Consider the following 461,373-nt stretch of genomic DNA (forward strand, 5'->3'; position numbering starts at 1 on the left):
GGTTATCGCGGTCGGCAGCGGTCAGGTACTGCACCAGGTCGTTCGATCCGATCGAAACGAAGTCGACCAGTTCCAACAGATGATGGATGCAAACTGCGGCGGCCGGCACTTCCAGCATCATGCCAATCTTCACCTTGCCACGTGGCACGCCGCGCTCGTCGAGTGACTTCTCCGCCTTGCGCACCAGGTGATTCGCTTTCCGCATTTCCTCGACATTGGTGACCATCGGGAAAAGCATGTTCACTTCTCCCTCGCCATCCTCGTCCAGTTCCGCTGCGCATCGCATGATGGCCCGCAACTGCGAAAGGAAGAACTCGGGATGCTCGAACGACAATCGAATGCTGCGCCACCCCATGAATGGGTTCGCTTCATTGTGATTGTGTCCAAGGTAGGCGACCGTCTTATCGCCGCCAATATCAAGCGTGCGAATCGTGACGTAATGATGGGGTGACTTGGTCAAGATCTCGCGATAGACCTCGAACTGTTCGTCCTCGTCCGGCACATTGTCGTGCGTCAGGTACAAGTATTCGGTGCGGTACAAACCGACACCCCAAGCCCCCATCGCTTCGGCCGCTTCGACATCTTTCACGTTGTTGATGTTGGCCAGCAACTTGAGCGGCGTGCCATCGCGGGTCACGGCAGGGTGATGGCGATTGGCGGCGAGCTGATCTTTAAGATGGAAGAACTCGCGTTCGAGCTTGCGATAAGCGGCTAGTTCTTCCGCTTCCGGGTTGATCGAGACAACCCCTTCGCTGCCGTTGACGACGATCGTGTCGCCCGTCTTCACCTTGCGAAGGATCCCCGAAACACCACTGACCGCCGGGATACCACGACTACGCGCGATCAACGCCGCGTGACTGGTCTGGCTTCCGGCTTGGGTGACGATGCCGCGCACGTCGGCTTCGCCCAGAGCAACCGCTTGCGATGGCAACAGTTCATCGGCGACGACAATCAGCGGACCACTCAGCCCGGACTCTTCGGCATCGTTGAGGACGTCGGAAAGGTAGGCACTCAAACGCACGACCACGTCGCGAATATCGTTCAGCCGTTCCTGAAGATACTCGTCCCCCATCTTGGCGAACATCGCGGAGTACTCTTCCATCAAGCGATGCAGCGAGGCCGATGCCGTCACGTGTTCTTGAACGATCCAGTGACGAACCTTGTTGGTAAACGCAGGGTCGCGAAGAATTGCCTGGTGGACGGCGAAGATCGCCGCCTCGTTCTTCCCGATCTGTTTTTCGACCTTGGCCTGCAACGCAGCAAGATCGACCGCCGTTCGTTCGCGGGCTTGTTCGTAGCGCGCAAGCTCTTTCTGAACTTCGTGCTTCTCCAATCGCTTGCGATCGGGATTCACGAAGATCTCAAGAATGCAGTACGCCACCCCGATCGAGATGCCCGGGGATACTGCTAGTCCTTTTTCCATTCCCGACACGATGGTCTCTCTATTGGTAAAGCCCGAGGGAAGGTCCGCCTAATCACGCATTATAGCAGTCGAGACCTTCAGGTGCGGCTTCACCGCAGCTAAACGGTCGATAATGGAGTCCAGTCCGCTACTGAACCCGTAGATGCGCACGAATCCTACTATCTATTACGCATCCATCCTCATATGAGTTGTGTGACATTGTGTCACATCCCATTGGGGCGTGGCCATGCGAATTGGCGTGATTGCGCGGGCATTTAATTCGGTTTAAACGAATTTTTCCCGTGGCAAACACTCTGCGACGGATGCCCCGACAAACGTACTACGCAAACGTGTCAGTCGCCGCTGCGGCTTTCCTTCGGGGTGCTGAGTTTCGTTGCGGAGAGCCACCCCCAACGATTGAGTGTGAGCATTCGCAGCCCATAACTGCAAAAAAAATGGCCACTGCTTCCAGTGACCATTCTTCGTTTGAACTTGTAGGCGAAGGTTCGCTTACTTGTGGTTCTCAATCGCACGCTTCAGTGCGGTGCCCATGTCGGCTGGGCTTTCGGCGATTTCGACACCAGCGGCTCGGAGGGCGGCGAACTTTTCGTCCGCGGTTCCTTTACCACCACTGATGATCGCACCGGCGTGCCCCATACGCTTGCCTGGAGGGGCCGTACGTCCCGCGATGAAGGCAGCAACTGGCTTGGTCACGTTTTCTTTGATGAAGGCCGCGGCTTCTTCTTCGGCGGTACCACCGATTTCGCCCATCATCATGATCGCTTCGGTGGCATCGTCGGCCTGGAACATGGCCAGCAGATCGATGAACGAAGTACCCACGATCGGGTCACCACCCAGACCGACGCAGGTCGACTGGCCGAGGCCGAGGTTGGTGAGCTGCCAGACAGCTTCGTAGGTCAACGTACCGCTACGGCTCATCACGCCGACAGGACCCTTCTTGTGAATGTAGCCCGGCATGATGCCGATCTTGCATTCTTCCGGCGTGATCACGCCAGGGCAGTTAGGGCCGATCAGGACCGACTTGCTCTTCTTCACGGTTTCGTAGACAGGAACCATGTCGAGAACTGGCACACCTTCGGTGATCGCACAGATCACTTCGATGCCGGCATCGACCGCTTCTAGAATGGCATCGGCCGTGAACGGTGGCGGCACGAAGATCATCGTGGCATTGGCACCCGTTTCTTTGACCGCTTCCTCGACGGTGTCGAACACCGGCAGGCCTTCGACGGTTTGACCAGCTTTGCCCGGCGTAACACCGCCGACCATCTTGGTGCCGTATTCCTTGCAACCCTTGGTGTGGAACTCGCCGACCTTACCGGTGATGCCCTGACAAATGACTTTGGTGTCTTTGTTGACGAGGATACTCATGGTTTTATTTTCAGTGTTCGGATTTCCATGTTCAGTAAGGAAGAGAGCGAAGTCAGTGTCGGTCTCTCTTCTCTGTACCCTCGCCGGTAAAAGGAGCGAAGGTGAGGGCAGTGGCAAAGCGTTTGGGTCTTGGGCCCCTGCGAGTTTGAAATCTTGATCCGTTACCCATGGCTCTGGCCTATATCGGGCAAGAGCCATGGTTTGCGGTCGCAACAACAGCGGCCAGCTTAGGCCACCGTGGCGACAACCTTCTTGGCGGCGTCGGTCAGACCATCACCAATGATGATGTCGATGCCCGAGTCGGCCAGCATCTTACGACCTTCTTCGACTTCGGTTCCTTCCAGACGAACCACCAGTGGCACGTTGAAGTCGAGCTTCTTGTAAGCTTCCAGCAAAGCGCCGGCGATCGTCGTGCATCGCATGATGCCACCGAAGATGTTGACCAGCACGGCCTTCACGTTCTTGTCGTCCAGCAGAATGCTGAAGGCTTCGGTCACCTGGTCGACGTTGGCACCGCCACCGACGTCCAGGAAGTTGGCTGGTTCGCCGCCATGCAGCTTGATGATGTCCATCGTGCTCATGGCCAGACCAGCACCGTTGACCAGACAGCCGATATTGCCGTCGAGCTTGACGTAGCTGAGACCGGTGTTGCCGGCACGCACTTCGGCTGGCTCTTCTTCCGACAGGTCACGCAGTTCGGCCAGATCCTTGTGACGGAACATGGCGTTCTCGTCGAAGGTCATCTTGCAGTCGAGAGCGATCATGCCACCGTCGCCGGTGATGACCAGTGGGTTGATTTCGGCCAAGGCACAGTCGGTGTCGACATAGACCTTGCACAAACCCTTGATGAACTTCTCGGCACTGCGAGCGGCCGGGCCATCGATGCCCAGCTTCTTGCACAGCTTGCGGATCTGGAAGCTTTGTGGGCCCAGAGCCGGATTGAAGTGTTCTTTGAAGATCTTCTCAGGCGTGTGAGCAGCGACCTCTTCGATCTCCGTACCACCTTCGCTCGACATCATCAGAACTGGCAGCTTGGCGGCACGATCGAGAACGATACCGAGGTATAGTTCGCGTTTGATGTCGCAGCCTTCTTCAACCAGCACCTGGTTGACCAGCTTGCCTTCCGGGCCGGTCTGGATGGTGACCAGTTCCTTGCCCAGCAGTCCCTTGGCGACCGCGGCGGCTTCGTCAGCCGACTTCACCAATTGGACACCGCGCTGATCGGCGTTGTCTTTCACGGTTCCTTTACCGCGACCACCAGCGTGGATTTGTGCTTTGACGACGGCAATGCTGCCACCCAGCTCCGTGTAAGCGGCGCTCGCTTCTTCGGGGGTCTTGGCAACGATACTGCGGGGCACGTTGACCCCGGCTTGGCGAAGGATTTCCTTCGCTTGGAACTCATGAATCTTCATCGACTTCTTCCAACAGGAATGGCATACGTCGAGCGGGAAAAGCCGGATTATACGCCTCATAGAAAATGAGGGTCAACCAGAGGGGGATTGCCAAATCGTCACACATGTGCATGAAGACGCCCTAATTTCACTCGGAAAAACGGGGGGAAGTGCATGCACTCCGCGATATTTGCCAATCGAGCCAAAGATCGCCCAAAACGCGAACGTTCTGACTTGGTTCGCGTTTCGTTAAGCGGTTTGCAAATCGTGCCGACCTCATGCCCCAATCGAGTGTACGACCTCTTGGTGATAGGTCAGCCGTGGCGGACTAGCGTCGTTTCGACTTCTTGCTGACTGGCACCTCGAAGTCGAGCGTGGTCGTCTCCGCCGAGATCGTTTCGGTGACCACGTATTCAGGAAAGAGGGGATGCCCTGGGAACTCGCGATCGCCCCACTCGGCTTGTTCCGCTGCGGTCGGAGGCACCGTATCGAAGCCGGTAATCTTGATCGAATAGCTGCCGGCAATGGGTGCCTTCAGACGCTCGGTCTTGTATTTTCCGTCACGGATCAAAGCAAAGCCGGTCGGTGCTTCGATCCCCATCGAGGCCTGCGGCACAAACCAGATCGCCCCTTTGGGAACCGGTTGTCCGTCGTACTGCACGCTTCCTTCCACGATGACGCGCGAGAAGGCATCGTGCGAACCACAGCCCAGCAAAGTGGGAGCCGCGGCAATCAACAGCAGGACCATGGCAGTCCCCAATCGTTTCGTAGCCACGAGGAATTCCTTTCGATCGTTTACTGATTCAATCCGCCCAGGGGAGCTCCGTCGTTGCGGACACCACACTGCTGATAGATCGGAAGGTTCATCGTTTCACTCACCCACGGCACCGAGCCATCGGCATACAGAAACTGCGCGCCGCCTGGGTGCTGACTGCCGAAGGTCGATTGCCACACGGCATGATCGTGCCAGCCGGCTGCCAGCAAGTCGGCCGCGCGGTTGATGGGGTTCTCAGTCGCGGCAACGTTATTCAGATAGCCATTGCTGCCGTTATGCGTCCGGGCACCTTGGGCCCAGCCATGATGCGTTGGGCTTCCACTTCCGTAAGCCGTCTTCTGATCGACCGACTCGCCAATCATGAAGGTGTTGGTCGTCCCGTCGGTGATGTCGCGGAAGCTGATCTTCGAATTCTGAAACAGCACGCCGTTGTCGAACACTCGATAGTTCACGCTGCCGCTCAGTTCCCAGCGTGGTGGCGTGTTGTTCACGTCGACGCCACCCATCACGCCGAAGTAGTTGTTCTTCAACTCTTCGTTGCCGTTGCGGGGAAAGCTGGGGCACTGAAACGCCTTGTTAGGCGTTCGCTGGATCGTGGCGTTGGGGGTCGTCTGGCTGATGTGCGAAGTAAAAGGGCTCTCGAAATCGAACTGGTTGTGAAGGTTGTCTTGTTCCAGGTAAGGCAGCACCAAGACGGTCCACGGCGCCATCGTCCCTTCGGGATCGTTCGCCGAACGAGGTGGGTACTGCGTGTTGGTCGTCAGGTTGCCCGAAGGGAACACCAGGAACGTGTCGTGATAGTTGTGCAGTGCCAGGCCCAACTGCTTGATGTTGTTACGACACTGCAGTCGACGGGCCGCTTCGCGTGCTTGCTGGACGGCGGGCAAAAGAAGCGCGATCAAAACCCCAATGATGGCAATGACCACTAACAGTTCCACCAACGTGAAACCGCGTCGCGAACGAGCGATAGACATAGAATCTGTTCCTGCCGGGCGTGACCAGGTCCAAGGACGGACTGGCGCAAACGCTGACCTTGTCGGGTCGAGATGTGGGATGGGTGAACTCAGGAGGGACTGCCGCGCATGAAAAAAGCTGGACAATGATCGTCCAGCCTTTCGATTTAGCATACCTATGAGGGGTGCCGCCGTAAACCCATTTGCCTAAGTTGCCAAAAATAGTTGGCAGCAAGGCTGTATGCGGGCGTCTTGTTTAGACGAGGCCTCGTTGCCCGGCCAGTTCTTCCAGCCCCAGACGCTTCATCTTCTTATAGAGCGTGGTGCGATTGATCCCGAGTTGATCGGCGGTTTCATTACGATTCCAGCCATTCGACTCCAGGACTTCACGGATGATCTGACGTTCCGGACCTTCCAGCGCTTCCTTCAACGTCGTACCGGTACGATGACTGACCGAAACGGGGGCTCCGGACGCAATCGACGTTGGAAGATCGTCTGGGGTGATCTCGTCGTTCTTGCTGAGCAGGACGGCACGTTCGATCACGTTCTGAAGTTCACGCACGTTGCCAGGCCAGCGATAACGCTGCAGCGCGGCAACTGCTTCGGTCGAGAAGCCATGCACGCGGCGTCCAGTGTCCTGGCAAACTTCAGCCAGAAAGTGATCGGCCAGGCGTGGAATGTCCGAGATACGTTCACGCAGCGGAGGAAGTTCCAGGTTGATCACATTCACGCGGTAGTACAGGTCCTGGCGAAAATCGCCGCGATCGACCAGTTGGGCCAGGTCTTCGTTGGTGGCCAGCACCACGCGCGTATCGACGGTTTCCGTCTCGGTTCCACCGACGGGCTCGAACTGCAGCTCTTGCAGCACGCGAAGCAGTTTGACCTGCATGCTCAGCGGCGCGGTGGCAATTTCGTCGAGGAAGATCGTGCCGCGATCGGCTGCTTTGAACTTGCCAACTTTGTTGCCGGTGGCACCGGTGAACGAGCCAGCAACGTGACCGAACAGTTCGCTTTCCAGCAGGTTTTCAGGCAGGGCACCGCAAGCGACTTCAATGAAGGGTTGGTCGCGGCGATTGCTGCGACGATGAATGGCACGAGCCAGAAGCGACTTACCAGTACCACTTTCACCGGTGATCAAGACGGTCGCACGTGTGTCGGCAACACTGTCCACCATGTCGAAAATGCGCAACATGCGGTGGTCATGACCAATAATATTTTCCAGGCCGAATCGCAGGTCGAGCTGCTGCTTTAATTGCTGATTTTCCTGCATCACCTTGCGCTGCGAGAGGGCTCGTTCGATGGCCATCTCAAGCTCTTCGTCGATCAATGGTTTGGTCAACAGATCAAACGCGCCAGCCCGAAGCGCTTCGATTCCGGTTTCGACCGTGGCGTAACCGGTGATCATGATCACGGTAGTGCCAGGATGGCTCATGCGGCAGCGACGCAGGACATCGAATCCATCTTCGTCTCCCAGGCGAATATCGGCCAACACTAGGTCGTACGAGCGGCTATCGAGCAGGGCGTAGGCCTGATTCAGGTTCGCAGCCTGATCGACGTTGTAACCGATTTCTCGCAGCCAACTTCCCATCGATTCCAGTACGTGGCGGTCGTCGTCGATTAGTAGCAGTTGGGCTTGGTTCATAGCTGGGATATCCAGGGATTCTTGGCGACAGTTCTCTCAATTTGCGCGGGCATTCCACCCACGGCATCGTCGATGTGGCTAATTGTCCGCATCTACAGGTTTATCTAGGTCACGTATTTACCCAAGTCAACGTAATGTGGCGTTTTGTCCACATACTTAAGCGAGCCCACCTAGCCGGATCACGGGAACCCGCAACTTCGGTTGGGCAGCAGAATTCCCCCTAAAGAAGGCCCAAACCCCGGAAAATACTCCCAGTAGCGGGTGCGGAACATCGCAAAAACGGGGACGTTGGTGGGTTACCACACTGGAAATGGTCCCTGAGGGGGTTAATATGGCTTTAAAGCGGCACCTATTGACGCAAGGTCATCAAGGATAGGCAGTTAGTGAGATTTTCGGCGTTTCCTAAAAAGTACGTCGTACTCATGATTGGGTGGGGGATACTGCACCTGAATGACCACTGACAACATCCATGCCTGATTGATTTGAGAGGTCTCTATGTCCATTAACGTGTTGGTTGTCGACGACCACGAAGTCGTGCGCAGCGGTCTGGCAAGCCTGTTCCGCGGCACTGATATCCAAGTGGTTGGCGAAGCTGTCGACGGAAATGAAGCCGTTGAAAAAACACTCCAGCACAAGCCTGACGTCGTCCTGATGGATATCCGCATGCCGGAAATGGACGGCTTGGCAGCGCTCGAAAAGCTGCAGTCGGACGCCCCGGGTACCCCGGTCGTCATGCTCAGCACCTATGACAACCCTACCTATGTTGCTCGCGGCGTAGCACTGGGCGCGGTCGATTACGTTCTGAAGGGTTCGCCCCGTGAACTGATCGTCGAAGCAATCCAGAATGCAGCCACCGGCGGCAAGCAGCCTGAAGGGGGCATCATGTCCCGCGTGAAGGGCACCATGGCCAAGCGCCACGACGCCAAGAACAGCGAATTCCCGCTTACCAATCGGGAAATGCAGGTTCTGCGTCACCTGGCTCTGGGTCTTAGCAATCGTGAAATCGGTCGTTCGCTGAGCATCAGCATCGAAACGGTCAAGGAACACGTGCAGAACATCCTTCGCAAGATCGACGTCACCGACCGCACCCAGGCCGCTGTCTGGGCTGTCCGTCAAGGCTTGGTCTAGGCCCGCTTCAGAATCTCCCCACCTAGCAACGCTTCGTTCCAAAATCGAAAACCCTGCTCGACCTCTGTTGAGCAGGGTTTTTCATGCGCGGTCACAAAACGTTGGCGGTTGGCTATCAATCGCGATACCTTCGGAGGGAACCTTCCTCGTTCCCTGCCAGGCCCACCATGCGTTTATCCCTTCATCTACCTCAGTTGCTACTGTGCCTCCTCGTGGTCGTTCCCGCCGCCAACGCGCAGTGGCGACGACACACGATCGACAACACATCTCAAGGCGCCGACGGCGTTCGGCTGCACGACATCAACCAGGATGGCCTGTTCGACCTATGCGTTGGTTGGGAGGAAGGCGGGATCGTGCGGATCTATCTTCACCCCGGAAAGGCGCAGGTTCGCAAGCCATGGCCTGCGGCTACCATCAGCAAAGTGTCCAGCCCAGAAGATGCAGTCTTTCTTGATTTAAATCAGGATGGAGCGGTCGATGTGGTCTCGGCATGTGAGGGAAAAGAACGCAATTTATTCGTACATTGGGCTCCCACAAACATTGATGATCTTTTGAAACCAGAAGCCTGGCGAACGGAAGTTTTCCCTGGAAATCCGAAGCGTTTGATGTGGATGTTCACGTTGCCATGGCCCAACGCCAACGGTGGCGTCGACCTGGTTGCCGGATCGAAGGGACGAGGCGCCGAGGTCGGCATCTTTGCGCAACAAATGCCAGAGCTTGCCTGGAAGTGGCAACCGATTGCGCCGGCCGCGTGGATCATGTCGCTCGTTTCAGAAGACATCAACCTTGATGGCAAGCCCGACCTCGTCTACAGCGATCGCAAAGGGAAAGATCGCGGCATCTATTGGGTCGATATGGCCGATCTCAATCAGCCAGGCAAGCCGCAACTGCTGGGTGGCGTCGACCACGAAGTGATGTTCCTCGACATCGCCGACATCGATCAGGATGGGCACCGCGACATTGTGGCAGCGACGCATGATGCCGGCTTGCTACTGCTTCACCGGAGAGGTGATGCCGCAGTGTTCGAGCCGATCGAGATCCCGCTTCCAGGTCGCAGTGGGACCGGCAAGTCGGTCAAAGTCGGCGACATGGACGGAGACGGTCAGGCCGACCTGGTCTTCAGTTGCGAGAACGCCAACGGCAAGCGTGGCATCGGCTGGCTGACGACACCGAGCAAAAGCCGCCAAGACCTGACTACCGCACGCTGGAGCCTGAGCGACATCAGTGGCACAACGGAAGGCATCAAGTTCGATCTGCTGCAACTGGTCGATCTCGATCAGGATGGCGACCTGGACGTGCTCACGTGCGAAGAACGCGATAACCTGGGCGTGATCTGGTACGAGAACCCCAGCCGTTAACGCAGCCCAGGGATCTTAGGAATGTTGACGTCGCTGGGCTTGATGTTAGAAACATCGATCGACTTACCGTCGTCAATCTGGAACTTACGCGTCTCGGGCCAGTACTGGATCTTGCCGGCGGTCAGCGTCTGGCGAGTTCCGCCGATCCGTTGCTGGTGAATCAACTGCGCCGCGTTGCGACCATTGCCGCTGAGGGTCAGCAAGTGCTTGGCAGTCGCATAGCTGATGCGATCTGCCCAGGCACTGAACATCTTCCCTTGTACTTCGCTGTTGCCCATTGCCAAGATTTCAGCACCACCCAGCTCGGAAGCATCCGGATGCTGGACGACTGTCAATTGATCGCAACGAAGGGTCACGTCGTTGGGGTTCATGTTCGCCAGGGTCTTTGCTTCGATCTCTTCGTCCCACGACTTGACCGGGCCGTAGTAGGCTCGATCGACTTTGTGGAAGGTCGCCTCTTTGCGATGCGTGTTGCCGCTGATGTGGCTGACGAAGTCGACTCGCAGGAAGGTCAAAGCCTTTTCGTTAGCAGGCTGAATCGGAGTTGGCTGTCCAGGGATCTGCCCCGAGAACGAGCCCACCATCACCGACTTAGCCGTGCCAGGGCCTTGAGCATGGATGTTTCCGTTGACCTGATCGACGGTCAGTGTCTTACCTTCAAACTGGTCGACCGACTTCACGATGCCTGCCTCGACGTTCCGGCTGTAAACCTTCACACCTCCGGTGCAGTCGACCCGTTTCGCACTGAGGGTCTTGTTCCTGGAAGTGTCAGTGAAGCTGATCGGATGACTCAGCGTGATCGCCAGGCGAGCGGTCGTCAGGTGACTTTGACGTCCCTGGATTTTCACGGCTCGGTCGAACGTGATTTGATCGTGAACCGCTTCGAGCCCACCCTGCCATTGAACATTGAAGTACTCTGGCACTGCCAGCTTGCGTCCCTGGAAGTCGCGATCGAGCGGGAAGACCAGGTCGCCAGGGCCTTCCGACCAGACACGACCTTGCAGTTGATTCACCCGCAGTTGGCCGCTACGCAGCACCAGCCCGCGTCCTGAGACCGTCGCAGGTTCGCCGGTGACGTGGATCTCGGCGTTCTCGTCGGAAGCATGTAGCAACTGAACGACATTGCCACGCACCATGAAGGGATCGACGAGTTCTTCCCCTTCCGGCATTTCCGCCAACTGCACCTGACCGGTGATCTGAGCCGAGTCGAGGTGCGACTTCTTTCCGTCGAAGCGAACGACCAGTTGGATCACTTCACCAGCGAGGCGATAGCGCGAAGGCTTTTCGTTTGGTTTGCTTTGTCCCGGGGCCAAAGGCTGCTGCAGCGAAGCCGGCGGGCCCATCGTTCCGGAAAGGGTAGGGGAGGTTGCGTCGGCTTGGAATCGCCCTGGCTCGTTGGCCGGGGCCGCTTGAGGATCGTCGAATTCAAACCAGGTTTTGATTTCGTTCGTTCGTCCGACAAGCTGCGGTGTATCGATCGAAATCCGACCGATACCATGCAGGCGGCTCGGCAACAGTTTTTGACGATTGGTTCCGACTGGAGTGACATCCTGCAGGTAGACGAAAAGCTGATCCCCTTCGATCTGCCCTTTGCCATTCATCGAAACCTGAGCGTTTCCTTCCACCGCGACGGCATACTCGCTATTTTGCGGCTCGAGGCGAAATTGCTTTTGCCAAGAGAGGCGGCTGACTTCGCTGGGATCGTTGTCGTTCATCTGACCGGTGAAGAAGCCAGGTCCTGCCGACCAGACGCGTCCCAGGTGGCTGGTCTTCTCGGCTAGTTCGTACATCAAGTGAGGCGATTCGCAGCGGTATTGATCTTTGGAAAGCACCGCGACCGGGTTACCTACTACTTCAATCCGCTTCTTCGTCAGGTCGTAGATCAGCTGCTTCCCTTCCGCCGCGGCGTTCACACTGGTCGCGTTCAACTTGAAGGGATTGCCAACCGCCACCAGACGCTGCATCTTCAGCTTCGCAGCGGCAGGCTCCGCCGCAGGATCTTGGGGAGCCTCGGCTGGCGGCGCCGATTCGTCACGCTGGAAGTAGACCTCCAAAAGATCGGCATCGAGCTGATCGTTCACGCCCGCAGCTACCAGGCGGCGAACCTGGACTTTGTCGCGGAACGTGGCGACACGATGCTTGCCGTCAAACTGGAACGGTCCACGGCACATGATCTCGACGGGGGCCGAAGCATACATCTTGTTGTTCGGTTTGTGTTGTACGCCTGGCATTTCGGCCGCATCCCCCAGCAAGCCGCGACCTTCCGTCGAGAGAATAATGCGATCGACCTCGACCAGTTCGAGCACCGACAAGGCCGAGATATTTGGGCCTTTCTTCTGGGCCTGCTTCGGGCCTTCCTCGAACTGGGCGATCAGATGCCGGCCTTGCCCCTGATGTTTGCCCATCAGGAACTGCACGTCCTTCTTTGTTTCGATACGATCGGAAGCGAGTGTCACGTCCGAGGTGATCACGTCGAGTGGCTCGTGCTGGCCGTTCAAGCTTTTACGGGTGATCGTCACGTTGCCCAATAGTTGTCCACCGACCAGGTCACCGATCTTGCCGAATGCCAGATTCAGTTCCGAGAACTGCAGCAGCGCTTCGTCGGCGTTCAAGATAATTACCGGACGGTCCCACTTCTCCGATTCCTCTTCGCTCTCGAAGGCGATGATCGTCAGCGGCTTCAGCTTCAGCAGATTTGATTTCTGGCTCGGGTCGATCTGGTTTTCAACCTCGTGAAAGTCCTTCATCAGGAGCATCACGTTGTTGCTTTCCAGAACCTTGGTTGGGCCAAGTTGCCATCCGCGAGGTGGGAAGAACTGGGCCAGCTTCTGCTTTTGTTGACCGAGAAACTCGGCCGAGGTAAACGTGCTGGCTTTGTTTTCGTTCTCTTTGATGGTGGGCTCGATCATCGGAATGACAATCGACTCGTAGGCGACGGTGATGGCGATCATCACACCAAACACGACCGCAACACGCACCGCTTGTCCGGTGAATGTGGGTGGGCGCCAGGCAACTTCCTGTTTGGCGGTCGTCAACGTTTGCATCCGAGCTTAGAAGGTTTGAATGATGTCGTTCCAGACTTTTTTCGCTTTCAGGATCACCTCGATCACTTCGCGAATCGCGCCTCGACCTCCGGGTGTCTTGGTCACGTAATCAGCCGCCGCTTTGACTTCGGCGGCCGCATCGGCCACGGCAATTCCCAGACCGGCCAGGCGAATTACGCCGAGGTCGATCAAGTCGTCACCGACGTAGGCCAACTGTTCTGGCTGAAGGCCATATTGCTTCAGCACTTCTTCGGCGACCGTCGCTTTGTCGTGAATTCCCTGACGGACGACATCCATGCTGAGCTCTTGAGCCCGCAGACGCACGACCTGGGAATTGCGACCGGTAATCAAGCCACACTTGAAACCGGCTTGTCGCCACAATCGAAAGCCGAGCCCGTCCCGAATGTGGAACTGCTTCGACTCGACTCCTTCGTTGTTCAGGATCACTCCGCCATCGGTCAGCACGCCGTCGACATCGGTCAACAGCAGCTCGATCGATTGGCATCGCTGCTCGAGATTCATCTACGCTTCTCGCTGGTCTTGGTTCGGAAATCGAATCGTCAGGGCAGGGGGATCGGCTACGTCTTCTTCCGGTTCCCCTGGCGGTAACTGCCCGACCATATCGGTCACATCCAGCATACCAAGCGGACGGCCATCGGCATCGATGACCGGAAGTTCGCTGATCTTGTCGTCGGCCAGGCGATGCAGTGCGGCCTGGAACCGTGTTCCGGCGAAGGTTGCCTTGGGGTGCCGCGTCATCACGCTAGCGATGGGGCAATCGATGTCGAGCGGCTCGTCTCGTTCAAACAGCCGCGCCAGATCGCTATCGGTGAAGATGCCCGACAAACGGCCATTCTCGTCGGTCAACATCACCGCGCCGGTGCGTCGGCCACTGACACGAACCTTGCGGAACACTTCCCGCAGCGACAACTGATCGGAAGCGACACGGCATTCGGCCAGCGGTCGCATCTTCTCTTCGACAAAGGCCAGCTTTCGGCCAAGACTTCCGCCGGGATGATATCGGGCGAAGTCTTCCTGGCGGAAACCACGATGCTGACTGACCGTCATCGCCAAGGCATCTCCCATCGCCAACATCGCAGCAGTGCTGGCCGTTGGGGCGAGGTTCAACGGACACGCTTCGACAATGCCGCCCAGTTCCAAAACGATCGAGGCCGCTTTGCCCAGGGTATTTCGGGGGGAAGAGGTGATCGCGATGATCGTTGCGCCCAGGCCACGAACCATCGGCAATAGCCGCACGATTTCTTCCGTTTCGCCACTCTGGGACAGCATCAGCACGATGTCGCGATCGCCGACTCGTCCGAGGTCTCCATGGATGGCTTCAGCTGGGTGAAGGAAATGTGCTCGGGTACCGGTCGAGGCGAACGTGGCGGCCAGCTTGGTGGCGACATGCCCCGCTTTGCCGATGCCGCTGAGGATGATGTCCCCCTGACAGTTCTGAATCATGTCGACCGCCGCCGCAAAACGCTCGTCGAGCGAGTCGGCCACGCGCAGCATGACCTCCGCTTCATGGCGAATGGTCGCTTGACCTTGCTCGATCCAGGCCAGCCTGGGAGAGACAATATCGTGCTGTCGAATTGGGGAACTCATGACGCCGGTCTTCCTTGACGTGGTCATTGGTAACTAAGACGGGACGGATCTTCTCGGATCCCGAGCGGGGCGATTCTACGAGTTTTCGCGATTTGCCTCAACAGAAACCAAGCCAGACAATATTGACTCATTTTGAGACAAGACGTCTCAGATCGACAGCACATCAAATAGATTCGTCAAGTTTGATATGAAAAATTCTTCGATAAGAAGTACAGTGACAGTAACAGCTTATATCGAGAAACGCGATCGTAGGGGCATTTTCTTCGAATCTGGCTTGTAGTTTGCTCGGTTTAACTATTTGGCAGAAGAGGCGAACTCCTTACCATACGCGCGCGTCGAAAATGATTGCGAAACCCTCGCATGCCTAAACGATTTGAGGGAACGATCGATGATAGAGCTATCCAAACTAGGTCCGTTTGCCCTGGAGAACCGCCTCGGGAACGACCCATCCAGCCATGTGTTTCATGGCTTCCATCTGAAACAAAAACGCCAAGCGGTCGTTTGCATCTTGCCCGAACGATACGCTGAGAATCCTCGAGCTCGTCGACGCCTGGAGAAACGCAGCCGGCAGTTGATGAAGATGAACCATCCCAACATCGTCCGATACCATGGTGCTGGGATCGATCAGGGGATTCCGTTCTTCGCACTCGACTTCGTCGACGGGATCAGTCTGCAACAATATCTCGACCAGCATGGTCCGCTGCCGTGGGAAACGGTTGTCGAGATCGGCCTCCAGGTATGTGCCGCCCTGGCCGCTGCTCACCACATGAACATCCATCATCTCGATGTTCGCCCAGCTCATATTCTGCTGTCGGGCGAAGGTTTGAAAGACCCTCGCAAACCGCTGAAAGTACAGATAACCAGCTTCTGGGCTGATCCACGTTGGCGGCGTTCTTCCTTGTTGCTCTTCCCGAAAGATCGACAACAGTATCTCTCGCCAGAGCAGTTTGAAGATCCACAATACGTCGACGATGCAACCGACATCTTCTCGTTGGGATGCGTCCTTTACGAGATGATTACCGGCAAATTGCCGTTTGATCCGCTTGCCAGCGGTGACGAACGGTGGAAGCAACCAGACCGGCCTGCCTCGCTGGTGCTCGATTGCCCAGTCTGGCTCGACCGTGTTGTGATGCGAATGATCGAGATCATGCCGGACAAGCGTCCGGCCGACATCGACTCGGTCGCTTCGGGTCTTCGCGAATCGCAAGATGCCGTGGCTCGCGGTATGAGTGCGATTGAACATGCCCTGGTCGGTAACAACGGTCGCGAGAGCATCATCGATATCGGTATCGACCGCAGCGAGGCAGAAAAGCTGCTTCACAAACCACGCTTCCAGGATCGAGGCTCGTTCTTCAACAGCCGCATCTTCCTGGGCCTGGCGTTGATCGTCGTCATTGGTGCGTTGGTCTGGCTGCTCCGTCCGCTGAACGATTCCGAACTACACGCTCGGGCCGAAGCGTTGATGCTGACCGACGACACGACCAAATGGCGTGACGCCGAATCGAACTACCTGCAGCCGCTGCTCGACCGCTATCCCGAAAGCGAATATGCCGAGGATGCTCGGAATTGGCTCGACATGATCCAAATGGAACGTGCCGAAGCTCGTCTGGTTCACAGCCTGCGTATGTCGCGAGATTTCCGCAGCGATGCCGAACGCCAACTGGCCAATGCCCGCGGCCTGGAAGATTCTGGCAACCATCTGGGGGCCTGGTACCAATATGACCGGATGGTAGAAGATTTGCCCGAGTCGCCAGACAACCGTCCTTACAAACTGATTGCCAAGCGTGAGATCGTTCGACTGCAATCGTTGCGGGTTCGCGACAGCGTCCAGAAGTCGACCATCAGCGATTTCGTGCTGCAGGCGGAAGAGATGATCTTGTCGGGCAACGTGCGTGAAGGTCGCGAGATCTTCCGCCGGATTATCTCGCTGTATCAAGAGAATCCTGAAGCAGGTAGTGCGGTCGAGCTTTCCAAGAACGAGTTGGCCAAGCCCTATTCGATGGCGGCTGCCAAGGGTAACACTTCGACTCGACCAATCAAGGTTGCCTCTGAGGACGAAACGGCCCAGGAAGTCCGCAAGCCGGAACTGACCGAAGCCGCGTCGCCGGCTGAATCGCCAGTAACCGACGAAGCGACGACTCCGCAGCCGATGCCAACCGAGGAAGCGACCGGGGAGATCGAGATCGACGTCACCGAAGCGGCCGCTCCTGAAGCTGGAACCCCGGAAGCTGGCGCACAGGAAGAATCCCCGGTCAAACGAGCTCCTTTGTTCCCGATCGGTAGCGAGTTCTAAACCGAGCCACCAGCACCCACGGTAACCACCCATTCCCAGATGAAGGCCTGTCGAGCAAACGTTCGACAGGCCTTTCTCATTGGTGCCGGCTGTAACGATTATCCGGATTTCGATCCATAATCGGACTGGGGATTAGTGAATCCCCTAACGGGTATCCGCGGTATTCCGGCATAGGTTTGTAGTGAGTCGCGCGAATTGCCGGTCACTCCCCGGCTCGCCGGTATTCGCCCCCAACCAGGAACTCCTTTCTCTATGTTTCGCGTCTTGGAAATTAACCAGCCGGAAGACCTCTCCCATGTGCGTTGCAATTGGCAGCGATTGTGGGACTCGACTCCCAGCGCGACGTTCTTCCAAACGCTGGAGTGGCTACAGATTTACTGGAAGCACTTCGGCGAAGGAAAACAGCTTCGGGTTCTTTTGGTTTTAGAGGATCATCGCCTGGTCGGTGTCGTTCCTTTAGTCGTCGTCCATGAATCCACGCGTCTTGGCCGAGTGCGTGTGCTGACCTATCCACTTTCCGATTGGGGAACCCATTTCGGCGTTCTGGCGGAAGACCCCAAGGCGACCCTCTGCCGCGCACTGCAGCACATCAATAACACGCCACGCAATTGGGACCTGATGGACCTGCGTTGGCTTGATGAAAACGATTTGGAACGCAGCACCACCTTCGATGCGATGAGCGACGCCGGTTTCAGCCCCAACCCAGGCGTTTGGAAAGAAACGGCTCTGATCGACTTTGAAGGAACGTGGGAAGACTATCTGCGCTCGCGCAGTCCCAAGCTTCGTGCAGAAGTTCGCCGCAAGCTGAAGAAGTTTGATGCCACCGGCCGCATTCAACTGCAGCGTTATCGGCCGCGGGGCAAAGAGGCCAACGACTGCGATCCTCGCTGGGACCTCTACCGCACTGCAACCCAGATCGCTGAACGGAGCTGGCAAGGGCATTCGACGACCGGCACGACCATCTCGCACCGCAACGTCCGTAGCTACATCAAAGACTGCCATGTCGCGGCAACACAACTGGGCATGCTCGACCTCGCGATTCTCTATCTCGAGGAACGTCCGATTGGCTTCTGCTACAACTACACCTTCAAAGGCCAGATCTTTGGCCTGCGAAGAGGAGATACCCCGGAGGCTCGCGAACATGGCCTCGGTACGCTGCTCACCGCGATGCTGATCCGAGATAGCTTCGAACGCGGAGATACCACGCTCGACATGGGCCCCGGATCGTTTGAAGCAAAACGCCGCTGGATGACTCGCATCGCGACCGTGGGACGCATGACGCACTATCCGCTGAATGCACCTCGCGCTCAGATCTTGCGTCTGAAACATTGGTGGCAATCGCGTCTCGATCGGAAATCGGGTCGCTTGCGTACGGCGCTCGAAAGCAAGGCGACTTCCTAGCGTGCTGACACCGTTTCTGCAGCTAACCGAATCTAGACATTCCTTGGGAGTAGATGCGGATCACAAGCCAGAAGTGGGAAGAGGCAACTAAGAATACGGCACGCCAAGTTAGTTTGCCACGTAATCATTCCGCAGTGAACAATCGATGTCTGCGAATGGCTCTCTCAAGAAACGAAACACGGCCGAAAGTCTTTACTACCACGAGGTAATCAGGGGCTTTCGACCGTCGCGCTTCGTTGGTTCTTATGGGCCCGGTCTTAGTTTTCCGGGCCAAACCCTGGGAGAAGCAAAGCTTTGCCAGGGTGTTTGATGCTTGGTTACTAGTTGATTCGTAGGCAGGTATCCAAATTGTTCCCGCCCACGGAAACTTTTTCGCCTTTTTCTTAGGCGACCAATTCCTTGATCACCTTACCGCCGTTGGCGATCTTCATCGGACGACCGCTCTTGCTGGTGAAGGTCGTGTCGAGCGAGATACCCATCGCGCGGCAAACAGTCGCCATCAGGTCTTCCGAGCTGTAAGGTTCGGTTTCGACGCGGGTACCATCGGAGCTGGTAGCACCGACAGCCAGACCACCCTTGATACCGCCACCACCAACAACCGTGCTCCAGCTACGAGCCCAGTGGTCGCGACCGGTGTTACCGTTGATGCGAGGCGTACGGCTGAACTCACCCATCCAGACAATCGTGGTGCTTTCCAGCAGGCCACGCTGCTTCAGGTCGGTGACCAGGGCGCTCATGGCCTGATCCATAACCGGCAGCTTGTTGTCCTTCAGCGTGTTGAAGATGTTCTGGTGATTGTCCCAACCACCCAGGTCAACTTCGATGAATGGAACGCCAGCTTCCACCAGACGGCGAGCCAGCAAGCAACCACGGCCGAAGCCATCGTTACCGTACATTTCCTTCATTTCTTCTGGCTCTTCATTGACGCGGAAGGCCTTCATCTGATCGCTGGTCATCAGCTTGACGGTCTTGTCCAGGATCTTGGCGTGATCCATGGCGGCTGGACCGCGGTTCTGGCTGACGAAACCACCTTCGATCAGTTGCAGCATGCTCAAACGGCTTTGCAGCGTTTCATCGCCCCAGCCCTTCATGCCAAGGTTACGAACCTGGCCGCTGCTGCTGACGGTGAATGGAGCCCACGACATGCCGAGGAAGCCTGGACCGACGCTACCGCCGCCAACCGAAACGAACGGCGGAATTTCCAGTTCGTTGTGGTCGCTCGCCAGTTCGTGAGCGATCACCGAACCGTAGCTTGGGTGTTCGATGTTCGGATTTGGAACGTAGCCGGTGTGCATGTAGTAACGTCCACGACCGTGATCCGCTTCGCGGGTGCTCATCGAGCGAACGATCGAGAGGTTATCCATGACCTGGGCAACCTTCGGAAGGTGTTCCGAAATCTGCATGTCGCCCTTGGTGCTGATCGCCTTGAATGGGCCACCGGTGTTGGTACCTGGCTTCAGGTCCCACAGGTCCATGGTGCTCGGACCACCACCCATCCACAGCATGATGCAGCTCTTGCCACGCTTCTTCAACTCTTGTGCGTTGGCCTGAATCGCGTTGCCCATCATCAGCGATGGAGCGACCATGGCAGAAGCACCAGCCATGTGCGACATGAAATGACGTCGGGTCATCCCGCTTGGAGTCTGAGTCATAGCAAAGTTTCCTTGTTTTGATGCCCGACGACTCGGGCCAGTGGTGCAGTACTGGGTAGGAGTACGTCGAGGGTTTAGTGATTTAAGATGAATTCGTTGCTGTTCAACAGGGCCCAGAAGACATCTTGCAGTGCCTTCGCCATGTCGCCCTTGTGAACACCAATCAGGTAATTCGCCGCTTGCAACTCGTTGCGAGTTGGACGACGAGCAATCGTTGCCATGTAGAGGTCGTTGATGGCCTCTTTACCGTCGCGACCTTCCGCAGCCATCGTGTGGATGAAGCTGCCTGGCTTGGTGCTGACGGCATCCATCACCAGGTCGCCGTTGAACATCATCAAGGCTTGTGGGATGGTTCCATTGAACGTGGTGGCTTCGTCTCCTTCGTCGGTACCGAAGGCGGTGACGAACTGACGCATCCATTCGCTCTTCTTCTTTTCCTGGTCTTCGTAATTGCCACGAGTCTTGTGGGCCTGGGTGGCAACCAACAGCGATTCGTACAACTGTTCGGCCTGCATTTGACGCAGGTAGAAGTGGCTGAACTTGGGTGGCTCGCCGACGGTTGGATCGTCCAGGGCATTCGACTTGGTGATGCGGCTAGAGAGCCCGTAAGCTTCGCTCAAAGTGATCCAGCGAATCAGGTCCTTCAGGTTGAAGCTGTTCTTGCGAACTTCTTCACCCAGGTAGGTGACCAGTTCTGGATGCGTTGGACGGTTGTGAGGTCCCATGTCATCGACAGGCTTAGTGAAGCCATAGCCCATGAAGTGACCCCAGTAACGGTTGGCCACGGCTTCTGGCAGGCTGCCCGAATCAACGATGAACTTGGCAAGTTCTTCGCGGCGATTGACTTCCGCCACGCGACCGCTGGTTGGGATCTTCTGACCGTCGAGGAACTCAGGGTAGGCGACCTTTAGCAGGCCGTTACGCAGTTCGTAATAGATTTCGGCGTTCTCGATGTTGCGGCCTTCACCCATGAAGTCGCCATCGCTGAGCACCATGGCTCGCATCGCACCGTCGTCACCGGCTGGCATTTCGCCACGGCGAGCACGGGTTTGACGGAAGAAGGCGTTCAGGTTCCAGAACTTTTCCTGCTTCCATTCGTTGAACGGATGGTTGTGGCACTGGGTGCACTGCACCTGCATACCAAGGAAGATCTGAGCCGTCTTGGCGGTGGCCTGGACGCCGTTTTCGTCCAGCTTGTCCATATAGAAGTTGACCGCGCCGTTGAACTCAGGCATGCCTGGGTGATTGGCACCGGTCGCGGTGACCAATTCCTTCACCAGTTGATCGTATGGCTTGTTGCGGGCGAAGCTGTCACGCAGATACTTCTGCATGCCAGGGCGGCTGATCTGCGAGTTGTTGTCGGTACCACCGTTGCGGCCAATCAAGATGTTGGTCCAGATGGTGGTCCAGTTCCGAGCGTATTCTTCGGTGTAGCGTTCGTCGTACAGCAGCTTGTCGACCAGGTTCTTACGCTTGTCCTTAGAGCGATCGCGAGCGTATTCATTCAGTTCTTCGACCGAAGGAACACGCCCCAGCACGTCCAGAAACAAACGACGAGCCCAGACGGTGTCGATTTCTTCTGGCGAAGGCGAGATTCCGTAATCTTCCCAGCCCAGACGGATCTTCTCGTTGATCTCGGCAACCTGAGGGATACCGTAATCATCCGACTTATCAGCAGCCTGCGATCCGGCCGAGACCGCAAACACCAGGCAGATTGCTAGGGGAAGGATTTGCCAGCGCGACATGGGGATTACCTCTTCTGCAACAAAAAATGGACGGCGAAAAGCCCTCGTATTGCACGAGTTAGGTTGTCCATTGCGAGTTACTTTCGTGACGAGACATTGTGAAAATGCCGTAACTCACCTGGATAAACGACCCTGTACTAGGAATGTACTCGTCGATTTTCCTGGATCCGTCCGATTTCTGCCACTTTTTTCAGACGACGGAAAGACGACAACCCTACTAATCTATTCTACGGCAGGGTCTTCTATTATTGCGAATCTCCAAAAGTGGGATTTTTGGAGCCAATTTTCATTTTTCTATTTGGTATCGCGTTTCGCAGCAGATGCACCCCCATGCGGGGCGTATCAGAATTGCACATTGTTCGATTTTGCAACGTGCAAAATAAAACAGGCGAGTCGCTTCAAAGAAACGGACTCGCCTGTTCTATTCGGGATGGAAGGGGGAGATCCCTCCAACTCAAGCCTCTTATCATCCTTTTGGAACGACCTTAACCCAATGCCTCTGAAGGATTAAGGCCAAAAACCGGTGTGCCTCTTCTTAATACCGGCCCCTGTTATCCAGGATCCTCTTCTCTGTTCCGACCCTGTCTCAGTTCCGTTAGGATGCTAGATATATATGCATAAGGTGTGCCAAAAGAATATCCTGACGCTGGATAGCCGCTGATCACCTCAAAAATCCTTCGTTGGGGCCAGAATGGAGACGTCTTTCCTTCTGCTAGCGTCACAACTGGTGGGGAGCCCCCTCTGCCTACCTCCGCGGAGTATTAAACGGGCAGAAACCTTGGCCTCGGTCCGGGGTTCTTAACCATGTGCCCCAATAAGTTGTCATCGGACCGAGACAACTCGATGGCGGACGCGACGACCAGAGGTCTTCATGGGACATGGCTTCTGGTTTTTGCCGACCACAGTCCCTAGACTGAATTTCAGGGGTCTGCAGGCCCTATTCATTCCTTGTCATGTCGGCTCGCGGAGAAGTTATTTTGTCGATTTCGGAATCGACTGCCCGAAGATACGAACTGCAAGATCCGGACGTCCGGCTCATGCTGTTGGTGCGCGACGATGATGCCGCGGCGTTCGAGGAGCTGATGCTCCGCTATCAACGTCGTGTGGTCACCGTGCTCGAGCACCTGGTCAGCAAGCGGGATCTCGCCGAGGATCTGGCCCAGGACGTCTTCATGCGCGTTTATCGCTCGCGGAAGACCTATGTCCCAGGTTCGCGGTTCTCGACCTGGTTGTTCACCATTGTGAACAACGTTGCCAGCAATGCCCGAAGAAGCCTTGCCCGACGCAAGGAAGTCCAAGTCACCAACCCAGCCGATCAGTCCGGAAGCCAGCCCGCCGATCCGCTGGAACGCATCGCCACCGCCGCCAGCGGTTTGATGCCGACCCGTCAGTTAGATAAGTCCGAAATGGGCTCGATCGTGCGCCAGGCGGTCCAGTCCTTGAACGAGCGGCAGCGAATGGCTGTGTTGCTCGCCAAGTTTGAAGAGATGAGCTACAACGACATCGCCGAAACGATGGGGATGTCGGTCCAGGCCATCAAGTCGCTGCTCTCACGAGCACGCGCGAATTTGAAGGATGCCCTACAACCATACCTCCAGGAAGGAACCGTTCCTTAACGGACCAAGCGGAATACTCTCCGTTTACCCATCGACGTAGCCATGACCGATCCGACCGCACATCCCGACGAAACGACCGAGGTGGACGAGCTGCTTGCCGCCTATCTCGATAACGAGCTTTCCGAAACGGAAAGATCGCTGGTCGAAACGCGCCTGGCCGAGGACGACTCGTTCCGCAATCGGCTCGACGAGCTTGATCGTGCCTGGGACATGCTTGAAGCACTGCCCAAGGCCGACCTCGACGACGAGAAGTTCGTCCGCACGACAGTCGAGATGATCACGGTCGCTGCCTCGCAAGAGATTCAACAATATAAGCAACAGCAAAAGCGAAGCGCCTTCGCTCGCCAGGCCGGCATCGCCTTGGCCATCGTCGCCTTGATCGGCATCGGCTATATGCTGACGCAATATCGCCTGAGCCGCCCCGACCGAATTCTGGTTGAATACCTGCCGGTCATCGAACGGGTCGACGAATTCGAGCGTGTCGACAACATCGAGTTCCTCGAAGCGCTGCGAAAAGAAGGTCTCTTCACCGGAGAAGCCAGCGATGAATCGTAGCTTCATCACGGCTGCGACCATCATCGCAGTCGTGCTTGTCACCGCCCTGATTGGCGTCAGCCAGGAAACGCTCTCGGAACGATCCGAACGAATCGCCGCGATGTCGGCAACCGACAAGGCGGAGTTGCGTGTCAAACTGGAACGCTTCGAACGGCTTCCTTCCGACGAACGTAATCGCCGGATCGAACTGAACGACGCGCTCGAGTCGCATCCGGAAGGGGAGCAGCTTCGCGAGGTGATGGACCGCTACTACGACTGGCTGAAAACGGTCGACCAATCCGACCGCATCAAGCTGCAAGGGATGCCAGTCGATCAGCGCATCGTCGAAATCAAGAAGATCATCGGTTTCCAGGAACGTCAGCGGTTCGACGAACTGACCCGTGCCGCCTGGCAAGACATCAAACCTCGCCCGGAAGACTTCGCCGCGATCCGTAGTTGGTTTGACGAATGGCTGGTGAAGCATCAGGAAGAGATCCTCGCCAACGAACCGAAGCTGTACGCCAAGTTCCCCTGGCTCGAGAAGCGGATGTCCGACTTGCCTCCCGATCGCAATAAGCTTTCCGGCATCTGGGCTATGTCGTTCCGTTCGGATGCCCCGGGGATCAATCGACTGACGCCAACTGAAGAAGAATTAAACGAGCTCGCCACGCGCCTCGACAAAGACACCCAGTCCCGTTTGAACAAAGAACCTTCCGACCGTCGCATGGGCTTGTTGAATGCGCTGATGAAGAACGCCTTCATGTCGCACATGCACGAACGGGTCAGCGACGAAGAGCTGCAGCAGTTCTACCGTCAACTTCCAGAGAAACGTCAGGCTGAACTCGCAGGCTTGCCGCCGGAAAGCTTCGACAAGGAGCTTCGGGGCGATTACATGCGAGCCAATGGTGGCCGATACTTTGGTGGCAATCGACCTGGCAATCCTCCGTGGGATCGTGATGGTCGTCGTGGAGACGATCGCGACGGTGGTCGACGCGGTGGCCCCGGGGATCGTGGTCCTGGCGACCGCAGACCAGGGGAGCGAGGCCCTGATGGTCGTGGCCCCGGAGGTCCTCCTGGAATGCGAGATGGCCGAGGCCCTCGCCCTGAAGGCCCACCACCGAACATGCGCGATGGCAACCCACCGCCACCAATGCAGGACGGAACGGTCGAAACCTAGAGGCTGCTTCGCTAGAAGAAGCCGCCTGGGGTTCGAAGCTGACGGTCAGGATCTTGCAGTCCGACCTTCTTAAGATAGGCTTCCACCTTTCGCTGAACACGCCGCTGGTTGCGAACCACCAGGCCTGATTCTTCCGCCTTGATGAACGTATCTTCGTTGCCCCAACTTTCCGGGGCGACCGACTGGCGGATCTTATCGGCGATATCTTGTGCGGCATCCAACGGGATCGTTTTGCCCGGTCCCAGAATCGCGCTGAAGTAGTGCGATTGAAAGATATTTTCCTCCTCTCGCTGCTGAACTTTCCGCAGCACTTCATCTCGATCCGGCAATTTCCGCTGCTGGCGAATCTCTTCCAGTGCCACTTCCAACTTTCGATGGACGGCATGCGTTTGAGCCACGATCAAACACTCTGCCCCCATCGGAAAGTGACAGATCCTGCCTTCTCCTTGCCGGCTTTCCAGCCAGCTTTCCGGTTCAATCGAATGCATCAAGGCATCGCGCAGGCCTCGGTAGTCGACTTCCCGTTTTGGATCGACAAAGCCGCCGAAGCCCGTCGTTTTCGGCGGAGGCGGAATACCTTCGACTTCACGAAGATAGTCGAGCGCCGCCAGACGTATGTCAGGGTCAGCACTATAAAGTCCGTGCCAGAACAGATCGCGTGCCGGGTAAGCTCGGATCAGTGACTCCGCTTCCGGTTCATCGTTCGAGGTAATCACGACCACCTGGCCATCGATAAACCAATCCAACTCGTGCCGTAGGAGAATCATATCTAGAAGTTCATCCACCGGAATCGGCGGCGTTCGAACCGTGATCGGGAAATCGGCCGCCAATCCTACGTCGTCCAAGGCTCTTTTATCGATGTGGAAGGGAAGCAGGGCCACCTTACTTAGATCGGCCATTACCTCTTCCAAAGGAACCTCGTTCACGTCCAGGCCAGCCCCGACGCTGTGCAGCGTGAGTGCCGATTCCGCTTCTTCCTTCGGATAGACGGTAACGAGCAAAGGCATGGTGTTGAACGGATCGTTAGGGGCATCCTTCAACGCCCGCAGGGTTTCCAATAGCCGCTGCACCAGGAGATGCCCTTCGACCGAATGCGATATGAGCAAGCCATCGTCGATCTGCCGCATCACGGCGTGCTTCTCTTCGATCCAGTGCTCAGGCGTGATGATCGACTTGATCACATCGTCAATTGGATTGAAGTCGAAAGGCTCGCCCAGCAAATCCGGAATCGGATAGTAATGGGTGATCCGCTGTTCTTTCGGAAGCTCGTAGACCGTAATTAATAATCCGTCGCCATCTGGGATGAAGGTCAGCCCCAAATCGTGCAACATCCACTTTAACGCTGTGTAACCATGCCAACGTTCTGCACGGAAAGTGACCGGAAACTCTCCCGAGAGTCCCACTCGTTCCAATTGAAGTTCGTCGACACGGACCGGTATGCCCAACTGGTCGGCAAATTGCTGGGCGACATCTTTCAACTGCTTGTCGACCACATTCAGCGAGACCTTCGTTTTCAAAAGGGTCTCGAGCGCGGCTTTATCTTGCCAGCCCCTTTCCATCAATTCAGGCCGAGGCGTCGGCTTGACCTGATCCAGTTTCGCCTCTGGCTCTTGGGCGCCGGCAAAGCTCACGATACCCAGAAGCAGAAAAAACGTTAGCGTTCGCATTGCCCCATCACCGCCTGGCTGAAAAGAAAGACGTATTGCCTGCCCCGTATGAAACGACGACATAACGATACGCTACTGAAGATCGGGAGGGAGTTCAACAAAACGGGGCAAAGAAGCCACCCATTCGGTGCACATCGCTCTCGACGACGTTCGCTGGATCCATAAAAAAATCCCGGCGATGTCATCAAGTGACATTGCCGGGATCAAGTAGATTACGCTTCAGCGGCTTGATGCCGGTCGGACTACTTCGAGTCCGCCTTCGAGGCCAGGCTTTCCAGGTAGGTGACCAGGTCGGCCAGTTCCTGAACGGTCACGTCGTTGGCCAGGCCAACTGGCATGATCGAGACCGTGTCTTTCTTTTGGCCTTCGATCTCGTCTGGGTTCAAGGTGATCTCGGTGCCCTGGGCATCGCGGATGACAATCTTTTCCGGACCTTCAAACGTGATAAAGCCTGACAGGACACGACCATCTTCCATCTGGAAGATGTTGGTCACGAACCCTTGCGCCAGCGACTTGCTTGGCAGCACGATCGCTTCGGTCAATTGATCCCGCTTATAAGTCTTGGCGACCTGCGGCAGGTAAGGACCACGAGGCGTTTCGTTCGGATCGACCGTATGGCACTTGTTACAGGTCAGCTTCGCGAAGAGCTGTTCACCTCGCGAGGTGTCCCCCTTCATGCCCACGACCTGCTTGATGACCTCGGTCGGGTCGATGGTCGAAACCTTCGGACCGGTCGGCTTGTTCATCTGAGCCTTCAGCTTCCAGGCATCGGCCACCTTGCCGGCAGCCGCAGCGACATCGGCATTGCTGCTAGCCAAGAGGCCCCGAACCTTATCTTCGAGGTTACGATCGTTCACAATGATGGCCGCACCCAGCAGTTGTGGCTGACGAGCCGGATCGCCCCAGCCTGCTTCCAGCGACGACTTCACCGTGCTGGCCACTTCTGGCGAAAGCTTCTGCTGTGTCGACAGCGTCAGCAAACCAGCCTCGGCCCACAAGGAAGCAGGCGAAGTCGGCGTCTTGGCGAGGCTTTCGATCACACCGATCTGACGGCTCAAGGCATCCTTATTCTGGAAAGCACTCAGCGTCTGCTTGAAAGCGGCACCGCCTGGTTCGCTGGCGTACAACTTGCCGAGACCGACCAGGGCGGCTTCGACCACACTGGCTTCGGTGCTGCGGAGCAGGGCGGTGATGGCCTGGGCTCGCACTTCCGGAGCGGTATCCGAATCAGTCGCCGCTTTTTCGAGCAGGCCGATCGCTTCGCCAGGGAGTTCGTTCGACTGGGCGATGATCGAGATCGCTGCCGCAGCGAACTTCGGATCGTTGGCCGCCTTCTGCAGGGCGAGTCGCAGCGTGCCGTCCAGTTCGATCCGGTGACGCTGAAGCTGCTCGAGCAGGAAGGCCGATTCTTCGTTGCCAGCCGAAGCCAACGCCGAACGAAGCACGCCACCAATCTTGTCGGACATCTCCCATTTCTCAGGCTGATAGTAAGGACCACGCGTATCAGGTCGCGTGCCCCAGCTATTTCCCTTCCACTCGCCGTCCACGTAGTACAGACGGCACAAGGCAGTCAGCAGGCCCTGACGACGGTAAAGACTTTCTTCCTTCGGCAGACGTTCGATCAAACCTTCGACCACCTCTGGCTTGTGCATCCGCTGCAAGGCGAACAAGGCAAACTGACGCTTGCGTTCGCTGGCGGTGCGACCGTCGAGGACAAAGAACAACGGCTCGTAAGCTTCCAGATTCGCCAAGGCCTGGAAAGCGGTGTGGCGGATCACTGGGTCATCGCTACCAAGGAACGTAACCAATCCTTCCGGATTCGCCCCTGGCACCGGCAGTGGCGTCTTTAACTCGGTCAAACGCCCAAGCGTAATGATCGATTCCAATTGCATACGTGGATCATCGCTTCCCAGCCCACGGTTGGCAGCCACTTCCACCAGTTGTCGGAACTTCGGAGCAGTCCGCAGGTCTTGATTTAACAAGGCGAGGTCCGACATCGCACGAATCGCCAACGGAGCGATCTCGGCCTGACGCTGGGCGGCCATGTTCAGTCGGTCGAACCAGACATCATAAAGGCGTTCCCAATTGGGAGCCTGTTCGGTAATGATCTGATTTCCGAGGTAGATCGCAGCGACGCGTGCTTCCGTGGAAGGGAGCTTGCCGTTAATCTCTTGCCCCATCATCAGATTGCCGGCCTGCTTCAAAATTGAATTGGCAGCCGGTTCTCCTGATTCGCTCTTTACCATGGCTCGAGCCAGCAGTTCACGCTGAGCGGCCAGGCGACGTCGATGACTGTCGGAGTTCATCAACTGAAAGAGTTCGTCTTCGGTCGCCTTCCTCAGGACAGGCATCGCTTCCGCCTGGTATCCCTTGGGCGTCACGCGAACGAGGTAACCCACGTCTTCGCCGTTGTAGGTGAACGTGGCACCTTTCCAACTGGCTGCGTAGATATTGCTGTTGCCGTCGACATCGAGATCGGTCACGCGAGGAATCCCGAGGAACTCTTCCTGATTAACCTCGAACGTGGCACCGGTTCGTTTTGGGTTATGGCGATAGATCCAGCTTCGTCCCCAGTCGGCCGTGTACAAAGCATTGCCGTAGCCTTCGGGGAAACCTGGTTCGTCCATGTACAACGCACCACAGCCAGAACCACCACCGTAATCGGCCAACGGCTGAATGATTTCGTCGCCGAAGTTCATGTACAAACGAGGATAGCCGTGATCTTCCATCCCGCTGAAGTGATGCAGACGAATGTCCCAGCCGCCACCATCGTTGGTGTTGTCACGCGTGAAGGCGTTCATCAGCGGATCGACCGCGACTTCCAGGATGTTACGCGTACCGTTGCTGTAAACTTCCATGTGCGTGCCATCAGGACGAACCCGCAGCACACCACCGCCCCGCATCTGCAACTTACGACCGTCGGCCCCTTCGGCTTCCATGAAACCAAAGTCGCCAATGGCCAGGTATAACCAGCCGTCGACGCCCAGCGTGACGCCGTTCGAGGTATGGTCGGCAGGACGATCTTTGAAGGTAAACGCGAGGTTCTTGATCAAGATCTCTTGGCGATCGCTACGGCCATCGCCATCGTCGTCGATGAAAGCGCTGAGGTGCGGCGGATGCAGCACGTACAAACGGTCGCGATCCCACACGATGCCGCGTGGCGAGTCGACGTCGGGTACGAACAGCTTCACTTCGTCGGCCTGGCCGTCGCCGTTGGTGTCGCGCAGGCGATGGATCGCCCCACGTCGCTTCTCGCGATCGAGCGAACCATTCTTATCGACCGAAACGTAAACGTCCCCTTCAGGACTGCTTGCCACGAAGACCGGGTAATTGACCGCTGGCGGCGCTGCGAACAGCGTCGTATCGAAGCCTTCAGGAACCTTCACTTCGGCCAACAGTTTCGCGTCGGCATCTTCCTTGGCTTGGGCCGGAGCAACTTTCACCAGTTCCGAACCGAGCAGACGGACTTCACGAATCGAAGCCCAGCCCCCATGCTTGCTCTTTAAAGCGTTGATGCGAATGTAGCGAAACCCGCCCGCGACGAATTCAAAGTCGTGCTTGTTGTCCTTCTTGTCAGACTGATCGACGATGGTCATCCACTTCTCGCCGTCCGCACTCCCTTCGATCGTGTACTGGTAAACGCCACCTTCCGATTCCCAATCGATCTGGGCACCACGCAGTTCCTTCGGTTCGCCCAGGTCGACCTGCAACCACTGCGGATAGTCCGCACTGCTGGCACACCAGCGCGTTGACTCTTTGCCATCGAAGGCGAGCTTGGCGAAGTTGTTCTTGCCGGTTTCTTCGCTGGAAGCGGTGGCTGGCTTGTTGAGTGCCAGGTTCACAGGAACCAGTTTCGGCGTCGTGTTGTCGATTTCTTTCAGGTAATCGTCGTTCAGCTTGTCGCAGGCCCACAACGTGCCACGCGTCAGCATGTTGAGAAACGCATCCGCTTCCATCGTTTCGTTATGGTGTCCCAGCGTCGTCCCGAAGACGCGCGTCTTGCCATACTGGTTGGTCCACACGCACGCGTGCTCGACGCCGTCGTTCTTTTCCTTGGAAGCACCCAGCACGTGAGCCGTGTCCCAAACCTTGGCGATGTGATAGAGCTCGCCCTGTGGGTTGGTCCACGCAGGACCGAAGTCTTGCATGATCGGATGCTCCGGGTCGTAGTTGTAAACCGCGTGCGGGTACTGGGCACCATGACGATGCGAGGTCACACCGCAGAACTTGAACCACTGGTCGGTTCCGTCGCGATAGCAATGCATCGCGCAGTGAATCACCACGCCGGGCAGGCCTTCTTGGTGCGGCTTCAGCACGCGTTCGGTCCAAGCCGGATCTTTCACGGCGGCGAAGCATTCGTTGTGCAGAACGATGTCGTAGCCGTCGGCCCAGTTGGGATTCTGGTAGAGCGGAATCTTGGTGTCAGTTGTCGAGCCACCTTCGTGAACGACGGTCACTTCGATGTTGGCTCGAGCTTCGAGCCCGTCCTTGATGATGTTCTTTTGCGACTCGTAGTCGTGGCAGCAACCACCAGTGACCAAAAGTGCTTTGATGGGCTTAGGAGCATCGGCGGCAGTCAGGGGAGCTGCGGCCAGGCCAAGCGTCAACATACCGAGGACGAGGGCCATAAATCTGCGGGGGATCGTCATCCAGAAAAACCTATAGCGAGGGAATATTTGGCTGGCAGGAAATAGGGTGAGGGACCATATTCACTATAGTTCAAACCCTTTCCAGAGGCACCTGTTTGGGCTATTCGATTTCGCAGCCGGCAGAGATAATTCCCCGTTTTCCCGCGGTTTGAGGGGGAGAAACAGCGGAATTCGGGGCAGAGAGCCGTTACGCAGCCGCCGGGGCAGCATCGGCGATGAAGACACTCACCAGCAGATAGATGGCCAGTGAAAGGCCAAGCACGGCCACCAGGGCAGAAATCCAAGTTGCCAGATGCATGCTGTAGTTGCTCGGCCGCTGGTCGAAGGTCATCTGCCGGATGAAGCTCTTGTGCTGCCAGGCAGAGAGTCCAATCAGGGTGGCACCCAGCAGCACGAACCCAATTCCAATCAGCGACGATGCCAGTGGCGGCGTGATATCGGTGCCAGGATGGCGGAGCATTCGCAAGAACAAGCCAAAGCGAGCCACGAGGAAGCCCACCCCGATAATGGCGAGCCCTGTCCTCAGCCACGCGAGCATGGTTCGCTCGGCGGCAAAAAAGACGCGTGGATCAGACTGATCGGTCATAGATACTTAGGCCGACTTTGCCATTTCGTTGCCGACTTGCGAGGATTCGGCCGATTGGGTTTCGAGAGCGTTTGCATTGCGTTCCGCTTTCCGAATCCCACAGCGACGCCACAAGTCGAGAAATGCATGCGTGAAGGTCGACTCGTTCGTTTGATGGTAGGGCGAACCTTCCGGCAGCACTTCCATCAGACGACGATGTGCCTCGGGCATTTGATGATAGGGAAGGGAAGGGAACATGTGATGCAACGCGTGAAAACGAGTTCCGATCGGAGCCCACAACTGCGTGATCCACATGTTCTCTGGGAAGTTGACCGAATCGAGCAGTTGTTCGAGGAAGGTCATTTCCCCCTCGTGATTGTGCCAGCGGTGAGCGACCAGCGTCCGCACGGCGTTGATCGTTAGGATGAAAACACCCGTGCAGTAAGCTTGAATCAGGAATGGATAGGGGTAACCACCAACGGTAAGTGCGCCAACGAGCACACCCAGGCACCACAGAAAACAAAGCCCTTCCTGCAAACGAATCAGACGCATGGCCTGCTTCGTAGGCAGAGGACGAATGTACTTCGGATCGATCACCATCGACGAGGCATGTTTGAACGCCCAGTCGCGAACGGCCGGACTGACCCACGTCAGTGGTGTCAGGATCAGGAAGCGAAATACCGCCAGGAATGGGACCACAAAGCTTGCCCCAACGAAGGCGAAGATCTGCCAGCGGCCTTCATATTCGATTGGCAGGTACTCGCCATCCATGTCGGTGCCGTAATGCTTGCGGCGATGATGGTCGAGATGCGTGTAATACACAAACGATGGCATCAGGAACGGGATGCCCACCAACAGGTTCCAGGCCACGCGAAACGCGGTGAACGTCCCGGTGCGAAGGTGGACCAGTTCGTGGATGAACATCGCCAACCGATAAAACAGTAGGCTGCTCACCACGAAGAAAGCAGCTTGCTGCCAACTGAACAGTTCGCACTGACGAACCATTCGAAAGCAGAAGATCGCGACCGAAAAACTAAGAAGAAGATCGGTCCAATAGATCCACGGGTTGGGTTTAAACAAGTCGCCGATGGTCTTGCGGGCCTCGGCCAACGAGAAATCATCAGACTTGTTGCAGTGCAGGGGGGCCTGCTTTCGATCGGCGGGAGTATGGCTCATGGCTTATTCGCGTCTTTGCCGTGTTCGCTATGTCGGATACACCGTCCATGATTTGAGATCACATCCTAGGCATCAAAATCGGCTGTGGTGATGAGTCGGGTTCCGCCAATTGTTCAGCCTAAGCTAACTTTCCGGCGGAAGGCGGGCAGGAAATGACGATTAAGTCAACCAAGTAACTTCACCCTTACTGGGTAAAAGTAATCAACGGAAATATACTTGCCCACCCTTCCAAGACGGTATTTTCTCTCTAAATTATCGATATTGCCGCTTATTTTCGCAATTGGCGAGAAGCAAGTCGCGAGGCCGATCTAGGGAACGGAAGGGCCTACCGATATAACATTTATCAATCTTTCGCCCATGCCTCAGGAAAGCCAAGCCAACGGATGCAGTCCCTAGTCGAAGTCGTTATTACCGGAATTGGGGTAGTTTCCCCCATCGGAGTAGGCAATGAGGCCGTTTGGGAAAGCCTTATGCAAGGCAAGTCTGGCATTGCGCCCCTCCAGGAGTTCGCCATGCCCGACTACCCTGTCGAGTTTGGCGGCGAGCTCAAGGGCTTCGATGGCAAGAAGTACGTCAAGCCGCGCAAGGCCTTGAAAGTGATGTGCCGCGAGATCCAGACGGGCTTCTCGGCGGCTGCCCTCGCCATGGAAGAAGCGGGCCTCGAACCTGGCAGCATCGAACCGGACCGGCTAGGTGTCGTGTACGGCAGCGAGATGATGTATAGCGATTTCGAAGACCTGCGAGCGGCTTATAAGCAATGTATTGAAGAGGGTTGGTATCAGCACGATCGCTGGGGGCCTTCCGCCATGAGCGAGACCAATCCGCTCTGGATGCTGAAGTATCTGCCCAACATGCCGGCCTGCCATGTCGGCATCTACTACGACGGTCGCGGTCACAACAATACCATCTGCCTGGAAGAAGCCAGCGCGCTCAACGCGATCTCGGAAGCGTTATCGCACCTGCGACGTGGCACGATGGATTGCATGATTACCGGCGCGACCGGTTCGCGTTTGAACTTGAATGTGCTGCTCTATCGCGGCGACTCGCTGCTATCGCACCGTAACGATGCCCCTGAGAAAGCCTCGCGGCCGTTCGAGAAAGATCGCGATGGCATGGTCAATAGCGAAGGGGCGGCTGCGTTGGTCCTCGAACCTCGCGACAAAGCCGAAGCCCGCGGAGCCAAGATTCTTGGAAAAGTTCTCGGAGCGGCATCGACATTTGGTCGTACTTCGGAAGACGCTCCTGTTTCGGTCTCGGCCATCGAAAGCTGTATCGCCAACACGCTGAAAGACGCCGGCCTAACCAAAGAAGACCTGGCGTGCGTGTTTGCTCACGGATCTGGCATCCCTTCGGACGACACTTTGGAAGCTCAAGCAATCAAGGCGGCGCTGCCTGGGGTCCCGGTCACCGCGCTGAAAAGCTACTACGGTCACACGGGGGCAGCTTGTGGTGCGTTGGATGCCGCGGTCGCGGTTCTCTCGCTGAACCATGGCCAGATTCCAGCAACGCTCAACTACGACACGCCAGATCCGACCTGCGATCTGCCGATCGTCCATGGCGAAGCATTGAAGACCGACAAGCAAGCGATTCTGATCCTGGGTTACACCCGTCGTGGTCAGGTTTCAGGGCTGATCGTCGGACGATAGCGTTCCGGCGCCAGCCGGTCTAAACTGCATTTCTATTGAAGTGCCAAAGTTCTTCCGTCTGGGGCTCGCTAGGAACGCCTTCCATGCTGAAAGGGTGCGGTCTCTCGCTGCTGATACTGGCAGCGCTGGTTGGTGGCTACATGTTCGGGTTCGACCAGGTCTTTCCTCGCCCGGAAGGCTTGATCTTTGGCGGGATTGCCGGCCTGATCACGTTCTTCTGCATTGGAGCTCTCTCCAATGCCTGGCAGGCCCACAGCGATTGGTCGTTGATCTCGAAGGCCCAGTTCGGTCTGCAACTCAATGGTGGCGCGAAGGTAGCCGTCGCTGGTCGTTTGAAGGCGATTGGCGAGCCGATCAAGGCTCCGTTCTCCGGCAAGCCTTGTCTGATCTGCGAATACGATCTGGCTCGCGGCCGAGGTCCCACGACCAGCAAGCATGAAAACACAGGCTCCGACTACGCCGGTTTCCTGATGACACCTTGCAAGATCGAAACCTCTTTCGGCGAGGTTCGCCTGCTGGGGTATCCCATGCTGGAAGAAATCAGCGACAACGTGCTCATCACTTCCGATGCCGTGCAGAACGCACGCAACTTTCTGGCCACCACCCAATTCGAAGATCGCAGCGGGATGAAGATCGTCTCGGTCTTGTCGGTCTTCACCGAACTCTGGTCCGACGACGATGGCAGCGTGACGAAGAACATGCGGCTGACGACCATTCCGGTCGACAAGCTGATTCCGGCCGATGCCGAAAGTCGGTTGATGTCGCAGGCCGAGCTCGAAGCGTCGGACCACAAATTCGACGACGATGAAGACGAGGATGATTACGAACAACTGACCGGAGCCGAACGTCTCGGGCACGAACTTCCCCGTCTTGTGGAGAAGCTGGTCGAACCAGGGACTCAGGTCGTCGTATTCGGAATCTACGACGAAGCTCGCCGAGGTTTGATGCCGCCGAAAGGGAGCATGTACGCCAATCGCTTGCGACCTGGGACGCCTGAAAAAGTTGAAGGGCAACTTCGCACCAAGATGCTGGCCAACGCCATCGGAGCGTTGATTGTGCTGGCCCTTTTACATGGCGGGATCTATCTGGCCGTGCAGAACGCGAAACAGAAAGCAGACGCCGAGCCCGCTGCGAAACTCGAGGGGAATTCCTACCCCACTTCAGAGATCCGCTCGCTATAATCGATGCTCTGGCTTGGATATCTTCCCTGCGATCGAATCGACAAAGCACTGCGATGAGCGACTCTCCGTTTCAATCTCCGGTCCTGGAGCCCACGCTGCCTGAGACCGACTTGCTGACCAACGTTTTGCGGGTGGCCAAGTATCAGCGTTGGATCAATTGGGCCTGCTTGAGTTATATCGGCCTTTACCTGGCCAACATCTCGGTCATCAATCCGATCCTCGTGCCGATGACCGCGGCCGTGCGGGAAGGGCGGGGCAATCCGGCGATGCTGTTGGTACTTTCAATCGGCGTGATGGTGGTCACAGTGCTGCTGCTCGTCTTCGGCATGGCTTCGACGTTTCTACTAGCGAAGCAACTGGGAGGCACGACGATTGCCGTCATCCTGACACTGCTGCAATTGGTGCCCTGCGTTTCGCTGATTGTCTTGTTGTTAATCAGTCGCAAGGCGACCAGTTACCTGAAAGAGCATCACGTCAAAGTTGGCTTCATGGGTGCGAGCGAAGAGATGGTCCGGCAACAATTGCGGGCCTCGACGGAACAGCAACCCTAGGAGAACGCTTCGATCGATGACCATCGAAACTTCAGGCTCAGATCTCGCTTCTCCTTATCAGTCTCCTGATGCCCAAGACGATCATCAGGATTTGGTTCGCCCGATCATGGGAGAACACCTGTGGCATCTGGGGCAGTACCTAGGCTGGGCCGGCCTCGCCTTCCAAGCCCAGGCCACCATGATGTTCGTCACGATGATCTTCATCTGGAATCGTTCGCTCTGGGCGCCCGATATGCGGATGTTTCTTGGAGCGACGGTGGTGATCGCGCTACTTGCAATTACCGGCCTCACCACGTGGGCGGTCATTCGGCTGGCCAGTCGCCTCGAGTACTCGCCGCCGATGCGTTTCTTCCTGGCAATTTGCAGCTTGGTTCCATTTCTGGCGCTGCTGAGTCTGTTCATCGTGATTGATAAGACACGCGGCGTGATGGCGAAGCATCAGATTCCGCTGCTGGCCAATGGTGTCGACTGGGTCACGCTCAAAGGAACGCTGATGCAGATCTTCGGCTCGCTGTATCAAGAGCCCTCGGACATTCCAGAACTAAATCAGCTTTACAATCTCACCTTCTGCGACGACCTAGAACTCGCTCGCCTATCAAGCCGTGGCGAAAACCTGTTTCAATGGCCTGAGCCTCCGGAATTCCAGGCGTTGGACAAAGGTGCCGTTGCGAAGGTGCACGATCGGCAAATCGATCCTCGCGTGCGAATCTATTGGGCTCGCTGGCTGAAAGACGCGGCGCATCATTCCGACGAGCAGATCCTGGCCATCATCTGGGACATTCCCCTCGATAACTGCATGTTCCTGCTGGCTTGTTACGACAACGGCATGGCGATCTTGATCGACGAGTCGAATGAGTACTACGTCGAACCGATCCCGAGTGCCGAGCTTCGCGCGGCGGTCGATCGTATGTTCGATATCGCGACGCAGTGGATCGAGCGGATCACACCGTACGACTTCCCTCGACCGATTCCTCCGGCGGTGCCGGCGGCTCGCCTGACGTTGATCACCACGCATGGAACTCGCGTCATCGAACAGCCATGGAGCGAGTTGACGCAGCATCCGACCGCCAGCCAATTGACGGAAACGATCGATCCGGTCGTCGCGGCGATCTCAGCGATGTACGATTAGAAGCCCCTCGTTCGCACGGGTTCCGTTGAGCGGGCATCTTACGATTGTGTGAAAGTCTCGCGAAGGCAGGGCTGCGCGTGGACGTACATCTCACGGGAAAATACAATCAAACCTCTGCGAGTTTGTTTCTCCCTCACCCACGACGCTACCCAGCGTGGAGTTGATCGTCATGCGTTTCCTGTTGACCGTTGTCACCTTAATTTCGCTGTGCGCGACAAGCACCTTGTCGGCCGCCGAGAAAACGAAGCATGTCCTGCTGTTGGGCATCGATGGTTGTCGCTTCGATGCGCTGACCAAGGCCAACACACCCAATCTGGATAAGTTGATTTCCCGAGGCATCTATTCGCCAACGGCGCTGATCCAGGGAGAGCGTTACCGCAAGAGCGACACCGTCAGCGGACCTGGCTGGTCCAGCATCAACACGGGCGTCTGGGCCGACAAGCATGGCGTGATCGACAATGGCTTTGGCAAACCGAACTTCGAGAAGTACCCTCACTTCTTCCATTACGTGAAGCTGTCCCAACCAGAAGCCAAGACCGTTTCGATCGTCGACTGGACACCGATCGAGAAGTACATCGTCTCGTCGGCCGACGTCTCGATCGACACGACCGAGTACAAGAAGTCGGTGGTGGAACAGTACGACATCGCAGATGAAAAAGGGGTGAACGATGCGATTCGCCTCCTCGACGAAGTGCACCCAACAGCCTTGATGCTGTACCAGGGAATCGTTGACGAATCGGGACACACGTTCGGCTTTCATCCGACCGTCCCGGAATACATCTCGGCGATTGAAAAGGTCGACCAGCGCGTTGGCAAAGTGCTTGAAGCGATCGAAAAGCAAACCGATGAAGAGTGGCTGATCGTTGTGACCAGCGACCATGGCGGAGCGGGCAAAGGGCACGGCGGTGGTCACACCAATCCTGATATCATGCACAGCTTTCTGATTGTCAGCGGAGCCGGCGCCGAGCAAGGCAAGTTCGACCAACAGGTTTATATCGTTGATGCGGTCCCGACGTTGCTTTCGTATCTCGGAATTGCCATCGACGATCAGTGGGAACTCGATGGCCACGTGGTAGGCTTGAAGCAGAAACCTGCCACGCCGTAGTCCATCGCTCGAAGGAGCCTTCCGATCGAGTCTCCGTTTCAATCGCCGCGAGCTGTCTCGCAACCGACAATCGCTTGCCCCGAGGCGGACCGAATTGCCTCGCGGCGATGGCTGGTCATCGTGGCTGTTGTGTTGCATCTGATCGCGGGCATTCTCGCGGTGCTGTATGCCAACGGCATCATAAACGACCTGCTCCAGATCCATCACGAGCCCCCTCAGTACGGCTCGACAAGTGCCAAGAAGATTCTCTTCCCGTTGCTTGTCGGCGTTATCTTAGCCGCCCAGGTCCTCGGCACGGTCGGCGTCTTCCGGCTCTGCTATTGCTGGGACAACGATGGCGGACCGGTGATCATGGCTTTGCTGGTGTTGATCCCGATCCTCTCGGTGCCGGTGCTGTCTTACGCCTTGGTGCGATCCTACTTCGCCGCGAGACGAGCGTTGGCGGATGCCGCCGCAGAGAAGATGAGCCCATAAGAAAAGCCATCACGAATTGCTCGTGATGGCTTCTTCTGTTTTCGATTGCCGGCTCGGGCTTACCATTTCAGACCGAACTTGGCGCCTTCACTCTGGTCGTTCGAGATGCCACCCTTGAGCGGCTGATCCGACTTCTTCTTGACCGACAGTTCGCGGTCGATGTCGACTTCTGGCTCGTCCTTGCGGCGACCACCTTGTCGGGCGTCGGCCGGTGGCGGCTGGGTTGCCTTGATCGACAAGCTGATGCGACGTTTGGCCTGATCGATGCTCAGCACCTTCACTTCGACGTCTTCGCCCGTTTTCAGGACGCTCGAAACGCGGCTGATGCGGCTGTAGCTCACTTCGCTCACATGCACGAGCCCTTCGATCCCCGGGGCGATCTCGACGAACGCACCGAAGTCCATCAGCTTGGTGACCTTACCAGGAACCACCTTGCCGACCGCGAACTCGCTGGCAACCTTCTGCCATGGGTTTTCCATCGTGTCGCGAATCGAGAGGCCGATCTTGCCGGTCTCAGGATCCATCTTGGTGACCTTCACCTTCACGACCTGACCTTCGGCCAGAACGTTGGATGGATGGCTCACACGATCCCAGCTGATCTGGCTGACATGCACCAGGCCATCGACGCCGCCCAGGTCGACGAATGCACCGAAGTCTTGGATGCGGGTAACGGTACCTTCGCGGATCTGACCGATGGTCAAGCTCCCCATCAGTTCCTTCTTGCCATCTTCCTGCAGCTTTTCAGCCACAGCACGGGCACTCAGCACCAGGTTCCGCTTTTCTGGATTCGCTTCCGTCACCAGGCACTGCAGTTTGCGGCCTTTGAATTCTTCCAGGTCTTTCACGTGGTACGTGGCAACCTGGCTGGCCGGGATGAAGCCGCGAGCCGCGCCAACCGCACACTCGAGACCACCCTTGTTCACGCCATCGACCACGGCGTCGACCACGATCCCTTCTTTGATGTCGCCCCAGTCTTGAACGCTGGTCGAAGCACCCGGGATGCCGACTTCGTACAAACGCTGGCTCGCCTGGAAGCTGCCGATCGAAACTTCCATCTTGTCCCCCACGGAAGGGACGGCGATGAAGTTGCGAATCGAAGCGATCCCTTGATTGCCCTGCGGCAGATCGAAGAAGACGTCTTCGCGATGGATACGAATCACGGTCGCGGTGACGCGATCGCCTTCATCCAAACGAACCGCAGCCGGAGCCGGCGTCTGCCCGCTCATCATGTCGTCGAGCGACTGTTCGCCAAACGCGGCTTCGATTTCAGCTTCGATGTCGTCCATCTGCTGACGACGATTAGGGACCTGAACACGGCCACCTTCCACAGGCAGACGATAGTCTGGTTCCCCTTCTTCTTCCGAGGCTTCTGCCAGGGTCGAGCTCAGGTCGTCAGGAATGTTGGTCGGATCGTCGCTGTCAGCTTCCGCCTTGGGCGGCTTGGGACGCTGCGGAGCTGGCTTCGGCTTCTTGGCAGCCGGGGCCGGAGCCGGAGCGTCGCGCTGCGATCCGATCAGAACCTTCTTCTGGCTTGCGTCGCCGGTATCGGCAGCCGAGGATTCAGGGGCCGAAGCTTCAGGACTTGGAGGGGTTGGTTCCGCGGAAGCGGGATCCTGCTGCGGATCAGTCGACATGGGAATGCCTCGGACGAGAAATCAGAAAATCTAAAGGAGGTGTAACCATTAGCGCCCTCTAGGACACAAGTTAGTGAGAGGGCGAAGTAACTGAGTTTAACCACGAAAAAACAGCATGAACAGGGAATGAAGCGACCATCGGCCGTGGGAGCCTATTTTTAGGAGGGACCACGCTAGCTAGGGAAAACGTGTTAAGCTATTCTCCATGGCTGATTTACCATATAGTCTTTCCGTGAAGCTGTACCCCCTGTTCGCATGAATTTCGACGCCTATCCTTCCGAAATCGCGGAACTTATCCAATCCGCTCCGATTTGCCCATTAGGGCCAGGTTCGCCAGATCATTCCGTTTACGACCGACTTCAGTCGATCGATTCCCGTTCGCTGAGCGAAAAGCCAGTGAAAGATCGGGAAATGGTTCGGGCATGTATTAGCGGACTATGGCTACTTTGGAATTACCTCGACCAGTCCCACACCATTAGCCAAGACCTGCCAAGCTCCACCGGCAGTTACTGGCACGGCATCATGCATCGTCGAGAACCAGATTATGGCAACGCCAAGTACTGGTTCCGCCGAACGGGGGACCACCCAGCGATGGAAGCGTTGGTCGAGCAGGCCAATCAATTGGCGAGCGAAGCAAAGCTTGATTCCGCGACCCAATTTCTCGCGGAACGCCCGTGGGCCCCTTATGCGATGGTTGATGCTTGCGAAGCGGTTGCCCGCAACCGTTGCGCAAATAAGGAACTTTTGCAACGTATCGCCCGCGCTGAATGGGAAACGTTGTTTGAATACTGTTATTCGCGGGCTTTTTAGCTCGAGAATGACCGATGCCAGAGAACAGAAAGAGGCTGACTCGTCATTTTTTCTTATCTATTTTCCTGCAGCCTTTAACCTGAAGAGAACAGAATGCTCCGCTACGACTTTGAAGACAGTTTGGGCTATTGGGTGTTCAGCGTGGCGCATCTGATGACTCGCGCGATGAACGATGAACTTGGGAAACTGGGGATCACGTATCGCCAATGGGAAGTCTTGTGCTGGCTTTCGTACATGGGGGAAATCACCCAGAGCGAGCTGGCCGACCAGATGCGAATCGAAGCACCGACGCTCGTGGGGGTGATCGATCGCATGGAACGCGACGGCTGGATCGTCCGCGAAACCGACCCGACCGATCGCCGAAAAAAGATTATTCGGGCGACCGAAAAGGTCGAACCAATGTGGGAACAAATGGTGGCCTGTGCCGCCAGCGTCCGCTCAAAGGCTCTTCGCGGTCTCGAATCGGAAGAAGTTCAAAAGGTGAAAGCCACGCTCACAACCATTCGGGGCAATTTGCTTTCAGAACTTCCGGGACATAATATCCCTGCAGAGCCAATCGGCCAGAAGCGAGCCTCGCAGGCCGCCAGCAACAGCTAAGACGCCTGGCCTCTGACCAGAAGAGCGGAAGGGTTCCGCTTCGCATGCCAACAAGGGCCCATCGATTCCTGAAATCGATCGGGCCTATCCCTGTTTGATCGCCGAAGATGACCACGCATCGACTTCATACCCAGCATCAGCGAACCTTTGAAGGGAATCGGTTTGTCTATCCGGTCCTTTCTCGCCGCAGCAAAGGCTTGTCGATCGGGGTAAATCTGAACCCTGACAAGATCTGCAACTTCGATTGCATCTACTGCCAGGTCGACCGCCGGACCGAAAGCGAAGTCCGCTTTGTCGAAGGGGAACGGTATTATTGCGAGTTGGAAGAAATGCTCGACCTATGTGCGTCTGGCGAGATCTTTCAAACGACCAAGTTCACCGAGACGCCTGAGCATCTTCGCCGGGTGAACGACATTGCTTTCAGCGGCGATGGCGAACCGACCACCTATCGCAACTTCGACGAGTTGATCGAACGGAGTGCCGAGATCAAACGGAAGCATGGTCTCGATCAGGTGAAGATGGTTCTCATTACCAACGCAACCATGTTCCATCGTCCGCACGTGCAGCGCGGCCTTGAGATCCTGGACGCGAACCAGGGAGAAGTCTGGGCCAAGCTCGACGCCGGGACCGAGTCGTACTATCGGACGATCGAACGAACCAAGATCCCGTTTCAGCGTGTGCTGGACAATCTGCTGCTCGCTGCCCAGGTTCGCCCAATTGTGATTCAATCGATGTTCCTGAGGTTGCTGGGCCAGTCTCCGACCGCGGAGGAGATCGTCGCGTTCTGTGATCGCCTGAATACCATCGTGGCGGAAGGGGGCCAGATTAAGCTGGTTCAGGTCTACACCGTCGCTCGCAAACCGGCCGAATCGATTGTGGCTCCGCTCGACGATTCCGAAGTCGACACGATCGCTCAGACCGTGCGAGATCGCACCGGACTGACGGCAGAAGTTTATTACGGCAGTTCGGATTACTAAGCATGGCCACCCACTCGAAACAAACGCTTTACCTGTTGGGCGGCATCATCGCTGCCTTGGCCGTGTGGGGCATCTACCTGGCAATCGGCTCGTATCTTGGCATGGGAGAAGGAACCCGTGCGTACGATATCCGCCGGGGCCTGATGGTGGTGGCATGCATGGGCGGCTTCCTCCTTTTCTGGGGAGCCTTGCTCTGGAATCGCAATCGCCGGACGAACTCCGACGACTCTTAATTGCCTTTCCCTTCCCTCAGCTTTAAGTGGCGTTGCCCAATGGGCGGGCTGACTTGTCTGCGACACGCCTCTACAATAAAGGGGTAAGGTCCGCGTAGCCAACCATGAAGTGAAGGATCGGAAGATGTCTGAAACCAAGATTCGCATCCGTGACAACGGCCCATTTCTCGTCGAAGGCCCTGTCACCCTGGAGGACTCGGAAGGGAACTCCTACACGATCGATAAACCATCGATCGCCTTGTGCCGCTGCGGTGCATCGGATAACAAACCATTCTGCGACGGCAAGCACAAGCATTGCGGCTTCGCCTCGGAAGACCGCGCCACGACCGGCTAGACATTCCTGGCAGTCGTCGCCACCACCTGACACGAACGTCAAGCGGCCTGAAGACCAACTTGGTTTCCAGGCCGCTTGCTCGTTGTTGGGGGAAGAAAGCAAGCTTCGCGCTGCCTGCTTTCCGATTTCACGATTCGCTTAAATCTGGAACTGTGCCACCAGCGTTTGCAGATCGCTCGAGATTCCCGAGAGGATCCCACTGCAGTTCTTGGTCTGGCCTGCTCCTTGCGAAACTTCGTAGGCACTCTTGTCGACTGAAGTAACCGAGCGAGCGATCTCTTCGCCGGCGGTTGCCGATTCCGAAACGGACTGAGTCACCATCCGAACGGCCGAGTTGGTTTGGGCCACACTACCGGCGATTTCCTGGGTCGTAGCCGATTGCTCTTCAATCGCCGCGGCAACCTCTTGCGAGATATGATTCATCTTCATCACGACCTCGCGAATCGCATCGATCGAGCTAAGCGACTCGCCCGACGCTTCTTGAATCCCCAGTACGCGGCGTTCGATATCCTCGGTCGCCTTGGCGGTCTGGCGAGCGAGCTCTTTCACTTCTTCTGCGACCACCGCGAAACCCTTACCCGATTCCCCGGCACGGGCCGCTTCAATGGTGGCGTTCAAGGCAAGCAGATTGGTTTGCTCGGCAATGTCTTGAATCAGCTCGACGACGCCACCAATCTCGCTGGCAGCCTGGCGAAGTTCGGTCAAGCGATCCCGGCTGTTATCTGCGAGGCGATTCGCTTCGGCGGACACGTTGCTGGCTTGTTCCATGTTGTTGGCGATTTGTCCAATGCTGATCGACATCTCCTCGACCGCGCTGGCAACCGAATCCATGTTCGTCGACATCTGCGTTGCAGCCGCCGACATGTTCCGCATGTTGACCGAAAGCTCTTCCGCAGCGGCAGCCGCCGAGGTCGATTGCGACTTGGTATTACTCGACACGTTCGACATGCTGTCGGCCGTATTGCTCATGCTATGAGCCGACTGGGCAATGGCTTCGCTGTTGCGAGTCAGAGCCGTCATCGCTTTCTGCAAGTTGTCGACCATTGTGTTCAACGACTTCGACATGCTGCCAATTTCGTCCTGGGCATTCACATCCACACGCTGGCGCAGATCGCCGGTCGAGACAGCGCCCAAGATGCCCATCACTTTTCGGATCGGCAACACGATCGCTCGGCTTTGCAGGATCGCAACGAGAACGCCCAAGATCACGGCAATCACACAAACACTGGCAACCATCACGAGAGTTGCCCGATTCGAAGAATCCACTTGAGGGCCTAATTCGTTTTGCAGGCCCTGGATGGTTTCTCGCAACTTCGCCGTGGTCACGGCAACGCGAGGTCCTAGAGTATCCCATTCATCACGCACAAGACGTCGTTCTTCTATCAATGCCTGGGCCAATTCCTGAAACTTGGGTTGATAAAGCTGGGACGATGCGAGCGTGGCATCCACCAATTGCTTTCGTTCATTGCTTTTCAGCGTTGACTTCAGTTTTTCGAGCTCTGTTTCCAGCTTGTCACCAACTGCCAATGTCCTCTGCAGATTATCGGCGGTAGGATTCTGTATGAATCGGTTCGCGGCTAAACGCAACTGCATCACGATACTGAGTGTCTGCCCAGCAGTTGCGGCGGCTTCGACATTATCGTCTGTCTTCGCAGTTTGCATGACCTGTAATAAGTTGCGTTCCATGTTAGGGCCTTCGACATCGAGCACTTCGCGCTGAACCTTCGATCGCAACTCTCGAGCAGTCGCCATATCGTCGAATGCAACTTCGTATTGCTGCACCAACTGGCGAATTTCGGTTACCATGGCCTGCTGTTCTGGATCGGAAATTCGCTCGTCTGCTTCCACAAGTAGCTTCTCAAGATCCGATCGTACCTGCTTGAATCGCTCGACAAACCTGGGATCGCTGGTGATATCGAAGTTCTTCGCCGTAAACTGAATCTGCATCATGCCGTCGGCAATGTCGGAACAAAAGTTTGAGTCGCGTGCCAGTTTGCGATAGTCCTGAAATCCAGTCGTCGCTCCGCTTAAGCCGTTCCATGCCACGCCACTGGAAATGACCATCAGCAGCAAAACCATGCCGAAGCCCAACAATGTCTTCTGCATAATATTCAAACGATTCAACATGACTTTTACTCCCCCCAGGAGTTGAATTTGCGGGTAGCGAGCCTGTTTGAGACGTTCACTCAGGACACGTTAACGACGAAGTCAAAATTCCCGATATCGAGCAAACTTAGGCCGCATCGCAAGTGAAGGCTTTCACGTTTATGACAATCACCACGGCCGAGCTGGGGTTCAGATAGGGTCCCGTTCTTCGAATGGCGACGATACCCTCACAAAATGGCAATAGCCGCAAAACTGCCGCACCTTGCCCACCCCCTACGGACTGCCGTAACAGCACCACAGGGAGGGCCCCCTCAAGAGAAAAACACGCCACGATCTAAACGATCGTCGCCTTCTCAGCGCAGCAACTTTCGCAATCCAGCATTGCGATATCTCCCGGAAAAACAGCCCATTTCGGATCTCTTTCCAGCCTGGTTTTCGTGTGGAGGGCAGTCGACGAACTCACGCATTTACATCGACATGCCTCCGACAAGTTATCCCCATTTCGAACCATCGGATGTGGAGAATTTGTGAAGGGCTAAGTCGTTGGCTGGGCTTCAGTTGGCGGGGCAGGGCGGGGGAATTTTGCCAGCGGGTGCTGTCAGTCGGTGGAACCACTCCGCGCGCTGTGCGTAGAATTCGTGCCGCTTTGAAGTTGCCCCGTTCCGCAAGAAGAGTTGCGGCCTGACTGGGGCTCACCCTGGATCACGTCTCGAGAGGATAGGAAGCCAAGTCCGCATGGAAGAACCAACTGTCGATCTCGCCGCCAACGAATCGAACGACACAACCCTGACCAACGAAACTGCAGCCCCTGCCGAAACGTCCGCCACTCGCGAAGATGTGGCCGCGTCCGATTTCCCATTAAGCGACGAACTGCTGGCCAAGTTGGAAGAAGCTTCGGCTCCTTACCTGGGCCAGTGGAACAAGCTGATCAGTACGACCAACTGGGATAAGGGGATGATCATCCACAAGTGGCGTACGTCGCTTCAGGAAGCGGGCGCTCCGACGTCGGAGTATGCTGACGAAGCCTGGGCTCGCCGCGTGGGTGGTGTTACCGGACAGCACGTGGGCCGTCTGCGTCGCGTGTTCGAACGTTTCGGCGACAACTATCCAACCTATAACGGTCTGTACTGGAGCCACTTCCAGGCCGCGATCGAGTGGGAAGATGCCGAGATGTGGCTGGAAGGTGCCGCCGAGAATAGCTGGTCGGTCGCTTCGATGCGGAACCAACGTTGGGAAACGATGGGCAAGCTCGACTCGGAACGTCCCGACGAGAAAGACATCATCTCCGGCGAAATCGACGAAGACTTCGAGCCTGCGCAAGGCAAAGATGGCGAAGTCCACGGCAGCATTGGCGAAATGGACGGACCAACCGGTCCCCTGCATGAAGGCCCAGACTTCGGCGACGAAGAGCAGAACGCCCAGGCCCGCGAAGCAAGCCAACTGGCCGAAGGCGAAGTGGGGGACTCGACCGAGCCACCATCGCTGATCAAGCCTTTCGCGGAAATCGGTGCGATGCCCGACGACGTGCTCGATGCCTTCGAGGCGTTCAAACTGGCGATCATTCGCCACCGAGCCGCCGGCTGGGACGAGTTCAGCCAGGATGACATGATCAGCTGCCTCGAGTCGCTGAAGGTCCTGGTCAACGCTCCTAGTGGCGAAACACCGAAGCCGAAGCGTCCTGCGGATGAAGATAAAGAAGAGGGTTCGTCCCCATTTTAAAGCTGCCTGATCCCCAGCTTGGTTTTCTCAAAAGGCTATGCGAGTTCCCCCGCGTAGCCTTTTTTGTTGCGCATTGAGGGCAGCGATGATGCCGAGTATTTAGGCTGGCCGAATATGGCGATTGGCCTGATTTTACGGGGCTTTTGCCTGTCAGCCCGAGTAACTTGGCGCCACACCACCGGCAACTGCTTGCCACCAGGCAATTTTCGAACAAGGCTTCCACAGAGTCTCGTCATTTTTGTGGAAGCTGATTTATGTCCTATCTCGTCGTATTCGCTGCGCTGCTCGGTATGACCGTCTATCTCGATATGGCACTGCCGATGGCAGCAGGCATCATCTTGATCGGCATGACCATCTGGGCCGTGCTGATGAATCGCAAGCTGCATATCCCGAAGTGGTAATCACCCTGGCGACCTTCTGAGTCAGGTCGGCCACTCGATTTCCCTCTTCACCCGAAGCAACCAGTTCGGTTGCTTTCTTCCCGCGACGAACCAGATCGTTCGTGCTGGCTCAGGTTTCTTGCATCAGCCAGTCGATCAGCGGAGCGCGCTGAGTTCCGACTTTGACAATCGCCCCTCGGTTCGAGGCGACCGTTTCCCAGAAGTTGTCGTCCTCGTTGCCGGTAGCCTGGGCCGCGATTCGCACGGTGGCTCCGAAGACCTCCGCGGTCCGCAGAGCCGTTCGATAGGCGAACATTGGCTTGGACGGGTTCTCTTCGCCCAGACGACTTCGGTCTAAAAGAATACGACGGATCCCGGTCTTCCGGGTAGCGCTAGCCATTGCTTGAAGCATGGCATCCCACCCTTCTTCATCCTGATCCGCCTCCGTCATCACAAACTCGAGGATTTCCAATTCCTCGATCAAACTGTGTTCATAAACAGTCATGAGTCTCACCTGCCCTTGAGAGTCGAGAAGTCCGTTGCCCAGCTCAGTTACCCCCTAGCAACCATTGGATTAACTCGTCGCGATCGTTTCCTGATCTTGCAATCGCTCCGCGATTGGTCGCGACCGTTTCCCAAAAGTTGTCGTGTTCCCACGTGGGCCTAAGCACCGCCACGCGGGCATGAACCCCGAATTGCTCCCCAGTACGAATCCCCATGCGATAACGCACCATGGACACTGGAGGAGCCGTCAGACCCGAGGCATCGACGTAGATCTTTGTCTTACCGGTCTGCTGGATGTGCTGGACCTGATCTTCCAGCAAATCCATCCACTCCTTCTCCGATGGATCCCCCGAGATGACGTACTCGAGATATTCCTCGTGTTCGACCATGTCGAAGCGTTCGTTCGACATCCTCAGCCTTCCATCGGCGCCATGTTGGCTTGAAACTTCTAGGTAGCGAATCGGGATAGTGTTGTGCGAAACTACAATGTGGATTAGCGCGACACTATTAAAATTATCGCATCTTATTGAGGAACTCGGATAATGTTTTTCCGAGACTTAGTACAGTTTCTTGCTGTTTCGCATCCTTGAGCGAACCATCATCAGCGAACGCATTATTAGCCTGCGAAATAGCCATCTGCTTTGGCAGCACGACAACTCCGATATTCCCCAGAATCATACGCACGGATACTAATCCGCGAAGTCCTCCTAAACCGCCCGGCGAAGCGCTCATGATCGAGCATACTTTGCCTTGATAGGCCGCCAGAGGGCCCTCCCCCGGAGCAGGGCGAGACACCCAGTCAATCGTGTTCTTCAGCAGCGGCGTGATCGAGCTGTTGTATTCAGGGCAAGCAATCAACAGCCCTTGGTGTGCGAGGAAGAGTTCCTTCAGCACTTGCGCGTTTTCGGGAATGCCTTGCGATTCTTCCAAGTCGCCGTCGTAGATCGGCATGGGGAAGTCGGCCAGGTCGACAAGCGTCACCTCGGCTCCTGCTTCTTCCGCCCCTTTGGCAGCGATCGCGACCAGCTTTTTGTTATACGAATCGCGACGGGCGCTACCGGCAAAGGCAAGAATCTTTGTTTGGCTCATAGCTGTATTGCTCCGAGAAGAATGAAAGGTCCCAAGAGACTTTCATCCTAACAGGCAAATCTACAGCGGAAAGCCATCCCCGCTCAGAGGGCGGGGAGAAGGCCGCAACGAAGGCTTAGCCGAGAGCAAACAGTTCCGGACCGCATTCCTGCGTGACCACTTCGCCGAACAGCGTATGGGCATGGCAGTCGTAAACGACGACCGGCAAGATCTGACCAATCTGACGCGGATTGCCATCGAACACGACAATTCGGTCGCAGTGCGTGCGGCCGATCAACTGCATCGCATGCGGATTGTCTGGCTCGTCCGCCTTCTTGATCGCCGTCTTGCTCGGTCCTTCGACCAGCACATGAACAGTGTCGCCAACCATCTTCTGGTTGTCTTCCAGGCTGATGCGATTCTGGATCGCCAGCAGGTCGTTGTTACGCTGCTGCTTGACGTGATACGGGATGTCGTCGATGAACAGTTCGGCACCACGGGTGCCTTCGCGTTCGCTGTACTTGAAGATGAAGCTGTTCTTAAAGCGACATTCTTCGACCAGCTCGACCGTCTTCTGGAAGTCTTCGTCGGTCTCGCCGCAGAAGCCAACGATGAAGTCACTGCTGACCGCGTAGCCAGGAACGATCTCGCGAATGCGGCCCATCATGTCGCGGTAGTCGGCCACGGTGTAGCCACGCTTCATCCGCTTGAGCACTTCGTCCGAGCCACTTTGCAGCGGCACATGCAGGTACGGCGAAACCTTGCTCAGATCACGAACCGCTTCCAACAGTTCGCGGGTCATGTCCTTCGGATAGTTGGTCACGAACTTGATACGCTGCAAGCCTTCGATCGCTTGAAGCTCCAGCAGCAGGTCGGCCAGTCGCCACTGCTTGCCGCTGGCGTCGGTCGCCTTGTAGCTGTTGACCGTCTGACCGACGAGCGTGATCTCGACCGTGCCATGCTCGGCCAGGTGACGGCATTCGCGAATGATGTCTTCCGGCGAACGACCTTGCTCTGGCCCACGGACACTCGGCACGATGCAGTAGGTGCAAAACTTGTCGCAGCCGATCTGAATCCGAACATAAGCCTGAAACGGCGTCGGACGCATCTCGGGATCACGCAGCGGATCGAAGCTTTCGTGGCTGCGGGTGATCTGATCACGGGTACCATCCCGACGACCAAGACTCACTTCGATCTGCTTTCCTTCGCCTGCTTCGATCTTGTTGATCATCGAAGGAATCTGGTGCAGTTGACCAGGACCGACAATCAGGTCGACGTAAGGTGCCCGCGTGAAGATCTTGTGCTGGTGGTTCTGAGCCATGCAGCCCATCACGCCGATGATCTTCTCTGGGTTCTGCTGCTTCAGATCGCGCAGCACGCCCAAGTGGCTGTAGGTTTTGTTCTCGGCCTGTTCGCGGACGCTGCATGTGTTGAACAGCAACGTATCGGCGTCTTCAGGAGAGTTCGTCAGCACGTAGCCTTGCTTTCGCAGCGTGGCCACGACCAGCTCGCTGTCGAGCATGTTCATCTGACAACCGACGGTTTCAATGTAGAGACGTTTTTCCATGCGGACGAACTTGGGCTAAGAGAGATTCAAAGGTAGCGAGTCGAACGATCGGGCCGACTGATGGCCCGGCGACTAGGCTACTTCTTTCTGTTTCTGCTTGATGAATTCTTCGAACTGTTGCTGTTGAGCACGCTCGCGGGCGACGCGATCGTCTTCCTCTTTTTGCTTCAGGGCGATCTCGCGTTGCTTGCGGAATTCCTCTTGGAATTGCCTTTCGAGACGGATACGACGTACCCGCATCAGCCGCACCAACCCAATGATGGCGACGTAACAAGCTCCGGCAAATAGAACGATGTCCCAGCGACTCACAGCGTATATTCCCGCGTCCGTGCAGAAAACCAACGGTGTATCTTAAACAACGACCCCCTTTCGGGGCGAGAGGGATTTCCAGGGCAAGCTGGGCAATTCAGGCCGAAAACGAGCCTTTTCGCATCGTCGGCCCCCTCCTGGGGTGCTGTCGCCGGTCCAACTCAGGAAGATTGGGGAAGATCGCCTTCCGACATCAACCGATCGCCGGGGCTAGGATGGTTTCCGCGTACGAACTCAGCCGCGGCCATCGGCTTCTTTCCGGCAGGCTGGATCATCTCGACAACGATCTGGCCACCTTCCGCCGCGAAGCTCAGTTGGTCTCCTTCCGCCGCACAAATTGTCCCGGGCGGAAACTCGGCAGCGGCCGACTCACGAACCAGGCTCACTTTCGATAGCAGCAGTCGCATCGGCGGCTTGCCCTCTCGCACCCAATGGGTGTAACAGCCAGGCCATGGCTGATAGGCGCGGAACTTGTTGTAGATCAGTTCGGCTGGATCACTCCAGTTAATGTCGGCGTCCGACTTCTTCAGTCGCGGTGCCTTCGAGACCAATGCCGGATCCTGCGGCTCGCCCACCAGCGTATCGGGATCGTGCGTCAGCAGAAGTTCAATCGACTCGACTACCGCAGCCACGCCAAGCTGGGCCAAACGAGGCTCGAGGTCGACCGCCGTTTCGGTCGGACCGATCGGCGTCCGCACGATCTTCAGGCAAGGTCCGCCATCGAGCTTGGGGGTCATGTGAATGACGGTGATGCCCGTCTCTTCATCGCCACTGAGAATCGCCCAGTTGACCGGCGCTGCGCCACGATACTTCGGCAAGATCGAACCGTGCAGATTGATTCCACCGAACTTCGACGTCGCCAGGGACTCTCGCGATAAGATCTGACCGTAGTCGCATACCACCAGCAGTTCCGGCTGAAGTTGCCGAAGCAGTTCGCGCGACTCGTCGGTGTTGATGCTTTCCGGATCGTAGATCGGCAAACCATGCTCGGTGGCGACATCACGCATCGGAGTCGGGACCGACGACTTGCGTCGATGCACCGTGCGAACCGGCTGCGTGAACAGACAGACCACTTCGTGATCGCTCTCGATCAGGGCCTGAAACGTCGGAACCGCGAACGGCCCGGTTCCCATCATAACGATTCGCATGACAGATCCTTCCAACACGCTGCGTGCGGCAGACTAGGCGTACTTCGCTTCGAGCTCGTTCTGGAACTTCACGATCTCTTCGTCGGTCGGCAGCTTGCCTTCGCTGCGGAGCCGTTCGAAGGTCAGCTCGAACTGATCGACTTGCGGTTGAATCTCGTAGAGCGATTCGTCGTCCATGCGATCGGTGAACATGATACCGTCGAGGTGGTCGGTCTCGTGCTGGACGCAGCGAGCGAACATGCCGTCGACCTTCTGCTCGAACTTCTGGCCGTTGAGCATGTACGCACTAAACAGAATCTCGGCCGGACGAAGCACAGGGCCATAAACGCCCGGCAGGCTGAGACAGCCTTCTTCCGCTTCGTCGGTACCGGTGGTGCGACCGATGGTCGGATTGATGAAGACGAGCTCTTCGCCTTCCCCCTTTTCGCCTGCCAGATTCATGATGAAGAACCGCAGCGGAATACCCACCTGATTAGCGGCCAGGCCGATCCCGCGAGCCTGGTACATCAGATCGAACATCTCGCCAATCATGGCGCGAAGTTCGGCATCGACCTTTTTGACAGGCTTCGACTTGTAACGCAGGGTCGGGTGAGGGAAGTGGATAATCTGCAACGTATCGGTCCTAAGTGCCAGCGCCCCAACAGCTCTTGCCGCCTCCCTGTTTGCGAGAGAAAGAGGCGGCGAAACGATCCATTATAGGAAGAATTGGGGGCTGGTCGACAGGCCGACGCTAGGCCGGCCGACTCCGGCCATGAACCGGGTAGACGCGCGGTTCATCCGCTTCTTCCCCTTCCGAGACGACAGGCGCCGACGACTCTGAGGTCTCGTCCTTGGTCGGCTCAGGCGTCGAATCGTCGTCGTCCGACTTCTTTTCGCGGGCCTTATGATCCGGGCGGAACACGCGCCCCAGCGGCCCCGCCAGCAGCGCCGGCAGGAAGATCAAGTCGCCCACCAAGGCAACAGCCAGTAGCGAAACCATCAGGTAACCAAACCGCTGCGTCGGGGTGAAGGTGCTCAGGCCGAAGACTGCCAGTCCGAGACCACCGATGATGGTCGTCTGGAACATGGCCATGGCACAGCGGCTATATGCTTCTTTAATCGCGCGAGCGCGGGTATATCCTTCATCGAGCCCCCAGCGGAACCAGGTCAGGAAGTGAACCGTATCGTCCACAGCCACACCCATCGCCACGCTGGCAGTCATCATGGTACCGATGTCGACTTCCATCCCCGTCCAAGACATAAAGCCAAAGACCACGCAGATCGGGAAGACGTTCGGCAACATCGAGATCAAACCGGCACGCAAGCTCTTGAGCACCAGTGACATCACCAGAGCGATCAGAACAAATGCCCAGACGGTACTTTCAATCAGGTTCGAGAGCAGCGTCCGAGCAGCTTTGTAAACGACCGGCACGACCCCGGTGTAAACCATCGAGACCGGCGGACGTTCATCGCTATACATCCGAGCAATCTGCTGCCCGTTGTATTCGTGCTGGGTCATGTCGAAGGTCTGCTTGATGTTCGCGTTCTCACCAATCGCCGACATGTTGTAGGCTGCATTGGGTTCGATCAGCACGACATATTCCGCGTGCCCGCGATTGTCGTTCAGGATGTAATCCAGACGATTCTCGCTATGCGTGCCGGGATCGTGATCCAGCACCTTGATACGGGCATTCACCAGCAGGTCACGAAGCGTTTCCGCGAAGACCTTGGTAGCGTCGATATGGTCGTACAGGTCGTGATCCGTTTCCTCACCCGCTTCTTCGCGAGCCTTGGCGGTTTCGTAATTCACGCCCAACAGCGCAACCTTGGCATTCACGTAGCCTTTGCCATCCCGGTCTTTATCGATGGCCTTCAAGATTTGGTCGCGGGCCGCATAGGCATCCATGACCGGCTCCGTCACGCGCTTCAGCTCGTTGACGAAGTTTCCATAGTCGATGTTCTCGAGGGCTCCCAGACGCAAGCTGACACGCCACAACTCGGCGCCGTTCTGCTTGTCGACACGCAAGTAGTCGGACCGCACGAACTCGTTGAACGAAGCCTCTAACTGTGTGCTGTAGGTATAGCGTTCCGAAAGCGACGCGGTGCTGCTACCAGCATCGGGAAGTTCCGGAGCAAAAGTCAGCGCCGACATCGGTGGCCCCACCAACTTCGAGCCATCGGGGCCCAGGTATTCCTCCACGACATTGGCGACACGCTGGGCCATTTCCATCCGTTCCAGGAACTTGTACTGGAACTTGGGATCGAGCTTCTTTTCGCTTTCCAGAGCCTTGGGATTGTATGCCTTGTCAGGATCGGTCTCGCCGTAATACAGCATTTCCGGTTCGACGCGGACTACCAGTTCCATCGGAACCAGCTTGCCCAGGTGACCTTCCAGCCACGCATAGTCTTTGATGATGCGGGCATCGTTGTCGAACATCTTCAGCAACTGGACCGAAGTCTTCAGATACTGCAGGCCAAAGGCGAAGAACAAGAAGATCGCCATACAGCTGAGAGCAACCTTGACGTTGTTCGCAATGATGTAGTCACCAATGCGATCGCCCATGCCGCGAATCCATTTTCCGGTTGGCGATGGTTCTTTCGGAGTCAGTTCACCCTTCTTGCCTGCCGGACTCGGCGGCCACATCTGCAAAGCGGCCGGCAGATAGGTAAACAACAACACCAACGTTGCCAACACCCCCAGTGCCGAGAAGATACCGAATTTGTGAATCGGCATGATGCTACTGGTCGCGAGCGAACCCAAACCAACCGCCGTCGTCACGGCAGCGATCGTACATGGATACCAACCATGGGCCACGGTCAGTTCCGGAGCGTTGCGCAGCGTTCCAGTTTCTTGCACGACATCGCGATAGTAATTCACGATATGGATCGCGCCCGATAGACCGAGCACGTAAACCACCGCCGGCATCGACATCATCACCGCGTCGGTCGTGGGATCGAGCCACCAGATGAACGTTCCGGCGGTCCACCACACCAGCGACAAACTCGCCACGGCGCTGATACCACCAACGAAGAAGACCATGATCGTCAGCTTGATACTTCGCAGGCAGAGATAAGAGAGTCCCAACCCAATGATCACCGCGAAGGTCACCAGGCGGGCCAGCGTTCGTTCGCCTTCTTCGTCGATCGAAACGTTATCGACCGGCGGACCGCCCAATCGGAGTTCTTCTGTCGTAATGCCTGCCTGCTCGGCCAACTCTTCGAGCTGACCACGCGGACGTCCCAGGACGCCATGTCCCATCGTGCGGCGGAGATCGACTTTGCCGGCGTCGGTCAGCGTGACAATCAAACAGGTTTGCTTGCCGTCGGGACCAAACAGCGTTCCCGTTAACCGATCGAGAGCCTTCTTCCGTGCTTCTTCCAGTTCTTGCGGCGAAGGGTTGTCGGTCCGCAGCAGCGTACCGCCAGGAGCGGACAAACTGGCCAAGACATCGGGACCGGTGGTCACCGACTTGAAAAGGCGTGCCTGCAGGCGTTTTGGTTTTTCGTAATAGAAGGTGTCGACCTTTTTGACGTACTCGCCACCGATCGAGTTACCTCCTGTGAACAAGCGTTCGCTGGCGCGGCCCAATGCGCCCAGGACCGTGTTCTGCCCGTTCCACTTATAGATCTCGCCATTCTCGAGAATGTAGTACCAGGTCGATTGATTCCCCAGCAGCCACTTCTCGTTCTCGCCAGCCCAGTTGGTGTGCTCTTCACCGGGATAATAGAGTCCCAGTTCGTCACCGATGAAGTCAGGCATCCGATGATCGACCGGTTCCTTGGCTTCTTCTCCTTCAACAGCTGGTGGTGGAACCAGCAGGCGCGCAAGCAACTCGAGTCGTTGATCGTCAGCCGTGCATCCGTCCCAACTGACCAGTACGAATTGCTCGCCCAGAAAATGATCGCGGAACCAGTCTAACTCCGACGTCTCGGCGAAGTCGTCGGGCAACCAGTCCTTCACATCATTCTTCATCCGTTCTAGCGACAGTCGTGCACCGCGCAGCGCGAAGGGCACAAGAAAGAAAATCGCCATCAAAACGAATAGGGCGTATCGCTCGAAGAATGTAGGTCGACGCATCTGCATCAAAATCCGCTCTTTGAGAATCCTGGGACAGCTTTGATTAGGGGTTCGTTGGTTGCTGGTACCAAGAATCGAATCCCACCGAATCGGACGGTAGGCACGGCATCGATGTTAGGGCTCTTGTTGCCAGCCCCTTCATCAAAAGTTCTTTTGCCGTAAGCTGCCTGCGTAAAATCAGCTCAATCGGGGCTAAATTTCACGCGCTTCAGCGTTTAAAGCTACAGTTTTCTACAACTTGAGTCTATGGCAGGCGCAGTCACCCCATTTTACGTAATTACGCCAGACGGTGATTGAGGACGATTCCTGAACCTTCGGTCCCCAGAAAATCGAGAATCCCTCCGTTGACTCCGGTAGAATACGGCAGACACGACATGTTCTTGCACCATTAACCTCGACAAGGAGGCTCCGATGACGACGCCACTCGAGACACTCATTCAGGCAGGCACCAAAGTTTGGCTCGATTCGATCGATCCGCAGCTGGTCGATAGCAATTACAAGCTCGGTGTCTCGGGGGCGACCTCGAACCCGGTTATCGTCTCCGATTTGATCAAATCAGGCAAATTCGACAGCTGGATCGAAGAACTGACCTCGCAAGGAAAAGAATCAGGCGAAATTGCCTGGTCGATTACCAATCGATTGGTGCAGAACGCGCAAGATGTCTTTCTGCCGGTTTGGGAAAAGACCGAAGGCAACGACGGCTACGTCAGCTTCGAGCTCGATCCGCTGCTGGAAGATCCAGAACGCAACATGCCGCACGAAGAACGGGTCGCCAAATACATCGAGCTCGGCAAGTTCTGGGGTCTGGGTCACAAGAACCGCATGATCAAAGTTCCTGCCACACCAGCAGGGATTGATGCTTTGGAAGAATTGTGTGCCGCTGGCATTACCTTGAACGTGACACTTTGCTTCACGATGCGTCAGTATCATGCGGCCCGGGAAGCGGTCTGGCGTGGTGCTCAGCGTCGCGAGTCGCTCGACGGCTTCAAGAGTGTCTACTCGATCTTCGTTTCCCGCGTCGACGTTTACACCGAGAAGCACATCCCCGATCTGAGTGACGAGGCCCAGGGCCAGTTGGGGATTGTCAACGCGAAGAACATCTGGAAAGACAACGACGACTTCTGGAAGTCGAAAGGTTTGAAGCTGCAGCAAGAGTTGATCTTCGCATCGACAGGTACCAAGCTCCCTTCCGATCCACCATGGAAGTATGTCGCTGCGTTTGCTGGCGATGGCATCGAAACCAACCCGCCCAAGACGAACGAACTGGTTCAAGAGAGCGGCAAGGCGTTCGAGAAAGAAATCGACAAGATGCCATCCCAGGCCATCCTCGACGAACTGGAAGCCAAGGTCGACTACGCCGATCTGGAAAAGGTTCTGATGGAAGAAGGGATCGCCAAGTTTGCCGATCCACAGAAGAACCTGTTGCAGTTGATCGAATCGAAGAAAGCAGCCGTCTAAGGCTTGCTACTCCGCAAATCACCCTCCGGCCAGCCTTTCACGGTGGAGGCCGGAGCGTGCAGCAGCGGATCGATCTTCGAGGCGAATGCCTGGCCATCCGGGGCGGTGTCTTGATTGAACAGCACCGCCCAAGTCACGCCATCCGCGCGGGAAACGAGCAGCGTCGAAACGCCTGAAAGACTTCCGTTGTGCCAGCAAGTCCACGGAAGCAAACTCTCTTTTGCCGGTCGCACCATCCATCCACAACCGTAGTACGCCGTCGGTGGCGACTGTTTCCCGTTGAGCTTCGGTGGTGCGAACATCGTCTCCATGCTCTGCGAAGACAAAAGCGGCTCTTCAGCAGGGAAGAATAAACCTGACGTGAATTTCACGAGATCGCTGGCGGAGGCCAACCAACCGCCGACCGGTGCGAGGTTCTCGATCCGTTCGGCACCGTATGGAAAAGGAATCTTCGCCGGCCCTTCGTCAGCCAAAACATATCGGCCGGTGCGTTGTTGCCCGTCACGATACTCGACCTCGTCCGGAGCACGATCTTCCGGCAGCGTTCGCGCCAGACGCATGTTGGCGACTCCCAGTGGCTGCAGAACTTCCTTCTGTACGAACTGATCGTAAGGCTGGCCACTGACCTGCTCGATCATCTGCCCCAACATGAGATAACCAACGTTAGAGTACGAAAACCTCTCGCCCGGAGCGAAGTCGAGCGGACGCGTGAACGCGAACTGCAGCAGGTCTTCGGGAGACAACGGAAACGACTTCCCCAGTTTCGACTTGATCTGATGGCTCATGGCGAATGGATCACCGGAGACAGGCGTATCGAAACCAGCCGTGTGCTGTAGACAGTTCCGTATGGTCACCGTGGCCAGCCGAGGATCTACCCATTGGCTAGTTTCTTCAGCAAGGTACGGCGTTTTCAGCAGCGGCAGAATCGGTTGATCGAGCGTGATTTTCTGTTGCTCGACGAGCTTCATTACCGCAGTGGCGGTGATCGATTTGCTGATACTGGCGATGCGAAATAAAGACTCGGGTTCGACTGGCTTCGTTCGAGCGTGGTCGGCGTAGCCGAATCCTTTCGCGTAGACCAGGTTGCCGCGATAGCCCACCGCCAGGGAAGCACCCAGCGGTTGGTTCTCGCGAAAGAACGTTTCCATAACCGCGTCAAACGCGGCAGGCTCTTTCAGGCTATGCCCCGTCGAAACGATGGACTCCTCGTCTTCGTCTCCCCGAGCGATCTTGCTTCCCAGCAATGCCGCGACCGCAGTCGTGGTGGTTTGAAGTAGCCAGGCTCGCCTTGATGATCGTTCCGACATCGTGCTCGGTACCTTTACTCGGGTAAATAGCCAAACTTACGGAACCAGAGCCATGTATCTTCCAGCGTCTGATCGAGCGGACGGTTGTGATAGCCCAGTTCCACTTCCGCCTTGTCGCTCAGGTAATAGTGGAACTGGCTTGCGATCTTGATGGCGGCCGAGTTGACTTCCGATTCCGTGCCATCCATTTGCGAATACGCATCGCCGCCAAGTCCGACTAGCATCGCAATCACCGGTCCGAGTCGTCCCCAAGGAGGTCGTCGACCGGTGATCTTCGCCATTCGCTTCCATAACTCAAAGTAACGCAGGTTCTCGCCGGCGAGAATATAGTTCTCGCCACTCCTTCCCTTGGTCATACCTTGAATGATTGCCGCTGACACGTCGCGAACATCGCAAGTACTGCCACCGCCGCGCGGTGCCATCGGTGGCTGCTTTTGCACAACTGAAATCAGCATCCGACCGGAAGATGGCTTCCAGTCCCACGGACCGAACATCAAGGCAGGGTTCATAAAGACAACGTCGAGCCCTTCCGACATCATTCCCCGCAGTTCATCTTCCGCTTCGCGCTTGGTCAACACGTAAGGACATGGAATCTTTCCTTCGCGCGGCGACTCTTCCGTGGCGGGCTCGTCTTCTTTGCCAACGCCCAGGGCATCGACGGACGAAACATGGACCATGCGGACGCCATTCTTAATCGCGGCTCGGCCAACCGCTTTCGAGCCATCGACGTTCACCTGCCGCATGGCTTTGCCTTTGCTCCATCCGATGTGAACCATCGCCGCCGCATGGATGATCGCATCGACGCCTCGCGCCGCGGTCATGACGGTTTCTTCGTCACGAACATCGCCTGGGACAATCTCAACATCGAGGCCTGCTAACGAACGATCGGCTCGCGGATCACGTACCATCACTCGGACCTGATGTCCTTGTTCTAGCAGCATGCGGGTGACGTTATTCCCCACCAGTCCGGTTGCCCCAGTCACGAGTGCCAGCACTTTTATCTCCTCTCAAGGCGTCAATCAGCGTTGTGGATTTCTAGTTTAATTGTGTTTCGAGCCGAAACGAATTGACATAGTCGACGGCTTCTAAACAAGCTGGAACAGGGCCGTCAAAAGGCGATCCGCATTACCATCACCGCGGCTGACGAGCATTCGTCAGCTCGGTTTTTACTCCTTTTGGTTCGACCTGTTAGCCAGGGTCTCTTCATGCGAAACAGACCGATCGCATGCTAGCGATCAGAGAGCAACTTTCAGACCCTCGTGCCGAACCATTCTTGATGGTGGAAATTTAACGCATTCCTCCCGCAATTTAGCCGCCTCTTGCCAGCCGGGAATACTGCTACGCCGAAGTGTGCATTTTCAGGCCAATGCCACTATCAAGGTATTGCTGACTGGCTACAACGAAGTACCTTAAGGAAGCTTCACTTCCACTGTTTCTAGGCGTGGGCGAAGTATCTTCCGCAATGCGTATTTTCAGCGGTTTTGAGATCTAGTTGATTTGCTAGTCACGCGATATAGTTACGAACCGCGGTTTTTCTCACTTGGTCGGTTTTCGATCTTTTTTTCATCCTTTCTTCTGCAAGAGAAACACCAATGTCGCAGCCCAACTTCGTCCGTCCTCCACGCGGATTTACCCTAGTCGAGCTCTTGGTGGTAATCGCCATCATTGGAGTTTTGATAGCACTTCTGTTGCCTGCCGTTCAACAGGCACGCGAGGCCGCGCGCCGCATGCAGTGCTCGAACAATCTCAAGCAAACCGCCTTAGCGATGCACAACTATCACGATGTGCATGGTCAGTTTCCGCTGCCTGGCATGAAGGCCAACGAGATCGGCTGGACTGCGTCGATTCTTCCGCAGTTGGAACAAAGCTCGATCGCCGACCAACTCAACTACAACGAGGGGAAGCACAACATTGCCAGCCGGATGAAGTTCGGCCCGGTGAAGATCGATGCCTTCCAGTGCCCCAGCGCCCCTGGCACCGATATCTATTCGCCTCGTACCGACGAGATGTACAACGGCGAGCAGTCGTACGTCGCCCATTACTTCGGGATCCTCGGTCCTGTCGGCACTAATCCAGCCACTGGCGGCAACTATGTCTGCAAAGACATGTCGGAAGAATTCGGCGGTGAATGCACCGAAGGGATCTTGTGGCAGTGGGGCTCGAAGATGCGCGACGTCACCGACGGCCTATCGAACACCTATTTGCTGGGCGAAAACTCGTGGCGCGAGATGCCTTACCGTCGCTGGTGGATGCGCGCCAAGCTGGAAGACGCCACCCGTGGCACGCTATATCTGTTGACCAAGAACGTTCAGTACCCGATCAACAGCGGCAACAGCGATAAGTGGAATACGGTCGCGTTCGGCAGTATGCACCCAGGCGGAGCGATGTTCTCGCGTGGGGACGGCTCGGTGGCGTTCGTGGCCGAGACCATGAATTTCGACGCGTTCCTGGCAGGAGCCAGCAAGGCAGGGGGCGAAGCAATCAGCTCGCAGTAATTCCCCTCCACTTGTTCATGCACTTTTTCTTTGGGAAAGGAACGATTCGATGAACTCCCCTCGTTTTCGTTACCTCGCCCTTCTCGGCATCGCCTTGATGGGCATGGCCTCCGGTTGTAATTCCGGCAATGGCCTGCAGACGTATCCAATCTCGGGCACCGCAACCTACGGCGAAAAGCCGATTCCAAGCGGCTCGATCACCTTGATCCCGGACGCTCAGAAGGGAAACAGCGGAGCCGCTGTTTCGATTGAGATTATCGACGGCAAGTTCGATTCTTCCTCGTCACAGCGAGGGCATATCGGCGGGCCGCACATTGCCCGCGTGGTCGGACTGGATGGTAACGGCGACGGCGATCTTTCCCCCAAGGGTCAGATGCTGTTTCCCGACTACGAGCTGGAAATCGAACTTCCCGAAGCTGCTTCCGAGCAAGCGATCGTCGTGCCGGGCGATTTGAAGTTGCCCAAGACGCGAACCTCTGGCGGGCGAGGAGCCTAGCTCACGTTCGAACAAAAAAAGGACGCACTCCAAGGGCAGAGTGCGTCCTCCCGCTTCCGCGGATTGCGTGGTCTTAAGCGTCGCCAGTCTGATTAGCGACTAGAGACCTAATTACTCGTTGTCGGTCGAACCGGCTTCAGCGAAAGCCTTATCAACGTTCGAGCGGGTTTCCTTGTTTTCCAGTTCGGCGTAGTACTTGTCCGAAGTAACCTTCGGAGCAGCACCGATGACCTTCTTATCAGCGTCGATCATCGCGGTGTACTGGTCGTCCTTAGTCTTGGTGACCTTCAACTTCTTAGCTGGAACTGCGGTGTAGCTTTCACCGATACCGAGCGTTCCACCCGAACCGATGATGAAGTAAGCAGCTTCACAGACTTCCTTGTGGTTGAACACGATGTCTTCAATCGCACCAACCGATTCGCTGCCATTACCCTCCACGTCCAGGTCCATCAATTCCGAGACCAAGTACATGTTGTTGGCATCGATCTTTTCCGTCTTTTCCGACTTGAAGTACTTGCTGTTACGTTCCTGGAACGAATCAACGGTCAGGTCAGCAGCATGGTCGAGCGACAGCGCTGGAGCCTTTTCCAGGTCTTCAGCAGTCATTGGCAAGCTTACTTTCAGAGTCTTTTCGTCGCCATCTTTGACCCACTTCAGGTCAACGGCTTTGGCGGGAACACCGTGTTCGGTTTCACCGACACCAGCGAGGCCGCCACTACCGATCACCAGGTAGACGACTTTACCATCTTTGGTGGTAACGATGTCGTTGACCGAGCCAATGGTGTCTTCCTGATTCGAGCCGTAAACGCTCGCGCCGATCACACGGCTGGCAGCGATATGCTGATCACCGGACTTCTCGACTTGCTTGGTGGTTGTTTCGGACTTCTCTTCTTTCGTTTTCGCATCATCGGCAACAACCGGAGCGACCAGACCGAGAACGAGGAAAAGTCCTAAAATACGAGTCACTAACATTGCATAATCTCCTAAAAGAAACTGAATTTTGTTCAGGGTTGTGAGAGTAATATTGCAAGTGCCATACCGCCTTTGCCTGACTGCAGAGAAAAAAGTGCGAGATGGCGATTTCTTCGAAGAATGAGGCTCGTTCTTCACCTCGCTGCCCTGTATATCCATCGACAGGAAGAAATGCGTCGAGGCTTGGGAGAGATAGCTGATCGTTTACCGAACAGACTGCTCGCCAATCCATCAGCGAGCAGTCCAGGGCAGTCGGGAAACCTTAACAATCGGGATCCTGCGAATAGATCAGCAGGCTATAAGGACTAATCGAAAGCGTACCGGCGTGCGTCATACCGTCATACGCTTTCTCTTCAGGCGTCAGTTCTGCCACCGTCGACGAAACGAATGTCGCGTTATAAACCGACGCGGCCGAATTGAGTCGCAGCTTCCAGTTTCCTCCACAAGGGAAACCAATCGTGTAATTCTCGATCGCTTCGCTCGAGAAATTCACCACCACGATCACATCGTCACCCTTTCCGTGGTCGGCCCAGCGCTGATACGCGATCAACTTCTTTTCATCGTTACGATGAAAGACCGACACATGCTGGCCTTGCAAACCACGGGTGACGCCTGCCAGATTGCGGCGGGCATGGATCATATCGCGATACAACAAGCCAACGCCGGGGAACTCTTGCTTACGATCCCAATCGAGAGGCTCGGTATCTTGAAACCAGCCATCCTGCAGCATTTCTTGTCCCTGGAATAGCATCGGAACGCCAGGCGTCGTCAGCATGATGCCCGCTGCTAGCGTCGAGCGATGCCGGGCATAGCCGTCGGTTGGATCTTCCGGCGCGATCTCGGAAGGCAACCGCTGCTTGCCGTTGGCAACCTCGTCGTGCGACTCGGTATAAACCACGCGTTCAAACGCATCGAGGTTATAGCGGAAGGTGATTGCGCGAATCAATTTGTTCAAATCGCGACCATCATCACTCGGCTGCATGGCGACATCTCGGACCGGATGGACGAACTCCGCGTCCCACTGACTCGAGAAATTTGCGCCACCTTCCGCAGCCGTCTTAGTCAGATAGCTGTTGGTCTGCAGGTCTTCAGCGATCAACATGATGCCTGGCTTCATCTCGCTCAGGTCTTTATTGATCCACTGCGTCAAACTCCAGCCTTCTGGCAGTTCGTCGCTCCCGTCGACACTTCGCATGTAAAGCGTCATGTCGTAACGCAAACCATCGACATGATAGTCGTTCACCCACATCATGGCGTTGTCGTAGATGAACTGACGGACTTCGCCACGACCATAGTCAGGCCGCGTGTCGCCCCACGGAGTCTTGCTCCGCCAATCGTTGTAGAAATAGATGCCACCCTTTTCGTTCTCGTTCCACAGATCGAACTGCCAGATATCGAGATCGCTTGGGCCGAAGTGGTTGTAAACCACGTCTTGGATCACGCCGATCCCACGTTCGTGGGCGGCTTTCACGAAGTGCTTGAAACCGCGTGGCCCGCCGTAGCTGCTTTCCACCGCGAAAATTTGGGCGGGGTTATATCCCCAACTGATGTTGCCGGCGAACTCGCATAGCGGCATCAACTGGACGACGTTCACGCCCATTTTCACAAGGTGATCGAGTCGACGGATCGCGTCGCGGAACGTGCCGACGGTGTCTTCATCGGTGCGATTAAAGGTCCCAAGGTGCATTTCGTACAGCACGACTTCATTCCAGGGTGGCAACTGGTAATTGTCGTCGCCCCAGTCGAAATCGGTTCGATGGATCACGCTGTTGCCAACCGAGTTGGTCACTTCCCGCGCGCGAGGATCCATGCGGCTCACTTCCTGATCGCCACACTTCAGCATGTAGCGGTATTCGTCGCCGGCCTTGGCTTCGGCGACATCGATGTACCAATTCCCATTTTTTTCCTGCTGCATCGGCATCGCCGACGCATCCCAGTCGTTGAAGGTTCCAACGATACTGACTTGTTCCGCGTGAGGTGCCCAGAGACGAAACGCGACGCCAGACTCATGCGGGATCGGTCCCATGCCCGAATGGACCGAAGACGTTGCAGACGACGAACCGGATGCGGTTGCCATAGTGGTTGTTCCTGTTAGTGGTTGATAGGTGAAACGTCGCAGCCTGCTCGCAGCGGCGACCGTTGCGATAGCGTTCCGACGATATTTCTGCTGGCAAAGAGGTCATGCAGAGAGAAAAAAAGGGCGCCGTGGAGGCCGACTCAAAATCGGGGGTCTTCAAGTCGACTGACCACGGGCCACTTGCCTGCTTCCTGGAATTTTTCACAGACTTACAAAAGTTGCGAAAGCAACTGTGGAAGGATGAAAAATCCTTAGTAGGCCAATCTTTGCTCCCACGTTCTTTCACAACTGCCCGGCCCTAAAATGCATTGCCTGTGCCAAAACGGCGAGAACGCTCGAATTTCGAAGCCAAATCGAAGCCAGGCCCCCAAGACGCAGGTAAAATGGGGAAGAACGCCCCCTTATACGTTTTACGAGGCCCCCTGCTGGTTGGCTGATTCCGAGTCAGGCTGATCCGAAATCACGCTTGTCGCAACGGGTGTGGCTGGCTACAAACCAATTTCATATCGCTCGTTCTTCTAACTACCGCCATAAAAGAAGTATGTCGCCTTCCCATTCCCATCCCGATTCGATCCAGCCCGCCGAACAAACGGAGTGGGTGAAGTCGCGTCGGACGATGCCAGCATGGTTGATGTCGCTACTGGTTCATGCGGCGATCGGAACGCTTTTAATTCTGACGGTTCAAACCGTTAGTAAGGGAATCGGGGAAGAGCCCGCTCGTCAGGGGAGCATTACCTTGGCGAACCGTTCCGAGAATTCGACCGAATACTTCGACGGCGATTCGAGCCAGGCGGCCGATGGCCAGGCAACCAGCGACTCGGAGCAAGCACAGCAAGCACTTGAACAGGCAATGCCAGCTCTCGACCTTCCTCCCAGCACGATGGGAGATCTACTTCCGCGCGGCGACGAAGCGCTCACCGGCCAAGATGCGACCGGGCTCCCCACGGCCGGCGGGATGACGCAGGGTGGCGCGCCCTCCAAAGGTGGTCTCGGCAAAGAAGGCAAGACATCGGTCTTTGGTGCCGAAGGACAAGGGTCGAAGTTTGTTTACGTCTTCGATCGCAGTGCCAGTATGTACGGGCAACCACTTGCCGCGGCCAAGCAAGAGTTGATCAAGAGTCTGCACGACCTCGATAAACTGCATCAGTTCGCGATCATCTTTTACAACGAAAACCCAGAAGTCTTCAGTCCGCGCGGGGATCGCCCTCAGCTGGTCTTCGCCGACGAACAAGGGATCAATCTGGCCGAGCGTTTCGTACGTGGGATAATCGCCAGCGGCAGTACGTCGCACGTCGACGCGTTAGCGTTGGCCTTAAAGATGAATCCCGACGTGATCTTCTTTCTGACCGACGCTGATCAGCCGCAGTTGTTTCCGGCCGATCTGGAACGGATTCGCAAGCTCAATCGAGGGGTCTCGATTCACGCGATCGAATTTGGGTATGGCCCCTACGATGGGCGACGGAACTTTCTGGTAAAATTGGCCGAAGGCAACGACGGCAGCCATGTCTACGTCGACATATCGACGCTGGGCCGCAAGCCTTCCTACTGAACCACGTTTGCTGACAAGGACCTCCGTTGCGACGTCGTGCGATCCGACCCACGCTTTTGATTCTGGCCTTAGCTTGCTTTGCCAAGCTGAGTCCTTCGATCTGCGCGGCGGAAGATGTCGTGACGCTTCGCCCTACCAGCCCCGGTTCACCTGCCACCAAGGTGCGCGGCAACGTGATCGATTACACCGGCCAAGAGCTCTCGCTGCAGACACCGACCGGTCCGACTTCGATCGCCAGCGATAAGATTGACTTCGTCGAGACCGACTATCGTCCCGATTATCTGGAAGCGAAGAAGCTGCTGGTGGCCGGGCAGTCGAACGAAGCCATTCGCCTCCTACAGCAAGCCACCACGACCGAAACACGGGCATGGGTTCGACGGCAGATCCTCGCCGATACCGCCATTGCGATGCATAACGCCGGCCGCATTGTCGAAGCCGGGAACACCTACCTGCAGATCGTGGCGGAAGATCCCCAGACGCAATGGATCGCGGCGATGCCTCTCTCGTGGTTCAGCCTTGCGCCTGACTTCGATCGAGATCGTGTCGCGAGGCAATGGCTCCAGCAGTCGACAGTCCCTCAGGCACAACTGCTCGGAGCGAGTTGGCTGCTAAGCACGTCGGATCGTTCGCAAGCAACGAACGTTTTGAACACGCTGCGCCGCAATCCTTCGCCGCAGATTGCCATGCTGGCCGAAGCGCAGTTGTGGCAAACCAAAGTGGTGACTGCCACCGCGCCCGATGTGAAGCAATGGGAAAAGCAGCTCGAAGCAGGCGTCCTTCGCGGAGCCGCGCTTGCGGGGCCTTACCTGGTGGTCGGGAAAGCGTGGCGGCAACTCGACAACGATACCCAGGCCGCACTGGCATTGATGCGGCCGCCGATTCTATATCCGTCCCATCGTCCGGTTGCCGCTGAGAGTTTGCTGCAAGCGGGACGATCGCTCGAACGCGCTGGCCAAAAAGACGAGGCCATTCGCGTGTTGCAAGAAGTACTCGAAAAATATGGCGACCAGCCTGCTCGGCAGGAAGCAGACATCTTTATCAAACGACTAGCTGGTGCAGGAAGCAACTAGGAGACGACCTTGGCGAATCTGACTCGAATTGGAATTTGGTCCGCATGCCTGATCGTGCTGCTCGTCGGAATGCTCGGCTCCGGTTCGTCGCTGTTTCCAGCCGCTGGCCCGCAAGTCGCCTCGGCTCAAGACGCCGGACCGGTTGATCCAGCTCCGGAAGCAACTGCCGCGGCACCTCCGCAGAAGACAGGCATCGTGCAGATCATTCTCAGCGGCGGCATTGTCGGTGGCTTGATCCTGATCTTTCTGCTGGCGTTGTCGATGACGGCGGCTTATCTCGTCTTTGAACATGCGATGACCATCCGCAAGACCGAAATCATGCCGGCCGAGCTGGGCGATACGGTTCGCGATCTCCTTTTGGCTGGCAAGGTACAAGATGCCGAGCGTACCTGTCGCGAACGTCCGAGCTTCCTGTCGTTCGTCCTGCTCAGTGGAATTGCCGAGCTGGATGGTGGCTGGTCGGCCGTTGAAAAGGCCTTGGAAGATGCCACCGCCGAACAATCGGCCCGCTTGTTCCGCAAGATCGAATACCTTTCGGTGATTGGCAACATCGCTCCGATGGTGGGGCTGCTTGGTACGGTCACCGGGATGATCTTCGCCTTCCAGCAAGTCGCTGCGACGCAAGGCGCTGCCGGCGCGGGGGATCTGGCGGAAGGCATTTATCAGGCTCTGGTCACAACCGTGGGAGGCCTGTTGGTGGCGATTCCTTCGCTGGGTGCCTTCGCGATCTTCCGCAACTGGGTCGACGAGCTCGTCGCCGAGGCCGCATACGTGGCCCAGCAGGTCTTCACACCGCTGAAGCGTCGCAAGCGAGCCGCTCAGGCCACCAGGAGCTAAGTCGTCATGCGTGTGCCGACCAACCTGAAACGAGGCGAGGCCGAGTTCAACATGACGCCGATGATCGACGTCGTGTTCCTGTTGATCATCTTCTTCCTCGTTTCCAGTCACCTGGCGAAGCAGGAAGCGCAGATGCCGCTGCCTCTGCCGGCAGCTGAAAGCGGGCACGAGATCGTCGACGATCAAATGGCCCGCGTCGTCGTCAATATTGAAGCCGACGGCACGCTGATCCTGGCAGGACGTCGGGTTCCGGCTGAACAACTGGTAGAGCGTTTCGCCGCCGAACGAGAACGATCGGGCGACTCGATTGAAGTCCGCATCCGCTGCGATCGGGCCACACCCTACGCCAACGTGAAGCCGGTGATGCTGGCCGCCACCGAAGCCGGGATCTGGAGCATTGCCTTCTCCGTCATTCGTCCGGAGGATGCCCCCTGATGAAACGCCCCAGCCCTTATCGCGATCGCCAGACACTCCAGGTCGCCATGACGCCGATGATCGACGTCGTGTTCCTGCTGTTGATCTTTTTCCTGTGGACGGCAAGCTTCCAGATCGTCGAGTACGCGTTGCCTAGCAGCGTTTCGCAGCCGCAAGCGGTCGGGACCGAAGCAGAGAAAGAACTGAAAGTCGAGGACTTCGATCAGATCGTCGTCCGAATTACTGAAAACGGCGGCAAGTACACCTACGTGGTGAACGACAATCGTTCGCAGTCGGTCGCCGAGGTTCGCGAAGTGCTGGCCGCGCTCGCGTCGATCCGTAGTGACGTTCCGCTGATCATCGATCCAGACGACCTCGTGCCTGTCGGCCGCGTGATCGACGTGTACGACGTCAGCCGGCTGCTGAACTTTCAAGAGATTCAGTTCGCCGTCGAGCTAGAGTAGGGAAGGGGGCCTGCGTGTACATTCGTTTCGCCATCGCGCTGCTCTTCTGCCTGGCTGGTTTCTCCATGGCCTGGGCGGACTCTGGTCTGGACGATGATCGTCGGATGATCGACGGTTTGTTGCAGCGTCAGCTATTTGTCCTGGCAGAACGATACGCTGCCGAACGAATCGTTTCCGACGCGGTCTCGCCAACCGATCGCGCCGAAATGGGTGCGGAACTGGTACGTGCTTACACGCTGCACGCCATGAGCAGCTCGCCTTACGAACGCGATCGCTGGTGGAAAGCGGCCGCCTCGGTCTTGCCGCAATTTCAAACGCAGTTCCCGGACTCGGCCGCGCTGATCATCATTCAGGTGCAATCGGCTAACAGCTTGTTGGCTCGCCTTCGCTTACTGCGACAGGAAGGGGAAGTCTTCAACGACGAAGCTAAACTAGCCGAAGCCCAGACGCTCGCCGCCGAGGTTGTGCAGCAATACGAACAGCTGCAAAAGTCAGTCGACGAAATGCTGCGACTCTCGCACAGCGCTCGCCAGCCAGGGCCTTTCACGCCAGATCAGTTGCTGGCCCTTTCCCGCCGCGTGACACTGAGCCAGGCCGAGGCGTTCGAGGAACAAGGGTTGTCGTACCCGCTCGATTCGCTCGATCGAACCAGTGGTATGAGCCAGGCCATCCAAACGGTCGAACCGCTCACCAAGCTTCGCCCCGACACAGGCGTGCTGTGGCCTTCGCGTTTGCTCGAGATGCGTGCGCTGCGTTCGCTAGGCCGGTTGGACGAAGCTGACGCTCGGGCCGCCTTCCTCCTGCAGCAGCAGCCGCCTGCTCAAGTCGCTCTGGCCGCCAACGCCGAGCGGATTCGCGTGGCGCTGGCTCGCAACGACCTGGAAGCCGCGACGCAGATCATTAATCAGGGACGCGAACTGGACGGGCAGATTTCACCCGAGTTCGACTTCGCCTGCTTCGAGACTTTTCTGGAGTTATGGAAACAAGCGGAAGAAGCAAAGAACGCGGGCGACGTTCAGAAGTGGCAAAATCGCTCAGCCGCGGTGGTGAAGCAACTCGATCAACTGCATGGCTCGTACTGGGCCCGGCGAGCCGAACAGCAGCTAACCGGCACCGCCTCGACAGGCGGAACGGAAAACCTCGACCTGATTCGTCGCACGGCGGAAGGGTACGTTCGGCAGCAGCAGTGGGCCGAGGCACTTAAGAACTATGACCTGGGAGCCGCGGCCGCTCGTCGCTCGAACCAGGGAAGTGGTGAATATGAAATGCGATTGGCAGCCGCTGCCGTCGCATTGAAAGCGAACGATCTGCCCGATGCCGTTCGACGTTTGCGAGAAACGGCGTTGGAATTTCCTGCCCAGAAGGATGCTTCGCTCCGACATCTGACGGCGGCTTATTACCAGTCGCAAATTGCCCGGCAGTCCAATCCCCCGCAGCTCGAACCGTACATCGCCTTGCTGCGCGAGAACCTCAGCCATTGGCCCGAAGGGGAACCAGCCGCTCAGGCCGCCATGTGGCTAGCTCAGATCGAGTTTTCGCAAGGGCATTGGCGACAAGCGACCGAGGCCTATCTGCAGATCCCGCCGACATCGACGCACTTCGCCTCGGCGGTTGAAGGTGTTCGTCAGGCATCCTTGAAATGGTTCCAAACTTCGGCCAGCAATGGTCAGTTGGTTCCCATGGATGTGAAGAAGGTGATCGACTACTTCGAGAAAGTCATCCTGCAAAGTTCACCCGAGGGTCCCGAGTGGACACCTACCATGCGTCTGGCCGCCGAGAGCGCGGCCCAGCTGTGGTTGAATTACACCAACCAAGGATACGGTAGCGCGAAGGCGCTGCTGGATGTTGCCTTGCAAGCCAATCCGAACGCACCGGAAGGGTGGCGAAGTCGGTTGGAATCGTTACAGGTGATTGCCTTGGCAGGACTGGGCAACCTGAACGAAGCGAAGGCCAAACTGCAGCAGGCCCGCGACGACAGCCCGACCCACTTGTTCGAGGTCCTGCAGGCGCTGGGACAGATGTCAGGCACCGCCTCGCCGATGGTTCGACCCCAGATTGCGGAAATCGAGCTGACCGTGATCGGCATGTTGAAGCCCAATCTCGGCCAGCTGGATGCCGCGATGCAGATGGTGATTCACCTTCGTGAAGCGGAAGCCTTGGCCGCCAGCGGCAAGCTGGATGCGGCGATTCAGGTCTATCAGCAACTGGTGGCCGATCATCCGAACGAAGAAGAGGTTCAGCTTGGCCTGGCGCGGATGTTATCGCGAGGATCGACGAAGCCGCTCCAAGAGCAAGCGCTGACGCATTGGCGAACGATCAGTCGCAAGAGCCGGACAAAGTCGCCAGCCTGGTATGAAGCCAAACTGGAAATTGCCCGGTGTCATGTGAAGCTCGGGGATCCCGAAGAAGCGAAGCAGGTGGTTCGCTATCTGCAAACGCTTTATCCCGATATGGGCGGGCCCGAAATGAAATCTCGTTTCGTGCACTTGATGCAACAAATCTCGAATCCTTAAGACGTTTCCATTCGTTTCGTAAAGCCTGGCCTTCTGCCGGGCGAATGTTCCCAGCTCGAGGCATTAGGCACCAAAAGGGTTGGTGGCCTTGATCGGACGGCAAACATGCAGGCCGAGGACGATCGCGGTCAAGGCACCGAAGAAGATCAAAGCGGTTTCAAACTCGAGCATGGGTCTGGTCTCTTACGAAAAATTTTCCTGGGGTGGGCTTCGTTGAGAGCCTATTAATTCACTCGGTGTGCCAAAACATTCGAGACCCTTTCCGAATCTCGAAATTCGGCGAATATGCCCGCAAAACCGGGCCTAACCGATAGGTTCTCACGCAAACACCGGGAGGAGGAGACCATGCGTGTTGTCGAGACGATAACATCCTTCGCGACTTGAGATTTCCAGGCAAGGGGCGCGGCGCGATTTTGCTGGAAAAGGGATCCCTGGCGATAGCACTTTGGCTGCTGTCAGCGATGCCTGGCGGAAGGTAGCAGAGCAGGGGAGTGAACGTCGAAGTTGGTCCGCTGGCCAGGCGCATGAAAAAAGCGAAGCCCTCAATATGGTGAGAGCTTCGCTTCGAGTTGTTCGAGATGCCGAGGCCGGGAAGACTAAGCTTCTGGCGTGGCTGGGGTCGGAGCAGCGGTTGCTGGAGCGACTGGCTGTTCGCTGTAGCTACCAGGAACGTAGCCTTCTTCGGTGATGACCCGGCCCTGGCCACCGCCGTAGTAACCGTTGCCGCAGTTACCGTTCGGGCAGCTACCGATTTTGTCGTTCCAGTGTGGGCGATGGTGGAAGCCCATGTGCCAGCCATAGTTCAGGTTGGCGGCATTCCAGGTCCAAGGACCACGAACGTTGTAAACGCCGAACTGACGGGTGTCGCTTGGGTGGTAAGGCGTGATTCCCAGGCTGCTTGGGCTGCCCGTGATTCCACCGACTGGCGTGACACCAAATTGGTGATAGATCGGCGTCATGCGGCTGCTTGGCACGCCCCACGAGTAATTGGTCTGCATGTTCGCGTTCGGCGGAACGACCATCGCGACAGGCGTCTGATAGTTCTGGTAAGCATAGCCACCATGCCACGGCAGCTCGGAAGCATGCTGGGCGTTGGCTTCGTTGCTATATCCACGTCCCCACAGCCAACCGGCTTCAGCAGTTTGCACGCTGCCGGCAAAGGTCAGGCCGACGAGGAGAGCAAGAAACAATCGTGTCTGGGTCATTGTCTGGTTTTCCTACGTGAAGCGAGGGGACGCTGTCCGGCTCGAATAAGGTTCGATTAGAAGAATGGGTTGTATGGGTTCAGCAGCGTACGACCGCCGTACCAGTGGACCTTCGTGCGATTGAATCCCTGGCCACCGTTGTAGTAGTGGTAGTACGTGCGGTGATGCTTGTACAAAAATTCATGCGGATTCAGCGGCGGATAGGTGATGTACGTTTGCGGAACGTACGGTGGAGTTGTGATCGGAGCGGTGTACATCGCGGCCGGATATCCGTAGTACGGGTCGGCAACGTAGTACTGGTTCATCATGCCACCTTCGACCGAAGGGCTGGCGTATTCGTTCGCCTGGGCCGACGTACCAGTGGCCAGCGTGGCCGCGGTGACGGCCAATGCGAACAAGCAAGTGGTAACGATGCGTTTCATCCGATTGATAGCTCCTGCCATTTAGCGGCAACTGGATAACCACGAGTCCGTGGCAGTGTTTGGGTTGGCTCGACCTATTATGGGAACCTGGTCCAATCCGCCGCCTTTGGGTATTTCGGCAATCTGCGCGGGTCAGATAAGTCCAGACCTTCCGTCCTTGGTTAGATCGGCTATTACGATCGCAGCTCTGAGTCTTTCTGAGCCTATCGTTCCAAAAGCCCCTATTCTTCCGACTGTAACAGTCACCCCTAAGTTCCAGAGTCTGCCGCTATCCCCGCAATCGGTAAACTTTACTACAATCGGCGATTCGACATTCATCTGCCCCCTCGCCCAAGTCGAAGAGTGGCTATAGGGTGAAGTCAAAGGGAAGCCAGTTTCTGGCCGGTTCCTCTCCCTATTTTGGGGTTCTGGCCCGCGTCGAATGATGCCCATCAGTTGCTGAGGAGTTTTCACGTTGTCGGAAGGCGCCACCACCACTGCGAATGGATCCGCAAACAAGAAGTCAGCCCCGCGCCGCGCCACCGCCGAATCGATGGCCAAGAAGCAGCGCGAGATCTCGGTTAGCGAGTTCTTTGCCAAGAACCGCCATATGCTTGGCTTCGACAATCCGCGGAAGGCGTTGTTGACCACCATCAAGGAAGCGGTCGACAACTCGCTGGATGCTTGTGAAGAAGCCGGCATCCTGCCCGAGATCTGGGTGCATGTCGAACAGACGGGCGAAAGCCGCTATAAGGCTGCCGTCCAGGACAACGGCCCCGGGATTCTGAAGAAGCAGATTCCGTTGATCTTCGGCAAGCTGCTGTACGGCTCGAAGTTCCACCGGCTGCGCATGAGCCGCGGTCAGCAAGGTATCGGTATCAGTGCCGCCGGCATGTATGCCATTCTGACCACCGGCAAGCCGATCAAGATTGTCAGTAAGACCGGCAAGAACAAGCCGGCCCACTACTACGAACTTCGCATCGACACCAAGGTGAACAAGCCTGAGATCCTCAACGGCAAGGGGGACGGCGAAGACATCCCACCCGGTGAGAAGGGTGAGAAGTACATCCAAGACAACGGTATCGAGTGGGAAACCCACCTCCATCCCGAGTCGCTCGACGATACCCCCAAGCCACTGGCGCACGGTACCCGCGTCTCGCTGGAACTGGAAGCCAAGTACCAGCGCGGCAAAGGGAGCGTTGACGAATATCTCGAGCAGACGGCGATCGCCAACCCGCACGTCACGTTGCACTACACCGATCCCAGCGGCGTGCAGCGAACCTATCGCCGTGCAACTGACATCCTTCCGCCGGAAGCGACCGAAATCAAACCGCATCCGTACGGGGTCGAACTGGGCCGACTGGTCTCGATGTGCAAAGAGAGCAACGAGTCGAGCCTGTCTGGGTTTCTGACCAACTCGTTCTCGCGCGTCAGCCCGACGATTGCCAAGCAGATCTGCGATAAGGCGAAGCTGAGCACGCGGATGCGTCTGAAGCGGATCGACCGCGATCATGCCGAGCATTTGTACGCGGCGATTCAAGACACGAAGATCAGCAATCCAACGACCGACTGTATCGTTCCGATCGGGGAAGATCAGTTGCTCAAAGGACTGCACAGTGTCGTTCCAGCCGAGTTCTATGCGGCTGCTACCCGTCCGCCGGCCGTTTATCGCGGCAACCCTTTCCAGATCGAAGTTGCTCTGGCTTACGGTGGCAATGTCGAAACGCAGAAGATCACCAAGGATCTGCTGAAAGAGTTGCTGTACGAAACCGATGCCCGAACGGTCCGTCAGTTTTTGATTCTGACGTTCAACGGCTTAGGTCCCGATGCCGCCGACAAGATCTTGAAGACGTCGAAGTTGGGCACGCGTAAGAGCCCCAACAAGATGAAGCCGAAAGAGGTCGACATTCTCTTCGACGCGATGCAGAACGTGAACGTGAACGAAGGGCAGTCGATGAACGTTTATCGCTATGCCAACCGCGTTCCGCTGCAGTTCCAGCATGGCGACTGTGCGATTACCAAGACCATCGCCGGCACCAACTGGCGGTCGTATGGCTTGTCGCAATCGCGGGGCAACTTGCCAAGCGGCCCGGTGACCATCATGGTTCACATCGCCAGCGTCTGGGTTCCGTTTACGAACCAGGCCAAGGAAGCGGTGGCGAGCTATGACGAGATCCAAAAGGAAATGCGACTCGCCCTGCAAACGGTCGGTCGAAAGCTCGGCATGTTCCTGCGTCGCCGAATGAAGGTGAAGCAGCAGGCCGATCGTCGTAGCATCTTCCGTCGCTACCTCGGCGAAGTCGCCCAGGCCGTAAGCGATATCAATGGTGTCGAGAAAGAAGACATCTACGAAAAGCTGCTTCAGGTCGCCAAGAAGAAGACCGCCGAAGCGGACATGGTCTTCGACGAAAGCGGCAAGGCGATCGATCCGGCTCAAGCCGATTACGGCGGTGGCGTTCTGATCGTTGAGAAAGACGAAGAAGAGATGCTGGCCGACATGCTCAATCGACCAGCCGAAGCGGCTCCAAGCAGCAGCTCCGACGACGCTCAGAACGAGCTGTTCGATGAGGACGAAGACGAAGCGGACGACGAATAATCGTCGCGCTGCCTCTCGCCGATAAACTCCCACTCAAAGCCTCGCCCAGGTTCCCTCTGGTCGAGGCTTTTTAGTGCGCTGTACCGTTTCATTTAATGACCTTCCTGCCACCGCAACCATTCTCAATACCCTCTGAGTATCGGCTTGAAACCGATCAGGGCGTGCGGCAAAAGGGTGATCTTCTGCCAAGCACCTCGATGCGATCCCCTTAGTCTTGCGGGAAGACACCACCCTAGCCAGAAGGGATTTCACACCTGAAGCACTACACTTTTGTATTTTGCATGATTTTACAATTGACACCCTGCCGAAAGCTATATATCACGGGATATATCACAGCCTACCTCCTCCTATCTCATCTCGATCCCTATTTTCGGTGGAAGGATTTTCCCATGAAAAAGCGAGCCTTCACGCTCGTCGAGCTGCTTGTGGTGATCGCCATCATCGGTGTTTTGATCGCCCTGCTGCTTCCGGCCGTACAACAAGCCCGCGAAGCTGCCCGGCGGATGCAATGCAACAACAACCTCAAACAAATCGGCCTTGGCCTGCACAATTTCCACGACACCTACGGCCGATTTCCGGCGAGCTACGGCTTCAACGATCAGGCCAACGCCGGCAGTTGGGTGAAAGCCTGGGGCTGGGGATCGCGGATCCTTCCGTTCCTGGAACAGTCGGCCCTGCACGATCTGCTGGGTGTTTCACGACGCGAATTCAACGACGCGTTGCCAGGCAATAATTCGTCGAGTTGGCCAGCGGTTGAAGTCGCTGCCATGCGAACGCCACTTGATGCGTTCATTTGCCCCAGCGATCCTGGCGACGACATCAATACCTCGGTCGACTTCTGCCACACGGGCGGCCCCGACAGCACCAAGCCAGCCAAAAGCAACTATGCCGGCGTCATGGGTCACTATACGACGAACTGGTACGCATCCCCTTCGGCCAGTATCCCCAACCAACATGGCGTGATGAATCCGCAGGAAGGGGCTCGCATGGCTGACATCACCGACGGAACGAGCAATACGTTTGCCATCGGCGAACGGGACTCGATCCATCATGCCGCCTACTGGGTTGGCCCTGGCAACGTGAATTCGGAATCGTCGTGGTCTTCACCGAAAGCGATCGGACGGACGTTTGGCCAGAAGGTAAACCAGCCGTTGGTCGGACGTTTCTACCTTGCTTTTTCCAGCCTCCACCCAGGCGGGGCCAACTTCCTGTTTGCCGACGGCAGCGTGCACTTCATCGCGGAAACGATCGAGTCGAAGGAAGGATTGAAGAACGACGGAAACCCAGCCGCGTGGTACACCTCGTACAACGATCTCGATACGTCGACGGTGGGCGTTTATCAGAAGCTTGGTTTACGTGACGATGGCCAGTCGGTCGGACAGTACTAAACCTAGCGGAGATCAAACCGATGCGATTTTACATGAACGCAACGGGCAATCTCGCTCGTTGCTTGTTTCTGTTGATGTTGTTGGTCGTCACCGGCTGCAGTGGAGGAGGTCTTCCTTCGCTATCGGGCGTGGTGACCATCGATGGCAAACCAGCCCCGGCCGGCGTAGCGTTACAGTTCTCGCCCACGACCGACGGCGGTTCTCCTTCGTATGCCCAGACCGACCAGAGCGGTCACTACGTCGCGCAGTTCTCGTTCAACAAGCCTGGCATTCAACTCGGAGAGCACTCGGTGAAGTTGATCCCAGGTTCGGTCGAAGCACCGATGCCTGAGATTGGCCCCGATGGTCGCCCGGTCGGACCGCTGCCGAAGAATCCGATGGCCGATCTGCCCCGCGGCTATTGGGAAGAAATCGAGGTCATTGTGGTTGAGGCTGGCAGCAATACCCACAATATCGATCTGCAGTCGAAATAAGTTCGACCGCAACCGGCGAACTCGTTCATGGCAGATACCACACCGTTGCCAGTCGCTTCGGCGAAGGGGAACGGTGTGGCTATTTCTTGTCCACGCCACCCCGCTATCGATGTAGAACCATGGCCACTTTTGGGCGATTCTGCCGGCGGAAAATGCTCGTTTCCACCTGATTCCCACGATTTCGTGGAATCTTCATTGACGGAACGAGCCCCGAAAAATATCACGGGATATTAGGTGTCTTCTTAATTCATTATCGCCTAAGTTCCCAGAGGTTCCCGGATGAAAGCTCGAGGCTTTACGCTTGTCGAATTGCTGGTGGTGATTGCCATCATTGGTGTGTTGATCGCTTTGTTGCTGCCGGCTGTGCAGCAGGCTCGCGAAGCAGCGCGTCGCATGCAGTGCAATAACAACCTGAAGCAAATCGGCATTGCGCTACACAACTTCCACGATACGTTTGGCCACTTCCCAGCCAGTTACGGCTTCACGGACAAGACGAAGATCGCCGGCACGAATCCTCAGTGGGGCTGGGGCGCACGCTTGTTGCCATTCATCGAACAGTCGGCCCTGCACGACACGCTGGGCGTGACTTCGCGCGAACTGAACGAAGCGTTGCCAACCACCAACTCGTCGAACTGGCCAGCCTTAGAAGTGGCTGCCATCCGCACGCCGATCAGTGGCTATCTTTGCCCAAGTGATGCGAGCAACGGCGAGATCAACACGACTGTCGACTTCATTCACTCCAGCGGTCCAGAATCGACCAAGCCTGCCATCAGCAACTACGTCGCTTGCATGGGTCACTATACCTACAACTGGAACGGTTCTCCTTCCGCCCAGGTGCCCGACTGGCACGGCGTGATGAACGTTCAAGATGGTATCAACATGGCTCGCATCACCGACGGAACCAGCAATACGTTTGCCATCGGCGAGCGTGATTACCTGCACCAGGCAGGCTACTGGGTTGGCGTTGGTAACTCGTACAGCGAAACCTATTGGTCGGCTCCGAAGGTCCTGGGGCGTACGTTCTCGAACAAGTTGAACACGCCTCTGACCGGTCGGTATTACTCGGCATTCGCCAGCATGCACCCAGGCGGTGCGAACTTCCTGTTCGCTGATGGCAGTGTGCACTTCATCGCCGACACGATCGAATCGAGCGAAGGTCTGACGACCAGCGGTGGTCAGGCAGCCTACTACACGTCGTTCTCGAATCTCGACAAGACCACCGTTGGTGTTTACCAGCGACTGGGCATGTCGGACGACGGCGTGACCCTTGGCGAATACTAATCACCACCGAACCGGAGAAGTTCTCGTGACCAAGATTTCGATTTCTTCGCTTAGCTTGTTCGCCGTAGTGCTCGCAGCCCTGGTCGGCTGTGGTCCTGGCAACCTTTCGTCGTCGTTGACCGGCGCGGTGACCATCGATGGTCAGCCGGCGCCGGAAGGACTTTCGCTGCAGTTTCAGCCAACCGGCCCCGGAGCGTCTCCTTCGTACGCTCGAACCGATGCCGATGGCAACTATGTCGCCGAATTCACCGCGACGCGGAAAGGCATTTTGCCCGGTACGCACATGATCAAGCTGCTGCCGAGCGAGATTACCCGAGCGATGCCGAAGCCAGGCGAAAAGCCCGCTCCGACGCCGTTCGACAAGCTGCCTCGCAACTACTACGAACAGATTGGCGAAGTCACCATTACCGACGGTTCCAACGTGTTCGATATCCAACTAAGCACGCAGGGCAAATAGCCTGCTTGCCTCCAGACGGAACCGAGAAAGGCCTGGCGTCGTGTACGATGCCAGGCTTTTTTCGTTAGACATTGTCAGGCGTCGGATGGGTCCACTCGCCTCGATAGGTTCGGGCGAGCAGCTTGTTCGCCTCGTCGTCGCCGGCGACTTGCTGCTGCTCAGCATCCCACGTCAGGCTCCGCCCCAGCTTCAGCGACAAGTTCGCCAGAATACAACTGGCGGTCGAGATGTGTCCCTGTTCGATATCGGCCACCGGTCGGCTGCGATTCTCGATCGCTTGCAGGAAGTTCCGCTGATGGGCCCGATTGGCGGCAGCGACATGTTGCTCCAGATCTTTCTCGTGCTGATCTTCCGGATACTTGTCCCACTCGGTCTTGGGACTGCCTGTTAGGGTCGCCTTGATCGAGCCCTTCGGGAAGAACTCGTACTTGTTGACGCTCGCTTTCAACGTTCCCTTATCGCCATAAAGGAACAACGCCCAAGGGTAGTCACGGTCAGGGGCATCGCCGTAGGTGCGATGCGTCCAGACGACATCCAGTTCGTCGAAATCAAACGTCGCGACCTGGGTGTCTGGCACATTGCCGGTGGCGTCTTGGTAGACGTATGTTCCGCCCCGGCTGTTGACGGAGTTCGGCCAACCGAGGTTCAGCATCCAGCGGACCGTGTCCAGCATGTGGATGCACATGTCGCCCATGATACCGTTGCCGAACTCATCGAACATTCGCCAGCTACGTGGGTGCATTACCGGGTTGAAGGGCAGCTTGGGAGCCGGCCCGGTCCACATTTCGTAATCGAGATATTCAGGCGGTGGGCAGTTCTCGGCCTTCCGATCGCGTCCCATGCCATAGTAACAGCAGACCTCGGCGTGCCCGATCGTCCCGAGTAAGCCTTCGTGGACGACCTTATCGCGGGCTTCGATCAAGTGAGCCGTACTGCGGCGCTGCGTACCGACCTGCACAACGCGGTCGTACTTGCGAGCCGCGGCCAGCATTGCCTGACCTTCGACGATATCGCGGCTGATCGGCTTTTGCACGTAGACATCGGCCCCGGCCCGACAGGCCTCGATCATGGTCAGCGCGTGCCAATGGTCGGGAGTGCCAATCAGGCAGATATCGAGATCTTTCTCGGCAAGCATCTTGCGGTAGTCGCCAAACTGTCGAGGCTGGTGGCCTGATTTCTGGCGGGAAGCGATCAGTTCCGCCGCGCCGGTTCGCATCTGGCTATCAACATCGCAGATCGAAACGACTTCGACCGGGGCGACCTGAATCAGCCGCATCAGGTCGCACTTGCCATACCAGCCGCAACCAATCAGCCCGACACGCTTCGGTTTGATGTCGAGCAGATCTTCCGCCCATGTCGAGCGAGGCAGCGAAGCAATGGTGGTCACCGCGGCGGCGGTCGTAAGAAACTGTCGACGATCCATGTTGGGGCTCCAGAACGGATAGATTCGATGAGGGAAGGTGTCTCACTATCTTAACAGCCCGGCAGAGCCCTTTCTGCCAGGAAAATCGTTGCGGCCCGACAACTGGCGGCCTCGATCTAAAGCAGACCACCAAGCTGGGATTGGTTCGCCTGCCCGGAACGAGGTACGATAGTATCAGGCGGCCCGAATCTATTGACATTCATTGACGAGACACCAATTCCCGAATTTCCGGGCTCCAGGAGCAAGCGTATGCCCAAGGTGGGAGAAAGTATCGACCGATTTAACGACTCGGTCCGGACACTTTTGATTTTGTTGCTGCTGATCGCTTTTTCGAGCGTTTCGTATTACGCGTGGTCGGTCTACAACGAAAAAGAACTGCAGTTGGCCGCCAAAGAGAAAGAGCTTCAAGAGCACGTCGCGAAGATCGGCGAGCTGGAAGAAGCGATCGACCAACTCTCGCTCCGGATCAAGTTGCTGAAGATCGACCGCCGGGTGGCTCGTCTAAAAGTGGTTAGCCAAGAGAAGCCGGAAGGAGCCGAACGCGTTGAATCGACGATCGAGTTCGTCGAGGTCGACCAGCATGGCACCCCCCTTACCGAACCGCAGCGATTCAAGATCGATGGCGACATGGTCTACGTGAACGGCAAAGTGGTGAAGTTCGATGACGAACTGGTCGAGACCAATGACCCGCTCCGTTCCGCTTCGATCTACCTGCTCCAGAAGATCTACGGCGAACATCAAAAGCCAATCGATGGCTACGCGATCGACCAGGTCGGCGAGCGTCCCGAAGTTTATGGCGTGCGGGACGAGCCATCGGAATACGAACAGAAAATCTGGAACAACTTCTGGGACATTGCCAACGATCCCACCAAGGCCGCCGAGTATGGTGTTCGAGCGGCTAACGAAGAATCGCAAGGGATGAAAGTTCGTCCGGGTAAATCGTACGAACTGGAAATCCGCAGCAGCGGCGGTCTGACCATCAAGCCGCTGCCAGAAAACGTCGAGCTTTAACCAGCGGTAAAACCGTTGCGGACGTTCTCTGGCGTCGTGCCTTGCAGGCAATCGACTACCTGACGCGAAACGCGGCTCCGCATGTTTTCCAGCGATTCAACACTGACAAAAGCCGCGTGCGGCGTGATGATCACGCGCGGATCGTTGTAAGGAGCCACGCTCAAGTCGCATGGCTCTGGATCTTGCACGTCGAGTGCCGCACCTGCCAGTTCGCCAGCATCCAAGGCGGCGGCCAGGGCATCGTGATCGACGATCGCCCCACGAGCGGTGTTGATCAGGTAAGCCGTCGGCTTCATCTTCTTGAACTGCTCGGCACCGATCGACTTCTTGGTTTCGGGGGTCGCTGGAATCAGCAGCGCGACGTAATCGGACTCAGCCAGCAGCTCGTCCATTTCGACCGTTTTGACGCCCTCTATGCTCTTCCCACTCCGGCTGGTGGCCAGAACGTTCAGGCCGAGGCACTTCGCTTTTTGAGCAAGCAACATCCCAATGTTGCCCAAACCAACGATCCCCAGCGTTTGCCCTTCCATCCGACGCATGATCGGGCCAGCGGTCAGGTCGTATTTGCCTGACATCGTGTCGTGGTGGTACATCGCCACTTTGCGAGCACAAGCGAACATCAGGGCCAGCGTATGCTCGGCGACTTCGGTCAGGCAGTAGTCCGGCGTGTTGGTGACCAGGATCCCCTTGGAAGTGCAGTAGTCGATATCGATGTTATCCAGGCCGATCCCCAGTCGAGCGACAATCTTCACCTTGGGCGAAGCTGAAATCACCTTTTCGGTCACCAGGGCCCAGTTGGTCATGATGGCGTCGACCTGGTGCTTTTGGGCCAGTTCGACCAGCGTTTGCTCGTCTTTCGAAGGCGAGACGATCAACTCGACGTCGTTGTCAGCAAGAACTTTCTTTTCGATTTCGAGTTCTTCCCAGGCGTAGTCAGTCAGCAGAACGTGGTATTTGGCCATCTTGGGTACTTGTGGGGGTTTGACGTGGAAGGATCGCGGGGCTGCGAAAAGCCCCATAATACTGGTCTCGATCCGCCGGGTGAACCCTCCGCCAAGACCGCTCTGGGCGTCATTTCGGCTGGTAGGGGGACCAAATGTCGCGTTTCGAGAGCAAGGTTTCCCCTTGTCGACAATGCCGTATACCCTTCTCCGCCACTGGCACGTCCCCTAAAATCGATGGATTCGACCGAACCAAGCCGCGAAGTGAACCCACGGACGAGCATCTATGCCGGTTTCCGATATCGAAGTCAAAGGGGCCCGCGAACACAATCTGCGTGACGTCACTCTGACGCTGCCTCGCAATAAGCTGATCTGCCTGACAGGCGTGAGTGGAAGTGGAAAGAGCTCGCTCGCGTTTGACACGATCTATGCGGAAGGGCAGCGACGTTACGTCGAGAGCTTGTCTAGCTATGCGCGCCAATTTATGGGGCAGATGCCCAAGCCCGATGTCGACTTCATCGGCGGCTTGACCCCCAGCATCTCGATTTCGCAGAAGACGACCAGCAACAATCCTCGCAGTACGGTCGGTACGATCACCGAGATCTACGACTACCTGCGCGTGATCTTCTCGCGAGTCGGCCAGGGCTTCTGTAGCGAGTGCGGTAAGAAGCTGACCGCCCAGACCCGCGAACAGATCCTCGAGCGGATTCTCGAGCAGCCGGAAGGTTCCGCCTTCTCGGTCTTGGCTCCGCTGGTCCGTGGCCAGAAAGGCGAGTTCAAAGATCTCTTCATCGACCTCCTGAAGCAGGGGTTCGTCCGGGCACGTGTCGATGGCGAAGTGATCCAACTGAATGACGAACTGCAGCTCGATCGCCAGATGCGGCATAACATCGAGTTGGTGATCGACCGCATCACGATCAAAGAAAACATCCGCGGCCGTCTGGCCGAAGCGGTCGAGCTGGCCTTGAAGATGGGCGAAGGCAGTTTGATCATTGCCCCGCGCGACGAAGAAGCCGCCGAAGGTGCTGAGGAAGCCCCCAAGCCGAAGCGAGCCAAAAGCAAACGGAGCAAGACGGCCGTTGCCGGCGACATGATGTTTTCGGTCGACTATGCGTGCGTCGACTGTGGTATCTCGTACGTTCCCCCCACGCCGCAGTTGTTCAGCTTCAACTCGCCCCAGGGGATGTGCCCGACCTGCGATGGTTTGGGGAAGGTCTACACGTTCGATCCGGAGTTGCTGGTTCCGGACGTGACGTTGTCGTTCAAGCAGGGTGCCATTGAACTGTTGGGCAAATGGAAAGAGCTCGGCCGCTGGAAGCGACACATCTACCAGGGTGTTGCCGACACGATGGAGCGCAAGTACGACCTGGGCAAAGGTGCCTTGCTGGAAACGGCTTGGCGCGACATGCAGAAAGAGCACCACGACTACCTGCTGTGGGGCACCGGCGACGAGCACATCACGTTCACCTGGCGAGGCGGCAATAGCCCTCAGATGTACGGCGGCACGTACGGTGGTATCGTTCCGGACCTGATCGAGAAATATCGCAATACGAACTCGAAGCCGCAGCAGCGGCAACTCGAAAAGTACATGGCAACGGTCATCTGCCCGCAGTGTCATGGGGATCGCTTGAATCCTCAGGCTCGGAGCGTCAAGATTTCGACGGCCAGCAAAGTCTTCGGCAAAGAGAACTCGAAGTCGCTGCCAGAGATCTGCCAACTTTCGATTCAGGAAGCATCCGCCTTCTTCGAAGCTCTTCAACTCGATTCCTTATCGGCGAAGATCGCGGAAGAAGCGACCAAAGAAATTCGCGGACGCCTCGGCTTCCTGCAGAACGTTGGTCTTGAATACCTGACGCTCGATCGAACGGCCCCGACGCTTAGCGGTGGTGAGTCGCAGCGTATCCGTCTGGCAGGCCAGATCGGCTGCGGCCTGGTTGGCGTGACGTACATTCTGGACGAACCTTCGATTGGTTTACATCCGCGCGATAACGACCGTTTGCTGGCAACGCTGAACGATCTTCGCGACCTGGGGAACACGGTGCTGGTGGTCGAGCACGACGAAGACACCATGCGCGTCGCCGACCATATCATCGACTTCGGCCCTGGGGCTGGTGTCCGGGGTGGCTATGTGGTCGCCCAAGGTTCCGCCAAGCAGTTGGAAGACGTCGAAGAAAGCGTCACCGGGCGATTCCTCTCCGGCAAAGAAAAGATCGAGATCCCCGAGTCGCGGCGTTCGATCGGCGAGAAGAAGATCCGCATCATCGGAGCGGCCCAGAACAATCTGAAGAACATCACGGCCGAGATCCCGCTGGGTGGCTTCGTCTGTATCACCGGGGCGAGCGGTAGCGGCAAGAGCTCGCTGATCAATGGCATTCTGGTCGAAGCCCTCCGCCGCGATTTGAACGGCGGCCTCGGCGAACCAGGCGAACACGAACGCATCGAAGGGATCGATCATCTCGACAAGATGATCGCCATCGATCAAAGCCCAATCGGTCGTACGCCACGCAGTAACCCAGCGACCTATATCAAGGTCTTCGACGAAATCCGCGATCTGTTCGCCCAACTGCCAGAATCTCGCAAGCGAGGCTACAAGCCTGGCCGCTTCAGTTTCAATGTGGATGGCGGCCGCTGTAGTGCCTGCGAAGGGAACGGGGCCAACAAGCTGGAAATGGACTTCCTGGCCGACATCTGGGTGACCTGTCCGGTTTGCGAAGGGCATCGCTTCAATCGCGAAACACTCGAAATCTTGTTCAAGGACAAGTCGATCGCCGACATCCTGGAGATGGATGTCCAAGACGCCCTGAAGACCTTCGAGAACGTCCCCAAGATCGCTCAGAAGCTGCAAACGCTGCATGACGTGGGGCTCGATTACATCAAGCTCGGTCAGCCATCGCCGACTCTTTCCGGTGGTGAAGCCCAGCGTATCAAGCTCGCCAAAGAGCTCTCGAAGCGAAGCACTGGCAAGACGCTGTATCTGTTGGACGAACCAACCACCGGTTTGCACTTCGCCGATACCAAGATGCTGCTGAAGGTGCTGCACAACTTCGCCGACGCCGGCAACACGGTGCTGGTGGTCGAACACAACCTGGACGTGATCAAAACGGCCGACTGGGTTGTCGACCTTGGCCCGGATGGCGGTGTGAACGGGGGGACAATCGTCGCCCAGGGAACACCGGAAGATGTCGCCGCCGTCGAGGCTTCGTTCACCGGCCAGGCCCTCAAGCCGCTGCTGAAGGGAGAGACCAGCCGAGCCGTCGCCGAGATCAAACGTGCCGCCAAGCTCTCGCAGCAGACCGCCAAGGTCCAGGCCAAACGGATCGACGTCCGTGGTGCCAAGATGCACAACCTGAAGGACGTCAGCGTCAGCATCGATCGCGACAAGATGACCGTCTTCTGCGGGCCGAGCGGTAGCGGTAAAAGCTCGCTGGCGATGGACACCATCTACGCCGAAGGGCAACGCCGCTACGTCGAAAGCTTGAGCGCGTACGCCCGCCAGTTTGTCGGCCAGATGCAGAAGCCGAAGGTCGATCACATCGAAGGCCTTTCCCCAGCAATCGCGATCGAACAAAAGAACCTCGGCAAGTCGCCACGTTCGACCGTCGGTACGGTCACCGAGATTTACGACTACCTGCGTGTCCTGATGAGCCGTCTGGGTGTGCCACATTGCCCCGACTGCGATGTCCCGATCAAGACGCAAACGTCGACACAGATCACCGACAAGGTTCTGCAGGAAGAAGAGGGGACCAAGCTCTTTTTGCTGGCTCCGCGCACCCTCGATACCGGTCAGCAGTATTCCGACTTGTGGGAAGAACTGAAAGCGGCCGGCTACCAACGTATTCGTGTCGATGGCGTGGTCCACACGATCGATCGTCCTCCGAAGATCGACCGCCGCCGCAAACATGATGTCGAAGTCGTCGTCGACCGTATTTCGGTTCGCCAGGACGCTCGTCCGCGTATCGCCGACAGTGTCGAAATCGCGCTCAGCCAATCCGGCGGCGTGCTGGTGTTGGCCTACGCGGAAGAAGGCGTTCCGGAAGCTCATTGGCGTACCAAGCGTTTGAGTCAGAAGCTTTCGTGCGAGCAGTGCGATCGCAGCTTCGAGCCTCTTTCGCCACACAACTTCTCGTTCAACAGCTACCTCGGCTGGTGTCCTGACTGCGAAGGTCTGGGAACCCAGACCGGCGCCGACCCGACCGCACTTTTGAGCGATCCGAAGCGAAGCCTGGCCGAAGGTGCCTTGCGGCTGTGGCCTGATTTGAAATCGCCAATGGCAATGCAGATGCTCGAGGCAATCTGCCAGAAGAACAAGATCCCGCTCGACGTACCGTTCGAGCAGCTTGGTGCCCGTCAGCGTCGTATCATCCTGCATGGCACCGGCGACACGACGTACGATGTCTACTCGGACGCAAAGAAAGAGAAGCTCGATTTCCGCTTCCAGTTCAAGGGGCTTTATCCCGCGCTCGAAGATGCGTCGCGTTTGAGCCCGGCGTTCCGTGGTCAATTGGAATCGCTGGTCGCCGAAGTGGAATGCACGACCTGCGACGGCTCGCGGCTGCGAGACGACGCTTCGTCCGTTCGCTTTCGTAAGAAGTCGATGCGCGACATCACGAGCATGCCGCTATCGGAACTGCTCGACTTCGTTCGTTCGGCCAAACTGAAGAAACGTGAACAGAAGATCGCAGGCGAGATCCTTCGCGAGATCGATGGTCGCGTGCAGTTCCTGCTGGACGTTGGTCTGGAATACCTGACGCTCCGCCGTACGGCTCCGACGTTGTCGGCCGGTGAAGCGCAGCGTATTCGCCTGGCCAGCCAGTTGGGTAGCGGCCTTTGCGGTGTGTTGTATGTGCTGGACGAACCGACGATCGGTCTGCATCCTCGCGACAATTTGCGGCTGCTCAAGGCATTGCATCGCCTGCGCGACCTCGGCAACACGCTGCTGGTGGTCGAACACGATCAGGAAGTGATTGAAGGCTGCGATCGCCTGATCGACTTCGGTCCTCAGGCAGGCCGCAACGGTGGTATGGTCGTCGCCGAAGGAACCCCGAAGCAGATCGCGAAGAACGCGAATTCGGTCACCGGTCCTTACATCTCCGGCAAGACCGCCATCTATGCTCCGACCAATCGACGCATGATGTCGATCTCGGATAACACCGATGAAGATGTCATCTCCGACTTCAGCAGTCCTTCGGGCGAATGGCTCGAGATCGTCGGTGCGAACCACCGTAACCTGCGCGATGTGAACGTGCAGATTCCGCTGGGTGCCTTCGTGGCGATTGGCGGCCCGAGCGGTAGCGGTAAGAGCACGCTCGTTCAAGACATCCTTTACAACACGCTCGCACGACGACTGCACCGTGCTTCGACGATCCCAGGCGCGCACGACGCGCTGCGTGGTGTCGAGAACATCAACAAGGTGATCCGCGTCGACCAGCAGCCAATCGGCAACAGTCCGAGCTCGAACCCGGCGACTTACACCGGCGTGTTCGACTTGATTCGCGAATTGTTCGCGCAGCTTCCCGACGCCAAAGTGCGTGGCTACACGGCTCGCCGCTTCAGCTTCAATGTCGAAGGGGGCCGCTGCGAAGACTGCCAAGGCATGGGCCAAAAGTGTATCGAGATGCACTTCCTGCCCGACGTCTGGGTCACGTGCGAAACGTGCGATGGTCGCCGCTACAACGAAGAGACCTTGGCCGTTAAGTTCCACGGTCGATCGGTTTCGGAAGTGCTCGAAATGTCGTGCGGCCAGGCCGTGCAGCTCTTCGAGAACATCCCGAAGATCCGCCGTATCTTGCAGACGCTATGCGATGTGGGCCTCGAATACGTCACCCTCGGCCAATCGGCCGCGACGCTTTCGGGCGGTGAAGCCCAGCGTGTGAAGCTGGCCAGCGAGTTGGCTCGCCCCGACACCGGACGCACGCTCTATCTGCTGGACGAACCTTCGACCGGTCTGCACTTTGAGGACTTGAAGAAGTTGCTCGACGTGTTTCATCGCCTGGTCGACATGGGCAACACGGTGATCGTTATCGAACACAATCTCGACATCTTGAAGCAGGCCGACTGGCTGATCGAAATGGGACCGGAAGCTGGCCAGTCTGGCGGTCAGGTCGTGACGGTCGGCACGCCGGAAGATGTGGTCGCTTACTCTGAATCGTTCCAGAAGGTTGCCAAGAAGCAGAAGAGCGAGGCCTCGACGCTGACCGACGACCGAGGCATGACCTGGCTGCGAAGTCACACCGGCGAAGCCCTCGCTCCGGTTCTGGCATCCGCCCCGCGACAAGAGCGTCCCCTGTACGATCCCAACGCGACCGATGCGGAACGAGAAGGGGACCTCGATATCGACGACGTCGGTGCCCAGATCCAAATGCCTTGGGAACTGGACGGGCAGAAATGGCACACCAAAGATCGCGTCGGTCGCGATGGTCAGCCATGCAACTGGGAAGGCAAAGTCCTGGCCGAGGTGGTCGAACGGATTCAATCGACCGATCTGTTCAGCGATCCGAACTGGAACTCGCGGACGATCGTCGAGATTGCCGCCAAACGCAAGTCAGATGGCTGGTTCTTCCATGCCATCACCGGCGAGACCTGGCTGCTGAAGATGAAGTTCCGCGTGATGAAGGGGACCTTCAACAAGTACGAACTGCCGCAGGAACTCGACTTGCCGACGCTAAACCAGATGGACGACTTGCCGATCTACAGCAACGATCCACGCGTGAAGGTAAAGAACCTGCGTGGCCCGTTCCAAGAGATCGAAGTCCGAGCCCATAGCTGGCACGAGATCAACAAGCCTTCGTTCTGGAAGTTTATCGACGACGCGATCGTCGGCTTCCAGAAGTACGAAGCGACCGTCGGTCAGGACGTCGAAAGCCATATGCCCTGGAAGAAGTTGGGTGAAAAGTGGCACTTGTCGCGGAAGGGCTTCCCGCCAGGCAAGTCGGTGGCGTGGGATCAGACCGTGCTTGAAGAAGTGATCGAACTTCTGAAAGACGTTGCTCCGCAGGGCGAGATTTTGTGGAACAACCAGATGCTTATCAACATGATGATCCCTGGCAAACGTACTGCTTGGGCTGTAGTTTCGACGAAGAAACCCGAACATGTCCGCTTGGAATTGAAGACCGCCCAAGCGTCCACTACGCAGGGAAGAATTGCCGAATTAGGCCACGAGCCCGACGTTGACCAGGCTCGTGGTGGCGAAGAAGTTGTCCGGTTGCATTTCCGCAACGAGACCGACCTGAAAAAGGGAGACCTCCGAGCATTTCTGTCGGAACACTACGAGCGAGAAAAATCGTCCGGTCAACAATCGCTCCTCTAATAGCCGTGTAAAGACCGCATGCCTTCCATTGAGCGGAGGCATGCGTTTGCCTTAAAAAGACCAGGCAAAATACGCCTCTCGACCGGCCGAAATCGCGCGCCAAAACTTTGGCGCTTTTTTGGCTACTCTTTTAATGATGATCCGTCTTTGATCGATCTGCGTAACTCTTTGTGGGGTTTTGTTCTCCGACAAATGGGCCCCGGAATTCAGGCGAAAAGTCACGTTTGACGCCATGTGGTTTGCCGTTATTAATGGAATTCTAGGGCGGTCGCTGACCAGACGCTTCTGGTTCATTTCTCTTTCTTCCCCCCAATCTCTAAGGAGAACGCAAATGATTTCGAAGCCAACTGTGGCGATCCTGGGTGCAAGCTCTGAGCGTTCCAAGTACGGTAACAAATCCGTACGGGCGCACTTGCAGCGCGGGTACGATGTTTACCCCGTCAATCCCAAGGGTGGTCAGATCGAAGGCCTGAAGGTTTACAAGTCTTTGAGAGACATCCCGGTCGAGCAGTTGGATCGTATCAGCATTTACGTGCCGCCAGCGGTGGGAATGAAGATGGTTTCGGATATCGCCTCGAAGCCAGCCAAGGAAGTGTTTTTCAATCCTGGCAGCGAAAGCAACGAGCTTCTGCAAGCAGCTCGCGAACGGGGAATCACCCCGATTCAGGCCTGCAGCATCGTCGACGTAGGCGTCGCGCCGACCGCGCTCGAGTAACGATGCGAAAGCAGAACCGTTCCTGAAGAAGTGGCCACGTTGAATCACGTGGCCATTTTGCATTTCGAAGGGATTACTTCTGACGGCAGAGCAGGGGACTACGCAGCCTGCTTCTCTTCGCTACTGGCAGCGGTACCCGAGCCGGACCGTTTCAGCCAGCCTTCGCCAATCACTCGCAGGGCCACGCGATCTTCCAGATTCGGACGGAAGATCGTCAGCAGCATCAGCGGCATATACCAGGCGATGTAGGTCGTTCCATCGTTGGCATGCCAGAACTGGGCGGCCAACATCAAACCAGCCGTGCAGCTTAGCAGCGTGCCAAGATTCTTCTGGGCCGGCCAGATTGCGAAGGCAATCGACACGACACCAAACGCCGCGAGAACCGGAATTCGGTAGGCATTCGAGTTGAAGTAATAGTTCCAGAAGCCCGTGTAACCTTCGTCACGTGGCAACCACAAACCGAACATCGCCCGGAACTGGTTGAGGAACATATCGAAGTCGGATGACGTCAATGCGAGCGACAACGTTAGCACCAACAGCGTCGACACCACGCCAATCAGGAAGCGGCCACGACCTCGTTCCCAGTAATAGCTGAACCACAGCGGCAGCAGAAACAGCGGGTAATACAACGTTCCGATCGCCAGTCCCATGAAAATCCCAGAGACCAGCGGCGTGCGATAGAAGAAGATCGCCCACACCAGCAGCGCCGCCGGCATGACGTGATCGATTCGCCCGGTATAGACCGCGGCGTAGGGCAGCAGGAAGTAGAACATCGCCGCCCCGACACCCATCTTAATGTTGTCGAAGTGACGGTAGCCCACCAGCACGATGCCAGCGATCAGGGCCATATTCGCCAGAATCGCCACCGTTTTGGTCACGATGATGGTGATTTTCTCGTTCGTTTCCAGATCGGTCGGCTCGCCTTGCTGGGCCAACTGATAGGTCGGAATTCGCGGCACCAGCAGCAGCATGCGATAACCTGGTCCGAAGTGACGAAGCGATTCTTCCACTTCCTTCGGGCTACTCTTAGAAGCTTCGCGGACGCCGCGCATATCGGCATCAGAAGGCCGGCCCACGATGATGTTGGTCATCAAGAAGATGAACAGCGCGCAGGTGATGAACACCATCCCGCCGATCGTCAGGTTGGGCTCGAGCATCGGTCGCCGGACCATCGTCGGATCGACAAACAACCGGATCACGATTAGCCCACTGAGACCGAAGAGCCAGATGTAACCTGCTTTCTCCAGGGTCTTTCCGATCTGGAGCAGTTCCTGGCGAGACGGTTTTTCATCGTCCTCTTCCTCAGGCTCGGCGACGGCCACCGGTCCTACGGCAGGCGGCTCAGCGTCGAGCTTCGGTATCAACGGCGCGGTTTCCGCGGCGACGGCCGGAATGCTAGTGGCCCGGTTGATGCTTTGCTGACCGAAGTAGGTCATCAGCAGCCCGGGTGCCAGGCCGATAATCAACAGAACGTCCAGATTGCGAACGCTCCAGACGCGGTTGAATTTGAAGAATAGACCGATCACCAGCAGCGACGACAGGTAAGCCCAAGTCGTCGGGTTAACGCTTTCGTATTGAAAGAGAATCTCGCGCATTAGGCGATTGGGTGGTGATCGACGTGGGTTAAGGTTCGCGTCGCGAGGCCGAATACGGTAGTCTCGGCCCGAGCTTGAATTGGCAGCTACTATTATCAACCAATTCAATGCCCGATTCCAAGCCCAAGCGAGCTCGAGTTTCCCAGGAAAAGCAAGAAGTTTCCGGGAGCCACTGGGCGTTCGTAACCTCAAGAAGATTACGCATTTCTGGCAAAAACACAAGGACCGAAAGAGTCCGCCAAACACCAGCCCGCCGATTGCCTACCCTCTTCACCCCAAGACCAGCGATCGACTGCGGACAAGGGACAACTTATCTATGGCACATTAGGGAGAAAGCACGTACGATGTCGGTTAGTTAGGGCATTGACGCCAACGTTAGGCGATTTTGGGCTTTGGTTACGTCGCTTGCCGATCTTGCCCAAATCGTGACGCAAAGCCAACTTCGGGCCAACCTTTCCTCCCATTTGCCGGACCCCTTAGAGGACTCAATTCATGAAGCTTGATTCGACAACTCGTTTCTGGCTAGCAAGTTTCGCGGTGGGAAGCGTCATGACGACGCTCGTTATCGCTGGTTTGACCGTGGGCCTTCAGCTGCGAAGCCCTGGCATTGAAATTCCCGTCAACGCCACCGCCAGCACCTGGAGCGAAACCATGTGTGCCGCGACTGGCCGAATCGACGAGGAAATGGAAGGCCTGTTTACGCTGGATACCCTGACCGGCGATTTGCAGTGTGCCGTGCTCAACGGCCGCACGACCAAGTTCGCGGGCCTGTTTCGTAACAACATCCTGAACGATCTCGGCGTCGACGCCACCAAGAAGCCAAACTTCATGCTTCTGACCGGTGCCGCCTCGTTCCCAGGTCAGGCCGGCAATACCCGACCGGGCGACTGCGTGGTGTACGTCATCGACTCAACTACCGGTCGTATCGCAGTTTACGGTGTGCCATGGCAGCGTAGCGTGGCCGCTCGTGGCTCGGCTCAGCAAGGGTCGCTGATTCTGCTGGATACCGGCACGGCTCGTAACGTGATGATTCGTAACTAGTTGGATCGATCCGCGACCGATGCAATTCAAAGAAGCCCGCTTCTCCACCGAAGCGGGCTTCCTTTGTTTTGGGTTTGCCCCTGAATTCCTGCGGGAAAACCGATCGCGTCACGTGCCAGCCGGTTGTCGGGAGAAAGCCTCCCGTCGTAAACTGAAAAAAGGCTTGCCATCCGCCCGAGAAGGTCGGTTTTCTTTGCAGGCAAGGCCGATCGCCCGACTGAGAGCCCCATGAAAATACGCATTAATGAAGAGGAACGCGACGTACCGGCTGGTTCGACCATCGCCGACGTCATCGAAACGCTGTCCCTCAACCCCAAGTTCATCGCCGTGGAAGTCAACCTGGAACTGATCCCACGCGATGAGCACGCCAGCCATCAACTTACCGATGGGGACCAGTTGGAAGTCGTCACGCTCGTAGGAGGTGGTTAATGAGTCTCGCGGAAACCAATGCCTACGATACGCCTTTGGTCCTGGGTACCCATACGCTAAGCAGCCGCCTGATTGTCGGGACCGGCAAGTACGACACGCTCGAGCTGATGCAGCAGTCGCTGGAAGCTTCCGGAAGCGAATGCGTGACGGTCGCCGTTCGTCGCGAACGTCTTTACGATCCGACCGGTCGTAACCTTTTGGATTACATCGATTTCCATCGCTACACACTGCTGCCCAACACGGCCGGCTGTTACAACGCCCGCGATGCAGTCCGAACCGCCAAGCTTGGCCGCGAGATTTTACTCGGGCTCGAGAACCCCGGCGCCGACTGGGTGAAGCTGGAAGTCCTGGCCGATACCAAGACGCTGCTGCCCGACCCGGTTGAAACCGTGTTGGCGTGCGAGCAGTTGGTCGAACTTGGTTTTCAGGTCCTTTGCTACACGACCGACGATCCCGTGATCGCCAAGCGACTGAAAGAAGTCGGCGCAACCGCCGTGATGCCTGCCGGAAGTCCGATCGGCTCAGGCCAGGGCATCTTGAATCCGAACAACATTCGCATCTGTCTCGAGTATCTCAAAGGGGAAGACCCTGACTACCCGGTGATTGTTGATGCCGGTGTCGGTACGGCCAGCGACGTTGCTTTTGCGATGGAACTGGGAGTCGATGGTGTGCTGCTGAACACCGCTATCGCCCATGCCAAGGATCCGGTTCGGATGGCTCACGCCATGCGTCACGCCACCGAAGCTGGTCGCCTGGCGTTCCAGTCGGGACGCATTCCACGCCGCTTGTACGCTTCGGCCAGCAGCCCTGAAGACGGCGTGATCGGCCGCACTCGCCACCAGTAATCGCCCCACTCCAACCGAGCTTAGATATCTATCATGCAGCAGCCGCAACCCAAGTTTGCCGCGGCCTTGTCGGTCCACGATACGACGGAAGAAGCCTTGGCAGAAGCCGTTCGTCAGGCCCTCGACCAATTGGCAGCTCCGGTCGACCTGGCATTCGTATTCGTTTCGCCCCATCACGCCCAGCACATTGAAACGGTCGCCAAAGAACTGACGCGACTGCTGGGTACCAACAATCTGCTAGGCTGCACGGCCGAGTCGATCGTCGGCGAAGGACGCGAAGCGGAAGATACCCCGGCCATCAGCTTGTGGCTGGCACACTTGCCAGGCACGACCATTCTGCCGATGCATCTCGAATTCCAACGCACGCCTGATGGTGGCTCGATCGTCGGTTGGTCGGACGAACTGCCGGCCCAGTGGCCAGCCGATGCCGCGACGATCGCGTTGTCGGAACCGTTCAGCTTTCCGGCTGACCTGCTGTTGGAACGCGTTAACGAAGACCAGCAAGGTGTCCCGGTGATCGGGGGCATCGCCAGCGGAAGCTATCAACCAGGCGAGAATCGTTTGATCCTGGGTGACAAGGTGCTGGAAAGTGGCTGCGTGCTGGTTTACCTACATGGCAACGTTCGTGTCCGCACGATTGTCTCGCAAGGCTGCCGACCGATTGGCGATCCATTTGTGATCACCAAGGCGGAACGCAACGTGATCGAAGAACTAGGTGGCCACCCAGCTCTGAAGCAGCTCGAAGCGATCTACAAAACGCTGCCCGTTACCGATCAACAACTGGTCAGCCGTGGCCTGCACATTGGCCGCGTCGTCGACGAATACCAATCCGATCGCAGCCAGGGCGATTTCATCGTGCGGAACGTGGTTGGCATCGAACGCGAGACCGGATCGCTGATGATTGGCGACTACGTGAAGCCGGGCCAGACGGTCCAGTTCCATGTTCGCGACGAGTTTTCCGCCTCGGCCGAACTAAAGCAGCTTTCGGCCGAGATGAAGAAGAGCGGATCGAGTCCGAAGTCGGTGCTGACCTTTACCTGCAATGGTCGCGGAACGCGTTTGTTCAGCGAGCCGCATCATGACGCGAACTGTTTATCCAGTGCCTTCGGTAAGATTCCGAACGCAGGCTTTTTTGCTGCCGGCGAGATCGGCCCGGTGGGCGGAAAGAATTTCCTGCATGGCTTCACGGCTAGTGTCGCCCTGTTGGAACCGATCGAAGAAAGCTAGAACGCGATCGCTGCGTTCTAAGGGGCCACGCTCAATTCCAGCATCTTGAGCTCGAGCTCCAGCAATCGCATGCGATCCTGATGAAAACGTTCGAGGAGAGCTTTTTCCTCGTTCAGATTCTTGAGCGATTCGGCTGCTTCGACTTGTGCCACTTTCACATGTTCGAGCTGACCGAAGAGAGGGGCCGAGTATTTGAACTTGGTGAATTGCTCGTATTCTTCACGTTGACGCTGCAGCGAATCGGCCTGAGCTTTGGCGACAGTGATCTTCGAGTTCAGCAGTCGACGAGCCAGTGGGTATTCCTGCCCTTCGTACAACTTGATCCGCAGCCGGGCCGCCTCGATCGCCGGCGAAACGGGCGAAGGACTTTGGGCCTGGGCGACGATACAAAATACGAACAGCATCTTCGACAATACGATCAGAGCAGTCGGGATGCGAATCAGAAGGCGGTAGTCCACGGCGAGGGATCCTCAAATGCAGGGGCAAAGGTCTACATTCCAGCCTAATTACGCCCGAGAAAACCTCAACCAGATTACGTAACCAACTGGCGATACGCCGTTTCCGCCGATCGGATTGCCTTCTATAATCACGGAATTGAATTGCCCCCTGGGGACCTGCTGAGGAGTGCCATGTCGGACAGCTACAAAATCTTGATTGCCGACGACAACCAGTCGAACATCGAACTGCTAGAGGCCTATCTGGCTAATATCGATTGCGATACGGAAATCGCAGTGAACGGGCAAGATACGCTCGACAAAGTGGCCAGTTTCCAGCCCGATTTGATCCTGCTCGACGTCATGATGCCCAAGTTGAGCGGCTTTGAAGTCTGCAAGCAGTTGAAGGCCGATCCCGCGACCAAAGGTATTATGATCCTTATGGTTACGGCGTTGAACGAACTTGGCGACATCGAACGAGCCGTGGCCGCCGGGACTGACGACTTCCTGTCCAAGCCGGTCAATCGGATCGAACTTACCAAGCGTGTCGAAAACATGCTGCGTCTGAAGAATGTCGAGAACGAAAACGAACGTCTTCGCCAATACATCGAACAGATGGAAAACAGCCGCGGCTAAGCCCTGCCGGCGGTTTCTCGCCGAACGCAACATGTCCGGGCCAATCGAGAGCCCTGGACACCTCTGGGCCAAATCAGGCCCCTTCCCCCCGGAAGGGTGTCGCTGTTCCCAGCCACTGCAGCGTATGATTTAGCGCAGAGTGGCCATCGATCCGCTTTCTGTTCGAACTCTTGCCTTGTTTCGCGCTTGCCTGGAGGGGTATCCTAAAGAAGGTCCCCTTCATCTTGGCGAGGAATATTCAATGCCTTGGAATTTTCGGTTGGGTCTTTTGACCGTCGCGCTCGGTTTGTCGCTCTTCGGACCGTGGGCAATCCAAGAGACGCACGCGCAAGCCACCAACGCACCATCTCCGGAGAAGGTGCGTGAATTGATCGCGCAACTGGGCGATCGTCACTTTGTCGTGCGCGAGCGTGCTCAATCGGAACTTGCCCGCATGGGGATCACGGCGTTCGACCAGTTGTTCGGCGCGATGCGTGACCCGGACCTCGAAATCGCCGGCCGTGCTCAATACTTGATCCGCAGTGTCGAGATCGAGTGGACCCGACCCGAGTTCTCGGACGAGGTCAATTCGTATCTCAATCGCTACGGCAGCTTGAATGTCGACAACCGCCGCAGTCGGATCGGCGAACTAGGCCGCCTTCATTCGCTGGATGCCTTGAGCGCGCTCTGCCGCATTGCCCGCTACGATGTTTCCGAAGTCTTGTCGAAAGAAGCAGCCCTGGCAGCTTCGATCCAGTTTCAAAGCACTTCCGACACCGAGAAAAAACAAATCTCCGAGATCATCACCGAACGTGTCGGCGAGAGCCCCCGCGTTGGGCCACGCTGGCTGAAGGTCTTTCAGCTCAGCCTCACCAGTCCTCAGGAAGCAGTCGCCCAGTGGGAGAAACAGGTCTCGGACGAGATCGAACTTTTCACCACACGTCCGGCGCTGACCAGCCAGCAAGTCGTGCTCGAACTGGTGCGATGGCAAGTCGATCAATTGCGTCAGCAAGGGAAGCAGGAAGAAGCCTTGGCAGCGATGCAGGACGTGATCCGCATCAGCGTCAAATTCTCGGAGAGCGAACTGCTCGACCTGACGACCTGGTTCCTCGATCGCAAAGGTCCATCGGTGGTGGGCGAACTGGCCCAGTTCCATGCGAAGAACATGGCCCCTGCGGACGATGTTCCGATTGGCGGCGTCTTCGGTCGCAATGCTTCGCTTCTTTATCTGCTGGCGGAATCGGAATTGGTGCAAGACAACATCGAGTTGGCCAACAATTATGCCGACGCCGCGCTGCAGCTTGACCCGGACTCGGACGACAGCCACTATCTGACCGCTCAATCACTGGCCGATCGTGGAACGTTCCGCTGGAGCCGCAAGGAATATCGCACGCTGCTCGATCGGCTCGATGTGATGGACATCAGTTCGATGCTGTCGCGAATGCAACTGGCGGAACTCGAAAACGATTTGGGCGATCCTCAGGCCGCCGCTGATGTGATGTGGCCATGGGTGGAACAAGCGGAAAAGCAATTCGGTCCTAAGAATCCGATCGATGCCGACCGCGACGAACGAGCCTCGCGTTTCCTCGCTCGTAGCTATTTGTTCCGAGCCACCGCCGCCGAACGCAAAGGGGACCTGGCCGCTGCGAAGAAAGACATCGACAAGGCGCTGAAGTACTACGAAGACGAAGCGGACGTATTGATCGCCGCGTATCGTATCGGCCAGCAAGACGATATGTGGAAGGCCAAGGCCAAAGAGCACATCGATCACACGATCGAGTTCTACAAGCCTTTCGTCGAGAAGTTTCAGAAGCAGTACGAGATCTTCAAGCAGAACAGTCGCGGCGACGACTTCATGGGAACCCAGGGAACCCAGATGGCTCAGTACTGCAATCAGTACTCGTGGCTGGTCTGCAATACGTACGGCGACTTCGATCATGCTGTGGAGGCAAGCCAGCTTTCGCTCGAAATGGACCCAGGCAACGGGGCGTATCTCGACACGTTGGCCCACTGCTTCGAAGCGAAAAAAGACTGGGGCTCGGCCGTTAAATACCAGCGTCTGGCGGCGCTCAAGATGCCACACTCAGGCATGATTCGCAACAAGTATCTCGAGTTCGCCAAGAAGTGCGAAGAGAACGGCATCGACTATGAACCGATCGAATTGCCGCCAAGTCCTGATACGCATTTCCCAGAATACGAGCAGAAGGGCAAACTGTGAGTTCATCGGTAGCAGTTCCGCTGCCCAAGGCGAACGAGCGGTCGAATTGGACATTTCATGTGATGATGCTGGCTGTCGGCCTGAGCATCACGACCGCGTCGTTTCTGCTGACCATCGACGGCCCAACGAATGTCGTCCTACCTTGGCTGAACATTCCACTGCCCCCCACATGCGCGATGCAGCGTACCACAGGCATCGATTGCCCTGGCTGCGGTTTGACGCGCAGCTTTATTTCGCTGGCCGATGGCGACTTGAGTGCTTCGCTGGCCTTCAATCCGGCGGGCATCCTGATGTTCGCCATGATTGCTTTTCAGATCCCTTATCGCGTCGCCCAGATCTGGCGATTGGCTCGTGGTCTGAAGCCATGGAACCTGACCGTCGTTTGTTATTGGTATTGGGGCGTGATTGCGGTCGTGGTCATGGTGCAGTGGGTCGCTAAGTTCGTTTAGCGACCCTCGAGGTTCTTTTTCACGTTGCGTGCATCGAAGCATGCACTTCCTAGCTTCCTGGATTGGATCCTTCAGCGATGCAACACACCATCAAGGTCAACGACACGGCGTTTCAAGTTCACACCGATGGTGCCGGCAGCCCGCTGGTTTTGGTGCATGGATTTCCGATGGACCATCACATGTGGGACAGTGTCGTTCCGATGCTTGCCCAACAGCACACCGTCATTACCCCAGACCTACGAGGTTTTGGAGGAAGTGGCGGCTTCTGCGAAATCGCCACGATGGAACGTTTCGCGGACGACTTGGTTGCGATCCTTGACCAGATGGACATTACCGAGCCAATCACTTTCGCCGGGCTGAGCATGGGCGGATACATCGGTTGGCAAATGTGGAAGCGACATGCCGATCGCCTGGCACGCTTGATCTTGCTCGATACGCGAGCCGCCGGTGACGACGAAATCCAAGCCCGGGCGCGTCGCGTGAATGCGGAAGGCGTGCTGGAAAATGGAATGAGCGGTGTCCCTGCCGCCATGTTACCTAAGCTGCTCAGCGAGGCGACGCGTGAGCATCGGCCCGATGTGGTCGCCATGTTGACTGAAATCATCTTGCGGCAAGATCCGCGCGGCGTCGCCGCGGCTCAGCGTGGCATGGCCCAACGTGCCGATGTCACCGCATGGCTTTCGGAAATCGATCTGCCGGTCCTGGTTTTGTGCGGGGAAGCCGATTCCATCAGCCCGGTGGCCGAGATGCGAGGCTTCGCTAATCAGCTTCCGGAAGGACAATTCGTGGTGATCCCAGCGGCTGGGCATATGCCGCCGGTCGAGAACCCAGCGGCCACCAGTGATGCGATTCTGGCCTTTTGCCAAGGCCTGCCTGCTTAACCAGGCAATCGGAAATAGGTTTCCGTTTTGACGATCGCGTTGTCGTCGGGGAAGGTGTGGAACGCTTGAATGAAGACACTGCGATTGCGTGTCTCGGCGTTCATGTAGCTGACCGCGCCCATGGTCATACGGCCGCTCGAATCGAACTCGTGCACGAGGCCCACTTTGCGTTCGTCGTTGCATAGTTCGCGCTGACACATGCGAAACAGCTTCGTAGAAACCGCTTCCAACTGGAAGGTGGTGTGATAGCGAATACCGCCATGGCATTCGAATTGATCACTCCGTCGACCCTTGATTTGATACGCCATGATGCGGCGTTTGGTCGGCAACGACTGATGGGCCGAGGTGCAAACTTCGGTCAGGGTCAGCCCTTCGTGACGCCAGGTGAGGACGTGCCCGCAATTGGTGATATCCATCTTCAGTGTATAGCCTCCGCGCTCGACTGTTCGCGTTTGAAACGCCTCGAACAGCTCTGGGTGGAGCGGCCTTGTGTACAACTGGAAGGCCAGCTCGGCAACGCGGGGACGGATAGATAGCAACGAACACTCCTTCTCGGTAACAGGACGGCGAGATCATCCTGATCTCGGAAACAACTCGCGGCGAATTTGGGCGGGGTTTCAAACCAGCTTAGTTCGCTCTCGCGAGCTTCATTATAAACGGGCCACAAAATTACGAGGAATACTGTTTTTGGGCGTGTCTGAACTTGATTATTTACCGCACCTTTTTTTTCGCAAGGACTTGACTTTGGACATTCCAGAGGCGGTTGTCAGCCATCGGGTGCCCTTGTGGAATGGATCAGTGTGACCGAAATCCCGAGGTCCGGGAATGTCAAGTTTTTTGCGTTGCTGGCACCTGCTTGCTTGCTATCGGAACGCTCGATTTCGACTTAGAATAATGGTTTACGAATTCCACTAATACCGCGTGCTCTCTTGGAGTTACGCTGCCTATCGCGCCCCTGGCAGCGTCCACCGAACGAGCTCGCAAGTGATTAACTCGAGCGGCACTTTCGATCGACTATGACCGTATCCGACTTCACGAAGCTCGCCGACAATTCGAAGGATGCAAGTCAGTGGCTTTCGCAACTGAAGATTGTCGACGCGGCGCGCGGGCGCGAAAATCTGAACAGCTTCGTTCGCTTGAACCTGCCCATCGACCTGCAAACCTTCTTGTGCCAACAATTGGCCGAGTCGCTTCCGACCTGCAGCGATCCTGACATGGCGTTGAACAACCTCGAGCGTTTGTTCAGCCGCAGTCGCAGCCCGTTAAGCCTGGCGGCGATGTTCGAGCGTGACGCGGCGTCGCTGCACACGTTGATCCGCATCTTCAGCTCCAGCCAAAACCTTTCCGATCAAATCATTACCGATCCGGAGAGTTTCGAACTGGTTCGCATCACCGATGGTCAACCGGCAGCACGGCAGTACCTGGTCGACGAGATCGTGGCCGAGATCACTCAGCTGCACGAAGAAGGCGCCATCATGAAAGCGCTCCGACGATTCAAACGTCGTGAGACGCTGCGAATTGCGTATGGCGACTTGATCTGTAATCAAAACATCGAGACTGTCACCCGGCAGATTTCGTTTCTGGCAGACGCGCTGATCGAAGCCGCCTACCAGGCCGCTTGCGCGTTGGTGTCGTTGCGATTTGGCAGTCCAATGGCACGCGGGAGTCGCAACGGTCGCGCGGCATCGCCACGTTTCAGTGTGCTGGCCCTCGGCAAACTGGGCGGCTCAGAGTTGAACTACTCGAGCGACATCGACCTGATGTTTCTTTACGACGGCGAAGGCAACACCGACGGCGAACGGAGCATCACCAACAAAGAATACTTTGAACGAGTCGGGCAGCGCTTGGTCAAACTTCTGACCGAACCGACGGAACTGGGAACGCCTTACCGCATCGATCTGCGACTTCGGCCGGAAGGTAGTCGTGGTCCGCTGATCAACCATCTGGAAGGGGCGCTGCACTACTACGACATCATGGGGCGAACCTGGGAACGCCAGGCCTTCGTCAAAGCCCGTGCTTGTGCCGGCGACATGAGCCTGGGGGAAGAATTCCTGCAGAAGCTCGAACCATGGATCTATCAGCGTTACCTCAGCCGAGCCGACATCACCGGGATTAAGGCGCTCAAGCGTCGCATCGAAAAACGTGCCACCGGGGCCGGTGCCCCGGACGCAAACGTAAAGACCGGACATGGCGGGATTCGTGATGTCGAGTTCGTAATTCAATTTCTGCAGCTTCTTAATGGCGGCGACCTTCCGCAGATTCGAACTCAGAACACGCTCGAAGGAATTCGCACCCTGGAAGAAGTGGGCTGTTTGACGCTCCAGGAATGTACGATCCTCAAAGATCATTACAGCTTCCTGCGAAAGCTCGAGCATCGTTTGCAGATCATGTTCGACTTGCAAACGCACTCGCTGCCAGGCGATCAGCGCGAACGCAACAAGCTGGCGCTGCGGATGGGCTATGTCGACGATCACGAAGGTAAAGCGCTCGCCAAGTTCGAAAGCGATTTCCAGGAAAAGACCGAGCTCAATCGCCGTATTCTGGATCACTTGCTGCACGATGCTTTTCCAGATGACGAAGTCACCGCGCCAGTTGTCGACCTGGTGCTGGATCCTGAACCAACGGCCGACGCGATTGACGAAGTCCTTTCCGACTTTGGCTTCCACGATCCGAAGGCAGCGTACGAAAACCTGATGGCGCTGACGCGCGAACGGGTTCGCTTCTTGTCGACCCGTCGTTGTCGTCATTTTCTGGCGGCGATCGCTCCGCAGTTGCTCGAAGCGATTTCTCAGACGCCTGATCCCGACTCGACGCTGATGAACCTTTCCCAGGTCAGCGATTCGCTCGGCGGCAAAGAAGTGCTGTGGGAATTGTTCAGTGCTAACTTGCCGACGTTGCACCTGTACGTACGACTGTGTGCCGGTAGCCAATATCTGTCGAACGTCTTGATCAGCAACCCTGGGATGATCGACGAGTTGATGGACTCGCTGATGCTCGATCGACTTCCCAGCCGCCACGTGCTGGAACAGATGCTGCTCGAGCTCTGCCGTGGTGCCGAAGACATCATGCCGATTCTGCACAGCTTCAAGAACCTGATGCACTTGCGGGTTGGCGTGCTCGATATTCTGCGCCGCAAAGACCTGAACGCCCGGCTGCAAACGCTTTCGGATGTGGCCGAAGTTTGTTTGCATCAGATCGTCTTCCGCGAGTATCGCCAGCTGGTGGCTCGCTTCGGTGAACCTCGTTTGCCCAACGGCAAGCCTTGCGATCTGATCATTCTGGGCCTGGGCAAGATCGGTGGCGCCGAGCCCAACTATCACAGCGATCTCGACATCATCTTCGTTTACGAAGGAGATGGAAACACGGTTGTCGACGCTCGCCATCGTGGCGCCAGCTCGACCACCAACCAGCACTTCTTCGGCCAGCTCGGACAACGCATCATTAAGAGCGTTAACGAACTGGGCCCATATGGTCGACTGTACGAACTCGATCCACGACTCCGACCGACCGGCAAGAGCGGCCCGATGGCGGTCACACTGGACGATGTTCTGGCCTATCATGAAAAGGGCCAGGGCGAACTTTGGGAGCGCCAGGCATTGACCAAGGCGCGGCCGATCTTCGGTTCGGAAGAAGGGTGTGCCGAGGCGGTCAAGACGATTCGCAAGGCGATCACCTGTCGCCCTTGGAAACCATCGGACGCTGTCGAGATCCGCCAGATGCGGGCTCGCCTGGAAGAAACCGCTTCCCGAAACAACATCAAGCGTGGCCCTGGCGGTACGGTCGATATCGAGTTTGTCGTCCAGATGTTGCAGATGAAGTATCTGGAGCAAAGCCCCGAGATCCTGGTTCCCAACACGCTCGACGCCCTCAAGCTGCTGCACGAAAAGGGCTATCTCTCGACCGAAGATCACGAGCTCTTCCACAAGGCGTACGAGTTCCTGCGGATGGTCGAAGCACGTTTGCGGTTGATGAACACAACCGCGCGGCATGACTTGCCGGAAGAACGGCTTGAAGTTGCCAAGCTGGCTTATCTGCTCGACTACAGCGATCCTGCGACACTGCTAAAAGAGTGTCGTCAGCTTACCCGCGAAACCCGTCGACGCTTCGATCAGATCTTCGCCGCTGCCGCTCAGGGCTAATCTCCCATTTCGCGCAATGATCTATCAGGTCGCGGTCCTCGATTGCGGCTGCGCGATTTCACCGGCAACTGCTACTTCGTTTAGCAGTCTAGCCCCGCCTATCGGAGGGAATCCCCACCGAGCTAGGGTTGGCAGGTAAAGATTGCTCACATAATTCTAAGAATCAATATTCTTCCTTTACCGCCCCATACCGATCCACGAATCCGTCGTAGCCGATGGAACGCGATATCACCTTGGGCTGCTTTTGAAGATCTGGAGCTCACCACCCAGAACAATGGAACGCGATTTGAATCTCCGGATATGCAATCGCAATTCTCTCCTAATTCTGCTTCCTACCTTTTCCCCTGGGAGTCCCGCGCTGTGAAGTCATCCCATTCCAACCGGACCGGTTTTACTCTGGTCGAATTGCTGGTGGTTATCGCAATCATCGGCGTCTTAATTGCTTTGCTTCTTCCCGCCGTTCAACAGGCTCGTGAGGCTGCCCGCCGGATGCAGTGCACCAACCAGCAGAAACAACTTTCGCTGGCCCTGCACAACTACCACGACACCTACAACAAACTGCCCCACAATCAACAGCCGCAGATCGGCGGGGCAGGGGACCTGGAACGTGGTCCTTCGTGGTTTGTTCGGATCTGGCCCTACATCGAACAACGTGCCGTCTACGATCAGATCGTCTTCGCCGGCGACTGGAGCATGCAAGATGGCCCTAGTCCGAATCAAAACATCATCGATGGTCTCGTGCTGCCAGGCCTAAACTGTCCTTCCAGCCCACTGCCGGTCACTCGCGAATTGGCAGCCTACGGCAGTAGCGACCCAGTCGAACTGCAGGTCGCTAACTACGTCGGCATCGGTGGGTCGTACTGGCAAGGTGGCACGACGTCGACCGTCAGCAACTTCTCTGGCAAGTCGAACGACTTCGGTTGGGGCCAGTCGGTGCATAACGGCATGATCGTCCCTTGCGACAGCGGTCCGGGCTCGATCAGCTTTGCTTCGGTGACCGATGGCACGAGCAACACAATGCTGCTGAGCGAACAGAGTGACTTCTTCCTGGATGCCAGCGGCGACAAGATCAACCGCCGCAGTGGTCGGTATCGTGGTGCGGCATGGTGTGGCGGAAGCGACACGCCAGGTTGGTCAGCCAACGTGACGACCATTCGTTATGCGATTGCCACCACCGGAGGCACCGGCAATGAAGCCGACTATCACGAGAACATTCCGCTGTTGTCGGCTCACCCGGGCGGTGTGCTCACAGGCCTGGGCGATGGCTCGGTTCGCTTCTTCTCGGAAACGACCGACTTCGCGATTCTGACTGCCCTGGCCGACCGGCAGGATGGTGCCGTCGTTCGGGAATACTAAGGAGCCCCGCACCATGCATCAAGCCAAGTCGAGCCTTGCCGGGCTGTCGGTTGCCTTGCTGGTCGTGCTCGTCGGAGGTGGCTGCACGCCATCTCCGTACGGCGATCTGGGGCTGGTAACCGGCACCGTTACCTACGAAGGACAACCTTATCCCAACGCGATGGTACTGTTCACGCCGACTGCTGGCGGCAGACCTTCTCGTGGCATTTCCGACGAATCGGGCAAGTACGAACTGATCTACATCCGCACGACGCGCGGTGCTTTGCCTGGGGATCATACTGTGATGATCACCACGGTTCCGCCTCCGAGCGAAGAGCGGAAGATCTTCAAAGAAACGCTGCCGCCGCGCTACAACACGCGAACGGAACTGCAACACACCGTCGAACTCGGCGAGAACGTCATCGATTTCGATCTGAAAAAGAAATAGGTTACGTGGGGCAGGTGCGCTGTCGAACTTCGGTTCGGCAGCGCACGCGCCTCGTAATTCTGAAACGAGCCATCTGCCAGCGAAGCCGTCGCTAGTTATTTCGTCGTCCCAGTTCACGTCCCGAGGGGGCGGTGCGTTCTTGTTGGGCCCTCGGAGCGATCATGCCAGGTCGCGATGGCCCGCGATAAAGCTGTTGCTCCGTTCGCTCGGTCGCGCTGAGTCGATTGCGGACGAGCGGGTCTCGTGTTGTTCTTTGCGTGCCAAGCAGCGGGTTCGAGTAGTTGCGAATCGGCTTGACCGAAGGCAACACGTTGTCGGCCGCATCCCGCGTGCGGACATCACGTTTCGCCGGAAGAATCGGCAGCTTGCCAGCGACATCGTAGTTTTGCCGCAGCAGTTGTTCCTCGACCGGACTGTGCCGCGAGCGACCATTGTAGAGGGTATCGAGCACACGCGTCCGTGGCGAAGGATCGCGACGCATGTAGTAAGGGAGTGTCGGCTTGGGTACGTAGGCGGGTTCTTCCCCGCAAGCTTCATGGGTCGAGGCCATGCCGGTGGCTAAGAGAACGCTTCCGGCAATCAGACCGATCAGCAGGTGTCGCATTGCTTAGACTCCTCTGCGAATCAGGCCTGGGTCAGTTTTCTTTTTGGTTCTGACGGGCTTCGTATTCGGCGAAATCGATCATGTCGGCATGGAAGGTCATGGGCAGTACAAAGATCTTACCATCACCCATTCGCCCGCTTCGCGCGACCGCGACGATCTTTCGCACCGTTTCTTCCACGCGCGAGTCATCGAGCCACATGCTGATTTCGATCTTCGGCAGAAACGTCTTCGAGTACTCGCTCTCGCTGTACTCGTCCAGGTAATTCTTCTGCCGACCAAACCCTTTGACCTCGCGGACATTCAATGCTTCCAGCGGGGCACGGCTGAGCGTGTCGAGCACTTTCTCGGCCAGGTAAGGCTTAACAATGGCGATGATCTGCTTCACGTGACTGAATTCTTTCGCGATCGGAACGAAATCCAAGCCGCCGGCGGCCGCATGCAACGACCGACCCTGCTTCATCTTATGGTAAACCGCCAGGGGGCGAGAACGCTAGGGATCGTCTGAAACTTGTCGACCTTGGCCTGGGGTACTACAATCGATGCTTCCCATACGTTGGGTAAGCCTCCCCCCTGATATCCCCCCGAAAGCTCTACGCAGTCGATGACCCCGCAGCGTTCCAACGCGAAAGGCTCGCTCGGTAAACGTGTTATCACGTTTATTCTGCTGGCAACCATGGTGGGCTGGGGCTCAGGGATCTCGGTACCTCTGCCGAATTTCAAAGACACCAGCGTTCCGTTCATGTGCCAGGATCATGCCTGCTCGTGCCGAAACGCAGGCAACTGTTGGAATCACTGTTGCTGCTTCAGCCGGGGCGAGAAGATCGCCTGGGCCCAGCAACACAACGTCGCTCCACCGGAAACCTTCCTCGCGGAAGTTGCTCGCGAGACGGACACTTCCTCCGAGTTCTGCGGAACGCAACCGGCCGAATTGCAGCCCAATGTGCTGGAAGCCCTTTGCTCGCTGCGAGGAATCAAGTCGAAGCCTGCGAAGGAAGACGCGTGCTCCGGTGGATCGTGCCATGTCGCCGCGGCTGCCCCGGCCGAACCGCCACCGTTTCGCCCGGTTTCGCTCTCGAATGACATGCGTTGCCATGCAATTGGCAATGTGACTCTGGTTTATTGCCCGATACTGGAACTCGATCTTGGCAATGGCGAGCTGGTCGTGCTGAACGACGAAGCCATGTCGCACCCGGGCCTCCTGCAACCTGATTCTTTCCGGTCTGCTCCCGATCCGCCACCGCCGCGGGTCTAACGTGTTTCGTCCTTCTTGAACCTCTCCAGGGAATGCTGCGCGCTGGTCGCGCGACGCACTGGCGGCGTTCGAGAACTTCTTTCAGTCATCGCCTTGTGGATGGTGTCGCTGCGCATATGCGTGACAAGCGTCCGTTGGCATGGCGAGGACTTCTTACGAACACGTTATTAAGTACTCAACCTAACTATGAACAGACGACAAGCGTTTACGCTGGTCGAACTGCTGGTGGTGATTGCCATCATCGGCATTTTGATCGCGTTACTTCTGCCTGCCGTGCAGCAAGCGCGTGAAGCTGCCCGGCGAATGAGTTGCACGAACAATCTCAAGCAACTGGGATTGGCGATGCATAACTACGAATCGACGCACCGCGTGCTGCCTCGCTTTGGCCAGCGCGATGCCGACTTCTCGGTTCAGGCTCGTTTGTTGCCTTACATCGAACAAGGCAACTTGTACGACCTGCTCGACTTCTCTCAGGTCGCGTTCACCGGCAGTTGGAGCGAAAAGGTTCCGAACCCGGCGTTCGTCAACGCGTTTGCCACGCCGATTTCGGTTTACCTTTGTCCGAGTGATCCGGCTCCAGAGTCGACCACACTGACCACCAGCGGCGGCCCGGTAACCTATGGCGGGCTGAACTACATGGTCAGCATCGGTAGCGGTACCGGAACGAATTACGACTTTCGTTTCCGCACCGACGGTCCGTTTTTTGAACCGAGTGGCTGCAAGTTCTCGGCCTTGACCGATGGCCTCAGCAACACGGTATTGATGAACGAAACCGTTCGCAGCGTTGGCCCAGACCAGACGCTGGCAACCGGCGAACTTCCGAAGTTCCCTTACCAGATGACGCTCAACGGTTCGAGTGGCGTGGGCACCACGCAAGGCTCGCAGCGGGGTATGCCCGGAAGTGGCAGCCCATGGAGCGGCTATACCGACAGCAACGGCAACATTGCGAACGCCGACGTCGGTTCGTTCTGGAATCAGTTCGCCAATTGGCGTGGCGGAGAAAGCCCAGCCTTGCGTGGTCGCGGGACCACGTGGGCATTCAGTGGCGCGATCAACTCGGCGACCAATGGTTACCTTGCGCCAAACAGTCGAACGCCGGATGTGGTGACGCACTTCACCGGTTACTTCGCGGCTCGCAGTTATCATCCCGGCGGCGCCGAGGTGGTCTTCGGCGACGGTTCGGTGCAATTTCTTCCCAGTACGATCGATCTGACCACCAACCGCAGTCTCTACAGTGGCAGCGGTGGCGAAGTGATCGGCGAATACTAACTCTCAACATCTTTTTCACAACAAGGTGAATATTATGATACGTATCCTTTCCGCATTGCTTTTGACTGGCACGCTCGTTTCGTTGGCCTCGGCGCACGATACGTGGGTGGAAACCAACACCGGAATCCTCCGCACCGGCGACGCGATCTACGTCGATCTGAAGCTGGGAAACCATGGCAACAACCATCGTGACTTCAAGTTGGCCAGCAAAGCGAACCCAGCCGACGGCACGTGGGACGTTGTCCAGCCCGATGGATCGAAGTTTGACCTGACCAGTGTCGCGGTCGACCTTGGCTATGCTCCGAAGGAAGGCTTCTGGAACGCCAAGTATGTTGCCGACGAGCCAGGGCTGTATCTCGTTTCGCACGCCCGCGATTCGATCGTGAACCATGGGCATCCGGTTCGCAGCGTGAAGAGCGGCAAGACTTTCTTCATCGTCAGCGACAGCCTGGCTCAAGTTCCCAGCGATCTGACCGGCTTCGACAAACCTCAAGGGCATGCGTTGGAATTGGTTCCGACCGAGAACCCTGTCGCTCCGCTGGGCCCTGGCAAGCCGATCGCCGTGCAGCTTCTTTTCCAAGGCAAGCCGCTGGCCGACACCGTGGTGTCGTTCATCCCGCGCCGCGAAACGCTGCAAGAAGGTTTCGACGAAACGTACGAACGCAAAACCGACGCCAACGGCCAGGCCAGCTTCACTCCGAAGAGCGGTGACCAGTATCTGGTCGTGGCTCATCTGGAGCAGCCAGAAGCAAGCGGCGATGGCTACGATGCGACGAAGTACAGTGCGACGCTGCTGGTGATTGTGCCGGAGCGTTGCCCTTGCTGCGGCGAGTAAATTCGAGGCAGGTCGGTCCCTCTCTTCCGCGGAACGAGAGGGGCCCGGCCTCGCTTTCCCCCCGACGGCCAACGCCACCGGCGATGGTGCCAGCACTGATACTATGGGGGAAATTTGTTGGAATTCGAGCCCCTGGAAAGCCGATCGCTTTACAGGTTTGGGCGACTCTGTCACCATGAACTTTCGGCCGCTCCGCGTAGCGGTCTTATTTGCTTTCTTGCTTGAAAAAAGGATGCCCCGGATGGCCAAGTCCTACACAAAACATCAGCAGAACATCATCAAGCGGTACTACGACAACAAGGACGCCATCGCCACGCAAAAGCTGCAGGAGAACATCACCGAGCTTTACCTGGCCGAAGGCAAGAAGCGAGCCACCGTCTGGAAGCGAATCATCGGCCACCTTGAGAAGCTGGAAGTGCCGAAGGCTCAGATCGATCACCTGGTTCAATCGGACGACGCCACCCTGGTGGCCAAGTACCTGGAACGCATCATGGCCAAGCAGGCCTAGTTCAGGCAGCATAAGACCATGGCACAATCCTGGAGCTTCTTCTCGGCCGGCCAACTAACGTTCGGCTGCGGATCTCGTCACGAACTTGGCAAGCTTGCCGCCGGACGACGCTTTCGCAAAGTGCTGATCGTTACCGATGCCACGCTTGAAGGACTCGGCCTGGTGCAGCCATTAATCAGCGACTTGATGCAGCATGGCCTGCAAGTCGAACTGTTTGATGGAAGCGTCGCCGAGCCTGATCTCGAGATCGCCAAGAACGCGACGCTTGCCGCGACCACCTTCCAGCCCGATGCGATCGTCGGGCTGGGTGGCGGAAGCAACATCGACCTGGCGAAGATCACGTCGGTGTTGGCCACCCATGGCGGCGAAGCTCAGGATTACTTTGGCTGGAACAACGTGCCGGGACCTATTATCCCGGTGATTGCCATGCCGACCACAGCCGGAACCGGCAGCGAAGTTTCGCAGTCGGCCGTGCTGACCGATCGTGCGGCCAGCATGAAGGTGAGCATGCTCAGCCAGTTCATGCGTCCCGCCCTGGCGATCGTCGATCCAGAACTGACCTATACCTGTCCGAAACAGGTCACCGCCGACAGTGGCATCGACGCGCTGACGCACGCCATCGAGGCTTACCTCTCGAAGGACGCATCCAAGATTCCCGCCGAACCGGGCGAACCGGTTCCTTACAGTGGCTGCACGCCGATTGGCGAACTGTTCGCCGAAGAAGCGATCGTGCTCGTCGGGCGCTATCTCGTCGCGGCTGTTCACGATCCGAAAAATCGCGAAGCACGCGAGAAGATGTCGCTGGCAGCGACGCTGGCTGGCCTCGCGTTTTCGAACTGCGGCGTCGCGGTTGTCCACGCACTGGAATACCCAATCGGCGGCCGCGTCCACTGCAGCCATGGCGGCGGCAACGGTTTGCTTCTGCCGTACGTCATGCGATACAACCTGGGCGAGCGAGAAACCAAGCTCTCGCGGATTGCCCAGTTGATGGATCCGATCGTCGACTACGGAAGCGACATGGAAGGGGCGATGCAGGCCATTCGCCTGGTCGAACAGCTCAAGAGCCTGATCGGCATTCCCGAGAAGCTGAGTGCCCTGGGGGTCACGAAAGAGATGCTCCCCGAGTTCGCCGACAAATCGTTCGCGATCACGCGACTGATGACCATCAATCCACGCACGCCATCGCGTGACGATCTGCTCGAAATTCTCACCGAAGCGTTATAGCCATCCGGTTGCTGCGTCGCGCCGATTGGCATAGAACGTACTGTTCTCGTTGGGACAGCCAACGACGCTCCACTTCTTCAACCCACCTCGCGTTCGACTCGGATGCGTGAAACGAGAAGCCATGTTCCGCTACGCCATCTGCAACGAAACTTACCAGGACTGGACGTTGGAAACCGCTTTGGCCCACGCCAAGGAAGCAGGTTACGACGCCATCGAAATCGCGCCTTTCACCCTGGCGGCAACTGCGTACGATCTCGACGCCAAGCAGCGCGGGCAGATCCGCAACCAGATCGAAGACGCCGAACTGGAAGTGATTGGCCTGCACTGGCTGTTGGCGAAGACCGAAGGCTTCTACCTCACCACGCCCGACGATGCAGTGCGTCAGAAGACGAGCGATTACTTCTGTGAACTGGCTCGACTGTGCCACGACCTGGGCGGCAAGATCATGGTCCTGGGAAGCCCTCAACAGCGGAACCTGCTTCCCGGCGTGAGCGAATCGGAAGCGATGCGTCTGGCGGCCGACTGTCTGCGAAAGGCGATGCCGACGCTCGAACAGTACGACGTGACATTGGCGCTGGAACCACTCGGACCTGCCGAAGGAGACTTCCTGAACACGGCCGAGAAGGGAATGGAATTGATGGACATGATCGATTCCCCTAACTGCAAGATTCACCTCGACGTGAAGGCGATGTCGGCGGAAGAAAAGCCGATCCCGCAGATCATCCGCGAGACCGCCCCGCACATCGCCCACTTCCACGCCAACGACCCCAACAAGCGGGGTCCAGGCATGGGGGACGTGGACTTCGTGCCGATTTTCCAGGCTCTCAAAGAAGTTCGCTACAATGGCTGGGTATCGGTGGAAGTCTTTGATTACGAACCTGGCATCGAGTCGCTGGTCAAAGACAGCATTGCCTATATGCACGAATGCGAAGCGGCCCTGATCTAGTCCGCCCATTGCAGCACGACCCGTTGTGGGGACACGAAAGCCATGAAGCAGTATCTCGACCTGATGCAGCGAATTCTCGACGACGGGGTCGAAAAGCACGACCGCACCGGGACCGGAACGCTGAGCATCTTCGGCCATCAAATGCGGTTCGATCTGGCGGAAGGCTTTCCGGCGGTTACCACCAAGAAGCTGCACCTGCGTTCGATCATCCACGAACTGCTGTGGTTCCTCCAGGGAGATACTAACATCAAGTATCTCCGCGACAACAAGGTCAGCATCTGGGACGAGTGGGCCGACGAAGAGGGCAACCTCGGCCCGGTCTACGGCAAGCAGTGGCGAAGCTGGCAGACTCCCAGCGGCGAAACGATCGACCAGATCACACAGTTGGTCGAGCAGATCAAAACCAATCCTGACTCGCGGCGATTGATTGTTTCGGCCTGGAATGTGGCCGACGTCCCGAACATGGCGCTTCCGCCGTGCCATCTGTTATTTCAGTTCTACGTGGCCGAAGGCAAGCTCTCGTGCCAGTTGTATCAGCGTAGTGCCGACGTCTTTTTGGGTGTTCCCTTCAACATCGCTTCGTACGCGTTGATGACGATGATGATCGCCCAGGTTTGCGACTTGCAGCCAGGCGACTTCGTCCACACGTTTGGCGACGCGCACCTCTACCTGAACCATCTCGAGCAAACGAAGCTTCAGCTTTCACGCGATCTTCGTCCGTTGCCGACGATGAAGATCAATCCCGAGGTGAAGGACCTGTTCGCGTTCAAGTTCGAAGACTTCGAACTGGTGAACTACGCCCCGCACCCACATATCTCTGCACCGGTGGCCGTATGAGACTCTCGATGGTGGTCGCGGCGAGCGAAGACTGGGTCATCGGACGCGATGGCGACATGCCTTGGCGATTGTCGAGCGACCTGAAGCGATTCAAGAGTGTCACCATGGGACACTCGATCATCATGGGTCGCAAGACGTACGAATCGATCGGTCGGCTGCTGCCAGGGCGAACGACGATCATCGTCACACGCGACGCAACCTATGCCGTTGAAGGTGCCGTGATTGCACATAGCGTCAACGAAGCGATTGCGGCCTGCGAAGGTGCCGAAGAGGCGTTCGTCGTCGGTGGTGCCGAGATCTATCAGGCATTTCTTCCGTGGGCCACGCGTCTGCATCTGACCCGGGTACATGCCACGATTCCCGATGGCGACACCCACTTCCCAATCCTCGACTTCGACGAGTGGAAGTGCGAATCGGCCGAAGAGATTCCGGCCGACGAGAAGAACGACTATCCGACCCGCTACGAGATTTGGGATCGGTTGCCCCCCACTTAGCCAACTAAGTCGACGGCGTGCTCGACTTCAAGCGGCGCCCCTTGGCCGTGCTCGGGGCACTGGTTGTTGGGTTCTCGGCGCCGACAAGCGCGTCACCGACGCTCGTCTTTTCCAGCCGCTGACCAATCTGCCGCGAGTACTCTTCCGACAGTTCGTAACCGAGAAACTGGCGTCCGAGCTTCTTTGCCGTGACCAGCGTCGAGCCACTGCCGGCGAAGGGATCCATCACGATCTCGCCTTCGTTCGAACAGCTTTTAATGATCCGTCCGAGCAGTTGCTCTGGCATCTGGCAGCCATGGAACCCGGCTCGCTCTTTAAAGGTCCCGGCGACGCGAGGGAAGTACCACGTATCTTCTTCGCTGCTGAAGCTCTCCGGCACATCCTGCGGACGGAGGATCCACGTATCGTCCGGCACGCGTCCCTTCGGATTGGCTCGCTTATCACCGTAGACCAGCATGCGAGCGCTCGGCACGCGAATCGGTTCGTCGTTGAAGGTGAATTTTTTGGCGTCTTTGGTGAAGTAGAAGATGTGGGCGTGGCTGCGGGTGAACTTGCTTTTGCAATGCACGCCGAAGGTGTAATACCACACGACCCAGTTACGGCAATGTAGACCCAGCGTTCGCGTCGCCAAGACCTTCAGCTCGGCCGCGAACTCGTCGCCTATCGCCAGCCAGAAAGCCCCGGTTGGTTTGAGTACGCGCTGGACTTCCGCCATCCAGGCCTCGCTCCAATCGAGGTATTCGTCGACCGAGCGGCGGTCGTCGTAGACGTCGTACTTATAACCAATGTTGAACGGAGGATCGGCGAAGGCGAGATCGATGCAGCCATCGGGCAGCTTCTTCATCTCGGCAATGCAATCGCCGGTAGTCAGACCAGTGGCGGGTAGTTCAAGCGGCGTCGCCACGGCGGCCCTCCTTGGCAAAGTAACTCGTCAGAAAACTATGGGTGCGCTATCCAACAATCTATCGTCGAGAAGGGGAGGGCGCAATCCAGATGCAACTACTTTCTATCTTAACGGATTTCCGCCGGGGCGCACCCCTGTTTGCGTGAGAAGAAACCGCCCCATTTCCGGCAGAAACAGTTGACCTTCACCAGCGGGAGTGGGATGCTGAATCGGTGAGGCGCGCCCCATTTTGGTCTCTCTATTCCAGGAGAGCCTCTTCGAGGCATTCCGCATTTTTCCATAGGTCCAGCCATGAACGACGCAACTTCTGATCTAGTGCAGCACGACCTTGCCAATGATGTTCTTGTCCTGACCCCGAAGGTCGATCAAATGCGCGACACGGACGTGTGCTATTCGATCCACGACGAGATGACCGACTACGTTCAGCAGATCGAACATCGCCGGGTGGTGATCGACATGCAGAAAGTTAACTTCGTCAGCAGCACCGGGATCCTCGCCTTTTTGAACCTCCGCCGCGCCCTCTCGGAAACAGACGAGAAGGTGATCTTCTGCAATCTTTCTTCCGCCCTGGCCGGCATGTTCAAGATCTGCAAATTAATCTCGGAAAACCCTGACGATCCAACGCCGTTTTCGTCCGTAGACACTCTCGAGTCGGCCCTGACTGCCAGCTTCAGCTAGTGCTGGCAGCAGACGAAACCGATCGGCAGGCCGGCATCAAGGCACTCGGATGTCGGCTGGGATGGAACCATTTACCTCTGCGGCGGAGCAAGGCGGCATGAAGGCCAAGACCGATTCTTCCCTGGTTACGTTCGAAACGATCGACGATATCTACGTCGTTACACCTCGCGTCCAAAATATGCGGGACGCGAACATCTGCCTGAGTATTCGCGAGAAGGTCATCGATTTCAGCCGGACCCACCGCCTGGAAAAGGTCTTAATAGATCTGAGCCAGGTTCGCTTTATGTCGAGCGTGGGCGTCCGTGTGCTGGCAACTTTGCTGCGGGAAGTCTGCGAAGTTCAAGGGCGAATCGTGGCTTGTGGTCTGCATGGAGAGTTGCGGGGAGTTCTATTCGTTTGTAGCCTAATATCAGACGATATTCATCAACCGGGTCCCATTGAAGTCGCCGCCAGTCGTGACGACGGCCTCGCGTGCCTGCGTTCCCTTTAACAAGGCCTCCCACCCCCATGCCCGACCTCCTGCTTGAAGCCGTGAACCCCGTCCTGCCTTCCCGCGATGTGAAGGCCGCCATCCAGTTCTATGTCGAGAAGCTCGGCTTCTCGGTTTCGTACCAGGATGCAGACGATCCACGTTATGCGTCGGTGATTCGCGATCGTGTCGAAATCCATCTCCGCTGGCACGATGCTTCCAGCTGGGATCGCGTCGAACGGCCGAACATTCGAATTGCAGTTTGCGATGTCGAGCATTTGTACAGCGTGTTTCAGCCGCTGGGGATCTTCGCGTCGGACACGACGCTTCGTGATACCGCTTTCGGGACGCGGGAGTTTGGCTTCTTCGATCCTGATGGCAACCTGCTGACGTTCTATTCCGATCTGGGCGAATAAGCTCCCTGAACGTCCGCTGCTCATTCGAGAGAAGGGGACCGGCGACACGCGATGAATCATCCTCCGGTCCCACCGATTAACTGGTCGAAGCGCCTGATCTACCTCGCCTGTGCGATCTTCTTTTTCACGCTGGCGATTATCGGGATGGTTTTGCCCATCGTCCCGGCAACGCCGTTTCTGCTGGTGACCAGCTACTTCCTGGTGCGTTCGTTCCCGAAGCTGAACGACCTGCTGCTCGATACACCCTACTTCGGGCCTATCTTGTACGACTGGGAAGTTCGCAAAGGGATTCGCCCGATCGTCAAGCTGCAAGCGATCGGCACGGTGGTGCTGGGCTGGGGGATCTCGATCTTGCTCTTTCCGATTCCGGTCTGGGCGTTGATCTTGATGGCCGTACTGGTGATCGTGGGGATCGTGTTCATCTATCGCGTGCCAGCGCCACGCGAGATCGATCCGAAGGCAATCACCGAGGAAGCGGAAAAGGAAGAAACGCAGCCTGAGCCCGAGAGCCATTCCATCAAGCCGACGCAACCGCCATCGAGCGTGGCGAAAGATCGTTAGGCGATGCCTGCTTGTTGTAAGGCAAGAAACGCCAGACCGACGAACCACAGTAATGTGATGACGGCCATGATCACCAGAAAGATGCGATTCCGCTGAGGCGGATTGGCCGTGGGCAGGTACATCGGGGCTTTGCGTGGCACGGCCGCCGGAGCTGGCTCCTTCGCGGTTTCCTGCTTCTTCTTCCCGGCCATGCTTGGTTGCTTTCGCGCGTGGGGGTCGCTTCTTACGACTGCCCCGATTCCTCGGAGGTTTCAAACTCGAAGTCGTTCACAAACGCTTCCTCGAAATCGTACTGATCGTCGAAGTCTTCGCGGCGATCTGACTTCGACTTCCGCATCATGCCGATGCCAATCAAGTTGTACACGATCTCGCCAAAGTCGCTGGTCGTGTGGAGTCCCCACGAATTGAGCACCACCTTGGCCAGCAAGCCGTACTGCTGCAGGGCATAGGTACGAATCGCCTGGCAAAGAATCTGGCCGGTCAGATGCCGTTCGACGTCTTCATCTTCGTCCCAGCTTTCGAGTTCTTCGTCGAAATCGTCTTCATCTTCGTCGAAGCATTCCAGGTCGAGGTCTTCTTCCTCTTCCTCTTCCTCGTCCAGTTCGATCTGCTCTTCGTGAAAACGTTGTCCGAAAGAGAGGGCTTCGCGCACGAACTGGTACGCTTCCATGCGGTAGCGCGGGTCGTCTTTCAGCAGCTGCATGAAGGCCGAATAAGTGTCTTCGGACATGCGGTTAATCCTCGGTGGCTTCTGGGTTGCTTTGATTTGGGTTGCCGCCTTCGTCCGGGGCATCTTTCTTATCGCGGCGTTTGCCACGTCGCGACGATCCCCCGGTACTGCCGTTGCCTCGCTTGAGGACTGTCAGCACCTCGCTGGCATCGATCATGATATTGCGGTTGTCTTCCATCCGCACCAACAATTGTCCGGCCAGGATCTCGTGGTTCAGCACGCGGCCTCGGCCACTGCCGGTCACGATATCGCTACCAATCGGAGGCAGATCACGCTGCAGCTCTTCGTAGGTATCATACTCGTAGCGCAGGCAACATTTGAGTCTTCCGCAGCGACCTGAAATCTTCGTTGGGTCGAGCGTTGCCTTCTGCAGCTTGGCCATCCGCATCGAAACGGGGGGCATCTCGCTGAGGTGCGTGTTGCAGCAGACGGGCTTACCGCAATCGCCGTAATCGGCCAGCAGCTTGGCTTCGTCGCGAACACCAATCTGACGCATCTCGATTCGCGTTTGCAGTTCCGATGCGAGTGCTTTGACTAGCTCGCGGAAGTCGACCCGTGATTCGGCGAGGTAGTACACCACGACGCGTTCGCCACCGAACAAATGCTCGACGTCGACCAACTGCATTGGCAGATTCATCTCACCAATCACGCGGCGTACCGTTTCAACCTCGCGCTGGGTATCCCCCAGCATGTGCAGCATCTGCTTCTCGTCTTCGGCAGACATTGCTCGCATGATACTGCCAAAAGCAGGATCGTTCAGCTGAGCCACCGCTTCGTCGGTCGCTTCGCACAAAACTTCACCCACCTCCAAGCCTCGCTTGGTGCGGATGATGACCTTATCGTCGCGGACATATTCATCCTTGGCACGGGCCGAGAACACGCCGATGAAACGCATTGCCCCGTAGCGAATGATGTATTTCGCCATACTGGTAGTCTTTATTCCGTCGATGCCCAGTGGGGAAGGTTTCGACGTGGAAGATGCCTTGGGTTGCGGGCTTTCCGCGAGTCAGGGGGCACCGTAAAGGTTAAGGAAACCTTCGCAGTATAACCTGATAACCGCCTCCACTGAAATTGGGAACGCTACGGCAGGATTTCGTCGACGCTTTCTGGCGGACGTCCTAGCCGGGCCTGGCTACCCACCACTACGATCGGCCGTTCAATGATCTTAGGATTAGCCGCCATCTGGGCAATCCATTCCGCATCGGTGGTAGCAACCGGCAAACCCAGTGCTTTGTGGTCCTTCTTTCGGACCAACTGCTCGGGCTTAAGGCCCAGTTTTTTCAGCAGCTGCTTCAGAGTCTTCACGTCAGGGGGGTTATCCAGATAGAGCTCGACCTTCGGCTCGATCCCCTGATCTTTCAGCCGGGCTAAGGTCTCTCGGCTCTTGGTGCAGCGTGGGTTGTGATAGATGGTGACGGTCATAATTCCGATCGCTGCCGCAAGGCAATGGGGTTTTAGGAGATTCGGGAAACCGAGGGCAACCCACAGGTAACCCTTTTGCCTCCCCGGCATCCTAGTAACAGAGCACCGAGGGAGGGGATCCGGAAGGTTGTCCCGGACCGGCTTTCCTCCATAATAAAAGCAAGCCCCCCGGGTTGTGAACCTGCCTGGAATCCGCAATTCTATTGGGTTACGCTCGGGATACCGGCCTGCGGCACCTTCGGGCTCTGCTTGATCTCATGAGACAATCAAGACGACACATAACCAACACGTACCAATTTGATCGGGAGTAGCCACCATGGCCCAAGTATTTAACGAAGACAACTTTGACGCTGAAGTGCTGCAGTCGAGCGAGCCAGTCCTGGTCGACTTTTGGGCTCCTTGGTGCGGTCCGTGCCGTCAGTTGGCACCGGTTATCGATCAGCTGGCCACCGAATACGAAGGTTCGGTCAAAGTCGGTAAGGTCGACACCGATCAGAATCCTAACCTGGCCGTGAAGTTCGGTATCCAGAGCATCCCGACCGTCATGATCTTCAAGAATGGCGAAGTCGTGAATCAAATGCTCGGCAACCAGCCAAAGGCCAACTTGCAGCAAGCGCTTGACGCTGCCAAGGGCTAAGGCGAAGCCGCCCAGGCCCAAGCGTCCAGCATCTGGATGCAGAAACCAGCTAGCAAAGACGGAGGACCATCGGTCTCCGTCTTTTTTGCTGCTAGCGTCCCGGCATTTCAACCAGCCTAGCCGTTAAACTCAACTTTTCAGGCACATCATGCCGATGCGAAAGGATGGCTGAGTATCAGAACCGATCCGCCGCTCCTTTCGATTATTCGCCATGAAGCCGACCACTCGCAAATCGAACATCTCGAATCCACCCGCCGAGCTCTCTGGGCACGTCGGTCCAGATTTGCGAATTGATGGTGCGCACACTGCTAACATCGAATCGAATTCGCCCGAGTCGTACGAAGACGACCATGGCGTCGATCTCTCGGCCGGCGACCTCGATATGCTGCCTGATTGGCAGCGCCGCCAGATCAATCAACTGGCTCGCCTGATGCGGGATCGCCAGATGGAGCTCGATCGGCGCGAGGCAGAGTTGAACGCTCGGATGGCGAACTTCGAAAGTCAGCAGCGAAGTGCCGCCCTGGCAATGGCGGAAGAGTTGCCTTATATGGCAAAGCCGGCCGCGTCCCCTGAACCTGCTCCGGCGCGATCTTCCAGCCCGCTACGAACTATTGAAGAGACCATCCGCGCGTGGCGTCGCAAGTGGCGAGGTCAGTCCGCGACCCTGCAAGTCGACGAAGCCGAAGTTACCGACAGCGTAACGGTGCGACTGGAAAAACTTTCGGAAGCGGAATCGCAACTCGCCCAGCAATGGGCGCTGCTGAAGAATGCCCGGTCGCTGCATTCGCTTCGCGAGAAAGAGTTTGCTGGCTATGCCCAGAAGCTCGAGCGCGAGATCGAACAAAGCCGAACTCAGCAGCAGCAGTGGCTCGATCAGGAACAAAGCCAGCTGGCCCAGCAGCGCGACGATCTGGTCTATCGCGAATCGGAACTGGCCAAGGTTCAGCACGAACTGGAAATGGCCTTCGAAGACCTACGAGTCATTCGCGACGAACTGGAACTGGCCTGGGCCGAGATCCGCGTGCGGATTCCTTCGTCCCTACGACGCCGACTCGATCAGCAAACCGAGAAGGCGGTCGAGCGGTTCGATACCGCCACCTACGCTCGCAATCAGGCGACCCGCAGCGAGATCCGCAACTTGCTACAGCAGTTGGAACTGGTGAAGCTCGAGATCCAGGAAAGCCAGGTCCAACTGGAAGACTACTCGCAGCAGCAAGAGGCCGAGATGCGACGTGCCCGGAAAGATCTGGCCGATCGCGAAACGCTCGTCCGTGCTCAGCTTGCCGAACTGCGTCGGGAATACGAGTCGCTGAATGACTCGAAGCTCGAGATTCTTAAAGATCGCTACCAAGAGCTAAGCCGCGAGATTGCCTCGAAGGCTGCGTAGCATTTCTTCGATTCGACGAGCGCATGAAAAAGGGGGCGTTCCCAAGAACACCCCCCGAATCGTGCTGATTCGTTTGGAATCGTTCGCGATTAGCTATCGCTGAGCGAAGCACTCGAGCTGCTGCTCGACTGATTCTTGGTGCGTTCTGCTTCACGCTTCTTGGCAACTTCGGCTGCCTTGTAAGCGACTTCCAGTTCTGCACGGCTGAAGTAAGGGGTTGGGCCGCCGATCAGGTGTTCGACCTGCTTGTTGGCCAGTTCTTCCCAGCTCATGCCGTTGTTCAGGTGCCATGCGGCTGCCTGGGCACTACGCTGGTTCAGTTCGCCACTGCCCAGCATCTGGCAGATGTCTGCGACGCCTGGCTTGGTGGTGTAAGCTTCGATTGGCTTCAGTTCGTAAGGGATCTGCGGATCTGGATCTTCCAGGCCGTGGTCCAGGCAAACGCCTTTGACCTTCACGCGAGCGACCTTCTCTGGCATGACGTTGAAGAAACCACCGCCGCCACCGCCGCCGTTGTTTCCGAAACCGCCGCCGCCGCCATTGTTACCGAAGCCACCGCCGCCGCCGCCGCCGAAGCCTTGGTTACCACCACCGCCGCCGCCGTTGTTACCGAAGCCGCCGCCGCCTTGGTTACCAAAACCGCCGCCGCCACCGTTGTTGCCGAACTGGGCGAGAGGAACACCAGCAAACGCTGCCGGCATCGCGACACGCATCTTCTTCTTGGTCTTGTTGGTAACGATGATCGTTCCCTTTTCCGAGTTCATCGGAATGAACTTCACCTCGATGTCACCGTTATCCATTGCCTGGAACAGTTCCACCGTTTCGACTTCGTTGGTCGAATCCGATGCTTTGCTGTCATCCGCCACAGCCATCGAGGCCAAGCAGCCCAGCACGGCCACGCACCCAAACAATCGCCCAACCATGTGCCATTTCATGAGAAAACTGCTCCTATGATTCGCTCCTCTGAGGCGACCGCCGGCGAATCAACAAATCCAATTTGAGATGATTTCGAGACAAGAACCGATCAGCTCCACCGGTTTGATACCGGGAACTGTGGATGCTTTTCCTACCCAATACGCAGGATACACGACACCTTAAGCTTAATTGCTGTTTGGCAGTAAGCCAACAATTTTGCGCGCGGGTTCGAAATCCACCTGAAATAGGGGAATCCACCACAAAATGGGCAAACAGGGCAATTTCACCCCCTCCGAGCTACTGGGGCACTGTTTCTCCATTCGAACCAGTAGCCGATCGTTTCGATCGGGACCCACCATTAGCCATCCTAATGGAAATTCACCTTCCGCAAAACGGGCATTAATGCGGTTCATAATGAAGAATTCCCCCTCTTATCCCACGCTTTTCGGTTTTAACCACCCCGATAATGTGGATAATGGCGGCAGCTCCACTCGGTTGCCGATGGATGACCGATTGTGGGACACCACCTGAGTTCGACACCTTGGAACCTGCCGTCGGTCTACAAAGGAGTGGCACCATGTTTCTCGACTTCGGCATCTGGTTGTTTGTTCTGCTGGCCGCGATCACCTCTTTAGTGCAGGCCTACTTCTTCTTTCTTGGCATGGTGAAGTCCGATCCTGGGACCTCGCGCATGCAAGAGATCGCTGGGTACGTCCGGCAGGGAGCCAACGCCTATCTGACCCAGCAGTACATCGTGGTCTCGATTTTCTTCGTCGCCATCGCGGTCGTTCTGGCGATCCTGGCGTTTGTGTTCGAGGTGCAAAGTCACTGGGTTCCGTTCGCCTTCATGACCGGCGGGTTGTTCTCAGGCCTGGCGGGCTGGATTGGGATGAAAACTGCTACGCTGGCCAGCAGCCGCACAGCCGCTGGGGCACAGCGTTCGTTGAATCAAGGCCTGCAGGTCGCCTTCCGCAGTGGCGCCGTGATGGGACTGACCGTGGTCGGGCTGGGGTTGTTGGACGTGGTCATCTGGTTCGGCGTGCTGTATTGGATCTTTCAACTTTCGCTCTTCGAGATCACCGTGACGATGCTTTGCTTCGGCATGGGAGCAAGTTGCCAGGCGTTGTTTGCCCGCGTCGGTGGCGGCATCTTTACGAAGGCGGCCGACGTCGGCGCGGACCTGGTGGGGAAAGTCGAGCAGGGTATTCCGGAAGACGACCCGCGCAATCCAGCTTCGATTGCCGACAACGTGGGCGACAACGTTGGCGATGTCGCCGGGATGGGTGCCGACCTCTACGAAAGCTATTGCGGCAGTATTCTCGCGACCGCAGCGCTTGGGGTCGCCGCATTCGCTTCGCCTGGCATGGCCGAAGCCGCTGGTTACGAGAACGTTGCCGATGCGCAGCTCCGGGCGTTGTTCTTACCGATGGTGATCGCGGCGTTCGGCATGTTGCTTTCCATCGCCGGCGTCTACCTGGTTCGGACCGGCGAAGATGCCACGCAAAAGAACCTGCTGGCTGCGTTGTCACGCGGGATCAACGCGGCGACAGCAGCGGTCGCGATCATTTCGATCCTGGTTTGCTGCGCGATGATGCCTGCCGTTCCGGTCGCTTCGTATTCGCTGGGTCTCACGATCCCAGGCGTCGCCTTCAGCATCCTCGTCGGTCTTGCCGCAGGCTGGTTGATCGGCAAATGGACCGAGTACGCCACCAGCGACGAATTCACTCCGACGAAGAAGCTTGCCGAGCAATCCGAAACCGGCCCCGCCACGATCATCATTGGTGGTATCGCCGATGGCATGCTGAGTGTCTGGCCTCCGGTGCTGGTGATCAGCATCGCGACGATCTTGTCGTTCGGTTTCGCGAACGGCTTTCACTTCGACGATCCTAATTTGTTCTCGTTGGGTTTGTACGGCGTCGGTATCGCCGCGGTCGGAATGCTGAGCACGCTGGGCATCACCCTCGCGACCGATGCGTATGGTCCGATCGCGGACAACGCTGGTGGCAACGCCGAGATGTCGCATCTGGAACCGGTCGTGCGAGAACGAACCGACGCGCTCGATAGCCTTGGCAACACGACTGCGGCAACGGGCAAGGGCTTCGCGATTGGATCGGCAGCGCTGACCGCTTTGGCGCTTATGGCTGCCTACGTGGAAGTGGTTCGCGAAGGCTTTCGCCGCTGGGGTGACAGTGTGGCAGCGGAAGTCGAGTACGACGTGCCGACCAAGATTGCTCCTGGTTTCGTCGTGCTGAAACATCAGGAAGATGGCGTCGATATGGTGAACGGGTACCTGACGATGCCCGGTGATTTGCGGCACGAGAAAGTTCAGGCCCTCTGGAAGAAAGCAGGGGAGGATGGCCAGCCCGCTGCGCTCGCCACCGACCTGGTTCGCATCGCCGAGCCAGGTGCGGAACCGAAGTTAGAGTTCGCCGAAACCGGGGCTTCGCTGGTTCATATCCATCAGGCCAGCCTCAGCGATTTCACCACCTATTATGAAGCAACGGTGATGAACCCAAAGGTTCTGGTGGGGATCTTTGTCGGGGCGATGGCGACGTTTGTCTTCTGCGCGATGACGATGAAAGCGGTCGGCCGGGCCGCGAAGGGAATGGTGGAAGAGGTCCGCCGACAGTTCCGCGAGAAGCCTGGTATCATGAACAACACCGAACTGCCTGACTATGCCGCGCCGGTCGAGATCAGCACGAAAGCGGCCCAACTCGAAATGATCGTGCCGTCGCTGCTGGGTTTGATCACACCATTGGCGATCGGTTGGATTCTGGGCGTGGGTGGTGTCCTGGGTCTATTGGTCGGAGCCCTGACGACTGGCTTCTGCCTGGCGATCTTCATGGCCAACAGCGGAGGAAGTTGGGACAACGCGAAGAAGTACATCGAGGCGGGTCATCACGGAGGGAAGGGGAGCGATGCCCACAAGGCCGCAGTCGTGGGTGACACCGTTGGTGATCCCTTCAAGGACACCAGCGGACCAAGCTTGAATATCTTGATCAAGCTGATGAGTATGGTCAGCGTGGTGGTTGCCGGATTTGTGGTCCGCTACAGCCTGGTCGCGTTGGGACTGTTTTAATCAGGCCGTTGGCAATTCCGCACGTTCCTATGGGGTGCGTGCCTGATGACTCAGCGGAGCAGACGTTCCGCCGACCTTCTCAAGTTCGATCCAGCCGACTACTTTCACGTCGCTGTCGGCCGCGGCAGATGGAACGATCTGCTTGATTCGGACCTGGTGTCCCAGGATGTCGAGTTGATCGCCTGGGCGGATCGTCAATTCCGTGGTTGGTCCATCTTCCGATTGACGAATCGATCTTTCGTCGCGACGCAGCGTTTGTGTGCAGCGACCGATCTGGGCTTCCGATCCATCGGCGGCGATGGAGAGCAAGGTGATCTGCTCACGAGTCGTTTCCATTGGCTGTTGTGGCTGGCGGAAGAACTCCTCGTTGCCGAACAGTTCGGCAACTTCTCCTAGGACCAACGTCCGGCAATCTTCCGATGGTCGCCAATCGCTCGACAGGTCGGTCGTTCGGTCGACCATATTGATCGAATGGTTCCCTTTAATGTGGACCTCGAAGACGTGTCCGTAATAGGGAAACCAATCACCGTTTTTGATGGTGACTCGCCGACCTTCTTCGGCGTAGCGAAGATCGTCGCCGTCGAATTCTCGCCCGAGGTAGTGCGTTAGCAGGTACTCATCATCGCCGGGCATTTGGTGGATGGATAGCTGTTCGACTTTCTGAAGAGGATTCGGAAGTCGGACACCTCCCGCGTTCAGATGCCGGAACGAGGCAGTGTATTGGCGGGGGTAGGTTCCATGCTCCCGGAAGTAATCTTCGCCCACCGGATTGTTCTGGTAGTAGAGGTCGGGCGAGGTCCGCCGAAATTGGATCGGATCGACATCGCAGCCAACCGTCAGCGTAACCAAAATCAAAGCAACCAACGCAGCCAGGCGAAACATAGGCGAACTCCGATATGGGGAAAGCGACCAACGCGAACGTACCCTCGGTCCCAGGTAAGACGATCCACCATCGGGGTGTGGTTTTAGAAAAAAGGGCTGAAAAGCAAGAAGTCGCGTTCTTTTCCGTTTTTTGCGATCGGGCCGCTTTCCCGTTTACCCCGTGCGTGTGGCTGGATTTCCTCCGTTACACACGGAACAATCGATAATCGAAGTAAAGGATTTCAAGTTTTGACCAAATTTTTCCCCAAACCCTCCTAATCGGGAATAATTTGCTTATCACAATAAGAACACGACTAAAGGCCAGTAGTGCGTGAAACGATCTCACCCCGGAATCATTTCCCATCCGCACCAATAACGATCAACTGAGGTTCTCTCGGGATCGCCCTGGCTAATTTCCGCCCCTAATCTCGCCTGCGACCTTTCGTCGCGCTTCGTTTCCCTCGAGGTCCAGATGTATTTCAAGTTCAAGTGTCCTGAGTGCGGCCAGTCGCTCAAGGTCCGTCAAGAGTTGGCTGGTCAGAAGCGAAATTGCCCCTACTGCAAGAAGACGGTCCATATTCCTCGCGTTGAAGATGTTCCGGAAGAATTGCCGTCGCTGGATTCCCCCTCGCTGCCCGACCTGGGCAACGACCCACTTTCGGGTGGCGGTGGTGGCCTGGGTGGTCTCGACCTGGGGAATCTGCAGACCGACTCGATTTCGACGCGCAACGCCCCGGCAAAGGGTGCCGCCGGCAAAAAGCCAGCCACCCCGCCAGCCGCTAAGAAACAAGCTGCGGCCAGCAATACCTCGGCCGAAAGTGGCGAGTTCACCGACCCCAGCGACGTCGGCCTGTTGAGCACCGGCCTGATCGGCTTCGTCTCGATGCTGGTCTTCATGGGGCTGATGTATCCGTCCAAGGGGACCTACATCGGTGGTCTGTTCTGGGAAGGTGGAATGCAGGGGGTCGTCATTCAGGCCCTCAGTACGTTCCTGTTCTTCTGGGCGATCGCCATTCTGTGGAAGAAACATCGCAAGATCGCTCGTCAGCGCGACTATCTGCTGATGGACGTTCTGCCGACCGATATCTCGAACGAAATCCGCGTCGATACGCTCGATCGTTACGTCGAAAACATCCGCGGCCTGCCAGGCGAACATGGCGAAAGCTTTTTGATCAACCGCGTGCTGCGAGGTTTGCAGCACTTCCGCGTGCGTCAAAGTGCTTCGGACACCGCGACCATGATGGCTTCGCAGTCGGAAATCGACTCGAACAACGTTGCCTCGAGCTACACGCCATTGAAGGTGCTGATCTGGGCTATCCCGACGATGGGTTTTATCGGGACGGTGCTCGGTATTAGTCTCGCGGTGGCCTCGCTCGCCGGTGCCTTGTCGGGCGACGATCCGAAACAGCTCCTTGCCTCGCTGCGTGAAATGTTCAGCGGTCTGGGTACGGCGTTTAATACCACGCTGGTCGCCCTGGTGATGAGCATGATCATCAAGTTCCCAATGTCTTCGCTGCAGAAGAGCGAAGAAGGGGTGCTGAACTGGGTCGACGAGTACTGCAACGAAAACCTCCTGCGTCGCCTGGTCGACGGTCGCGAAAAGGTCGAAGACAAGCCAAACTCGCCTTACGATACCAAGGTCTTCCGCCGTGCGGTCGAAGAGGCGATGGCAACCCAACAGGCCGAGCTCGAGTCTTGGGTGAAGAAGCTGGAGTTGGTCGGCCAAACGATTACCGAACAGACCTCGAAGGGCTGGGACGAGATCAATGGCAAGATCCTCAACAGCCAGGAAGAGACCACCAACAAGCTGATGGAAGTGGTCAGCGCCAAGACGATCGACATGCAGAAGCGTCAGGAAGAACAGCAGACGCTGATGCAGGATCAGTTGAACCAGATGCAGGAAGTGGCCGCTCAGTTACAGAACACGCTTGGCCAACTGGCCAGCGCCGCGGTCGATTCGCATATCAAGGTCAACGAAACGATGACCGACACCTCGGACCGTCTCGAGAAGTATCTCGGCGGCGTCGAACAGGGTCTCAGCGGTTTGGCCGAAGTGCTCAACAAGCTGGGCAACGAAACGGTCGTCGTGCAGCAAGTCGAAACGGCTGGCGCCAATGGTGGCGGCGGCGGTGGCTGGTTCGGATTCGGTGGTGGCAGCAAAGCCAAGACACGCCGAAACGGGAGACGATAAATGGCCAAGCGCAACAAGGACACCGGGGAAGACATCTCGCTCTTCCCCTTCCTCAGTGTGCTGGCTTGTGTGATCGGCACGCTGACGATGATCATCGCCGCAATCGCCGTGCAGTCGTTGGACAATGACGCCGTCGATCAGGCGATCGAATATCAAAAGAAGGAAGAACAGCTCGCCACTGATACGGCCGAACTCGAAAAGCTCCGCAACGAGCTCAAGAAGAAGGAAGCCGAACTCAAACGCGAGCAGTCAAGCGAACAGAAGAAACTGGAAGACGCCAAGAAGCGTCTGGCAGAACTTCTGGCGAAGCTGGAAAAGACCGAGTCGCAACTCCAGAACATCTCGATCGAAGGCCCCAAGGTGAACGTGGCGGCCCAGACCGAAGAGATTTCGAAAATGGAGGATGAGCTCAAGTCTCGTCGTGAGAAAATCGCCCAGCTTCAAAAGCAGATTGACGAACGCAAGCTGCCCCCCAAGGAGTCGGAAGTTTCGATTCTGCCTGGCGGTAGCGGTGTCGGATTCAAGCCTTCATTCATTGAATGCGACGACGGTCGAATTGTGATCCACGAGGATGGCAAAACGATTCCCGTTCGTACGGCTGAATTGAATACCAATCCTGACTTTGCCAAGATGCTGGAGAAGGTCAAGAATCAGAAAGATGGCACACTCGTCTTTTTGATTCGCGACGACGGCCTTTCCACTTACAACACGGCTCGCAACTTTGCCAACTCCAAGGGAGTGAAAAACGGTAAGTTGCCGGTCATCGGTGATGGTCGCGTCGACCTGAGCTACTTCACCAAACAAGCCAAGAACTCGTAACCGAGTGGGGCTGGTGCTTGCCGCCAGTCCCAAGCGGAAACCTATAAGCAGAATCGAAGACCATGGCTAAGCGAAAAGGCGCCGAAGAAGACGAAGGGCTCGACTCGCTGCTCGATACCATGTTCAACGTGGTGGGTATTCTCATCATCGTGTTGGTTGTGGTGCAGCTGGGTATGCAAGAGTCGGTCAAACAGATCGCCAACAGTATGCGGGTCGATCCATTGGCCTTGGAACAACTGATCAAGGACCTGGAAGAAGCCCAGAAAGAAAAACTGAAGGTTGAGTCCGACCTCAAGGAATTGAACCCGGACGAACAAGATCTCGAAGCGTTGATCAAGCGTCTGCAATCGGAATCGATTGCCAAAGAAGCGATCCTCAAATCGCAACAAGGCGCGCTCGACAAAGCTTTGATCGCCCAGAAAGACGCGTTGGAAATGGCCAAAAAGGCCGAAGCCAACAAAGAGCAGCGTGAGAAACTGTCGAGCGAGCTGAACAGCATGATCGATCAGATCGCCAAGCTGGAAGCAACCCTCGACGACACGCCACCCCGGGCACAAAAGCCAGCCAAGATCGTGAATCTTCCCGATCCACGACCTGCACCGGAAGGGATCAAGGAGGCCACGTTCTTGTGCGTTGGTAATCAGGTCTATCCGATTATCGACGAACCACTGCGTGACGCCGCTCGCAAACGGACCGAGTACCAGGCCGAACGTGGCATGCGAAAGTACGTTTCCGATCCGAAGAAGGGAATCGACGCCGAGAAGTTCGTGAAGGATTTCAACGAGCGTCCGATGACCGACGATTACTTCCGGATCTCGATGTACGCGGCGGGTCGCGATCCACGACTTCGCCTTGAACCGAAAGAAGACCAGGGCTTCAAGATCGCGGAGATTCAAAACCCGCGTTCCCGGTTCCGTCGTTTGTTGAGCCAAGTCGATCCAACGAAGTTCTACTTCAAGTTCATCGTCCTGCCCGACAGCTACGAAGCCTACGTCGAAACCCGTCACGTCACCGACGAGATGGGCTACCTGGCTGGGTGGACTCCGGTCGATGCGAACTGGACGTACACGACCTGGGTAGGAGGCAAAGTGAAGTTCGGTCCCGAACCACCTCCCCCCGATCCGAACGCCCCCAAGCCGCCACCCAAACCGGCCGGGCCGAAGCCAAATGTCCTCGACTAGGGGCTTGGTGTAAGGCATCACCTTTCACCCAGCCTCGATCCACCAGAAGCCGACTCTCGCGGGTCGGCTTCGGCGATTTCTTGCCGGAAACCAAAGGCCCGACGACGAAACGCTAGCGATCCAAATTGCCGAAATCTGAAGATCTTGGCTGAGAAAGAGCTACCCCAAATTGACAACACTAAGGCCATGGGGCATACTTCTTTCTCTGGCAAGCAAAAATTTGTTTGCCCCGGGTAGACCGGTCCCGATTTTTCGGTAAACTGGGTCTTTCCTAGATGAGGGAACGACGTTCCCTATGTAGATTTGGGAATTTCGGTTCCTGTTTGCGGGTGTAGCTCAGTTGGTAGAGCACAACGTTGCCAACGTTGTTGTCGACGGTTCGAATCCGTTCACCCGCTCTTCCTTTTTTTCTGCAGCGTCCGTCGAGTCAAATCGATCGTGACGCCTACCGCAGAAAAACATCTGGTGGATGTGGCTCTTGGCAAACGCTTTGCCACATCGCCACGTTTCATTTGAGACGCAATGACGAGTCTCGCGGCGTGGGTGAGGAGAAGCCCACCCATTCTGCAATGAAGTCATTTGCCTGACAAACCCCAGCCAGTCGCGGGGTTTCTTGTTTTTCACCCCAGATTTTGCGGAATCGTTGCATGAGTTCGCCTGAAACCGAAAACACCGAAGGTGCGGTCGCCGAAGCAGAAGCCCCCAAGAAGTTGACCTTGGACGTTAAGGTTGATGCTCCGAGCTCCTGCCAGCGTCACGTCACGGTGACCGTTTCCCGTGAAGATATCGATCGCTACTTCGACGTAGCCATCGAAGACATGGTCCCCAACGCTGCCGTGCCAGGTTTCCGTAAGGGCAATGCTCCGAAGAAGCTGGTCGAGAAGCGCTTCCGCAGTGAAGTGAAGGATCAGGTCAAAGGCACGCTGTTGATGGACAGCATGACCCAAGCGACCGAAGAACAATCGTTCTCGGCCATCAGCGAACCAGACTTCAACTACTCGGCCATCGAGTTGCCCGAAGAAGGCTCGCTGACCTTTGAATTCGACATCGAAGTTCGTCCAGAATTCGATCTGCCGAAGTGGAAGGGCCTGCAGCTTGAAAAGCCAAGCAAGGAATTCGGCAAAGAAGACATCGACAAGCACCTGAAGCAGGTGCTGGGTCGTTACGCTTCGCTGGTTCCACACGAAGGTGCCGCCGAAACCGACGACTACCTGGTCTGCAATCTGACCTTCAAGCACGACGGCCAGAAGCTGGCACACGCCGAAGAAGAAACCATTCGCCTGCGTGAAAAGCTGAGCTTCCAGGACGCTAAGTGGGAAGACTTCGGCAAGGAAATGGCCGGTGCCAAGGCTGGCGACAAGAAGACCGTCACGCTGACCATCTCGGACGAAGCTGCCAACGAACAAATGCGTGGCAAGCAGGTCGAAATGGAAATCGAAGTCCTCGAAGTCAAGCGTACCGAACTGCCTGAAATGGACGAAGCGTTCCTGAAGCAGATCGGCGGCTTTGAAAGCGAAGGCGACCTGCGTGACTACGTGAAGCAGGACATGGAACGCCAGATGGCTTACCACCAGCAGCAGCGTTTGCGTCAGCAGATCACTGAGCAACTGACCAAGGACGCCAACTGGGAACTGCCACCAGCACTGCTGAAGCGACAGGCCCGCCGAGAACTGGAACGTGCGATCCTGGAACTCCGTTCGGCTGGCTTCGGCGAAGACGACATTCGTGCTCACGAGAACGAACTGCGTCAGAACAGCATGGCTTCGACCCGCAAGGCCCTGAAGGAACACTTCATCCTGGAACGCATTGCGGAAGAAGAAAACATCGAAGACACGCCGCAAGACTACGATATTGAAGTGATGCAGATCGCCATGCAGCGTGGTGAATCGCCACGTCGTATTCGTGCCCAACTGGAAAAGGGGGGCATGATGGACGTTCTGCGGAACCAGATCATCGAACGTAAGGTTATCGACCTGATCAACGGCGAAGCCACCCACACCGAAACCGATGCCGACCTGCAACAGAGCAACACCGCTGCCGTCAACATCCTGATCTGTGGTGAAGGCGAAGACGCCGCTCCGGCTGCCGCCGAAGAAGCTGCTGAATAGTTCGGCACGCGAATCAAAACAGAAGCCCCGATGCCAGCATCGGGGCTTTTTTTGTTTCTTGAGGGGCATCGCGGGTCGCCGCACGCAGAGGCAAGAGCCCCGTCAAATCGCGCGGCGGAGGCCTGGAATCTTTAGCGATGTTAAAATATTCCGGCTGATACCGATTAGCAAAGGTACAAAAATTTCGCCGCCCCCAACCCCAAGTGTCTTCTACGGTTGTCTTCCCCTGGTAACTAGAGACAATAACCGTGTATCAAGGTACTTCTCGTAGTTTGCTTCGCCGAAGCGGACCGGGCAGGCAGGGGGACTAGTCCTGTGCCGCGGCGTCCTTGACGGCACGTTGTAATGGAAGGATCGACGACCATGTTTTCTCATTTTCCTCATGCCTCTGCCGAGCCTATGGCGATGGCCTCTGAATACCAGCGGCAGCGTCAGATGACGATCAACGATCTGCTGTTGGAAAACCGGATCATCTTCCTGCAAGGAGAGATCTACGACGGTAACGCCAACCAGCTGGTCATGCAGTTGCTTTACCTGCAAAGTGAGAATCGCCGCAAGCCGATCCACTTCTACATCAACAGCCCTGGCGGTAGCGTCACCGCGACCATGGCCATCTACGACACCATGCACATGCTGTCGTGCCCAGTGGCAACCTACTGCGTCGGTCTGGCCGCCAGTGGTGGTGCGATCCTGCTGGCCGGCGGTGCCGCTGGCAAGCGATTCATCCTGCCACACGCCAAGGTCATGATTCACCAGCCACACGGCGGTGTCGGTGGCCAGGTGAGCGACATCGAAATTCAAGCCAACGAGATCATCAAGACCCGTGAAGAGCTGAACAAGATCCTGGCCGATCACTGCTCGCAGCCAATCGACAAGATCGCCAAAGACGTCAATCGCGACTACTACATGAACGCCACCGAGGCCAAGGAATATCGGATTGTCGACGAAATCCTCACCAAGCCGCCTGCAGATCAGGCCGGTGAAGAAGACTAAGTCGACTGGGCCTGGGAACGGGTCTTCTCGTCAGCCAGGCGAGCGGACAACTGCCAACGGCACCCAGGCTCACACCAACATCATTCCTGATTTGATCTGATATTCCGAATCCAACATCCAGAAACTGGAGTCTATACCATGCCTCTGATCCCTTACGTGGTGGAAAAAAGCGGTCGTGAAGAACGCGTTTTCGATATCTACTCTCGCCTGCTGAAAGACCGCATCGTCTTTCTGGGAACCGGCGTGAACGACGAAGTTGCCAACCTGATCGTCGCTCAGATGCTGTTCCTGCAGTCGGAAGACCCGAAGGCCGACATCAACCTCTACATCAACAGCCCTGGTGGTAGCGTTAGCGCCGGTATGGCGATCTACGACACCATGCAGTTTGTGACCTGCGACGTGGCGACCTACTGCATCGGTCAGGCCGCTTCGATGGGTGCCGTTCTGCTGACCGCCGGTGCCGCTGGCAAGCGTTACGCGTTGCCAAATGCCCGCGTCATGATCCACCAGCCGCTGGCCGGTATGCAGGGTACCGCCGAAGACATCCTGATTCACGCAACCGAGTTCAAGCGCATCAAGCAGCGTATGAACGAGATCTTGCTGAAGCACACCGGCAAGCCGATCGAACAGATCGAAGCCGACACCGATCGCGACCGCTTCCTGAGCGCCGCCGAAGCCGCCGAGTACGGCTTGATCGATCAAGTCGTCGAGCACATGGAAAGCAAGTAAGCGTTGCTTTCGTTTCGACGAATCGCCTAGAAAAGCCCGCACTTCGGTGTGGGCTTTTTTTTATTGGCTAAGTAGCTTCTTCCGGCTCGCCTTCGGCCGCATCGCCATCGATCTGGCTCTCGACCAATCGCAAACCTTGCTGCGCGAGGCGATTCTTGGGGCCCATCTTCAGGGCCTGTTCGTAGTGCGACTGTGCTTCAGGCCAACGGCTCAGCTGTAGGTAACAGTTACCCAGGTTACAGAGGGCCATCTCGCGATAGCTCATCGGCGAAGGCGACATCAGCACGACCGCTCGAAAGTTGTCGATCCAAGGATACTTCTCGAAGAACTCGAGGCTCTTCTGATGCTCGATCAGGGCTTCTTCAAACTGAAACTGGCTCATCAAGTGAACGCCTTGGCGGTGGTGGTACGGCACCACGTAACGGCTGGTGATCGAATAGATCAACATGATCGGCATCCCAATCAAGATCGCCCAATCGACGCTGTCCGTGATCGCATAGACCGTTCCGCAGACGACGCTGTAAACGACGATCTGAGGAATCGTTCCCAACCAGGAGATCGGGCGATAGACAGGGGGGCGTGACATCGAGAAGCCGTTAGCAGGAAAGCGAAACGCAACCAGTTCGCCGAATCGTATCACAACCGCCCGTCGCCGTCATTCCATTGGGCTCGTAATCCGCTGCACAACGTCGACTCCAATGCCGTTGGGATCTCGCAATACAAAGTGCCGGTCCCCCCATGGTTCGTCTCGCAGCGGTTGCTCGATCGCTTGCCCCAGAGACGTAAACCGGGCCAGTTCGGCCTGGGCGTCGGTGACGTCGATGGTGATCCACATCCCTTCGCCGGCATACGCACGCTGAAAGAGCGGGTGCTGCCCTTCCATGCCTGGCAACAGAAAGCCGATCTCGCTCGTGCCCAGTTTCAATAGGACGAACCAGTCTTCTTCAAACAAGATCTCACAGCCAAAGAGCTGCGTGTAAAACGCCTTCGATTCGGCGATCTTTTCCGTGACGACTCCGCACCAAAGCTTCATTGGGAATCTCCTGAACCAACTTACTGGTGAAAGGAGTCATTTTGTGCAGACGCGTCAGCACCGTCTTGGAAGAATGCGACATGCTGCTGGCGATATTGCTTCGGGGTGCAGCCCGCCAGGCGGCGAAACTCGTTGGTCATGTGGCTTTGGTCGGTGAAGCCGCAGTTCAAAGCGATACGCGCCAAAGCAAGCTGCGGCTGACGTAGTTGCTGGGTGACCTGTTCGAACCGCACGATTGAAGCAAACAGCTTCGGCGACACGCCCACCAGGTCAAGGAAGTCACGCTCCAACTGGCGGCGACTCTTGCCATACATGCCTGCGGCCTCGGCGATCGAGACCGACCCGCGCGAACGCTCGATCCAATCGACCACGGCATCAATTGGCTTCTCAGCCGGCGATGCGCGATGCAGGTGTTGCTGCAACATGCCATCGAGCATCTTCCCATGCAAGCCGCCGTCGAGCGCGTCCCACAATGGTTCCAGGGAAAAGCGGAGCAGGGGAGAGGCCTCTTCCGCGTTGTCAGTCAGTGTATGGGCACCAACATCGATGAAGTGCCGAGCCTGTCCCGGGCGAAAGCGAATCCCCAGGTAATGGTTACCAGTCCCCAGCGAGATGTCGGTCGCTTCGGTCGAGGTACCAAATAACCAACTCGCGACTTCGCTTCCGTTCCACTGGACCACGAGGTCGATTGAACCATCTGGCAGAATGCAATGCGTCGTTGCCGGACTGTTATGGCTCAGCCAATAGTGCCGCACGAACGGGCGCAGGCAACGGGATGGTAAAAAGGTTTGCATCGCGACATTCTTCGCCAGGCGATTGTCACCATCGTAAGAACAGAACCATGAGAATCACGCCCCAGAACGCTCCTCCCACGATATTCAGGGCGAACGCTCGATAGAAGCGGGTATTCCCTTCCGGCGTGAATTGCTGCGTCTGCTGAAGTGCGAGAACTAGCAGATACATCGAATACAGATTGGCGAATATCGGCAGACCACACAGTCCGAAAATCGAAGCCCGCCAGGCTCGCTTCAACATCGCTTCCGCTTCGTCGTGGACCTCGTCGAGCTTGCCGGGCATCAAGGCTCCGCGATTGTTCTCTCGCGGCGAAGCAAACGGATTGGCCGCGTCGGTGCTCGCCGAGAAACGAGGCCGGGGAACGTTTTCGTCGAGTTCGTTACCGTCAGGAGCGACGTGATGGCCAGCGGTCACTGGCATCTCTGCTTCGACTTCATCGCGACTTTGGCCACACTTCCAGCACACATCGAACCCAGCGTCGACGACCTCTTGGCATTCTCCGCAAAACCAGGCTTCTCCAGGACGATGGTCTGCTTCTTGTCGCAGTTGCTCCAACACTTCCGCCGCAGCGGGGATGTCGGCCGAAGAGACGATCACATTGACATCACCAATAGCACCAATGTAGCTGAGTGCTGTTTTGATTTCGTCTCCTTCAACAAAGGCGCGGATCCCTTGCTCCTCGAGCACAGCCTTCAATTGATGTGCTTCCGCGGGGTTGCCAAAGCTGGCGACACGTTGAAATTCGGAGGCCATGAAAATCTCTCGTTCCGGTTCGTCTAGTTTGCCAAGAGCAGCAAAGCGTGCTGCTGCTGGGCGACTTCATCCAAGCACTCGGTCAGCAGCTCGTGAAAGTCTTGAAGTTCTTCAATCACGATCGCCGATTCCTCCAGGCTCGAAAGCTCTTCCTCCAGGCGAATGACTTCGTCTGGATCGAGCCACGCGAACAAGCATCCGTCGTCTTCCACTGTATCGCCCCGCAGTGGCCGACCCAGGTCGAGGTACTCGAGCAACTTTAACGAATCGACCGTGATACAGCCGGTCAGCATCTTGCGATACGGTCCCCAACAACCGTAATGATGCCAGCCACGTTGGTTGAACGAATAGTCGGATTTGACGTCCAGCTTCCACACCACCGCCAGCCGCCGAATGAGTGCCTGCCAGGTGCCTGGCTCTTCGGAAGGTGGTGACTTGCTCAAGATCATCTCTTGAACCATGGCCTGGAATTCGTCGTGCTCTTCGGCATCGACGTCGTCTTCGCCATAGAGCGCAGCAAGATCGTCCTGGATGAGCCGCTTCAATTGATCGGCCAGATCTTCGTCGCCCGAGGCGACCGCGGCCTGAAGCGGTTGCATCGATGGTAAAGAGACGAGTTCGGTTCGCGTTGACATGTCCACGCTTTAGAAAGGGGTCAGGGCATCCACATAGGGGTTGTCCCGAAAATACCCTTTTCCGAGTGCGTGTCAAACGAATTCGCCAAAGTAGCATCGATGCGACGTGTTACTTTCCGATCCCTTCGAAACAAAATCAGACCGCCCGAAGTGCGGCCTGATGTCGGTAAGCATGTATTGAGATCACCGCGTTTTAGAAGTCGATCTGGCAACGCATGGCGTAGATATCGGCCGAGCTGACACCGAGTGTCGGATCGTTCAAACGCGAGTTGATGTAATTGAACTGGAACTTGGTGTGCTCGTTCACATACCAGTTCAAACCGAGCGTGGCGTCGTTCATCTGACGACCTGGACCCGGGCTAGGTGGTGTGTTGGCCGAGAGCCAATCGCCGTTGAAATCGACGAACGAATAGCGTGCCGCCAGTTCCCAGGCACCCCAATATCCACAGTACGGATTGAAGTCGCGGTAAGGAACGACACGGCCAAACACGGCGTTCTTCTTGTTGTACTGCGGGCTTTCACCCGTCAGGCTATAGCGTACTTGGGCATAGGCCCCTTCGATCGTCTGCGTTGGTCCGGCACCTCGCTGATTGAGGGTCGTCCAGCGAGCTTCCGACTGCATCACGAGGCGGCCATACTTGGCAGCGAGCTCGACGTTGAACGAGTCGACGTAATCAACTGGTACGTTCCCCGTATCGACGAACGGTGGCACGCTGATGTCAGGGTTCGGGGCGGTATCGACCACCTGGATTTCAGGCTGCGAAGCAAAGCGAACCGAGTTTAAGGAGGGATTCGCATAGTAGTAGTCGGCACCGATGTGGATGAGCTGCTCCCCTTCACAGGCGTAGAACGGCAATGCCGTAATTCGACCAGCGCCGGCGTAGCCACCGTCGTCTCCGGCATTATCGCCGAAGCCATCGCTCGGATAACGAAACACCGAGCTCGCCCAGGTCACCGTTTCGGCGTCGTTGTTACCAAAGAACCCGATCCCTGTTTGCCGGAACGGAGCCATCGAGAAGCTCGACGAGCGTTCGAGGAAAGGGAGTTCGCGGACGCTCGTCAGTTCGTCCATGCCGTAAGGCTGACGCCAACGACCGATGCGGATGTTCTGAAGCAGGGGAGCGTTCGAGTAGGTTACCCACACGTCGACAAACGTTGCCTGGCTGGCCGCGAAGTCGAACTCCATAATATACGACCAGTCTTCAGCCAGGTTGCCTTTGCCGGCCAACCGAGCGCGGCGGAAGTCCCAACCATCTTGCAGATCGCCAACCGTTGCCAGGTTGTTGCCGCTTTGCCCGAACCAGACCGAATCGAGATGGAAGAAGCCGGTCAACTGGACCGTCGGAAACTTCTTCTTGTCGGCCGGTGCGCAGTCGACACAAGGGACCAACATGTTATCTGCGTTGACGACCCAGCCTGCCTCTTGCGCCGGGACGGTGCTGGCCGAAGGGGTGTTCACTTGATCGCGAAGCATTTGTATTTCCGCTTCGAGTTGCGACAAACGCAATTCGACATCGGAATCGGGCACAATGTCCTGCCCGAAAAGTGGCTGCGCAACGACCAGAATAGCCAGCGTCGTTAGCCACGAGATAAACCAATATATTTTCATCTGAAACTCGCTAGTTTCACCATTCCTTCAACTGATCGAATTCTCAGTGGGGATGCCTTATAGCATCGGCTGAGCGAAACTCTGGTTTCAATGATTGTTGTGCCGGCAAAAGAGAAGCCAGCAAAACAAATCGTTTCCTCGTGTTTCCGCTACGATGCACTGCAAGGCTAGCAGAGCATTCCCGCCAGACTCTTTGCCATTACTAGAGCGAATAATGCGCTTTCAGAAATAGCTCATGCTTCCGCTTCGAGATCCCTCGTAGCGTGCCGAGCAGTTGCTCGTGAAAGTCGGGAAAGAATTCATCGCTGAACCTCGAAGGATCGACCGGCTCGAGGGCTGCCAGCAATGTCTCGACTTCCGCCAGCGACAACCACGCAAACACACAGCCATCGTGCTCGATCGATTTGCCACGAAGCGGGCGACCTTCGTCGAGGTACTGCAGCAGCGTCTGGGCGTCGTCCGAGATCTGCTCTTCGACTTCGGCTCGGTACGGATCCCAGATGTGATAATGTTTCCAGTCTTCGTTGATGGGGTACTTCCAGAATTTCTCGAGCTTCAGGTGATCGATCATCGCGGTTACCAGGTAATTCCATTCGCCTGGTTCTTTGTCGGGTGGCGTCTCGCAAAGGATCATTTTCTGCAGCGATTCGCGGGCTTCCTCGAGTTGCTCGTCGATCTCCTCCTGCTCGTCCTCGTCCGGCTCTTCGCCATACTCATCTTCCAGTTCCAGACGCGTGACCTCGACCAAGGCATCGACTAGTTGCTGATCGCCGGAAGCAATCGCTTCGCGGATCGGATCGAGCGAGGGAACCGAGAGAACAAAGGTACGCGTCGACATGAAAGAGACCTCGTACAAGGTACTAGCGGTGTCCCTGCCAGGGAGGGATCCGCCTAACAGGCTACCCGGCCGGGATGCCAAGTCAAACAAATTCCATGGACATCATGGGAACCAATCTGGCGCATTGGGTTTGACCTGGATTCTGATATTTCGTACCTATGCCGCACGCGTGGCCGGAACTTTAGTTTTTCCACACCTTCACCGGCCAAATTCCTGGGAAAGTTTCGTCGACGTGCTATCACGTTTCAACCCAACTCGACTCGCACTAGTGGCCCTCGCCGCGATTGCCATGTTTGGTGGCTGCCGCACGACCGATTCGTCGGTGCAGCTTCTCGAGTCCGAACTGCGCTACCTGGAAGACAAGGTTTATGCCTTGCAGGATGTGGTGCAGCAAAAGGAATCGCAGATCGAATCGGTCCGCCGCGAAAACGAAACACTTCGCCGCCAACTTGGCCTCCCGCAAGGAACGGCCAGCGCCGCGGCGGACTCGTTGCCTGCTCCATCGTTCAATCGACGTTCGAGTTCGTCTCGTCCCGGTGTCGACGATCTTTCTGGCCCAGTCATCGAACTGGGAGAATCGAGCGACCTGCCTGATCTGGAAGGCGTAGCCCCAGGGCCAGAGTTCCTGGATGGCCCGGTGCTACAACAGTTCGATCCCAACGAAGAAGTCGTCACCGACCGCGTGATCACCCAGATCGTTCTCAACCCGAAGCTGACCGGCGGCTACGATGTCGACGGCGTGCCAGGGGATGAAGGAGTGATGGTGGTCATCGAACCTCAAAACGAGGCGGGTCAGTACGTCGATTCGCCTGCCCCGGTTTCGGTGGTGCTGTTGGATCCAGCTTACTCCGGCGAAGACGCCTTCGTCGGCCGTTGGGACTACGACACGACCGACTCGGCCAAGTACCTCAAACGAACCCTGCTGGGCAAAGGGATTCATCTGAAGATCCCGTGGTCGGAAGGGAAGCCAGAACACGAATCGCTGCAGTTGCACGTTCGGTACACCAACGATCAGGGCGAAGTGCTACAAGAAAAGAAGAACATCCAGATCGATCTGCGAGGCAAAGACTCCGCTCGCTGGACGCCGGCATCCGCACCACTTCCTAATCCGCGGACTGCTTCCAAACCGGAAGAAGCGGCCGACGATGCCCAACAGGCCGAACGCCCAGGTCTGTTCAAGAAGCCACTCTGGAAGCCGTTTCGTTAGGCGTCTCGCTTGAAACGGCACCACGCAGAATTGCGATAATCTTATGCCAGGCAAACGCAACTGCCTGGCGGACGCGGTGTCAGAACAATTTCCGCCAGATCTCGCTCAGAGTGATCGGCAGAGAGCACACTGCCAGCTCCTATCTGTAATCTCGTCCCGGCTCGCAGGGGCCCTTCCTGGTCTCATCGTACTGCCGAGGCTAACTGATGGGCTCTAGGCGTTGATTTAGCCAACCGCAAGGCAGTCGCGGTGAAGGTTGGCCGACGAAAGACTCTCTCAACGAGCGGCCGGTCGCTGACCGAAGGGGGCGAGCTTAGCACGTTTCTGAACTTGCTACTGCGTGACAATGGGCAGATCGTCGGCAAATACTCAGCAGCATTGCCATTCGAAAACAAAAAAGGCGACACTCTTGCGAGCGTCGCCTTTTCGTTAAACCTGTGCGGTTGTGGCCTAGGCCGACTTGCGACGAGCGGTTGCCTCGAGGCTCGCTTCGATCCCGTAGAAGCGGGCGATCGACGAAACCACGTGACGCTGTTCGGCGGCGGTCAGTTCCGGGAAGATTGGCAGAGCCAACACTTCTTCAGCAGCCTTTTCGGTTTCTGGCAGCGGTGACAGTTCTTCTTTCAGGCCGGCAAAGCACTGCTGCTGATGCAGTGGAACCGGGTAGTAAATTTCGCTACCGATCTTCAGATCGGCCAGGTGCTTGCGAAGCGAATCGCGACCGCCGCGTGGCACGCGAACGGTGTACTGATTCCAGACGTGCGTGTTGCCTGCTTCTTCGGTCGGAAGCTTCAACACCAGGTCGAGACCACACTGGCTGAACAGTTCGTGATACCGCAGAGCGTTCTCGCGACGCATGTCGGTCCACTTGGCCATGTGCTTCATCTTCACGTTCAAGGCAGCGGCCTGAAGCGTATCGAGGCGGCTGTTGATGCCAACCACTTGATGATAGTAACGAGGTTCCATGCCGTGACCTCGCAGCAGCTTCAGCTTGGCGGCGAATTCTTCGTCACTGGTAACCAGCATGCCGCCGTCACCCATACCACCCAGGTTCTTGGTCGGGTAGAAGCTGATGCAGCCAGCCAGGCTCATGCTGCCGGCTCGCTGACCATTGTGTTCCGCCAGGATGGCCTGGGCAGCGTCTTCGATGACCGGAATGCCGTGCATGGCGGCGATCTTGTTGATCTCGGTCATGTTGGCACACTGGCCGAACAAGTGAACCGGAATGATCGCCTTGGTGTTCGGCGTGATTTGTTCCTGGATCCGGGCAGGATCGATATTGAACGAGGTTGGTTCGATGTCGACGAACACAGGCTTAGCGCCCAGTCGCCAGACGCAACTGGCGGTGGCGAAGAACGTGAAGCTCGGAACGAGGACTTCATCGCCAGGACCGATATCCAACGCCATCATCGTCAACAAGAGGGCATCGCTACCCGAAGCACAGCCAATACCGAACTTGGCTTGCGAGGCGGCCGCACAGGTTTCTTCCAACTGGAAGACATCCGGGCCAAACAGGAATCGACCTGAGTCGAGAACCGACTCAAAGGCCGCCATGAATTCTTCTTTCAGCGGTGCATTGCCACGACTGATATCGAGCAGAGGAACCTGAGAAACACTGGTCGCGTCCATGCCATTCTTTGCTGTCGTCATCCCTGACATCCTTGAATTATTCAATCGTGGTCCACGCGGCACTTAGGTGGCTTCCTGCCTATTTGTGCCGGCACGGTCAGCGAAAACGATAGGAGGATTGGCATTAAGGGTCAAGGTCAAGCCGCAGGAACCGCCGGGGTTCAGATAAGTAAGGCTGAACACTCGCTGATATCGCGGTTTTTGCCACACAGAACGTGGCAAAATCACTGCCTATGCTAGCACTCCCAAACGATGTTTTCCGGCCTGATTCCCCTGGCAGAAATGACCGCTGTCGACATCCAGGCAGGTCAGCCAACCGTCGCCGTAGACCCACGTATCGATCACGATCGAGTGGCCAACATCCAGCGGCAGGCCAGACTTCTGCGAAGTATGTCCGCAGATCACCTTCTTCCCACTACGATGCGGGCCGCGGTTGGTAAAGCGGTTCCAGAACAAGGTTGTCTCGTCCTGGCGATCGAGCGGGACCTCGGGCAGGACGTTCGCATGCACGAAGATGGTGTCGTCGGTTTCGAAGTAAGGCTGGCAGATCGATTCCAAGAATTGCCAATGCCGCTCGGGAACAAGATCGAGACTCCCATCCGCGGCGTCGTCATCGGCATAAGATGCAAGTGTTTCTTCCCCGCCATAGCCTAGCCACGAGAGATACATGCCTTGGTCTTCGCGGGCGGTCAGCATCATGATCTCGTGATTGCCGATCAGGCAGGTTACCTCGTGCTGCTGACGAAGCTGCAAGATTCGATCGATCACCCCACGCGCGTCGGGGCCTCGATCGACATAGTCGCCGAGAAAGAAAAGACGATCGTCCTTCTGAGGCTGGACGATCGTCAAAACAGTTTCGAGTGCGGTCAGGCAACCATGCACGTCGCCTATCGCCAGATTACGCAAGGGTGATCCTTTATAGTCTCTATGTGGCGTCCTGGTGGACGGCAACTTCTTTACGGCAGGAACTCGATGCAGCAAGGGTTGGGAACCAGAATCTGATTGCCAGTTGTCTTCAGAGTGCCAATCTTCTGATCGATCTCCAGCACGACAATATTGTTGGTGTCTTGGTTCGCCACCAACAAATAGCGACCGTCAGGGGTAATCTGAAAATGACGCGGTGTTTTACCGAAGGTGCTCGTCCGATCGATTGGTAGCACCAGGCCAGTTTCGTGATCGATCCGGAATGTCACGATGCTGTCGTCGCCACGGTTGGAACAGTACAACCATTGGCCGCGGGGGTGAATGTAAACTTCCGCCGTGGTGTTGTTTCCGACAAAGTCTTCCGGCAGCGTCGCGACACGTTGCAGGTGCTCGCTCGCACCGGTCGATGGATCGAACGCATAGACATCGAGCGTCGAGTCGAGTTCGTTTAGCAGATAGACACGCGTTCCCAACTCGTTCATCGCCAGATGGCGCGGGCCTGAACCCGGCTTGACCGAGATGAACGGAGGATCGTTCAATTCCATTTCGCCCGTCTTCGGATCGAGAATGCGATAAATCATTACCTTGTCGAGCCCCAGATCGACCGACAGTGCCAAGAGCGAGCCCGGCACCAGGTACATTCCATGGCCATGCGGTCCCTTCTGGCGACCTTCGTTGATGCTCGATCCTTCATGCAGGAAGAGCGACGTTGCCGGCGCAAGTTGTCCTTCTTCCCCCAGTGGCAGCGTCGCGAACGAGCCGCCACCATAGTTCGAAACCATCACGAAGTTCTTACTGCGTGGCAACGAGACATGGCAGGGACCGCGACCGCCGGAAGCTTCCTGGTTGATCAACCTCAGCGAGCCATCTTCCTCGATCGCGAAGGCCGACACGGCACCTGTGTCTTGATCGGCGAAGTTCGAGATCTCGCCGACGGCGTACAGGTTCTTGCGATCTGGGGTCGTCACCAGGAACGAAGGATTCTCGATCTCGGCCACCAGGCGAGGGGGCAACAGGGTCCCATCGTGCAGGTTCAAATCGCTGGCGTAAATCCCTTTGCTATCCCCTTTGGTGTAAGTCCCAATGTAAAACCGCAGCAGCGGGGCATTGGGCTTGGTCAGGTCGATTACCTTGGAATGTTGCTGGGCAAACAGGCCCTGAGGGACCAGCGAAACCGCCGCAAGCGTCAGAAATGCCAGCGTTGTACGTCGAGTTAGCATTGGGTGGATCTCCAGATTTCGGGTAGGAACGCTCTATTGTACTTCCCCCATTGGCACAAAGCACGTATCTCACCACGGGTGAAGCGGCCTGTTTTGTCTTGTCCCAGATCGGCTGCTATGGAAAAATTAGACGATTCCCACCCGCCGATCCTTCCTGCACGACTGGGCTCATGATTCGATTCGCTGCATTCTCGGCCACGCTTTTGCTTGCGAGCCTTTGCCAAGCCGCACCTGCCCAGGGTATCGATCCTTCGCAGCCAGCTTTGCGAAAGCCTGAGGCATTGGTCCTCAGCCATGATGGACAGTTTCTTTTGACGGCCAACCGTGGCACCGGAACGGTCTCGATCATCGACCGAGCCGAGCGGAAACTGCTTGGCGAATGGCAGGTGGGCCAATCGATCATCGAACTACAGCCGCTACCTGACAACCGCTACGTGGCACTCGATGGCCAATCGCACGAAGCCATCCTGCTCTCGCACCTCGACGGGCAGTTGGCGATTCTGTCGAAGGCCAAGGTCCCTTACTCCCCGGTCAAAGCCGATATCAGCCCTGACGGGCAGCAGATCGTGGTCAGTTGCCTTTGGCCTCGCAAACTGGTTTCGCTGAACGTGGCAGGCGACAAGTTGGTCGTCGCCCAAGAGCTCGTCCTGCCGTTTGCTCCCCGGGTCGTGTTGTTCGTGCCGGATGGCCAAACGGTCCTGGTCGGCGACAACTTCGGCGGCAAGCTGGCCAACGTCGATCCGCAGACACTCGAAGTCCGATACATTCGCGAGTTCCCTGCGCACAACATCCGCGCGATGACCCTTTCGCCCGATGGCACGAAACTGCTTCTGGCTCACCAGCTTCTTAACAGCCTGGCCGTAACCAACGAGAACGATATCCACTGGGGCTTGCTGATGAGCAACGAGCTGCGGTGGGTGCCTCTGGACATGGTTCTCGATCCGGAAGGGGACTTCTACGGCAACGGTTTCATGCATCCGATCGGCGAGCCTGGTCGTGGTGGCGGCGACCCAACCGACATCGCCGTGATCGACGACCTTCAAGCAATCGTCACCATGGGCGGTACCAGTCAGGTTGGCATCGGCAAGTACGAAGCGTTCGGCCTGTTTCGCGTATCGGTCGAGCAGCATCCGACCTCGGTCGTTGTTTCCCCTGAGAAAGATCTGGCGTACGTGGCCAATGGCTTCGATGACTCCATCTCGCTGGTCGATGTCGAGAAGGCCGAGACGATCGGCAAGATCTCGCTCGGGGCAACACGCAAGGCAGAGCTAGTCGATCAAGGCGAACAACTCTTCCACAATGCTCGTCTGTCGATGGAAGGCTGGATGTCTTGTCATAGCTGCCATACCGATGGTCATACCAACGGGCTGAGCAGCGACAACCTCGGCGATAATTCGTACGGCGCTCCGAAGCGAATTCTATCGCTGCTAGGCAAGGCCGATACAGCTCCGTTTGGCTGGCTGGCAGTCAGCGACACGATGGAGGCTCAAATTCATAAGTCGGTGAAGAATACGATGCATGGCCGTAGGCTTTCCGACGAAGAGACTTCGGCCCTGGCCGCCTACGTGAATAGCCTTCCGCTGCCACCACCGATCGATCAGTTGCAGCAAACCCGGGACGAAGCAGCCGTAGCCCATGGCCGGCAGATCTTCCTGCAGAACAACTGCATCAAGTGCCACGCCCCGCCGCTGTACACTTCGCGAGAGTCGTACGACGTCGGCATGCACGATAAAGAAGGAAACCGCGAGTTCAATCCACCGTCGCTACGGGGTATCGGACATCGTGATACGTTCTTCCACGATGCCCGGGCGACGTCGCTGCGAGATGTGTTCGAGATCCACGGCCATCAGTTGTCGAGCGAACTAACCGACCAACAACTGAATGACTTGCTCAGCTTTCTGCGAAGCTTGTAATCCGAACGCTTATTTGCCTTCGGTCAGGATCTCGGTCTTCAGCCAACCGGTCGCCAGTTCTGGCCAGCCGGTGACTCGCTTGTCAGTCGGACGCAGACCGTAGCCATGTCCGCCTTGCGGGAAGATGTGCAGTTCCGCCGGAATACCCAGTCGCTTCAAACCCAGGTAATAGGCGATGCTGCCGGTCGAGCTGATGCGGTCGTCGCTGGTGTGAATCAGGAAGGCAGGTGGCGTCGATTCGTCGACGGCGACTTCCTCGGTCAGTTCGGTGTCTTTGTCCTTCGGATTCAGATAGGCCGGGTAGATCAGCACGCTGAAGTCAGGACGAGCGTTCAACCGGTCCGCTTCATCGACCGCTTCGTAAGTCTTCTCGTCGGCATTGGAAGCGACGGCGGCCAGGTTGCCGCCCGCCGAGAAACCGAGGATCCCAATCTTGTTTGGATCAATCTTCCACTCTTTGGCATGAGCACGCGTCACGCGAATGGCTCGCTGGGCGTCCTTTAACGGATTGACGAAGGCTTCGCCATCTTTTGCCCGCGGGACGCGATAGTGCAGAACCACGCCGGTTACACCGATCTCGTTCAACCACTTCGCCACTTCGACCCCTTCCAGGTCGTAGGCCAGAATGTTGTATCCACCACCGGGGCAAATCACGATGGCGGCTCCGGTGTCGATATTCGGATCAGGCTTATAGACGGTGATCTTCGGCTTGGTCACCTTGGTTACCCGGCTCCCGATGCGTTCGTCCATCTCTTCGACGATCTCTTCCTTTTCACCTGCGGCCAGTCCTGGGACTTTACCTTCCGGCCAAAGATCAAGAGCGACCGGCTCGGCGGCCGAAAGAGGCAGCACCAACCCAACCAACATCAAGGCTAAAGAGAACGTCAGAACTTTCATGGGATGCAGTATCTCGAGGAGGAAATGGGGCAGGGAATAGTGCAAATGCACTGGGCTGAAAATAACCCGCTCTGTCGGCAAATGCAAACGCCTGCTATTTGCTGGTCAGTTCGAGGTCGAAATGATTCGAGCCAGCTTCCACCGTGCGGACCAGTTCCGACTCGCGATTGAATTTCGCCGGCACCTTCTCCGGCACGCCAGGATCTTCCACTCGGCCATTGTCGCCGATCACTTTCTCGCGAAAGGTCGTGACCCGGATCTCATGATCCCCCAGCAGTGCTCCCTTCGAGCCGGCGGCGAACTCGATCACAAAGTGACCCGAGTCGTCGGTGATCCCTTCCGCTGTCCGGCCACCTTCGACTGGAACCAGCGCGACGACGGCATGGGGCAGGGGACTGCCGTCGAGTGTCACCGTGCCATCGACCGTCCCCAGTTGCGGTCCCGAAGAACCACAACCCACCAACATGAAACTAAGCAAAATCAATCCCAATGAACGCAGTACCATAGCGACCTCAACTTTCGATGCCGTAACGTGAAGCTGGAAAACCGTGACTCGTGATTAGTAGTCGCCGATCGGATTTCCGTCGTTGCGGCAGATGAGGTATTCGTAAACGCTGTCGACAGTCGAGTCGGTGTCGTGATCGATCGTTTCCGCCAGGAAGTGTGTCGAACCATCCAGGAACAAGAACTGGGCACCGCCTGGATGATTGCTGCTGAAACCACGATCGCAATCTTGCGAATTGGTGCAGTTCAACGGCCAGCGTCCGCCCCCCACGACATACGAATTGCCTTGCAGGCTATGGTTGGCCGTATCGCCGTTGGCCACCAGCTGGGTGGCAGCTCGCAAGTTTCGATCGGCCAGCCGCCAGGTTCGCTCGCCGATGGCAATCGTGTTACTCGTTCCGTCGGTGAAGTCGGCGAAGGTGAAAACGACCCCGTTGGTGTCTTTCGCCATGAACCCATTCCAGGTATCGCGATCGAGCGTATTGCTGTCGTTCGCCCCTATATAGTTGGCCAAGGCAATCTCGACGCAGCCGCTTCCAGTGCAGTCGGCACTACCGTCGCCACTGCCGGCCGGCACCTTGCGGGCCGTATTCAAATCGGGGCTCGCCGAGGACGGACATCGATAGCCGTCGAAGCCTTCTTTGGCAGCGGCCAGGCGAGCGGCATCGTTCAGCGAGACCTCGCCGGGGAGCTTGCCAACCTGCAGCAGATCGTAAAGGTTGCCTTGCTCGACTTGTGGAAGCAGGAACGCCGTCCATGCCCAGGTACCGCATCTCCCTTCCGGACAGCTACTCACGTCCAGGCGAGCCTTGTCGAGCATCATCGCGCTGGGGAACTTGCGATGGGTGTCGTGATAGCTGTGGATGGCCAGGCCAATCTGCTTGAGATTGTTCGAGCATTGCATGCGCCGGGCCGCTTCGCGCGCCTGTTGGACAGCGGGAAGTAACAAGGCGATCAGGACCCCAATAATGGCAATCACAACCAATAACTCAACGAGGGTAAACCCTTTTGCGCGGGCCATGGAGACCTCCGGGTCGAAGAAAGGAGAGGGATAGATGGACAGCAGTCAATCAGCTCAATAACGCTGAAGATCTTTGGCAGGAGCTGGCCATCTTATCGCGAGACCCGAGCAATAGAAAGTTTTATTTCTTTGTTTTTTTCTGTTTGTCTCTCTGGACGATTGCCGACGTCAAAAATAGGAGATGGGCGAAGTGTGCCTGCCAGCATAACGGCTAGCAATATTAGCAGTTAAGAGGCACGCCGTTTGCACCCTAACGAGTCGACATACCTGGCATCGCCGAGGATGACGCGAAAGCGGCTTCGAAAGAATTTCCGAGGGAATGGTGAAGAAGCGGAAAACTTCCACCATCTCACCTTGCGGAGAAGGGCCAATTTAAGCGTTAATTATGAGTAACTCTCCTAAACACTCTTATGAATCAGGAACCCAAACAATGGGCCACAAAGCCGTTGTTGTCGTCTCTTTAGACGAACAAATGGCTGGCGGAGCGTATCTTCTGCGAGAAGTCGCCGATGCACTTCAACCAGAATCGCTACCGAATCTTAACTTCCTGGAACCTACGCCGATCGAGGCCATTCACAACGCCGAAAGCCCACTCCCGAAAGGGTTTATGTTTCTCGGAACCGTGATCGCCAAGCGTCCGACCGAAGTCGGCCGACTGACCGATATCGACCTTTGGAATCCATCGGAATACAAGAACGACCTTCTCGGTCCATGGCATCGTCGGATGACCAAGGCTAAGAAGGGCGAGCACATTCCTCAGCTCGCTCGGGCACTGTTCCTTCATCACGAAGAGACCATTCGCCCAGATCAAATCGCCGCCACCATCCTGCCAATGGTCCGCCGAATCGGTCTTTGGACTCGATTCTGGAACAACCAGCAAAACAAAAAGGCAACGCCCGCTACCTAAGATTAGCGAGGCGATTTAGAAACGGCGTTGGTGAGATAATTCACCCGCCGCATATGCCGCACGGCTTACCTTCTTCGGCCGTGCAGTAACGACCACGGCTCGTTTTACCGTAGTGGTCACACTGGGCGTTGTGCCGAACGCCGCTCGAACTGTTTAGCCAGAATCCGGTCGGAGTTGTCATCTCGGCCGCCTTGGCTTTCTCTTCTTCCGCCTCTCGACGTCGCTTTTCGTCGAGCCGAAATCGCCAAGGTTGCTGCGGATTCGGATCGCTCCAAATACCTTTCTGTCCCTTCTGGCTCTGTTTTTGAAGATCTGCCAGGTGAGCGTCTCCGCTGAAATGGCGGTAGTGCCAGGCCATGCCCGATTCAATCTGGTCGTGATTCAACCAGCGATCGTCGACATAAACTTGTCCCAGGATCCGGCCGTACTGATCTTCCGAGGTGTAAACGACCAGGACCTCTTTGCCGTGACAGGCCTCGGAAAGGGTTCGCTTCGACTTGTTGCCGAAAGCCTGATTGCTCTCCGGGGCGTCGATTCCTTCCAGCCGCACACGCCGCTGCTGCTTGTCGGCGTCGAGCACACCGATCGTGTCGCCATCCGCCACAAACACCACTTTTCCCCGCAGAATCCGCAGCGGATGATCAGCGATCCACTCGCGATCTTCTACGGATAACCGTGCCACCGGAATAAGCATCCTTTGCCCAGTTTCCGGCCACAAACAGGCCTGATCGCCGTCGACGTACGCGAATCGCGATTTTGGCAGAGAATTTTTTTCGACGTCTCGCCACTCGCGAAATGGGTCGACCAGCGGTGGATCAGGCTCGGCTTGGGCTAGGATCGCACCGGCCGGCAGCAATGCCAGCAGCAACAGCAGAAAGGCAAATCGATCGCGAAACATGACTATTTTGGATCCCGCCGTACGGCAAGTAACTCTCGGAAAAAACAGCATGCCACCGCCGGCCGGGCCAACGATGGCATGTCTAGTTTAGTTCAGATGGAAGATGCGTTCTGCACCTTATTCGTTCAACGCGGCAGCAGCGGCATTCTGGAATTCCTTCCGCAGATCGCTGCCATCACTATTACCAAGGTTCGATCGCTGAACGAGTAGCAGGAAGACGCGTCCCTTCACAGGATCGGCCCAGCTTTGCGTACCGAACGCTCCACCATGCCCGAAACTGCCGGGGCTGAGTGCCGCGGTCACGCCCTGCGGCTCTTTGACAACGCAGTAGCCAAGTCCCCAGCCATTGCCTGGGGTGAAGCCGGTCACGATGTCGCCGGTTTGCAGACGGGTCAGTTCTTTGACCGACTCTCGCGACAAGATCTTGGCGTCCCCCAGAAAGCCACCGTTGAGCATCATCTGGTAGAACCGTTGCAGATCACGGGCCGTCGAGTACAGGCCAGCACTTGGGTTCGGATAGGGATCGGTTTCGACGTTACCGATCCAACTGCTGTTTTCCTTCAGCTCGCCACTATCTTTGTCTTTGGCGTACAAGGTGGCGATGCGTGGCTTTTGCTCGTCGGTCGGTTTAAAAGTGGTGTCATTCATCTTCAACGGGGTGAAGATCGTCTCTTGCAGGTACTCGGCGTACGGCTTGCCCGAAGCGACTTCGATCACGCGACCTGCCACGTTCAAACCTGGGCTGTACTCCCACTTGGTTCCCGGGACGCTTCGTAGCGGACGTTCGGCGAGAACCTTGCCGGTGTTTTCCAGCGACTTAACCACGCGCTGATCGCCACCCAGACCCGACGTATGCGTCAGGACCTGGCGAAGCGTGATTGGCTTGTCGAGCGGCTTGCCATCGAGTTTAACATTGGCGAACTCAGGGATGTACTTCGAGACTGGATCGTCTAGGTTCACCTTACCTTCTTCGACCAGCGTCATCAGCGCCGTCGCGGTGATCGGCTTGGTCATCGAGGCAATCGCGAACATGGTATCGGTCGTCATAGGCTTGTGGGCGTCGATGTTGGCATCACCGATGGCGCTGAGGTGCACCACCTTGCCGTCTTGCGAAACGAGAATCACCGCCCCGGAAACGACATCTTCCTCGACCAGCTTGGCAACCGCCTGATCGATCGATTCGATCACCGGGGTCTTCTGGCCGGTGTCCTGGGCCTGGACCGGAATGCTGGTGGCTAGCAGGGCGACAACGGCCAATCCTCGCCAAAGTGTCCTAAGGTGTGCTTGCATCGCTTCATGCCCTTATGCAGAGATTCTCGGGGTGGGAAAGCTGGCAGCGTACCGCAATCCCCAGGGGTGTCAAGCAATTTCCACCCACCTGAGTTGGTGGGTATATTCCGCAAACCCGCCATGAAGTGTTCATGAATGCGTTGAGTTCCAAGGGGTTTCGTAGTTAGAATAGGCTCTCGCCCTGGACGGCTTGCCCGTCACTCTACGAATTGATTCGAGGTCTGATGCGACGTTTCGGTAGTTACGCTCTGATTGCCACCTACATGGTGGTGCAGCTTTTCGGTCAGGTGATTCATGCCTGGTCTGGCTGTGAGCACGCGCACCTGCCGGGACATTTCCACTCGGTCGCCGCAGTCGATCACGACGACCACTCACACAGTCATTCGCATTACCACCACCATCACAATGCCGACTCGTCGGAAGCTCCGGCCGGTCCTGGCTGGAACGATACCGACCACCAGCATGGCATCGTGGTCGATGGCTGTTTGCTTTGCCAACACTTGGCCCTGGGGCAGATTGCTCCGGCCACTGCAGAAACGGCGACCCAGGCCGTTGTTCTCGATCAGCTGATTCCTTACTCGGAACGTCTGGCCACACAGAAGTGGCTTGGTCCGAATTCTCCCCGGGCTCCTCCGGTAGCGTAGTTCTCCGCGCCACGCGTTTTCTTGCGCGTGATGAAGATTGAGTGGGACTCTCGCTCGATCTCCACGTTTGGGAAACCTTGATTCCGCATAGGCATCGAGTTGCCCAATCGCCTATCCCTGTGCCGACTTGTCCTGACTATCAGGCAGGTTGCCGCGCGACGCTATCCGTACCTGTCCCAACAAATATCCCGGGATGCCGCCATGGCATCTTCGGTTGCCCATACCAAAGAGAATTCGAGATATGTCCCAACGCAAAGGTTTCACCCTCGTCGAACTGCTGGTTGTGATCGCCATTATCGGTGTTTTGATTGCCCTGCTTCTGCCGGCCGTACAACAAGCCCGCGAAGCTGCACGTCGTACCTCGTGCTTCAACAACTTGAAGCAGTTGGGCCTGGCAATGCACAACTATCACGACACCTTCCTGACCTTCCCCAGCGGTTACATCGCCACCGATAGCGACCACAAAACGCCGCTCGCCGAAGGCCAACCAGGCTGGGGCTGGGCGTCGTTGATTCTGCCGCAGATGGAACAAGGCAACATCGCCGATAGCCTGATCAACTACAACTTGAGCATCACCCACGGCAACAACCAGGCCGCTCGCGAAACGATCATCATGGCCTATGCCTGCCCAAGCGATCGTTCGCCGGAAGTGTTCGAGCTACACGACGAAAGCGAAAACCATCTGACCGACCTCGCCTCGGCTAACTACATCGGCTGCTTCGGTACGACCGAACTCGATGCCTGTGAAGGCCTGGCTTCCGGTCAACGCTGCGATGGCAACGGTATGCTCGGCCACAATGCCAAGCGCCGCATGGCCGACATCACCGACGGTACCAGCCACACGATGATGGTCGGCGAACGTGCGACCTCGATCAGCGGTGGTTCCGAACCATTGTTCAGCACGTGGGTCGGTTCGGTCAGTGGCGGCGAAGAAGCGATGGCTCGAATCCTCGGCATCGCCGACCATGCTCCCAACAGCCAGTACGAAGAAGAGCACGACGACCACGACCATGGTGAAGAACATCACCACCTCGACGACTTCGGTAGCCGTCACCCAGCCGGAACCAACTTTGTCTTCGCGGACGGTTCGGCTCACCTGATCACCGAAACGATCGACCTGAACGTCTACCAGGCCTTGGCCACACGTTCCGGTGGCGAAGTCGTTCCAGGCGACGCTTACTAATCCAGCCGCGGCAAAAAAGAAGCGGCCTGAGGAAACTCAGGCCGCTTGCCACGGAACTTGATTCTTGGAAGCGAACCGGTTAGTTCGCCACTTCCTCTTGCCGAGCGGACCGCATTTCAGCCAGATGCTTGGCGAACGCTTCGTGCACAAACTGCGGTGCTGAAACGAGTACGCTCAAATTCGTAGTAAATGGGTCAGCCTGAACTTCGAACAGATCCCAACGGGGACCGACTTCCTGGCGGATCGCTTCGACCAACGTCTTTAGGTTAGTCTTGAAGACACGCTGATCGGTCGTGGCGAAGCCTTCGTATGAGGACAAGTCATAGGCCTCGATCGTGCGAACATACGTGGACATTATCCGTGGTCCTTCGGTCACTTCTCGATAAGCGTCGAGTTCGGAAAGCATCGCCTTTCCAAACTCATTCTCCTCACCATACTTGTCGAGCACACCCCGAGCTAGCAATTCGGCCGTGTGATAATGTCGATCCGTCAGGGCCTTGTGATACATCGACAAAGTATCCTGACTAGGCGTTGCGACCTTCGACTTATCTTCCGCGAAGCCGGTGGAAGCCAGTGCACAAAAGACACAGCCTGCTAGCAGATTCTTCAGTTTTGCCATTCTTTCAACCTTCTGAGATACGTGCTGCAATCATGGTGAAGGGGAAAGGTAGCACCAGATTAAGAATTAGGGCAACGCGAATTTTAAAAAACCGCGATGAATCGCATGCTGGCGGCGATACCGCGTCAATCGCGCCACAATCGATCGTCATCGAGAGCTTACAGGGCAAAGCCGAGTAGGTTTTCTTCTTCTTCCACAATCATGGGAGAGACCGAGACGCTGCGCAGCGGCACACCAAGTGGTCGGCCAGCGCGAAGCTCCCATAGAGGGAGAGATCCGTTGATCATGCGGCAATAGAGTGGCAACGCCCGTCGCGCGGTCCCTGAGATGTATTCGACTTCCGGACCATGACTTCCGCGAACAAAGACCGGCACACCTTCAGTTGGCTGCTCGGCAGCTGCGGTCGTGGTTGCGAAACCAATTAATAGCAGAGCGAACCATCCACAAAATCGCATCGCGTTCTCCAGAAACGAGAAGACCAGTCGAGCCACACAGGCACCATAGCATGGCCTCTCGTTTCGCCACAACGCGAGTTATTCTTCCGGGTCGGCGTACGACTTCAACTGTCCGCAATCGGGACAGCGGTACGTCGTTACCAGATAAACTCCCTGGCGGCTGAAGATCGCCGTTCCCATCCGCCTTGCGGTCGGCTCGCCGTCGTACCAGCGCGTTTGCTGCTGGATCAGTCCTGTGACATGTTCCGGCATAAAGCCTTTCGACATCGCGACATCGCAATCGTGGCAAATCACCTCTCTCATCGCTCGCTTTCCTGGTTCGGATCGCCTATCCTCGGGGGAAATGCTTCCCATTGGCTCCCCACCTTAAGGCCACCTCTCATGAGATACTTCGCTCTTGCGGCTCCATTCTTGGCGATGATTTTCGCGCAATTCACCTTCGCCGAAGAGCCTGCCAAGGGGAATCGTCTGCGACTGGAAACGAGTGCCTATCTGCAGATGCACGCCGAGAATCCGGTCGACTGGTATCCCTGGGGAGACGAAGCGCTGGCCAAGGCCAAACAAGAGAACAAGCCGATCTTCCTGTCGATTGGTTACGCCAGTTGCCACTGGTGCCATGTGATGGAGAAAGAAAGCTTCTCGGACCAAGAGATCGCCGAGCTGCTCAACAAGCATTTCGTTTGCATCAAAGTCGATCGCGAAGAACGCCCCGACGTCGACGCCGTCTACATGCTGGCCACGCAGATCATGTCAGGCGGAGGTGGCTGGCCGCTGAACGTGTTTCTGACGCCGGAAGGCAAACCGTTTATCGGCACAACCTATCTGCCACCCAACGATCGTGAAGTCCCCGTTGCCGACGGTCAGGCAGTCGCCGTGCAGCCAGGCTTTTCGACGTTGCTCAAACGGGTTGAATTGGTTTGGATCGAACAGCCTGATCAACTTCGCGAAGTGGGGGACAACGTAACCCGGGCCCTGAAGCAGGTCCTCGGTCGTCCGCTCCTTCCGCCAGACCTCGCCGAGTCGGACGCGATTGTGCGGACCTTCGATCGAACGCTGGAGAAGGAATTCGATCCTCGCTTTGGTGGATTCGAGTTTGACGAAGCGAACGACAAGCTACCGAAGTTCCCGCAGCCTTCGTACCTCTATTACTTGCTGAAGCGAGCCGAGGCCGGGCATGCCACCTCGGCCAATATGCTTCGCTTGACGCTCACGCGAATGGCGGCAGGGGGAATCTACGATCAGGTCGGTGGAGGCTTCCATCGTTACAGCACCGATCGCCACTGGAAGATTCCTCACTTCGAGAAGATGCTGTACGACAACGCTCAACTCCTTTCAATCTATGCCGCTGCTTCGGAAACGCTCGAGGAACCGCAGTTCGCCGGCACCGCACGCGGCATCGCCGACTTCGTCCTGGCCGAGATGACCAGCCCTGAAGGTACGTTCTATAGCGCCATGGACGCCGACTCGGAAGGGGAAGAAGGCGCCTTCTATCGCTTCACTCCGCAGCAGTTGCAGCAAGATCTCTCGGCCGATCAGCTACGTTTGGCGGAACAAGCGTTTGGCATGACGGGCAAACCCAACTTCGAGCAGAAGTACTTCGTGCCGCAGTACCATGGTGCTCCGGAAGCGGACAAGCTAATCGCTTTAAAGGAACGGCTACTCGAACTTCGCAACCAGCGCGAGAAGCCGTTTCTCGATCAGAAGGTGATCACCAGTTGGAACGGGCAGATGATCCGCGGCCTCGCCGATGCAGGTCGCATCCTCAACGAACCTCGCTACACCGCAGCCGCCGCCAAGGCAGCCGATCATTTACTGAAAACCGCCGCCAACAATGATGGCCGACTGCGACGCACGCCGGAAACAAAGGGGAATCAACCGACCGCGTATCTTGATGACTACGCCATGCTGATCGACGGGCTACTCGCTTTGCATGAAGCCACCGAAGAACAGCGTTGGCTGGACGAAGCCGTCAAGCTGCAAGCCACCCAACAAGCCCACTACTGGGACGAAACAGGGGGCGGCTATTATTTCACGCCGGACGATCACTCGGACTTGATCGTTCGTGGCAAACTGTTCACCGATGGGGCGCTGCCGAGTGGCAACGCGATGGCGGTCAGTAACCTGAAGCAACTGGCGAAACGCGTTCCCGCCAATGCCGATGAGTACAACGCATGGGTCGAGCACACGCAGAAAGCCAGCGCTGTTCTCTTGAACGACCATCCCAACAGCACAGCCCGGATGGCAGCGGAACTGGTGCCGTAGCGACCGCCAGCGACTTACATCATGTTCATGAAATAGATCAGGATCGTCGGCACCATGTAGATCAGGCCGACGAATATGCCGACCCAGTGCAGCTCGTTACGCGGTCCCTCTTTCGTCGCGTAATCCCAGATCGCCAGCCCCACCAGCACGCCAATCGCCACGATCGCATTGGCCAACGACAGGCCGCTGAGGATCGTGCTGTAGTTGTAAAGGTGGAGGATATACGAGAACAGAACCAGCACTTGTATGCACCCGGCAAGCACCACGAACACAAGCCACCACCGCCAATGCCTCCGCACCGGCAATAGAATCCCCACTCCGATCGACAACAATACCTCGACCATAACTTGCACCGCCAGAATCAAGAGCAGCAGCGTATTCACTCCGTCGATATCGACTTCTAAAGCTTCCCGAAACACCCGACGAATCAGCGACGTCACCGTCTGGAGTACGAGTGCGCTACCTACCAGGCACAAAATCCAATGCCCTGGCTGAAAGTCGGTCTTCTTTCCCTGGAACCAGCGCCGAGCGAACAAGAACAACCCAGTGCCCCCCAGCGTGAAGCTGATGAACGAGCAGCACGCCACTACGACATAGAGTGATGGGAGGTTGCTGTCGGCGAAGTCTTGCAACCACAAGGCAGCATTGACCGCTCCGATCGTCACGCAGGCCATGATGTCGATCAGGGTGATTTTCGCCCGGTCGTCCTCTTCCCGCTTCACCGGCTGAGGCGTCGTTTCTTCCATCTGCCATTCGTCTTGCTGGTTGTCGGTCATCGAAACTTCCTGGGTAAGTGCCATCGGGAACCATTCGTCCCGTCCATAGCTTGCACGATGCTATGCGCAAATTCCAGTCGTCAGTGCAAATTGTGCGTAGTCGCCGTAAAGGGTGTTTCGGGAACGCTGTTTTCTGTTGTGGTTGCTCTGAATCGATCTATGATGAATTCAACCCCGGACGGCCCCCACCGTATCCTTCAACACGATGGTTTCCGATGTTCGCACCTTCTCGCAGCCTGCTGGCTGGTGTTTGTCTGCTTGTTTTTTCGTCGACTGTTTTTGCTCAAGGTACCGCTGCCGATTACGAGCGGATGGAAGGTCTTTACCGGGCCGCTCAGGGCAAAGTGACCCAGACTCGGGTCGAACCACATTGGCTTCCCGACGGCGATCGTTTCTGGTATCGCGTCGATCTGGGCGACAATCAGAACGAGTTCATCCTGGTCGACGCCACCACCTCGACGCGGAAAGCGGCCTTCGATTCGGCCAAGCTTGCTCAGCAGTTGGGCGAAAAGCTGGGCAAAGAAATCGAACCGCTGAAGCTTCCTTTCCGCACGATCACCTTCGCGGAAGATCAACAGTCGATCCTCTTCGACGTCGAGAAGACCCTATATCGCTTTGAACTGGAAAGCAACACACTGAGCACGGTCGATCCTTCCGACAAAGATGCCGCCAAGCCGGCCGGACCATCGCAGACTCGTCCTTACCCGTCGGTCGATAAGGGTGGCGAAGTCAGCATGAAGATCGTCAACTCCTCGGCTGAACCGATCAAAGTGTTCTGGATCAATCGCGAAGGTCGTCCGCAGCTTTACGACGATTTGAAAGCAGGCGGCGAGTTCACCCAGCGCACGTTTCTGGGGCATGTCTGGATGGTTTTGAACGCCAAAGGTCAGGCCCTTTCAATCTATGAAGCAACCGACGGCGACAATCACCTGGTTCTGGACGGCAAGAATGCGTGGGACATGCCACGCCGCCGCCGTGGACGTCCCTCGGGCGAAGGTTCGCGTCGTCTCTCGCCTAATCGCGAGTGGAACGTCGCCATCGAAGACCACAACCTCGTCCTGCTAAAGCAGGGTGGCAGCGAACGCGTGCAACTGACCGAGGGTGGCACCGATAAGAAGTTCATCGAAGGCAACGCTTACTGGTCGCCTGATTCGAAGCGACTGTTGGTGATGGAAACCACGCCGGGCGATCAACGCGAGATCACCATCGTCGAGTCCTCTCCGAAAGATCAACTTCAACCGAAGGTTCATACGCTGTCGTACGCCAAGCCAGGCGACGCCATCCGACTTCGTCGGCCACGTTTGTTCGACATCGAGAAGATGGAAGAGATCGCCGTCGACAACAGCTTGATGGATAATCCCTGGGCCATCGATCGCGTAAAATGGGAAGAAGACAGCAGCGAGATCCGCCTGCTGTACAACCAACGCGGTCACCAGGTGATGCGTTACCTGGCGATTCAAGCGGATGGTACCGTGCGGACGCTAATCGACGAAACGACACCAACCTTCATCGACTGGACGAACAAGGTCTTTCTGGAAGAACTGCCGGAGTCGAACGAACTGATTTGGATGTCGGAACGCAGCGGCTGGAACCATCTTTATCTGGTCGACGCCAAGTCGGGCGAGGTGAAGAACCCGATCACCGAAGGGGATTGGGTTGTGCGCGAAGTCGAGAAGGTCGATCCGGAGAAACGGCAGATCTTCTTCAAGGCAGGCGGCATCGTACCAGGCCAGGACCCTTACTACATCCATCATTGCCGCGTCAATTTCGACGGAACCGAGCTCACGATGCTCACCGAAGGGGACGGAACACACCGAATCCAGTACTCGCCGGACGGACGTTACCTGATCGACGAGTATTCGCGGGTCGACATGCCTGCGGTGCACACGCTGCGTAAAGCGGACGATGGCTCGCTGGTGTGCGAACTGGAAAAGGGGGATTGCTCGCAGTTGATCGAAACCGGCTGGAAGCCAACCGAGCGATTCGTGGCGAAGGCTCGCGATGGCGAGACCGACATTTATGGTGTCATCTACTTCCCCACCAACCACGATCCGGCGAAGAAATATCCGGTGATCGAGTACATCTATGCTGGGCCGCAAGGGGCATTCGTGCCGAAGCAGTTCAGCACCGGCAGCCAACTTCGCGAGATGGCCGAGCTGGGTTTCATCGTTGTGCAGATCGACGGCATGGGGACTAACTATCGCAGCAAGGCGTTCCACGACGTTTGCTTTAAGAACTTGAAGGACGCTGGCTTCCCCGACCGGATCTTGTGGATGCAAGCCGCCGCGAAGAAGTTCCCCAGCATTGATCTCGACAAGGTCGGCATCTACGGTGGTTCGGCCGGTGGTCAGAATGCGACGGCCGCCGTGCTGTTCCATGGCGACTTCTACGATGCCGCGGTCTCGGACTGTGGTTGCCATGACAACCGCATGGACAAGATCTGGTGGAACGAACAGTGGATGGGTTGGCCCATCGACAAGTCGTACGAAGAAAGCTCGAACGTCGTCAACGCCCACAAGCTGAAAGGGGACTTGTTCCTGATTGTTGGCGAGATGGATACCAACGTCGATCCGGCCAGCACCATGCAAGTGGTCGACGCCCTGGTCAAAGCCAACAAAGACTTCGACCTGCTGGTCGTTCCTGGCGGTGGCCATGGCAGCGGCAGCAGTGCTTACGGTATGCGTCGAACGCGCGATTTCTTTGTGCGAAAGCTGCACGGGGTAGAACCACGTCGGTAAAGTTCGACTACACTTAGCGAAGTAATTCCATATCTTTTATGGTGCTTCGCGATGAACGAACCGAATCCTTTTGCATCTCCAGCGACGGTCGAGGGATCGAACTCCGGTTCCTCGACCGTTCGTGTTGGGCCTGAGCTTCTGCCGCCACCTCCGCCGGGCACATTCAATTCGCCGGCGGGGATTCTCTCGTCGGTGTTTTTGTTGGCGGCGGTGGTCTTTTCGCTCTTGGTGCTGACCCTATCGGCGGCGCTGCTGCGCGATGTCTTGATGATCCAAGCAATTGTCTTTGGCGTCTGGCTTGGCTGCGGCAACGCACCTCTCGGGCAGCGATTGCTCTTCAGCTCTGCGCTGGTCCCGTATATTTACTTCGCCGCCTACCAGACCAGAAGACTGCATCAGACCGAAGTAGACTCCTTCGCAGCAAGCGTGATGATTGCCTTCATCATGACATTGACTGCCGACTTATTCTTGTCGCTGCAAACGTCTCGCTCGCGCTACACGGTCCGTATGTCGACCGCTCACTGGCTCTTGCTTGCCATCGGCATCATCGTGGCAGGCGTTGCCTGGAGCTTGGCGGTGGAGAAGCCCTTCACGCCTGAGGTGCACTTGGCTCGAATCATTCTTATGAGCGGCATCTGCCTGACGGTCACGCTCCCGCTTTTGTATCGCAAATATGGGCATACCTGGGGCATGTGGCCGCTGATGTTTGCTTGTGCCCTGTTCCTTTCGTCGAGCCTAAGCCTTTCGATCGGAGGCATCTCCGCGTTGACTCTCGGCCCTGGCTTCGCCCTTGTGTTTGGGGCGACGGTTTACTCGCTCGACTACTTCCTGCGCTGCCTGGGAAGCTCTTTCGTGCCGTTCCCGAATTGGAGCTCTCCTCCGATTCAGCCGCCGGAGGAAGAACCACCGCTCGCCTGATCCGGACCTCGCAAACCGCTGCTAATGCGTATTTTTCGGATCGATGTGCACCAGAAACACCCCATTTAGCCGGAACAAAGGTTAATCTTTCGCGCCGGGTAATTTCTGGATGAACCCTCCTTCGTTATGGAATATCCTTAAGGAAGGTAGGCATTGCCCCGCGATTCTGGGCAAGCGAACACGCAACGCATCCACAGCCCCACATGGTGGAATGAGCGATAATCCTGTCGAAGAGGAACCTCCGTCTCGACCGTCTCTGCTGACGGTCCGTCACGTCGAGCGCACCTTCACCATGGGCGAGGTGAAGGTCGAGGTGCTCAAGGACTTGTCGTTCGATGTCTACGACGGCGAAGTCCTGGCGATGGTCGGCCCTAGTGGTTCTGGCAAGTCGACCATCTTGAACCTGATCGGCGGCCTCGATCAGCCCAACCATGGCAGCGTCCTCTTTGACGACATCGACCTGGCGAAGGTCTCGTCGCGAGCCCTGACGCGTTACCGACGGAAGCATGTCGGATTCGTCTTTCAGTTCTATAACCTCGTGCCGAACCTCACCGCGCTCGAGAACGTTCTTTCCGCAGCCGAATTGGCCGACCATCCACTCGATGCCGAAGAGATGTTGGCGAAAGTCGGTTTGAAAGATCGCATGGACCACTTTCCTTCGCAGCTTTCAGGGGGCGAACAACAACGCGTCGCGATCGCTCGGGCCGTGGTCAAGAATCCCAAACTGCTTCTATGCGACGAACCAACCGGTGCCCTCGATTTCGAAACCGGCATCAGTGCCTTGGAACTGCTGCTCGAGTTCAATCGTGACCTGGGAACGACCGTGCTGATCATCACGCACAACACGGCTTTGGCCGATGTCGCCAGTCGCGTGATCCATTTGCGCAGCGGCGAGATCGTGAAGATCGATGAGAACGCTCAGCCTCTGCCACCGTCCGAGGTGGTGTGGTGAGCATCCTGAATCGGAAGCTGCTTCGCGACCTGCTCGCTGCCCGCGGTTTGTTGATCGCGATCATCAGCATCATGATGCTCGGTTCCGCCTTGCTGATCGGCATGCAGTCGACGTTCTACAACATGCGGGCCGCGAAGGATCGCTATTATCGCCAGTGCAAGATGGCTGACTTCTGGATCGACCTGAAGAAAGCCCCGCTGGCCGAACTCGAAGTTTTGAACTCGATCGATGGCATTCGGAACTGGCAACCTCGCATCCAGTTTCCCGTGACCGTCGATTTAGAGGACCGCGTTCGTCCGCTGAACGGCACGGTGATCTCGATGCCGAATCAAAGGCGCGCAGTCACCAACGATATCGTGCTGGTTCGAGGCGACTATTTCACTGACAAGGGGGAACCGGAAGTCATCGTCAACGACAAGTTCGCCGAGGCGAACCGTCTCCATCCTGGACAGAAGCTGCATCTGCTGCTGAACAATCGCCGCGAGCAGTTCCTGATTGTGGGGACCGCGATTAGTGCCGAGTTCACGTACCTGATCGGTCCCGGCAGCCTGACGCCCGACCCAGAGAACTTCGGCGTCTTCTATTTGCCGCAGAAGCAGATGGAAGAGCTGTTCGACTTTGAAGGAGCCGCAAACCAGGTTGTCGGCCATTTCACTCCGCAAATCGGCAGGCAGGCCGACGAAGCGATGGAACTCGCCAAGCGGCGACTTGAATCGTCTGGCTTCATGAGTTCGACGCTGCTGAAAGACTTTACCTCGAACTACTTCGTCAGCAACGAAATCAACCAGCTCAGCAGCATGTCGGCATTCATGCCTACAATGTTCCTGATTGTGGCGGCGTTGATTTTGAACGTGCTGATGACACGACTTGCCAAACAGCAGCGAACCACCGTCGGAACGCTGAAGGCACTGGGCTACAGCGACGCGACCATCTTTCTCCATTTCCTGCAGTTCGGAGCGGCGGTCGGGCTGATCGCCGGGCTGCTGGCGAGTTTGCTGGGAACGTTGGTCACGATGGGGATGCTGGCCCAATATCAAAACTTCTTTCAGTTCCCTGACCTGCGAAACGATTTCTATCCGCAGACCCATCTGATCGGCTGGAGCGTGAGCGTGATCTGCGCGATGCTTGGCAGCGTACATGGTGCTCGGCAAATGCTGCTGTTGCGGCCGTCGGAAGCGATGCGACCCGAGCCGCCTGCGAAAGGTGGTCGCATTCTGCTCGAGCGGTTCACGCTCTTCTGGAATCACCTTTCGCCGGGCTGGCGTGTGACGCTGCGGTCGATGGTCCGGCATCGAACGCGTTCGGCAATTGCTTTGTTCGCGGGAACGGTCGGGGCAGGGATCCTGGTCAGCGGTTTGATGATGATGGAAGCCACCGAGTATTTCATCCGCGACGAATTCGAACGTCGCAATCGCAGCGACATCGATCTGACCTTCAAAGATGCCTTGGATCGGCAGGCCTGGTACGACCTCTCGCACCTGCATGGCGTCGATCGCGCGGAACCGTTGTTCAACGTCGCTTGCGACTTTGTGCATGGTCCGTACCAGCGTCAGGGGGCGATTCAGGGAATCTTGCGCGATGCTCAATTGACCGTGCCGACCGATCAAAACGATCGTAGGATATTGATCCCGAGCGTCGGCCTGGTGATGGAAAGACGACTGGCCGAACATTTGCATTTGAAGGTGGGCGACCTGGTCGAAGTGAACCCAAAGGCAGGGCGTCGCGATCCTCTTTCGATCCCACTGACCGCCGTCAGTGATAGCCAGTTTGGCTTGAATGTGTACGCGGATCTCGAGTACCTCTGCCGTCTGCGTGGCGAGTCGTTCGCGATGAGTGGTGCCCAGTTGAAGATCAATCCAGCCGAGAGCGTTCAGCACGAACTGTATCGTTCGCTCAAGCAGATGCCGGCGATGGAAGCCATCAACTCGCGATTGGAATTGATCAAGAACATGCGCGAGACGATCGTGCAGAATCAAAACGTGGCGATCAGCATGATCGTCCTGTTTGCCGGAACGATCTTCTTCGGCAACGTGCTGAACGCCTCGCTGGTGAACCTATCCGAACGCCAGCGCGAAGTCGCCACGATGGGAGCGATGGGTTACACCCGTTGGGAGATCGGGCTGCTGTTTCTGCGAGAAAGCCTGGTTTTGAACTTAATCGGAGCCCTGTTTGGGTTGCCGCTTGGATATGTGTTGATTGGTTTGATGACGCAGATGATCGATCAAGATCTGGTGCGTTTTCCAATCGTGATGGCTCATTGGATTTGGATCAGTGCGTTGATCACGGCGTTGGCCTTCACACTGCTGGCCCATGGAGTCGTTCAATGGCGGATCCAGGGCATGAATTGGCTTGAGTCGTTGAAAGTTCGCGAGTGAGTGCCTTCCTCCGGCACGTTTTCGCAAAGAGAGAAGAGACCATGATCAAAACGATTGCAATTGTCGTCGGTCTGCTGCTGGTTGTCGGCGGCGTGTGGTACCTGACCCAGTCAGGCGGACCACCGGTCGATGTTGTTGTCGCGGCCCATCGGCCGATCGAAGAGTACATCGACGAACAAGGTAAGACCCGCCTGCCGCGAACCTACGTGATCTCGATGCCGTTCGATGCCCGCATCGGCGAGATCTCGTTAGAAGAGGGTGACCCTGTCACCCAAGGGCAGCAGGTCGCACGCATCGTGCAAGAGGACGTCGAAGCGGAGTTTGCCGAAGCGAAGGCGGCCGTCGAACGTCTGGCAGCTTCGATCCGCGAAACGGGTGACAAGTCGGTCGAAGAGACCACTCGGCAGCAGGCCGAGTACTTCGTCCAGTCGATGGTCAACACCGTCGAAGCCGCCAAGACGCAGATGACCGCCAGCCGTTCTCGCTACGAGTACGCCAGCACCTTCCTCGGTCGGGTTCAACGGCTTATCGAAAAGGGGGCTAAGACCGAAGACGATCTCGACCGGGCGAACCTGCAGAAGGTTGAAAGCGAAACGGAATACCAGACCGACGTTCTCACTTATCAGGCGATCCTTTCGATCGATGCCGCCACGCGGCTGCTTCCCAGCATGGTGGGTCAGTACATCGATCGCAAAGACCTCTCGGTCGCTGTGCTGCAACAACAAAAAGCGGAAGCGGAAGCTCGGCTGCGAACGGCCCAACTTCGCCTGGAACGATCGACCATGACCAGCCCCGTCGACGGTGTGATCCTGGCCAAAGACCTCATAAGCGAGCAGCAAGTTGCCGCAGGAACAAGGCTGCTTGAGATTGGACAGTTAGACCAACTGGAAGTCGAAGCGGAAGTTTTGAGTCAGGATGCGACCCGTATCAAGGCAGGCGATCGGGCAGAGATTTATGGCCCCTCGCTTGGCAAACAAGCAGGGGAGGGGATCGCCATGAAAGTCGAACGGGTCTACCCGGCTGGGTTCACCAAAGTCAGCTCGTTGGGGGTCGAACAGCAACGCGTGCTGGTGATCCTGCGGTTTGATTCAGGCGTCACCGTTGACGCATTGGAGCAACATGGGCTGGGCGTCGACTATCGCGTTCAAACCCGGATCTACACCGACGAGAAGCCTCAGGCACTCGTTATTCCCCGATCTGCCATTTTCCGCAATGCATCGGGAAGCTGGCAGGCATTCGTTGCGAACGAGGGTCGGCTGGAACGTCGCGATCTGCAACTCGGCCTGATGAACGATCTCGAAGTCGAAGTCATCAAAGGAATCGAAGCTGGCGAGCAGGTTTTGATTTCGCCCGAAGCATCGCTGACCGTCGGAGCTGCCGTTTCGCCGGTGGAAGTTGGTGCCCCAGAAGAAGGCGCATAAAAAACCCCACAGACGGGGCAGAGCCTGTGGGGCCGATGCTAAGGACGCGAGCGCCCTCAGCTTCATCTCAAAGTGTACGTCTATGTGATACGCATCATTCTACACCCTTTTAAAAAGAGTCCAGGAATGATTGCATAATTACTTCTTGGTTCCTAGTCGTTCTCACGAACTTCAGATTATTGCAGAATTCGGGAACGTAAACAGCACGTTCTTTCAAATTTCACAGTTTTTTGCAGTTCAACCTTCACACGGAATCCCTATCGGACTAAGCGATAGCAAGCTACAGACTGGGTTTGCGACAGGTAGCCCCAGCAAGTATCGTGGCACTACCGAAAAGCCAGCTTGGGATGCTGGCGAACAACCATCGCAGATGCCCCCCTCAACTGTGGTCGGTGATCACCGCCGAACCATCTTCCGTAAAGCGGAGACGAATGTCCGTAATCAGCACTGAGCCAGTTACTACGAAACGGCAACAAAGCGAGTTCGTGGAGTTTCCGTGGAAGCTGTATCAAGACGATCCACTTTGGATTCCGCCCCTGCGTCAGAACCTCAAAGAGTTAGTCAACTTCGCTCCCCATCCGTTCTACAACCAGAACGAGATCCAGTGCTTTCTGGCACGCCGCGACGGCGAAGTTGTCGGCCGGATAGCTGCGATTTTAAATGTTGGTCACAACGAACGTTACAAAGAGAAGCGAGGCTTCTGGGGCTTCTTAGAATCGGTCGACGATACCGAAGTCAGCGGTGCCCTTTTCGACGCGGTAAAAGCCTGGTTCGCGGAGAAAGGGATCTCCAAGATGCGGGGACCCGCAAACCCTTCGCTCAATCATGAGGTCGGGACCCTGGTCGAAGGGTTCGATACGTCGCCCGCGTTCATGATGACCTACAACCCGCCTTACTACGCGCGGCTGATCGAAGACTACGGCTACACCAAAACACAGGACATGTATGCGTTTTGGGGGCATATCGACATGCTGGAGGGGCTCGACCCCAAATTGCAGTTCATCGTCGACGAAGCCAAGAGCCGCTTCAACTTGAAGCTGCGTCGGATGGACCGGAAGCGTTTCAAGGAAGACGTCTACACATTTCTCGACATCTACAACCGATCGCTCGTTGGGACGTGGGGCTTCGTGCCGATCGACAAGTCGGAAGTCGATAAGATGGCAGCCGATCTGAAGCACTTGCTAGTGCCGGAACTGACTTCGGTCTGCGAGGTCGACGGCCAGGTAATCGGGTCGATGTTCGGCATGCTCGACTACAACCCGCGCATCAAAAAGATCAACGGCAAGCTGTTCCCGTTCGGCTTCATGCGGCTGCTATGGAATAAGCAGGCAATCAAAAACATGCGTCTGATTTCGACCAATGTGGTCCCCGAATATCAGCGGTGGGGGATTGGCCTGGTGATCCTGGAACGGCTCGTTCCGGACATCAAAAAATGGGGTGTGAAGGAAGTCGAATTCTCGTGGGTGCTGGAAAGCAACCACCTCTCGCGTGCTTCTTTAGAACGGGGTGGGGCGAAAAAGTCGAAGACTTATCGCATGTACGATTACTCTCCGGCCGAGAAAACGCCCGAATAATCGGCCTCGAAAATATGGTTTTCGTCTGACATCGCGTGCCGCGGGGACGCTCCCGGCACGCAATCTGCGTTTGCTTTCCCAACGCTTCCCGATATACTAAGGATGGAATGATTGTCATTGTTCCCGCGCATGGTCCATTAAGTAACAACCCCAAGGAGTGTTATGTCTAAGAAAGAAGAGGCTCTTGAAGTCGAAGGCACGGTGACCCAGGCCCTGGCCAACACCCGCTTTCGTGTCCAGTTGGACGTCGGTCCGACGGTCATGGCGCACGTTGCCGGCAAAATGCGTAAGCATTTCATCCGTATCGTTCCTGGCGACCGTGTTCGCGTCGAACTGTCTCCCTACGATATGACCAAGGGACGCATCGTCTTCCGAGAGCGTTAATAGCTCGCCCGGCGAGAAGCTTCTGTACTCTCGCTTGATTCCCCCTCGAATCCTGTCCGAGGGCTGGGTCTGTTCCGGCAGCGCCCTTGGTTTTCTGGGGAAAAGTTGCCTGCCTTACCACGGCAGAGGGTTCATCCAGCCATTTCCGGCGACGCAGCTTTCCGTTGCGCCAAGATTCTTTCCCCACCGTTGAAACTTCCGCGGAAAAACGGTGGTAAGCTTGCTGGAAATGTACGCGCCGAACTTCTTTGGGCCTCGGCTCCTTGGCTTTAACGGCCGCTCGGTCTGCGGTACATTTGGACAGATTCCCCCGAAGGTTGGGCTACCAGCCGACTTCCCTTCCCGCGCTTTTGATGGGGGAAGGCCACTCTGATTAATCAACCCCTCTCAGGAGACGGATGCAGTGAGCAAATTGATCCAACGTTGTCGCATGGCTGTCGCAGGCTTGTTGCTTGCCGCCATGCCGATGGTCGCCCTTCATGCCCAGGACGCCGAATCGAAGCCCGTAGCGGTCGTATCGGTCGCTCCACTGAAGAAGATTCTTGGCGACGTTCAGTACCTGGCCGACGCTGCTCAGCAGACCGATGCCGGTCGAATGGCAGCCTTCATGGCCGCTCCCTTCACGGGCGGAATCGACAAGGCTCGACCGATCGCCGTGGTGGTGATGACCAACGGTCAAGACTTCGCCCCGACCGCTTACCTGCCTGTCGAAGACTTCGACAAGCTGGTTGCCACCGGAACCGAACAAATCGGTCCACCAACCGATGTTGGTGAAGGGGTTAAGATGTTCACCCCTGGCCAGATGCCAGTCTTCGTCAAGCAGATCGGTCAGTGGGCCGTAGTTGCGATGGATCAGGAAAAGCTGGCCAATCCGCTGGCGGACCCAACCGCACTGCTGATGACCTTGCCAGCCGATTACGATTTGGCTCTGAAGGTTTTCCCGGGCAACATTCCTGAACTGTACCGCACCGTTTTCATCGAACAGCTGAAGACCGGTATCGAACTGTCGCTGCAGCAGGAACCAGATGAAACCGACGAAGAGTTCGCCGCTCGCAAAGAGCAGCTGAACAACCAGTTGGCCGACATCGATCGCATCTTCACCGAACTGGAAGACATCACCGTTGGTTGGAACGTCGACGCGACCCAGCAGGGTACTTACTTCGACATCGCCTACACCGCCGGTGAAGGCAGCGAATTCGCCAAGTCGCTCGCTCTGAACAGCGACCTCGCCACCGAGTTCGCCGGGTTCACCAATCCCGCTTCCGCTTTCAGCTTCCAGGTCACCGAAAAGCTGACCGACGCTGACATGCAGCGTGTTGGTAAGCAGATGAACGATCTGCGAGATCAGGCTGTCCGCCAATTGGTTGCCGATGGCGAACTGGATGGCGAAGATTTGGAATCGGCCAAGAAGGTGATCGATCTCGCGATCGATACCCTGATCGAAACCGCCAAAACAGGTCGCATCGACGGCGTGATGTCGGTCGATCTGGCCGACGGCAAGGGTGTCTTCCTGGCTGCCGCTCACGTTGCCGATGGCCAGCGTGTGGAAGACGGCTTTAAGGAACTGGTCAAGTTGGCTGCCGAAGATGGCCTGCCACCGGTTGAATGGAACGCCGGCACGCACCAGACCGTTCGTCTGCACGTGCTGAAGGTTCCGATGGACGACGCTCCACCAGAAGCCAAGAAGATCCTCGGCGACTCTCCAGAAGTCGTTCTGGGTGTTGGCGAAAAGAGTGTTTACATCGTCGGTGGCTACGATGCCATGGCTCGCATCAAGAAGGGCATCGATGATTCGATGGCCGCAACCGATGCCAAGTCGTCGATCTTCGCCATGCACCTTGCCGCTCTGCCGATCTTGAAGATGACCAAGGAAAACAGCCCACGGCCTATGCCAGGCGTCGACGAAGCAATCGAAGCCCTCTCGGGTGGCAACGATAAGTTCATCGTCTCGGGTGACATCACCGATCGCGTCGTCCGCATCCGGATCATGATGCAGGAAGGCCTGATCAAGGCGATTGGTGCTGGCGTTGCCGCTGCCAACGCTGCTGGCCCAGCCGGTGGTGACTTCGAAGACGACGCCCCGGCCTTCTAAGGTCGACGGATCAGCCGTTAAATCAACCTGAAAGAGACCTTTCCTGGAAAGGTCTCTTTTTTTGCGCCGGGTGGGCGAAAACGTGTGTCTCACTACAATAAAGTGCTGATCTCATGCCCTCTTTCACGGTTTGGTAAACGACATGCCACAAGTCCCCACGTTCTCGACGTCGCGCCAGGAAATCGCCGGAGTTTCCGTCAAGCAGTTGGCCCAGCAGTTCGGCACCCCGACCTATGTCTACGACGCCGCTAAAATTGTCGAGCGCGTGAAGGACCTGGCTTCGTTCGACGTGGTGCGTTACGCCCAGAAGGCCTGCTCGAACTTGGCGATCCTGAAACTGGTTCGCGAGAACAACGTGATGGTCGACGCCGTGAGCGCCTGGGAAATTCGCCGAGCCCTGGCCGCTGGTTACGGGACCCATGGCGAACCAGCCCCAATCGTCTACACCGCCGACATCTTCGATCGCGAAGCCCTCGAGCTGTGCATCGAGCATGGCCTGCATGTCAACTGCGGCTCGCCTGACATGATTCGCCAACTCGGCGAAATGGCTCCCGGTCGCGAGATCACCCTCCGAATCAATCCTGGCTTCGGTCATGGTCACAGCCAAAAGACCAACACCGGCGGTCAGCAGTCGAAGCATGGTATCTGGCACGAACAGCTGAACGACTGCTTGCTGCTGGCCGACGCCAACGGTTTGCAGATCACCGGTCTGCACATGCACATCGGTAGCGGCACCGACCTGGAGCACTTGTCGCAAGTTTGCGATTCGATGGAAAAGGCCGCTCTGGAAGTGGGCCGCAGCATCAAGACCATCAGCGCTGGCGGTGGCCTGCCGGTTCCTTACAACAGCTCGCAGTCGTATGTCGATCTCGACAAGTACTTCGAACTATGGGACGCCACGCGTAAGAACCTTGAGAAGGCGTTTGATCACAAGATCTCGCTCGAAATCGAACCAGGTCGTTACCTGTCGGCTGAATCAGGCTACCTGATCACTGAGATCCGTGCCGTCAAGCAAATGGGGGACAACCTCTTTTACGTCGCCGATGCTGGCTTCAATAACCTGGCTCGTCCGATCATGTACGGTGCCTATCATCCGATTTCGGTCGCTCGCCTGGATGGTCAGCAGATCGGAGCCGAGCATGACGTGATCGTCGGTGGTCCGCTCTGCGAATCGGGCGACATCTTCACGCAGGAAGAAGGTGGCTTCGTCAGTGCTCGGAAGCTTCCACCCGCCACCGTTGGTGACTTGCTGGTGATCGAGTGTGCCGGTGCCTACGGTTACTGCATGAGCTCGAACTACAACTCGAAGCCAATGGCAGCCGAAGTGCTGATCGAAAACGGCGAAGCCCGAACGATCCGTCGTCGTCAAACGTTCGAGAGCTACATCGCTGACGAAATGGTCTAACTCTCACGGAGACCACCGTGCCGCGGAACATCGAAATCAAGGCTCGTCTCGCCAATCGCGCGGAAGTGGAAGACCGACTGATACCGCTGATCGACTCCGGTCCGATCACGTTGCATCAAGTCGACCACTTCTTTCGCGTGCCAGACGGGCGATTGAAACTGCGGCAAATCAATGGCGAACATGCCGAGTTGATCTCGTACCATCGATCTGACTCGGCTGGCCCGAAGACGTCGAGCTATCGCCGCGTGCCGGTCATTCATCCCGAGGACCTCACGGCACTGCTCGGCGACATTCTTACCCCGCTGGGTACCGTCGTGAAAGAGCGAACGTTGTACCTGGTCGGTCAGTCGCGAATTCATCTGGACGAAGTCGAGAGCCTCGGAAGCTATCTGGAACTGGAAGTCGTGCTCAACGACGATCAGACCGAGGAAGAAGGGTCCGTCATCGCAAACGACCTGATGCAGCGACTTGGCATCCAAGAAGACGACTTGGTGATCGGGGCGTATCTCGACCACTTGCTCAAGTAGTCCAGCGAACATCGTCGCCGGCGTTGGCCATCACCTTCGGCAAATCGAAGCGGACCTCCAGGATCGAGAAGTCATCGGCAAGTTTGTTGCTGCCGGTCAGATGCCGCACGTAACGATAAAGCTCATCCATTTTCGAGCGACCTGGTTCGACAGGCTGGTTCATGAAGGTCACGAACTCGTCGAACGTCCATTCCTTGCCATCTTTCTTATGGATCTCGAACACGCCATCACTGAATAAAAACAGCCGGGAAGGGGAGGGGACCTCGATGCAGTGGGTCTCGAAATGAGGCCAATCGATCATCCCCATCAGCGGCCCATCCGAAGCCAGGCGAATCGGTTTGCACGAATCGCTTTCGTAGAGCAGCACCGACGGATGACCACCGCCGCCCCAACGCAAGGTTTGCGTCGGTCGATGGAAGACACCATACCACATGGTGAACAGTTTGTTGCCGTGCCGGTCCATCGTGAACGATTCGTTCAAGCCCTGCAGCACTTCGCTTGGGTTGCGGAAGTCGGCGCCCGGTAGCGAAGCACCCCGAACCACGTTCACGATACTGACCGCGAGCAAAGCGGAATCGATTCCGTGACCGGTCACGTCGAGCAGATAGATCGCCATGTGATCGTCGTCGATCCAGTGATAACCCATCGCATCCCCGCCGAGGTCTTCCGACGGAACGTAACGCCAGTCGATCGCGATCGGCCCTGACGCTGGCTCCGGGATCAACCTTGCCACATAGTCAGCACCCGCGTCGAGGTCGCGTTGCATTCGCTCGTTGGTGCGTTCCAGCTCTTGGGTACGTTCGCGAACAAGCTCTTCGAGGTGAGCGTTGTAACGTTCGAGCTGCTGGTTCTTCTCCCGAAGCTCTTCCAGTAGCGCGGCCCGCGATCGCATGTTGATTGCTTCCCGCTGGCGGTCGAGAAATTGGCTCGATAACGAACCGCTGAAATTGGTCACCTGCTTACGAAAGACAATCTCTTGCGCTTCCTCACCACTGGCGTACTGATGCACTTCATCGAAGATCTCGTACAGTGCGGTCGAGAGGCGCGTATGCTTCGACGTCAAGAACTGCAATCCTAGCACCAGTTCGGCGTGGGCTTCTTCGACATGCACGAATAAGCAGCCTGGCACCGGGTGCGTGAGCAATTGCCGGACAAGATCGGACAACGACGTCGCCATGCGCGTTGCCATGGCGGAACTAAATCCGAATGCCGCACCGAGTCCCAGAATCTTGCGACGCACTTCGACAATCGCCGACTCGTCGAACAGGCGGATATCTCCGAGTTGGGTTTTCATTGGAACCTCGCCACGATGCAAGAGGCGTCGTCGTGCGGCTGACCGAACGTTTCAACGACTCTCTGGGCTGCTCGTTGACTGGTATCGCATCGAAGTTGGGGGCACTGATCGAGTTCAAATCGACCTGACACGCCATCGCTGTGCAGTAACAGCAATTCCCCTTCCCGCAGCGTTAGCGTTTCGAGGGAAGGAGTGCGCATGGTCTGTCCAACCACCCCTTCGCGGGTCAGCATATGCCGCGGATGGCAACCGAGCGTACGACAGACGGTGTTGCCGATCCCAACGTAACGAACGTCGCCCGTGGAAGGCTCGATCGTCACCAGCCCGACGACGGCGCCGCGCCCTTTCGCTTGATGCTCTTGCAAGTATCGCATCAGCGACAGCAGGTCCCATTTCGGAGTCCAGCCACGAATCGCTTCTTCGATTTCGATCGCGGTGGAATACGCTTGCGGGCCGTGCCCCAGCACGTCGACTAAAGCCAGAAAGACAAACTCTGGTTCGGTCTCGACAATCGCCAGGTCACCACCGACACAATGACCGACCGCGTTCCGAACAAAGCGACCGGTTTGCAGTTGGGTGGTTGTCATCACTTCCATTTCCTCACCGTTATCCTGGACCCTTCGCCCACGTTCGATTGAATCGCGAACTCGTCCATCAATCGCTTGACGCCTGGCAAACCCAGGCCCAGCGTGCCACCGGTGCTGTGATGATCTTGCATGGCTGCCTCGATCGATTCGATCCCGGGCCCATGGTCCCAGGCAACCACTTCGATCCCTTGTTTTGTTCCCCGCGTGATCTGCCGGAGGATGATCTCTCCGTGGTCGGCATACTTCAGGATGTTGCGTGCCAACTCGGATACTGCCGTCGCGACGAGTGCGACCTGAGTTCCCTGCATGCCAACGGACTGGGCCATCTTGCGAGTTGCCATGATGGACCGGGCCAGGCTGGCCTCGGTACTTACCCAGATCCTCAGTTCCGGCAGGTTCATCCGATTGCCCCGTCGCACCTCCCTTGGCTACCCATCTGCGGTTGAAGCAGGTCGAATGCCTGATCCAACGTCAACGCGGTTTCCAATCCGCTGAAGTCGAGATCGTAGTCCATCAACGAACAAGCGATCTCAGGCTTCACCCCGACCAGCATCGAACGCGCGCCCATCAATCGCGACATCCGCATAATCTCGCGAATCGATTCGAACTCGACGCAATCGATCACGTCGACGCCCGATACGTCCAACAGCACCACGCGGGTTTGTGTCTGTTGGATCTTTTCGAGTAGGTCGCGTTTGAAACGAAACAGAACCGAATCGTTCAAGTCGATCTGGATCGAAGCCACCAGGCAGCCGCCCGTGAGTTGCATTGGAATCCGCGGAACATGCGCGGAGTCATGGTTCATGTGCGTGTCCCATCTTCCCGCAAGACAAGTTTCATCGCTTCAAAAGTGCCACGCAGCGCGTCTTTCAACGTCGCCGTCGTGCGGATGTCGCCGACGTTGATACCAAGTTCGACAATCGTCTGCGCGATCGCTGGCGACACGCCGCTGATGGTGCACGTGCATCCCATCAGCCGTGTCGCCTTGGTGATTTTGATCAAGTGATTGGCGACTGCCGTATCGACGACTGCCACCCCGCTGATATCGAGGATGAGCGTTCGTGAGTGGGTGTCGGCAATCTTGTGCAGCACGGCCGTCATGATGTCCTGGGCTCGTTTGGAATCGATGATCCCCACGATCGGCAACATCAGCACATCGTTCCACACTTCGGTCACCGGCGTCGACATTTGCATCAACGAGTCGTGCTGCTCGGCGATGATGCAGTTGGTCTGCCGCATGAAGGTATCGACCACAATCGCCGTGTCGAGCATGATCAGCTTGGTCACGGCTTTGATGGCCTTGGCATAACGATCGCCCGCCAGGCTGCGGTCGTACAGAACATCGGTCCAGATTCGTAGCGAGCGGTACATGCCCGACACGTAGACCGGCAATGGCAAACCGATACGGGCATGATTCGCGCCGACCGATTTACGTTTTTGAACATAGACATCGGTGATTTCTGCTGAGAAGAAATCTTGCCAATAGCGGACCTGAAGCATCTTCACCCGCTGCAACGTCGCCGGGTCCGAGAAGTACATCTCGTAGTCGGGTTGCGTTTTCAGCCAGTCGTAAAACTCGCGGATGAAGTCATCCATCCGAGGCATTACGATCTTGGCGTATTCGAGGATGAGTTCGATGTCCTCCGCGGTAACGTGATACAGTTCGCGAAGTTCTTCAGCCGACAAGTTCCCGAGATCACAGTGCGCATTCATGGATCAGGCTATCAGGTTGATGGCTTTTCGGTCAGAGATTCAGAGGAGACGACCTATCCGAGCCGGGCGCGAAAGGCAGTTAAAGCCTAGTACGCGAATCGGCATAACGCCGAAAATCCAAAGCGCAATCGGAAGCGGGTTTTCCGCTAAATCACTGGTGAAAACGAGGAATAGAACCGATTTGCCTCAACTCGTCCGCTTGCGGAAAACCGAGGGCCCGGTAGCGTGCCGGGTATGTTTCCAGGTCTTCCAACTGAGAACCGAGCACCGATCGCACCGTTTCCCAGGTACCACTGGCCAACGGTTTCATGTGCGTCGAATCCATAAAAACCACCACGTCGGTTTGCGGCAGAAGTGCGTGATCGCACTCAGGCCACACGCAATACGATTGCAACTGACGGGTCTTCAAATCGCGAATCAGGTAATAATTCGCTACAAAACCTTCTTGCCCCGATTGGGAAAATCCCAACTCAATCGCCTCTCGTTGATCGCGATACTCGTGCGCGAGTCCATGCAGATGCAATTCCAGCAAGGCTTCATGCTGCGGATGGTTTTCCGGTGGGAGCCATGTCTCCCATCCGTCCGAAGTCAGACGGCATGGCGTCATACTTAAAGGTCGCGGGTCGTCCTTCTTCTGCCAGGCCAACTCGCTCATCAAGGTCAGACCGACTTCATCTTCATCGCCGGTCACAATCAGGCAGTCGCGCGTCGGTGCCATGGCCACCGGCAAGCCACGTACTTCCAACTGGCGGATCCGATCGTGTAACAGCATCCGCGAAGCGTCGTAATGATCTTGGTTGCGAAACAGAAAGACCCGGTCATCAAGCTTCGTGACCGTGGCCCCCATTCCGCCAAGGTTGTCGAGCGCGACTTCCATCAGTTCGTAGAGCGATCGATTCCACTGCTGCATTCGATCGACGTCGATACTACGCATGGCTTCGGGCAGGTCGAATATCGGCATCGCCAATAAGTGACTTCCGATCGGAACATACGAAACGCCCAGATTTTCCTTGCCGGCAAGTCGGTATTCCAGCGAGGTAATTTCGAGGTAGGCCCGGCTGCGAACCATTGGCAGGATATCGGGTTCGGCATCCTCGAACGCATCGGGTATCGACTTGTGATGCGATAAAATGGCCCGTGTGATCTGACCGATGTAGTCGTCGCGACGATCGGCTGGCAGGCGGCTGTATTCGCTAAAAATGTTGCCGAGATTGGCCACGCCTGCGAGTTCGCCCTGGTCGTAAAAGCAGAACTGGTAAGCGTCTGGCTCGTATCGGATCTCTCGCTGCTCCCCAGCCTCCTTCACCCTTTGGAGAAGACGCTGGGCGAATTGATCGCGTTTGGATGGCCCGAAGATGTACTTAAGTAAGTCCATAACACATACCGCGAGAGAGTTGGTTCGATGCGGTGCGATGGAGATCCGCCGTCTATTCTATCGCCTGGCAACGGCAGAACCAATTGAATTCGCTCTGAGAACTTCCCTTCCGATTGAGGTTTTCCGTAGCAACATAACCGCTCCGGACGTTGCTATATTGTCCACCTTTCAGGTATTCTTGACGAACTCGGGCCCAGTTTTTTGTCGATATCGTCTGTATGGGGCAATCCCGCAAGGGACCAAGGCCAACGAATCTTCACGGCGGATTCTTCGTTTGACACTTTGCCTAGCTCTGTCAGCCTCTTATGCACGATTCTCATCCCAGATCCAATGACTCGCAGAACCCTCCCGAGATTCTGTTAAGCATCTACGTGCATGGGCAGCGCCAACCGATCTTCGACGACCGGCTTGGCAAAGAAGTCCACGAGATCAAGGTTCGTGATCGCTTCGTGATTGGTCGCCAGGATGTCGCCAAAGGGGAACCGGGCCCCTTTCGTACGATCAGCTTCACCGACCGCCGCAAACTGATCATCACTTCCTATCACCAGCGCGAGGTCTCGCGACAGCTGCTGGAAATCGCTCCAGACCGCGGCGGTGCTTACCTCCGCGTGGGGAACGTCGGCAACCACGAGGTTCCGGTCTCGCCCGCCACGGAAGGGCGGATCGCCCATAAGCAGGTCAAGACGTTCGTCACCCAGAACCTGACTCAGCAACCGATTCGCTTGATGGTGGGGTCGAACATCGCCCTGCAGTTGAGCACCAGTCGCTCGAACCCCGAGGCCGAATTCAACGAGCCACCTCAAGGGATGCTTTCGCAAAGCGTCGCCGACGTCACCCGGATGCTGAGTCAAACCCGGGCCAGCGAAGGCGCACCGACGCCCGACAGTCCATCGAGCGACGATGTCCAGCGGATTTTGAGTGCCGTGAGCGCCGTGCTGGAGAAAGCGGCCAACTCGCCCGACTTCTACAGTTCGGCCGCCGAGAATGTTTGCAAGCTTGGCAACTTCGATTCGTGCTCGTACCTGGGGCTCGATCAGATGGCCAACCAGTGGCAGTGCGAAGTGACCTGGCCAGCACCCCATCAGGAAGCGGAAGAGACACCACGCTTCGACAGCAAGGCGCTCGACTTCATCTGGAACAATCGCCAGACCTGGTCGACGCCAACCAGTCTGGAAGAACACACCGACGACCATCGCGTGGTCGTCACCCCGGTCCTGTCGCGCGACAGCGTTGTCGGAGCGTTGTACGCCTCGAAGAAACGCCAGCCGATCAGCGATCAGATGCTGGTCGACTGCGAAGTGAAGTTCGTTGAAGTGATCCGCGATTGTTTGGCAGTCGGGCTCGAACGTCTGCGAAAGGAACGCGAGGTTGCCAAGCAACAGATTTGCCTGGCCCAGTTCTTTCCGCCGGGAATCGCCGATCGAATTTTGAACGACCCGGCGCTGCTCGAAACTCGGGAAGAGAACATCTCGGTCTTGTTCTGCGATATCCGCGGATTCAGTGCCATCAGTGCCGAGCTCGGCGCGTTGCAGACGATGAAGTGGCTGCGCGAAGTTCTGGGCGAGCTCTCGGAATGTGTGATCCGCAACGATGGCGTCCTGCTGGAGTACGTCGGCGACGAGCTCGTTGCCATGTGGGGTGCCCCGGACGAGCAACGCAACCACGCCGATCTTGCCTGCCAGGCAGCCGTCCAAATGGTCGGCAAACTCGAAGCCTTGAACGAAAGCTGGGCCGATCGGATTCCGGCCGAGATGTTGCCGTTCGGGCTGACCATCGGGATCAACACCGGCGACTGCGTGGTGGGCCGGAAGGGAACCGACTTCAAATATATGTGGGGCCCGCTGGGACCGACGGTGAATATCGCCAGTCGCGTGCAAGGTGCCACCAAGCAGTTCAGCCCCAAGCCAATCGACGACGACACTCCGGCCAAGTTCACTCCGCCGACCATTCTGATTACCGAAGCGACCCGCGTCGCGTTGATGTACGAGTTGCCTTCGCGTTACTTGGGCTCGATCCGGGCAATCAACATTCCCAAGCCGGTCCGCGTGCACGAGATCGCCGCGAATCCTTCTTCCAACTGGCCTCAGCTTCAATCGCTGTACGAAGCTGCCTATCAGCAGTTCACCCAGCAAAACTTCCTGGAAGCACTCAACACGCTCGATTTGATCACGCGTGAGAAGGAATTCCATTTCGACGGGCCGACGAAGTGCCTGCGAGATCGAGCCCTGACCTTGCTGCAGAATCCACGGCAAGTCGCCTCGGACCATCCCGTCTGGATGCTCGACCGCAAATAGCTTCGGTCCGCTGGGAATTCAAAAGAAACAGAAAAACGCGACGGCCGACGCAAAGTCACCGTTCCCACACATCGACATTACCGACCGTCGCGTCTTTCCAGTGAAGAAAGCTTTTCGCTCTCGCTTCCAGAATAGCCATCGCCGAGTTATAACGGAAATACGTTATTCCTATCTGGACGATAAGTGCTACCTATGGAAATTCATCAGCTACGCTACTTCGTGGCGGTCGCCGAGCTCGAGAACTTTACCCGAGCCGCCGAGCAGTGCCACGTCACGCAGCCTTCCTTGAGCCAGCAGATCGCCAAGCTCGAGCGCGAGCTCGATACGCGGCTGTTGGATCGCTTGGGACGCACGGTCGTTCTGACCGATTCCGGCAAAGAACTACTCCCCCGGGCACGTCGCATCTTGAAAGAAGTCGACGCCGCCGAAGGTTGGTTCAAGCAGCCTGAGGGGCCGGAAGTGGTCAGCTTGCGGGTCGGGGCGTTGCCAACGATCGCTCCTTTCAAGCTTCCGACCATCGTGCAGCACTTCCGCCAAGAGATGCCGAAGGTCGCGCTGACGCTGGTCGAGGACTACACCGACCATCTTCTCGATCGCCTGCTGAAAGGGACGCTGGACGTGGCGATCCTGGCCCTGCCGATCGAAGATGCCCGGCTGCAAGTCGAGCCCCTCTTCCGCGAACCGCTGATGGTCGCGATGCCCCCAGACCATCCGCTAGCAGACAAGCCGGCGGTCTCGTTCAGCCAGGTTCGCCAGGAACCGTTTGTGCTGCTGCACGAGATCCATTGCCTCGGAGAGCAGATCCTGGGATTCTGCCGGCAGCAAGAGTTTCAGCCGCATGTTGTCTGCGAAAGTGCCCAGATCTCGACGATCCAGGAGATGATTCGCCTGGGGGTGGGGATCTCACTGCTGCCCGAAATGGCGATCGATCCTGACGATACATCGTGTGTTTATCGGCCGATTCGCAAGATTCAGCCGTTCCGAACGATCGCCGCGGCCTGGAATCGACATCGCACCTCGACCCCGCCGCAGCGCCGGTTACTCGAGATCTTACGGCAAGAAGATGCCGCCCTCGTGACATAACTCGCGACATCGTCACGCTTGCTAGCGAAAATTGGCCTTGGTCCAAGCGGGGGTATCGCTATACTCTCGCCCGCCTGCGGGCTGTCTCGATTGAAGCACGGATGCATAAAGGGACAGAAAAGCTTGGCCGAGGAAACCATGCGTTATTCCACCATTCTGCAATTAACTGTTGTCGCTACTTGCTGTTGGATCGCTGTCGGACAGATCAGTGCGGAACCGATCCGCTTGAACCTGGGCGAGTCGGATCAGCCGATTCCGCATCAGGTCCCTTCGCAATTTCCTTACACCGAAACAGCACAGCCGGTCCCTTATCGGCCGTTCTCGCTGTCGTTGACCGCCGATGGCGAACCGCCTGAGATCCCTTCGGTGCGCCAGGTCTCGGCCGAGATGCCACCGCAGCCGCAAGATGGTACCGATGTCTCGGTGCGCACACCGGATGGTGCCAAAGTCGTTCTACCCGAAAGCGACGGACCGCTACGCATCTTCCGCATCCACGAAGAACCCATTCAAAACCCAGCCGCACCTAGCGGAACCTCGGTCTACAGGGAACAGCCTGCGCCGGCCGCTCCAACGCAGGAAACCAAGCCAGCCCCAGCGGAAGCGACGCAGCCAGAGACTCCTTCGGCCGAGTCATCCGCCGCCACGACCGACAACCCAGCGGGACCTTTCCCGAACTATCGCTACGCTCGACCACGCGTCGTTCCGACTCCTGGATCGAAGCCTGCGGTGCAGTTGGCTCCGCAGCCAAGCCCTGTTCCGAAAGAAGAACCTGCTGCTCCGATGACGCCGGTTCAGACCCCTGAGCCAGCACCACAGCCGGTTGCTACCCCCAAACCATTGACCGCCTGGGAAGTCATTCCGCAGCAAACGACCCTGGCCCAGATCAATGCGGCATGGGGCGAACCTTCGCAGCAGCGTCGCATCGACGAGGACAAGCGTGTCCGCCAATACGACCAACGCGATGAATGTGCCAAGGTTGAAATCGCCATCGAAGGGGACCAGATCATTTCGGTCTACATGATCCTCGAGAAGCCGATGCCGCGTACTTCGCTCGAACAACGACTGGCCCTGGTCGATCTCGATCCGGCCCAGGTCCAAGACACCAGCGGGCGACGCCTCGGGATTATCTACCCGGAAAAGGGCGTGATGCTGCCGATGTCGGCCGACACCAACCAGGTCGAACGAATCATCATTCAAGCTCCCTCGGCCGAAGCGTTCATGCTACGAGCCCATGGCCGTTCGCCGCTTGCCTTCCGAGATCGTCTGGCCGATTGCCAGTTGGCGATCGATCAGGAACCGCACTACGCGGATGCCTGGTACCAGATGTCGACGATCTTGCATCGTCTCGGCCGCGAACAGGAAGCCTTCGAGGCGGCCCGCAAGGCAACTGCCGGCGTCGGTTCGCTGCCTGAATACCGTTTGTACCGCACCTTGCTGTCGGCAGCCCAAGGCAAGCTGGCCAGTGGGATCCACAGCACGCAGCAGATTGCTGAAGACTCGACGGTCGACCCGCAGATTCGCGCCAAGGCACATTGCCAGTGGGGCGACTTCCTGCAGTTGGCAGGCCCGCAAAAGAATCGTGAAGCGGTTCAGCATCACGTCAAAGCGATTGAACTGGCTTCGCCCCTGGTGAACGATACTAACCAGCAGACCCGTCGCGCCGCCAAGCGTGTTCTGGTCGATGCTCACTTGTCGCTGGCGATCGACATCGCAACCGGCGACTGGGAACGCAAGGAAGAAGTCGTCAACCAATGGCTGCAGCGGTCAAAGGTCTACATCGACGACATGGTCAGCAACGAGGATGGCACCGGCGAACTTCGCATGGCCTGGCTAACCAAGTCGCTGATGGCCCATAGCTTCTATGGTGCGCCGTTCGATCCAGGCGATTCGGTCGACCAGATCCTGGGACAATACCGCGAGATGGTCAGCCAGACCGACGATCCCTTCTTCCACCGAACATTGGAATGGGAAACGGGTCAGGCCCTTTCGCAGGCCGTCTTCATCCAGCATGCTCGTCAGCAACATGACGAAGCCTTGAAGCTGGCCGAACAAGCCCACACCTTCTTGAAGGGTGGCCAGGTCGGTCGCGAGATCACCATTGCCGATCACCTGCTGCTAGGTAACCTTTACTTCCGTGCCGGTGCGATCTGTGCCGTGCAGAAACAGAAGCATGATAGCGCCGTGCAGTGGTACGATCTGGCAATGAGCCACCTGACCGATCCTTCGGTGAACAACATCATGCTCGATCGTCGCGGTGAATCGCTGGTCAGTATGGGCGTTTCGTACTGGTCGATTGGCCGACGCGAACAAGGGATCTCGCTGACCGAGAAGGGCAAGGGCCTGATCGAGTCGGCAATCGCCCAGGACGCCGGCTTGCAGCCGAAGCTGATCGTTCCGCTCGATAACCTGGCCGAGATGTACCGCGAGATGGGCGACTCGGAAAAAAGCGCCGCCTACACCGCTTCGTCGAAGAAGATCCAGCAAACGCTGGGCAGCGGTCCGGTTTCTCGCTAAACGAGACTGAAAGCGGCGTTCACTTCCCGAGGCAGGGGCCATTCTTTATGATGAGTTGAAGGGTGCCACGCTGGTTCACCCTTCGATCTGCCTGGAAAAGCCGCACTGCGCGAGCCGCTAATGGTCTTCGAACACATCGAAAAGCTCAAACGGGAATTCACCGACAAGTACGTCGCCATCGCGCGGATGGTGCCGGAATTGAAGCGATTCGAAGGCCGAACCGGGATCGTCCGCACCGTCAACATGAGCGGCCGGGCCCTGGTCGAGTTCCTCGGAACCAGCGATATCTCTTGGTACGACATCGACATCGACTTCCTGAAGATCGTCGAGAAGCCCCCTGAGCCGGAACCAGAAAAGAAGCCAGCCCGAGCGGCCGCCCCGGCGGAAAAGCCGGCAGCCAAGCCCGCCGCAGAGAAAAAAGGCGGGGCGAAGACTGGTTCCAGCACGGCCGATATCCTGGCGATGGCCCGGGCCAAGAAGTCGGCGGAAGAGAAGCCTGCCAAGCAAAGCACCGTTGATATCTTGGCGGCAGCGCGAGGCAAAAAGAAAGAGGCCGACGGAGACACTGCGGAGAAGAAGAAGCCCAGCACCTCCGATATTCTGGCGATGGCTCGCGGCAAAGGGAAAGCGGCCGACGACAAGCCTGCCGAGGGCAAGAAGACGGATACCAAGGCTCTATCCACCGCCGACAAGCTGGCCATGCTGCGTGGCGAGAAAAAGCCTGAAGCCAAGCCGGCGGAAGACAATCCAGCACCCGCCAAGGCGAAGCCGAGCACCGCTGATATTTTGGCGATGGCACGAGGAAGGAAGGCCGCCGAAGAAAAAAAGGATGCGGGTTCTACTTCCCCATCTACAGAGTTGACCACCGCGGAAAAGCTGGCCTTGCTGCGAGGCGAGAAGAAAGCCGAGCCTTCCGAGCCGAGCGAAGCGGATCAATCGCCTGCCCCTAAGAAGCCAAGTACGGCGGACATTCTGGCGATGGCTCGCGGCCAGAAGAAGAAGCCTGACCAGGCCGATCCAGCCGCTCCCTCTTCTGAGGATCGTTCGTCTGAATAATCGCCCCAGAAATTCTTCCGGCGTGGGCGAACTGCGACGGGACCGATGTTGTCCCATCCGGCGGATTGATAAAGAATAGATTTACCCCTTCAACCGAAGTATTCCCCGCCGAAAAGACGCATGATTCTGCTGATCGACAACTACGACTCGTTCACTTACAACCTGGTCCAACGGCTAGGAGAGATCGATCCTACGCTCGATCTGCAGGTCTATCGCAACGACCAGATCGACTGTGCGACGATTGAAAAGATGGCCCCCACCCATCTGATCGTCTCGCCCGGTCCTTGCACGCCGAATGAAGCGGGCATCTCGGTCGAAGCCATCAAGTACTTCGCCGACAAGCTGCCGATCCTGGGCGTTTGCCTGGGCCATCAATCGATGGGGCAGGCCTTTGGCGGAACGATCGTGCGCGCCGAACGTCTGATGCACGGCAAGACGGACGAGATTTATCACGACGATCGTGGTCTGTTCGAGGGAATGCCCAATCCGTTTATCGCCACTCGTTATCACAGCCTGGTGATCAAACCAGACACGCTCCCAGAAGATTTCGAAGTTGCGGCTTGGAGTATCATGCCAAATGGCGAGAAAGAGATCATGTCGATCCGCCACAAGACGCTGCCTCTGATGGGACTGCAATTCCATCCTGAGAGTTTCCTGAGCGAAACGGGGACCGACATGTTGCGTCGTTTTCTGGAGATTCAGCCAGCCCCGAGTTCCTAGAGGAGTCTAACCATGCTGTCCGTCAATCAGGCACTCGAACAGGTATCGCAACATTCCTACCCGCTTCCAACCCACGAGTGCAGTGCTTTTGAAGCACTTGGCGCAGCACTCGCAGAAGATCTTGTAAGCCCCGTCGAATCGCCCGCGTTCGACAAAGCCATGATGGATGGCTTCGCTCTGCGTTCGGCCGACACCTGCGGTGGATCGGCCAATCTGGAAATCGTCGAAGAGATCACCGCCGGCAACACGGCCAGCGAATCGATCCAGGAAGGGATGGCCGCCCGGATCATGACCGGCGCCCCCATGCCCAAAGGTGCCGACGCTGTGGTGATGGTCGAACACACCCAGATCGATTCCGAAAACGTCGATCGCGTGCAGATCCTGGATGAAGTTCCAACCGGCAGCCACGTTTTGAAACGCGGAGGCTTGCTCGAGAAAGGTCAGGTTGTTCTGTCGGCCGGGTCGATCATTCGCCCGATTGAAGTTGGTATTCTGGCCGACCTGGCAGGCGGACGTGTCACCGTCCGGCGCAAGCCGAAGGTCGCCATCATCTCGACCGGCGACGAACTGGTCGAAGCCCACGAAGAGCCTGGCCCGGGCCAAATCCGCAATACTAATGGCCCCATGTTGGCCGCCATGGCAACCGAAGCAGGGGCCGAAGCGAAGCGTTTGGGTATCGTCCGCGATAACCGCGAACACCTTTACGCCGCGATCCAGGAAGGTCTGGAAGCGGACATTCTGTTAATTTCTGGTGGAATGTCGGTTGGCGTCAAAGATTTAGGGCCTGGCATTCTGGCCGAACATGGCGTCGAGAAGGTGTTCCATAAAGTCAATCTCAAGCCGGGCAAGCCGCTCTGGTTCGGCAAGCGCGAAGGAAGTGGCACGCCGACGCTCGTGTTTGGACTGCCAGGCAATCCGGTGAGCAGCCTCGTTTGTTTTCACTTGTTTGTGCGTTCGGCATTGAATGCCATGATGGGCCGAACCGCTGTTTCTCCGTTCGTTCCGGGCTTCCTGCTGACGCGCGACTTTGCCAACCCTGGCGACCGCCCGGTTTTCTTTCCGGCGTACGCATGTCGAAAAGAAGGAGCCGGTGCGACAATCGCGCCACTCAACTGGAAGGGCTCGGCCGACCTGGCGACGTTGGCTAAGGCCAATGCACTGGCCTGTTTCGACGCCAACAGCCAGTATGAAGCTGGCCAATTTATCTCTGCAGTGATGGTCTAACTACTTCTTTTAGGGCGTTGGCCATTTACTGCTGTTGGGTTACACTCCTCCGAACAGTCGGGGGACTTTTGCGCCGGGAGTACCGCCGACATTCGTGGGGCATTCACAGTCGGAACAGAAAGTGAGCCAACTCACCCAGCTTGCCGAGACCTGGTTCGAAGAGGTTTGGAACCAACGTAACGACAACGCCATCTTCGAACTCTCTGATGAAAACGCCGTGGGATACGCCGAGTCGGACGTCCGCTATTTCAGCATGGAAACTTTCAAAGAGTTTCGCGACAACGTGCTCAAAGCGATGCCGGACGTGCGGATCGACGTTGAAGATACGATCGAGCAGCCGCCGAACGTGGTTGTTCGCTGGTTTCTGACCGGGACGCACACCGGCGATGGCTTTGGTTTCACACCGACCCACTCGCGTGTCACGCTGCGAGGCATGACCTGGCTCCGCGTCAACGAAAACAACAAGTTCATCGAAGGATGGGACTGTTGGAACCAGGGGCGGATGCTGCAGATCTTTGTCGGGGCGACGAAGCCAAGCCCCAATCGTTCGCAAGATCCGAAGTAGGGCGGAAGTCGCTCTAGGACCTGCCCCGCAAACCGCGTAGATTTACGGGATTCTATCTCTATTCGCGGTACCGATCGAGAATTCTCGTGCACGCATCCGATTCCCAAGCTGCCTCAACTCCCGACGTTTCGAGTGCGTCGTTTTCGTTTAGCTGGCGGTGTGTTCTGTTTTTAAGTTGTGCCAGTGCCTTGCTGCTGGCGGCTGCCTATCCACCTCTCAACCTGTGGCCCTTGGCTTGGGTGGCGCCGATCGGCTGGCTGATGCTGATCCGTGTCGATACGCTGCCCAAGCGAAGCTATTGGTGGATCTACCTCAGCGGGTTTCTGTTCTGGATGACCGTGCTGCACGGCATCGGCAATGCTCACTGGGCGACCCGGCTGCTCGGTTGGCCGATCTTATGTAGTTATCTGGCGGTCTACACGCCGCTGTTTGTCGGCTTGTCACGACTGCTGGTGCTACGAGCCTATGTCCCTCTCCCGTTGGCCGCTCCAGTCGTGTGGACCGGTCTGGAGTACATTCGAGCCCATTTCGCGACCGGATTCTCGATCGCACAGCTTGGCCATACGCAGGCCACTGTTCCACTGCTGATTCAGGTCGCGGAATTCACGGGGGCGTACGGCGTGGGCTTCGCAATGCTGCTAGTCCTGGGTCTGGCAGTCGCCGCATTGCCGGGGGCTCGGCGACATCCGGCGACTCGGCAGCTGCCGCTTTGGCTGGCCCGAACTGGCTTGATTGTTTGCTCGCTGTTGATGGCTGTTGGTTACGTGGTTTGGGGCACGATGCTGTTCCACGCCAGCAGCAAACTGGAGTGGGGCTATTCGCACGGGGGCCAACGCGATCCGGTTGAACCGGTGAAGATCGGTCTCGTGCAGGGTTCGATCGATACGGTCTTCGGCGATCCAACGCAGTCGGAACGTACCTTCGAGCAGTACACGGCCCTGACCGACCACCTGGTCCAAAATCATCCGAACCTCGACCTGATCGTCTGGCCAGAGACGACGATGGGGGACCATATGGTCTTCGAGATCGGTGCTGATTTCGCCGCGCCGAAAGACTTGAAGATCGACGAGGCTGAATTTCGAAAACGGATTCTCGAACGAGCCGACGGGTTCAATGGCTTCCTCCACGATCTGGGTGTGAACCGTTGGAAGTCACCGCTGCTGCTGGGGACTTCGGTCGTTCGGTATGGCAACCAGCGGATGGAGCACGCCAACGCCGCGATCTATGTCGGGCACGAAGGAACCATCGTTACCCGCTACGACAAAGTCCACCCGGTGATGTTTGGCGAGTATGTCCCGCTGGGGGATTACGTTCCGTGGATCTACGATCTGCTGCCGATCGGTGGCGGGCTGACCCCAGGCAAAGGCCCGGTCACGGTCGATGTCGACGGTGTCTCGCTGGTCCCTTGTATCTGCTTCGAGAACACCGTACCCCACCTCGTTGCGGGGCAGGTTCGAGAGCTTGATCAGGCGGGGATCGATGTCGACGCCTTGGTCACGTTGACCAACGATGGCTGGTTCTGGGGTTCCAGCATCCTCGATCTGCACCTGGCGTGTGCCCGGTTTCGAGCGGTCGAGAATCGTCGACCGATGCTCGTGGCTGCCAATACGGGGATCTCAGCCGTGATCGACTCGCAGGGGAAGCTGCTGCAATACTCGCCCACCCGAAAAACCACTTATCTCGTGGCTGATGTAGCGCCCACGGTGCGACCAATCTCGTCGTACACCAAGAACGGGGACTGGTTCGCCGGGTTATGCCTGACGTTGACGGTTATCGGGGCGATTGCCGGGTGGATAGTCTCGCGAAGACCGCCACCTACCGCTCCCCAGAAGGGCAATTAGGTTCGCTAATGGGGGGTTTTCCGTAGCCGGCTCTCGGCTAACGAGCCGCAGAAACGGAACGAAGCTCCCCCGTTGGACGGAAGTGGCCGGTAACCTGGGTAATTTTCCGACCAACAATCCGACGTAAAACGTTATTGTCGTTTATATTAGAGCAGGGGCTGGGCAACGTGCGGCTCGCGTATCGGTTATGCAGCCAACTTTCCCAGAACACCTAAACTAAATTGTCCATTTTGTTGACACTGTTCAAACGCCAGAATTATACTGGCCGTAAATACTCACACATCTTGTCCCTTTACAGGCACCAGTCACTCATAGAGCGCGGTCTCTTGAGTGCACCTTCTCGGTTGTTGGATCCGTCAATCTGCATGGATGCGGCTTGCTTTTCATGCGTGGAATTCACCCACGTGGCCGCAAGTGACGAGAAACCGACCCAGGCAAGGCCGTGGCAGAAGCCATCGAAGGAGTCACTTCCATGACATTGATCGGAAAGATCTTTACCTACCTGATCCTCATCATGAGCTTGGTCTTCATGACTGTAGCCATGACGGTTTATGCCACGCACAAGAACTGGCGTGAGGTGGTCAAAGGGGATGGTGCAGGCAACCAAGGGCTTGAAAAGCTAATCGCGGAGCAGAAGTCGATTGCCGCGGCACTGCAAGATCAGAACGAAAAGCTGCAGACCAAGCTGGAGCAGGAACGTGCTGCTCGTGCTTATGCGATCGCCGCACTGCATGCACGTACCAAACTGCAGGATGTCGAACTGCTGAACTTGAGCCAGGCCAACGAACGGCTGGTGAAGTCGGAAGCCGACATGAAGACGCTGCTCGAGCTGGCCGAAACCAACTCGAAGAACTTGAAGACTGAAGTCGATGGGCTGCGTGCAGACATCAAGGTCGCCCAGACCGATCGCGACTCGACGTTCAAAGACGTGGTTGCGTTGACCGACAAGCTGCAGCAGTACAAAGTCGAACAAGACCGCCTGCGTGAACGCGAACAAGAGCTGGCCAAGCAGACCGCTCGTATGAAGCGTGTTCTAACCGCCTTCGGTAAGGACGAGTTCACTCCGGTCGATGGCATTCCGCCAGAACTGTACGGTCGAGTGACCGCCGTGAACGACAACAACATGGTCGAAATCTCGGTCGGCTCGGACGACGGGATCCAGAAGGGTAACACGCTCGACGTGTTCCGCGGCCAGACCTACCTCGGCCGTATCATCATCAAGCAGACCGCTCCGGATCGTGCGGTCGGTGAAATCATTCGTGAATACCGCCGCGGCCTGATTAAGAAGGGTGATCATGTCTCCACAAACCTCGGATAAGTCGGGACGGAAATCGAGCCCGAACGTATACACCGTCATGCTGATCCTGTCGTTCATTGCCCTGACGACGGGCGCCATCCTGCTGTTCATGGAACTGCAGCGTTACGGCAGCTGGCCTCAATGGAAGGTCTAAGCGACCTGGCCAACTCGGCAGACAAGCCAATGAAGAAGGCGAAGCGGAATCCGCTTCGCCTTTTTTCGTAACCCGACCTTGCTAGATGCCCAGCGCGTCGGGATGAACGGCCCCCAGATGCTGTGCCAGACGTACGGCTTCGCGATGGCTGGTGTTATAGACCCGAGCGGTCAGCAGCAATTGAATGTGGTACTCGAGATTCACACGATGCTGCTGAGGGTCGACACGCAGCACGATACGCTGCTGAGCGTAAGATTCCGGACCAAGGACCGTCGACCAGAGATTGCCGCGACGAAACGTCAGAGGATCCTCTGAGACGACCTTCGCCCTGGTCCCTTCGTAGAATGCAATTGCCTGGGGGACGACCTGGGTAATCTCGGGGACGAAGAACTCGTAGCGATCGACGAAGCCGGTAACCGTCGCCCCACGAAAGACCTCGGCACGAACATACGCTTCCGCTTGTTGTTCTGGCTGTGGAGAGCGAAAAGGATTCAGCGACTCGTCCATCGGCAACCTCCCGGCAACGACCCTTGCTAACTCCCTTCATTATAGAAGGGTAGGGAAGGGGAGTCCGGATATGAACGGTTAGCCTCCGTTGCGAGCGGCTTCCTCCGTCTCGGCGATCTGCGTGCTTGGGCTCCAGCCGGCGTCGAACAGCATGTCGAACAGACGTGCCTTGGTGTTGACGTTGGTCTTGCGGAAGATGCTCGAACGTCGGAACTGGACCGTTCGCAGGCTCAATTGCAGGTGGTCCGCAATTTCCTGGTTGGTACGTCCGAGGAACATCAGCTCCAGCACCTTGGTCTCTTCCGCCGAAAGATCGCTGAGCAGCTGCTCGGCCTCTTGGCGTTTGACGTGCTTCTGGAAGCTTTGCTGATTCTTATCCATCGCCTGGCGAATGGCATCGATCAGACGCGTCGTGTTGCAAGGCTTCTGGAAGAGCTCGAACGCCCCCAGCTTCATTGCCTGGACCGTCGTCGGTACGTCGGCGTGGGCCGACAGAAAGATGACGATCAACGGCAAGTTTGCCTGGTTGATACGACGATGCACTTCCAGCCCCGAAATACCTGGCAAACGAATGTCGAGAACGACACAGCCAGGCTGCGTAGGTTGGATTTGTTCGAGAAATTCCTCGCCAGAGCCATAGGTGTAGGCGGTGAAGCCTACCGACTTGGCCAGCTGCAACAAAGAGTCGCGAGCGGCGGGATCATCGTCGACGAAATGAACAATCGGTTCTGAAGTCATGGGATGCAAACTGTCTACCCAGGAAAACGGTCATGCCTGTTTTACCCCTAGTCCTGTTGCTGCCCTTGATTCAGTTCTTCCAAGATTGGAGTCCCACTGCCCCATGATGTGTCCTGGTCGAAACCAGAGTCATCCAGCGAGATCTTGGTAAGAACTTCTTACTGCATATGCAATGCGATTGGAACCGGGAAGGACGAAACGGCCGATTTTAGATCGCACCAGCATGTTCGCTAGTGTCACTAAAACCTTAACAAATGTTGAGCCAGATTCCCCTTCCCAAATTTCTCATCGGATATCGTCGCCAAAGCCTCAAATAAAAGCCACTGTATTCATGTTTTGTTTAGCAAGACTGCACAAAACAGGCAAACCATGGTATTGAGTGCGCCCCAACCGCAATTTTGGCGAGCAACTTTCTGCGGAAATCTGGCTCATCGTAAATATAGGTTCCGATTCCAGTTCAAACCGACGGGAATCTGTTTCGGGCCGCATTTTCTTGAGATTGCCTTGCAATAACGACTTAGTGCGCTTAGCAGCGCCCCACTGATGGTTTGGGGTAATAAAATCCTCCACGCGATCAGGGGGGCTACGAACAATAAACAAGTTTTCGCTGAAAACTTCTTACACAACAAAGGAAAAACTGCGGGATTCCGTGCTTTTTTGAGCATTTGATTGGCCAGGCCAACAAATGCGACCATCCCGCAATAAAAAGGGGCCCGATAGCACTAGACTACGGGCCCCCACGCTTAATAGCAAACAAGTCAACAAGTTCTTATGGAAGCGAAGTGTTGGTCACTTCATCTTCGGGCAAGCGAACCAGCATCCAAGTTTCGTCGCGCTGCGTTCCGTAATGCACCAGAACTGAACTGGCTTCCTGAGACAGGTTGTAAATACCGGTCTCCATGACCGTTGCCGACGAGTCACCAATCAACCAGGCGGCACGCTGCGATTCTGGATCGACCTTACCCCAGACCGGCAACGAGTTGTCGGTCACGGCGTTGTAGTACGTACCAGCCAGCAAACCTTGCTTGTCGACCGCCAACTGCAGGTAAATATCGCCATCACCCGATGCGGTATCGGTCAGGACGAAAACACCCAATGGCAACCAGTCGTCTGGGTTCCCGTTACCTTGCGTTGGAGGACGGTTCTGCAGGATCTGGCGACCTTCATTCGCCAAAGCGATGGCCTGCAAAGCGTACTGTTCGCGGGTAGCGATCGGATCGTCTTCGACATAGACATACTGCGTGTCGTAGACGATGGTCGAACCGTAGTCGTAGTAAACCGGAACGGTCGAGTAGCTACCCCAGAAACTCCAGTTACTTAAGCGGTATGGCGAAGCCCACGACCACCAGTAACCTGGACGAGGTCGGTATGTGTGGAAGTACCAACTGTTCAAGAAGCGGTTGTTGGGGTACCAGCGGTTGTTCCAACCGTAGTTGAAATGACGGTGGGAGTTGTGGCGAACGTTGTTCGCATAACGATACCAGTTGTCCGGGACGTGGCGACGATCGTTGTGATCCCAGCGACCATCCCAGTCCTTATCCCAGTTACCGCCTGGGCGACGATCACGATGGCGATCACGATCCCGGTCGCGGTTTTCAACATTTACGAGTTGGTCGCGAATTGCACCACGATCAAGCGAGCCCTTGTCGCGAACACGGTTCAGTTGGTCACGGAACTGTGGATCGCGGTTGGCACGATCTCGCCAGTCGAAATCAGGACGGGCGATACGAGCGTCGTTGTCACCACGATCGCGATCCCCAGGACCACGGCTCGGGCCTTCAGCTCGGTCAGGGCGTTCACCAGGACCACGGTTTGGGCCTTCAGCTCGGTCAGGACGTTCACCAGGACCACGGTTTGGGCCTTCAGCTCGGTCAGGACGTTCACCAGGACCACGGTTTGGGCCTTCAGCTCGGTCAGGACGTTCGCCAGGACCACGGTTCGAACCTTCAGTTCGGTCGGGACGTTCACCAGGGCCACGGTTCGGGCCTTCCGTTCGGTCAGGGCGTTCGCCAGGACCACGGTTCGGACCTTCCGTTCGGTCGGGACGTTCGCCAGGACCACTGCCAGGCAGAGTGGCCGAAGGGCGATCTCGGTCTGGCAAGCCGACACGACCACCGTTGGCACGATCTGGGATGTTCGGCGTATTCGGACGATTCAGGCCGTTATCGCGACCGTTGTTACCATCGCTGTTCAAGTCACGCAGGCGTTCGCGAATGTCGCTGGCATCACCTGGACGGTTACGCATGCGATCGACTTCACGCTGCAGTTCTTCTCTCAGGTTGTTTCGCTGCAGACGATCGGGACGAGCCGAATCGCGGTCTGAAGCGGGGTTACCAGGGCGTTGTTGGTTAAACATCTCGCGGAAATCGCGTCCTGCTGGATTACGATTGCCGTTGGACGGCGCAGCGTTCTCACGATCGAGATCGGGGCGATTCACTTCCCGGCGACCGCTATCCGGTCGGTTTTGATTCAAACGATTGAAGATGTCTTGGGCCGATCGACCTGGCGTGGCATCCCGATTTGGCGATGCCGAATTACCGCGATCGCGTGGCGTGTTGTCAGGACGGGTCGACTGCATGCGTTCCCGCAGCGAATCGATCGACGACGGGCCACGGTCACGCGAGGCATTGTCGGGGCGCGTCGACTGCAGACGATTCCGCATCGATTCTAGCGACGACGATGGACCACGATCTCGGGCCGATGGGGTATTACTGGGACGGCTGTTGCCACGATTTGGCGTCGCCTGGGGCGAGCTTTGACGTGGCGAAATGTTTGGCGTTGGACGCGAACTCTTCGAGCTGTCGGTCGGTCGAGCACTTGGCTGCGGCCGACTTCGCTCGCGACTGGCGCTCGGACTTGGCGCAGACTTGCCTCGATCAGGCTGGGCACTACGCCGGTTCTCGGAACCGCGCGATCCGCCGCGATCTTTCTTGTCTTGCGCCTGGCCGAGAGCCGGCAGGCTGATCAAGCCAATCAACAAGCCGGTCAGCCATACGGATGGACGTGACATGGCAAAGACTCCTTTTATGAGTATCTGGCAACCATGATCGGAGAATGGCACTGGGGGGTATGCCGCGTTTATCCGCCGCGGCGATGGAATGCGACCTACATGGGGACATTCACCGTTCCGATCGTTGGGCAAAGTGCAAAGACTTAGCGCACGATTTAACTGATGCAGACCCCATGCCAACCTGCCAACTCTTCAAGAATTCTCACGGAAACGCCCACTCCCCCTGAAGTTGCGCTGATTTTGCCGTCTAGGCAGTTCCACCCTTGTCATTATTGCCGAGTCATTTTGATAACAATTGTTTCAATTTGACCATCCGAAGCTGACAATCGTTTTAAGAGTTACAGCCGGTGTCGCAGATCGATCAGCGCGACGCCTGGGCGACCAACCGTGTCCTAGACTTGGAGCAGAATCCTTTTCCTTTGAGACATTGGTATCGGGTTTGCCTTGTCTCTAAAACAGGCCGAGGAACAATTCCCAACGAATCAGTCCTCCGTTGCCAAGACCCAACAGACATCTAATCCATACCCGAGGGGGGATCGTTATGTTCCGAAATCTAATGATTGCCGGCGCCGTCGCGTTGGCTCCGTTGTTTGCCGCCAGTACGGCAACGGCTCAGGTCGTCACCACCGTCACACCACCGACCGCCATTGGCTACGTCCCGGTGCGTACAGGGCTGTTTGGGTTGCGCACCCAGATGAAGCCTGTGCTGGCCCCTGGTGTTGCTACCTCGTACGTGGCGAGCCCAGTCGTGACGACGAATTACGCGCCGATTACGACCAACTATGCTCCGATCACGACAAATTACGCTCCGATCACCACGAACTATGCTCCGACGACGACGTATTACACCCCCGAGGTAACCACCTACGCTGCGCCGGAAGTGACGACGGCTTATTACGCTCCGCCGGTCACCACGTCGTATTACCAGCCGGCACCGACCGTGGCCCCGGCGACCGCCACGACGTACGCCCCAAACCAGGTGAACTACTATCGTAGGACCTATTGGTATTCGACTCCGGCCCCTGTGCCGCGCTCGGTTGGCATGCCGATTATCGGCTACTAGTCGACCCCGTTGATCCGATCCCAATTGCAACTGCCCGCCATTTTGGTGGGCAGTTGTCGTTTTCGAAAAAGGGTTTGCGGGCTACAGGGTCGTTTTCCGGTCGATTACACTGGAGGGACGGTTTGTCGACGCCCTACGTCGCCATCCTTCCCTTTCTGCACGCCGCTGACCCGCGGCAGGTTCCTAGTATCCGAAGGTTCTCCACCCATGAAATTGCATCTCTCCTCCGCGCTCGCCTTGTTGTTGCTGTTGTCGTGCGTCGCTACCTTGCCAGCTGCGGAAAAGGAAACGGAAGACAAGAAATCGGAAGGGGAGTGGATTCAACTCTTCAACGGGAAAGACCTGACCGGTTGGGTCCCGAAGGTTCGTTACCACGAACTAGGCGAGAATCCTGCCAATACCTTCCGCGTGGAAGACGGCCTGCTGACTGTCTCGTATGCCGATGGCTACGAAGACGGGTTCAAAGAAACGTTCGGCCACTTGTTCTATGAGAAACCATTCAGTAATTATCGTCTGCGTGTCGAATACCGCTTCCTGGGCGACCAGTGCAAGGGTGGACCGGGCTGGGCTTTCCGCAATAGTGGTGTGATGATTCATGGCGAAGATCCGAAGACCATGGGTAAAGATCAAGACTTTCCCGCTTCGATCGAAGTGCAACTGCTCGGCGGCCGAGAACAAGGTTCGCGTCCGACCGTCAACTTGTGCACGCCAGGAACCAACGTGGTGATGGACGGCAAGCTGTTCAAGCCACATTGCATCAATAGTTCGTCAGACACTTACCGTGGCGACCAGTGGGTCACGTGTGAAATTGAAGCCCACGGCAACGGTACCATCAAACACATTATCGACGGCAAGGTCGTGCTCGAATACGAAAAGTCACAGCTCGACCCTAGCGATGCCCACTCCAAAGAACTGATTGAAAAGGCTGGCGGCGAACTGATGCTCTCGGGCGGTTCAATTTCGCTGCAATCGGAAAGCCATCCGGTTCAGTTCCGTAAAGTGGAAATCATGCTGCTCGACGAGTAGTTCATAGAAACGGAATGGACGTCGATGAAAACCTGCACGCTCTTCAACGGCCGATCAGGCGGGGCCGACACGATCGGCCCTCAAGTCGAAAAGCTTGCCGAGCGTGATGGGTCGTGTTGGATCCGTCTCGACCAGCTTCAAGGAGATCAGCAGCTGGTCGATATCATCGGTGAACGTCAACCTCAGCGGGTGATCCTGGTGGGGGGCGATGGCACTGTCAGCCGGTCTCTGGCGACGCTCTCTACGCCGAACGATCTGGAGTTCGGCATCGTTCCGACCGGTACCGGTAACGACCTGGCGCGTTCCCTCGACATTCCCTTGAACCAGGTCGAAGCGGCCTGGGATCTGGCGATCCAAGGGGAAGCGAAGTTGATGGATCTGATCGAGACCTCGATCGACGAGCCCCATCTGCTGATGAACGCCGTAACCGCAGGTATTGGCGGTGTCGTGGCTGAAGAAGTCCAATCCGAAACCAAGCATACCTACGGGGCACTAGCCTACTGGATGGCGGCGTTGTCGGTTCTTTCGGATCCGCCCAAGTTTCAGATCCGCATGAAGCTCGATCAGCAGCAAGTGATTGAAGAAGAGGTCTTCGCGTTCTGCGTTGCGAACGGACGCTGTGCCGGCGGTGGCTTCGTGATCGCACCGACGGCTCAGTTGAACGATGGCAAGATTCACGTGACCATTCTGCCGGTGCTTTCGACCGTTGAACTGTTTGCGTCAGGTTTGAATTTCGTACTGACCAATGAAGATGCTCAGCGACGAATCGTGACATACAACGCCGAAGAGGTCGAGTTTGTCGCCACGCCAGAAGTCCCTTGCAGCCTGGATGGCGAGAAGGGATCGTTCGCGTCGATCAAGTTCCGGATTCTGCCCGGCTCGAGGCGATTGGTGGGCGGGCCGAACGCAGCTTTCGCATAACGCCGCTGACAAAGCCCTCTCCCAAAAGAAGCGGGAGAGGGGTTCGAATTGCTGGGAAGCGACTACTCTGGCTTCGCTTCGTCTTCCTTCTTGGGCAACTGATGCGACAGGAGCCACTTGAAGACTTCTTCGTTGTCGTACGTTTCGGTCCAGCTATCGTGCAGCGCTTCGGGATAGATGGTTAGCTTCGGATTGCCACCCTTTTCTTTCAGCAGCTTGACCATTTCTTCGGATTGGCTGACCTTCACGACAGGGTCTTTGGCTCCGTGAAACACCCAGGTCGGAATGTTGACGATCTTCTCAACAACTTCGACCTGCGATGGACCGCAGATCGGAGCGATCGCGGCCAGCTTGTCCGACATCGCACCGGCGACCTGCCAGGTACCGCGGCCACCCATGCTCAAACCGGTCACATAGACACGGCTTTCGTCGACGTTGTGAATCTCGACAATGTGATCCATCAACGCGACCAGGTCCTCGGTGATCCACCAGGTCCCTTGAGGGCACTGTGGCGCGATCATGATGAAGGGAAAGTCTTGGCCGTTTTCAACCAGCTTGGGTGGGCCATGCTTTTTGACCTTCGAGAGGTCATCGCCTCGTTCTCCGGCACCATGCAGAAAGAGCACCAGCGGCCAATGTTCCTGTTCTTCGTAACCTTTGGGAAGGTACAGCAGGAAGTGCATCTGCTTGCCGCCGGGCAGATCGAAGGTTTCTTCCGACAACGCGGCCGGCTCTTTCTCTTCGGCTTGAACCGTGGAAACGAGCGGAAATAGCAGTAGTAGAGCCATGCAGAACGCTTGGGTCAATTTCATCGTGAGGACCTCGATTAGCAAGAAAGGAATGTTCCCACCCATTCTAATTGACCCCAGACAGCCATTTCCACTTGGCCCCCCGGAAGCTTTGCCCAAAACCAAGGTTACTGGTACAACGAAACGAACGCTTCCACTTCCTGCAGGGATCTTTATGTCCGACGACTATGCCATTTTGCGAGAGGCCGACTGCCGGATCGATCGTGCCAGGGCGGCGGCGATCCTGGGTCGTTGCTTGAAGCAGGCTCCGGCCGAGATCCTGCAAGAGTTGCACGATCGACCAGGCATCCTGGCCCGGAACATCTCGGCGGACGTCGCTCGCGAAGCTGCCAAAGGCTTGATCCTGGCAGGCATGCCGTGTCGCGTGGTGATGGAAGAGCAGCTCGTCCTGGTGCCAGCGACCCCCAGGAACACGATCCGTGAAATGGAGTTCTACGACGACTGCCTCGTCTTCCGTTCACTGGAATGGGAAGGAAGAATCCCCTGGGACCAGATCCGGCTGGTCGATATCGTCCAAGAGCTGGAATCGATTACCGAGCTAGTCCCCAGCACCACAGACGATGGCACTTCGGACACGCGGAGGGCGAAGCGTTCGATCCGGACGACCCGGTTCGAGCTAAGTGTCTTTCTCGAGATTGTCTGTGTCGATCCCACGCTGCGGATGCGAATCGACCGCAGCCAGTTCCGCTATAAGTCGACTGGCTTGAAGATGCATACCAGCCGCGAGCTGAACTTCCGGGCGCTTTGTATCGCGCTGCATATGCGATGTCCCAACGCGTTGACCGGGCTCGGTTTTGCCTGGATCTCGAAGGGTAACAACTCGCATCACCAAAGTGGCAATACGCGAAAGAAGTTCGAGAACTTCGCTTCGTGGCTGCTGACGATGGAAGACTAAGTCCACCTTCGACCAGGATAAGCGCATAAAAAACGACCCGAGAGAATTCTCTCGGGTCGCTTCCATTTGTTTTGGTGCGCTCATCAGGGGAAAGACCTGATGGCAAGCCTTAAGGCTTAGCGACCGCCACGGTAGCCACCACGATCGCCACCGCGATCGCCGCCACGGCCACCGCCGCGTGGGCCGCCACCGCCGCCGCCACCTGGGCGACCTTCGCGTTCGCGAGCTTCATTGACAACCAGCTTGCGACCTTCGCAATCGAAACCATTGAGGGCGTCGATAGCCGAGGTAGCGTCCTGATCGTTGTCCATTTCGACGAAACCGAAACCGCGCGAACGGCCAGTTTCACGATCGGAAATAACACTCACGTAAGCAACAGTACCGTACTGACCGAACAAGTTCTCCAAGTCGGAGCCGGTGTAGGTGTAGGGAAGGTTCCCCACGTACAGTTTCTTCTTCACAGATCTAACCTACTAGCAAGAGAGAGACAGAGAAAATCGGAAATGATCGATTCGCTGATCAAGCGTCACACTATCGCCGGGCAGGCTCGGTGTGCCATTCACATCATCTATGCAGTGGCGTCAGGTCCACCGCGTCTTTCCGTTGCCAAAATTGTCAACTAGTAGGTGGCTCGAGCGATGCTCCACGGCATCCGAACAAACGGACGAAACTTGGACAAGAAGGTCCAATCCGCCATTACGTCTCTCAAAAAACACATCTAACAGGTCGAACTTTGCAGGCAGGCTGACGGCCATGCTTAGATTCAGTTTGAATGTATCGACCCCCGAGAAGTGGAGTCAATGGGAAAAGGTTCCGAATGCCTCGGTTTGTTCGAAACATTCGAAAATTCACATACCCTAAATGCTGCGGCCCCGTTAGAGCCATCAAAACAGGGCAATTTCCTGGCCAGAAATCGGGAGAATGACTCGTTTGCAGGCTAATCGTTGCGGACGGAAACCTACCGAGTCTTCACCCGAAAGTGGCTCACGTAGATGTCGCGGAACTGGCCATCTTCGATCAGACGGTTCACTTCCTTTAGCAAACGGCGGCGGAACATCACCAGATCCGGATCTTCCAGCTCTTCGATCGTCGACTCGCGCGAGACAATCATCACCCGGTCGCGGATGCGGAACTTCTTCTTCTCAAGCTCGGTTTCCAGGCCATCCTGAATACTGGCGTCGACCAGGCCGGCCAACGAGAAATCGAAGCGGGTCTGCGTATTCGAGGCCGGATCGTACGCCCGAAATGCATAGTCGCCGATCGCCACTTCGGTCGGAGGCAGTTCCGGAGGGGCCTCTCCTTCCGCAGTGGCGTCGGTTGCCTCGCTTCCGCAGCCAACGGCCAGAACCAGGATTATCAACCAGAAATAACGAGTGATCGCAGGCCAACGCATCTTAAAAACGCTCCAGGGCAACGTCTGAAAACACGAACCGTTTGATGGTACCTGGTCCAATCGCTTCTTCGGTGTAGTCGCGAAGCTGCGAGCGAATCAGTTGCAGTTCTGGGTCGGCCAGATCGACGAGGTTAGCATGCCGGCAAGTCCGAATGATCTCGTCGGAGAGCTCGCCCTTGCGTTCTTCCAGGTACGCCTTAACCCGAGTCTCGTCCCGCTTGCCCACCAGGCAGTGAAGCTGGTAGTTCAACGAAACACTCTCTTGGTAACTGTTCAAGTCAGGCTGACGCGTTGGATCGTCGGCGATCAGTACCGAGATTGTGAAATGCCCCAAGTCGATCTCGACCCAGTCCTGCTTTTCCAGCGAGAACAACATCTCTTCGTCCGCCGCAGCCGAGCTTTCACAGCCGAGCGTGGCGACGCTACCCAACAAAATCAGCCCCAGCACGAACGCCTTGGCATCGATCCATTTCGTGGCTTGGTAAACCGTTTGCATCTGAAGATGTCGCATCCCAGGTCAAAGGAAGAGAAATCGGAGCACTTTTGAAAAGATAGGCCACCCAGGGCATCCGTCGAACAGCTATCGACAATTTCGCGCGACCCCGCATCCCGTACGGGTCAGGTCGTATCGAATACGTGCTAACTCGTTCGGCTGCAACAGCTTAAGATTTACACCAAGGCACCCAATTGCGACCTAAACTAATACAACTCGGAAAACGGTTCGCTCCAATAGCCTGGAAACATGTCTGCTACACGTATCGAGACCAGCCTTTCGCGAAATCTGACCGTTAGGTCAGGGGAGTTGGTCGCCGCTGCGCTTATGCTGCTATTCCTTGTCGTCGGTTGTGGGACACCCCATCCTCAGCCTGAGAAAGCCGCCAAAGATATGCCGGATGCGTTGGTTCCGGTCGAGGTCGATCTGGGCAAGTTCGAGTGCACCATACCCAACGACAAAACCAACAGCACGATCACGATCGACTTCCACGTCTTCGCCAAGATGCCGCGGTACAAGTCGCAAGAACTGATCGATATGCTGGAAACACATCAGAATCGGTTCCGTCACGATATATTGCTGCGGGTCCGAAAGTTCGATCGCCCTTCGCTGAACGATCCCGACCTGACCCGACTGCGGGGCGAGATCCACACAGCCTTGAACGAGATTTTGCCGGAGAATAAAGTCGATTTGATCGGCTTTTACCACTTCCAGTTTTTGGAAGAGTAACAAACCTGGCCGGGCAGGGGACTGCCTCAAGAAGCAAAAAGAGGCTCGCGAAACGAGCCTCTTTCATTGTCCGATAGGACGAGCCAAAGTCTGGTTGGCAGCGACTTATTCTTCTTCGTCGTCGCCCCAGTCTTCATCTTCCTCGTCGTCGTCATCATCTTCGTCTTCGTATTCTTCGTCGTCTTCCCAGTCGTCGTCGTCTTCGACTTCTTCCCAGTCGCTTTCGTCGTCGTCTTCTTCTTCCGACTCTTCTTCGTCTTCAAAATCGTCGTCGTCGTCTTCGAAGTCCTCGTCCCAGTCTTCGTCGTAGTCTTCGTCCTCGTCGTCGCCTTCTTCTTCATCCTCGTCTGGGACTTCGTCGTCATCGCCGTCGTCGTCGTCGTAGAGTTCGTCTTCTTCGTCTTCGATCGGGGGCGCTTGAGCGGACGGTTCTTCCGGGCTCCAGACAGCCACGGCAGAGCCTTCGGCTACCAGGGTATCGCTATCGATAACAGGGCTGTGTGGGGCAAGTGTGATCGTCACCGATGTCTCCTTTTGATCGTCAACCTGACAGGCCGCAGACACGTCGGTCTCGGCTACGAATCGTCGAAACTCTTCTTTACGGGGCAAATCTTCCAGGGATCGAAACCCGAACATTCGCAGAAAAGCGGCACTTGTGGCATACAGGAATGGGCGTCCCAGTTCCTCGCTCCGTCCACGAATCTGGACCAGGTCTCGGTCCATCAACTGGCGAATGATTTCGCCGCAATTTACACCGCGAATCGCCTCGACATCGGCCCTTAAGACCGGTTGTCGATAAGCAATGATCGCCAGCGTTTCCATGGCAGGGGTCGACAGCCGCGTTGGATCGTCTCCGCCTACCACGCGCCGAACCCAGTCGGCAAATTTCCCTCGCGTCAGCAGTTGATAACCGCCGGCCAGCTCCTCGATACGAAAGGCACGATGGGCCGCATCGTAGAGCCGGTTCAGGGAACGCACTAGTGTACGAGCTTCGGTCCCGTCCGCCAAGTTGGCAAGCTGGGCCAATTTGCGAGAACTTAGGGGTTGCTTGGCGAGGAATAAAATCGCCTCCAACCTCTGCATTCGACGGTTCCGAACGACCGGACCTTTGCCCTTTTTCGGTTGCTGTCGCCGTTTTCTTCGGCAAACCCGGACCAGTTTCTTGCGGGCATTTCTCGAACCACCAGCGCAAGAGGCCAACTGCCCCCAACGACGGGCGGTAAGTCGGTTCATCAGATGGCCAACATGGTGCCGCAAACAGCAGGTCCTTAACCCATAGAAAAAATCGCTAAGTCCTACTTTCTAGCGGAAGCTGTAAGAAGGTCAAATGGTGATAGCATCCGCTTTCGTTGGTCCTGTCCGACCTGCGATTACCAAGACTGTTCCTGATTTGGAGGTTTCGATGGCGATCGAAGTTCCTTTGCTAGGTGTCATGAAGCGCAATTCGGATTTCCCAACCTGGCTCGAAAGCGAACCGATCCCAGTTCCGCTCCTCGGCGGACTACCTTGCACGATCGTCTTGGAACGCTACGAATCGGACGACCAGCCCCAGGACTTTCACGACGCCATCGCCAACCTTTTAGCCGCCACACCTCAGGTATTGCGGGATGTCGAAAAAGAGGTCTACCAGTATTACCTCGACTGCGACTGCAATATCTATAGGGACGAAGAAGACTGGATCGTGATCGAGAAGCCCGAAGATGTCTGGCAGTTTGTCGACCTGGGCAAAGCGGTCTATATCGCTCGCAACCAGATCGGTGACGAAGTCGTCTACGCTTCCATCGAGAACAACTGCGAATGGGAAGACGAACATGGCCTGCAGATCGTGCTCCGCGAAGGATTACGCGTCACGAAACTGGGTCCTTTCGACGGCCATCTGACCAACAGCGACGCCGTCGGCGAGCCCGATGTCATCTATTCGCGGGTCGGATGGCATGACGACGAGACCGATTAAAGATAACGTTGGACGCCTATGTACTCGTCGTAAGCGGCTCGCTCCGCCTCAGGCATTCGTTCCCGTTGATAGCGAATCGAAAAGCCCCCGTGCAGGTTGCCGTCGTCGTTGACCATCCAGTCGATTACCTCGTCCGGCGTTACCACGGCCTCGTCGCCGACTTCGACCGAGGTAACCTGCTCCGGCACTTCAAAGAAAACCGCGGCGAAACCTCGCTCGTCTAGGCGTGTCGAGAATAACCACATGAACGCCGAGAAGTCTCCGTCGGTGAAACGGAACTTGATCATTGCATCCATGCGGTGACTTCCATCGGCCGGCAACATGGCCCGGAACGTGTCGAGCGACTTCTGAGCGTCGATGACCGTTTGCTTGTAGGCGTCGTCATTCGAGTTGATTTGACGAAACTTCGGACCTGGATCGAGGTCTGGCTTCCGATCGAGTTCCCGCCGCAGCATCTGAAAATCGAACCAGCAGTTTTCAGGATCGAGGTCTTCACCTCGCTTCTCCGCCATCGCTTTGGCCCGCGAGGCTTCCATCATGATGCAGGCCGCGTTGTCGCGAATGTTGATCACCTCGTCCGGCGTCAACGGTTCCCCTTTCTTATTCTCGGCCGACAGTAACACCGCCCCCAAAGAAGGAATAAAGACAGGAATCAGCGGTTCTTCGGTTTTATTCATCGAAATTGTCTCTGGCGAAGAAGGGAGAGGTTCGCTCGCAATGTTCGACCATCGCCAGACAAGGCACGCATCTCTGCCGATGTCTGGCGATAGTGGATAGCAGTTTACCGAGCCGATACATGTAGATCAAAAGAGGGAGCTTCCCGTAACCCAAAATGGATTCTTGCATTGGTGGCGGGATACGTCATCCTTGAAGAAGGATGCGTGCACTGTCAGCGATTTCCAACCGCCACTGCGAGCAGGACAACGCGATGAACACCAAGGCTGCGGCCACCGATGCATCTGCTTCGGGAACGCCGCTCGAGAAGCTCTCGCTGGATGAACTCAAGGAACGACTCTCGTGCGACGAAGCGGGTCTTAGCACAGCCGAGGCCCAGGCACGACTCGCCAAAGATGGCTTCAACGAACTGAGCCACGAGGGCGAAACCAACGTCGTCCTCAAGTTCCTTTCTTACTTCTGGGGACCGATTCCCTGGATGATCGAGATCGCCGCGATCCTCTCGGCCGTGGTGCAGCACTGGGCCGACTTCGCGATCATTCTGACACTTCTGCTGGTCAACGCGGTCGTTGGCTTTTGGGAAGAATTTCAAGCGGGCAACGCGATCGCCGCTCTCAAATCGAAACTGGCCCTGATGGCTCGCGCTCGTCGCGATGGCCAGTGGAGCCAGGTCCCCGCACGCGAACTGGTTCCGGGCGATGTCATCCGAATCCGCCTGGGTGACATCACTCCTGCCGATGCCCGTTTGTTGTCAGGCGATCCGATCGACGTCGATCAATCGGCCCTCACCGGCGAGTCGCTCCCGGTCAGCAAGAAGGCAGGCGAGTCGGTCTATTCCGGGTCAATCATTCGTCAGGGAGAGATCGATGCCCTGGTCTATGGCACCGGTTCCAACACCTTCTTTGGTCGGACCGCAAGCCTCGTGCAAACGGCGCACACGACCAGCCATTTTCAGAAAGCGATCTTGAAGATCGGCGACTTTCTGATTGTGGTCGCGGTTGCCTTGGTGGTGGTGATCTTCCTGGCGGCACTCTTCCGCGGCGATGCCTTGGGTGAAACATTGCAATTCGCCTTGGTGCTGACGGTGGCGGCGATCCCGGTCGCCATGCCAACCGTTTTGTCGGTCACGATGGCGGTCGGTGCCCGGCTACTGGCACGCGGACAAGCGATCGTGAGTCGACTCGCCGCGATCGAAGAGCTCGCTGGCATGGACGTGCTTTGCTCCGACAAAACCGGAACCCTGACCAAAAACATCCTGAAGCTGGGCGACCCGTTCTTATTGAATGGAGTGACGATCGACCAGATCTTGAAGGCCGCCGCGCTGGCTTCGCGCGCCGAAGATGAAGATGCAATCGACAAAGCGGTGCTCGAAGGGTCAGGGGAACAGGCCACCGCCAGTCTAGGCGAAGTGGTCCACTTTCAACCGTTCGATCCGGTTCATAAGCGAACCGAGGCTGAAGTTCGCCTGACCGACGGAACGACCATGAAAGTCACCAAAGGAGCGCCGCAAGTCATACTGGCCCTGGCAACCAACGCCGACGTGATTCGCTCGCAATACGAAAGCGCGATCGATGCCTTTGCGTCGCGAGGCTTCCGTGCGTTGGGTGTTGCCCAGACCGATGCCGCCGGCAACTGGAAGGTACTGGGCGTTCTACCTTTGTTCGATCCACCACGCGATGACTCGGCAGCAACGATCACCGAAGCGAAGAAGTTGGGCTGCAAGGTCAAGATGGTGACGGGAGATCAGTTGGCAATCGGCCGAGAGATCGCCGGGCAGCTTAACATCGGGACGCATTTGATCGACGCTAAGATCTTCGAGGACGTCAGCTATCACGATTCGGCTCGCATCGATCAGATGATCGAAGAGGCCGACGGCTTCGCTCAGGTCTATCCGGAACACAAGTATCACATTGTCGACGTGCTACAGCAGCATGGGCACATCGTCGGGATGACCGGCGATGGAGTGAATGACGCTCCCGCCTTGAAGAAGGCAGACTGCGGCATCGCGGTTTCCGGCGCGACCGATGCGGCCCGAGCCGCTGCCGACATCGTGCTGCTTTCGCCAGGCTTATCGGTCGTGATCGATGCGATCTGCGAAGCTCGAAAGATCTTCCAGCGGATGAACAGTTACGCGATCTACCGCATCTCTGAGACCTGTCGCGTGCTGATCTTCATGACGCTTTCGATCCTGGTCTTCAACTTCTATCCGGTCACCGCCGTGATGATCGTGTTGTTGGCACTACTCAACGACGGAGCGATCCTGACGATCGCTTACGATAACGTCCGGCTTCAGCAAGAGCCTGAGAAATGGAACATGCGTCTGGTGCTTGGCATCGCCACCGTGCTGGGACTGGCCGGCGTGGTGGCGTCGTTTGGTTTGTTTTACCTGGCCCAGGAAGTCTATAAGCTCGATCGCGACATCATCCAGTCGCTGATCTATCTGAAGCTTTCCGTGGCAGGGCACTTCACGATCTTCAATACACGCACCCGCGGACCGTTCTGGTCGATCGCTCCGGCGAAAGCGCTGCTATTGGCAACCCTCGGCACCCAAGTCGCCGCAACGCTGATCGCTGGCCTTGGCATCTTCATGGCCCCCATCGGCTGGAAACTAGCCGGTCTGGTCTGGCTCTACGCCCTCGCCGAGTTCCTGATCGTCGACCGCCTGAAACTAATCGCCTACCGAATCTTCGACCACGAAGGAGAGCCGGTCTTTATCAAGCCGACGTCGTCGTGACAGCCGGTTGCGAGTTCCGTAGCATCCTGGCGACATCGGTGGGGTCGCTGCCGAATTGGAATAGGGTGTTGTTGTCGAAGTCGATCACCACGATCTGGGCGAGAGGGGGCATGAGTTCAGCGAAGAAGTCGGCGGGGACTTCGCGGCAGTAGTTCAGTACGGCGTCGCTGAGGTTGAACTCGCGGCGATTCGGCTTCGCTTCGATCCACGAGGTGAACATGAACTGCATGTGAATCAGCAGGTCGGTCGCCACAGCGTTGGGATGCAGGGCAATGAACACGCCGGTAGAAAGCTCTAGCTCGGCGCAATACTGTGGAATGGTATCGGCCAGGTTCCACTTCGAAAACAACTTGTATTGCAGCGAGGTGGTGTCGTCCTCATAGCAAGGCTGCATTCCGGTATCGGCAATTCGCTGGGCGAGTCCATATCGGGCCAAGTCGGCATTACTCACCAGGTGAGCCCACGTCAGGAACCTTCCGCTGGTACTCCCTTCGTAGCTCCAAGATTCCCAGGGAATGTTTTGGACCTGGATCAAGGGAATACCACTGACCGTGAAATGCGAATCCATCACCGGGAGCGCCACTTCAGGCAACGTTTCGTTTTCGTAGAGATGCAAATAACGTTCGGCAGCAACGGCAACCGGCAAGGGAAAGGCATCCCGATCGAGCATCTGACGCAGCAGCAAGTGCTGTCGATGATGCGGGTCCGACTCCAGCATGTGGTGCTGGGTTCGATATTGCAGTTCGTGCACTTCCTTCAAGCAACTCGTCCGGACCGATTCACGAAGCCCGTCCAATGGCTGTTCCAGGAAACGATAAAGCATCGCCAGAGATTCCAACATCTGGTTTTGTAAATCGAACATGGAGTCGTGACTTTCTTCCGAACGAAAAGAGCGTGCTGCCAGCGAAGTAAATGACCAATAGGCAAGGGCAATCGAGCGACTACCCTCCGATGTTGACCAAAGGAAATCCAAGCGTGATCGATCCTCCATGGGCACACATGTCGCCCATCCTAGCGGCCGGCATGCCGCCGATTAGCACCGAGGTCGAGCCCATGGCGATCGTGTCGGGCGGACCGCAACAGACGACCATGTCGCCAACGCGTGCCGCCGGCATGCCACCGATCAACACGGTCGGACAGCCAAGCATGATCGGGCCACCCACATGCGGCACCGGACCGGTCGAAAGCGGACAGGTATGCATGTCGGCAATTCGGGCGGCTGGTGGCATCAGGCTGGGTCCCTTCAGGTCAGAAGTATTCGTGTTGCTTGGACTTGCATAGATTCCGTGAAAACCTAGCTCATACCACAACAACCGACAGCAGACCGATGCAAAATCTTCGCTTTCTCGCCTGATAATCAGTACGATCATCGTTATGCCATCGTTGGAGCATCCCCACGATCCCCATTCGGACGGCATCGCCCCTCTTTAGCCCACTTAGAACCTCGAATTGCAATGACGACCGAATCCGATACGCCAGGATCGAATCGACGCGGCTGGCTCCGTTTCAGCATTCGCGGCGCTCTGGGTGTGGTGACGGTCATCTGTTTGCTGTTCAGCTGGGTCGGGCGAGATGTCGTTCGGCACCGAACCGAACAGCGGGTCGTCGATCAGTTGACGAAGCTCGGCAATACCACCATCAAGTACGACTACGAATTGAAGGCTGGTCCGCAGGCCGCTTTGTCTTCGCCACCTCAGCCGCCTGGCAACCGCCTGATGCGGAAGTGGTTTGGCGATCTGCTTTATGCCCGCGTCTTTCAGGTATCGTTTCGTGTTCCCAGGGCAGAAGTGGACGAGCAGACGAAACTTCTTCCGCAGTTGAATGACTTGCGGGACGTTCGTTTCGATCTCTGCCGTCTCACGGACGAATCGGTCGAGGCACTAGCCAAGAGTCCGCGACTTCGTTTTGTGACGCTTCATCATACGGAGCTCACCCCGCATCAATTCGCGCTGCTCGGCAAATCACGTTCGATCGAACAAGTGACGCTCTCGGCGACCGCGGCCACCGACAACAATCTGCGCTACGTAGCCTCGATGCCAAACGTCAAGCACATTCGCCTGAACATCGCGGCGATCTCGAATGAAGGCCTGGCCGTACTGGCCGAGATGCCCCAGTTGGAACGCTTGGCGTTGGATCATTCGACGGCAATCTCCGACGAAGGGCTCGCTTCGCTGGCAGAGCTTTCCAACATGAAGGCCTTCAGCGCCGACTCGACCTTGCTCACCGATCAGTCGCTGCAAACGATCAGCCGCTGGAAGAATCTGCGGCGGCTCACGATTCATCCGCTGAAGGGGGATCATTCATTTCACGACGCGGGCTGCACGCAACTGGCCCGGCTGACCGAGCTACGGCATCTCGATCTTTCTGGCACGGCAATCACCGATCGTACGATGCCGGTCATCGGATCGCTCAGTCAGCTTGAATCACTGAGCTTAAGACACACGCACCTGACCGACGCCGGGATGGCTCAACTCAAAGATCTAAGGAATCTGAATCAGTTGAACATCAGCGGTACCCAGGTCACCGAGGCCGGACTGAACCACTTGGCGATACTGCCCAACCTGGAAGTCGTCGTCATCAGCGAGGACGTCGCGGTGGGTCGCCGGCGTATCGGCAACGCCGTGGTCGTTCGTCGAGCAGTTCAAGCGAGTTTCTGAAAGCGAAGTGAGATGGAAAATCAACCAACCAAACTACGCTGGTTCAACTTTCGCCTCGCCACCCTGCTGGTTGCGATCGCCGTGATTTGCATCGGCATTGTCTTTCTCGGCAAACCACTTTATCAAGCTCGCGTCGTACGAATTGTCATTGCCGAGTTCAATCAGAGTCATGGCTGGATCAAATTTCAGTCGGAAGGGGAAGGGAAGCCTGCTCATCTGAACAATATCGGAGTCTTGGGGCTGGTCGACGACGAGGTCTTGTTGCTGCTTCCTTCGCTGCCGCAGTTGGAGACGCTTCAGCTTGGGTCGAATGTACTGACGGATGATTCGGCGAAAGCTCTCGGAAAGATCCCAAATCTAAAGCGATTGGTTTTGAGGAATACGCTCGTCACGCCAGCACAAATGGCCTCGATTGCCAGGTCCCCCTCCATTCGTTCGCTTGAAATCGAAGGTCGCACGGCAACGGATGCAAATATCGAACTGTTGGCGAAGTTTCCGAATTTGGAACACGTCAGTATCTGGAACTCAGAAGCCACCGATGCTTCGATCAAAACATTGGCGGGTGCGCCCCACCTGAGCCGGCTAGGCTTTGTGTTAGTTCCCAACATGACCTCGTCGTCACTCGAAAGTCTGGCAACACTGCCTAAGCTGGAAGACTTGACAGTCAAAGGAACCCAACTGAGCGATGAAGGGCTGCGAACGATTGGTCAAATGCAATCACTCCGCTCCCTGGCAATTTCGCCAGGTCCCAAGGAACCGTTCAGCGAAGCAGGACTGAAATCACTGGCTTCGCTGAAGCACCTGACGACCTTCGAGATATTCAACCCCGCCGTAGACGGCCGTTCGATGCCAACCCTTGCGACTTTTCCAGAACTGACAACCCTGGTGTTCGACGGAACGAGCATTCCGCACGAAGATGCCACCGAACATGGCTTCTTTCCTGATCCGAAACATGGGTCTCTGTATACGCGAAAAGCTGAAGACCTTCCGGCCTCACGTGATGATGGATGATCCGACGCCAGACACCGCTTCCAGCCCAACCCGATCGGGCCATCGATGGTTGAGCTTTCGATTGCGGACGATGCTGATTGGAATGACCGTCGCGTGCGTTTTGCTGGGCGGGATCGGCCGCTACTACGTCCGGATGCTGCAACAGGAAGCGGTGGCGGAATCGATTGCGAATCTGGGGGGCAGGGCCTTTTACGAGTACCAGTTTGTCCGGACGCGCGAGTTGCTTCTGGAGGATCCACCCGGTCCGAGTTGGCTTCGGGGTCTGTTTGGGGAGAATCTATTTGCGACCCTCCATTCCGTGGAAGTGAGCGCACGCACTGGTGAAGAAGAGCGAGCCGTCGAAGCGATTCATCTGCTCGAGCAATTGCCTGACCTACAGACGCTAGATCTCGTGAAGGTTCCGCTGGGTCGTTCGGAAGTCGAAGTTCTTGTCGCACTACCGAAGCTTCGCCAATTGACGATCTCCGATTGTCCTATCTCCGACGAAAACTGGCAGCGGTTGATGGCGTCGAGATCGCTGGAAACTGTTTCCCTTTCGTACAAAGACTTACACCCAGCGAAGATCGCCTCGTTGCGATCGCTTCCCAGCCTGCGGGAATTAGAGATCTGGACGCATCGCAACGATCCCGCGTCTGTCGAGGCGATTTTTCGCGAGCTTCAAACCTTGCAGCAACTGAAGTCGCTGACGTTGCGAACCATTCCCATCGGCAACAAGCAGATGGTCGTGATTGCCCAGTTGAAGGAACTTCGTTCGCTGGACATCCAGTGGGAAGTCCAGTCTCGGTTCGATGACGAAGGCTTTGCGGAACTGGAATCGCTGCGGCATCTGACGCATATCAAACTGCCGCTGGCTCGCATCGGTGGTGCGTCCATGGAAGTCGTCGCGCGGATGCCTTCTGTTGAAACCTTGGAAATTCCCGGAAGCTTCATCGAAGACGACGACATGGTGCACCTGGCAGGGCATCCTTCGCTCAAGCGACTCGATATCTGTCAGACCCGCATCACGGATGACGGTTTGCAGCATTTGAAAAGCGCCCCCCAACTTTGTGAACTGGGTGTGCTTCCGGATTGGGGGGTCGCGGTCACGATGGACGGGCTGCAAGACGCAGGCTTTATCGAGTACGACAGTCGAGTGACCCTGCAATCGAGGTGGTTTGAAAGAACACCTCCCGCGGCAAAGACCTCTAAATAATGCCACTTTCCAGGTGGTTTCTTGCCAAGAATTCTCAGGCGATGGCGAACTAACCATCGCGCAACGGCTGAAAAGCATCTTGATTTCGAGGGCGATGTCGCCCTGACGGACCCTACAGAGGGGACAGTCGTTGCAACCCGACTGTCGTTCGATACGATCGATGCGCTTCGCCAGGACGATGCTACAGTTTCGGGGGATTGGTTCCTGGACCAGATAATTATTGGGGGATGTTCTGTATGACTTTCACGTTGTTTTTAATTGGGCTCGCGTTTGGGCTCATGACCTATGCGTTCTTTCGCTGCATCTTTACCGGCTTCTATGTGATTGCTCCGGATCAAAGAGCGGTCGTGACCACCTTTGGTCGTGCCGAGCGGCTGAGCAACGACTTCGTCGAACCGCTGAACGACCCCAATCTGACCGAAGAAGAAAAGAAGCGCTATACCTATCCCAAGGTACGCGTGGTCGGTCCTGGCGGTCCTTACTTCAAGATGCCTTGGCAGAAGGTCCACAAAGTGACCGTCGCCACGAACAGCGTCGACCTGGTATGGGACCCGACCAAGAATCAGGACACCATCGAAGCGGTCACGAAAGACAACCTGACGACCGGCGTGAATGGTCAGATTCGTTACCGCGTCTGCGAAGACAATCTGTATGCCTTCCTGTTTGGTGTCGAAAGTCCGCTGGAACACATCATGGGTTACTTCGTCAGCGTGCTTCGCGAACGGATCGCCACGTTCAGCGACCCGAAGGGGGCGAGCTTGCTGGCCAAGCCGACCGGTGACGAAGACGATGTTCCTTCGAGCGTCGATCTTTCAGAAGGGGTCTCGATCAACGACCTCCGTAAGAACCTGCCTCTGTTGAATTCGTTCATGGAAGAGCAGTGCCGCTGCGCCCCAGGTCGCTATGGCGTCGAACTCGACGCGGCGCTGATCACCAGCATCGATCCTCCACCGGAAGTCGACCGGGCCTTGTCGGCCATTAACAGCACCCGAAACCAGGTCGCTGCCGACATCAGTACCGCCCAGGCCGATGCCGAACAACAAATCACCATGAGCAAGCGTGCCGTCGAGATCGCCTCGAACAATGCTCAAGCCGAAGTCGCCCCGCTACGGGAACTGGCCCGAACGCTCATGCAGATTAAGCAGGAAGGTGGATCGCAAGCCGTGCGAGCCTATATCCGCGACTTGCGGGTGCCGCTGTTGTCGCGTGCTGTGAGCGTCGTTCAAACCCGCGAAGAGAAGTAACGCGATCTGGCCAAGTCCTGATTGTGTTCCTCGGTATTCCAACCATACAACGACTTTCGACGAGATATTCCCATGTTGTTTTTCGCTGGTGTTTTCTGCGGCCTGATCGCCATCCCGATTCTGCTGACCATCGCCACGATGTTCGGACTGTATGTCATCGTGAACGAGTGCGAAGCGCACGTATACACATTGTTCGGTAAGGTGATCGGCACGATCGACGAGCCGGGCCTCCATTTCCCGATCTCGAAGTTTGGACTCGGCGCACTGCTGGTTCCGTTCTTCGGCAAGCGACACATTGTCAGTACCGCCTTGCGGCAACATTACCTTCGCGGCCAAATGGTCAACTCGGAAGAAGGGACGCCGATGGGTGTTGGCCTGTGGTACGAAATGGAAGTCAACGACCCGGTCGCTTACCTGTTTATCAATACCAATCCAGAAGGCTCGCTGCAGGCCAACGTCGCCTCGAGTGCGATCAGCACGCTCAGCAATCTGGAAATGGACAAGATGCTCGAAGACCGACATAGCCTCAGCCGCACGGTGCGTGCGACCGTTTCGCCGTTGAGCGAAAAGTGGGGCTATCGACTTGGTTCGGTTTACATTCGTAAGGTGTTCTTCACCGACCATCAAATGGTGCACAACATCACCGACAAGGTGGTCAAGCGTTTGATCCAGGTCACCAGTGCCATGAAGCAGGATGGTGAGAACCGCGTCGGTCTGATCAAAAGCGAAACAGCCAAAGAGGTTTCGCAGAAGATGGCCGAAGCAGGTGCCAAACGTCCCGACATCGTGGGCAAGGTGCTGAACGAAATCGGCAAAGATGATCCCGAAATCCTGGAATCGGTGCTTGAGGTCATGGAAGTCGGTAAACTGTTGGAATCGAAAGCTGCCGTCAGTATCATTCCCCGAGGTGCCAATGTCTTGTTGAATCTAGACAACCGCAAGTCGGGCGGCAGCCAGTTCGTCCAAGCCGAGAACTAATCGGAAACCCCGATGCACGACGACTTCCAACACCAGGCCTTACGCGGCGGCAGTCAGATGAGTGCCGCCTCGATCTTCAAACTGATGGTCGGCACGCTCTTGCTGCTGATGGGAGTCGCCTTGGGCCTATACGTGGCGAACGTCGCCTTCGAGGTCGTTTATTCCGAGACGCCGGTTCCGCTGATCGAGCGGATCTCGGCGTTGGCGGAAGAAAAGATCGCCGCGGAAGCCGCCAATCCCAACGTTCCGAATATCAAGCTGCCCCCGGAACTGTTGCGGACTGTTCTTTACGGTCTGACCTTCTTAATGCTCACCATTCCGGTAATGATCGCCTCGATGCTGTTGGCCACCGGTGCCAAGCTGATGCAGGGCGAGATGAACGAAGCGATCACGATGCTAGCAGAGCGGCTGAAGAAGACTTCCTAGGGGGGTGCTGGTTTGCCTCCGCTAGCGACCTTGCGCGGGTGGTTTGTCGAGCAAAACCGGGGCTTCCAGGGCGGCACTGCCTGATCGATCTTCCGATCCTACCTGCGAACTGCTATTCTGCCGCCACTTCTTCGATAGCACGGTATTCTCACAAGGATGTGAAGCCAATATGGACGCAGACGTTTCGTCGTCGAACTGGACGCGATGGTTCTGGCTGTTCGCGCTTTCGCATGTTGCCGTGTGGTCGCTGGTTCCGATTCTGACCGCTACCAACGGCCCGCTCGATACGATCGAGATGATCTATTGGGGTCAGCAGTGGCAGTGGGGCTATTACAAACATCCGCCACTTCCGGCGTGGATTGCCGCCAGCACCAGTCAGCTTTTCAGCGACCCGGCGTGGGCAACGTATATCGTGGCTCAGTGCTGTATCCTGGCTTGTTTCTGGGCGGTCTGGGAGATCGTTCGCGACCGCAACAAACCGTGGGTCGCGTTGGCTTCGGTCGCCTTGCTGGAAGCATGTGCCTTCTACAACTTCACGACGTTCGAGTTGAACAACAACATGGTCCGCCGGGCCATGACCGCGTTGACGGTGGTCTTTCTGTATTGGGCGATCACCCGCGGAAAGCTCGTTTATTGGGGTGCGGCTGGTTTGTTTGTCGCCCTGGGCATGTTGTCGAAGTACGACCATGGCATGCTGGTTTTCAGCTTGTTGGTCTTCGCGGCCGTTCATCCCCAGGTCCGTCGACTGTGGAAGACGCCAGGTCCGTACGTGCTGATCGGCATCGCCTTGGTTCTGTTCGCTCCGCACTTGTGGTGGATGGTCGAGAACGACTTCATCACGCTGAAATACATCAAAGATCGCACCCAGGCCAAGCCAAGTGACTGGAATCACCTGGTGATGCCGGCCAAGTTCCTGGGAGAACAACTTGGTGCGATCACAGGAATCTTGATCGGTTCGATGGCCATACTGGGCGTTTTCTGGCGATGGCGAACCGACCTGAGTCCCGAAGATCGTCTCGCACGTGATTACCTGGCCGCGGTTGTATTGGGTCCGCTGCTGATCGCTGTCACCGCTTCGGCAATGACGGGCGGGATGATTCGCAGCATGCTTGGGGCTCCGATCTGGATTTTCCTGCCAGCCCTCTTGGTCATGTGCTTTGAACGCCGCCGCGAAGATCCTGTCATGTGTGGCCGCTTGACGGTCGCTTGTGCCAGTTTCAGCCTTGTATTGGCGTTGGCTCTGGGCGTGCGGAACGAGTTTGGAACCGTCCTGCGCGGCAAGTACCTGCGGGTCGACTACCCTGGTCAGAAGATTGCCGCGGAGGTCGAAGGCCGCTGGCACCAATTCTCGGAAGAAGAAATCCCGACGATCGCGGGTGCCTGGTGGCCGGCCGGTAATGCGTCGGTGTACTCCGATCATCCGATTACGGTCTATCCCGAATGCGATCCAAAGTTCGCTCCCTGGATCGATGAAGACCTGTTCGTCGAACAGGGCGGAGTGATCCTCTGGGACGACGATACGCCTCGCGAACAGATCGCCGACTGGCTGGAGCGGTTCCCGGTGGCCATCGTTCAGGCACCGATCGAAATCGAACACACCAAAGCACCTGATTCGCAGCCGCTGCAGATCGGCATCGCAGTGATTCCGCCTGGAAGCTATCTGCCAAAGCCAATCCCACAGATTGCCGACCGACAGCCGGAGGCTGGCAAGCAATCGCGATAAGGCGAGCCCTCTCGATCTGCTCGCCCCAGATACGCTCTTTCCGTTGTATTGAAGATCAGTCACCACTAGTTCAGCCGTAGTGGGTTCGATTTCTCCAATTCACCCCCTTTTCGGCGAATTTCTGTTGACCTACGCGGGGAGAACGCCGAAACTTCTATCTAATCAAACTTCCTTCTTTTTTCTATTCTTTTTTCTTCCACTCAGCCTTCGGCAGCTCCTCGGCTCGATTACCCATGCCAAAATCCCCTTTAAGGCTGTGGTGAAAGGGAGTGATTTCCATGCTTGCTGTCTGGTCACGGTTGGCGGCCCGAAAAGCTCGTCGGCGGTCGTCATGCGCTGGATTTACGTTGGTGGAACTATTGGTGGTGATCGCCATCATCGGTGTCTTGATCGCACTGCTATTGCCGGCGGTTCAACAAGCACGCGAAGCGGCTCGAAGAATGAGTTGCTCGAACAAGATGAAGCAGATCGGGATCGCCCTGCACAACTATCACGATACCCATGGTCGCTTTCCGCCGGGGGCCATCAGTGGCCATCAAACGTGCGTGAACGGAACAACGCCGCTGGGAGGCAACTCCAGCGAATGCACCCAAACCGGAGCTCCCTGGACCGTCCTGATTTTGCCGTTCGCCGAACAAAGCTCGCTGCACGATCAGTTCGACTTCAAGCGAATCTTCTCGCCGTTCAGCTCGAGTTGCAGCTCGCCGAACAAGGCGTTCCAGTTCGAGCCCTTGGAGATGTATAAGTGCCCGTCCGATCCGAACTCTGGCGGCGATGCACCGACACTCAATTACATGGCCTGCCAAGGGGGCGGTAACCCAGGTACGGTCGATGCCGAGCTGCATGTCGCTTGTGCCGGGACCAGCAGTCCCACGCGGTACTTCTTCACCAACGGGATGTTCTATAACAACGCGAAGATCGGCTTCCGCGACGTGGTTGATGGCACGACGAACACCTTCATGGTTGGTGAGTCGATGTATCACTTCCTGCTTGGTTCGCATCCGTCGATTGCGACCCGCGAGACCAGTTGGGCCTCGGGGCAGCTGGTGAACTCGGTCTATGCCACACCGATCACGATGACCGCGGCCGCCAACCCGATCAACAGTGCCGAGCCCCTCTCGAACGTCCATCAACTGGCCGAGATGACCTCGACCTTCGGAAGTCGCCATCCTGGCGGATGCCTCTTCACGCTGGGTGATGCTTCGGTTCGCTTCATGAGCGAAAACATGGACCTGGCAACGTATCGCTCGCTGGGACGCCGGGCCGATGGTGGTCCATTGGGAGGTATCTCGCCGTGAGCAATTGGTTTTACTCGATCATGCCCAGGCAGGAGAATCTGCGGCCAATCGTGGCGGCGACGCTGGCCATGCTCGCCACCATTGGCTGCAGTTCGCGTGACGATGGTCCCCAGCGTTATCGGATCTCTGGCGATGTGATGTACGACGGGAAACCGTTGCCGGCGGGCAAGATCTTCTTCTCTCCGGATACCGAAGCAGGCAACAGCGGACCAGGCGGTTACGCCGACATCGTCGACGGGCATTACGACACCAATAGCGGTCGTGCGAAGGGAGTGGTCCCTGGAGCCCAAGACGTTCGGGTCGAAGGCTTCGATGGCCAGCCATCCTTGAAGAACGACTTTCATCCGAAGGGAAACATGCTGTTTCCAGTCTTCACCGATCATATCGAAGTGCCGGAGAGTGCCTCCGAGCATCACTTCGATATTCCGTTGAATCCGAAGTAACCCAACGGTGCCGCCAGCTTACTGCGGCATCTCGTGGATCGTGTCAGAGTGGCTCAAAGCCGAGAAACGCTTATGCCACTCTTCGACCTCGGTATGCACCTGACGCATGGCCGCCATCGGGCTTTCGCCGGTGGCTTCAAACCGCTGCGAGTATTCCGACTGGCCAATGTTAATGGCGACGGTGCAGTGGAAACGATAGACGCGAGGCGAGTTGCCCCACGATTCCAGACGGTAATACGTCGCACCCAGGCGATCGAGTTCGGTTTGCAGGTCTTGCGTACCGCGCGAGACCAGGCCAAAGTCGTCTCCTGCAGGGGGAGTCAAACGGTCGCTCGGGAGCGGAAGGTCGGAAGACATCTCGCTGGCAGGAGAGGGGAACGCGAGCCGCTCTTGGCGTTGGCCAACGACTTCCGAAGCAACTTCGTAACTGGCTGGCTTGAACTCAGGCTCGCGCGACATCGGAGGCCGATCGAAACTCGACATCTGCCCGACCGGGGTCGCCGGTGGTAAAGCAGGTTCCGGGGCGTGAGTCGTCGGGACCATCGGAAAGCCACCCAGCTCGGTCGTTGGGTTGATCATCGGCAAAGAAGACGATTCCGGAGCTGGTTCCTTCTCAGGCCAGATTCCCTTCAAAGCTCCCTGAACACCTTCCGGCATGATCGCGACGGCTGGCAGTCCCACCAAAAAGACGAGAACAATCAGGGAACGAATCGTTGTAAATTCCGAGTTCACAAGCACTTCTTTCGCGTAGGTCCATCTACTGAAGTTCCCTATAGTAAAGCACTTGCAGGGCCAAGCAAATAGGGATTTACCGTAGCCTCCCCCATTCCTTGGGGAAGCTATCATCAGCGCATGAAAAAACCGGCTACCTGAAGTTCAGGCAGCCGGTCTTCCGGAACAGACTTGGGCGAATCGCGTATTCAGGCAAAGCTCATCGATTCGCCAGGGACAAACTAGGCATCGTCCTTTTCTTCGTCGTCGCGTTCGCGGCGGTCGCCATCGCGAGGACCGCGTGGGCCACGTTCGCCATCACGAGGGCCGCGGAATTCTGGACGGTCGCCGTCGCGTGGACCACGGAACTGTGGGCGACCTTCGGGTCGGTCACCGTCACGAGGACCGCGAGCACCTTCAGGTCGATCGCCTTCGCCACGTGGACCCTGGAAGTCAGGACGGTTGCGGGCCATGTCCTTCAGCTTGTCGCGTTGTTCTTCGGTCAGGATCGACTGGAACTTCTTCTGCATCTCTTCCTGTAGAGCACGCAGTTCGCGTTTCTGTTCGTCGCTCAGGTCGAGGCGGTCCATCACGAAACCAGGCAGCATGCCAGGGCCCATGGAAGCACCATCGAAACCACCGCGGCCCGGACCACCGGGACCGGGACGGCCGCCTTCGCGAGGACCGCGAGCACCTTCAGGTCGGTCGCCTTCCGGACGATCCCCATCGCGAGGTCCGCGGGGACCACGTTCGCCGTCACGCTGTGGACCAGGACGGTCCCCTTCGCCACGACGCATCTGGGGACGATCCCCTTCGCCGCGTGGAGGACCTTGGCGATCGCCAGGACCACGCTCGAACATCTTGGTCAGTTCTTCCTTGGTAACGGCACCATCTTTATCGGCGTCGGCACGTTCGATCATGCCGGCAGCGCGGCTTTCGCCTGCTTCTTCTTTGGTGACCTTACCGTCGCCATCTTTGTCCAAGCCCATGATCCGTTCGATCATCACTTCTGGGTTGAACTGACGTTCGCCGCCGCCACGTTGTCCTTCGCGAGGACCACGGGGACCACCACCTTCACGCCCTTGAGCGTCGGCGGTGGAGAACGCTGCGCCGACCATGGTCAGCGAAAGCACAACTAAGGAGTGTTTCCAAATCTTCTTCATAGTTCTTTTACTCTTAAGCATTCATGGGGAGATTTATGGGTGAGTGTGCTGCCACACTCGTGATTGTTTCAACTGCACGATTACGAGCGACGAGGCCCTGGTCCCGGAGGACGACCACCTGGTCCGCGACCGCCTCCCGGAGGAGGACCTGGGCGACGCATATCTCGTTCGTCCGGAGTCGCCCCGAGCACAATGTCGAACGAAGCGGCAAGCTCGTTCATCTTGGAATCGGGTACTGGATTGAAATCGGTGACCAACCGCTCACGCAGTTTCGGATCTCGCACATGAGAGAACACGCCGTCACGATCGTTGCCGGCAAAACCTCGAATCATCAACTGCGTCGTCAATAACTCGCGATCCCCTTGCTTCACCTTGATATGAATGTGAGGCGCCGGCCGGCCTGGGTAGGGGACCGGCTTGATCGTGCGGAAGCGATACTCTCCGGTGCTCCCAGTGGTAAACCGACCAAAGCCTTGAAAGTTGCGGTCGATTTGATCTTGTTTTTTGTTGCTGTCCGCCGTGTGCAAATAGACAGCGTTGGCATCGCACTGCCAGATTTCGATCGTCGCGTCCTTCATCGGCGAACCGCTCTCGGTCAGGATGCGACCGGTCAGGTGTGTGATCTGTCCGACGGCTGGCGTCGTGCTGTCTTTGATGATGATCAAGTCGTTGTCTTGATCGAGCGGCATCTTGTTGGGATAGAAGGGACCTTCTGTCAGAGCCGGAGTTGGCTTGAGCAACTCTTCGGCGAACAGCCCTGGCGTCGTAAAGAACGCCGAGCCCATCAAACCCAGGAAAGCACGTCGGCCGGAACCGAATCGAGACGAGTTCATGAAATCTCCTCTGCAGACAACGCGATAGTCGAAAAGCCAGGGACACGTTGCCATTGTCCCTAATCCATTCAACCACGAAAACGCAAAAGAGTTCCGCTTTCTACTAACGAAACCGTTAAAAGAAAGTGGTGTGCCCCTCCCTTAAGGTGGATTAAGGCACGAAAAAACCCCGGGAAAGGCGACCTTTCCCAGGGTAATGGTTTGCAGGCTATCGGTATTCGGCCAGCCGCCAGGTGCTAGCCGATTGGCTTATTGCTGGCCAAATGTCTGGCCTCGCAGGGCATCGCCACCTTGGAAGTCGGTTGGCTGATCCAAGCCGCCGGTCAGCAGAAGACCATCGATCTGGGCATGAGCTTTGGCCAGATCGCCCAGGGCCGTGATGTAGTTGAGGTTGGTATCGAAGTACGTCCGTCGCACGATCAACACCTGGATGAATGAGAACTCACCGGCAGTATAAGCCTGTTCGGCGAGGTCGAGCGTTTGCTTCGCCTTCGGCAGAATTTGTTGTTCGTACCGTTTGACGGCGACCAGGGCCGAATCGTATTCCTTCGACACGCCCGCCAGGCGAGCCTTCAGCGACATCTCGATCCGCTTCACATCGTGCGTCGCACGGCAGTACTCGCGATAGGCCGCCGAGATGTTGCCACTGTTATCGTTGAAGACCGGGATCGGGGCACCCACGGAAAGGTTGATCATCCCGCTGCCGGTGCCATTGTCGTGACCTGCTTGAAGCTGCGCGGTAACGTTCGGAATGGCCTGAACCTCTTGGCGAGACATGTTGGCTCGGGCCTGGTTCACGCGGCTGTAGCTGGCATGCAGTTCGGGACTGCTACCCAATAGCGTCGAGTAGATGTCGTCCCAATTCATGTTGGCGGAATCAGGGCTCAGCTCGCCATCAAGGCGGGCTCGGTCCATGTCAGGTACACCAGCCGTTGCGGCCATCTCTTGCCAGGCAGCTTCCCACGAAATGTCGGCTTGCTGACGGAGCACTTCGACTTCGTTGAGTTGGATCTCGGCTTGAAGCTGATCAGACTGCGAAGCTTCGCGGGCCTCGAAACGTTTCTTGGCTAGCTCGGCACCTTTGGCAACCACGGTCTGGAAGTCGTCGATCACATCGATTCGGCGCTGAGCGACCAGGGCATCGACGAACGCCAGGCGAACGTCGGTCATCACCCGGTAACGCTGCGACTCGACATCCCAGCGTTGAGCTTCGGCCGCATGTCCCAGCACATTCTGGTTGAGGCCAAGCTTGTGGGCCGTGACGAACTCGCGTTCGACCGAGACCACATGCTGATCGGTATTGGCGTCGGCCAACTGGCTGGCCTGGTATCCGACGATCGGGTTCGCCGACAGACCGACCTGGTATTGATAGTCGGATGCTGCAAGCGCCGACGCCGAGCTTTGACGAATGGTGGGATTGTTGGCCAAGGCCAGGTCTTGCATGTACTGCAGGGTGACGCCTGGTCCGACGGTGGTCGGCACGCGAGGTGGCGTTGGGGCCTGAGCAATGTTAAAGACCGGTCCTTCAATCAGTTCGTTCTGCGGCGGCAAGATCGCGGTCGGAATCAGCGTCGTCGATTCGATGACGCTGTGGCGTTGTTCGTGCGAAACCAGTTCCGCTTCAGGAGCGACTTTGGCGACCTCGGCGGGCAGCTTGGCCGCGGCCGAGACTTCCGGCGGAGCGGCTGGTTCGTGATAGGCTTGGTTCCACGAACCAGGCCCGCTGGTACAACCCACGATGCCGGTCAGGCCAAGGGCGATCCACCAATTTCCACGATTCGTTTTCCAGTCCACCATCGTCGCCCCCAGTGCTGCCAGCAGACGTTGCAAGCAGTGCCATCGCGAATATCGAAACAATCCACACTGTGGGAATTTTCGGCAGAGCAGACAAACTGCGTTGACGCAAAAGAACTGCGGCTTTCATCTCCTCAGTCCATGGCTGAGAAGATATAGCGTTTCGGCGGGTCGTTCAGGCGGAAGGCGGGTAACGGGCAGGGAACTAGTGCAAGATGTCGTAGTCGATCTGGACCAAACCTTGCTGGAAAGTGCGTGAGTTCGTCAGCTTCAGACGGGTATCGCGTCCCACGTACGAGACGAGCGGCAAGCCTTGTCCCAGGACGATCGGCTGGATGAAAACCTTCAGTTCGTCAATCACTCCGGCATGCAGGAACGACGCTGCTAGCTGACCGCCACCCACCAGCCAGATATCTTTGCCAGGCTGCTTTTGGATCCAGCGAACGAAGTCGGACACCGGCTGACGGACAATCTCGGCATGCTGACATTGCAGCAGCTTACGAGAGAAGACGTAGTTTTGCTTCTCGGCATAAGGGTAGGGGCCGAAGGTGAGGACCTGTTCGTAGGTGGTCCGACCTTGGATGACGGTGTCGATCGAATTGAGGAACTCCGAGAAACCAAAGTCCTCGTTTCCTTCGGCCTGGGTTAGCCAATCGATCGCCCCATCGGGCCGAGCGATGTATCCATCCAGGCTGGCCGTGACGAAGTAGATAATCTTTCTCACAGAATCATTTCTCCAAACGCTGTTTCTTACAGACGCGGGGAATCGGTGCAGCGAATCCTTGAAGCCTTGGGTACGTCACCAGGAAGAAACGGTTCGAGATGTTCCGATCAATCTTTTGGCATCGGCGCCGGCTGATTCGATCCGCTAGCGGTGCTGGAGGGAATGATCAATTTCAGCGGGTCCTTCACGCTTGCCAGCGTCCCCCAGGTCGGCACCATGAAGCTTTGGCGCGGGGCAGGGGATCTCGATTGATTGTCGATCAGCACAAACACCGATGGGCCCAGAAACAACGCCAGGTGATCATCGAGCTGACGATGCGTCGGCGCGAAAACCACCGCACTGTCGACCTTCCCAAACTGGCCTTGCTGCAGCGTGTGATAGCCAATCACAAATGGCGGACTCCAACTTTCCGATGTGGATGCCATCAGGAACTCTTGCGCGCTAGGATAGGTTCCTTGTTTCAGCTTGTGCTGTTCGACCAGGCGAATCGCTCGCGTCAATTCCAGCCTCGAGTGATGATTCGACCAAACCATGGTCGCTTGTTGGCAATGATAGAAGGCCGCGGAGGTACTTACCCACGCGCTACGATCGACCAAAATTCCAGGGAACTTCGCATGTACCGAGTTGGCATAGCGATCGGACGTCGGCAGAAAGCCGGTGTTGGTTTGCTGCTGTAGCCGAGCAAATTGATTCGGGATGTTTTCCTGATAGATGATCCGCTCGGCCGCCATTCGATACCATGCTTTGAACTCGTTCGGCTTCACCTCGCTCATCGCCAGTTGATCGTCGATCGAACGAATCACCGCTTGGCTGAGGTCGCGTTTCAGATTGCGTCGGATCGCCCCGCTGAGGTCTCCCATATCGACGAGCATCTCTTGATACACGTTGTCTGGAACAGGACTGATGTGACCGAGAAACGCTTGAAAGACGAGATACCGAAACGCTTCAATCTCGGCGAAGTCCATCGAGTCTTCGACCCGGGCATCGATTGACTGCTGCTGCATCAGCCCCAGCAATTGCAGATCAAGCAGGGCCGAGTCGACATCGTTGTCGAGCACTTCGACCAACGCATGAACGGCCGTGAACCGGGCAACGGCCGGGTTCCAGTGACGATACTCTTGGCCGGCATCCAGCACGTTTCCGCGAAGCTTCTCGAACGCTTCTTGATGTCGATGGACGTACCTGCGGACCTGGTCGGTCTGGTCGAAGTTGGGCAGAAAGATCTTGAGCAGTTCGCTGTCGGTCGTCGAGATCGCGATCTTTCGCTCTGCCGCGTCTTGCTTCAGCTTGAGCACCCAATCTGGATTGGGATCTTGCATCAACGAGATGATCAGCGAGTCGTGGACATGCGCCGCATCGTTCACCTGGCGAGGAGCGACCTCCTCTTGAGTTTCCAGGATCGCCAGATGCTTCTGACGTGTTTCTTTGAGTCGGTCGATCGCACGCATATCGGCCAGAAAGAACAACGCCCACACGACTGCCACGCTCAGAGGTCCTAAGACAATCATCTTCCAGGTCGTGCGACCACGGGCAGAACGTTCGCGTTTACCCTCTTCCGTTTGATGAGGCAGCAGACCGGTAATCGCGCCGACCAATGCACCGATCAAATAGCCGGCACAACTGCTGATCTGCATGACCTCGTAGGAGAACTGAATCATTCCCAGAGAAGAGAACACCATCGTCCAGGGCATTCCCGCTTGGGTGGCCCCGTGTTCGAAGACCATCATCGCGAAGCCGACCGGTACGATGGCTACCAAAGCAACCAGCAGAAACCCGCCCACCAGGTTCCATCGCATCTTTAGACAGAGGTTCGCCACGCCATACCCGACCACGCTCCAGGCAACGGCAAACATTGCCATCAAGATCAGGTAAGCACTCATGGGGCATCGCGAACGAATAGGTGTGGGACTCAAGGCCTTCGGAACGTGAGGTGGCTATTTTGTAGCCATCTCGCTCGGTTATCTGCCAGGAGAAAAGACGTTAGCGAACTGGCAGTTCAAGACTTGAGTTAAGGGGTGTTAGTTCCGAATGTAGAGCATTTCTGCAGAACGGGCGAATGAAATTTCCGCGACTTTTTCTGTTTTAACCGCGAAGTTGTGCGATCGTTTTGTGGGGCTTTGCGTTCGAGGTGCCGATGGATTAAACCAGAACAATAGAGGCATTTCGTGGCATCCCGAAAGAAGGAAAAACACGATGGAAGGTCTTCACGTCGATGGCTGCAAGAACGCCATGGTAGCTGCTCAGGAAGAATTCGATTCGACAATGAATCGCTACAAGTCGCAGCTTAAAGAAGCGACTTCCGCCGAGGCTGAAGAAGCGATCCAACAACAAATGCGACAGTGCGAAGCGCGCCATCGCGATTTGATTTCATCGCTGCAGCGATCGGTCTTTTAAAAAATCTATGGGAAGCATCGGCCGGCTCTTCCGGCCGCATTCGGCTTCGCGTCGTCGTGAGATCTTCGCGTGATCGCCTAGGAGGATTGGTCTGGCTACTTCAGCCAGACGCGCCAGGCCCAGTACCCCGTCACAAAGAGTGAAGCAAAGGCATAGACGCAGCACGCTCCGCCGGAAAGGGTTGTTAGCAACATTGGGGCACCTCGTACGGGGATCGGGGTATGTCGATGGGTACGGAGCAGTTGGGGCTTGCTCACAGACTTTCAGAGACAACATTCCGTGATCCAGGTGACGTTAATTTTTGCCATTCGGGGGCTGTATCCGTCCTTTCTTGTCAAACTGAGTCCAGCACCTCCACCTTCGAGGGGATCCGATAGCGAAAGACCGATCAGCCGGCAGATTCGCTACCATCGGTAACCCACATGTCGTCGTTCTGCTGGCGAACTTCGAAATTTCGACAACATTCACGATCGGAGGTCGAAACCTTACTAAGAGAATCCGTTGGATACCCCAACGGATTGATTTGGTTGACTTCGATCAGAGCTCGCAATGGCCCGGCTGTTTCCTATCTTGTTTCTCATGATCTTCGTCGCCTTTGGCGTCGTTTTCCTGGGGTATGGACTCGGTCAGATCTTTCAAGCGCATCAGGCAACCCAGTGGCCGATGGTCCAAGGCGAACTCATTTCGTCCGAGCTGAAATCGCACACCAATAAGAATTCGCACTCGTGGAGGTGCGAGGTGCAATACGCTTATCAGGTAGAAGGCGTGTCTTATCGCGGCGACCGAATTGCGTTTGGCTACGATGGGACCAATCGCGAGCAACTACATGCTGACCTGCATCGTAAACTGAAAGCTGCCGAAGTCGTCGATGTCTATTACAACCCGGCCAATCCCAGCGAAAGCTGCCTGGTACCTGGGGTTCGCCGTTCGGCATTTCTGATGATCGTATTCGGGCTGGCTTGGCTTGGGTTGACCCTATCGATGATGACCTTGGTCGTGTGCGACGTGCCAGTACGAAAGTTCATCCAGCGACTAGAGCACTGGAATAGTCCTTCCGCTCAAATCTCTCGGTCGGTGAGGTAAGCCATGACATCCGACATCATCGCCGCACTGATTCTTGTCCCCTTGAACCTGGGTGCCTTGTACGTCCTTGGCTATGGCCTGCGCGATCTCTACCGCGGCTGGCAATCGACCAGGTACGAGCGGGCGCCTGGCAAGTTGATTCAGTCCGAAGTGAAAGAGACGGTTCAAAAAAATCGGAAGTCGTCGCGAACTGTCCATCAGGTCGAACTGAAGTACGAATACATGGCCGGCGGCCGACCTTACGAAGGAACCGTGATCGCCCCCAGCTATTGCCCTACGCAAGATCGGCAGGATCATGAAGATTTGCTCGAGTGGTTGAAGTCGACGCCTCAGTTCACGGTCTTTTACGATCCGGTCGTTCCTGAGCGAAGCGTGTTGATTCCGGGCGTCGATCGTGGAATGCTTTCTCAGATTGCGATAGGTGTCCTTTTGCTTTCGATCACCTTGGGGATTGCTATCGGCTATTTCCTGATTGCTGCTGGTGACCCAGGACTGGTGCATGACCTGGTCGTGCACTAGCGAAGCTACTTCATGAATATCTATGTCAAGGTTTTGTTTTTTGCTCTGGTGCTCATTGGAGTCGCCATCTTGAGCTATGGCATGATCGACGTGGTCCAAGGCTACTCAGCCGAAAAATGGCCGACCGCCAAGGGAGACATTGTTGATGCTCGGCTCCGTTCGTTCGCCAGCGGCAAAGGGGGCACACGATTCGAAGCGAAGGTGAAGTACACCTATCAAGTCAACGGTGCCAACTACGAAGGAGAGCGGATTGGGTTTGGCTATGGAGTTACCGATAGCCAAGAGCTTCCGCAAAAGATCGTCAACAAATTGAAGTCGGGCAAACAGGTCGAAGTGCGCTACAACCCGAAACGGCCCGAGGATTCGGCGTTGATCCCCGGCGTCTTTAGCGGTGTCCGCTTCAACATCCTGGCAGGGATCTTGTGGATTGTCTTCTCGCTGGGGGGAGCGATTTTAATCAGCAATCGTCGCAGTCGAGACAGCCTTCCGGCGCGGATCACGGTGATCGAATAATGTTTGATTTCTGGTTGCCGGCGGCGATGCTGGCGTTCTTCAACCTGATCGGAATACTGCTGCTGGTGGCCGGCATTCGCGAGCTGCATCTGGCCTGGCGATCACGTCGCTGGGAAGAGACCGTCGCCACGATCGAAGAGAGTTCACTCGACCCCTGCAAACGCAAGACAAAGCATGGCGAAGAAGTCATCTACCTGGTGAAGCTGCAATATCACTACCAGGACAGGGCAGGGGACCAACACACGGGAAACCGCATCTCGTTTAGTTACCATCCGACCAAACAAATCGAAGACCACCAAGAGCTGTGCGACATCCTACAACCAGGACGAAAAGTCCAGGTCTACTACAATCCGAGCCGACCAGATCAATGCACCTTAGTGGGTGGTGTCGAGCACGGATCCTTCTCAAGCATCATAATCGCGCTGATGTGGCTCTCGATGAGCATCTCCATTCCGTTGATGACGTATTGGCCCGATTTTTCCGACCAATTGTTAGTCCGCAGCATGAAGGTGATGCCGTAAAATGTAGTTAGTGGATGGACGACAATTTCGATTCGATCACCATCCCGACGACGTTAATCCAATGCTACAATGCAGGTACGGCGACGGCAGGTACCGGTCGATCGGAAGCGACCATCCGTTTTGCGGTCTCACTCCCGTCTTTACGACCCTTCGGGAAGGAACACTATCATGATTCGCAGCGCACTATTGGCCCTCGACAATTCTCCCTCCAGCCAAACCGCGCTGGACATGGCCATCGCGTTTTGCCAGCGCTACGCGGCACAGAATGACGGCCGCACCGACGCGATTCATCTGTCAGGCGTTGCCGTGGTCGACATCCCTGGCATCAAGGCACCTACCAGCGTTCCGATCGGAGCCGGCGCGTACAAGAAGCATCGCGACGACACGCTGATCAAAGAAGCGGAAGAACGTGCCGAACAGATTCTGAAGGATTTCGAAGATCGTTGCAGCTCGACCGGCATTCCATTCACCGCGATCCGTAGCGAAGGTCTGCCTTACGAACAAATCGAAAGCCAGGCCCTCAGCCACGACGTTGTCCTGATCGGTCGCGATACCAACTTCCATTACGAAACCAGCGAAGACGTCGGAGCCACCGTTCGCAAGTTGCTGATTGACAACGCCCGTCCGGTGATTGTCTATCCTGAGCAGATGCCGGATAACCATCGCGTGGTGATCGCCTACGACGGAAGCAATCCCGCAGCCCACGCCCTGCAGATGTGGACCTTGCTCGAAATTCGTGGCCCACAGACCGAAATTCACGTCGTGAGCATCAGTGGCGAAGAAGAGAAGGCTCAAACGCGTCTGGCACAAGCCGACAAGTTCCTGAAGTTCCATGGGCTGAATGCTCAACTGCACTACGTTCCTAAGACAGGTCGCGTGGTCGACCTGTTGGCCGAGAAGGTCAAGGAACTGAGCCCACGCATGGTTGTGCTGGGGGCCTATGGCCGAGGTGGCTTCAAAGAAACATTGTTCGGTTCTTCGACCAACCAGATGTTAGAAACGGCCGGTTGCCCGTTGTTCCTCTACAAATAGAGTTCAACCAGCATCTTGAAAATCATCGACGGATATCACCTGCTTCTGGGCTGGTGGTATCCGTCTTTTTCTTTGGTACATCGCGATTTCCGCGGCAAAATGACCAATGCCCGTGGTTTCTCGGCGAATAACGGCCTGCTGGGATCGATCCCGAACATGATCCCGCCTAGGCTCTTGTACCGACCACGATGATTGCTTCTTTGATTTCAGGAGACCGATTGATGCCTTTGAAAAAGCACCTGGCGCGCCGCTCTGGCAAAATCAGCACAGGAACCTTGCTCATGATGGCAGGGGCCTCCGACGTGCTGATGGCCGGCATCATGTGGATAATCATGGGTCAGGGAGACATGATCTTCAGCATTGTTTTTGGCGTCATGGCCCTGTCAGGTCTCGGTCTGGTCGGCTTCGGAGCCCTGCAAAACCTGCGGTAGGGGACTCGATTCTCGTCAACGCCGCGGTCAGATACTAAACTGGGAAGTAATGGAAAACGTCGATGTCCCGTTTTCCGGCCCGATCTATCGATTCCCAGGGGACCGATCGCTTGAGTTCCTCCACTCGAACCGTAGCTGCCAACGCCTCGCCCAACTCGATCATGACCCGCGTTTTCGTGGTGGTTTTGATCGGGCTGGTCATCTTGTTCGTTGCCTTCCTGGTCATCCTCAGCACATCGAGTCATTCCGGTCAGCAGTTCTCGGCTGATGGCTTCGAGCGGCGGAAGTTCAGCTATTTCGAGATCCTCGGCTACCGACTGACCGCGACCGAGTACTTCAATAACACCGGGAATCTCGAGAACGATCTGGTCAAACAGAAGTGGATTACTTCGTCCGGCAAAGCGAAAAAGACCGACTGGGTCACGGTCAGCCATACGATGCATGGTCACACCTATGTCAGCGATGCCAACATCCTGGTGAGCTACCTCGACATGAGTCAGCCAAACTCAGTCATCAACCTGGCTCGGTGGAGTCGAGCAAACCCAGGTTACGCTTCGTTGATGTGGTCCGAGATCCAGAAAATGGCCGAAGGGAACATGTATCTGCTGGTTCCTGACATCATTCACCACATGGTCTCCCTGAGTCAGCAGGACGACAATCCGATCAAGCAGCCTACCTTGAAAGAGGATGAATCGGGCTACGACGAGCCGATCTCGGACATGTCGAATGAAGCCAAGGCTGAAGCGACCCGCAAGCAGGAAGAAATCGGCAAGGCGAGCCTGAATCCATTTCTGATCGAGCTTTACTTGAAGGCAGGCAAAGCAGCTCAAGACGCTCAAGAGGACGCTCGAGCTCGTTTCTGTTTCGAGCAAGTCCTGCGGCTCTCGCCCGATTCCGCCGAAGCCAAGTCGGCACTCGATCAGCTTCCCCCAGCTCCTGAAAAGGATGAGGCCGAGACGCCTGAACCGGCAGCCGAGGTCTCGTCCGAAGAAGAAACCAATCTTTGATTTACGTCGACAACAATGCGACCACGCCGATGGCGGTCGAAGTCGCGGAAGCCTTGAGCCAGGCCTATCAGTCTGCTTTCTTGAACCCTGCCAGCCAGCACCAGGCAGGGCAGAAGGCTCGTCGGCGGCTCGATGACACGCGAGAAAGTATTCTCAATTTAGTCGGCGGCGAGATCACACGATTTGCCAGCGATCGGCTTGTTTTCACCAGTGGTGGAACCGAAGCAAACAACCTCGCTTTGTTTGGTTTGGGCGGGGATATGCCCGGTCAGGTCGTCATTTCGGCGGTCGAGCATCCTTCCATTCGCGAAGCGGCCGAGCATCTGGTCAAGCAGGGGCAATCGATCGAGGTCTTGCCGGTCGATTCGGCAGGGGTCGTTCAAATCGATGCCCTACGTCAGGCCTTGGCTCAACCGACGCGACTGGTCAGCGTGATGCTGGGTAATAACGAGACCGGCGTACTCCAACCGATCGCCGAAATTGCCCAGATTTGCCGAGAGAATGGGGTTCCGTTGCATGTCGACGCAGTTCAGGCGGTCGGCAAGATACCGGTGAACTTCCGAGAACTGGGGGCGTCGGCCATGACGATCACGCCGCACAAGTTCCATGGCCCGCGAGGGATCGGAGCCCTCGTGCTGGACGATCGTGTGAAGCTGAATCCGGCGATGTTCGGCGGAGCACAGCAGTTGGCGATGCGGCCCGGGACTGAAAGTGTCGAGCTGGCGATCGGTTTCGAGGTCGCCCTGCGACTGGCGGTCGAAAGTCAGGCCGAGGCGGAACCAAGGATGCGAGAGCTACGCGATCGCCTGGAAATGATGCTGAGAGAACTACTTGGCCCGGAAACCATCACGATTAACGGTCTGGACGCCCCGCGATTACCCCATACCTCGAACGTGTCATTTTCAGGAATCGATCGGCAAGCGCTGGTCATGGCTTTGGACATGGCGGCGGTCGCCTGCAGCACCGGTTCGGCGTGTGCTAGCGGGTCGTCGGAACCTTCCCCCACGCTGCTAGCCAGCGGGGCCGATCCGTCGATCATTTCCAGTTCGATTCGCTTAAGTTTGAGTCGCTTCACGACGCAGGCGGAAGTCGACGAAGTCGCAAGCCGCATCCTCAATTGTATCAATAGGTTACGCCGATCGTAAAACCGCAAAGAATCGCCCACCATGGCTAGTTTTCGCTGTGGAAAACCTCTATAATCGTGGCTTGGTTAACTGGTTGTCTGACAGACACTTCGGCAAACGAGCGACGGAGTTTGGGTGGTTACGGAGATCATCACCATTGCCTTGCCTTGGGTCCGGCAAGAGGATCCCGCCCTGATTGGGTCCGCCAAGCGGTCCATTGAGGGCTTGCGCCCGTTTGTGGCGGGGCCAGAAAACCGCATGATTCAGTCGGCGGTCGAAGCATTGAAGCAAGATGCTTCGCAGTTTTCGCCGTTGGTTCTCTTTGGTCCCAGTGGCTCTGGCAAGTCGCACTTGTTGCAGGGTCTGACGGGCGTTCTCGTGGAAAAGGATCCCGATCTCGAGATCCTGGCCATTACCGGAAGCGATTTTGCTCGCGAATATGGCAACGCATTGCGGCAAGAGACCGCCAACGAAACGCGAACCCAGTTTTTCGGGACCGACGTTCTCGTTCTGGAAGATGTGCACGAGTTGCTGCACTTCCCGTCGATGCAGCAGATCTTGCTGCATTTGCTGGACGAACTGGAACGCCGCGGTTGCACGGTGTTGGTCTCGTGCCGAGAGAACCCAATTGCGATGGATGGGTTTTCGTCGGAGCTTCGCAGCCGCCTTTCGGCCGGCTTGCTGGTTCCGGTGGTCCTGCCCGAGCAGGGAACCCGCGAAGTCTTGATTCAAGGCATCGCGACCCGTCACCATCGTCAGATCACGCACATGGCCGCGCAGAAGTTGGCGGCCGCGTTTCCGCATGGCTTATTGCAGCTCAGCGGGATCGTGAATCAATTGATCGCTCAGACCACCGCGAACCAGGTAATCGACACGACCATTGTCGACGCCTTGCTGAAGAGCGAGCACAACACAGCGAAGATTAGCCTGCGTGCGATTTCGCTTCTGACGGCCAAGTACTTCCGCGTGAAGGTGGCCGACATGAAGGGAAGTTCGCGGCGGCAAAGTATCGTTCAAGCCCGCAGCGTTGCGATGCTGTTGGCGAGACATCTCACGGAAGAGAGTCTGAAAGCAGTCGGCAAACATTTTGGCGGTCGCGATCACACCACCGTCATGCATGCCGTCAGCAGCATTGAAGCCAAAATGAAGAAGGACATCGCGCTGCGGGAAGCAATCACTGAGTTGCGAGAAATGATTCTCCAACGCAGCACCGACTGACCGATCAGGGTGTGAATTTCGAAGCGGACCAGATGCTTTTCCGACTGGAGAAACCTGGCCGCTTCCGCAAGAGATTTGAATGATGGTGGACCTGAACGAGGTCTGCAAACAGGAGTAGTCAGTGGAAAAGATGTTGGGTTTGTGTGCGTAAATGTTGGAATTCTGCCGGCTATCGACGCCGTTAGAAATCACCAACACCGCTAGCGAATTCATCGACGCGAAAACGACAGAAAGGCAACCATTTGGCGCCAGGTTTTTCACATACCAATCAAAGCAGATTGATTCGAAGAACACCGAGCCAAACACCTACCGGATGCCAGTTATCGACAGCTCGACGCGTCTCCTTACTACTACTACTCTTTCGAAAAACTAAAAGAAGACATTTGTTGGATTCACGAGCTCCATGAAAATCACGTTCGAACGCGAGAAGTTTCAGACTGCATTCCAGACGGCGGCGATGGTGGCCCCTAGCCGCAGTCCCAAGCCGATCCTGCAAAACGTCAAACTCGACGCCACCGAAAAGGCCACGATCCTGATGGCCACCGACATGGAGATCGGAGTTCGCATCGAGGTCGAAGGCATTGAAGTTGAGCAGCCTGGCAGCATGGTTCTGCCAGTCGCCCGATTTGGGTCTATTTTGAAGGAGGTTCGCGATGAGCGACTCAGCGTGCAACGGGAAGAGTCCCGCACCGTCGTGCAAGCACAAACCAGTAAATTCACCCTGTCGAGCGAAGACCCCGACGAGTTTCCCACCGTGCAAGGATTCGCGGAAACGAAGTACCATGAAGTATCGGCTCGGGTTCTCAAAGAACTGATTCGCCGTACGCTCTTCGCCACCGATACCGAAAGCGGTCGCTATGCCCTGGGTGGCGTGTTGTTGGAACTGGGTGAGAACAGCATCACCGCGGTCGCGACCGACGGACGTCGTCTGGCCAAGATGGAAGGTCCCGCGACTCAGGTCGAAGGGCATGGCAACACCGATGCGATGACGATCATTCCATCGCGTGCTATGCAGTTGATCGAACGCAGCCTGACCGATCTGGATGCAACCGTGCAGATCGCTTCCCGCACGAATGACGTACTCGTCAAAGTTGGCCCAGCCACGATCTATGCTCGCTTGGTGGAAGGTCGCTTCCCGAAATGGCGAGACGTGCTCCCCGAACAACGCGAAGCCGCCCATATCGAACTTTCGGTTGGGCCAGCATTCGCCGCACTTCGCCAGGCAGCCATTGTGACGTCCGACGAGAGCCGTGGGATCGACTTCACGTTCGGTCATGGCTCGATGGTCCTCTCGAGCAGTACGGCCGAGGTGGGCCAATCTCGCGTCGAGATCCCAATCCCTTACGACGGCGAGAATGTCGAGATCACGATGGACCATCGGTTTGTCGCCGACTTCTACAAAGTGTTGGGAAGTGAATCGAACTTCACGCTCAACATTCAAAACGCCGAAAGCGCCGCGTTGTTCAGCACCGACGACAACTACGACTACGTGGTTATGCCACTGGCACGAGATCGGTAGACGCAGGCGATTCGATGTGTTGTGCGGAACAGGCGAAACAGACTGCCCGCCATTAGTCGGCATCACCTTCAACGGATGAAACAGACATGAGCCAGCGACAGCCAGGCAAAGTGCAATCGATCAAGGGAACCTTGGCCCAGTTGATGGTCCAGAAGGGCTACGCCCAGGTTCAAACGGCCGATGCCACGCAGAAAGCCTGGGAAGTTGCCGCCGGAGAACGACTGGCCGAGCACAGCATCGCCGGCAACGTGAATCGTGGAAGCTTGCTGGTGATGGTCGCCAACTCGACGATCAGCCAGATGATCAGTTTCCAGAAACCCAAAATACTGAAGTCGCTCCAAGAGCAACTCCCCGATCACGGGATCACCGACCTCAAGATCAAAGTGGGCCGCATCGATTAAGTTCGCTCGCCCCGACCCAGGTTCCTTCTGCCTGGCAGAGGTTGATCCTCGAAACAGAGAACACTTACCGAACAAAACTTGTCGTACGATACCTAACGAAAAGCAAACATGACCGAACCGAACGAACCTCAAGATCTGCCGACCGGAGATGTTGAAAACAAGGAAGCTGCCAAGCAGGCCGAACAGGCGAAAGCCAATTCGGAATATGGGGCGAGCGACCTGGAACACCTGTCCGACCTCGAGCACGTTCGCGAACGCCCGAGTATGTACATCGGCGACCGTTCGACCCGTGGTTTTCATCACCTGGTGTACGAAGTGGTCGACAACTCGATCGACGAAGCAATGGCCGAGTTTGCCTCGTGCGTGACCGTGACGGTTCACAACGATAACTCGGTCACCGTGGAAGACGACGGTCGTGGAATTCCAGTCGACCGCCATCCGCAGCTTTCCGAACAAGTCGGCCGTGACGTCTCGACCCTGGAAGGGGTGATGACGGTGCTGAAGTTCGGCGGCAAGTTTAGTAAAGGTGCCTATCAGACTTCCGGTGGTTTGCACGGGGTCGGCGTGACCGTGGTGAACTTCCTATCGGAATGGTGCGAAGTCGAAGTCTATCGCGACGGCTTTGTCTGGCAGCAGGAATACGAACGAGGTGTTCCGCAAGGTCCGGTCCAGAAGGGGCAACCGACCAAGAAGCGTGGTACCAAGACCACCTTCAAACCTGATGGTCAGATCTTCAACGTCAGCAAGTTCAATCACGACACCCTCGCCAAGCGTCTGCAAGAGCTGGCGTTTTTGAACAAAGGTGTGAAGATTGTTTTCGTCGACGAACGAACCAACGATCGTGACGAGTTCTGTTACGAACAAGGTTTGATCGAATACGTTCATCATCTCAATCGTGCCACCAACGCCCTGCACGCGGACGTAATCTTCCTGACTGGTTTCACCGAAGGTGTCGGTTACGAAATCGCTTTGCAGTACAGCGAAGAGTACACCGAAAACCTGCATTCGTACGTGAACAACATCAACACGCACGAAGGTGGTACGCACGTCTCCGGTTTCAAGACCGCACTGACCCGAACGCTGAACAACTACGCCAAGAAGGAAAACCTGATCAAGGACGTTGCCTTGTCGGGCGACGACTTCCGCGAAGGTTTGACGGCGATTATCAGCACCCGCGTGCCAGAGCCGCAGTTTGAAGGCCAGACCAAAACCAAGCTGGGTAACAGCGAAGTTGAAAGTTACATCAACTCCGCATTCGGCGAGTTCTTGACCAAGTACCTGGAAGAGAACCCAAAGGTTGCCCGCGTCATCGTCAAGAAAGCGTTGCTGGCCGGTCAGGCTCGTGAAGCGGCTCGTAAGGCTCGCGACCTGCTGCGTAATCGTAAAGACGTGCTCGGCAGCGGCGGTCTTCCTGGCAAGCTGCGTGACTGTATCTCGAAAGAGATGGAGAAGTGCGAACTGTACCTGGTGGAAGGTGACTCGGCCGGTGGGTCGGCCGAAGGTGGTCGCTTACGAGACTTCCAGGCGATCTTGCCGCTGCGAGGTAAGATCATCAACACCTACAAAGCTCGCGAAGACAAAGTGCTGGCCAACGAAGAAGTTCGGAGCATGTTCCAGGCCATCGGGATTGGAATCGGCCAGGACCAGGACATCAACAAGCGTCGGTACAACAAGGTCGTGATCATGACCGACGCCGACGTCGACGGTTCGCACATTCGTACCTTGCTACTGTCGTTCTTCTATCGCCAGATGAACGAACTGGTATCCGGCGGACACGTTTATGTGGCACAGCCACCCTTGTTCCGCGTGGTGAACAAGAAGAATGTGTGGTACGTGCAAACCGAAGAAGAGATGAAGAATCAGCTTCTCGACAACGGTCTGGCCGATTGTGCGTTCGTTGGCGAAACGGACGAGGTAATCGAAGGCGAGAACATGGAGAAGCTCTGCCGCACGTTGGCTCCGCTGGAAGAAGCGATCGTCGCGCTGGAACGCCGCGGTATCGGCTTGAAGATCCATGCCGTCCGGCAAGACCCTGTTTCTCAGAAACTGCCGGTCTTCCGCGTGGTGCTCGGTCCCGAAGATCACTGGTTCGTGAACAAGAAGGATGTCGATGCCTTTCTGGAAGAGAAGGGGGTCCTGGCGGAACCGGAAAGCACCGTTCCCGCAGACGAAAACGTCGTGGAAGGTAGTGTCGTCGAAGCGGAAGAAAAGCCGCAAGAGGAAGTCGATCCAAGCAAGGTCCCGCACATCACCGAAATGCATGAAGTGCGAACCATCAACATCAAGCTGGGCGAATTGAACGAACTTGGCTTTGACATCCAGGCCTTGATTCCGCAGGAACGTACTGGTCGTACCGATTCGCGTTACAAGCTGCGTCGTGGTGAAAACGAAACCGGACTGGAAGACCTGCGAGGTCTGCTGGCTGCCGTGCGAAGTGCGGGCGAAAAAGGCCTGCAAGTGACCCGCTTTAAAGGTCTGGGCGAAATGAACGCGGAAGAGCTTCGAGAAACGACGCTCGATCCGCAGAACCGAACCTTGATGCAGGTCACCATGAGCGACGCTTCGGCCGCCGACGATATGTTCCGCATCCTGATGGGTGACAAGGTGGAACCTCGCCGCGAGTTTATCGAGAAGCATGCTCTCGACGTGCGAAACCTCGACGTCTAACGTTGAGCGTTCCAGAAGACCAAACGAAAAGAGCCGATTTCAACATCGGCTCTTTTTTTGTTGTCTCTCGTGAACTGCAGTTCGCGTCTAAGGGGAACCAAGGTCGTCTTCGTTGCGGAACTGATTGATCAGACGCTGCAGTTCGGCAGGCTCCGCTGGCTTCACGAGGTGATGATCGAAGCCGGCATCGGTGGTCCGCTCGCGATCTTCCTGTTGGCCCCAGCCTGTCAGAGCGATCAGCAGGATGTCTTTGCCCCAAGGCTGCTGGCGAATGTAACGAGCCGCCTCGTAACCATTCATCTTCGGCATCCCCAGATCCATCAACACGATCTCGGGACGGAACTTCTCGGCAACGTCGATCGCCTGGTGACCATCTTCGGCCGACATCACGGTGTTGCCGAGCATCTTGACCACTTTGCTCAGCATGTCGGCGGCGGCCTTGTTGTCGTCGACCACCAACACCCGATGTTTACCTCGCTTGAGCGAGACAGACTCGGTCGGAATATCTTCCGGCGGTTTAGGCTGGTTCTCTTCGTTGGTTGGCAGTAAGACCTGAAACTCGCTTCCCTTACCATGCCCTTCGCTGGTAACCGACACGGTGCCGCCATGCATTTCCACGAGCGACTTGACCAACGTCAATCCGATCCCCAGGCCCGAATAACGACGTTCCATCGAACGATCGATCTGGGTGAACATGATAAAGATATTCTCGAGCATCTCAGGCGGAATCCCGATGCCGGTATCTTTGACAATGATCGTCACATGATCCGGATCGGGTTGCGCCAGTGTTAGCGTGATTTTGCCGCCATCAGGCGTATACTTCGCGGCGTTGTTCAGCAGATTCGAGACAACCTGAGCCAGGCGATTCGGGTCGGCGTGGAGGGTGATGTCCAGATCGTCGCCGATGATCTCAAGCGTATGGCCAGAGTCGTCAATCAGCGGCATCGAGGTTTCCACCGCGCTCTCGATAATATCGGTAAGTGTTACTTCCGCTTTTCGTAGATTCAACTTACCGCGTGTGACGCGCGAAACATCGAGCAAGTCGTCGACCAATGTAATCAACTGCTTGGTCTGGCGTTCCATGGTGGCCCGGGTTTCTTCGATCAACTCGGGATCGTCGTCCGCCATCCGCATCAGTTCCAGACCCATGCGAATCGGAGCCAAAGGATTGCGAAGTTCGTGCGCGAGGGTCGCCAGGAATTCGTCCTTCTTACGATCCGCATCGGAAAGCTGCGCAGCGACGGTACGAAGTTCTTCCTGGATCTCTTGCTGCTCGCTGATGTCGGTATTGGTGCCGAACCATCGCACGATCTCACCAGCTTCGTTGCGAAGGGGCAGGGCACGGGTCAGAAACGGCCGAACCTTTCCATCCTGACCACGAATCGGCGCGACAACGTCGACTCGTTCTCCGGTTGCGATACTTTTTTCCCAGGCCGCTTTGACACGGGGAAGTTCGGCCGGATCCAGGTAAGCCGTCCAGCCCCAGCCGAGACAATCGTCCAGCGAACCGCCCGTGTATTGGTACCAGCGATCGTTGAACCAATCGACGTAGCCATCGGGACGAGTCATCCAGGCCATTTGTGGAATGGCATCGGCCATCTGGTAGAACTCGGCCTGGCTTTGTTTCAAAGCAAGTTCGGTCTCGCGTAATTGCGATCGATCGAGCACGAAACAGATGTACTGGCCGGTTCGATCTTCGACCGGGGTATAGCCCAGCGTGACCGGAACCCGCGAACCATCTTTGGCGAGGTACTCTTTGTCGTACGCCGGGCACGCACCTTCCTTGTCGGCCGTGGCAATCCCTTCGATGTCACGGATCCGGTATTCCGGCGGGGTCATCTCGTACCAACTAAGGCCTTCTTCTTTCCACTCTTCTTCCGTGCAGTGCAGAATGCGTAGCAGTTCGCCGTTGACTTCCAACCAACTGCCGTCCGCGTCGGCCAAACCCACGCCGATGATGTTCGACGAGGTAAACTTCCGCCAACGTGCCTCGCGTTCTTTCAATTCCGCGTTGGCCTTGTTGAGCTGATCGACGCGTTCTTGAACACGCTGTTCGAGGACTTCATTCGCCTCGCGCAAGGCTTTCTCGGCGGCGATGCGGGCATCGATTTCACGCTGCAGATCTTCCGGCGAACGTAGCGACAAAACTTCGCGGACGTTCAATACGATCGCAACAACCGTGGCCCACGATACCACCGCCGTTGCCAATTTCAGCAGGCCAGAAACGCGATAGGCCGGCCACCAGAAAATGACCGCGTCCATCAAATGGGTCAAACCGCACAGCAGAATAAAGGCGACGAAAAGCAGAAAGACCTTGCGAAAAGGGATGTCTTTACGACGCGATGTAAAGTACGCCAATAGCGCGGGGATGACGAAGTAGGCAGACCAGATTCCGAGATCGGAAAGGATGTGCAGACGACCAAGCCCTGGCGACCAGGTTCCGCAGTACCAACGTGCCGGGAAATCGGATGTATCGAACAGATTCAGGAAGAAATCCATACGGAACCATCAATAACTTTACTGCGAGCGCGCAGTACTGGGAAAGATGAACGCCTGCTCATACTTCCCCGAGATTGATGAGGCAGGTTGGAAGGCCCCATTTTACGCAGGTTGTTGGGTTTCAGACAGATCTGATCTGGTTACTGGGTGGGGGAAAAGCCAAATTACGACCACCGCACGAAAAAAGGACCCTTCCGTGAGAAAGGGCCCCTTTAGGTTACCAACTTGGTCGTATTGGTTTCTATAGTTCAGGACGACCGGTGTCGTCGCCGTCGCTTGGGGAGGCGGAATTGTCGTTCCCCTTCGCGCTGTTGATCTTATTGGCGTCCTTTTCCTGGTCCTCGGTCGGAGGAGAAGGGGGGACAGTGTTGTTGATGATACGACGTTCAACAACAGTTCCTGGTGGGGTCAACACACTGTTGGAGGAGGAAACAGCCGGCGTTGGTGCGGCGGCCGCTGGGGCCGGAGCGACGTATACCGGGTTGCCATAGGCATCCAGAGGAACTCGCATGGTGACGGTGCGAGGAACGCGCTTGGTGTAGGTGTACTGAACCCACTTTGGCTCGTTCTTCACCTCGGTGACGGTGCTGGTTTCAGCAACCCACTTCTGGACCTTCACCTGGTAAGGTTCGACCCGTTCTTCGTAGACCATACGCGTGGTCGAAACAGGAACCTTACGGACAACCTCTTCCTGAACCCATTTGCAGACCTTCACCGGCACGACGTTCTCGACACGCTCGACGACCTGCTTTTGAACGGTGACAGGAATCTGCGAGACCTGCTGGACCTGTTCGTAGCGAGTGACGTTGTAAGGAATGCGGTTCACTTGGACTTCGTCTTCGTAACGAACGCGCTGGACTGGCACCTGTTGGGTGACCTGGGTTGGCACGTACTGCGTGACCGGCACCTGCTGAGCAACCACGTTCGGCACGTATTGGGTCACGTTGCTGACAGTGCCTGGCTGCTGCTGAGGAATCCAGTGCAGACCACCACGGTCGTACATGTACTGACCGGTCACCGGATCCAAATAGGTCTGGCCGGTGGTCCAACGCAGACGGTTGCGAACCGCGCCTGGCGTATAGACCTGGCTGGTCTGGTAAGCACCTTGATCGACGTACTGGGTACGGCAAACGGTTTGTGGCTGATACATAGTGACGGTCTGGTTCTGCATCACCGTTTCGGTCACGGGACGACGAACAACCGTCTGCTGATCGTAGTACTGGGTTTCGGTCACCGGGCGAAGGACCGTGTTGACCTGTTCGCGCATTTCGGTCTCGTTGACCATGCGAACGCGATCGTAGCTACGATCCTGCATCTGTTCTTCCCACACCGGTTTCATCACGGTGTAGCGTTCTTCACGCTCCGAAGTTTCTGTCACTGGCTTGGCCACGGTGAAGCGGCGTTCGCGCATTTCGGTTTCCCAGACAGGGCGATACGACGTCACCTGCTTCGGCACTTCGACCCGGTCATATTCCAGGCGATAGGCAGTGACCGGCTGTTCTTCGTAGACGGTCTGGGTGACGATTTTGTACGAGGGGCCACAGCCACCGCAGCTTTGAGCCACGGCCGGACTGGCACTCATGCCCAAGGCACTTAGCAGTGCCGGGGCTACGAACACCTTCTTAAGATGAGCGAGTTTCATGGTTCAAGTTTCCTGACCAAGTTGGTTTTCGAATACGACCACCGAGGCCTATCCGCCGACGAAATCCATCTCGCTCCAGATCGGTTCTACTCCCTTAAACGGGGCGCCTCTTCCACGCAGTTGAGTCTGTTTAGACTCGCAAAAATCGTGCTGCCTGGCAAACATTAAAGTTTGCCATGCTGATCGTTTTCAGCTGGAAAAGCATACCTCATCTAGTCTTACAGCGAACGAAATTCTTTCAAGATTTCATATCGAATTGCCGACGAACTAATCCGCTTTTTTGACAAACTGAACGCATTAGGAAAGGTTGCTACCTGCTAGCTTAACCAGAAGGAAAAGTTTACCGAACGCCTCATTACGCCGAGCTGGCTGTTGAGCAACCAGGACGGACGTTGCGAAAACGCCTCATCCAGACGGTCGCAGCCTACGATTACGCCGCCCGGGCGTTTGGCAATGGTTAAGAACCGCCCAGGCTATTTCGCTGGCAGCTACCGCCACCGCTGATAGCGAAGCAGGCCGGTTTGCCACTTTCGATCTTTTCCCGCCCGGCCAATGCTGGAATCTGGACAGTTGGGAGCTAGTCCCGCGTAAGAAGTAGGCCCCGGCTAACCCTCGGCGGCCACAGCCTGGCGGATCGCTTCCGAGGTGCTCATTGGCTGATGCGGGAAGCGGCTCAGGGCCCGGTTGTCACGAACGACCGTTGGGTTGCGCAGGCCTTCAATCAAATGCCGGCCAACATCGGCGCTGGTCGGCGTGACCAACCCCAGCCAAAGACTCGAAAGATAAGGAGTCAAAAGCGGCACACTGATCAACAGTCGCCGCAGGTTTCGCTCTTTCGCGTACATTTGAATCAACTGGCCATAGGTCACCACATCCTGGCTACCGATCTCGAACAATTCACTTTGCTCGGCCGGAAGATCGATCGCCTGGTGGAGGTAGCTCAACACATCGTCGGTGGCGATCGGTTGCGTTGGTGTCGAGAGCCAGCGCGGGCAGATCATCATCGGCAATCGCTGCGTGAGCGAACGAATCAGTTCGTACGACAAACTGCCAGGGCCCAGCACAATCGAAGCCCGCAGTTCGATCGTCGGAACACCACTGTTTCGGAAGATCTCGCCCACTTCATGGCGGCTTCGCAGATGGGGGGACAACTCAGGATCGTTTTCGTCTCCAAGCCCGCCCAGGTAGATGATTCTTGAGACCCCTTCGTCCTGGGCCACTTTTGCAAATCCTTCAGCAGCGATGCGATCGCTTTGCTGGAAGTCGGTTCCATTGCCCATGCCATGGATCAGATAGAACGCAACATCGACCCCTTTTAATGCCTGGCGAACGGTAGGCGAGTGCATGACGTCCCCTTCGACCGCATCGATGCGATCGCGAAACGACGCAGGAACCCGACCCCGATCGCGGACCAGACAGCGAACGGCGTGCGTTTCGAGAATCCGCGGTATCAATCGGCTTCCGATGTAACCGGTAGCACCGGTCACGAGCACGGTTTTGCGGATCGAACCAGCAGTTTCATCGTCCAGGGGCATCATAGAACTTCGTTTTTTGGCTTATCCAAGTTGTGTCAGGTTCGATTCTACGGTTCCACCGACTTAGCCGGAAACAGTTTCTTTGCTTACTTCTATCAACCGCGATGTTTCATTTTTCGTCACCCGATGCCAACACGGTCGAACATTTCCTGGCGCGGCAGCGTCAGCATAAGTTCACGTATTGCCATCAAGGGAAGACCGCCACGACTCCGCCCAGCGGTTTCCAGGTCGATCATACCCGGGTCAAGCTGGGGCATGGCATCGAGGCCTTCCGTCAGGCGAAAGAAGCGTTAGGGAAATGGCAACAATTTGACCTTGGGTGGGTTTCTGCCAAACCCCACCAAACGGCCATTCGCGAGGGGGAAACTGTCTGCATCGTCGGCAAAGCGGTCGGCATGTATTGGATGAATGCCTGCCGGATTGTATACGTCATCGACGATACCTTGCACACTCCTCGATTCGGCTTCGCTTACGGAACACTTCCAGCACATTTGAAGGCGGGGGAAGAACGCTTTCTGGTCGAAATGGATTCCAACGGGGATGTCTGGTACGACATCCTGGCGTTTTCTCGCAACAAACGCTGGATGGTTTGGCTGATTCATCCCTACATGCGAAAGCTGCAGAAACAGTTTGGCCGCGATTCGGCAGCCCGGATGAAACAACTGGTCGCCGACAAATTGCAGCACGCTGCATGATGTTCCGCTGCTCCCAAGTGTCGTGTTCGCGATTTTCCGCTGGACTGTGAAGGGTGGGTCAAACTTTTCCAGGTCGGTGGAACGAGTCTGAGACATTCGTAACAATAGTCGGAGACTTTCGCGCGAGTCTACGCGCCGGCAGATAGGTTTCTGTCGGCGATCGTAACGACCCAACATCCCTGCAGGAGATGAACGCAACATGAAATCGACTATCCTCAGTCTCACGCTACTGCTACTGGCTATGCCAGGTCTGGTACTTGCTGACGACGCCAAGGCAGACGCCCATGGCGACGCCGACCACGCTGAAATGGCTCACGTGCCAACTTCGGCCGTCGCCGTGCTCGCTTCGACCAGCGGCAGCGACGTGAAAGGGGTGATCATGCTGAAACAGGAAGATGGTTACATCCATCTGACCGGTAAAGTGATCAACCTGGAACCAGGCGAACATGGTTTCCACATCCACGAATTCGGCGATCTGACCAAGGCCGACGGTACCGCCGCCGGTGGTCACTACAATCCAGAAGGGCACGAACATGGCGCTCCTGGTGAACACAGTCACGTGGGCGACCTGGGCAACATCACCGCCGACGAAAGCGGCGAAGCCAAAATCGACGTGAAGGCCAAGGGTGCCAAACTGCACACGATCCTCGGTCGCTCGCTGGTCGTTCATGCCAAGGCTGACGACCTGAAGAGCCAGCCATCGGGTGCTGCTGGTCCACGCGTCGGTGTCGGCGTGATTGGTATCGCCAAGCCAAGTGAGTAATGTCCGAACGACGTGAAAACGTCTCGGGATGATTCGGACGAGGTCCTCGGTTTTCGGGGGCCTCGTTTTTTATGCGCTGTGGTAACCGACCTGCTTAGATCTGCAGATACTCTTCGAGCGCTTCTCGCATGACGGTCGGATCAGGATCGACGTCAGTCCAGATTTTGAAACCGATCACGCCCTGGTTCACCAGCATGCCCAGGCCATCGATCGTCTGACAGCCGGCTTCTTCCGCGGCCAACAGAAACCGCGTCTTGGGTGGATTGAAGATCACGTCAGCCACGATCATCGAGTCGCGAAACGATTCGACTTCGACCGGAACCATCTCGCTGGAATCGCACAAGCCAATGCTGGTCGCATTGATCACGATGTCGGCATCTTCTGGCAACTCGTGCGAACCATTCCACGGGATCCACTTTGACTCGATGCTGACCTTTTCGCTCAGCAAATTCGCCAGGTCGCGGCCTCGCCCGGGATCGCGATTGACGACATCAATCGACGCCACTTTGTTTAGGCCCAACTCCACCGCAATCGCTCGAGCCGCTCCACCAGCACCCAGCAGCACGATCTTCTTACCTTCCGGATCGACCACTTCCTGCAGGGCCGAAACGAAGCCTTTGCCGTCGGTGTTCTCCCCCACGAAGCCATCTTCTTCAAAGTAGATGCAATTGACCGCACCCATCAGTTCAGCCGCTTCGCTCAGTCGTTTGAGGTGTGGAATCACAGCCACTTTGTGGGGAATCGTGAAGTTGCCACCTCGGAACCCCATCGCTTTCATCCCGGCCACGGCAGCCGGTAAGTCTTCGGGAGAAACCTCGAGCGTCAGGTATCGCCAATCGAGGCCAGCCGCGGCAAAGGCACGTTCCATCATGAACTGCGATGGATTGCCGGCCACAGGCTGCCCCATGCAGCAGACGATTTCCTGAAGTGATTCGTTGGTCATGGTTTAGCGTGGGAAAGTAAGTTGGGGTGGGGTGGGGTGTGTCTTAGGGGTAATTTTGCCGAGAGTAGCCCTAATTTGCAACGTTGTTCCTCAAACGGACCTGTATCGAAGCGATGTCGGATAACGGAAGCAAGCCGCACAACCGGACTTTTATGATCGTGATTTTTTAGGAAGCCAATCGAAGGAAGAGGTGAAAATTCATTCGGTCCCAATCAGTATGGAGGAATGATTACTCCTGGTCGTTTTCTGTTATCCCTGTTAGCCGTGGCAAGTATCTGTGTCGACGTCGCCATCGCTGCGAACGTTCATCAGATCGAACCATCGCCAACCATCTTCGGCTGCATGCTGGGATTGGTCTTGGGACAGATTGGCCTGGTCGCTGCCGGCTGGATACGAAGTCCCCGGGCATGGCCTTGGTGGTCGGTTGCCATGCTGGGATGCCTGGCCATGGGCAGCTTTCTGTTGGGATCGATGGACAAGATTCCGATGCTGCACTGGACGATCGTTCTGGGCGTGTTCGGTTTGCTTAGTGTTGCCATGCCGATGATGTATCGGATGGGCACGCGTGAGGAGAGCCCGCAGTTTTCGCTCTCAGCAATCTTCGCCATCACCACCGCGGCCACGTTTGTTTGCTTTGCGGTTCTGCAGAGTGACTTTCCTTGGGAAGAACTACCGATCGCGCTACCAGGCTTGATGGTCTGGAGTTGCCCGGTGATGGTCGTCGCGTTGACCTTGTCAGAATCGATCATCGATCGTCAGCGACAATTGGTGATCGGCCTCGGTGCGATTCTCATTATCTCGACCGTCGCGGCGTGGGTATTGCCAACGCTCTGGAATCGTTTGCCACTGGTCATCGCGTGGGAAAGCTTTTATCTGATGATCGCCGGCATCGTGGCCATTCAAGCGATCGCGAATGACGAAGCGGTTTCTGGCCGGCAAGAATCGGTTGCCCCTCAGCTACCTCAGTAGCTTATACTGAGGCGATGGATCGCACGCACTTCATTCGGAAACTGTTTCTCGGCGTTTATCTCGTACTGTTTGCCATCACTGCGTTTCTCTTACCGCCAGCCTATTACGGATTTGAAGTCCTGTTCGGGCTTTCCAGCGGATACCTGGCGATAGTCACGGCGGGCTACGTTCGTCGTGAAAGCAGCCAATCGATGCTCTTCTCGGCCGTGATCGCGGTGTGGGGAAGTTGGTTTCTGTATCGCATTATTCGACTCGGTTCGCGGGATGTGCCTGAGTCGTTGATCAATACGTTTTTCGTCGTAGTAATGTACTGCCTGGTTTGCTTCGGGATCGCTTACTTCGTCCAGTGGCAGGCCGATCGAACGAATCGACAGGTCACGCTGTTTCAATGCTTTTTATTGATAGGCGTCGCGGCGATGGTATGCGGCTTCGTCACGATGTTGCCGATCCCTCCGCTCGAACGCGGATCGCAACTGATCTATCTGCTTCCCGCGTGGATTGGTTGTGGGCTGTTGGCAATTGCCGAGCGTACACGAACCTTCGTCGGGCTAATGCTGGTAGGCCTGTTCCCAGTTTTGGTGACGGCAGCGGTGGTCTCTTCGCTGCAAGATCCGCTGCTGGTGTTCGCGTTGATTCAGTGGCAATTCGTGTTAGTCGCTGGCCTGATCGTGATCCACGAAGAACGCATCTGGCAACGCTTCTGGACAACTAACTGGGAAGCCACAACGCACCACTCTCGGTCTGAGGCGATGCCTGACCCATGCGACGAGCCTTGATCCGCACGTAAGGTGCGATGTACTTGCTGCGATCTTCAAAGCTGCCTGGCTCGGCGTCTTCCTTGGCGTGCAGTGGTTCGACCAGGTCTTCGATCACCAGACCGGCGCGGCACATTCCGCCCAGCAGTTGGTCCCAACGATGAAGGTACTCCAGCGTTCCTTCTTCGCGATGACGACTTCCGCGTACTTCCGGTAGTGGACCGTCGCGATAATAGGGCTCGGTCAGTTCGTAGCCCCGTTCGCTCCGCTGGATGTCGGCTTGCAGACTGGTGGGCGTTTTGTGTTGGCTGATATAAAGCCCGCCGCTGCATAAGACCTTCGCCACTTCACGAAAGATTGGAGCGACGTCCGGCACATAGCAGGTACTGACCGGATGAATGACGATATCGAAGTCGGCCGGAGCGAACATCGAAAGATCGTCCATGGAAGCTTCGACCGTGCGAAGTTGCAAACCGCGTTCAGACGCGACGCGACGATCGATCTCGAGCTGAGCCCCGCTGATATCGACCACCGTGACGATGCCACCCGCCGCGGCGTAGAGCGGACCTTGGCGACCACCACCGGCTGCCAGGCACAAGATTCGTTTTCCGTACAAGCTTTCGCCAAGCCAGCCCCAACGGTCGACCGTTTTCAGCGGATCTTTGAAGTCTTCTTCTTTCGCCGGCTGGGCGAATCGATGTCCACCCCGAGCCATCCGGTCCCAGGCACCCTGGTTGTGCTTTTTGGCAGGCGAATTGTCGGACGAAGGAACGTTGCTCAACGGATCGATCTCAGCGGAAGGGAAAGGAAGAAACCTGCCTGCCATGGTACTTTCTGAGCCCGATCCCGGGAAGGAGCAGCCGTCGACATCGAACCTTAATCGGGATTCGGATGATGATAGTCCCAGGCCGAAGGACGCAGCGTGTTCACCCCAAGTCCGATAACGAGAAGGATCGTGAGGATCCCGATGTCGAACTGAATTTGATCCTCTGGGAACACGAACAGAATCAGCAACATGAGGTGCAGCGAAACCCAGGCAACAATCGCGAAGTAGACCTGAATCACCATCGAGGTCAGCTTGTGGGGAATCGCCAGCGCGAGCGTCGCCAACAGACTGATCCCACCGGCCCAAAGCATGCTGATCGCGAACAAGTGGTTGGAACCCCAATTCTTGTACGCTTCGCTGAACTGAAGCAATCCGATCAGCAAACCGCAAAGCTGAGCGACCAGGATGCTTTCTGGATAGCCACGGGTATACAAGACGGGTGGTGGTTTGGTTTCAGTCGCTGGCGATTGATAGGGATTCTCATCCATGGTCGGAATCCAAGAGCCGTTTGACTTCATAAGCCAACACGGTACCGGCCATCAGGTACGCCCCAGCGAACACAACCCAGACCAGGTCCCGCGTTGAACCTTGCATCCATTGCCAAATAACACATGCCGCGAGAACCCCACTGATCCCGAAGCAAACCATCATGCTGAACCAGACCCATTGCCGACCTGGAACCAGCCGCAGCAGGATTCCGGTCGTAAGAATGATAAAGCACATCTGAACATGCGTCGAGCTTGGCAGGATCACGGCGAATGTGAAGTGAGCGAATGAGATTAAAATGCATAAGAGCCACGCCGCGAACAGCACCGGAGAAATTGTTCGCCAAGGTGGTTCGACGTTCGTCGAGGGTTCGCGCGGCGATTGAAACGGATTGTCTTCCGGATCTTCCACTGCAGTCATCTCCGACGCAAGTAATAGTGCGTCGACGTTTGAATCAACAACACCATGATGGCTAGGTAAATCACCAGGGGAGGCACGCCAATCACCAGCAGCATCGAGTTCTCGACATAGCCAGCGGTCACCACGCCAACCGATAGAACGGCCATCAGCGTGGCATAACCGATGCCGCCCAGCCAGGCGATGATCGACGGATACAAAACGAGAAAGCCGATCAAACAGCTTCCGCAGCCAACAATCCCTTGCAGGATGTTGCCTTCGACCAGGCCAACGCCGATATGCAGGAATCCGACGATCGTGTACAGCATCCAGATAATCGCGACCAGTGTTGGCATTGCCTTCTGCGCAGCGACGTCGTTTTCGGATTGGATTTCTTCCGAACTGGTCTTGGGAGACTGAAACGGATTTTGTCGCGTCGAATTAGGCATGAACGGTTGTTACCAGCGAAAGCCGCATCGGACACAGCGTCGTTGCAGGCACAGTAAATCGTCGCCACCCGAGTTGATGTGATGACAGGCCGGGCATTCCAAGAGGTGGTATTGTCGCACACGACTGTTTCCCAAGACCAGAAAAATAGCGACACAGAACGCCGCTTGAATCAGCCCGGAACCAATCGCCAGCATCGGCTTCAGATAGAAAAAGGCCATCAAGCAAAAGCCTGTGGCGGTCATGCCATGAAACAGAAAGTAGTAACGTGCGATCGCCCAGATCGTACTGCTGTGGCGAAGTAGTCCCGACGAGATCGCCAATGTCAGGATTGCCCCCAGCAACAAGCTGAACTGCTGGGCCGTGCTGTGATAGCCAATCACGAAGAACTCGAGCACCTGCAGCAGCGTCAGCAACATGCCCAGCAAGACCGCCATCGCCAGGCCAGCCGGCATCGACGACATCTCGGGCGGGGACTGGTTGTCTCCATGCGGCGAGGTGAACGGATTCGCTTCGGGAGGCTGACTCATGCGTGGTTCTAGTTATTCCTGTCGATCGGCTACGAAGTATGGATCGCGATCTTCTTGCGAAGGTCGGCGGCAATGCGATCGCCATCTTCGGTTTGCGATCCGATCCCTTTGGCAACGATTGCCAAGGCTTGTTCGACCGATTCGGCATCGGTGCCCAGAGCGACCGACAACCATGCGTAGGCCATCAAGTTGTTCGCTTCGACTCCTTCGGCCGAAACGTACATCATGGCGACGTTGTACATCGCTTTGCCGTTTCCCTGAATGGCCGCCTTTTCATACCAGTGAAACGCTTCGCTGGCGGACTGCTCGACGCCGGCTCCTTCCCGGAGCATTTCGGCCAGGTTGAACTGGGCCGGAGCAAAACCTTGTTCGGCTGCCTGGCGATACCAGTACGCGGCTTGCTCCAGGTCACGATCGACATGTTTGCCAATGTCGTAACAGACCCCCAGTGTCATCTGGGCTTTGACATTGCCTGTCTTCGCGGCATCCAGCATTGCTTCGATCGACATCAGCCAGCGGCCTTTTCAGAGAAGGGATTTCGACGAGGTCTCTCCCTGTTATATCAGCTTGCCGCCGAGGCTGCAGAAGAACGAGCTCGCCCGGTTATCGACATCGGCTGACATTCTATCAACCAGTTAACAACAGCCTATCGACGTGATTTCGACAGGTTACCGACTAGTTGCCAACAGGTTATCCCCATCCAAGTGTCGACGTAAGTCTGTCAGAGGCGGAAATGCATCGACAAACATTCGACAGGCTATCGAGAGATTTTCCACGCCCAGAAAGAAGCGTTTTGCACCAGAAAATCAGGGAGAAACGCTGGTTTTAGACGGTCTCTTGCAAATTGGTGGTGCGGCGTAAACCATTGGCTTGCGCCGCGACACCTACGGCAAATAAGACCAGAAAAGCGAGCATCGCCAGGGGAGGGGCGACCGGAAGTGTTGCCACAATTGCCCAAGCTCCCACAAGACTCGACAGAATGATGATCGCCCAGTCCATCAACATCGCGGCGGCGACCCCTCCGATAATCCCTCCGACCAGAATCCACAGCATCGGTGCCGTTTCGGGCGAAGCGTTCTGTCCGAACGCCAACGCCAGGTAAGCGCCGGCGTAGGCACCTCCCAGCGCGAAGGCGACTCGCTGGGCAATCAAGGCAATGACTGCCCCGATCACGCCAACACCGATGGCAATCAGCAGACGCATCATGTCGGGCAGATCGGAGAAAGCGGACGCGGCGAACTCCCATGCAACCAGAAAGCCCGCCACCGCCACGAACGCCCAGTACAACGAGCGTCCGAAGAACAGCAACACGACTCCCAAGACCGCATGAATCCACGCCATGATTCCATTCTCCGTGACAGTTAGGGGAGGTCGTCTTCGCCAAGGCGAAGTTTCGTTTATTAGGCCAACGCTTTCTTCAATGTCTGCATTGTCGCTAATTGACGCTTTTCGACAAATGCTTTTGCCTGGGCAGCCATCGCCTTCGCCTTTTCAGGGTTCTGGGCGATATCGAGGACCGTCGGCACGATGCGACTTTGGTCTTTGGGCGAATCGTGATCGAACAGCCACTGACCCAGGCCGATGTCTTCCCACATGTAGCCCTTGGTGGTCTGTTCTTCCCAGCGGCAAACCACCGCCGGCACGCCGTGACCGATGCACATGATTGGCGAGTGCATCTCGTTACCGAACAAACCGGCGCTGCGAATATAGACACTGACCGCTTCGCCTGTCAGCCAATAGTCAGGCCGCCAGACAACGCGATCGAGAACCTCGGCCGGCAGCTTGTCGTAGATCATCTCTTTGCCGACCGCCATTTGCGTGCGATCTTCCGGGCAAACCAACACCTTCAAATCGGTCTGCTTAATCACTTCAACAATCGCATCCCGCAGCGGAGCATGATCGTGTTCTTTCATTTCTTCGTTGCGGGCATGCTTCGCCTCGTCGAACTTGGCGTTCTCTTTGATCGTCCAGTACGGGGTGTAGCGAAGGCGTGGAATGCAGCAGAGGAACTTGCCTTCTTCCAAGTTGTTTTGCTTGAGGAACGCTTCCGCTCGATCGGCATCACGCAGATCGCAAGCGAACGCACCATCGGGACCGAACTCCATCACCGGCGACTTGGCTCCCAGGCTCTGGGCCAGTTCCAGCGACTTGCCATCGCGGAAGTAAACGAAGGCCGCCTTGTTCAGCACTTCAACCGACTTCTGCATTGCGGCTTCGGAACGAGCCGAGGTCGAGGTCGAAGTCTTCCGCGGGAAGGTGATTCCATAGATCCCGTACGGCTTGCCGGTTTCTTTATCCCATTGAATCAGGTCGCGTTCGGCAACAATCGAAGCGCCAGAACCGTGGAGCAGGAAGTCGCATTCCTGGAAGGCCTGTTTCAGTTCCGGGCTGCCGCGCTTAGCGATCTTCAGCTTAGGGAACTCGGTCAGCAGAAGCTCATCCACACCGTTGTCGATGTACGACGGCCATAGGGTGACTTCCGCTTCTGGAAGATGGTCTCGCAGAATTCGCAGGACGCCTGGCGTGTGAGCGATGTCGCCGATGTTGACGGTTTGCCAGGAAGATCGCAGCAAGATACGAGGCGGACGCGAAGCTCCTTCCGCGAAGGTGGATCGTAGTGCCAAGCCAAGGCTGGCCAAACCAGTTGTACGAAGAAAGGTGCGTCGCTTCATGAATTCGTGGGGATGCTTGAGGGATGATGCAAAAGGGGAGGGGCCCAGGCCGAACGAGCGTGCCTGAACCGCTCATTATAGCTGCGACGTCTTCGGCATACCAATTCGCGACCAGAGCACCGATGGATTGCCATTTTCGTTTGAGGTTGCTTCTGGCGAGGCAATCTTTGAAGATGACAAGATCAAAGGGATACCGGTCCACCACCAAGTCGAAAGGGAACGCCATGGATGCGAATCGACGACGATGGCTGCAAGGCCTGGCGGCAACTGCCGCGGTTGGAATTTCGCATCCCTTTAACCCTTCAGCGATGGCCGAAGAACCGCAGCCGGCGGATTCAAACGCAGCCCGCCGGATCGTGGCCGAGGCGATCGTCGCGTGGGGAGAGCTTCAATCTCGCTACCGCTCGGCCCAGTACGAAGTGACCGGCAAGGGGACCGTTCATCGACATGGTTTGCAGGATCTGGATGGAAACCTGATCCCGGTCACAGACTATCATTTTCGACATCAGGTGAAGTACGCCATCGATCTGACGCGGCCACGGATCCGCCGGGAAGCGACGCGCGATCTGTTTAACCTTTCGGATCGACGCTTCGAGACCGAGACCCTGCACGACTTGTTCGATGGCAAAGAGTACCAGCAGTATTACCCGGTCCGGCATGCGTTTGATGGCAAGACGGCCAATGCTCGGTATTGGCAGCCAAGGCTGGTGCTGCGAGGGGGGAAACGCTCGCAACTAATCGTTCGGGCAATCGACATTCCATTGTTCTGGAATCATGGCTTGCTGCCGATCGGTTCGCTGAAGCATACGAATTTGTCGATGGCTCCGGCCGCGGATGCTTTCCAATATGTGGGAGCTGGCCCAGAGCAAATGGGCGACCTGCATATCGTTCGGTTGCCATCGCAGCGGATGACCTGGGAATACTGGCTGTCGCCCGATCATGCATTCCTACCGATACGACGCTCGGCATTTTATGAGGGAACCGAGACTTCGCGCCTCACGGTCCAGTACAAGCGTCAGCCAGATGTAACCCCGTTGGCGGAAAGCTGGACGTTGACAACTTTCGGCGTCGGCCGCAATGGGAAGCAGGCCATCAGCACGGTCGACCGTTGTCGATTGGCCTCGGCCCGGTTTGATGACGATCTGGCTGATGTCACTTTCTCGATGGCCCCTGGTCCGGGCATCGACGTCGATGATATTCGCAACGACTAGAGACTCGTTTCTGCCCGCTCTCTTGGGCCAGCAAACTTCGTTATCGACATCTGTCGACAAACAATCGACGTGCTAGAGACAGGCTACTGACAGCTTACCGACAGGAACCCAACAGCCTATCGACAAGTTATCCCCATTGGATTCGTAAAGATCGAGCGTGCTAGCAGCGCCCCACTTAGTTCCCTTCACGGTAAAAGCTTCGCGTCGAAGGGAGCAGCAGGATGACGATGCTGGTCAGATTCAACAGGGCCGCGATTGCCAGCAGGACGAGTTCGATCCAGTGGAAGTCGACCGCTTGATAGGCTGCAAACAGCAGGAAGGTTGCGATCGCCAGGTAGAAGGCTGAGAGGTAGGGGATTGTGGGAAAGCGTCCTGCCAGGATCGCCGCAAAGTTGATCGTCATGAACCCCAGCGCCGCGGGAACGATGCCATAGCGGAAGTAGCCGAGCATCTCGATCATGCCGGCCGCGAAGGTCAGCCGCCGGGCCCAAGCAGGGTCGATCTTTGGCCAGGTGATTGGGCCAGAGTCGAGCTGCTGCGGCGAGGCAAACGGATTGGTTTGCTCGGGCGAATCGGACGCGTTGGGATCGTTTATCGACATCGACTGACATTCCATCGACAAGGATTCGACAGCTTTTCGACAGGTTATCCCCATCGCCAACCGCGCATGAAAAAGCCGGACTCGAAAGTCCGGCCTTCTGAATTTCGAAAGTACCCGTGATGGGTCTTTAGTCGAGGAAGCCAACCAGGTCCTGGCTGCGGCTAGGCTGCTGAAGCTTACGAACGGCCTTCGCTTCGATCTGGCGAATACGTTCGCGGGTCACCTTGAAGATGTGACCCACTTCTTCCAGCGTGTAGCTGTAACCATCGCCCAGGCCGTAGCGAAGCTTGATGATCTCGCGTTCGCGGTAGCTGAGGGTCTTCAGCACGCGACCGATTCGACCACGCAGCATTTCCTGAGCAGCACCGTTGGCTGGGCTTTCGGCTTCGCCATCGGGAAGCAGATCGCCGAACTGGCTGTCTTCGCTGTTACCGACAGGGCGGTCGAGCGAGATTGGGTAGCGGCTCATGGCGAGCACGCGGCGAGCTTCTTCCACTGTGGTACCGGCACGACGAGCCGTTTCTTCGATGGTAGGTTCGCGACCCTTTTCCTGCAGCAGCTGACGAGCCACATTACGGACGCGCGACATCGTTTCGACCATGTGAACCGGGATACGAATCGTACGGCTCTGGTCGGCGACGGCACGGGTAATGGCCTGGCGAATCCACCAGGTGGCGTAGGTGCAGAACTTGAAACCACGACGGTATTCAAACTTGTCGACTGCACGCATCAGGCCGGCGTTGCCTTCCTGAATCAGGTCGAGGAAGCTCAGACCGCGGTTACGGTACTTCTTGGCGATCGAAACCACCAGACGCAAGTTCCCTTCGGAAAGTTCTCGCTTGGCCTGTTGGTATTCCGAGTAGATCGTTTTGACGGCCTGGCAGCGACGGTTGAGGCTCTTAGGAGTCTCTTGGGTCGCCATCAGCAGGTTGCGGTATTCAGCCAGCAGTGGCTGACGATCTTCCATCGGGGTGTTGTTTTCTTTGTGGTCGTCCAGGCGAGCCTTCAGCTCGTTGACACGACGACAGAATTCTTCCAACACGCTGATCTTGGCTTCAATGCGCTGGGTACGCAGACCGAGTTCTTCGATCAGCTTCACCACGCGTTGACGGCGGTGGCCCAGACGCTTCCAGGCAGCCGAACGCTTCTCGGCCGAGGCCGACTTGCTGAGGGCCAGGATGTAGTCGCGGCGATTACGCTTGAGCAGCTTGTCGATCGTGATCAGGTTGACCGGCATACGGCCCATGATCTGATCTTTCTCGAGGCGATCGGTGACCGAGACCTGAACGGTCCGGTCAAACGGCAGTTCGCCATCTTGCACGCGCTGGAGGACCTTGAACGAGTCCTGGGCGACATAGTCGCACTCCAACAACAGGCGGCGGAACTTGGCCCGGGTCTGTTCGATCTTGCGAGCAAGGTAGATTTCCTGCTGGCGGGTCAGCAACGGAATCTCGCCCATTTGCGTGAGGTACATACGGACCGGGTCATCGGACCAGGTTTCACTGTCCTCGCTGAACTCATCGGACGAATCATCTGCCGAATCATTCGACATATCGTCCGTGGTCATCATTCGCTCGTCATCGGAATCATCCATCACGTCGACGGCAGCATCGTCGAAGCTACGGGGCCGTACACGAGCATCATCATCTTCGAAATCGTCAATCAACGAATCGTACAACATATCACTCCTTCACTCGCCAAAGTGAGGCCGGTGTTCTTCTGGTTTAACCCATGGGTGACGGGAAAAGTTTTGGTGGTCATCCCGCCGATTCCACATGTTTTTATGCGGCATTCATTGCGAGGAAAAACTTCGCAAGTCTACCACCAAACATATGGACAACTGCCATCCGTGGATATTTGGAAAGAGATTACCTTTGAGTTGTGCGTGCGGCCCGCTTAGCTTGCCCAATCCTGAAAGTTTCGTGCTGAGCCATAGCGGAGATCGCTTATCTTGCGATCCTCTCGCGGCATCGAAGCAGCTAACGGACATGGCCGGCGGCAACGCGCGACGTTCAGTTGGTAATCCGTGCCCCTTTCCAATCCAGATGCAAGTCCTCTCTTGCAACTGAGCGACCCAGCTTCATGCTGTGTCGAAGAATCACTCTAACCCTTGCTTACGACCAGACTTTCAACTCCCTAAAAATCGGTCTCATTACCTAGTGTAATCAACCGGAATGCCGTATTTCCACGAAGTTTGCCGCTTCTCAGGGACCTTGCAGGCCTGGAAAACAATCCGGAAGAGTGCTATCAATTACCCAAATTTCGCAGCCTCTCCAAAATCAAGCACGAGATGATTTCATCGCAATCACAATCGCGTGTCGTTCCAGGTTAAGAGACATTCCACCACGCTGGGGTTCCCTTCCAAGCCACAATTCGTAGGACTTGTGAACTGGGGGTGACTCCACTACTTATATGGCAACCAAACTTCAACTCGTTACACGACCAGGAGAATATTCCGTCTACGGAACCGCGGAAAGGAAAGACCGCGGGGGCAAGGTGTTCGTGGAGGAGATGGAGAGTTTGGAGGATACGAAAGTTTCGGCAAGCGCCATCGAGCATCCGTTCGTCGATTGAATTCACCCAATTCTAACTAGACGCTAATCAGGGTCCAGAGTTTGAATCGGGAAAATAAGGACTTTCGGTCTCTTTCGATCTACGGACAACCACAGTCTATCTCAGCTTTTAGCTAGTGCCGCCATTTCTTTTCCCTTAGCCGCTTTCCTGGGGGACGATTATCCCGAAGTGTCGCGCAGCGACCACATGCGTTGCATTTCTGACCCCGGTTGTTTCTTTTCCGCACCACAAAACGACCCGAAAAACGTCGTTTTGTCGAGATTCTCAAACCCCTTACGTTTTCCGCGTCGAATTCCCGGCAATCGGGTTGAAGCGGCCCCTTGTCCCGCCGGCGCGAATTGCGAGCCTGCATAGGCATCGTTAGCATTAGCCAACAGGGCGATTCGCTCCGCGACGTTTTCAGCACACCCCCAAGACATCCCCGGAAAACAAAAACATGACGCAACGAGATTTCGAAGGACAAGTGGTTCTCGTGACCGGTTCGAGCCAGGGAATCGGCCGAGCTGCCGTAATCGAATTCGCCCGCCAGGGGGCGAAAGTTGTCGTCAATTACCACTCGAATCCGGAGAAGGCTGAAGAGGTTGTCGCCGAAGTTGAAAAGGTCGGATCGGAAGCAATCGCCGTGAAATGCGACGTTTCCAGCTACGAGGCGGTCGAAGCGATGGTGGCCGAGACGGTCAGTAAGTTCGGCAAGCTCGACATCGCCGTTTCGAACGCCGTCTACAGCGATCGCGAGTTCTTCTACGAAGCCGATCTGGAAGGATTCCGCCGCACGATCGATGTCACGATGTGGGGTGCCTTCCACCTGCTGCGGGCCGCTTCCCGCCAGATGATCGCCCAGAAGACGCCGGGTGTGGTGACCGTGATCAGCTCGCCGCATGCCTTCATTCCGGCCCCCAAGGCAATGGCCTACAACATGTCGAAGGCCGCCTTGGAGCATATGGCCAAGACGGCCGCTATCGAACTGTCGGACTTTAAGATCCGTGTGAATATTGTTCAGCCAGGCTGGACCGACACGCCTGGAGAGCGGAAGTTTGCCACCGACGACGTCCTAGAGGCAGGCGGCGCCAAGATCCCTGCCGGTCGCCTGGGCACGCCCGAGGAAATGGCCGAGGCCATCTGCTACATGAGCAGCCCTCGCAATACCTACATGACCGGGGCCACGCTGCTGGTCGATGGTGGGATCTCACTCCCATGGTGGGGCAAAACGGGGCGTGCCGCGCCGAGCTAACTCTAGGTGGTGTAATCGGTAAAGTTTTCTGAAAAACGTTTCCAATCGCGCGAGCCTTTTTCCCATCGCGGCGTAATGCTAAGTAAACTAGAACGTTTTAGGTAAGCTGATTGTGCTTCGATAGAAAACTCGTCCACCGTAAACGCCATGGCTCAAACTTATCTCCTGACTACCCCCGACGGCGAAGAAATTCACGTCGAGACTTCGCAGGCTGGCGAAACAATCACCACCCCAAGTGGCAAGACTGTGGTCGTGCCCACCCTGCGGGAAATGAAGAAGCTGCCTCCGGTCGAGGTCGAACAAGTCCCGGTCAAGCGAGACTGGTCGGTCACGCAGTCGATGTTGTTTGTGGTGGGGCTTTTGGTCCTGCTGGGCTGCCTGGCGAGCTCGGTCTATTTGTACCGCATCACGCCGCTGGTTCAGATCGATGAAGCGGCCGAGGTCCCGATCGAGCTGATCGAAGGGGACGTCGAAAAGTGGAACATGGAGCAACGTCTCAGCTTCTGGGAGTTCGCCACCAGTGACGAAGCCCTCAGCCACATGCGGGGCAATGCGACCGGCGAACGGCAGGTGATCGACCTCTACAAGTCGCGACAGATGTTCCTGGCGGTTTCGCTCGGAGGCGTGCTGATCGGTCTGGTGCTGATGGGAACGGCGTTCGCCTTTCCTGGCAACAAGGGAAGCTAGGCTCGCGCCGCATCTGGAATGCAACTCTTAGATCTCACACTTTCCACCGCGGTGGAAAATCTGGCCCTCGATGAAGCTCTGCTGGAACAAGCAGAAACGGGCAACCAACCTCTGGAAGTGTTGCGGATCTGGGAACCAACCGAACCGCTGGTGGTGATCGGCCGCGCTTCCAAGCTGGAAGAGGAAGTCGACACCGAAGTCTGCAGAGAACGTGGCATTCCGGTCCTTCGCCGCAGCAGCGGTGGGGCGTCGGTCGTCACCGGGCAAGGCTGTCTGATGTATGCCGTGGTCCTCAGCTACGAGCGACATCCGGAACTTGCTGCCCTGGATGTTTGCCATCAATACGTGATGGGACGCATCCGCCAGGCCGTGGTCCACGAAGTTCCCGAGGTCAATCTTCAAGGGACGTGCGACCTGACCCTTCATGACCGAAAGTTCTCCGGCAACAGCCTCCGCTGCAAGCGAAGTCACCTGATCTATCACGGGACGATTCTGTACGACTTCGATTTGAAACTGATTCACCAGTTGCTTCGCACCCCGCCGCGAATGCCGGACTATCGCGAAGAACGACCCCACGAATCGTTTGTGACCAACGTTCCGATCGGCCGCGAAACGCTTCGTCGCCGGCTGATCGAGGCCTGGGAGGTCGAGGGTCCCATGGTCGAGTGGCCCTTCGAGGCGACCGTCCGTTTGGCTGCCGAGAAATATGCCAAACCGGAATGGACCTCAATGCGATAGAGATTTTATTGGGCTAGGATGGGGAGCAGGTTCCCAAGATTCTCAATATCTATCGCTAAGAAGAGGCCCTCCGATGCGATCCTGGTTGTTGTTGATTCCTGTTCTGTTTGCGCTGCCGACGATCTGCGTCGCAGAAGGTACCCCCGAAGCCAAAGAGCTGACGGTGGTCATCGATGTCTCGGAAGTGCCTGAGCTGAAAGCTTGGGGCGCTAACGCCGAGAAGCTGATTCGCGAATGGCACCCGAAGGTTGCCGAAGAGTTGAAGCAAGAAGGTTTCACCGCGCCGACCGAAGTGCGCGTGGTCTTCAAGAAGGATATGGATGGCGTCGCGTACACGGTCCGCAATCAGATCACCATCGCTGGCGACTGGGTGAAGAAGCATCCCGAAGACAACGGCATGGTCATTCACGAGCTGGCCCACGTCGTTCAGGCTTATCCGCGTGGTGGCCCGTTCTGGCTGACCGAAGGCATCGCCGACTACATTCGTTTCTACAAGTTTGAACCAGAAACGAGCCTGCACCGGATTAACCCAGAGCGTCAGAAGTACAGCGATGGCTACCGTACCAGTGCTCAGTTTGTGGCCTGGCTCGAAAAGACCAATCCTGGTTTCGTGCAGAAGGTGAACGAAGCGATTCGCAAACGCGAGTACAAGAACTTCATGATCCGCGAGATGACCGGCAAGAGCGTCGAACAGCTCTGGGACGAGTTCATCCAATCAGACGACGCCAAAGGTCGCTAGTCTTAAACAAGACGTTCAAAACCGCCTGCATGTTCGCTCCTTGGTTTGGGCAAACATGCTGGCCGGTCGTCTGAAGTCATCTTCTCTCTACCGCCAGTCGATCTGATCGAACAATTGCATCAGACGCTCTCCCTTGGCGGGATGGATCGAAGCCACGTACGAGATTTTTCCCTGTAGATGCGCGCGGAAATTGGGATGGCCGTTTCGATTCTGACTCGCTGGTCCATGACGAATGCAATTGGTAAGAATTGCCTTCAACGTATCGAACGATTTTCGTGGTAGGTTGAGCTGCTGATTGACCACCAGTCCCGCGATCCGCTGCGCGACCCCTTGCTTCATCACCCGCGTCTTGCGGTGCTGGACCGTGAAGCCTTCCTCCATGGCGATCGCCGCGACACAGATCGGAAAGCGATTTGCCACGCGGTAGAAAGCATCGTTGCCAGAAAAGACCAGGTCGTCTGCATACCGCGTATAGGTCGCACCAACCGCGTCAGCCAGTCCCGCCAATCGTTGATCCAAACGATACGCACACAGGTTGGCCAGCGCCGGTGATGTCGGTGCCCCTTGAGCCAGATGGGGCCGACGATAGGTGCGGATGGTCTCGAACGATTCGCCGGCCAGGACCTCGTCAGGCGTCGTCGTGCAGCAGATTCCACCCAACCGATCGGCTACCTTTTCAGGGAAGCCCATCGCGCGAAACCAGCCTTGCACCTGGCAAAGGTGGATCGAAGGGAAGAAGTCCGCCAGGTCGAGTTTCACACAGACCTGTTTGCCGACATGAGGTTGGGCAAACGTTTGAATCGAACGCCCTGAGCGAAAGCCATGAGCGGCGTCATGGGGTGGGACTCGATCGAGGATCTCGGTCAGGATCTTTCGCTGTAAGGTCTTTAAACGGGCCTTGGGAATCTCAATCAAGCGTGTCCGTCCTGATCGTTTCGGCAAGACGCGATAACGATAGTGCCGGAGACATTCGGTATCGCTGCGCTGGTTCCAGCCACGAAGATCGGCGAACCAATCGAGTTCGTTAGTGCGAACACCAAGCCACGCGGCAAGCTCGCCAGGCGTCGTGATTTCAACGGGAGCTTCCCAACCGATTGCTGCCGGAGAGGGAATCATCGTCGGAACGATCGCCAGCGGATTGGCAACGTGCAGATCGTCGCCGCGATACAGTGCACGATGGAATCCCGCGTATGTCAGGATCATCTTTTCGATCAGTACGGCTCGCGGCCGGGTCTTCGCGCTGTGGCACGCCACGATCTTGCGAGCCAGTGGACGAAGCCATCGCCAACGCTTCCCGAGAAGTTCCGCCCCGCGCGTCACCAGCGACTCGACATCGATCGGCCCTGCGACGAAGGCAGCGGCCAGTGATCGAGCGATGAGTTTGTGCGATTGCATGCCGTAATTCAGGTGGGAAGGATGCGCCAACCAGACCGGTCTAGCGCGTGCCGTCATGCGTGCAGCGCATTGGAGCCCGCGCGAAGAAATAGCAAGCCATTCAAGTTGCCCTGGGGTATCCCCAGAGAGGAACATTCAACACGGTGATTGAAAGATTCCCGCTTGGCGCATCCCCCCAGCCTGGATGCCATGATACCGATCAACTAGCGACGTTCAATGCATTGGGCCGCTGTTTTACAAAAGCCGAGCCAGCTTGCGTCCGGTGGTCGACAAGGGAAGTTCGCCCAGATGCGAAACGTCGCGCCACTGCCAGACGCGCGGCTGGCCGTCTGGACCTGCTTGTGGTTTCAAGCGACCTTTTTCGAATGCCATCTCGTGACAGAGCAGGGTAATGCGATATTTGGTCACACCATGTTTGATGGTGGTGATCAATTCGCCCAGGCTTGCCTGCACGCCAGACGCTTCTTGCAGCTTCGCCGATAAATCTTCCAGCGGCGATGCAGCGTCGGCGGCGAAGCGGGGGAAGTCCCAGAGGCCGGCCCAACGTTCGTCGGGTCCACATTGCCGGACCAGCACTTCGTTCTTCCGACGGACGACCAAAGCGACTTCGGTCACCGGGATGAACTCGGTTTTCTTCTTCGGATGCGGGATCTCTTCCTGCCGACGCGTGCGGTACGCCTCGCAGTGGGCTGCAAGAGGACAAAGCAAGCAGCTTGGATTCTTGGGCGTGCAAACCAGGCTGCCAATTTCCATCATCGCCTGATTGAAGTGGCCGACTTCGTCATCGGGCAGAATCTCTTCGGCAAATTGCCACAGTCGCTTTTGGCTAGCCGACGTCGTCAACACTTCGTCCCAACCAATCAGCCGAGCATAAAGCCGGAGGGTGTTCGCTTCCAGGATCGGTGCTTTCAAGCCGTAGGCGATCGAAGCGATGGCACCTGCCGTGTAGCGACCGATCCCAGGCAGGCTTTGAATCTGATCGACATCGCGCGGAAAGACCCCGTCGAAACGTGCGACCACTTCCTTGGCGGTGGCATGCAGTTGCCGGGCACGTCGGTAATAGCCCAGTCCTTCCCACAAACGAAGGACCTTCTCTTCTTCGGCCTCGGCCAGTTCGTATACCGTGGGAAACTCGGCGGTGAAGCGGCGGAAATACCCTTTAACAGTCGCGACCTGGGTCTGCTGCAGCATGATCTCGCTGATCCAAACCTTGTAAGGATCTTGCGATTTCCGCCAGGGCAGATCGCGCTTATGCTCGGCGAACCAGGCCAGAACTTGCGCTTGAAACGTCGCCAGCGATCCGCGCACCGGCGATTTTGCGGAAGAAGATTCGGTGCGGGCACTGCGTCGCGGCATGGGCTATTCGAGCATCCTTGGGTCACGAAAAACGTTCAGCCTAGTGGTTTCGCCCTGGCTGGCAAGCCGTGACTATCGAGCGGCGGCTAAGGGCTGCTCGGCAACAACTCCTTCTTTGGGAGACCGTTCCCCCCGACCAATTCAAATGGGGCATCTGGCGAGCTACAATAGAAGGGCCGTTTCCTTCATCGATTGGTTCAGGTTGATTCCCTATGTTGCTTCGCCTTGCATCGCATCCACTTTGCTTCGCCCTGCTTTTGGTCGGACTGGTGGGCTGTTCGAAGAATCCTCCGGTGAACACCACCATGATGGAAACCGAGTTCGCCGAGCAACTTCTCGCGCCCCCGAACTACCTGGCAGGCCTCGTCAAGCAAACCCCCGATGTCAAGTTCCAGCCGATGGCAGGCGGCATCCGCAAAGCAAGCTCCCAGGTTCGGCTTCCGACCGGCGAATCGATGACCGTTTGGGTTTATCAGCCTGATCCACTTCCGCCTGGCAAACTGCCATGCGTCTTCATTGCCCCAGCCGGGACGATGCTGATCCATGGCATGATGCTGTCCGATGGCGACGTGCAAGAACATCTGCCGTGGGCGAAGGCAGGCTTCGCCGTTGTCGCGTACGAACTGAGTGGCCATGCCGATGCCGAGAAATCTTCCGACGATCAATTGAAGCTGGCGGCCGACAACTTTCGCGACGCCAAGTCGGGGCTGCTCAACGCCCAGGTCGCGATGGCTTTCGCCAAAGAGAAGCTTTCCTTCGTCGATCCGGACCAGTTCTACACCGCCGGTCATAGTTCCGCCGGAACGATGGCTCTGTACGTTGCCGAGATGGAACCCCGGGTTAAAGGAAGTATCGCGTTCATGCCGGCCGTGGATGTGCGTGCGACGCTGGGTCTCGATGTCATGACCTATCTGCAAACGAGATCGATCCTGACCGAAGCAGGTCCGTACGTCAGTGCAATTTCGCCAGCCACACACATCGAACGCCTCTCGCGTCCGACGTTTATTTTCTTATCCGCCAACGATCGCAGCGACATCAACGGTCCAGCCGATACGTTTGTCGCGAAGCTGCGCGAGCTGGGCAAAGATGTCACGGTCGTCCGTGCCCCTGGGGGTGGCCACTTAGAACCGATGCTCGACCCCGGCATTCCGATGGCGATCGAGTGGTTGAAGATGGTCACGCAAAGCCGCTAAGGCATCTCTTCCTGATTGTCTCGAACCAGGAACTGCTGCAGCACGCCGAGCTGGCCTGACTTCGGATCGTCGTGCCACTGCGAGTCGGTGTCATCGGTAAAGAACTTCACCGCGCCATCGACCAACAGCATGTTGACGCCACCAGGATGGAAGCTGGAATAGCCTTCGCCGCACAACGTATCGCCATCCCACGGCGGGGCATTAATTTTTGGCTTCGCACCTGCCACTACATTCCAGATTGATGGTCCACCGTCGTGCCGCATCGGATCAGGGACCCCAGGCCAACTACCGGCCCGGCAATTGGTCAGATCGCGTTCGCCCAGCATCACGGTGAAGCTGACACCATCGGTGATTTCGTCGAGAGTAATGGCTGAGTTGCCGAAGAAGATGCCGGTATTCGGTTCGGTTCCGACGGCATCGTGCTTGTGACCAGCGTTGCCGACATACATGCTCAGACCCCAGGGAATCGGAGTGCCGGTCGGATCCCAGCGGCGCTCAGGATGATTCTCGCCTTCATAGGTGAACGCATTATCGGAAGGGCAGAGGTAACCATCCATCGCTTCCTGCAGCATCTCGAGACGCTCGCCTCCCGTTTCGCTGACGGTCCCCAGTGGAGTTTTCAGATCGTTCGGTGTTGGGTAAGAGGCGTTCGTCAGGCTGACCAATTGTGAAGGCCAGCCCCAAGCGGGTATCGTTTCCATCGCCCCTTCAGAGATCACCCAGCCCGAAGGAAATGCGTCGTTTGCGTTGTAATAGGTCTCCATCTGCATGCCAAGTTCACGCAGGTGATTCGCACACGTGATGCGGCGTGCGCTCTCTCGCCGCTGCACCAACAGCGAAGCCAATGGGCCAGCGATAACACACAGCAGCAACAAACCGAGAAAGCCGCCTCCCAGCACCAGCGCCCAGGTTCGCGAGCGATCGAGACGCTGGTTGGCTTCATCAAGAGATTCTTCGTGGCGGCTTGGTTGCGATTCAGACATTCAGATCTTCAGCAGGCAAACAGTTGATGGGCAATCGATGGCAGGCCATTCACCTGCCGACAGATTGCCCATTAAATCAGTTCGCTTGCCAGATTGCCATGATCGGTCCAATGACAACTAACCCTGCGATCAGGCCGAGCGTCACCAGAACGATGGCCAACCAGTTAACGGTTGCTGGGGGAGATTTCGCATTTGGATCGGTCTGTGGGTAGCCACGATCAAGTTCTTTTTGAGTCGCCATCGGAAGTGTCCTCCTTTATTCAGACGACCGGCACGCATTGTCGGGATCGTCTTTGCACTAAGTTTCAGGTTCAGCAAGGACAACGTCGCAAACGTCGCGCCGTTTGAGCATATAAAAATGGAGGGAGGCGAAACCTCGTTCGCCGAGCCCGAAAGCACGACGTCCGATGGATCGCCTCCCTACCCGAGTCTCCGGCCTATCTGCCCGATAGCCGGATTGCCCGAGAAATCATCCGAGCAGCAATGGTCAACCGCAAAGAAAGACATAAGACAACGGTTTTATCGCCATAAAACCCAGGTAAACGATGCATTTGTCCGCAATTTGGCAAACGAGGCAAGTTACAACGCACGAACCGATGACAGGCTTGCGATACCGTGGCGTTCTAGTATTAAAGTCGCGTTCTAGAATTAAATAAGTTCCTGCGATTCCGACCAATCCAAGCCGCAGGCACTCTGCCTAGACTCGCGTGTTTTCATACAATGATGCCCGTAGGCTATCAATCTTCTTTTCTGAGCTGGAGTCGACCAGGATGAATCATTCCACGCCTTCGCCAAGTTTGTCGGCCGCGCAAACGGTTAGCGGTCTTTCGATCGGTGAATATCTAATCCGCCGACTTCAAGAGCACGGCCTGGAGGATATCTTCGGGATCCCTGGGGACTACATCCTTTCGTTCTACGGGATGCTCGAGAAAAGTCCGATCAACGTCGTCGGATGCACGCGAGAAGACTGTGCTGGCTTCGCTGCCGATGCATATGCACGCGTGAAGGGCTTGGGCGCGGTTTGCGTGACTTACTGCGTCGGCGGTCTGAGCATCTGTAACAGCATCGCCGGTGCCTATGCCGAGAAGTCGCCGGTGGTCATTCTGACCGGCTCGCCAGGTCTGCGAGAACGGGTCAACAATCCGCTGCTGCATCATATGGTTCGCGACTTCAGCACGCAGAAAGATGTGTTCGAGAAACTGTGCATCGCCGGTGCCGAGCTCTCGGACCCGGTCACCGCGTTTCGCGAAATCGATCGCGTTCTCGATGCGGTGGTTCGCTTCAAGCGACCTGGCTACATCGAATTGCCTCGCGACATGGTGAACGTGATTCCGCATATCAGTCACGTCTTCCCTTCGCAGCAAACGACCAGCGATCCGCAAGCATTGTCGGAAGCAGTCAACGAAGCTGCCCAGTTGATCGAGAAGGCAGAGAAGCCGGTCATTCTGGCTGGGGTCGAAATGCATCGATTCCATCTGCAGGACGAACTGGTCGCCCTGGCCGAACAGACACAGATCCCAGTCGCCGCGACGATCCTCGGCAAGAGTGCCATGCGAGAAACGCATCCGCTTTACGTCGGCTTGTACGAAGGGGCGATGGGCCGCGAAGAGGTGACGCAGTATGTCGAAGAGAGCGACCTGGTGCTGCTGCTCGGGACGTTTATGACCGACATCAATCTGGGCGTGTTCACCGCCAACCTCGATCCGTCGAAGTGTATCTATGCGACGAGCGAACAACTTCGTTTGAAGCATCATCACTACCATGGGATCACGTTGCCTGACTTCGTTCGCGAGCTGGCCCAGCGGAAGGTGACTTGTGCCAAGCGGCCGATGCCCGATGGCATTCGCATGTGCATGCGGCCGGTGGGTGACGTGACCGAAAAGCCGATCACGATCGAACGGATGATGCAGATGATCAATCCACTGCTGGATGACGAAACGGTGGTGATCGCCGACATCGGCGACGCGCTCTTCGCTTCGACCCAATTGGTAACCCAAGGAAACAGCGAATTCCTGAGCCCGGCGTATTACACCTCGATGGGCTTCGCCGTTCCGGCAACGCTTGGTGCTCAAACGGCCAAGCGAAATGCCCGTATTCTGGCGATGATTGGTGACGGTGCCTTCCAGATGACTGGGATGGAACTATCGACGATCATTCGTCATGGCTACGATCCGGTGATCATCGTGCTCGATAACCATGGCTACGGCACCGAACGCTGGCTGCACGCTGGCGACTGGGAATACAACGAGATCCATCCGTGGGCCTATAGCAAGCTGACGGAAGTGCTGCGTGGCGGAACTGGCTACGAAGTCAGTACCGAGAAAGAGTTCCACGAGGCATTGCATAAAGCCTGGGACGATCGCGACGGGATGAGCATCATCCACGTCCATCTGCCAGAGAACGATGCCAGCCGCACGCTGCACCGATTGGGACAGCGTTTGGGTGCTCGTGTCTAACGGAAATTAAAACAGTTCCGGGAGCCGACCACCGAAGGCGGCTCCTGGCGAGGTGACACTGTCGCCGAACTGGCCCACTTTCACGCCGACCCGGTCGAGCATCTCGACAAACAAGTTCGCCATTGGCGTTCCTTGCGGGTAAGCGATGTGTCGCCCGGTATTGAGCGTGCCTTGAGCATTGCCCACCAGCATCACCGGATAGTCTTCGCGGTGATGACCACCGTCCGCCATATAGCTGGTAAACATCAGCAGCGTGTTGTCGAGCAGGCTCGTGCCTCCTTCGTCGACGGCGGCCATCTTATCGACCACACGGGCAAAGTGCTGTACGAACCAGTGGCTCACCTGGCGGCAAGCTTCACGAGCAATCGGATCGCTGCGGCGTGGATCAGGATTACCTCCTTGATGTTCGAGCGTATGGAAGTGCCGCTCGAAACCGACGGTCACCACGCCTGGCATCATCGAGCCATCGCTCCCGACCGCCATGGTGGCGACGCGGGTGGTGTCGGTTTGCAGGGCAAGAACAAATAGTTCGCCCATCATGTCGATCACCTGCGACTGCATCTCTGGGTCTTGGGTCGAAACCTGATGGATCGGATCCCATTCTTTGGCGTTGGACGGTAAGCCCTTCGGAATGTCGGCAGGCACACCCATGCCGTCGGCCATCATCTCGGCGGCCTGGGCTTCGACCAATGCGATCCGGCGTTCGACCGATTCGACGCTGGCCAGGTACTGATCGAGTTTGCGTTGATCGTAGGCGCCAACCTTCTTTCGCAGACGCTTGGCATCTTCCATCACCATGTCGAGGATGTGACGATCGATCGACTTGTCAGCCGGTGCCGCCGCCTGACGGGCCTGGCTTTCTTCCCGCCGCTTGGCACGAGCCTGCCAATCGGGCGCCATCGGTTCGCGGCCGCGGAACATGCGATCGAAGATCACGCGCGGATTCATTTCGTAAGGGACCGGTTCTCCCTGATCGCGATACGAATACTTCCATTCGTCTGGCGTGGTGGTCATTTCAAGGCTCGGCAGATAGGTCTGCGAACCGAGATGCTTGGCGGCCATCTGATCGACCGAGATCGACGTCACCGGCACACCATTCTCTTTGCCCACTTCCGCGGCAGCCGTCAGGTGCATCGAGGCACAATGCTCGTGTGCGTTGACGTTCTTCGACCGGCCATGATGAGCCAGCCCGGACAGCACGAGCATCTTGTCTTTGTGGGCCTGCATCGGCCGGAGAATCGAAGGCAACTCGTTGAGTGCCCCTGCTTTCTCTGGCTTCCAAGATTCAATCACCGTTCCGCCCACGGTCGAGTAGATCCCCATCCGCATCGGAGCCAGGCTGTTGGCAGCGGCCAGGGCTTTGCTCGAAACCATCGATTCGAGCCATGGCAAAGCCAACGCAGCACCGGTACCTTTCAACAGCGTGCGGCGGGAAATCGGTTTCATGCTCACGGTTGTACCTTGGGAAAAGGATCCACAGACTAAGGTGCGGAGGCGACTTGTTGCTGGAAGCCGCGACGATACTGGAAGGGATAACTCTCGATGATGCCGTAGATCAACTCTTGCATCTTGAAGTCGTTCGCGGCGGCTCGCTCGACAATCTGAGCAACCGCCGGACGGTCTTCAAAGGTCAGCTCGCGGCCGAGGGCATACGTCATCAAATGTTCGGTCAGGTTTCGCACGAAGCGTGGTTTCTGCTCCAGCAAAATGGCCTTCAGTTCGACGACACCATCGACTTGCCGACCGCCAGGAAGGATGCCGGTCGAATTGACCGGCTCGCCTTCTCGCTCTCGTTCAAATCGGCCAATCGGATTGAACTGATCCAGCGCGAATCCGAGTGGATCCATTTTTCGGTGGCATCCGGCACAAGTCGAGGATTCGTCTGCATGCAGCGATAGCAGTTCGCGAAAACTCTTGGCCTGATTCTTGTCGGACCCTTCGTCGATCTGCTCGACATTGGCGGGTGGCGGAGCAGGCGGATCTCCGATGATGACATCCAAAACCCATTTGCCGCGGCGGGTCGGACTGTTTCGCGACACGTGCGAGGTCATCGTCAGGATGCCTCCCATACCGAGCAAACCGCCCCGTTCCGGATTGCGACGCTTGTTGATCTCGGCCTTCTGGAACTCTTGCTGGTACCCGCCATAGCGATAGATGCTGGTCAGGTCGCGATTGGTGAACGAATAGTCGGCGTCCAACAGGTCGATCGCACTTTGATTCTCTTGCACCAGGTGTTCCATGAACAACAACACCTCGGTCCGCATGGCATGGCGGGTCCGAGCGGTGAACTCCGGAAAGAACTCTTCGCTCGGCAGGGCATGTTCCAATTCGTCCAGTTGCAGCCACTGTTCGGCGAAGTCGTGGACGAAGACCTTCGAGTGTTCATCCGCCAACAGCCGCGCGACTTGTTTTCGCAGTACCTCTGGTTGATGTAGCTGTTGGCTTTCGGCCAGGCGAAAGAGTTCTTCGTCCGGCATCGTGTTCCACAGGAAGTAGCTCAAACGTGAGGCCAACGCGTAGTCGTCGATCGGCTGAGGCTGGTCCCCCTCGGCGGCTGGCTCGATGCGAAACAGAAACGACGGCGAAACCAACACAGCTTTCATGGAGTAACGAACGCTTTCCTCGAAGTTCGCTCCTTCGGCCTGGGCCATGTCGAACAGCACTAGCAGGCGATCGACTTCGTCCGCTTCGACCGGTCGGCGAAAGGCTCGCGTCGCAAACGATTTCACGATTTGGTGAGCCGCGTCTCGCGCTGGCAGCTTCGAGGAAGGTTCAGCGATGAAGATCTTATCGTGGGCTTCCTTGCTGGGGATGATGCCTTGCGGCGAGACCGGCCCGGTCACCGTCAGCGATTTCCAGCCCATGTGTTTGAAGCGATGATCGTTCTCGGACCAGGCCGGGCCGACTTCCGCGTTGAGGAATTCGATCGACAGGTCGATCTCACCAGCAGGCAATCGCAGCGTGATGACCTCGACGCCGGGATTTTCCCGGGTACCGAGCACCGAGATCGATTTGCGGTTCTGACCATTCACACCAATCGCCAGGTCAGGTTGCCATTTCGCCCACTTCGGGCCTTTGTGACCCCACGCCGCTAGTTCTAACCGGTAGGTGCCTTCTTTCTCGATCTTCAGCGGAAAGTGATGGGTGCTGTTCAAGCGAAACAGCCGGTAGCCATCGACCAATTCGGTCGCTGGAGGAATCGGGCCATCTTTCCCTTTTCCTTCCGGAAGCTCGCCTTCCAGTTTGTAGGGAACTTCGGCGATGTCGAATGTGGTTGAGGCAGGCTTGGTGTCGACGGCCCGCGCCAGCATCTCGTCGGCGGCTGCCAGGTACTTCTCAAGCAGCAGCGGCGGAACTTCGAGGGCAGTACCAATGTTGTTGAAACCGAACGCTACCGGATCTTCTGGCAAACCGACCGCCGTGGCGACGTCGTAATCGACACCCAGTAAATCACGCAGGGTGTTGTTGTATTGCAAACGATTCAACCGACGAAAGACGATTGCACCAGGATCGGTCTGCGGCTTTTGGTCCAGCTGCTGGCCAAGGGTCTCGGCCCAAGTGATCAAGGCTTGCCGCTGGGCATCGGTTGGTTGGTCCTCGTCCTGAGGTGGCATAAACTGATCGCGCTGCGTGCGTGCCACCTTCAGCCAAGTGCGAATGTGGGCGTAAAGCTGCTCAGGCGAATCGATCTCATCGAGGGTCACGTTCCCTGCCGGCGAGTCAGCCGTGTGGCAATGAACGCAGTGTTGGTCGAGAATGGGTACGATGTCGGCATGAAACTGCTCGACACTTCGCGATAACGACGAAGTTTGCGGCTCTTCGGCCCTCACGTCGAAACCGACGGTTGACCCAAGGCATCCCAACAGAAGAATGCAGACGTAGTTGGTCCGGCAAGATCGCACTGGCAAGATCACGAGAGAGGCAAGTAAGGTAGGACACCACAGACGAGAGAGTGTCTATTCTACTTCTTATGAGCCAGCCAAGGCAAAGGTTACATCGGACCACGACGATTGTGCAAAAAGCCATCCGAGGAATGAAGTATGCCAGGATTATTGATAACGAAACTGAAGTCCCCGTTGGAGCTCCAAGATTATGACTTAGGGGAACTCAAACCGGGATACGCCAAGGTCGCATTGAAAGCGGCTGCTTTGAATCACCGCGATTACTGGATTACCCAGGGCCTTTATCCAGGGATCGAACTACCCAAAGTGCTCGGTTCGGACGGGGCGGGTGTCGTTCAGCAAGTCGGCGACGCCAAGGATGACAATTGGCTCGACCAAGAGGTGATCATCAATCCAGGCTGGGATTGGGGAACCAGCGAAGCCGCCCAGTCGCCGCAATTCACGATCCTGGGGATGCCGCACAACGGCACATTCACCACGCACATCCATGCCCCGGTCGAAATGCTGCGAGCCAAGCCGAAGCATCTCAGTTGGGAAGAAGCCGCTGCGTTGCCTCTGGCAGGTGTGACTGCGTTTCGCGCGACCATGTCGCAAGGTCAGCTTCGTCCTGGCGAAAAGGTTTTGGTAAGTGGCATCGGCGGCGGTGTCGCTACGCTGGCTCTTCAGTTCGCCGTGGCGATCGGCGCGGAAGTGGCCGTGACGTCTTCGAGCGAAGCGAAGATTGCCAAAGCGAAAGAGATGGGGGCGACGTGCGGCTTCAATTACAAAGAAGAAGGTTGGCAGAAGCAAGCCGCCGAGAAGTTCGGTCGGCCGAATCTGATCATCGATAGCGCTGCCGGAAAAGGGTATGCGAACCTGATCGATCTGGCCGCGCCAGGCTGCCGCATCGTGAACTACGGCGCGACGACTGGCCCACCGGAGTCGGTTGACATGTTCAAAGTGTTCTGGAATCAGTTGAAGCTGATTGGTTCGACGATGGGCTCTCCGGCCGATTTCCGTGGCATGCTCGAACTGGTCGAGAAGCACGAGATTCGTCCGATCGTCGATCAGGTGTTCAGCCTGGCCCAAGGGAACGAAGCCTTGGCCCGGATGGAACAAGGGGAACAGTTCGGCAAGATCGTCCTTCGCATCTGAGTTGGCAATCGTCTCGCGGATTCCAGTCGGGTGGGCGAAGGAAACCTGGACAGTTACATTAGCCAGTCTCCCACCTCTCGTAGATTAAGATACCTAGTAGAAAGAGCATCATGAAGAATCGTCCTTTGGGCAAATCAGGAATCGAAGCCTCGGTCGTCGCGTTTGGAGCATGGGCGATAGGTGGTTGGACGTGGGGTGGGGCCGATGAAAAAGAATCGATCGCGGCCATTCACGCGTTCCTCGACGCAGGTGGCAACCTGATCGATACCGCTCCGATGTATGGCTTTGGCGTCAGCGAAGAAGTGGTGGGCAAGGCGATTGCCGATCGCCGCGACAAGGTTGTCTTGGCGACCAAGTGCAGCATGCGGTGGGATCTGAACGACCAACAGAAGAAGCGGGCCGCCAAGCGATTCAGCACGACCAAAGAAAATGTCGACTGGAACGGCGAGCCCACGAAGGAAAGCTTCGACGTCTATATCTACAGCGGCAAGGATGGTATCCGTGAAGAAGTCGAACGTAGCTTGAAGCGACTGCAGACCGACGTGATCGACTTGTACCAGACGCACTGGCAAATGGACGACACACCCATCGCCGAGCGAATGGAAACGCTTATGGAGCTGAAGAAGGAAGGCAAGATCCGCGCGATTGGTGTCTGCAATGCGACCAACGAAGAAATGAACGCTTATCGCCAGTTCGGTCAGTTGGATACCGATCAGGAAAAGTACTCGATGCTTGATCGCGATCTGGAAGCGACCAATCTCGATTACTGTGCCAGCAACGATCTCGCGTTTCTCGCCTACAGCCCCTTGAGCCAAGGCTTGCTGACCGGCAAAATCACCGCCGATCGCAAGTACGAAGATGGGGATCAGCGCAACTTCAAGCCGCGCTTCAACCCAGAGAACGTCGCCAAGGTTCAAGCGATGCTCGAACCGATGCGTGCCATCGCCGAAAAGCATGACGCCACGCTCGCTCAGTTGACCATGGCTTGGACACTGGCCCAGCGTGGTTGTTCGCACGTCCTGTGTGGTGCTCGCACCCCAGCCCAGGCCGTCGACAACGCCAAGGCTGGCAGCGTCGAGCTCAGCGATGCCGAGCTGGTTGAAATCAGCAAGGCGGTTGCCAGCTACGACGGAATCTAGTTTCGACCTGGCAGGCTTGCCGCTTCGATCTTAACCCGACGCCTCCCCAAAGGGGGAGGCGATCACGACGATGTAGCCGTCGGGGTCACGCACCCAGATCTCGCGATGTTGTGCGTTGAGATTAAATAACGGACCGTCGACGATCTCGGCATTCATTTGCTGGGCTCGGGCCACGGCCTCATCAAACGCGGGGCTCTCGAACCAAAGCAGAGCCCCGTTGCCATACGGCTTCTTACTCGGGTCGCCCATGAACGGATGTTCGTGCGCTTCCCAGCGATGCAGTTGTAGGACGAGAGTTCCTCGATCGTTGACGATCATTTCGTACTCGTCTCCTCCATGCCCACTCTCGCAACCGAGCAGTTGTTGATACCAGCGACTGCTGGCAGGGACATCGTGAACGGCAATCATCGGTTGGGGTAGCATCGCGCAGTTCTGGAAAAAGTAAGTGCGGTGTTGGTTCGTTTCGTTTAGGTTAACGGCATCTGGCCTGTACTCAAGGAGTTGGAAGAGATGCCGCAGAATTGCACCGTTCTATCGCTGGTCTGGCTGTTGGTGTCCCCATTTATCTTATGGGCCGAGAAACCTTCGCCGGAAGCTCGCTTTAAGATGCCGACCCAAGGGCACATGGAGGTGCTGATGGTGCCGATCGATCGGGTCCATCATCTCCAGATCGAGACGCTGGAAGACGTGCTGGAGCTGCGGGAGAAGCTACAAAAGGTGCCGCTCGATCGGAAAGCGATCCTGGAAAAGACATGGCTGCAGAAGGCAGGCATCACCACAAGCGAGGCACCGCTACCAGCGCCTCCGCCGCGCGCTGTGGGAAAGGTTCGGCGATTCGATTGGTGGCAGACGACGGTCGATTTCAACGAGACCCACTTCGTGGAACGTTGCCAATTCGAGGAAATCCGGCGATTGAAAGCGATCGCTCCCGCATGTTCGATCGAACAGCAATCGCATCCCACGTGCGATTACTTTGATCATCTAGTCGCGGGAAGCAATGGGTCCGCGCGACTGACGGTCGACCATTTGCTGATGCGAGGACGTAATGCGTTCGCGCGGCCGTACGGTTCGGTGATCGTTGATCAAGACGAAGTCCTGCGTATTCACACCGGCGAAGTCGAAACCTGCTTCAAGACACAAGGCGAAGACGATGCAATTGAAGCGGTCGCACGGCTGTCCAACGGCAAGGTTCGCGACTTCAGCCTGCAGCTTGGATTGCAGCCACCGAGTGAGTTGGTCTCGTTCTGGCTTCCCCAAGTCGTGGTGAAGTTCCGAACGGCTGATCGAGATCAACATCGGGCTACGGTTTATTACATTGATCAAGCAGACTTTCAGACGGAAGTCGACCCGCTACGGTTGCAGGTCCCGATGAAGAAGGGCTCGGTCTATATCCCTCGCGACGAAGCACGGCCCAATGCTATGTCCGTTCCGGTGGACATCGAAGACCTTTCGATCTTCACGCCGGCCCAGGCCAAGCAGTTGCTACAAACGATACAGCGTGGAAGATAACCTCCGGCTACTCTTCGTCTTTGTTGCCGAAGGTTCCGAAGCCGTCACTGTAGCCACCAAACGGTTCGGCCAGATCATCCAGTGTTTCTTCAATGTCGAACACTGTGTCGACGCTGGCCAGAATGGTCTTGGTGCAGTAGCAGGTCCATTCGCCAGACTCTTCGTCTTGTTCGACGCTGGTCTCGAAGCCGATCTTGCGGGCTTCCTCGGCGATCTGTTCGCCTGACTGCTGACTTGGCACAGCGATAAAGAAGTCCATCTCCAGCGGCTGAGAAAGATCGGAACCGTCTGCTTCGATCAGCTCGAGGGCTTGGGCGGTCACAGCTTTGGCATCAGGATCGAACATGGCACGGTTCCTCGTTTTGGGAGAATGGCTCTACGTTCTATTCTACTCTTCCTTCCAAGGACAGGGGACTCCTCGGTTCCCAAGCCAGCGAGCGACAAATTGCTGAATTGCCTCCTGATCTTCTCGATAAAGGCCGCCGCTGAAGAGTAAATAGATCTGCCGCGGAGCGATCGCCAGCCGAACCGCTTCCCAGTCGCTGGCGGCGTTCTCTGGGGTCTGCAAACGGAGTTCGGTAGATGACTTCGACAAGGTGACCAGGTCGAAATGATCTTCCACGGCCGTAAACAGGGGCATGCCAAGCCGCAAATCGAGGTCGGTTTCGAGCGAAGCGAAGTACTCGTAGCCCATGGGAGAGCCTTCTGACAGCAAGGAAGGGGAAGTTTGACCCGGCTTGTGCCGTCTAGGATACTAAACCAGACCCTAACCTCCAATGTTCCACCATCTACGGTGCCTGCCTGATGTTACGTGTTTTGTCGTTCGCAAGCATGCTGCTGCTTCTGTTTGCCGCTCCTCTTTTGGCGAGCGACAAGCCCAACGTCATTTTCATCCTGGCGGACGATCAAGGTTCGATCGATGCCGGGTGTTATGGCTCGAAAGACTTGCACACGCCTCACATGGATTCGCTGGCCGTGCATGGCGTCCGTATGACGCAGTTTTATTCGGCAGCGCCGGTCTGCTCTCCTTCCCGTGCGGGGGCACTCACCGGACGCTGGCCCGTTCGTGCTGGCGTGCCGAACAACTGTTCGTCGAAGCAAGGTGGCGGCGGTGCTTTGCCGAGCGAAGAGATCACCATGGCCGAGATGTTCAAGGCTGCCGGTTACACGACGGCCCACATCGGCAAGTGGCACATCGGCTATACGCCAGACACGATGCCGTTGGCCCAGGGGTTCGATTATTCGATCGGGCACATGGGTGGCTGTATCGACAACTACTCGCACTTCTTCTATTGGAACGGACCGAATCGTCACGACCTGTGGCGGAACGGAAAGGAAGTCTACGAAGATGGTCGCTACTTCCCGCAGTTGATGGCGGACGAAGCCGGCGAGTTCATCGAGAAGTATCACGACCAGCCATTCTTCATCTACTATGCGATGAACACGCCTCACTACCCTTACCAGGGCGAAGCGAAGTGGCTCGAGCATTTCCAGGACGTGAAGTACCCACGCAATCTGTACGCTGCGTTTATTGCTTCGCAGGATGAACGGATCGGGCAACTGCTGGCCAAGCTCGATAAGCTCGACCTGCGGAAGAACACGATCATCATCTATCAGTCAGACAATGGTTACTCGACGGAAGAACGTGCCCACTTCGGCGGCGGCAAAAGTGGTCCTTACCGTGGTGCCAAGTTCAGCATGTTTGAAGGAGGCATTCGCTTGCCGGGCATCATCAGTTGGCCAGGGCATTTGCCGGAAGGGGAAGTCCGCGATCAAATGGCTCACTCGTGCGACTGGCTGCCAACCTTGGCGGAACTGACTGGTGTGAAGGTGCCAGAGACGCACCTCGACGGCCGCTCGATGGTCGAGATGTTGAACAACGCGGGTGCCCAGAGTCCTCACTTCAATCATCCGCTGCACTGGCAAGTGGGAACCGGAAAGAATGCTGCCTGGGCGGTTCGTGCTGGCGATTGGAAATTGATTGCCAACACCCGCGATACGAACGAGAACGCTGGCAATGCGTCGTTCAAATTGTTCCTGGCCAACATCGCCGAGGATCCTGGCGAAACGACCAACCTCGCTGACCAACACCCCGACATCGTCGCTCGCCTGACCAAGCTTCACGACGAAGAGATCACTCCTTAGTCCCCATCTGCCGCTAACCCGATAAAGCCCCACCATGCCACGCCTGATCGCTCTTGTGCTGCTGTTGTCGCTCGCTGCGCCGGCTCTGGCCGCCGCGCCGAAGCGACCGAACTTCCTGATCATTTATACCGACGATCTCGGGTACGGCGATGTTTCGACCTACCATACGTCGGATGTCCATTCGCCCCACATCGATAAGCTGGCGGCGGAAGGGATGACCTTCATGCAGATGCGGGCCAACTGCACCGTCTGCTCTCCTTCGCGGGCCGCGCTGTTGACGGGGCGCTATCCTGATTTGGTCGGTGTGCCAGGGGTGATTCGGACGAATGAGACCAACTCGTGGGGTTACTTGAAGCCGGGCATTCCGACGCTGGCCGACGAACTGAAGAAGCAAGGCTACGCGACCGCGTGCATCGGTAAGTGGCATCTCGGATTGGAATCTCCGAACACACCGAACGAGCGCGGCTTCGATCACTTCCATGGTTTCCTTGGCGACATGATGGACAGCTACACGACCCATCGCCGCGAGGGGCACAACTACATGCGGCTTAATCAGAAAGAGATTGATCCGCCAGGACACGCGACCGATCTGTTCGCGGAGTGGGCTGCCGACTACTTCTCGGCTCGGGCCCAGCATGCGGACGAGCCGTTCTTTTTGTACCTCGCTTTCAACGCGCCCCACTTTCCGATCGAGCCCCCCAAGGAATACCTCGAAGCGGTGAAGCAGGCCCAGCCTGACTTAGACGACAAGCGGGCCAAGAACGTCGCCTTCGTACATCATCTGGACGACGCGGTCGGCAAGGTTCTGGCATCGCTCGAACAGAACGGCTTCGCGGAAAACACCGTCGTCTACTTCGGCAGCGACAACGGCGGAAGCCTGCCACATGCCCAAAACAACGATCCTTGGCGCGACGGCAAACAAAGTCACTACGACGGCGGCCTGAAGGTTCCGTTCTTCGTTCGCTGGCCAGGGCATGTTTCGCCCGGCAGTCGCTCGGACTATCAAGGGATGAACTTCGACATCTTCCCAACCTTCCTCCAGTTGGCCGGTGCAACCCCAGCGGCCGACTTGAACGCGGTCAGCCTGGTGCCACTGCTGGAAGGGAAACCGATGCCCTCAGGCTCGCGCGATCTTTACTTCGTGCGTCGTGAAGGAGGCGCACGTTACGGAGGCAAAGCGTACCAGGCGATCATTCGCGATGGCTGGAAACTGATGCAGAACGATCCGTACTCGCCGCTGGAGTTGTATCACCTGCAGGAAGATCCGCAGGAACAAACCAACCTGGCCAAGTCCGCTCCGAAGAAGTTCCGCGAACTGCAACAAGCCATGCAGAAACAAATCCAAGCCGCCGGCAGCGTGCCGTGGCAACCGTGAGGGTGCCGGGCCTGGCAAACGCACTTGAAGAGGCAGATGCAAAACGAAACTGAGTCCGCAACACTTCTGCTTGACGCGAATGGCGAGCCCCATCTGAGTGGTCGGCAAGCCGTTGGTATTGTGTTAGCTGCGGTAATATTTGCCGTTGTCACAAACCTCGGGACGAGCAACCTCATCCAGCGATTGAAGATGGACATTCAGGCCTGGGATGTTGATGTCGCTTACATAACCGAGGTGCTCTTCGATGTCGAACCGTTCGCTTGGCCATTCGTTCTGGCCTATGGGTGCTGCGGTATGTGGTTGCTTTGCAGCAAATCGATACGACTGCGTGATCTCATTCTGTACGTGGGCATCATGGTGAATACCACAACGTTATGGTTCGCCTGGACGTTGCTCAGCGTCTACTTCATTCGAGATCGGCTCTGTTGAAATGTCGGTATCTTCTCCCGCAACAATTCCACGTAGAGTCGCCTTGCATTGGTTCACCAGTGTTAACATCTTTGTGATGCTGGTCGTATTCTTTACCTGGGTTGCCGCTCGCGATCACCAACTATTCACACCAGTTACTGTCGCTGCGGAAGACTTGCCTTGGTTCGCTGCGATTCACGGGCAAGTCTATCGATATGCCTGGCTACTTGTTGTGGCCAGCATTGCTTGGAGCGCTTACCTGGCGAGGAATCGAGACATTCGCGTTCTGGGTCTGGTGATCTTCACGAGTGTCTCGGTAAACGTTACCGCTGCGTGGGGACTGTGGACGATTTTCACACTGTATGTGCTGGCGAACTTGGAACTGGCAATGCAGCTGAACCAGCTTCCGGCCTGAGCACTAGCAGAGTCTACGGATCAAGATCGAACGACCCGGCACATGAGACGATGGTGATCAGCAGCCCAATGACGGCGGTCATGTAGAAGATCATGGCCAGCGGGATCTGCCGATCGGGCAGGGGTTCTTTGCCGGTGTAGTAATGGCAGATGGCCAGGGTGGCGATGCCGATCAGCGTGGGAATCGCTGCCACGATATAGATGTACCACATCGGCGAGAAACTGCCGGGCTGGGACATGGCTGCCATGATGGCGATACCTACCAGGCCATACAGCCCATAGCCGATGGCGGCCCAGCCTAATTTCTTGGCGGACGGCAAGTAACGCATGATTGCCACACCAATCCCTAAGATTCCAGCCAGAAAGCTGCACCCCAGGGAGATCATGACCGTTAGCGCGTAAACGTACAAAGCAGGCCGTCCTTCGTTGATTTGACCGACGAAATGGGATTGATGATACTGTTTCTGGTCCACTCCCACCCATACCGCTTCCTCGTTGCCCCGGAAAATCTCATGCTTGCACGCTACTTGCTTGCGTCTCTGTTGGTCCTGATTGGCTTGTTTTCGCCTGCCTCTGCCGCTGATCGACCCAATTTCATCTTGTTCATTGCCGACGACGTGAGCTGGAACGACTTCGGTTGCTATGGCAACGAAACGGCTCGCACGCCCAACATCGATGCCTTGGCTTCGCACGGGGTCAAGTTCACCAACGCCTATCTGACTGCCAGCAGCTGCAGCCCCAGCCGGTGTAGCATCGTCACTGGTCGCTACCCGCATAACAATGGCCCAGCGAGCGAACTGCACCGACCGCTGCCAGACCACTTGATCAAGTTCCCAAAGCTGCTGCAGGAGGCGGGCTATTACACCGCCTTGGCAGGCAAAGATCACATGCCGCAAGACAACGCCAACGAGAACGCCGTTTGGAACGATAAGCGGGGAACGAACGTGCCGGGCAACTCCGGCGGGGAAGGGCACTGGCTCGACATCGTTCAGAAGCGTCCGAAAGACAAGCCGTTCTTCTTTTGGTTCGCCGCGACCGATGCCCATCGTGGCTGGGACGCCGACCGCCAATGGCAAGAGGACAACTACGGTCCGAAGCATCAGCCAGAAGGCGTGACCGTTCCTCCTTACCTGCGTGATGCCCCGGCCACGCGTGACGACCTGGCTTCGTACTACAACGAGATCACCCGCTTCGATTACTACATCGGCAAGGTCGTTGCAGAGCTCAAGAAGCAAGACGCCTTGGACAACACGATGATCATCGTCATGGCCGACAACGGCCGACCATTCCCGCGTGCCAAGACGCGCGTCCACGACAGCGGAATGAAGACGCCATTCGTGGTTTCGTTCCCGAAGGATGTCGCTCAGCCAGGACGTACTTGCGATCAACTGGTCAGTGCGATCGACATCTGCCCAACCATCCTGCAGTTGGCTGGCGTGAACGTCCCAGAGCAGGCCCAAGGGGTCAGCTTCGCGAAGTTGCTGGAAGATCCTCAAGGCAAGTCGGCGCGTAAGCTCGCCTTCAGCGAACATAACTGGCACGACTACGAAGCCCACGGTCGCTCGGTCCGCAACGGCGATGGCCTGTTGTATGTCCGGAATGCTCGGCCTGAAAAGGCCTGGCTCGGCCCTGCCGATGCGGTCAGCTCTCCTTCGCACCAAGATCTGGTCGCAGCCAAAGAGGACCTGACGCCTGCCCAGGCCGATCTCTTCCTGCAACCACGTTCCGGCGAAGAACTGTTCGACACCAATCTGGATCCCCTGCAGGTGCAGAACCTGGTCGGCGATCCGAAGTATGCCAAGCAGTTGGCCGAGATGCGTCAGGCAATGGATGCGTGGCAGAAGGAAACAGGGGACAGCGTCCCGACCGATTACACCATCGATTTCTACGATCGTGAAACGGGCTATACCGACCGCAAAACGGGTCAACGCATCAAGGGAGATCGGCCTTACGGCGATTGGGCGGGCAAAGAAAACAACGCGGCGAAGATCAACGCCAGCGGCCCGAAGTAAACGAATCCGCGAATCGGCGTTTCTCAAAAGAAAAGGCTCCGCAAGGTAAACTCGCGGAGCCTTTTTCGTGCCTTCTCTGTCGCGTTGGTCGAGATCGAGTTAGAGCTCGATCTCGATGTGGTTGTCGTCGTTCTTACCGACTTCGACCAGGATCTCACCCTTTTGCTGTTCCGAAGGGGCAGGGGCTGCCTTCATCGGATCAGCCTCGGAATCGGCCATCGGATTCTTGCCGCCAACCTTGTAGCCATTCTGCACAATCACTTTGTGCGTGCCGGGCAGGGCGCCAGGCTGTCCGGTCGAGTAGTACAACTTGAAGTTACCTTCCTGGTCCGACTTCCCGTAGGAAACCGCACCTTCGCCCGACTGCGGATGGAATTCGATGTGGGCGTCGGCAAAGGGGACGCCATCTTTGGTAATCGTCCCTGTGACCGCGTTCAGGTCTTTGCCCGATCCCGAAAAGCAGCCGGTGACGGTCAACGCCACCAGAGCCACCATCGAGAACGCCAGGTTCTTTTTCATCGACATGATTCGATTCACCATAAAACAATTGGGGTGACAAGGCTCGATTAGTACTCGCCGATGACCTGACCGTCGGTTCGGTCAGCCAGATAGCGGAGAGTATCCAGCGGAATGTGTTCGCTCATGAAGCGAGTCGAACCATCGCCCAGGACGAACAAGGCACCGCCTGGATGAGCCGAGGTGAAAGTGGTGTGGTGACCCGAGCGACCGCCGTAGGTTGGCTTGCAACCGGTACCGGAGGGTTCGCTGTAGCCAGCCGTGTGAACGAAGTTGATCCCGACGCGAATCGACGAGTGACCTTCCCAGTTGCCGTACCACGAACCATGACCGTTGTGACCGCCGCCACCACTCCAGGCACCGCCACGGTGACCATACTCACGCGAATCGTGGAAGGTCACCTCGCCGGTCGAAGTGTCGATCGAACGGACAAAGTTCGACTGCTCGCCAATCGCCAGCGTGTTGCTGGTACCGTCGCTAATGTCGCGGAACGAAACGGTCTGTTCGTTGTGCGTGTCGAGGGCGACGAAGATACCGTTGTAGTCATTCATGCCGTGATAGCCGATCCAAACCGAGCGAGGTGCCGATGGATCCGAGTTCGACTTGAAACGACCACCCACGCCGACGTAGTCAGCACGCTGATACTGCACTTCAGCAGGAGCACCGTCGTTACGCGTGGCCGAGCTCGAGGTTTGCGTCAGGAAGCGATCCATGGGGTTCGATGGGCAGTTCAGACCATCGACAAACATGTTCGTCGTGATACGCCAGTTTTTGTCGAAGCCGATCCCCGTCCAGTCGCTCTGGAAGGTGCACTGGTCGTAAGCGGCCGATTGTTCGATGTAAGGCCACAGGCGAACGATCCAGCTTGCCGGGCGATTGGTGTTGTCGATGTAGCTGACCATCGGGAACGCGCCGTTGGTGTCGTGATAGTTGTGCAACGCCAGGCCCAACTGCTTCAGGTTATTGCTGCACTGCATACGGCGGGCTGCTTCGCGGGCCTGTTGGACGGCAGGCAAAAGCAAGGCAATCAAGACACCGATGATGGCAATCACCACCAGCAATTCGACCAGGGTGAACCCAGAATGGCTCGAAGACGTTTTCTTCATTAGGTAAGCGCTCTCGAAAAATCTGAAGAAATTAAGGGGAGGACGTTTACACCCCCAGATAGCATTAAAGGGCGTGTATTTACCGGGATATCAGCAAAGTATAGACCAAGTCGAATTTTCCCATATCGCAATTTGGGCAAAAAACAAGCAGTTCGGGACGGTTCGCCGCGCAACGGAAAATCAAAGGACTATAGAGCTTTGTTGTCGCAATTTATGGTGCGTAAACAGATCTAAGTATTTTCCGAATTTATTGCGGCGAAGCCGCAGTCACATCGGAGACATCGGATGGCTTCTCGATTACTAATTCGGATGTCGCCTAATTAGGCGGCTCGATGAGTTCGAATTGGGCGAGAGAGATGACAACAAAAAAAGCCCCCGAGTTCCAAAAAGGAGCAAGGAGGCTTTCACACAGGGAGATTGTGTGTTGGGATCGCTGTTTCTACTTCAGATCAAACTCGAACTCGTTGACCGGAATCGACTTCACTTCGGCCGTCAAGTCGCTCGTCTTGGTCTGTGTGTACCTCTTAGGAATGGAAGCAGGCAACTTTGGAATCGTCGGCATGCCGGTCGATCCTGGCTGATGATCCGAGAGCGTCGGCGTGAAGCAGATCGTGTAAGTCGCCTCCGGAATCGTAGTGTCACTCTTGAACGTTCCATCCGCCTGAAGCGTGCAGGTAATCCCGGTCCCCAGATCAATGTTGCGGAACTGAATGTCCGCGCCGGTGACTGGTTTGCCATTGGCGGTTACTTTGCCTGAGACAGTTCCGCCTGATTCCGCGGGTCCGCCGCAACCGACCAGGACCAGCAATCCGAGCACGAAAAACGTACTCGGAATGCTGCGGTAAAACCGTCGCGCTGTGAACAATTCAAACGTACTCATCGAAATCGCTTATCCTCGCCTTAGTTGAACGTCACAACCTGGCCGTCCGATTTCAGGGCCAGCAACTTGAAGTTGTTCAGGTCGATCGTTTCGGGGATGAACCGCACCGAGCCATCTGCCAGGGAGATATTGATGCCGCCTGGGTGAGCCGACGCGAGGATCGTCGAGTTGATATAGCAATAACCACAGTCCCATTGGTCTGGGCAGGTTGCGTTCGGTCCGTACTGGATCGGAACGATACCTGACATGATGCCCCACTGCGAACCAGTGCCGTCCAGGTTGCCTGGACCTTCCCAGCCGCCATGGTAGCCACCTGGCGACATGGTCTTGCCTTCAGCGAATGGCCAGCTACCGACGCCTGGGCCGGTGTACTTCACGCGATCGGATTGTTCGCCCAGGATCATCGTGTTCGAGGTACCGTCGGTCAGTTCCGCCAGCTTCACCTTCTTGTTGACCGAGAATGGCCCGTTGTCGCAGTTGTAGCCGTAGAAGCGTTGGCAGGTGCCGATGCTCGTATCGGTCGCACCGCTGACGCCCATGTAGTGATGGTACTGGTAGCGCTGACCGTTCCAGCCTGGGTTCATGTTGGAATCGAGTGGGCTCGATGGGCAGACAAACGTGTCGACCGCCTGGTTGCTCAGCAGCGGCGTGTTGGCGTTGTTTTGGTCGCCCCGGAAGTCGACCGAAAAGTCGAGTTGGTCGTACAGATTGCGCTGTTCCATGAACGGCAGAACCGAAACGCGCCAGTTGTGATTCTGCAGCACGCCCATCGGCAAAGTTTGGTAAGTATCGTTGTACATGTGCAGTGCGATCCCAAGTTGCTTGAGATTGTTTGTGCACTGCATACGTCGAGCAGCTTCGCGAGCTTGCTGAACAGCAGGGAGCAACAGGGCGATGAGCACGCCAATGATGGCGATAACCACCAAGAGCTCAACCAGAGTGAAGGCCGATTTTCGGCTGTGTCCGCATCTCATTTTCAGGACCTCTTGAATATCACAAAAAAGATAGAATGACAGTAAGAACGGCTATGCCGGGATATCGCCGGTGATATATCGGGATATTGATATGAACAGAACTAAATGCAAACGTTATGCCGATCAAGGCTGGATGTTGGAAAAAGCGCAGGGAAGTGACCGCGAGCGCGCCAAGGATCCTTCGAAAAAGTTCGAGAAAACTTGAGTACAAACGGTTCGTGCCGTTTTTTGGCCCTGCCCTTCTTACGGGGGCGACCACGTAGCGATCGGCATGGGGTAGGCTGCTCAAAGCGCTGGCAGCCTTGCTTAAGTCTGCGACAGAACGAATTCTGACCAGCTCTGCCATTAGGTGTGATATGATCTTCTTGAGCTCAATTTCGTGGTTTGGGATGGGGCCATCCGGAAGAGCTAGATCGCGGTCGGATGGCGATAAAATTCATTGCGGAAATGCGCAGTTCGGTCACAACGGGGGATTCGCAACTTGAGTCGTGGCACCAGAATCGACACGGTTCAAAGCCGCGAAGTCTGTCGAGTGTGGCGTATGATTACCTCGTAGAAAGCAGCGCGAACGAGGCAATTTCAGACAATACGCAAATCATCAAATTGTCTGCGCATTGCGGCCTTCAACTCGCTTGCCATCGGGGGTTCAATAGAGATAGCCCCTCACGTCCATCTTTCCAGCATTTCAATTTGGTCGAATCCCGCCCGTGAAAAGAGCATCCCTCACACTCGCCGCTATCACTTTCCTGCTTACCATTCATCACCTCTGCCTCGCCGAGAAACTCGACAAGTTACCGGTCTCGACGCTCCAGCAGAACAACGCCGAAACCAATCGGCCGACATCACTGCACTGGGGACCCAACGGCGAGAAGTATTCGTCGTGGGGCAATCACTCCAATCGCCTGATCCCGGTCTACACGTTTGGTATCACGCTCGATTCGGTGAACGGCGAGAACAGCATCTACCGCAGCGAAGAGAAGCTGAAGAAGTTGTTCGGCTATGTCCCAACCAACACCGTCAACGAAGAAGCCGAGTACTTCGATCAGACCGACGTCTATCGTTTGCAGAAGCTCGCTTCCGAAACGGGGAAGAAGCGAATCATTCTGTTCATTTACGACGGCATGGATTGGCAAACGACCTGGGCCGCGGCGATCCATAACGCCGGTAAGGTTGGGTATCGTGAAGGCCGAGGAACTGGTTTGAACTTTCTCGACTACCGCGGAGCGAAGACCGACTACGGCTACTTCGTCACAACGCCGCACAACAATGGAACCAATGTCGATATCAACAAGCAGATCGTGACATCGCCCGGCGGCAAGACCAAGGGTGGCTACGATTGGCGCGAAGCAGGTAGCTATCCCTGGAGCGTGGCGAAGGACATCAAGTATCCGATCGCCCAGGGAAGTAGCGTCGTGCATGCGTTTACCGACTCGGCCACGTCGGCCACATCGATGACGGCTGGGATCAAGTCGTACAACAATGCGATCAATGTCGACTTCATGGGTCGCGAAGTGTTGCCGATCGCTCGCCAGTTGCAGAAGAAGGGCTGGAACACCGGTGTCGTCACGAGCGTACCGATCTGCCATGCGACGCCAGGAGCCGCGTATGCGAACAACGTGCATCGCTACGATTACCAGGACATCTCGCGAGATCTTATCGGGCGTCCTTCGATCTTTCATCCTGGCAGCTTGCCGGGGCTGGATGTGTTGATTGGTGGCGGCTGGGGGGACGACGTGAAGAAGGATGGCAACCAGGGCGAAAACTTCGTCCCTGGCAACAAGTATTTGCCGGCCGACGATCTACGTGCGATCGACGTGAAGAACGGCGGCAAGTATGTCGTCGCTCAGCGAACACCAGGCCGCAAGGGAACCGACGTGCTAACCGAAGGAGCGAAAGCGGCGATTCAAAATAACCACCGATTGTTTGGGTACTTCGGCGTCTCGGGCGGGCATCTTCCTTTCCAAACGGCTGACGGCAAGTATGACCCAGTCGTGAGTGCGAAGAGCTCGGGACCGATCGCTGCCGAGAAGTACGACGAAGCCGACGTCACTGAAAACGTTACGCTCGCGGACATGAGCCTGGCGGCCTTGGACGTGCTGCAAGCCAAGGGGGAACCTTGGTGGTTGATGATCGAAGCAGGCGATGTCGACTGGGCGAACCATGCCAACAACATCGACGACTCGATCGGCGCTGTCTTGAGTGGTGACCAGGCCTTCGAGAAGGTGACCAAGTGGATCGAAGCGAACGGCGGATGGGACGATACCTGCCTCATTCTGACGGCCGATCATGGTCACTATTTGATGATCGAAGAGCCAGAAGCCCTTACCGGACCGTAGTCTCGCATCAGACTTCCAGCGGTAGGCTAATTGGCCCGCCGCTGGGTATCTTTCTTGAAAGCCCTGCACTCTAAGCGGGGCAGGGGATCGTCCGCTGACGACCCCTTTAACGCTGCCAGCAACTTTCTCAGCTGTCTCTACACCCACGCATCGACATTTACGTGTCTACGGGGAAAGTACGTCTTTTTTGTAGGAATGCGGCAAATGTGGATGTGCCAAGAGTGCGTACTTGCAATTAACTTGCAGAAAGAATATAGTCGCAAATGTTATTCATTCGTGCTCTCGTACAGAGCACGCGTTTCGGTCTTCACTTGCGGAGAAGCATCGCATGCGACGCGATCATGGCTTTACTCTTGTGGAATTGCTGGTGGTGATTGCCATCATCGGTGTTCTGATTTCACTTCTTCTGCCGGCGGTCCAACAGGCCCGTGAAGCAGCTCGACGAATCCAGTGCCAGAACAACTTCAAGCAGTTGGGGTTGGCGCTCCACAACTATCACGACACGCATCGAAACTTTCCTTCGATCTCGTCCAGCAGCACCGGCTATTCACCCCAAGCGCTCGTCCTGCCATTCATCGAGCAGGGCAACCTCCACGACCTGATCGATTTTTCGCAGCCATTGATGCTGGGCAGCGGTCCCAGCGTCTCGCTCAATCCGGCTCATGCCGGGATTCCTGATCGCGTCCTGCCGATGCTGCTTTGTCCGTCGGAAAGTGGCGACCCGCTGTTTATCGATGGGGGCGAGACCTGGGCAGGCACCAATTACATGGTGAATGTCGGCAGCGGGAACGGACTGAACTACAGCGAAGGGAACAGTCCCAACGGTTTGTTCTGGCGAGGTAGCGACACCCGCTTTCGCGACATTACCGACGGCACCAGTCACACCATTCTGATGGCGGAAACACTGTTCGGTGGACGCGACCAGGTTTCAACCACCGTGCTGACCGATCCGCAGCGGCAAATCAAGTCGGTCAGTGGCGGGGCACCCGGATCGAAGACCGCCGAAGATCTCGACGCCGCATCCGCCTCGGGATACACCGGCAAACGAGCGGGCTCGTGGATTCGAGCGACCGGGTTCCATATCACGATCAACGGTTTTTATACGCCCAACAGCTTGAACCCCGATGTTTCGCATCACGGTTACATCGTCACCAGCAGCCGCAGCAATCATCCTGGCGGCACGCAGTTGGTGCTGGCTGATGGCAGCGTCAAGTTCGCTCCCGAAACGATCGACCTGGCGGTGTGGCGTGCTTTGTTCAGCCGAGGCGGCGGCGAAGTGCCGCAGCCGTTTTAACGAGGAACGTCGCTCATGTTTCGTTGCTCGCGTCTCGGCTCGATGTTGTGCCTCGCGATGTTGGTTGGTTGTGGTCCGCCGCCATCGATCCCGGGCGGAACTTCCGGCAAGCTGCACGCCGACGGGGTGCCTCTAAAGGAGATCCGCGTGAACGTCTTCGATTCCGCCGGTAATGCCACTGCGTTCGCGGTAACCGATGGCGAAGGTGCCTTCGAACTCCGTGATGAAGCGAGCCTGACGGGCGTCGACCTTGCCCCAGGTTCTTATCGGATCACGCTCGAATCGGCTGGAGAATTTCAAATGGTGTGGCCGCATGCCTATCGGTCTCCCACGAAGACTCCGCTGCAAGTGGAATGGTCGCCGGAACAAGAGCAGCTTGACCTGAACGTCCCGACGCCTCGCGCCGCCTATTAAACGACGACGGCCCAGCCGTCCCCCACCACTCTTTCGTCCTGTCTTTTGAAAGGCATTCAACGATGCGAAAGCACATTCTTCTTCGAGGCATGCTGGTCATACTCTCGATCGCTGTGGCAACTCCTTTGTCGGCGGCAGAGTCTTCCACCAATAAAGCTGAGGAATCGATTCCGCTGGTTCGCGTGATCTGGCAAGATCGCGAAGACAAAGCGGTCCACTGGGGCCAGTTCGAGCAGACCGGCAGCCAGGTCACATTTCAAAACCAGAACACCATCTTAGGCTTTCCTGAACTTGATACCGAACGGAACGAGTTGGTCCAAATGGATCGTCTCGGCCGGGTCGTCTTGGTGGGCGTTCGCGACGACGACGATGGCAACTATCAAAGTGGTTGGGTCGCGCTCGACCTGGGCGTGCGGATGCATTCACACGGAGACCATCAAGACTGCATCTATCGCGAGCCACCTTTCGTGCTTTCAAGTGTGATCGATCAAGCGCAGGGAAACCCGGCCCATCTCTACACGTACGAAGGAAACTTCTACCTGGCGAACGACAAGCGAAACGGCTTCACCGAGCTTTCGCCGCTGCATCTGCTGCGAAAAGATGACCAGCAACACGGGACGTTTTATCAAGGCGGGGCAGGGCACATCACGTTAGCGGCAGTCGAAGGGAAGGTCGCCTATTCGACCTGGCTTTCGTACGACGAAGAGAACGCCGGGCGGATCGACGTCAGCGATCTCTCGAAACCAGGAGATGTGTCGATTGCCTATTCGTTCCGTCTGCCATTCAGTGGCTTGCATGGTGCGACGGCCAACAGCGGCAAGGTGTTCTTCGCTCCGTCGGATGGTGTCTATTACGTCGACGCCGACGTGAACTTGAAGCAGTCAGCCGAGACCGTCGAGTTCAAGCATTTGTCGCTCGGCCAAGATGCCGAGAACAACCGGCCCTATCGAACCGGTGCGTTCGCCACGCATCGTAACTGGGTGCTGTGCACCACTGGCAAGCAAGACCAGGCCGCCCTTTGCCTGATTGATGCCGCGGCGGAAGAACCTTCGGTAATCAAGCTTAAAATCGATACGCCTGACGGGCTGACACTTACCACCCCGGCAACGGTCGTCACTGCGGCCGGTAAACGCTACGCCTTTCTGTTTCAAGATCGTAAGACCGGCGACAAGCAAGAGAAGCTTGTTGTGGTGGACCTCGATCCGAATGGCGACCGTGACTTAAGCGACGCAACCGTGGTCAAGCAACTGAAAGTTGGCGCCAGCCAGATCGAAGGGCACTATGGCCATCATGAAATCGACTTCGATGCCGATGGCAACTGGGGCGTGGTGTCGAACCCGGGCACCGGCCAACTGCAGCTCCTTTCGCTCAGCGATCTCGAGTTCAAGGGAACCTACGAAGTCGGTGGAATGCCGACGAAAGTGTTGTGCATTGGCGGTAAGGAAACTCGCCACTAAATGAGCCCGAGGGATAGGGAAGTGAAAGACGCGTGGTCCATCTGTTCCGAGTGGGCCACGCGTTCTTTCTTTACTTCCTACGACTTGGAAAGTTCGATATCGAAGGTTTGCATTCCACCTTGTTCGAGCTGGAACGAAAGACCGCTCGTCGTGCGATGGTGGTACTTCGATGGGATCGCGACTTTCATCGGAATGATCTTCGGTGCCGAATGCGCGTCTTCGACTTCGATGTAAGGACGTCGAACGGCGATCTCGTACTTCTGCCCGACATCGGCCTCGGGGAATTCAATCACGTACTTGCCACCATTCTCGAGGTTGGCGTAAGCCGACTCGCCGGTCAGAGGCGAAGTGAAGTGAACGCTTGCTTGTTCCAGTGGCTGGCCGTTGTAGCGGACTACGCCTTCGATCGTGGCCGAGGGGCGTGACGATTTACCGGAACATCCCCCCATGCCGACGCATCCGACGACAATCATTAGCGACAACAACGTTTTCATGGCGTCTCCCTTCTTGGATTGGATGAACGTGGCAATCGTTAGAAGCTTTCGATAACGGTGCCATCGTCCCGCACGGCAAGTCGCTGCAGGGTGGTCAAAGGAATCGTTTCGCTGATGAACCGTGTCGAGCCATCGGCCAGCGACACCATGATTCCGCCAGGATGGTACGAAGTGAGAGGCGTGTTGAAGTCCCACACAGCATCCGCTTCCGCGCCAGTCGTGCGGGGGTTGGGTGAGTGGTACACAGCCGTCACGCCACTGCCGTAACGATGTTGCCCTGAGCCGAGCGCCCGCCAGTCTTGCACGGTCCCGAGATGCGAGATCCCGCCCCAGCCGGTGTGATAGGTCGACATTCGCTTGTAGCGGGCATTGGGATTCGTGTTGCCGGACTGTTCGGAAACGATGATCGTGTTCGAGGTTCCATCGACCACGTCACGCATCCCCTTGGTTTCAGCGATGGTCAGAATGCCGTTGTCGGTGGCGTAGCTATCGTATTGGGTATCGTAATACGTCGTGGTCCGGCCAGCGGGATCGGGGTAAGCCCCCATGATGCCGACGTAATGATGGGCCTGGGTTACGGCTCCGATTGATTCCAAGGCAGCACTGTTGTTGGGGACATGCATCAATGGCTCGGCGCTGGAAGGGCAGACGTAAGCATCGACCACCAGGCCAAACAGCAACCGAGTCTCGTTGTTGTACGCGTTGATATCGGTGTTGCTGCTGCCGCCGGCGTAGGTGTTCAGGCGATAGTTCGAGGCCCGATCGAGATCGTAGATCGCTTTCTGTTCCAGGTAAGGGAGCAAGGCGAAACGCCAGTTCGTGCCGGCATAGGTGATGTAGTATCGACCACCATACGGAAACGAACGATGGGTGTCGTGATAGTTGTGTAGCGCGAGGCCCAACTGCTTGAGGTTGTTCGAGCAGCTCATGCGGCGAGCGGCTTCGCGTGCTTGTTGTACCGCCGGCAACAGTAAGGCAATCAAGACACCGATGATTGCGATGACGACGAGAAGTTCGACGAGCGTGAACCCGTGACGCCGGGGGCGATTGATGGATGCCATCATAGAAACCAACTCCGGATCGAGGACAGATAATAGGAATAAACCAATAACAAGCATGTGGGCGTGCGTTATCGGTGAATTGTCTTCCGGAAGATCTCAGGCCAAGTTGGCTTGGCGGTAGAGAGCTGGGGGCCCGGTCTATCTGAAGCAGATCGCGAGCGATCGGCGGTCCGTTCTCATCGTTGCAGTATCCAGGTTGCCGTGCCGTGGAAGCCAGGCGAAACGAGATCACTCGTTCAGGCGGCTTGTTGGGCACTGTCTCGAACTATAAAAAGTTCCCAAAATGATGTCACGTGGAATCTTCCTGGAATTCGAAGAATTCACAGAACGGTTTCATGGCCCGCGATAGCAGTCTGGGCAATGGAAGATCGGGCCGCGTTGCCGCTGCATAAAGGCTGAGCCGGAAAGTTCGCTCAGGCAGCGACCGGGGAAAGGGGCTTTGCCGGGGTACGAATTTGCGGCCCGCGACGGTTAGGCATGTTGTTGCGGTGAAAAGAGATGGACGCAATCGGCCACGAAGAACGTGCGTGCCGACTATTTGACCCCATATTGCTACAGGAGGATACTGAACGGCCCTCCGTCCGATTGCCCCCGTTTCGACGGTAACCCCGAACGCAAGGTCCACAATCATGCCTCGCCTGCTTACGAAGATCGTCGCGCTGCTGTTGTTCGCGCTGCCTATGTCCGCATTCGCCGCGGAACCGACCAAGCCCAACGTGGTCTTTATTTATGTCGACGACCTCGGCTATGGCGACCTTGGTTGCTTCGGTCAGAAGCAGGTACAAACGCCGAACCTCGATCAGATGGCGAAGGATGGCGTTCGCCTGACTAGCTTCTATGCCGGCTGCACCGTTTGTCGTCCTTCGCGACTGGTACTGTGGACCGGCAGGCATCTGGGGCATCAGCCGATCAACGACAACAAGCCGTACACCCTGCAACAAAGCGATTTCACCTTGGCCAAGCTGATGAAGCAGCAAGGCTATGTCACCGGTGGTGTTGGCAAATGGGCCCTGGGCGAACCTGGCAGTGGTGGCGAACCGATCTATCACGGGTTCGATTTTTGGTGCGGTTACCTCGATCAAGGCAACGCTCACAACTATTACCCGACCTATCTGTGGCGCTGCGAAGGGGACAAGATCGAGAAGCTTCCGCTGAAGGGCAACGTCGAAATGGGAGACAAGCTGCCTGACAGTCGCGTCGCCAAGCTCGACGATCGCAAGACTTATTCGCATGATGTAATGACCAAGGAAGCCTTCGACTTCATCCGCCGCAATCAAGAGAAACCGTTCCTGCTGCATCTGCACTGGACGATTCCCCATGCCAACAACGAAGGGGGACGCGTGACCGGCAACGGCATGGAAGTCCCCAGCTACGGGCAGTACGCCGACAAAGATTGGCCCGATACCGAAAAGGGCTTCGCTGCGATGGTTACCTATATGGATAACAGCGTCGGCCAGCTGCGATCGCTTTTGAAGGAATTGAACCTGGAAGACAACACGGTGATCTGCTTCGCTTCGGACAATGGTCCGCACAACGAAGGTGGCCACGACGTGCATTACTTCGACAGCAACGGTCCACTGCGAGGCTTCAAGCGTTCCGTTTATGAAGGGGGCATCCGCGTTCCTTTCATCGCGGTCTGGCCAGGCAAGATCCCAGCTGGTACCGAGAACGGCACGACTTACAACGCTTACGACGTGATGGCGACCTACGCCGATCTGACCGCGGCAAAGGAAGTTCCGCTGAACGATGGTCTCAGCTTCTTGCCGGCGCTATTGGGTAAGAACGAAATCAAACCAGGCCTGCGTCGCCCCGATCAGCGGATCAGCTATACCTCGTGGAATACGTGGGAAGCCTGCCGCTTGGATCAATTCAAGGCGGTTCGCAAGAACGCCAGTGCTCCGGTCGAGCTGTACGACTTGAGCCAAGACCTGGGCGAAGAGCACAACATCGCCAAAGAGAAGCCCGAGATCGTCGAGATCATGACCAACTTCCTGAAGGAAGCGAAGCAGAAGTAAATCGACGTTTTCAACAACCGATCGCCCGCTGGCCCAGCCACCGAAAAGGGAGTCTGGGCCTGGGGACCAAAAACCTCAATCGAGGGGGCCGAACTCTCCTTAAGTTGGCTTGTCTTAACAAGATCGGTTCGCTCTGCTTTTTGTTGCTACATCTTCCCGCGTTAAAGCAGAGTTAATGGCTTCGCTGCCCACATTATGGGGTGGCATAGCCCCGCCTCTTGTCGGTGCAAGGGGGGGAAACTATCATGCGGGTTTCAATTTACGGTTCTGGGAGAAAACAATGCGTCACGTGCTCTCGGCGGTGGTACAAAATGTGCCCGGGGTACTCGCCCACATTTCCGGGATGCTCGCCTCACGCGGATACAATATCGATTCGCTCGCAGTGGGGGAAACCGAGGATCCATGTCTTTCTCGAATGACGTTTGTCGTCGTCGGGGATGATTCGGTACTAGAGCAGGTACGCAAGCAACTCGAAAAGATCGTCACCGTCGTACGCGTGCTGGATGTCAGCTCGCAAGACTTTGTTGAACGCGATCTGATGTTGATCAAGATTTCGGCCGCAGCAGGGCCGAAGCGTTCGGAGATTCGCGAACTGGTCGATATCTTCCGTGGTCGCATCGTCGACGTTGGACGTACCGAGGTGATCATCGAGATCTCCGGAACGGAAAACAAGATCGTCGCATTCATCGATCTGATGCGACCCTTTGGAATCCGCGAGCTGGTGAGGACGGGACGAATCGCCATGGTTCGCAGCGGAACTCCCCTGGAAGACCAGGTCAACGATCCGCACGCCGTAGAAGCGTAAGCTTTGGCCCGTAGCGAGATCTTTTAGAAAGCTTCTCGCTGATGTTCCACTTTCCTCTCCCTGGTTGGGGAGAGGGTCTGGAATGGGGTTCTTTGCACTTCTAAAAACCGCCTCTCCCCTCAACGGCGAGGGGATTCGATACACACCGTCCATCAACCCATTCGTTTCTAGAGTACAAATTAATGACCGCCAAAATCTATTACGACAACGATGCTGACCTGTCCGTGCTGAAGGGCAAGACCATTGCCATTCTGGGCTACGGCTCGCAAGGACACGCCCAGGCACAGAACCTGCGCGACAGCGGTTGCACCGTGATCATCGGCCAGCGCCCAGGTAGCCCCAACTACGACCTGGCCAAGTCGCACGGCTTCGAGCCCATGAGCGTCGAAGAAGCCACCAAGAAGGCCGACATCGTCAACATGCTGCTGCCTGACGAAGTCCAGGGCGACATCTACAACACCTACGTCAAGCCAAACCTGAAGCCGGGCAACGTCCTGATGTGCTCGCACGGTTTCAACATTCACTTCAACCAGGTCGTTCCGCCAGAAGGCGTCGACTCGTTGCTGGTTGCTCCGAAGGGGCCTGGTCACCTGGTTCGTAGCGAATACGAAAAGGGTGGTGGCGTTCCTGGTCTGATCGCTCTGGGCGACGGTGCCTCGGACGAAACCCGTCAGATCGGTCTGGCCTATGCCAAGGGTATCGGTGCGACTCGCGGTGGCGTGATTGAAACCACCTTCGCCGAAGAAACCGAAACCGACCTGTTCGGCGAACAAGTCGTTCTGTGTGGTGGCCTCAGTGAACTGATCAAGGCTGGTTTTGAAACCCTGGTCGAAGCTGGTTACCAGGAAGAAATGGCCTACTTCGAGTGCATGCACGAAGTGAAGCTGATCGTCGACCTGTTCTATCAGGGCGGTCTGAACTACATGCGATACAGCGTCAGTAACACCGCCGAATTCGGCGACTACTCGACCGGCCCACGCATCATCACGCCAGAAACCAAGGCCGAGATGAAGAAGGTCCTGACCGAAATCCAGGACGGCACGTTCGCTCGCAACTGGATCCTGGAAAACAAGGCTGGTGCCGCCCGCTTCAAGGCGATCCGTCGTCGCGAACGCACCCACCAGGTCGAAGAAGTCGGCAAGCGTCTACGTAGCCTGATGAGCTGGATCGACTCGAAGGAAGTGTAAGTCGCCCCGCGATTTTCACTCTGCTGAATCATCAAGACGGCACCTGGGAAACTGGGTGCCGTTTTTTTGTTTCTTGAACCATTCCCCGCAAACTTGCTATCCTGGCAAGAGGTACACCGTAATCCCTAATTTGAGAGGGGAGATCCAGGATGGTTCGTTGGACAGGGCTGGTCAGTTTTCTCGGGTCGCTTTTGGTGGCCGTTTCGTTGTCGGCTGCGGAACCGGCAAGTGAGCCGACCGTGAAGCAGTTGCTCGACTCGGTTCCGGTGATCTCGTCGAAGGACGAGCAGTTCCAGCAGATTCGTTTCCATATGGAGATGATGTTTGCCGAGAAAGCGGGACTGAAGGTCGACGTCGATTGGGATCGCGAACAATCGTTCGGGATGTTGGCCAGTAGCGACGACCAAGGAACGCCCGGTTGGTTCCTTGCCGACGACAAGGGATTGGTCTTCGATCTCGGTGCCCAGTGCGTCCATATCTTGCCAGAGTGCAACGGCTCAATTCATGTTCGCGTCAAAGAAGAGAACTTCGGGTTCGAGCTAGGCATTGGCAGCAGCAAGAAGGAAGCCGATGTAGTGCTCGATATCCCTTCGTTCTGGAAGGGTTTGAAAGAAGAGCCGCAACTCGAAAAAGACGCCGACGGCGGCTGGAAGGTTAGCTCGCTTTCACCTACCGGTAAAACCCGGCAAACGCTGTACTTTGAGGAGCAGCCACCCTATAAGCTGCGGCGATTCGAGGCGCTGTCGGTCGACTCGGAGGCCAAAAGTGGTTTACGCGTGACCGAGATTGGGCTGAACAGTCCTCCGCGGAAGCCTTGGCCCCACTTTCCTCCAAACGATGCGTTTCCTGAAGGCCTGGAAGTTCGTGTTCCGGAGGGAACCGAGGACGAGATCGATCTTCAATCGCGTCTGATTGTCTTCAAGGCGTTATCGCTCCTCTTCACTCATATGTGCATCGATAACGAAGAGGCACGAGGCAAGTTTCCCTTCACGGCCAAGATTCTGGATTGGGAAAAAGCACGGCAACTGCGAGATCACTTCGGGCCGCAGCTTCGCTATGTGGTTGGTTTCTAACTTCGTCGAGCGGGTTGGAGACGAGGTCTCGGCCGTAAAGGGGTTCGTTGTATGCCGTGGAAAATGAGCCTTGCTTTGTTGCTGCTTACCGTGGGCTTCAGCCTGATAACGGTTGCGTTTGCGATCTTGATGGGAGCCAAGCCAGACAACGAGGCACCTCAGGTCACGGTGACCAATCCGCGAAATAACGATCGTCGTGTTCCGTCCGACCTGACGGCGATCACGATTACCTTCAGCGAACCGATGATGACCGATCGGTTTTCTTTCTGCATCGATCCCGCCGTCAAATTTCCGGAAGCCAACGGACCGGCGACATTCTCTTTCGACGGCAAAACGGTCACGTACCCGGTCAAGCTCGAGCCAGGCCGCGACTACGCGATCTGGTTGAACAACGCACAGTTCCAGATGTTCCAGTACCGCTCCGGCAATGTCCTCAAGCCCTTCCTGTTGCAGTTTCAAACCGCTCCGCTGGAACAACTTTAATTTCGTCTCGTGAACGTCCTAAGCAGGTTCCGCTTCCATCAACAATGGATCTGACGGGTGGAGTTCCCCGTCGGCGATTAAGACCGCCGGAGTCGCTGACGGATCTGGCGTGAAGGTCAGTCGGCACCAGCATTGATCTTCTTGCATGCCGGTTTCAAAGAGCAGTGCGTAACGGCCTGGCGGAATCGACGTTTCAACACCGTCCGTAATCGAAGCAATCTCGATGACACCATCTTCGGGGCATTCGAAAGGAACACGAATCGCTCGTGCGCCCGAGGGATTCGGCGAGGTCTCTTCAATCCGCACTTCGGCGTCGACAGGCCCTGCGTCGATCAACGTCATGAAAGCAACCGATTCAGGCCGCCAGCTAAATCCCTGGGCTACATGATCAGGCGACCAGTCATTGAAGGGTTCGGCGAGTCGACCATTGAAGACGGAGATCTGCGAGTAGGAAATCTCGATGTTGAAACGGGCCAATTGTTTCTCTCCTGCGTTGGCGAGACCAACGTTCACAAAATAGGCAGTACCAGGCTCTGGATTGATCGTCAGCTTTGGATCGGTTCGGCTGGCAGCACCTCTAACTTAGCCGAAAACAGACCACGAAGATCGGGCCTCCAGGCCGATTTGCATCTCTTTTGAGAGACAAGATTGATGGTCCACGTTGAAGCTCAGTCGGGCGTTTTCAGGGAAACTTTGGTGTGAAACCTGGTGGATCGAGTGGTAGCTCAAATCGGTGATGGGAGCGAGCAATTTAGACTCGAATCATCAGTCGCTTTCCATGAATCAAAAAATCAACATCGCTGCATAACAGAAGCAGCTAGCCGCACGCAGCGTTTTCTTTTCGCCACAAATGTCGGTTGAGGTCCATTCGGACTTGAGCAATTCCGTAGATTTTTCCAGAATCCCTGCCCGCTCGATTTGACGCCAGGGAAGGCGCGACCGACATTTCCGCAGGATTCAACGAAGGCGTTGCTAGCACGCAAGGATTGCAAGCTGTCAACGGATTTGTTGAGTCTCTTACTCCCTGACGTGATTGGGCAGCCAGCGCAATGGCAGATGACTGACCCACGTCACGCTCTGCTTATCTCGGTGCTTGCATTGACAACGCAGCACTTTGTTTTTGCTTGCAGCGATTGCAGCCGGGCCCCCAGGCAACTTTTGGGACGGCTAGCAGATGCTCGCAAGCACTTATCCAAACCGGCGGCTCGCTAGGAATTCGAGTCTGAGGTGAATTGTAGGAGCAGCGAAGGTGGGAAGTTTCGATAGCGAAAATCGGGGCGATAGCTCCGGGCTGGCTTCCTGGTGGCGGAATCTGACGACCAATCCTGATCGCCTCGAGAAAAGTCCCCGTCGAAAGAAGAAACGCTCGTGCAAGCATTCGACCGTGAATGCGATCGAAGCACTTGAAGTTCGCAGCTTGATGGCGGGCGATACCATTTCTTCGATCTGGTTCGAGGACGTCGCCGGCGATTCGTATGAACGAACTGGCGGCAGCTACACCATCGATTCCGAAGGCGTCGTCCAAGAGTCGACCGCCGACCCATACACCAACGATTGGATCGTCCAACTCAAAGAGGACGTCGCCAGCCAACTCACCTCCGTATCGCAGGTCTCGGCTTTATTGTCGGGCAGCGGCTTTCAGATTGAAGTCGTTCGCGGGCTGGGTCTGGTCGGGCAACTTCTGATCCACAGCCAAGGTGCCACGTCGGAAGATGTCGGGGCCTGGTTCTCTTCGCTCGATGTGATCAGCAATTACGAACTCGACGTGGCCTCGGTCTTCAATATTACGCCGAACGATGCCGCCTACTCGGCGACCTACGGCATGAATCAAATCGATGTCCCAGAAGCCTGGAACAAGACCACTGGTTCCGACAGTGTGGTGGTGGGGATCATCGACACCGGTGTCGATTACACGCATCCTGACCTGGTCGGGAACATCTGGACCAACCCGGGCGAAATCGCCGGGAACGGCATCGATGACGACGGCAATGGTTTCATCGACGATGTTCACGGCTACGACTTTGTGAACAACGACGGCGATCCGATGGACGACAACCATCACGGAACGCACGTAGCCGGAACGATCGCGGCTCAAGGAAACAACGGCAAGGGTGTCTCAGGCGTGGCCTGGAACACCTCGATCATGGCGCTCAAGTTTCTCTCGGCCAGTGGTGCCGGTTACACTTCCGACGCCGTCCGAGCGATCAACTACGCCACGATGATGCGAACGCAGTATGGCGTGAACATTCGCGTGCTGAACAATAGTTGGGGCGGTGGCGGTTACAGCTCTTCGCTCGACGCCGCCATTCAGGCCAGCGAAGCAGCCGACATTCTGTTCGTCGCCGCAGCCGGTAACGACGGAACCAATAACGACAGCATCGCGCACTATCCATCGAACTACAACGTCAGCAACATCATCTCGGTGGCTGCGACCGACAACAACGATAACCTGGCGAGCTTCAGCAACTACGGCTCGCAAACGGTCGACATCGCCGCTCCGGGTGTCGGCATCTATAGCACGATCATTGGTGGCTATTACGCCAGCTTCTCCGGTACCAGCATGGCGGCTCCGCACGTCGCTGGTGTTGCCGCGTTGGCGTTCGCCTACGATCCAGACGCCACCGCTGCCGAAGTGAAGGCTGCGATCCTGGGTGGTGGCGACTTAATCTCCGGTTTGAATGGCAAGGTCTCGACTGGGATGCGTTTGAACGCGGCCGGGACGCTCGATCTGCTGAACCCATCGAGCAGCGATCCAGACCCGACGACAGATCCAGGAACCGACCCGACTCCAGAACCAAACGCCGCACCGACGATCGGTAGCGTTTCAACCGATCCTTCGACTGTCTATCTGGGCGAAACCAACACGATCACGATCACCGCGAAGAATGCCGCCGATTCGGATGGCAACGTTTCGAAGGTGACCTTCTATCGCGACTCGAATGGCAACGGCAAGTGGGACGCGACAGACGCCGTGCTGGGAAGCGATTCGACCATCAGTGGCGGACTGGCCAGCCTGACCATCAGCAATCCATTCACCACCGCTGGTACGCAGTTGATCTTCGCCCAGGCGATGGACAACGATGGTGCTCTCAGTAACCTGGTCGCCACGACCGTGACCATCGTCCAGCCAGACGACCACTCGAACACCACTTCGGGCGCGACCGTGATCTCGGTCGGCACCTCGAAGTCAGGCAAGCTGAACTACGCTGGCGACATCGACTACTTCCGCTTCAGTGCGGTGGCTGGGACGACCTATGTGATCGACCTGAGCCAATCGACGATGGATGGCTCGGTGTTGTCGCTCTATGGAAGCAATGGCGTTTCGCAGTTGGCTTCCGATGCGAGTGGCTCGAAGATCGTATGGACCGCACCGGTGACCGGCTCGGTTTATGTGGCCGTGAAAGGTTTGACCGATACGGAAATCGGGACTTACAGCGTGAAGGTCACCGAATCGTCGCCGTTCGAGCTGAAGAGCGGAACGCTGGCGATCATCGGTACCGCCGGAGACGATAACGTTTCGGTCACGCACAGCGGCAGTACGATCACCGTTTCGATGAACGGCAAGTCGTCGAGCTACAGCGCCTCGCAGGTTCGCAAGATCACCTTCGACGGTGGCGACGGCAGCGACACGGCTCACTTCTACGGTACCAGCGGCACCGAATCGTGGCTCTTCAAGGGAGACACGATGACGGTCCGCGGAAGCGGCTTCACCTGGAGCACCAAGAATGTCGAAAACAACATCGGCGAAGCGAGCAAGTACGACTCGGTGACGTTCTACGATACCGCTGGCAACGACACCTTCACGGCCAGTCCGAAGAAGGCTTCGATGTCAGGTGCCGGCTACAAGAACGAAGTCTCCGGTTCGAACGTGATCACGGCCCGAGCCATCTACGGCGGGATCGACACGGCCGCTCTGTACGATTCAAGCGGCAACGATTACTTCATCGGTCGTGGTCAGGACAGCTATTTGCTGAGCAATGGCACGACCCTGGCAACATACGGATTCGAGCGAACCAACGTTTATAGCTCAGGCGGATCGGACCAGGCATACCTGTACGACTCGAAGGGTAACGACACGTTCACTTCGTACGGCAGCTCGGCGGTCCTGAGTGGTTCCGGCTATACGAACTCGGTTTACAACTATACCCGCGTGATGGCGATCGCCATGAATGGCGGGACCGACATCGCCACCTTCTACGATACCGCCGGCAACGACGTGTACGTTGCTCGCGGCACCCAGGCCACCATGTATGGCCCTGGTTATTACACTTCGGCCCAAGGGTTCGATCGCACGACTGCTGTTTCGACGAAGGGTGGCAAAGACCAGGCCTTCTTCTACGACACCATCGGCAACGACACCTTCTACAGCCGCAAGGTCGAAAGTTCGATGGCGGGCCAAGGCTATGCGAACTCGGTGCGTGGTTTCGAGCGTGTGAATGCTCTGGCAACTTCGGGTGGTCACGACGTGGCATACATGTTTGATACCGAGTCGGATGACAGACTTATCGCTCGGTCAAATTATGCATCGCTACAAGGGGACAATTTCACAAGTTTTGCTGCCGGTTTTGACGTTGTGAATGCCTACTCAACTGAAGGTTCTGACAAAAGTTATGTCAGCGACATCGACTTTATCATGCAATACTTTGGTGAGTGGAATGATTAGTTCGACCTGCTAATCATTCCCGGATGCTTATCCTCGATTACCCCACCGTAAACAGGCAGTAACCCCTCCCACCCCATCACAGCCCACCTCGAATCGCTCGGATCGCCCTGGTCTGAGCGATTTTTTTATGGAACCGCACTGCCGTCAGGCGGATTACTTTCGAGCGATTTTCCTGCTTCTGAGGGGAATTCTTGAAATTGCTGAAAGGTCTGGGGCACAATGACCATTCCTCACTAGTCCAACCTGAATCGCTCTTTCTATGTGCGAGGCCTCTTCGATGGTTCGTCCTTTGATCCTGTTTCCCGTTTTGGTGGCTCTCAGTGCGATCGTGGCCTTTGCAGAGACGCGGCATTGGACCGATGCCACCGGCCAGTTCAAAGTGGAAGCAGAGTTCGGCGGCTACGCTGAAGGGAACGTGACGCTGAATCGAACCGATGGCGAAAGCGTGACCGTCCCGATGTCGAAGCTCAGTCGAGCCGATCAGACCTGGGTGCGAGCCCATCTGCGAGAAATGCGTGCCGGTGGCAACAAGCCGACTCGAGGCGAATCAGGGACGAAGCCGACGGAAAGTTCCAGCAGCACACCAACCGGAGACTGGCTGGCCTGGCGTGGACCTCTGGCGAACAACGTTGCTCCGGGACCGGCCGCTCCGGCAGCATGGACCGAGTCGCAGAATGTGCTGTGGAAAGTTCCTATCCCAGGTCGAGGACATTCGTCGCCGATCTTGATCGGGGATCGTATCTACCTCACTTCCGCCGACGAGAATCGCAAGACGACCGGAGTCTTCGCATTCGATAAGAACACCGGCGAAGTGGTCTGGCAAACGCCGGTGACCCAGGGAGGCTTTCAAACCGATCTGCATCCCAAGAACACACACGCCACGTCGACGCTGGCATCGAACGGCAAACAGTTGTTCGCGGTCTTCATCCAGAACAATTCTGTTCAACTGATCGCTCTCGATCTGCAGGGCAAGATGCAGTGGCAAATCAACGCCGGACAGTTCAGCCCGCAAGAGTTCAAATTCGGCTACGGACCTTCGCCGATTCTGTACGACGACATGGTGATCGTTGCAGGCGAATTTGAAAAAGGATGGATCGCGGCGTTCTCGCAGAAAGATGGCAAGTCGCGCTGGAAGGTCCCACGGCCCGGTATCTCGTTTAGCACGCCGATCGTGGCCAAGGTCGCCGGCAAAGATCAGATGCTGATCAGCGGCTTGAACATGGTCTGCTCGTACGATCCCAAGACTGGCAAAGAACTATGGTCCGCGCCAGGAACTTCCCGAGCCACTTGCGGCACGATTGTTTGGGATGGCGATACCATCTTTGCCAGTGGCGGTTATCCCGAGTCGCAAACCGTCGCGATCAAGGCGGATGGTTCCGGCGAAGTCCTCTGGTCCAACCGCGACAAATGCTACGAACAATCGATGCTCGCCCACAACGGTTATCTCTACTCGAATACCGACGGCGGGATCCTGGTTTGCCGAGATGGTAAGACGGGCCAAGAGATGTGGAAGACGCGTATGGGTGGCGATGTGAGTTCGTCGCCGCTGCTCAGTGGCGACAACATCTACTTCGGAAACGAGGCTGGCGACCTGTGGGTTGTGAAAGCGAATCCCCAGGCGTTCGAGGTCGTCTCGAAGAACAAGCTGGGCGACGAACTATTCGCCACCCCGATCGTCAGTCAGGGCAAGCTGTATGCCCGGTTCGCCGACAGCTCACAAGGGAAGCGGCAAGAGTATCTCATCTGTATTGGTGAACGCTAATCGCCGTACTTACGTCGGATCGACCGGCGAGTTCGCTTCGTCCGGTTCGGCGGGTTCCGGACGTTCACGCAGCAAGATCCCCGGCAGCCAGCGGGTGAACGGGATCAGCACGGCCAGCGAGAGGCCTGCTTGATAGAGGTTGTGCTGGTAGAAGAAGAGCGGGGTGAAGTTCGTCCCATACAACCAATGAAACGTAACGCACTCGAGGATCGGCAACGCCGCGAGGGTCACCAGCAAGATGCCCCAGCCGATCCAACGATCGCGGGCCCCTAAGACCGAGACGGGCAGAAGCGTCGCAACGACGAGCACGCTCGTGAACACGGCCAGGGCCATGTAGTCGCCGCCGATGATGTCGGGCCAGTCTTCCAGCTGCCATTCGGTCAGCTCCGAGAGTTCTTTCAGCCAGGCGAACGTGAACGCCAGCAAGGTCACGCTGACCACGACTTCCCATAGTGCGAACCGAATTTGCCAGGTCGTCCGCAGCGGAAGCATCGCACTGAGGCTGCCCAGCATCAGCGTCAAGACCGCCGATACCGACGTCGCCGTGGCCAGGCCGACCGAGAAGGGTGTGGGGTGATAATCCAAGTGAACGATCGGTCCCACCAGCAGGCAACTCACCGCGATCGTTCCCAGCAAACGGATCACAGCCGAAGCCGATCCGGCAGCCAGCCAAACCCCCAACAGACAGGCCCACGTGTAGGGAACGGTCATCAAAAGAACCACCCGCGTTTGATATGTCGCGGTGTACATCAAACCGTATAGAACGAAATAGAGAGCGAAAAGCCAGATTATGGCGAGCCATTTCACGCGTCGATGAGTCCTTATCAATAGCCCTCGACAACATCAGCCGCAGGTACCCCAATCGTAGCAACCTGGGTGGGGAGTCGCCGTGATAGCGAGCCAAAACCACGCATGTTTGCTCACTTACCGGGTTCAACAGACTGGGAGGTTAGGGGGACTTGTTTTCAAGTTACGGTATGAATCAAACACGTAAACTGGCCGCTTGATAGCCATGATGAAAAAATCAGCATCGCTAAAGGTGCGTGCGAATTTGATCAGCAACAGTAATTCAAGCAGGCCCTAAATCGACATCTTCCGGTTTTTTAAAAGTGAAGTGGGAGTGGGAGTTACAGCGGGATCTCGGTAATCCACGGCAGGTATTGGCACATGTTTCGCGTACTGCGTTCACTGCATTCAGAATGCGAACGTCATTAGCGCACAGCAGTCTTCGCGGAAGGATTTCGCGAAGCTCTCGATATTCCTCTCCAACGACTGGTTTAGGAGACGAGCATGACCTCGTTCGTAGTCGCGTCCATCTTAACGATGGCCTCGATGGGGGCTTCCCCTGTCGAAACTCATGTTGTCGACCGGGTTGACCTCATCGAGATCAATCACTTGTACGACCTCCAGGGTCGTCTCGTCATCAATCAGCTCATTTTTTATCAATGGGACAGTGCTTCCCAACGCTTCCAGGTTCGAGCCTGGCGACTTCTGAAAACCGACGATCAGCTTCCACGTAAGTCGTGGAATCAAGATCAGTACGTCTGTCATTGGAAAGACATGAATGTTCACCGGAAGGTCTACGCGAACAATATTCGCGAGACATGGACCACCCAGGATCCCGAGGTACTCGAGCGGAATATGTTTCCGATCGAGCATCGCAGCGAACTAAGCCAGCCTGAGAGTCTCTCCAAACAGCAGGTGGCGGTCGTAGCGGATGAATAACCTTTAGCCATCAAATCATCTTCGATGCCGGTAGGGGCAAACGCCGGATAGATTGAGCTGCCGCGGGGACTACAATGAGAAGGGCCTCTCACCCTTTCTCCCCCCAACGCAGCTTTTTTCATGTTCATAGCCTACGGACAACAGGGCCTGCGCATCGTCTCTGCCGATGGACGCAACTGGTCCGAGCCTATCACTGAAAAGAACAACTACTATTTCCGAGGTTGTCAGTTCGCTGACGGGCAATTCGTTGCCTTCGCAACCTATGGCGGCAAGATTCTGTTCTTCGCGTCGGCCGATGGCAAAAGGTGGGAGAAACTCAGCGAGAAAGATATCGACGGCCGTCTGCATGACATCGCTTATGGCAATGGTCGCTTCCTGGTGATTGGTGGCGACATGGATGGCCACTGGTCGATTGCCATGACCAGCACCGATGGCAAGACCTGGAAAGGTCCCAACAAATTCGACAAGCAGCCATTACTGTTGCGGGTTGCCTTTGGAAATGAACAGTTTGTCGCGGTGGGTGTCAAAGGCCGCGTCGCGGTCAGCAAAGAAGGGACCGCCTGGCAAGACGCCAATCCGCTGCCGGAACTCGATACCTTTATCGACATCGCTTACGGCCACGGTGTCTACGTGGGGGCAGGGCTGCACGGGCTGCGGATGACCAGCGAAGATGGTTTGACCTGGGGCAACCGTCAGGTCGGCCTTGAAGGCGAACATATCAATTCGCTCATCTGGACCGGCGAACGCTGCGTCGGCGTAGGACTCGGCGCGACGTACTTCTCGACCGATGGCAAGACTTGGGAACGCGTCGAGAACGAGAACGCCCCCGAGACATGTGCCTTCGGCAATGGCCTGTTTGTCGGGTCTGCCTGGAAGGGACGCATTCTGATTTCGGAAGACGCGATCCACTGGGAAGATCTGCTCCGGGCTCCGGAGCCTGTCAACGGAATCACGTTCGGTGCGGTCTGATTCCCGCAGTGTTTACGACTTGCGCGGCAATGGTTTGGCAACGCGGAAGACGGTTGGACTACCGTTCGGGGAACTATCGCAAACCAGCACCACGTCGAAGTAGCCAGCTCCTTCTTCGACCAGACCCAGCCCTTCCGGTTTCGCCCCGACATGCGGTAGTGGAACTTCCCCCAAGAGTATCGGTACGTCCTCGGTCTGGCGGTCGTGCCCGGCAATCGCGTCGTTGCCGTTCCAAAAGTAGACGGCATACGCGAGAGGCTCGTCACGCATCGGCCCGGCCAGAATCAACAGGCCTTCAGCGGTCTGCAACAGATCGCGAACGCCGCGGCCACCAAGCTGGACGAACAAGGTCTTGGCTTTCTCTGGCTTGTCGAAGTCGAGCTTCAAGATCGGAACCCATCCTTCGCGTAAGACGGGGCCACGAAAGCCGACCACCAGATCGTCTCCCTGGGCAGCGAGCCCTTCCAGGTCGATGCCGTTTTCCTTGCTCGGAATTTCAAGAAACGGTGCGAGGATCGAACTGGCCTGGATCGCTTCGATCAAGTCGCACGGCTTCACCTTCTTGGCGAACTTGCCATTGCCCTGGTAATCGATTTCAAACAGACACTGGCGACCTGGCTGGTTGTCGCACTGAAAAAGTCGTTTGCGGTTGGCTTTCTGGCTGAGGGAAGGATCGAGGAGAGGACGCTTCTTCGAGTGCGATCCAAGGACATAGATGCGGCCGCGGCTGTAGGCGAGCCCTTCGATGTCGAACTCGTTCTCTCCTTTCTTAAGCTGTCCGGTCAGATCGATCTCATCGAACGTCTCATACTCGCCAGGCGACCGCCGCTGAAGGATCTGAACGGTCGCTCCCTCGTCGCCGGCGATCGCGACAAACTGGCCGTTTTCTAATACGGCGATCGCGCTGATGTCGGCCCCGTTTTCGATCTCGCCATGAAACGTCCAAAGTGCTCGTTGCTGCATCGTCTGGCCCCTTTCAAACGGTGACTGGCAATCGGATGGGTGATGGGCGTGCTCCAAGATTCTAGAGGCTGGGCATGCCATGCTTCAAATTAAATAAGAACTGAAAGGATCGCCCGCAGGCTAGAACTCTTCGCGCTGCTCGATTTCTTCTTCATAGCGATGCGACAAAGTCACCGCAGTCCAGGCGAGTCCACAGAAGTAGACCAGAAAGAAGAGGCACGCGATCCCTTGGGCCCAGTAGGGAAGGGGCAGCGTCACCAGGCCGTAAACAAACAGCACGCCGAATGCGACGATCGGCAGCAGAGCGAGCTGTGCGACGCGCTCGCCATAGGTGCGAGGACGCAGGAAGAAGCCGCGGCCTACACGATAGACGAACCGACCGAAGAGGAACGGCGCCCCGAACATGTATTCTTCCGCGTCGGTTTCTACATCGTCCCAGTCGACCACCTGATTCACCCCACTCGAATTCGCCGATTGCTGCTCGTCATTGTATTCGAGGTGGCACCGTAAATCTTTCCAGGGGGCTCGCCTGTCCGCAGAAAGTTTTCCGATCACGGCGCGTCATTTGCTTTAAAAGGATACACGCTGAATTCCTACCTCCACATCCCTTTATAGGGAGATACCCGTTATTATGGCCGCATTTTTACCGATTATTTCGTTGTTCCTGGTCGTTGTCATCTCACTGATGGTCGTTCGCGTCGCGACAGTGGCGTTGGTTCTCACTGGCCTTTCGCATCAATTGGCTCAATTTCAAGCCCGATCTGCCTTCACCGGCGCTGGCTTCACGACATCAGAATCGGACCGTGTCACACAGCATCCCGTTCGACGAAAGATCATCATGTTGCTGATGCTGCTCGGGAACGCGGGAATCGTGACGGCCGTCAGTTCATTGATGCTCTCGTTCGTGAATACTGGTGAACAACAAACGGTCAGCATTTGGATCCGAGTAGGAATGATGTTTGTCGGGATCGCGGTGCTGTGGTCGGCAACACAAAGTCAGTGGGTCGATCATCGTTTGAACCGCATGGTCGAGTGGGCATTGCGGCGTTGGACCGATCTCGAGGTTCGCGACTACTCGAACTTGCTGCACTTGGGGCATGGCTACAGCGTTGTTGAGATGGAAGTCGAAGAAAATGATTGGCTCGCCGAACGCGAACTCGCGTCGCTGCGTCTTTCGGAAGAAGGGGTCTTGGTCCTAGGGATCGAACGCCCCGGCTCGGTATATGTCGGTGCCCCGCGCGGTTTCACCAAACTGAAGCCAGGAGACACGGTCATCATGTATGGACAACGCGACGTATTAAGTAATCTCGACGAACGCCGCGCCGGTTCGACCGGTAACTGGGATCACCATAAAGCGGTCGACAAGCAACTGCAGCTACAGCGTGAACAGAAAGAGGAAGAGAACCAACAGGTCGAAAGCGAGGATGCCGTTGCCAGCTAAATAGGCGATAGTGACCAAGCCTTCGGATTCGTTGTCCTCGTTTCAGGATGGGCGATCTTGCTTCTTCCGGGCCTGATGAGCGTGCATGTCATGGTGGTTGATTTCGTGTGGTTGCTGATACTTCCCATGTAGCTGCGCAACCTATCTTGCGATCCACCGGACCAATCGGACGAAACAGACAAATAGCGGGCGGCGAGCGAAAGACGTTGTTAGGCTACGCATGGGTAGCGAACGTTCGAGTGAGGTTCCCGATGAAGACAAACAGCTGGATCGGAGGCGTGCTGGTCGCCTGCCTCTTCAGTTACATCAGCGCGTATATCGTGATGTCGCGCGTTGGGATGCAGCGAGCCGCAATGATTGATTCCGACTTTTACTGTTTCGTCGAACCAAACAACCCTTCGGCCGAGCAGTTTCATATGGTTTGCTGCGATCTGTTTGCCCCTTGCATCACCATCGATCGCTGGCTGGGAAGTCGATTCAGTCCAGCCGCATGTCCGCGGCTTCAGCTTTCACGCGCGTGCTAGATCTTGTTCGGCAGTTGCGAGATGTATCGCAGGAAGTGCGATTCCAACTGATCGAGGTCGCGGCCGAAGGCGGCCTGAAAGTCGGCGACGCGTTGCTCTTTGGTGTAGTCTTCCGACCCGGAACGCTGCGAGACCGTCTTGATATAGGCGGCGAATTCTCGCGGTCGCGTTTCGATTAAATAGAACACCAATGCCCACCCTTCGCCATATGCCGTGCTGGGACGTTTGTAGAAGGCATCGTCCGACGCGATGAACTGTTCGAGCGAGTTCGCTGGCCGCTGCGACTTGTTGAACTGTAGGAACTCGACCATGCGAGTCTTGTTCACGCGATCGCCGAAGCGGGTATGGTTCTGCGAGTCCCAGACGCCTGGGGCCTCGAACATCGTGGCCAGTCCTTCCACCAGCCACTTCGGTTGAGGGGCATAGCGGCTATGGATCCCGGTGTTAAAAGCCGTTTGGTGGGTGGCCTCGTGGATGACGGTCGACATATTCTCGTCCCACAGTGCCTGGTTGCTATGGTTGCCGTGGGTCATGTCGTACAAGGCGACCCGATTGGTCCGTGACGAGTAATAGCCCACGATTCCGGGCGAGACCCGCATTCCTTCCTTCGCCGCGTACTGCTGATAGGCCTGGAAAGTTGGAAAGACAATCGCGACCAGCGGAAACTCAGGCCGCTGCGGCTGAATCCCGCGGGCAGTGAAGTAGTGATGGAACGACCGATAGAGCTTCTCGAAATTGCCGGCCCACTGATCCTTGGTGCCGGCCGGGTGAACCACCAGGTAACTTCCCGTTCCGGTCACGTCGTACCCCTTGCCGAACTCGGCCAGCAGTTCGCCGCGCATCTCTCCCTGGGAAGCTGGGCGGAAGGGAGTTCCTAATTGCGAGTAGTTCGATGCGGTTTTCGGGTCGAAGTCCCACATCTGTCCATCACGACCCAGCATGATGACCCGGTTTTCGGAGGCGAGGACCGGAGTCGCCTGGATCGTCTGGTTGCGCAGATCGAGCTGGATCATCACCGGGTAGGTGGTGCCTTGCCCCTCTGCCATTGATGTGTAAAATCGCGTAGAATGGGCAAAAGTCAAAAGAAGGCCCAGGGCCACATATCTAAGGAACTTCATAGCATTTTCAGGGGTTAGACTACGAAGGAGTCGAAAGAACCTTAAAAGCTTAGGTTACGTCCGGGAAAAATACCCTGCGAATGAGGGGGAAAGTTTCTCGAAATTCCCTGGTAACGATCCCCGACTATCCCTAGAATGAACGCTCACCTCATCTCCCTTAATCTCGTTTTTCATAGCTGAACACCCTAGCCATGGCCGCGCTTCGAACCGTTGTATGGGTTGGCTTGGCGTTTGCGCTGGTTTGCCCTGCGTTGGCACAAGACTCAGATCCGAGTCTGTCCGAGCAGGTGGCTGCCTGGTCGCGTCGTCTCGATTCCGACACACTCGAGGAACGTGAACGCGCCGAGCAAAAGATTCTCGACCTGGGTCACAAGGCTCTCGACCATCTGCCGATGGTGGAACCGTCGACTCCGGCCGAGACGAAAGCTCGGTTGCAACGTATTCGCACGATCTTAGAAAAGGCACGCGCTGACAACGCCGCCAAAGCATCGCACATCACGTTGTCTGTGAAGGATGTGCCGCTGGCCGATGTCTTGGGTGCCATTGAAGAACAAACCGAAAACAAGCTGATCGATTACCGCTCGAACTTTGGCCAACGGGCCGATCAGTCGAAGGTGACCGTCGAGTGGGACAACGTTCCGTTCTGGGAAGCGGTCGATCAACTGTTCACCGAAAACAGTCTGGAGGCCTACCACTACGCCGGTCAGCCAAACGTGCTGGCATTCGTCGCGCGAGCGAGTGGTAGCGACAAGCCCAACCCGCTGGTCCGCGTCAGCGAGATCTTTCGATTTCAGCCGACCCGCATTGAATCGTTTATGGACCTGACCGGCGCCAATCAACGTGGAACATTCATGAATCTGCAGGTTGCCTGGGAACCTCGCGTCGAACCAATTGTCATCAAGTTACCTCTCGATCAGTTGACCATCGAAGACGAAACCGGAAAGAGCCTGGTTTTGGGCGGTGAGCAACCTGGATCGCTCGATACCGAAGTGCTGCAAGGCGTCTCGGCTGTCGACATTCAGTTGCCGCTGGGTGGCGTCGATCGCAAGTCGCAGAAGATCGCCAAGCTGAAAGGTGAGATGATCGCCTTGATGCCGGGACGCGTGGAGACGTTCATGTTCGACAAGCTCGATACGGCTCGGAATGTCAAAGACACCCGGGGCGCGATTGAAGTCGTACTGGAAGCCTTCCGCCAGAACGGTGATATCTGGGAGGCAAGCATCATGCTGCGTGTGCTGAACGAGCAAGGGGCGCTCGAGTCGCATCGTGGCTGGGTTTACAACAATGAAGCATACTTGCAGGGACCCAATGGCGAACGGATTGATTTCGCCGGGTTCGAAGAGACCTACCGCGATGTTGATACCGTGGGAATGTCTTACAAGTTTGTCCTCGAGCGCGACCCGTCCGAAGTCCAGTTCGTGTACCGTTCCCCCGCATCGATTATCTCGCTGCCTGTATCGTTTGAGCTGACAGACATTCCACTGCCGTAAATCCCACGGAAAGCACCTGGCGGACATTTCCCGCGGAAGGCACCGGAAACGAAAGAACTGAAAGCAAGCCATGTCATCAAAACCTTGGATCGGATCGCCGACCTTCATCCTGGTGATGATCTGTTTGATCGTCTTGCCAGAGGCCGCCAATGAATGGTCGCTCTCAGGGGATTTCGAATCCTCTTCAGGGCCTTATCTGCCTGAAGAGACGTTGATCCATCCCAAGACTGGTGCCATGGTGGTTGCCAGCGTCAACGACGTACCCATCTACGACGTCGAGATCGAACGCTATTTGCAGCGGTTGAACGTCTTTGAAGATCTGCCGGAAGCGACGCTTCAGGTTTATCGCTCGACCGTCATGTCGCAATTGGTCCGCCGCCAGGTGATTCTTTCGTATCTGCAGACCACCGAATTCCGCGCCAGCGAACAAGAGATCGATCTGGCGATTGCCGAAGTGAAAAACGCCCTGAATGCCCGTGGTAAGACGCTCGATCAGTTTCTGCTTGAGGGCAAAGCGGACCTTTCGATGCTGCGGCGCAACCTGGCCTGGAAACTTGTCTGGTCGCGTTACCTGGAAAGCTATCTGACCGAAGCGAATCTTCGTCGCTATTACGAACGCAACTACGAACGTTTTGACGGCACCACGCGTCGCGTATCGCAGATCTACTTCGGCGATCCTTCCGATCCGAAGTTCGATTGGGACGTTGCCTTCCGTGAAGCGGTCTTCCTGCGTGATCGTATCCAACAAGGGCAGATCACCTTCGAGCAAGCCGTTCGGGAGTACTCGCAGTCGCCGAGCAAAGACGACGACGGAGCCATGGGCTGGATCAAGCATCATGGTCCCCTCGATCCACGTATCCACGAGGCTTCGTTTGCCCGGCCGGTCGGCGAAATGGTCGGCCCGATCCAGACCAAGTTCGGCATTCACTTGCTGAAGGTGCACGAAGAGAAGCGTGGCGATCGTGAGTGGAAAGACATGGAAGCCGAAATCCGCCATGCTGCCGCCGCATTCCTGTTCGCCCACGTGGCGGACCGGCACATCTCGGACGCCAGCGTTTACTACTTCGGCGAAGAGGAAGGTTCGGAGATCGATCCAACCTTCGTCCGTCGGTTCAGCGACGAGTTCATCTCGCCTTAGTCGCTGGCCTTTGATCTACTTGGCTGGCGGCTCGACCCACTGGCCATCGCGGAACAGGCACTTCTTCGGATCGTAAGGAGTAGCCTTCTCGAGCGACAGCACCGGCAACGGCTTCTGAAACGAGTCATCCAGGAAGAAGCCCCACTGCGGCTGCATCGTCTTGGCGGACTGGCTGGAAGAAAGCTCGAGTTCTGCCGCGACCAGTTTCTGCAACATGTAAGCCGGAATGGCTCCTTGTTCGCACCCTGGGCAGGTCCCTTGAATCAGAGCCATGCAGTCGTCCCAGGTAATCTTCTTCGTGCCGCTTCGTAGGGCACTCTTGATTTCATCCCGCTGAAGTTGCTGCCGAGCGTCGGCTCGATCGCCGCGGCGAAGCAGTTGCAGGGCATGGATCGCGTCGTTGCGTGCGGTGTCGTCGACGACCGCCCCAGAAGCTTCTTCCAGCTGATTGCCGTCGAGCAGCGAGGCGTCGTGGATTGGATCGATCAGGAACGCCAATGCTCGAAGCTGTTTGATTCCCTGGGCTCCGTCCGCCAGTGGTGCCATACCGAGGATCGCACTGCGGCCTTCCTTTTCAGGATCCAAGTAAGCTGCAATCAGGAATAAACGCTTGGCCGTCTCGACCGCTTCCGGATCGGAAGTCTTGGTGACCAACTCTTCGGCATACTCGCGATATGCCTTCGGATTGTCAGGCGAAAGCTGCGAAAGCCGCGCCGGATTGACTGGCTGCAGCAGCAGTTCGATCTCGTTGCGGCGAATCTGACGATGCAGTTCGTCGCCGTCCGGCGTAGTCACCCGTAGCCGAATCGTCACGTCGTCGGAAGCTTCCACGAAACCGACCAGAGGCTGAGCTTGTCCCTTCAGATAGATCACGGCTCCATCGACCGGAACGCCCAACAGGCCCCAGATCAGCAGCGACCCGGAAAGTGCTTGTGCCGTTCGGCGAAGCCAACTCCGAGCTTTCATACGGAACCTCCCGTCAGTTCCCAGAACTTGATCAGGGCCATCTCGCCGTTTCGCAATTGAGCCAGCAAACTCGGTGCGTTGGCATCCTGCTGATCTAACTTCTGCAAGATGTCGTTCAGCTGACTTTGTAGCTGAGGAACTTGCTTGCTGTGGCGCAGGACCATCAACTGCAGCCACAAACGCTGCCGCGCCGCCATACGAGCGATTGGCGAGTTGGTCAGGTAATCGTAGGCCAACTCGCGTCGCTTCAGGTCTTGGAAACGAGCGGTCTCGGCATCGGTCAGCGTCATCGCCTCCAGTTCAGACTTTTCGGCTGCAATCAACTGGGCAGCGATCGCATCCGGCAAGTTGGCTTGGGCCAGCAGTTCATCAGGAACACCTTGCAGGCGGGCATGGAACCGGTAGTAATCGATCATGGCCTCGGCCAGGTTGTTGGCCATCTGCGGCGAAAACTCGTCCCCCGAAGTGGACTGGCTGCCGAGGCCTGCCAGAGCACTTTGCAGCAGCTTCTCACGCAGGTCGTCGCGGGCCGTTCGCACGTTGTTAATGACGATCGTCTCGCCGACGAGCACGCTCACCACTTCCTGCATGTCGTCGGCAGCTCGCCGGGCGGAATGGACCTGGTCGGCGATCGCCAGCTTCAGCGTGCTCCAGTGGGCGAATGCCCGCAACCCGCTTTGAATTTGGCTTTGTTCGGCTCGCGGCTTGGGTGCGAGAATGTACTCGGCCAATTGCGAAGCTACCTTGTAATCGACGTCGTCGACATCGCCAGACATCGTGCAAAGGTCGCGATAGATATCGATGCGGCCTAAAGGATTGGTGGCCCGTTGCAGGCGGCCGATCTGAGCTTCGATCTTCGATTGCAGGGCGAGCGGGTTCGTGGACGGAGCGCTGGTGGTGGGGGCTGGCGCTTCGGTGACTTCAGCCGCGCCTTGCTTCGAGGCGGTCTCGAAGATTCGCTGGCCCATTTCTCCCTGGCTGGCCGCGTGCCCGAGCACCCCCAGGAAGCCAAGCTGCGAAAGCTCTTCGGCCAACTGAGGTGTCGAGATGTCATCGCGAACCTTCCAGTCGTAGTTGCCGGACCGTCGCGAGAACATGCGATACATTTCGCCGTCGCGGGCCATGAAACTATCGAGACCCAGCTCGGTTCGCACCAAGGCGACGGCCTGGGCTGGTTCGTCGGCGTCGAGTCCGCGATTGATCCGCCGGGCAAAAAGTCCGGCCACTTGTCGCTGGATGTTGCGATCCTTGAGCGAGTGCTCGAACGCGTCCAACAGCGGCAGCATCAGTTCCGCCTTCTGGGCTGAGACCACGCGCTGCACGACCGGCTGATACGAGTCCCAGCCTGAGGTCATTTTGCTGACGATGTCTGCGACTAGTGTGCTGTCCTTGGCCACGACCTGATCGGTAGGCAGATAGCTTTGAGCGGTACTCGAAAGCGTCGCATGAAGCTGCGCGGCTTCGTTGGGGTTCGATGCGGCGAGCTCACGAATCTTACGATATTGATCGCGAATCATCTCGCTCATGGTCAGCTCGGTCGGATTGGCTGATCCAGTAAAGCTGACGCCGAGTCGTTGCTCCAGCAGATCGAGCAGCTTCCGTTTGCGATCTTCTGGCAGGCCTGGCTGCTCGGCCGCGGTCACGGTGACATATGCCTTCTCCATCATCTGCGAGACAGGCGTCCCGCCCGTGATTGGCGAATCTTCCAACGAGATATCTTCGGTCAACGTTTCCGCAATGGCATCGATTGCAGCGTCGTTCGGTTCGTCGTGAACCAGTCCGGCAATCGCCTCTCGGATCGACTTGCGGTCTTCCCCTTGTCGGGCCAAAGATGTCGCGATCATCTGTGGCAGCAGGGCACGATAGGCGGTCGCACGCTTGCTGGCGTCTTGCGTGCAAATGGCCGTCAACCGCGGCTGAAGCGACGGTTCGGTTTGATAGACTTCCAGCAGATCGAGGGCCAAAGGTTCGCTCCACCACGGTTGGCGTCCCCAGACAACTTCCTCGGTCTTGGTTTCCACGTCCGGATCGTTGTCGATCGCTTCATCGGCGAGCGTTGTGTTTGAGTTGTGAGCCACGCGGTTCGTTCCGGGCGTTCCTTTGGGCGGGACCGAGCCAAGATAAATCGCGTAGCCACCACCAAAAATCAGCAGGGCAAAGAACGCCCCGAAGATCAACGCGACCTGGCGTTGCCCTCGGTTCTGCTTGCGGGTGAAGTCGACGACGCGGCTCTCGATCAGTTCCTGGCAGGTCTCTTGATCGAGTCCCCACTGATCTCCTTCGGCCAGAAGACGCTGGCGATTTTGAATCGACAGAAACTGCTCCTCGAACATCAACTCGTCGACCAGCGTGCGGATGTGCGACTCGGCCTGTTCCACGGTGACCAGCCGCAGCTCTTCTTCCTGGATCACTTCCCGCAGCGTGCTCCAAGCCAGGTCGTGCGGCAGGCCATGCATGTCGATGCCGATCTGCACCAACTGCTGGGCCAGGCTCGAAAGCACGATGCCGTGGTTTACGTTCTCCAGCTTTTCGCGAACGAACTGGCGGAACGAAGTGGCTCGCTGCTGATTCTTCGTTTCTGATTCGTGCTTTTCCGTTTGCCGCTGAAGCGAAGCAAGCGCGGCGTCGCGTTCCTCTTCGGTCATCCCCAGGTCGGCTGCGACCTGGGCGATCATGATGCGAGTCAGCGAGTTGACACCCCCTTGGCCAGCGATGATCGTGGCGGCACGCTGCTGGAAGGTGGTGATTGTTTCTTCCTGGACTTGCTTCTGCTGCTGGTCCTCTGGTTTTTCGATCGCGGAAGCAACTTCGTAGCCTTCTTCCTGGGCGACTTCCAACAACAGGTCGCGGGCCAGCACCTGGCTGAGGCCAAGCTTGCTGGTTCCTTCGCGAATTAGCTTCACTTCGCGACGTTCGTTGACGCGCTTCGTCGGCAGGGCTTCGAACGCTTTCCGCAGGTAATGTTTGTAGAGCCGACTGGGGGATTGGCGTTTCTTCTTCTCCGCCTTTTCCTGAGCGGCTGCTTCTTGCTCTGCCTCGGTCGGCGTGTCGTCTGGTTCGGCCGGTGGAGCCGGGTTGAAGTCGGCCGCGTTGATGCGACTGTAAAGCTTCCCGCGTATCGGCGGCGGGATCAGCATTTGGTCGGCGAGATAGTTGATCCGGCCCAACGCTTGATCGGTCCAGCCTCGCTCGGCGGTGAGCACCAGACGCGATTGCCGCACGAAGTGAAACAAGTCGGCGGGCCGGACCTCGGGAAACTCGCTTTCGTCGTCCGGCAGCGGCGTGACCAGTGCCTGATCGTCAACGCCAGGTTCTTCCACCGGATCGTCCGACAAGATCTCAGGCGTCAGGTACTCTTCCGCCGGGGGCTCTTCAGGTGGCTTCGGTGGAGGTGTTGCCGGCGCCACGTCAGGAGCGACCGCGGCAGGCGGTGCTGCTGGAGGCGGCGCTGTAGGCGGCTTGGCCTGCGAGGCCCGACCGTCGTACAGCAGGGCCATTGCTTGCTGGTATTCGTCGCGGCTTAATCCGAACTGATAGGCCAGCGTGGTCAGGGCAGCCGGATCGAGTCCCCCGCGCGAGGCTAGAAAGGCCTCGGCCTCGCGAACGAATGCATCGATTCGTTGCGAGTTATGTTCTTCGTGGGGTGATGGGGACGAGCCGTGCGCCATTCCATTCGACGTGTAGAGATTCGTTGCTGGTGTGTGCCTGGCCTATCCGGAGATCTGCTGGGCGAGTGCTTTTATTTTATCAGCCCAAGGGGGCGAGCCCCAATCTGGGTGCAGTAATTCGAACTGCTGCAGGACAGTTTTTGCTTGGTTCAGGTCGGTTTGCCGCAAGCAGGCCAGCTGGTAATACTTCGCCTCGAACCACTCGGGGCTGCCGTTTTTCAGCCCAATTAGCAGGGTTCGCCAATGCCCCAGAGACTGATCGTAATTCTTGAGGGTGAACTCGACTCTTCCCAGCCGCTGCAAATAGTCCTGCTCGTTGGGGAAGGCTTCGACCAGAATCCGCAGATACGATGCCGCGTCGGACCATTTTTGGAGCCGCTCGGCGAAGCCCGCCGCTTTCGAGCATGCGACTTTGGCGTTCTTGTTCTGTTGCAACTGGCCAGAGTTCGCACCGAGGTGCTTGATCAGCCGGCTGTAGATATCGAACCCTTCCTTAAGCAGTTCGTTGGAAGGCATTGTCGAAGCGGCGACCTGGCGATCAATTTCCAACGCCCGCACGATGAGCGCCGACTGTTCGTACGGGGTTCCTTTGGCATGCACCAGCAACCAGTCGGCATGCGAGGCGACCTCGTCGTCGTTCTTTTGCGATCGCGCCAGCAGCAAGGCCTGGTAATGGTAATCGACCCAGGCTCGGTCTTCCGCCGGAAGCTTGCTGACGAGGGTCTTCGCGGCGCCGACATACCTAGCGAAGTCGCCGTTTTCCAGCAAGTCTTTGCGCGCCAGATCGGCCACGTTGAGCAGGCAGCGGGCAACGCCGGAAGTTTGATCGTTGGAAGCCGATATCTTGCTAAGTCGCGACTGCAGATCGTCGGCAACTTCTTTCAACTGCCGGGCCAGGCTCTTCTTTTCATCGTCGGACGAGGCCTGGTCGATCTGCTGCCGCAGCAAGTTGCACAAGTCGAACTTGGCCGACCAGAAGTTCGGATCGCTCGCGTCGATTCCTTGCAGTTGGCGGATCGAAGAGGTCATCGAACCGCGCGACTGCTGCAGCTTGGCGATGAAGTAGTCGGCCTTCTGAGCGTAGGCATGGTTAGGGAAGTCACGCTTCAAGTCTTCCAGCACTTCGACAGCCCGGAGCCCGAAGCGAGGTTCGTCCTTAGCCAGCGTTTGATAAGCGACGAACGCCATCCAGGCCGCTTCGACCGCTTTGCCCGGATTGGGACCTTTCAGCCCCGCGACCGAGTCTTGAAAGCTGCGGCCTGCCTCGGCGAATTCTTCCAGGCGATAGTTGCACCAGCCGAGCGTGTAACGGCATTCGCTGGCGGAAAGCAGATCGCTTTTGGCCTCCGGAGCGGCCAGCGCGCCGCGAAGTTCCTTCTGGGCATTGCGGTAGTCAGCGGGAGCTTTGCTCTTTTCAGCCTTGGCAAACTCTTGTTGCCCGACCAGCCACATCATGTAGAAGCCGGAAGTCTTCTCGAGATCGACGTCGTACTTCTCGATCAACTGAATCGCCGCGGAATGATGTCCCAGCTTCGCCAGGCCGACGAGTCCTTGAACCCCCATCTCATGAATGGCGGGATTCTCTTTTCCGGCTCGCAAGCCGGTATCGGCCAGCAGAACGCACAAGCTCGTTTTGCCGGGCGAGGTGTCGCCATGAAAGGCTTGCACAGTCGTCTTGCCGAAACTGGCGGCTTCGGTCAGCTTGCCGGCATTGATCAAGCCTCGGCAGAACCAATAGTCGGATTGATCGGCGATCTCTACGCTCGTAGCACCCGACTCCAGCAGTTCGATACAGCGTCGTCCGTCCGGCACGTCGTTGTCGAGAATCTCAGCCATGGCCAACCCGATCAAGGCTCGCGCGCGCCACTCTTGCTGCAGGCCCATTCGATTTGGATCGGCGGACTCGTACCAGGGAGGCGACTGATTGGGGGTCTCTTTCAGATCGAGTAGTTCGCGAAACAAGCGAATCGCTGTCTTGGAATAGTCCGATGGTGTTTGCTTCCCTTCGGCCAGGGCAAGGTAATAGTTCGACCAGGCTCCGAAGAACGCGGCTCGACCGACGACCCCTTCCAGTTCCTTGTTCGCCTGATCTCGGCTCTCGCGCGTTGGGCCAGGTGGCATCCGGTCGATCAGTTCGTACTGCTGCTCGACCTGCTTTTCGATCGACTTGTGATACTCGACCAACTTCGGGGCGATCTTCTTGAAGATGTCCAAGGCGACCGCCTGCGATGCGCTGTCGGTTGGGTCGTTCAGCCAGCGGGAGGCGGCCGCTTCACCTCGGTTATAGTCGGCTTGCAGCAGCATCACTTGCAGCGCCGGCTTATCCGCACTCGGATTCGCCGCGAGAAACTTTTGCACCTGGTCGAGGTAATACTTCGAGCGGGCCGGGTCATCGGCGTAAGTCATCAACTGCGTCGCATAAAGCTGCGATGTAGTATCGAGGAGCTCCTCGCGCTGCTCGGCAGGAATGGCCGATCTCAGGTAACGTTCTGCCAGGATCAAGCGTTGATCGGGCATCTTCAACTTGCTGAGGTAGCGATCGACACGATGATACTCTTCGATCATCTGCTGCGGCGTTCGCGAATCGTTGATCTGCGCTTGAGCGAAGGCATCGGGAACTTGCACCGCGCTTAGCAGCAGCGCCGCCTGGCAAACGAGCCAGTACGAAACAGTTCGAGATGAAATCGAAAAACGCATGACGATTGGGGGAGTGCAGGGAAGGCTATGGAGGCGTCAGCGGCACGTAAGAGACACCAGGAAATTCGGCGTTCTTGCAGGCCTGGATGGCGGCGGCAGCCATCCCATAGGGTGCGGCGTCTGGGGCTCGAACGAATGCACCATCTTCTTTGTTGGGGAACTGGTTGAGGACCTCTTCCAGTTCGGCGAAGGTTGTCAGGTTGTTCGTCCCGATCTGATAGACCCAGCTTCCGTCGACATTGGCTAGCAGCACAATGGCGGGCTCCAGATCGGTTTCAGAGGCCGCGCTCGACTTCTCGTTCACCTTGGTCACCGCGTCCAAGTCACGCTCGGTCTTGGTGAAGCTGGCGGTCACGATGAAGAAGATCAGCAGCAGGAACACGACATCGATCATGCTGGTCATTTCCAGCGTAATCTGCCGTTTGTGGGCTCGTTTGTGGCTCGATAGTTTCATGGTTAGTTGGGCACCTGGACCGCGAGTCGGACCTTCGAGATTCCTTGGCTGGCCAACTGTTTGACCAAGGCGTTGGGCGTTTCACAGGTTGCGTTCTGATCGATTCGTACGACAACCGTCACCAGGCTTGGGTCGCCACCATTGGATTGCAGTTCGTTGCCCACCAGAAACGCGACGTCGGCCAACTGCAACGGGTTGCCGGCCACGACGATCTCGCCAGCCTTGTTGATGTTGACCACCAGCGAAGTCTTCTTCTGGTCTTTGGCACCCTTCAGGTTCGGCAGTTCCAGCTTCTCGCGATTGGTTTCCGAGACCTGGCTGACCGTGATGAAGAAGATGAGCAACAGGAAGACGATGTCGATCATCGGTGTGATGTCCATCCCCTTGGTGTGCCGCACTCTTTTCTTCGAGAGTTTCATCGGATGTGCTCCTCCGTGAACTTAGCGGCGACGGCCAAGCGGGGTCAGGATCTGTTCGACGCGCTTGCCGACTTCGGCGACCAGCGAATCGATGCGATTGCCGAAATAGCTATAGGCCACCATCGCGGGAATCGCCACCACCAGACCCAGCAGCGTTGTGACCAGGGCCTGACCAATCGAGCCGGCCAGGTCTTCCGGCTTCGGAGCACCACCACTCGCGGCAATCGTATTGAACGCCTTGATCATACCGAGCACCGTACCGGTCAGCCCGAGCATCGGAGCGATCGAACCGATCAGGCCCAGCACTTCGGTCTTGCGATAAAGCTTGGCGGTTTGGTCTTCGCCTGCTTCTTCGACGGCGGCCTTATATTCGGCGAAACCGAACTCGGCACCGCGGAAGCGTTCCAGCCCAGCTTGCACGACGTAGGTCAGCAGCGACTGGTATTCGGGGTTCTTACAAACTTCGAGTGCTTCGTCGACGCGGCCCTGGGCGATCATTTCTTCCAGTTCGTACGCCACCCCTTCCGGCATCAGCACGCTTTTGCGAATCGTCAGGAAATGTTCGACGATGAAACCGATCGCCACCATCGACAACAATCCGATCAACACCCCGACCGGACCACCATCCATCAGCGTGTCGAGCAGGGTCTTCTCTTCGTATTCGGGACGAGGCGCCGTCGTCGCGGCGTCGTTGCCATCCATCGTCAGCGTATCGCCGGCGGGCGGAGGCGAACTTCCGTCTTGCGCCCAGCTTTGGACGGCAAAGATGCCCAGCAGCAGAACCAGACAATAGAAGATGCCCGCTTTGGGCGTCGAGTTGCGTCGCATATCGTAGGTGCCTCTCAAGGATTGCTCGGAAGTTGTCGCGAGGATCTTATCTGCTTGGCATGCGAAGTCCCGCCATAGAACAACAGCAGTTGTCGGCGTACGTCCGCGGCTTGATCCGGTTGTTTGATTCGCAGCAGGGCGTTGTGGGCTTCCAGGAGTGCCGCGGCTGCCAGCTCGGGCTGATCGTTTCCGTACAACGCAGGAACATGGAGCAAGTCGAGCACGCCATGCTCGATCATCAGGAACTCGCTCGAACGAGCGCCGGCGACTCCCTGCAGATACCAGGCCACCGGCAAGTTGCAGCTGTCCATCGTATGGATGACCGGAACCAATTCCGACCGAGCCACAATCAGGTTGCCAGTTTGCACCTGGGTTTGGGCGGCCAGCAGGTCGTTCCACTGCTTCAAAGTTGGGTTGCCGGTCTTCAGTTTGCGTTCCCATTTCTCGGCTTCGGCAAAGTCGTGGGCGGCGATCGCCAAGGCTGCCATGTAGATGTTGACCGCTTCCGGTGCTTTCTGGCCGAGCGAATTGGCAACCGAGGCCGCCTTTGGTAATGCTTCGGCGGCCGCCGCTTGATCGAAGAACAACGGCAGAAGATCGGTGCTCAGCCCGGTTTGCTTGTCGTACTCCAGGCGTCGCGGGCCCGGCAGGGAAGGGGGCTCGCTGCGGTTCGCTTTCAGGCAGCGAATACAGCAGAAGTAAGCTTCCAACGCGGCCTCTCGTTGGCCATTGGCCAGGCGGCCCCACATGGTGGCCTGGCAGACCATGTAGGCCGTTTTCGAGTCGCGATCTTTGTAACGCTCGAACACCGCTTCGGCCGGCTCTTGCAGGCCGCCATAGTCGCCGACCGTCAGTCGCTGATGAATGCGGTAGAGAGGCAGACCGAGGTCGTTGCGTAGACGGTCGAAGTCGGCTTGCTTGTCGGGAGCGACCGTGCCCAGTTCGATTTCGTGCCAGGGAATCAGGTTGTTATCGGTAACCTTGACCCCTTCTTCGTCGAAGCCAACGACAGTCACGTTGCTAATCAGTCGCAAGTCACGCAGGATCAAGCGATCCGCATAGGCACGATCGGTCGCCACCGCCAGACATACGCCGACCGTCAATCCCATCACGATGCGACGCCACTGTCTCGCGAGTGGCCTGTTAGAAGGCGGAGACATGGCGGTAACTGCCTCCCGAGTCGTTCGCGATTTGCCGCATCAGCGGGGCGGCTTGTTTGTCGAGAAATGAAATCGCGTGGATCTTCGATTTGTTGCTGCCACCCACGTTCAACGCCTTCACGCGGGCCACGACGTCGTCGTCGAACAAACCGTCCGTCATGAAGAAGATGGCATCCGGAGCAGGGGCCAGCTTGAACGCTTCTTCGAAGGCCGAGACCGGCATCGTGCCCCCTTGGGCCGAAACGGTATCGAGCCAACGCTTCACGTTTTCGAGATCGCGTTTGGGATTTCGCCACCCGCGCATATTGTACGGAACGGACTGACTATTGAAGAACACAATCTGAAACTCAGACTCGCGCGACATGCTGCGGACCGCTTCCAGGATCTCTTCCTTGACATAGTCGAGCTTGGCGCCTTCCATGCTGCCGCTGCAGTCGGCAATGATGCAGATGCGGGAACCTTCGGCCCGGACACCCATGAACGTCGTTCCGGCACCAACGGCACCGCCGCCGCCACCGATCGTGCTGAGCGCGCCTGCCCCGCCGCCAGCCGCTCCGCTGGGAAGCAACTGCGAAAGACTCACTTCTTCGCCCATTTGCGACGTGGCCGAGGAAGGGGGTTCGATGTCGGCGACCAACTCGTCGAGACTGGCAGTCTCGGAGCTTTGTTCGACTTCGCTCGTATCAAGGACGTCGCCACCGGAGTCGGAAAGATTGACGCTCGGAAGCTCTCCAATACCGACCTCATCGCCTTCCGGTTGTCCGCTCGAAAAATTGCAGGTAACCGATGCCAGGACGAAGATGATTGCCATATGGAACAGCAGCGAGGCAAAGCCTGAGATACTGTCGGTCAACCAATGGTGGGCCGGGGCTTCGCTGGTCTGCTCTTGAGCCTGGCTAACCTGCTCGGCGTCGGGCAACCGGACGACATTGCCGCAGTGCGGGCAAACGACTTCCCCGCCTAACTGCTGGGCGGTCGCCGTCAGATGTTTGCCGCAGTAAAAGCAGGAAAGTTGCATCAAGGGAGCTCGCGAAAAGTCATTGTCCCCCGGAGGAGCGGGAAACTGCTAAAATCAGAGGAGCGAGGCAGTTGCGTCCCAAAAGCTGGTGTACACTGCACACTCATCATCCTAGGAATAGAATTCAACCCGGTCAATGAATTGGAAGGTTCGAGGAACTCTGGGAAAAGTTTTCGGCTATGAGTTAGCCTGGGACGGACCCAAGAACGCTCACTTCCATGCCTTCTACCCCATCAGGGTTATCAGTCGAAGAGAATTTAATGCCAGACAACGCCAAGAATTTCGAGGGTTTGAACGTCGCTTCGTTTGAAAGTCGCCGCCAGAAAGAGATGGCGATGATGATCGAGAAGTTCGGCGGGGTCCCGCATGTCAGCCCTTCGATGCGAGAGGTCCCTCTCGAGGACAACCAGGGCGCGATCGATTTCGCGAACCGAGTGATCACCGGCCAGGTCGATATCGTGATCTTCATGACCGGTGTCGGCTTCAATCACCTGCTGGCCGCCATCGATCGCAAGGTGGACAAACAGCAGTTCCTGGATGCATTGTCCGACATTATCACAATCACCCGTGGCCCCAAGCCGGTTGCCGCGATGCGGGAAGTAAAGCTCACGCCAACGATCAAAGTGCCCGAGCCCAATACCTGGCGCGAGATCCTGCAGACGATCGATACCGAGATCCACATTGCCAATCAAACTTTGGTGGTGCAAGAGTATGGCGTAACCAACGCCAGCCTGGTCGCCGGGCTAGAGGCTCGTGGGGCCAACGTCGAGACGCTGCACGTTTACGACTGGGACTTGCCGGAAGACATCGGTCCGTTGGCAGCCAACATTCAGAAAGTGATCGACGGCACGATCGACGTGTCGCTTTTCACCTCGGCCAACCAGTTGAACCACGTCCTGAAATTGGCCGAACGTCAGGGACAGTTAGAAGCCTTCTCGGCAGCATTGCGGGGAACGGTTATCTGCAGCGTCGGCCCAACGATGAGTGAACGCCTGCGTGACCTTGGTTATCCGGTCGATGTCGAACCAGACCATCCCAAGATGGGCCCCTTGGTTTCGTCCGCAGCGGAACGCTCGAAATCGATCCTCGTTCGCAAACGTCAGATTCGCGCAGTATTGGAAGAAACAACGAAAGTGGCACTCAACAAAGAAGCAGCCTGGTACAACAGCACCTTCCTGAAGGCTTGCCGCCGCGAGCCGACCGATTACACGCCAGTCTGGCTGATGCGTCAGGCAGGGCGATACATGAAAGAGTACCGCGACGTCCGTGCGAAGACGACGTTCCTCGATCTTTGTAAGAACCCGCAGTTGTGCAGCGAAGTGATGTGCACGGCGGTCAATAAACTGGGCGTCGACGCGGCGATTATCTTCTCGGACTTGCTGCCGATCTTGCAGCCGATGGGGCTCGATCTGGAGTTTGCCAAGGGAGAAGGACCGGTCATTCATAATCCGATTCGCGAAGCGGCCGACGTCGATCGCGTGCTGGAACTCGAAAGCACCGACTCGCTGCACTACGTGATGGAAACCGTGAAGCAGACGCGTGCTGATTTGCCGGCCGATATGCCGCTGATCGGTTTCGCGGGGGCTCCTTTCACGCTGGCCAGTTACGCCATCGAAGGTAGCGGCAGCCGCGACTACGTGAATACGAAGACCCTGATGTTCCGCGACCCAGGCGCCTGGCGAGAACTGATGGAGCGTTTCGTCCGCGCGATCTCGCGCTACTTGAACGCTCAGATCGCCGCCGGTGCCCAAGCTGTGCAGTTGTTCGATTCGTGGGCCGGTGCTTTGGGACCGGACGACTACCGCCGCTACGTGCTACCGTACGTGAAAGACATCGTTGCCCAGATCGCTCCTGGCGTCCCGGTGATTAACTTCGCCACAGGGAACCCAGCGCTGCTGCCGATGCTGGCGGAATCGGGCGCGGCAGTGGTCGGTGTCGACTGGCGTATTCGTTTGGACGTGGCCTGGGAAACGATCGGCCACAACATCGCCGTTCAAGGAAACCTCGATCCGGTTTCGCTGTTGGCCGATCCGATGGAACTGCGTCGCCGAGCCAAAGATGTCTTGGATCAAGCGGCCGGCCGCCCAGGGCATATCTTTAACCTGGGGCATGGCGTGATGCAGCAGACCCCAGTCGACAACGCTCGTGCGTTGGTCGACATGGTTCACGAGATGAGCCAACGCAAGTAAGCCGGCGGAAAGGCTGCTTACCGATGGCCACGCAAAGACAAATTACCGATCAGGGTCGCTCTTTTTGCGGCCCTGATCTCTTCAGGCGATGGCGGGCATGGTATCGCTGGCGCGGCGATGGTCGAAGTCTCCACCTGAGACCACGGGTGTTCGCATCGTGATCTGCAGCGGTTCGGCCAGTTGGCGGAAGGCAGTTGTCTGCATCGACATCGTTTTCCAACGTGGCGAGATCTTCCGAGCCCACGCCAGGTACAAGTCGAGCCGCACTCCGATGAACGCGTACAAGCGATCGTTATGCGGAAACAGCAACTGCTGCGGCACCGGAGCCATGTCGCCGACCACGTCGTAGACGAAGACCAGCAGCCCGCGAAACTGCGGACCGAGCAGCCGTTGCCACTGCGACAAGCTTTGCAGATCGTCGGTGGTGGTCCAGTTCTTCCAGTAGCGGTTCTTGCGGCCGGACGGGAACCTGCGACCCTTCACGTCGATCAGCCACGACATTTCGCCCCCGGGAGGCGTGGCAATGAAGTCGAGGTTTTTCAGCGAGCCAGCTCCGAACAACGACCGGCGACGCTCGTCGACGGCGATGTAGGGGATCTTTTCGCTGCGTAGAAACGCTTCGAGTGCTACTTCGTAGTGATTCGTGCGGATGGTCATCGGTGTTGGCCCCCGGAAAGTTGCTCGAATTGAAGCCGGTGTCCTTCGATGGCTTCAATATCGCAACTAGGGGTGACAACACCTTGTCACCGGGGTTATGCGGTGCCCCGCAGAATTTCCGGAATAGCTGCGATTAGTTCTTCCGCACCCCCCGCGAGACTGACGGTTTTCGAATCGCCGGTCTTCAGATCCTTCAGTTGGCAACTGTTCTCGGCTAACTCACGGTCACCAGCGACGATCGCCACTTTGAAGCCGCGGCGATCAGCGTACTTGAGCTGCTGACCGATCTTCTTGGCCTCCGGATACAACTCGACATTGAAGCCGGCGTTGCGGAGCAGGGCGGCGATTTTCAGATACTGCTGCAGGCTGTTCTCGTCGAAGTAAGCCAGGAACACTTCGGCCGGCGTGGTGCGTTGTTCCAGCTTGCCGAGTTCTTCCATGGCTGCCAGCAATCGATCGAGCCCCAGCGAAGCCCCGATCCCTGGCAACTCCTGGTTGGTGTACAAGCTGGCTAGGTCGTTGTAGCGACCGCCGCTGCAAACACTACCGATGCTTGGCAGTTCGCCCAGAAAGGTCTCGAAGATCGTGCCGGTGTAATAATCCAAGCCACGCGCGATCGAGACATCAATCTGCAAACGCTCGGCCGGAACCCCTGCCGCGGCGGCCGCCTGAGTCAGTTCGCGCAGTTGCCCAACGCCGATCTCACCCTTTTCGCTCCCGGAAACGAGGCTATCGAGGGCCGAAAGGATCTCGTCGGTCGAACCGCCAATTTCGGCCAGCTTCAACACTTGGGCTGCTTGCTCGGCCGAGGCACCCGCCGCTTGCTGCATTTCTTCGGCGACCTTTTCCGGACCGATCTTGGCCAGCTTGTCGAGTGCCCGCAGGATCTCGGTCGACTTGTCGACCAGGTCGAGCTTCTCGAGCAGACCGGAAAGGACCTGACGATTGTTGACCCGGACGGTGAACGAATCGAAGCCGATGGCGGTCATCAGGTCGTGAATGACCAGGGCCGTTTCGATATCGGCCACCATGCTCTTGGTTCCGATCGTATCGAAATCGCACTGCATGAACTCGCGGTAACGACCACGCTGCGTGTTCTCGCCGCGATAGACCGTGGCGATGTGGTATCGCTTGAAAGGGGTTCCCAGCACGCCGATGTGCTGCGCAGCGAAGCGGGCCAGCGGGACCGTCAGGTCGAACCGCATCCCGACATCGCGGTTGCCATGGTCCTCGAAGCGGTACATCTGCCGATCGGTTTCGTCGCTCCCTTTGCCCAACAAGATCTCGGCATATTCCAGCGTTGGCGTGTCGATCGGAGCGAAGCCGTACGAACGATAAACCCGGCGAGCCGTGTTGATCAGCTCTTCGCGCGGCATCATCGCATCGGGCAGATAATCGCGAAAGCCACGGAGTGTACGGGGCTGGATCAGCTTCTTCTTGTTCGACATGGAAATGAAATCGGTTGGCGTGATGAAGGGACGTGGTGAGAGAGGGACAAGCGTCCCTCTCAGAATGTTCGAGGCGAACTACGAAAGAATCGGCAGCGCCGGTGGTTGCGGGCTACGAATGCTTTGGCCTGGCCGCTTCGGCATGATGGCCTGGGCGTACTCCCAAATCTGTTCGGGCGTTTCAAAGTACTTCTCGTAGCACCAATCGTCGTCGTACTCGCAAGCGTCGGTGGTGTAGTCGCGGCAGATCTGCGGACGGGTCTCATAGATCCCGCACTTATGATCATCCCGCAAGTGCTTGCAGGTGGTGTGCACCAGCAAGTACCAGGTATCGTCGTCCAGAAATACCGAGGCTCGATCGTGCAGCAGGTACCACCGAATGAACTCGAAGTCCGAGAACTCGGTAGGGGTATCGATCGGCAGCGCAAAGTAGCGACAACACTTGGCCGTGCAAAATTCGCACAGCACCTGACCGGGCTCGAGATCTTCTCGACGTACCTTGGTGTCTAGCATTTTGGCCATCCTCGGCGTTTGGGCAGCGTTGTTAAGATGTAAGGCTTGTTCGGACAAGGTATCAAACCCGTGCTACAATGCCTAGTTCGGGTCGATATTCGAACTACTGGCAGGGGACCGTTTTGCGGCGAATTCCCCGGTCTTTGGCCCTCTCGGCAGGCAGCGATCGAGGGGGCATGGCATTCCCTCGTGTAAAAAGGCCTCTGGCGATGCTCGTTGTGATTACCGCGGTTGGACCCGACAACGTTGGTCTGGCAGATCCGATTATTCACTATGTGACGGGTTTGGGAGCCAATATCGCCGAGATCCAGATGTACGACCATGACGAAGAAGCGGTCTTCGCCATGTTTCTGCGGATTCATATCGATGCCGATTTGTACCCTTCGCTGCGGACCGCACTGACCGAGATCGGTCGTCTGAAAAAGCTGGCAATTCGCGTCTGGTCGGCGGACGTTCGTCGCGATCGACCTCGCATTGCTATCTGTACCACCTTTCGACCGGAACCAGCTACGGCCGTGTTGAAGGCGATCGAGTCGGGCGATATCCGGGCCGAAGCGGCCGTGATGATTGGCAACCGCGATACCTGCCAGGCGCTGGCCAAGCAGTATGGTGTCGACTGGCACAACATCGGCGGCGAAAAGGGAGAAGCGGACGACGACCGGTTGATCGAGATCCTCGACGAGTACGAGATCGACTACGTCCTGCTGGCCCGTTACATGCGAGTTCTGCCAGCCACCAGTTGCTGGAAATATGCGGGCGGACGCATCATCAATCTGCATCATGGGCTGCTGCCCAGCTTTCCAGGCATTCGTCCCTATCACGATGCCAACCAGGCCCGCATGCTGACCTACGGGGCAACCTGTCACTTTATCGTCCCTGAGCTGGATGCCGGCAATCAGATCATTTATCAAGAGACCTTCTCGGTCGAGCCAGGCACGAAAATCGACGAGATTGTGCGAATTGGCCAGGAAGAGAATGAGCCGAAGTGCCTGGTCGAAGGGCTGCGTCGCGTCGTCGATGGCGAGGTCGAATTGCACTTCCATCGGATCGTTCCTCGCCGCAGCTAACCATCCATCGCTAGCTACGGTGGTGCCGAATCTATCGATCGTATCGCCCGCGGTGACCGCTGCGCCGCTCGAATTGTGCAGCTTACGCCTGTCGAATTCAATCTCTGCCCCCCCGTTTCTTGCTCGAAGAAGATCGCGACGTAGGTTTCAGTCAGCGTACTTCTGCCGAAGCATGGCAGTGGTCTGCAGTGTCGATAACTCCAACCATAAGAAACATTGTGGGCAGATGATGCGGAATCGGTTACTCGTGATCGAGAGCACCGAGGCGTTTCGGCGCCAGGTACATGAAGTGCTCTGCGCGCATCACGAGATCAAGCTGCTCGATTGCGGCGCGAAGGTACGGGAAACGATCGAGTCGTTTCAGCCTGAGCTGATCCTGTTGGATTTTCACCTGGCGGATGACTCGGCGATCGAGGTCTGCCGGACGATTCGCCGTGAGTTCGTCGACCGACAAATTCAATTGCTGGTTCTCGGCAAGGGGCTCGACGAGTCGCAGCGGCTTGAACTGTTCGCCGCCGGTGCCGACGACATCATCGACAAGTCGATCAGTCGACTCGAATTGACTGCCAAGATTGACGTTCTTACTCGCCTGCATAGCGCTTTGATGCGGGCCACGACTGCCGAACGAAAGCTGGAAGGCTACTCGCGCGAACTCGAACGCATTGTCGAAGCTCGTTCGCAGGCGATCCAAAGTACCCAAGACATCGCCGTGTTTGCTCTGGCCAAACTGGCCGACTCGCGCGATACCGAAACGGGCGAACATCTCGTGCGGATGCGAGCCTACACCCAGATGATTGCCGAACAACTGCGAGTCAGCGGTCCTTATCAGGATGAGATTGACGAGCAGTTCTTGAGCAACCTCTATCGATCGAGCCCGCTGCACGACATTGGCAAGGTGGGAATCAGCGATGCCATTCTGCTGAAGCCTGATCGCTTGACCGATGAAGAATACAACAACATGAAGCAGCATGTTCGGATCGGAGCCGAGACGCTGGAAGAAGCCGCCCAGAGCAGCCCGAGTGGCTCCTTCTTCGACATGGCTGCCCAGATCGCTCGCTACCATCACGAACGCTGGGACGGTACGGGCTACCTGGAAGGTCTCAGCGGATTGCAGATTCCGTTGGCGGCGCGGATTGTCAGCGTGGCCGACGTATTCGATGCGTTGACCAGCAAGCGAATCTACAAAGATGCGATCGACCCGCAGACCGCCTACGATATGGTTTGCCAGGAAAAAGGGAAGCAATTCGATCCTGCTGTGGTGACGGCATTTGACGAAGTGTTCGACAAATTGGTCAGCTTCTCCGTCGACCATCACCACCACTTCATGAACTTTTCAGCGACTTCCCAGCCGGCGGTTTCGCATTATCATCGCAACAAACGTCAGACGCTGACCGACCTGATCGAAGGGGAAACGGTCATCCTGATCGACAACGGTTGCCCAACGGTGAAGTTGCTTTCCGAATGGCTTCAAGAAGCAGGTATGAAGCTGAGCATCTGCCGCGAATACGCGACCGCCAAGCATTTGATTCGAGACGAATGTCCGATGCTGGTGATCGCGGAATGGGGTGCCGACGTCGTCGCCGGCGAACTGTTCTTCCGCTGGCTGCGCGAAGAGTATCTGCCGCGTTACGTCTATACGATGGTCATGGCCGACCAGCGAACGATGGATGTGGTCTCGCAGACGGCCGATCTTGGCATTGATGATGTCATTCCGAACAAGATCAGTCGGGATGAACTGCTCGCTCGTTTGAACTCGGCGACGCGCGTGATCGAGCTGGAGAACAACCTGAGCGTTGTCGAACGAAATGATCCTTTGACCGGCCTGGCAACGCTGCGTTACCTGTCCGATCAGTTGAAGCGAGAATGGATCCGGGCCCGGAATTATCACCTGCCGATCTCGTGCATCATGGTCGATATCGACGACTTCAGTGGGATCAACAATCGCTACGGTGCCGAAGCAGGCGACAAGGTCTTACAACAGTTGGCTACCACAATCGCCAGCCAAGGCCGCCAGGTCGATTATGTTTGTCGCTTGGAACGCGACCGGATTTTGTTCGTCTTGCCGGAATGTGCTGAGATCAGCGCTTATCGAGTCGCCAAGCGAATCGAAATGGCGGTCGACCAGGTTCGCATCGACATTGGTGGTCAAAAGATATCGTGCACTGTCAGCATGGGCGTGGCGGAACGAACCAATTCGGTCCCAGATCTCGACACGCTGATTCGGAATGCCGAGATGGCGCTCAAGGTCGCCAAGAGCTCCGGCGAACGGCATGTGGTGTGTCTCAAGCATTGCCAGGAAACCGCCTCGGCCATGGCGGATGAAGACCACGTACGCGAATCGCTCGAACATTTGACCGCGGCCGAGATCATGACCAGGCCAGTCCTTTCGGTTCGTGAGACCGACACGATCTCTTCGGTGGCCAAGTTCCTGCTGAAGCATGAGTTCAACTCGGTACCGGTGGTCGACATCGAAGGCTGTCTGACCGGGATCATCTCCGAAAAAGACCTGATGCAGGCGTTTCGCAAACCAGGCGCCTGGAGCCGACCGGTTTCGGAAGTCATGGAACGGGATGTCGTTCGGTTCGACGAACATGAACCTTGCCTGCAGATCTACGAGTTCCTCAGTCAGGCCTCGATGCGACGGGTGATCGTCGTGAAAGATGGCCGACCGACCGGCGTGATCAGCCGTGGAAATTGTCTGCGATATATGCAGTCGGTCGATGCCAACGCCGCGCTGGGTGATCCGGCCAAGCTGGCCAACGTGCTCGATTCTGGGATGTTCGAGGTCGCCACGCTCAATCAGCTCCGCGAGATTCTGAAAACGTTCGAATCGAACTCGCCTTCGCTGGAATCGAGCTCGATGGAATTCTAGTTCCTTCGAGGGCCGAATCTGCCCGAATGCGGCTACTTGCTATTCATTGCTGGACGGGCCTGTTACGATACAAAGAGCGTAACCAATCTCTCTTTCTTGATGTATCCGATGGGGTTCTTTGTGGTGTCGCAGGAAGTCTTCGAGCAGTTCCAGCAGCAAATTGAAGAATCTGGCTCCATGGCGGCGATCGACAAGATGATCGACTACTTCCGCCAAGAGAAGCAGCACGTTCAATTGTTCGAGATGTACAAGATCCGCGCGCGTGCCAAGCTGGGCCTGCCGCTGCTGTTTCCTGGCGTCACCGAAGAACTTTCGGAAGAACAACGCGACGCCCTGGAAGATGCCCTGGTCGAAGCCTGTAATGAAGTCGGCCGTCTGCTGCTGGACCAAGGCCAGATCCGCGAGGGCTGGTACTACCTGCGTCCGGTCGGCGATAAGACGCCGGTGATTGCAGCGCTGCAGGAAGCGGAAGTCGACGAAGACAACGTGGAAGACCTGATCGAGGTCGCCTTGTACGAAGGTGTCGCCCCGGAAATCGGTTTTCGCTGGATGCTGGAACACTACGGCACATGCAACTCGGTCACGACCTATGAACAGCAGTTGGCCGGCATGGCCCCGGTTGCCCAGCAGCCGCTGGCCGGATTGCTGCTCGATCATGTCTATGCCGAGCTGGTCGGTACCGTCTCGGCCGACATCTCGCATCAAGAGGGGACCGAACCGCAAGAGCCGACGCTTAGTGCGATGATCGCCGAACGTGACTGGTTATTCGCCAACTCGGCTTATCACATCGATACCAGTCACCTCGCCGCCACGGTTCGGTTCGCCCGAGTGCTGCGGGACGAAGCGCATCTGCGGAAGGCGCTGGAACTGGTCGATTACGGTTCGCGACTCGATCCGGCGTTCCAATATGAACAGACGCCGCCATTCACCGAGCTTTACCCCAGCCACAAACGCTACTTCGAGATTCTGATTGGTGAAGATGTCGAAGGAGGCCTGGCCTACTTCCGCGAGAAAGCGGAAGCGTCCGACATTCGCCGAGAAGGCTCGCTGGCAATCGAGACCTACATCGAACTGCTTTCACGACTAGGACGTCACGAAGAAGCCCTCGAAGCCGCGCTGACCATGATCCCGGTCGGTGTTCACACGATTGGTGTCGCACCGAGCTTGATCGAACTGAGCGAGAACGCCGGCAACTACGAGCGACTCGCCCAGCATTCCAAAGAGCAGGGCGACGTTCTAGGCTTTGCGACAGCGATGCTGTTCGCCAAGCGGACCAGCAACTAGTCGCCAGGCGAACGGTTCTAACCGAATCGCTGCTCACGCCACGGATCGCCCAGATTGTGGTATCCGTTTTGTTCCCAATAGCCAGGCTGGTCGGTCGCGGCCAGTTCGATCGCTTTGATCCACTTGGCACTCTTCCAGGCATACAGCTTGGGAACCATGCCGCGGACTGGTCCGCCATGATCGGCGTTGATCTCCATGCCATCGTGCGTGTCGGCCAGCAATGCATCGTCGCTGAGGAACTCTTCCAGCGGAAGATTGGTCGTCCAGCCGTTGTCGAAGCCATGGCATACCACGTACTTTGCTTCCGGAAGCACGCCTGCTTGCTCGAGAAGGTACTTCGTCGAAACACCTTCCCATAAATTGCCCAGCCGCGACCACTGCGTCACACAGTGGAAGTCGGCAAACACCTTCACACGCGGCAAGGCCTGAAATTCTTCCCAGTTGAAGGTCAATTCTTTTTCGACCAGCCCGAACACGCGGAGCGACCAGTCTCTTTCGTGACTTCCGGGACGATCGAAGCATGCAGGACCGGCCACTTTCGCGTGCGGCTTTGCCCTGGCGGAATTCGATTGTCGCGCTGCGTGTCGCTGCTGACGATCACATCTTCAGAGGCGACCTGATCCGAACTTGGTGCTTCCCCTGGTTGATACTTCGCTTTGTCGTGTTCTTGGTTCATGAAATCGTTCAGGTCGTCACTTGAAAGAGTGGAATGAGTACTGACTTGGCCGCATCGGCCTGGCGTCGTTCGATGCATTGGGCCGCGTCTCGCAAGGCATTGATCTGTCGGGCAGTGAAGGGGAGGGGCGCGCCAGGCTGGGGAACTTCCGGCACCAGGTGCTCGACGATTGCCGTGATCAGTTCCGATATCCCTTCGCCAGTAACCGCACTGGTCGCCAGCATTTCACGCGAGTGGGGAAGCTTGAGGTCGCCAGCAAGGTCGATCTTGTTGACCACATGCAATGCCGATGGCAGTTCGCGGAGCGACTGGTCGAGTTGATCGGGGCGAAGCTGAGCGGCGTCGTGCAAAACAATCACCAGGTCGGCCGAAGTCAACGCGGCCTTCGCCTTGGCGATTCCGGCTTGTTCCAGTTGGTCGTCCGAAACCCGGATCCCGGCAGTATCCGAGAACTGCACCGGCCAGCCATCCAAAGCGGTGGTCGCGTGCAGCACATCGCGGGTCGTGCCAGGCATGTCGAGCACGATTGCCCGATCGTAGCCGACGATCTTATTCAGCAGACTGCTCTTGCCGACGTTGGGTGGCCCTGCCAAAACAATCGACCAGGGACGCGTTAAAGATTGCCCGAGCGGCGCAAGTCGCAGAAGTTGATCGATTCGCTGTGTCGCAACTTCGAAATTCGGCTCGTCCAGCAGGGCGATAATCGCGGTCAGCTCGCGCGACAGAGCACCCTGGCATTGATCCCATAAATGAAGGGCTGCCTGAGTGGTGGCAGCCTCCGGCAAGGCGAGATGGGCCTCGGCCACGATCGCGTCGTCATGCGTGGCGCTGTTCCACTGCTGCCACGATTCAACCTCGCAGCCGGCCGATTGCAGGTGATTCAGAATCTGGCGACTCGCTTGCAGGCCACCGTGGCAATGGATCTCGACGAGATCTTCCGCCAGCTTGGCGACCACCAGCTCTTCGCCGGGCTGCTGATCGTTTTCACGCCAATGCCCGACGAGAATCCGTCCCACTTCGGCGTCGGCCAAGGGCAGCTTTCCCAGGCCATAAAAGTAACGATCGGCCGATGCCACCGCTTGGGGACCGCGCACGGCGACCGTGGCGATCGCTCCGCGAGCCGGAGGCGTCAGCACGGTGGCTGTCGTTCTGGAAGTTTTGTGGGACATCGTCGACGGCGAATTTACAGTCCGAGGAACTTGCTGGCCTGGGCTGCCACCTCCGAGAGGCATCCCTTGGCGAAGGGGCTCTTCAGATCGGCACTCTTGGCCAATTGCTGGAATGGGAGCGTACCACCGCGGCTGCACAGCATTTCGTAATCGGTCAGGGCCTGACCGAAGTCTTGCTGAGCACGCACCCAGAACTGCAGGGCACAGCACTGAGCCAACGTGTAGTCGATGTAATAGAACGGCGACATGTAGATGTGTCGCTGCCGCTGCCATCGACCGCCACCTGGCAGGTGCGGCAAATCACCGAACTGCATGTGCGGCAGATAGATCGCTTCGAGCCTGGTCCAGACGGCGTTCCGCTCTTCCGGCGTCATCTCAGGGTGGTTGTAGACTTCGTGCTGGAAGTGATCGACCATCACGCCATAAGGCAAAAACAGCAGCGAAGTGGTGAGATGGATCCGACGGAAACGATCGGCCTGGTCACCGAAGAAGTTCTCCATGTGCGGCCAGCAAAGGTATTCGAGGCTCATCGAGTGAATCTCGCACGACTCATAGGTCGGCCAGATGTTTTCGACGAGCGGCAACGAGATACTCTCATAGCACTGGTACGCGTGGCCCATCTCGTGCGTGAAGACTTCGACGTCTCCCATGGTGCCGTTGAAGTTCGCGAAGATGAACGGCACACGCTGCTGCAGCAAGCTGGAACAGAACCCACCGCCTGCTTTGCCAGAACGGTTTTGCAGGTCCATCAGGTTCTTGTCACGCATCAACTGAAAGAACTGCCCCAGCTTGTCGCTCATGCCATCGAACATCAGTTGAGCTTGCTCGATTTGATGATCGTAGCTGCCCTGCGGACGTGGATTGCCTGCGGGGTCGTGAATCGGTTCGTCCCAGTACATCAGGGGATCGAGACCGAGCAGTTCGCCTTGCCGACGACGGATCTCGGTGCACAGCGGGACGATGTTGTCGATCACTTCCTGGCGATATTGCTGGACGTCTTGTTCGGTGTAGTCGATACGCGACATCCGCTGATAGCCGAGCTGAACGTAGTTGTCGTACTTCAGCTTCTTGGCCATCTGATCGCGCAGCTTGACCATCTGATCGTAGATCTTGTCGAGCTCTTCGTGATTGTCGGCAAACCAACTCCACATCGTGCTGAGGGCCGAATGGCGGACCGAACGATCTTGCGATTCAGCAAACTCGATGATGCCGGATAAGTTGGTTGTCTTGCCTTGGAATTCAAACGAAGCGCTGGCCAGCAGTTCGTTGTACTTCGACATCAGACGCGCTTCTTCGACCAGGTCGCTTTCGATCACCGGATCGAACGAGCGGACCTGGCATTCCCACAGGGCGACCGCTTGTTCGCCAAAACGATCGACGATTTTTTCGCGGCGTGGTTCGGCGAGTAGCAGCTTCTTGATCCGCACGTCGAGATCGGTCAGCTTCGGGTCGATTTCGTCTCTGCGATCCATCGCCGCTTTGTACTCGGCATTCTTGGTGTCTTGATGGAAGCGGATCTCGGTCAGGCAGCGCCACGAGTCGACATCGCGTCGGATCTCGTCCCACTTTTCCACCCACTGAAAGAGCGCTTCGCCGCGGCCGTCGTCTCCATTGAGGCTTTCGATTCCCTTGGCGATCTCGTTGTATTGGGCAGTCAGCTCAGCGAGGTTTGGCTCAGGCAGAGCAAGCGTACGGAAGTCGTCCATCAACGGTGATCCTACAGGCGAATAATGCGAAAAAATCAGGAAAGAGGGGTGACGAGCGTTTGTTTGACTTCACACGCTCGAGAAGACATCATGGGTTTTTGATGCGAAGCTCATCCTTCTCTTCTTCTCAGCAGTTAGAGATCATACCCCATGGCCGATGAATTCTTCTACAAGTTCAATCCCACGGCCCCCGAAGTCGGCCCGATTGATTCAAAAACACTGAAGCAACTGGCCGGAAGTGGGGCGATTCAGCCTGAAAGCCAGTTGCGACGTGGGACTGGCGACTGGGTTGTTGCTTCGTCAGTGAAGGGGCTTTTCCCCGATGCCGCACCTGCCTCGCCACCAGAAGCGATTCCAGTGGAAGCCCCAGCGGCGGCGCCTCCTGAGGCGGCTCCCGTCGTGGCTCCGGCTGCCTCTGCGGGATTGAACTTCCCCAGCCTGGCCGAAACCAAGTCGGCTCCGGATGTCCCTCCAGGACTCGACTCACTGGTCGTGGCTCCGAAGAAGGCAGCCGGTAAGCCTGTGAAGAAGCCGGTGCCTCCAGCTTCGAAGAAGACCGCGGCCCCTCCGGTTGCCGCCCCGGTCGTCCCCGCTGCAGAAGCTGCCACGGCGGAACCTGTCCAGCCGGCTACCCCTACGGCGGTTGCCGCCCCTGCCATGGCTGCCAGTCCGAAAGAAGTCGCGGCGAAGGAGTCGGCGTCCAATCCATTTGCCACCGATCCGAAGGGAGGCCGGTCGAGCGGTCCGCGTCGCAAGGGAACCGGTGGGCTTGGCTCGCTATTCAACTTCGATGTGCTGATCGGCCCGACGGTGATCAAGGCATTGTTCTTTCTGGTTACCACGTTGATTTTGCTGGGCTGGATGGCTTCGACCGGTTGGACGGTCGTCATGGCGCTGGCGACCGGCGAGGCGTTGGCCCTCGGCATCGCGGCAGTCATGTCGCTGTTTCTCCTGATGGTTTCGTTGGTCTATATCATCATTGCCCGGGTCATGGCCGAGATCGTGATCACGTTCTTCCAGATCAACGAGAACGTCCGCGACATGCGCGACATGATGGAAGAAGACCAAGGCGTCGTGTCATAGTTGCCACTGCGCTGGGGCGTCGATGGCAGACGCCCCTGGGATTTGCCGCGGTCTACCCCCTATAGCGGTGTTTGGGTGGTTGACGATTTCCCTTGCGCCAGCCTACAAAGGGGACTGATTCTCTCCGTTGGGTTCGGTCCCCGATATATAGATTTAGGTTGGTTCTGCGATGTCTCACGACCCTGTTATTCAAAATGCCATCATCAGCGTCAGCAACAAGGAAGGTCTGACGGAATTCGCTCAAGGGCTGGTCGAAGCAGGGGTTACGATCTACAGCACCGGTGGAACTCGGCGTCACCTGGAAGAAGCTAAGATCGCGGTGAAAGACGTCACCGAATACACGCAGTTCCCTGAAATGATGGATGGTCGTCTGAAGACGCTGCATCCCAAGATCTTCGGCGGTATCTTGTGCCGACACGATCGCGACGACGACATGACCGCGATCGGTGAACATGGCATCTTCGCGATCCCGCTGGTCGTGGTGAACTTGTACCCATTTGAAGAAACGATCGCCAAGCCAGGCGTGACCGATGCCCAAGCGATCGAGCAGATCGACATCGGCGGTCCAAGCCTCGTGCGTGCCGCTGCCAAGAATCACGCGTTCACGACCATCGCTTGCAAGCCTTGCCAATACCCAGAGATCTTGGCGGAACTGAAGGAAGGTGGCAAAACGAGCCTCGGTCTGCGTCGCAAGCTGGCCGCCGCTGCTTTCGCACATACGGCTGCCTACGACGCCGCCATCGCCAACTACTTCGAGAAAGACGAAGAGAACGCCTTCCCCGAAACGCTGCGTCCAACCTACGAACGAACTTCCGTGCTGCGTTACGGCGAGAACCCACATCAGCAAGGTGCTCTCTACGCCGTGCCCAAGTTCTCTGGGGCTTCGCTGGTGCATGCCAAGCAGCTCAACGGCAAAGAGCTTTCGTACAACAACCTGCTCGACCTCGACAGCGCGCTGGCCATCGCTCGCGGTTTGCCCGATGCGGCTGTCTCGGTGATCAAGCACAACAATCCATGTGGTGCCGCTTCCGCAGCGAGTTTGTCGGAAGCCTGTGAGAAGGCCATGCTGGGTGATCCGCTGAGCGCCTTCGGAAGCGTGATCGGTATGAACCAGCAGGTCGATGCCGCCACGGCCGAATATCTGTCGACGCCGGGTCTGTTCGTCGAAGCGATCGCCGCGCCAGGCTTCACGCCAGAAGCGGTCGAAATCTTGACCACCAAGCCCAAGTGGAAAGCCAACGTTCGCTTGATGGAAGTTGGTCCGCTGGAAGGGGCTCGTCCTGAATTCCAGTCGCGCTGGATCGAAGGTGGCTTGCTCGTTCAGAACACCGACTTCACCCCAGACGACCCAAGCACCTGGCAAGTTGTTACCGAAACGCAGGTCGACGAAGCGACACGTCAGGAACTGTTGTTTGCCTGGGAGATTTGCCGGTTCGTTAAATCGAACGCGATTGTCTTGTGCAAGGATCGATCGCTGATCGGTGCCGGTGCCGGCCAGATGAGCCGCGTCGACTCGGTTCAGATCTCGATTGAGAAAGCAGCCGATCGCGCTCCTGGCAGCGTGCTGGCCAGCGACGCGTTCTTCCCGTTCCCCGATTCGATTCACGAAGCCGCCAAGGCAGGCGTCAAAGCGTTCATCCAGCCAGGCGGCTCGAAACGAGATCAAGAAGTGATCGACGCTTGTAACGAGCACAAGTTGCCGATGCTGTTCACCGGCGTTCGCCACTTCCGTCATTAATCCACGCGAAAGACCGCGATGTCTGCCCCGACCGTCCTCGACAAGATTGTTGCCAAGAAGTGGGAAGAGATTGCCGCCGCCAAGGCGCTACGTTCGCTGACCGAAGTCGAGGCACGCATCGCCGATGCCCCTCCGGCCCGCGACTTTCTGGGTGCGTTGGCTGCGGATGGTCCGGTGAAACTAATCGCCGAGGTGAAGAAGGCGAGCCCATCGAAAGGGCTCATTCGGCCTGACTTCCATCCCGTACAGATTGCCAAGGACTACGAAGCAGCTGGGGCGACCTGCATTAGCTGCTTGACCGACGAGTCGTTCTTTCAAGGTCACCTCGACTACCTGGTGGCCATTCGTCAGGAAGTCGGCCTGCCGATACTGCGAAAAGACTTCGTGCTCGATCCGTACCAGGTCGTCGAAGCCCGAGCCGCTGGCGCGGATGCCGTGCTTTTGATTGCCGAATGTCTGGACGACGCTGCGCTGAAGTCGTTGCACGATCAGATCTGCGAACTGGGCATGACGCCCCTGGTCGAGTTGTACGACGAAGAGAACGTGTCGCGTGTGCTCGACATTGGGGCGAAGCTGGTGGGGATCAACAACCGTGACCTGCGAACCTTCGAGGTCGATCTTCACCATACGATCCGCCTGGGGCAACAGATCCCGGACGACCGCGTGTTGGTGGGCGAGAGCGGGATCTTCACGCACGACGATATTCTTCTGCTTCAGAACAACGATGTCGATGCCGTACTGGTGGGCGAAAGCCTGATGCGGCAAGACGACGTGCAAGCGGCCGTGCATAGCTTGCTCGGAACGTCGTCGTCGATGTCGTAACCCAAGGAACGATTGTCCCTGACCTGCGAAGAGTTGCCTTCCATGAATGTTGCTCGACAGCTCGGAGCCTTAACGCTGCTGCTGGCCTTCGGCTCGATCGCGTGGGCCGGTTCGCTGGACGGAATCGTTACCGGTAGCAGCTTTCTGGATGGGATCCTGCATCCCTGGTTCAGTGCCGAGCATCTGCTGGCAATGCTCGCGATTGGCATTCTGGCCGTGCATGTCGAGAAGGGTTCGATCATCGCCGTGCCGATTGTCTTTCTGACCAGCATGCTGGCCGGGGCAGGTCTCAACGGCAGCGGGATCGCCATTCCGTGGGTCGAAACCTGGGTCGCGATCTCGATGATCATTCTGGGAATCTTGCTGGCCGTCGGCTGGAAGTATCCCGAATTGATGCTGGCAATCGTAGTGGCTGGATGCGGTTTGTTTCATGGGTATGCCCATGGGATGATCTATCGGGCACCGACCTTATCGCTATCACTGCTGGCAGGCCTGACCATTGGCTGTGCCCTGGTGCTGGCACTGGGAATCTGGATTGGCCATTGGATTGTGGCGTCGTCGATCTTCTCTCGATGCCTTGGTGGCGGCGTGATTCTGGGCGGGCTTGTCGCGCTGTTCTTTGTCGCCGGCACGTAATTCCAGCAACGCGTGCTAGCGTGCTGTGAATGCGGATGTGTCTTGCATCGAGTCCCCAATCTCGGGTAGTAGTACTTCCCGCGGGTCGATTTCGTGTCGATGCGACCTGTCTCGATTCGGGAAACCGAGTTAATTCGATTCAACACGTCAGGCCCACAGGTCGATGCAGAAAATAGATACCAATTGGATTCTGCCTTCTCCGTCTGAGCCTGCTGACGCGCTGACTATGTCTGAATCTCATGCATCTGGAATGGAACGGTTGCCCTCTAGCGACGGTTCGCTGGCACGCCTTCTGTTGGGGATGGCTCTGATTCCCCTGATGCTGTTGGCCGTGATCACCACGCTGTGCTATCTGACCGCCATCGATCCCGCCACGACGCACCTGTTCTATAGCGCGGAAGGGAATCCATTTCCTTACCGCGAATCGATCGTTGCGACCACGATTTACAACTATGGCCCGTTTCCCGCAGTCGTTTTCGGCAGCTTGAGCGGCGTCGCCTTTCTGGGAAGCTTCGTCTTCGCCCGCCTACGTACATGGCGAAAAGGGGCGCTATTCTGCTTGCTGGCAATCGTCATCGGACCAGGCATCCTGATCAACTCGGTGCTGAAGCCTTATTGGGGACGCCCGCGGCCATGCGATACGGTCGCCTTTGGTGGTGGGCAAGACTACGTTCCGCCTGGCACGATCGGCCCTTACGAGATGGCCAAGTCATTCCCCAGCGGGCATGCCTCGATGGGATTTGTCTTCCTGTTGCCAGCCTTTTTGCTGCTTCGTCAGAACCGAAAACTGGCCGCAGGCGTATTTGTGTTGGGCCTCGCTTGTGGAATGGGAGTGGGGGCATCCCGGATCGCCGAAGGGGGGCATTATCTTAGTGATATTGCTTGGAGTGGGGCGATTGTCTACTTTACCGGCCTTACTTTGTACGTGGTGATGTACGGCTGGAAACGGTCGGTTCGCCAAGGCAGCGAGAACCCCGACACGGTGCCGTTCTCGTCCGCTCGCGATGCCGCGTCTACTGGAAATACTCGCACCACTTCGGCCGCCTAAACGAAGCATTCGATCGATGTTGACCACGATTCAGAGGTACGTTCTGTGGGAGATCCTCAAGGTCTTCCTGCTCTGCCTCGGAATAACTGTGCTTCTGATGACCGTCGGTGGCGGTGTGAATGAAGGGCTGAAAAAGGGTCTGCCGCCAGGCGTGATCCTGAACATGCTCCCTTACTTCATCCCCGAGATGCTGCGGTACACGATCCCTGGCTGCATGCTGTTTGCGGTCTGTACGCTCTTCGGCCGGATGTCTGCCACCAACGAGATCACCGCTGTTAAGTCAGCGGGGATCAATCCGATAGAACTGATGTGGCCGGTGCTAGCACTGGCTTACTTTCTCAGCTTCTTCACCTTCTGGATGTACGATGCCTGCGCCAGCTGGTCGCGTCCGAACATGCACCGCGTGGTGGCCGAGTCGCTTGACGACACCGTCTACGGCATGCTTCGGGCGAAGCGAAGCTTCAAGATGTCTGGCTTCGATGTCTCGGTGAAGACGGTCCGCGACCGCGTGATGATCAGTCCCCGATTCACGATCGCCGCGACGGACTCACAGCCATCGATCTTCGTGGAAGTGGCCGAGGCCGAGCTACGAACCGATCCGGAAACAGGCGTGCTGCAGTTGATCTGCCGCGATGGCTCGGTCGAATATGGTGGCGAGCAGTCGATCGACTTCCCAGACGAGCAAATCATTTACCTCGATCATTTGAACTCGATCGAGATGGACGAAAACAGCGCCTCGCCGGCGAACCTCACCCTCAATGCAATCCCCAGGCAGATCGAGCGGCAGCAGAAGATCATCGAAGAAGGAAGGCAGAGCCTGGCCAACGCGGAGGCGGCGGGGGACGAAGAAACGATCGGGCATGCCAAGCGGCACGTCAGTCACCATCAAAACCGACTCTACCGACTGCAAGCCGAGCGGCAACGTCGCCTGGCGAATGGGTTCGGTGTGTTTTGCTTCGTTTGCATGGGGATGCCAGTCGCGATCTGGCGTCGTTCGTCCGACAACGTCTCGACGTTCTTTACCTGCTTCCTGCCGATCTTGCTCCTGTACTATCCGCTGCTGGTGATCGGTGAACAAACCGCGCGTGACGGAACGTTTGGTTCTGCCCCGGTTTGGATTGCGAACATTGTCCTTTTGGCAGTCGGTGCGCTGCTGGTTTGGCGCGTCAACCGAAACTGATAAGCAAGCATGAACGAAACGACTGCCGATCTCGCCTCACCTTCCGTCGACAACCCACTCTGGTCGCGACGCGCCCTGTGGTTTCTGGTGGGGCTCGGACTGTTTCGCCTGCTGTATCTGGCGCTTGATCCTTTTGACCTGGTGCATGACGAAGCCTATTACTGGGACTGGTCGCGTCAGCTCGACTACGGCTATTTCAGCAAGCCGCCGATGATTGCCTGGTTGATCGGGCTTTCGACACGGCTGTTGGGCGATCACGAGTTCGCCGTCCGCTTGCCTGCCGTGTTGCTGGGCACCGGTAGCCTCGGATTTCTGTTTCTCCTTGCTCGCCGCATGTACGACGCTCAGGTCGGCTTCTGGGCGATGTTGCTCGCCGCGCTGACGCCTGGCAACGTAGCGATGAGCCTGTTGATGACCATCGATGCTCCGTTTTTGTTCTTCTGGAGCGTCGCCATGTATGCCTTCTGGCGACTGCTGGAACGAGGCGAAGATCGTGGCAAATGGTTGCTGATCACGATGGTCGTCATTGGCCTCGGTCTGTTGACCAAGCAAACCATGGTTGGCATGCTGGTGTTCGGCGGCTTGTTCGTGCTCCTTTCCAAAGAAGATCGTTTCGAAGCGATTCGGCCCGGTCTATATATCTGTGCGATTGGTGCACTGTTGTTTCTGCTGCCGGTCGTCTATTGGAACTACCAACACGACTGGGTCACGGTGCAGCACACCAGCGAGCACTTCCAGGGCGAGCCTGTCTCGGCACTGCGTCGCGTGGTGATCTCGCTGGAATTCGTTGGCGGACTGTTCGGATTGCTTTCGCCGGTGACCTTCTTTCTGGTCGCTATGGTGGGACTGTTCGGACTGTTATCGTTCAGGAATTTGGGGCGTCGTGAACGCTACCTGCTTTGCATGAGTGCCTTGCCACTGATCCTGGTGGTCGGCTTAAGCTTGAAGCAACGTTTAGAACTAAACTGGCCAGCGCCATTCTTCAGTGCTGGAATCATCCTGGTGGCTGCCTGGGCTTTGGGCCGCGTATCGCTACCGAAGATGGTGCTGCAGCCTGCCGAGTGGCGACTGAAGTACGCGGCCATTTTCGGTGCGTTGTTTGTCGTTGGCACCTATGCGATTCCCTTCGCGTTGAAGCCGATGGGCTTAAACGGCAGCAAGGTTGACGTGATTGTTCGCCTTCGTGGCTGGGAAGAACTTGGCACCGAAGTGGGTGCTCGCTTGAAAGATCGCTCGCCCGAATCGACGCCAATGATCGTGGCGGCTGGCCGCGCCGTCGCTTCGGAGCTTGCCTTCTACATGCCGCAGCATCCCAAGGTCTACCTTTGGGGCGACAATGACTTTCCCCTCTCGCAGTACGACATCTGGGGTGGACCGCAGAACGTCGATGGCCAGGACCTGCTGCTGGTTACCCATCAAAACGAAGAACTCCCACCGCCGCTACGACTTGCTTTCGCATCGGTCGAGCCGCTGGAAAATGTCGAGATCGAAGTTGGCAACGGCCGCAAGCATGCCGTGACCATCTATCAAGGCAAAGGTTTCCGCGGATGGTCGGTCGCCAAACGAATTCAGGCCGACGAAAAGACGCTGCGGCGTTAATCGCTTACAGCAGATGCCGCGCTTTGATTTCCAGGTACTGGTTGACCAGGTTGGCCGTCAGATCTTCTGGGAAGACATCGAGCGCGAGCACGCCCTTGTGGCTCAAATCGGTCAGCACGTGGTGCCGCCATGTCAGGATCTCGGCGGCGGCCGCGGCTCGGAATAGTTCCGGCCCGTACGGCTTCTCATTTTCCGCCGCATCGAACAAGCGATGATCTCGCAGCAGAACGCCCAGCGGCAAATGTCGCCCGACCAGCGTGCTGAGGTATTGTTCGATCTGATGCGAATTCACTTCGTCGATCACGTTGCTGATCAACACCACGAGTGAACGCTTGCGACAGTTGGTTCGCAAATGCATGAACGCTTCGTCGTAGCGAGACTCGACCAGGTTCGGGAACTGATCGTAGCTGGCGTGCAGTAAATGGTTCATGTGGTTCGCGCCCGACTTCGGCGGCACGTACTTGTGTACCCGGTCGGAGAACAAGATCGCTCCGACCGAATCTCCTTGCCGCAGGGCGACATAGCTGAGCATCAACATCGCGTTGAACGCGTGGTCGAGCAGACTGATCCCGTCGGCCTGATTGGTCATCATGCGGCCGCAGTCGACCATGAAGATGATGCGTTGGCTCTGACTGGTTTGGAACTCGCGAACGGTCAAGCGGCGTCGTCGGGCCGTACTTCGCCAGTCGATATGCTTGTAGTTGTCGTCGCGGGTATAGTCACGCAGACGCTCGAAATCGTGGTCTTGTCCCACCTTTCGCGTGCGACGCACACCAACAAGGCTCAAGCGATTGGTTCGCGCGAGCAAGGCATATTCGGCCAACTGCTTCATGTCGGGATAGACGTTGATCGCCACGTGGCATGGCAGCTTGACGATCTTCTTCCAGAAACGCAGGCGACTGTCGACTTGCAGAAAGACCTGATCGAGCGTGAACGATCCCCGCTCGGTCGGTTCCATTTCGTAGTGGACTGTCGTGCGGCTACGGGGATCAGCGTTCAAGCTGAACTGTTCCGGGACGGCTTGGAACTGCTGCGGGACGTCGTCGCGGACAAACATGTGCAGCGCGAGTGGTCCTTTGTAGGTGATCGTCAGGACCACCTTCTGCTTCTTCAGCAGCGAGGCAATTCGCGAGGTCTCGCGTTCGACTTGAAAGTCTTTCGCGTTTGGCAAACTGGCCAGATCGATCGCGGCGACTAGCGCGATCACCAGGTTCAAGCCAACCAATACCCAAGCGATCCAGGTCAACGAGTTGCCGACCGTCGCGAACACGACCAGGATGCAAATCGACAGCAAGGCCATCGCCGAAAGGCCAAGCCAGATCCTCTTTCCGAACGGAACCGCTTTGAGTTGAAACCGATCCCAGCCCGCCGCATACGCGACAAACTGAATGAACGAGAAGATCCCGATACCTGCCGCCAGCGCGATCATGACCAGAATCGGGATCAATAGGCTGGTGGCGTCCGCCAACAGGATCGCAATCACCGGCACCGGCATCAGGGCGGCGAACGTTAGCGCAAGCCAGATGCTGGGCGTCGTCCGCCACCAGCGCGCAAGGATCGCCAAGGGCAGCAACATGGCTACCAACTGGGTCGTCGGCTGGGTGAGGACGTTGGTCCACAGTCCGGTGAAAAGGTCAGTGAAGAACGAGATCACAGACGAGGCACCTCGATCGTACGGATCAGTTCCGTCAGCAGTTCGTCGACCGAATGGCCTTCCACTTCCGCTTCCGCCGAAAGCACCACGCGGTGACGCAGCGCTGGCAAAGCGATCTGGACGACATCGTCCGGCACGGCATAGTCACGGCCATTGAAAGCGGCCAACGTGCGGGCCCCCTGCATCAGGGTGATCCCGGCACGGGGCGAAGCACCCAGGTGGAACTGCGGCCAGGTACGCGTCAGACGGACAATCTTGTTGATATAGTCGATCAGCTTGTCGGCGATCAGCACGTCGCCGTTCTGACGTGTCACTTCCAGGATCTTTTCGGGCGAGGTGATCACTTCCAGTTCTTCTTCCAGCCGCTTGCCGAGATCGACTTGCTGGCTGTGCTGCTTCAAGATTTCCGCTTCTTCCAATTCGCTTGGATAGTCGAGATTCAGCTTGAACATGAATCGGTCGAGCTGGGCTTCCGGCAGGTTGTAGGTCCCTTCCGACTCGATCGGGTTTTGCGTTGCCATCACCAGAAATGGTCGTTCGATCTTGTGGCTGGTGCCATCGATCGTCACGCGAAATTCCTGCATCACTTCCAGCAAGGCAGCGTGCGTCTTGGCAGGCGAGCGGTTGATTTCGTCCGCCAGCAAGAGCTGCGTGAAGATCGGGCCAGGGCGGAAGCGGAACTCGTTCGCCTTCATGTCGAAGTACGGAGCACCCGTGATATCGGAAGGCATCAAGTCGGCGGTGAACTGCACCCGGCCGAAGTTACAGCCAAGTACGCGGCCCAGCGTGCGGACGAAGAGCGTCTTCCCGAGACCTGGCGCACTTTCAATCAGCACATGGCCGCCGCTGAACAAGGCAACAAGCGTGCCGAGAACCAGTTCTTCCTGACCGACGTAGATCTTCGAGATCTCGTCGGTGATCCGCTGGAACAATTCCCGCGTTTCCGAAAAGGCCGTGTCGTCCGAATGGTGTCCTTTGAGCGAAGTGACCGGTCGCTGTGGTTCGACCGACGGAGCGCTCTGGGCAGGAGGGAGTGCGGACGAACCCTCGATCGCGTCGAACACGCTGCCGGTGTAAGACTGATCGTCGGCCTCGGCCGAGGAAACGATCGGCGGCTCGGCGGCTGGTTCCGCCGGAGCCTGTGGAGCGGCTTCGCTCGCTGAAGGAACGATCTGAACGTTATCGCACTGGGGGCAACGGGCCTTCTTGCCAACCGCGTCCTGACCGACACGCAGTTTCTTACCGCATCCGGAACAGGCGAACTCGATAATTTCAGGCGTAGGACTACTCATTGATGCTCGCTTATCGTGACTAACGCCGCGTGGCTTACTTCGTGATATTCAAAGGATGTAAGGGCAGGGAAGTGGGGAACTAGTTGCCGTCGGTGCGTCGCGTCTTCGAGCGGCGATAGACGGTGTCTCCCTTCATAACCTGATGATATTGCTGCAATCGGAGTTGGGCATAACCATGATCGTCGGTGGCCTGGAGCAAATCTCCGACCGCTTCGACATGTTTCTTGAAGTCGGATGTCTCGGCCGCTGGCAATCGTTTGGGCCGGCCGAAGATCGGGTACAAGGCGAAACAAAGGACGATCAACCACCACGCCATCTGCAAGCCAACCAGGTTTAGCGGCCACTTCGAAAGCCACTCCCAGCCGGTGTTGCCGTCGGTCGATTCGTCGGCGTTGAGCACGCGGACAGGGCCATCCGTTTCGAGGAAGGCGACCGATTCGGTTTCGTAGTAAAGATCGCATTCGTTGATCAACTTTCCGGCCAGCTTGCGATGTTCCGGATTGACCAGCGGTAAGTTCAACAGGAACGAACCGTTGTTGATCAAGATGATCTGGCTGTCGCTATATTCGCTCCCCATCCAAACGGCGATCGGTTCGCCATCACCGGCGAGCAGGACCTCTTGGTCTTCGATCATGTAAAAAGGTGGAGCGTTCTCGTCCTCTTCGTCGTATTCTTCGTAGATCGAATCGTACGTCGCCGGGATCATCTTCGAGTTCAGTTCGATCCGCGTCTTCGAGGCGTCGATCTCTTCGGCCCATGGCCCGGAAAGGTTCTTCACGACACGCTGCGGCGTGGCGCGATCGGTCTGGTAGAAGTAGTAGTCACTCTTCGCGGTTTGGTAGTTACGAAGCTGATCGAAGTCTTCAATCGCCAGGCTTCGTTGACGCATCGCATCGAGCTTTTTATCGGCATCGACCGTTTCGATCACTTCGCTCCAATAGCGGATCGAAGCGTCGAAATCGCGCCCCACGATCACAAACGTTCGGGCTTCTCCTGTTTCCATCCAGTTCAAAATCGCATTCCGCAGGTCTTCGTCCGGACCATTAAAGTCGGTCGGAAACCAAACGATGATGTCGGAGCGAAGCATACGTGGCGAAACGACGCCGTAGCTGCGAACGCTGAAGCCTGCGTCTTTGAACATTTCGGAAAGGGCGCGGGTACCGTTGACGCTGCTTCCTGCCTCGCCGGAACGCTTGCCGTAAACGGTTGGCAGGATCTCTGCTTTCTCGCTGCACCCGCTGACGACGGTGCTGATTAGTAGGAGGAACAACCAATGAAAATGCCGGAAACGAGCCATCAAGCGGTTCCTCCGGCTAAGGTTTGATCGAAACGGGGAAGCTGTTCCCAGCAGCGTTCAAAGCGATCACGTGTGAGGTCACGGTTCCCGAAGAACACATCTTCAAACGCGTTCATGGTTTGCTGCAGGATCGGACGCAGTTCGCGATTGCGGCCTGCTTCACGCAGGTACTGACCGTTGGTCTTCCCTTTCGCCAGACGAATCACGTGCCCCTTGTCGAGTTCGAGCAGTTGGAAGCTGAACAAGTAGACGATCGCTTCGTTGAAGTTGCCTGCTTCGTAACAGCGGCGAGCTTCTTCGCGGAGGTTGCCATCTTTCTTCTTCACCTCGAAGGGAAGGTGCTCGACGCGGTCGACTTGCCGTGTGGTGTCTTCCAGCGGAGTCTCTTCCACTTTCGACCGCGAGGCAACCGCAGAGCCATTACGAATCGCGTTGAAAATCAAGTAGCTGATCGCACCCAGGACCGCGATCAGCATGCCGTACATGATGATCGATGCGAACGAGAAGTCGCCCATGCCGGAGAACCAAGGAGCCCCGCCGGCGGGTGTGATCGGTTTGGCAGGCTTCGGTTTAACGGGGGTGCCTGGCTGCGAGTCGGGCATCTTCGCCTCGCCCGGAATCGGCAGCCGTCGGAGGTTGTCAGACTCGCTGTCGTACCAGTTGGCTTGCGGCAATCGCGACAGCGCCTCGCGACCTTGTTCGACCGGGCGATCGATCGCTTGATCGCCATCGACCAGCAAACGCTCGAACGTCTGGGCGGAACTTGCCTGGCAAAGGCAACTCAACAGAAGGACCACAAATGTGACGCGGATTAAGGAAGTCAAAATCATCCGGCGACCTCCTTCATACGCGAGGCCTCGGCCCGCAAGACCAGTTCGACTTCCCATCCTTCGCGGCGGATTCGCAGATCGAGATAACAGAGGAAGCGGACTACGGTCATGAAAGCGACGACCAGCCACAAGGCGCAAGGAAACCAGATGAACAGGAACATGTCGTTCCAGTTCCATTCGCCAAAGACAAACCCACGCAGACCGAACACGTTCATCACCACGCTGGTAGTCAGCAGCACGCTGAACGCACCGGCGGCCATCGCGCGGATGATCAGGTCGCCAAAGTTGGGTTGATGCAGTGCCGAGCTACGTCGGCCGACCGTGATGGCGTCTTTGTTCTTCGAGAAGACCGGATTGCGTTCCAGCACCAGGATTTCGCTGATGTAGGGTCGCACTCCGCGGAGGATGCCAGCGTAACAGCACGCGAAGAAGAGGAACGTTCCGGCGACCGGGTCTTCTTCAAACGAGGCGATCAGCGCGAGCCCCATGCCAGGCAAGATTGCCCGCAGCACGGCCACAATCCAAAACACACGCGGCACCACTGGCCACAGACCAGACGCCATGCGACGCCAGTCGGGCTTGTCGTGAAACAAGGCATCGCCCAGCAGCATGGTGATTGGCAGACCTGCCAGAGGTGCTTCCAGAAAGATGAGGCAGCACATGTAAACGAGAAATGCCCCGGCAGTATCGTCGACCACGAGGTCTGGTTCCATCGACCAGAGCAAAGCCGCATTCAGGAACGTCAATGGAATCGCGGTGATGGCGATCGCCTGAACGATCTTCCACCAATAGACGCGCATCACGACCAATGCCAGATCGTAGATCTCGAGCAGTTCGCGTTCGCGGATCGCAATTCTGGTCTTATCGAGCTGCACGAGATTCCCTTCGTGGATAGCCAAGCACGATAAAGTAGACCATCAGCAGCCCGCTGCAAAAGATCGCGATCGTTTGCTTCGCCGCTTGGGGCAAAATCGAAGGAGAAATCCAGGCTTCGATCATCGCCGCCAGGATGAACAAACAGGCCGAAGCCCCCATCACCGGCAACGCTCGCTTGGCACCCATCCGCAGCGAATCGATCCGTTCGTAAGCGACTCGGCGCGACTTGTCGTACAGGCTCTCTTGCCCGGCGGGGACTTCGTCTTCCAGCAGGGTTTCTTCTTTGTGATAAGGACTGATCAACGAGAAGCCAATCCGCAAGCCAGCTCCGGCGGCCAGGACGATTGCGGTCAACTCGAACGGACCATGCGCCGCGACGAACTCGAAGAAGTGTTGACTTGTCTCAGGCGTCACACTGGGGCTGGCCATGTAGCCGAACGTCGCCCCCAGGGTCGCCGCGTTGAATAGCAGCACGCAGATCCCACCGATCACGGTGATCCCGACGACGAAACATTTGATGCCGATGCTGGTGTTGTGCTCGACATAGAACGCCGCGCCAGCGGCGGTCGGGCCACCGCTTCTGCTGGGAGCATCGGCGTACATCTGCTCGTACATGTCGAGCGCTTCGGCCCCGACGATTTCTGCCGCAAAATTGGGGAAGCGATCGGGGTGAGCCGCCATGAAGCCGGTCAGCAGGAAGACGGTCCAGAACATCCAGAACGTTAGCTGCACGCAGCGGTCGTTGAAAATCTCGCGCGGGATCTGGCGGAAGAGAATGTCGCCCACCTTGGACCAGTCGACCCGCTGGCTGCGATAGAGTTGCCCGTGAGCGCGACCGACCAACTTGTGTAGGTAGTCGACGATGTTCGGCGGAAGTTGATAGCTGTCGGCCAACGCCAGGTCGGCACAAGCGGCCCGATAGAGTGCCGCGAATCGAGCAATGTTGCGGGCACCAATCGACTTCTTACGCGAGCTTGACATCTGAGCGCAGAGATTCTCTAGCTCTTGCCAATGCACACGGCGTTTCTCGATTAGTTGGGCAACTTTCAACGGGGTGTTCCTTTAGCTGACGCTTACCGGAGGTTTGTCCGAGGCGTTTTCATACGGAGAACGTTGCTCTGGATTTGGCAGCAATTGACCATCATCCCGCACCCCGTCTGACGAGTGACGCGACAGGAACGTGCGGTAATATAAGGCGCACAGAAGTAAATCGTAGCTGGTATCGTCTGGCAGACCAAACTTTTCCAGCAGCGGTTCGGCCAGATGCCGGGCGATCTCGCGGCGTCGCGCGGTGGTGAAGTAGCGGCGGCGTTCGACGTACGTTGCCACCGCTTTGACCATGCTGCGTGGGGCGACGAAGTTCGGAGGAATATAGTCCGCCAGCAAGCGGGCCCGATCGTCTTCGATCTTGGCGACCTTCATCAGCCACGAACGGTCTTCGATCACCACCATCGTTCCGGCGATCAGGTCGCCAATACGCTGGAAGCGGTTGTTGAAGATCGGCACGATTAAAGCAAACAGAAAGGTGACCACAATCGGATCGGCGGTCATCTGCTCGCGCATCCAGGCAAACGGCAGCGGCACCATCGGCCACATATCGACGTAACGAAACAAGTTTCGCACGGCGGATTGAAACAGATTGATCGGCTCCCCTTCGTCGGTCGTCACACGCAGGTTCAGCAAGCGTTTGCCAGGCGTCGTACCGTTCCACCAGTACTCGAACGCGGCCATGTAGAACCAGTTGAAGAAGAAGACGGCCAACGTTCCCAGGGCCATCATCAAGTCGCCGAGGCCTGCCTGAACGAAAGCGTTGCCGACGCCCAGAACACCCAGCAAGATGAAGAACGCGACCACCACCGCCAGGCGAATGAACAGATCGAGAAGGAAGGCAAGCAACCGACGGAATGGTCCCGCGACCTGGTAGTTGAACGCGATGTTTTCCGGCGTCACGACCTTAAATTGCGAGTCGATTGCCTCAGTGTTCCACGGAGCTACCATCGAGGAGCTTCTCTATCCTTGCAGGGGCGGCTTGCGTTGCTGTTGCCGTCAGACGAGTTCTTTTCAGTTTACCGCACCGGTTTGCTGAAAGACGAGGACTCGTCCCAGATTAATCGCTTTTCATCCCCCTCAACAGAGGTGAGGGACCTTTTTCGGCCGAAAGTCTTTCGTAAGGGAACCGTCAAAATTGGCCAGAATCGACGGGAAAAGTCTCACTTCCCCCGCTTTCTGCTGGTTTGTCTCTGTTATTCTCCGACGACGGTTGCAACGGTTCACCCACGAAACCAGCCGCGACTATAGAACCACCCCATCAGCACCCCGGCCACACAGACCATCAGCCCGAGGCAGGCCTCGTAACCATATTGCGAATTGAGCCCCGGCATATCGGAGAAGTTCATCCCATAAACCCCGGCGATGAAGCTCAGCGGAATGAACACGGTGGCAATAATGGTCAGGGTCTTCATCACCTCGTTGGCACGCTGGCTGGTCATGGCAAAGTGGAAGTCACGCATGTCCGAGCATATTTGCCGATAGGTATCGACCGCGTCGAGAAGCTGCGAGATATGGTCGTCGGCGTCTCGCAAGAAGACGCACGTATTGTCGGTATACCGGGTGAAGCTCAAGGCCATCAGGTTGCGGATCGCTTCACGATGAGGAAGCAGGTTCCGGCGGATGGTGAGCAGGTCGCTGCTGATCCGCTGGATTTCGGGAATGAGGTTGGTCGTGTAACCGGCCGCCAGCGGATCGTCGATTTCATCGAGCCGGTCGCCGAACGATTCGACCACCGGAAAGTAGTGATCGATGACCGAGTCCATCAAGGCATACGAAAGATAGTCGGGCCCCATCTGACGAATCTTGCCGATCGACTTCCGCAAACGTGTCCGGACCGGCTCGAGTCGATCGTGGGGGCCTGCTTCTTCCACGCTTAAAATGTAGTTGTCGCCAACCACCATACTAAGCTGCCGCGTATCGAGACGCGGATCGACTTCCACCATGCGAACCACAAGGAAGGCGTAGTCTTCGTACTCTTCCGCTTTCGCGCGCTGGTGTGGATGCAAGATGTCTTCATAAACCAGCGGATGCAGGTCGAACATCGACGCCAGTTGCCTCAGCCGCGAGGTGTCGCCTAGGCCATGCACATGAATCCACGTGATGTCGTAGTTGCCGAGGTATGCCCGGACATCGTCGGCATCGCGGATCTCTGCCTCTTCGAAATCGTTGGGGCCGAATGCGATCAGATGAATGTGGCTGTGCAGTTCCTCATCAGGCTGGGCCGCCGTACCTGGGGCCGAGCCTGGGGGAGTTCGCCGTTCAAAAGGGCGACGCAGAAAGTGGAGGTCAATCGGCAATTTCATGGTTGCAACGCATCCTGCACTGCAGATAGCAGCGTCGAGACAACTTCTGGCTTCTCATCCGCCAGGTTCTTTAGTGGGTCCGGCGACTGATGCATATCGTACAGTTCCAAATCGGTGGGGCTATCTCCCTTGCGGCGGAAGATCAGCCGATAGTCGGCATTTCTGACACTGACCTGGTTGCCGTTCCAGTAGCTGATCGCAACATCTCGAACCGCTGCTTTTGGCTGACGAAGAATCGGCCCGAGGCTGGTCCCATCGAGCGGATGTACCGTCTGCTGAAAAGAAGGTTCGCACAAATCGACTAGCGTCGGGTAGATATCGAGCGTTTCGGCCAGGCTTTCCGTGATTGCCCCCTGATCGGTAACCCCTGGCACCCGAATCAGCAGCGGGCTGTTCAAGGCACGTTCGTGCGACGTGTGCTTACCCCAGACGGCGCTCTCGCCGAGATGCCAGCCATGATCGCCCCAGACGATTACAATCGTCGAGTCGGCCAGGCCGGTTTCGTCGAGGGCTTTCAGCACTTTTCCAATCTGCCGGTCGGTATATCGGACACATGCCAGGTACGCTTTGCGAGCGGTGACCTGATCTTCTTTCGCCAGCGGTCGCGACTTGGGGAAAGGAGCATTGTACTTGTAAAACTCACCAGAGTTCTGCCAATACTTGGTTTCAGGGCGGGCAGCGTTAGGAGCGGGTTCGATCTGCATCGCATCGACCGCTTCCCAGTCTTGCTTCGGGGCAACGAAAGGCAGGTGGGGCTTGATCAGTCCCAGCCCCATGAAGAATCGCTTACCGTTCTGTTGATACGCTTTCAGCTTTTCGATCGCCGTGTCGGCCAACATGCCATCGGGCAGGTCCGAGTCCTCTTCTACCGTGAACTGCATCAGATCGTGATGCCCTTGGCCATCTTCGCGATGCTTGCCGTCGGCGTAAGCGAAGAAGACTCCCCAGCCTCGTTTCCAGGGACCATAAGGTGTCGCCAGATCGTCCCACGCATGCGGCACTTCGTCGCGTCCATCTCCTTTGCCGTTGTAGGCGTACACCTTGCCATCGGCCGTGTGCGAGACCTTGCCAATCAAGGTGGTGTGATAGCCACTCCGGCGAAACAGTTCCGGCAACGACTGGGCTCCTGGCAGCTTCTCTGCGGAAAGAGCCGTCTTGCCACTGTAGAGGGCCTCGTTCCCCAGGGCCTTGGAATGCCCGGGACTACGACCGGTTAACAGGGCATAACGCGAAGCTCCGCAGGTCGGAACTTGGACGAAATGGTTCCTAAATACGACCGCTTGCTCTGCCAGCTGATCCAACGACGGGGTAACCGTCGGGGTTCGACCGAGGCAACCAAGCTCGGGCCGCAAGTCATCCACGGCGATCAGCAGCACGTTGTAGTTGTTGGCTGCCGATGCTGGCGTCGCTAGTGCCAGTACGAGAAGCAGGATGCGGACAGGGATTCGATGCATTGCGAGCTCGCAAGGGAAAGAGAGATCTAGTGCTTCATAACTAACCCATCTTCGGCCTGGAAACAAGGTTGCGGCCCCCCTCTGGCCTAGTCCGCAGGGCCTCATTCCAGTAGGCTAAACGCAATACATGAAGGGGTTTGAGCGACGCTAGTTTCCCGCGACGGGGACCAGGTCGACGGCCTGATGCGTGGGATGGTAGGACGTGGCAACGGATTCGGCCAATCGAAATGAAACCGGCGACCTGTCGGGAAAGCGAGTTGCCATTGTTGGCAAGCTGGCCGGAATGACGCGCCGCGAGGTCTTCACCGCGCTACGCGAAGCAGGTGCCCATCCCTCCGAGAAGCTGGACGACCGGGTCGATGTGGTTGTCTTCGGTGAAGATGATTTGACTGGCATCGGCGACCAGGCGATCTCGCCCGATCTTCAAGAGAAAGCAGCTTCCGGCGATCTGCAATTCATCAGCGAGACCACCTTGTGGCAATGGCTGGGGCTGATCGAACCTCACCAGAAGCTGCATCGCTTGTACACACCCGCGATGCTGTCCGACCTGTTGGGCGTCCCGCAGCAGATCATTCGCCGTTGGCATCGCCGCGGTTTGATCGTCCCGGCCCGGCAAGTTCGCAGCCTTCCTTACTTCGACTATCGCGAAGTCTCGACCGCCAAGCAGTTGGCCGCCATGTTGGCCTCGGGGTTGTCGCCGGATCGGATCGAACGGCAGTTGTCGGCGATCTCGGAATACCTGCCTGACGTGCAGCGACCGCTGGTGCAGCTTTCGGTAATGGTCGAAGGACGCGATATCTTGCTGCGGCAAGGGGAAGGTCTGGTCGAGCCAGGCGGACAGATGCGATTCGATTTCGATCGCGAAGACGACTTCACCGATACGTTCTCGATTGTCGACCCGAGTGAAGAGTTACCCGAGACCGCCAACCAGTGGGAATCACGGGCAGCCGATTACGAAGACGACGAACAACTGGACGAGGCGATTCGCTGCATGCGTTCCGCCTTGTCGATTGGTGGCCCGAGCGCCGATCGTTCGTTCCGCCTGGCCGAATTGCTTTATCGTGCCGGACATCTCGACGGAGCGATCGAGCGTTACCACACCGCAATCGAGCTCGAGCCCGACATGATCGAGGCCCGGGCAAACCTTGGCTGCGTGTTGGCAGAAACGGGACGCCTGGTCGAAGCGGTCTCGGCTCTTCGCCAGGCGATCGAAGTGTACGACGACTACTGCGACGCCCATTACCATCTCGCTCGCACCCTCGACGAACTGGGACGCGAACGGGAAGCGACCACGCACTGGGAGAAGTGCTTAGAGCTGAACCCTGACTCGCCCTGGGCGGACGAGGCTTACGCTCGTTTGCACCCGGAAGCCGACTAACCGGGTGCCGCTTTCTGAAGGACGGGCAGGGGATTAGCTCCCCAGGTTCACTTCCAGCCCGGTCAACTGCGATTCGAGTTCTTCCGCGCCTTCTGGCGTGGCCCCCGTTTGCCACAGGTACAGATTCTTCAGGTTTACCAGGTTGGCCAGCACATCGATCCCCTGGTCGGTGACCTTCGTGCCATACAAGTTCAGATACTCAAGCTTCGTATGCGGCACCAGGTAAATCAGTGCCGCATCGGTGACGTTGGTCTTGGCCAGATTCAAACGCTGCAGGTTCGGCAGGCCGACCAGTTGCTTGACCCCTTCGTCGGTCACGGCGGTTCCGCGAGCATTGATTTCGACAACGTTACGAAGCTGACGCACCAAAGCCAAAGCCTGGTCGTCGATTGGCTTGTCGCTCAGATGGAACGAAACGACTTTCTCGTCCGAGTTCTGCGAGAGCACATTCACACGGCCACCGCGAGCCACGATCTGCTTGATCGCTTCTTCTTCGGCGGCATCGTCGACTGGTGCCAGCGGATTGGCTTTTACAATTTCGATGACCTGCAACTGCACCTTGATCGCATCGGCCAGGCCTTTGCGAAGTTCGGTGGCGAGCTCTGCTTTCACTTCCGCTTTGATCTCGGCCTTCAGTTTGTCGATGGCAGCCTGATCGAGGGCGATTCCAGCCGCTGGGGATTCGGCAGGGGCTGGCTCGGCCATTGGTTCCGTCATCGGCTCGGCCATGGCGATCTCGGAAGGAAGCTTGCCGGCCTGAATGTTCTCGGCGAAGGTTGGCGATTTGTCGTTGCCGGCGTCGACCTTCATCGGGCCGATCTTTTCGAAGGCGGCGATCAGTTCTTCTTTGGCTTTCTCTTTGTCGTTCTCGAGACGGTCTTTGCCGAAGTTGGCTTTGTCGACCAGTTCGTCGAGCGCGGTGCCATAGGCGTTACGCACCTTCTTGCTTTCTCCGTCGACATGGCAGACGTTGCACTTGGACGACGACGCGGCCGAGGCGAACTGCTTGGCAGGTTCTTCCTTCGGATCGGCTGGCACGTACTTCTCGGCGAAGACTTCCCAGAAATAGGGAATCGCGAGGGCTGGCTGTGCAAACAGGCCAACACTGGTCAGTGCGAGCAAAGCGGTAAGAACGATTCGGGCGAACATCAAGCTACCTCGTCGATGGAAGACGGTCGTGATGGGCGTAAAGGAAGGAGCCAAACCACCGGAGGAAAGGCCTTCGTTGGTTTTGGCAATTTGGGCGAGATACTACGATTCTGGCCCGCAAAGCGCTGACATGCAAGTCGAGAGGGAGAATCGAAGCAAAGACTTAGTCGCATGAAGATCTGTTACGCGGAACGTTCCACCTTCCGGGGCATTCTATGGGGCAATTCTGAATGTGTTATAGTGACCGACGCCCCCGACCACACCCTCGCTTGTATTGGAAGCCCCATGAACACCATCACACTCAACAACGCGACCAAGATGCCCCAATTGGGGCTCGGGACCTGGAAGATCGACAAGGCACATTGTGCCGACGTGATTGTGGCTGCGGCCAAGGCTGGTTATCGCCACTTCGATTGCGCCTGCGATTATGGCAACGAGAAAGAAGTGGGCGAAGGTCTGCGGCGGGTCATGGAAGAAGGGATCGCGACGCGCGAGCAGTTGTGGATCACGTCGAAGCTGTGGAACACCTACCATGCCGCCGAGCATGTTCGCCCGGCGTGCGAGAAGACCCTCAGCGATCTGGGACTCGACTATGTCGACTTGTACCTGATCCATTTTCCGATCTCGCTGAAGTTCGTTCCGTTTGAAGATCGTTACCCGCCAGAGTGGTTCTACGATCCGAATGCTTCGCCGCCGAAGCTGGTGCCGCACCCGGTTCCGATTCGTGAGACCTGGGAAGCGATGGAGCAGTTGATGGAGTCGCGCCTGGTCAAAAGCATCGGCGTCTGTAATTTCGGTGTCTCGTTGATTCGCGATTTGTTGTCGTATGCTCGGATTCGTCCGAGCGTCTTGCAAGTGGAACTTCATCCACTGCTGACGCAAGAGAAGCTGCTGCGGTACTGCGCGACGGAAGAGATCGCGGTGACCGCGTTCTCATCGTTCGGAGCCGAGTCGTATTACAGCCTTGGCATGGCTCAGCCGAGTGAATCGCTGATGAAGCATGACTTGGTCGAGCAGATCGCTCGGCAAACAGGACGATCGCCCGCCCAGGTTCTGCTTCGCTGGGCCGTTCAGCGAGGAACGATTGTGATTCCGAAGGCCAGTTCCCCGGCGCATCTGGAAGATAACGCCGAGATCTTCGACTTCGAGTTGAGTGGCGATCAGATGCAGCAGTTGTCGGATTTGAACCAGAACCGGCGCTTCAACGATCCAGGCGACTTCTGCGAAGCTGCCTTCAACACGTTTTTCCCAATCTACGAATAACAAGCAGGTCTGATGGGCAGCGAACTCGCCGTATTAAGTTTGATCTTTCTGGGACTCGCCATCGTGATTGTCTTTGTCGGCAATTTCATGGCGAAGGCAGCCGATGTGATCGGCGAGAAGTCTGGCATGGGGGCCTCGCTGGCTGGGCTGGTGCTGCTCGCCGCGGCGACCAGCTTGCCTGAGTTCGCCATCAATGTGAATGCGGTGCGTCTGCCTGATAGTGCTCATGGTGTCGATATGACGCTGGGCAACGTGCTGGGGAGTTCGCTGTTCAATCTGTTGATTCTGGGAATTGTCGATCTGCTGTTTCATTCCAAGGCACGGATGTTCACGTCGATGTCGGCGGCGCATGCGTTGTCGGCGATGGTCAGTATCGCGATGATCACCATCGTGGTGCTGTTTCTCTTGCTCGAACGGGATGCCGTCGGGATTCCGCTGCACGTCGGCCACTTGGGGTTGGGGCCGATCTTGTGTGCCGTGTTCTACTTGTTCTCGGTGCGGCTGATTTATCTCGATCAGCAGATGGCCCAGAAGGTCGAGACGGTTAAAGAAGTGCCGGAAGAGGTTGCTGAAGAGAAGTCGATGTCGCTGAGCTTTGCAATTGGCTTGTACCTGGCGACGACGGTGGTCATCTTCATCGCCGCAGGCTACCTGGCACCGGTGGCGGATCGCATCGCCGACATCACCGGGCTGGGTGGAACGTTCGTCGGAAGTACCTTGCTGGCTCTGACCACCAGCTTGCCGGAATTGGTGACGACGATCGTGGCGGTTCGGATCGGTGCGGCCGACATGGCGATCGGAAATATCCTGGGGAGCAACACCTTCAACATTGCCATCCTGTTGCCGGTCGACGCGTTGTACTCGCACGGGTCGCTGCTGGCCGATGCCAATCCAGTGCATGCCATGACCGGCGTCGCGGTGATCTTGCTTACCTGCGTGGCAACGATGGGGATCTTGTACCGGGCCCAGAAGCGGTACTCGCTGATCGAGCCAGATGCTCTGCTGATTGTGCTGCTGAGCTTGCTCTCGATCTGGGGGATCTATCAGCTCACCAGGTCGGAAGGAGAGCCGCAGCTCAAAGGAGAACCTTCCGCCAGCGAGGTCTCTTGGAGTGAGAACCTCGCGAAAGTCTCGGCCCTCAGGCAGGGTTAGCCTTTGAGCGATTCGGTCCAGTTTTCCAGCATCAGAAACTGACGGCCGAAATCGTTTTCTTCGGTCCCCAAAGGCGACTTGAAGAAGCACGACAGTTGCGGCTGCAGCCCGGTGGCCCCAGTGCGACGAGCCAGGTCACCGAAGCGAGCCAGGTCGATCACCAGTGGTGCGGCCAGCAGCGAATCGCAACCTTGCCAGATGAACTGCATGACCATCGGCGTGCCGAGGAAGCCTTGGAAGTGGATGTGATCCCACGCGGTCTTCCAGTCCCCCATGCTCTCGATGTTTTCGATCGTGACGAGGGTCTGTGGCGTGTAACCGAAGATCTTGCTGAGCAAGCGATCTTTGCTGACCGCCTTCGTCTTCTTGTTTTCCGGATCATCCAGCACCTTGGCGTCCATGTTGCCGAAGATATTGTGCCCGACCCAGCTCATCACTTTCAGGTTCCGCTGGGCAAACATCGGGGCGAGCGTGCTCTTCAGGAGCGTCTCGCCCGTCTTGCCATCGTGACCCATGTGGCAGGTGTTGTTGATCTTCGCCAGATCGTCGAGCGCCGGCAGTGCGGTGCCGAGCGATGGCGTGAAATTGATGAAGACGTAACCGAGTTCCAGCGTCGCGATGCCATAGAGCGAACTGGCAGGCAGCGGGCACTTGGCGTCGGCCAGTTGTGGTTCCAGTTCTTTCCAGGTCGCGGGGAACTGGTCACCGTCGACCGAAGGTTCAGTCGACGAGACATTCACCACGACCACGTTGTCCAGGTTGTTCGCCTTGGCGAAGTCGGCCATGTGCTCCTTCAGGCGATCGACCGCTTCGCGTGGGGTCTCTTGGACTTCTCGCAGCTTGGGATCGGCCAGGCTGGCGATCATGTTGCCGACATTGATCAGGGTGCCTTCCTGAATGTTGGCATCGAGCGCGACGAGGTCGTCTTTCAGTTTTTCAAGCATGCGGCCATCGATCGCACGGCTCTCGAAGACCATCTTGTACGCTTCGTCCAGCAGGCTGGTATCGCGGATCTCGTGGCCGCCGATAACGATGTCGTCCCACTTGGCGAGATCCAAATGAGAGAATTGAGCCAATTCGCTAACCAGGCCGACGTTTTCGGTCAGACCTTTCTTCAGCGCGAGGAGACCAACAATCGAGGTGGTGGCGACTCCGCCTTTGGCGCCAATCAGCCAGATCCCGGTTCGCGAGCTTGCCATCTGCGAGGTTCTTTCCAATCGAAATACGAAAAATCAGTTCCTGACGGTGCCATGCAACGGCTTGAGACGCATCGCGTCGACAGCACGCCGTTCCTGATTTGGGGACGATTTGTTCCACGTAAAGGCGAGGAAACGTACCAGGCAGGCTTCGCAAGGAAGGGTGAAGCTCACCATTATGATTGGTTTGGGCGTCGAATTCACCCCATCTAAGTGGCGGGGGAGGCAAGAATCCTGGCCATTTTTCTGAACTTGGGGCTTATCTACAGCCCAGGCGAACTATTAGACCGGAATTGCATCTCGTAAAATGAACTCGTTTTTCACCCCGAAACTCTCTTACCCATTGGGAAGTGTATGTTCCAGCAAGTCCAAACGGCTCCCCCGGACTCGATCTTGGGGCTCAATGAAGCCTTCCGTAACGACCCGAACCCGGAAAAGATCAATCTGAGCGTCGGTGTCTACAAAGACGAGAAGGGAGTCACGCCGGTCCTGAAGTGTGTTAAGGAAGCGGAGAAGCGACTGCTGGAAAACGAAAACACGAAAAGCTACCTGCCCATCGATGGCCGTCCTGGCTACACGAAGGCAGTCCGCGAACTGCTCTTCGGTGCCGATCACGAGGTTCTCACCTCGAACCGAGCCGTCACCGTACAGTCGCCCGGGGGGACCGGGGCATTGCGTGTTGCTGGCGACTTCCTCGCCGATAGCTTCCCTGGCCGCGCGCTGTGGCTCAGCCAGCCGACCTGGCCAAACCATCCCAACATCTTCACGGCTGCTGGTGTGCCGCTGAAGACCTATCCTTACTTCGACAAAGCGACCAACGGCCTGGCTTTCGACGCCATGATGGATGCGTTGAAGGGTGCCACGAAGGGGGATATCGTTCTGCTGCATGGTTGTTGCCACAACCCAACTGGTATCGATCCGACTCCAGAACAGTGGAAGGCGATCGGTGACCTGATTCAAGAGAACGAACTGCTCCCGCTGCTCGACTTCGCCTACCAAGGCTTCGGCGATGGCCTGGCCGAAGATGCCGGAGGCCTGCGCGAGCTGGCACGTCCTGGTCAGGAAATGCTTATCTGCAGCAGCTTCAGCAAGAACTTCGGTCTCTACAACGAACGCGTCGGGGCGTTGACCGCCATCGCTGGTACCGAAGAAGAAGCTGCCGCCGTACTGAGCCAGATGAAGAAGGTGATTCGCTCGAACTACTCGAATCCGCCAACGCACGGTGCCGCGGTTGTCGAAACGGTGCTCACCGATGGATCGCTCAACACCATGTGGGAAGAAGAGCTCGCCCACATGCGTAATCGTATCAACGGTATCCGCAAGCTGTTTGTCGACAAGATCTCGGCCTGCGGCATCGATCAGGACTTCTCGTTCATCCAGAACCAGAAGGGCATGTTCAGCTTTTCGGGGCTGAATCAGATGCAGGTCGATCAGCTTCGCAACGACATGAGCATCTACATCGTTGGCTCAGGTCGTATCAACGTCGCCGGGATCAGCGAAGCCAACGTCGACCGTTTGTGCGAAGGCATCAAACGGGTGATCGCCTAATTTGCGGCTTTCAGGTGGCAATCGCCTCGACCGAGAAGGTCCCCCGCGATTGCCACACTGATTGGGCGGCCGCCAGAGCCATCTTAAGAAGCTTCTGGCGGCGATTGGCCCTCTTCTTCGGACAGGCTCTCGTTCAACGAAACCCACTCGGGGCGGTCTTTATTGAAGGCCTGCATGTATTCGCGACCGACATGGACGTAGTATGCCTCGCGTGGGCCGATCGGGTGCCGGCTCTCTCCGGCTGGATAGAACGTTGTATTGCGGAGATCCGCGACTGCCGTTCCAGGCTGACCTTCGCGCTTGGTGGCCGCGATCAGGCGAATATCGCCGAAGAAGAAGCCCAGCATCGCCGGTTGAGGCGACTCGTATCCTTCACCTTCGATCCGTTGGCGAAGGTTGTTGACCAGTTCTAGCTGGTTTGGCTGCCACTGTTCTGGCTCCAGCTCGAACACTTCGGGATGCTCGGCCTGCCAGCCAGCGAAGGCCGCGTAGACATCGGCCAGGCCCAAAGGTGCCAGGTCGACGGCAAAGCTTTGCGTTGCCGGCCCAACGATCCCCACGCTCTGGAACGTACCGCCAGGCATGTGAAAGGCATACTGCACGAGATGACATTCGATGGGATCTTCGAAGCCAGGCCAACCAAGCGTTCGAGTGTCGATTTGATGAATCTCGTGCGGTGGCATCCCGAACTGAGTATCCAGCGAGAGCCAGGCAGCGAGCTCCCCTTCGACCTTCGCTTGCTCGGTTTGATACTCGGCCGCGATCTTCGGCAGCAGGTCCAGCTCCTCGGCGGTGGCCAGCACACGCTGCCGACAAACGGGCTCGGCAGCCAGCTCGACCAGCAGCTCTTTTCCCTCTTCGTTGCCCAGTTTGGCCAGCGAAATGGCGGCTTCCGAGCGAAGCTTGCGATGCTTTAAGTCTAATGCGGACTTCAGTTTACCAACGGCCTTCTGGTCGCCGATCAAGGTGAACGCATCGCAGATGGCCAGTGCGATTGAGGTCGCTTCGGTGACGGCGACCTTGGCCGCGACGAAGTCTTTGACCTCGGTCGGTGGTTCGTTTTCAAACTTCCCGAGGCGCGCGACCAGCCCGGCGAACAATTCGCCCAAGGCTTCGACACGATCGGCAGCCGGATGACGTTCGATGTCACCACGACGCACCATTTGATTGGCGAGGTCGAGCACGAGGGATGCGACCGAGAGATGCGACAGCGCTTCCAACAGTTTTGGAAAAAGTGTCTCGGTCGCGATGTCGTCCTGACGCAAAAGCGGAACAAAAGCGATCGTGGCTGCATTCGAATTGGCAGGTGGTTGTTGAACGACCAACTCGGCGAAGCGCTTGAGTGCCGGTTCACTTCCAAGCGACGCCAGAAGCGCCAACAGAAGGTGATCCATGCGATGCGTCGCGCCCCACTTCTGATGCGCTGAAACGATGCGATCGAGGTCCGCTTCATCGAGCTCGTCGAACTTCCGCAGACGGATGGCCAGCAGGTTCAAAACACGATCGAGGAAGCGTCGTTGGGTGTCGGAAATCTCGGGAGGAACCGACTCTAAAAACCGCAAAATCCCCGAGATTTCCAGTGCTTCGGCGTTCAGAATCCATTGCAGCGCCTCGGCACGTTGGATCCATGCTTCTAGCGCCTGGTCTCCTTCGAGCCAACCACTGAGAACGGCATTTAAACGATCCGACATGGGTATCACTTTCGCACTAGGTGAACGAGGGAAAACAATCAGGTCCATCTACAGTCTAAAGGGCGACGACCTTTATCGCGACCACCATCGCCGCAGAGGTGCGCGAGATCCTTTAGCGAAGCATCGTTGGAAGCGCGCGGAAGTTTTTTCAACGAAGTGTGCGTCAGTCGCTGAAGTTTTTCTGAACAAATTCGATTCGAGGTTCGATAATTCACCTTGACGAAAGAAAGGCAAAGTTGATTCAATTTGCGAGATGAAGTTTTTCGTTCGCTGTGTTGATTCGCTCAATGATTTTCAGAGCCAAGTCAACAAGCCTTCCAACGAAAAACGTCGGCTTGAAATTCCCCCGAGGATGCCGAGTCGAAGAAGGGGTGAATCGACCCTGGGTCGTTTCCTCCCCAATCGAATCTGCCATGCATTCGGACGGATTGAAATGGATGTTCACTCCCACGACTTCGGTTGCGGGATCGGCATAACTGCCTAAGCAGATTCGAGAGTCCTTTTGTGATGCCCCAAAAGAACTCTCTTAAACGAACCCGGGCATCGAACTCTTGAGGAGCCCACGGAACGATGGCAACCAAGAAGAAAGCTGCACCGAAGAAGACCGCCAAGAAAGCACCAGCCAAAAAGGCTTCGCCGAAGAAGGCTGCTGCGAAGAAGACGGTCAAGAAGGCTGCCGCCAAGAAGGCCTCGCCAAAGAAGGCCGCTAAGAAGACGGTGAAGAAGGCTGCTGCGAAGAAGGCTTCGCCAAAGAAGGCTGCCAAGAAGACCGCAAAGAAGAAGACCACCAAGAAGGCCGCTGCTGCTCCGGCAACTCCAGCCACCTAAGGCGAACGGCCGAACCTACCAGTTCGGCCATTTGGTACTTTCTTCGACCGAGTCCCCCCGGGGCGGCCTCGATGATAACGACGAGAAAGGCCGGACCTTTGTCCCGTTCATTAAGAACGAGCCAGAGGTTCGGCCTATTTGTTTGCGCTCTTCCGCAACGTTTAAGCCCCTCGCTCGATTGTCCTATCACTGTTTCTGCATTATTGTTAGGGCTTGTAGATTTGTGAAACACCTACCTCTGTCGGGGCGTCCGGCAGAGAAAAAGACGCGTACCCGCGACTTAAGACCAACATCGGATCCCTGTTGGCCAGCTCAAGCAGCGACGGATACGCCCCTCTTGGCTGACATTTCAGAAACGGCTCAGTACCTTGTCGACCCCCGAAGATTCCCCCACACAGCGATTTTCCGACCTCAATCTCTCGAAGAATATGCTCGCCGCTCTGGCTGAAGCGCGTTACGAGGTTCCCTCGCCGATTCAATCGGGCGTGATTCCGATCGCATTGGAAGGCAAAGACGTTCTTGGCCAGGCCCGAACCGGTACCGGGAAAACGGCCGCCTTCGGTATTCCAATCATCGAGACCCTGCCCGAGGGAAAAGGTCCGCACGCCTTGATTCTGGTGCCAACCCGAGAGTTGGCCGTTCAGGTCCGCGACGAACTCACCAAGCTTTCCAAGGGGATGGGGGTTCAGTGCGTTGCGATCTATGGCGGTAAGCCGATCCGCGGACAGATGGACAAGCTGAAACGCCACCCACAGATCGTCGTTGGTACGCCTGGTCGCGTGATCGATCATATGACCCGCAACTCGCTGGCACTCGATCATCTCTCGGTGGTGGTGCTAGACGAAGCTGACCGGATGCTCGATATCGGTTTCCGACCAGACATCGAGAAGATTCTGCGTCGCTGCCCAGACGATCGTCAGACGATGCTCCTCAGCGCGACCGTTCCGCCCCCCATCGAGCGTCTGGCGAACCGCTACATGCGAGACCCGGTGAAAGTCGACTTCTCGCCAACCAATATCTCGGCCGACACGATCGAGCAGCATTACTTCACGGTCGACGGGCCGAAGAAGATGGAACTGCTGATCCGACTGCTACGCCGCGAACAGCCAACCAAGGCGATTGTCTTCTGCCGAACCAAACGGGGCACCGAGAAGTTGTTCCAGCGGCTGCAGAAGAAGACCAAACTGGTCCGCTGCATCCATGGCGACATGCACCAGGGTGCCCGCAACCGCACGATTTCAGACTTCAAGGCAAATCGCTACCGTATCCTGATTGCCACCGACGTGGTGGGCCGCGGCATCGATATCTCGGACGTGACGTTGATCATCAACTACGACGTGCCAGAGTACTCCGACGACTACGTCCACCGCGTGGGACGTACCGGGCGTATGGGTAAAGAAGGGGTCGCTTACACCTTCGTGACGCCGGAAGAAGGCAACCAGTTGACCCGCATCGAAATGCGAATCGACAAGCTGTTGATCCGCGACGAAATGGAAGGCTTCGATCCATACGTGAAGACTTCGGTCGAAACCAGCCCGGTTCATAGCCGCGACACCCCGGCAGATGGCGATGCGAAAGAGCCAGAAGATGGGCCACCGAAGAAGACGCCACGTCGTCGTCATCGCCGAGCTCTCTAAAGCTGCCCATCAGGTAGCCAAGCCTATGCAGAACTTCTAGCGCGTCAGGATCGACTGACGCAAGAACCGGGCGGCAGGCTCCCAATGATCGACTGCCGCATCCCAATCGACCGACATCGGGCGGATGGTCTGCGGGGATTCAATCCTCAATGGAATCTCGACGGTCGTGTTCAGCGGAATCTGGGCACTCGGTCCGTTGGCCAGCGCCGTTTCGACTTCGGCCGACAACAGGTAATCGACCAGCTTCTTCGCGGACTCGGGGTTGGGGCCATCTTTAATGATCGCCAGCGTGTTGGGGATAAACAGCGTGCCGAGTTCTCCTTCCTGCTGATCCGGGTAAACAATCGCCACCGGACGTCCCGACTCGATCTCGACAATCGCATCGTCGGTGTCAGTCAGACCGAATGCGATCTGGCCACTGGCGACTGCCTGGGCGACTTGCTTGTTGCCAGGGTACATCCGGGCATTGATCGCGAGGGTTGAGAAGAACTCTTCGGCCTTCTCGTCACCAAGCTCCGAAAACAACACCGCGGCATGCGTGGCGGTCGTACCAAACAGTGGCTTCGCATAGCCCCCTCGGCCTTTCCACTCATCCTTCGTCAGATCGAAGATCGATGTCGGTCGATTCTCCTCGGTCAGCAGTTCAGTATTCACCAGCAAGATCCGAGCCCGAGCCGCCAGCCCGAACCAGGTATCGTTCTTCGAGCGGAACTCGGCCGGGTACTGATCGAGATGCTCTGGCTCGTAAGCCTCTAATAGGCCTGCCTTATCGAGCCGAAGCGTGTTCAATATCTCGTTGTTCCAGAACAGATCGGCCCGGGGGCGATCTTTCTCAGCAAATAGCTTTTCGGTCAGTCCGACCGTTTTGTTGGCTTCCGTATCGAACTTTGGAACCACTTCGACGCCGGTTGCTTTCTCGTAAGCGTCGAAGTGACCTTCAGAGAATTCCTGATCGAGCGCCGTGTAGACGACCACTTCCTGCGATGCCCCTGGTCGGCAGCCAGCCGTGGAAGCGATTACGGAAAACAACGCGACCAGCAGCAGCGAAAGACGAGCATTCATGGCATTGGGGATGGGGTTAGGGAGAGGACTTCGGGGCGCGATTCATCACACTCCAGCGAATACTCCAGATCACCAGCGAAATCAGGTTGGTCACCAGCAACGAAACGAGCGTCGGCATCTGGCCTGCCAGCACCGGAATCGAATCAGCCTGGCGGGCATAGAACATCGCGACCACTAGCAGCACGACCACGTTCGCGACAATCCAGCCGAGATCGCCCTGGCGTTCGAGACGACCGTTGCTGAGCAGATGCTGATGATCGAGAATCGAAGTACGTAAATGACCAGCCGCCAGCAAAAACTGAAACAGCGAAGCGACGCCCCAGATCATCATTGCCGGAACGAACACCGACCCATGCTGAGGGGCGGGAGTCGGCCAGTTCAAGCAGGTAATCATTGCTCCCGCGAAGCAGATCAACGCGCACATGCCGTGAGACTTGGGCATGCCGACTTTGGATGGGGGCGAAGTTTCCTGCATACAACGACTTACATGAACAAAGACGCGAAACCAATTTTGGTCTAAAATAGCACTAAATCGACTACTTGTCTTCTGTTGGGGCAAAGGCGGCCCATGGATCGTATTGTTCTCGGAATCTTGGTGTGCATGCTCTTTCTGCCTGGCTGTGGCGGTTCTGAACCGAAGCCGCCGCCAGAAACGAGCCCGAACCCTGTCGCGCCTGCTCCGGCCCCTTCGCAGCCGAAGCCTCCGGCGCAAACGAAGCCAACCCCGTCCAAGTCAATTCGAACTGCATCGATGGGGGCCGACCCGTCGAAGCCCAAGTCGGATGGATCGAACGCCCTGGGCGAGGGATTCATGAGCACCGATGCCCTTCGCAATCGCTTGAAGGTGGGGCGTATCGAACCTCAGATCGAATTCGAAGTCGACCCGGCCCAGCTCGAGGCGAACGGCATCCGCTCGCTGGAAGGGAAGCATGTCATCCTCTACACCGATCTGGCCGAGTCGCCGGAGATCGAGGAACTGCCCGCCGTGTTCGATGCCGCTTATCCGCAGTGGTGCGAATATTTCCGCGTCGATCCAGCTGCCAACGCCGACTGGAAGATCAAAGCGGTGCTGATGTCGAGCAAAGAGCCGTTCCGCCGAGCAGGCATCTTTCCCGATTCGCTCCCGGAGTTTCTGCATGGTTACTATCGCGGTGACGCCGTCTGGTTGCTCGATCAGCCGAGTGACTACTATCGACGCCATCTGTTGATTCACGAAGGCACGCACGCCTTCATGAACATCTTGCTGGGGGGCGCCGGTCCGCCTTGGTACATGGAAGGGATGGCCGAGCATTTCGGAACCCATCGCTGGGAGAACGGACAACTCGAAACCCGCGTGATGCCAGCTTCCAAAGAAGCAACGCCGATGTGGGGTCGTTTGAAAGTGATCCAGGACGAAGTCAAAGCAGGCAACGCCTTATCGCTGAGCCGCATCATGGCGACGCCTCAAGATAGTTTCCTGCAGAACCGACCGTATGCGTGGTGCTGGGGGGCGTGTGCGTTTCTCGATAACCACACCCTCTCGAAGGAAGCGTTCCGCGACATGGTCGCCGAGGTAAAGCTGACCGGCGGTTTCAGCGAGCGACTGTGGGACAAGCTTGGCGACGTGATGCCGAAGCTGGCTGAGTCGTGGGAAGTGTTCGTTACCAATGCCGAATATGGCTACGACTGGCAGCGGAACGAGATCGAATACCGCGACCCGCAGCCCCTCACGGGCGATTCGGCGGTGGTTGAGATACAAGCGAACCAAGGCTGGCAGTCGACCGGCATCTTGCTGGAAGCGAACCAGCAGTACCAGGTCCAGGCGGTCGGTCAGTACGAAATTCGCAACGATGGAACGCCTTGGATCAGCGAACCCAACGGCGTCACCATTCATTACTGGCAAGGTCGCCCCATGGGGCAACTGGTCGGTTCGCTCCGACCGGAACCATGGAATGGCGGAGCGATCACCCCCTTGGTGAAGACCAACGAGGTCGGGCTGGGGACGACGTTGTACCCTGGCACACCTTCGGTGTTGTTCCTGAAAGTGAACGAGAGCCCGGCCGAGTTGTCGGACAATCAAGGAACGATTCAGGTCCAGATCAAACGGTTGGCTCCTTAAGCGAAGCCTGGCCGGACCATCACTTGCCGATACAGTACAACTTTGCCTTGCCACGCAGGAAGAGCTTGCCGCCGGCAACGGCTGGCGACGCGATCGTGGTATCTTTCAACTCGTTTTCAGCGACCAATTCGAACGAATCTTTCGCCGCGACCACGGTGCATTTGCCGTCGATGTTCAAGTAATAAACATTGCCAGCAGCCACGATCGGCGATGCCTTGAAGTTGCCACCGAGACGTTCACGCCACAGCAGCTCGCCATCTTCTGCCCGGTAGCAATGGGCGATGCCGTCGTCAGTCACCGTGAACAGCATGCCGTTGGCATAGACTGGGGAAGGCGTGTCTGGCGTCGACTTATCGACTTCCCATTCAATGGCGTCCTCCGTGAGTTCTCCCTGGTTGCCATCCAGCTTGACCGAAAGCAATGGCTTTCGCATACCGCGCGTTGTGAATACTTTGCCATCGGCGACAATCGGCCCTGTGACCGTGCGGCCTCCGACCAGACCTGGTAAGAACCACAACTGCTTGCCGGTCGCAGGGTCGTAAGCGTCGAGCGTGTTGCCACCCATCACGACCAACTGCGTCTTGCCATCTTTTTTCAGCAGCAGCGGTGTCGTGTATGCGTCCGCTTCTTCGGCCGGGGCACCGGTCATCCGCATCGTCATCCAGCGCTGCGCGCCCGTCTTCAGATCGTGGGCAACCAGGTAGCTCTTGGCAGGCTCGTCTTGAAGATCGGAGAGGGAGTCTTGCATGCAAACCGAGATCACCAGCCCATCGTAGACGACCGGGCTGTTGGCATGTCCCCACCAGATCGAGTACTCGCCGAACTCTTGCTGCAGGTTATGCTGCCACACTTTTTCGCCATCGAGCGTATACGTCGCCAACGTTCCATTGCCGAAGTGAGCCACCACGTAGTTGCCGCTGACCACCGGAGAAGGGCTGGCGAGATTGTGCAGGTTATGGAACTTCTGGGTCTTTCGCTTCGGAGCGGTCCGAGGCGTCTCGGCCTGGTCGACCAGGATGTTGCGATCGATCTCGCCCGTCTCGGCATTCAAGCGAATCAAACGGAGCTCGTTCGATTCATTTTGTAACGTCACAAAGACATGCTCGCCCACAATCGCTGGCGTCGAATCGCCCCAGCCTTCCAGTGAAGTTTCCCACGCGATGTTCTCTTGTTCATTCCACTTGGTCGGAGCAGTCTTGGCCAGCGCGACGCCGGTTCCCTCGGGGCCTCGCCAGGCAGGCCAGTCGTTCGCATTCCCTTGCAGGACCGGCTTCCAAATCGGCTCGTCGGCCAGAAGAAATGAAGGGATGAGCAGCAGGATCAGGCAGGCAAAACCACGGTTTCGAAATGCCAGTGCAGAAATCTCGATCATGTCGATTTGTGGGGTAAGATTAGGGGAGTTGGTCGGAGGGAAGTTGCCATAACTTACCACGCCAGATGGGTTAAATCGAGCATTTTTGATCCAAGGTCCCACGCCCCCAAACGTGCCGGACTGCGCTTCCACGAACGAGGGAAACCATGACGACGCAGGACAATTTCCATAAGTACGAAGAGCTCTCGACCTTCCTTAAGGGACAGGGATACAACGACACCCAAATCCATCAGATCATCTCGCAAGTACAAGAGTACGAAGTAGATATGCGAATTGATTCGATCATGGATAGCATCGGAAATGGTCAACTCGACCTGGAAGCCGTCATCGGGGAAGCCTTGAAGCGAATGGAAGAGTAGCTCGACCGACCCCCCGTGTCGCGGGGAGTGCATTGCGCTAAAAAGTATAAAAAAGCGTCGATTCTGGGTGCGAATCGCTAGCCCTTCTGGCTTGGGGATTGATAATGGGTAAATCCCCGTCATGCGTTTTTTCGTATATCGCCCCAGGTAGCTGTGATCGCGCCGCTGAGCATGCGGGCCGGTCACTTTCCCCTTAGGCGACCCCAGCGCTTCGCGGGTCTCCACCCACACAGGAATCGATGATGAAACTCTCTCTCACGTTGCTCGCGGCAGTGCTTCTGCCGCTGGGCTCACTCCATGTTGTCTGCGCGGCTGAAGATGGGACACCGCCGGCTGCAACCGAGTCCGCCGAGTCGCCACTGGTCGCGCTCGACGTTCTAGAGGCCTATCGGGCCGATACGACCAAGCCCGACACGCTGCACGACTTTGGGCTGAAGAATCTGGAGCTGATCGAACAAGATCTGCAGTCGAACCCAGCCCGAGCAGGCGAGCGAATCGCGGCGATCAAAAAGGTTCTGGAAACGGTCGATCCGAAGGCGACCATTTCAACCCAGATGGTTTTGAACAGCCTGGGCAATCAGTTGTGGCGATTGAAGATCGAACTGGGAGCCCGTGAAACTTCGCAGGCAGATATCGAAGCCCGCCTGGTCGAAAATCCCGACGACTTCGAGGCGATCAGCCTGCTGACGATGAAGCTGCGAATGGTCTTCGATGAAGAACTCGGCGACGATCTCGACAAGATGGAGCAATACGCCAAAACTGCCCAGCAGTTCTCGCAGACTCAGCAGCAGCGCTCGCAAGATGCCAAGGCCGAGCGCGCCTACAAGTCGCTCGATAGCCGAATCGAAAAGATGATCGCGACGGTCGATCGCGAACGTGCCTTCCTGGTCATGATTGGCAAAGAGATGTATCCGATCGTGCCGCATGCTTGGATCAATGGAAAAGGTCTCACCCCGGAAGAGATGAAGGGGAAGGTGATCCTGCTCGACTTCTGGGCGCTGTGGTGTGGTCCCTGCATCGCCGGTTTCCCACACATGGTCGACCTGCAAGAGAAGTACGGTAGCCAGGGCCTTCAGGTCGTAGGTGTCACGACGTACTACAAGATCGACTTCTCTGGCCAAGGCATCAAGCCGGATGACATGACGCCAGAACTGGAACAGGTCACACTGAATAAGCTCGTCACAGACAAGAAATTGAATTACCCGACTGCCGTCCTAGCTGAGTCGGAAGAGGCCTACGATTTCTACTCGGTGACTGCCATTCCAGAACTGGTGCTGATCGGTCGCGACGGTAAGATTCGTCTGGTCGAAGTTGGCATCGACGAAGAAGGTCTGATCAAACTCGACGAGACCATTCAAAAGCTGCTTGCTGAATAACGGTCGCAAGCTTTTTCTGCCGTCGATGAATCCTGCCACGAGTCTCGTTGAGGGGACTCGTGGCGATTGGACTGTTTCTACTTAAACGATTTCTCACCAAAGCGATCAGGCTATGAAGACCACACGAATATTGATTGCATTTCTGCTGCTCGCGTTGGGCAGCACCCCGGCCCTGCGTGCCGAAGAACCAGCCACGGCAACGGGCGAATCGCGTGTCTTGGCCGTCGATGCGCTGAACCGTTTTAAAGCCGATCCGAAAGATACCGAAGCTTTTATTGAGTTCTGCAATAAGAACTCGGAGAAGATCAACGCGCTTATCGAGAAGTCTCCCCAAGAGGCCAAGCAGCGGCTCGCTGCTGTGCGCGAAACGCTCGATAATCTAGACGTCAGTTCGGACCCAACGGCCACGATGACCGTGCGGATGATGCATGGCATTTTCGAGAATCTGGATCTAAAGCTGGCAGTCCAGGGGAAGACGTTGGACCAGGTTCGTCAGGCGGTCGTGGAAAATCCAAACGATCCGCAGACTGCCCAGGAGTTCACCTACCTTCTGTCGCGAAACCTCCCGCAGGATTTGAGCGAACAGGTCGAAAAGAATGAACAGTGGCTGAAGGACGAGAGCCAGTTCGCCAAGCAAGCCGAAGAAAAATCGGACGACGACGTTGCCAAGATCTACAGCCAGATCTCGCGTCGATTCGATGACATGCTGCAACGTCTCGAGCGGCAGCGCAAGTTCGATGCGATGGTCGGCAAAGATATGCATCCGTTTGAAGTCGATGCGTGGCTCAATGGCGAACCGATCGACCTGGCCAGTATGAAGGGCAAGGTGGTGCTGTTGGACTTCTGGGCGATATGGTGCCATCCATGCATCAAAGCCCTTCCGCATCTGAACGAGCTGCAGCAGAAGTATGGTGACAAAGGCCTGCAGGTGATCGGCGTGACGACGTATTACGATTTCCATTGGCCCGAAGACGCCGAGCATCCAGAGAAAGGTGAGGGGGAAGTCGAGCCTGCTATCGAGCAGAACGCGATGGCCCGTTTGATCAAGGAGAACAACCTCGTCTATCCGACCGCGATGGTGGCGGAGCCTCGCGAGTTGTACGACTTCTACCTGGTCTCAGGCATTCCGCACATGGTGCTGATTGATCAGACCGGCAAGATCCAGTTGTTGAAAGTCGGCGCGACCGAAGCCAACTACGAAATCCTGAATCAGAAGATCGAAGAGCTACTCGCCCAGCCCGCCAATTAGGGTATCTTGCGAGGCAAAGTTTTGTCGCAGCACGACCCGCCATCGCCGGCAGGTCGTGCTGTTTCTTTTTACTTGTTGAGAAACGTATCGCTAGGCGATCACCCGTTTGCTGGTATCGCCGGCGATTTCTTCGACGAAACGTGGCACCGCGTAGCCAGGCAACCGGCTTCGCATCGTTTCCACGATCTGAAATCCCTCGGCTTTGGGGACCTCGAAGTGAGCGGCGCCTTGCACCCGATCGAGTTGATGCAGGTAATACGGCATCACACCCAGATCGAGCAGCTTCTCCGAGAGTTCGATCAGCGTTTCGGCCTGGTCGTTCACGCCTCGCAGCATGACCGTCTGGTTGAGCAGCGGTACGCCTGCCTCGGTCAAACGGGCCAGGGCTCCGGCGACATCTTCGGCCAGCTCGCGCGGATGGTTGGTATGGATCACCAAAAATGGCTTCAGCCGGGATCCGGTCAGCCAGGCCAGCAGTTGGTCGTCGATCCGGCTGGGGATCATGACCGGCAGCCGGGTATGCAGCCGCAGCCGTCGAACATGGCTGGCGGAGGCGATCCGCTCGGCAAGTTGCCGCAAAATTCCATCGGTCAACGTGAGCGGGTCGCCACCTGATAACAAGATTTCGTGAAGCGATTGGTCCGCGGCGATCGCCTCTAAGGCGGGCTCCCAGGCCCCGATTCCCTTCGGTCCTTCGCTGTACGGAAAATGCCGCCGGAAGCAATATCGGCAATGGACCGCACATGCCCCAGTCGTCACCATCAAGGCTCGACCGTGGTACTTTTGCAGTAAACCTGGCGTGAGGGTGGCCTCGTCGTCACCGACTGGATTTGTCGTAAAGCCTTCCGTGGAAACGGTTTCCAGTGGATGTGGCAGCACCTGGAGCAGCAGCGGGTCGAGCACATCGCCGGGCGTCATCTTGGCGGCGAACTCGCGCGGGACGAACAGCGGGAACTGGTCGCTGGCTGCTTGCACTCCGTCTCCGACCGATTCTGGTAGCTGCAGATAGGCCGCCAGGTCGTCGAGTCGCCGAAATGCGGCGCGCATCGAGCCTTTCCAACCCTCGCTAGGCGACTGGTTGGGGTTCGCGATACAATTGCTACTCGCAGATTGCGAATCGGTAGTTACAATGTTCATCTTTCCATTTTACAGAAAAGCCTAGGGGCGAAAGGAGCCCCGAGGCATTGGATAGACGACGGATCTCTTTTTTTCAGCGAGTCCCCCAGTGCAATACAGTACCAGCGATTTTCGTAAAGGTCTGAAGGTTCAGATCGACGGCGAACCCTACATCATGACCGAGTGCAACTTCGTGAAGCCAGGTAAGGGGAACGCGCTGTACAAGTGTAAGCTCAAGAACCTGATCCGCGGCACCAACTTGGACCGAACCTTGCGTGGTGGTGAAACGCTGGAATCCGCCGACGTCGAAGAAACCGACGTGCAGTTCCTCTACAAGCAAGGGGACACGTGGGTCTTCATGGACAACGAGACCTTCGAGCAGTACGAACTCGATGCCGACGCCGTGGGCGATGGCTGGAAGTACCTGAAGGATGGCATGAAGTGCATGATGACCCTGTTCAATGGCAACCCATTGGACATGACTCCACCGATCCAGGTCGAAATGGAAGTCACCTACTGCGAACCAGGTGCCAAGGGTAACACTGCCACCAACGTGACCAAGCCTGCCACGATCGAAACGGGTGCCGAAATCCAAGTGCCGGCGTTCGTCAACCAGAACGACGTTATCCGCGTCGATACCCGCACCGGCGAATACGTCGAACGCGTGAAGAAGTAAACGCTGTGTCAGATCGACTTCTACAAAACGTTCGGCTTCGCGGTCGGACGTTTTTTTGTTTCTTGTTCCATCAACTATGAAGACGATGACTAGAAACCAAAGAACAATCACGTTGCTGCTACTGGTTCTTTGCCTGCAAGTAGAGCTTCGCCCGAGCTACGCCGACGAGCAGGTCCTCGCGTCAGATCCGGTACCAATCCGCACGACATCCGATTCCACGATGTTTCCCGCATCGTGGCGGAAGGCACCGATCTCGGCGTCCGGAAAGAAACTCGACGCTGCCCAGCACGAGAGAGCGTTGAAAATCGTCGGGGAAGCGCTGCGAAAATATCCTGCCAGAGTCATCGAGCAGAATCTCGACGCTGTCTATCTGCTCTCCAATCTGAGCTATAGCGGCGTCAGCACCAGCGGAACGAATTCCCGAACCGTGGTTTACGTGACGGTCGATTCCCCAAGACGGGGTTTCACCGACCAACACATTGAAGCAGTGTTTCACGCCGAGTTCTCAAGCATTCTTCTACGAAACTTCCCTTCGGATTTCGACGCAACCGCCTGGCTGGCGGCATGTCCTGAGGGATTCGAGTACCTGGGAAATGGCGTGGACGCGATCAAGCAAAACAAGAGCAGCCTCCGCAGCGATACGAAGTTGCATTCGGCCGGATTTCTCAGGCAGTACGCACAATCGACGATGGAAAACGATTTCAATGGCTTTGCTGCTTTCCTCTTCTCCGGGGACAAAGCGACCTGGGAGATTGTCCAAAGCCATCCGCGCTTGAAACAGAAGCTGAACATCACGCTCAACTTCTTTCAGAAAATCGATCCCGCGTTGACGCAAGACTACTTCGAGGGCCTGCACCAGGAACGAAGGAAATAGAACCTTCTTCAAGGAGAGGCAGACGAAGCGATCTTGCCGGCGTTTCGTCGCAGCTCGGCAGGCTCGGCGACGTGCGTTGGCTTCTCGAGCCCGTGCGACTTCAAGCAGCGGGTGAACGCCTCGAACGTTGAGTTCAACACCGTGCATAGATAGATTGGCAAGTCCTTCGTGCTGATCGTCGACGCACTGACGGTGTAGAACTGTCGATAGGCGGTCGCGTGCTCTTCTGTGGGATTGGCTCGCATCTTCTGGAGCAACGCAGTCATCGATCGGGCCGTGACCTCTTCCAGGCCATAGGTCCGCCGCGAATCGTACTCTTGTCGCCACGCTGGTAAGGGGGCCTTGGGAAGTGAAGCCAGGTTCAGCATGTGGCATTCCCAGTGAGTGATCAACGACGAATCGTCCGCCGTATGGAAGACCTGGAACGCCGCGTTATTGCCAAAGATCGGGCTGACCGCGGGTGAGATCTTATGCAGCAATACCGGCTCGCCATCGATCTGATCGATCCGGTAGTCGTCCATGTGCGTGTGCCCTGTGAACGAGACATGAAGGATGTCGCGATATTCATCGATCAGTGCGAGGTAGCGGGTGATGAACTCGTCGGTCCACATCTCGGCCGCTTTGCTCTTACCGCTCGACTTCTCTTCGACGTAACTATCGAGCCCTGGCGGGACGTGCATTAAAAGCCAGATCCGCTTCCCGTCGAGCTTTGCCTGAGCAAGTTCCTGCTTGAACCAAGCCATCAACTCGCGACCTGGCTGCGTGCCGGGATTGCTGCACTCGCAGCAGTTCTGGTTACCGGGGGCATGGTACGCACAGCAGTAGCTGCCAGACCACAGGACCGAGTTCAGCACCAGCAAGCGATCTTGGGCGAAGCCTGGCAGATCGGCGCGATAGGCACCGAGCCGAGGAAAGGTTTCGTCGAACGAGGCCTGCGTGGCAGGATCGCCCAATCGAGGACGCCATGTCTCGGCGAACGCTTTCAGGAACGAACCACCGGGTTGAATCCAGTAGTCGCCGCAGTAAGAGTCATCGTTCCCTAGCGTGGCGAGAATGGGAGTCCGTGGGAAACGCTTCTCGAATTCCGCCGAGATCACCATTAACGCCTTGTTGGTGAACTGACGGAATGCTTCCGGGTTTTCCGCAATGGTTTGCGGGGCCAGCTTGTCGTAGGTGGCTTGCCAGTCGTGGGCCAGGAAGTCGCCTGGGTAGAGCACGAAAGCAGGCTCCGGCAAACGCTTCTGGGCGGCGTCCAGGGCCGAAGTCATCAACGCGTAGTTACTATCTTGCCCCAATCCATTGGGCTGTGGGGCAAGCTGAATCAGAAAGTTGCCCCACTGGTCGGCCGGTAAGTCGTGCAGCGTTTGGAACTGCGACTTCGAGAGCTGTCCCATCGGGTTGAAGTGGATGTCCGAGATCACCAGGAACTCGGCAGCCAGCCCGGTCGAGGCGAAACTCAGCAGCCAACACCAGGTACCGAGTACCGTGCACAGCGAGGCAGCGAAGCGATTGCAGAACATAAAGCCGCCTTCGTCAGTCGAGGGACAACGTGCCATTCAAGCCTGATCGAACGATTAGCGTCGACCGCTTTTCGCCGGCACCTTCAGCCACTTTTCTTCCAGCGGCGTGTCGAGCGGCTGATAGGTGGCAGGGTCGAGAAACTGAAATGGCTTGCCATAGACCGACAAGATCAACGCACTGCCTGGCGTGAAACCAACCGGCGTTTTGTCATCTTCGTGCGGCGTGCCTTCTTTCTTTTCGACATTGAAGACCGTGATCGTCGGTGGCGCGCCGGTCATCACCCACTTGCCATCCGCCGAGAAGTAATCAGGCTCGCCGATCCCCGAAGGATTCGCCAGTTGATACTGGGCTAGTCGGCGACCGCGAACCACATCGACACACGTAAACGATTCGACTTCCAGGCCATCGTTGCCCGTTGCCAGGTGCCGGATGACGACTGTCTTGTCGTCTGGTGCCGGGGTCACGTGAGCGACCTCGAAAGGTCCGAACTTGTAGCGAGGCTTGCGTTTGGCCAGAAAGTCGGCCATTGAGTTGAAGACGTAAACGGAGTCTTGCAATTCACCCAGCGGATCCATGACCGCCAGCACGCGGCCGCTTTCTGGCATGATGGCAACTTGCGAAGCGATGATATCCGAAACCAGCTTCTGTTCGCCTGTCTTCGTATCGAACTGGGTCGACCCTTGGAGAGTGAAGAAGTAAACCTTGTCATCCTTGGTAACCACGACTGATATAATTCGCGACGGCACGTCGACATCGAGAATCGATTTGCCCGTGGCTAGTTCGATCACGCGTCCTTCGTTGCGTGCTTCATTCGTTTCGGTGTAGGCCTGGCCAATTTGCAGCAGATGTTTGCCGTCGTTCAGGAAATGACGAAAGACGGTGCTCGCCCGATCTTGCCAACCGCTGACCTTCGTACCGGCAGGCATCTCCCAGACGTTGTTCTCTCGGATGGTTACATTCGTGTCACCAGGAACGGACGACCAGGCGTACTTGCCATCTTTGCTGAACAGAAGCTGGCCGCTTGCTCCACGTGTGGTCCAAAGGGTCTCTTCGGCCTGGGCGGTGGAAACTGCGAAAGCGACGCAAACGGACGTTACGACAAAGAACAAGAGGCGGCGCGGAGTTGCTACGAACATGGGAATCCTAAGTGATAGAACAACATTCCGGTCAGGCCACAAGTGCGACCCGGGGGAAAGGTTTCCTGCGAATGGCTATCCTCGATCTGCCGTCGAGCGAGAAGGTTATTCTCTGGGGGGACAGAATGAGATGCAAGAAGCTTAGGACGTTCCGTTGGGCATGGTCCTCCGACGAGGGGAGATCGCATGGTCCATGCAAAAAACCAGGAACATTTCACGTTCCTGGTTTTTGGTTGTGACGATTGTAGGGCTGTCGGCAGGTGTCAATCGCTGACCACGTCGAAGTTGAACTCGTTATCGCCTCCTTGGACGGTGACGACCTGCGTCGACTCGGTGTTGTATTCGGCCGGAAACTTCTCTTTGACACCGGGATCGGTGACCCGGCCGTTGTCGTCGCGGATGACTGGCTTCTGCTTGCTCAGCCGAACCAGATTGTCGCCGGTCCGAGTGCCGCGCGTATTCGCGTTGTAGTTCAGTTCGTACTGGCCTTCAGCATCGGTCAAAGCCCACGAGCCCCGTCCGCCTTCGGCTGGCTCGAACGAAACGACCACGCCTTCCATCGGCTCGCCATTGAGGGTGACCTTGCCGTGGACGCGACCAACATTCGGATGATCGCCCGAGCTGCAGCCGGCCATCAGCAGGGCAGCTGCCGCCAGCAACAACACGGGAATCGTAGAGTGAATACTCATCAAACGTATTCCTTGAACAGAGTGGGGATGGTATCGGAAAAGAACCGCGAGCGGTTGGAAGTTATTTCCAACCTTGAACCGGGTTCCCATCGCGTCGATTCAAGAGACGTTCGTAAGTCGAGTCCGATGGCGTGTTTCCATCGGGCGTGTGGTCGATGTGTTCGGTAATGAAATGAACCGAGCCATCAGCAAACACAAACTGGGCTCCGCCAGGGTGGTTGCTGGAAAAGCCTTGGCGGCCATCTTTGTCGTTGCACGAAGAGCCACAGGTCATCGTTTCGTTGATGTAAGGCTTGCCACCACCGGCGACGCTAATGAAGCCGTTGCTGTAGTCGTGGTTCGACTCGATGTCGGCGTTGCCGTTGTGACCGAACACCACCGCAGCACCCAGCTCCACACCAAACAGCATCCAGGCACGTTCGCCAATCATGGCCGTGTTGCTGGTCCCGTCGGTGATGTCTCGCATACCGATACGGGTCTGGCGATTGCCGGCGACGTCGGTCCCGGGGACAAAGATCCCGTTAAGGTAACGATCTTCTCGCGAGAGGTCACCCGCCGAATTCACACCAATGTAGTTGGAAGTCGCCAGTTCGTAGTCGGGGCTGCCTTGATTGATCAGGTAATGCGAATTCAGTGGTGGGCCGGTATCCGATGGGCAGCGGAAGCCACTGATCGGGGTCTGCAGCACTGAAAGCTTGGCCGCCTTGCCAACCGCTTCGTGTAAACGATCGGGCGAGCTTGGTGCCAAAATATCGTGGGCAGCTGACTGTTCGATCTGTGGAAGAAGCAATGTGCCCCAGCTCCAGCTCGAATGGGTTCCTTCGTTGCCGCCATTCACTTCGTGGTCGTAGCTCATCGCAGGGAAGGCATGGTAGATGTCGTGATAGTTGTGCATCGCCAGACCGAGCTGTTTCAGGTGGTTGGTGCACTGCATCCTTCGGGCTGCTTCGCGAGCCTGCTGGACAGCCGGCAATAAGAGGGCGATCAAGACACCAATGATGGCGATCACAACCAAAAGTTCAACAAGCGTGAAGCCACGCTGCGTATGGATTCGCATGAGAAAATACCTCGAGCTGGGGTGACGAGTAGGGTTAGTGGAGGCGGCCGAAATGGTCGGCGGCATCCGCTGGCCGGGTAACCGAGGCGGCTCGCAAGAGATGGGGCACGCAAAAAACCAAGGTTATTGAATATTTTTGCGGTGACAGGTCGCTGCGCCATTGCAAATACGTCACGCGAGTGTTGTAGATTTGGTAAGTATTGAGAATGGTTGCTTGGTGGTTGTGCCTAATTGCTGGATAATTGAGTGTGGTGATATCGCGATTGAGATCGGTTGCCATCTGACTGCCAGCAAACCACTGGCAGTTATCGCGGGTAAGAAGGTGTGCCGGGACGAAACGGCCGCTTCCGGCGTTTCTGTCAGGCTTCACAAGAGCCTTAAGATTGTGGCCGACCAAATAGGTCGGTTCGAAACAAAACCAGGGGCAAGTTGCCCCTGGTTCATCTATCGATAGATGTCGCTTTCAAGCCGGGCGAAGTTACTTATCGAGCTTCTCGACCTGGCGAACGATGTTGAGGAACTCTTCGCGGTACGAAGCCCCAGGACCATCGACGTTCGACGCGACCAGTTCTTCGATCTCGGCGAAGTTTGTTTCATCGTGGAAGTGGCTTCCGCGAAGCTTCAAACCGAACATCGCGACCGCCGAGGCAAACTGGAAGTCGCCGGTCGCCTGGTTGAACTGGTGACCTTCGTCGAGCACTGGGTAGGTCATCAACGTGCTGACGTCCGACTCCGGCTGCTTGTATCGCAGTTTGAGAGTCATCAGTTCGTTGGTGTCGGCAGCCTCGGTCGTTTCTGGCTTGGTCTGATACTTCAGTTCGTCGACCATTGGTTCGGCTGCGACAATCTGGTCATCCCCACCACCTTGGGCCGGAACGATTTCGTAGAAGGCAGTCACGGTGTGGCCGGCTCCAATTTCACCGGCATCCTTTTTGTCGTCGTTGAAGTCCTGGGCAGCGAGCAAGCGGTTTTCGTAACCAACCAGGCGATAGCCGGCGACCTTCTTTGGATTGAATTCAATCTGGATCTTCACATCCTTGGCGATCGTCAGCAGCGTGCCGCTCATCTGTTCGACGAGCACTTTTTCGGCTTCTTTGTCGTTGTCGATGAACGAGTAATTGCCGTTCGCTTTGTTCGACAATTGTTCCAGCATCGAGTCGTTATGATTGCCGATGCCGAAGCCCATGATGCTGAGGTAGATGTTCTTCTTGGCCTGCTCGGCGGCCATGCCAACCAATCCGCCGGTGCTCGTTTCGCCGACGTTGAAATCGCCGTCGGTGCACAAGATCACGCGGTTGGTACCACCCTGAATGAAGTTATCCGTGGCGAGCTTATAGGCCAGCTGGATCCCTTGCCCGCCGTTGGTCGAACCGCCTGCCTGCAAGCGATCGAGTGCGGCCAGGATGGTTGCTTTCTCGTAGCCATAGGTTGGTTCCAGCACGATGCCTGCTGCCCCGGCATAAACCACGATCGAGACCTTGTCGTTCTCGCCCAGTTGGTCGACCAGCATCTTCATCCCCTTTTTCAGCAGGGGAAGCTTGTTCGCCGAGTTCATCGAGCCAGAGACATCCAGCAGGAAAACAATGTTGCTGGCAGGGCGTTCGTCGATGTTGACTTCTTTCCCCTTGATGCCGACCCGAACCAGGCGATTGGTTGGGTTCCAAGGGCAACTGGCGACTTCCACGTTGGCGGCGAATGGATGTTCGTCGGTGGGCTGGGCATAGTCGTAGGTGAAGTAGTTGACCAGTTCTTCCACACGAACCGCATCACGAGGTGGCAGTTGATTGAACTGGCTCAAGTAAGAGCGAATCTTCGAGTAGCTGGCCGTATCGACGTCGATCGAGAAGGTCGACAGCGGCTGATCGGCCACGGCAATGAAGTTGTTTTCTTCGATTGGTTCAAACTTGTCGCCACTATCTCCGGGCCCAACGCCGGAGCCGGGCTTATTTTCCTCGGTCATCGATTCCGGCAAGCGATTGAGGGTATCGCCCATTTGGGACTGCTTCAGGCGTTCGACTTCCTTCTTGTTCTGCTGACGAGCCATGGATTCGACGGGCTTGCCTGGTTCGGCATAGTATCCAGGCAGGAAATCCATTTCGGATTCCGCGTGCTCTTTAGACTTTTCGACGCGAATACTCATCGGAGTAGGCGTGGTTGGTGCCGGTGTGGCTGCAGGTCGTGACGCTGCCCCAGGTTCGTTCCCCACTCCGGCCGAGCGACCTCCCACGCCTGGCATGGCCCCATAGCTGTTGGGTGCTGCATCGAGTTCGACCCCGGCTGGTGCTGGCGGTGCTTCTTCCATGCCTTGATTGAAAGGCGTGTTCGAACGCTTCAGGTCGGATGTCATCCCGCCTCGGTACTCACTTTCCGTAGGAGGTGCATAGCCTCCACCCAGGCCCATGCCTTCCATCGAGCCCATTCCCATGTCGGATGGTTGCGTGGACGCCGAGGCGGCACCATCCGTTTGTGATGGAGCCACGCGGCTTCCTCGAGAACTGTCGGCGTTGCCTTCGTAAATCGGCTCGAAGTCCTCGATCACCATCTCGTCGATCGGTTCCGCGGGGGATTGAGTGCTTTCGGGGCGAGCGACGTCTCCGGTCGCGACAGGCCGATCAGCGCTGCAGCCCACCAAAGCCACGCCGAGCAACAGAGGAGTCAGAATCCAGATCTTTTTCATGGGTCTTATCCGCACAATTTGGTTTTTCGGAGGTTGTGTCCATTGGCTGGACGAACAAGGTGAGCTCACCAGAACAGACGAGCCATCCACCGATACCGATTCCTGCGAGATCGACTTTTTTAGAAATTATGCCCTAGCGAGTGCCAGCACCGGCCAGCGACAGCCAGTCGACCTCGGCGGCAAACTGCTCGGCTTGATAGCCAACATGGGCGAGAATCGACACATCGCATCGCGAGGCGAGCTCGGCCCAGTTGCTGGCTCGGCTGACGTCGTCGAGTTCGGGCGAGAGATCGTTCAAAACGATCCCCGCTACGGAGAGGCCCTGGCGATAGGCCTTCGCGGTGATCAGCGTTTGAAGCGTCTCGTTGATCACTCCAAGTCGGTTGGCAGCAACGACTAGCAGCGGAAACCCGAATTCCAGAGCGAGGTCGGCGACGTAGTCTTCGTCCGACATCGGCGACATCAGGCCGCCAGCACCTTCGACCAGAATCATGTCGCACTGACCGCTCGAGGCGAGCTCGTTCCAATAGTCGAGGCCGCGGCGGAGAAGGACCCGGTCGAGCTCTTTCCCTTCCGCACGTGCCGACAAATGAGGGGCCAACGGGGCATGGAAGGTCTGCGGACAAATCCGTGAGCGATCCCAGATTTTGCCACTGCTTTGCCAGAGCGTTTGGACATCTTCCGAGACCCACTGGCCATCTAGCTCAATCAAACCGCTGGCAGCCGGCTTGTAGACGCCCACACGGAGCCCCTGGGCCGTCAAGCTGCGGGCAATCAAACCCGAGACATGGGTCTTGCCGACGGCCGTATTATTTCCGGTAATGAAGAGTCCCTTTGGTGGTTTTCTGTCCATAGGGGAAAAGGTACCATTTTGCCAGTTCGCATCCCAGCGCCCCGTTAGGTAAGAAACAGTCGAAAACATGAGCAAACCGGAGAAGGTCAACGTTGCCGTCGTTCAGATGACGTGCAGTGACCGCAAAGAAGAGAACGTCGCGAAGGCGATCGAAAAAATCGCTCAGGCAGCCCAGCAGGGAGCCAACATCGTTTGCCTGCAGGAACTGTTCCCCGGTCTCTACTTCTGCCAGGAAGAAGACCACATCCAGTTCGAGCTGGCCGAACCGATCCCTGGCCCAACCAGCCAGAAGATCCAGGCTGCCGCCAAAGAGCATGGCGTGGTGGTTGTGGCGTCGCTGTTCGAGAAACGGGCCGAAGGTGTCTATCACAACACGGCTGCCGTCTTCGATGCCGATGGGGCGTTTCTGGGGATCTATCGCAAGATGCACATCCCAGACGATCCGCACTACTACGAGAAGTTCTACTTCACGCCGGGCGATGTCGGCTTCCGGACGTTCGATACCAAGTTTGGCCGCGTCGGCGTTTGCATCTGCTGGGATCAATGGTTCCCGGAAGCAGCGCGCCTGACCGCACTGACTGGCGCTCAGATTCTGGTCTACCCGACCGCCATCGGTTGGCTGCATCCGGAAAAGGAAGAGTACGGTCCTGCCCAGGTTTCGGCCTGGGAAACGATGATGCGAAGTCACGCGATCGCCAATGGCGTGTTCGTGGCGGCTCCGAACCGGGTCGGTATCGAAGACAACATCGAGTTCTGGGGCCACTCGTTCGTCGTCGATCCAACCGGCAAGATGCTGGCGGTTGCTTCGCACGAAAACGAAGAGATCCTGGTCGTTGAATGTAACCTGGCTCAGATCGACTTCTCGCGTACGCATTGGCCGTTTCTGCGAGATCGCCGTATCGATGCCTACAGCGGACTGACCAAGCGCTTCATCGATGGGGACATCACCACATGATCGATCGGCTCACGCCCAAACAGCAGGGTTACCGCTGGCCGGCCGAATGGGAGCCGCACGTGGGTACGCTGCTGTCGTGGCCCCATAACCGAAACTCGTGGCCCGATAAGTTCGAGCCGGTGCCTGGCGTCTATAAGAAGCTGGTCACCGCTTTGAGCGAGGTCGAAGATGTCCACATCCTGGCAGCTGCCGGCGATGTGCTGACTCAGGCCGAAGATCTGGTCGGACACCTGCCGAACGTTTCGATCCACGCGATTCCGACTAACGACGCGTGGGCTCGCGACCATGGCCCCAGCTTTCTCCAGGCTCCGAAAGGGCAGCCTTGGATGGCGGTCGACTGGAACTATAACGCCTGGGGCGGCAAGTATCCGCCGTGGGATAACGACGACGCGGTGCCTGAGCGATTGTCCGAGAAGCTTGGCTTCGGCCGGTTTCAGCCAGGCATCGTCATGGAGGGTGGCGCCGTCGATGGCAACGGGGCAGGGCTGGTGCTGAGCACGACCGAGTGTCTGCTCAATCCGAATCGCAACCCGCACTTGTCACAGGCCGAAACCGAGAAGTTTCTGTGCGACTACCTTTGTGCCGAACAGATTCTGTGGCTGCATCGTGGCATCGCCGGCGACGACACCGACGGCCATATCGACGAGCTGGCTCGCTTTGTTGGGCTTGGCACCGTCGTCGCTGCCTATGAAGAAGACTCGAGCGACGAGAACTACGAAGGTCTGCAGCAGAACTTCCAGGATTTGCAGAAGATGACCGACTTGAATGGTCAGCCGCTGGAAGTTATTCCGTTGCATCTGCCAAAGGCGAAGTATCAGGACGACCAGCGCTTGCCGGCCAGTTACTGCAACTTCTACATCGCCAACGAGATCGTTGTCGTGCCGCAGTTTGGTGACGATGCCGATGAGAAGGCGTGCGATACACTGCAGCAGTGCTTCCCTGATCGCAAGATGGTGCCGATCGATGCGATCGACCTGGTCTGGGGCCTGGGAGCGTTCCACTGCATCTCGCAGCAGATCATGAAATAACGCCGCGCTCGGCGGCGTCGTAAAACGTCAGGCAAGCCGATTCCCATTGGTGGTCGGCTTGTCCGGAACGGCGAGCGTGACCGCTCCATCTTCGGCATAGAACCCGGTGACCAGTACTTCGCTGCGGATCGGACCGATCTGCTTAGAAGGGAAGTTGGTGACCGCGACGATCTGCTTGCCGATCAATTCTTCACGCGTGTAGAGCTGCGTGATCTGAGCACTCGACTTCTTCACGCCGATAGGATCGCCGAAGTCGATCATCAGCTTGTAGGCGGGGCGACGTGCTTCCGGAAAGTCTTCCGCTTCAACGATCGTGCCGACGCGAAGCTCGACAGCCTCGAAGTCGTTCCAGGTAATCTCTGCCATGGCTAACCGAGGTAGGGGGTTAATTTATTCAGGGTCGTTTCTTTGCCCAGGTCGCGTTTGCCGAAGCCTGGCACCGCACCCGCTTCTTCCGCGGCGGCTTGGGCATCTTCGTAGTTCGATAGCATCATGACAGGAATGTCTTGCAGCTTCTCGTCCGACTTGATGTCGAGCAAGATATCCATCCCATCGGAATGATCGCGGTCGAGCTTTCGATTAATGATTACTAACGCGAAGGTTTGTTCGCGCAGCATTCGCAGCGTATCTTTGGGGCCGTGCGACTGGAGCACTTTGGCGTCGAAGTTTCGTTCGATCAGGTTGCGGAGCGAGCCATGGTCGTAGCCGCAGCTACCGACGTCGAGAACTTGCTTGGGCATTTGGGGAATCCTTGCTGGGGAGATTACTGGCCACAAAAAAACGCGGGAGAGCCGAGGCTACTCCCGCGCTGATTTGATTGCGAAGGTCGAGCGAGTAATTACTCGCCACCCTCGGTGATTGCGAACAAGTGGGTCTTGTTGGCAATGTACAGCACGCCATTGGCAACGATTGGGGTCGAGTAGACCGAGTTGCCCATGTTGATTTCTTCGATCGGTTCGCCATCGGCTGGATCGGCCGAAAGCTTGAAGACCGCGACGTCGCCATCTTCGTCACCGATGTAGACATGATCGTCCACGATCAGGGCCGAACCCCAAGCGGCAGCGAACATGTCGTAGGTCCAGTTGCACTTGCCGGTTTGGGCATTCAAGCAGTGCAGCAGACCACTGAAGTCGGCGATGTAGAGGATATCGTCTTTGATGGTCACGGTACCGATGCTGCGGTGCATCGTTTCTTCAAAGTCGATCTTGCCGTTTTCGTCTTGGTCGTAAACCGAGTAGTGCCAGATGACGGCGCTGTTCGGGTTCGGGACGGCGACTTCGCCATCTTCTTCGATGACGGCCTGGATCCGGCGATGTTCGAGAGGCACACGCTGGCTGCCTTCGATCTTCATGGCCAGTTCCGAGCTCACATCACCACGCTTGGTGGGGTCGAGGCACCAGAGGTGACCTTCGCCTTCACCATGTTCCGGGTCCTGACCGACGGCGACATAGACTTTGTCGTCGTAGATTACAGGGGTCGCGATGATGTTGTTACGCGTACCACGGCCACCCAGAACCCACTTCGAGGTCTTTGGATTGCCGTCAAACTTCCAAAGCAGTTCTGGCTTGCCATCCTGGCCCTTGTCGGCCTTGAAGGCGTAGATCCAGCCATCGCCACCTGCGAAGATCACCTGCGGAACGCCACCCAGGACGCCGACGGTTGGGCTCGACCACTGACCGTGCAGGATGTTGGTGCCAGGCGACTTATCGGTCCACAGGACTTCGCCGGTGTTCTTGTCCATGGCGATGAAGCTAGGAGCATCGGTCGAAGGAATCACGATGTGCGATTCGTCGACGCCATTGGAAGTGTTGACGAACAGGATATCGCCCAAGCAGGTTACCGAGCAGCTGCACATGTTGTGCTGCGACGTGCCCAGTTCCTTCATCATGTCGAACACCCAGATGGTGTCGGCTTCCTTTTCGCCGGTGAATTCTTCATCGGTGTAGGGACCGTTGTTTTCGCCGTCGCGGAAGCCTTCGGTATCGAGGCAGCGAACTTCACCACGGCTGGTGACGAACCACAGACGCTTGCCTTCGACGTAAGGAGCACAGCAGATACCCTGCAGCGGCCAGTCGTGAACACGACCAGTCGGCAATTTTTCGCTGGAGTGCTGCCAGAGGAATTCGCCGGTCGCTTCGTCGAAGCAAACCAGGCAGCCGAGGTCGACCTTGGATGGGTAGCGATCGATGTAGCCGCTACCGTTGTTGGTTCCAACAAACACCTTGCCATCGGCGACAACCGGGTTGCCGTACGACTGGCTACCGAGGGCAGCGACCCACTTGATGTTCTCGGAGTCTTCTTCTTGCCACTGGCCGGTTGCCCGGTCGAAGCCACCAATTTCCCAGGTGGTCGGAATATTGGTCGCGGTCGGCACGTTGTTACGCTTCGAATCGCCACCCCATTGGGACCAGTCTTTGGTTGCTTCTGGCTTGGCCTTGGCATCTGCTTCCTGGCCGCGAGCCGATTGTTCAGGCAACAAGCCGGCGATTGTCATGCCAACGCAGGTCGAACCTACGATCGCAAAATAAGCAAACGTCGATTTCATTATTTATGCTCGTACGTGAATCAGTAATTAGGAGGGATGAGTTTAGGAGGGACCCGGCTTATTAACTATTCGGGGTCACCTTGATGTTGTCCAGGAAGATTTCGCCCGTTTTGGCGTTACCAAAGAGTCCTGGGCTGCCAGTCGTATTTGGCACCTCGTCGACGATCTCGACCGTCCAGTCTTCTGGTTCCGCTTCGTCTTTCTTCCAGACTTTGCCCTGGGCTTTGGCGGTTCCATCTTCCTGGTTCGAGACCTTCAGCTTCATGTGGTACCAAACGGTTGGCTCCAGCTTGAAGTCGACTCCCTGGGCGATACGCTGCTGCGTGATCCAGGTCATCGCCTTGGCCTTCGATTCGTTCCCCATCAGGATGAACTCGTAGCCTTGGGCAATCAGGCCGATATCTGGCAGCTGGCCTTCCTGTTCCTGGGCCATGACGTCGGCTTCGATGGTGTAGTCGTGCAGGTCGGTGTGACCCATCCACGACTGGCTACGGGTACCCTTCGGAATGGTCGTGATCTTGACCATCACCTTGTTGCCATCAACATCGCGAACGACGTGACGGTAGCGAGCACCCACCCAGGTGATCGGCGGTTCGCCCTTGCCAGACTTTTCGTCGATCTTGATGTTCTCGAAGTCGAAGGCCCATGGCAGTGGCGGAACGATACGAATACGAGCGTCGCCCGTCAGTTCACCCACTTTGGCTTGGATGTAAGCCGGAGCATGACCCGCGTCGGCATTGGCGGTCAGCTCGCCCTTTTCGGTGATCTTCGCTGGGCCTTCGACGCTGAAGTCGACCGATTCGGCATCCTTCAGGAATTGGCCACGCGAGTTGAACAGCTTGACCTGGTAGTCGATCTTGTCGCCTGGGTAGACCAGGTCTTCCGCAGGGATGACCTGAACGGTTGCTGGTTCTGGATCTTCCGAAGCCGGCACTTCCTTTGGCTGCTCTGGCAGACCGCTGAAACCAGTCTCCTTGCCTTCCACACCAACGCAGTACAACGCGGTCGTGGTTGGGAAATAGATCAAACCTTGAGCACAGATTGGCGAGCCCAGGGCGTCACCGTCTGGCAAGCGGCCCTTGGTCAAGATTTCGACTTCGCCATCTTCCTTCAAGCCAAGCACGTAGTAACGGCCGTTTTCGGTGATGGTGTAGATCTTGCCGTCCGCATAGAGTGGCGAGGCAAACATCTTGGTGCCGAGTGCCGTCTTCTTGAACAGTTCTTCGCCGGTCGCCGGATCGAGAACGAACAACTTGGCACGGTCGTCGATCACGTACAGCTTGTCGTTGACGTAGAGCGGAGCACTACGGTTACCGTTCAGTTCGACCACTTTCCACTTTTGGCCGGTGATCGAGATGTCGCCTTTTTTCGTGGCATCGACAGCGACGACAGCACCCATGGTGTTATCCACGTCGATCACGATCTTACCGTCGACTTCTTTCGGCTGGACGTTTTCTTCGCCCTGAGCCATGAAGACGGTGTCGCCTTCGATGATCGGCGTGCCGTACAAACCGCGAGCTGCAAACGCGAAGCTCCAGTTGTGCTGACCGGTACGCGGCTGAATGCTCCAGATCTTGCCATCGCCAGCACCGATGATGTACTGAGGAATGCCATCTACGATCTTGATGCTCGGAGCGCTGTAGGTGGTGTCGTAAGGGAGTGGCGTGGTTTCGGTGAACCAGACGACTTCGCCCGTCTTTTTATTCATTCCCAGGAAGCGGTGAGCCGGCTTGGCCATGTCGCCCCAGCCAATCACGATCCCGCTGATGATCACCAGGTCTTCGTAGACGATTGGGAAGTTGGTACGACCCCCGTACGTGGTCAGCAAACCGAACTGTTCGTGCATCTTACGGACCCAGATGGTCTTGCCGGTATCGGCATCAATGCACTGGAAGTGACCCGAGACGCCCAAGGCGAACACGGTGTTGGTTTCTGGGTCGGCAGTCACAGCCGACCAGCCGACGCGTTCGACAGGCACATCCGAGAGATAAACGTTAAAGCGGTTTTCCCAGATCGGTTCGCCTGTCTTGGCGTCGACGCAGACAACTCGTTCCCCTTCGCGTGGCGTGCCTTGTTCGGCAGCACACAGAACAAACAGCTTGCCGTTCATCACGACCGGCGTGCTGCGGGTACCGAGATCCTCGCTTTTCCACAGAACGTTGCTGCCTTCTCCGCCAGCCGGGTCCCAGGTATCCGGCAGGCCGGTCGCACGACTGATGCCGTTGAATTCAGGGCCACGCCAGTACAACCAGTCTTGAGGATCCGCTTTCGACTCGGTGGTCGACGAGGCCGCGGTCGTCGTCTTGGCCGAGGCGACTTCCGCGACAGGTTCCGATTTCTTTTCTTCTTCGGCCGGAGCTTCTTCCTTGGCAGGGGCATCCGACTTGGTCATTGCTTCCGGAGCTGGCTTGGCTTCTACTTTGCCCGACTCTTCCTTCTTGACCTCTTCCCGGACTTCTTCTGCCTTCATTTTGGCATCGGCAGGCGTGTCGGTAACCGAAGGTGGCGTCAGCTCTTCGCTTGGCTTGGCAGGCACCGCTGCGTTTTCATCCACCAGGGTGACACCTGGTTTTTCGTCTGGCGTCACGACCGGGGTCAATTCTTCACTACTCTTCGCAGGAGTGACCTTCGAGCTTTCAACGGCCATCTCGGTTTCGTCTACCGGAACCTGATCAGGCAAAGGCAGTTTGGCCGGGGACGTCACGTTGGACGGTGGGATGGTGGTGTTGGGATTTGGATTGAGCGTGGTGTTAGAAGTTGATGGCCGACCGGTCGGGGGTGGGGTACAGCCAAGGGAGACAACTACCAGGGACAGAAACAGCACCAACGTCGCTGTGGCCGCCGTTGGATATTGCCGGAGTGTATTGGGCCTGAACATAGGGATCTCTAAATCGTTGGGGGGAAGGTCGATTCGCAGCCTCAAGCTTATACCTGTTTAAACGTCTATGCAAGGAATCTCCTGGTTGCACAGTCCTGGCGAGGGAGGAAAACCGTAACGTGGCTAGCACTTAGCCCGATCGAGGTGCCCCACAACCAACAGGAAGGTAGCGGGGCGTTTGGCCAGGGAATAAGAGGTCGTTTGGCGGGCAAAACCGAGAAATTCGAGCCGTTTACGCCTCAGAACGGTCCGGCTGGGACTTTCAGGCTTAGTCAAACCACTCGTCTTCCGGGTCGAACTTGGGATAGACGATGTTCACGATCTTCATCTTTCCGAGGGCCCGGTGCCGCGTGCCGGGGCGGATCATGATGCACATCCCGGGATGAACCGGAATGATTTCGTCGTCCAACTGCATCTGGGCGTCTTCGCCACATTCCAGAAAGAAGTAGGTCTCGGTCAGTTGTTTGTGATAGTGGACCTTCGCTTCCAGCGAGATTTCGGTCACATGAATTGTGCCGGGATAGTCTTCGACGTCGGCCAGACCACGTTTGGCAGTTCCACATGGGCAGGGAACACCGGGAATGCTGGCAAAGTCGACGACTTCGTATCCCTTGGTCGATGGGGTTTGCGTCATAGTGCGTTCGTTAAACCATTCGCAGAGAGAAAAATCGGAGTGCGTGTGGCCGCATATTTTACTTGCCACGAGGGCGAGGGGCCACTGATAGCTGCAGGTTAAGCTGTGCGGGTTGCGGTGTCGCTGCGGCTGTTTTTGGCAAGCTTTAACGGCTGTCGCGCACGCATAATCGTTAAGGTTTACCTGTCTTGCGCGTCGAGAAAAGTTCCTGCAACCGAAGAGGTAAACCAAGTAGCTGAAATTGGTTCCGAGTGATTAAGCCGCCCCAGTCATTACGCCGATACGGACTGTCAGACATACCTGCACGATGTGTCTAACCAAACGGAATTCCCTCTGGCGGATCATGAGGGGCTGTCAAGTTTCGATGGGGAACATTCGGGTCAAGGATTGGCTCGACGAAACTTAGACAGAGGACTGTGGGGACGATAGAGACCAAGAAACTTAGTTCAACAGGTTCGACTACACGCTCAATCTCTTGAGGTTATGTTGTCCAACCCGCCAAACGGACAGGCCTTGGGGTGCGAGCAATCGCGGCGTGGTAGTCGCATACCGTGATTGTTCACGAGAGCGCCGGCCTGGTGACTGAGATGAATGGGATATAGAGTCCACCACTCAGAAGGAGAAATGACTCGATGAAACTGAACACTCTCTTGGCAACGCTGGTGCTCGCATTTGTGTGTAGCCAGGCCAATGCCGCAGGTCTTCTGAACCAGATGCTGGGTACCGGCTGTGGTTGCGATACGTCCTGCTGCCAGACTCCAAAATGCTGCTCGCCAAAGCCGCGCTGCTGCATGCCAAAGCCGACCTGCTGTGCTCCGGTTGCAGCTACTTGCTGTGCTCCGGAACCAACCTGCTGTGCTCCAGAAGCCACTTGTGCTGCTCCTGAAGCTTGCGGTTGTGCCCCAGAAGCCACTTGTGCCGCTCCATCGGCTTGTGGTTGTGCTCCAAAGTGTCACAAGAAGAAGTGCTGCACTCCTTTGAAGGACGCTCTGAGCAACCTGTTCTGCTGCAAGAAGAGCTGCCACAAGAAGAGCTGCTGCTCGTCGACTTGTGGTTGCGAACCTTCGTGTGCCGCTCCAGAAGCTTGCGGTTGCGATCCTGAAGCCACCTGTGCAGCTCCAGAAGCTTGCGGTTGTGCTCCAGAAGCTACCTGTGCTGCTCCATCGGCTTGCGGTTGTGCTCCAGAAGCCACCTGCGGTGCTCCAGCTTGCGGTTCGTGCTGCAAGAAGAGCTGCGGCCTGTTCGCTGGCAAGTGTGGCTGCAAGAAGAGCTGCACCCCGCTGAAGGACGCCATCGCTCGTCTGTTCTGCTGCAAGAAGAGCTGCTGCTCGTCGAGCTGCGGATGTGACACCGGTTGCGACGCTGGTTGCGGCGACAGCTGCGGCTGTGGTGCTACCTACTCGGCTCCAGTTGAAGCTGGTGCTCCTACCGAAGCTGACATGATGCCACCGGCTCCAGTTCCGGCTGACACCATGACCTTCGTTCCAGCTCGTCGTCGTCTGGCCGCTAACTAAGCCCAGCGATACCTGCTAGAAAAAACAAAAAGCCTGGCTGGGGTAACTCAGCCAGGTTTTTTTGTGCGCGCATCGAAGCTTCATTCCTCACTCCCACAGGAAAGCGAGGGACAAGAGGCAACGCACCAGGTCACTTGTCGCTCATCGGTTGGCTGCAAACACCCATCCAAGCCTCGCAGGGGACGGGCCAAAAGAAATGGCTACGCCCAGCAGGACGTAGCCATCGTGTAGAAAGTTTGCCAGGGCGATGCTTACTTCTTCGCCGTCTTCCGCGGCGTGTCGTCCTGATACTTCTCGCGAAGTTCTTTCAGCTTCTCGTGCATCTTGGCCTGCACTTCGGCATAGTCCGGCTTGCCATAGACGCTGACCATTTCTTTCGGGTCTTGCTGCAGGTCGAACAGCTCCCACTCGTCGAGCTGATAGTAATAGATCAGCTTGTAGCGGCCATCGTAAACACCGTAGTGCCGCGGCACGCTGTGGGCACCTGGGAACTCGTAATAGTGATAGTACAACGAGTCCCGCCAATCGGCCGGAGCTTTGCCATCCCCGGTCAGCACCGGCATCAGGCTCAAGCCTTGCATTTCTTTCGGGATCTCGACGCCGGCGGCTTGCAGCATCGTTTCCGGGAAGTCGAGATTGATTGCCAGGGCATCACTGACCGTGCCCGCTTTGACATGCCCAGGCCAGCGAACCAGCAGCGGCGTGCGGAACGATTCTTCGTACATCCAACGCTTGTCGAACCAGCCATGTTCGCCCAAATAGAACCCTTGATCCGAGGTGTACATCACCAGCGTGTTCTCGGCGAGACCTTCGTCGTCGAGATAATCGAGCACGCGACCGACGTTCTCGTCGACCGAGTCGATGCAGCGGAGGTAGTCCTTGATGTAACGCTGGTACTTCCAGCGAACCAAGGCGTCCCCCTTCAGCTTGGCTTCTTCAAACGCCTTGTTCTTCGGACCGTAAGCAGCGTCCCACAACTCCTTTTGTTCCGGGGTCAAACCACGTGCTGGCGTCAGTTTCAGGTCGTTGGCGTTCATCGTCTTGACGATCGTCATGTCCTGATTGGTCGCACCCGACGCGCGATTGCTGTAGTCGTCGAACAAGGTATCCGGCTCTGGGAACTCAACGTCATCGTACTTGTTCAAGTACTTCGGACCGGGCATCCAGTTGCGGTGGGGGGCCTTGTGCTGATAGACCAACAGAAACGGCTTGTTGGGATCGCGTTTCTCTTTTAACCAATCGAGCGCGATATCGGTGATGATGTCGGTCGTGTAGCCTTCGTACTTCTTCGGGCCATCCGACGTCAGCATCTGCGGATTGTAGTAAGGACCTTGGCCACGCAGCACGCTCCAGAAGTCGAACCCGGTCGGGTCGGTCTCCAAGTGCCACTTTCCGACGACCGCCGTTTGATAGCCCGCCTTCTGCAACAGCTTCGGATAAGTCATCTGGCTGCCGTCGAATCGGTTGCCGTTCTGATAGAAGCCATTCAGGTGACTGTATTTGCCCGTCAGGATCACGGCCCGGGCAGGACCGCAAATGCTGTTGGTCACATAGCAGCGATTGAACCGCCTGCCTTCGTTGGCAATACGATCGATGTTGGGCGTTTTGTTGAGGGCGCCTGGGTAAGCCGAGATCGCCTGGTAAGCGTGGTCGTCGGCCATGATGAACAGAATGTTGGGCTGCTTGGCCGCAGGCGTATCAGCCGCGTCCGCCTGGCTCGCGCACCATGGACTGGCAAGCCATACCAGACCAAGCATGGGAAGAAGAAAACGAAGGGTCGCGGTCATGGAGATCTCCTGACTAGGCGAGGGAGGGGGAAGTGAAGCAAGGCAACGGAGGAGCCGCTTGGCCTGTGCGCGAACCTCGAAAGGTCAGGCCGAAGATGGGCAGGGATTCATTGTGGGTGCTGCCGCGTAGCGCGTCAAATTTTCAATGACAACTATTAAGCAATACCGTAATGAACTCTTTAGAATTTGCCTTCTATTTCAGCGGGAAGCAACCAGCCAATCGGTGAAATACGACAGTCGCATCGGGGGTGCTCACGCGACACTGTATTGCCCATGAGTGAACCGCAGAGCAGGGGATAGGCCTAAGAGTGTTCAAGTCCGCGCGCACCCATTTGCAGCAGCGACTGCGTGAGAAAGAGCTGGCCAGAAGTGCCAAAAGAATGCGTTCGAACGGCCTGCGTTCGAACAACAAAATAGCCAGTCGAACGGGTTCGATCTGGCTACTGGATTGCTGTCGTTAGCGAATCGGCACAAGAACCGATTCGCCTTGTGTAATCGTGATCGGAGACTATTCCGATTCTTTGATCGCGGCTGGCAGTTCCGGATCGACCAGACCCAGAACACCACGCCCTTCGATCAAGCGATCGCCGACGTCGAGGTTCAGGAACTCGATTTCGGGACGATAGAACTTGTCGGCTTCCTTCTTTTCGACTTCGTGCAAAGGACGAATCACACGGAAACCAACGCAGGTCGATGGATAGCTGGTGAACCACCATGGGCTCAGCGGGACGTTGGGATCTTCCTGCTTCCAGTCTTCGTCGCTACTACCCATCTTGGAAGCGGCGCGGCAGCTTTCGGCGTCGTCGTCCCAGCCGCCACCTTTAACCATCAGCGGATCAGGTTCGCTTGGCCAGGCAACCGTGTCGAGAGCCTTCAGCTTCTTACCTTCCAGGCGCGCGAAACCTTCTTCGCTGTACTGATCCAGAACCCATTCCCACACGTTGCCGTGCATGTCGTACAGACCAAACTGGTTGGGCTTTTTCCCTTTGACCAGGTGAGGTGCTTCGTCCGAGTTCCCCGAGAACCAGGCGTAATCGCCCAGTTGTTCGGCGTCGTCACCGAAGTGATAGGCCGTCTTGGCACCGCCGGTCGCGGCGAATTCCCATTCGGCTTCGCTGGGCAAACGATACTGCATGCCGGTCACGCCGCTGAGCCACTTCGTATACTGGCGAGCCGAGTAGTTGGTCATGGTCACGGCGGGCAGTTCCGGATCTTCGCCATGCTCGAACGTGAAGCTTGGTTCGTAGAGCGGAGTCGGAGCGGTGATCGCGTCAATCTTGTTGTCGTCGGTCACCTTGCGAACGCCGGCGGCCTGGAACTTCTTGAACTGCTGGTACAGTTCCATGTAAGGCTTGTACTGCTTCCAGGTCGTTTCATGTTCGGCCATCCAGAAGGGTTCGATCTCGACGTCCACTTCCGGAGCTTCCGCGTCGGTGTGGCCTGCTTCCGATTCTGGGCTGCCCAGCTTCAGCGTGCCGCCAGGAACAGGAACCATCTTCAATTTGACATCGGTCCCAGGAATGGTGATCTCGTAAGGGACCATGTAGCCCTCGTCGATCTTCACGAATGGGCCCGACTCTGGCTTGTTCGGACTGATGCCAACTACCTCAGCCGCAGAGGTGGATGCTGCCGCGAAGCAAACCATTGCCAAGGTCAAGACAAACTTGTGCATGCGCTCTTTCTCTCTTGTTCGGATGTGCATCTCAATCGGGGTGCCCGAGTGACGGTGGGAAGCACCCTCGTGGGACTCTCGAAGATTCCGGATATTCAGGCAGGGGAACCATCGAGTAGCTTCAGTATAGGCATAAACCGCTCGTCTTACCGGATGATTTCCCGCGAAATTAAGAAATTTCCATCCTGAGAGGGGGCCTCGTCTATTTTACCCCATAATCCAGCCGGATGCCGACTTCATTACTGGTGACTTCCGCACCATTACGCTTGCTCTTGGCGATCAATCGGACATTGCCGAGTTGTTCGGCCTTCATTCCGGGGGGGAGGGTCACTTCGATGACGAACTCCGTTTTGTCCGCGGCAATCTCGACAGGAGCCGCTTTCGCTTCGCCAGGCAGCCCCTCCAGAGCGACCGTGACCGCTTCTCCGAATCCGCCTGCCCGGGCGATGTTCCCCTTCAATCGGACGATCGTTTCGCCGCTTAAGGCGAGGAAAACGGGCGACCCAAGCGTCAGACGGGTTGCTCCGGTCGAGGCCGTCGCACGAACTTGTTTTTGATCGTCGGAAAGCAGTTCCCCTTTCACGGCGACATCCCAGGCAATGTCTTTCAGCGCCTCTGGCACGACGATCTTCAGCTTCATCTCCGATTGATCGGCGGCGAGGACCGGGCTCCCTTCGATACGAATCGCCTTCGACATGTCAGGCTTCCCTTTGTCTTGCGGGATGACCTGGGAAGTTTCGAGCGAGAAGCGAACCGGACCCTTTTGATTTGCTCCACGGGTCGCGGTAACGGTGACCTCGGTCGACTGCCCCAGTCCCAGTGCGTTCGCCGCCGGTGGCTGTTGCCAGGCCAAGGTCAACGCAGGGGTTCGCTGAACACCGATGCCCAGATCGGTATCAAGCGGTGCGAGCCCGACCGTTGCCGTGGAGGTGCCGGCTGCCGCAAGCCGTTCGATCGTCCGACCGCCAGCGACCGCCTTGCCGACGATCGGCCCGACAGCGGACTGCGTGGCGTCGGCCGACGCGGTGAACGTGACCAGGGCTCGATCAGCCTTGGCAGGGATCTCGTTCAGCGCGACTTCGATCCCGCTCGGAAGGTTCGGGAACGAAAGCTCGATCGGGCCACCATAGCCTCGCCGCTGGGCGATCACTTCCAGAACCGCATGGCCACCAGCCGGAACATTCAAGTTCGGCTGCGATGTGGTCAGCGTGAAGTCGGCATGATTCGCCGGAGTTACCAGCACGCGGTAGACGTTGGCGTCGCCACCCGAGTAGCTGACATCATGCACCACGATCTTCACCTGGTTAACGCCTGCGGGCACGTCGAACATCGTCGCGGGATCAGGCGTGTTGTTTTGATCGTCGGACGTGGCCAGCATGCCATCGTCTGGTTTGCGAATTTCAAGCACGGCATCGACGGGCGAGTTCAAGCGTTGGGCGAAGACTTCGGCTCGGTACTTGGTGCCTGGGGTGACATCGATCAGGAACGCATCCCGTTCTTTCGGTTCCCGCAAAATGCCACTGATTCCTAGCGGAGCAGGGCCGATCGAAGCAGCAGGATCGCGATCGGCAACTTCGTGATACTCCGGCACGTCGCTACGCAAAACGCTCGGTCGCGGTCCTGAAAAGTTTCCGCTGAACTCAACCGGCAGCGTCGCCATCAAGGTCTCTGCCGGAAGAGGCATCGCCAGCGACGAGGTGATCGTTGGATCGTCGCTCAGACCACCAATCGCCGCCACTGCGTTGGCATCTTCCGCTTTGAAAATGGCCAATGGAAAAGCGAGATCCGCGAAGCCAAAGCTGCCCACCTTCAAACGAAAGTAACCAGGCGCCGCTCCACGAAATTGAGCGTCGTGAAGTTTGATCGTGTAAGGGCCATCGGCCGGTAAATCGACCACCAGGCGAGCATCTCCCTGGGCGGTGACCTCGCGGCTCGAATAGCCAAGCTGCGTGTCGCGCTGATCGACGATACTGACCAGCGGTTGAAGCTTACTGCCGATCCGCTGAGCTTCAACTTCGATCACTACTCGCTGACCAACCTTACCTTGAAAGGTGGAGGTCAAAAGCTGCGCCCCGGCCAGGTTGCCGGTCATCGCGATCGGCAGCGAGGTGATCGTTTCCTGGAATGGACCATTGGGCAGACGGTCGATGCCCAGCGTGACAGGGGCGGAAATACCACTGGCCGAAGCGACCCGCAAATGGCCATGCCCTGCGAGGGTGTCGGCCGGCAGATCGACTTCCATTTCCAGGCGATCTGCGGTCGACTCGGGCAGCACGCGGATAGCGGTCGTGGGGAAGTCGAAGTGCACTTGCGGTTCTGGGCCAAGCTGCTTTCCGGTGATGGTCAGGCGAGTCGTTTCACCAATGGTGATGCCACGTAACGAGACGGTATCGATTCGAGGAGCCGCCAGTAAAGAGACCGGCAAACAGGCGATCAGCGCGAGGCCAAGCAATGTTGCAGAACGCAGCATGAGACAAGTTTCCTCTAGGTGGGAAAGTCCGCGAGTCGCGGCAGGGCAGGAGGGAAGAAAGGCTCGCCCTATTGTCCGTAACGAAACAACGGCGCGTCAAGTAAAACACGCCGTTGTTCAGGATATGCAGAGGTCTCTTGCGAAGAGAGTCGGCCAGCTTAGTTGCCGAAAGGATCGTCCATTGCTGGAGGTGCAGCGCCGAACGGATCGGCACCCGGTGCCGCCGCTGGTGGTGGCGTGGCACCGAAAGGATCATCTGCGGCTGGAGGAGCAGCACCAAACGGATCGTTGCTCGGCGGAGGCGTCGCTCCGAATGGATCGTCGCTCGAATCCTGCGACATTGGCTTCGGCATCGGCTTTGGCGTTGGAGCCGAACCAAATGGATCGCTACCACCAGGAGCCATACCGGCAGCTGGAGGTGCAGCGCCGAATGGATCGTTGCCCGAAGGAACGGTCGTGCTCGGAGCGGCCGAAGGAACACCAAACGGCTGGTTTGGCGTTGGCGAAGTTGGAGCCGGTGGAGTCGCCCCGAACGGATCGTCATTCGCTGGAGGGGTCGCGCCAAATGGGTCGTCGCTGGCTGGCGGTGCGGCACCAAACGGATCGTCCGAAGGCATCGAGTTGGCTGGGCCAGGACCGGCACCACCACCCATGCCAGGAACACTAGGAACCTTGACGCTGGGGATCAAAGCATCGCCCAAAGCACCGAACGCAGCGGTGACAGGATTCTTCTTGCCGTCCGATGGCGTCGCAGCCGGACCAGCGGCACCAAACGGATCGTCGTCTCCAGGAGTCATGGCTGGAGCCGGAGCGGCGCCGAAAGGGTCGTCGCCAGGGGCAGCGGCTGGCGGAGTCGCGGCACCGAATGGATCGTCGCTGCCTGGGGTCATCGCTGGAGCTGGAGCAGCACCGAAAGGATCGCCTGGGTTGGCTGGTTCTGGCACGTTACCGAAAGGATCGGAAGGTGCCGCAGGATCGGCTGGTTCTGGAGCGGTTCCGAATGGATCGTTCGGGGCCGAAGGATTCGCAGGCTCTGGCGCCGTGCCAAATGGATCCGATGGAGCAGTTGGATCGGCTGGCATCGGAGCCGATCCGAACGGATCAGTAGGAGCCGCAGGGTCGGCCGGCATTGGGGCACTGCCACCAAACGGATCGCTTGGAGCAGGCGTGGTCGGCATTGGCGTGGCACTACCGAATGGATCGGTGTTGCTGTCGACTTCTGGCAGCGGAGCGGTTTGAGCTGGAGCCGTCTTTGGCATGGCGGCGGCATCTTGCGAACCATAAGGATCAGTCGCGTCGTTCATCGGAACGTCGACAGGGACCTTGGTGTCGGCAGCTGGACGGCCACGCAGGATTTGATCTTCCTGACGCTTCAGTGCTTCGTACCGAGCACGCTCTTGTTCTTTCTTCTTCAGGAAGGTCTCAGTGCGGACCTTTTCCCGGAAGCTTTCCAGCGAAAGACGAGCGCTACCTTGGACCCGTTCCAGCGACTTGCCGACTGGGTAGGAGGTTGCTCCCGAGAGTTCCAGTTGGGCACCCTTGGTGAAGTCGGCCTCGGCAGCCTGATCGTCACCCATGGCGTAGTTCGACAGGCCGAGGAAATAGTAGACCCGAGGATCGGTAGTTCCCTCTTGGACGACCGTTTCCAGCAGCTTTTGCGCTTCAGGATAGTCGGCCCGGAAGTAAGCGTGGACACCGCGACCATAAAGTTCGGTCAGAACGGAGTCTTGGGCAGATGCTTCTTGAATTGCACTTACGGTCATTAGCAGACAGAAGCAGGACAAAAGTCCGCCGGCGATAACGTTCCTCGTCATCAATAAAAACTCCCTGGGTACCAATTCGGTTGGCCGCGCTCGAGGGGCGCAAAAGTAATGAGACTTTGTGGGAAGTGGACGCGCATTCGGGGCATACGCCTAGCGAAACCATTCGCCCGACGAAATGTTAGGTCATTTCGTCCCTCGTCCTTGAAGAGAACCTGATTGGCAGGCATTGCCCGCGCAAGGTTTCATCTTTCAGTCCCGGAATCGGGACCACGGCATCTGCGTATCGTAGTTGGCTCACGCTCGGATTGCAAGTTTTGTACTAGGCCCCGCCCATTTGGGGTAAGTTGCCGAGCGGTGGGGACTTGCGACACGAGAGGCCATGATAAGATGACCGGTCGACGGGATGCGTACGTGCCCTATCTAAATCTATGTCAAGGCAAACCAAACGATGGCCAAAAATGTACTGGGAACCGATCTGCAAGATTGCAGCCACGACCCCCTAACCGGTTTCTTCCGGGATGGGTGCTGCAACACCGGAGCCGAAGACCTGGGGCTGCACCTGGTTTGTAGCGAGATGACCGAGTCCTTCCTGGCGTTCTCGAAGCAGGTCGGAAATGACCTTTCCACACCTCGTCCTGAGTATGGCTTCCCTGGCCTTAAACCGGGTAACCGATGGTGTTTATGTGCTTTGCGGTGGAAAGAAGCCTTCGAAGCAGGGGTTGCTCCGTCGGTGGTGCTGGAAGCGACCCATATCTCGACGCTCGAGTTCGTCGACCTGGAAGACCTGCAGAACCATGCAGTCCCTGAGTAAACGCTGTTAGGGGGGATTTTCCTTCCCATTCGCCGCCAGACTTTCTACAGTGCAACGAGTCTGAAAACTGATCCGTTGCATCTCAGAGGCCGGAGGGTTCCCCCCAATGTGCCGATTTTCGCTTGCTGTTCTTTGTTCGCTCATTCTGCTGCTGGCCACCTCGACCGCCGATGCCGCCCCGGCCGATCTCAGCGGCATGTATCGCTGCCAAGGAACTTCCGACCAAGGGACACCCTACTCTGGGGTGGTCGAAATCAAGCAGGTTCGGAAGGGGTATCAGTTGACCTGGACCGTCGATAAGACCAAGTACGCCGGCATCGGCTTCATCCACGATGGCTACCTGAGCGTGGCCTGGACGGTGAAAACGGTCAACGGAACCGCGATCGGTGTCTTGCTGTACAAGGTCAAAGAGGATGGCACGCTGGAAGGAAAGTGGACCGATCCTTCGCTGAACGGGGTCTACGACGAGACCCTCACGCCGATCAAAGGGGATCGAACGATCTAAGATGGTCGCCGCTTACTGATCGCGAGCCAATCGAATCGAAGGCGACTTAGGGGCGTGCTCTTGCTGGTACCACGCCTTCCAGGCTTCGGGATTGAAGCCAAAGTCTTGCCCGTCGCATAACTGCCGCAGTGCCAGATGCACGCCCTGATTCGGCACACGAATCGTATCGTACGCGTTCTTGCTACGTACCATGAACTCTTCCAGCGTCAGCATGCGATACGACTCTTTCGGCCCGTCGATATCGAAACGGGACTCTGGCTTGAGGGTCGTATAGAAGTAGGTGTATCGCGACGAATGGGGTGCCAGGTGCTGGGTATTCAGGGCCGCGGCCAGCGGAAAGACGGCCGTCGGATAGTCGAGTTCCGCCAGCACAAACGCCGCCCGGTTCACGATGATGTTGTCGTAGCTCTTCAGCAAGTTGGCGAAAAACTCGACCATGTGCGGATCGCGCTGGGCCAAGACTTGCCGCAAACAGGCATCGCGATAGATCGGATTGTTCTGATAGACGGCGTTCTCCATCAGGAAGCTGCGCGCACGCGGGTTATTGATTCGGCCGAGCGTTTCGATGTAGAGCAGGGCCAGTTCCTTCTCGCTTTCTTGCCCCAGCAATTGGATCAGCCCAGGGATCGCGTCGGGATCTTGCAGCGTGGTAAAGTCGATCTGCACTTCCGGTGCGTTGCTTTTGCCGAGTTGCTGCCGCCAGCGATGTAGCCGCAGCTTCCAGTCGATCAGTTGTTCTTTTTGCCGTTGCTCTGCGACCAGCAAGGCGGCCTGCTGCTTAGTCATCCAGCGGCCGTCGAAGCGGATGTAACCTCGCTGATGCATGATCTCGCTGGGGCTTACCCAGCGGCCATCACGTCGCTGGTAGCCGAGCGCCTTGCGGGCTTCGACATGGTTGGGGTCAAGTTCCAGCACGCGCCGGGCATGACGCTCGAAGGGGAAGGTGAGCCGTTTCTCGCGGCACCACAGAGCCAGCTTCCATTGATCGCCGATCGAGTCGGCGAAGTTCGAGGCCTGGTCGAAGTATTCGTCCTCGGTCACCGCCGGTGCTTCGATTTGCTCGATCATTTGCCCCGGCAGAATGACGGAGCCGATCCCCTCGAAGCTCAGCTCGACGTTGCCATCGCTGGCGATCTCGGAATCGGTGCTAGCAGTCGCTTCCAGTTGCCCCCCGTTGGTGAGCTGCACGACGTGACGCTCGGCGCGAAGCGGCAGCGCGAAAAGGATCAGCAGGCTGAAGCTGATAACCGCGCGGTGCACCTGGGAAGACTCCGAAACGAGAAAGGATAAGCACCTTCAGGATAGGCACTGATAGCATCTTCGACAACGATTTCCGCATGAAATGATATGGATTTGGTACCTGACTTTCCGTTAAGGTCTGCCGCCCCCGTTGTGCGCGGGTGGGAACAGAAGAGTCGACGGAAACTTAGGGAGGTTGGCGGTGAGACGGACAAGTGCCTTGCTGTTGGCAGTGATCGCTGGTGCCGGCGCTTGGTTCTTTTTTCAGAACTATCGCATCGAAGGGTTCGACAACCTGGTCGTCGTTCCGCGCGGTGCTGCGCCTGCCGCTACCACTCCGACCTCGACCGAAAATCCGACTGCCGTGCCGACCATGGCCCGCAAGCAGGACACCATTCGGATCGCCTCGTTCAATATCCAAGTCTTTGGAACGGCCAAGCTTCAAAAACCAGAAGTCGCCAGTCGGCTGGTTCAAATCATTCGTCAGTTCGACGTGGTCGCCATTCAAGAGATCCGCGCCAGCGATCAAGGCTTGATCCCGAACTTCATCGAGATGATCAACGCCACCGGACGGCATTACGACTATGTGATCGGTCCGCGGCTGGGCCGGACCCAAAGCAAAGAGCAGTTCGCCTACATCTTCGATACTGCCAGCCTCCAGGTCGATCGATCTCAGGTCTACACCGTGGAAGATCCCCTCGATGTGCTCCATCGCGAACCGCTGGTGGCCTGGTTCCGTGTTCGTGGACCAGATCCGAGTCAGGCATTCACCTTTTCGCTGGTGAATGTACATGTCGATCCGGATGAAGTCGCTCAAGAGATGGACGTGATGGACGATGTCTTCCGCGCGGTCCGCGATGATCCTCGTGGTGAAGACGACGTGATCATGCTCGGCGATTTCAACGCCAACGAATCGCAGATCGGACAACTCGCCACGATCCCAGGAATTACCTGGGCAATCAGTGGAACGACAACCAACACGCGGGGGACGGCGCTGTACGACAACATCTTCATGCAGCGTCACGCGACGACCGAATACACCGGACGGAGCGGGCTGTTCGACTTCCTGCGGGAATACAATTTGACGCTGGCCGAAGGTTTAGAGATTTCAGACCATCTACCGATCTGGGCCGAGTTCAGCATCTATGAAGGCGGTGCCCCTCAGGGACCACTGACGAACGTTCCGGCGAACGTTCGCTGATGCATTGGATGCGGAGAAGTGGATACCCACCCCGCAATCCCCAAGTTCTCTGGCCGATTCTTGAGGATCGGGGGCGGAGATGACCAACGTGCGTGTTGGACATGCAATCTTTACGCTGCGATCGATGCCATCTGGTCGCATGCTTCCGCGCAGCGACGGCAACAGTCGGCACATTCCTGACAGTGATCCATCTTATGCTTCGCGCACTCGCGAGCACATGCCTTACAGATGTCGGCGCATACATGACAGATCTCGCCAGAGAACTGCGAGCCGCGGCTCAGAAAGACCGCCGCATCCCAACAAATTTGGGCACAGTCGCGATCGGTGCGGATGCAGTCGGCCATCTTGGAGGGATTGGGCTCACTGAGGCAGGCGTCCGAGCAATGCTCGCAGGCCCGGGCACATTCAATGCAAAGACGGATACATTCGGCATATTTGCTAGTCGACATAGTCGTTTTCCTCCTTTGTAAGCGGAATTAGGAAGCTCAAAGCCTTCTCCTATCAGAAGAGCCGCAAGCAATATGCCAATGGAAGGGAAAACATTCGCAACAAATTGATTGTCCTGGTTGTAGCAACGGGGGATGATGGATTGTCGGACTTGACCGAAAGATTCATTTCCAAAAGGTTGCCAGTGATGAGATTTCGGATCGGATTGCGGACACTTTTGGTCGTGATAGGAATCTTGGCCGCAGGTTGTGGATGGTATGCCGCCAACGTTCGTGCTTGTGCCGCCGAGCAGGCCGCACTGAATCGCATCAAGTCCGGTTTGCGTGGTACGTATCTATTGGTGGATCGTCGCGGGACCATTGATCTCAGTGAATACTGGTATGATGTGATCGTTCGAACGGATCCGGCACCTGGTATGCAGATTCCCGACCGGATGTCGAAATGGCTGAGGCGGACTCGTTCGTCGGACGACGGAGAACTGGCACTCTTTCGCCGGGTTCACTTCATTGAATTAGGTAGTCAGGCAGATCCAAAGCTTATCGAGCATCTCGAATCGTTTCGTTGTCTGAAGTCGATTCATTTGAGTCTTAATTTTTTCGACGGGGTGGATAAGCCGGCGGAGGCTCGCGAGCGAATTGCGGCGGTCGAGGAAGCCGCTCGGCAATTCGTGACTCGACATCCCGAAGTCGAATTGATTCTCCCGGGGGAATTCGAAGAGATCATTCCGCTCGTCACGCCGGAGGATCAAGCCGCGTTGGCTGCTGAGGATATTCACGAGCTTTACCCGGATCCATTCACCACAGAAGACCCGTTCGATCCCAATGCACTCTCGGGATCCGACGATTCGTTTCAGACGATATGGGTTGAAGATCCGTTCGCTCCGTAGCGACTACTGCCCGTTCCATTCCTCCCGGAAGACGCGTAGCAGTGGTTCGCTGTCGACTTGCTGTACGGCCTCTTCCACGCGTTGGCGCAGATCTTCCGTTGCTCCGTGCAGTCGCAAAGCTTTCACCGCATCGCTGGCCGTACGGAGATCCCGCGGGTGAATCAGCGACAGCAGAAATGACTGCGATTCGGTCGATCGCAACAGACCGATACAAAGCAAAATGCTTTCGCGTGCCGCCAGTTCCGGACGACGACCCCACGCCGTTCGCAATCTCTCGAACGCTCCCGGCAGTTGCGATTCGCCAATCGCCAGCGCCGTTTGAACGCAGATGTCCGCGTCGCCATCAAGCAGGAAGGGCTGCAGAAAGTCGTAAGTGTCGGTCTTCTCGATCTTGAGTAGCGAAGAGCAACACTCGCCCATGACGTCTGCTTCGTCGTCCCCAACCAAAAGTTTCAGCCGCAAGAGCGGAGCCCCTTCCAGCACCCCGAGAACGCCGATCGCTTGAACCGCTCCGTAACGAGCCGCCGGCCAGGGATCGACCAGCAGCACCGCGCAGCGATTCAATACCTCCGCCGTCGGTGCGAAGTGCGTCAGACCGATCGCACAAAGGCCCCTCAGTTCGGCAGCCGCGTCGACCTCGCCGCCGTATTGCGGTTCGATCTGTTCAAAGGCAATGCCATCGCGAAAGAGGTCGATGTCGGCGAACTCTAAATGAGCCAACGCTTTGATCACGGCCGTTTTACCAAGACAGCCTGGGTCTTTTTTGAGCGGGTTTCGCTTCAACCGCCAGTACGCTTTGACGAGCGATTCAATCGCGTCCCGATCGTTCGCATCGACAATCAACTCGGCGGCTCGCTTCACGACTTGATTCGAGGCATTCCCTAACGCGTCGCGCACTTCACGACGAACGTCTGGCTGATCGAGTCGATCTTCCAGCAGTCGCAACTGGCGAAGTTGATTGCCGACGACGTCGTCGTTCATGGATTCTCGCAAAAGGGGAGGGCACGCGGATGCAAGTTTGTTTGACCAGGGGTTTCCCCAGGCGATATCGTAAAGGCTTGTTTGTTCGCCGGGAACCATTGTCGGTCGAAGTATGATGAATTGCGTTACGTTCTCGATACTCTTATTGCTGCTGCTTGTCGAATCAGCGCGTGCCGAGACCGTGGGAATCCAAGCGGAACGCCCTGAGAAGGGACCAAGCGTTGCCATCGAAGGTGGCTACATGGTGCCCTACGAGATCGCGTTGCCAACATCGAACTCCGTCATCAAGATGATCCCGGTTCCTGGCGGCATAGTACGACTTGGAAGTCCAAGATCCGAGTTCGGTCATACGCCGGCGGAGTGGCCTGAGGTCGAAGTCAGGGTGGCTCCTTTCTGGATCGCGGAAACCGAAACGACTTGGGGGCAATACGGAGCCTTTCAAGATCTGGAGAGACAGTTTCGGGATCAAGGTTTCGATCGCGATCTGCTCGAGAAGCTGAGCGTTCAGGCGATCACTTCACCCACCATGATCTACGATCCATCGCTCGTCTATCTGCATGGTACCGACGAGCGATTGCCGGCAACGATGCTGACGAACTTCGCGGCGCGGCAATATACCAAGTGGCTCAGTCGGATGATGCAGCACACCTATCGACTGCCGAGTGAAGCGGAGTGGGAGTATGCCGCCGCGGCCGGAGCCGAGACGGCGTACCATTTCGGAGACGATCCACAGCAGTTGGACGACTACGGCTGGTTTGTCGACAACTCCGACGAATCACCACACTTCGTCAAGCAGAAGAAGCCGAACGCATTCGGGCTGTACGACATGCATGGCAATGTGTGGGAATGGGTGCTCGATCAATACTCGAGTGAAGGCTATCGGCGTTTAGCAGGCCAACGACCGACGGCGCTTCAGTCGGTATTATGGCCCACGCAAATCGATCCCTTGATGCGGAAGGGAGGAAGCTGGGACGATGGTGCGGCCCTCTGCCGTCTGGCGGCCAAGCTAGGGAGCGACGACGAAGGATGGAAGACGCTCGAGGCAATGATTCCTCTAAGCCCTCACTGGTATACCGACTACCCCGGCGACTGCATCGGGTTCCGCGTGATGCGGCCACTTCGCGACGTGCCACCGATCGAAGCGGCGAAATACTACCTGCCCGACATTCCCCAGCTACAGGAAGATGTGGAAAGTCAGCTTGAGGAGCGTCGAGCGGTGCAAGGCTTCGTCGAGCCTGATCTTTCGGCCTTGAAGTAGGTCCTCTTAGGCGACCTCGGGCGAGGGTTTTACCGTACCGATTCTGGGTGATGCTGGTTGATGATCGGTTGCCCGGTGCGGAATGCCTGTTCGATCAGATCGGCCGCCATTTCTAGGCCATCGCGCGAGGCGATGTCGGCTTGAAACTGGTCTGCTTTCTGTTGAAACTTCGGATCGTTTTGCAGCCGATCGAGTTCCGCGCGTAGCCTCTTGGTCGTTACCTTCTGCACCGGAATCACGCGTCCGCTGCCATGGTACTCAACACGTTTGGCAACGCCTGGCTGATCGTTGGTGACCGGCAAACAAAGCATCGGCACGCCATACGCCAGGCATTCCAGCGTGGTGTTCATGCCGGCATGGGTTATCACCAGGCTCGCTTTTTCTAGCAACCGTAACTGGGGAGCTTTTTCGACCAGCAAGATATTCGCCGGAATGTTGCCTGGCACATCGACCTCGCCCCCACCTTTGCTCAGCACTAGCTGCACCGGCAGATCTTTCACCGCATCGATGATCGCGCGAAAGACATGCGGCACCGCGTTCTGCAAGGTTCCCATCGAAGCGTAGATAAGTGGTCGCCCGTCGAGCCAGTCCCACGGGAAGTCGATCGCCTGATCATCCCGGGCCGCGCGATGCCATGGTCCGGTGAAGTGTAAACGCTGGGGGTAGGCGGTCCGGGGATACTCGAAGAAGGGAGGCTGCTGTGACAGGTGAACCAGTGCCGGGTCGCCACCCCGGATGAGCTTTAGCGGATCGACGCCAACTTTGCGTTCGCCTGCCAAAAAACGATACGCCATGAGTACCGCATGCTTGGCCATCTGATTGCGGAATCGCCCGAACCAGTCGGTGCGATAATCCCACGCCAACGGAGGTGGCGGTATCAGCGGATCCCAGTAAACGGCCAGTGCGTTGCATGCGACGGCGTAGGGGATTGCCAAGCGTTCGGCTTCCACGGCACATGCGGGGGCGACTTGGTCGATCACCAGCCCATCGAACGAATGAGCTTTTAATGCTTCTGGCAGGTAACGGCGAACAAGCGTCGATTGGATGCCAAACAGTTTTCCGGTCAGCAGCATTCCCTGGGTGCCGGTGACCTTGCCGAGCGCACGAAACGAGGCTTCCAGTTGGTCTGAAAGTTCGTCTTCAGGACCAAGGGCATGGAAAGGGAGGCCGGCACGGCGGACGATTGGTTCCGCCATGCGGCATCCTAGAAAGATCACGTCGTGACCGCGGGCTTGAAGTTCGCCGCCGAGCGTTGTCAGCGGGTTCAGGTGCCCTGGCACTTCGGGACAGTGCAGGCCGATCTTCATGCTGCCAACCGATGCCGTCTCATTCCCATGGATTGTCCCAGTCGCCCCAGCCATCGAGATAGGTTTGATAGATGGGGGTCTCGGCGGTTCGCAGTTCGAGCCAATGCTTGGTCTGGTGGATCAGTTCCTGCTCGCGCTCCAGTGTGATCTTCCCCAGCAGCACGCAGCAGCGGAGGAACACGAAGTAGGTGTCGAGCACGTCGCAGCGGCAATATTCGTTGATCTCTTCCAACTGGCCTTCGTGGTAGAGGTCTTGGACCATCCAACCTTCGATTTCCATCTTCCCAGGCTTCCCCAGCAAGTTGGCGGCAAGATTCAAACCGCCTGTAAATCGGCTGGCACCGTAGTTGGTCAGAATGTCGTACAGATCGAAGTGAGCTTCGTTGTTATACCGGTAACGCGACTGCTCGAAGTTCTTGGCGTTCAGATTGAACCAGTCTGGCACACTCAAGCCGAAACGGAACGCGGCCAGCTCCATCAATGGGATGTCGAACGACCGCCCATTGAACGTCACAAACGTTGGTCGTCGATACGCTTTCCAGCCCCGCCAGAAGTGCTCGGTGATGACCGGCGGGCGGAAGGCAGGGGCGTCGAGGACCACCTGGTCGATAAGGTTCAGTTCGATATCGAGCTTGGCGATCGCCACCGATACCGGCACCTGGTACGTGTAAGGAATAAAATCGCTTCCCTTTTCTTCCAGCAACTCTGCTCGAAAACGATTGACCGCCTCTTGCGGCGAGAGCCCTTCGTCAGGGTATTTCAATCGCGAAACCAGATTGCCATCGGCGACGGATTCGACATCGAACACGAGGTACCGAACGGCAGCTTCCGACATTGGCTTTGCTTTCCTAGAGAAGTCGAGAGAAATCGGTGACAGGCCGTAGCTTGCCAGGCTGGTCCTGCGATAGATCTCTACAGGCTAACACAACCCACGGAAGGAAACGACGGGAGATCGCCGGAGGGTGTTGGATTCAGATCGGTTTCACTAAGCTGATAGAAACTGATATGCCCTCGCAAGGATTTACCATGAGTCGCGAACGCCTGCTGGAACGCTTTTTGAAATATGTTCAGATCGACACCACCGCCGGAGTGCCTGGCGCGAAATATCCAAGCTCGGACGGGCAACTTGTCCTGGGGAAGCTGCTGGCCGAAGAGATGCAGGCGATGGGTATCAGCGACGCTCAGCAAGACGAGTTCGGTATCGTCTATGGAACCGTGCCCGGCTCGGTGACCGATTGCCCGGTGGTCGCGCTCAACTCGCATGTTGATACTTCGCCCGAAACGACCGGCGCCAACGTCAAACCGCAGGTCATCACTAACTACGCCGGTGGCGATATCGCCTTGCCTGGTGATGCGACCCGCGTGATCACGCTGCAAGAGAACCCAGAATTGAATGATCTGCATGGCTGCACTTTGATTACGACCGACGGCACGACACTGCTTGGTGGCGACGACAAGGCAGGCGTGGCGGTCATCATGGAAGTCGCCCAGCGGATCCTGGAAGGGAAGGGGCCAGCCGCGACCGGACCACTGAAGATCTTGTTTACCTGCGACGAAGAAATCGGCCATGGTGTCGACCACGTCGATCTGGCGAAACTGGGGGCTGATGTCTGCTACACGTTGGATGGTCCCGGGGCGAACGAACTGAACGCCGAAACGTTCTCGGCCGACGGTGCCACCGTCACGATTCGCGGCATCAATATTCATCCTTCGATCGCCAAGGGGCGGATGGTGAATGCCCTGCGTGCGGCATCGATCTTCATTGCCTTGCTGCCCAGCGATCGGATGTCGCCGGAAACGACCGAAGAACGCGAAGGCTTCATCCACCCGGTCACCATCAGCGGTGGCGTGGGGGAAGCGACCATCCAGTTGATTCTGCGCAGCTTCGAGACCGAAGAGCTGACCACCCAGGCCGATATGCTGCGTGACATCGCCCAGCGAGTCGAAGCGAAATTTCCTGGTTGCAGTGTTACCGTTGCTATCACGCCACAGTATCGCAATCTTCGTGATGGCTTGGACAAAGAGCCCCGCGCTGTGCCGATCGCCGAGAAGGCTCACGAGGCTCTCGGACGCACGGCGAAGAAGAGTGTCATCCGAGGTGGCACTGATGGCTCTCAGTTAACCGCTCTGGGGCTTCCGACGCCCAACTTGTCTACCGGACAGCACAACCCTCACTCGCCGCTGGAGTGGGCCTGTCTGGACGAAATGGAGCAAGCGGTCGAGCTGCTTTTGAAGATGCTCGAGCTGTGGTCGCAGGAGAAGAAGAGCACTTAAAGGGACGCTAGCATTGCGGGCAGTGCTTTCTATAGCCAGCAGCAGCGTCGGTTTTGAGGCAAAACAGGTAAACTTGTGACCACCTTCGTTCCGAATATTTCCAACGTGAGCCCGGCCGACCTAGCCCTTACCGAGCGTGATTTGGCATTCCCCTGAATGTAAGGCCGCGGCAGAAGGATGATAATCTGTGCTGAACGTCTCTATCGTCATCCCGAGTGTGGATAACGCTCGTCAACTGGAAACGACCCTGGTATCGCTGCTGGAGAACCGTCCGAGCGATTGCGAGATCGTCGTGCCCCATTCCGGTTACTACGATGACCCCTACAACATTGCTGATGAAGTCCGCCTGATTGAAGTTCCGGCCGCCAAGAGCGAGCTGGAGCTGCTGGCGGTGGCATGGTCGATGTGCCAGGCCCCGATCGTCCACACCTTGGGTGCTGGTGCGACGGTGGAAGCTGGCTGGCTCGACGATGCTTTGGCCAAGTTCCATCGCCCTGAAGTCATGGCCGTTAGCCCGGTGGTGCACTTCAACGATGGGAGTCAACCGATTGGCGGTCTGCGGACCGACGAGTTCGGGATTCGCTCGGCGACCAACGGCGAAGGCTTGCTGGCACCAATGCGACAAGCGGCGTTCTACCGCTATTCGCTGTTGGCGGCACTGGGGGGCTTCCCGACACGCTTGGAAGAATACGCCGATCTGGACATTGGTCTGTGGATCGCCCAGGCTGGTGGTTCGTGCGAGCTGGCAACGCAGTCGCAAATCGAACTGAACGTGGCCAACGATCTGAGCCGCGTCACGGCCGATCGGATCCGGCTGGCCAAGACCTTGCAGCTTCGCCACCAAGAGTGGTTTGCCTCGCGAGGGACCAATGCCGGCAAGCTGGGCTGGTTGTCGCGTAGCGTCGGGAGCGGCTCGCTGTCGACGATGGTTTCGGCTTTGACGGCCAAGGCAGATAGTCGCGCGGCGCTCCATCGCCTGCCCGATCTGGAGGACGTCCGAGCGGTAGTGGAAGGTCGGAACCAGACCTTTCGCTTCGACCCACGACACGACAACCCAACCACGACGCCGCATCGTAACGCCGCCTAAGCCGCTGCGTCGGCCTGACGAATGATGCCAGGCCGTGGCTCCGGTAGGAACCATTCAAGAACAAAAAAAGGTCCGAAGCGAATTCGCTTCGGACCTTCTTGTTGTTTGGGGTAAGCCGGGTGTCGATTAGACGCCAGCGGCTTCGATTTCGTCGGCGGTCGCGTCGTCTTCTTCCGTCTTACTGGCGTAGAACAAGTCGCGAGTCGCGGTCAGCAGTTGGAAGGCTTCGGCTTCGCCTGGCTTCTCTTCGATCTTCTTGCAGAGCGTATCGAGCAGGGCACGACCTTCTGGCCAGCGAACGGCCATGATCTTCTGGCAGTCTTCCAGCAGCTGGTAGATGCGAGCACGAGTCACACCCAGGTTACGAGCCTGCATGCGAACGCTTTGCGGAGCCGATTCGATCCCAAGTCGGCCAGCGGCCAGATCGTAAACGGTTTGACCGGCGTCGGTCATGATTTGTTGCAGCAGTGGGCGCGTCAGGCGATCCATGACGTCGCTGCGGCTGATCGGGGTTTCGCTGATCAGACGATCGAGACTCCACGATTCCAGAACGGGAACCATCTTCGGACGGAGCATGATCGACAGGTGAGGCTGACCCTGAGCGAGGTCGAGCGTTTCGTGAACGCGATAGAACACTTCCAGCACCACGCGAACACGCTTTTCGCCGTGCGTCTTCAAGCGGCGGATCTCAGCCAGGCTGTGACCCATGTAGAATTCCAGCGGCGTGTTCCAGATGACCGTCGGCAAGTCGGTCAGGGTTGGAGCGAGACGACCGAGGCGTTCGTTGCCCAGATTGTGGCGACGAACCGTTTCACGCCAGCGAAGCCACAGCACTTCCGATACGAGGGAAGGATCGAAGTTACCGTCGGCATCCAGCGGGCTCTTGGTCGAGAAGTTGTCTTCGGCGGGAACTTCACGAGCGGCGGCCTGGGATGGCTCGAAACCGGCGTCTTCTTTGGTGGCGCGATTGAGCAGGGTCACCAGCGAGCTGATCTTCTTCTGTCCGATGCCAGGCGTGGCCGAGAGCTCTTCAAACGGCGTCGCCAGCAGATCGCCAATGGTGCGGCCAAGGAAGGCCAGCGGCAGACGACGATCGTTAGGAAGGGCCCAGTAAGCCAATGGCTTATCCAGACGATCCGAATATTTCTTTTCTTCAAGGAGCCGCCGCTTTACTTCGTCAAAGCTGTTAATCAGCTGGAAGTCTTCAGCAGAGGTGATCTTGTTAAAACGCATGTGAAATAGCCTCTTCAAATTTTTCCAACAACTTGGGTCTAGTTGGGGCGGCGTAATGGGGGCTGCCGAAGCTTATCGTTTCCGAAGATGTTCCGACTTCCTTCTAGAAGCGATATCGCGTGGAAATTCATCGTAGCTTCCACGAGATACATTTCGCTACCTAAAAAGCAAATTATGTTCGGTTTTCACAAAAAGACCACAATTTTTAGGTGCGGCATCCCGCGATCTGATACGGTAACCTCAGAAAGCATAGCTTATAAGCGTAACTCTCTGCAAGTAAATTGGTTACAAGATCGCGGTTCGTTTTTGAAAAAATAATTAATTCTATATTGAAACACCGCATGCGCGATTGTGTTCCTGTAAAATATCTACAATGAACGAAAAGGTTGATCTGGCTACATAGCGATCACCTTTTTTTAAGGCAAAACTTATTTGAATTCTCAATTGCCTAATGGCATAAAAAATTGCGCAGGGAAGCGGTTTCCCGCAGGTCTGGAATTTTCGATACAATTGGCCCATGGAATTCAGGTCTGACCTTCAAGTACTTGTGATCGGTGCTGGACCCTCCGGATTGGTGTCTCTGAAGACATTACGCCAGATGGGTATCGATGCCGTTGCGATCGATCGCAACCCAAATGTGGGTGGCAACTGGGATATCACGTCGCCGCACAGCAGCGTCTACGAGTCGACGCACCTGATCTCGTCCAAGGGGATGACTCAGTTCAGTGACTTCCCAATGCCGGAAAGCTTCCCTGAGTACCCATGCCATCACGAAGTGCTGGCATATCTACGTTTTTACGCAGAGCGTTTTGATTTGGATCGTTTTGTTCGCATAAAAACTTCCATTGTTTCTCTAAAAAAGCAGGAGAGTCATTGGGAAGCAGAACTTGCGAGGGGGGATGGGTCCTCAAACACGAAGGAAAAATTCGCCGCGGTCGTCATTGCGAACGGTCATCACGCCCAACCGTTGATGCCCGATCTTCCCGGAAACTTCACGGGAGAATTGATCCACGCCCACGATTACAAGCATCATCGGCAGCTCGAAGGGAAGCGTGTGCTGGTGGTCGGCGCGGGGAACAGCGGCTGCGATATTGCGGTTGAAGCGGCCATTCATGGAAAGCAGGCCGCGATCAGCATGCGGCGTGGCTACCATTTCTTCCCCAAGTTTATCCGGGGGAAACCGGCCGATGTGGTGGGCGATCGGTTGCGACGTTGGCCCATTCCACGTTCGCTGCAGAAGCGTGTCGCTCAGTTGGCGGTTGATTGGACCATCGGCAAGCCGCAGAGATATGGTCTGCCGGCGCCCGATCATAAGCTGTTTGAAACGCATCCGATCATCAACTCGCAGCTTCCTTACTATGCCGGGCACGGCAAGCTGGGTGTCTTCCCCGATATTCGCCGGCTCGATGGCGAGATGGTCGAGTTCACCGATGGCCGCCGCGAAGCGTTCGATCTGATTGTCTGCGCGACCGGGTATCAGCTTGTCTTCCCGTTCGCGTCGCCTGAATTGTTGAACGTGCAGAACGGTGTGCCGCGGTTCTATCTGCACGCATTCCATCCGCACGACGATTCCCTGTTTGTGGCAGGGATGATTCAGCCCAATAGTGGGCAGTGGCCGTTGACCGATCTTCAGGCCCAGATGATCGCTCGATTTCTGAAGAGCTGGCGTGATAAAACCCCTGGGGCGGATTGGTTCCGGCAGCAGAAGCAGGGGCATGGAATCGGGATCCCGTCGCGGAATCATTTCCTCGCTACCGCGCGGCATCGCTTGGAAGTCGACTACTTCGAGTATCGAAAGATCCTGACCGACTTGATCCGCAAGTTCGATCGCGTCTCGTAGTGGCGCATAAAAAAAGCCAGGACGCATGGTCCTGGCTGGTCGGTTCGTTCGCGACGCGGCGACTACTTCGTGCCTTCGATCTTGGCGAGCAACTTCTGTAGCTCTGCCAATTGCTCAGGATGTTTGGCGGCGATGTCGGTTTGTTCGCCGGGATCGGTTGAAAGATCGTACAGCGTCGTCTTTTCGTTCTTCCCGCGACCTTGGCGAACCAGCTTCCACTGGCCAACTCGCAGGCCAATGCCACGCGGCGATTCTTCGATGACGTATTCGCGCCCCTTGGCATCGACTTCGCCGAGCAAGGTTTCTTTCAGGTCTTGGCTGTCGGGCAGGGCACCTGCGGGAACCGGCTGATCGACAATCGCGGCGAAGGTCGCACCCAGATCAGTGGTGGTAATCATCTTGTCGCTGGTCTGACCAGGCTTCACGACGCTTGGCCACTTTACGATGAAAGGTGTGCGCGTGCCTCCTTCAAACGGCGTGTACTTGCCACCACGATAAGGCCCGGCCGGCTTGTGTTCGCCCAGCTTTTCGACCGCTTCGTCTTTGTAGCCATCATCCAGCACTGGGCCATTGTCGCTGCAGAACACGATTAACGTGTTGTCGGTCAGCTTCAATTCGTCGAGCGTTTTAACCAGTTCCCCCACACACCAGTCGAGCTGAACGACCGCGTCGCCACGCAGGCCGAGCGACGACTTGCCCTGGAAACGTTCGTGCGGCATCCGAGGCACGTGCAGGTCGTGCGCGGCGAAGAAAAGGAAGAAGGGTTCGTCTTTGTTGGCATGGATCCACTCGTTCGACTTCTTCACCCATTCGTCGGCCAGGTCTTCGTCTCGCCAGCGAGCGGCGTGACCACCGGTGAAGAAACCGATGCGGCCGATACCGTTGTGGATGGTGTTATTGTGGCCGTGACTCCAGTCGAGCTTCAGCGTATCGCGGGCCGTGACACCCGTTGGCTGACCGTCGGGGTTCTCGTTGCCGACCCACAGCGGATCGTTGGGATCGAGATGGCGAACACGATGGTTCTCGACGTAGACGCTCGGCACTCGATCGTTGGTCGTCGGCAACAGGAAGCAGTAGTCGAAACCGAGCTCGAGCGGGCCGGGCTTCAGATCACCATTCCAATCGGGGCCTTTCCCTTCGCCCAGGCCAAGATGCCACTTGCCGACCACCGCCGTCTTGTAGCCACCCTTCTGCAACACTTCCGGAACCGTTTCCGTTTCCGGCTTGATGATCGAAGTCGCGTTGGGTGGCGCGATGCCGGTCCCTTTCTGGCGGAAAGCATACATGCCGGTCAGAAACGCGAATCGCGTTGGCGTACAGGTCGAGGTCGAGCAGTAACCGCTGGTGAATCGCAAGCCATCTTTCGCCAAGGCATCGATGTGCGGTGTTTCGACGCCGGTTGCCCCGTAGCAACCGACATCGCCATAACCGAGATCGTCGGCCATGATCACGATGATGTTTGGCTTATCAGGCGAAGCGGCATTCGCGGAAAGCGTGAAGCCACATACAAGCGTAAGGGCGACCAACATGGTCAAGCGTGGGGAAGCAGAGCAGGGCGAACGAAAGCACCAAGGCATGGCAGGCATCCTTTCAGAGTCGAGCGACGCGATTCAGGAATGTCAGGGGTGGCACTAACCTGACGCGGCAAGGCGGAAAAAGCAATGGAAAGGTGGGCATGGTCCACGAGAACCGCGAAAAACGGCTCTTTTGCATTGTGATCTCTCGCGATAGTAGCGTCAATTCCGCCAGTTCTCGGCGGTGATTGGTTCATTTGCTGCCGGCATGCAAAATGGATGTCGATTGGCCATGACTTGGTTCGACTAGGAGTTAAGAGAACCCATTCACCATACGGGAATCGCCTGATGAAATACATTTTGCTGATGTATAACGCCGAAGAAGCGTTCACGCCGGAAGAGCTGCCAGAGCATATGAAGTACGCGCTGGACATCTGCCACGAACTGCACGCCAAAGGGCAGTACCTGGGGGCATCGCCCTTGCTATCGATCAGCACGGCGACCAGTGTCACCGCCCATAACGGCCGTGCAGAAGTCCGCGACGGACCGTTTGCCGAGACGAAGGAGCAGTTGGGAGGCTACGTGCTGATCGACGTGCCCGACCTCGACGAAGCGATCGCGATCGCTCAACGGTTCCCATCGGCGAAACGTGGCACGGTCGAGATTCGTCCGCTCTTCGAGTTGGAAGGCTTGCCGGGCAGCTAGGTACTTACGATCGCGCGATCAGCACCCAGTCTTGTTGGTCCGGAGATTCAAACGTTCCGTCCGCGGTTAGCTGCGCTGCGGTGCGTTTGCCGGTGCGGGGATCGAACCATTCAAACTGCTTGGCGGCGGCAAGTCTGGTTCGATCGATCTTCACCCAACCGCCCGTCGGCATATAGATCACGGCCAGGTCTCCGTCGGCGCTGGCCGCGGCTGCGATGTGCTGCGAAGGCGTGTCATTGGCCGAGCTGCCAGCGATCACTTTGTTTTCAGGAACGAGCGTCCACCAGTCGAGCGACGTGAACAGTTCCGCCAGGTGATGCATGCTGCTGCTACCGGGCAGTTGCATCGCTTCATTCCAAGGCTTGGCCAGACCGGAGCCCTTGTGATTGAGCGGCGTGCTTGGTTTGGATTCCCAACTCCAGATTCCATGGGCACCGTACGTGACGCCTGCCGTTGGCGTGCTGAGCAAGCTCCAATAGCAAGCCCGACGGACATTGTAGGCGGAATGAGGCTGCTTCGACTGATAGGCAAAGTGATCTTCGTAGCACGGTTCCGAGTTGATGATCGGGCGATGGGGCGAGTCGTTCCATTGTTTAGCTGGGGGACCTGCGTAAGTCCATTTCAATGAGTTGTCGCTGTCTCCATGGCCACTCTGATAGATATAGAAGTCGACCCATTTCTGATCGGCGAAGCTTTGCATATCCCAACGCATCCCTTGCTGATGCAGCGTAGCCGGGGCATGGGGGCGATTGCCGAAGACGGCCTGACCGATCTTCTTCCAGTGCTCGGCGCGATTGCCTCCGTAGTTCTCATCGCCACCGAGGAACCAGGCGACATGATTCGCTCCGTAACGTGCTTCAATGTAGCGAGCGAGGCGAATGGCCTGGTCGGTCGGCAGCTTGCCAGGCGTGTAACTTTCTTCCCCTAGCGCCCACAGAATGACAGGCACCGCCAGCATATCGTGAGCGTTAATCGCGTCGATGCGAGCATCGATTCTCTGGAAAAACTCGGGATGAATCTCGATCGTTTCGCGACCGGAATAGGCGACCTGACCTTCGGCGTTGTGATAGGCCGCTCGCCATGGTGTGGTGACAACTTGAATCGCACTGAACGATTTTTGCTGACGATCTTTCAGGTACTCTTCCCAATCGGTCGCCGAGGCCAGCAGGGCACCGTTCCAGGCCGTATCGGCCAGCCAGAAGAATGGCGTCCCGTCGGCATGTTGCAGAAAGCGTCCGTTGTCGGAAACCTGAATCGGCCCATGTTGCTCGAAAATCGTTCTCCCGGCGTTGGTGACGCAGGTGAAGCTTCCTTGCTGATCGGCCAATCCTTTCTGGCCACGGATGGCATACTTCCAGATGCCAAGTTCGTCCGGCATGAAGCGTACCTTCCAAGTCAGGCCACCATCCCAGTACATGCGAGGCGAAACCTTCTTGCCGGAAGGGCTGAGTAGCTGCAGCTGAAATTCTGCGGAAGTCGGCGTCTGCGGATCGGCCTCGAAGGCATGTTCCCAGCGGTTCCATTTACCAACCGATTCGGCGGCGACGGTGGCTTGGAGGAAGGATGCGATCAGCGCAGCAGTGAGCAAGAGCGAGCAGCGGGGCATGGGGGAGAATCCGACTGGCGTGGTCTGGGAGAGGCAGAAAAGATCGCGGGCAGAATGCAAGGGGACCGTGCTGTCGACGAAGACAGAACGGTCCTGGGTTGGACATGGGAAGGCGAATGATGCCTAGCCCTGGTTCTTGAAGACCATAACCTGGACGATCGTTTTGGCTCGGGTCTTGTCGAGCTCGAGCTTGATCATCAGGTCGTCGATGAATTCTTTTTCATCCGCTTCGACCACGCCGTCTGCCAGGACGATATCGCAGCAGTTGGCGAAGACCGTTTCGCGAAGTTCCGGTGGAACAGCCGGAACGGCGCTGGCGATCAGCTTTTCCGGGCCACCTCGCTTGAGGATCCCCAGCAGGCGATCCATCATCGAGTTGAACTTGTGTGGCGGGACGTTCTGATACATCTTCATGCGGGCCAGCGTGGTGACCAGCGTACCGACTTCTTCGTCCGCGATATGGCCGTCACATGCCGAGGCAGCCAAGAGCGTTCCTGCGAAACCTTCCTGCGGACCGAACTGTTCCGGAGCGAACGAGGAGTCATCCAATACATCATCGAATAGTGACATGAGGCTATTCCCAATCGTCTGAGGGTGAGATAAGCGTGAAAGGCTTGAGTACCGGCGAGCCGTTAACCTTTGTTCTTGATGACCATAACTTCGGCGATTGTCTTGGCGGTTTTGGCATCGATCTGCAGCTTATCGCGAAGCCGTTCGATGAAAACTTTTTCTTCCGCTTCAACAACTCCGTCGGCCAGCACGATATCGCAAGCATTCGCGAACGCGGCCTTGGCCAGGTCTTTCGGCAAGGTCTCGGTACATGAGTCGATTAACGCTTCGACCCCTCTCTTCTTCATGAAACCATGCAGCTTGTTCAGAGTCTTACCATACTGACGACCGTCGTACCGTTGGAACAGCTTCATGCGTACCAGGCAGGTAATCAGGCCGTTGACTTCATCATCAGCAATGTGGCCATCACAACCACTGGCACCCATCAAGATCCCGGCGAACGATTCCTGGGGCGTGAGTTTAGAGGAACCTTCCATTCCTCCGAAGAGCGAGTCGAGCAATCCCATCGTCTGGATTCCCTTTAGCGACAACTAATGAAAAGGACAGTAGATAGAGTCGACGCCAACCAGAATAGATAGATCGGGGGGCACCGATTCGTCGGTTGCCATCCTACAATAGAACGGTGCCCTATACCTAAGAAAAACTGGTCGACTTTCTCGGCCAGTTTTTATGGCAAAATAATTCTTACAGGCCTAGAAGTCCTAGCAAACTGAAGCCGAACGAACCTGCCACGGCATAGGCGATGAACAGCCCATACAACAGGCACAAAACGATCGATTTGGTACGCGTCAGTTGATGACGATGCCACAGGATCATCAAGGTGATCGCCGACAAAGTCGCCAACAGAACCCGCAAGTCGACCAGGCCTTCGATCGGCTTGCCGTCGTTCATCAGCAACACCGGTTGCCAGCCCAGCAGATACGAATTGACCAGCAGCGGAATCGAAAGGCAAACGCAGATATCGAAGATGTTCGAGCCGAACACATTCGAGACCGCGCCAGAGTCGTCGCCACGCATCGCGGCACCGATCGACAGAAACGTATCGGGCACGCTGGATGCCGCGGCCGCGAGAATCACCGCGACGAAGAAGACCGGGACGTTCAAATAGTGAGCGGTCTCGTTGGTCACTTCCACCAACCAATAACAAGACCCCGCGGCGATGACCGTGCAGCCCAGCAGCACCAGTGTCGCCGTCAGGCCGTTGAGTGGGATCTCGAACATGCCATAGAACGCTCCCGCCGATTCGGCTTCGTCGTCATCTTCTTCATCGGCCGCACTCTTGATCTTCTCGACCAGGGCATGTGTCGCCCGGATCTTTTCGGCCTGCAGTGTGGCGACGATTTGTTCCGTCGGCGTCTGGTGACCAACTTCGCCTAGATGGGCATGGATAGCATCCAGGGCATGTTGATATCGCCGGGCATCAATAAATAGGTGGACGATATATGCGGCATACATACCCAGGAACACGAGTCCCATCCACCAATACATACGATCGTTGAACAGAAAGAGGATCAGTACCGCTTCACACGCCAGAAACCAGAAGCCGTCGCGAGTGATCACCTCGGGTTCCACATTGATGGAAGGCTGCGACTTGCGATAGACCGAAATCACCAACCCGCAAAAAGCCGGAATCAGGATCATGTTGTAGACGGCGCTGCCGGCACATGTCGCCAGGGTACTGCCATAGCCATCGGCCCCAGTCTGGGCGATCTCGCTGGCGGTTCCGTTGGTGTTCATTACGGCAACGATGACAAAGAAGATCCCGCTGAACAGTTCGGGCATACTGCTCGCCACGGCGTCGAGCGTAGCGCCCCGGACCGAACCAGGAATTCGCATGGTTTCACCGACCCACTGGGCAGCGTCCGCGAAGGGATCGCAGGCCTGCCAGATGACGATCGAGATTAAGACGACCTGCAAAATCAGGAAGGCGAGGGGAATATTGAGAACCCAAGGCGAGCAGAGAATCAACGCCACCAGCGCGGCGACGGTGACTCCGATGGCGGTCCATTCGGGGCCATTGTCGTCGGTGGCTGGACTCTGATCGACATCCTGACTCATGCAAGACTCCTGAGATCGCTTCGATGCGATGCTCGTTGCGAGGGAGGGAAGAAAGCTAACTATTTCAACGGCAGGTAAATCTTGGTGCGTAGCTGATCAACCGGCGTCTGCTCGGGATCGTTCTCGTAGATTTCGAAAGCACTGCAACTGGCAAGTTTCCAGTTGTGGTACCGAACGTGCTGATTGGCGGCGCTCCAGGCATTGCCCAGGTGATTGTAGTCGCCGACATGCTCTACGCAAAAGGCCTTTGTTTCCGGGGTCGACCACCGTTCGAGGGAAGTTGGTACCGGCGTGTCCGCCGAAGGCAGCGTCAGGCCGACCGTATATTCACACGTCTGCTTGCCGATATCGAACTTGTGATAGGCCGCCATCATCTGGCCATCGACCGGCAAGTTGTTCTGCTGAAACAGCGGCATTATCTCGCCAATCGCGCCCTGCATCGAGGGACCGATATCACTGATCGCACAGCGGCGACGCAGACCTGCCATCGCGATTGGACCGATCGTCGTGTTGCCGAGGATGTTGGTTTGCGTCTGGATCGATCCAGTCTCGATCCATTCTTTCAGCATCCGCAGCCCCCGGGCATAGTCCATGCTGATCGCCCCTTTGACCATGCCGGTCATCCAGAACAGAAACCAGGGCAAGCTGCCACTCATCCGCCAGGTGACTTTGGTGCCCAGTCCCGACGGAGCGAAGTCGAAGCCGACCTTGGCCTTTGACTTGTAGGGCTTTGAGAAGCGGATTTCATCTTCGATCAGCCGGTTGGGTTCGACCTGCAGATGCTCGAGCTCGCCGGCGCCGACCACGGTTCCTTCCCATTGGTAAAGCGAACCAGGGGCATTCGAGACCTCGCTGACAGTTACCTTGGCGGTCGGTTCCGAGCAAAGCCATGGGCTCCAGGTTGTCCAGGTTCGGAAATCAACCACCTTCTCGAAGACAACTTCTGGCGACGCAGCAATTTCAACCGACTTCTCGACGTGAAAACGTGGCATGCAGATTCTCGCGGACATGCCGCCACGACGGATAAATTCCGCTGGAGCGGCTCAGGTGGCCTTGGGGGAAAGCAAGCCACGATTATGAAAGTCCGATCCGGTCGAGTCAAAGCAATTCAAGACCGAAACGAGAAGGGAGGCTGCAGGCAGGGGAGAGCTACTTCGAGCAGACGAGGTCGACGGTGCAACAGCCGAGATTGATCATCCGCGGTTCTTCTTTCGTGCGGTTCTTTTTCGCCTTCTTGACGTCCGGGTGCAGCGAGTAGATCACAAAGCGGCCCTGCTTTTCGGACTGGACAACTTCGGCCTGGCGTAAGACGCCCAGGTGATGCGAAACCTTGACGATATCTTCCATCAATCGGTCTGACAGTTCACTAACATTGATCGAACCATCAAACAAGCACTCTACAATTCTCAGGCGATCCGGATCGGCCAGAGCACGCAGGCGCCCGGCGCAAAGTTCATAGTCAGATCGTTTCTTCATAGCAGTCTTCGGCTTCCCAAGGGACTGGCGAACTCGGTTGCTGGCGTGAGTAAGCCGTGATTGTTCCGCAGATTCTATGGCGTCCCCTTCAGCTCGGCTAGGCAAGCAGCGGAAACCACGGTCAGTGGTGTGGAGAACACGCAAAACACGTAGTTTTCCTGGCTTTTTTGATATCTGATCTCGATTTGACCATGCTTAGGTGGGGGAACATCAATGTCAGGCCAAGGCGTTAGACTAAAGCGAATGGCGCAGCCTTTGCACCGTAATGAATGCTGGCCTGAACAACGTTGTGAATCGAATTGAAAGCCGGTTGATGGCTAAGCCTCCGACGGGGCTGGCCGATACTGGTCAACTTCTGGCCAGCTTGCACCCTGAATGAATTGGCAACTGCGATGATGGCACCGGGAAAATTGTTGAATCTTTGGAATCGTGCTCAGCACAGCCTCTGGTTTGTGCCTATTTTGTGCACATTCGGCGGCGTGGTCGGAGCGATCTTGATGCTCTGGATCGACAGCACGATGAAACAGTCGTGGGATCGTCCCTTCTGGCTCGAGACGACGATCGACGGCGCCCAAACGGTTCTGTCCACCATCGCTGGCGGCATGATCACGGTTGCCGGTGTGGTGCTTTCCATGGAGATGGTGACCCTGTCGATTACCTCTTCGCAGTTTGGTTCGCGTGTTCTGCGAAGCCGCCTCGGCGACCGGACGACCCAGTGGACGATCGGCATGTTCCTGGGAACGGCCGTTTACAGCTTGTTGGTTTTGAAGATGGTCCGGAAGCTGGGAGAAGACCAACTGTTCGTTCCGCACCTCTCGGTCATGGCAGCGATCATCTTCGCCCTGACGAGCCTAGTGGTGCTGCTGTATTTCATCCATCACGTCGCGATGATCGCCCAAGCACCTGAAATTGTCGCCACGCTTTCCAGCGATTTGAATCGTTCGATCGAGCGAATCTTTCCCGAAATGGTCGGCGATGGCCTGGTCGATAGCGAGAAATACCAACGCGACCTGACCGATGCCGAGACGCAGTCGTTGCAAGACGGAATACGGATCACGGCAAAATCGGAAGGGTATGTGCAAGGGATTGAAGCGGACCAACTGCTGAGTCTGGCAAAAAAGCATGATTTAATTGTCGAGCTTCCCAAGCGTCCCGGCGACTTTCTCTCGCGTGGGGAAACGATGGCTCGCGTCGTGGCAAAAGGAGACCTTGATTGCGACAAGCTTGGCAGCCTGATCAACGAAGCCTTCATCATTGGCAACAACCGAACCCCGTGGCAGGACGTGAACTGTGCTGTTCATGAACTGGCCCAGATGGCGGTGCGAGCGCTGAGCCCGGGCATCAACGATCCCTATACCGCGGTCAACTGCATCGACCGGTTGTCCTCTGCCTTGGCTCAATTGGCCCAGCGGCGAATGCCAAGTGCGAATCGCTTCGACGAGGAAGGCAACTTGCGACTGGTGGTCGATCGGCAGACCTTCACCGGCGTTATGCACGCCGCCTTCGATCAGATCCGCTGCTATGCAATCGGCAGCGTGGCGGTCTCGCAGCGATTGATGGAAGGGTATCATCGCATCGCCGATGTCGTGGAAGAGCGTTCCCAGGCCGACGATGTTCTCTACCAGGCCCGGCTGACAATCGAAGGGATGCAAGAGCAAGCTCACCATCCGGCCGACTTGAAAGTGATTCGAGATCAGTACCAGCGACTGACCGAACAGCTTCAGCATTGGCTCGATAGCCAACCGAAGCAGGAAAAGACCTCGAACGAGGAAAGTATCGAAGAGGAATCGGAGGAAGAAGGGGAGGCAAGTGGCGAAGTGATCGGGTAGGCTGCTAGGCACCTTGGATCGAGGCGGAAAAAAATTTTCTGTCCTAACGATCTCGCTTTTTCGCCATATAGATGTGGGCGGAAAAGAATTCAGCCAGGCAGGAAAAAGCCGATGATCGAACTACGCGATATCTGTAAGTCATGGGATGGCGGCAAAACGTTCGCCGTCAAGAATGTCTCGCTCGAAGTCCCGACCGGCAAAGTTCTGGCATTGCTGGGGGGGAGTGGTAGCGGCAAGAGCACCACGGTGAAGATGATCAATCGCCTGATCGAGCCAACCTCAGGTTCGATTCTCGTAGGAGGCGAAGACATCACTCAGCAAGATCCGACCCTGCTACGCCGACGAATCGGCTACGTCTTTCAAAGCATCGGGCTGCTGCCGCACATGACCGTGGCCGACAACGTCACGCTGCTGCTTAAGCTGCAAGGAGTCGCGGCCGACGAGCGGAACGAGCGGGCAAACCAATTGCTCGATATGGTCGATCTCCCCTCCGAGACCTTTGCCAGGCGATTGCCTCGCGAGCTTTCTGGCGGGCAGCGTCAACGAGTCGGCTTTGCCCGAGCCTTGGCGGCCGAACCGAAAGTAATGCTGCTGGACGAACCGTTCGGGGCACTCGATCCGGTGACCCGCGACACCCTGCAAGTCGAATTTCAACGCATCCAGCGGCAGCTTGGTTTGACGGCGGTGATCGTGACGCACGATATGGCCGAGGCCTTGCTGCTGGCCGACGTAATCGCAGTGATGCACATGGGGGAAGTGCTTCGCATTGGGACCCCGCGTGAACTGCTGCAAGATCCAGGCGACGACTATGTTGCCCGTCTGCTGGAAACGCCTCGCCGTCATGGTCAGCTGGTTCACGAACTAAGCAGCTAACCTGGCGCCCATCCCTTCCTCTCGCTCCTACCTCATTGCTTCGCGAGTCCTTCCCATGTTCGACGCAGACTTCTGGTCTCGGATTCCCCATCAACTTAGCTTGCTGCCAGATCGTTTGGGCGGGCATGTCTTCCTGGCGTTCTCGTCGCTGCTGGCTGGCGTGTTGATCAGCATTCCCCTGGGGATCTTTTGCTCGCGGCAACCGAAGGCAGAGCGGGGTGCCGTGACGATCGCCAACGTCATTCAAACAATCCCGGGCATGGCGTTGCTGGCGATCATGGTCTTCGCCTTCCAGCGAACCGGAATGTTGCCGGCGTGGGTGGCCCTGGTGCTGTACAGCATTTTGCCGATCTTGCGAAACACGATCGCTGGTATGAAAACGGTCGACCCTGGCTGTATCGAGGCGGCCGATGGTATCGGGCTGAATCGTTGGCAGAAGTTGCGAATCGTGGAGCTTCCCTTGGCCGCGCCGACGATTCTGGCTGGCGTTCGGACGGCATCGGCCTGGGTTGTCGGTGCCGCGACCTTGGCTTACCCGGTCGGAGCAACGAGCCTGGGGGATTACATCTTCGCCGGTTTGCAAACAAGTAACTCGGCCGCGCTCATGGTTGGTTGCGTTTGCTCGGCGGCGTTAGCGTTGCTGCTCGATATGTTGCTGGGCGGTTTGGAAGTCGCCTCGAAGAAGCGTAGCCGCGTGTGGGCTTTCGGTTCGATCGCAGGCATGGCGGCGATCGCGGTCAGCCCGCTGCTGTTGCGAGCGATGCACCAAGAGAAAACGATCACGCCGGTCCCTGAGATGGTCGCGGCCGAGGCATTCCAGCAAGACAAGCCGTACGTCATCGGCGGGAAGCCTTTCACCGAACAGTACATCCTGATCGACCATCTGCGTGAGGTGCTGCAGGAAGAGAATCGCGAGACCGAAGTAAAGGCCGGCCTCGGATCGAATGTGGTGCTGCAGTCACTCAAGCGTGGCGAGATCGATTGCTACGTCGACTACAGCGGCACCTTGTGGGCGAACGAGATGGAGCGGTCCGACAATGTTTCTTCCGCCGAGATGATGATCGACATCGGAACGCATCTGAAAGAGCAGGGAATCCTGATGCTGGGGCCGCTTGGGTTCCGCAACGACTATGTCTTCGCCATGAAGAAGGAAAAGGCCGACGAGATGGGAATCCGCTCGATCGCCGACCTGGTGCCGCATGCCGATGAGCTGACGGCTGCCTGCGAGATCGAATTCTGGTCGCGGCCGGAATGGAAGAACGTGCAAACCGAGTATGGCTTGAGCTTCGGTAAGACGAAGTCGATGGATGCCGCTTTGATGTACGGAGCCCTCAGCCGGGGCGAGGCCGACGTGATTGTGGCTTACCGCACCGATGGCCGACTGGGCTCAGGCGAGTTCGTCGAGCTGGAGGACCCACGCTTCGTTTTGCCCCCCTACGATGCGGTCTTGCTGGTATCGGAAAGACTGGCCAAAGATCGAGCGGCCATCGATAAATTGCGAAAAATGGTAAATACGATTTCGACGCCTGAAATGCGGAAAGCTAATGGAATGGTCGACTTGCAAGAGAAATCGGTCGCCGCGGCAGCCGCCACCCTCGATCCCCAAGCCAATTAGCTGCTAGGCACCAGGGCTGAATCGGGTCACAATGACAAGATTCCCCGCATGGGGCCGCCGCTAACCGAACGAGAACGTCCCGGTGCCATATTCCACTGCCGTCGATTGCTACGATTATCCCCAGTATTGGGATCTTTCGTTCCGGGATGAAACTCCAACCGAATGCGACTTCTTTGAGGCCGCATTCGAGCGCTTCGGCGATGGTCCAATTCGCCGCGTATTGGACCTGGGCTGCGGCGGAGGACGAAACGTTATCGAGATGGCGGCTCGCGGCTTCGACATGGTGGGGCTCGATAACAACGAAACCTCGCTCAAGTATCTGAAGAAGCGGCTCAATCGCCGCAGTCTCGAGGCCGAAGTCATGATGGCCGACATGATCAACTTCGAGGTCGAAGAACCACTCGACGCGGCGCTTTGCACCTTCAATACTTTTCGTCACTTGATCAGTGAAAAGGAAGCACTGCATCACCTGCGCAGTGTGACTTCGGCGCTGCGGCCTGGTGGGCTCTACATTTTGGGCTTCCATATCATTCCCCTGGATGCCGACCCTGAGTGCCACGAACGCTGGACCGCGCAGCATGGCAAGACGAAGATTACCACGACGCTGAAGGTGGTTCGTTTCAGCCGGCAAGAACGTCGCGAGATCTTGCGGTTCAATCTGCATGTCCGCAAAGGGGACGAAGTATTGCGGTTGAAGACCGAGTATCCGTACCGCTTGTACACCGGCGAAGAGTTTCGGAGCTTGCTTCGCAAAGTACCGGAACTGCAAATCCGCGAAGTGTACGACTTCTGGTACGACATCGACGATCCGGTTCCATTCGATCACGAGATCAGCGACGCCGTCTTCGTGCTGCAGAAGAAAGCTTAGAGCCAACGCCGATCAGCCAACCATCCGCGCATGAAAAAAGCCACCGCGACGAATCGTGGTGGCTTTTGTGTTTGCGTTGAGCCAGGTGGCCTACTTGTCGTCTTTCTTCAAGTACGACAGGGCCAGCAAGCTGTAACCGGTCACCAGGTTCGGGTCACCTTCCATCCAACGTTCGGCCTTCTCGTTGACCCAGCTGCCGTTGGACTGCTGACGGCTGATCAGTTCTTCGGTGAATTCCTTCCGCCAGTCATGCTTGGTTCCATCTTCGCCGACGAAGGTGTCTTCGCCGTAGGCATCCAAAGCCTTGGCCACCGTTTGATAGTAGTAGTACAAACCGGTGTCACCCATGCCTGGGTTTTGCTTGGTGTCGTAGTTCTTACCGAGCCAGGCGACGGCTGCCTTCACGCGCTGATCGTCTTTGTCGACGCCGGCGTAGATCATGCTCTTCAGACCGGCATAGGTCATCGAGCCATAGCTGCGAAGGCCCCCGTTGTCGGTTGGACCGGCCTGGCTGTTACCACCAGCGGCGATTGTGTAGTAGAAGCCACCGTCCGGGTTCTTCGGAGCGAACTCGAACTGGTTGTGTGGCGATTCCAGGTTCTGGCAGCGGCTGACGAAGATCAGAGCCTTCTGGATGGCAGGATCATCTTCGCTGGCACCACTCGCCTTCAACGCTTCCATCAGGAAGGTGGTGTTCGACATATCAGGTCGCGAGTGGCCACCGTAGCCGGCACCGCCGAAGTACGGATCGTCTTCGCTCTTGCCTTCTTCCTGGTCCCACTGCAGGCCCTTCAAGAACTTCTGACCGTTGGCCAGCAGCTTGTCGTATTGGCCATCTTTGTTGGCGGCACTGAAGGCCAGCATGCACAAGCAAGTTTCATAGTTACGGTGACGGGTACCTTCGACATAGATACCGCCGTCTGGCTTGACGTGCTTTTCCATCGCGGCCAGTGCCTTTTTGACGGAAGGATCAAGCGTCGTGCGGCCATGTTCCAGCATGCCCAGCGTGCAGATCGCAGTCACACCGATGCCGGTGTTGCCGCTGAAGGTGCCATCTTCGGCCTGGCCCTGGTTGGCCAGGAAGGTCACACCCTTTTCGACGGCCTTGTCATAGTCCGAGCCATCGGCAGCACGAACGATCGCTGGCGTGATCAGCAGCGAGGCGACCAGGCAGGCAGCCATGAAGTAACGGATAGGGTTCACGAGCAATTGAGACATGAAAGAAAAACCTCATCTCAAGGAAAACAAGTCAACGCGGATGACGAAGCCAGGCGTCATCGGGCGGATTGCTAGGTGCTCGTTGCCGCTTTGAATAAAGCAGAATCAGACCGCGCGAGGAATCGGCAGTCAGAAATGCGATCCCTGTGGCACCGTTGCGAAGCCCCGGACGAACTACGATGTTCGCCGTGAAACCAAGCATAAGACGCTTTATTGTAAACCGGTTGCACCCATCGGGCCATGCACCACCACCAGGAAATCGGCAACGATGACGCTGGAAAGCGTAGCACTTTAGCCGGATGGGGGACCGAAAATGGGCAGCGAGGACCGAGAAACAGAGTCCGCAAAGGCCGCACGAACCGAATATCGCCGGCCAGGGAGATAAAAACTAAGTCGTCAGGCAGGGATTAGGCCCGAATCGCGAGGATATCGCTTTCGGCCATGATCAGCAGTTCTTCCCCTTCAACTTTGATTTCCGTGCCAGCCCAGCTGCTGAAGAAGATCTGATCCCCTTCCTTCACGCTGAGGGCTGACTTGGTGCCGTCTTTCAAAACATGACCGTCGCCGACGCTCAGCACGCGACCCTGTTTCGGTTTCTCTTGAGCACTACCAGGCAAGACGATGCCGCCGGCTGTGGTTTCTTCCGATTCCATCCGCCGCACGACCACATTGGCTCCCAGGGGAACAACTTTCATACTTGCTTCAGCTCCGGCACAAATCAAAAGGGGATACTTCCAGGGAAGTTCACATTCCGCAAGGAATGATTCTGACACGCCGATGCGTCACTTTCAAGAAGTGGCGATTGACGGAATGCCGCCAAACGGCCCGTTAAGGGGGAGGGTCGTGCGGTTTAGGGAGAACCGGCAAAAATTGTTGCCAATAACTGCTGGTCGTTCCGCGAGGCAAGCGTGGCTATTGGATGGCAGTGAAGATGGTAATCGCGATCACAAAGTAAAGCACAACCGCAGCCATTCCAATGAAGACGGGGGCGATAATCTTCACCGGCATCGGGACATTCGTCTTGAAGATCGAGATGCTGATGCCATACGCCAAACCACCGAGTCCACCGCCAACCGCTCCGCCAACGGCCACCAAAAACAAAGGCCAGCCACACAGAAGATGGGCCCAGATCGGTACTTGAGGCGTCGACGACTGGTTCATCCAACCGTTTCCTATGCTCGCGGAGAGAGACGAGGATTATCCAAAAGAGGGAGATCCTCATCATCTCGTATCCAGGCCGGGATGCAAATGTTTTTCTGGTAGTTACTAGAAATTTTCTAGAACGGCTCGCTGATGCCTGATTCCGGTAAATAACACTGTAGCGGGCAGCCCTCGCACTTCGGCTTTTTGCTGCAAAACTGGTTGCCGACCCGGACAATCAAGGCGTGAAACTCGTTGTAGTGCTCGACTTCCGCAGGGACCTGGCTGACAAAGTGGTCCTGAATCTGATGGTAGTCGGCCTCCCAGTCGATCCAGCCATGCCGCTTCAAAACGCGAGCCGTGTAGGCATCGACCACGAACGTTCGCAGGTTGCCGGCATAAAGGAGGATCGAGTCCGCAGTCTCCGGGCCGATGCCGTTGATGCCCAGCAGTTCTTCCCGCAGCGTGGCGAGATCGTGCGAAAACATCCATTCCACGTCGCCGTCGTAGCGGGTCATCACGTGATCGATCAGATTCGCCAGCCGCTTTGCTTTCAAACGATAGTAGCCGGACGGGCGAATGATCTCGGCCAGTTCTTCCGGACGGGTCTCGTGCAGGCGACCCAGATGCAGCAAGTCGGCTTCTTTCAGATTGGCGATCGCTTTCTCGACGTTCTTCCACGAGGTGTTTTGCGTCAGGACCGCTCCGATCATGATTTCCAGTGGCGAGTCCCCAGGCCACCAGTTTTGTGGTCCATAGAACTCCAGCAGGTTCTCGAAGACGGTATTCAGCGAGACGTTCGAGTCGGTCAACGATCGGTTCCTGGGGCAAAGCAGGGTAGAGGAAGGGCATATCCGGTCGTAACAGTTGTTCCAGTCAGGTTGTGATGAATCAAGTGCTGCTGGCACTTCGACCGACCCGAAATATGTGGAAACGCTCGTCATGTCGAAGTTCGCCAGCTAAAGATTGCGTTCATGTCCGCAGCGGAAGTGGAACCCGAAATCCCTGAGATCAACTACTGGCAGGCCACCTCACGGCCTTTGACCAGCCTGGTTTTCGTGTTGCCGATGCTGGCAATCTACGAAGCAGGGATCTTGCTGCTTGGCCCCGGCGCTATTCGCAACGGCGTCGATGTCTGGCTGCGACAATTCTTGGAACTGCTAGGACTCGGCCAATATTTTCTGCTGCCGGTGCTGACCATCGGAATCTTGCTGGCCTGGCATCACCTGAAACACTATCCCTGGCAACTGCGGCCAACCAACCTGCCTTTGATGGCGGCCGAATCGATGGTACTGGGGCTGTTTCTGCTGTGCCTTGCTCATTTTCAAGCGTCGGTCATGCAGATGCAGATTGTCGCGGCAAGTACCGGGCCTGAGGTCGACGTCACCACGAAGCAGGTCGTCGCCTATTTCGGGGCAGGTATCTATGAAGAGTTGCTCTTTCGCCTGATGCTGATTCCGGTCCTGATCGTCTTCATCCAGGGCTTCGCCTTTCCGAAGGTGATCGCAACCTTCGCGGCGATGTTGATCAGCAGCTTGATCTTCGCCGCGGCCCACTACAATCTATTTGTCCCGGGTGGCGATCCGATTGATGGCTATACCTTCTTGTTCCGGCTCTCGGCTGGCCTGATCTTCGCATCGATCTTTGCCCTGCGCGGCTTCGGCATCGCGGCTGGATCGCATGCCATGTACGACGTGCTGGTCGCGTTCTCTTAAGGGGCGAGTCTGTCTCGCAAGAATCACCTCGACCGCAGCACACATCCGTACCGACCCTGAAGCGGTAAGATATGGCTGCGGTCGAAGCCGTGCCGGCTACCTGTGGTCTTCCTCGAAAGGAAGGCCGGCATTCAGATCGAGAGGCTGCTGCGACGCGGACGTCACCACTCGATCTGCCCCCAAAATGTATTTTCTCGCGGCCGCGAGCGTTGGACCCGTTTCCCCGTCAGGTCTTTCAGGTTTTCGCCCATCTCGACAAACGGTTGCCTGAATTGTTGGAAAAAAGTGGAATCGCTGTCTGGAGCGGGGCACAATGTGGCCAGCCAGTCTCGGTCGACTGAATGCTCTTCTTGGTGAGGCCCCTGGGTTTCTCGTGGACAATACGCCCATTTATCGAACTGAATTCACTTCCGACGAGGCTTGGGCTGCGCTCGTCCAGCAGTTGCAAACGCCCAGTGACGAGGGCTTCGTACCGTACCTGAAGTGGATCGAAGACTCGTCACTCGCCGGGGCAACTATCGATAGGCTGTTGCAATTGAATGGTGATGCCAGCGGGTTCTTCTTCGTGGTCGACGCCCAGACCATGCAAAGCGAAGAGCGGCCGATATTGGTGGTGGATCCTTATGAGCAGCCAGGGCGAAGCTTTCGCGTGGTGCCTTCTGAGATGTGGGCCGTCGAAAACAACCTATCGATCGCCAACATGGACTGGGAAGAGTTCGCCGACGAATGCGACGACGACGGAATCCTTCGCGGGGCGGGCTAGATCCGCGAGGTCGTTGGCCATGAAACGAGAGGCAAATTGAGCTCGTTTGCGGACCGTCTGGCGGCCGGCCGAGAGGGGCTTTTTTCTGGCAATTCGACCGCTTCGCGCAGGCTCGCTATCAGCTTGGAAAAATGCGTTCGTAAACTGCCAATTCTCAAGCACTTAGAGCTTCCGAGCAATGCAGGCCCCCTAGTAGTTTCGCGCAGCCGGATTTGGTACATTATGGCGTGCAATCAACGAGGCCATAAAGCCTTGGGAAAACGGCCGTTTTCTCGACGTTTTTGCCTCTCTTGGGCACCCTTAGACACAGCAGATTGACGATCGCTCCGGGACGCTTATCCCCGCGGCGAAGGATAACCTCCGAAAGGACGCTCACTTGGCAACGGACGGGAATAACGCAAACGGTAATGGAGCCGATGGCGGGGCGCCGGAAGACCCCACTCGGCTATTCACAATGTCGATCGAGGACGAGCTCAAGGAGAGCTACCTCACTTACGCTATGAGCGTGATCGTCAGCCGCGCTTTGCCTGATGTTCGTGACGGGCTCAAGCCGTCGCAGCGGCGCATTCTGGTAGCGATGAACGACCTGAACCTCACCCCGGGTGCTTCTCGAGTGAAGTGTGCCAAGATCTCTGGTGACACTTCGGGTAACTACCATCCTCACGGTGAATCGGTCATCTATCCAACGCTCGTTCGTATGGCCCAGGAATGGAACATGCGTTACGTGCTGGTCGACAAACAGGGGAACTTCGGTTCGATCGCCGGTCTGCCGCCGGCTGCTATGCGATATACCGAAGCTCGCATGTCGAACTTCGCCAGTCTGCTGCTGGAAGATCTGAAGCTCGACACAGTCGACTTTGTGCCGACCTACGACGAATCGCGTAGTGAACCGACCGTGTTGCCGAGCAAGTTTCCGAACCTGCTGGTCAACGGTGCCAACGGTATCGCCGTCGGTATGGCCACGTCGATTCCACCGAACAACCTGCGTGAAATCTGCCAGGCCGTCATTCTGTTGATCGATGAACCTGGTTCGTCGATTGAAGAAGTGCTCGACATCGTCAAAGGCCCCGACTTCCCGACCGGTGGGATCATCTGCGGCCGCGCTGGCATTCGCCAGGGTTACAAGACGGGCCGCAGCACGATCGTGGTTCGCTCGCACACGACGATCGAATACGCCAAGAGTGGCGCGAAGATCATCATCCACGACATCCCATTCCAGCAGACCCGCGACCGCGTCGAAGAGAAGATCGCCGCACTGGTCAACGAAGGTCGCGTCCAGGGGATTCGCTCGGTCAGCAACCTTTCTGACCTGCAGGAACCGGTCCGCATCGTGATCGAACTGAAGCGTGACGCCGACCCCGATGTCGTGCTGAACCAGCTTTACCAGTTCTCGCCGATCCAGGACACCTTCTCGATCATCCTGTTGGCCCTGGTCGATGGTAAGCCGCGGACGATGTCGATCAAGGAAATGATCGAAGAGTTCATCCGCCATCGCGTGGTGGTCATTCGCCGCCGGACGCAGTTCCTGTTGGCCAAAGCTCGTCAGCGCAAGCACACCATCGAAGGTTTGCTGCTGGCCCTGGCCGACATCGACGAAATCATCCGCATCATTCGTTCGTCTTCCACCCAGGCCGAAGCAAAGACTCGCTTGATGGGTGTCGAGTGCCCGGCATCGATGATGGCCCGAGCCTTGGGCGAGCGAGGCTTTACCTTGTTCCAGCAGGAACGGGGCGAATCGGACGTGTACCACCTGACCTCGGTGCAGACCGACGCGATCTTGCGAATGACGCTGGGTCAGTTGGTGAACCTCGAGCAGGAAAAGCTCACCAACGAACACTCGAAGCTGCTCGACGAAATATCGGAATACCTCCGCATTCTTTCGGACGAAGCCAACATTCTGGCGATCATCCGCGAGCAGATGGAAGAGATCGATCGTCGTTTCGGTGACGACCGCCGCACCGAAATCTCGCACGAAGAGATCGGCAACATCGATCTGGAAGACCTCATCGAAGAAGAAACGATGGTGGTCTCGATCAGCACCAAGGGTTACATCAAGCGAACCCCAGCCAGCATCTACAAAGCCCAACGCCGTGGTGGCAAGGGCATCAAGGGTGCCAAGAGCGAAGAAGAAGATCCAATCCAGCACTTGTTCGTCGCTTCGACGCACGCCTACGTGCTCTTCTTCACCACCAAGGGGAAGGTTCACTGGCAGAAGGTTTACGACCTGCCGAACCTAGCCCGCGACAGCCGCGGCCGCGCGGTGGTCAACCTGCTTCAGTTGGAAGATGGGGAAAAGATCGCCGATTGCCGTGCCGTTCGCGATTTCGACATGCCAGACCACTACCTGGTGATGGCGACCCGTAAGGGCCTGGTGAAGAAGACCAATCTGGAAGCATACAGCCGCCCGAAGAAGAACGGCATCATTGCCATCAAGCTGAAGGAAGACGACGAGCTGATCGACGTGGCGATCACCAAGCCAGGCGACGAGCTGGTTCTGTCGACCGAACAGGGGATGGCCATTCGTTTCCGCGAAGACGATGCCCGTGCGATGGGACGTAATTCGAGCGGTGTGAAGGGGATCAACCTTTCCAAGGGGGACAACCTTGTCGGGATGGTGGTCGCCGATCCGGAAGCTCAACTGCTGACCGTCTGCGAACATGGTTACGGCAAGCGTACTAACTTCGGTCCTGGTATGGCGGTCGAAGAAGACGATGCCGATACGGAAGGTACTTCGGACGAACCTGCTTCGGAAGAAGAATCGACTTCCAGCGGTGCTCGTTACCGTACGCAGAAGCGTGGTGGTAAGGGCCTGCGAGACATTAAGACGACTGCCCGAAACGGGAAAGTGGTCGCGGTAGCTCGCGTCGACGACAGCGACGAGATTCTGGTGATGACGGCCCGCGGCAAACTGCAGCGGATCGCCGCCTCCGAGATCAGCATGGTTGGCCGTAACACCCAGGGCGTGCGGATCATGTCGCTCGACGAAGGGGATACGCTTGCCGCTGTGGTTCGTGTGCCGAAGGAAGAAGGGGACGACGAAGCCGTGGAAACGGAAGAATCGCCATCGCCTGCTTCGCCAGTCGCCGAAGGGGAAGCCCCGGTTAGCGATGACGCGCCAGCCAGCGACGAAGCACCCGCCGCGGAAGACACGAACGCCGAAGATAGCGGCGAAGAGTAAATCGAATGCGTACTGCACTGATCACCGGGATTACCGGACAGGACGGAGCCTACCTCGCAAAGTTTCTTTTGCAGAAGGGGTATCAGGTGCATGGCATGGTTCGTCGAGGCAGCACGCTGCCGTTCGAGCGAATCGCCGATTTAACCGACAAGATCGAGCTGCACCAAGGTGACCTGCTCGATCAGATGGCCCTCAATCGGCTGCTCGAAAAGGTGCAACCGACTGAGGTCTATAACCTGGCGGCACAAAGCTTCGTGCCGACCAGCTTCGATCAGCCCATCCTCACCGGCGAAGTGACTGCCCTGGGGGTGACGCGAATTCTGGAAGCGGTGCGAACAGTCGATCCGACCATTCGCTTCTACCAGGCTTCCAGCAGCGAGATGTTCGGTAAGGTCTACGAAGAGCCGCAGCGCGAAACAACGCCATTCTGGCCACGCAGTCCGTATGGCGTCTCGAAAATGTATGGCCACTGGATGACGGTCAACTATCGCGAAAGCTACGATCTGTTTGCCTGCAGTGGGATCTTGTTCAATCACGAGTCGCCCCTGCGTGGGATCGAGTTCGTGACGCGTAAGATCACGTACGCGGTGGCACGGATTGCCCAAGGTTTGCAAAGCGAATTACGTTTAGGCAATCTCGACGCCGAACGAGACTGGGGCTTCGCCGGCGACTATGTCGAAGCGATGTGGTTGATGCTGCAAGCCGAGCACCCCGACGACTTCGTCGTGGCGACCGGGCAGAAGCATACCGTTCGCGAGTTCTGCCGTTTGGCGTTCGAACGCGTTGAGCTCGACTGGCAGAAATACGTTGTCGTGGACGAGAAGTTCTATCGACCGGCCGACGTGAATACCCTTTGCGGCGATCCGGCCAAGGCCAAAGCCGAACTCGGATGGGAACCGAAGGTTTCGTTCGAGCAGTTGGTGCACATGATGGTCGACGCCGATATGAAACGAGTCAAAGCAGACATCAAGCTACTCAAGGAGGAGTCGTGAGAGCACTGGTAACCGGCATCCATGGTTTTGTCGGACAGCATCTCGCGGCACATCTGCGTGCCAGCGGTGACGAGGTCCGTGGAACGTTCGTCGGTGGCCAGTCCGATTCGCAGGAAAACTTGAAGTGGGACATCGCTCAGCCTGCGTCCGATGCGCTGGTGAAAACGCTCACCGAATTCGCTCCTGACGTGATCTATCATCTCGCCGCGATCAGTCATCCTGGTAGCTGCGGTGACGACTTGCCGACCGAAACGTGCAAGGCGGTCAACATTCTGGGCACACGACATGTCGCCGAGTTGGCCTTGGTTCTGCCATCGCAGCCGAAGATGCTGTTCGTCAGTAGCAGCAAAGTCTACGGCCCGCGAACGCCTGAGCAGCCCTTGGCCGCGGAAGACGACACACTGAAGCCGATTGGCGGATACGCTCACAGCAAATGGGCGGCAGAAAACGTCGTTCGTGATCGGATCGATCAGGGGCTGAAGGCAATCATCTGCCGAGCCTTCAATCATACCGGTCCTGGTCAAAGTCCGATCTACCTGGTGCCGGAGTGGTGCCAGAAGGTTGCCGGTGCCGACAGTCCCCAGGTCGTCCGTTCGCTCGCGACCTCGCTCGACCTGAGCGATGTACGGGATGTCGTCCGAATCTATCGTCTGCTGATCGAGAACCAGGCCTGGGGGGAAACCTTTAACGTCGGAAGTGGCCAGGCAATCACGACGGCCGATATCTGGAATACGATCTGCGAGATCGCTGGCAAGCAGGTCGAAGTGAGTGGCGAAAAGTCAGATCCATCGCAGCAGCCGATTGCCGACGTGACGAAGTTGTCGGCCGCGATCGGGCCTCTGCAGATGATCTCGCTGCGGCAGACCGTGGAAGATGTCTTTCGCGACGTTGCCAGTTAGTTCGTCGTCGCGTTTCGCATGAACGCTATTGAGCTGCCAACGCAACGCCCCGGTGGACCAGGTGGTCGACCGTTTCGATCGGCATGTCCATCCACGGCGCCAGGTACTTCACATCGCCGCCGCTAAAGAAGATTTGCGGTGACTTGTCGGTGCCAAGCTCGGCGGAGACACGACGGATCGCTTCCCGGACCGCGCCAACCGATCCCCAGAAGAGACCGCTGTGCATTGCCTCGAGCGTGTTCTTACCGATGGCGGTTGGCTGCACTTCCAGGTCGAACGTAATCTGCGGTAGGGCGTCGGTCTGTTCGGCCAATGCCCTGGCACTGGTTCGCATGCCTGGCAGGATCGCGCCTCCGACGAATGCGCCTTCCGCGGAGACCGCATCGACGGTGATTGCCGTGCCGGCATCGACCACAATGGCAGGACGGTCTTTCTCACGAAGGTGATTCGCGGCGATCGCGGCAGCGAGTCGGTCGAGCCCGATCTTCTCTGGCGACTCAAGCGTGATGCTGATCGGAAGCTGAGGATGTTTGAACGAAGTGAAGCCGCTGACGCGTGGTTCGATCTTCGAGAATGCTTCGAGCGAAGCGAGTGCCGAGCGATGCACGCTGACGACAAACCAGGGCAGGGGACGCTCGACGAGCCAGTCACGCAGTCCCTGGATATCGGAAGAATAAGCCGAGTACGAAAACGTCGAAACGGGAGCCGTGGCTTCGTCCGCTTTGAAGTTTTCGAAGCGAGCGAAGTGAACGCGGGTATTCCCAACGTCGACGGTGATGAAAGACTCAACCGGCATTACGCTCCCTCCGATTCGTTCTTGGCGACCTCCAATTGAGTCGCAACGTGGCGGACCATTTGATTCAAACCTTGCCCGGTCACGGCGGAGATCAGAAAGATGTCGTGACCAATCAACGCTTGCAGCTTGGCGTGGGCTTCTTCCGCTTCGGGAAGTTCCGCCTTGGTCACGCAAACCACTTCCGGACGGGCCGCCAGTTGTGGGTTGTACGCTTCCAACTCGTGGCGAATCGCCGTGTAGTTCTCGAGTGGATCGGTCCCGTCCATCGGGGCTGGCTCGACGAGGTGAACGAGCAGACCGGCACGTTCGACGTGACGCAGGAACTCGTGACCCAGGCCAACACCTTCCGCGGCCCCTTCGATCAGACCTGGGATATCGGCCAGAACGAACTCGGTATCGATATCGAGTTGAACCTGGCCGAGGTTGGGGAACTTGGTCGTGAACGGATAGTCGGCGATTTCGGGACGAGCCCGTGACAGACGCGAGAGCAGGGTGCTCTTGCCGGCGTTCGGTTTGCCAATCAAGCCGACGTCGGCGATCGACTTCAGTTCGAGGATCAGCAGACGCTTCTCGCCAGGGTCGCCGGGCTGGCATTCGCGCGGAGCACGATTGGTCGAGGTCTTGAAGCTTTGATTGCCGCGTCCACCTTTGCCACCACGAGCCGCGATCAGTTGATCGCCATTCTTGGCCAGGTCTTTAAGGACGAAGTTCTCTTTGGCATCGATCACGACCGTGCCCGGCGGAACTTTGATCACGACGTCTTCGCCTTTGCGTCCGGTACGATTCGCGCCGCTGCCATGGCTACCGCGGTTGCCGCGCCAATGATGCTGATGGGCGAGTTGAACGAGGCTGTTGACCCCTTCTTCGGCCATCAGGATGATGCTTCCGCCGTCACCCCCGTCGCCACCATCGGGGCCACCTTTGGGAATGTATCGCTCGCGGCGAAAGCTGGAGCAGCCATTGCCTCCGGCTCCGGCCTCGACTTCGATTTGTACCCGATCGACGAACATGATTGAGTGCTGCTTAAGATTGGCTTGCTACGAATAAAAATAGGGATGGCCTACTGACCATCCCCATTCTGTTTTCTCTATGGCGAATCATTTACCGACGCTTCCCGCAGGGGAAGGCCCGACTCGCTTAGTTGGCTTCTGCCACGACGATGTTCACGCGGCGGCTGCCCTGATCGAACAAGACCGTACCGTCGGTCAAAGCGAACAGGGTGTAGTCCTTGCCCATGCCAACGTTCTTGCCAGGGCGGAACTTGGTGCCGAGCTGGCGAACCAGAATGCTACCAGCGGTAACCGACTGACCGCCGTACTTCTTCACGCCGCGGTACTGCGGGTTAGAATCGCGACCGTTGCGGCTAGAACCTTGACCTTTCTTATGGGCCATGACATCTGCTCCTGATGGTATTTTATCGAGGCCGCAAGCAAAGATGCGGCGATAGCTTATTGACTTGGACTGGCCTTTACCCAGATACGGATAATGGGCCTAGGGGAAACTAGTTTTTTAGCGGAAGATCCACTCGTAGTCAACCTCTCCCGGGGCTCCGAACCGGATTTCCTCTTCGTTCTCGTCCAAGCGGTCACCAGGACGCCAGAAGTTGAGCTTCAGTGTTTTTTGCTCGTACTGGCGGTAAGAAAGCGGGTTGTCGGTCGGATCGACCTGTTCATCCTTATCCTTCCAGCGGAAGGCATTGGTCAGGCCGTCGACGTAGATGCTGAAGAAGTCGGTTTCGGGGTCGATATCTTCCCAGGTAACCACCCCCCAGATGCTGTTGTCTTTGTCTTCGGTTGTCACTGGGATGTCGAAACGGCTGATTTCGACCGTGTTGTACAGCTTGCTACCCCCCGTTTCCCGCTCGGCGATCTTTTCGGCAGCCGCTGGCAGGATGCGGTCCAGGTACTCTTTCTTCTCTTTGGTGTCTTGCGTCGACAACACAAAACGAGGGAAGAAGCGAACCGGTGCCGATGGCAGGCCTTCGATCTGCTGAACTTCGTATTTCACATTGTCGAACTGATCTTTGACTGGCACGTGTCGCAGTGGTTCACCGTGGTTGGTGACCTTATAAACCATGTACCAGATCAGCTTCTTCTGCAGTTTGCCGCTTGGCTGAGGAATGCCGACTTCGATCATGCGCAGTGGCTTGAACGAGAATTCGAGGCCCCAGATGTCACGGCGATAGATCACGTCCGAAGCCATCGACTTCAAGGTACGCGTTTCCGCCATGAAGTTCGGCTTCCAGTCGAGATTCGGGATTCCTTCGAGAATATCGCGATATTCGGCCGGGGTAGTGTAGGTGTCCTCGGCACTGAACTTCATCGGAATGGTCGTCAGAACGCCTTCCACGAACTTACGGTTCGGCGGATTGACCTGAGCCAGGCGAATCGTCTGGTCCGCGGCATCCGGAGCTTCTTCCGGCGCGGCGGCGATGGCGTGGGACAATGGCAACTCCAACGATGCGAACGTCATCGTTACAGCGAGCAAAAACGTAATGCGAAGGATGCCAAGAGTCATGCGGAAAGGCCTGGGAGATGGGAAAAGCGAAGCCACGGCTACAGCCTGGGAGGGCCGGCCGAAATTATCTCACAGACTAATATAGTTGCCCAATTTAACAGGCGTCAAGTTTTTGGAGCTTTTAGGGTTAGCTATTCCCAGAACGGTCCTTCCGAGGTACGACGTTTGGCCAGGATCGAGGCGGAAGAATAGGGTCGCAGCGATTATGCCGAGACTTCCAGCATTCGCTCCAAAGCGACCCGCGACCACTTGGCGGTCTCGTCGTCGACCCGAATTTCGTTGACCGGCGTGCCGGCGGCGATGTTTTCGAGCGTCCAGCAAAGGTGAGCTAGATCGATGCGGTACATCGTGGCACACATGCAGACGACCGGACTCAGGAAGTGAATTTCCTGCTCAGGATGCTCTTTCTTCAGGCGATTCACCAGATGTAATTCAGTTCCGATCGCCCATTTGGTGCCGGCCGGAGCCTTGCGAACGGTCTCGATGATCTTGCCAGTCGAGCCCGAAACGTCGGCGATTTCGTTCACTTCTCGCATGCATTCGGGGTGAACGAGGATCTGAATGCCTGGGTGATTCTGGCGGAAAGCGTCGACATGTTCCCGTTTGAACATCTGGTGAACGCTGCAGTGCCCCTGCCAGAGGATCACTTTGCTCTCCTTCAGTTGGGCTTCGCTGCTGCCCCCCAGTTCGGCCGCGTAAGGGTTCCAGACCGGCATCTGCTCTTCGGTCACGCCCATGGTCAGGGCCGTGTTTCGGCCCAGGTGCTGATCGGGGAAGAAGAGGGCCCGGCTGGTGCGGTTGAACGCCCATTTCAAGGCTTTGTCGGCGTTGCTCGACGTGCAGACGATCCCGCCATGCTTGCCTACGAACGACTTCAGACTGGCTGCCGAATTGATGTAAGTGACTGGTGTGATGTCGTTTGTGTCGATCACCTCGCCCAGGTCTTCCCAGGCATTTTCGACCTGTTCGATCGCGGCCATGTCGGCCATCGAGCATCCGGCGGCCATGTCGGGCAGGACAACCGTGACCCGCTGGCCGTCTCGTTCGGTGATCTTCTCTGGGCGGTTGGCCAGAATATCAGCGGTTTCGGCCATGAAGTGGACGCCGCAGAAGACGATGTAGCGGCAATCGCTGCTCTCGGCCGCCATCTTGCTGAGTTGGTAGCTATCGCCGCGAAGGTCCGACAGTTCGATCACCTCGTCCTGCTGATAATGGTGACCCAGGATCAGCAAACGGCTTCCCATCTCGTCGCGAACCTTCTGGATTCGCTGCGTCAGTTCTTCGTTGGAAAGGGACCGGTAAGGGGCGAAATCGAAAGATCCCAGGGAAACGGTCGACATGATGATTCTCGCAGGTGCCGGGTGCTGGCAGCCAGGGTTAAGTCGAATGGCAGGGGCTAGCTTCGGGCCAAAAAGCGGGCCGATACAACGATGCATTATAGACCTGAACCGGAAGTTGACCCACCCACGACAACGACCCGGAAGACCTTATATTCCCGGCTGGTCGAGGGCAATCTGAGCCGTCTATCAGAAGAGGTCTTTCGTAAGTTGTGTTAATGTCTTAGGTTAGGAAGAACCTGGGCAGGCAATTTCCTGGCCGAAAACCGTGGAACGCTCGCCGGTTGTGAACTTGTGAGGGTGAGATTGCCTAGGTATACTGCTAAGCTTTAATTTCGCGCCGGCAAGTCCCTAAGTGCATTTTGAAAATTCGAGTCGCTAGTGAGCTGAGATGAAGTTCTGTCTGATCGATCAAATCTCGGAGATTCATCCTGGCGAGCGAGTTTCGGCTATCAAATGCCTGACGTTGGCCGAAGAGTACCTCCAGGATCACTTTCCCCGTTTCCCGGTGATGCCGGGTGTGTTGATGCTTGAAGCAATGACGCAGACCGGGGCCTGGTTGGTTCGCGTAACGAACAACTTCAGCCATAGCACGACCGTGTTGAAAGAAGCACGGAACGTGAAGTATGGCAACTTTGTCGAACCGGGCGAAATGCTGGTCGTCAAAGCTGAACTGATCAAGATGGATGGCAACCTGGCGTCGCTCAAAGTTTCGGGCGAAGTGGCAGGCAACGTTGCCGTCAGTTCCCGCATCGTACTAGAGAGTTCCAACTCGTCGGGTACCGACGAGCCGAATGAAACGGATCTGAATGCGATCCGTGTATTGAAGCTACAATACGAACTGCTCAATCGCCAACAAGCATCGGTGTAAGCAGTCGTCGCTGTCGCGCGGTGCGGCCGCATATTCCCGCGTAGGGGAACGTTTTTCACGCAGTTTATAAGCCTGTCTTTTCCTAGTCGGAGAGCAAGAAATTATGGCACCCTCGGATGACGAAGTTTTTGAAAAGGTCCGCGAAGCCTTGGTAGACGCCCTGGGCGTTGACGAGGAAGAAGTGGTACCGGAGGCCACCATGGTCGGCGATCTGGGTGCCGAGTCGATCGACTTCCTGGATATCGTGTTCCGCCTGGAAAAGGCTTTTGGCATCACGATTCCACGTGACGAACTGTTCCCAGAAGACATTCTGACCAACGCCGAATACGTCCAAGACGGCAAGGTGACTCCAGAAGGTCTGGCCGAACTGAAGAAGCGTATGCCTTTCGCTGACCTCAGCAAGTTCGAAGCAAATCCGGTTGTTACCGACTTCGGCAATCTGCTGACCGTCAACGACATGTGCAGCTACGTCAAGTCGAAGCTGGCCTAAGTTAACCTGGCACAGAAGTTCATTTCGGTCCGCTCTCGGCATGGCAGAGGCGGACCGATTTGCCATTGTGCCCTTAACCAATCGTCGAAGGGACCGTCGGGATGCGCTGGTTTTGGATCGACAAGTTCATTGAGTTCGAAAGCGGCAAGTCGGCCAAGTCGGTCAAGTGTGTCTCGTTAGCCGAAGACCACCTTCACGACCACTTTCCCTATCTGCCGGTCATGCCTCATTCGCTCGTGATTGAAGGCATTGCCCAGACCGGTGGTTTGCTGGCTGGCGAAGTCTACGATTTCCGCGAACGTGTCGTGCTGGCAAAGGTCGCCAAGGCAACCTTCCACACCACGGCCCACCCTGGCGATCAGTTGACCTACAGCGTCACCATGAACGATATCCGCGAGAACGGGGCCTACGTCTCGGCAACCAGCCATGTGGGCGAAACGTTGCACGCGGAAGTCGAGATGTTCTTTGCCCATCTCAACGATAAAGACCAGGATCGCGACCTGTTCTTCCCGGCCGACCTGCTATCGATGCTGCGATTGCTCGGACTTTATAAGGTCGGCAAAGCGAAGGATGGCTCCCCGTTGCAGCCTCCCGAGTATATGATTCAAGCCGAAAACGAGCTTACCAAACCTCCTTCCGTGTCGTAGCTTACCGCGACGACGGAAAGACGGACGGCAGTTCGATTTCCGTAAGGTCCTCGATGGCACCCACCGAGATCGCCAATCGCTACCCGTTTCGACCAAACGTCTCAGGGTAAAATTGCCGATCACGCTTAGTAGAATAAACATCGCTGGCGGCTATCGGATCCCCGCTATCGAACCCTTTCGCAGGGACGCGACCTTGGCCCCTTGGGGCACGTTAAAATCGTATTTTCAGCTTGGCGGCCCACTTCTGGTCGCCAACTTTGCTTCCAGCGCGGAGAGAATCTTCTATGACTAGGCGAGTCGTTGTCACCGGTGTCGGCATGGTCAATCCCATGGGACACGATGTGGAAACGGTCTGGAAAGGCCTGAAAGAGGGTGCCTCGGGCGTTGGTTACACAACCGTCTTCGACGCCTCGAACTTCCCCACCAAGATCTCGGCCGAGGTCAAAGACTGGGACGTCTCGAAGTGTGGCGAGAAGATCGCCGATTGGGAGAAATCGGGACGCCATACCCGGTTCGCCATCGGTGCCGCCAAGCAGGCCGTTGAAGCCTCGGGCGTGATGGATGTCATCAAAGATCCAACTCGCTTTGGTGTTTACCTCGGTTGCGGCGAAGGGGACCAGGACTTCCACACGTTTACCAACATGGTGGTGGCTGCCATCAGCAGCGGTAACGGCGACTGGGACAAGTCGGCCTTCATCAAGAAGGGCCTGGCAACGCTCGATCCACGCCGCGAAATGGAACAAGACCCGAGCATGCCATGCGGTCACCTCGCATCGCTGTTCAACGCTCAAGGTCCCAACCTCAACTGCTTGACCGCTTGTGCTGCTTCCAGCCAGGCCATTGGCGAAGCTCGCGAGCTGATCAAGCGTGGTACGGTCGACGTGATGCTCTCGGGCGGTGCCCATAGCATGATCCATCCGTTCGGCGTCACCGGCTTCAACCTGCTGACGGCACTGTCAACTCGCAACGACGAGCCAACGCGGGCTTCGCGTCCGTTCGATCGCGAGCGCGACGGCTTCGTGCTGGGCGAAGGGGCCTCGATGGTCGTGCTCGAAGAGCTGGAGCATGCCAAGGCTCGTGGAGCGACCATCTACGGCGAAATCATCGGTTATGGTACGACTGCCGACGCGTTCCGTATCACCGACACCCATCCGGAAGGCCGCGGCGGTATTGCTTGCATGAAGATGGCGATGGCCGACGCCGGCATCACGCCAGAGCAGGTCAACTACGTCAATGCCCACGGCACCAGCACCACGGTGAACGACAAGGTCGAAACGCTGTGCTGCAAGGAAGCGTTCGGCGAACTGGCCAAGAAGATCCCGGTCTCCAGTACCAAGAGCATGATGGGGCATCTCATCGCTGCCGCTGGCGTGACCGAAGCGATCGTCTGCTTGATGGCCATCCGCGACAACGTTTTGCCGCCGACCATCAACTACGAAAACCCAGACGACAATTGCGATCTCGACTACGTCCCGAACGTTGCTCGCGAAGCGAAGGTCGACATCGCCCTGAACAATAGCTTCGGCTTCGGTGGTCAGAACATCACCCTCGCTTTGAGCCGCTTCAACGGCTAAAGCGTCCCGCGAAGCAGACAAGTTAATAAGGCCGCAGGTTGGCAACGACCTGCGGCCTTTTTTTGTCAATTTCGGCCTCTCGCGCGGGTGGGCTCCGAGTGTCTTTAGAATTGCCACCCAAATTCTCTGGTTTACCTCTCTTTTGCGGGTAAATGCTTCGCTAGAGGGGTGTCTAGCCAAATTATTCGGTTCCTCTTCTTTTGGTGCGGAAAGCCGCAAGGCGAACGCATGGTTCCGGGCTGCGATTTCCATGGACCTATCGACGATGGATTTATATAATCCACCGTCTATCCATCCCTTATACCCGCCTTTATTGCACCCCATCTTCCCTAAGAGGAGTTTCATCATGCTCCGGCCTATCTTCGGATGCCGCGCGAGTGGTGTCCTCATACTCGGTTTATCCCTGGTCTGCAGCCTCTCGGTGTCGCAGCTTCACGCCGCGAAACGCGCCGAAATGGACGCGGACTACTCCAAGAAGATCGTTCCCTTCATGCAGAGCTACTGCATGGACTGCCACTCCGGTGCGACGCCTGAGGCCGGACTCGATCTGGAAAAATTCCGCTCGCTGGAAGACGTCACCACCGTCGGCCGAAAAAAATGGTCCTCCGTGCTCGACATGTTGGTGAACGGAACCATGCCTCCGCGCGACTACGACCAGCCAGCTGTCGAAGAACTCCAGTCGGTTTTAACCTGGGTTCAGGATGCGTTATCGAGCATCGACTGTAGCAGCCCTGCCAACCCAGGTCGCGAGACCATTCGCCGGTTGAACCGTGTCGAATATCAAAACACGATCCGCGATCTGGTGGGGATCGATTACCAGGCAACCCAGTCGTTCCCCGCCGATGACGTCGGCTACGGTTTCGACAACATTGGCGATGTCCTGTCGACCTCGCCGCTGCTTTTTGAGAAGTTCTACGAAGCCGCCGACGAGATCGCGACCCGCGCCATCATCACCGATCGCGAGCAGCTCGTGCCGAAGCACGACTTGCCGTTGGCTCAGTTCAAGCTGAAGCAGGGAAATCCTTCCGGTCGTAACCTGACTTTCCCATCGAACAACACCGGCAGCTACGAACTCGACGTCGAGCCAGGCAGCTATACGGTCGCCATTTACGCCTACGCCAGCCAGTCAGGCAACGAGCCGGCGAAGATGGGCGTTCGGATTGGTAGCAAGACCTCGAAGACGTTCGCCGTCGAGAACACCACGCCGGATAGTCACCCCATGGAAATCAAGATGCGGGTGCCGAAGGGGAAGTTGCCGCTTGAAGTCGCGTTCTTGAACGACCACTACGATCCGGGCAATCCTGATCCACGTCGTCGCGATCGAAACTTGTTCATCAACCGCATCGAACTCCGCGGCCCCGACAGCAATCTCGACGCTCGCTATCCCGAGTCGCACAAGCGAATTATCTTCGTGCGACCAGGCGAACATGGTCTCGACGAACTTCAGGCCGCCCAGCAGGTGGTCGCTCGGTTCGCATCGCGAGCCTTCCGTCGCCCGGTGACTAACGGCGAGATGGAACGTCTGATGATTCTGTACGGCATGGCCAAGGAAGATGGACTTAACTACGAGGGAGCCATTCGCGAAGTGGTGGTTGGCATTCTGTGCTCGCCGAACTTCCTGTTCAAAGTGGAAGAAGACACCCAGGAAGGGACGCATGCTCTGGACGACTACCAGTTGGCGACCCGCTTAAGCTACTTCCTGTGGAGCACGATGCCCGACGAAGATCTGCTGCAACAGGCCTGGAAAGGAACATTGCGTCAGAACCTCGACGTTCAGATCACGCGGATGCTGGCCGACCCGAAGGCGAAGCAGCTTACCGAGAACTTCGCCGGGCAGTGGCTCGAGATGCGAAAGCTCGACATCGTTCAGCCTGACCGCGAACGCTTCCGTGGCTTCGACCACAAACTGGCGACCGACATGCGTACCGAAACGGAAATGTTCTTCCAGTCGATCGTCGACGAAGACCGTAACGTTCTCGATCTGTTGCAAGCCAACTACACCTTTTTGAACGAGCGACTGGCGAAGCATTACGGCATCGAAGGTGTCGAGGGAGATCACTTCCGCCGCGTCGAACTGAACGACAACAAGCGAGGCGGTATCCTGACTCAGGCCAGCGTGCTGACGGTGACCTCGAACCCAACTCGAACCAGCCCGGTGAAGCGTGGGAAGTGGATTCTCGACAACGTTCTGGGAACGCCTCCACCGGAAGCGCCGGCGAACGTTCCTTCGCTCGAGTCGCAGAAGAAACTGGCCGGTAGTCTTCGCGAGCGAATGAAGATGCACCGCGAAAATGCCGCGTGTGCTTCGTGCCACGCCAAGATGGATCCGATTGGGTTCTCGCTGGAGAACTACGATGCGATCGGTCAGTGGCGAACGAAAGACGAGGGCTTCGAGATCGACGCCAGTGGCGAGATGCCCGGCGGGACGAAGTTTGCCGGAGCAGACGGTTTGAAGCGTCTGCTGCTGGAAGACAAGAAGGATGAATTCATCCATAACCTGATCAGCAAGACCATGACCTACGCCCTGGGGCGAGGCGTGGAATATTACGACGAATGTGCGATTCAGCAGGTTCAAGGTGAAATGGCCAACAACAACGACAAGTTCTCGGCCATGATTCGCGCGATCGTCCATAGCGAGCCGTTCCAGAAACGTGGCGGCTAAAAGGAGGAACTGACGATGTCCAGTACAATGCTCAGTCGACGAACGATCTTGCGAGGCCTGGGGATCGCGATGGCGATGCCATGGCTGGAAAGCGTCTGCCCTGAGGCACGCGCCGCAAAGGTCGATTCCACGGAAATCAAACCGCCGGTGCGTATGGGCTTTTTCTACGTGCCCAACGGCATGCACATGCCGGACTGGCAACCCAAGTACGAAGGCGAGCTGAAAGAGCTGACGCCGACCCTTTCGCACCTGGCCAAGCATCGTAGCGAGATCATGCCGATCTCTGGCTTCGAGCTGCACAACGGTTGGGCGCTAGGGGATGGCGGTGGTGACCATGCCCGCAGTGTCGCTTCGTTCTTGACCGGTGCGCATCCGCACAAGACCGACGGAGCCGATATCCGTAATGGGATCTCGGTCGATCAATACGCGGCGAACCGCTTGTCGCATCTGACGAAGTTTCCTTCGCTGGAACTTGGTCTCGAACCGAGTGCTCAGTCAGGCAGCTGCGACACCGGCTATAGCTGCGTCTATTCGTCGAACCTCAGTTGGCGCAGTGATACCAACTTCGTCACGAAGGAGGTCAATCCTCAGGCCTTATTCGATCGCTTGTTCGGCAACGGCAACTTCCAGGAAGAGGCCGAGAACCAATCGATCCGCAATCGCCGCAAGAAGAGCGTGCTCGACTTCGTGATGAACGATGCCAAGCGATTACAGCAGCGGCTGGGTGAAGTCGATCGACGGAAGATGGACGAGTACCTGCACAGTGTCCGCGATGTCGAACGGCGCGTGGCCCACAGCATCAAGCTGGAAGGGCAGGAAGTGGAGATGCCGGACTACGCTCGTCCGCAAGGTGTGCCGGCAGAGTTCGAAGAACATTGCCGCCTGATGCTCGATATGATCGTGCTGGCCTTCCAGACCGATTCGACGCGTATCGCCACCTTCATGATGAGCAACGCCAGTAGCAATCGTCCTTACCCGCAAGTCGGCGTGAGCGATGGTCACCACGACCTGTCGCATCACCAGAACGACAACGAAAAGCAAAAGCGAATTGCCCGGATTAATGGTTTCCATACCAAGCAGTTCGACTACTTGCTGACGAAGATGCGCGGGGTGAAAGAAGGGGACGGCACACTGCTGGACAATTGTATGTTGCTGTATGGCAGCGGCCTGTCGGACGGCAACCGCCACAATCACGACGACTTGCCGATCTTGATGGCAGGCCGCGGCGGCGGAGCCTTCAAGCCAGGACGTCACCTGCGCGTTCCAGACAAAACGCCGCTTTGCAACTTGTATGTGACGATGCTCGAAGTGATGGGAATCAACGCCGACAAGTTCAGCGACTCGAATGGTCGTGTGACCACTTTGGGGTAGTTTCCGCGCCAGGCCAGGCTAACTGTCTGGCGGCCGTCGCGACGAAGAGCCAGACAGTGGAGGCATTTCAGCCTCTTTAATCGCTACGACCTGTCATAGTGGCATCTCTTCCTGGTTCCTGGAATAGGGCGCTTGGACCCTATTCCAACCCGGCGTATATGATGGAATAGCAGCTTCATTCCTTCATTCCCGGCGACGGCCACTTGCAAAGAGATTTTCTCAGGGCAGTTCGTTTTTTCGCAGCGATCTTCTGCACGCTGACGATCACTGCTGCGCTGCCTGCCGAAGACCCGCCGATCGACTTCGCTGCGGAGGTTCAGCCGATTCTGGCTCAGCACTGTTACCAATGCCACGGCCCCGATGCAGCGACACGCCAGGCCGACTTAAGACTCGATCAGCGTGGCAGTGCCTTGGAGCATGTCGTCCCTGGCAAACCTCGCGATAGTGAGCTTTATCGACGGCTGGTATCGAGCGACCCTGACTTCCGCATGCCGCCCCTCAATGCCGAGCATCAACCAACGCTCGCCGAGATTGGTACGCTGCGGCGATGGATTGAACTGGATGCTCTCTGGGAAGATCTCTGGTCGCTGCAGCCGATCAAAAAAACCGACCTGCCAGAAGTACGTCAGGCCGACTGGCCAGCCAACGCGATTGACTTCTTCACGCTCTCCAAAATGGAAGCGAATGGTCTGGCCCCGGCCGAGCCTGCCTCGCGTCATCAATGGCTGCGACGCGTCACCTTCGATCTCACCGGCTTGCCGCCGACTCCGAAAGAGATCGAACGTTACCTGGCCGACGATTCTCCGAAAGCGGAGAGCAAGGTGATTCAGCGACTCCTCGCGTCGCCTGCCTATGGCGAGCACTTCGCGCGCGAGTGGCTCGACTTGGGACGCTACGCTGACACGCATGGCTACAGCATCGACAGCCACCGCGATATGTGGCGTTATCGCGAGTGGGTGATCGAAGCCCTCAACGAGAACATGCCGTTCGACCAGTTCACCATCGAACAATTGGCAGGCGATCTGCTGCCCGACCCAACCATCGATCAATTGACCGCGACCGGCTTTCATCGCAACACACCGGTCAACGACGAGAACGGCGCCTTCGATGAAGAGTACCGGCATGCTTACGTGGTCGATCGGGTCAACACGACTGGCACCGTCTGGCTCGGCATGACGCTCGCGTGTGCTCAGTGCCACGATCACAAGTACGATCCGATCTCGCAGCGCGACTTCTATCAGATGGCCGCCTACTTCGATAACGTCGACGAAAAAGGTCTCGATGGTTCGCTCGGTAATGCGGTGCCGGTGATTAAGAGCCCGACCAAAGCTCAGCGTCGGCGACTTGCTGAGTTGAAGGCGGATCGCGAGCAAGCTCAAGCGGCGATCGCTGGCATGCTTGCGGACGAATACGTCAATATGCCTGCATGGGAAGATACGGCCCGTCGCGAGGGGCGTGCTGCTTTGGTGGAAGAGTCGCAGTTATTGGCCAAGTGTGGCTTCGATCAACTGCCGATCGATTCCGACGTTATCTCGTTGGAAGGAGAAGCCATCCTGGTACCCGGCAAGGTCGAGCAGGCGTTGCTCGGCAATGGCAATCTTCATCTCGCATTAAAGCGAAAGAAGCCTGGGGTGATCTCGCTGAGTGCCTGGCTTTATCCGACGATTGATCGCCCACAAACGCTTTATGCGGCCCAGTTGGCCGATGGATCGAATGTGGAGCTGAACCAGACCGGTGGCGAATTCGAACTGGTACAGACTTCGCCCCAGGGGGATGTCCGACGTTGGCATGCGAAGACGACCCAGTGGGAAACAAACTTGTGGCAGCATGTCGCAGTGACGATTGATCCGGCAGGCCCGGCCGACTCGGCGATTTGGGTTCGTGGGAAACGACTGGTATTGGAACCTGAAACCGAGGACGAAGAAGCGTCGGTCGAAGCGGTTCGCGATCCGCCAACCCCAAGCGAAACCTTGCTGGCCGCACGGGGACTAATCGATCAAGTGCGGATCGATGGGCGTCGCTGGTCGGACGAAGAAGTCGCCGTTCTGGCTGGGGGAAATCCGATTGCCCAGTTGCTGGCGATCCCGCCCCGGCAACGCTCAGCCGAAGAGACGTCGCGCCTGAAGCGTTATTACCTGCAAGAGACCGAAGCGGAATTCATCCGGCTCGAAAAGGTAGTTGCCGACCGTGGCTATCAGATCGAACGTCTCGAAGCGGAGTATCCCGAGACGATGGTCATGCGCGAGCGGACCAATCCACGGACTTCGCATATCCGCGAACGAGGTGCGTGGGATCAATTGGGCGAGGTGGTCGATCCGATGGTTCCGACGCAGCTCTTCAGCGCCGCCGCCAAGGGCAAGAACGATCGCCTGCAACTGGCACAATGGTTGGTCCACGAGAAGAACCCGCTGACTGCACGCGTGATTGTGAATCGCTATTGGGCACACTACTTCGGCACTGGGCTCGTGAAGACGGTCGAAGACTTCGGAACCCGCGGCGATCTGCCGAGCCATCCGGAACTGCTCGATTATCTGGCCAGCGACTTGATCGCCAGTGGCTGGGATTTGAAGCGATTGCAAAACTTGATCGTTTCCAGCAACACCTATCGGCAATCGAGTCACGTCGGCGAAGAAGCGTATCGCGAGGATCCCGACAATCGACTGCTGGCGCGAGGACCTCGCTTGCGATTGTCGGCAGAAGAAATTCGTGACCAGGCATTGGCGGCTAGTGGCTTGTTGGTGCGCACGATTGGTGGCCCCAGCGTGAAGCCCTATCAGCCGCCTGGGTTGTGGGAAGAGATCTCCAGCGGCCCACAATTTTCGGCCCAGTCCTACGATCAGGAACATGGCGAGCGGCTCTATCGAAGGAGTTTGTATACCTATTGGAAACGATCGAGTCCGCCGCCGAACATGTTGGCGTTCGACGCACCCAATCGTGAGACTTGCGTGGCGCAGCGCAGCCGAACCAACACGCCGATGCAGGCCCTGGTGCTGCTGAACGATGTCACCTTCGTGGAAGCGGCGAAAGTGCTGGCCAGCGAGGTGCTACGGAATCAGAGTTTCGAGCGTGATCCGGCGATTGAAGAAGCGTTTTTGCGGGTGGTCTCTCGACCGATTACCCGCGAAGAGTTAACGCTGCTGGTTCAATTGCATCGACGCGAACTGGCTCGCTTTGCTCGGGAAGAGCATGCGGTGAAGGATTTATTGTCGGAAGGAGAGACGCACGTCGAACCGTCGCCCGAACTGGCGGCGATGACGGTCGTGTGCCATACGATCTTGAACCTCGACGAGGCGGTGACCACACCGTAACGCAGTGCAGCACGAATTGCGAAAGCTGGCAGATCGGCAGACACGACGAACATTCCTCGGTTCCGCAGGGGTGTCGGTCGGAGCGTTGGCCTTGCATGCGCTTTCCGCGCCCAAGGTCTGGGGAAGTGAAGGGGAGTTGCCGCACTTTCAACCGAAGGTGAAGCGTGTCATCTATCTTTGCCAGTCGGGGGCTCCTTCGCAGCACGATCTATTCGACTACAAGCCAGAGCTTAAGCGACTGCAGGGTCAAGAAATTCCCGACTCGATCCGCATGGGACAGCGTCTGACGACGATGACCAAGGATCAAGATTCATTGCCACTCACGCCGACCAAGTTCGCCTTCCGTCAGCATGGCAAAGCAGGAATGTGGTTCAGCGAACTGGTGCCGCATCAGGCCGGTATCGCCGACCAGATGTGCCGCATTCGTTCGATGCATACCGATGCAATCAATCACGATCCTGGCATGACGCTGCTAATGACTGGGCATCAACTGCCAGGACGGCCGAGCCTGGGAAGTTGGTTGAGCTATGGGCTGGGAAGCGAAAATGAAGAGCTGCCGGCGTTTGTCGTGTTGGTCTCGCACGGTAGTGCCAAGCTGAATCAACAGCCGGTGTTCGATCGTCTGTGGTCGAGCGGTTTCCTGCCCTCGCGGTATCAGGGCGTTCGCTTCCGCAGCAATGGCGACCCGGTGCTGTACCTCAACAATCCTGGCGGTATCTCGGCGAAGGATCGTCGTCAGGCACTCGATACGCTGGCGGCAATGAACCAACAGCAATCGCAGCTCGTAGGTGATCCGGAAATCGAAAGCCGGATTGCTCAATACGAGATGGCGTATCGCATGCAGATGTCGATCCCTGGCCTTACGGATATGACGAGCGAGCCGGAGTCGGTTTTTCAAGCGTATGGCGAAGACGCACGTCGCCCTGGAAGCTACGCAGCCAACTGCTTGCTCGCCCGAAGGCTGGCGGAACGGGGCGTGCGTTTCATTCAGTTGATGCATCGCGGGTGGGATCAGCATCGCAGCTTGAACAGCGAGCTGACCCTGCAATGCCGCGACACCGATCAGGCCTCGGCCGCCTTGGTGAACGATCTGGCCCGCTTAGGGCTGCTGGAAGATACCTTGATCGTGTGGGGTGGCGAGTTCGGACGAACCGCCTTCGCCCAGGGAAGCATCGAACGCGACGACTATGGGCGCGATCATCACAGCCGCTGCTTCACCATGTGGTTGGCTGGCGGCGGTGTAAAGGCTGGTTACGAACTCGGTGCGACCGATGAACTGGGGTACAACATTACGGAAGACCCGGTCCACGTGCATGACCTCAATGCGACGCTGCTGCATCTGTTGGGGATCGACCACAAACGCTTCACCTATCGCTTCCAGGGACGCGACTTCCGGTTGACCGACGTGCATGGCAACGTGGTACGGAAGATTCTTAGTTAAGCGCCTTCGCAGCGGCTAGGCCCACACCATCCACCACGGACGCTTCACGACGTGCGGCTTCGCCTTGAAGGGGCGATGCTTGGCACATGCATTGATGGCCCGTTCCAGGTAACAGCCATCCAGATGAGCGTCGGTCATGGTAGCATCGGTGAAGTTGGCTTCGTCGACCTTTGCGTGCGAAAGATCGGCTCGCTCTAGATTGGACCCACGCAAATCGGTTCGCGTCAGGTT

The 461,373-nt window shown here is 57.0% G+C and carries 403 protein-coding genes, 1 tRNA gene and 1 pseudogene (2 of these 405 cut by a window edge); 213 read left to right on the forward strand and 192 right to left on the reverse strand.

Features of this window, described 5'->3' with window-relative positions; translation table 11 throughout:
• The 6 genes from ptsP to AB1L30_RS19960 all read right to left on the reverse strand — a co-directional run.
• Positions 1-1,423, reverse strand: partial view of a phosphoenolpyruvate--protein phosphotransferase gene (gene ptsP / locus AB1L30_RS19935; RefSeq protein WP_367015316.1) — the 5' portion only. Its footprint begins 347 nt before the window's first position; 1,423 of the gene's 1,770 nt are visible here — the first part of the coding sequence; it begins with the start codon at positions 1,421-1,423; its stop codon lies off the left edge, out of view.
• A 489-nt stretch (positions 1,424-1,912) separates the two neighbouring features.
• Complete coding sequence (sucD, locus tag AB1L30_RS19940) at positions 1,913-2,791, reverse strand: succinate--CoA ligase subunit alpha (protein WP_345089817.1); 879 nt, start codon at positions 2,789-2,791, stop codon at positions 1,913-1,915.
• A gap of 227 nt (positions 2,792-3,018) precedes the next feature.
• Positions 3,019-4,203: an ADP-forming succinate--CoA ligase subunit beta gene (gene sucC / locus AB1L30_RS19945; RefSeq protein WP_367015318.1), complete on the reverse strand. Its 1,185-nt coding sequence runs from the start codon at positions 4,201-4,203 to the stop codon at positions 3,019-3,021.
• A 307-nt stretch (positions 4,204-4,510) separates the two neighbouring features.
• Positions 4,511-4,957, reverse strand: coding sequence for a hypothetical protein (locus tag AB1L30_RS19950; RefSeq protein ID WP_367015320.1), 447 nt, complete (start codon positions 4,955-4,957; stop codon positions 4,511-4,513).
• A gap of 20 nt (positions 4,958-4,977) precedes the next feature.
• Entirely contained in the window at positions 4,978-5,931 is a 954-nt protein-coding gene (locus AB1L30_RS19955; protein WP_367015322.1) for a DUF1559 domain-containing protein, read from the reverse strand.
• A 235-nt stretch (positions 5,932-6,166) separates the two neighbouring features.
• A complete protein-coding gene (locus AB1L30_RS19960; RefSeq protein WP_367015324.1) occupies positions 6,167-7,552 on the reverse strand; it encodes a sigma-54 dependent transcriptional regulator in 1,386 nt (461 codons plus the stop codon).
• 495 nt (positions 7,553-8,047) lie between these two features.
• On the opposite strand from AB1L30_RS19960, the gene AB1L30_RS19965 reads away from it, so the two are divergent.
• Together AB1L30_RS19965 and AB1L30_RS19970 are read left to right on the forward strand one after the other, a co-directional pair.
• A complete protein-coding gene (locus tag AB1L30_RS19965) occupies positions 8,048-8,680 on the forward strand; it encodes a response regulator transcription factor (protein ID WP_345089802.1) in 633 nt (210 codons plus the stop codon).
• A gap of 167 nt (positions 8,681-8,847) precedes the next feature.
• Positions 8,848-10,038 carry a VCBS repeat-containing protein gene (locus tag AB1L30_RS19970; protein WP_367015326.1) on the forward strand — a complete coding sequence of 397 codons (1,191 nt, stop codon included), beginning with the start codon at positions 8,848-8,850 and terminating at the stop codon, positions 10,036-10,038.
• Here the strand turns inward: AB1L30_RS19970 and AB1L30_RS19975 are convergent.
• From AB1L30_RS19975 to AB1L30_RS19985, 3 genes are read right to left on the reverse strand one after another with little or no spacing between them, the layout of a single operon-like run.
• On the reverse strand, positions 10,035-13,073 hold the full coding sequence (locus AB1L30_RS19975) for a hypothetical protein (RefSeq protein ID WP_367015328.1): 3,039 nt from the start codon (positions 13,071-13,073) through the stop codon (positions 10,035-10,037). The genes AB1L30_RS19970 and AB1L30_RS19975 overlap by 4 nt on opposite strands.
• Positions 13,074-13,088: 15 nt before the next feature.
• Complete coding sequence (locus AB1L30_RS19980) at positions 13,089-13,604, reverse strand: HAD hydrolase family protein (RefSeq protein ID WP_367015330.1); 516 nt, start codon at positions 13,602-13,604, stop codon at positions 13,089-13,091.
• Positions 13,605-14,690, reverse strand: a complete 1,086-nt coding sequence (locus tag AB1L30_RS19985; RefSeq protein WP_367015332.1) for a KpsF/GutQ family sugar-phosphate isomerase — start codon at positions 14,688-14,690, stop codon at positions 13,605-13,607.
• Positions 14,691-15,078: 388 nt separating this feature from the next.
• Between AB1L30_RS19985 and AB1L30_RS19990 the strand changes: the two genes are divergently transcribed.
• Both AB1L30_RS19990 and AB1L30_RS19995 read left to right on the forward strand, forming a co-directional pair.
• A complete protein-coding gene (locus AB1L30_RS19990) occupies positions 15,079-16,983 on the forward strand; it encodes a protein kinase (protein WP_367015334.1) in 1,905 nt (634 codons plus the stop codon).
• A gap of 252 nt (positions 16,984-17,235) precedes the next feature.
• Positions 17,236-18,384 carry a GNAT family N-acetyltransferase gene (locus tag AB1L30_RS19995; protein WP_367015336.1) on the forward strand — a complete coding sequence of 383 codons (1,149 nt, stop codon included), beginning with the start codon at positions 17,236-17,238 and terminating at the stop codon, positions 18,382-18,384.
• 383 nt (positions 18,385-18,767) lie between these two features.
• Here AB1L30_RS19995 and AB1L30_RS20000 read toward each other — a convergent pair whose 3' ends face one another.
• Together AB1L30_RS20000 and AB1L30_RS20005 are read right to left on the reverse strand one after the other, a co-directional pair.
• Positions 18,768-20,036 (reverse strand): DUF1501 domain-containing protein, encoded by a 1,269-nt coding sequence (locus tag AB1L30_RS20000; RefSeq protein ID WP_367015338.1) that lies wholly within the window; start codon positions 20,034-20,036, stop codon positions 18,768-18,770.
• A gap of 74 nt (positions 20,037-20,110) precedes the next feature.
• Positions 20,111-21,781: a DUF1549 domain-containing protein gene (locus AB1L30_RS20005; protein ID WP_367015340.1), complete on the reverse strand. Its 1,671-nt coding sequence runs from the start codon at positions 21,779-21,781 to the stop codon at positions 20,111-20,113.
• A gap of 977 nt (positions 21,782-22,758) precedes the next feature.
• Between AB1L30_RS20005 and AB1L30_RS20010 the strand changes: the two genes are divergently transcribed.
• The 3 genes from AB1L30_RS20010 to AB1L30_RS20020 are packed head-to-tail and all read left to right on the forward strand — an operon-like array spanning position 22,759 to position 25,108.
• Positions 22,759-23,397 (forward strand): sigma-70 family RNA polymerase sigma factor, encoded by a 639-nt coding sequence (locus AB1L30_RS20010; protein ID WP_367015342.1) that lies wholly within the window; start codon positions 22,759-22,761, stop codon positions 23,395-23,397.
• Between the two features lie 42 nt (positions 23,398-23,439).
• Entirely contained in the window at positions 23,440-23,952 is a 513-nt protein-coding gene (locus AB1L30_RS20015; protein ID WP_345089774.1) for a zf-HC2 domain-containing protein, read from the forward strand.
• On the forward strand, positions 23,942-25,108 hold the full coding sequence (locus AB1L30_RS20020; protein ID WP_367015344.1) for a hypothetical protein: 1,167 nt from the start codon (positions 23,942-23,944) through the stop codon (positions 25,106-25,108). Before AB1L30_RS20015 ends, AB1L30_RS20020 begins: the two co-directional genes overlap by 11 nt.
• An 11-nt stretch (positions 25,109-25,119) precedes the next feature.
• Here AB1L30_RS20020 and AB1L30_RS20025 read toward each other — a convergent pair whose 3' ends face one another.
• From AB1L30_RS20025 to AB1L30_RS20040, 4 genes are all read right to left on the reverse strand, one after another.
• Positions 25,120-26,775, reverse strand: coding sequence for a hypothetical protein (locus AB1L30_RS20025; RefSeq protein WP_367015346.1), 1,656 nt, complete (start codon positions 26,773-26,775; stop codon positions 25,120-25,122).
• Positions 26,776-27,017: 242 nt separating this feature from the next.
• Positions 27,018-31,424: a discoidin domain-containing protein gene (locus tag AB1L30_RS20030; protein ID WP_367015348.1), complete on the reverse strand. Its 4,407-nt coding sequence runs from the start codon at positions 31,422-31,424 to the stop codon at positions 27,018-27,020.
• Positions 31,425-31,611: 187 nt separating this feature from the next.
• Positions 31,612-32,010: a DUF202 domain-containing protein gene (locus AB1L30_RS20035; protein WP_345089763.1), complete on the reverse strand. Its 399-nt coding sequence runs from the start codon at positions 32,008-32,010 to the stop codon at positions 31,612-31,614.
• A gap of 6 nt (positions 32,011-32,016) precedes the next feature.
• Positions 32,017-33,165 (reverse strand): fatty acid desaturase, encoded by a 1,149-nt coding sequence (locus AB1L30_RS20040; RefSeq protein ID WP_367015350.1) that lies wholly within the window; start codon positions 33,163-33,165, stop codon positions 32,017-32,019.
• A 383-nt stretch (positions 33,166-33,548) separates the two neighbouring features.
• On the opposite strand from AB1L30_RS20040, the gene AB1L30_RS20045 reads away from it, so the two are divergent.
• The 6 genes from AB1L30_RS20045 (at position 33,549) to AB1L30_RS20070 (ending at position 39,251) form a co-directional block, all read left to right on the forward strand.
• Entirely contained in the window at positions 33,549-34,811 is a 1,263-nt protein-coding gene (locus AB1L30_RS20045) for a beta-ketoacyl-[acyl-carrier-protein] synthase family protein (protein ID WP_367015352.1), read from the forward strand.
• A gap of 83 nt (positions 34,812-34,894) precedes the next feature.
• A complete protein-coding gene (locus AB1L30_RS20050) occupies positions 34,895-35,992 on the forward strand; it encodes a hypothetical protein (protein WP_367015354.1) in 1,098 nt (365 codons plus the stop codon).
• 53 nt (positions 35,993-36,045) lie between these two features.
• A complete protein-coding gene (locus AB1L30_RS20055) occupies positions 36,046-36,543 on the forward strand; it encodes a hypothetical protein (protein WP_367015356.1) in 498 nt (165 codons plus the stop codon).
• Positions 36,544-36,559: 16 nt separating this feature from the next.
• Positions 36,560-37,672 carry a hypothetical protein gene (locus AB1L30_RS20060; RefSeq protein WP_367015358.1) on the forward strand — a complete coding sequence of 371 codons (1,113 nt, stop codon included), beginning with the start codon at positions 36,560-36,562 and terminating at the stop codon, positions 37,670-37,672.
• A gap of 169 nt (positions 37,673-37,841) precedes the next feature.
• A complete protein-coding gene (locus tag AB1L30_RS20065) occupies positions 37,842-38,777 on the forward strand; it encodes an alkaline phosphatase family protein (protein ID WP_367015360.1) in 936 nt (311 codons plus the stop codon).
• Between the two features lie 120 nt (positions 38,778-38,897).
• Entirely contained in the window at positions 38,898-39,251 is a 354-nt protein-coding gene (locus AB1L30_RS20070) for a hypothetical protein (RefSeq protein ID WP_367015362.1), read from the forward strand.
• Between the two features lie 59 nt (positions 39,252-39,310).
• Here AB1L30_RS20070 and AB1L30_RS20075 read toward each other — a convergent pair whose 3' ends face one another.
• The gene (locus AB1L30_RS20075) at positions 39,311-40,885 is read right to left on the reverse strand and encodes a S1 RNA-binding domain-containing protein (protein ID WP_367015364.1); all 1,575 of its coding nucleotides are present in this window, start codon (positions 40,883-40,885) and stop codon (positions 39,311-39,313) included.
• A 255-nt stretch (positions 40,886-41,140) separates the two neighbouring features.
• On the opposite strand from AB1L30_RS20075, the gene AB1L30_RS20080 reads away from it, so the two are divergent.
• From AB1L30_RS20080 to AB1L30_RS20100, 5 genes are all read left to right on the forward strand, one after another.
• The gene (locus AB1L30_RS20080) at positions 41,141-41,695 is read left to right on the forward strand and encodes a hypothetical protein (RefSeq protein WP_367015366.1); all 555 of its coding nucleotides are present in this window, start codon (positions 41,141-41,143) and stop codon (positions 41,693-41,695) included.
• Between the two features lie 93 nt (positions 41,696-41,788).
• Positions 41,789-42,292, forward strand: coding sequence for a MarR family transcriptional regulator (locus tag AB1L30_RS20085; protein ID WP_367015368.1), 504 nt, complete (start codon positions 41,789-41,791; stop codon positions 42,290-42,292).
• A gap of 107 nt (positions 42,293-42,399) precedes the next feature.
• On the forward strand, positions 42,400-43,269 hold the full coding sequence (locus AB1L30_RS20090) for a radical SAM protein (RefSeq protein ID WP_367015370.1): 870 nt from the start codon (positions 42,400-42,402) through the stop codon (positions 43,267-43,269).
• A gap of 2 nt (positions 43,270-43,271) precedes the next feature.
• A complete protein-coding gene (locus AB1L30_RS20095; protein ID WP_367015372.1) occupies positions 43,272-43,502 on the forward strand; it encodes a hypothetical protein in 231 nt (76 codons plus the stop codon).
• A gap of 124 nt (positions 43,503-43,626) precedes the next feature.
• Positions 43,627-43,836 (forward strand): CDGSH iron-sulfur domain-containing protein, encoded by a 210-nt coding sequence (locus AB1L30_RS20100; RefSeq protein WP_367015374.1) that lies wholly within the window; start codon positions 43,627-43,629, stop codon positions 43,834-43,836.
• A 138-nt stretch (positions 43,837-43,974) separates the two neighbouring features.
• Here AB1L30_RS20100 and AB1L30_RS20105 read toward each other — a convergent pair whose 3' ends face one another.
• A complete protein-coding gene (locus AB1L30_RS20105) occupies positions 43,975-45,963 on the reverse strand; it encodes a methyl-accepting chemotaxis protein (RefSeq protein WP_367015376.1) in 1,989 nt (662 codons plus the stop codon).
• A gap of 714 nt (positions 45,964-46,677) precedes the next feature.
• On the opposite strand from AB1L30_RS20105, the gene AB1L30_RS20110 reads away from it, so the two are divergent.
• Together AB1L30_RS20110 and AB1L30_RS20115 are read left to right on the forward strand one after the other, a co-directional pair.
• The gene (locus tag AB1L30_RS20110) at positions 46,678-47,661 is read left to right on the forward strand and encodes a hypothetical protein (protein ID WP_367015378.1); all 984 of its coding nucleotides are present in this window, start codon (positions 46,678-46,680) and stop codon (positions 47,659-47,661) included.
• Positions 47,662-47,915: 254 nt separating this feature from the next.
• Complete coding sequence (locus AB1L30_RS20115) at positions 47,916-48,062, forward strand: hypothetical protein (RefSeq protein WP_345089714.1); 147 nt, start codon at positions 47,916-47,918, stop codon at positions 48,060-48,062.
• Between the two features lie 109 nt (positions 48,063-48,171).
• Here the strand turns inward: AB1L30_RS20115 and AB1L30_RS20120 are convergent, their stop codons facing one another.
• The 8 genes from AB1L30_RS20120 to AB1L30_RS20155 all read right to left on the reverse strand — a co-directional run bounded on the left by AB1L30_RS20120 (position 48,172) and on the right by AB1L30_RS20155 (position 56,694).
• Entirely contained in the window at positions 48,172-48,546 is a 375-nt protein-coding gene (locus AB1L30_RS20120) for a hypothetical protein (protein WP_367015380.1), read from the reverse strand.
• A 43-nt stretch (positions 48,547-48,589) separates the two neighbouring features.
• Positions 48,590-48,955 carry a hypothetical protein gene (locus AB1L30_RS20125; protein ID WP_367015382.1) on the reverse strand — a complete coding sequence of 122 codons (366 nt, stop codon included), beginning with the start codon at positions 48,953-48,955 and terminating at the stop codon, positions 48,590-48,592.
• A gap of 103 nt (positions 48,956-49,058) precedes the next feature.
• Positions 49,059-49,634 (reverse strand): NAD(P)H-dependent oxidoreductase, encoded by a 576-nt coding sequence (locus AB1L30_RS20130; RefSeq protein ID WP_345089708.1) that lies wholly within the window; start codon positions 49,632-49,634, stop codon positions 49,059-49,061.
• 115 nt (positions 49,635-49,749) lie between these two features.
• The gene (gene miaB / locus AB1L30_RS20135; protein WP_345089706.1) at positions 49,750-51,180 is read right to left on the reverse strand and encodes a tRNA (N6-isopentenyl adenosine(37)-C2)-methylthiotransferase MiaB; all 1,431 of its coding nucleotides are present in this window, start codon (positions 51,178-51,180) and stop codon (positions 49,750-49,752) included.
• Between the two features lie 72 nt (positions 51,181-51,252).
• A complete protein-coding gene (locus tag AB1L30_RS20140) occupies positions 51,253-51,489 on the reverse strand; it encodes a hypothetical protein (RefSeq protein ID WP_367015384.1) in 237 nt (78 codons plus the stop codon).
• Between the two features lie 161 nt (positions 51,490-51,650).
• Positions 51,651-52,637, reverse strand: coding sequence for a methionyl-tRNA formyltransferase (gene fmt / locus AB1L30_RS20145; RefSeq protein WP_367015386.1), 987 nt, complete (start codon positions 52,635-52,637; stop codon positions 51,651-51,653).
• 33 nt (positions 52,638-52,670) lie between these two features.
• Positions 52,671-53,249, reverse strand: a complete 579-nt coding sequence (gene def, locus AB1L30_RS20150) for a peptide deformylase (protein ID WP_345089697.1) — start codon at positions 53,247-53,249, stop codon at positions 52,671-52,673.
• A gap of 118 nt (positions 53,250-53,367) precedes the next feature.
• The gene (locus tag AB1L30_RS20155; RefSeq protein WP_367015388.1) at positions 53,368-56,694 is read right to left on the reverse strand and encodes an MMPL family transporter; all 3,327 of its coding nucleotides are present in this window, start codon (positions 56,692-56,694) and stop codon (positions 53,368-53,370) included.
• A gap of 411 nt (positions 56,695-57,105) precedes the next feature.
• Between AB1L30_RS20155 and AB1L30_RS20160 the strand changes: the two genes are divergently transcribed.
• On the forward strand, positions 57,106-58,152 hold the full coding sequence (locus AB1L30_RS20160) for a transaldolase family protein (RefSeq protein ID WP_367015390.1): 1,047 nt from the start codon (positions 57,106-57,108) through the stop codon (positions 58,150-58,152).
• Here the strand turns inward: AB1L30_RS20160 and AB1L30_RS20165 are convergent.
• Together AB1L30_RS20165 and AB1L30_RS20170 are read right to left on the reverse strand one after the other, a co-directional pair.
• Positions 58,149-59,459, reverse strand: a complete 1,311-nt coding sequence (locus AB1L30_RS20165) for a serine hydrolase domain-containing protein (protein WP_367015392.1) — start codon at positions 59,457-59,459, stop codon at positions 58,149-58,151. The two genes, AB1L30_RS20160 and AB1L30_RS20165, sit on opposite strands and share 4 nt — an antisense overlap.
• Before the next feature lie 14 nt (positions 59,460-59,473).
• Positions 59,474-60,454, reverse strand: a complete 981-nt coding sequence (locus AB1L30_RS20170; RefSeq protein WP_367015394.1) for an NAD-dependent epimerase/dehydratase family protein — start codon at positions 60,452-60,454, stop codon at positions 59,474-59,476.
• 597 nt (positions 60,455-61,051) lie between these two features.
• On the opposite strand from AB1L30_RS20170, the gene AB1L30_RS20175 reads away from it, so the two are divergent.
• Both AB1L30_RS20175 and AB1L30_RS20180 read left to right on the forward strand, forming a co-directional pair.
• On the forward strand, positions 61,052-61,954 hold the full coding sequence (locus tag AB1L30_RS20175; protein WP_367015396.1) for a DUF1559 domain-containing protein: 903 nt from the start codon (positions 61,052-61,054) through the stop codon (positions 61,952-61,954).
• 49 nt (positions 61,955-62,003) lie between these two features.
• The gene (locus AB1L30_RS20180; RefSeq protein ID WP_367015398.1) at positions 62,004-62,450 is read left to right on the forward strand and encodes a hypothetical protein; all 447 of its coding nucleotides are present in this window, start codon (positions 62,004-62,006) and stop codon (positions 62,448-62,450) included.
• A 111-nt stretch (positions 62,451-62,561) separates the two neighbouring features.
• Here AB1L30_RS20180 and AB1L30_RS20185 read toward each other — a convergent pair whose 3' ends face one another.
• Both AB1L30_RS20185 and AB1L30_RS20190 read right to left on the reverse strand, forming a co-directional pair.
• On the reverse strand, positions 62,562-63,422 hold the full coding sequence (locus AB1L30_RS20185) for a PRC-barrel domain-containing protein (RefSeq protein ID WP_367015400.1): 861 nt from the start codon (positions 63,420-63,422) through the stop codon (positions 62,562-62,564).
• Positions 63,423-63,684: 262 nt separating this feature from the next.
• Positions 63,685-65,499, reverse strand: coding sequence for an alpha-amylase family glycosyl hydrolase (locus AB1L30_RS20190; RefSeq protein ID WP_367015402.1), 1,815 nt, complete (start codon positions 65,497-65,499; stop codon positions 63,685-63,687).
• Between the two features lie 541 nt (positions 65,500-66,040).
• Between AB1L30_RS20190 and AB1L30_RS20195 the strand changes: the two genes are divergently transcribed.
• Genes AB1L30_RS20195 through AB1L30_RS20220 form a run of 6 tightly spaced genes read left to right on the forward strand, consistent with a single transcriptional unit; the run spans position 66,041 to position 72,346 of the window.
• Positions 66,041-67,048 (forward strand): hypothetical protein, encoded by a 1,008-nt coding sequence (locus AB1L30_RS20195; protein ID WP_367015404.1) that lies wholly within the window; start codon positions 66,041-66,043, stop codon positions 67,046-67,048.
• 26 nt (positions 67,049-67,074) lie between these two features.
• Positions 67,075-68,118 (forward strand): tetratricopeptide repeat protein, encoded by a 1,044-nt coding sequence (locus AB1L30_RS20200; protein WP_367015406.1) that lies wholly within the window; start codon positions 67,075-67,077, stop codon positions 68,116-68,118.
• 9 nt (positions 68,119-68,127) lie between these two features.
• A complete protein-coding gene (locus tag AB1L30_RS20205; RefSeq protein ID WP_367015408.1) occupies positions 68,128-68,955 on the forward strand; it encodes a MotA/TolQ/ExbB proton channel family protein in 828 nt (275 codons plus the stop codon).
• Between the two features lie 6 nt (positions 68,956-68,961).
• On the forward strand, positions 68,962-69,390 hold the full coding sequence (locus AB1L30_RS20210; protein ID WP_367015410.1) for a biopolymer transporter ExbD: 429 nt from the start codon (positions 68,962-68,964) through the stop codon (positions 69,388-69,390).
• Entirely contained in the window at positions 69,390-69,833 is a 444-nt protein-coding gene (locus AB1L30_RS20215) for a biopolymer transporter ExbD (RefSeq protein WP_367015412.1), read from the forward strand. The genes AB1L30_RS20210 and AB1L30_RS20215 overlap by 1 nt, the downstream gene beginning before the upstream one ends.
• Positions 69,834-69,847: 14 nt before the next feature.
• Positions 69,848-72,346, forward strand: coding sequence for a tetratricopeptide repeat protein (locus tag AB1L30_RS20220; RefSeq protein WP_367015414.1), 2,499 nt, complete (start codon positions 69,848-69,850; stop codon positions 72,344-72,346).
• 596 nt (positions 72,347-72,942) lie between these two features.
• On the opposite strand, the gene AB1L30_RS20225 is transcribed toward AB1L30_RS20220, so the two are convergent.
• Both AB1L30_RS20225 and AB1L30_RS20230 read right to left on the reverse strand, forming a co-directional pair.
• Positions 72,943-73,551, reverse strand: a complete 609-nt coding sequence (locus tag AB1L30_RS20225) for a hypothetical protein (protein ID WP_367015416.1) — start codon at positions 73,549-73,551, stop codon at positions 72,943-72,945.
• A gap of 56 nt (positions 73,552-73,607) precedes the next feature.
• The gene (locus tag AB1L30_RS20230) at positions 73,608-73,973 is read right to left on the reverse strand and encodes a hypothetical protein (protein ID WP_367015418.1); all 366 of its coding nucleotides are present in this window, start codon (positions 73,971-73,973) and stop codon (positions 73,608-73,610) included.
• 454 nt (positions 73,974-74,427) lie between these two features.
• Here AB1L30_RS20230 and AB1L30_RS20235 point away from each other — a divergent pair, with 454 nt between their 5' ends.
• From AB1L30_RS20235 to AB1L30_RS20255, 5 genes are all read left to right on the forward strand, one after another.
• The gene (locus AB1L30_RS20235) at positions 74,428-76,548 is read left to right on the forward strand and encodes a DNA topoisomerase VI subunit B (RefSeq protein WP_367015420.1); all 2,121 of its coding nucleotides are present in this window, start codon (positions 74,428-74,430) and stop codon (positions 76,546-76,548) included.
• 389 nt (positions 76,549-76,937) lie between these two features.
• Positions 76,938-77,936, forward strand: coding sequence for a DUF1559 domain-containing protein (locus AB1L30_RS20240; RefSeq protein WP_367015422.1), 999 nt, complete (start codon positions 76,938-76,940; stop codon positions 77,934-77,936).
• A 20-nt stretch (positions 77,937-77,956) separates the two neighbouring features.
• Entirely contained in the window at positions 77,957-78,409 is a 453-nt protein-coding gene (locus AB1L30_RS20245) for a hypothetical protein (RefSeq protein WP_367015424.1), read from the forward strand.
• 279 nt (positions 78,410-78,688) lie between these two features.
• Entirely contained in the window at positions 78,689-79,690 is a 1,002-nt protein-coding gene (locus tag AB1L30_RS20250) for a DUF1559 domain-containing protein (protein ID WP_367015426.1), read from the forward strand.
• A 25-nt stretch (positions 79,691-79,715) separates the two neighbouring features.
• The gene (locus AB1L30_RS20255) at positions 79,716-80,147 is read left to right on the forward strand and encodes a hypothetical protein (protein ID WP_345089635.1); all 432 of its coding nucleotides are present in this window, start codon (positions 79,716-79,718) and stop codon (positions 80,145-80,147) included.
• 64 nt (positions 80,148-80,211) lie between these two features.
• Here the strand turns inward: AB1L30_RS20255 and AB1L30_RS20260 are convergent, their stop codons facing one another.
• Positions 80,212-81,570, reverse strand: a complete 1,359-nt coding sequence (locus tag AB1L30_RS20260; protein ID WP_367015428.1) for a Gfo/Idh/MocA family oxidoreductase — start codon at positions 81,568-81,570, stop codon at positions 80,212-80,214.
• 249 nt (positions 81,571-81,819) lie between these two features.
• On the opposite strand from AB1L30_RS20260, the gene AB1L30_RS20265 reads away from it, so the two are divergent.
• Complete coding sequence (locus AB1L30_RS20265; protein WP_367015430.1) at positions 81,820-82,581, forward strand: hypothetical protein; 762 nt, start codon at positions 81,820-81,822, stop codon at positions 82,579-82,581.
• On the opposite strand, the gene AB1L30_RS20270 is transcribed toward AB1L30_RS20265, so the two are convergent.
• The gene (locus AB1L30_RS20270; RefSeq protein WP_367015432.1) at positions 82,578-83,543 is read right to left on the reverse strand and encodes a C-terminal binding protein; all 966 of its coding nucleotides are present in this window, start codon (positions 83,541-83,543) and stop codon (positions 82,578-82,580) included. The two genes, AB1L30_RS20265 and AB1L30_RS20270, sit on opposite strands and share 4 nt — an antisense overlap.
• 265 nt (positions 83,544-83,808) lie before the next feature.
• Between AB1L30_RS20270 and uvrA the strand changes: the two genes are divergently transcribed.
• Both uvrA and AB1L30_RS20280 read left to right on the forward strand, forming a co-directional pair.
• The gene (gene uvrA, locus AB1L30_RS20275) at positions 83,809-90,828 is read left to right on the forward strand and encodes an excinuclease ABC subunit UvrA (RefSeq protein ID WP_367015434.1); all 7,020 of its coding nucleotides are present in this window, start codon (positions 83,809-83,811) and stop codon (positions 90,826-90,828) included.
• A 331-nt stretch (positions 90,829-91,159) separates the two neighbouring features.
• A complete protein-coding gene (locus AB1L30_RS20280) occupies positions 91,160-91,543 on the forward strand; it encodes a CoA-binding protein (RefSeq protein ID WP_367015436.1) in 384 nt (127 codons plus the stop codon).
• A gap of 98 nt (positions 91,544-91,641) precedes the next feature.
• On the opposite strand, the gene AB1L30_RS20285 is transcribed toward AB1L30_RS20280, so the two are convergent.
• A complete protein-coding gene (locus AB1L30_RS20285; protein WP_367015438.1) occupies positions 91,642-93,138 on the reverse strand; it encodes a hypothetical protein in 1,497 nt (498 codons plus the stop codon).
• Positions 93,139-93,687: 549 nt separating this feature from the next.
• Between AB1L30_RS20285 and AB1L30_RS20290 the strand changes: the two genes are divergently transcribed.
• The 4 genes from AB1L30_RS20290 to AB1L30_RS20305 all read left to right on the forward strand — a co-directional run bounded on the left by AB1L30_RS20290 (position 93,688) and on the right by AB1L30_RS20305 (position 96,680).
• Positions 93,688-94,179: a hypothetical protein gene (locus AB1L30_RS20290; RefSeq protein WP_345089611.1), complete on the forward strand. Its 492-nt coding sequence runs from the start codon at positions 93,688-93,690 to the stop codon at positions 94,177-94,179.
• A 228-nt stretch (positions 94,180-94,407) separates the two neighbouring features.
• The gene (thiS, locus tag AB1L30_RS20295) at positions 94,408-94,608 is read left to right on the forward strand and encodes a sulfur carrier protein ThiS (RefSeq protein ID WP_345089607.1); all 201 of its coding nucleotides are present in this window, start codon (positions 94,408-94,410) and stop codon (positions 94,606-94,608) included.
• A complete protein-coding gene (locus tag AB1L30_RS20300; protein WP_367015440.1) occupies positions 94,608-95,453 on the forward strand; it encodes a thiazole synthase in 846 nt (281 codons plus the stop codon). Before thiS ends, AB1L30_RS20300 begins: the two co-directional genes overlap by 1 nt.
• A 33-nt stretch (positions 95,454-95,486) precedes the next feature.
• Entirely contained in the window at positions 95,487-96,680 is a 1,194-nt protein-coding gene (locus tag AB1L30_RS20305; protein ID WP_367015442.1) for an FIST N-terminal domain-containing protein, read from the forward strand.
• A 17-nt stretch (positions 96,681-96,697) separates the two neighbouring features.
• Here the strand turns inward: AB1L30_RS20305 and AB1L30_RS20310 are convergent, their stop codons facing one another.
• On the reverse strand, positions 96,698-97,138 hold the full coding sequence (locus AB1L30_RS20310; protein WP_367015444.1) for a hypothetical protein: 441 nt from the start codon (positions 97,136-97,138) through the stop codon (positions 96,698-96,700).
• A 171-nt stretch (positions 97,139-97,309) separates the two neighbouring features.
• On the opposite strand from AB1L30_RS20310, the gene AB1L30_RS20315 reads away from it, so the two are divergent.
• From AB1L30_RS20315 to AB1L30_RS20330, 4 genes are all read left to right on the forward strand, one after another.
• Complete coding sequence (locus AB1L30_RS20315) at positions 97,310-97,750, forward strand: response regulator (protein ID WP_345089595.1); 441 nt, start codon at positions 97,310-97,312, stop codon at positions 97,748-97,750.
• 241 nt (positions 97,751-97,991) lie between these two features.
• The gene (locus tag AB1L30_RS20320) at positions 97,992-99,947 is read left to right on the forward strand and encodes a hypothetical protein (RefSeq protein ID WP_367015446.1); all 1,956 of its coding nucleotides are present in this window, start codon (positions 97,992-97,994) and stop codon (positions 99,945-99,947) included.
• Positions 99,944-100,396, forward strand: coding sequence for a DUF2752 domain-containing protein (locus tag AB1L30_RS20325; RefSeq protein WP_367015448.1), 453 nt, complete (start codon positions 99,944-99,946; stop codon positions 100,394-100,396). Before AB1L30_RS20320 ends, AB1L30_RS20325 begins: the two co-directional genes overlap by 4 nt.
• A 77-nt stretch (positions 100,397-100,473) precedes the next feature.
• Positions 100,474-101,277 (forward strand): alpha/beta hydrolase, encoded by an 804-nt coding sequence (locus AB1L30_RS20330; RefSeq protein WP_367015450.1) that lies wholly within the window; start codon positions 100,474-100,476, stop codon positions 101,275-101,277.
• Here the strand turns inward: AB1L30_RS20330 and AB1L30_RS20335 are convergent.
• Positions 101,274-101,816: a DUF2617 family protein gene (locus AB1L30_RS20335; RefSeq protein ID WP_367015452.1), complete on the reverse strand. Its 543-nt coding sequence runs from the start codon at positions 101,814-101,816 to the stop codon at positions 101,274-101,276. The two genes, AB1L30_RS20330 and AB1L30_RS20335, sit on opposite strands and share 4 nt — an antisense overlap.
• Before the next feature lie 477 nt (positions 101,817-102,293).
• Between AB1L30_RS20335 and glnE the strand changes: the two genes are divergently transcribed.
• The 3 genes from glnE (at position 102,294) to AB1L30_RS20350 (ending at position 107,199) form a co-directional block, all read left to right on the forward strand.
• Positions 102,294-105,416 (forward strand): bifunctional [glutamate--ammonia ligase]-adenylyl-L-tyrosine phosphorylase/[glutamate--ammonia-ligase] adenylyltransferase, encoded by a 3,123-nt coding sequence (glnE, locus tag AB1L30_RS20340; protein ID WP_367015454.1) that lies wholly within the window; start codon positions 102,294-102,296, stop codon positions 105,414-105,416.
• A 360-nt stretch (positions 105,417-105,776) separates the two neighbouring features.
• Positions 105,777-106,772: a DUF1559 domain-containing protein gene (locus AB1L30_RS20345; RefSeq protein ID WP_367015456.1), complete on the forward strand. Its 996-nt coding sequence runs from the start codon at positions 105,777-105,779 to the stop codon at positions 106,770-106,772.
• Positions 106,773-106,785: 13 nt separating this feature from the next.
• Positions 106,786-107,199: a carboxypeptidase-like regulatory domain-containing protein gene (locus tag AB1L30_RS20350; protein WP_367015458.1), complete on the forward strand. Its 414-nt coding sequence runs from the start codon at positions 106,786-106,788 to the stop codon at positions 107,197-107,199.
• 91 nt (positions 107,200-107,290) lie between these two features.
• On the opposite strand, the gene AB1L30_RS20355 is transcribed toward AB1L30_RS20350, so the two are convergent.
• On the reverse strand, positions 107,291-107,803 hold the full coding sequence (locus AB1L30_RS20355) for a hypothetical protein (protein ID WP_367015460.1): 513 nt from the start codon (positions 107,801-107,803) through the stop codon (positions 107,291-107,293).
• Between the two features lie 31 nt (positions 107,804-107,834).
• Positions 107,835-108,263, reverse strand: coding sequence for a P-II family nitrogen regulator (locus tag AB1L30_RS20360; protein WP_367015462.1), 429 nt, complete (start codon positions 108,261-108,263; stop codon positions 107,835-107,837).
• Between the two features lie 141 nt (positions 108,264-108,404).
• Here AB1L30_RS20360 and AB1L30_RS20365 point away from each other — a divergent pair, with 141 nt between their 5' ends.
• The 8 genes from AB1L30_RS20365 (at position 108,405) to AB1L30_RS20400 (ending at position 115,168) form a co-directional block, all read left to right on the forward strand.
• A complete protein-coding gene (locus AB1L30_RS20365; RefSeq protein ID WP_367015464.1) occupies positions 108,405-109,055 on the forward strand; it encodes a hypothetical protein in 651 nt (216 codons plus the stop codon).
• 186 nt (positions 109,056-109,241) lie between these two features.
• A complete protein-coding gene (locus AB1L30_RS20370; protein ID WP_367015466.1) occupies positions 109,242-110,324 on the forward strand; it encodes a DUF1559 domain-containing protein in 1,083 nt (360 codons plus the stop codon).
• Between the two features lie 34 nt (positions 110,325-110,358).
• A complete protein-coding gene (locus AB1L30_RS20375; RefSeq protein WP_367015468.1) occupies positions 110,359-111,159 on the forward strand; it encodes a DUF4198 domain-containing protein in 801 nt (266 codons plus the stop codon).
• A 241-nt stretch (positions 111,160-111,400) separates the two neighbouring features.
• Positions 111,401-111,667 carry a hypothetical protein gene (locus tag AB1L30_RS20380; protein ID WP_345089549.1) on the forward strand — a complete coding sequence of 89 codons (267 nt, stop codon included), beginning with the start codon at positions 111,401-111,403 and terminating at the stop codon, positions 111,665-111,667.
• A gap of 18 nt (positions 111,668-111,685) precedes the next feature.
• Complete coding sequence (locus AB1L30_RS20385) at positions 111,686-112,891, forward strand: iron-containing alcohol dehydrogenase (RefSeq protein WP_367015470.1); 1,206 nt, start codon at positions 111,686-111,688, stop codon at positions 112,889-112,891.
• 121 nt (positions 112,892-113,012) lie between these two features.
• Positions 113,013-113,837 carry a sugar phosphate isomerase/epimerase family protein gene (locus tag AB1L30_RS20390; protein WP_367015472.1) on the forward strand — a complete coding sequence of 275 codons (825 nt, stop codon included), beginning with the start codon at positions 113,013-113,015 and terminating at the stop codon, positions 113,835-113,837.
• 42 nt (positions 113,838-113,879) lie between these two features.
• Positions 113,880-114,674, forward strand: a complete 795-nt coding sequence (locus AB1L30_RS20395) for a thymidylate synthase (protein ID WP_367015474.1) — start codon at positions 113,880-113,882, stop codon at positions 114,672-114,674.
• A complete protein-coding gene (locus AB1L30_RS20400) occupies positions 114,671-115,168 on the forward strand; it encodes a dihydrofolate reductase (RefSeq protein WP_367015476.1) in 498 nt (165 codons plus the stop codon). Before AB1L30_RS20395 ends, AB1L30_RS20400 begins: the two co-directional genes overlap by 4 nt.
• Positions 115,169-115,172: 4 nt before the next feature.
• Here AB1L30_RS20400 and AB1L30_RS20405 read toward each other — a convergent pair whose 3' ends face one another.
• Entirely contained in the window at positions 115,173-116,072 is a 900-nt protein-coding gene (locus tag AB1L30_RS20405; protein ID WP_367015478.1) for a site-specific DNA-methyltransferase, read from the reverse strand.
• Between the two features lie 291 nt (positions 116,073-116,363).
• Between AB1L30_RS20405 and AB1L30_RS20410 the strand changes: the two genes are divergently transcribed.
• From AB1L30_RS20410 to AB1L30_RS20425, 4 genes are read left to right on the forward strand one after another with little or no spacing between them, the layout of a single operon-like run.
• Complete coding sequence (locus tag AB1L30_RS20410) at positions 116,364-116,750, forward strand: STAS domain-containing protein (protein WP_367015480.1); 387 nt, start codon at positions 116,364-116,366, stop codon at positions 116,748-116,750.
• A 49-nt stretch (positions 116,751-116,799) separates the two neighbouring features.
• Entirely contained in the window at positions 116,800-117,240 is a 441-nt protein-coding gene (locus AB1L30_RS20415) for an STAS domain-containing protein (RefSeq protein WP_367015482.1), read from the forward strand.
• Between the two features lie 17 nt (positions 117,241-117,257).
• Positions 117,258-117,635, forward strand: a complete 378-nt coding sequence (locus AB1L30_RS20420) for a VOC family protein (protein WP_345089525.1) — start codon at positions 117,258-117,260, stop codon at positions 117,633-117,635.
• A gap of 51 nt (positions 117,636-117,686) precedes the next feature.
• Positions 117,687-118,196, forward strand: coding sequence for a YbaN family protein (locus AB1L30_RS20425; protein WP_367015484.1), 510 nt, complete (start codon positions 117,687-117,689; stop codon positions 118,194-118,196).
• On the opposite strand, the gene AB1L30_RS20430 is transcribed toward AB1L30_RS20425, so the two are convergent.
• From AB1L30_RS20430 to arsC, 4 genes are all read right to left on the reverse strand, one after another.
• Positions 118,193-118,387: a hypothetical protein gene (locus AB1L30_RS20430; RefSeq protein ID WP_345089519.1), complete on the reverse strand. Its 195-nt coding sequence runs from the start codon at positions 118,385-118,387 to the stop codon at positions 118,193-118,195. The genes AB1L30_RS20425 and AB1L30_RS20430 overlap by 4 nt on opposite strands.
• A gap of 32 nt (positions 118,388-118,419) precedes the next feature.
• Positions 118,420-118,926: a Minf_1886 family protein gene (locus AB1L30_RS20435; protein WP_367015487.1), complete on the reverse strand. Its 507-nt coding sequence runs from the start codon at positions 118,924-118,926 to the stop codon at positions 118,420-118,422.
• Between the two features lie 4 nt (positions 118,927-118,930).
• Positions 118,931-119,851: a regulatory iron-sulfur-containing complex subunit RicT gene (gene ricT / locus AB1L30_RS20440; RefSeq protein ID WP_367015489.1), complete on the reverse strand. Its 921-nt coding sequence runs from the start codon at positions 119,849-119,851 to the stop codon at positions 118,931-118,933.
• A 155-nt stretch (positions 119,852-120,006) separates the two neighbouring features.
• A complete protein-coding gene (gene arsC / locus AB1L30_RS20445; RefSeq protein WP_367016452.1) occupies positions 120,007-120,351 on the reverse strand; it encodes an arsenate reductase (glutaredoxin) in 345 nt (114 codons plus the stop codon).
• Between the two features lie 313 nt (positions 120,352-120,664).
• Between arsC and trxA the strand changes: the two genes are divergently transcribed.
• Positions 120,665-120,985 (forward strand): thioredoxin, encoded by a 321-nt coding sequence (gene trxA, locus AB1L30_RS20450; protein ID WP_345089507.1) that lies wholly within the window; start codon positions 120,665-120,667, stop codon positions 120,983-120,985.
• Between the two features lie 211 nt (positions 120,986-121,196).
• Positions 121,197-122,372, forward strand: coding sequence for a hypothetical protein (locus AB1L30_RS20455; RefSeq protein ID WP_367015491.1), 1,176 nt, complete (start codon positions 121,197-121,199; stop codon positions 122,370-122,372).
• An 89-nt stretch (positions 122,373-122,461) separates the two neighbouring features.
• Here AB1L30_RS20455 and AB1L30_RS20460 read toward each other — a convergent pair whose 3' ends face one another.
• Positions 122,462-123,307, reverse strand: a complete 846-nt coding sequence (locus tag AB1L30_RS20460; RefSeq protein WP_367015493.1) for a hypothetical protein — start codon at positions 123,305-123,307, stop codon at positions 122,462-122,464.
• A 557-nt stretch (positions 123,308-123,864) separates the two neighbouring features.
• Here AB1L30_RS20460 and AB1L30_RS20465 point away from each other — a divergent pair.
• Complete coding sequence (locus tag AB1L30_RS20465) at positions 123,865-126,366, forward strand: sodium-translocating pyrophosphatase (RefSeq protein WP_367015495.1); 2,502 nt, start codon at positions 123,865-123,867, stop codon at positions 126,364-126,366.
• Positions 126,367-126,393: 27 nt separating this feature from the next.
• On the opposite strand, the gene AB1L30_RS20470 is transcribed toward AB1L30_RS20465, so the two are convergent.
• Positions 126,394-127,248 (reverse strand): hypothetical protein, encoded by an 855-nt coding sequence (locus AB1L30_RS20470; protein ID WP_367015497.1) that lies wholly within the window; start codon positions 127,246-127,248, stop codon positions 126,394-126,396.
• Positions 127,249-127,699: 451 nt separating this feature from the next.
• Here AB1L30_RS20470 and AB1L30_RS20475 point away from each other — a divergent pair, with 451 nt between their 5' ends.
• From AB1L30_RS20475 to clpP, 7 genes are all read left to right on the forward strand, one after another.
• The gene (locus AB1L30_RS20475; RefSeq protein ID WP_367015499.1) at positions 127,700-129,418 is read left to right on the forward strand and encodes a MotA/TolQ/ExbB proton channel family protein; all 1,719 of its coding nucleotides are present in this window, start codon (positions 127,700-127,702) and stop codon (positions 129,416-129,418) included.
• Positions 129,419-130,237: a hypothetical protein gene (locus AB1L30_RS20480; RefSeq protein ID WP_367015501.1), complete on the forward strand. Its 819-nt coding sequence runs from the start codon at positions 129,419-129,421 to the stop codon at positions 130,235-130,237.
• A 62-nt stretch (positions 130,238-130,299) separates the two neighbouring features.
• Positions 130,300-131,418: a hypothetical protein gene (locus tag AB1L30_RS20485; RefSeq protein ID WP_367015503.1), complete on the forward strand. Its 1,119-nt coding sequence runs from the start codon at positions 130,300-130,302 to the stop codon at positions 131,416-131,418.
• 325 nt (positions 131,419-131,743) lie between these two features.
• Positions 131,744-131,816 (forward strand) — tRNA-Gly (locus tag AB1L30_RS20490).
• A 249-nt stretch (positions 131,817-132,065) separates the two neighbouring features.
• On the forward strand, positions 132,066-133,526 hold the full coding sequence (gene tig / locus AB1L30_RS20495) for a trigger factor (RefSeq protein ID WP_367015505.1): 1,461 nt from the start codon (positions 132,066-132,068) through the stop codon (positions 133,524-133,526).
• 363 nt (positions 133,527-133,889) lie between these two features.
• Positions 133,890-134,519, forward strand: a complete 630-nt coding sequence (locus AB1L30_RS20500; protein WP_345089480.1) for an ATP-dependent Clp protease proteolytic subunit — start codon at positions 133,890-133,892, stop codon at positions 134,517-134,519.
• A 138-nt stretch (positions 134,520-134,657) separates the two neighbouring features.
• On the forward strand, positions 134,658-135,248 hold the full coding sequence (gene clpP / locus AB1L30_RS20505; protein ID WP_367015507.1) for an ATP-dependent Clp endopeptidase proteolytic subunit ClpP: 591 nt from the start codon (positions 134,658-134,660) through the stop codon (positions 135,246-135,248).
• A gap of 67 nt (positions 135,249-135,315) precedes the next feature.
• Here clpP and AB1L30_RS20510 read toward each other — a convergent pair whose 3' ends face one another.
• The 7 genes from AB1L30_RS20510 to AB1L30_RS20540 form a co-directional block, all read right to left on the reverse strand.
• Positions 135,316-135,834: a tetratricopeptide repeat protein gene (locus tag AB1L30_RS20510; RefSeq protein WP_367015509.1), complete on the reverse strand. Its 519-nt coding sequence runs from the start codon at positions 135,832-135,834 to the stop codon at positions 135,316-135,318.
• A gap of 69 nt (positions 135,835-135,903) precedes the next feature.
• Positions 135,904-136,281: a VOC family protein gene (locus tag AB1L30_RS20515; protein WP_367015511.1), complete on the reverse strand. Its 378-nt coding sequence runs from the start codon at positions 136,279-136,281 to the stop codon at positions 135,904-135,906.
• Between the two features lie 20 nt (positions 136,282-136,301).
• On the reverse strand, positions 136,302-137,075 hold the full coding sequence (locus tag AB1L30_RS20520) for an AraC family transcriptional regulator (protein WP_367015513.1): 774 nt from the start codon (positions 137,073-137,075) through the stop codon (positions 136,302-136,304).
• Between the two features lie 25 nt (positions 137,076-137,100).
• On the reverse strand, positions 137,101-137,829 hold the full coding sequence (locus AB1L30_RS20525; RefSeq protein ID WP_367015515.1) for a DUF2007 domain-containing protein: 729 nt from the start codon (positions 137,827-137,829) through the stop codon (positions 137,101-137,103).
• A 23-nt stretch (positions 137,830-137,852) separates the two neighbouring features.
• Entirely contained in the window at positions 137,853-138,464 is a 612-nt protein-coding gene (locus tag AB1L30_RS20530) for a hypothetical protein (protein ID WP_367015517.1), read from the reverse strand.
• Between the two features lie 193 nt (positions 138,465-138,657).
• On the reverse strand, positions 138,658-140,073 hold the full coding sequence (locus AB1L30_RS20535; RefSeq protein ID WP_367015519.1) for a porin: 1,416 nt from the start codon (positions 140,071-140,073) through the stop codon (positions 138,658-138,660).
• A gap of 202 nt (positions 140,074-140,275) precedes the next feature.
• Complete coding sequence (locus tag AB1L30_RS20540) at positions 140,276-140,911, reverse strand: hypothetical protein (protein ID WP_367015521.1); 636 nt, start codon at positions 140,909-140,911, stop codon at positions 140,276-140,278.
• A 232-nt stretch (positions 140,912-141,143) separates the two neighbouring features.
• On the opposite strand from AB1L30_RS20540, the gene AB1L30_RS20545 reads away from it, so the two are divergent.
• Positions 141,144-142,118, forward strand: a complete 975-nt coding sequence (locus AB1L30_RS20545) for a hypothetical protein (protein WP_367015523.1) — start codon at positions 141,144-141,146, stop codon at positions 142,116-142,118.
• Positions 142,119-142,568: 450 nt separating this feature from the next.
• Here AB1L30_RS20545 and AB1L30_RS20550 read toward each other — a convergent pair whose 3' ends face one another.
• The 3 genes from AB1L30_RS20550 to AB1L30_RS20560 form a co-directional block, all read right to left on the reverse strand.
• The gene (locus AB1L30_RS20550) at positions 142,569-143,768 is read right to left on the reverse strand and encodes a DegT/DnrJ/EryC1/StrS family aminotransferase (protein WP_367015525.1); all 1,200 of its coding nucleotides are present in this window, start codon (positions 143,766-143,768) and stop codon (positions 142,569-142,571) included.
• A gap of 210 nt (positions 143,769-143,978) precedes the next feature.
• A complete protein-coding gene (locus AB1L30_RS20555) occupies positions 143,979-144,653 on the reverse strand; it encodes a metallophosphoesterase family protein (protein WP_367015527.1) in 675 nt (224 codons plus the stop codon).
• Between the two features lie 50 nt (positions 144,654-144,703).
• Complete coding sequence (locus AB1L30_RS20560) at positions 144,704-145,891, reverse strand: lactonase family protein (RefSeq protein WP_367015529.1); 1,188 nt, start codon at positions 145,889-145,891, stop codon at positions 144,704-144,706.
• 170 nt (positions 145,892-146,061) lie between these two features.
• On the opposite strand from AB1L30_RS20560, the gene AB1L30_RS20565 reads away from it, so the two are divergent.
• Positions 146,062-147,804 carry a cytochrome c peroxidase gene (locus AB1L30_RS20565; protein ID WP_367015531.1) on the forward strand — a complete coding sequence of 581 codons (1,743 nt, stop codon included), beginning with the start codon at positions 146,062-146,064 and terminating at the stop codon, positions 147,802-147,804.
• Between the two features lie 9 nt (positions 147,805-147,813).
• Here the strand turns inward: AB1L30_RS20565 and AB1L30_RS20570 are convergent, their stop codons facing one another.
• The 3 genes from AB1L30_RS20570 to AB1L30_RS20580 form a co-directional block, all read right to left on the reverse strand.
• Complete coding sequence (locus tag AB1L30_RS20570; protein WP_367015533.1) at positions 147,814-148,701, reverse strand: alpha/beta hydrolase; 888 nt, start codon at positions 148,699-148,701, stop codon at positions 147,814-147,816.
• A gap of 94 nt (positions 148,702-148,795) precedes the next feature.
• The gene (locus AB1L30_RS20575) at positions 148,796-149,206 is read right to left on the reverse strand and encodes a carboxypeptidase-like regulatory domain-containing protein (RefSeq protein WP_367015535.1); all 411 of its coding nucleotides are present in this window, start codon (positions 149,204-149,206) and stop codon (positions 148,796-148,798) included.
• Positions 149,207-149,260: 54 nt separating this feature from the next.
• On the reverse strand, positions 149,261-150,226 hold the full coding sequence (locus AB1L30_RS20580) for a DUF1559 domain-containing protein (RefSeq protein ID WP_367015537.1): 966 nt from the start codon (positions 150,224-150,226) through the stop codon (positions 149,261-149,263).
• Between the two features lie 430 nt (positions 150,227-150,656).
• On the opposite strand from AB1L30_RS20580, the gene AB1L30_RS20585 reads away from it, so the two are divergent.
• On the forward strand, positions 150,657-151,133 hold the full coding sequence (locus tag AB1L30_RS20585) for a hypothetical protein (RefSeq protein ID WP_345089427.1): 477 nt from the start codon (positions 150,657-150,659) through the stop codon (positions 151,131-151,133).
• A gap of 40 nt (positions 151,134-151,173) precedes the next feature.
• On the opposite strand, the gene AB1L30_RS20590 is transcribed toward AB1L30_RS20585, so the two are convergent.
• Both AB1L30_RS20590 and AB1L30_RS20595 read right to left on the reverse strand, forming a co-directional pair.
• A complete protein-coding gene (locus tag AB1L30_RS20590) occupies positions 151,174-152,031 on the reverse strand; it encodes a thermonuclease family protein (protein WP_367015539.1) in 858 nt (285 codons plus the stop codon).
• 117 nt (positions 152,032-152,148) lie between these two features.
• A complete protein-coding gene (locus tag AB1L30_RS20595; protein ID WP_367015541.1) occupies positions 152,149-153,321 on the reverse strand; it encodes a serine hydrolase domain-containing protein in 1,173 nt (390 codons plus the stop codon).
• Between the two features lie 224 nt (positions 153,322-153,545).
• Between AB1L30_RS20595 and AB1L30_RS20600 the strand changes: the two genes are divergently transcribed.
• Both AB1L30_RS20600 and AB1L30_RS20605 read left to right on the forward strand, forming a co-directional pair.
• Complete coding sequence (locus AB1L30_RS20600; RefSeq protein WP_367015543.1) at positions 153,546-153,965, forward strand: hypothetical protein; 420 nt, start codon at positions 153,546-153,548, stop codon at positions 153,963-153,965.
• 241 nt (positions 153,966-154,206) lie between these two features.
• Positions 154,207-155,148: a DUF1559 domain-containing protein gene (locus AB1L30_RS20605; RefSeq protein ID WP_367015545.1), complete on the forward strand. Its 942-nt coding sequence runs from the start codon at positions 154,207-154,209 to the stop codon at positions 155,146-155,148.
• Positions 155,149-155,227: 79 nt separating this feature from the next.
• On the opposite strand, the gene AB1L30_RS20610 is transcribed toward AB1L30_RS20605, so the two are convergent.
• From AB1L30_RS20610 to AB1L30_RS20620, 3 genes are all read right to left on the reverse strand, one after another.
• On the reverse strand, positions 155,228-155,767 hold the full coding sequence (locus AB1L30_RS20610) for a hypothetical protein (protein ID WP_367015547.1): 540 nt from the start codon (positions 155,765-155,767) through the stop codon (positions 155,228-155,230).
• A 158-nt stretch (positions 155,768-155,925) separates the two neighbouring features.
• The gene (locus AB1L30_RS20615) at positions 155,926-156,258 is read right to left on the reverse strand and encodes a hypothetical protein (protein ID WP_367015549.1); all 333 of its coding nucleotides are present in this window, start codon (positions 156,256-156,258) and stop codon (positions 155,926-155,928) included.
• Positions 156,259-156,300: 42 nt separating this feature from the next.
• Positions 156,301-156,525, reverse strand: a complete 225-nt coding sequence (locus AB1L30_RS20620) for a hypothetical protein (RefSeq protein ID WP_367015551.1) — start codon at positions 156,523-156,525, stop codon at positions 156,301-156,303.
• Between the two features lie 78 nt (positions 156,526-156,603).
• Between AB1L30_RS20620 and AB1L30_RS20625 the strand changes: the two genes are divergently transcribed.
• Positions 156,604-158,484 carry a thioredoxin domain-containing protein gene (locus AB1L30_RS20625; protein WP_367015553.1) on the forward strand — a complete coding sequence of 627 codons (1,881 nt, stop codon included), beginning with the start codon at positions 156,604-156,606 and terminating at the stop codon, positions 158,482-158,484.
• A gap of 14 nt (positions 158,485-158,498) precedes the next feature.
• Here AB1L30_RS20625 and AB1L30_RS20630 read toward each other — a convergent pair whose 3' ends face one another.
• Positions 158,499-159,284: a hypothetical protein gene (locus AB1L30_RS20630; protein WP_367015555.1), complete on the reverse strand. Its 786-nt coding sequence runs from the start codon at positions 159,282-159,284 to the stop codon at positions 158,499-158,501.
• A 191-nt stretch (positions 159,285-159,475) separates the two neighbouring features.
• On the opposite strand from AB1L30_RS20630, the gene AB1L30_RS20635 reads away from it, so the two are divergent.
• The 10 genes from AB1L30_RS20635 (at position 159,476) to AB1L30_RS20680 (ending at position 173,646) form a co-directional block, all read left to right on the forward strand.
• Entirely contained in the window at positions 159,476-161,998 is a 2,523-nt protein-coding gene (locus tag AB1L30_RS20635; RefSeq protein WP_367015557.1) for a prolyl oligopeptidase family serine peptidase, read from the forward strand.
• A 51-nt stretch (positions 161,999-162,049) separates the two neighbouring features.
• On the forward strand, positions 162,050-162,916 hold the full coding sequence (locus tag AB1L30_RS20640; protein WP_367015559.1) for a hypothetical protein: 867 nt from the start codon (positions 162,050-162,052) through the stop codon (positions 162,914-162,916).
• Between the two features lie 211 nt (positions 162,917-163,127).
• A complete protein-coding gene (locus tag AB1L30_RS20645; protein ID WP_367015561.1) occupies positions 163,128-163,868 on the forward strand; it encodes an ABC transporter ATP-binding protein in 741 nt (246 codons plus the stop codon).
• The gene (locus AB1L30_RS20650; RefSeq protein WP_367015563.1) at positions 163,865-166,243 is read left to right on the forward strand and encodes an ABC transporter permease; all 2,379 of its coding nucleotides are present in this window, start codon (positions 163,865-163,867) and stop codon (positions 166,241-166,243) included. The genes AB1L30_RS20645 and AB1L30_RS20650 overlap by 4 nt, the downstream gene beginning before the upstream one ends.
• 41 nt (positions 166,244-166,284) lie before the next feature.
• A complete protein-coding gene (locus tag AB1L30_RS20655) occupies positions 166,285-167,664 on the forward strand; it encodes an HlyD family efflux transporter periplasmic adaptor subunit (RefSeq protein ID WP_367015565.1) in 1,380 nt (459 codons plus the stop codon).
• 485 nt (positions 167,665-168,149) lie between these two features.
• A complete protein-coding gene (locus tag AB1L30_RS20660; protein ID WP_367015567.1) occupies positions 168,150-169,238 on the forward strand; it encodes an N-acetyltransferase in 1,089 nt (362 codons plus the stop codon).
• 162 nt (positions 169,239-169,400) lie between these two features.
• Positions 169,401-169,622 carry a translation initiation factor IF-1 gene (infA, locus tag AB1L30_RS20665; RefSeq protein ID WP_105331308.1) on the forward strand — a complete coding sequence of 74 codons (222 nt, stop codon included), beginning with the start codon at positions 169,401-169,403 and terminating at the stop codon, positions 169,620-169,622.
• A 403-nt stretch (positions 169,623-170,025) separates the two neighbouring features.
• On the forward strand, positions 170,026-171,714 hold the full coding sequence (locus AB1L30_RS20670) for a hypothetical protein (protein ID WP_367015569.1): 1,689 nt from the start codon (positions 170,026-170,028) through the stop codon (positions 171,712-171,714).
• Positions 171,715-171,856: 142 nt separating this feature from the next.
• Positions 171,857-173,119 (forward strand): diaminopimelate decarboxylase, encoded by a 1,263-nt coding sequence (gene lysA, locus AB1L30_RS20675; protein ID WP_367015571.1) that lies wholly within the window; start codon positions 171,857-171,859, stop codon positions 173,117-173,119.
• Positions 173,120-173,136: 17 nt separating this feature from the next.
• Positions 173,137-173,646, forward strand: a complete 510-nt coding sequence (locus tag AB1L30_RS20680) for a class IV adenylate cyclase (protein WP_367015573.1) — start codon at positions 173,137-173,139, stop codon at positions 173,644-173,646.
• Here AB1L30_RS20680 and AB1L30_RS20685 read toward each other — a convergent pair.
• The 6 genes from AB1L30_RS20685 to AB1L30_RS20710 all read right to left on the reverse strand — a co-directional run bounded on the left by AB1L30_RS20685 (position 173,639) and on the right by AB1L30_RS20710 (position 178,615).
• A complete protein-coding gene (locus tag AB1L30_RS20685; protein WP_367015575.1) occupies positions 173,639-174,940 on the reverse strand; it encodes a SpoIIE family protein phosphatase in 1,302 nt (433 codons plus the stop codon). The two genes, AB1L30_RS20680 and AB1L30_RS20685, sit on opposite strands and share 8 nt — an antisense overlap.
• Positions 174,937-175,527, reverse strand: coding sequence for a SpoIIE family protein phosphatase (locus AB1L30_RS20690; RefSeq protein ID WP_367015577.1), 591 nt, complete (start codon positions 175,525-175,527; stop codon positions 174,937-174,939). Before AB1L30_RS20690 ends, AB1L30_RS20685 begins: the two co-directional genes overlap by 4 nt.
• Positions 175,527-175,928, reverse strand: coding sequence for an ATP-binding protein (locus AB1L30_RS20695; protein ID WP_367015579.1), 402 nt, complete (start codon positions 175,926-175,928; stop codon positions 175,527-175,529). The genes AB1L30_RS20690 and AB1L30_RS20695 overlap by 1 nt, the downstream gene beginning before the upstream one ends.
• Entirely contained in the window at positions 175,925-176,332 is a 408-nt protein-coding gene (locus AB1L30_RS20700; protein WP_345089356.1) for an STAS domain-containing protein, read from the reverse strand. Before AB1L30_RS20700 ends, AB1L30_RS20695 begins: the two co-directional genes overlap by 4 nt.
• On the reverse strand, positions 176,329-177,240 hold the full coding sequence (locus AB1L30_RS20705) for a protoglobin domain-containing protein (protein ID WP_367015581.1): 912 nt from the start codon (positions 177,238-177,240) through the stop codon (positions 176,329-176,331). The genes AB1L30_RS20700 and AB1L30_RS20705 overlap by 4 nt, the downstream gene beginning before the upstream one ends.
• A gap of 151 nt (positions 177,241-177,391) precedes the next feature.
• Complete coding sequence (locus AB1L30_RS20710; RefSeq protein WP_367015583.1) at positions 177,392-178,615, reverse strand: DUF1444 family protein; 1,224 nt, start codon at positions 178,613-178,615, stop codon at positions 177,392-177,394.
• Positions 178,616-178,920: 305 nt separating this feature from the next.
• Here AB1L30_RS20710 and AB1L30_RS20715 point away from each other — a divergent pair, with 305 nt between their 5' ends.
• The 10 genes from AB1L30_RS20715 (at position 178,921) to AB1L30_RS20760 (ending at position 191,363) form a co-directional block, all read left to right on the forward strand.
• The gene (locus AB1L30_RS20715; RefSeq protein ID WP_367015585.1) at positions 178,921-180,909 is read left to right on the forward strand and encodes an adenylate/guanylate cyclase domain-containing protein; all 1,989 of its coding nucleotides are present in this window, start codon (positions 178,921-178,923) and stop codon (positions 180,907-180,909) included.
• A 192-nt stretch (positions 180,910-181,101) separates the two neighbouring features.
• Positions 181,102-181,992, forward strand: coding sequence for a LysR substrate-binding domain-containing protein (locus AB1L30_RS20720; protein WP_367015587.1), 891 nt, complete (start codon positions 181,102-181,104; stop codon positions 181,990-181,992).
• A 138-nt stretch (positions 181,993-182,130) separates the two neighbouring features.
• Entirely contained in the window at positions 182,131-184,506 is a 2,376-nt protein-coding gene (locus AB1L30_RS20725) for a hypothetical protein (protein WP_367015589.1), read from the forward strand.
• 120 nt (positions 184,507-184,626) lie between these two features.
• Complete coding sequence (locus tag AB1L30_RS20730; RefSeq protein WP_367015591.1) at positions 184,627-185,562, forward strand: hypothetical protein; 936 nt, start codon at positions 184,627-184,629, stop codon at positions 185,560-185,562.
• Between the two features lie 120 nt (positions 185,563-185,682).
• Positions 185,683-186,282 carry an aminodeoxychorismate/anthranilate synthase component II gene (locus AB1L30_RS20735; protein ID WP_367015593.1) on the forward strand — a complete coding sequence of 200 codons (600 nt, stop codon included), beginning with the start codon at positions 185,683-185,685 and terminating at the stop codon, positions 186,280-186,282.
• Positions 186,283-186,294: 12 nt separating this feature from the next.
• A complete protein-coding gene (gene glp, locus AB1L30_RS20740; protein WP_367015595.1) occupies positions 186,295-187,506 on the forward strand; it encodes a gephyrin-like molybdotransferase Glp in 1,212 nt (403 codons plus the stop codon).
• Positions 187,507-187,627: 121 nt separating this feature from the next.
• Positions 187,628-188,071 carry an ester cyclase gene (locus tag AB1L30_RS20745; RefSeq protein ID WP_367015597.1) on the forward strand — a complete coding sequence of 148 codons (444 nt, stop codon included), beginning with the start codon at positions 187,628-187,630 and terminating at the stop codon, positions 188,069-188,071.
• A gap of 86 nt (positions 188,072-188,157) precedes the next feature.
• Positions 188,158-189,912, forward strand: a complete 1,755-nt coding sequence (lnt, locus tag AB1L30_RS20750; RefSeq protein WP_367015599.1) for an apolipoprotein N-acyltransferase — start codon at positions 188,158-188,160, stop codon at positions 189,910-189,912.
• A 472-nt stretch (positions 189,913-190,384) separates the two neighbouring features.
• Complete coding sequence (locus AB1L30_RS20755; protein WP_367015601.1) at positions 190,385-191,230, forward strand: hypothetical protein; 846 nt, start codon at positions 190,385-190,387, stop codon at positions 191,228-191,230.
• Positions 191,208-191,363, forward strand: a complete 156-nt coding sequence (locus tag AB1L30_RS20760; RefSeq protein ID WP_345089321.1) for a hypothetical protein — start codon at positions 191,208-191,210, stop codon at positions 191,361-191,363. The genes AB1L30_RS20755 and AB1L30_RS20760 overlap by 23 nt, the downstream gene beginning before the upstream one ends.
• Positions 191,364-191,444: 81 nt before the next feature.
• Here the strand turns inward: AB1L30_RS20760 and AB1L30_RS20765 are convergent, their stop codons facing one another.
• From AB1L30_RS20765 to AB1L30_RS20775, 3 genes are all read right to left on the reverse strand, one after another.
• Entirely contained in the window at positions 191,445-191,870 is a 426-nt protein-coding gene (locus AB1L30_RS20765; protein WP_367015603.1) for a hypothetical protein, read from the reverse strand.
• A gap of 78 nt (positions 191,871-191,948) precedes the next feature.
• Positions 191,949-192,608 (reverse strand): response regulator, encoded by a 660-nt coding sequence (locus tag AB1L30_RS20770; protein WP_345089316.1) that lies wholly within the window; start codon positions 192,606-192,608, stop codon positions 191,949-191,951.
• Between the two features lie 769 nt (positions 192,609-193,377).
• Positions 193,378-195,618: a hypothetical protein gene (locus AB1L30_RS20775; RefSeq protein ID WP_367015605.1), complete on the reverse strand. Its 2,241-nt coding sequence runs from the start codon at positions 195,616-195,618 to the stop codon at positions 193,378-193,380.
• 541 nt (positions 195,619-196,159) lie between these two features.
• Here AB1L30_RS20775 and AB1L30_RS20780 point away from each other — a divergent pair.
• From AB1L30_RS20780 to AB1L30_RS20790, 3 genes are all read left to right on the forward strand, one after another.
• Positions 196,160-196,681, forward strand: a complete 522-nt coding sequence (locus tag AB1L30_RS20780) for a hypothetical protein (protein WP_367015607.1) — start codon at positions 196,160-196,162, stop codon at positions 196,679-196,681.
• 207 nt (positions 196,682-196,888) lie between these two features.
• On the forward strand, positions 196,889-197,707 hold the full coding sequence (locus tag AB1L30_RS20785; protein ID WP_367015609.1) for a DUF1080 domain-containing protein: 819 nt from the start codon (positions 196,889-196,891) through the stop codon (positions 197,705-197,707).
• A gap of 24 nt (positions 197,708-197,731) precedes the next feature.
• Positions 197,732-198,628 carry a diacylglycerol kinase family protein gene (locus AB1L30_RS20790; protein ID WP_367015611.1) on the forward strand — a complete coding sequence of 299 codons (897 nt, stop codon included), beginning with the start codon at positions 197,732-197,734 and terminating at the stop codon, positions 198,626-198,628.
• Between the two features lie 62 nt (positions 198,629-198,690).
• On the opposite strand, the gene AB1L30_RS20795 is transcribed toward AB1L30_RS20790, so the two are convergent.
• Positions 198,691-199,440: a dienelactone hydrolase family protein gene (locus AB1L30_RS20795; RefSeq protein WP_367015613.1), complete on the reverse strand. Its 750-nt coding sequence runs from the start codon at positions 199,438-199,440 to the stop codon at positions 198,691-198,693.
• Between the two features lie 151 nt (positions 199,441-199,591).
• Here AB1L30_RS20795 and AB1L30_RS20800 point away from each other — a divergent pair, with 151 nt between their 5' ends.
• Positions 199,592-200,332, forward strand: coding sequence for a hypothetical protein (locus AB1L30_RS20800; protein ID WP_367015615.1), 741 nt, complete (start codon positions 199,592-199,594; stop codon positions 200,330-200,332).
• A gap of 116 nt (positions 200,333-200,448) precedes the next feature.
• On the opposite strand, the gene AB1L30_RS20805 is transcribed toward AB1L30_RS20800, so the two are convergent.
• From AB1L30_RS20805 to AB1L30_RS20815, 3 genes are all read right to left on the reverse strand, one after another.
• Complete coding sequence (locus AB1L30_RS20805) at positions 200,449-200,793, reverse strand: RNA-binding protein (protein ID WP_367015617.1); 345 nt, start codon at positions 200,791-200,793, stop codon at positions 200,449-200,451.
• Between the two features lie 497 nt (positions 200,794-201,290).
• The gene (locus tag AB1L30_RS20810; RefSeq protein ID WP_345089292.1) at positions 201,291-201,725 is read right to left on the reverse strand and encodes a flagellar basal body-associated FliL family protein; all 435 of its coding nucleotides are present in this window, start codon (positions 201,723-201,725) and stop codon (positions 201,291-201,293) included.
• 1 nt (position 201,726) lies between these two features.
• On the reverse strand, positions 201,727-202,221 hold the full coding sequence (locus AB1L30_RS20815; protein WP_367015619.1) for a hypothetical protein: 495 nt from the start codon (positions 202,219-202,221) through the stop codon (positions 201,727-201,729).
• A gap of 246 nt (positions 202,222-202,467) precedes the next feature.
• On the opposite strand from AB1L30_RS20815, the gene AB1L30_RS20820 reads away from it, so the two are divergent.
• Complete coding sequence (locus AB1L30_RS20820; RefSeq protein ID WP_367015621.1) at positions 202,468-202,947, forward strand: hypothetical protein; 480 nt, start codon at positions 202,468-202,470, stop codon at positions 202,945-202,947.
• Positions 202,948-203,052: 105 nt separating this feature from the next.
• On the opposite strand, the gene scpB is transcribed toward AB1L30_RS20820, so the two are convergent.
• Positions 203,053-204,180: an SMC-Scp complex subunit ScpB gene (gene scpB, locus AB1L30_RS20825; protein WP_367015623.1), complete on the reverse strand. Its 1,128-nt coding sequence runs from the start codon at positions 204,178-204,180 to the stop codon at positions 203,053-203,055.
• Positions 204,181-204,274: 94 nt separating this feature from the next.
• On the opposite strand from scpB, the gene AB1L30_RS20830 reads away from it, so the two are divergent.
• Complete coding sequence (locus AB1L30_RS20830; RefSeq protein ID WP_367015625.1) at positions 204,275-204,901, forward strand: hypothetical protein; 627 nt, start codon at positions 204,275-204,277, stop codon at positions 204,899-204,901.
• Here the strand turns inward: AB1L30_RS20830 and AB1L30_RS20835 are convergent.
• Positions 204,898-205,578, reverse strand: a complete 681-nt coding sequence (locus tag AB1L30_RS20835; protein ID WP_367015627.1) for a DUF2314 domain-containing protein — start codon at positions 205,576-205,578, stop codon at positions 204,898-204,900. The genes AB1L30_RS20830 and AB1L30_RS20835 overlap by 4 nt on opposite strands.
• A 200-nt stretch (positions 205,579-205,778) precedes the next feature.
• On the opposite strand from AB1L30_RS20835, the gene AB1L30_RS20840 reads away from it, so the two are divergent.
• Complete coding sequence (locus AB1L30_RS20840; RefSeq protein ID WP_367015629.1) at positions 205,779-208,310, forward strand: plasma-membrane proton-efflux P-type ATPase; 2,532 nt, start codon at positions 205,779-205,781, stop codon at positions 208,308-208,310.
• Here the strand turns inward: AB1L30_RS20840 and AB1L30_RS20845 are convergent.
• Complete coding sequence (locus AB1L30_RS20845; protein ID WP_367015630.1) at positions 208,291-209,172, reverse strand: hypothetical protein; 882 nt, start codon at positions 209,170-209,172, stop codon at positions 208,291-208,293. The genes AB1L30_RS20840 and AB1L30_RS20845 overlap by 20 nt on opposite strands.
• A gap of 79 nt (positions 209,173-209,251) precedes the next feature.
• Positions 209,252-209,539, reverse strand: a complete 288-nt coding sequence (locus tag AB1L30_RS20850; RefSeq protein WP_345089268.1) for a PAAR domain-containing protein — start codon at positions 209,537-209,539, stop codon at positions 209,252-209,254.
• Between the two features lie 225 nt (positions 209,540-209,764).
• Here AB1L30_RS20850 and AB1L30_RS20855 point away from each other — a divergent pair, with 225 nt between their 5' ends.
• From AB1L30_RS20855 to AB1L30_RS20895, 9 genes are all read left to right on the forward strand, one after another.
• Entirely contained in the window at positions 209,765-210,967 is a 1,203-nt protein-coding gene (locus AB1L30_RS20855) for a hypothetical protein (RefSeq protein WP_367015633.1), read from the forward strand.
• 12 nt (positions 210,968-210,979) lie between these two features.
• Positions 210,980-211,978: a hypothetical protein gene (locus AB1L30_RS20860; protein ID WP_367015635.1), complete on the forward strand. Its 999-nt coding sequence runs from the start codon at positions 210,980-210,982 to the stop codon at positions 211,976-211,978.
• On the forward strand, positions 211,896-213,170 hold the full coding sequence (locus AB1L30_RS20865) for a hypothetical protein (protein WP_367015637.1): 1,275 nt from the start codon (positions 211,896-211,898) through the stop codon (positions 213,168-213,170). The genes AB1L30_RS20860 and AB1L30_RS20865 overlap by 83 nt, the downstream gene beginning before the upstream one ends.
• Before the next feature lie 236 nt (positions 213,171-213,406).
• Positions 213,407-214,414 (forward strand): SPFH domain-containing protein, encoded by a 1,008-nt coding sequence (locus AB1L30_RS20870; RefSeq protein WP_367015639.1) that lies wholly within the window; start codon positions 213,407-213,409, stop codon positions 214,412-214,414.
• 72 nt (positions 214,415-214,486) lie between these two features.
• The gene (locus AB1L30_RS20875) at positions 214,487-215,392 is read left to right on the forward strand and encodes an SPFH domain-containing protein (protein WP_367015641.1); all 906 of its coding nucleotides are present in this window, start codon (positions 214,487-214,489) and stop codon (positions 215,390-215,392) included.
• Between the two features lie 12 nt (positions 215,393-215,404).
• Positions 215,405-215,818, forward strand: a complete 414-nt coding sequence (locus AB1L30_RS20880; protein WP_367015642.1) for a hypothetical protein — start codon at positions 215,405-215,407, stop codon at positions 215,816-215,818.
• Between the two features lie 169 nt (positions 215,819-215,987).
• A complete protein-coding gene (locus tag AB1L30_RS20885) occupies positions 215,988-217,541 on the forward strand; it encodes a glycosyltransferase family 39 protein (protein ID WP_367015644.1) in 1,554 nt (517 codons plus the stop codon).
• Between the two features lie 278 nt (positions 217,542-217,819).
• Positions 217,820-218,839, forward strand: coding sequence for a DUF1559 domain-containing protein (locus AB1L30_RS20890; RefSeq protein WP_367015646.1), 1,020 nt, complete (start codon positions 217,820-217,822; stop codon positions 218,837-218,839).
• A complete protein-coding gene (locus AB1L30_RS20895; RefSeq protein ID WP_367015647.1) occupies positions 218,836-219,282 on the forward strand; it encodes a hypothetical protein in 447 nt (148 codons plus the stop codon). The genes AB1L30_RS20890 and AB1L30_RS20895 overlap by 4 nt, the downstream gene beginning before the upstream one ends.
• Before the next feature lie 18 nt (positions 219,283-219,300).
• Here AB1L30_RS20895 and AB1L30_RS20900 read toward each other — a convergent pair whose 3' ends face one another.
• The 6 genes from AB1L30_RS20900 to AB1L30_RS20925 all read right to left on the reverse strand — a co-directional run bounded on the left by AB1L30_RS20900 (position 219,301) and on the right by AB1L30_RS20925 (position 226,387).
• On the reverse strand, positions 219,301-220,014 hold the full coding sequence (locus tag AB1L30_RS20900; RefSeq protein WP_367015649.1) for a hypothetical protein: 714 nt from the start codon (positions 220,012-220,014) through the stop codon (positions 219,301-219,303).
• A gap of 221 nt (positions 220,015-220,235) precedes the next feature.
• The gene (locus AB1L30_RS20905) at positions 220,236-221,156 is read right to left on the reverse strand and encodes an EF-hand domain-containing protein (protein WP_367015651.1); all 921 of its coding nucleotides are present in this window, start codon (positions 221,154-221,156) and stop codon (positions 220,236-220,238) included.
• 80 nt (positions 221,157-221,236) lie between these two features.
• On the reverse strand, positions 221,237-221,989 hold the full coding sequence (locus tag AB1L30_RS20910; protein ID WP_367015653.1) for a protocatechuate 3,4-dioxygenase: 753 nt from the start codon (positions 221,987-221,989) through the stop codon (positions 221,237-221,239).
• Positions 221,990-222,238: 249 nt separating this feature from the next.
• On the reverse strand, positions 222,239-223,819 hold the full coding sequence (locus tag AB1L30_RS20915) for a TolC family protein (protein ID WP_367015655.1): 1,581 nt from the start codon (positions 223,817-223,819) through the stop codon (positions 222,239-222,241).
• Positions 223,820-223,988: 169 nt separating this feature from the next.
• Entirely contained in the window at positions 223,989-224,507 is a 519-nt protein-coding gene (locus AB1L30_RS20920) for a dihydrofolate reductase family protein (protein ID WP_367015656.1), read from the reverse strand.
• Positions 224,508-224,614: 107 nt separating this feature from the next.
• A complete protein-coding gene (locus tag AB1L30_RS20925; protein ID WP_367015658.1) occupies positions 224,615-226,387 on the reverse strand; it encodes a hypothetical protein in 1,773 nt (590 codons plus the stop codon).
• 313 nt (positions 226,388-226,700) lie between these two features.
• Here AB1L30_RS20925 and AB1L30_RS20930 point away from each other — a divergent pair, with 313 nt between their 5' ends.
• The 13 genes from AB1L30_RS20930 (at position 226,701) to AB1L30_RS20990 (ending at position 238,936) form a co-directional block, all read left to right on the forward strand.
• A complete protein-coding gene (locus AB1L30_RS20930; RefSeq protein WP_345089227.1) occupies positions 226,701-226,901 on the forward strand; it encodes a hypothetical protein in 201 nt (66 codons plus the stop codon).
• Between the two features lie 549 nt (positions 226,902-227,450).
• On the forward strand, positions 227,451-227,984 hold the full coding sequence (locus tag AB1L30_RS20935; protein WP_367015660.1) for a DUF3592 domain-containing protein: 534 nt from the start codon (positions 227,451-227,453) through the stop codon (positions 227,982-227,984).
• Positions 227,985-227,987: 3 nt separating this feature from the next.
• Complete coding sequence (locus AB1L30_RS20940; protein ID WP_367015661.1) at positions 227,988-228,503, forward strand: DUF3592 domain-containing protein; 516 nt, start codon at positions 227,988-227,990, stop codon at positions 228,501-228,503.
• A gap of 12 nt (positions 228,504-228,515) precedes the next feature.
• Entirely contained in the window at positions 228,516-229,016 is a 501-nt protein-coding gene (locus AB1L30_RS20945; protein WP_367015663.1) for a DUF3592 domain-containing protein, read from the forward strand.
• Positions 229,016-229,537, forward strand: a complete 522-nt coding sequence (locus tag AB1L30_RS20950; protein ID WP_367015665.1) for a DUF3592 domain-containing protein — start codon at positions 229,016-229,018, stop codon at positions 229,535-229,537. Before AB1L30_RS20945 ends, AB1L30_RS20950 begins: the two co-directional genes overlap by 1 nt.
• A 168-nt stretch (positions 229,538-229,705) precedes the next feature.
• A complete protein-coding gene (locus AB1L30_RS20955; RefSeq protein ID WP_367015667.1) occupies positions 229,706-230,569 on the forward strand; it encodes a universal stress protein in 864 nt (287 codons plus the stop codon).
• A 221-nt stretch (positions 230,570-230,790) separates the two neighbouring features.
• Positions 230,791-231,000 (forward strand): hypothetical protein, encoded by a 210-nt coding sequence (locus AB1L30_RS20960; protein WP_367015669.1) that lies wholly within the window; start codon positions 230,791-230,793, stop codon positions 230,998-231,000.
• 110 nt (positions 231,001-231,110) lie between these two features.
• On the forward strand, positions 231,111-232,007 hold the full coding sequence (locus AB1L30_RS20965) for a hypothetical protein (protein WP_367015671.1): 897 nt from the start codon (positions 231,111-231,113) through the stop codon (positions 232,005-232,007).
• Positions 232,004-233,152, forward strand: a complete 1,149-nt coding sequence (locus AB1L30_RS20970; RefSeq protein ID WP_367015673.1) for a cysteine desulfurase family protein — start codon at positions 232,004-232,006, stop codon at positions 233,150-233,152. The genes AB1L30_RS20965 and AB1L30_RS20970 overlap by 4 nt, the downstream gene beginning before the upstream one ends.
• Before the next feature lie 216 nt (positions 233,153-233,368).
• Positions 233,369-234,349, forward strand: coding sequence for a DnaA/Hda family protein (locus tag AB1L30_RS20975; RefSeq protein WP_367016454.1), 981 nt, complete (start codon positions 233,369-233,371; stop codon positions 234,347-234,349).
• A gap of 403 nt (positions 234,350-234,752) precedes the next feature.
• On the forward strand, positions 234,753-235,868 hold the full coding sequence (gene dnaN, locus AB1L30_RS20980) for a DNA polymerase III subunit beta (protein ID WP_345089197.1): 1,116 nt from the start codon (positions 234,753-234,755) through the stop codon (positions 235,866-235,868).
• Between the two features lie 86 nt (positions 235,869-235,954).
• Positions 235,955-236,269, forward strand: coding sequence for a DUF721 domain-containing protein (locus tag AB1L30_RS20985; protein WP_345089194.1), 315 nt, complete (start codon positions 235,955-235,957; stop codon positions 236,267-236,269).
• A gap of 108 nt (positions 236,270-236,377) precedes the next feature.
• The gene (locus AB1L30_RS20990) at positions 236,378-238,936 is read left to right on the forward strand and encodes a DNA gyrase subunit B (RefSeq protein WP_367015675.1); all 2,559 of its coding nucleotides are present in this window, start codon (positions 236,378-236,380) and stop codon (positions 238,934-238,936) included.
• An 87-nt stretch (positions 238,937-239,023) separates the two neighbouring features.
• Here the strand turns inward: AB1L30_RS20990 and AB1L30_RS20995 are convergent, their stop codons facing one another.
• The 3 genes from AB1L30_RS20995 to AB1L30_RS21005 all read right to left on the reverse strand — a co-directional run bounded on the left by AB1L30_RS20995 (position 239,024) and on the right by AB1L30_RS21005 (position 244,615).
• A complete protein-coding gene (locus tag AB1L30_RS20995; protein ID WP_367015677.1) occupies positions 239,024-241,435 on the reverse strand; it encodes an ATP-binding protein in 2,412 nt (803 codons plus the stop codon).
• Positions 241,436-241,676: 241 nt separating this feature from the next.
• Positions 241,677-243,077 (reverse strand): hypothetical protein, encoded by a 1,401-nt coding sequence (locus AB1L30_RS21000; protein ID WP_367015678.1) that lies wholly within the window; start codon positions 243,075-243,077, stop codon positions 241,677-241,679.
• Between the two features lie 605 nt (positions 243,078-243,682).
• Positions 243,683-244,615, reverse strand: coding sequence for an NAD(P)H-binding protein (locus AB1L30_RS21005; protein ID WP_367015680.1), 933 nt, complete (start codon positions 244,613-244,615; stop codon positions 243,683-243,685).
• A 101-nt stretch (positions 244,616-244,716) separates the two neighbouring features.
• Here AB1L30_RS21005 and AB1L30_RS21010 point away from each other — a divergent pair, with 101 nt between their 5' ends.
• Complete coding sequence (locus AB1L30_RS21010) at positions 244,717-245,307, forward strand: DUF1990 domain-containing protein (RefSeq protein ID WP_367015682.1); 591 nt, start codon at positions 244,717-244,719, stop codon at positions 245,305-245,307.
• 199 nt (positions 245,308-245,506) lie between these two features.
• Entirely contained in the window at positions 245,507-246,070 is a 564-nt protein-coding gene (locus AB1L30_RS21015; protein ID WP_345089177.1) for a superoxide dismutase family protein, read from the forward strand.
• 94 nt (positions 246,071-246,164) lie between these two features.
• On the opposite strand, the gene aroE is transcribed toward AB1L30_RS21015, so the two are convergent.
• Positions 246,165-247,013 carry a shikimate dehydrogenase gene (gene aroE / locus AB1L30_RS21020; protein WP_367015684.1) on the reverse strand — a complete coding sequence of 283 codons (849 nt, stop codon included), beginning with the start codon at positions 247,011-247,013 and terminating at the stop codon, positions 246,165-246,167.
• 225 nt (positions 247,014-247,238) lie between these two features.
• Here aroE and AB1L30_RS21025 point away from each other — a divergent pair, with 225 nt between their 5' ends.
• Positions 247,239-247,982: a hypothetical protein gene (locus tag AB1L30_RS21025; RefSeq protein WP_367015686.1), complete on the forward strand. Its 744-nt coding sequence runs from the start codon at positions 247,239-247,241 to the stop codon at positions 247,980-247,982.
• Between the two features lie 14 nt (positions 247,983-247,996).
• Positions 247,997-248,758 (forward strand): hypothetical protein, encoded by a 762-nt coding sequence (locus tag AB1L30_RS21030; protein WP_367015688.1) that lies wholly within the window; start codon positions 247,997-247,999, stop codon positions 248,756-248,758.
• Here the strand turns inward: AB1L30_RS21030 and AB1L30_RS21035 are convergent.
• From AB1L30_RS21035 to AB1L30_RS21070, 8 genes are all read right to left on the reverse strand, one after another.
• The gene (locus AB1L30_RS21035) at positions 248,691-249,563 is read right to left on the reverse strand and encodes a class I SAM-dependent methyltransferase (protein ID WP_345089166.1); all 873 of its coding nucleotides are present in this window, start codon (positions 249,561-249,563) and stop codon (positions 248,691-248,693) included. The two genes, AB1L30_RS21030 and AB1L30_RS21035, sit on opposite strands and share 68 nt — an antisense overlap.
• 50 nt (positions 249,564-249,613) lie before the next feature.
• Positions 249,614-250,051, reverse strand: a complete 438-nt coding sequence (locus AB1L30_RS21040; RefSeq protein ID WP_367015690.1) for a hypothetical protein — start codon at positions 250,049-250,051, stop codon at positions 249,614-249,616.
• The gene (locus tag AB1L30_RS21045) at positions 250,044-250,469 is read right to left on the reverse strand and encodes a hypothetical protein (RefSeq protein WP_367015692.1); all 426 of its coding nucleotides are present in this window, start codon (positions 250,467-250,469) and stop codon (positions 250,044-250,046) included. Before AB1L30_RS21045 ends, AB1L30_RS21040 begins: the two co-directional genes overlap by 8 nt.
• On the reverse strand, positions 250,466-250,894 hold the full coding sequence (locus AB1L30_RS21050) for a hypothetical protein (protein WP_345089157.1): 429 nt from the start codon (positions 250,892-250,894) through the stop codon (positions 250,466-250,468). Before AB1L30_RS21050 ends, AB1L30_RS21045 begins: the two co-directional genes overlap by 4 nt.
• A 9-nt stretch (positions 250,895-250,903) precedes the next feature.
• Positions 250,904-251,422, reverse strand: coding sequence for a hypothetical protein (locus tag AB1L30_RS21055; RefSeq protein WP_367015694.1), 519 nt, complete (start codon positions 251,420-251,422; stop codon positions 250,904-250,906).
• 29 nt (positions 251,423-251,451) lie between these two features.
• Positions 251,452-251,931, reverse strand: coding sequence for a tetratricopeptide repeat protein (locus tag AB1L30_RS21060; RefSeq protein ID WP_367015696.1), 480 nt, complete (start codon positions 251,929-251,931; stop codon positions 251,452-251,454).
• A 316-nt stretch (positions 251,932-252,247) separates the two neighbouring features.
• The gene (locus AB1L30_RS21065; RefSeq protein WP_367015698.1) at positions 252,248-252,763 is read right to left on the reverse strand and encodes a DUF4203 domain-containing protein; all 516 of its coding nucleotides are present in this window, start codon (positions 252,761-252,763) and stop codon (positions 252,248-252,250) included.
• Between the two features lie 59 nt (positions 252,764-252,822).
• Entirely contained in the window at positions 252,823-254,094 is a 1,272-nt protein-coding gene (locus tag AB1L30_RS21070; protein ID WP_367015700.1) for a polysaccharide pyruvyl transferase family protein, read from the reverse strand.
• Positions 254,095-254,318: 224 nt separating this feature from the next.
• Between AB1L30_RS21070 and AB1L30_RS21075 the strand changes: the two genes are divergently transcribed.
• A complete protein-coding gene (locus tag AB1L30_RS21075; RefSeq protein WP_367015702.1) occupies positions 254,319-255,305 on the forward strand; it encodes a hypothetical protein in 987 nt (328 codons plus the stop codon).
• A 175-nt stretch (positions 255,306-255,480) separates the two neighbouring features.
• On the opposite strand, the gene AB1L30_RS21080 is transcribed toward AB1L30_RS21075, so the two are convergent.
• Complete coding sequence (locus AB1L30_RS21080; protein ID WP_367015704.1) at positions 255,481-255,906, reverse strand: hypothetical protein; 426 nt, start codon at positions 255,904-255,906, stop codon at positions 255,481-255,483.
• 127 nt (positions 255,907-256,033) lie between these two features.
• Positions 256,034-257,587, reverse strand: coding sequence for a sigma-70 family RNA polymerase sigma factor (locus AB1L30_RS21085; protein WP_367015706.1), 1,554 nt, complete (start codon positions 257,585-257,587; stop codon positions 256,034-256,036).
• A 1,329-nt stretch (positions 257,588-258,916) separates the two neighbouring features.
• On the opposite strand from AB1L30_RS21085, the gene AB1L30_RS21090 reads away from it, so the two are divergent.
• The 4 genes from AB1L30_RS21090 (at position 258,917) to AB1L30_RS21105 (ending at position 261,875) form a co-directional block, all read left to right on the forward strand.
• Complete coding sequence (locus AB1L30_RS21090) at positions 258,917-259,711, forward strand: SDR family oxidoreductase (protein ID WP_367015708.1); 795 nt, start codon at positions 258,917-258,919, stop codon at positions 259,709-259,711.
• A 147-nt stretch (positions 259,712-259,858) separates the two neighbouring features.
• Positions 259,859-260,398, forward strand: a complete 540-nt coding sequence (locus AB1L30_RS21095; RefSeq protein ID WP_345089130.1) for a hypothetical protein — start codon at positions 259,859-259,861, stop codon at positions 260,396-260,398.
• Between the two features lie 18 nt (positions 260,399-260,416).
• Positions 260,417-261,136 carry a lipoate--protein ligase family protein gene (locus AB1L30_RS21100; protein ID WP_367015711.1) on the forward strand — a complete coding sequence of 240 codons (720 nt, stop codon included), beginning with the start codon at positions 260,417-260,419 and terminating at the stop codon, positions 261,134-261,136.
• 73 nt (positions 261,137-261,209) lie between these two features.
• Positions 261,210-261,875: a basic secretory protein-like protein gene (locus AB1L30_RS21105; protein WP_367015713.1), complete on the forward strand. Its 666-nt coding sequence runs from the start codon at positions 261,210-261,212 to the stop codon at positions 261,873-261,875.
• A gap of 87 nt (positions 261,876-261,962) precedes the next feature.
• Here AB1L30_RS21105 and AB1L30_RS21110 read toward each other — a convergent pair whose 3' ends face one another.
• Both AB1L30_RS21110 and mutY read right to left on the reverse strand, forming a co-directional pair.
• The gene (locus tag AB1L30_RS21110) at positions 261,963-263,270 is read right to left on the reverse strand and encodes a reverse transcriptase family protein (RefSeq protein ID WP_367015715.1); all 1,308 of its coding nucleotides are present in this window, start codon (positions 263,268-263,270) and stop codon (positions 261,963-261,965) included.
• Between the two features lie 234 nt (positions 263,271-263,504).
• A complete protein-coding gene (mutY, locus tag AB1L30_RS21115) occupies positions 263,505-264,626 on the reverse strand; it encodes an A/G-specific adenine glycosylase (RefSeq protein ID WP_367015717.1) in 1,122 nt (373 codons plus the stop codon).
• Positions 264,627-264,838: 212 nt separating this feature from the next.
• Between mutY and AB1L30_RS21120 the strand changes: the two genes are divergently transcribed.
• Entirely contained in the window at positions 264,839-265,819 is a 981-nt protein-coding gene (locus tag AB1L30_RS21120; protein ID WP_367015719.1) for a prolyl oligopeptidase family serine peptidase, read from the forward strand.
• Here AB1L30_RS21120 and AB1L30_RS21125 read toward each other — a convergent pair.
• Complete coding sequence (locus AB1L30_RS21125) at positions 265,816-266,802, reverse strand: DUF1559 domain-containing protein (protein ID WP_367015721.1); 987 nt, start codon at positions 266,800-266,802, stop codon at positions 265,816-265,818. The two genes, AB1L30_RS21120 and AB1L30_RS21125, sit on opposite strands and share 4 nt — an antisense overlap.
• A gap of 76 nt (positions 266,803-266,878) precedes the next feature.
• Positions 266,879-267,043, reverse strand: a complete 165-nt coding sequence (locus AB1L30_RS21130; protein ID WP_367015723.1) for a hypothetical protein — start codon at positions 267,041-267,043, stop codon at positions 266,879-266,881.
• A 529-nt stretch (positions 267,044-267,572) separates the two neighbouring features.
• On the opposite strand from AB1L30_RS21130, the gene AB1L30_RS21135 reads away from it, so the two are divergent.
• On the forward strand, positions 267,573-269,258 hold the full coding sequence (locus tag AB1L30_RS21135; protein ID WP_367015724.1) for a thiamine pyrophosphate-binding protein: 1,686 nt from the start codon (positions 267,573-267,575) through the stop codon (positions 269,256-269,258).
• Between the two features lie 6 nt (positions 269,259-269,264).
• Here the strand turns inward: AB1L30_RS21135 and AB1L30_RS21140 are convergent, their stop codons facing one another.
• Both AB1L30_RS21140 and AB1L30_RS21145 read right to left on the reverse strand, forming a co-directional pair.
• Positions 269,265-270,704 carry a DUF1552 domain-containing protein gene (locus AB1L30_RS21140; RefSeq protein WP_367015725.1) on the reverse strand — a complete coding sequence of 480 codons (1,440 nt, stop codon included), beginning with the start codon at positions 270,702-270,704 and terminating at the stop codon, positions 269,265-269,267.
• Positions 270,705-270,739: 35 nt separating this feature from the next.
• The gene (locus AB1L30_RS21145; RefSeq protein ID WP_367015727.1) at positions 270,740-273,160 is read right to left on the reverse strand and encodes a DUF1592 domain-containing protein; all 2,421 of its coding nucleotides are present in this window, start codon (positions 273,158-273,160) and stop codon (positions 270,740-270,742) included.
• A gap of 174 nt (positions 273,161-273,334) precedes the next feature.
• On the opposite strand from AB1L30_RS21145, the gene AB1L30_RS21150 reads away from it, so the two are divergent.
• A complete protein-coding gene (locus AB1L30_RS21150; protein ID WP_367015729.1) occupies positions 273,335-274,294 on the forward strand; it encodes a zinc-binding dehydrogenase in 960 nt (319 codons plus the stop codon).
• A 110-nt stretch (positions 274,295-274,404) separates the two neighbouring features.
• A complete protein-coding gene (locus tag AB1L30_RS21155) occupies positions 274,405-275,433 on the forward strand; it encodes an aldo/keto reductase (RefSeq protein WP_367015730.1) in 1,029 nt (342 codons plus the stop codon).
• A 30-nt stretch (positions 275,434-275,463) separates the two neighbouring features.
• On the opposite strand, the gene AB1L30_RS21160 is transcribed toward AB1L30_RS21155, so the two are convergent.
• Positions 275,464-275,856: a VOC family protein gene (locus AB1L30_RS21160; RefSeq protein WP_367015732.1), complete on the reverse strand. Its 393-nt coding sequence runs from the start codon at positions 275,854-275,856 to the stop codon at positions 275,464-275,466.
• Positions 275,857-275,943: 87 nt separating this feature from the next.
• On the opposite strand from AB1L30_RS21160, the gene AB1L30_RS21165 reads away from it, so the two are divergent.
• Complete coding sequence (locus AB1L30_RS21165) at positions 275,944-276,942, forward strand: hypothetical protein (protein ID WP_367015734.1); 999 nt, start codon at positions 275,944-275,946, stop codon at positions 276,940-276,942.
• Positions 276,943-276,949: 7 nt separating this feature from the next.
• Here AB1L30_RS21165 and AB1L30_RS21170 read toward each other — a convergent pair whose 3' ends face one another.
• Positions 276,950-277,288 carry a ribonuclease E inhibitor RraB gene (locus AB1L30_RS21170; RefSeq protein ID WP_367015736.1) on the reverse strand — a complete coding sequence of 113 codons (339 nt, stop codon included), beginning with the start codon at positions 277,286-277,288 and terminating at the stop codon, positions 276,950-276,952.
• Positions 277,289-277,330: 42 nt separating this feature from the next.
• Entirely contained in the window at positions 277,331-277,636 is a 306-nt protein-coding gene (locus AB1L30_RS21175) for a hypothetical protein (protein ID WP_367015738.1), read from the reverse strand.
• Between the two features lie 110 nt (positions 277,637-277,746).
• On the opposite strand from AB1L30_RS21175, the gene AB1L30_RS21180 reads away from it, so the two are divergent.
• From AB1L30_RS21180 to AB1L30_RS21195, 4 genes are read left to right on the forward strand one after another with little or no spacing between them, the layout of a single operon-like run.
• On the forward strand, positions 277,747-279,087 hold the full coding sequence (locus tag AB1L30_RS21180) for a sulfatase-like hydrolase/transferase (protein ID WP_367015740.1): 1,341 nt from the start codon (positions 277,747-277,749) through the stop codon (positions 279,085-279,087).
• A gap of 34 nt (positions 279,088-279,121) precedes the next feature.
• Positions 279,122-280,462: a sulfatase-like hydrolase/transferase gene (locus AB1L30_RS21185; protein ID WP_367015741.1), complete on the forward strand. Its 1,341-nt coding sequence runs from the start codon at positions 279,122-279,124 to the stop codon at positions 280,460-280,462.
• Between the two features lie 36 nt (positions 280,463-280,498).
• Positions 280,499-280,891: a hypothetical protein gene (locus AB1L30_RS21190; protein ID WP_367015743.1), complete on the forward strand. Its 393-nt coding sequence runs from the start codon at positions 280,499-280,501 to the stop codon at positions 280,889-280,891.
• 1 nt (position 280,892) lies between these two features.
• Positions 280,893-281,285: a hypothetical protein gene (locus tag AB1L30_RS21195; protein WP_367015744.1), complete on the forward strand. Its 393-nt coding sequence runs from the start codon at positions 280,893-280,895 to the stop codon at positions 281,283-281,285.
• 13 nt (positions 281,286-281,298) lie between these two features.
• Here the strand turns inward: AB1L30_RS21195 and AB1L30_RS21200 are convergent, their stop codons facing one another.
• On the reverse strand, positions 281,299-281,757 hold the full coding sequence (locus tag AB1L30_RS21200) for a hypothetical protein (protein WP_367015746.1): 459 nt from the start codon (positions 281,755-281,757) through the stop codon (positions 281,299-281,301).
• Between the two features lie 39 nt (positions 281,758-281,796).
• On the opposite strand from AB1L30_RS21200, the gene AB1L30_RS21205 reads away from it, so the two are divergent.
• Positions 281,797-283,296, forward strand: a complete 1,500-nt coding sequence (locus tag AB1L30_RS21205; RefSeq protein ID WP_367015748.1) for a sulfatase — start codon at positions 281,797-281,799, stop codon at positions 283,294-283,296.
• 99 nt (positions 283,297-283,395) lie between these two features.
• Here AB1L30_RS21205 and AB1L30_RS21210 read toward each other — a convergent pair whose 3' ends face one another.
• From AB1L30_RS21210 to AB1L30_RS21225, 4 genes are all read right to left on the reverse strand, one after another.
• The gene (locus AB1L30_RS21210; RefSeq protein WP_367015750.1) at positions 283,396-283,821 is read right to left on the reverse strand and encodes a hypothetical protein; all 426 of its coding nucleotides are present in this window, start codon (positions 283,819-283,821) and stop codon (positions 283,396-283,398) included.
• Positions 283,822-283,862: 41 nt separating this feature from the next.
• Positions 283,863-284,918 (reverse strand): DUF1559 domain-containing protein, encoded by a 1,056-nt coding sequence (locus AB1L30_RS21215; RefSeq protein WP_367015751.1) that lies wholly within the window; start codon positions 284,916-284,918, stop codon positions 283,863-283,865.
• Positions 284,919-285,357: 439 nt separating this feature from the next.
• A complete protein-coding gene (locus AB1L30_RS21220) occupies positions 285,358-285,798 on the reverse strand; it encodes a hypothetical protein (RefSeq protein WP_367015752.1) in 441 nt (146 codons plus the stop codon).
• A 20-nt stretch (positions 285,799-285,818) separates the two neighbouring features.
• Positions 285,819-286,772, reverse strand: a complete 954-nt coding sequence (locus AB1L30_RS21225; protein ID WP_367015754.1) for a DUF1559 domain-containing protein — start codon at positions 286,770-286,772, stop codon at positions 285,819-285,821.
• A gap of 707 nt (positions 286,773-287,479) precedes the next feature.
• On the opposite strand from AB1L30_RS21225, the gene AB1L30_RS21230 reads away from it, so the two are divergent.
• From AB1L30_RS21230 to AB1L30_RS21245, 4 genes are all read left to right on the forward strand, one after another.
• Complete coding sequence (locus AB1L30_RS21230; protein ID WP_367015756.1) at positions 287,480-289,108, forward strand: alkaline phosphatase; 1,629 nt, start codon at positions 287,480-287,482, stop codon at positions 289,106-289,108.
• A gap of 328 nt (positions 289,109-289,436) precedes the next feature.
• Positions 289,437-290,402, forward strand: a complete 966-nt coding sequence (locus AB1L30_RS21235) for a DUF1559 domain-containing protein (protein WP_367015758.1) — start codon at positions 289,437-289,439, stop codon at positions 290,400-290,402.
• A 15-nt stretch (positions 290,403-290,417) separates the two neighbouring features.
• On the forward strand, positions 290,418-290,816 hold the full coding sequence (locus tag AB1L30_RS21240) for a carboxypeptidase-like regulatory domain-containing protein (protein ID WP_367015760.1): 399 nt from the start codon (positions 290,418-290,420) through the stop codon (positions 290,814-290,816).
• Between the two features lie 62 nt (positions 290,817-290,878).
• Positions 290,879-292,273: a hypothetical protein gene (locus AB1L30_RS21245; RefSeq protein ID WP_367015762.1), complete on the forward strand. Its 1,395-nt coding sequence runs from the start codon at positions 290,879-290,881 to the stop codon at positions 292,271-292,273.
• A 77-nt stretch (positions 292,274-292,350) separates the two neighbouring features.
• Here AB1L30_RS21245 and AB1L30_RS21250 read toward each other — a convergent pair whose 3' ends face one another.
• Positions 292,351-292,767, reverse strand: a complete 417-nt coding sequence (locus AB1L30_RS21250; RefSeq protein ID WP_367015764.1) for a hypothetical protein — start codon at positions 292,765-292,767, stop codon at positions 292,351-292,353.
• Positions 292,768-292,805: 38 nt separating this feature from the next.
• Entirely contained in the window at positions 292,806-293,831 is a 1,026-nt protein-coding gene (locus tag AB1L30_RS21255) for a DUF1559 domain-containing protein (RefSeq protein WP_367015766.1), read from the reverse strand.
• A gap of 626 nt (positions 293,832-294,457) precedes the next feature.
• Between AB1L30_RS21255 and AB1L30_RS21260 the strand changes: the two genes are divergently transcribed.
• From AB1L30_RS21260 to AB1L30_RS21280, 5 genes are all read left to right on the forward strand, one after another.
• Positions 294,458-295,843 carry an arylsulfatase gene (locus tag AB1L30_RS21260; protein WP_367015768.1) on the forward strand — a complete coding sequence of 462 codons (1,386 nt, stop codon included), beginning with the start codon at positions 294,458-294,460 and terminating at the stop codon, positions 295,841-295,843.
• Between the two features lie 280 nt (positions 295,844-296,123).
• On the forward strand, positions 296,124-296,648 hold the full coding sequence (ilvN, locus tag AB1L30_RS21265) for an acetolactate synthase small subunit (RefSeq protein ID WP_367015770.1): 525 nt from the start codon (positions 296,124-296,126) through the stop codon (positions 296,646-296,648).
• Between the two features lie 182 nt (positions 296,649-296,830).
• Positions 296,831-297,835 carry a ketol-acid reductoisomerase gene (gene ilvC, locus AB1L30_RS21270; protein WP_345089036.1) on the forward strand — a complete coding sequence of 335 codons (1,005 nt, stop codon included), beginning with the start codon at positions 296,831-296,833 and terminating at the stop codon, positions 297,833-297,835.
• A 149-nt stretch (positions 297,836-297,984) separates the two neighbouring features.
• Positions 297,985-298,908, forward strand: coding sequence for a hypothetical protein (locus tag AB1L30_RS21275; protein WP_367015772.1), 924 nt, complete (start codon positions 297,985-297,987; stop codon positions 298,906-298,908).
• 51 nt (positions 298,909-298,959) lie between these two features.
• Entirely contained in the window at positions 298,960-299,391 is a 432-nt protein-coding gene (locus AB1L30_RS21280; RefSeq protein WP_367015774.1) for an Ig-like domain-containing protein, read from the forward strand.
• An 18-nt stretch (positions 299,392-299,409) separates the two neighbouring features.
• Here the strand turns inward: AB1L30_RS21280 and comJ are convergent, their stop codons facing one another.
• Positions 299,410-299,868 (reverse strand): competence protein ComJ, encoded by a 459-nt coding sequence (gene comJ, locus AB1L30_RS21285; RefSeq protein WP_367015776.1) that lies wholly within the window; start codon positions 299,866-299,868, stop codon positions 299,410-299,412.
• 772 nt (positions 299,869-300,640) lie between these two features.
• On the opposite strand from comJ, the gene AB1L30_RS21290 reads away from it, so the two are divergent.
• Together AB1L30_RS21290 and AB1L30_RS21295 are read left to right on the forward strand one after the other, a co-directional pair.
• Positions 300,641-304,054, forward strand: a complete 3,414-nt coding sequence (locus tag AB1L30_RS21290) for a S8 family peptidase (protein WP_367015778.1) — start codon at positions 300,641-300,643, stop codon at positions 304,052-304,054.
• 277 nt (positions 304,055-304,331) lie between these two features.
• Complete coding sequence (locus AB1L30_RS21295) at positions 304,332-305,816, forward strand: PQQ-binding-like beta-propeller repeat protein (RefSeq protein ID WP_367015780.1); 1,485 nt, start codon at positions 304,332-304,334, stop codon at positions 305,814-305,816.
• Positions 305,817-305,825: 9 nt separating this feature from the next.
• On the opposite strand, the gene AB1L30_RS21300 is transcribed toward AB1L30_RS21295, so the two are convergent.
• A complete protein-coding gene (locus tag AB1L30_RS21300) occupies positions 305,826-306,623 on the reverse strand; it encodes a hypothetical protein (protein WP_367015782.1) in 798 nt (265 codons plus the stop codon).
• Positions 306,624-307,106: 483 nt separating this feature from the next.
• Between AB1L30_RS21300 and AB1L30_RS21305 the strand changes: the two genes are divergently transcribed.
• Complete coding sequence (locus AB1L30_RS21305) at positions 307,107-307,541, forward strand: hypothetical protein (RefSeq protein ID WP_367015784.1); 435 nt, start codon at positions 307,107-307,109, stop codon at positions 307,539-307,541.
• Positions 307,542-307,661: 120 nt separating this feature from the next.
• Positions 307,662-308,510 (forward strand): hypothetical protein, encoded by an 849-nt coding sequence (locus tag AB1L30_RS21310; protein ID WP_367015785.1) that lies wholly within the window; start codon positions 307,662-307,664, stop codon positions 308,508-308,510.
• Positions 308,511-308,522: 12 nt separating this feature from the next.
• Here AB1L30_RS21310 and AB1L30_RS21315 read toward each other — a convergent pair whose 3' ends face one another.
• Together AB1L30_RS21315 and AB1L30_RS21320 are read right to left on the reverse strand one after the other, a co-directional pair.
• Positions 308,523-309,473, reverse strand: coding sequence for a DUF3616 domain-containing protein (locus AB1L30_RS21315; RefSeq protein ID WP_367015787.1), 951 nt, complete (start codon positions 309,471-309,473; stop codon positions 308,523-308,525).
• Between the two features lie 120 nt (positions 309,474-309,593).
• The gene (locus AB1L30_RS21320; RefSeq protein WP_367015789.1) at positions 309,594-309,929 is read right to left on the reverse strand and encodes a hypothetical protein; all 336 of its coding nucleotides are present in this window, start codon (positions 309,927-309,929) and stop codon (positions 309,594-309,596) included.
• 175 nt (positions 309,930-310,104) lie between these two features.
• Here AB1L30_RS21320 and AB1L30_RS21325 point away from each other — a divergent pair, with 175 nt between their 5' ends.
• Both AB1L30_RS21325 and AB1L30_RS21330 read left to right on the forward strand, forming a co-directional pair.
• Positions 310,105-310,914: a TrkA C-terminal domain-containing protein gene (locus AB1L30_RS21325; protein WP_367015791.1), complete on the forward strand. Its 810-nt coding sequence runs from the start codon at positions 310,105-310,107 to the stop codon at positions 310,912-310,914.
• 251 nt (positions 310,915-311,165) lie between these two features.
• Positions 311,166-311,438 (forward strand): hypothetical protein, encoded by a 273-nt coding sequence (locus AB1L30_RS21330; protein WP_367015793.1) that lies wholly within the window; start codon positions 311,166-311,168, stop codon positions 311,436-311,438.
• Here the strand turns inward: AB1L30_RS21330 and AB1L30_RS21335 are convergent.
• The gene (locus tag AB1L30_RS21335; RefSeq protein ID WP_367015794.1) at positions 311,435-312,484 is read right to left on the reverse strand and encodes a DUF1570 domain-containing protein; all 1,050 of its coding nucleotides are present in this window, start codon (positions 312,482-312,484) and stop codon (positions 311,435-311,437) included. The two genes, AB1L30_RS21330 and AB1L30_RS21335, sit on opposite strands and share 4 nt — an antisense overlap.
• A gap of 263 nt (positions 312,485-312,747) precedes the next feature.
• On the opposite strand from AB1L30_RS21335, the gene AB1L30_RS21340 reads away from it, so the two are divergent.
• The gene (locus tag AB1L30_RS21340; RefSeq protein ID WP_367015796.1) at positions 312,748-314,046 is read left to right on the forward strand and encodes a hypothetical protein; all 1,299 of its coding nucleotides are present in this window, start codon (positions 312,748-312,750) and stop codon (positions 314,044-314,046) included.
• 70 nt (positions 314,047-314,116) lie between these two features.
• Positions 314,117-315,184: a peptidylprolyl isomerase gene (locus tag AB1L30_RS21345; protein WP_367015797.1), complete on the forward strand. Its 1,068-nt coding sequence runs from the start codon at positions 314,117-314,119 to the stop codon at positions 315,182-315,184.
• Between the two features lie 15 nt (positions 315,185-315,199).
• Here the strand turns inward: AB1L30_RS21345 and AB1L30_RS21350 are convergent, their stop codons facing one another.
• Genes AB1L30_RS21350 through AB1L30_RS21385 form a run of 8 tightly spaced genes read right to left on the reverse strand, consistent with a single transcriptional unit; the run spans position 315,200 to position 326,394 of the window.
• Positions 315,200-316,150 carry a hypothetical protein gene (locus AB1L30_RS21350; protein WP_367015799.1) on the reverse strand — a complete coding sequence of 317 codons (951 nt, stop codon included), beginning with the start codon at positions 316,148-316,150 and terminating at the stop codon, positions 315,200-315,202.
• Positions 316,147-319,818, reverse strand: coding sequence for a hypothetical protein (locus AB1L30_RS21355; protein WP_367015801.1), 3,672 nt, complete (start codon positions 319,816-319,818; stop codon positions 316,147-316,149). Before AB1L30_RS21355 ends, AB1L30_RS21350 begins: the two co-directional genes overlap by 4 nt.
• A 42-nt stretch (positions 319,819-319,860) precedes the next feature.
• Positions 319,861-322,515, reverse strand: coding sequence for a hypothetical protein (locus AB1L30_RS21360; protein ID WP_367015803.1), 2,655 nt, complete (start codon positions 322,513-322,515; stop codon positions 319,861-319,863).
• Between the two features lie 25 nt (positions 322,516-322,540).
• Complete coding sequence (locus AB1L30_RS21365; protein ID WP_367015805.1) at positions 322,541-322,969, reverse strand: biopolymer transporter ExbD; 429 nt, start codon at positions 322,967-322,969, stop codon at positions 322,541-322,543.
• Between the two features lie 2 nt (positions 322,970-322,971).
• A complete protein-coding gene (locus tag AB1L30_RS21370) occupies positions 322,972-323,388 on the reverse strand; it encodes a biopolymer transporter ExbD (protein WP_367015807.1) in 417 nt (138 codons plus the stop codon).
• A gap of 21 nt (positions 323,389-323,409) precedes the next feature.
• Positions 323,410-324,216: a MotA/TolQ/ExbB proton channel family protein gene (locus AB1L30_RS21375; RefSeq protein ID WP_367015809.1), complete on the reverse strand. Its 807-nt coding sequence runs from the start codon at positions 324,214-324,216 to the stop codon at positions 323,410-323,412.
• Positions 324,217-324,230: 14 nt separating this feature from the next.
• Positions 324,231-325,376 carry a hypothetical protein gene (locus AB1L30_RS21380; RefSeq protein ID WP_367015811.1) on the reverse strand — a complete coding sequence of 382 codons (1,146 nt, stop codon included), beginning with the start codon at positions 325,374-325,376 and terminating at the stop codon, positions 324,231-324,233.
• On the reverse strand, positions 325,360-326,394 hold the full coding sequence (locus tag AB1L30_RS21385; RefSeq protein ID WP_367015813.1) for a VWA domain-containing protein: 1,035 nt from the start codon (positions 326,392-326,394) through the stop codon (positions 325,360-325,362). The genes AB1L30_RS21380 and AB1L30_RS21385 overlap by 17 nt, the downstream gene beginning before the upstream one ends.
• A 260-nt stretch (positions 326,395-326,654) precedes the next feature.
• On the opposite strand from AB1L30_RS21385, the gene hemE reads away from it, so the two are divergent.
• Entirely contained in the window at positions 326,655-328,583 is a 1,929-nt protein-coding gene (hemE, locus tag AB1L30_RS21390) for a uroporphyrinogen decarboxylase (RefSeq protein ID WP_367015815.1), read from the forward strand.
• Between the two features lie 81 nt (positions 328,584-328,664).
• On the opposite strand, the gene AB1L30_RS21395 is transcribed toward hemE, so the two are convergent.
• The 3 genes from AB1L30_RS21395 to AB1L30_RS21405 all read right to left on the reverse strand — a co-directional run bounded on the left by AB1L30_RS21395 (position 328,665) and on the right by AB1L30_RS21405 (position 331,201).
• Entirely contained in the window at positions 328,665-329,240 is a 576-nt protein-coding gene (locus AB1L30_RS21395) for an HYExAFE family protein (protein WP_345088961.1), read from the reverse strand.
• Positions 329,241-329,335: 95 nt separating this feature from the next.
• Positions 329,336-330,670 (reverse strand): histidine--tRNA ligase, encoded by a 1,335-nt coding sequence (gene hisS, locus AB1L30_RS21400; protein ID WP_367016456.1) that lies wholly within the window; start codon positions 330,668-330,670, stop codon positions 329,336-329,338.
• Positions 330,671-330,766: 96 nt separating this feature from the next.
• Positions 330,767-331,201: a YkgJ family cysteine cluster protein gene (locus AB1L30_RS21405; protein WP_367015816.1), complete on the reverse strand. Its 435-nt coding sequence runs from the start codon at positions 331,199-331,201 to the stop codon at positions 330,767-330,769.
• A 209-nt stretch (positions 331,202-331,410) separates the two neighbouring features.
• Here AB1L30_RS21405 and AB1L30_RS21410 point away from each other — a divergent pair, with 209 nt between their 5' ends.
• From AB1L30_RS21410 to AB1L30_RS21420, 3 genes are all read left to right on the forward strand, one after another.
• The gene (locus AB1L30_RS21410) at positions 331,411-332,268 is read left to right on the forward strand and encodes a formyltransferase family protein (protein WP_367016458.1); all 858 of its coding nucleotides are present in this window, start codon (positions 331,411-331,413) and stop codon (positions 332,266-332,268) included.
• Positions 332,269-332,515: 247 nt separating this feature from the next.
• On the forward strand, positions 332,516-335,140 hold the full coding sequence (locus AB1L30_RS21415) for a diguanylate cyclase (RefSeq protein ID WP_367015818.1): 2,625 nt from the start codon (positions 332,516-332,518) through the stop codon (positions 335,138-335,140).
• A 96-nt stretch (positions 335,141-335,236) separates the two neighbouring features.
• Positions 335,237-336,424, forward strand: coding sequence for a hypothetical protein (locus AB1L30_RS21420; protein ID WP_367015820.1), 1,188 nt, complete (start codon positions 335,237-335,239; stop codon positions 336,422-336,424).
• A gap of 17 nt (positions 336,425-336,441) precedes the next feature.
• On the opposite strand, the gene AB1L30_RS21425 is transcribed toward AB1L30_RS21420, so the two are convergent.
• From AB1L30_RS21425 to AB1L30_RS21440, 4 genes are read right to left on the reverse strand one after another with little or no spacing between them, the layout of a single operon-like run.
• Positions 336,442-336,900 carry a molybdopterin-dependent oxidoreductase gene (locus AB1L30_RS21425; RefSeq protein ID WP_367015822.1) on the reverse strand — a complete coding sequence of 153 codons (459 nt, stop codon included), beginning with the start codon at positions 336,898-336,900 and terminating at the stop codon, positions 336,442-336,444.
• Entirely contained in the window at positions 336,873-337,100 is a 228-nt protein-coding gene (locus AB1L30_RS21430; RefSeq protein WP_367015824.1) for a hypothetical protein, read from the reverse strand. Before AB1L30_RS21430 ends, AB1L30_RS21425 begins: the two co-directional genes overlap by 28 nt.
• Before the next feature lie 8 nt (positions 337,101-337,108).
• Positions 337,109-338,236 carry a GTPase gene (locus AB1L30_RS21435; RefSeq protein WP_367015826.1) on the reverse strand — a complete coding sequence of 376 codons (1,128 nt, stop codon included), beginning with the start codon at positions 338,234-338,236 and terminating at the stop codon, positions 337,109-337,111.
• 47 nt (positions 338,237-338,283) lie between these two features.
• A complete protein-coding gene (locus tag AB1L30_RS21440; RefSeq protein ID WP_367015828.1) occupies positions 338,284-339,975 on the reverse strand; it encodes a M3 family oligoendopeptidase in 1,692 nt (563 codons plus the stop codon).
• A gap of 150 nt (positions 339,976-340,125) precedes the next feature.
• Here AB1L30_RS21440 and AB1L30_RS21445 point away from each other — a divergent pair, with 150 nt between their 5' ends.
• From AB1L30_RS21445 to AB1L30_RS21475, 7 genes are all read left to right on the forward strand, one after another.
• Positions 340,126-341,058, forward strand: coding sequence for a DUF4282 domain-containing protein (locus AB1L30_RS21445; RefSeq protein ID WP_367015830.1), 933 nt, complete (start codon positions 340,126-340,128; stop codon positions 341,056-341,058).
• Between the two features lie 169 nt (positions 341,059-341,227).
• Positions 341,228-342,796, forward strand: a complete 1,569-nt coding sequence (gene purH, locus AB1L30_RS21450; protein WP_367015832.1) for a bifunctional phosphoribosylaminoimidazolecarboxamide formyltransferase/IMP cyclohydrolase — start codon at positions 341,228-341,230, stop codon at positions 342,794-342,796.
• Between the two features lie 18 nt (positions 342,797-342,814).
• Positions 342,815-343,618: an indole-3-glycerol phosphate synthase TrpC gene (trpC, locus tag AB1L30_RS21455; protein WP_367015834.1), complete on the forward strand. Its 804-nt coding sequence runs from the start codon at positions 342,815-342,817 to the stop codon at positions 343,616-343,618.
• Positions 343,619-343,660: 42 nt separating this feature from the next.
• Positions 343,661-344,254 carry a HupE/UreJ family protein gene (locus tag AB1L30_RS21460; protein WP_367015836.1) on the forward strand — a complete coding sequence of 198 codons (594 nt, stop codon included), beginning with the start codon at positions 343,661-343,663 and terminating at the stop codon, positions 344,252-344,254.
• Positions 344,255-344,513: 259 nt separating this feature from the next.
• Positions 344,514-345,302 (forward strand): phosphatase PAP2 family protein, encoded by a 789-nt coding sequence (locus AB1L30_RS21465; protein ID WP_367015838.1) that lies wholly within the window; start codon positions 344,514-344,516, stop codon positions 345,300-345,302.
• Positions 345,303-345,318: 16 nt separating this feature from the next.
• Positions 345,319-346,482 carry an LptF/LptG family permease gene (locus tag AB1L30_RS21470; protein WP_367015840.1) on the forward strand — a complete coding sequence of 388 codons (1,164 nt, stop codon included), beginning with the start codon at positions 345,319-345,321 and terminating at the stop codon, positions 346,480-346,482.
• A 9-nt stretch (positions 346,483-346,491) separates the two neighbouring features.
• Complete coding sequence (locus AB1L30_RS21475; RefSeq protein ID WP_367015842.1) at positions 346,492-348,081, forward strand: glycosyltransferase family 39 protein; 1,590 nt, start codon at positions 346,492-346,494, stop codon at positions 348,079-348,081.
• Positions 348,082-348,085: 4 nt separating this feature from the next.
• Here the strand turns inward: AB1L30_RS21475 and AB1L30_RS21480 are convergent, their stop codons facing one another.
• The 9 genes from AB1L30_RS21480 to AB1L30_RS21520 all read right to left on the reverse strand — a co-directional run bounded on the left by AB1L30_RS21480 (position 348,086) and on the right by AB1L30_RS21520 (position 358,837).
• Entirely contained in the window at positions 348,086-349,735 is a 1,650-nt protein-coding gene (locus AB1L30_RS21480) for a DUF58 domain-containing protein (protein WP_367015844.1), read from the reverse strand.
• The gene (locus AB1L30_RS21485; protein WP_367015846.1) at positions 349,732-351,027 is read right to left on the reverse strand and encodes a MoxR family ATPase; all 1,296 of its coding nucleotides are present in this window, start codon (positions 351,025-351,027) and stop codon (positions 349,732-349,734) included. The genes AB1L30_RS21480 and AB1L30_RS21485 overlap by 4 nt, the downstream gene beginning before the upstream one ends.
• 79 nt (positions 351,028-351,106) lie before the next feature.
• Positions 351,107-352,324 (reverse strand): hypothetical protein, encoded by a 1,218-nt coding sequence (locus AB1L30_RS21490; RefSeq protein WP_367015848.1) that lies wholly within the window; start codon positions 352,322-352,324, stop codon positions 351,107-351,109.
• Entirely contained in the window at positions 352,324-353,154 is an 831-nt protein-coding gene (locus AB1L30_RS21495; protein ID WP_367015850.1) for a DUF4129 domain-containing protein, read from the reverse strand. The genes AB1L30_RS21490 and AB1L30_RS21495 overlap by 1 nt, the downstream gene beginning before the upstream one ends.
• Positions 353,151-354,029 (reverse strand): hypothetical protein, encoded by an 879-nt coding sequence (locus tag AB1L30_RS21500; protein WP_367015852.1) that lies wholly within the window; start codon positions 354,027-354,029, stop codon positions 353,151-353,153. Before AB1L30_RS21500 ends, AB1L30_RS21495 begins: the two co-directional genes overlap by 4 nt.
• A complete protein-coding gene (locus AB1L30_RS21505) occupies positions 354,016-355,080 on the reverse strand; it encodes a stage II sporulation protein M (RefSeq protein WP_367015854.1) in 1,065 nt (354 codons plus the stop codon). The genes AB1L30_RS21500 and AB1L30_RS21505 overlap by 14 nt, the downstream gene beginning before the upstream one ends.
• Positions 355,081-355,092: 12 nt before the next feature.
• A complete protein-coding gene (locus AB1L30_RS21510) occupies positions 355,093-356,028 on the reverse strand; it encodes an RDD family protein (RefSeq protein ID WP_367015856.1) in 936 nt (311 codons plus the stop codon).
• A 272-nt stretch (positions 356,029-356,300) separates the two neighbouring features.
• Positions 356,301-357,383, reverse strand: coding sequence for a magnesium/cobalt transporter CorA (gene corA / locus AB1L30_RS21515; protein ID WP_367015858.1), 1,083 nt, complete (start codon positions 357,381-357,383; stop codon positions 356,301-356,303).
• On the reverse strand, positions 357,380-358,837 hold the full coding sequence (locus tag AB1L30_RS21520) for a sulfatase (protein ID WP_367015860.1): 1,458 nt from the start codon (positions 358,835-358,837) through the stop codon (positions 357,380-357,382). The genes corA and AB1L30_RS21520 overlap by 4 nt, the downstream gene beginning before the upstream one ends.
• Positions 358,838-359,039: 202 nt before the next feature.
• On the opposite strand from AB1L30_RS21520, the gene AB1L30_RS21525 reads away from it, so the two are divergent.
• Positions 359,040-360,215 (forward strand): tetratricopeptide repeat protein, encoded by a 1,176-nt coding sequence (locus AB1L30_RS21525; RefSeq protein ID WP_367015861.1) that lies wholly within the window; start codon positions 359,040-359,042, stop codon positions 360,213-360,215.
• Between the two features lie 33 nt (positions 360,216-360,248).
• On the opposite strand, the gene AB1L30_RS21530 is transcribed toward AB1L30_RS21525, so the two are convergent.
• Positions 360,249-361,364, reverse strand: coding sequence for a hypothetical protein (locus AB1L30_RS21530; protein WP_367015863.1), 1,116 nt, complete (start codon positions 361,362-361,364; stop codon positions 360,249-360,251).
• Between the two features lie 285 nt (positions 361,365-361,649).
• On the opposite strand from AB1L30_RS21530, the gene AB1L30_RS21535 reads away from it, so the two are divergent.
• Both AB1L30_RS21535 and AB1L30_RS21540 read left to right on the forward strand, forming a co-directional pair.
• Positions 361,650-362,627, forward strand: a complete 978-nt coding sequence (locus AB1L30_RS21535; RefSeq protein ID WP_367015865.1) for an aldo/keto reductase — start codon at positions 361,650-361,652, stop codon at positions 362,625-362,627.
• Between the two features lie 12 nt (positions 362,628-362,639).
• Positions 362,640-363,779, forward strand: a complete 1,140-nt coding sequence (locus AB1L30_RS21540) for a hypothetical protein (protein ID WP_367015867.1) — start codon at positions 362,640-362,642, stop codon at positions 363,777-363,779.
• Here AB1L30_RS21540 and AB1L30_RS21545 read toward each other — a convergent pair.
• Positions 363,776-364,978 carry an inositol-3-phosphate synthase gene (locus tag AB1L30_RS21545; RefSeq protein ID WP_367015869.1) on the reverse strand — a complete coding sequence of 401 codons (1,203 nt, stop codon included), beginning with the start codon at positions 364,976-364,978 and terminating at the stop codon, positions 363,776-363,778. The two genes, AB1L30_RS21540 and AB1L30_RS21545, sit on opposite strands and share 4 nt — an antisense overlap.
• Positions 364,979-365,329: 351 nt before the next feature.
• Here AB1L30_RS21545 and AB1L30_RS21550 point away from each other — a divergent pair, with 351 nt between their 5' ends.
• Positions 365,330-366,523: an amino acid aminotransferase gene (locus AB1L30_RS21550; protein ID WP_367015871.1), complete on the forward strand. Its 1,194-nt coding sequence runs from the start codon at positions 365,330-365,332 to the stop codon at positions 366,521-366,523.
• Positions 366,524-366,606: 83 nt separating this feature from the next.
• Here AB1L30_RS21550 and AB1L30_RS21555 read toward each other — a convergent pair whose 3' ends face one another.
• Positions 366,607-368,214, reverse strand: coding sequence for a HEAT repeat domain-containing protein (locus AB1L30_RS21555; protein WP_367015873.1), 1,608 nt, complete (start codon positions 368,212-368,214; stop codon positions 366,607-366,609).
• 570 nt (positions 368,215-368,784) lie between these two features.
• Between AB1L30_RS21555 and AB1L30_RS21560 the strand changes: the two genes are divergently transcribed.
• On the forward strand, positions 368,785-369,042 hold the full coding sequence (locus AB1L30_RS21560) for a hypothetical protein (RefSeq protein WP_345088869.1): 258 nt from the start codon (positions 368,785-368,787) through the stop codon (positions 369,040-369,042).
• A 368-nt stretch (positions 369,043-369,410) separates the two neighbouring features.
• The gene (locus tag AB1L30_RS21565; RefSeq protein ID WP_367015875.1) at positions 369,411-370,679 is read left to right on the forward strand and encodes a DEAD/DEAH box helicase; all 1,269 of its coding nucleotides are present in this window, start codon (positions 369,411-369,413) and stop codon (positions 370,677-370,679) included.
• Positions 370,680-370,715: 36 nt separating this feature from the next.
• Here AB1L30_RS21565 and AB1L30_RS21570 read toward each other — a convergent pair whose 3' ends face one another.
• Together AB1L30_RS21570 and AB1L30_RS21575 are read right to left on the reverse strand one after the other, a co-directional pair.
• Positions 370,716-371,741, reverse strand: coding sequence for an extracellular solute-binding protein (locus AB1L30_RS21570; protein WP_367015877.1), 1,026 nt, complete (start codon positions 371,739-371,741; stop codon positions 370,716-370,718).
• A 16-nt stretch (positions 371,742-371,757) separates the two neighbouring features.
• The gene (locus AB1L30_RS21575) at positions 371,758-372,183 is read right to left on the reverse strand and encodes a hypothetical protein (protein WP_367015879.1); all 426 of its coding nucleotides are present in this window, start codon (positions 372,181-372,183) and stop codon (positions 371,758-371,760) included.
• A gap of 126 nt (positions 372,184-372,309) precedes the next feature.
• Here AB1L30_RS21575 and AB1L30_RS21580 point away from each other — a divergent pair, with 126 nt between their 5' ends.
• Positions 372,310-373,839: a hypothetical protein gene (locus tag AB1L30_RS21580; protein WP_367015881.1), complete on the forward strand. Its 1,530-nt coding sequence runs from the start codon at positions 372,310-372,312 to the stop codon at positions 373,837-373,839.
• Positions 373,840-373,858: 19 nt separating this feature from the next.
• On the opposite strand, the gene AB1L30_RS21585 is transcribed toward AB1L30_RS21580, so the two are convergent.
• Entirely contained in the window at positions 373,859-375,211 is a 1,353-nt protein-coding gene (locus tag AB1L30_RS21585) for a PQQ-binding-like beta-propeller repeat protein (protein ID WP_367015883.1), read from the reverse strand.
• 146 nt (positions 375,212-375,357) lie between these two features.
• Here AB1L30_RS21585 and AB1L30_RS21590 point away from each other — a divergent pair, with 146 nt between their 5' ends.
• The 3 genes from AB1L30_RS21590 (at position 375,358) to AB1L30_RS21600 (ending at position 378,195) form a co-directional block, all read left to right on the forward strand.
• The gene (locus AB1L30_RS21590; protein WP_367015885.1) at positions 375,358-375,570 is read left to right on the forward strand and encodes a hypothetical protein; all 213 of its coding nucleotides are present in this window, start codon (positions 375,358-375,360) and stop codon (positions 375,568-375,570) included.
• A 239-nt stretch (positions 375,571-375,809) separates the two neighbouring features.
• Positions 375,810-376,946, forward strand: a complete 1,137-nt coding sequence (locus tag AB1L30_RS21595) for a TlpA disulfide reductase family protein (RefSeq protein WP_367015887.1) — start codon at positions 375,810-375,812, stop codon at positions 376,944-376,946.
• Between the two features lie 112 nt (positions 376,947-377,058).
• On the forward strand, positions 377,059-378,195 hold the full coding sequence (locus AB1L30_RS21600; RefSeq protein WP_367015889.1) for a redoxin family protein: 1,137 nt from the start codon (positions 377,059-377,061) through the stop codon (positions 378,193-378,195).
• 90 nt (positions 378,196-378,285) lie between these two features.
• Here the strand turns inward: AB1L30_RS21600 and epmB are convergent, their stop codons facing one another.
• A complete protein-coding gene (gene epmB / locus AB1L30_RS21605) occupies positions 378,286-379,332 on the reverse strand; it encodes an EF-P beta-lysylation protein EpmB (protein WP_367015891.1) in 1,047 nt (348 codons plus the stop codon).
• An 88-nt stretch (positions 379,333-379,420) separates the two neighbouring features.
• Between epmB and efp the strand changes: the two genes are divergently transcribed.
• A complete protein-coding gene (gene efp, locus AB1L30_RS21610) occupies positions 379,421-379,987 on the forward strand; it encodes an elongation factor P (protein WP_367015893.1) in 567 nt (188 codons plus the stop codon).
• A 112-nt stretch (positions 379,988-380,099) separates the two neighbouring features.
• Complete coding sequence (locus AB1L30_RS21615; protein WP_367015895.1) at positions 380,100-380,861, forward strand: hypothetical protein; 762 nt, start codon at positions 380,100-380,102, stop codon at positions 380,859-380,861.
• An 8-nt stretch (positions 380,862-380,869) separates the two neighbouring features.
• Here AB1L30_RS21615 and AB1L30_RS21620 read toward each other — a convergent pair whose 3' ends face one another.
• From AB1L30_RS21620 to bioD, 7 genes are all read right to left on the reverse strand, one after another.
• Positions 380,870-382,417 carry a metallophosphoesterase gene (locus tag AB1L30_RS21620; protein ID WP_367015897.1) on the reverse strand — a complete coding sequence of 516 codons (1,548 nt, stop codon included), beginning with the start codon at positions 382,415-382,417 and terminating at the stop codon, positions 380,870-380,872.
• An 18-nt stretch (positions 382,418-382,435) separates the two neighbouring features.
• Positions 382,436-383,518, reverse strand: coding sequence for a hypothetical protein (locus tag AB1L30_RS21625; protein ID WP_367015899.1), 1,083 nt, complete (start codon positions 383,516-383,518; stop codon positions 382,436-382,438).
• Between the two features lie 263 nt (positions 383,519-383,781).
• Entirely contained in the window at positions 383,782-384,207 is a 426-nt protein-coding gene (locus tag AB1L30_RS21630) for a carboxypeptidase regulatory-like domain-containing protein (RefSeq protein WP_367015900.1), read from the reverse strand.
• Between the two features lie 61 nt (positions 384,208-384,268).
• Positions 384,269-385,264, reverse strand: a complete 996-nt coding sequence (locus tag AB1L30_RS21635; RefSeq protein ID WP_367015902.1) for a DUF1559 domain-containing protein — start codon at positions 385,262-385,264, stop codon at positions 384,269-384,271.
• A 34-nt stretch (positions 385,265-385,298) separates the two neighbouring features.
• Entirely contained in the window at positions 385,299-385,544 is a 246-nt protein-coding gene (locus tag AB1L30_RS21640) for a hypothetical protein (RefSeq protein ID WP_367015904.1), read from the reverse strand.
• A gap of 198 nt (positions 385,545-385,742) precedes the next feature.
• Positions 385,743-387,941 carry a VWA domain-containing protein gene (locus AB1L30_RS21645; protein WP_367015906.1) on the reverse strand — a complete coding sequence of 733 codons (2,199 nt, stop codon included), beginning with the start codon at positions 387,939-387,941 and terminating at the stop codon, positions 385,743-385,745.
• A gap of 133 nt (positions 387,942-388,074) precedes the next feature.
• Positions 388,075-388,794, reverse strand: a complete 720-nt coding sequence (gene bioD / locus AB1L30_RS21650) for a dethiobiotin synthase (protein ID WP_367015908.1) — start codon at positions 388,792-388,794, stop codon at positions 388,075-388,077.
• Positions 388,795-388,861: 67 nt separating this feature from the next.
• On the opposite strand from bioD, the gene AB1L30_RS21655 reads away from it, so the two are divergent.
• Together AB1L30_RS21655 and AB1L30_RS21660 are read left to right on the forward strand one after the other, a co-directional pair.
• Complete coding sequence (locus AB1L30_RS21655; RefSeq protein ID WP_367015910.1) at positions 388,862-389,749, forward strand: carbon-nitrogen hydrolase; 888 nt, start codon at positions 388,862-388,864, stop codon at positions 389,747-389,749.
• Positions 389,746-390,777, forward strand: coding sequence for an agmatine deiminase family protein (locus tag AB1L30_RS21660; RefSeq protein ID WP_367015912.1), 1,032 nt, complete (start codon positions 389,746-389,748; stop codon positions 390,775-390,777). Before AB1L30_RS21655 ends, AB1L30_RS21660 begins: the two co-directional genes overlap by 4 nt.
• A gap of 27 nt (positions 390,778-390,804) precedes the next feature.
• On the opposite strand, the gene AB1L30_RS21665 is transcribed toward AB1L30_RS21660, so the two are convergent.
• The 5 genes from AB1L30_RS21665 to AB1L30_RS21685 all read right to left on the reverse strand — a co-directional run bounded on the left by AB1L30_RS21665 (position 390,805) and on the right by AB1L30_RS21685 (position 396,834).
• The gene (locus AB1L30_RS21665) at positions 390,805-391,143 is read right to left on the reverse strand and encodes a tRNA-binding protein (protein WP_367015914.1); all 339 of its coding nucleotides are present in this window, start codon (positions 391,141-391,143) and stop codon (positions 390,805-390,807) included.
• A 2-nt stretch (positions 391,144-391,145) separates the two neighbouring features.
• On the reverse strand, positions 391,146-391,517 hold the full coding sequence (locus tag AB1L30_RS21670) for a response regulator (protein ID WP_367015916.1): 372 nt from the start codon (positions 391,515-391,517) through the stop codon (positions 391,146-391,148).
• Positions 391,518-391,615: 98 nt separating this feature from the next.
• Complete coding sequence (locus tag AB1L30_RS21675) at positions 391,616-393,271, reverse strand: PQQ-binding-like beta-propeller repeat protein (RefSeq protein WP_367016460.1); 1,656 nt, start codon at positions 393,269-393,271, stop codon at positions 391,616-391,618.
• Between the two features lie 112 nt (positions 393,272-393,383).
• The gene (locus AB1L30_RS21680) at positions 393,384-396,200 is read right to left on the reverse strand and encodes a PQQ-binding-like beta-propeller repeat protein (RefSeq protein ID WP_367015917.1); all 2,817 of its coding nucleotides are present in this window, start codon (positions 396,198-396,200) and stop codon (positions 393,384-393,386) included.
• A gap of 268 nt (positions 396,201-396,468) precedes the next feature.
• Positions 396,469-396,834: a cupin domain-containing protein gene (locus AB1L30_RS21685; protein ID WP_345088804.1), complete on the reverse strand. Its 366-nt coding sequence runs from the start codon at positions 396,832-396,834 to the stop codon at positions 396,469-396,471.
• Positions 396,835-397,466: 632 nt separating this feature from the next.
• Between AB1L30_RS21685 and AB1L30_RS21690 the strand changes: the two genes are divergently transcribed.
• Positions 397,467-398,348: a hypothetical protein gene (locus AB1L30_RS21690; protein ID WP_345088801.1), complete on the forward strand. Its 882-nt coding sequence runs from the start codon at positions 397,467-397,469 to the stop codon at positions 398,346-398,348.
• A gap of 251 nt (positions 398,349-398,599) precedes the next feature.
• Here the strand turns inward: AB1L30_RS21690 and AB1L30_RS21695 are convergent, their stop codons facing one another.
• From AB1L30_RS21695 to AB1L30_RS21710, 4 genes are all read right to left on the reverse strand, one after another.
• Positions 398,600-400,135, reverse strand: coding sequence for a sulfatase (locus AB1L30_RS21695; protein ID WP_367015919.1), 1,536 nt, complete (start codon positions 400,133-400,135; stop codon positions 398,600-398,602).
• Positions 400,136-400,643: 508 nt separating this feature from the next.
• On the reverse strand, positions 400,644-401,807 hold the full coding sequence (locus AB1L30_RS21700) for a formylglycine-generating enzyme family protein (protein ID WP_367015921.1): 1,164 nt from the start codon (positions 401,805-401,807) through the stop codon (positions 400,644-400,646).
• Positions 401,808-402,009: 202 nt separating this feature from the next.
• Positions 402,010-404,277, reverse strand: a complete 2,268-nt coding sequence (locus AB1L30_RS21705; RefSeq protein WP_367015923.1) for a hypothetical protein — start codon at positions 404,275-404,277, stop codon at positions 402,010-402,012.
• 158 nt (positions 404,278-404,435) lie between these two features.
• Positions 404,436-406,091: a nucleoporin gene (locus AB1L30_RS21710; protein ID WP_367015925.1), complete on the reverse strand. Its 1,656-nt coding sequence runs from the start codon at positions 406,089-406,091 to the stop codon at positions 404,436-404,438.
• A 397-nt stretch (positions 406,092-406,488) separates the two neighbouring features.
• Between AB1L30_RS21710 and AB1L30_RS21715 the strand changes: the two genes are divergently transcribed.
• Positions 406,489-406,851, forward strand: a complete 363-nt coding sequence (locus AB1L30_RS21715; RefSeq protein WP_367015927.1) for a DUF2237 domain-containing protein — start codon at positions 406,489-406,491, stop codon at positions 406,849-406,851.
• A 106-nt stretch (positions 406,852-406,957) separates the two neighbouring features.
• Complete coding sequence (locus tag AB1L30_RS21720; RefSeq protein WP_367015929.1) at positions 406,958-407,356, forward strand: hypothetical protein; 399 nt, start codon at positions 406,958-406,960, stop codon at positions 407,354-407,356.
• Between the two features lie 12 nt (positions 407,357-407,368).
• On the opposite strand, the gene AB1L30_RS21725 is transcribed toward AB1L30_RS21720, so the two are convergent.
• Positions 407,369-408,616: a hypothetical protein gene (locus tag AB1L30_RS21725; protein WP_367015931.1), complete on the reverse strand. Its 1,248-nt coding sequence runs from the start codon at positions 408,614-408,616 to the stop codon at positions 407,369-407,371.
• Between the two features lie 181 nt (positions 408,617-408,797).
• Between AB1L30_RS21725 and AB1L30_RS21730 the strand changes: the two genes are divergently transcribed.
• Entirely contained in the window at positions 408,798-409,796 is a 999-nt protein-coding gene (locus AB1L30_RS21730) for an endonuclease/exonuclease/phosphatase family protein (protein WP_367015933.1), read from the forward strand.
• 110 nt (positions 409,797-409,906) lie between these two features.
• Here AB1L30_RS21730 and AB1L30_RS21735 read toward each other — a convergent pair whose 3' ends face one another.
• Positions 409,907-410,245: a four-helix bundle copper-binding protein gene (locus tag AB1L30_RS21735; RefSeq protein ID WP_367015935.1), complete on the reverse strand. Its 339-nt coding sequence runs from the start codon at positions 410,243-410,245 to the stop codon at positions 409,907-409,909.
• Between the two features lie 185 nt (positions 410,246-410,430).
• Here AB1L30_RS21735 and AB1L30_RS21740 point away from each other — a divergent pair, with 185 nt between their 5' ends.
• Positions 410,431-411,129, forward strand: coding sequence for a hypothetical protein (locus AB1L30_RS21740; protein ID WP_367015937.1), 699 nt, complete (start codon positions 410,431-410,433; stop codon positions 411,127-411,129).
• A gap of 3 nt (positions 411,130-411,132) precedes the next feature.
• Here the strand turns inward: AB1L30_RS21740 and AB1L30_RS21745 are convergent, their stop codons facing one another.
• Positions 411,133-412,110, reverse strand: coding sequence for a hypothetical protein (locus AB1L30_RS21745; RefSeq protein ID WP_367015939.1), 978 nt, complete (start codon positions 412,108-412,110; stop codon positions 411,133-411,135).
• Between the two features lie 112 nt (positions 412,111-412,222).
• On the opposite strand from AB1L30_RS21745, the gene AB1L30_RS21750 reads away from it, so the two are divergent.
• Positions 412,223-413,368: an SUMF1/EgtB/PvdO family nonheme iron enzyme gene (locus AB1L30_RS21750; protein ID WP_367015941.1), complete on the forward strand. Its 1,146-nt coding sequence runs from the start codon at positions 412,223-412,225 to the stop codon at positions 413,366-413,368.
• 29 nt (positions 413,369-413,397) lie between these two features.
• Here AB1L30_RS21750 and AB1L30_RS21755 read toward each other — a convergent pair whose 3' ends face one another.
• Together AB1L30_RS21755 and AB1L30_RS21760 are read right to left on the reverse strand one after the other, a co-directional pair.
• Positions 413,398-414,675: a glycosyltransferase gene (locus AB1L30_RS21755; RefSeq protein WP_367015943.1), complete on the reverse strand. Its 1,278-nt coding sequence runs from the start codon at positions 414,673-414,675 to the stop codon at positions 413,398-413,400.
• A gap of 19 nt (positions 414,676-414,694) precedes the next feature.
• Positions 414,695-415,510, reverse strand: a complete 816-nt coding sequence (locus AB1L30_RS21760) for a 3'-5' exonuclease (RefSeq protein WP_367015945.1) — start codon at positions 415,508-415,510, stop codon at positions 414,695-414,697.
• A 191-nt stretch (positions 415,511-415,701) separates the two neighbouring features.
• Between AB1L30_RS21760 and pepT the strand changes: the two genes are divergently transcribed.
• Entirely contained in the window at positions 415,702-416,949 is a 1,248-nt protein-coding gene (gene pepT / locus AB1L30_RS21765) for a peptidase T (protein ID WP_367015947.1), read from the forward strand.
• 187 nt (positions 416,950-417,136) lie between these two features.
• Positions 417,137-418,036, forward strand: a complete 900-nt coding sequence (locus tag AB1L30_RS21770) for a hypothetical protein (protein ID WP_345088761.1) — start codon at positions 417,137-417,139, stop codon at positions 418,034-418,036.
• Positions 418,037-418,162: 126 nt separating this feature from the next.
• On the opposite strand, the gene AB1L30_RS21775 is transcribed toward AB1L30_RS21770, so the two are convergent.
• On the reverse strand, positions 418,163-419,269 hold the full coding sequence (locus tag AB1L30_RS21775; protein WP_367015949.1) for a hypothetical protein: 1,107 nt from the start codon (positions 419,267-419,269) through the stop codon (positions 418,163-418,165).
• 517 nt (positions 419,270-419,786) lie between these two features.
• On the opposite strand from AB1L30_RS21775, the gene AB1L30_RS21780 reads away from it, so the two are divergent.
• A complete protein-coding gene (locus AB1L30_RS21780; RefSeq protein ID WP_367015951.1) occupies positions 419,787-421,109 on the forward strand; it encodes an NAD(P)-binding domain-containing protein in 1,323 nt (440 codons plus the stop codon).
• A 62-nt stretch (positions 421,110-421,171) separates the two neighbouring features.
• Here AB1L30_RS21780 and AB1L30_RS21785 read toward each other — a convergent pair whose 3' ends face one another.
• Positions 421,172-422,638, reverse strand: a complete 1,467-nt coding sequence (locus tag AB1L30_RS21785; RefSeq protein WP_367016462.1) for a sulfatase-like hydrolase/transferase — start codon at positions 422,636-422,638, stop codon at positions 421,172-421,174.
• A 333-nt stretch (positions 422,639-422,971) separates the two neighbouring features.
• Between AB1L30_RS21785 and AB1L30_RS21790 the strand changes: the two genes are divergently transcribed.
• Complete coding sequence (locus AB1L30_RS21790) at positions 422,972-423,328, forward strand: YciI family protein (RefSeq protein ID WP_367015953.1); 357 nt, start codon at positions 422,972-422,974, stop codon at positions 423,326-423,328.
• Between the two features lie 4 nt (positions 423,329-423,332).
• On the opposite strand, the gene AB1L30_RS21795 is transcribed toward AB1L30_RS21790, so the two are convergent.
• The 6 genes from AB1L30_RS21795 to AB1L30_RS21820 all read right to left on the reverse strand — a co-directional run bounded on the left by AB1L30_RS21795 (position 423,333) and on the right by AB1L30_RS21820 (position 429,038).
• A complete protein-coding gene (locus tag AB1L30_RS21795; protein WP_367015955.1) occupies positions 423,333-424,934 on the reverse strand; it encodes a DUF4038 domain-containing protein in 1,602 nt (533 codons plus the stop codon).
• 123 nt (positions 424,935-425,057) lie between these two features.
• On the reverse strand, positions 425,058-425,504 hold the full coding sequence (locus tag AB1L30_RS21800; protein WP_367015957.1) for a tellurite resistance TerB family protein: 447 nt from the start codon (positions 425,502-425,504) through the stop codon (positions 425,058-425,060).
• Between the two features lie 62 nt (positions 425,505-425,566).
• A complete protein-coding gene (locus AB1L30_RS21805) occupies positions 425,567-426,010 on the reverse strand; it encodes a tellurite resistance TerB family protein (protein WP_367015959.1) in 444 nt (147 codons plus the stop codon).
• A gap of 178 nt (positions 426,011-426,188) precedes the next feature.
• Complete coding sequence (locus AB1L30_RS21810; protein ID WP_367015961.1) at positions 426,189-427,562, reverse strand: hypothetical protein; 1,374 nt, start codon at positions 427,560-427,562, stop codon at positions 426,189-426,191.
• 59 nt (positions 427,563-427,621) lie between these two features.
• Positions 427,622-428,554, reverse strand: coding sequence for an SRPBCC family protein (locus AB1L30_RS21815; RefSeq protein WP_367015963.1), 933 nt, complete (start codon positions 428,552-428,554; stop codon positions 427,622-427,624).
• A gap of 157 nt (positions 428,555-428,711) precedes the next feature.
• Positions 428,712-429,038 (reverse strand): metalloregulator ArsR/SmtB family transcription factor, encoded by a 327-nt coding sequence (locus AB1L30_RS21820; RefSeq protein ID WP_345088743.1) that lies wholly within the window; start codon positions 429,036-429,038, stop codon positions 428,712-428,714.
• Positions 429,039-429,451: 413 nt separating this feature from the next.
• On the opposite strand from AB1L30_RS21820, the gene AB1L30_RS21825 reads away from it, so the two are divergent.
• The 4 genes from AB1L30_RS21825 to AB1L30_RS21840 all read left to right on the forward strand — a co-directional run bounded on the left by AB1L30_RS21825 (position 429,452) and on the right by AB1L30_RS21840 (position 434,223).
• Positions 429,452-430,867, forward strand: coding sequence for a DUF2254 domain-containing protein (locus tag AB1L30_RS21825; RefSeq protein ID WP_367015965.1), 1,416 nt, complete (start codon positions 429,452-429,454; stop codon positions 430,865-430,867).
• Between the two features lie 111 nt (positions 430,868-430,978).
• Positions 430,979-431,740, forward strand: coding sequence for an ATP-binding cassette domain-containing protein (locus tag AB1L30_RS21830; RefSeq protein ID WP_367015967.1), 762 nt, complete (start codon positions 430,979-430,981; stop codon positions 431,738-431,740).
• 55 nt (positions 431,741-431,795) lie between these two features.
• On the forward strand, positions 431,796-433,355 hold the full coding sequence (locus AB1L30_RS21835; protein WP_367015969.1) for an ABC transporter permease/substrate-binding protein: 1,560 nt from the start codon (positions 431,796-431,798) through the stop codon (positions 433,353-433,355).
• Positions 433,356-433,437: 82 nt separating this feature from the next.
• A complete protein-coding gene (locus tag AB1L30_RS21840) occupies positions 433,438-434,223 on the forward strand; it encodes a methyltransferase domain-containing protein (protein ID WP_367015971.1) in 786 nt (261 codons plus the stop codon).
• Between the two features lie 90 nt (positions 434,224-434,313).
• Here the strand turns inward: AB1L30_RS21840 and AB1L30_RS21845 are convergent, their stop codons facing one another.
• From AB1L30_RS21845 to AB1L30_RS21860, 4 genes are all read right to left on the reverse strand, one after another.
• Positions 434,314-435,441: a prenyltransferase/squalene oxidase repeat-containing protein gene (locus tag AB1L30_RS21845; protein ID WP_367015973.1), complete on the reverse strand. Its 1,128-nt coding sequence runs from the start codon at positions 435,439-435,441 to the stop codon at positions 434,314-434,316.
• 407 nt (positions 435,442-435,848) lie between these two features.
• A complete protein-coding gene (locus AB1L30_RS21850) occupies positions 435,849-436,136 on the reverse strand; it encodes a co-chaperone GroES (RefSeq protein ID WP_367015975.1) in 288 nt (95 codons plus the stop codon).
• Positions 436,137-436,353: 217 nt separating this feature from the next.
• The gene (locus tag AB1L30_RS21855) at positions 436,354-436,602 is read right to left on the reverse strand and encodes a hypothetical protein (RefSeq protein WP_367015977.1); all 249 of its coding nucleotides are present in this window, start codon (positions 436,600-436,602) and stop codon (positions 436,354-436,356) included.
• A gap of 116 nt (positions 436,603-436,718) precedes the next feature.
• Positions 436,719-437,393, reverse strand: coding sequence for an endonuclease III domain-containing protein (locus AB1L30_RS21860; RefSeq protein WP_367015979.1), 675 nt, complete (start codon positions 437,391-437,393; stop codon positions 436,719-436,721).
• 162 nt (positions 437,394-437,555) lie between these two features.
• Here AB1L30_RS21860 and AB1L30_RS21865 point away from each other — a divergent pair, with 162 nt between their 5' ends.
• The 5 genes from AB1L30_RS21865 to AB1L30_RS21885 all read left to right on the forward strand — a co-directional run bounded on the left by AB1L30_RS21865 (position 437,556) and on the right by AB1L30_RS21885 (position 444,128).
• Positions 437,556-438,296 carry a CPBP family intramembrane glutamic endopeptidase gene (locus AB1L30_RS21865; RefSeq protein WP_367015981.1) on the forward strand — a complete coding sequence of 247 codons (741 nt, stop codon included), beginning with the start codon at positions 437,556-437,558 and terminating at the stop codon, positions 438,294-438,296.
• Between the two features lie 373 nt (positions 438,297-438,669).
• Complete coding sequence (locus tag AB1L30_RS21870) at positions 438,670-439,059, forward strand: hypothetical protein (RefSeq protein ID WP_367015983.1); 390 nt, start codon at positions 438,670-438,672, stop codon at positions 439,057-439,059.
• Between the two features lie 454 nt (positions 439,060-439,513).
• Entirely contained in the window at positions 439,514-442,237 is a 2,724-nt protein-coding gene (gyrA, locus tag AB1L30_RS21875; protein ID WP_367016464.1) for a DNA gyrase subunit A, read from the forward strand.
• A 5-nt stretch (positions 442,238-442,242) separates the two neighbouring features.
• Complete coding sequence (gene gmd / locus AB1L30_RS21880) at positions 442,243-443,229, forward strand: GDP-mannose 4,6-dehydratase (RefSeq protein WP_367015985.1); 987 nt, start codon at positions 442,243-442,245, stop codon at positions 443,227-443,229.
• Positions 443,226-444,128, forward strand: a complete 903-nt coding sequence (locus AB1L30_RS21885; RefSeq protein ID WP_367015986.1) for an NAD(P)-dependent oxidoreductase — start codon at positions 443,226-443,228, stop codon at positions 444,126-444,128. The genes gmd and AB1L30_RS21885 overlap by 4 nt, the downstream gene beginning before the upstream one ends.
• Positions 444,129-444,153: 25 nt before the next feature.
• Here the strand turns inward: AB1L30_RS21885 and AB1L30_RS21890 are convergent, their stop codons facing one another.
• The 5 genes and pseudogenes from AB1L30_RS21890 to nadA all read right to left on the reverse strand — a co-directional run bounded on the left by AB1L30_RS21890 (position 444,154) and on the right by nadA (position 448,781).
• Complete coding sequence (locus tag AB1L30_RS21890; RefSeq protein WP_367015988.1) at positions 444,154-444,924, reverse strand: type III pantothenate kinase; 771 nt, start codon at positions 444,922-444,924, stop codon at positions 444,154-444,156.
• Between the two features lie 20 nt (positions 444,925-444,944).
• Positions 444,945-445,934, reverse strand: a pseudogene (gene obgE, locus AB1L30_RS21895) (GTPase ObgE); the annotation flags it as partial.
• A gap of 127 nt (positions 445,935-446,061) precedes the next feature.
• A complete protein-coding gene (gene rpmA, locus AB1L30_RS21900; protein WP_367015990.1) occupies positions 446,062-446,316 on the reverse strand; it encodes a 50S ribosomal protein L27 in 255 nt (84 codons plus the stop codon).
• 117 nt (positions 446,317-446,433) lie between these two features.
• Positions 446,434-447,369, reverse strand: a complete 936-nt coding sequence (locus AB1L30_RS21905) for a hypothetical protein (protein WP_367015992.1) — start codon at positions 447,367-447,369, stop codon at positions 446,434-446,436.
• A gap of 275 nt (positions 447,370-447,644) precedes the next feature.
• Complete coding sequence (nadA, locus tag AB1L30_RS21910) at positions 447,645-448,781, reverse strand: quinolinate synthase NadA (protein WP_367015994.1); 1,137 nt, start codon at positions 448,779-448,781, stop codon at positions 447,645-447,647.
• A 388-nt stretch (positions 448,782-449,169) separates the two neighbouring features.
• Between nadA and AB1L30_RS21915 the strand changes: the two genes are divergently transcribed.
• From AB1L30_RS21915 to AB1L30_RS21950, 8 genes are all read left to right on the forward strand, one after another.
• Entirely contained in the window at positions 449,170-449,649 is a 480-nt protein-coding gene (locus AB1L30_RS21915; protein WP_367015996.1) for a 3-hydroxyacyl-ACP dehydratase FabZ family protein, read from the forward strand.
• A gap of 103 nt (positions 449,650-449,752) precedes the next feature.
• The gene (locus AB1L30_RS21920) at positions 449,753-450,139 is read left to right on the forward strand and encodes an acyl carrier protein (protein ID WP_345088708.1); all 387 of its coding nucleotides are present in this window, start codon (positions 449,753-449,755) and stop codon (positions 450,137-450,139) included.
• Between the two features lie 101 nt (positions 450,140-450,240).
• Positions 450,241-450,786: a 3-hydroxyacyl-ACP dehydratase FabZ family protein gene (locus tag AB1L30_RS21925; RefSeq protein ID WP_367015998.1), complete on the forward strand. Its 546-nt coding sequence runs from the start codon at positions 450,241-450,243 to the stop codon at positions 450,784-450,786.
• A 284-nt stretch (positions 450,787-451,070) separates the two neighbouring features.
• The gene (locus tag AB1L30_RS21930) at positions 451,071-452,360 is read left to right on the forward strand and encodes a beta-ketoacyl-[acyl-carrier-protein] synthase family protein (protein WP_367016000.1); all 1,290 of its coding nucleotides are present in this window, start codon (positions 451,071-451,073) and stop codon (positions 452,358-452,360) included.
• Between the two features lie 346 nt (positions 452,361-452,706).
• Entirely contained in the window at positions 452,707-455,022 is a 2,316-nt protein-coding gene (locus AB1L30_RS21935; RefSeq protein WP_367016002.1) for a DUF1592 domain-containing protein, read from the forward strand.
• Positions 455,023-455,037: 15 nt separating this feature from the next.
• Positions 455,038-456,393, forward strand: a complete 1,356-nt coding sequence (locus tag AB1L30_RS21940; protein WP_367016004.1) for a DUF1552 domain-containing protein — start codon at positions 455,038-455,040, stop codon at positions 456,391-456,393.
• A gap of 203 nt (positions 456,394-456,596) precedes the next feature.
• On the forward strand, positions 456,597-459,701 hold the full coding sequence (locus tag AB1L30_RS21945) for a DUF1553 domain-containing protein (protein ID WP_367016006.1): 3,105 nt from the start codon (positions 456,597-456,599) through the stop codon (positions 459,699-459,701).
• Between the two features lie 91 nt (positions 459,702-459,792).
• Positions 459,793-461,142, forward strand: a complete 1,350-nt coding sequence (locus tag AB1L30_RS21950; protein WP_367016008.1) for a DUF1501 domain-containing protein — start codon at positions 459,793-459,795, stop codon at positions 461,140-461,142.
• A gap of 15 nt (positions 461,143-461,157) precedes the next feature.
• On the opposite strand, the gene AB1L30_RS21955 is transcribed toward AB1L30_RS21950, so the two are convergent.
• Positions 461,158-461,373, reverse strand: the end of a protein-coding gene (locus AB1L30_RS21955; protein WP_367016010.1) for a pentapeptide repeat-containing protein. It continues 414 nt past the right edge of the window; 216 of the gene's 630 nt are visible here — the last part of the coding sequence; its start codon lies off the right edge, out of view; it ends in the stop codon at positions 461,158-461,160.

This window comes from Bremerella sp. JC817 (genome assembly GCF_040718835.1).
Taxonomy (GTDB): Bacteria; Planctomycetota; Planctomycetia; order Pirellulales; family Pirellulaceae; genus Bremerella.

Coding starts and splice junctions, on each gene's coding strand:
- AB1L30_RS20015 (WP_345089774.1), top strand. CDS start 23,440: ATGACCGATCCGACCGCACATCCCGACGAAACGACCGAGGTGGACGAG.
- AB1L30_RS21240 (WP_367015760.1), top strand. CDS start 290,418: ATGTTTCGTTGCTCGCGTCTCGGCTCGATGTTGTGCCTCGCGATGTTG.
- AB1L30_RS21675 (WP_367016460.1), bottom strand. CDS start 393,271: ATGACAATCGCCGGCTTGTTGCCTGAACAATCGGCTCGCGGCCAGGAA.
- AB1L30_RS21095 (WP_345089130.1), top strand. CDS start 259,859: ATGGCTCAAACTTATCTCCTGACTACCCCCGACGGCGAAGAAATTCAC.
- AB1L30_RS21720 (WP_367015929.1), top strand. CDS start 406,958: ATGTGCCGATTTTCGCTTGCTGTTCTTTGTTCGCTCATTCTGCTGCTG.
- AB1L30_RS20130 (WP_345089708.1), bottom strand. CDS start 49,634: ATGAGCCAAACAAAGATTCTTGCCTTTGCCGGTAGCGCCCGTCGCGAT.
- AB1L30_RS20605 (WP_367015545.1), top strand. CDS start 154,207: ATGTCCCAACGCAAAGGTTTCACCCTCGTCGAACTGCTGGTTGTGATC.
- AB1L30_RS21250 (WP_367015764.1), bottom strand. CDS start 292,767: ATGAAAACGTTGTTGTCGCTAATGATTGTCGTCGGATGCGTCGGCATG.
- sucD (WP_345089817.1), bottom strand. CDS start 2,791: ATGAGTATCCTCGTCAACAAAGACACCAAAGTCATTTGTCAGGGCATC.
- AB1L30_RS21805 (WP_367015959.1), bottom strand. CDS start 426,010: ATGGGATTGCTCGACTCGCTCTTCGGAGGAATGGAAGGTTCCTCTAAA.
- AB1L30_RS20420 (WP_345089525.1), top strand. CDS start 117,258: ATGCCCGACCTCCTGCTTGAAGCCGTGAACCCCGTCCTGCCTTCCCGC.
- AB1L30_RS20460 (WP_367015493.1), bottom strand. CDS start 123,307: ATGAAATGGCACATGGTTGGGCGATTGTTTGGGTGCGTGGCCGTGCTG.
- AB1L30_RS20080 (WP_367015366.1), top strand. CDS start 41,141: ATGAATTTCGACGCCTATCCTTCCGAAATCGCGGAACTTATCCAATCC.
- AB1L30_RS21190 (WP_367015743.1), top strand. CDS start 280,499: ATGCAAAACGAAACTGAGTCCGCAACACTTCTGCTTGACGCGAATGGC.
- ilvC (WP_345089036.1), top strand. CDS start 296,831: ATGACCGCCAAAATCTATTACGACAACGATGCTGACCTGTCCGTGCTG.
- AB1L30_RS21170 (WP_367015736.1), bottom strand. CDS start 277,288: ATGTTCGATCCTGATGCCAAAGCTGTGACCGCCCAAGCCCTCGAGCTG.
- purH (WP_367015832.1), top strand. CDS start 341,228: ATGTCTCACGACCCTGTTATTCAAAATGCCATCATCAGCGTCAGCAAC.
- AB1L30_RS20020 (WP_367015344.1), top strand. CDS start 23,942: ATGAATCGTAGCTTCATCACGGCTGCGACCATCATCGCAGTCGTGCTT.
- AB1L30_RS20860 (WP_367015635.1), top strand. CDS start 210,980: ATGGAAAATCAACCAACCAAACTACGCTGGTTCAACTTTCGCCTCGCC.
- AB1L30_RS21100 (WP_367015711.1), top strand. CDS start 260,417: ATGCAACTCTTAGATCTCACACTTTCCACCGCGGTGGAAAATCTGGCC.
- AB1L30_RS21475 (WP_367015842.1), top strand. CDS start 346,492: ATGAACGAAACGACTGCCGATCTCGCCTCACCTTCCGTCGACAACCCA.
- AB1L30_RS21355 (WP_367015801.1), bottom strand. CDS start 319,818: ATGGCGCACGGCTCGTCCCCATCACCCCACGAAGAACATAACTCGCAA.
- AB1L30_RS20210 (WP_367015410.1), top strand. CDS start 68,962: ATGCGTGTGCCGACCAACCTGAAACGAGGCGAGGCCGAGTTCAACATG.
- AB1L30_RS19995 (WP_367015336.1), top strand. CDS start 17,236: ATGTTTCGCGTCTTGGAAATTAACCAGCCGGAAGACCTCTCCCATGTG.
- AB1L30_RS20560 (WP_367015529.1), bottom strand. CDS start 145,891: ATGCTAACTCGACGTACAACGCTGGCATTTCTGACGCTTGCGGCGGTT.
- AB1L30_RS21680 (WP_367015917.1), bottom strand. CDS start 396,200: ATGTTCAGGCCCAATACACTCCGGCAATATCCAACGGCGGCCACAGCG.
- AB1L30_RS20890 (WP_367015646.1), top strand. CDS start 217,820: ATGCTTGCTGTCTGGTCACGGTTGGCGGCCCGAAAAGCTCGTCGGCGG.
- AB1L30_RS20365 (WP_367015464.1), top strand. CDS start 108,405: ATGACCCCGCAGCGTTCCAACGCGAAAGGCTCGCTCGGTAAACGTGTT.
- AB1L30_RS20285 (WP_367015438.1), bottom strand. CDS start 93,138: ATGCGCGAGATTCTCTTTCAATACGAAAGCGTTAACCCGACGACTTGG.
- AB1L30_RS21085 (WP_367015706.1), bottom strand. CDS start 257,587: ATGTTGTACGATTCGTTGATTGACGATTTCGAAGATGATGATGCTCGT.
- AB1L30_RS20610 (WP_367015547.1), bottom strand. CDS start 155,767: ATGGCAAAACTGAAGAATCTGCTAGCAGGCTGTGTCTTTTGTGCACTG.
- AB1L30_RS20945 (WP_367015663.1), top strand. CDS start 228,516: ATGAATATCTATGTCAAGGTTTTGTTTTTTGCTCTGGTGCTCATTGGA.
- AB1L30_RS20305 (WP_367015442.1), top strand. CDS start 95,487: ATGCAGCAGCCGCAACCCAAGTTTGCCGCGGCCTTGTCGGTCCACGAT.
- AB1L30_RS20710 (WP_367015583.1), bottom strand. CDS start 178,615: ATGGACTTACTTAAGTACATCTTCGGGCCATCCAAACGCGATCAATTC.
- AB1L30_RS20155 (WP_367015388.1), bottom strand. CDS start 56,694: ATGCGTCGACCTACATTCTTCGAGCGATACGCCCTATTCGTTTTGATG.
- AB1L30_RS21105 (WP_367015713.1), top strand. CDS start 261,210: ATGCGATCCTGGTTGTTGTTGATTCCTGTTCTGTTTGCGCTGCCGACG.
- AB1L30_RS21120 (WP_367015719.1), top strand. CDS start 264,839: ATGTTGCTTCGCCTTGCATCGCATCCACTTTGCTTCGCCCTGCTTTTG.
- AB1L30_RS21640 (WP_367015904.1), bottom strand. CDS start 385,544: ATGGCAACCGATCTCAATCGCGATATCACCACACTCAATTATCCAGCA.
- AB1L30_RS21395 (WP_345088961.1), bottom strand. CDS start 329,240: ATGACCATCCGCACGAATCACTACGAAGTAGCACTCGAAGCGTTTCTA.
- trpC (WP_367015834.1), top strand. CDS start 342,815: ATGTCTGCCCCGACCGTCCTCGACAAGATTGTTGCCAAGAAGTGGGAA.
- AB1L30_RS21690 (WP_345088801.1), top strand. CDS start 397,467: ATGAAACTGAACACTCTCTTGGCAACGCTGGTGCTCGCATTTGTGTGT.
- AB1L30_RS21490 (WP_367015848.1), bottom strand. CDS start 352,324: ATGGCTCGTTTCCGGCATTTTCATTGGTTGTTCCTCCTACTAATCAGC.
- AB1L30_RS20090 (WP_367015370.1), top strand. CDS start 42,400: ATGACCACGCATCGACTTCATACCCAGCATCAGCGAACCTTTGAAGGG.
- AB1L30_RS20180 (WP_367015398.1), top strand. CDS start 62,004: ATGAACTCCCCTCGTTTTCGTTACCTCGCCCTTCTCGGCATCGCCTTG.
- AB1L30_RS21850 (WP_367015975.1), bottom strand. CDS start 436,136: ATGAAAGTTGTTCCCCTGGGAGCCAATGTGGTCGTGCGGCGGATGGAA.
- AB1L30_RS20620 (WP_367015551.1), bottom strand. CDS start 156,525: ATGAGAGAGGTGATTTGCCACGATTGCGATGTCGCGATGTCGAAAGGC.
- AB1L30_RS20550 (WP_367015525.1), bottom strand. CDS start 143,768: ATGACGACAGCAAAGAATGGCATGGACGCGACCAGTGTTTCTCAGGTT.
- AB1L30_RS21155 (WP_367015730.1), top strand. CDS start 274,405: ATGAAGAATCGTCCTTTGGGCAAATCAGGAATCGAAGCCTCGGTCGTC.
- AB1L30_RS21165 (WP_367015734.1), top strand. CDS start 275,944: ATGCCGCAGAATTGCACCGTTCTATCGCTGGTCTGGCTGTTGGTGTCC.
- AB1L30_RS20625 (WP_367015553.1), top strand. CDS start 156,604: ATGAGATACTTCGCTCTTGCGGCTCCATTCTTGGCGATGATTTTCGCG.
- AB1L30_RS21790 (WP_367015953.1), top strand. CDS start 422,972: ATGAAATACATTTTGCTGATGTATAACGCCGAAGAAGCGTTCACGCCG.
- AB1L30_RS21485 (WP_367015846.1), bottom strand. CDS start 351,027: ATGAGTAGTCCTACGCCTGAAATTATCGAGTTCGCCTGTTCCGGATGC.
- AB1L30_RS20690 (WP_367015577.1), bottom strand. CDS start 175,527: ATGACAACCACCCAACTGCAAACCGGTCGCTTTGTTCGGAACGCGGTC.
- AB1L30_RS21040 (WP_367015690.1), bottom strand. CDS start 250,051: ATGGATGAGAATCCCTATCAATCGCCAGCGACTGAAACCAAACCACCA.
- AB1L30_RS20830 (WP_367015625.1), top strand. CDS start 204,275: ATGGTGATAGCATCCGCTTTCGTTGGTCCTGTCCGACCTGCGATTACC.
- AB1L30_RS20260 (WP_367015428.1), bottom strand. CDS start 81,570: ATGGATCGTCGACAGTTTCTTACGACCGCCGCCGCGGTGACCACCATT.
- rpmA (WP_367015990.1), bottom strand. CDS start 446,316: ATGGCCCATAAGAAAGGTCAAGGTTCTAGCCGCAACGGTCGCGATTCT.
- AB1L30_RS21295 (WP_367015780.1), top strand. CDS start 304,332: ATGGTTCGTCCTTTGATCCTGTTTCCCGTTTTGGTGGCTCTCAGTGCG.
- AB1L30_RS21370 (WP_367015807.1), bottom strand. CDS start 323,388: ATGAAACTCTCGAAGAAAAGAGTGCGGCACACCAAGGGGATGGACATC.
- AB1L30_RS20075 (WP_367015364.1), bottom strand. CDS start 40,885: ATGTCGACTGATCCGCAGCAGGATCCCGCTTCCGCGGAACCAACCCCT.
- AB1L30_RS21655 (WP_367015910.1), top strand. CDS start 388,862: ATGAGCAAACCGGAGAAGGTCAACGTTGCCGTCGTTCAGATGACGTGC.
- AB1L30_RS21700 (WP_367015921.1), bottom strand. CDS start 401,807: ATGCACAAGTTTGTCTTGACCTTGGCAATGGTTTGCTTCGCGGCAGCA.
- AB1L30_RS20840 (WP_367015629.1), top strand. CDS start 205,779: ATGCGTGCACTGTCAGCGATTTCCAACCGCCACTGCGAGCAGGACAAC.
- AB1L30_RS21820 (WP_345088743.1), bottom strand. CDS start 429,038: ATGAAGAAACGATCTGACTATGAACTTTGCGCCGGGCGCCTGCGTGCT.
- AB1L30_RS20630 (WP_367015555.1), bottom strand. CDS start 159,284: ATGGCACTTACCCAGGAAGTTTCGATGACCGACAACCAGCAAGACGAA.
- AB1L30_RS20185 (WP_367015400.1), bottom strand. CDS start 63,422: ATGTTAGTGACTCGTATTTTAGGACTTTTCCTCGTTCTCGGTCTGGTC.
- AB1L30_RS20600 (WP_367015543.1), top strand. CDS start 153,546: ATGCGACGTTTCGGTAGTTACGCTCTGATTGCCACCTACATGGTGGTG.
- AB1L30_RS19985 (WP_367015332.1), bottom strand. CDS start 14,690: ATGAGTTCCCCAATTCGACAGCACGATATTGTCTCTCCCAGGCTGGCC.
- AB1L30_RS21835 (WP_367015969.1), top strand. CDS start 431,796: ATGTTCGACGCAGACTTCTGGTCTCGGATTCCCCATCAACTTAGCTTG.
- AB1L30_RS21590 (WP_367015885.1), top strand. CDS start 375,358: ATGACGACGCAGGACAATTTCCATAAGTACGAAGAGCTCTCGACCTTC.
- AB1L30_RS21235 (WP_367015758.1), top strand. CDS start 289,437: ATGCGACGCGATCATGGCTTTACTCTTGTGGAATTGCTGGTGGTGATT.
- miaB (WP_345089706.1), bottom strand. CDS start 51,180: ATGGAAAAACGTCTCTACATTGAAACCGTCGGTTGTCAGATGAACATG.
- gyrA (WP_367016464.1), top strand. CDS start 439,514: ATGTCGATCGAGGACGAGCTCAAGGAGAGCTACCTCACTTACGCTATG.
- AB1L30_RS20870 (WP_367015639.1), top strand. CDS start 213,407: ATGACTTTCACGTTGTTTTTAATTGGGCTCGCGTTTGGGCTCATGACC.
- AB1L30_RS21180 (WP_367015740.1), top strand. CDS start 277,747: ATGTTACGTGTTTTGTCGTTCGCAAGCATGCTGCTGCTTCTGTTTGCC.
- AB1L30_RS20125 (WP_367015382.1), bottom strand. CDS start 48,955: ATGTCGAACGAACGCTTCGACATGGTCGAACACGAGGAATATCTCGAG.
- AB1L30_RS20985 (WP_345089194.1), top strand. CDS start 235,955: ATGAGCCAGCGACAGCCAGGCAAAGTGCAATCGATCAAGGGAACCTTG.
- AB1L30_RS21025 (WP_367015686.1), top strand. CDS start 247,239: ATGATTACTCCTGGTCGTTTTCTGTTATCCCTGTTAGCCGTGGCAAGT.
- AB1L30_RS20765 (WP_367015603.1), bottom strand. CDS start 191,870: ATGGACGAGTCGCTGAATCCTTTTCGCTCTCCACAGCCAGAACAACAA.
- AB1L30_RS21635 (WP_367015902.1), bottom strand. CDS start 385,264: ATGCGAATCCATACGCAGCGTGGCTTCACGCTTGTTGAACTTTTGGTT.
- AB1L30_RS20105 (WP_367015376.1), bottom strand. CDS start 45,963: ATGTTGAATCGTTTGAATATTATGCAGAAGACATTGTTGGGCTTCGGC.
- epmB (WP_367015891.1), bottom strand. CDS start 379,332: ATGAACATTGTAACTACCGATTCGCAATCTGCGAGTAGCAATTGTATC.
- AB1L30_RS20300 (WP_367015440.1), top strand. CDS start 94,608: ATGAGTCTCGCGGAAACCAATGCCTACGATACGCCTTTGGTCCTGGGT.
- AB1L30_RS21375 (WP_367015809.1), bottom strand. CDS start 324,216: ATGCGACGCAACTCGACGCCCAAAGCGGGCATCTTCTATTGTCTGGTT.
- AB1L30_RS20760 (WP_345089321.1), top strand. CDS start 191,208: ATGTCTCCACAAACCTCGGATAAGTCGGGACGGAAATCGAGCCCGAAC.
- AB1L30_RS21080 (WP_367015704.1), bottom strand. CDS start 255,906: ATGTCGATAAACGATCCCAACGCGTCCGATTCGCCCGAGCAAACCAAT.
- AB1L30_RS21030 (WP_367015688.1), top strand. CDS start 247,997: ATGGATCGCACGCACTTCATTCGGAAACTGTTTCTCGGCGTTTATCTC.
- AB1L30_RS20580 (WP_367015537.1), bottom strand. CDS start 150,226: ATGGCCCGCGCAAAAGGGTTTACCCTCGTTGAGTTATTGGTTGTGATT.
- AB1L30_RS21660 (WP_367015912.1), top strand. CDS start 389,746: ATGATCGATCGGCTCACGCCCAAACAGCAGGGTTACCGCTGGCCGGCC.
- AB1L30_RS20355 (WP_367015460.1), bottom strand. CDS start 107,803: ATGCGACACCTGCTGATCGGTCTGATTGCCGGAAGCGTTCTCTTAGCC.
- AB1L30_RS19990 (WP_367015334.1), top strand. CDS start 15,079: ATGATAGAGCTATCCAAACTAGGTCCGTTTGCCCTGGAGAACCGCCTC.
- AB1L30_RS21335 (WP_367015794.1), bottom strand. CDS start 312,484: ATGGCAGAGGGGCAAGGCACCACCTACCCGGTGATGATCCAGCTCGAT.
- dnaN (WP_345089197.1), top strand. CDS start 234,753: ATGAAAATCACGTTCGAACGCGAGAAGTTTCAGACTGCATTCCAGACG.
- AB1L30_RS20330 (WP_367015450.1), top strand. CDS start 100,474: ATGCAACACACCATCAAGGTCAACGACACGGCGTTTCAAGTTCACACC.
- AB1L30_RS21545 (WP_367015869.1), bottom strand. CDS start 364,978: ATGGCAAGCTCGCGAACCGGGATCTGGCTGATTGGCGCCAAAGGCGGA.
- glp (WP_367015595.1), top strand. CDS start 186,295: ATGCTGTCCGTCAATCAGGCACTCGAACAGGTATCGCAACATTCCTAC.
- mutY (WP_367015717.1), bottom strand. CDS start 264,626: ATGCCGCGACGCAGTGCCCGCACCGAATCTTCTTCCGCAAAATCGCCG.
- AB1L30_RS20880 (WP_367015642.1), top strand. CDS start 215,405: ATGCACGACGACTTCCAACACCAGGCCTTACGCGGCGGCAGTCAGATG.
- AB1L30_RS20190 (WP_367015402.1), bottom strand. CDS start 65,499: ATGGCAACCGCATCCGGTTCGTCGTCTGCAACGTCTTCGGTCCATTCG.
- AB1L30_RS20715 (WP_367015585.1), top strand. CDS start 178,921: ATGCACGATTCTCATCCCAGATCCAATGACTCGCAGAACCCTCCCGAG.
- AB1L30_RS21310 (WP_367015785.1), top strand. CDS start 307,662: ATGTTCATAGCCTACGGACAACAGGGCCTGCGCATCGTCTCTGCCGAT.
- AB1L30_RS21125 (WP_367015721.1), bottom strand. CDS start 266,802: ATGTCTGAATCGCAACCAAGCCGCCACGAAGAATCTCTTGATGAAGCC.
- AB1L30_RS21090 (WP_367015708.1), top strand. CDS start 258,917: ATGACGCAACGAGATTTCGAAGGACAAGTGGTTCTCGTGACCGGTTCG.
- AB1L30_RS21260 (WP_367015768.1), top strand. CDS start 294,458: ATGCCTCGCCTGCTTACGAAGATCGTCGCGCTGCTGTTGTTCGCGCTG.
- AB1L30_RS21940 (WP_367016004.1), top strand. CDS start 455,038: ATGTCCAGTACAATGCTCAGTCGACGAACGATCTTGCGAGGCCTGGGG.
- AB1L30_RS20060 (WP_367015358.1), top strand. CDS start 36,560: ATGACCATCGAAACTTCAGGCTCAGATCTCGCTTCTCCTTATCAGTCT.
- AB1L30_RS20925 (WP_367015658.1), bottom strand. CDS start 226,387: ATGAGTGCTTACCTGATCTTGATGGCAATGTTTGCCGTTGCCTGGAGC.
- AB1L30_RS21075 (WP_367015702.1), top strand. CDS start 254,319: ATGGATGCGAATCGACGACGATGGCTGCAAGGCCTGGCGGCAACTGCC.
- AB1L30_RS20165 (WP_367015392.1), bottom strand. CDS start 59,459: ATGTCGGAACGATCATCAAGGCGAGCCTGGCTACTTCAAACCACCACG.
- AB1L30_RS21430 (WP_367015824.1), bottom strand. CDS start 337,100: ATGAACCAAGAACACGACAAAGCGAAGTATCAACCAGGGGAAGCACCA.
- AB1L30_RS21550 (WP_367015871.1), top strand. CDS start 365,330: ATGTTCCAGCAAGTCCAAACGGCTCCCCCGGACTCGATCTTGGGGCTC.
- AB1L30_RS20120 (WP_367015380.1), bottom strand. CDS start 48,546: ATGACTGTTTATGAACACAGTTTGATCGAGGAATTGGAAATCCTCGAG.
- AB1L30_RS20835 (WP_367015627.1), bottom strand. CDS start 205,578: ATGAATAAAACCGAAGAACCGCTGATTCCTGTCTTTATTCCTTCTTTG.
- AB1L30_RS20175 (WP_367015396.1), top strand. CDS start 61,052: ATGTCGCAGCCCAACTTCGTCCGTCCTCCACGCGGATTTACCCTAGTC.
- AB1L30_RS20055 (WP_367015356.1), top strand. CDS start 36,046: ATGAGCGACTCTCCGTTTCAATCTCCGGTCCTGGAGCCCACGCTGCCT.
- AB1L30_RS21315 (WP_367015787.1), bottom strand. CDS start 309,473: ATGCAGCAACGAGCACTTTGGACGTTTCATGGCGAGATCGAAAACGGG.
- thiS (WP_345089607.1), top strand. CDS start 94,408: ATGAAAATACGCATTAATGAAGAGGAACGCGACGTACCGGCTGGTTCG.
- AB1L30_RS21330 (WP_367015793.1), top strand. CDS start 311,166: ATGAAGACAAACAGCTGGATCGGAGGCGTGCTGGTCGCCTGCCTCTTC.
- AB1L30_RS20595 (WP_367015541.1), bottom strand. CDS start 153,321: ATGCAAGCACACCTTAGGACACTTTGGCGAGGATTGGCCGTTGTCGCC.
- AB1L30_RS21495 (WP_367015850.1), bottom strand. CDS start 353,154: ATGATTTTGACTTCCTTAATCCGCGTCACATTTGTGGTCCTTCTGTTG.
- AB1L30_RS19970 (WP_367015326.1), top strand. CDS start 8,848: ATGCGTTTATCCCTTCATCTACCTCAGTTGCTACTGTGCCTCCTCGTG.
- AB1L30_RS20855 (WP_367015633.1), top strand. CDS start 209,765: ATGACGACCGAATCCGATACGCCAGGATCGAATCGACGCGGCTGGCTC.
- AB1L30_RS21915 (WP_367015996.1), top strand. CDS start 449,170: ATGAAGTTCTGTCTGATCGATCAAATCTCGGAGATTCATCCTGGCGAG.
- AB1L30_RS21130 (WP_367015723.1), bottom strand. CDS start 267,043: ATGGCGACTCAAAAAGAACTTGATCGTGGCTACCCACAGACCGATCCA.
- AB1L30_RS20225 (WP_367015416.1), bottom strand. CDS start 73,551: ATGACCCAGACACGATTGTTTCTTGCTCTCCTCGTCGGCCTGACCTTT.
- AB1L30_RS20390 (WP_367015472.1), top strand. CDS start 113,013: ATGTTCCGCTACGCCATCTGCAACGAAACTTACCAGGACTGGACGTTG.
- AB1L30_RS20790 (WP_367015611.1), top strand. CDS start 197,732: ATGAAAACCTGCACGCTCTTCAACGGCCGATCAGGCGGGGCCGACACG.
- AB1L30_RS20935 (WP_367015660.1), top strand. CDS start 227,451: ATGGCCCGGCTGTTTCCTATCTTGTTTCTCATGATCTTCGTCGCCTTT.
- AB1L30_RS20475 (WP_367015499.1), top strand. CDS start 127,700: ATGTATTTCAAGTTCAAGTGTCCTGAGTGCGGCCAGTCGCTCAAGGTC.
- AB1L30_RS21845 (WP_367015973.1), bottom strand. CDS start 435,441: ATGTCTCAATTGCTCGTGAACCCTATCCGTTACTTCATGGCTGCCTGC.
- AB1L30_RS20000 (WP_367015338.1), bottom strand. CDS start 20,036: ATGACTCAGACTCCAAGCGGGATGACCCGACGTCATTTCATGTCGCAC.
- AB1L30_RS20655 (WP_367015565.1), top strand. CDS start 166,285: ATGATCAAAACGATTGCAATTGTCGTCGGTCTGCTGCTGGTTGTCGGC.
- AB1L30_RS21555 (WP_367015873.1), bottom strand. CDS start 368,214: ATGTCGGATCGTTTAAATGCCGTTCTCAGTGGTTGGCTCGAAGGAGAC.
- AB1L30_RS20485 (WP_367015503.1), top strand. CDS start 130,300: ATGGCTAAGCGAAAAGGCGCCGAAGAAGACGAAGGGCTCGACTCGCTG.
- AB1L30_RS20570 (WP_367015533.1), bottom strand. CDS start 148,701: ATGAAAGTTCTGACGTTCTCTTTAGCCTTGATGTTGGTTGGGTTGGTG.
- fmt (WP_367015386.1), bottom strand. CDS start 52,637: ATGCGAATCGTTATGATGGGAACCGGGCCGTTCGCGGTTCCGACGTTT.
- AB1L30_RS21110 (WP_367015715.1), bottom strand. CDS start 263,270: ATGCAATCGCACAAACTCATCGCTCGATCACTGGCCGCTGCCTTCGTC.
- AB1L30_RS20455 (WP_367015491.1), top strand. CDS start 121,197: ATGAAGCCGACCACTCGCAAATCGAACATCTCGAATCCACCCGCCGAG.
- AB1L30_RS21010 (WP_367015682.1), top strand. CDS start 244,717: ATGTTTCATTTTTCGTCACCCGATGCCAACACGGTCGAACATTTCCTG.
- AB1L30_RS21755 (WP_367015943.1), bottom strand. CDS start 414,675: ATGAAGATCGGCCTGCACTGTCCCGAAGTGCCAGGGCACCTGAACCCG.
- AB1L30_RS20730 (WP_367015591.1), top strand. CDS start 184,627: ATGGTCTTCGAACACATCGAAAAGCTCAAACGGGAATTCACCGACAAG.
- AB1L30_RS21510 (WP_367015856.1), bottom strand. CDS start 356,028: ATGGTAGCTCCGTGGAACACTGAGGCAATCGACTCGCAATTTAAGGTC.
- AB1L30_RS20520 (WP_367015513.1), bottom strand. CDS start 137,075: ATGCAAACCTTTTTACCATCCCGTTGCCTGCGCCCGTTCGTGCGGCAC.
- AB1L30_RS20930 (WP_345089227.1), top strand. CDS start 226,701: ATGGAAGGTCTTCACGTCGATGGCTGCAAGAACGCCATGGTAGCTGCT.
- AB1L30_RS21735 (WP_367015935.1), bottom strand. CDS start 410,245: ATGTCGACTAGCAAATATGCCGAATGTATCCGTCTTTGCATTGAATGT.
- AB1L30_RS21225 (WP_367015754.1), bottom strand. CDS start 286,772: ATGAGATGCGGACACAGCCGAAAATCGGCCTTCACTCTGGTTGAGCTC.
- tig (WP_367015505.1), top strand. CDS start 132,066: ATGAGTTCGCCTGAAACCGAAAACACCGAAGGTGCGGTCGCCGAAGCA.
- AB1L30_RS21460 (WP_367015836.1), top strand. CDS start 343,661: ATGAATGTTGCTCGACAGCTCGGAGCCTTAACGCTGCTGCTGGCCTTC.
- corA (WP_367015858.1), bottom strand. CDS start 357,383: ATGAAATTGCCGATTGACCTCCACTTTCTGCGTCGCCCTTTTGAACGG.
- AB1L30_RS20530 (WP_367015517.1), bottom strand. CDS start 138,464: ATGTCAACGCGAACCGAACTCGTCTCTTTACCATCGATGCAACCGCTT.
- AB1L30_RS21530 (WP_367015863.1), bottom strand. CDS start 361,364: ATGTTCGCCCGAATCGTTCTTACCGCTTTGCTCGCACTGACCAGTGTT.
- AB1L30_RS20465 (WP_367015495.1), top strand. CDS start 123,865: ATGTTTCTCGACTTCGGCATCTGGTTGTTTGTTCTGCTGGCCGCGATC.
- trxA (WP_345089507.1), top strand. CDS start 120,665: ATGGCCCAAGTATTTAACGAAGACAACTTTGACGCTGAAGTGCTGCAG.
- AB1L30_RS20500 (WP_345089480.1), top strand. CDS start 133,890: ATGTTTTCTCATTTTCCTCATGCCTCTGCCGAGCCTATGGCGATGGCC.
- AB1L30_RS20515 (WP_367015511.1), bottom strand. CDS start 136,281: ATGAAGCTTTGGTGCGGAGTCGTCACGGAAAAGATCGCCGAATCGAAG.
- AB1L30_RS20585 (WP_345089427.1), top strand. CDS start 150,657: ATGGGCCACAAAGCCGTTGTTGTCGTCTCTTTAGACGAACAAATGGCT.
- gmd (WP_367015985.1), top strand. CDS start 442,243: ATGCGTACTGCACTGATCACCGGGATTACCGGACAGGACGGAGCCTAC.
- AB1L30_RS19955 (WP_367015322.1), bottom strand. CDS start 5,931: ATGTCTATCGCTCGTTCGCGACGCGGTTTCACGTTGGTGGAACTGTTA.
- AB1L30_RS21470 (WP_367015840.1), top strand. CDS start 345,319: ATGTTGACCACGATTCAGAGGTACGTTCTGTGGGAGATCCTCAAGGTC.
- AB1L30_RS20035 (WP_345089763.1), bottom strand. CDS start 32,010: ATGACCGATCAGTCTGATCCACGCGTCTTTTTTGCCGCCGAGCGAACC.
- AB1L30_RS21065 (WP_367015698.1), bottom strand. CDS start 252,763: ATGGCGTGGATTCATGCGGTCTTGGGAGTCGTGTTGCTGTTCTTCGGA.
- AB1L30_RS20265 (WP_367015430.1), top strand. CDS start 81,820: ATGCCCAAGGTGGGAGAAAGTATCGACCGATTTAACGACTCGGTCCGG.
- AB1L30_RS21715 (WP_367015927.1), top strand. CDS start 406,489: ATGGCCAAAAATGTACTGGGAACCGATCTGCAAGATTGCAGCCACGAC.
- AB1L30_RS21670 (WP_367015916.1), bottom strand. CDS start 391,517: ATGCCCAAGCAAGTTCTCGACGTCGGTAGCTGCGGCTACGACCATGGC.
- AB1L30_RS21035 (WP_345089166.1), bottom strand. CDS start 249,563: ATGGCAGGCAGGTTTCTTCCTTTCCCTTCCGCTGAGATCGATCCGTTG.
- AB1L30_RS21185 (WP_367015741.1), top strand. CDS start 279,122: ATGCCACGCCTGATCGCTCTTGTGCTGCTGTTGTCGCTCGCTGCGCCG.
- AB1L30_RS20700 (WP_345089356.1), bottom strand. CDS start 176,332: ATGAACCATGACTCCGCGCATGTTCCGCGGATTCCAATGCAACTCACG.
- AB1L30_RS20370 (WP_367015466.1), top strand. CDS start 109,242: ATGAACAGACGACAAGCGTTTACGCTGGTCGAACTGCTGGTGGTGATT.
- AB1L30_RS20025 (WP_367015346.1), bottom strand. CDS start 26,775: ATGCGAACGCTAACGTTTTTTCTGCTTCTGGGTATCGTGAGCTTTGCC.
- glnE (WP_367015454.1), top strand. CDS start 102,294: ATGACCGTATCCGACTTCACGAAGCTCGCCGACAATTCGAAGGATGCA.
- AB1L30_RS21665 (WP_367015914.1), bottom strand. CDS start 391,143: ATGGCAGAGATTACCTGGAACGACTTCGAGGCTGTCGAGCTTCGCGTC.
- AB1L30_RS20360 (WP_367015462.1), bottom strand. CDS start 108,263: ATGAAGCAGGGTCGGTCGTTGCATGCGGCCGCCGGCGGCTTGGATTTC.
- AB1L30_RS20865 (WP_367015637.1), top strand. CDS start 211,896: ATGGCTTCTTTCCTGATCCGAAACATGGGTCTCTGTATACGCGAAAAG.
- AB1L30_RS20425 (WP_367015484.1), top strand. CDS start 117,687: ATGAATCATCCTCCGGTCCCACCGATTAACTGGTCGAAGCGCCTGATC.
- AB1L30_RS21275 (WP_367015772.1), top strand. CDS start 297,985: ATGGTTCGTTGGACAGGGCTGGTCAGTTTTCTCGGGTCGCTTTTGGTG.
- AB1L30_RS21630 (WP_367015900.1), bottom strand. CDS start 384,207: ATGAGTATTCACTCTACGATTCCCGTGTTGTTGCTGGCGGCAGCTGCC.
- ilvN (WP_367015770.1), top strand. CDS start 296,124: ATGCGTCACGTGCTCTCGGCGGTGGTACAAAATGTGCCCGGGGTACTC.
- AB1L30_RS20005 (WP_367015340.1), bottom strand. CDS start 21,781: ATGTCGCGCTGGCAAATCCTTCCCCTAGCAATCTGCCTGGTGTTTGCG.
- AB1L30_RS20590 (WP_367015539.1), bottom strand. CDS start 152,031: ATGTTTCGCGATCGATTTGCCTTTCTGCTGTTGCTGCTGGCATTGCTG.
- aroE (WP_367015684.1), bottom strand. CDS start 247,013: ATGACCAACGAATCACTTCAGGAAATCGTCTGCTGCATGGGGCAGCCT.
- pepT (WP_367015947.1), top strand. CDS start 415,702: ATGAGTCGCGAACGCCTGCTGGAACGCTTTTTGAAATATGTTCAGATC.
- AB1L30_RS21890 (WP_367015988.1), bottom strand. CDS start 444,924: ATGCCGGTTGAGTCTTTCATCACCGTCGACGTTGGGAATACCCGCGTT.
- hemE (WP_367015815.1), top strand. CDS start 326,655: ATGCCAGACAACGCCAAGAATTTCGAGGGTTTGAACGTCGCTTCGTTT.
- AB1L30_RS20565 (WP_367015531.1), top strand. CDS start 146,062: ATGATTCGATTCGCTGCATTCTCGGCCACGCTTTTGCTTGCGAGCCTT.
- AB1L30_RS20320 (WP_367015446.1), top strand. CDS start 97,992: ATGCCTTGGAATTTTCGGTTGGGTCTTTTGACCGTCGCGCTCGGTTTG.
- AB1L30_RS21580 (WP_367015881.1), top strand. CDS start 372,310: ATGGATCGTATTGTTCTCGGAATCTTGGTGTGCATGCTCTTTCTGCCT.
- AB1L30_RS20270 (WP_367015432.1), bottom strand. CDS start 83,543: ATGGCCAAATACCACGTTCTGCTGACTGACTACGCCTGGGAAGAACTC.
- AB1L30_RS21015 (WP_345089177.1), top strand. CDS start 245,507: ATGAAATCGACTATCCTCAGTCTCACGCTACTGCTACTGGCTATGCCA.
- clpP (WP_367015507.1), top strand. CDS start 134,658: ATGCCTCTGATCCCTTACGTGGTGGAAAAAAGCGGTCGTGAAGAACGC.
- AB1L30_RS20400 (WP_367015476.1), top strand. CDS start 114,671: ATGAGACTCTCGATGGTGGTCGCGGCGAGCGAAGACTGGGTCATCGGA.
- AB1L30_RS20885 (WP_367015644.1), top strand. CDS start 215,988: ATGGACGCAGACGTTTCGTCGTCGAACTGGACGCGATGGTTCTGGCTG.
- lysA (WP_367015571.1), top strand. CDS start 171,857: ATGCCACAAGTCCCCACGTTCTCGACGTCGCGCCAGGAAATCGCCGGA.
- AB1L30_RS20705 (WP_367015581.1), bottom strand. CDS start 177,240: ATGAATGCGCACTGTGATCTCGGGAACTTGTCGGCTGAAGAACTTCGC.
- AB1L30_RS20535 (WP_367015519.1), bottom strand. CDS start 140,073: ATGAAAATATATTGGTTTATCTCGTGGCTAACGACGCTGGCTATTCTG.
- AB1L30_RS21685 (WP_345088804.1), bottom strand. CDS start 396,834: ATGACGCAAACCCCATCGACCAAGGGATACGAAGTCGTCGACTTTGCC.
- AB1L30_RS21800 (WP_367015957.1), bottom strand. CDS start 425,504: ATGTCACTATTCGATGATGTATTGGATGACTCCTCGTTCGCTCCGGAA.
- AB1L30_RS20820 (WP_367015621.1), top strand. CDS start 202,468: ATGTCTGCTACACGTATCGAGACCAGCCTTTCGCGAAATCTGACCGTT.
- AB1L30_RS20770 (WP_345089316.1), bottom strand. CDS start 192,608: ATGACTTCAGAACCGATTGTTCATTTCGTCGACGATGATCCCGCCGCT.
- bioD (WP_367015908.1), bottom strand. CDS start 388,794: ATGGACAGAAAACCACCAAAGGGACTCTTCATTACCGGAAATAATACG.
- uvrA (WP_367015434.1), top strand. CDS start 83,809: ATGCCGGTTTCCGATATCGAAGTCAAAGGGGCCCGCGAACACAATCTG.
- AB1L30_RS21745 (WP_367015939.1), bottom strand. CDS start 412,110: ATGAACGACGACGTCGTCGGCAATCAACTTCGCCAGTTGCGACTGCTG.
- AB1L30_RS20815 (WP_367015619.1), bottom strand. CDS start 202,221: ATGCAAACGGTTTACCAAGCCACGAAATGGATCGATGCCAAGGCGTTC.
- AB1L30_RS20525 (WP_367015515.1), bottom strand. CDS start 137,829: ATGGCCTCCGAATTTCAACGTGTCGCCAGCTTTGGCAACCCCGCGGAA.
- AB1L30_RS20910 (WP_367015653.1), bottom strand. CDS start 221,989: ATGAACTCGTCTCGATTCGGTTCCGGCCGACGTGCTTTCCTGGGTTTG.
- AB1L30_RS21645 (WP_367015906.1), bottom strand. CDS start 387,941: ATGAAAAAGATCTGGATTCTGACTCCTCTGTTGCTCGGCGTGGCTTTG.
- AB1L30_RS20085 (WP_367015368.1), top strand. CDS start 41,789: ATGCTCCGCTACGACTTTGAAGACAGTTTGGGCTATTGGGTGTTCAGC.
- AB1L30_RS21785 (WP_367016462.1), bottom strand. CDS start 422,638: ATGTTGGTCGCCCTTACGCTTGTATGTGGCTTCACGCTTTCCGCGAAT.
- AB1L30_RS20685 (WP_367015575.1), bottom strand. CDS start 174,940: ATGAAAACCCAACTCGGAGATATCCGCCTGTTCGACGAGTCGGCGATT.
- AB1L30_RS20905 (WP_367015651.1), bottom strand. CDS start 221,156: ATGAAGAAGATTTGGAAACACTCCTTAGTTGTGCTTTCGCTGACCATG.
- AB1L30_RS20280 (WP_367015436.1), top strand. CDS start 91,160: ATGATTTCGAAGCCAACTGTGGCGATCCTGGGTGCAAGCTCTGAGCGT.
- AB1L30_RS20095 (WP_367015372.1), top strand. CDS start 43,272: ATGGCCACCCACTCGAAACAAACGCTTTACCTGTTGGGCGGCATCATC.
- AB1L30_RS21760 (WP_367015945.1), bottom strand. CDS start 415,510: ATGTCGGAAGCTGCCGTTCGGTACCTCGTGTTCGATGTCGAATCCGTC.
- AB1L30_RS21135 (WP_367015724.1), top strand. CDS start 267,573: ATGAATCATTCCACGCCTTCGCCAAGTTTGTCGGCCGCGCAAACGGTT.
- AB1L30_RS21705 (WP_367015923.1), bottom strand. CDS start 404,277: ATGCTGCGTTCTGCAACATTGCTTGGCCTCGCGCTGATCGCCTGTTTG.
- AB1L30_RS20195 (WP_367015404.1), top strand. CDS start 66,041: ATGTCGCCTTCCCATTCCCATCCCGATTCGATCCAGCCCGCCGAACAA.
- AB1L30_RS21775 (WP_367015949.1), bottom strand. CDS start 419,269: ATGCGTTTTAACAAGATCACCTCTGCTGAAGACTTCCAGCTGATTAAC.
- AB1L30_RS20240 (WP_367015422.1), top strand. CDS start 76,938: ATGAAAAAGCGAGCCTTCACGCTCGTCGAGCTGCTTGTGGTGATCGCC.
- AB1L30_RS20990 (WP_367015675.1), top strand. CDS start 236,378: ATGACCGAACCGAACGAACCTCAAGATCTGCCGACCGGAGATGTTGAA.
- AB1L30_RS21055 (WP_367015694.1), bottom strand. CDS start 251,422: ATGAGTCAGCCTCCCGAAGCGAATCCGTTCACCTCGCCGCATGGAGAC.
- AB1L30_RS21855 (WP_367015977.1), bottom strand. CDS start 436,602: ATGAACCAGTCGTCGACGCCTCAAGTACCGATCTGGGCCCATCTTCTG.
- AB1L30_RS20645 (WP_367015561.1), top strand. CDS start 163,128: ATGAGCGATAATCCTGTCGAAGAGGAACCTCCGTCTCGACCGTCTCTG.
- AB1L30_RS21380 (WP_367015811.1), bottom strand. CDS start 325,376: ATGTCTCCGCCTTCTAACAGGCCACTCGCGAGACAGTGGCGTCGCATC.
- AB1L30_RS21405 (WP_367015816.1), bottom strand. CDS start 331,201: ATGCTAGACACCAAGGTACGTCGAGAAGATCTCGAGCCCGGTCAGGTG.
- AB1L30_RS21160 (WP_367015732.1), bottom strand. CDS start 275,856: ATGCTACCCCAACCGATGATTGCCGTTCACGATGTCCCTGCCAGCAGT.
- AB1L30_RS20315 (WP_345089595.1), top strand. CDS start 97,310: ATGTCGGACAGCTACAAAATCTTGATTGCCGACGACAACCAGTCGAAC.
- AB1L30_RS21600 (WP_367015889.1), top strand. CDS start 377,059: ATGAAGACCACACGAATATTGATTGCATTTCTGCTGCTCGCGTTGGGC.
- AB1L30_RS21385 (WP_367015813.1), bottom strand. CDS start 326,394: ATGCAACTTTCCTGCTTTTACTGCGGCAAACATCTGACGGCGACCGCC.
- AB1L30_RS20065 (WP_367015360.1), top strand. CDS start 37,842: ATGCGTTTCCTGTTGACCGTTGTCACCTTAATTTCGCTGTGCGCGACA.
- AB1L30_RS20775 (WP_367015605.1), bottom strand. CDS start 195,618: ATGTCACGTCCATCCGTATGGCTGACCGGCTTGTTGATTGGCTTGATC.
- AB1L30_RS20540 (WP_367015521.1), bottom strand. CDS start 140,911: ATGTCGACGCGTACCTTTGTTCTCTCGGTTCCCTCGCTCGATCCGATC.
- AB1L30_RS21195 (WP_367015744.1), top strand. CDS start 280,893: ATGTCGGTATCTTCTCCCGCAACAATTCCACGTAGAGTCGCCTTGCAT.
- AB1L30_RS21830 (WP_367015967.1), top strand. CDS start 430,979: ATGATCGAACTACGCGATATCTGTAAGTCATGGGATGGCGGCAAAACG.
- AB1L30_RS21280 (WP_367015774.1), top strand. CDS start 298,960: ATGCCGTGGAAAATGAGCCTTGCTTTGTTGCTGCTTACCGTGGGCTTC.
- AB1L30_RS21795 (WP_367015955.1), bottom strand. CDS start 424,934: ATGCCCCGCTGCTCGCTCTTGCTCACTGCTGCGCTGATCGCATCCTTC.
- AB1L30_RS20395 (WP_367015474.1), top strand. CDS start 113,880: ATGAAGCAGTATCTCGACCTGATGCAGCGAATTCTCGACGACGGGGTC.
- scpB (WP_367015623.1), bottom strand. CDS start 204,180: ATGAACCGACTTACCGCCCGTCGTTGGGGGCAGTTGGCCTCTTGCGCT.
- AB1L30_RS20810 (WP_345089292.1), bottom strand. CDS start 201,725: ATGCGTTGGCCTGCGATCACTCGTTATTTCTGGTTGATAATCCTGGTT.
- AB1L30_RS21740 (WP_367015937.1), top strand. CDS start 410,431: ATGAGATTTCGGATCGGATTGCGGACACTTTTGGTCGTGATAGGAATC.
- AB1L30_RS21410 (WP_367016458.1), top strand. CDS start 331,411: ATGCTCGTTGTGATTACCGCGGTTGGACCCGACAACGTTGGTCTGGCA.
- AB1L30_RS21245 (WP_367015762.1), top strand. CDS start 290,879: ATGCGAAAGCACATTCTTCTTCGAGGCATGCTGGTCATACTCTCGATC.
- AB1L30_RS21005 (WP_367015680.1), bottom strand. CDS start 244,615: ATGATGCCCCTGGACGATGAAACTGCTGGTTCGATCCGCAAAACCGTG.
- AB1L30_RS20635 (WP_367015557.1), top strand. CDS start 159,476: ATGTTCGCACCTTCTCGCAGCCTGCTGGCTGGTGTTTGTCTGCTTGTT.
- AB1L30_RS20800 (WP_367015615.1), top strand. CDS start 199,592: ATGTCCGACGACTATGCCATTTTGCGAGAGGCCGACTGCCGGATCGAT.
- AB1L30_RS21570 (WP_367015877.1), bottom strand. CDS start 371,741: ATGAATGCTCGTCTTTCGCTGCTGCTGGTCGCGTTGTTTTCCGTAATC.
- AB1L30_RS21540 (WP_367015867.1), top strand. CDS start 362,640: ATGGGCAGCGAACTCGCCGTATTAAGTTTGATCTTTCTGGGACTCGCC.
- AB1L30_RS21360 (WP_367015803.1), bottom strand. CDS start 322,515: ATGCGTTTTTCGATTTCATCTCGAACTGTTTCGTACTGGCTCGTTTGC.
- AB1L30_RS20780 (WP_367015607.1), top strand. CDS start 196,160: ATGTTCCGAAATCTAATGATTGCCGGCGCCGTCGCGTTGGCTCCGTTG.
- AB1L30_RS21255 (WP_367015766.1), bottom strand. CDS start 293,831: ATGATGGCATCCATCAATCGCCCCCGGCGTCACGGGTTCACGCTCGTC.
- AB1L30_RS21625 (WP_367015899.1), bottom strand. CDS start 383,518: ATGTTCGTAGCAACTCCGCGCCGCCTCTTGTTCTTTGTCGTAACGTCC.
- AB1L30_RS20955 (WP_367015667.1), top strand. CDS start 229,706: ATGATTCGCAGCGCACTATTGGCCCTCGACAATTCTCCCTCCAGCCAA.
- AB1L30_RS21345 (WP_367015797.1), top strand. CDS start 314,117: ATGTCATCAAAACCTTGGATCGGATCGCCGACCTTCATCCTGGTGATG.
- sucC (WP_367015318.1), bottom strand. CDS start 4,203: ATGAAGATTCATGAGTTCCAAGCGAAGGAAATCCTTCGCCAAGCCGGG.
- AB1L30_RS21140 (WP_367015725.1), bottom strand. CDS start 270,704: ATGAAACCGATTTCCCGCCGCACGCTGTTGAAAGGTACCGGTGCTGCG.
- AB1L30_RS20245 (WP_367015424.1), top strand. CDS start 77,957: ATGCGATTTTACATGAACGCAACGGGCAATCTCGCTCGTTGCTTGTTT.
- AB1L30_RS20785 (WP_367015609.1), top strand. CDS start 196,889: ATGAAATTGCATCTCTCCTCCGCGCTCGCCTTGTTGTTGCTGTTGTCG.
- AB1L30_RS20845 (WP_367015630.1), bottom strand. CDS start 209,172: ATGTTCGATTTACAAAACCAGATGTTGGAATCTCTGGCGATGCTTTAT.
- AB1L30_RS21925 (WP_367015998.1), top strand. CDS start 450,241: ATGCGCTGGTTTTGGATCGACAAGTTCATTGAGTTCGAAAGCGGCAAG.
- AB1L30_RS20385 (WP_367015470.1), top strand. CDS start 111,686: ATGGCACAATCCTGGAGCTTCTTCTCGGCCGGCCAACTAACGTTCGGC.
- AB1L30_RS21000 (WP_367015678.1), bottom strand. CDS start 243,077: ATGAAACTCGCTCATCTTAAGAAGGTGTTCGTAGCCCCGGCACTGCTA.
- AB1L30_RS21205 (WP_367015748.1), top strand. CDS start 281,797: ATGCTTGCACGCTACTTGCTTGCGTCTCTGTTGGTCCTGATTGGCTTG.
- AB1L30_RS21585 (WP_367015883.1), bottom strand. CDS start 375,211: ATGATCGAGATTTCTGCACTGGCATTTCGAAACCGTGGTTTTGCCTGC.
- AB1L30_RS20575 (WP_367015535.1), bottom strand. CDS start 149,206: ATGGTACTGCGTTCATTGGGATTGATTTTGCTTAGTTTCATGTTGGTG.
- AB1L30_RS21815 (WP_367015963.1), bottom strand. CDS start 428,554: ATGCCACGTTTTCACGTCGAGAAGTCGGTTGAAATTGCTGCGTCGCCA.
- AB1L30_RS20735 (WP_367015593.1), top strand. CDS start 185,683: ATGATTCTGCTGATCGACAACTACGACTCGTTCACTTACAACCTGGTC.
- AB1L30_RS21050 (WP_345089157.1), bottom strand. CDS start 250,894: ATGCCTAATTCGACGCGACAAAATCCGTTTCAGTCTCCCAAGACCAGT.
- AB1L30_RS20350 (WP_367015458.1), top strand. CDS start 106,786: ATGCATCAAGCCAAGTCGAGCCTTGCCGGGCTGTCGGTTGCCTTGCTG.
- AB1L30_RS20435 (WP_367015487.1), bottom strand. CDS start 118,926: ATGTCCGAAGACACTTATTCGGCCTTCATGCAGCTGCTGAAAGACGAC.
- AB1L30_RS21215 (WP_367015751.1), bottom strand. CDS start 284,918: ATGAAGAAAACGTCTTCGAGCCATTCTGGGTTCACCCTGGTCGAATTG.
- AB1L30_RS20110 (WP_367015378.1), top strand. CDS start 46,678: ATGGAAGAACCAACTGTCGATCTCGCCGCCAACGAATCGAACGACACA.
- AB1L30_RS20100 (WP_367015374.1), top strand. CDS start 43,627: ATGTCTGAAACCAAGATTCGCATCCGTGACAACGGCCCATTTCTCGTC.
- AB1L30_RS21175 (WP_367015738.1), bottom strand. CDS start 277,636: ATGGGCTACGAGTACTTCGCTTCGCTCGAAACCGACCTCGATTTGCGG.
- AB1L30_RS21575 (WP_367015879.1), bottom strand. CDS start 372,183: ATGCCCAAGTCTCACGGCATGTGCGCGTTGATCTGCTTCGCGGGAGCA.
- AB1L30_RS19965 (WP_345089802.1), top strand. CDS start 8,048: ATGTCCATTAACGTGTTGGTTGTCGACGACCACGAAGTCGTGCGCAGC.
- AB1L30_RS20230 (WP_367015418.1), bottom strand. CDS start 73,973: ATGAAACGCATCGTTACCACTTGCTTGTTCGCATTGGCCGTCACCGCG.
- AB1L30_RS20380 (WP_345089549.1), top strand. CDS start 111,401: ATGGCCAAGTCCTACACAAAACATCAGCAGAACATCATCAAGCGGTAC.
- AB1L30_RS19980 (WP_367015330.1), bottom strand. CDS start 13,604: ATGAATCTCGAGCAGCGATGCCAATCGATCGAGCTGCTGTTGACCGAT.
- AB1L30_RS20640 (WP_367015559.1), top strand. CDS start 162,050: ATGAACGAACCGAATCCTTTTGCATCTCCAGCGACGGTCGAGGGATCG.
- AB1L30_RS21060 (WP_367015696.1), bottom strand. CDS start 251,931: ATGTCGATCGAAGCAATGCTGGATGCCGCGAAGACAGGCAATGTCAAA.
- AB1L30_RS21750 (WP_367015941.1), top strand. CDS start 412,223: ATGATGAATTGCGTTACGTTCTCGATACTCTTATTGCTGCTGCTTGTC.
- AB1L30_RS20875 (WP_367015641.1), top strand. CDS start 214,487: ATGTTGTTTTTCGCTGGTGTTTTCTGCGGCCTGATCGCCATCCCGATT.
- AB1L30_RS20480 (WP_367015501.1), top strand. CDS start 129,419: ATGGCCAAGCGCAACAAGGACACCGGGGAAGACATCTCGCTCTTCCCC.
- AB1L30_RS21560 (WP_345088869.1), top strand. CDS start 368,785: ATGGCAACCAAGAAGAAAGCTGCACCGAAGAAGACCGCCAAGAAAGCA.
- AB1L30_RS21535 (WP_367015865.1), top strand. CDS start 361,650: ATGAACACCATCACACTCAACAACGCGACCAAGATGCCCCAATTGGGG.
- AB1L30_RS19960 (WP_367015324.1), bottom strand. CDS start 7,552: ATGAACCAAGCCCAACTGCTACTAATCGACGACGACCGCCACGTACTG.
- nadA (WP_367015994.1), bottom strand. CDS start 448,781: ATGTCGACCGTTTCCCTGGGATCTTTCGATTTCGCCCCTTACCGGTCC.
- AB1L30_RS20510 (WP_367015509.1), bottom strand. CDS start 135,834: ATGTCACGCCCCCCTGTCTATCGCCCGATCTCCTGGTTGGGAACGATT.
- AB1L30_RS21780 (WP_367015951.1), top strand. CDS start 419,787: ATGGAATTCAGGTCTGACCTTCAAGTACTTGTGATCGGTGCTGGACCC.
- AB1L30_RS20160 (WP_367015390.1), top strand. CDS start 57,106: ATGACGACGCCACTCGAGACACTCATTCAGGCAGGCACCAAAGTTTGG.
- AB1L30_RS20470 (WP_367015497.1), bottom strand. CDS start 127,248: ATGTTTCGCCTGGCTGCGTTGGTTGCTTTGATTTTGGTTACGCTGACG.
- AB1L30_RS20795 (WP_367015613.1), bottom strand. CDS start 199,440: ATGAAATTGACCCAAGCGTTCTGCATGGCTCTACTACTGCTATTTCCG.
- AB1L30_RS20960 (WP_367015669.1), top strand. CDS start 230,791: ATGCCTTTGAAAAAGCACCTGGCGCGCCGCTCTGGCAAAATCAGCACA.
- AB1L30_RS21350 (WP_367015799.1), bottom strand. CDS start 316,150: ATGAAAGCTCGGAGTTGGCTTCGCCGAACGGCACAAGCACTTTCCGGG.
- AB1L30_RS20995 (WP_367015677.1), bottom strand. CDS start 241,435: ATGGATTTCTTCCTGAATCTGTTCGATACATCCGATTTCCCGGCACGT.
- infA (WP_105331308.1), top strand. CDS start 169,401: ATGTCTAAGAAAGAAGAGGCTCTTGAAGTCGAAGGCACGGTGACCCAG.
- AB1L30_RS21865 (WP_367015981.1), top strand. CDS start 437,556: ATGTCCGCAGCGGAAGTGGAACCCGAAATCCCTGAGATCAACTACTGG.
- AB1L30_RS21340 (WP_367015796.1), top strand. CDS start 312,748: ATGGCCGCGCTTCGAACCGTTGTATGGGTTGGCTTGGCGTTTGCGCTG.
- AB1L30_RS21930 (WP_367016000.1), top strand. CDS start 451,071: ATGACTAGGCGAGTCGTTGTCACCGGTGTCGGCATGGTCAATCCCATG.
- AB1L30_RS21810 (WP_367015961.1), bottom strand. CDS start 427,562: ATGAGTCAGGATGTCGATCAGAGTCCAGCCACCGACGACAATGGCCCC.
- AB1L30_RS20215 (WP_367015412.1), top strand. CDS start 69,390: ATGAAACGCCCCAGCCCTTATCGCGATCGCCAGACACTCCAGGTCGCC.
- AB1L30_RS20950 (WP_367015665.1), top strand. CDS start 229,016: ATGTTTGATTTCTGGTTGCCGGCGGCGATGCTGGCGTTCTTCAACCTG.
- AB1L30_RS21920 (WP_345088708.1), top strand. CDS start 449,753: ATGGCACCCTCGGATGACGAAGTTTTTGAAAAGGTCCGCGAAGCCTTG.
- AB1L30_RS20725 (WP_367015589.1), top strand. CDS start 182,131: ATGCGTTATTCCACCATTCTGCAATTAACTGTTGTCGCTACTTGCTGT.
- AB1L30_RS21045 (WP_367015692.1), bottom strand. CDS start 250,469: ATGACTGCAGTGGAAGATCCGGAAGACAATCCGTTTCAATCGCCGCGC.
- AB1L30_RS20940 (WP_367015661.1), top strand. CDS start 227,988: ATGACATCCGACATCATCGCCGCACTGATTCTTGTCCCCTTGAACCTG.
- AB1L30_RS20720 (WP_367015587.1), top strand. CDS start 181,102: ATGGAAATTCATCAGCTACGCTACTTCGTGGCGGTCGCCGAGCTCGAG.
- AB1L30_RS20430 (WP_345089519.1), bottom strand. CDS start 118,387: ATGGCCGGGAAGAAGAAGCAGGAAACCGCGAAGGAGCCAGCTCCGGCG.
- AB1L30_RS20290 (WP_345089611.1), top strand. CDS start 93,688: ATGACGACGCTCGTTATCGCTGGTTTGACCGTGGGCCTTCAGCTGCGA.
- AB1L30_RS21325 (WP_367015791.1), top strand. CDS start 310,105: ATGGCCGCATTTTTACCGATTATTTCGTTGTTCCTGGTCGTTGTCATC.
- AB1L30_RS21710 (WP_367015925.1), bottom strand. CDS start 406,091: ATGACGAGGAACGTTATCGCCGGCGGACTTTTGTCCTGCTTCTGTCTG.
- AB1L30_RS21620 (WP_367015897.1), bottom strand. CDS start 382,417: ATGGCACGTTGTCCCTCGACTGACGAAGGCGGCTTTATGTTCTGCAAT.
- AB1L30_RS21445 (WP_367015830.1), top strand. CDS start 340,126: ATGGCCGATGAATTCTTCTACAAGTTCAATCCCACGGCCCCCGAAGTC.
- AB1L30_RS20375 (WP_367015468.1), top strand. CDS start 110,359: ATGATACGTATCCTTTCCGCATTGCTTTTGACTGGCACGCTCGTTTCG.
- AB1L30_RS21210 (WP_367015750.1), bottom strand. CDS start 283,821: ATGTCGATGAAAAAGAACCTGGCGTTCTCGATGGTGGCTCTGGTGGCG.
- AB1L30_RS21935 (WP_367016002.1), top strand. CDS start 452,707: ATGCTCCGGCCTATCTTCGGATGCCGCGCGAGTGGTGTCCTCATACTC.
- AB1L30_RS21595 (WP_367015887.1), top strand. CDS start 375,810: ATGATGAAACTCTCTCTCACGTTGCTCGCGGCAGTGCTTCTGCCGCTG.
- AB1L30_RS21305 (WP_367015784.1), top strand. CDS start 307,107: ATGACCTCGTTCGTAGTCGCGTCCATCTTAACGATGGCCTCGATGGGG.
- AB1L30_RS20410 (WP_367015480.1), top strand. CDS start 116,364: ATGAACGACGCAACTTCTGATCTAGTGCAGCACGACCTTGCCAATGAT.
- ricT (WP_367015489.1), bottom strand. CDS start 119,851: ATGGCGAAATACATCATTCGCTACGGGGCAATGCGTTTCATCGGCGTG.
- AB1L30_RS21520 (WP_367015860.1), bottom strand. CDS start 358,837: ATGCATCGAATCCCTGTCCGCATCCTGCTTCTCGTACTGGCACTAGCG.
- AB1L30_RS20050 (WP_367015354.1), top strand. CDS start 34,895: ATGCTGAAAGGGTGCGGTCTCTCGCTGCTGATACTGGCAGCGCTGGTT.
- AB1L30_RS21365 (WP_367015805.1), bottom strand. CDS start 322,969: ATGAAACTATCGAGCCACAAACGAGCCCACAAACGGCAGATTACGCTG.
- AB1L30_RS20030 (WP_367015348.1), bottom strand. CDS start 31,424: ATGACGATCCCCCGCAGATTTATGGCCCTCGTCCTCGGTATGTTGACG.
- AB1L30_RS20045 (WP_367015352.1), top strand. CDS start 33,549: ATGCAGTCCCTAGTCGAAGTCGTTATTACCGGAATTGGGGTAGTTTCC.
- AB1L30_RS21695 (WP_367015919.1), bottom strand. CDS start 400,135: ATGACCGCGACCCTTCGTTTTCTTCTTCCCATGCTTGGTCTGGTATGG.
- AB1L30_RS20040 (WP_367015350.1), bottom strand. CDS start 33,165: ATGAGCCATACTCCCGCCGATCGAAAGCAGGCCCCCCTGCACTGCAAC.
- AB1L30_RS20755 (WP_367015601.1), top strand. CDS start 190,385: ATGACATTGATCGGAAAGATCTTTACCTACCTGATCCTCATCATGAGC.
- AB1L30_RS20115 (WP_345089714.1), top strand. CDS start 47,916: ATGTCCTATCTCGTCGTATTCGCTGCGCTGCTCGGTATGACCGTCTAT.
- AB1L30_RS21220 (WP_367015752.1), bottom strand. CDS start 285,798: ATGAGTACGTTTGAATTGTTCACAGCGCGACGGTTTTACCGCAGCATT.
- AB1L30_RS20250 (WP_367015426.1), top strand. CDS start 78,689: ATGAAAGCTCGAGGCTTTACGCTTGTCGAATTGCTGGTGGTGATTGCC.
- AB1L30_RS20850 (WP_345089268.1), bottom strand. CDS start 209,539: ATGCCACCAGCCGCCCGAATTGCCGACATGCATACCTGTCCGCTTTCG.
- AB1L30_RS20695 (WP_367015579.1), bottom strand. CDS start 175,928: ATGAACCTGCCGGAACTGAGGATCTGGGTAAGTACCGAGGCCAGCCTG.
- AB1L30_RS20415 (WP_367015482.1), top strand. CDS start 116,800: ATGTCGGCTGGGATGGAACCATTTACCTCTGCGGCGGAGCAAGGCGGC.
- AB1L30_RS21440 (WP_367015828.1), bottom strand. CDS start 339,975: ATGGACGACTTCCGTACGCTTGCTCTGCCTGAGCCAAACCTCGCTGAG.
- AB1L30_RS21070 (WP_367015700.1), bottom strand. CDS start 254,094: ATGAAGCGACGCACCTTTCTTCGTACAACTGGTTTGGCCAGCCTTGGC.